This window comes from Ruegeria sp. BI12 (assembly GCF_056537985.1).
Window position 1 is genome coordinate 555,796 of the sequence record NZ_JBQFSL010000001.1, and the last position, 452,269, is coordinate 1,008,064.

Consider the following 452,269-nt stretch of genomic DNA (forward strand, 5'->3'; position numbering starts at 1 on the left):
CGGGTTTGTTAATTCCAAATTTACCCTTGATTTATTACTCAAAATCATGCTCCCAGAAAAATCAGGTTTTTTGGGGCTGGTGTTTTGGGCCATTGAGAAACCTCATCTCTTGCCGACGGGATGAGCAGGTCGGTGAATGGAAAGGGTACGAGTGGAGACTTTGAAACGTTTTTCCGGGCGGTTGTTGAAATCCGCCGTCACAACCGCGACCGTTCTGTCGGTGTTTCCCAGTGCGACTGTTGCAGGCAATTTGGATCAAGGTCTATCCGATCCTCCAGTCGTGAACCCAAAACGGTTCGGCAGTGACGTCAGCGCGTTTTACTTGGGTGCTACCGGCGCCTACGCGTTTGGGGGCGACGATCGATTTGGACTGACCAGCTCCGGCGGAACCTCGGAAGTGGGCGATCTGGACCTGAGTGGTTCGTTGGGGGGCGTACGGGCAGGCTGGCGCGGTGTCTTACCGGCGCACGGCGGGCGCAACTATGTTTACGGGTTTGAGCTGGGCTACGAGTTCGGTTCGCTTAGCGATGACGCCACCAATCAGATCAACGGCCAGACTGTCACGGGTGGGTCCGAAATATCGGACGTGTTTTCGATTCGCCTCCGCAATGGTCTGACCAACAAAAGTGGCACGGTCTTGTACTTTGTGTCGGCCGGGTATGTGAATGGCGACATTAACACAACAAGCAGACAGGCAGTTCAGGGCGGTTCTCAGCTTTTCCAAAGCGGCGACCGACGTGGCGGGTTTACCGCCAGCATTGGGGCCGAACATAACCTGACCGAACACTGGTCGATCACGGGTGAGTTCGAATACGTTCAGTTCAGCGCGAAAAACGTGGATTTCGGCAATGGAACCTCGACGAGATCGACGCCGAAATACCGCGGTCTGAAGCTGGGTTTGAACTATCGATTCTGACAGGCCGGCTGAAACAGTGGCGCCTGTTGGCACCGCACGTGGATCGGGCACATCGGCGGTTTTGTCATCCGAGTGGGAAAAAATGAACCTGTGGCTTGCGCCCACCAAGTGTTCCTGTCTACGCTCGGGGTGAAACGCCAAGACAGGAGAGCGGATTGGCCATTGGTGCCCTAACCCCACCGCAAGATGAAATGCCTCAGCGCGAAGCGTTTGTTGAGTTTCCAGACAACCGATTGTTAATTGACCTGTGCGGGGAATATGACCGCAATCTGACAGATATCGAGCAAAAGCTGTCTGTCCAGATTGTGCGCCGCGGGAATCAGCTGGCTGTGATGGGCGACGAAGACGCCCAGAAGCAGGCCATCGAAGTTCTGCAGGCCTTGTATACCCGTTTAGAAGGCGGGCGCGACGTCGAAGCTGCCGATGTAGACCGCGAACTGCGAATGGGCGGCTCGGAAACAGGTACTGGCAGTCGCGACGGTGACCAGCTTGAGATGTTCAAGGGCGGTACGGTCGAAATAAAGACGCGCAAGAAACTGGTCGAACCGCGCACGGACGCGCAAAAAGCATACGTTCAGTCCCTTTTTCAGAACGAGTTGGCATTTGGGATCGGCCCCGCTGGTACAGGCAAGACCTATCTTGCTGTCGCCGCTGGCGTGTCAATGTTTATCGGTGGCCATGTAGATCGGATAATTCTCAGCCGGCCTGCGGTCGAAGCAGGTGAAAAACTGGGCTACCTGCCTGGCGACATGAAAGACAAGGTCGATCCGTATATGCAGCCGTTGTACGACGCCTTGAACGATTTTCTGCCCGGCAAGCAACTGGCCAAACTAATCGAAGAAAAGCGAATCGAAATCGCGCCGCTGGCTTTCATGCGAGGGCGGACGCTGGCGAACGCGTTTGTTGTTCTGGATGAGGCGCAAAACGCAACGACGATGCAGATGAAGATGTTCCTGACGCGTCTGGGTGAAGGAAGCCGAATGGTGATCACCGGCGACCGGTCACAGGTCGACCTGCCGCGTGGTGTTCAATCGGGTCTGGCTGATGCCGAGCGTTTGCTGAGCACGATCCCGAATATCAGCTTCAACTATTTCACGTCCAAGGATGTTGTGCGCCATCCGCTTGTCGCCGCCATAATCGAAGCGTATGAGGCCGACTCGGGCCGTGAGACGGGATAACCGTCCACGGCCGCAGGCTTTTGGCGTGGTGACATGAACCTTGAACTGACAATTGAGGATGCGCGCTGGCAGGACCTGGAGTCGCTGGCGATGCGTGCTATTCAGGCGGTGTTGGACTATTGCGATTTGGACGCAGAGTTGTGCGAAGTAAGCTTGCTGGCCTGTGATGATGCGCGAATTGCTGTCCTAAACTCTGAGTTCAGGCAAAAGCCCACCCCGACCAATGTGCTGAGCTGGCCAGCCGAAGACCTGGCTGTTGGCGAAGCGGGGTTGAGGCCGACACCTCCGACGCCAGATTTCACGGGTGAGATCGCGCTGGGCGATATTGCGATTTCTTTCGATACCTGCGCCCGCGAGGCATCAGAAGCGGGAAAAACCATGGATGATCACGTCACGCATCTGATCATTCACGGAGTGTTGCACTTGCTGGGTTATGATCACATTCGTGACCGCGACGCCACTTTGATGGAAGGGGTCGAAGTCGAGATACTTGGCAAAATGGGTATAGATGACCCATATAGTGTGTAATAGGGGCCGCATTGGCCGATCATTTGGAACAGGATTATGGGCGAAACAGACGGCAGTTCTATGGCGGCGCAGAGCGCGCAACCGAAGGACAGCGGTGAAAATTCCAGCGAAAAAGCTGGTTTCTTTTCTCGAATAGTGGACGCGTTCTCGCCGCAGAGCGACGAAGAGGTCAACGCGGCCAATGGGCATGAGGTCGACATGGTTCAGCCCCGTGGTATGATCAACTTGCGGCGCATGCGGGTCGAGGATGTGGCTATACCCACGGCGGAAATCGTATCCGTGCCATCAACGATCAGCAAAGATGAACTGGCCCAGGTTTTCCGCGACAGCGGCCTGTCCCGTATCCCAGTCTACGAAGGAACTCTCGACACGCCTTTGGGGTTTGTGCACCTCAAAGATTTTGCACTGACTCATGGTTTTAATGGCACCGGGTCCGAATTTGATCTGGTCTCGATGCTGCGGACGCTATTGTTCGTGCCGCCGTCGATGCCGATTGGCGTTTTGTTGACCAAGATGCAGACCGAACGCCGCCACATGGCTTTGGTGATCGACGAATATGGCGGCGTTGACGGTCTTGTTTCAATCGAGGATCTGATCGAACAAGTGGTCGGTGAGATTGCCGATGAGCACGATGCCGACGAAGGTCAGCTTTGGATTCAGGAAAAGCCCGGTTGCTATGTCGTGCAGGCGCGCGTCCCGCTGGAAGATTTCGAAGCCGAGATCGGACGCTCTCTGACCAGCCACGAGGATGTGGACGAAGAAGAAATCGACACGTTGGGCGGGTTGGTTTTCATGCTTTCGGGTCGCGTTCCTGCACGGGGCGAAGTCGTGCTGCATCCCGAAGGTCCGGAGTTTGAGGTGATGGACGCTGATCCTCGTCGGATCAAGCGTTTGCGTGTCATGTTGCCGGATCGCGTTGAATGAATCCTGCGCAGGGCTGGCCGTTTTGGTTGCGATTGGTATTCGCGGCTCTGTTGGGTGCGCTTGCCGCGTTCGGGCTTGCTCCGTTTGGCATTTGGCTGGCAACAGTGATCGCGTTGATCCTGCTGTCGCCTTTGTTTCTAACGACTGAGACGCGGGCGAGGGCCGCGTGGTTGGGCTGGGCTTTTGCGACCGGGTATTTCGCCCATGCACTCAGTTGGATTGTCGAGCCGTTTTTGGTTGATGCCCAGCGTCACGCATGGATGGCGCCCTTTGCGCTGACGTTCATGGCGGGTGGCCTCGCGCTGTTTTGGGCGCTTGCTTTTTGGATGGCGCGGCGCCCCAAAGGTCAACCTGTATCACAGGCCGTGTTTTTGGCGATTACAATATCACTTATGGAGTTTGCCCGTGGGTATGTTCTGACGGGTTTTCCCTGGGCAGGGCTAGCGCAAGTGTGGGTGGATACATCGGTGGCGCAGCTTTTGTCTTTGTTCGGACCATTTGGTCTGGGTGCCGTGACATTGCTGGCGACTTTGCCACTTGGGGCTGCGCTGTCGCAGCGGCAAGGCTATATCATTCCGTTAAGTTTGACGGTCGGAGTCTCGTGTCTGGCATTGATTTATGCCGCGTCACGCCCGGCTGTCACGGATACGGACCATGTCGTACGCATCATTCAGCCAAACGCGCCTCAACACCAGAAATGGGATCCGGACTATGCTCCGCTGTTCTTTGCGCGTCAGGTCGAGTTTACGGCGGCGGCCCCGCGACCGGATCTGATCGTTTGGCCGGAAACCTCGGTGCCTGCTTGGCTGGGCAGCGCGCAGCCTTATCTGACCGCAATTGCCGATGCCGCGCAGGGAACGCCTGTGTTTCTGGGAATTCAGCGCGCCGATGGTCCACGCATCTATAACTCGATGATTTATCTGGATGAGGACGGTCGTCAGCAGGGGCTCTATGACAAGCACCATCTGGCACCCTTTGGAGAGTATGTTCCGTTTGGCGAGGCGTTGGCCAGGTTCGGGATTTTTGGTTTGGCCGCCACCACCGGCAGCGGCTTTAGTGCGGGGCCGGGCGCCGCACTAATGGACGCTGGCAAGCTAGGCAAGGCGCTGCCTCTTATATGCTACGAGGCTGTCTTTACTCAGGACGTATTGTCTGCGCCGGGTCGCGCTGATTTTCTGCTGCAGATCACCAATGACGCGTGGTTCGGCACCCGTTCTGGGCCGTATCAGCATCTGGCTCAGGCCCAAATGCGCGCGATTGAGCAGGGGCTGCCGATGATGCGGTCGGCCAATACCGGTGTTTCCGCAATGATTGACCCGCTGGGTCGGGTGACCGATGCGCTGCCATTGGGGAAGGCTGGTTTTGTCGATGCGACATTGCCACAGGCGCTGGCTCCAACGATATACTCACGAATGGGAGACACCCCCGTCTTTATTGCCGTGTTAGCGCTTTTTGCGCTGCTTTGGCGCAACGCCAGAATGCAACAAGGATAATTTCGGATTGACGCTGTGTTTCATGGTGCGTATCCCGTTGCATGCTCATCACAACGGCTTCCTGGCGTGATGGGAAAACCTTAATGGAGCACATTCATGTCCCGACAGAACTACACATTTACTTCGGAATCCGTTTCCGAAGGGCACCCGGATAAGGTTTGTGACCGGATTTCCGATGCCGTGCTTGACGCCTTTCTGAATGAAGAACCCGAAGCGCGCGTGGCGTGCGAAACCTTTGCTACGACCGACCGGGTCGTCATCGGTGGCGAAGTAGGTCTGTCTGATCAGGAAAAGCTGCACGATTACATGGGTCGTATCGACGAGATTGCGCGCGCCTGTATCAAGGATATCGGCTATGAGCAGGACAAATTTCACCACGAAACCGTCGAGGTGACGAACCTTCTGCACGAACAATCCGCGCATATTGCGCAAGGCGTCGATGCAGCAGCAGACAAAGACGAAGGTGCCGGTGATCAGGGCATCATGTTCGGCTATGCGACCACGGAAACGCCCGCGCTGATGCCAGCCCCGATCCAGTACTCGCACGCGATCCTGCGACGCCTTGCCGAAGTGCGCAAGAATGGTACCGAGCCTGTGCTGGGACCTGACGCAAAATCGCAGCTGTCGGTGGTTTACCGCGATGGAAAACCTGTTGGCGTCAGCTCGGTCGTGCTTTCGACACAGCACCTGGACGAAGCCCTCAGTTCGGCCGATATCCGCGCGATCGTTGAGCCCTATATCCGTGAAACGCTGCCCGAAGGATGGTTGAGCAACGAAACCGAATGGCATGTGAATCCCACAGGCAAATTCGTGATCGGCGGGCCCGATGGTGACGCAGGTCTGACCGGGCGTAAGATCATCGTTGACACCTATGGCGGTGCCGCACCGCACGGCGGCGGTGCGTTCTCAGGCAAAGATCCGACTAAGGTTGACCGCTCGGCGGCCTATGCCGCGCGCTATCTGGCCAAGAATGTTGTTGCCGCTGGTATGGCAGAACGCTGTACGATTCAGCTGAGCTATGCGATTGGCGTATCCAAGCCGTTGTCGATCTATGCCGATACACACGGCACCGGAGAAATCCCGGACGCTGAAATTGAAAAGGCTGTTGGGCAGGTCATGGATCTGACCCCGCGTGGCATCCGTCAGCACCTTCAGATGAACAAGCCTATCTACCAGCGCACTGCTGCCTATGGTCACTTTGGGCGTGAACCCGAAGCCGACGGCGGATTCAGCTGGGAGCGGACGGATCTGGTCGACGCGTTGAAGTCAGCGGTTTAAGGTACGACTGTCATCCCTAAGGCAGTTGGAAACACCGATGGGCTTTAAACGCCTCGTTAAGAATTGGAAAAACAAACAAGTGGAAGCCATCCTCGCTGAGGACGGCTTTCGCAGATTTAGTGCTGAGGCTGTTCAGCCGGCTGATGTCGCCTTCGTCGGATGGCCCAAATCTGGCAACAGCTGGTGCCAGTTTATAATCGCAAACCTTTACTACGGTGTCGACACCTCGATCGCGTCGGACAAAATTGTACAAGATCTGGTTCCGGATGTTCACAGGTCGCGATTCGTCCGGCGTTATTCCGAACAGATGATTGTGAAATCTCACAATCTGCCTCAGCCAAATTTTAGAAAGGTCATTCATCTTGTTCGCGACGGGCGCGACGCGATGGTGTCATATTATCATTTCAGAAACGCACTGGGGTTCAAAGGTACGCTGAGCGAATTAATGGATGAAGACAGCGACGTTTACTCTACCTGGTGGGGCCACGCAGCCGCTTGGAACGACAATGAGTTCAACGCCGAAAAAATGCTGCTAAGGTATGAAGATCTGCTTGACGATACCGAAAATCAAATCTCGCGCATAGCCGACTTCATCGGTGCTGACGCAACCGCCAAGCGCGCTTCGGAAATTGCCGCTCAGACGTCTTTTTCAATTCTCAAAAACAAAGAAAAAAAACATGGCTTGGAGAACAAGGCATGGCCAAAAGACAAGCAGTTTTTCCGCCGCGGGAAAGCAGGTTCGTTTCAGGACGAAATGAGCGTTGATGATGTAAAACGTTTTGAAGATCGAGCAGGCGATCAACTGATTGGCTTTGGATACGCGTTGTCGTAAGGGGTGTGCGCTCTGCCAAGTTTGGAAAACAGCCTATGATACCCGATCGCCCACGCAGAAACTTCTATGGTCGCTTCAAAGGGAAAACCCTGAAGCCCAGCCAAAAGACGTATCTGGACGAAGACCTAGATTCTTTGTCACCCGGTGCGGTGGACTGGGAAACCAATCCTGAACGCCATCCGTTGGACTTGGATGCTCTGTTCGGTGGAAAAGAAGTCTGGCTTGAGGTTGGCTTTGGTGGCGGAGAACATCTGGTGCATCAGGCTGCCAGCAACCCGGAAATCGGGATCATCGGGGCCGAGCCATATATCAATGGCGTTGCGATGCTCTTGGGCAAAATTCGAAAGGCCGGCGTCGAAAATCTGGCTGTGCATCCCGGTGATGCGCGCGATTTGTTCGATGTTTTGCCGGAAGCCAGCATCTCACGCGCCTTTCTGTTGTACCCGGACCCCTGGCCCAAGACGCGGCATCACCGTCGCCGCTTTGTGACGCAGGAACACTTGGAGCCTTTGGCACGTGCCCTGAAACCGGGATCGATTTTCCGTGTGGCCACCGACATCCCAGACTATGTGCGTCAAACACTGGAAGAGGTGCCTCGCGCCGGGTTCGAATGGCTGGCTGAGCGTCCCCAAGACTGGCGCGAGCCGTGGGATGACTGGATTTCCACCCGCTACGAACAGAAGGCGCTGCGCGAAGGCCGCACACCTCATTACCTGACCTTCCGGCGTAAAGGCTGATTGCGGCTGGACCAACCGGCGCCAATTCGCTAATCGGCTTGGGCACTGATAGCGAAAACAGGAGCCCCCATGTCCGGACACGGAACGCCCATCCCGATGACCTCGCATCCCTGCGGCCCGCTGACCGGCACGGCAGAGGTGCCCGGTGATAAGTCGATCTCGCACCGGTCGTTGATCCTGGGCGCGATGGCCGTGGGTGAGACTAAAATCTCGGGCCTGTTGGAAGGCGAGGACGTTCTGGACACCGCCAAGGCCATGCGCGCCTTTGGGGCCGAGGTCACCGATCACGGAGGCGGCGAATGGACCGTGCACGGCGTGGGCGTCGGTGGCTTTGCCGAACCCGATCAGGTGATCGATTGCGGCAATTCGGGCACCGGCGTTCGTTTGATCATGGGCGCGATGGCGACCTCTCCGATTTCGGCGACATTTACTGGCGACGCCAGTCTGAACAAACGCCCGATGGCGCGGGTTACAGATCCTCTGGCGCTGTTTGGAACGCAATCGGTAGGGCGCTCGGGCGGACGCTTGCCAATGACCATTGTCGGCGCGGCTGATCCTACTCCGGTCCGCTACGAGGTCCCGGTGCCTTCGGCTCAGGTGAAATCCGCTGTGTTGCTGGCTGGTCTGAACGCCCCCGGCAAAACCGTTGTGATCGAGAAAGAAGCCACACGCGACCATTCCGAACGGATGCTGGCTGGTTTTGGTGCCGAAATCACTGTTGAGGACACTGATGAGGGACGGGTTATCACTCTGACCGGCCGCCCCGAGTTGAGGCCGCAGGTTATTGCCGTTCCGCGCGATCCGTCCAGCGCGGCCTTCCCGGTCTGCGCGGCGCTTCTTACGCCCGGTTCGGACGTGTTGGTGCCGGGCATTGGTCTGAACCCCACCCGCGCAGGCTTGTTCACCACGCTGCGCGAGATGGGCGCGGATCTGACTTACGAGAATGAGCGCGAAGAGGGAGGTGAGCCCGTTGCTGACCTTCGGGCGAAATACTCACCCAACATGAATGGGATCAACGTACCGCCGGAACGCGCGGCCTCAATGATCGACGAATATCCGGTGTTGTCTGTGATCGCTGCCAACGCTACCGGCACGACCATGATGGGCGGTGTGAAGGAGCTGCGGGTCAAGGAAAGTGACCGGATCGATGCGATGGCCAAGGGGCTTCGTGCGAATGGCGTCACTGTGGACGAGGGCGAAGAATGGTGGTCGGTCGAAGGGCTGGGCATCGGAAACGTCCCCGGCGGTGGCACGTGCGAGAGCTTTCTGGACCATCGTATTGCCATGTCGTTCATGATTTTGGGGATGGGTGCCAAAAAGGGCGTAACCGTAGACGATGCGGGCCCGATCGCTACCTCCTTCCCGATTTTTGAGCCTTTGATGGCTACGTTGGGTGCGAAAATGCAGCGGAACAATCGGTAGGTTTGATGTCAGACACGCAGTTCACAATCGCCATTGACGGACCTGCGGCGGCTGGCAAAGGCACGATCTCGAAAGCGGTCGCGGCGCGGTTTGGGTTCGCGCATCTGGACACCGGGCTATTGTATCGCGCGGTCGGGCGGCGGACGTTGCAAGGCATGGAGCCGGTTGCGGCGGCACAAGCCCTGTCCGCTGAAGAGCTGGAGCAAGGCGATCTGCGTACGGCCGAGATTGCTCAGGCGGCCTCAAAAGTTGCCGTGATCCCAGAGGTTCGCGCCGCATTGGTTGATTTTCAGCGCGCTTTTGCGCGCCGCGGCGGGGGCGCAGTGTTGGATGGGCGTGATATCGGCACCGTCATTTGTCCTGAGGCCGAAGTGAAATTGTTTGTCACCGCCAGCGCCGAAGTTCGGGCCGAGCGCCGTTTTCTCGAGCTCAGCGCGAAAGGCAGTGGTGTCACGCGTGACCAGGTGCTGTCGGATGTAAGAGAACGCGACGCGCGGGATGCCGAACGCAGCACCGCGCCCATGAAGCCGGCGGAAGACGCGGTCTTGCTGGACACGTCTGATCTGAGCATCGAAGCCGCACTGGCCAAAGCCATTGAGGTTATCGAAAAATTAAGGCCCGCAAAATCGTAGCTTCGCGGGCCTTTGGGTGTAAGCTTACAGCTCTCCGACCGCGATGCTTTTGATGTTTGACCATTGATCGTCAGCGGTTTTGGATGTGGCCGGAACATCCTCAAGGAAAGCCGCGCGGGTTTCTGCGTTCAGGAACAGATACAGCTTGCCGTCTGCGACCAGGTATTGATCCGGGTCACCATCGAATTTTTTGCCGACAGATACGCCGAACGAACAGAACCCGCCATGTTGGGGCAGATAAGCCGCCGGATTGGCCTCGAATGTCTCGCGGTTGGCGGCGCTGGTGAAGTAGTAAGATGCGCCGTCATAGGTGGCCGAGTGGGTGGCAAAGCCATCGACCGGATTGCCGTCGTTGACGAGGGCCACCAGATCGACCCCATGCGCTGCAAGCGGCGCGCCGGCTGCAGAAATACCGTTTGATACGTTGACTTCATCAGCCGCAAAGGCAGGGGCTGCGATCAAGGGCAGAGTGGCAATCAAGGCGGTGAGAACGAGGGATTTCATTTGAGTTTCCTTTTCGGTTCAGTATCCGGCCAGCAGGTTTGCCAGCCGCTGAACCAAAGTTAGGTGCAAGCTTCTGAACGGGCTATCGCAGGAAGCCCCAAGTATATTGCAGATCGTTCAAAGCTGCGGGTGGCTGATCAACACTCCTCACTAAGCTTTGTTTGGTCAGGTCTGTGCCCGCCCCCTATTGTCGATCTGTAGCCTGCAGGAGCGTTGCCATGATCCGATTAGCCCTATTGATGATTTTCCTCGCTGGAATGGGGATCGCGCAAGAGGCGGCAGAGCCAGAACCCCCAATGACGTATGAGCGGTTGGGAAAGATAATTTTCGCGCTTGACCCTGAGGCGCAACCGTTTGGCCCGGGGTTTGAGTTGAAGGTCGGGGAAGTAACAGTGCTGGTCGTCACGGATACCAATGCAGACCGGATGCGGGCCATGGTCGCGATTGGGGATGCCACAGATCTGTCGCCCGCCGATCTGCAACGCATGATGCAGGCGAATTTCGACAGCACACTTGATACGCGCTACGCGATTGCGAATGGCACCTTGTGGGCGGCGTACATCCATCCATTGTCCCGATTGAATAAAAACCAATTGATTTCTGGGCTGGCCCAGACCGTGAATGCAGCCAGGACATACGGCACGTTGTACTCTGGTGGCGCGGCGGAATTTGGCGGGGGAGACAGCCAGGACCTGCAACGCGAGCTGATTGAAGATCTTTTGAAAAAAGGCGAGGAAATCTAGGCCTCGCGCGGAATTCCCGCCAATCCTGTCGAAACGAAGACCGTTGCGTTATTGGGCCTAGCTGGATGAAGGAAAGCTGCTATAGTCTCTCACTAGCTGAAAGGGAAAGCTGCGTTACAAGCCCCGAACAAAAAAAAGGGGCAGCTGCTGGAAAACCCCTCACGCCAACAGGGACAAAAAAACATGAATAATCGTTTGAGAAAAATCACCATCGTTGGTGGTGGAACAGCGGGTTGGATGACTGCGCTGATCCTGGACATGGTGTTTTCACGCACTTCAGCACCGAAGGATCGACCGCGCATCTGCCTGATCGAAAGCCCCAATATCTCGACCGTTGGTGTCGGCGAGGCCACCGTGCCGCGCATGCCCGTCACTTTGCGTCAGGCGGGCATTTCCGAGCGGGATTTTTTCCGCGAGACCAATGCGTCCTTCAAACTGGGCGTGAAGTTTTGCAATTGGAACAAGGACGCAAAAGGCAATCGCATTGACTACGTGAACCCCTTTGCCCACGGCCAGTTGTTGGAGGGATTAGAAGCTGCCGAATATTTTCTGCGATTTGGCAACGGGGACCGGGACTTTACGCAATCCATCTCGCCACACGATGATCTGGCCCGCCTGTGCAAAGGCGCGCGCGCGTTGGGCCAGCCCGAGTTCGAACAGCGTTTTGGCTATGCGTATCATCTGGACGCTGTGAAGTTCGCGGGCATGCTGACCAAAGTCTGCACAAAGCGCGGCATTGAGCATATTCAGGATGAGGTGCAAGCCGTTGAACTGGATGAACAAGGCAACGTCAGCCACTTGATGTTGGAGCGTAAGGGCCGCCACGACATCGAGATGGTTATCGACTGCACTGGTTTCCGCGGTTTGATCATTAACAAGGCTCTGGGTGAACCGTTTATGGATTACTCGGAATACCTGCCCAATGACCGTGCAATGGCGTTGCAGATCGAACATCCTGATCCTGAGAAAATCGAAAGCGTCACACGCTCTACCGCACTGGGTGCGGGATGGACGTGGCGGGTGCCACTCTACAATCGTGTGGGCACGGGTTATGTTTTCTCATCCGCGCATCGCACGGATGATCAGGCGGCGGATGAATATCTGGAATGGCTGGGCGACAGCGGCAAAGGTCTGACGCCACGTGTGATCCCGATGCGCATCGGGCGTGTGCGCAATGCCTGGGTCAAGAACTGCCTGGCGATCGGTCTGTCCGGTGGATTCATTGAACCGTTGGAAAGCACCGCGATCCATATGATTGATCATGCGATTCGCTGGTTCGCCGAGCATTTGCCCACACGCGACATGGAGCCATCGCTGCGGAACAGATATAACCGGCAGATGAACAAACTCTATGATGAGGTTCTGGATTTCATCTGCCTGCACTACCGGTTGGGTAACCGTACGGATGACCAATACTGGATAGACGCGCGCACCGAAATGAAGATACCGGATCGGTTGGCTGAGAATCTGGAGTTGTGGCAACACCGCTTGCCCATGGAACACGATATAGAGTTCGCAACGCTGTTTAACTTCCGAGTTTATCAGACGGTTCTATTAGGCAAGCAGGTCTACGACACCGGCTACGGAACCGGCATTCGTGATCGATTGCGGCCGTTGAAAAAGCCGATTTGGTTCCAGTGGTGGAAAGGCGCAAAAGTGGATCTTGCGCAGATCCTCAAATCGATGCCGGATCACAAAACGCTGCTGCGTGACATCCGCGGAGAGCTGGAGCAACGGCCGACCTTTGGAATGGCGGCAGCGATGCAACCGACAGTTTCGATGCCGGGTGAACAACTTGCCCCTGTGGCGATCCAGAACATGCCGAATCTCGCAGAAATCCAAAGTGGCAGGAAAGACCTGCAACTGTTCTAGACATCCCGAGTACTCCGCGCAGCATTAGTCTTCGCTGCGCGGACTGGGGTCCCATTCTAGAAATTGTCCATTAAGTTAGAGCGCGGAGCCTTCCCGCAGCTTTTTCTGCTCGGTCGGAGTGGGGGTGTGGTTGAACACGAATGCCGTGCGGCAGGCCTCTTCTCCGCCAAGGTCTTCGATCTTCTTGCGTTGGTCGGCAAAGGCACGGGCGTTGACCTCTTCGGGGTCACAAATTTCGCGAAGCCGGCGTTCCCCTTCGATTAATGCCGCCTGAACCTGATGGTCATTTACCCTATCCAGCGCACGGTTTATTTGTTCTTGCGGATCGATTGACAGGTCGAACAATTGCGGGGACTGGCCGACATAGTATACATACTTCCACTTGCCCCACCGCACCATGAAACTGCCGGTTTTCGACCCGCCATCATGGTATTCGCTGAACCCGGTCCGATCGGGATCGTCCGGGGCATTGGCCAAACCCACCAAAGAGATACCGGGTTGACCTGCGTTGCCAACGTCGTCTTCGACCCCGCAAACGTCACGGGCAGTTGCTGCGATGTCCGTCAGATTGGTGCATGTGGTGACACGTCGTCCCGCCGGAATGCCAGGGCCTGCGGCAATCATCGGAATTGCTGCACTGGCCTCATACATCACCTGTTTGGTCCAGAATCCCTGATCCCCCATCATGTCACCGTGGTCCGAAACATAGATCACGACGGTATTCTCAGCCTGACCGCTGTCGGACAAAACCCTCAGGATGCGCCCAACGCAATCGTCCATCATTGAGGTCAGGCCATAGTAAGCCGCCTTGGCTTCGCGCACTTTCTGCTCGTCGAAATAGTCGTCGTAGTTAAAGAACGCGGCGATATTGCGCAGTTCTTCATGGTCCGGCAGGCCTTTGCCATAGCCGACCGGCAGATCCATCTGGGCCGGATCGTAAAGGTCGTACCATTCCTTGGGGCAGGTCAGGGGGTAATGAGGGCTGACCAGCGACATGAATGCCGCCCAGGGTTGGTCCGGACGGGCGGGATCGGCCAACCAAGCCTCGGCTGCCGCGGTAATGTCCAGATCGTAATCGGTATAGGTGCTGGGTCCGACCCCGACATCGTCCGCCAGTTCGGATGCCGAATCGTAGACCGGTGGATTTTCGCGCAAAAGACCAACGGCCCAGCCAACGCCCCCGACCACATGCATCGGCAGGATTTCCTGCGAGAAGCCATTGTCGTCTTCGTTGGACCTGAAGTGCAGCTTACCAATGGAAACCACCTCGCGCCCTGCGTCGCGCAACTGTCGCATCCAACTGCGCGGATGTCCGTCATAGGGTGTTGCGCTGTCCCAGTTTCCAGTCGTGTGAACCCAGTCTCCGGTCGCAAGCGCCGCCCGTGTGGGTACGCACATGGGTGAGGGTGTGTAGGCGGATTGAAACATCGTGCCGCGCGCGGCCAGTGCGTCCAGATTGGGTGTTTTGACAATCGGATGGCCAGCGCACCCCATCGCATCCTTGCGGTGTTCATCCGAAATGATGACGAGAAAGTTCAGGTGTTGGCTCATGGGGTCCTCCGGCTTTTTCAAAGTCTCGCAACTGGTGCGGGCTTTGCTGTTCGATACGCGACATTCATCGCAGAAATAGGGGCGTCTCCCAGTGAGGCGGGTTGCGGGTGCAGTAACAAAATGTAATAACATAGCAAAAATCTTTGAGTGAGCATGACAAAACCCACCGAAACCCAACAAACATGGCTAGCGCGCGCTGATGATCGGATCGCGCAATGACTGGTCGTGGAAAAAGCCGAAACCTTCGCAGTCGGATCAAACGCCGCCGGCGGGCAGGATCGCCAATGCAAGCCTATGACGCTTTGCCCGCGGATTTGCGGCGGTGGCTGGCCTCAGCGTGCTTGCCTTGGAGCCCGGCATCGGCGTTACGCATTTGGGATAAAGTGGGCGGTGAGCAGGATCCCGGCCAAGCTTATTCCCGTTTGAATGCGATCGAGCAGTCGATGCTGCAACAAGATGCGACGGTCTGGGGCATAGCGCGGCAGTCTTGATGGCGGCCGAGGCCCTGTATTTCAAGGCTTTCCTCTTGCGCCTGTCGGTGATTCCGCATATACGCGCGCTGTCAACACAAGGGCGGTCAACGTCCGGATGACGTTTCTGAGCAGGGCCGGGTTACCTCGGCCCTTTGTGTTTGTTTGCTCAGGGGCGCACCGGGTCACGTCCGATGGCACCATGAATCAAGACCGGCGGAGACAACCGCTCGGCCAGCAAAAACGTTATGTAGAGGAAAACAACGCCACATGGCTGATACATCTATGGAGGAATTCGAAGCCCTCCTGAACGAAAGCTTCGAAATGGACACGCCCGAAGAGGGTTCTGTTGTCAAAGGTAAGGTTCTGGCGATCGAAGCCGGCCAAGCCATCATCGACGTAGGCTACAAAATGGAAGGCCGCGTTGATCTGAAAGAATTCGCAAATCCCGGCGAAGCCCCTGAAATCGCTGTTGGTGACGAGGTAGAAGTTTACCTGCGCGCTGCAGAAAACGCCCGTGGCGAAGCCGTCATCTCGCGCGAGATGGCCCGCCGTGAAGAGGCATGGGACCGTCTGGAAAAAGCATATGCCGACGACCAGCGCGTCGAGGGTGCAATCTTTGGCCGCGTCAAAGGTGGCTTCACTGTCGATCTGGGTGGCGCAGTTGCGTTCCTGCCCGGCTCGCAGGTTGACGTGCGCCCCGTGCGCGACGCTGGCCCGCTGATGGGTCTGAAGCAGCCGTTCCAGATTCTGAAAATGGACCGCCGCCGTGGCAACATCGTTGTATCGCGTCGCGCAATCCTGGAAGAATCGCGTGCCGAACAGCGTGCCGAAGTTATCGGCAACCTGTCCGAAGGTCAGACCGTCGAGGGTGTTGTCAAAAACATCACCGAATACGGTGCATTCGTTGACCTGGGCGGCGTTGACGGCCTGCTGCACGTCACCGACATGGCATGGCGCCGTGTGAACCACCCGTCCGAGATCCTGACGATCGGCGAAACCATCAAGGTTCAGGTCATCAAGATCAACAAAGAGACCCACCGCATCAGCCTGGGCATGAAGCAGCTGCAGGAAGATCCGTGGGATCTGGTTGCTGCGAAATACCCGCTGGGCTCGGTCCATCAGGGTCGCGTCACCAACATCACCGACTACGGCGCGTTCGTCGAGCTGGAAGCTGGTGTCGAAGGTCTGGTGCACGTGTCCGAGATGTCCTGGACCAAGAAAAACGTCCACCCCGGCAAGATCGTTTCGACCAGCCAGGAAGTCGACGTCATGGTTCTGGAAATCGACGGCGCCAAGCGTCGCGTGTCTCTGGGCCTGAAGCAGACTCAGCGCAACCCATGGGAAGTGTTTGCAGAAACACACCCCGAGGGCACCGAAGTCGAAGGCGAAGTCAAGAACATCACCGAATTCGGTCTGTTCATTGGCCTCGAAGGCGACATCGACGGCATGGTTCACCTGTCGGACCTGTCTTGGGACGAGCGTGGCGAGGATGCGATCCAGAACTACCGCAAGGGCGACATGGTTTCGGCCGTTGTCTCGGAAGTTGACGTGGAAAAAGAGCGTATCTCGCTGTCGATCAAAGCCCTGGGCGGTGACAAGTTCGCCGAAGCCGTGGGCGGTGTGAAGCGTGGCTCGATCATCACCGTCGAAGTCACCGCGATCGAAGATGGCGGCATCGAAGTCGAATACGAAGGCATGAAGTCGTTCATCCGTCGTTCCGACCTGTCGCGTGATCGCGCTGAGCAGCGCCCGGAGCGTTTCTCGGTCAGCGACAAGATCGACGTCCGCGTCACCAACGTCGACAGCAAAACCCGTCGTCTGGGCCTGTCGATCAAGGCGCGCGAAATCGCCGAAGAGAAAGAGGCCGTGGAACAGTACGGTTCTTCCGACTCGGGCGCATCGCTGGGCGATATCCTGGGTGCAGCGTTGAAATCCGGCGACTAAGCCAGGGACGCATCCCAAACAAGAATTTCGGCCTCGCACGCAAGTGCGGGGCCGTTTTTGTTGCGAATCAATATGTTCCAATTTTTGAGTTTAATTTGGCAGTCGCTCATGCATTTGATGCGAATTCTGCATGATCAAGCAAAAAATCGCCTGAGTTCGCGGCAAAATGAAGGCTTTGGACACAGAGTATAAGTTCCCCCGATCACGGTTTTTTCCTATACTGTCCAGAACAATAGACATGGTTAACCGGTCGCCTGGGAGGGTAACACTCATGATCCGTTCAGAACTGATTCAGAAAATCGCCGACGAAAACCCGCATCTCTATCAGCGTGACGTCGAGCGGATTGTGAATACGGTGTTCGAAGAAGTGACAGATGCCATGGCGCGCGGCGACCGTGTTGAACTGCGCGGCTTTGGTGCGTTCTCGGTCAAACAAAGGGACGCGCGCGTTGGCCGTAACCCCCGTACGGGTGAGACTGTGCAGGTCGAAGAAAAATGTGTTCCATTCTTCAAAACTGGCAAGTTGCTAAGGGATCGATTGAACGGTAAAGCCTGACACCATGATGCGTTACCTTCGATATGCTTTTCTGGCGATTCTCGGGATCGTTCTTGTGTCGATCTCGTTGGCAAATCGCGAGCTCGTCGAGCTGAAACTGATGCCGGACGCCCTGGCCGAGCTACTGGGGACCAATTTCTCAACCTCCCTGCCATTGTTTGTTGTGGTTCTGGGTGGTGTTGTCGCCGGGTTGATCATCGGCTTTTTGTGGGAATGGCTGCGCGAGCATAAACACCGCCGCGATGCCTCAGCGAAAACTGGCGAGGTGCGCAAACTTGAGCGCGAGGTCAAAAAGCTCAAGAAAAAGCAGAATGAGGGCAAGGACGACGTTCTGGCTCTGCTGGACGAAGCCAGCTAAGGCACCTTTATATGACCGATGTAGCTGTAAAAATCTGCGGGCTAACCGCACCGGATCACGTGCGCGCTGCGGTTGATGCCGGTGCACGTTATGTTGGCTTTGTATTTTTCTCAAAATCGCCACGGCATCTGGACCTTGGTGCAGCGGCAGGGCTGGCGCAGCTTGTTCCTGCAGGCGTGGCCAAGGTCGCGCTGACCGTGAATGCGACGAACGAAGAACTGGACCATATCGTCGAAAGCGTGCCCTTGGACATGTTGCAATTGCATGGCAAGGAAACACCGCAGCGGGTTTCAGAAGTACGCGACAGATTTGGCCTGCCGGTGATGAAAGCAATCGGCATCGCCGAGGCTGAGGATCTGAGCTCGATTGATTTGTATTCTGAAGTGGCTGATCAATTGCTGATCGACGCGAAGCCGCCGCGTACCTCCGAACTGCCAGGCGGCAACGGGCTTGCCTTTGACTGGAGATTGCTCGCAGGCCGGAAATACTGGCGAAAGCCGTGGATGCTGGCCGGGGGACTTACCCCGGACAACGTCGCCGAAGCGATCCGTATGACCGGCGCGAAACAGGTTGATGTGTCTTCCGGCGTCGAAAGTTCGCCCGGAATTAAAGACTCCATTAAGATTTCTGAATTCGTGTCCGCCGCCCATTGATCTGCTTGCTGACCTTCCCCGTATATAACGTCGGGGAGGAACAATGATGCTTGCAGCGATTGGCGGGGTTACCCTGAACCATTGGTACAACGCGCCAGAGTTCTTTTGGCGTGCAGGACAGGCATTGAATCAGGCGCGCGGTGATCCATTGTGCGTGCATGCGCAGATGTTCCCGCACGGTGGGCTCTATTTTTCGCTCAGCGTTTGGCAGGATGCCGAGGCAATGCTGACATTTGCCCATTCGGGATCTCACAGGCGCGTTCTTGAGGCATCGGACCGGCTGTCCATCACGCATGAGTTCCACCATTTCTCATGCATTGCAGTTCCAACCGAAGAGCAGGCCCTGCGGATCTGGAAGCATCGATACAGGCCCGCGAAATGATACGTTTTGCCATGGCAAAACCTGTCAGCACCTCCTATGAACAACGGGTACGACGAGGGAGACACCCATGGCCAACGATCTATTCAATTCCTTCATGTCCGGTCCCGACGAACAGGGCCGCTTTGGCATCTTCGGAGGACGGTTTGTCAGCGAAACGCTGATGCCGCTGATCCTGTCGCTGGAAGAGGAATATGAAAAAGCCAAGGATGATCCGACTTTCTGGGCCGAAATGGACGATCTGTGGGCGAACTACGTGGGTCGGCCCTCGCCGTTGTATTACGCAGAACGCCTGACTGAGCACCTGGGCGGAGCGAAGATCTATCTCAAGCGCGATGAGTTGAACCACACCGGAGCGCACAAGATTAACAATGTTCTGGGCCAGATCATTCTGGCGCGGCGCATGGGCAAGACCCGAATTATTGCGGAAACCGGGGCAGGGCAACACGGCGTGGCCACCGCCACCGTCTGCGCCAAGTTTGGCCTTAAGTGCGTGGTCTACATGGGCGCGCACGATGTGCAGCGTCAGGCACCGAACGTGTTCCGGATGCGCCTGTTGGGCGCCGAAGTTATACCGGTCACCTCGGGTCGTGGAACTCTTAAAGACGCGATGAACGACGCGCTGCGTGATTGGGTAACCAATGTGCGCGACACGTTCTACTGCATCGGCACCGTGGCAGGCCCGCATCCGTACCCGGCGATGGTGCGCGATTTCCAGTCGATCATCGGCAAAGAAGCCAAAGAGCAGATGCACAAGGCCGAGGGCCGTTTGCCCGATACGATCATCGCTGCCATTGGCGGTGGCTCGAATGCCATGGGCCTGTTCTACCCATTCCTCGACGACAAATCGGTCAACATCATCGGCGTAGAGGCGGGCGGTAAAGGCGTGAACGAAAAGATGGAGCATTGCGCTTCGCTGACCGGTGGTCGTCCGGGTGTGCTGCATGGCAATCGCACGTACCTGCTGCAGGACGATGACGGTCAGATCCTTGAAGGCTATTCGATCTCGGCCGGTCTGGATTACCCTGGCATCGGGCCTGAGCATTCCTGGCTGAATGACATCGGTCGCGCGAACTATGTCTCGATCACAGACAAAGAGGCGCTGGAAGCGTTTCAGCTGTGCTGTGCAACCGAAGGCATCATCCCCGCGTTGGAGCCTAGCCACGCCTTGGCACATGTCATGAAGATCGCACCCGAATTGCCCAAGGATCACCTGATCTGCATGAACATGTGCGGACGCGGCGATAAGGACGTTCAGACTGTGGCCAAATACCTGAACTTCGACATGTCCGATACCGAGGGCCGTACGGCTGGCTAACGGCTACCCGGGGCTTTGCGTCCCGGGTGTTTCATGCCACCCTGGGCGGCATGCAGGACGCGTCCAGTTCAGATAGACTCGATCAAAAATACGATGCCGCGGCCCCCGGCTGGGCCGATAAGATGCGTCTGTTGGGTTATTTCGACGCCTATCTGGGGTTTCTGTCGACTGGTTTGGTAGGCGCGCTTGGCCGAAATGCCCTGGATGTGGGGTGCGGGACGGGCGCATTTGCCGAGGCACGCGCAGTCATTCAGCCCGAGGGTCGGATCACACTGCTGGAGCCGTCCAGGAAGATGCTGCAACAGGCCAAGCATGCCTTGGCCAAACGAGGTGTCACCTCACAAACTGTTCAATCCCGGTTGGAGGACTTTCAACCAACTGAGCGGTTTGATTGCATTTTGGCCGCCCATGTCCTTGAGCATTGCAATGATCCAACCGACGCTTTGCGCCAGATGCGCAAGCAGGCCGCGTCGGCGGCAAAGCTGTGGCTCGTCGTCAGCAAACCGCATTGGTGTAATGCAATTATCTGGTTTCAATGGCGCCACCGGTCGTACAGACCGCGGCAGGTGGCCAAGATGCTAACGGAAGCGGGCTGGCAGTTGGAGGCGGAGCACAGTTTCCCAACCGGCCCGCCTTCGCGCACATCGCGTGGCTATTCGGCGCGCGCTGTATGAAGATCAATCCAGCATTGACGATTTGGCTGGATCAGCTCTGGTGCAGAACGGTTTCGAACCCTTCGAATTTGGGCGGTCCCATCAGTGCCGACTGCGTCTTGCCGTTACCTGCATTCTTGTGCGCATCGCGGAATTGTTCGGACTTGGTCCAAGCCTCGAAATCGCTGCGATTGTCCCAAATCACGTGGCTAGAATACAGCCGATACCCGTCGCCTTCGGGGCCTTTCAAAAGGCGAAACTCCTGAAACCCTTGCAATTCTTTCAAACGGCTTTCGCGGTCTTTCCAAACGGATTCGAAATCGGCTTCGCTGCCCAGACGGACTTTGAAACGGTTCATGGCGATAAAGCTCATAGCCTACCTCGTTTTTTGACGGTTGCGCGCTTGCTAAACAAAGTGTTGGCTGGCGGTTTTATTGATGTCTTTTTGTTCCCAAGGTCAATCAGTTTCCTCGGCATTTGCACGCAGGATCCCGATGGGAACGATTTCCAGCGCGCGCTGGTGGGTGGCCTCAAGATCGACCTTGGGCGCGCAGCCTTCGTCATGGGCCTGCAAGAAACGCCCTGCGCACAGGCACCACTTGTCACCGGGTCTAAGGCCGGCGAAATCGAATTCGGGTCGTGGTGTGCTCAGGTCATTGCCAACATATTTGGAATAAGCCAGAAACTCGGCGGTCATAACAGCGCACACAGTGTGGCTGCCCTGATCCTCGGCGCAGGTGTTACAGGCCCCATCCCGAAAGAACCCGGTCATCGGATCGCGTGAACAGGGGGCAAGGACGCCCCCCAAGACGTTTATGCTGTCCAGTTTTTGCATGAGCCCACCTTACAGGCTTTGAGCGATCGTGCGGAACATTTCTATGTTCGCTTCGTTGGCACCATCGTCACGGAAATTGCGATCAGCCCCCGTAGAGACAATCAAAACGCCACGCGGTTGGTCGAAATAGATGTACTGGCCATATACGCCACGGGCCAGAAATTCGCCTTCATGCGCGCCGACAGGTATCCACCACTGATAGCCATAGCCTATTTCTCCGGCTTCGGTCGGGGCGCTGGGAAAGACGGATTCCGCGATCCATTCAGAAGGCACGATTTGCTGGCCATTGTGGACGCCGTTTTGTAGGACCATCTGTCCAAAACGGGCAAAGTCTCGGGTGGTGAAATTCAACCCGCCCAATACGAAAGCTACGCCGGCACCATCGGTGACATAGTAACCGTCGTGTTCAAGCCCCAGTGGTTTAATGATTTTTTCTGTCAGCAAGTCAGCCACGGACCGGTCCGTCGCGCCGCGAATAACCATGCCGATAACGTGTGTATCGATCGAGACATATTGCCATGTCGCGCCGGGCTCGACGAACGTCTCGTTCAGCGAAGCGGCAAAATCATCCAGCTCTCCGCCCAGGGCGACGACGCGGCCCATTCGGTTTATGTCGGAATTGTAATCCAGATAGTCCTCGTCGAAGGTCACACCGCTGGCCATGTTCAGAACATTGCGGATCGTTGCGCCGTCATAGGCGGTGCCCTTCAGTTTTGGGGCATACTTGACGACCGGATCATCCAGCGAGCTGATGGCGCCTTCGGCCATCAGGATGCCGAACAGGGCTGACAGGTAGCTTTTGGCGACAGACCAAGAGATCCGGCGATCCTCGGGGGCGGTCCCCAAATAGTATTCCTCGAACCTGATCTGCCCGTCCTGCATAACCAATAGAGAGGTTACAGCGCGATCTTCGATCCACGTGTCCGTGCCCTCGGGCAGGTCAAAACCGGCGCCGTAGGGCAACTCGAATGTCGCGCCTTCCCCCCTTGGCAGGTCGACGGTCAGAAAAGCGTCATTCATATGAGAGAAGTTGTGAACGATCTTTTCTTCGGAAAACAAGGAGTTCACAGCCATCAGGCGCTTAATTTCTTCGCGCTTCCAAAAGCCAACGACCACCGCTGCCAGCACCAACATCAAAACGATGCGCAGTACCCACTTGATCAGGGTTCGCATAAGTCTCCTCCCTCTTTCGTACCGCATTGGAACGCGGACGGGCGCAGTTCGCAATTGGGACGTAGCGGCAACGTCGCTGGTCCTATTTGAACTTATCCATCAGTTTTTGCATGGCTGACCGGTTGTCGGGCTCGGGTTCAGGTGCGGGTTTGGGGGTGGTTTTTACTTCGCTCGCAGTGGTTTTCGATGAACGCGGTGGTGCGGTCCGCAATGCGACCGCGTTCATGAATTTGCCCCCGTCACCATTGGCCAGATGGCCGGCACCGTCCGATACGCCTTGCAGCACGTCTTCCAGCCAATCCGCATCTACTTTGGCAAAGTCGCTCAGGACGTAGGGCGAGACCATTTCCTTGCGTCCCGGGTGCCCGATGCCCAGACGAACCCGATCATAGGCAGGGCTGATATGTTCGTGGATCGACCGCAACCCGTTGTGTCCGGCGTGACCTCCACCGGCTTTGACACGCACCTTGCCCGGGGCAAGATCCAGCTCATCGTGAAAAACGGTTACATCGGTCGAGTCCAGTTTGTAAAACCGCATGGCCTCGCCCACGGATTGTCCGGAACGGTTCATGAAGGTTTGCGGTTTAACCAAGAGAACCTTTTCGGACCCCAGCCGCCCTTCAGCAATTTCCGCCTGAAACTTGGATTTCCACGGACCGAATCCATGATCGTCGGCAATTCTGTCCAGTGCCATGAACCCGATATTGTGCCGGTTCCGGGCGTATTTCTGCCCCGGATTTCCCAGTCCGACAAAAAGTTTCATGACTCTGCTCTGCGCCTCCTAGTAGGACTTGCCCCTCTTGCCTCGAAATGGATCGAAAATCCAGTGATGGCAAGGTGCAAAAGACGAGCTTCAGCCTTTGGGCGTGTACCAGATTGGAGAGGTATAGGCGCGTTCGGTTGTGGTCATCGGCACGTCGGTATCCATCTGGACGTTGAACCGTTTGGCTTCATAGGCTGTCCAGCGCGGCGTCGGGATTTCGATGACGCGGACATAGTAGAAGGCCCGCTGCGACGGGTCGAAATCCGGGTCCTGCCAATAGGTGATCAATTCCGGTGCACCTATTGTGTTGGTCCAAGTCGCGTTTCCCACATCGACTGTGTTCCCGACCAATGGCAGTTTGCCGTCTGCGTCGGGCACACGATCTCCGCCCCATGCCACGTCATAGACCTTTTCTCCGCGCGTCCCGTCTGCGTTCAGCCAACCTTTGATAACCTGCACACGGTCGAGATTGCCGCTATAGGGGTCTTTCAGTGCTGCGATCAGGAAATTCGGTGCACCGTCGCCGGTTCTGGCGGGTAGATCCGAACCCATCGGTACGCCCTTGGCGTAGCCAAGATCGGCAGGCAGGCGAGACAGAGCATCTTCTTCCGCAAAATCCCAGCCGCCGAAGAACCGCACCAGCATACGTGAACCGGTAGTGCCGTAGACTTCGCGCCGCTCGAGCGCGTCAAAGATCGCCTCGCGGGTATTCTCCATGGCCCAAACAGCAGCATATCCTCCCGAGGCCTGTTTCCAGCCATAGATTGAGAACTCTGGGTCGGGGGCTTCGATAACCAAATGTTCCCAACGGTTTGGCTCCGGCTCCACGCCGGAATGCTTGCCAAAGAAATTTTCCTCTTCCACGGCTGCCATGCCAGTATGCGCGTCAGTCGAACCAATCTGACCGACCTTGTAAGGGTTGATGCCCAATTGTTCTTCCAGCATCAGACCGGTTTTGTAAGCCTCGCGGGAATACTCGTATTGCAACATGTCCTGAGTTTTGGCTTCGGTCCCGTTCAGGTTTGACGCGTCCCACGTGTCAAAATCCGCAAATTCGTCATCGGGGCTGAGAAACGGATGCGCTTCACTGTCGCCTTTGATCTGAGTAGTTTCGATGACCGGTTCGAACCGTGCACGCAGGCGCGCGTTTTCTTCCGATAAGGGCGTTCCGTCAAAGTTCGAAACTGAAAACAAGCGGCCATTGGACAGGTTGCCATTATGGGGAATTGCCAGCACGTCACCGCCTGTCCGATCCTCATAGTCGGCCAGGTGCGCCCAAAGGTCTTCAGGGTTCTTACTGTCGAATTGTGAGAACGGAAGTACCTGATTGGCGTTGGCCGCAGCATCCCGGAAGATCACGTTGCGGTGGATGTTGTCTCCGCCCTCAGACGTCCACTCGTAACCGATCAGAGCAGTAAAGACGCCGGGCTCGTTGTACTGATCCGCTAGGGCCGTATAGTTCTGCCAAGCGTCCTTGATGGCTTTGGGATTGTCGATCGGGGGTTCATTCCCGGACAACGACGCCACGATTTCCATAGCGGTGGCAAAGACAACATCGTTGTCGTTGCTGGTAAGCGCGTCGTACCAGGCTTTGCCTTGCGGGGTCGACAGAACATTCTGATCCCCGCCAAGTAACTGGGGCATTAGCCCGTACATTTCGGCATGGTCCGAAATTACAAGCCAATCCAGTGGCCGCGAAAGCTTTGCCTGCAATCCATGCGTCGTAGTGACTTCGTGGCCGCGTGCGAACCGAAACGCGTCCTCTTGACTGAGACGGGTCATGGTTCCGGCATCAACGGACACCTGGGTATGAAGATGTGTGTCACCCCAAAGCGGTCGGGTCGGAAAGTTTCTACCGGCATATGGCGAGAAATGATCTGACGTGAAACGTTCAGCAACGTCATCCTTACTGGGCAGAGTGTCCTGCACTTGCGCAGTGACCGAAGATCCGAAACCGACGCTGACGGCCATTGAAATTAGGGCTGGTAGAAAATTTGATTGGGGTCTCATGATCGCGGGCTCCACTGAACTATTCGATGGGCTTGTGGCATTCCAATTGGGCCACTGGCAGCGAACTTAGCACAGTCTGCGATCAAATGCGAAAATGTGCATTTGAAACAAAAACGGGGCTCCGATGGAACCCCGTTTCAAATTCAGTACAGTTAAGCCTGAACTTATTCTTCAGCCTCCTGGCCGACGACTTCAACTTCGTCTGCGGCCACTTCTGCTTCTTCACCTTCTTCATCGTCGCTGGTCGCCAGACCGGTCGGTGCCGAGACGTTCGCGATCACGAAGTCACGATCGATGGTCGGCTTGGTGCCCGCGGGCAGATCGACCGACGAAATGGTGACAACGTCGTTGATGTTCATTCCGGTCACGTCAACAACGATTTTCTCAGGAATATCACCTGCGGTGCACATCAATTCGACTTCCGGACGGACAACGGTCAGAACGCCGCCCTTCTTGATGCCGGGTGCTTCTTCCTCGTTGATGAACTCAACCGGGATGAACAGCGCGATCTTGGTGGTCCGACGCAGACGCATCAGGTCCAGGTGGGTCGGCAGGTCTTTGACAACGTCACGCTGAACGTCGCGGCAGATGACACGAACGTCTTCGTGGCCGTCAACCTTCAGGTTCCACAGAGTCGACTTGAACCGGCCTGCTTTCAGGCGCTTGAACAGGACGTTGAACGGGATCTGAATCGGCAGCGGCTCTTTATCGCCACCAAAAACAATGCCCGGAACCATGCCGTCGCGGCGTGCTTGACGAGCGGCGCCCTTGCCTGTCCCCGTCCGTTCCAGAGCTACGAGATCAGGAATCTCTCCAGCCATGATAATTCTCCAATGTTAGGGCGGGCATCCTCCAAGGCTGTATGCCCGCGTGAAGCCGCGTCCTTAGCTTGATTCATCAGGTTTGGAAAGGGGTTTTTGGCGGTCTTGATACTTTGCGTGGGTCCGCCTCTCGCTCCGGGATATTAGATGCCAGATGACGGTTGGATCCCCTGCTTCATTTGGCGCTAAACATCCCGGGGGAATCGCGGCTTGCCGCGGCGGGGGGCAGACCCCCTTTCACATGGTCTGCGAATAGATATTGTGAAATCAGGTTCGCCACCTGCCGCCGAAATCCTCGGGGATTAGCAGGTTGTGGTGGCCCAGGCTACTCACGTTCCGCTCGCCACACAGAGCCATCGTTATGTCCAGTTCTTTTTGGATGACATCCAACGCTGTTGTGACGCCTTTCTGGCCCATCGCCCCCAACCCGTAGACGAATGCGCGGCCGATGTACGTGCCCTTGGCCCCCAATGCCAATGCTTTCAATACGTCCTGCCCGGAACGAATGCCGCTGTCCAAATGGACCTCGACGTCGTCACCAACAGCGTCCATGATTTCGGGCAAAACACGGATCGAACTGAGCGCGCCATCGAGTTGACGTCCGCCGTGGTTTGAAACAACGATGGCATCCGCACCCAGCTTTGCTGCCATCTTGGCGTCCTCGGCATCCAGTATGCCTTTCAGGATCACCTTGCCGCCCCATTGTTCCATGAGCTTTTCGACCTTGTTCCAGTCGAGGCTGGGGTCGAATTGCTCGGCCGTCCATGCACCCAGCGATGAGGCGTCCGAAACACCCTCGGCATGACCAACGATGTTGCCAAATTCACGCCGGTGCGCGCCCAGCATTTCGATCCCCCAGGCCCATTTTGTCATCAGGTTGGCGATCGTCTTGGCGGTTAGTTTCGGCGGCGCGGACAGGCCGTTCTTTAGATCTTTGTGGCGCTGCCCCAGAATTTGCAGGTCCAGAGTGATCACCAACGCCGAACACTTGGCATCCTTGGCGCGCTGGATCAGGCGACCGACATAGTCCTGATCTTTCATGGCATAGAGTTGAAACCAAAAGGGTTTGTTGGTGTGCCCCGCGACATCCTCGATTGAGTTGATCGACATGGTCGACAGGGTGAAGGGGACACCGAATTCTTCGGCTGCTTTAGCGGCCTTCATCTCACCGTCCGCGTGCTGCATACCCGTCAGGCCAACAGGGGCCAGAGCCACCGGCATTGCAACATCTTGCCCGATCATCTGCGACGCGGTCGAGCGTCCTTGCATGTCCACGGCAACCCGTTGGCGCAGCCTGATATCTTCGAAATCCGAGCTGTTTTCGCGGAAGGTCTGTTCGGTCCAGCTGCCGCTTTCGGCGTAGTCGAAAAACATGCGTGGCACGCGTCGTTCATAAATGCGTTTCAGGTCGTCGATGTTCGTGATCACGGGCATTGGGTTCGGCCTTCGCAGTCTTGGTGATATTTGTTACCAACCATTTGGCGCCCTCGCAACGCCGCTAGGTATCGAGACAACGCCGCGTAATATCAGGCAACAAAAAACGCAGCCAGCATGCGCCGACTGCGTCAAAGATTGATCACGTATCAATCAGGCCGAATGCGCGCCGTCAGCCAGAGATTTCACGAAATCCAATACTTCGCCAGTGGGCTTGCCCGCAGCGATCTGGCTGACAATGGCAGAGCCGACAACTGCACCATCGGCGACAGTTGCGATTGCGTGTGATTTTTCAGGTGTATTGATCCCGAACCCAACGATCACGGGCAAATCGGTTGCGGATTTGATGCGGGCGACCTCGGGGCCGACGTTCGTGGCCTGAGCTTCGGCCGCACCCGTAATGCCGGTGATTGACACGTAATACACAAAACCCGATGTGTTCTGCAGAACGCGGGGCAGGCGTTTGTCATCGGTTGTTGGCGTGGCCAGACGAATAAAGTTCAGACCCGCAGCTTGCGCAGGCAGGCACAGCTCGTCATCTTCTTCCGGTGGCAGGTCGACGACGATCAAACCGTCAATGCCGACCTCTTTGGCATCTACAAGAAACTTATCTACGCCCCGGCTGTAGATTGGGTTGTAATACCCCATCAGCACGATCGGTGTGGTATCGTCGGTTTCGCGGAACGCGCGGGCCAGATCCAAAGTCCGCTGCAGGGTCATGCCGCTGTCCAGCGCGCGTTGACCGGCGGCCTGGATCGTTGGGCCGTCTGCCATTGGATCGGTGAAAGGCAGACCCAGTTCAATGACATCGACACCTGCGCCAGGCAAACCCTTTACGATTTCAAGCGACGTTTCGAAATCCGGGTCTCCGGCCATGATATAGGCAACAAAGGCCTTCTTGCCCTGTTCTTTCAGAGCGGCGAACTTGGCGTCGATACGGGTCATAAGCTGTCCTTGCAATCAGGTTCAGGCCTGATGTGCAGAAACTTTGGCAGGAAATCAATCCCGCCGGGGCAGATTGCTTCAGAACGCGTAATGGTACCGCAGCAAAACGGAGTTGACGCCCGGGTTATCGTCCTGTGTGCTTGCGTTCGACTTGTGAGTAATTGCCAAGGACACGCTGTTGCCGTTGTTCAATGTGTAACCGAGGCCCAGCAAGCTACGAATCTGGAATTCACCACCCAGATCGTTGAGTTCGTCACCTTCTGAAAAATACCCGGGCATAACGCTTCCTTCGACGAACCAACGGTCGGCAAAGGTGTAGGTCCCGATCAGGCCAATCCCGATATGAACGTCGGCGGCGGCATCTATGGTCAGGGCACCACCCCATGTGGCGGAAAAGCGCGTGGCCTCGTGAAAGGGACGGTGATGGTATTCGAGAGAGATTACGGCTTCATCGTCAGAAAGGCTGTCAGAAAAATCGGAGAACCCGGCGCCAAAGACAATGGATTGAGCTTGCGCCGCTTGGGCAGCTAAAAATAGCGCAACTGTAGCAGTTAAATACTTCATATCTCATATTCACTATTTGTTTGTTCACAAAGTCTTACATGGTGAGCTTAGTGTGTTGGTTTCAATCCGGGCAAGATCACGAATGCGCAACTGGTTTGTGATGTTGTAATTCGGATCAGCGACGCCTTTTGCAGTCCGGCTTGCGCATTGCCTCGGACCTGCATAGAAGCAGCGCTCGAATGGTATGCAGGAGGCCGTTATGGGCTTTAAAATGGGAATCGTGGGTCTGCCGAATGTGGGTAAGTCGACCCTCTTCAACGCGCTGACCAAGACCGCAGCTGCTCAGGCGGCGAATTTCCCGTTCTGCACGATCGAACCCAATGTGGGTGATGTTGCCGTGCCCGATGATCGGCTCGACAAGTTGGCGGCGATCGCAAGCTCGAAACAGATCATTCCCACGCGGATGACTTTTGTGGATATCGCTGGTCTTGTGAAGGGCGCCTCGAAGGGCGAGGGGCTTGGCAACCAGTTTCTGGCCAACATCCGCGAGACTGATGCGATTGCCCATGTGCTGCGCTGCTTCGAAGACGGCGACGTGACCCACGTGGATGGCCGGGTCGATCCGGTGGCCGATGCCGACACCATCGAGACCGAGCTGATGCTGGCTGATCTGGAGAGCATCGAAAAACGCCGCGCCAATCTGGTGCGCAAGCTCAAAGGTAATGACAAAGAGGCACAGCAGCAGGAACGCTTGCTGGCCGAAGCGCAAGCGATGCTGGAAAACGGCAAACCCGCGCGCTTGGTCGAAGTGTCTGACGAGGACGCCAAGGCGTGGAAGATGCTGCAGTTGCTGACCACCAAACCGGTGCTTTATGTTTGCAACGTGTCCGAAGAAGAAGCAGCCGACGGCAATGAATACTCCGCCAAAGTGGCCGAAATGGCCGCCGCGCAGGGCAACTCCCACGTCATCATCAGCGCCAAGATCGAAGAAGAGATCAGCCTGCTGGAAGAGGACGAAGCGCAGATGTTCCTTGAGGAAATGGGTTTGGAAGAACCCGGTCTTGACCGTCTGATCCGCGCAGGTTACGACCTGCTGAAGCTGGAGACCTATTTCACTGTCGGCCCGAAAGAGGCCCGGGCCTGGACCATCCGCACAGGCACTGCAGCACCGCAGGCCGCAGGTGTGATCCACGGTGATTTCGAAAAAGGTTTCATCCGCGCCGAGACCATCGCCTATGACGACTACATCGCCGCCAATGGCGAGCAGGGTGCGAAAGAGGCGGGAAAGATGCGCGCCGAGGGTAAGGGCTATGTCGTCAAGGACGGCGATGTGCTGCACTTCTTGTTCAATACCTGAGGCGGCATCGGTCGGACAGTAAAGCTGGTGTGAATCTTTTTGATTCCATTACTAGGTTTATGTCTGCTTCGAGCCCAGAGTGGAACTTCACTGGTCTGAGCCGAAACAAGCGGTTTTGGCCAAAACTCGTGTCGCGATGCGCGGAACTGGTGACAGATTCTTGAAACCGCGACATCCGCAAATGCGTTGCCTTTGAGCCCCTAAAACAAAGTTGCCACCCGGCTCGTTTGTGAGCTGGATGGCAACCTATCAGAAACTGTGCGAGTTCTGTATGGGGGTGGTCAGTCAAGCGGCGTCTAGATGCTAACTGCGCATGCCCAATGGCTCTTTTGCTGACCGGTGAAGTTTGTTCGGCTGTGTTTGCTCCTTCTTCTGTTGTGCTTGCGGTCGAGTTTTAGTCGTTCCAGTCTTTGTGTTCTTCTTTGAAATCATCGCGACGCTCTTGTGCGTCGTCCTGCGCATCTTCGAAGTTGTCCTTCTGGATTGCGCCACCCACGGCGCCAACTGCGGCACCCGCAGCAGCGCCACCGACGATGCTTTCGCCAGCAATACCAGCAACAGTGGCACCAACAACTGCGCCTTTGATCGCTTTGTCAGTGACGTAATCGGCATGAGCCGTGGCTGCCATGGTGATCAGAAGGGCGCCGGAGATAGGAGCGATAAAGAGTTTTTTCGAGGTCATCATAGGGTTCATCCTTGTTCTGGGTCAGCAACCACCGCGGCTGCTGTGTGCCATTGAACTAGGTGACCCGATGGCCTGCTTTCTTTTGGCGACGGGACAAGGTTTTGTGGATCTTGGACATCTTCCGGCCCTGTGCGCCGCGGGAGGAAGGACTCTTAGCGCCCAGCTTTACGGAACCTGGCGGGTGTTTCACCTGTCCAGCGCTTGAACGCCACTGAAAAGGCGGCCTGATCTGCAAATCCAAGCATGAAGGCCACGCGGGCAACACCCTCACCACCACGAAGCATGCGCTTGGATAGTTCGCACAACACCCCTTCCAAAAGAACTTTAAAGCTTGTTCCTTCAGCCGATAGGTGCCGTGTCATTGTGCGCCGTGTCAGTCCAAGTTCCCCGGCGATATCGTCGCCGTTTGGTATTGGTCCGGGAAGACGATCCCCAAGCATGTCCACGATGCGGTCGGACAGGCTTCGAACCGCGTCAGGCTGTGCCTTCAGCTGCTCTTCGCCGTGCCTACGTAAGTGCCCCAACAAAGTGGGGTCTGCCGTTGGTATCCGAAAATTCATCCCGTTTGGGGGCAGTTCCAAGGCATAGCCGGATTTGAATCCTTCGACATCACATCCCGCCAATTCGGCCAGCAACTGGCAGTGATCGGCGTCGTCCGTTTCCAACTCAATTGAGATCGGGGCAAGCCCGCCCGAAGTGATTTGTTGAACGCGCTTATAAAGACCAAATATTAGCATTTCACGGTGACGAGGGTATTGATGCGCGGGGATCACACTGCTTTCCAGCGTGATTTTTGGCTCTTCGGGCCCGCCGACGACGTCCAGACGCAGGTCAGGGTCTTGCATTGCATAAAAGCGCTGCGTCAATACCAGTGCGTCTTCGACCGTTTCAGCTGCCCGCACGATGTAAGCCAAGAGCGTTCCCGGACCTTGCGCTGAGAGCCCAACTCGCGCGGCAAAGGTTTTGTCTTCCAGAACGCGGCACGCCGTTTCAACTACACCCGCTTCATGTAGCAGCTCTACTGAGGCGTCGGGGCCGTCGATGACACCCGAAGGTGCACCTGCCATTTCCAGAACTTCAGAAAAGGGGATGCGAACGTTGGGATGTTGCGAATAGCGCAGCCCGACGTTTTGCAATCTGTACGCGCTGATGCGTGGCACTTTTGCGTCCTCCCCTGACTGACACACCCCCCTGCAGTTCCTGCAATTGTCCAGAAGACAATAACAAATGTCCAGAACCCTCAGGATCGCAGGCGCGATGACGGTTAGGTCCGGGTCATCAGAAAGGAAACGACCATGATCTACTTCGCAAGGTACTACCGCGTACTGAAGGCAATCCAAAACTCCGCCAAACAAGAGTGGTCCGGGGGGAACATCCACGGTCTGCAAACTTCGGCGCTTGGCGAAAAAACAGCAAACGGACGTCGCTGGGATCCCCCCTATGTTCCGCAGGAACAGCCCTCAGAACCAGCCCAAAATCCGACCGAGAACTGAATTTCCACAGACACCTAAAATCTTCACGCGCAGCACGGCTGCGAAACAAAAGGACCTGAAAAATGAAACCACCCGCGTTCCTGATGGTGCCTATACTTGGCGTCATCTCAACTCCTGCCTTCGCCGCTGGCGGCGATCCGAGATGGTGGGTCGCGCCCAATCAGACCGACACCTATGCCTGGGTTGGTCTGGTTGTTCTCTTCCTGGCGATCCTACTCGTCGTGCACCTCTATGCGCGCTTTGAACGCTATACCGAGCGCAAATCAGTCGGCACTCCGCTGCGCACAACTATTCCGGTGATGCTTACCATAGCCTTGGCGTACGAATTGATGCCCGCGCTCAGCCACTTCAGCATTCTGCTGCCAGGCGCGTTGATCCTGACTGCAATCGCCCGCGACTTCATGTTGTGGTGGCGGCCTTCGAAAGAGGAGTTGGTATAATGATTGAACTTCTCGTCACTTCTTTTCCGTTTGTCTTGCGGGTGATCTACCTAAAATGGCGCGGGATTCCAGTCACCCTCTACAACGTTCACCGGGCGCTGTTCATGTGGTTCATCCTGGCCCTGATCGTGTTCTTCGCTGTATTCTACTATTATCCCAAGTCCTACACAGGCCTTGTGCCCTTCAGAACCGTTCCTGTCGTCGCCGAGAACGGCGGAACAGTGACCGATATCTATGTAAAAGGTGGAGATCGTGTCGAACCCGGCGACCCGCTTTTTGCAGTTGAGAACTCTTCTGAGGAGGCTGCCGTAAAATTCGCGATGCGAAAAGTTGAGGAAATTGAAAGCGCGAAACTGGCAGCTGAACTGCAAGTCGAAACCGCCCAGGCCGTTCTTGATGCTGCGATTACTTCAAGGGAGCAAGCTGAACTGTCCCTGATGGATCATCGCGCACTTCAAGCCAAAAACTCTGCTGCTTTCCAAGTGAGCCAACTGGAACGCGCACAAGCCACCCTGGATACCCGATCAGCAGAAGTTGAAGCCGCGGAAACTCAATTGGGTGTGGCCCAAGTTCAAGCGACTGCCGTATTGCCCGCGCAGCTTGCATCGGCGCGAGCGTCGCTGGAACAAGCCCAGGTGGAGTTGTCCAAGACTCTGACGCTCAGCTCCGTGGACGGTGTAGTTGAACAAGTCACTTTGAATGTCGGATCGCGTGCCGCACAAGCTGCAATGAGCCCGGCAATGCTGATCGTTCCTGACCGCAAAGATGTTGAACGCGGACGTATCGTGGCCGGGTTCTCGCAAGTCTCACGCACGGAACTGTATGAAGGTATGGCGGCAGAAGTAGCATGCGAAAGCAACTTCAACATCTCGATGCGCAATACCGTTCTTCCGGCAAGGATCGTACGTATTCAAGAGTCGATTTCCTCTGGTCAGCTTGCCCCCAGCGGTCGCCTGATCGAACCCAGTGAAAAGGCGAAACGGGGTCAGATCGTAGTTCATCTTGACCTCGTACACCCAGAGCATCGCGATCTTCTGGTACCGGGTAGTGGTTGCATCGTCCAATCCTACACCACCAGTTTTGAAGGTGAGATGGAAGGAACAATTGTCGCCCACGGGATACAGGCAATGGGTATCATCAAGGCGGTCGGTCTGCGGGTCAAAGCCTGGTTCGGTCTGACTTCGGGTATCGGCTTGATCGGCGGAGGACACGCCTGATTTCCCAAAGACTCTCCTATTTAAAAAAACACGGCCCCCGACAAACGTTGGGGGCCGTTTTAAAATTTGCGGACAGATCTCATTTCAATAAAACTGCCGACTATGTCACGGCTTTCTGTTATACGACGAACGGTTGATAGGCCCTTTTTGCGCAATCTCGTGCCGGATTTTGGCGACCGCATTCATTAACACGAGATGTCAGTTTCTTGCTCTTTGGGTAACTTGTAAACGAAGGCTGGCAAAGAGCTCGAACGGTCGTGAAAATAGACTTGGACTGACCATCTGTAGCGAAGGACCGGGATGTTACCAAAGTAACGATGATGGGTTCTAATTTTTGATGCTGAGGTCTTTCGTGTGATTACTATGTGACTTCAATGGACAATTTGCGGTGCTCGGGACAGCAAACGAGAAATCGTAAATAGGGCGTCGAAATATGAGAAATACACGATCCCAATCACTATCAACTTCTGAACGGCTCTACCGGAGCCGTGAATACATTGCGAAGTCGCCCGGCCTTGCAAACGGCGGAATTGCTTTGACTGTGATTGAGCCGGAACTGGTAGGTTGGGATCGCATTGAAGAATTGCTGAGTGAATACGGTTTTATTGGCTTTGGTGCGGCCAACAAAGTTCAAATCATCAATACGCTAAGGCGCCGATTTGGAGACGATATCGAACTGCCTTTCTGGGATGCATTCATCGGAGACCAGTCGGATGTATACCCGGTTTGCAATAGCATCATTCCGCATCCGCGAATGGTGCAATGGCGTTTATTCAGCACGCAAACTCCTAATGCACGGATCATCGAGAAAGTAAGCGCATTAAATGAAAAAGTTGGTGTCGCGCCCTTGCCAGATTGGTACATGAGAGGCGAAGGGCCGCCTTCACTCACTTCTTGGGTAGAGGATGAAGCCGGTGAAATAGTGGCATGCGCGAATGGCAGTATGCGCTATCACGAGGAGAGCCGCTTGGCTGGCGTGTATTACGTAGGCTCGGTTTCTGTCGGCACTGGCAATCGCGGAAAAGGCCTTGGAACCTTGATCACGGCACTGTCAATTCGCGACGGAATTGATGTGTTCGCGTGCAAGAGAGTTATGGGAATTGCTCAACCTAGCAACGCACCTTCGAGGGCAATGCTCGAGAAATGTGGTCTGTTTGTCGATCCTGATCGCGCGACCATCATCCTCAATACATCAGGGGCATTTCAAACCCGCTGAGCAGTCGGACTTGAAACATTCAATATAGAAAACCTTGGCACACAACTGAACGTCAGCTTCGTGCCGCAACGCTGACTTAAGGGATATTATTCTAATCTTGAACTTCAAAATTTAGGGTCGTGGGATCAGATAGGCCTATCCAAGGGCTTCGTTTAACTCCTTCTTTCCTCATCCGAAGGAATTCCGTTAGTGTCACACCAACCTGTTTTGAGTGATGCCACCACATGATCGAAATTCGCGACCTTCAACTGCTCAGCGCCTTGGCGCGGCATCGCCATTTCGCCAAAGCGGCTGAGGAATGCGGAATTTCTCAACCAGCGTTTTCCATGCGTATCCGAAATCTCGAAGACCGGTTGGGCGTATCTATCGTCCGCCGCGCCAATCGGTTTCAAGGCCTGACCGATGAGGGCGAAATGATTGTTCAGCGGGCGCGGCGTATCCTCGACGATGCAAAAGCGCTGGAACAACAAGTGTTGGCTGCCAAAGGTGAGATTACTGGGACACTGATATTGGGTGTAATCCCCACGGCTATTGCGTTTACCGGGCGGCTCACCAAGCGATTGCGGCAGGCGCACCCGCGTATTGTGACGCGTATCGAGACGATGTCAGCCTCGGCCATCCAGCACCGGCTGGACGAGGGTAGTCTGGATGCAGGCGTGACCTATGGCGATAGTATAGGGACTGACTTGCGTCAGGTGCAGCCGCTCTACGAAGAGACGTACGTATTGCTTGTTCCGACGCATATGACAGACGAAACCGGGCCGGTTCCCTGGGCGCGTGTGGCCGTGTTTCCGTTGAGCCTGCTGGAGCCTCAGATGCAGAACCGGCGCATTCTCGACCGAATCTTTGCTGATCAGGGGCTGCATCCCGATGTTGTTGCCGAAACCAGCGGATTTACAGCGTCCATGGTCATGGCGCGCGAAGGGTTGGCGGCAACTGTTGTACCTCGTGTACTGGTTCGTGCGCTGGGCGATCTCAAGGGGACAAAAGTGCTGCCTCTGGTCGATCCTGTTGTAAGTAAACCAATTTGTCTGGCCACGCTGACGCGGGATCCGGAATTGCCAACTGTCGAGGCTTTGCGCGCTGTGGTGACGTCTTTACGGTGATAATCTGTCGTTATCGTGCGATTGAGATTTGCGATTTGACGATATGCTACTCTGATGAGAGACGGATGTCTCATACGGAGGAAAGCATGGCACCACTGGATACCAAGCCATCCGACGCAAAGGGCGTTTGGAAGTCAGGTAAAGGCAAAGGGCGGCACACGCCCAAAGGCCGACAGTTTACGGATGAAGCACAGGCCGAAATTGCGCGCCTGCTGGGTGATCGCCCGCGCCGCCGCGACCTGCTGATCGAGTTCCTGCATTTGATTCAGGATGAACATGGCCATATCAGCGCCGATCATATCGCCGCACTGGCCGTTGAGATGCGGATCGGGCAGGCCGAGATTTACGAAACTGCGACCTTCTATGCCCATTTCGATGTGGTCAAAGAGGATGAAACGCCCCCTCCGGCGTTGACGATCCGTGTCTGCGATTCCCTGTCCTGCGAAATGGCTGGTGCCCAGCAGTTGCAGAAGGCGCTGGAAGATGGGCTTGATCCTTCCGAAGTTCGTGTGCTGCGCGCGCCTTGTATGGGCCGTTGTGACACCGCTCCGGTGCTTGAGATCGGTCACAACCACATCGACCATGCGACGCCGGAAAAAGTGCAGGCTGCAATTGCTGCTGATGACACCCACGCGCACCTGCCCGATTACGAAACCTTTGCGGCCTACGAGGCCGATGGAGGCTATGCCAAGCTGAAAGAGTTGCGCGACGGCGGTGACTGGGAGAGGGTGCAGGAAGATGTCCTGTCCTCGGGCCTGCGCGGCCTCGGCGGTGCCGGTTTCCCGTCGGGCAAGAAATGGGGCTTTGTTCGCATGAACGAAGGTCCGCGCTATCTGGCCGTGAACGGCGATGAGGGCGAGCCCGGCACGTTCAAGGACCGCTACTATCTAGAGCGTACGCCGCATGTCTTCCTTGAAGGCATGCTGATTGCTGCCTGGGCGGTCGAGGCCGAGACCTGCTTCATCTACATGCGCGACGAATACCCGGCCGTTTTGGAAATCCTGGCCCGCGAGATTGCGGCACTGGAAGAGGCCGGGATCGTCGAAAAAGGTTACATCGACCTGCGCCGCGGCGCTGGCGCCTACATCTGCGGTGAAGAATCCGCGATGATCGAGTCGATCGAAGGCAAGAAGGGCCTGCCGCGTCACCGCCCTCCGTTTGTGGCGCAGGTTGGGGTCTTTAACCGTCCGACCTTGGTGCACAATGTCGAGACGCTCTATTGGGTCACCAAAGTTTGCCGCGAGGGGCCTGAGTGCCTCAACAGCACCGAAAAGAACGGCCGCAAGGGCCTGCGCAGCTATTCGGTCTCGGGCCGGGTGGCGAAGCCGGGCGTCTATCTGCTGCCCGCTGGGTCGACCATTCTGGACGTGATCGAAGCAGCCGGGGGCATGGCCGAAGGCCAGACCTTCAAGGCGTATCAGCCGGGTGGGCCGTCTTCGGGTCTATTGCCTGCGTCGATGGACGATATCCCGTTGGATTTCGACACATTGCAGCCGCATGGCACCTTCATCGGTTCTGCTGCTGTGGTGGTTCTGTCCGATCAGGACACCGCCCGCGACGCGGCGCTGAACATGCTGCGGTTCTTCGAGGATGAAAGCTGCGGCCAGTGCACGCCCTGCCGGGCGGGCTGCGAAAAGGCGGTGAAGCTGATGCAAGCCGACAAGTGGGATCAGGACCTGCTGGAGGACCTGTGTCAGGTCATGGGCGATGCCTCGATCTGCGGTCTGGGGCAGGCGGCCCCGAACCCGATCCGCCTGGTCATGAAACATTTCGCTGACGAAATCTGAGGGAGACAGAGCCATGCTTGATGCAAGCCCAAACAAGACCGTCACCTTCAACCTGAACGGCGAAGATGTCACGGTGCCCGAAGGCTGGACCATCTGGGAAGCCGCCAAGGGGCAGGGGTTCACCATCCCGCACCTGTGCCACAAGCCACAGCCAGGCTACAAACCTGACGGCAACTGTCGCGCCTGTATGGTTGAGGTGGAAGGCGAGCGCACGCTGGTCGCCTCGTGCATCCGTCCTGCAGCCGAGGGAATGGTCGTCAAGACCGACAGCGACCGCGCCGAGAAATCACGCGCCATGGTCATGGAGCTGCTGGTTGCCGACCAGCCCGAGGAAGCGCACGACAAATCGAGCCACTTCTGGGATATGGCCAAGCTGAACGATGTCAGCGACAGCCGTTTCCCGGAGAAAGAGGCCGAGAAGATCCCGCTGCTAGATGACAGCCACGTTGCGATGCGCGTCAATCTGGACGCCTGTATCAACTGCAACCTCTGCGTCCGGGCCTGCCGTGACGTGCAGGTCAATGACGTGATCGGCATGGCCGGTCGCGGGCATACCGCTCAGGTGGTGTTCGACCAGAACGACCCGATGGGCGCATCAACCTGTGTGGCCTGCGGTGAATGCGTTCAGGCCTGCCCGACCGGTGCACTGATGCCCGCCACTGTTCTGGACGACAAACAGCAGGGCGACAGCAAAGACTACGACAGCGAAACCGAAAGCGTCTGCCCGTTCTGCGGCGTGGGCTGCAAGGTCTCGCTGAAGGTCAAAGACGGCAAGGTTAAATATGTCGAGGGCATCAACGGCCCTGCCAACGAAGGCCGCCTTTGCGTCAAAGGGCGGTTCGGCTTTGACTATATCCATCACCCGCACCGTCTGACCAAGCCGCTGATCCGTCGTGAAGATGCGCCTGAGAAGGGCCTGAACGTCGATCCGGGCAATCTGTCGACCCACTTCCGCGAAGCAACGTGGGAAGAGGCGATGGATCTGGCCGCCACTAAACTGAAAGCCCTGCGCGCCGAAGATCCGCGCTCGGTTGCAGGCTTTGGTTCGGCCAAATGTACGAACGAAGAAGCCTATCTGTTCCAGAAGTTCATTCGTCAGGGCTTCAAACACAACAACGTCGACCACTGCACGCGTCTGTGTCACGCCTCTTCCGTGGCGGCATTGATCGAAAACGTTGGTTCAGGTGCGGTGACCGCGACCTTCAATGAGGTCGAAAATTCGGACGTGGTTATCATCATCGGGGCTAACCCGATCGAGAACCACCCGGTTGCGGCGACCTACTTCAAACAGTTCACCAAACGTGGCGGCAAGCTGATCGTGATGGACCCGCGCGGCGTTGGCATGCGCAAGTTCGCAGACGAAATGCTACAGTTCCGTCCGGGTGCTGATGTCTCGATGCTCAATGCGATCATGAACGTGATCGTCGAAGAGGAACTGTACGACAGCCAGTACATCCACCGCTGGACCGAAAACTGGGAAGCCGAAAAAGAACATCTGCGCCAGTTCACGCCCGAGGCGATGGCCCCGATCTGTGGTATCGAACCGGATCAACTGCGCCGCGTCGCACGCACCTTTGCGCAGGCAAAGGCCGGTCTGATCTTCTGGGGCATGGGCGTCAGCCAGCACATCCACGGTACCGATAACTCACGTTGTTTGATCTCTCTGGCTCTAATGACCGGAAACGTTGGTAAACCTGGCGCGGGCCTGCACCCACTGCGCGGCCAGAACAATGTTCAGGGCGCGTCTGACGCGGGTCTGATCCCGATGTTCCTGCCCGATTACCAGTCGGTTATGGACGATGACATCCGGGCCAAGTTCAACAACGTCTGGAACTCGGATGATTTTTCGAACGAGAAAGGCTTGACCGTCACCGAGATCATCGATCAGGCGTATGCGGGCAACATCAAGGGCATGTATATTCAGGGTGAAAACCCTGCCATGTCCGACCCGGATGTCGGTCACGCGCGTGAAGCGTTGGCCAAGCTGGAGCTGATGATCGTGCAGGATATCTTCCTGACCGAGACGGCGAACTATGCCGACATCATCCTGCCCGCCTCAGCGCTGTATGAGAAGAACGGTACGGTGTCGAACACCAACCGTCAGGTGCAGCGGGTGCGCCCCGCAGTTGCACCTCCGGGTGAGGCGCGCGAGGACTGGAAGATCACGGTCGAACTGGCCCAGCGGATCGGTCTGAACTGGGATTACACGGATGTGTCTCAGGTCTTTGCCGAGATGAAACTGACCATGGCATCTTTGGACAACATCACCTGGGACCGCCTGGAGACCGAGACAATCACCTACCCGTCGCTCAGCGAGACCGATCCGGGTCAGGCAATTGTGTTTGGCGATGGTTTCCCACGTGCGGATGGCAGGGCCAAGTTTACTCCGGCCAGCGTCATCCCGCCGGATGAGGCCCCGGATGACGAATACCCGATGATTGCCACCACGGGGCGTCAGCTGGAACATTGGCACACCGGGTCCATGACACGCCGCGCCAAGGTTTTGGATGCGGTTGAGCCCGAGGCGAACTGCTCGATGAACCCACGGACGTTGAAGCTTATGGGAATTGAGCCGGGTGAAATGATCCGTCTGACCACTCGCCGTGGTTCGATCGAGATCATGGTTCGCGCGGACCGGGCAATTGCCGAGGATATGGTCTTCATCCCGTTTGCCTATGTTGAAGCGGCGGCGAATATCCTGACCAACTCGGCCATCGACCCCTATGGCAAAATCCCCGAGTTCAAGTTCTCGGCGATCCGGGTTGAAAAGATCGAAGACGCCATCGCGGCAGAATAGACCTAAGACGATATGCAAGAAGGGCGGCCCATGTGGCCGCCTTTTTCTTTGCTTGACAGCCGCTTACCTGCAGCCAACCCTGTCACCGGTTCTGAAGGAGGTGCACATGGCACGCCGTTTTGTCGATTTGTCCGTTCCGCTGGAAACCGGGATTGTGTCCGATCCGCCGATCATGCTGCCTCAGATCGAATACCTGACCCATGACCAGACTGCTGAGCAGGTCATGTCTTTCTTTCCGGGGCTGAAGAAAGATGACTTACCGGGCGGTGAGGGCTGGGCCATCGAACGCCTTCAGATCGCCACGCACAATGGCACCCATCTGGACGCGCCCTACCATCATCACTCGACCATGAACAAAGGCGAGCGCGCGATCACCATTGACGAGGTGCCGCTGGAATGGTGCATGAACCCCGGCGTCAAACTGGATTTTCGCCACTTCGATGACGGGTATGTGGCAACCGCCGCCGACGTTGAGGCCGAGTTGAAACGCATAGGTCATGACTTGCGACCGTTGGATATCGTGGTCGTAAACACCTCAGCCGGGACGCGGTACGGGCATCCGGATTACCTGGCCAAAGGGTGCGGCATGGGGCGTGAGGCAACGCTGTATCTGACCGAACGCGGGGTGCGCGTGACAGGAACCGACGCGTGGAGTTGGGACGCTCCGTTTCCCTTGACCGCTCAGGAGTATGCTGAGACCCAAGATGCATCCATTATCTGGGAAGGGCACCGTGCCTCGATGGAGGTCGGGTATTGTCATATGGAAAAACTGACGAACCTTGAAACCTTGCCGCCCAACGGGTTCGAAATTTCCTGTTTCCCGTTCAAGATCAAAGGGGCCTCAGCCGGATTTATCCGCGCTGTCGCGATTTTTGAAACGCAAGAAGGAGCACCTGATGCCACCGCCGCCTGAAACGCTGGCCGGTCATGACGGACCCTATGACGCCCCGCTTGAATTTCACGGCTTCAAGGCGCTTCCCGAATGGATCGATTATAACGGTCACATGAACGTGGGCTACTACGGGGTTGCGTTCGACAACGCGCTTGAATTGTTGATGGTGGATCATCTTGGCCTGGGTGAAGCGCAGGTCAATGCGATGGGGCAGGGGCCATACATTTTGCAATCCCACATGAATTTCCTCCGTGAGATTCTAGAGGACGAGGTCTTTAGCATCCGGTTCCGAATGTTGGATGCAGATCACAAACGCGGCCACTTTTTTGCGCAGATGGTGTCCGAGAAGGACGGTGCCATTTGCGCCACGCAAGAGGCGCTGTTCATGAATGTCAGCCATATAACCGGACGGTCGGTTTCCTATCCGGACTGGGCGGTCGCTCGTTTGCAGCGCATGGTGCAGGACCATGCACCGCTGGGCTCGGCCCCTGAAGTTGGACAGCAGATTGGTATCCGTAGAAAATGAACTGAGGCCCGCTTAGTAGTCGCGCGAAAAGAATATCCCGACCCCGGTCTCACCCCGGCCGTCTACAGTGCCTTTCACGGTGAAATTGTCGGTGACGTCCAGGTTGAGGTTCACCTCGGTGTCACCTTCGGTGTTAACGGTGAAATCGGTATAGAGGTTGTCGCTCAGATACGCCCCTGCGCCGAGCCGGCCCGCGCCACCATCGGACACGCCGATGTCCACGGTGTCGACGCCTGTCGACTCACGCAGACCTTTGGTTGCGTCTCCGCCAGCGCCGCTGAGTTGCGCCAACGAGGCGGCCATCTGAGCGATCACGAACGGCGACAATTCCGAGAACCGATTGCCAAACAACAGCATTGCCAGCGCTTCTTCGGCCGGGCGCTCTGGGTCGGAAAAGACGTTGACCTCGGGCGAATCCAGTGGCCCGGCGATCTCGATCGTTGCGGTGCCGTCAGAGGTGCTGGTCGAGGATTCGAACTCGATATAGGGCGTCAGGTCCCCCTGCAGCGTAACAATGCCTTTGGTCAGTGCCAGCCTGCGACCAAGAATGTCAAAATTGCCACGGATCAGCTCGATCTGACCGGATGGAATGACCGAGGTAGTGGTGCCGCCGATGTGGATTTTTCCCCCTAGCTCTGCGTTAACACCACGCCCGCGGACAAACACGGCCTTCGGGGCTAAAAGACTGACGTCCAGCGCGATACGTGAAGCGCTTTTGCCTGCGCCTTCTTTTTCGACCAGACCAGCGCGCTCACGGGTGACATAGCCCGCCTGGCTTTCGTTAACATGCACGATGTCCGGAATGGGCGCAGCCCCAACGGCACCTGATGCAGCCGCGAGGTTGATATTGGTTTCGTCAAACGTGATCTGCCCAGCGATCGAACTGTTACCCGCCAACGCCCCGGTCATGGCAATTTCCCCGTTCAGCGTTGTTTCATACAGCAACTTGTCTGTCAGAACGACGCTGTTGAGTGCGGTTAAGATATTGGCATTGAATGGTGGCGTAAGGTCTACAGGTCCGCTGACGGTGAAGTTACCGCCCGAGCGTGGGCCGCCGCTCACGGAAATCGTGGCGCGGCTGTTTGCAAGTTGGACCGATCCGCTGATGCCTGTGATCGTTTGTCCTGCACCGGGAATTGCCAGCGAGGTACCGGACGTGGTGATCGAACCGGACAGGGATTCCAGCGCGGGTTTACCTGATAGTGTCAGATCATAGCGGGCGCTGCCTTCGATCTTGTTGGGCGTGATAAAGATGTTGGCGATGCCAAGATTGACGCCGCCGACTGCCTTCATGTTGGCTTCACCGGTGCTTTCGTCAAACGTTCCCGAGACGTTGCTTTTGATATCCGCGGGTCCGTCGGCCGTTGCGTCGATAGTCCAAACACCCTTGTTGCGCTTGGCGCTGCCATTGGCGGCTACGGTGCCGGGAAATTCAGGCAAAAAACGCTCGATCCGGTTGAACTTGGCGTCAAAATCCAGATCCGCCGATCCATCACTGTCCACCGTCCCGGCAAGTTTGGCGAACGAACTGTCGGGACCATTCAGGTTGACCGTGCCTTCTACGCCCGAAGATGTCGGGGCCACGTTTCCGTCCAGGGTCAGCGGACCAGACATTGTGTTCATCACCCGTGCCAGATCGTCCAGCTTGACTGAGAAATCCAAGCCACCTGACTGACGATCCAGCGTTCCCGATGCTGTGGCAGTTATGGCTGTTCCGTTCAGGCGGAATGTTTGGATGCTAAGGCCATCTTTTCCGTTCTGAGCATCAACCGACAGTGTCGTCTGACCCTGGATCAACTTGTCCACGGCGTCGATACCGGTTTGAATATCTTTTGCGTCTAGTTTGCCCTGCAGATCAAATGCTCGGGTGGCCAATGTGCCATTGCCTTGCACGTTCGCAGCGACAGAACCCGCCAGATCACGCCCGGCCAAACCAGAAAACAACGAAAGATTTGGCACGCTCATCTGCGCTTGACCATCAGCCGACAGATCGCCGGAGGGATCGTCTATTGTCGCCTGAACCTGCGCGCTCAGGGCGCGACCGTTCACGGTTGCGTTGCGGATTTCGATACTGTCTGCGGTTCTGGCACCGTCCCATTCAATCTCGGTTCTGCCGGTAAGCAACGGGTCAATATCAGACATTCCCGTTTTGATGTTCTGACCAATCACACTGGCTGTACCATCAAACTCCAGCGTTTGTACCGTGCCTTTGCCGTTTACGGTCGCCTGCAGCGCACCGCCCAGATCGCGTTTTGCCAAGCCCGAGAAAACAGACAAATCCGATGCGTTGACCCGAGCCTGCCCATCAATCGTTAGATTGCCGTCCGGGGTTGTCACAACACCGCTGGCTACGGCCTTGGCGGCCTCGCTGTCCAGATCAAACTCGCGGATGGTAATACCGTCTGTGCCGCGGCTTGCGTCCAGAGTGATCGTGGTCTCTCCGGTAATCACCGGGTCGATATCGTCACGACCGGTGGACAGGTCGCGGCCCTGGACGACGACCTTGCCATCAAAGCTGCGTTCCAGCGGTGAACCTTTCCCGGTCACGCTGGCCGAGACCTGCCCGCCAAGATCCAGCTTGGCAAGGTCCGAAAAGCGCGACAGGTCTGTTGCGTCCAGCTTGGCCGTCCCGTCGACCGTCAAGCCGCTGGTCAGACCTGAGATCAGCGCGTCCAACGCTAATGTGTAATCAGACCCCACAAGCTCGAACCCCGATAGGTTCAGCGATTGGTCGCTGCTATAGTCGAACTGGCCATCCAGTGTGATCTGATTGCCCAATGCTGTGCTCAGTGCGTCATCGGCCATATCCAGCCCGTCAACCACGGCTTGAACGTCGCCATCGACCGTCAAAACGTCTACCTGATCCAGGGTGCCCTGAGCGGTGATCCGGGCATCGCCCAGTTTTGCTTGCGGAGATGTAAACTCGTTGGCCGTCAGGCTCAGGTCCCAAAGGTTGCCGTTCTGACGATCGAAAAGCGCTGAAAGCTGCGCCGACTTGATTGAGGTGTCGCCTCCGGCGACCGGAAGAACGACGGCTTCGCCATCTGGCGGGGTGATGCGCCCCTGCAGCGCAGCCAGTTGTAATGTGCTGCCTTCGCCCAGCTGCAACTCACCCTTCAGGTCCAGCGCCTGCGTGATGAGTTCCAAATCCGAGATATCCAACGCGCCTTCAGGCTTGGTCTGACCATCCACAAAAAGCCGCGATTTTGGGCCAAAGAAGGGATCGACATCCGGCCCCAGGAAAGGGGTCAGATCGCCATTCAGATCCGCGGTGAACGCGATGCCATCGGCTGCTCCGCCCTCGGCCGCCTGGAGTTGAACCTGTCCGGTGACGCGCATCTGGTTGTCGCTGCTCAGCCCGATATCGGCAGTAAAGTCCGTCAGAGGACCCGTGCCCTTGGCTGTCAGGCCGATCGGCGGGCTGTCGGGGATCTTCAGCGCGGTTGAAATTAGACCACCAGAGGCTTCGTTCACCTGTAAATCCAGGTTGATCTCACTTGTAGAGTTTTGGAACCCGGCCGCCAGCTTGATCTCATCCCCTGCGCGGTCCAGTCGGATCACGTCCAGATTGGTGTCCAGCGCCCCATCTGCCAGCGACAGGTTGCCTGTCACGCTCAGATCAGCGGCGACACCGATCAATGGCTCACCAAGAGACAGCTCATCCACCCGGATTTCACCGATTTCGATGGAAACCGGTAGTTCGGGTAGTTGAAACGGTTGCGTTTCCACCGAAGCAGGTGGTTCTTCCTTGGTCGTTGTGCCCGGCGCACGGGCAATATCGATTTCCTGCGCGGTCAGAGAGTTGACCGAAAATCGGCCGCGGATCAGCGCCAGACGGTTCCAGTCAAGTTCGGCGTCCTTGATGGTCAGCCAAACACCTTCATCATCGGCAACTGTGATCTCTTCAATTGTCGCGCGGGCGCTCAGCGCGCCCTGCAGGCCCTTAACGGTCACGTTTTGGTCGTCGCCAGAGAGTGTATCCTGCAGGAAGTTCTCCAGCATGCTGCCGCCTTCGTCCTGCGCGGCAAGTGGCAGAGGGGCAGACAGCATCAGCCCCGAAAACAATAGCGGATATGCGCGACGTCCAATCAAAATGCCTGTCCGATCCCGATATAAAACTGCAAACCGTCGCCGGTGTCACCCTGCACTGGAACGGCCAGATCCAGCCGCAACGGACCAAATCCGCCCAGATCATACCGGACCCCAAGTCCGGCGCCCGCGTGATATTCTGCGCCGCTGCCGATGAATGAGGATGTGTCAACGGTACCGTAGTCATAAAAACCAACCAGGGATATGGCTTCGGTGACTTTGCCGCGCACTTCTGCAGAGAGGCCTAGGAAAGACTTACCACCCGCAATACCGGTGCCGACAGGGACGCCAAGGCTTTCGTAGGGTTGGCCTCGAACCGTTCCGGCACCGCCTGAGAAAAACAGGAAGTCAGGCGTTACACCGTCCGGTGACGGCCCGAGCACCGATCCCAGTTGCACGCGGCCGGCCAGAACCAACCTGCCGCCCGTGCCCAAGCTGGTGTAGCCGCGCCCATCGAAAAACATCCGAATTCCGCTTTCGGTTTCGGATAGACCGGCAAAGGGAGTGATCTGCGCGTCCAGATAAAAGCCGCGTGTTGCGCTGACTTTGCTGTCGCGCTCGTCCCATTCTGAGCGCAAAGGAAGGATGAAATACCGAAACCTGCGGTCGTCGCCATAAGCGTCGTCCGCACTGGACCACTGAAACCCGGCTGAGGCTTCGGCATATAGCCGATCAGAGAATGTGCGCCGGGCACCATATGCCAGCGAAGCAACTGTGACGTTGTAGTTTTCAGTATTGCGTCGTTCCAGAAGCGCGTTCCAGAAGGTGTTGTCATCAGGGCCAAGTCGGTCGGGTTGATCAAGACGCAGACCGATCCGACCGTCGATGTCCTCGGCACCGCCGATATTGCGGACCGCCACTTCGAACCGCAAGCGTTCAGCACGCCGGAACACGTTGCGATGCGTCCAGGTCGCGGTGACGTCGACCCCGTCGCGCGATGCGATCTCAGCGCCAAATGTAAGTTGGCGTTTTGGCAGATCTTCAAATGTGGCATCGAAATCCAATGTCCCGTCTGGGTTCGGGGTTTCCCTCTCTTCAATTGAAACCACATTGAAGGTGCCGGTTCTTCGCAGACGCGTGCCGACCTTCTGAATTTTCTCGGGCGAATACACCTCGCCTGCCGGAAAGCCGGCGATCTTTTCGATCGACCGGTGGCGCACGTCGGTGTCGCCCTTGATGATCATCTTGCCAAATCTCAGGCGCGGGCCGGGGGCAAGGTCGATTTCGGCATCCAACTTGGCCTCGGAGTGGCGGGCAATGACTTTCTGACCTTCAACCGCGGCCTTGGCATGACCTGCGTCGCGCCATCCCTGTACGCCAGCGGACGCGGCTTGTTGGATAGCGCCAGTGGTTGCGAGTTTGCCGACTGCAAAATCTTCAGGCAGTGTTGTTTCAGGTGTAACCGGTTGCACTATGGCTTCGCCGAAAGTGAATTTGGGGCCGGTATTGACCGTGATGACCGCGTTATTGATCTGCGCCGGTACGCTGAGAGAGCTGATCTCAGCCGCTTCCTTGCCATCCAGTTTGATGCTGACAACCGGGCTGAAATACCCCTCGTCATACAGGATCTGAACGAGTGTGCGGTAATCCGACAGAGCTGCCGACAGGATCTCTAGCGGCGTTTCCAGCCCGCGGGATTCCGCGGTTGCAACCGAAGACGTTTCCTCCATCCGTTCGACAAGCTCTTTTGAGGCACCCGGTGCCGTCAAAGTGGTCTCCAGCGCGGCCAATGCGGTCGGCAGGGTCATTGCAAGCGCGCCAAGAAGGCATCTCTTCAAATAGGCGCGCGATCTGCTCCCCGTCATCTGATAGCTCCAACTGCCCCAACTCGAAATCACATTTGCCGTTTTGTACGAACAACGGCTGATTACATTCATGTTAGAGCATCAGAGTACCCACAGGAAAAGGCCAAATCCTGTGTCACGCGAATTTAGCGGTTTGTGTGTTTGATCGGTCCCGGGATCAGGAACCAGCATTGCGGAACCTGTGAATGATCAGATCGCAGCCCTCAGGTTCCAAGTAGGCGACCTTTGCAGCGTCGTGGCTATCCCGCGTCAAAATCGGATACTGTGACAACCCGCCGGGAGATTAAAAGCGGGCGACGTACCCGGCTTGAACCTTCGATGCATCCAGACGTTTGAGTTTCCTTTTATCTTCGTTGTTTGGAACCACGACAAGACGCAAACCAGCAAATGTTCGAAAAATGGGTCGCACAGAATCCAGACGCAGAATTCAGCGAAGCGTGCTGTCAGGTGAATTCGAAAGCTGAGTTTCGGTTGCCGGAGGTGCTGATCTGATTGCGCGGGGCCGATTTGAGTGCCGTGATACTTCGGTTTGGCACGGCGCCAAACCCGGAAGAGTTCAGGTGCGATACTTCGTTGGAGATCGTAGAAAATTGGGGTTCTCCCGCCTGGCCCCTTCGCATCAGGGATGCTTGGGCCCAGTTGGGCCCGGCAGCGTGCGGGCAAGCCCGCCTGCTGCGGCACCGCAAGTTCAGCGGTGTGTCATAAGGCGGGCAACATCCAGCATACGCGCTGAAAACCCCCATTCATTGTCATACCATCCGAAGACACGGACCTGATGCTCTCCGACCATCCGGGTCTCGGGTCCGGCGATAACCAGTGACTCAGGGCGTGTACGCAGGTCTGACGAGACCAGAGGGAAATCGGTCCATCCCAAAACGAGCGATGCCTGAACGGCCGCGCGAAATTCGGTTTCGAACAACTCTGCAGACATTCCACGATTCAGGGTCACGACCAGATCAACGGCGGATACGCTGGCTGTCGGAACCCGAACAGCAGCGCCTGAGATGCGGCCCGCGAGATGCGGCATGACGTCGTCGATCAGGTGTGTGGCGCTTGACGTAGTGGGCACCATCGACAGTGCGCCTGCGCGCGAACGCGCCAGGTCGCCGCGTGGCGCGTCGACCATGGGCTGGCTGTTCGTATAGCAGTGGATCGTGGTCATGTGGGCCGATCCGATCCCGCCGATCTGGTCCAGCACTTTGACCAAGGGCGCAAGTCCATTGGTGGTGCACGACGCGTTCGATACGATCCGCGCATTACCCAGCTGGTCTTCGTTGGCACCCAATACGACAGTGATTTCAGTCGCGGGCGAAGGGCCTGAGATCAGCACCTTGCTGGCCCCGGCGGTCAGGCCCTGACTGGCCACATCCGAGGTTCTCGCAACGCCAGTACAATCCATCAGAACGTCGACGCCGGACAGATCGACATGCGCTAGATTGGGGCTGTGAGTCATGGGGAATTTACGCCCATCAACTATGAGTGCCGCATCACCCTGTTCTATCGTTCCGGCGTAGGGGCCAAACGTGCTGTCGTATTTGAACAGATATGCGCAGGTCTCAAGCGGGGCGATGTCGTTGATCAGAACCAATTCAATATCGGTATCCTGCGGCAAAGCCAGCAGCTGCCGCAAAATGGTGCGGCCAATACGGCCGAATCCGTTGATTGCAAGTTTCATGCGCAAGCTATGGCAGCGTGCTGCCAATAGCTCAATGGCCGTTGTGACCTATGGTCAGTTGCAGCTGACCTGCGAAAAGAACTGGCCCGAGATGTTCTGATACATGCTGGCCACGATCGGTCTGCAGCCGGTTGCCTGCTGAATGGCGGCGATGGCCTGAATGGTGCGCAGGCGCGGCGGCGGGCCAAAGGGGTTCAGGTTGTTGTTGTCGCGCGTCGCACGGTACGTAACCGGCGCGTCCGAGACCTGTGTCACCGCCCATGTGCGGCTCATGACGAAAACCTGCTTAGTTTCTTCCTTTGCGGCGACAGGCGTTGCATCAAATGCCGTCAAACCAATTGCAGCTGCCAGTGCCAGCATCGTTACGCGCAGTACCATTGAACAATCTCCAGTGCTAAAAACCGCTGTTATTTCACCAGATTCACAGGCTTCTGTGAACCCCTGACCGAAAAAAAGCGTTTAAAAGCCTAGTGTTTGAGCAACGTCAACGGCATGTCCCGGTTCCCAATCTCGTAAAGCGGATGGCGAAAACGCCCCGACCCGCACGCACGGCAGAGTTGAGGGCAGGAAGCGCACAACTAGATGTAATGGATGGCATCCACATCGACTCAATCCGGTTTCAGCCGAAAGACTGCCTTGCCTTCAACTACATACAGCCTGCGTTTCACGACATGAGTTTCGGAAAATGGAACCGCGCCGGGTGCTAATTTGACGATGTCGGTATGCAGGTCATGGTGCACGATCCGGGGAATCCGCGCCCTTTGTTTTCGGCCATCTCGACAGGCGATACATAAGGTCATCGATGATTTTCGGGTCAGGTGCGGACAAGACGAAAGTGGGCTCATAGGCCTTTTGTGAACTCTGTGAAATTTGGCGGGCTTCGGGATTGTTGGAATGTCGGCCAGCAGGGCTTGGCCCTCGCTGCCCCGCGGTATAGTCTTGCGGACAAACTAATTTCAGCAAGGCAAGAAGATCATGAAAGCCTGGATTTCACCCCTGTTTGCAACGGCCATTTTTATAGGCGCAGTTTCCCTGGCTCAAGCTAAGCCACTTTCGAGGATTATCGCGGAGATGGGGTTGAGCCCCGAGGACTATAGCGTCGTTAACGACACGACCAATGCGATGTTGGCAGATGGAACACCGCAGGTCGGAACTGAGCGCACGTGGTCTAATAGTGACACGGGGTCAAAGGGCACTGTCCGGGTGCGCGAGGTCCGGGACAATTGCGTGCATCTTCAACATTTCATAGTTCCCGCAGGTGCGGATCAATCGCGTGAAGTCAGAACCCGCAACTGCCGGGATGCCAGCGGGAACTGGATTCTGACTCCTTGATTTAGGTCTAGTAACCGCGCTTGCGGTCGACTTCATGCAGTAAGGGCGTTCCGGCGGTCAGGCGCTGGAAGTTCTCGGCCACGTCAGCCAGCGCTTCGCCCAAATGCCAGCCCGAGACATGTGGGGTGATCGTTACCCCAGGATGGGACCACAAGGGGCTGTCTGAGGGCAGAGGCTCTTTGCTTGTCACATCCAGAACGGCGTGGCCGGGTGCGCCACGGTCCAGTGCGTTGACCAGGGCGCTTTCATCGATCAGATCGCCACGCCCGGCGTTCAGCAACTGACTGCCGGGTTTCATGGCTGCCAGCATTTGTGCGTCAAACAGCCCGATGGTTTGTGGTGTGGATGGCAGAATTGCACATACATGGTCGCATTGACCCAGCAGTGTCGGCAGCGCATCCTCGCCATGAAGACAAGTGACACCGTCGATCTCTTTTGGCGAGCGGCTCCACCCCATGACCTGAAAACCGATGGCGCGCAGCATCCTGGCGCTGCGGGCACCAATATGGCCCAGGCCCAGAACACCCACGACGGTGTCGGGCGTGAAAATGGGTGCTTTGGGCAACCATTCCGCTTTGCGCTGAGCGGCTTCGTGAAAGGGCAAATTCCGTTGATGATGAAGGATGTAGGCGACGAACCACTCGGCAATGCCCTGCGCCGGTGCGTCGGGTTTAAGTCGCGCGATACGAACGTGATCGGGCAGGTTCGGGTTGCCGACAATCGTTTCGACCCCTGCGCCCAGTTTCTGAACCAGCTGAAGGTTCGGCAATCGTTTAGGGTGGTCGTTGTCCAGACCGACAACCGCGACCATTGTGATTTCGCTTGCGTCCCCAATCGTTTCCGGGGTTCGCACATCCGCGCCGGGTTGCATTTCCCGGATCGTTTTTGCGATGTCATCATCGCTTATCCAATCAGACAGCCCGGTTTCGATCAGCAGCGCCATGACTCATTCCCCCAGTTTCATTTTGATTGAATTGACGTTCCGTCACACAGCTAGACATTCTGTCGGCAGCTAAGTCATTCTCTGATCAAAGGTAAAGCCCGCTTTTTGGGTCCGAGGAGGAAAGCTCATGAACATGTCATTCGGCCTGCGCGAAGAAAACCGCGCTCTGCTGCAACGTGTGGCTGATATGGTCCGGGATGAGATCATGCCGCTGGAAGAAGAGTATCAGGCCGAAATCGATAAGGGTGATCGTTGGGCATACACCGAACGACAGGCGGAAATCCTCGAAGGGTTGAAAGCAAAAGCCAGGGCCGCAGGGTTGTGGAATTTCTGGCTGACCGACAGCGACAAAGGCTTTGGCCTCAGCACCGTTGAATACGCGTTTTTCGCCGAAGAGATGGGAAAGACCCCCCTTGGGGCTGAGGTGTTCAACTGTTCCGCCCCTGACACCGGCAACATGGAAGTGTTCGAGCGTTACGGATCGGAAATGATGAAGGAGCAGTGGTTGAAACCTTTGCTCAATGGCGAAATCCGGTCGGCCTATCTGATGACCGAACCGGATGTGGCCTCATCCGATGCCACGAATGTATCGATGTCCTGTGTGCGGGATGGGGACGAATACGTACTGAACGGTGAAAAATGGTGGTCATCGGGGGCGGGCGATCCGCGCTGCAAGGTCTATATTGTGATGGTCAAGACGGCAGGTGACGAGCAACCCAAGCACAAACGGCAGTCGATGATTGTTGTGCCTGCCGACGCGCCGGGGATTGAGATTCTGCGCCCGATGCAGGTTTACGGCCACGACGATGCCCCGCATGGTCACATGCACATTCGCTTTTCTAACGTGCGGGTGCCGGCCGAGAATATCCTGCTGGGCGAGGGCCGCGGGTTCGAGATTGCACAAGGTCGCCTTGGACCGGGCCGAATCCACCACTGCATGCGCGCAATTGGTCAGGCAGAATCAGCGCTGGAGCAGATGTGCAAACGCTCGCTGCAACGCGAGGCGTTTGGTAAGAAACTGGCGCAGCTTGGAGCCAACTACGATATCATTGCCGAATGCCGGATGGAGATCGAAATGGCCCGTCTGCTGTGCCTGAAGGCGGCGTGGTACATGGATCAGGGCGACGCCCGAGCTGCGGCCCCGTGGATCAGTCAGATCAAGGTCATCGCTCCACGCGTGGCGCTAAAGGTCATTGATGAGGCTGTTCAGATGTTCGGTGGACAAGGGGTTAGCCAGGACACCCCGTTGGCTACGGCATGGACGCATGTGCGTACTTTGCGTTTGGCGGACGGGCCTGATGCAGTGCACCGTCGTCAGGTGGCACGAGTCGAGTTGACGAAGTACACACAGGAAAAAGTCTGAGGTTTTAGATGGTGTTGAAACCGGACCTGAAGGAACAAGCCTATTTCCATGTTAGGGCTGACGGTGCTTTTATCGGCAATGATCCCGCACGTGGGCCTTGGTCTGCGGATCATTGCCATGCCGGTCCGGTCTCGGGGCTGATCGTCCGCGCGGCCGAAACAGAGATCGGCCCGGAAAAAATGCTGACCCGGTTGACGGTGGATCTGCTGCGCCCACTACCGTTGGCAGGTTTGCGTGTGGCGGCGGAAACCACGCGCCATACCAAGACGTTGGCGACCACACGTGTCACGGTACACGATCTGGATGACACGCTGTGCGCCTCGGCTACCACAATGCACATGGTACGGCGTGATTTGGGACCGGTTCCGAATATCATGTTGCCGCCGCCCAAACTTGACGACGCAGTGACTGGCCCGTTCCCGATTGGCGAAACCCGTCACGACTTGCCGGGATTCGCAAACCATTCGGACATTCTCTACCCCAAGGATGGTAACCAGAACGCCGGTCCAAAGACGGTCTGGATGCGCACCCCGACGCTGTTGGAGGGCGAAGCGCAGTCGCCGATTCAGGCGCTATGCCCGCTAGCGGATTGCGGGAACGGGATCTCGTGGAACGCGCCTACGTCTGAGATGGGGTTCATGAACACGGACCTGACGGTGCAGATTCACCGCGAACCCACGTCGGACTGGTTGGCCTCACAGTCCTTATGCCATTGGCAATCGTCGGGTATAGGAATGTCACAATCGGTTCTGTTCGACACCGAAGGCCCGGTCGGAACAGCCCTTCAGACGCTGGTTTTGTTCCCGCCGAAGTAACCAGTTTAGCGGGTTTGCGCGTGGGCGGGTCAAAACACGTTGTCGGGGCCGGACCAAAACCCTATCTTTCGCTTATGCGATGGATCGTAACCCTTTTATCCTGTTGCCTGCCGGTTCCGGCATTGGCCCACCCGCATGTCTTTATCGACACCGGGCTGGAGTTCATTGTGGACGACAGCGGCCAGCTAACCCATGTAAGGGTGACTTGGGCGTATGATGAACTTTTCTCATTGTTTCAGTTGGAAGACATGAAACTGGATCAGGATTCCGACGGCATTCTGACCGAAAGTGAAGAACAGTTTCTGTCGGGCTTTGATGCCCAATGGGTCGAAGGATATAACGGCGATCTCGTGGTGTTCGCCGATGGCGCGCCGGTCATCTTGTCGGGACCGATGGAGGCTAAAGCCACCACCGAGGATGGTCGTATCGTAACATCTCACCTGCGCGCAGTGGAAGGGGAAGGAGTGCCTGCAACTGCGGTCGTCGCAAAGGCCTATGATGAAACCTACTACACAGCTTACGAAGTGACCCGCCCGGTTACAGTGTCTGGGTCCGCCTCTTGCCAGATCAGCCGGATTGACGCCGATATTGACGGGCAGCTGGCGCAGATGCAGGCGTTCCTACAGACATTGGACGCCGACTATGACCTTGAAGAAAACGATATCCCCCTGGTCGGGGAAAGCTTTGCGACCGAGATCCGTCTTTCATGTCCAAGTACCTGATTGTTCCAGTAGCCATCGCCGTTGGCCTGTTGCTGTGGTTTTGGGGCAGCGGTGGTTTTGACCATTTGGCCGCTTGGGCCGCTGGTGAGCAGCGCGAATTCCAGAACCAGATCGCCCGCGCTTTGCGCGCCGCGCGTGCGGAACAACCCGAGGCCGTGGCAACGCTGCTGACCGTCTGTTTTGCTTATGGCTTTTTTCACGCCATCGGCCCGGGCCACGGCAAAGTACTGATTGGCGGTTATGGGTTGGGTCGCAACGTGGCCTTTCTGCGCCTGTCCGCGATCAGCTTGTTGTCCAGCCTGGGGCAGGCAGTGACGGCAGTGGTTCTGGTATATGCCGGGGTACTGGTGTTCCAGATGTCCCGGGCAAGTCTTGTCGACACGACTGAAAAGGTTATGGCCCCGATCAGCTATGGCGCCATTGCTGCGATCGGTTTGTGGTTGATTTTTCGGTCCATTCGCAGTTTTGCGCGGCGCCATCGCAGCGAAAACGTGCATCATCATGGCCATGACCACTCGCACGACCATGACCACTCGCACGATGGCGGTCACGAACATCACGACCATGACCATGACCATGGTGTCTGTTCTGATTGTGGGCATCGCCATGGTCCTACTGCCGACGAGGTAGCCCAAGTCGGTAGCCTGCGCGAAGCGGTGGTGCTGATCGCAGGAATTGCCGCGCGCCCCTGTACCGGAGCTCTCTTTGTTCTAATCCTGACGTGGCAGATGGGTATCGCGATGGTCGGCATTGCCGGCGCTTTCGCAATGGCGCTGGGCACGGCGACCGTCACAACTCTGGTCGGTTGGACGTCGTTCGGACTGCGCGGAGGGCTTCTGGCCTCGGCTTCGGCCACGCGATTTGCCTCGGTTCTGGCTCCGACTATTGAGCTTGTGGCAGGCCTGCTGATCGCTGTGATTGCATGTGGCCTGCTTCTGCGCGCGATTTAATCGAAAACCGGTTCCGGATATCCGACCCGCGCCAGATACAAACCTTGCGGGGGGCAAACCGGCCCGCAAGCGGCTCGGTCGCAGGCTTCCAGCGCATCCCGCACATCCTCGGGCGTCCATGTGCCGACACCGACACGTTCCAGAGTTCCGACAAAACTGCGCACCTGATTGTGCAGGAAAGACCGGGCGCGGACGTGAAAGTGTATCTCAGGCCCTGAAAAACCGTCAATTTTCTCGACGCTCAGCTCATCCAAGGTTTTGACAGGGCTTGCAGCCTGACAAATCGAAGATCGGAACGTGGTAAAATCATGCTGTCCGATCAGCATGTCCGCGCCTGCCTGCATCGCGTCGACGTCCAGCTGATGGTTGATCTGCCAGACCTGCCCAGCGTCATGGGTTGCAGGCGCGCGGCGCATCAGGATGCGAAACAGGTATTGCCGTTCTAGCGCTGAAAAACGCGCGTGCCAGTCGTCATCCACACGTGCGGCTTTAACGATGGCCACGGGTTGCGGTTTAAGGTGATAGTTCAGCGCCTCGGACAGTCGAAAAGGGTCCCATTCCTTGGTCAGATCACAATGCGCAACCTGTCCCAGCGCGTGCACGCCTGCATCCGTGCGACCAGCGGCGGCAATGGTGTGATCGCCAGGCTGGATTAGCGACAGAGCCTGTTCGATTGCCCCCTGGACAGACGGCTGATCTTTTTGCCGCTGCCACCCGGCGAACGGTTCCCCTTGGTATTCGACTTTCAGTGCGTATCTAGGCATGCGCTGCTGGTAACGCGCTGCGTCGCAACGGGCAAGAGCGGGAAAGCGCTGGTATGTCCGACAGCCGCTACCTATCTTGGGGGAAACGATAAAAGCGGGGCGACAGATTGGTCATCTCATCTTTGGCAGACAGTTTGGCGCGCGGTGTTGAATCCGTGGGCGACCGCGTGTCTGAGGCATTGTTTGAGCCGGTGATCCGACTGGGCGTCACCGGGTTGGCCCGTTCGGGGAAAACGGTTTTCATAACATCGCTGGTCGCGAACCTGCTGGATCGCGGGCGGATGCCCGGCCTCGTGGCGCAGCAGGAAGGGCGGATCAACGCGGCCTACCTGCAGCCGCAGCCGGACGACACGGTGCCGCGTTTCGACTATGAAAACCACCTTGCAGCATTGACCGGACCACAGCCGCACTGGCCGGACAGTACGCGCGCCGTGTCCGAACTGCGCCTGTCGTTCAAAGCCCGTCCCGCTGGACTTTTGTCGGGCCTGCAGGGGCCGCGAACCATACATCTGGATATCGTGGACTATCCGGGCGAATGGCTGCTGGATCTGGCATTGCTGGACAAAACCTACGAGGACTGGTCGCAGGAAACGCTGGAGCGCATCGCCAATCGAACAGAGGCTACGACCTTTCTGTCGCTGGCAAAGGCCATTGATCCATCCGAAAGTCATGATGAACCCAAAGCACAATCACTGGCCCAAGAATTCGCTTCATACCTGAACGTTGCGCGCGACGCCGGGTTCTATGACTGCACGCCCGGGCGGTTCCTGCTGCCGGGCGATTTGGCCGGGTCCCCGGTGCTGACATTCGCGCCCTTGCCGGTAGAAGGTCACGGTCCACGGCGCAGCCTGCATCGCGAGATGGCCCGCCGGTACGAAGCATACAAGTCCAAGGTCGTAAAGCCTTTCTTCCGTGACCATTTCGCCCGGATCGACCGGCAGGTGGTTCTCGTAGATGCGCTTGGCGCAATCCACAACGGTCCGCAGGCAGTCGAGGACATGCGCCGCGCGATGGCCGATATCCTGTCGGCGTTCCGACCGGGGCGAAATGCATGGCTCAGCCAGTTGCTGCTGGGTAAGCGGGTCGAGCGTATCTTGTTTGCAGCCACCAAGGCGGACCATCTGCATCATCTGCAACATCATCGCCTGACCAACATCATGGAGGCCCTGACCCGCGAGGCGCGCGACCGCGCCAGTTTCGCCGGCGCAGAGACCGCAGCCCTTTCCTTGGCCTCATTAAGGGCAACGACCGAAGAAATTCGCACTCATAATGGGGCCGAGCTGCCATGCGTGCGGGGAACGTTGCTGGACAGCGGCAAACAGGCGGCTTTCTATCCCGGAGACCTGCCCGAAGACCCGTCGCATCTGCTCGGTCCGGCGCGTAACGGGTCCGACGGCTGGTTGGGTGAGGATTACGAGTTCATGGCCTTTGCGCCAGCGCACCTGACTTTGCGGCCCGGTGATGGCCCACCTCATATTCGGTTGGACCGGGCCGCCCAGTTCCTGATCGGAGACCGGCTATGACCGTCGTCCTGCGTCCTGCCCGAAGCACAGATGCCGGTGTAGCCGGAGAGATTTTGCACGGTTTCGCCATTGAAAACGAGTGGATGCCGAAACTGCACTCGCGGGCGGAAACCATCGCATTTTGCGGCCGAATGATTGATCTGGAATGGATGACTGTGGCCGAAACCGAAAACGGGGTGATTGGGTTCTTGGCGCTCAATGGCACCGAAATTCACTCGCTTTATCTGTCTCCCGACGCGCGTGGGCGGGGGACTGGTCGGCAATTGCTTGAATATGCCAAGTCCAGCCAGTCCGAATTGTCTCTGTTCGCTTTTCAGGCAAACCATTCCGCCCGTCGGTTTTATGAGCGCAACGGCTTTGTTGAGGTCGCACGCAGCGATGGCGCTGACAATGATGAGAACCTCCCGGACATCAAGTATGTCTGGAACAGTGAAGGAGCAGCCAATGGCTAAGGGCCCGGTTCTGATTGATCTGGACGCTGATGAACCCGCGGTCGACGTGTCGCAAGCGCCTCCGGTACCGGATATCGCGCAGCCTCAGGGTCAGGCGATGCAGGGCGCGGCACGCTTGGCGGCGCGCAAACCTTCAGCCCTGTCGCGTTGGTTCTGGGGTTTGGCGCTTGCCGCGCTTGGGGCCGTGGTGTCGGTGGCGGCTTGGGACTTTGTGAATTCATTAATTCTACGCGCGCCCATTCTGGGGTGGGTAATAACGGGTTTGTTTGCAGCCCTGGTGTTGGTTGCCTTGATCATCGCTGTGCGCGAACTGGCCGCAATCGGGCGATTGTCCCGCGTAGACGGAATGCGCCACGCCGCGGATACGGCCTTGGCTGAGGAAGATCTGGCACAGGCACGCGCGGTCACGAACCGATTGATCTCGTTCTACAAAGGGCGCGAGGAAACCCGTTGGGGTCGCGACAGGCTGTCCGAACGGATCGACGAGCAATTCGACGCATCTGGGCTGCTGACTCTGGCTGAGGATGAGTTGCTGGCCCCACTGGACGCCGCTGCCAGCCGTGAGGTTGAGGCCGCCGCGCGGCAGGTTGCTACTGTAACCGCACTGGTGCCGTTGGCACTTGCGGATGTGGCAACTGCGTTGGCCGCTTCGTTGCGGATGATCCGGCGCATTGCCGAAATCTACGGCGGACGCGCAGGGTTTCTGGGCAGTTGGCGTTTGACACGGGCTGTTTTCGTGCACCTTGTGGCCACCGGCGCTGTGGCTGTTGGCGACGACCTGCTGGAGCCAGTTCTTGGCGGATCTGTTCTCAGTAAACTGTCGCGCCGGTTCGGCGAAGGGTTGGTCAACGGCGCGCTGAGCGCACGGGTCGGGGTCGCCGCGATGGAAGTATGTCGTCCTCTGCCGTTCTCGGATCGGCACCAGCCGTCGACGCGCAGCATAATTAAACGTGCATTGGCAGGTTTGTTTTCCAAAACTTGACCTGAAACAAGGTCCAGTGGTTGGCTGCTGTGCATAAGTGTGTCAGAGCCAGCCATGACCGATCACGGACACAGCCAGCAAGAGATTGCCGAACGCATCAACGCGCCTCCGGGGCGCGGTGTTTTGAGGGACGTGGTCTATGGTGGGATCGATGGGTCCGTAACCACCTTTGCAATTGTGGCGGGCGTGGCCGGGGCGGGGCTGTCACCCTTCATTATCGTCGCGCTGGGGCTGGCCAATGTATTGGCGGACGGATTTTCCATGGCGGCGGGAAACTACTCGGGCACTAAGGCCGAGTTGGATAATATCCGCCGCATCCGGTCCATCGAAGAACGCCACATCAGGCTGTACCCCAAAGGCGAACGGGATGAAGTGCGGGCGATCCTTTTTCAAAAGGGGCTGTCCGGTCGCGTGCTGGATGAGGCGACAGACGCCATCACGGCCAACCGCGACAACTGGATCAATCTGATGATTGAGGGGGAATACGGATTGGGCAGCGTCGATCCGAATCCGTTCAAGGCAGCGATGGCGACGTTTTTAGCGTTTCTTGTGGCAGGTATGGTTCCACTGTTGCCGTTTCTGCTGTCGCTGGACCAGGCCTTTCAGTTGTCGGCTGTCATGACCATGGGGGTCTTTTTCGTCATTGGCGCCCTAAAAAGCCGTTGGTCGCTGGCCCCGTGGTGGCGGTCAGGTCTTGAGACATTTGTGATCGGTGGTGCGGCAGCTCTGATGGCATATTTCGTGGGCTCGTTATTCCATCCCTAGCGACCAGAACCGTCGCTGGGCACATGATGAGTCTGTTGCCCTTCCGCGGCAGCGCTGAACATCGTCAGGCTGATAATCGATAGACCGTTTCTTGCCTGGGATAGGTTCACGATGAACGACGATACCCGCAAAAAAATTTGATTTTTCGGACTGTTGCGCAGACCGACACCCGGCTAGGTTGTCGGCACACTCGCCCGGAGGCTTCACTTGGAATCCCTGCTCGTTCTCGTTGGATTGATCGTACTGGCCATCCCGGTGGCAATTCTTGTCCTGTTGGTGTCACACGTCCGCCTGCGCCGCAGAGTCGAGCAGCTTGAACAGCAGATCCGCGCATTTGATGGCAACCTGCCACAGCAGGAAGCAACAGCGGAAGCGCCGCAATCGGATGAAAAAAAGGGCTCTCCCTGGCCCGCAGTCAAAGCAAAGGAACCAGAAGTCAAAACGGAGGTGGAGGGCACCGCACCGAAGCCACAGAAGATACCGGCACCGGCGTCGGCCGGAAGTGACCGTATTGCAATATTGAGCGCTTGGTTGCGCGAGAACTGGTTCTACGCGGTTTCGGCGCTGTCATTGGCTTTGGCTGGCATATTTCTGGTTCAATACGGAGTTGAAAGCGGGCTGTTGTCGCCAACGATGCGCGTCGTTGCCGCTTTGATATTCGGCGTCGCATTGATCGGTGCGGGGGAGGTGATCCGCCGGAGGTTTGGTGACGACGAGTCATCGGCCACGGCTTACCTGCCATCCGTCTTTTCCGGGGCAGGGCTGGTGACGCTCTTCGGTGGGTTGTTGGCGGCTAGGCAGCTATACGAACTGATTGGCCCCGAAGCGGCACTAATCGCAATGGTGGTCGTTGCGCTTGTAGGGCTAATTCTGGGCTGGTTCCACGGTCCCCTGTTGGCTGCGGTCGGTCTGATCGGCGCGTTTGCCGCACCTTTCGTGGTAGGAGGTACTTCATCGGATCCCGGCTGGTTGTACGGGTACTTCTTTGTGATCGCAGTCCTTGGGTTGGGTATAGACACCGTGCGGCGTTGGGCATGGATATCCATCCTGACGCTAGTAGGGGCATATGTTGCGTGCCTACTGCTTGTGCTTTCCGCTCCTGTGACCGAACCGGGGTATCTGGTTGGTGTGACGGCATTGGCGATCATCGCAATTGTTATCCCCGTTAGGCGCATCTGGCCTGATCACGAGGGACCGATGATCAGTGAGATCATTGCGACTAAAAAAGGTCTGCAGTGGCCCGAGTTTCCCACGCGCCTTGCCTTTGGCGCGGTGACGGTCACCTCAGTGATCCTGGCAATACACTGGCCTGACACGGCCGCCGAATTTTGGCTGGGCGTCATGCTGTTGGCAGGTCTCACGCTGGCATTGCTGACTTGGGCCAGCTACGCGCGGGCGTTGCAGGATCTGACTGTACTGCCTGCTGTCGGGCTGATGTGGTTCGTTCTGATCCACGGTTGGGACTATGGCGCTGTCGCGCGCCGGTTCGCCGAAACCTACGCCGAAACCGCTGAGGCGGATGCCCCATGGGCAGTAACTCTGCTAGTGGCTTTGGGCGCGTTGATCTCGGTCCTTGCAGCTTGGCGATCTTTCCGCGCAACCGAGTACCCGGCAATTTGGGCCGGTGGCGCTGCGGTTTTTGCGCCAGGGTTGGCTATCGCGCTAGAGCTTGGATGGCATCCTGCAGAGGTAATCGGGGCATACCCTTGGGCCCTGCATGCGGTTGCGTTGGCGGTGATGATGGTCATTCTGGCCGCACGCTTTGCGCAGGTCGATGGCGAAAATCGGCTGCGGGCGGCATTGGTGACCTTGTCGGCTTTGTCCTGCCTGACCTTTGCTTGTGTAATTGTCCTCAGCTCAGCCGCCCTGACCATTGCATTTGTCGCCCTGATCGTGACCGCGGCTGTGTTGGATCGACGCTTTGATTTGCCACCGATGGGGTGGTTCATCTGGGCCGGTGTGTTTACCGTAACGCTCCGACTTGTGCTAAACCCCGGTCTGGATTGGGCAAACGCCGCGCCGGTCGCGGAAATGGCGCTTGTCTATGCTACAGCGACCATAGGATTTCTCGGGGCATGGGCCATCCTGCGACCGTTGAACCGACCGGTCGTCGCCCTGCTTCTGGAAAGCGGGGCTTGGGCGACGGCTGGCATTTTGCTGTCCTTGCTATTGCTGCGCTGGCTCGAAGGTTTTGGGGATGGCGGTGCCCACGACAGCCACTGGGGTCTGGGGCTGATGTCCCTGATCTGGCTGTTACTGGCCTGCGCGCAGGTGCGGCGGTTCGAATTGGGCGGGAAACTTAACTATGCGCGATACGGGCTGGCGTTGTTTTTTGCGGCACATGGTGTTGTTCGCCTGGCGCAAGCGCTGACTGAGGCGAATCCTTTGCTTAATCCGCACGCCGACCCGGTGCTTGGGGGGGCGTTGTTGAATACACTTGCGGTTGCCTACCTGTTGCCTGCAATTGTTTTGGCGTTGTCGGCAGCTTGGCTGCCCGCACTGCATCCGCGCTTGAAGCAGGCGTGCTTTGGGCTGGCGATAGCATTGGGGGCAGTCTGGCTGGGCTTGACCATTCGCCATGTCTGGCAGGGGGCCAGCGGTATGTATGAAGGCAATGGCGTGACCCAGCCCGAGCTTTATACATACACCATGGCTCTGCTGCTTATTGGTGCGGGGCTATTCTATCAGTCACTCGCCCGCCGGTCGGACATGATGCGCAAGGCGGGGTTGGTTGTTATCGGGCTTGCCGTGGCCAAGGTTTTCCTGGTTGATATCGCTGGTTTGGGTGGGCTGATCCGTGTGTTCTCTTTGCTGGCGCTGGGCCTTGCTTTGGCTGGCCTGGCATGGCTGAACCGTTGGGCCAAACTGCGCCATTCGCCGCAGGACCCGGAACCACTGGACCATTAGGCGCGGGCGTCCTATAAGCCCGGCATGTATGACCGTATGGCCATCATTATTCGAATTATATCCCCGGCGCTCTGATATCGCGAGACGCCGGGCAAAGGTGCTTGAGAATTCGCACTGACCGCTTCGATCCAAACACGACAAGATCATCCTGAGGACGCCCCCAATGTGCGCCGACACGACCCAAACACCTGACTACAAAGACACGCTGAACCTGCCCAAAACCGACTTCCCGATGCGCGCTGGCCTGCCCAAGCGCGAGCCTGCCTGGCTGGAGCGGTGGGAGAAAATCGGTGTCTATGACCGCCTGCGTGAAAAAGAGAACCGCACGCCCTTCACGTTGCACGATGGCCCCCCTTACGCCAATGGTCACCTGCACATCGGGCACGCGTTGAACAAGACGATCAAGGACATGATCGTACGATCCCATCAGATGATGGGTCATGATGCGCGCTATGTGCCTGGCTGGGACTGCCACGGCCTGCCAATCGAATGGAAGATCGAGGAACAGTACCGCAAGAAGGGTAAGAACAAGGATGAGGTGAACATCGTCGATTTCCGTCAGGAATGCCGCAAGTTCGCCGAAGGCTGGATCGACATCCAGCGCGAAGAGTTCAAGCGTCTGGGCATCACCGGCAACTGGCCCGACCCCTACATCACCATGGACTATCACGCCGAGGCGGTGATCGCCGATGAGTTCATGAAGTTCCTGATGAACGGCACGCTCTATCAGGGCTCGAAGCCTGTGATGTGGTCGCCCATCGAGAAAACCGCTTTGGCCGAGGCTGAGGTCGAGTACCACGACAAGGAAAGCTTCACCATCTGGGTGAAATTCAAAGTCGTAAATGCGGACGATCTTGATGACGCTTTTGTTGTGATCTGGACGACGACTCCGTGGACCATGCCGTCGAACAAGGCGGTCGTTTATGGCAAGGATATCTCCTACGGCCTGTACGAAGTCACTGGCGCACCTGAGGAATGCTGGGCCAGTGTCGGAGACAAGTTCCTGCTGGCGGACAATCTGGCCGCCGACGTGCTAGGCCGCGCCCGTCTGAACGACGACCAGTGGACCCGCGTCCGCGATGTGACCGCCGATGAACTGGAAGGTGTCCAGCTGACCCACCCGCTGGCTGGTGCCGAGGGCGGCAATGGCGAATGGGACGACATCCGTGACTTCCGTGCGGCTGAGTTCGTGACCGATACCGAAGGAACCGGCTTCGTTCACTGTGCGCCGTCGCATGGTATGGAAGAATTCGAACTCTATCGTGATCTTGGCATGCTCGAGCAGGTCATCACCTATAATGTGATGGACGATGGCTCGTTCCGCGCCGATCTGCCGTTCTTTGGTGGCAAATACATCCTGTCCCGCAAGGGTGGCGAGGGTGATGCGAACAAAGCGGTCATCGACAAGCTGGTCGAGGTCGGAGGGTTGCTGGCGCGTGGCAAGATCAAGCACAGCTATCCCCATTCGTGGCGCTCGAAAGCGCCGATCATCTATCGCAACACGCCACAGTGGTTTGCGTCCGTTGACCGCAAGCTGGACGATGGCATGGGTGAAATGGGCGACACCATCCGCGAACGCGCCTTGCGTTCGATCGACGAGCTGGTGAAATGGACGCCGCAGACAGGTCGCAACCGCCTGTATTCGATGATCGAAGCGCGCCCGGACTGGGTTCTGTCCCGCCAGCGTGCGTGGGGCGTGCCGCTGACCTGCTTCACCAAGAAGGGCGCTCTGCCTACCGATGCGGATTACCTGCTGCGTAATGAAGACCTCAACGCACGCATCAAGGCGGCGTTCGAGAAAGACGGCGCGGATGTCTGGTATACCGATGGCTTCAAAGAGAAGATCCTCGACGGTATCGCCAACCCCGACGATTACGATCAGGTCTTCGACGTGCTGGACGTGTGGTTTGACTCAGGGTCCACCCACGCTTTCGTTCTGCGCGACCGCGAAGATGGCACCGAGGACGGCATCGCGGATGTCTACATGGAGGGCACCGACCAGCACCGCGGTTGGTTCCATTCCTCGATGCTGCAGGCCTGCGGCACCAAGGGTCGTGCGCCGTACCGCAACGTGGTGACCCACGGCTTCACACTGGATGCCAAGGGCAACAAAATGTCCAAGTCGCTGGGCAACACCATCGTGCCGGAAGAGGTCATCAAACAGTACGGTGCCGATATCCTGCGCCTTTGGGTGGCTCAGACCGATTACACCGCCGATCAGCGGATCGGGCCGGAGATTCTGAAAGGTACCGCCGACAGCTATCGTCGCCTGCGTAATACCATGCGGTTCATGCTGGGTTCGCTGGCGGACTTCACCGAAGCTGACCGGGTGAACTCTGCGGATATGCCGCGTCTGGAACGCTGGGTGCTAAGCCGATTGGCCGATCTGGATGAACAGGTACGCAAGGGCTATGCTGCGTTCGATTTCCAGGGCGTGTTCAGCGCTGTGTTCACCTTTGCCACAGTCGATCTGTCTTCCTTCTATTTCGACGTTCGCAAGGATGCGCTGTACTGCGACGGCGACAACCTGCGTCGCCGGTCTGCGCGCACCGTGCTGGACATCTTGTTCCACCGTCTGACCACCTGGCTGGCGCCGGTTCTTGTCTTCACCATGGAAGAGGTTTGGCTGGAGCGGTTCCCGGGTGACGACAGCTCGGTCCATCTGGTGGATTTCCCCGACACGCCCGCCGACTGGCGCGACGCCGAGCTTGAGGCGAACATGGCCAAGGTTCGCCGTGTCCGTCGTGCCGTCACGGCTGCGCTTGAGGTGCAGCGTCAGGACAAGGTCATCGGCTCGAGCCTCGAAGCCGCGCCGATTGTTCATGTCGAAGATGGAGAGATCCGCGATCTGCTGGCGACCTTCGACGTGGATGACATGTGCATCACATCCGGCTTGTCCGTCACCGGCGATCCGGCCCCAGCCGAAGCATTCCGCGTGCCCGAGATCGAGGGCGTCGCGGTGGTCTTTGAAAAGGCCGAGGGCGAGAAGTGCCAGCGTTGCTGGAAAATCTTGCCCGACGTCGGGCTGCACGCCCATCCGGGCGTTTGCGGACGCTGCAACGACGCATTGGGATAATCAACCAACCCCCGGCCAGATTGGCCGGGGGTTTTTCGTTCCAACCTTGCGCGCCGGTCGTCGATCTGAGACGCTGTTTTCATGTCGATGATTGCCGTTGAAACTCAGTTTGGCCGTCTTGGGGTTGAAGAAACCGACGGGGCCATCACCCGCCTTGTCTGGAACGGGCGCAACGAAGGCCCCGCCACGCCGCTGTTGCAAGAGGCTGCCGCACAGTTGACCGCTTACGATCAGGGGCAGTTGGATGCGTTCGACCTGCCTTACCATGTTGACGGCTCAGAATTTCAAAGACAGGTTTGTGACCTAATGTACGCCATTCCGTTGGGGGAAACCCGCACGTATGGAGACATCGCAAAAGAGCTGGGTCAGCCTCCGCAGCCGGTGGGGCAGGCCTGCGGCGCGAACCCGATCCCAGTGATCATTCCCTGCCACCGGGTGCTGTCCGCCAATGGTCTTGGCGGTTTCTCTGGCGATGGTGGGGTTGAGACCAAAGTGGCCCTTCTGCGCCATGAACGCGCGGCTGGCTTGCTGATCTGATCCGCGAAAACCAGTTGCAATCCACGTGTTCGCGGCCCAACCTATATCAGTTACTGAATTTGAAGGACCGCATTGCATGACTGCCCATACAGACCCGGCCGCTCGCAAAAAGGCCATCATTGACCGCTTGATGTCGCTGGAAGAACAGGAACTGGCAACCGCGCAGGCACATTACGATGCCTTTTTGAAGGACTCGCAGCTGGATGACCGCGAAGGCCACGATAAGGATGATATTGCTGCCTCGCGCGAAAATGCGGATCTGGCGGCGGCATTTGATGCACCCGTTCATGCGCATCACGCCAAGATTGATGTGATCGAAAACACGGATTTCAGCCTGACAGACCGGGTTCAACCAGGCGCAGTGGTCAAGTTCAACAATCGTCGGTTCGTCGTCTGTGTTTCGACCACGCGGTTTGATGTGGACGGCAAGACCTATATGGGGATTTCAACCCAGAGCCCGATTTTCCTAGCCATGACCGGTTTACAAGAAGGCGATGTGTTCACTCACAACGGGACCGAGTTTGAGGTTGAGGAAGTCCTGTAACCCCTAGCTGTTGCGTTGCGGGATCAACTGCTGTGCGATGCCCGCCGAAACCAGGTAGAGGCTGGTTATAACCAGACCCCAATGCGCCCAGCTTTCTGGGTGAAAGTCGACCCATGCTGCCCACCCAGCGAAAAACGTCCAGGCGAATGCAATCGGCAGTGAGACGTTACGCCAGCGTTCCGTTCGCACCGGGTGAATGAATTTCAATGGCAAGAACATTGCCAGCGACAACAGCGATACCAGCAGCAAGATCACCCAAAAATTGGGTTCCAGCGCGAAGATCACGATGACGAACATGTTCCAGCAGCCCGGAAACCCAGAGAAAGAGTTGTCCTTGGTCTTCATCCGCGTATCCGCGAAATACATGGCGCTGCCGAAAGTGATCACGATGATTGCAAACCACCCGGTCCAACCATCCATCAGCCCCGATTTGAACAATGCGAAGGCCGGGATGAAGACATAGGTCAAATAGTCGATGATCAGGTCCAGCAGAACGCCGTCAAATTCGGGCGCGTTCTTTTTGACGTGGTAATGGCGCGCAAGCGGACCGTCGATACCGTCGACGATGAACGAGATCACCAGCCATAAATACATCAAGCTCCATTTTTCTTCGACGGCCGCGAGCATGGCCAGCATTGCAAAGACGGCACCAGTCGCGGTGAACAGATGTACGGAAAGGGCTTTGAGTTTTATTGTCATTTGTGTCTCTTGGACGATGCGCGCTGCAGATGCAAACTAAAAGCCCGGCCAGTGTTGAATTCCGGACGTCAACGGGTGAATCGGAATTAAGCCTTGGGGTGGGCGCGGTTGTAGACTTCCATCAGCCGGGCGGTGTCAACGGCCGTATAGGCCTGAGTGGTGGACAGCGAAGCATGGCCCAATAACTCCTGAATGGCGCGCAGATCGCCGCCGGCGGATAGTAGGTGGGTGGCAAAACTGTGCCGCAATGCGTGCGGCGTGGCGGTTGCCGGCAGGCCAAGTTGCATCCGGGCCTTGGCCATCACACCCTGAATCGCGCGAGGATTGAGCGCACCACCACGCACACCGCGGAACAGAGGCTTGTCTCGGGACTGTGGGTGAGGGCAGAGCTGCAGGTAACGCTCAACGGCGGTGCGGGCCGCCGGAATAACAGGAACGATGCGTTCCTTATCACCTTTTCCCATAATGCGCAGGCTGTCCGGCAATGGCGCGTCGCGACCTGTCAGGGACAATGCCTCGGAGATCCGCAGGCCACACCCATAGAGCAGCGTGACCACAGCGACGTCGCGGGCCGAGATCCAATCGTTGGTTGACTGCAATTCGACCGTGTCGATCATCGCTCGAGCGGCGTTTTCGGCCAGCGGTCTGGGGAGTTTCTTGGTGAATTTTGGAGCGCGTGTGGACAGAACGGCGGTGGGTTCAAAGCCTTCACGCTCGGACAGCCAGCGGTAGAAGCTTTTGACCGCTGACAGTTTTCGCGCCAGTGAGCGCGCGCCAACTCCTGCACCGCGCTGATCGGCCATCCATGCGCGCATGTCAGACACGGTGATCCGGGCCAGCGGGGCCAGTCCCTGACGTTCATTGTGGTGCAGCGTCATGAATGACAGAAACTCGGTGACATCACCGCGATAGGCGGCCTGCGTGTTTTCCGATCGCCCCGCCAGCGCGCTCAAGCTGTCCAGCCAATGTTGTAACGCGTCGCGGCAGGAGGGTGAGATCAGGCTCACGACAGCCAGTGGCGCATCGAACGTTCAAAGACGCCAGCGAAGAATGACAGAAGGTCGGTGCCCAATTGCGGCGAGAAGTGATTGCGGTCCCGCGCGCTCATCACGATCATGCCCGGAAGGCGGCCATCGCCCAGATCCAATCTCAGGCAGGCCTCTGACCGCAGGTGATCCGCGTTAGCTCCGAAAATTCTATGGGTCGGGTGGAGGATCTCGCGTAGCACCACGTCGCGGGCTGGGCCGCTGCGGTCGAAGGTCAGGTAGTTGTCCACGAAACCGGGTTCAACAACGGACAGAACACCGCCCAATGTGTCTATGGCGGGGTCTTCCTGCGTGGCCGTGGATTCCAAAATCAGTTTGACCCGATCAACACGCAGGATTTCGGCCACATCCGTGCCGAGCGTGCGCAGGAAGTCTTCGAATTCGGCCGGTTCCAGCATGCGGATGATCGCGCGATGAACCTGATTTGTGCCCGCGAGGTTTTCGTATGCAGCGGCGATGACTGACCTGTGCGTGTCTTCCAGCCTGTCCAGTCGTTCCTCGAGCCGCTGCATGGCGATGCCGCGCAAATCGATGACGTTGTCACCGCGCGCCTGCTCGTTGGCTGTTACAAGGGCCTGCATCAGGTCCTTGTCGTCCAACACGGCGTCTGGTTCGGCCAGAATCGCGGCGCGCAAGTTATCCTTGAGTTTGGTGTTGCTGCTCATGTCCCGCTCGGTCTTTTTTTGTTTAGGGGCTTATAACACGAGTTTTAGCGGTTTCCTTGGAAAAAATGCATTGGCAGTGCATTTCATTCCAGTTGTTGCGAATGGCTCCCGCCTGCGAAACCTTGATCAAAGATCAAGGCTTGGCAGTTGGGCCGGGCGCGGCACCTGGCGGTGCCGCGCGGTCGCGCAAATGCTTAGAGGATTTTCTGACCGGTCTTGGCCCAGTCGGCCAGGAAGGTTTCCAAGCCTTTGTCGGTCAGCGGGTGGTCAGCCAGTTTCTTGATGACCGCTGGAGGTGCCGTGATCACGTCGGCGCCGATGCGGGCGCTGTCGGTGACGTGGTTCACGGTGCGGATTGAAGCCGCCAGGATTTCGGTCTCGTACCCGTAATTGTCATAGACCTGACGGATGTCTGCGATCAGGTCCATACCGTCAAGGTTGATGTCATCCAGACGCCCGATGAAAGGCGAGATGAAGGTAGCGCCCGCTTTTGCGGCCAGAATTGCCTGATTGGTCGAGAAGCAGAGCGTCACGTTAACCATCTGGCCTTCGTCGCTGAGTGTTTTGCAGGTTTTCAGACCGGCCCATGTGAGTGGCACTTTAACAGCAATGTTCGGTGCAATCTTGGCCAGCTTGCGGCCTTCGGCGATCATATCTTCGGCTTCGGTGGCCACGACTTCGGCCGAGACAGGGCCGTCGACCAGATCACAGATCTCTTTGGTTACTTCCAGAATGTCTCGACCTGATTTCAGGATCAGCGAAGGGTTGGTGGTTACACCGTCCACCATGCCCAGATCGTTCAGTTCGGCGATGGCGTCGATCTCGGCTGTGTCTACGAAGAATTTCATGCGGGCAGTCCTTTGATGGGTTGGCCTTGGTCGCGGATGGCTTTACCTCAAAGAGACCCATGCTGAAACCCCCTGGCCCAAGGATATGCGGTGAGCACTCAGGAGTATTTTGACCAAGGTGAGCTGGTGGCGGTCCTGACTACACAGCCGCTGGACCGGACGCTGGATTACAAGGCGCCCGAGGGTGGGTGTTTTCTGGGCGCGTTTGTTGAGGTTCCGCTAGGGCCACGAAAAGTTCTGGGCGTTGTTTGGGGGCCGGGGCAAGGTGGGTTCGATCTGAACAAGGCGCGGTCGATAATCCGCGTGCTTGAGGTCGCGCCAATGCGCGAAGAGATGCGCCTGTTTCTGGGGAAGGTCGCCGATTATACGCTGACGCCGATGCCTGCGATGTTGCGTCTGGCAACCCGTGCACCGGGCTTGGGCGACCCACCGTCGATGCGTAAAGTCTATCGGCTGGGAACTGGCGAGCCGGATCGAATGACCGACGCCCGGACGCGTGTGCTGGAAGTTTTGCGTGACTATGGCGGACTTGCTTTCACCCTGAAAGAACTTGCAGAACAGGCCGGTGTGACGTCTTCGGTTGTCAAAGGGTTGGTCAAGCAGAGCGCAGTTCGGGAAGAGGACAGCCCAAGGGACTTACCCTATCCGCATCTGGATCCGGATCTGCCGGGCAAGGCGCTGACCAAGGATCAGGCGGCGGCGGTTAAGAAACTGCATGAAGGCCAAAGGTCCGGAGAATATGGAACAACGCTGCTAAAGGGCGTTACGGGCTCGGGCAAGACCGAAGTATATCTGGAGGCGGTGGCCGAGGCGCTGCGCATGGGAAAACAGGCGTTGGTCTTGCTGCCTGAGATTGCGCTGACAGCGGAGTTTCTTACGCGGGTGGAGGCGCGGTTCGGTGCTCGCCCGGCAGAGTGGCATTCAGGCGCGACCATGACGGAACGCCGCCGGGTCTGGCGGATGGTCGGGCAGGGGGACGCCCAGATGGTGATCGGCGCGCGCTCGGCCCTGTTCCTTCCATTTCGAAATCTTGGGCTCGTGGTGGTAGATGAGGAACACGACACTTCTTACAAACAAGAGGACGGTGTGCATTACAGCGCGCGGGACATGGCCGTGCTGCGGTCCGCCATTTGCGGCGCGCGGGTGATATTGGCCAGCGCAACGCCTTCGCTGGAAAGCTGGGCAAATGCCGAGGCGGGCAAATACGAACGGGTTGATCTGACTTCGCGCTTTGGCGCTGCGGTTCTGCCAGAGATGAAGCCCATCGACATGCGGGCCGAGCAGATGCAGCCGGGGACGTGGATTTCTCCGTCTCTGCGGCAGGCAGTGCGGCAACGGATCGAGCGGGGCGAACAGTCGCTGCTGTTCATCAACCGCCGCGGCTATGCGCCGGTGACGCTGTGCCGGGCCTGTGGCGAGCAGATCGCTTGTGATCATTGCGATGCGCGGATGGTTGAGCATCGGTTCCTGAAACGCCTTATGTGCCACCAATGCGGTGAGACCAAGCCGATGCCCGCCACCTGCCCGTCCTGCGGGGTCGAGGGAAAACTGGCTCCGGTCGGGCCAGGAATTGAGCGTCTGGCCGAAGAGGCCGAAGCGACCTTTCCCGAAGCGAAGATCGCGATGCTGAGCTCTGATCTGTTCGGATCGGCCCGGGCCCTGAAGGCCAAGATCGAAGAGATTGCCCAAGGCGATGCGGATATCATCATCGGGACGCAGTTGGTCGCCAAAGGGCATAACTTTCCCAAGCTGACTCTGGTCGGTGTGATCGACGCCGATCTCAGCCTCCACGGCGCTGATTTACGCGCCGCTGAACGGACGTTCCAGTTGATGCGTCAGGTTGCAGGCCGCGCAGGCCGGGCGGATAAGCCAGGGCAAGCGCTGTTGCAAACGTTCCAGCCCGAGCACCCGGTTATCCGTGCGATCTTGTCCGGGGATGAGGAAGGCTTCTGGAAGGCCGAGGCTGCCGGGCGGCAGGCGGCTGGTGTACCACCTTATGGACGAATGGCGGGGATTGTCCTGTCCGGACCCGAGGTGGGACCGGTGTTCGATATTGGAAATGCGATGGCCCGCAACGATGCACCCCTGCGCGATATCGGGGCGCAGGTCTTTGGACCGGCTCCAGCCCCCATCGCCCGCATTCGTGGCCGACACCGTGTGCGATTGCTGGTCAAAGCCCCGAAAGGTGCGCCAATTCAGGATGCAATCGCACGATGGATCGCGCCCTTGCGTCTGAAGGGCGACCTGCGCTTAACCGTGGATATCGACCCGCAGAGCTTCTACTGATCTCTGCATCAGCGCAGACCCACTGTGCGCGCGCTGCTTCCCTCTCGCCAAAAACAAAAAATGGGCGTAGAGGAGTCCCATGCTGAAACCAATGCCCCTATCCGAGGCGCAGAGCCTTCCGTTCTGGCGTCGCCCAGTGACGCTCCTGTTCATGATGGCGCTGACCATGCCCATCGCCTTCAACGGGTGGAGCGCATTGCTAAACAACTTCGTCATCGAAGTGGCGAATTTCGATGGAGCGGACATCGGATTGCTGCACACGGTGCGTGAAATCCCTGGTTTCCTAGCCGTTGGCGTAATCGCGGTAATCATTTTTGTGCGCGAGCAGGTATTGGCGATGATCTCGCTTATGATGCTGGGCGTGGCGACTGCGGTAACCGCATGGTTCCCCAGCCTTGGTGGGTTGCTGTTTGTCACTCTCTTCAGCTCGATCGGGTTTCACTACTACGAAACGGTGAACCAATCGTTGCAGCTTCAATGGCTGCCCAAGGACCGCGCACCGCAGGTTTTGGGTTGGCTGGTTGCCATGGGGTCCGCCGCGACAGCCGTGGTCTATGGCCTGATCGTTCTGACATGGGACCGGTTTGATCTGTCCTACAACCTTGTTTTCATGGCCGCTGGCGGTGTGACTACCTTGCTGGCGCTGTTCTGTCTGTTTGCGTATCCGCAATTTGATGCCCCAACTCCGCAGACAAAAAAACTGGTCCTGCGCCGTCGTTACTGGCTGTATTACGCGCTGCAATTCATGGCCGGTGCACGACGTCAGATCTTTGTCGTGTTCGCGGGCTTTATGATGGTCGAGAAGTTCGGGTTTGAAGTTCACGAACTGACCAGCCTCTATCTGATCAATCTGGTGATCAACATGGCGGCGGCTCCGATGTTGGGCAAGGCCGTATCGATGTTTGGTGAACGCCGCACGCTGATCTTCGAATATGCCGGTCTGGCGATCGTCTTCGCAGCCTATGGCGGGATCTATTGGTTCGGTTGGGGCGTCGTGTTGGCCGCAACTCTGTATGTGATCGACCATGTACTGTTTGCGTTGGCACTCGCGTTGAAGACCTACTTCCAAAAGATCGCCGATCCTGCGGATATCGCACCGACGGCTGCAGTGGCCTTTACCATCAACCATATTGCCGCTGTGTTCCTGCCGGCGCTTTTGGGTCTGCTGTGGGTTATCTCGCCTGGCGCTGTCTTTGCGCTGGCCGCTGCGATGGCGATGATCTCGCTGGGTTTGTCTTTGCTGATCCCACGTCACCCGGAACCGGGGAACGAAACGATCCTGTCGAAATACGCAGCAGCGCCAGCAGAATAGGCGCCAAAGCTTGACCTTGGCGGGCCATCGCCATAGGCGCTGTGTCAATTGATACAGGAGGCCCCCATGCCCACATTCACTGCGCTGACCACGTTGACCGGTAAAAAATCTGCCGAAGGGCTGGGCGAAGCGATGGAGCGACTGGATCCGGAACCCACTGGTGTTGGCGTCTTTGAGGTAGAGGACGGTTCCGGCCTGTGGGAAGTTGGCGGGTATTTCACTGAAACTCCGGACGAAACCGCGCTGGCCGTTCTGGCCGCCGCGTTTGAGGCGAAGCCTTTCGTAGTGTCAGAACTACCTGAAACAGATTGGGTGGCCCATGTGCGCCGGGAATTGGCCCCGGTCGAAGCAGGGCGGTTCTTTGTCTATGGCAGCCACGATGCCGACAAATTGCCCGAAGGACGTATCCCTTTGCTGATCGAGGCCGCAATGGCCTTTGGCACTGGTCACCACGGGACCACTTTGGGGTGTCTGAAGGCGCTAGATCATCTTCTGAATGACGGATTCACGGCCACCAAAGTGGCCGATATTGGCTGTGGTACGGCCGTGCTGGCCATGGCGGCAGCCCGAGTCTGGGAAGGTGAAATCATCGCCAGTGATATCGACCAGGTGGCCGTTGATGTCGCTGAGGCCAACCTGAAGGCAAATGGAATGGCAGGCGAAGTCCGTTGCGTGGAAGCGGCTGGGTTTGATCATCCTGAGTTGGGCGCGATCGCGCCTTACGATCTGATTTTCGCAAATATCCTCAAGGGTCCCCTTGTTGCTCTGGCTCCCGAAATCGCAGCGAATCTGCGTGTCGGAGGCTATGCGATTTTGTCCGGAATCCTTAACGAACAAGCCGATGACGTGGTTTCTGTTTATCTACAAAACGGGTTCAATTTAGCAAGAAAAGACCAAATTGGTGAGTGGACGACGCTAATATTAAGCAAACAGGGCTAAATCTAGGCCATTTGCTGGAGCTTTCTGGAATTTCGCCTCGATTTTGTCGCATTCTGTTTTTACCGTCTTAACCTGGAATCGGGGGGCGGTTTTGGAGGCTGCCATGACGGGAAAACAACTTGAATTCGATCAGCGCGTTAATCGCCTGAACAAGAAACATGCTAAACTAAGCCGTGGCTATCGCGCGACGATGCGCAAGGACGGGCTGGTTGTGATGAAACCACAAAGGGTGAAGTCAGCTTTGCCCCTGAAGTTTCTTCTGATGTGCCTGCTTGGGTTGTTCGCGTTCAAGACGTTCTTGCTGACAAGCCTTGGCCCATCGGGCTATCAGTACAGGGTTGATGCATTGAACGAAGGCACCTCGGTTGAAAAAGCGGGTGCGTGGGTTATGCAAATCGACCCGGTCTCGCTGATGCTTTCGCAACAGCTGGCGGGGCTTCTTCCCTAAAATCAGGGCAATGTAACAGAAACGCCGCGCATTCTGCATGCGCGGCGTTCTGCTTTGCCCCCGAGGGAGGGAAGGGGCATATGAGTGGGTGGTGCGTTAAATCTTAACGACGACCTTCGGCCACGACGTCAATATCGCCACGGCACAGTCCGATATCTTCCAGCTCACGATCTGTCAGACCGCTCAGCGTGTTACGTGTCACACGGGCGTCATTCCATTCGACAACGGCGTTCACGACCGATGCGAAATATGCGCCGATACGGCCAACGAGGCCGAATGAGCCAGTGGTGGTGCGGGTTGTGTCCAGTGCAGCCATATCCTGTTTCCTTCTGGTTTGAGTTTACGTTTTGATCGTTCGTTCTGAGCCGCATCTAGTGCCGCCAATTCGGCTGTGCAAGTGCGGAAATTGCAACCGTCCTATGCATTTTTTGCAGGGCTAGAAATTCATTAGAACCCCTTAATTTATTGACCATTTTTGGTTCATGAAACGTGTCGATTTCAGACTTTTGGCTGTCGCAAACCGGCCGTTTTGTCGCGCGCGAAACAGGTCTGTCGTTTTTGGACATTCCGTCAATTCGCTTGGAAAATGTTCACGCTTCGTGCTAATCCGTAAGAAAGATCACAAAAAACCCGAGCAGGCCGAGGCAAAACATGCGAATTTTGGGCATTGATCCGGGGCTTAGGACCCTGGGATGGGGCGTCATCGAATCGCATGGTAGCCGCCTGAGCCATGTTGCAAACGGGTTGTGCAAGTCTGACGGCGATGATTTGGGCGAACGCTTGCTGTCGCTGCACAATCAGATCGTCGAGGTCATTGCAGAACATCAGCCCGACCAAGCAGCGATCGAACAGACCTTCGTCAACAAGGACGGGGCTGGGACGCTGAAGCTGGGCCAGGCGCGCGGCGTAGCCTTGCTGACGCTGGCGCAAGCAGGGTTGCCTGTCGGCGAATACGCACCCAACCGCGTCAAGAAAACCGTTGTGGGCGTTGGCCATGCTGAAAAAGAGCAGGTCCTTCACATGGTCAAATTGCAACTGCCTGGCTGTCAGCCCAAAGGGGCGGATGCGGCAGACGCGCTGGCGATCGCCATCTGTCATTCATATTACGGAGCCGCGCCACAGGCGCGCATGAAAGAGGTGCGGGCATGATTGGAAAACTGACAGGACGTCTGGATTATCGTGCAGCCGACCACATTCTGATTGACGTCCGTGGGGTCGGATACCTCGTCTATTGTTCGGACCGGACCATGGCCGCATTGCCGGGCGTGGGCGAGGCCGTCTCGATCTATACTGACATGGTCGTTCGCGAAGACCTGATGCAGCTTTACGGTTTCCTGTCATTGGTTGAAAAGGAATGGCATCGCCTGCTGTGTTCGGTTCAGGGTGTTGGTGCAAAGGTGTCGCTGGCCATTCTTTCCGCTCTGGGTCCGGATGGGGTCAGCCGAGCCATTGCGCTTGGCGATTGGGGCGCCGTAAAGGCCGCGAAAGGCGTGGGCCCGAAGACGGCGCAGCGGATCGTGCTGGATCTCAAAGATAAGGCGCCGGGTGTGATGGCAATGGGTGGCACTGTGACCGAGGCGATGGATGGCCCCGAGTTGGAGGTCGTTGAGCTGTCTGAACCGGCACCGGTGCCGAAACGGGTGGCCAAACCTGTTTCGGGATCAGCTGCTGCATCCGCGGGCGCATTGTCGGCCCTTGGCAATTTGGGCTATGGACCGTCCGAGGCGGCCTCGGCCGTGGCCGAAGCTGCCGCAAGCCTGCCCGACGCGGGTGAGGCTGAATTGATCCGGGCGGCGCTCAAGCTGCTGGCACCGAAAGGGTGACTGAATGGTAGACGCCGATCCCACTTTGCGCCCCGAGCCCATGCCCGAGGATAACGATCGCGCCCTGCGTCCGCAGGGGTTGGATGAATTCATTGGTCAGGCCGAGGCGCGGGCCAATCTACGCATTTTTATCCAATCCGCCCGCCAGCGAGGCGAGGCGATGGATCACACACTGTTTCACGGCCCGCCTGGGCTGGGTAAGACGACGCTGGCACAGATCATGGCGCGCGAATTAGGGGTGAATTTCCGCATGACCTCAGGGCCGGTTTTGGCCAAAGCCGGTGATCTGGCCGCGATCCTGACCAATCTGGAATCCCGCGATGTGCTGTTCATCGACGAAATCCACCGGTTGAACCCGGCCGTCGAAGAGGTCCTGTACCCGGCGATGGAAGATTTCGAGCTGGACCTGGTGATTGGCGAAGGTCCGGCGGCACGGACGGTGCGGATCGAATTGCAGCCGTTTACTTTGGTCGGCGCAACCACGCGAATGGGCCTGCTGACGACACCTTTACGCGACCGATTTGGCATTCCGACGCGATTGCAGTTCTACACGGTGGACGAGTTGCATGAGATCGTCACACGCAACGCCCGCAAACTGGGCGCACCTGCTGATGACGCAGGCGCCCGCGAGATTGCGCGCCGATCACGCGGCACGCCGCGGATTGCGGGCCGATTGCTGCGACGGGTGGTGGATTTCGCCATCGTCGAAGGCGACGGGCGCATTACCCTCGATCTGGCAGATGGCGCGCTGACGCGGTTGGGTGTGGATAATCTGGGCCTGGATGGCGCCGACCGGCGATACCTAAAGCTGATCGCTGAGAACTATGCCGGTGGTCCGGTTGGGATTGAGACCCTGTCGGCTGCACTGTCGGAAAGCCGCGACTCGCTGGAAGAAGTGATCGAGCCCTATTTGCTGCAGCAAGGTCTGATCCAGCGAACGCCACGGGGGCGAATGCTGGCGCAGAAGGCTTGGACGCATCTGGGAATGGCGGCACCAAAGGGCCAGAGCGATCTGTTTGGTTGAAGCTGAGGCCTTTAGATTTTATGCCTTCGGCGAGAGTACTTTCGAAAAGATGAAGGATTGGGCGTGACCCCCGAAGACATTCAGTCGTTGTTCACCCGTGAAAGCGGAGAGTTCCTGTTCGCACGTTGGGGGCGACCCATCGTGCCCATCGTCTTTGGGGTCGAGGATGAAACGTTGACCACCGTCAAGGGCGCTTTTGAGGCCGTCGTAAGCTTGGCCGATCACAAAATGGCCGAGACGGATCCGGAACTTGGTGCGAACTGCATGGTGTTCTTCTTCCGTGACTGGAAGGAACTGTTGGAGGTCCCAGATCTGGATCGGTTGGTTCCCGATCTTGCGCCGCTGGTGGATCGGCTGATCGCGGCGGATGCAAATCAGTATCGGGTGTTCCGCTTTGAAGAAGACGGTGCGATCCGGGCCGCGTTTGTTTTCCTGCGCATGGACGAAGAGCTATCCAAGGTTCCGGCCGAGACTCTGGCACTTAGTCAGGTAGTGCAGACCATCCTGTTGTGGTCCGACACCGCTTTTCGAACGCAGTCGCCGCTGGCGGTCGCGGGTGAGGCGACGATCTTGCGCCCGGACATCGCCGGGTTGATCCGCGCAGCATACGATCCGGTATTGCCGGGAGCCTCACAGGATCCGGCGCACGCTTTGCGGCTGTTCGCGCGGTTGCAGTCGCAGTCTTAGGGCCGATAGAGGCTATTTACGATTGGATGCGTTTCGGTGTTGAAATGCAGTCAACAGGTCGCTTCCCGCGTCGTAAAAGGCATCACTACCCACCAAATCTGTCACACCGTATCTGTCCAGCTCTGACCGCACATGGGGGTCGACCAGTAGGAAAACCAGCTTGATGTTCCTCGCCTGCAGGAGCTTTAGGACGTTGCGCAGCGTGTAGCCTGCGGTGAAATCCACGTCATCAATGGCCGAGGCCTCGATGCAGAACCACCGAACTTCGGTGTCGGGGTTTCGAGTGATTGCGGTGATCTCATCCGACAGCCGCTGTGCATTCGCGTAGTACAGGCTGTGAGAGAAGCGATAAATCACCAGGCCGGGTTCGAATTGGTTCGGCCCGGCTATGGATTTTGAGTGCCAGCCGCCGTCTTTGTATTTGACGATCACCGAGTTCTTGGGGTGGTACCCACGTCGGGTATGGTCGATCAGTGACAGGACCATGGCAAAGATGATGCCCTGTTCGACCCCAACGAAGACGACAACTGCAGTTGTGGCGACTGCAATCCAGAATTCGGATCGGGCTTGTCGGTAGATTGCAATCAGGCCCTTCAGATCGATCAGTTTGAGGCCGATCAGAAACACGACAGCCGACAGCGCCGCATTTGGCAAATAGGCTAGTGGGCCAGTCAGGAAGAGGATAACCACTAAGACAATCAATACGGTCGTTAGTTGAGCCACCTGACTGCGGCCACCTGCGCTCGCCACCATCTCGGTTTTTGTCGGGCTGCCATTTACAACGAATGTGCCCGAGAAGGCTGCCCCAAGATTGGCCAGACCCAGCCCGACAAGGTCCGTGTTCTCGCTGAACCTTTCTTCGTAACGTGCCGCGTAGGCCCGCGAGGTCGCGGCGCTTTGGGCCAGTATCACAACGAAAATGGACAATGCAGTTGGCAGCAGTTGTTTGAAAAGGGTCCAGCTCCAATCCACGTTTGGGATCGACAGAGCAGGCAGGCCGCTGGGCACCGGGCCCAGTACGGCGATGCCGGATGCCGAAAATTGCAAGGCCCAGCTGCAAAGGATCACTCCAAGGATGGCGAATAACGGGCCGGGTAGCTTCGGGGACAACCGACGGCATCCGACAACGACCGACAGAACCGCCAACGAAACCGCCAACGTGGGCCAGCTTGTCTGACCAATGTTCTGAAAGACTGCCTGTAGCTTGGCGATGGTTCCGTGGCCTTCACTTTCGATCCCCAAGAGGCCTGGGATTTCCCCGGTTGCGACCTGAATGCCAACGCCTGTCAGGAAGCCGACAAGGACGGTTCGGGATAAGAAGTCAGCCAAAAACCCCAGTCCGATGAGGCGCGCTGCAATCAACAAAACCGCTGCCATCAGCGCCAGTAAGGACGCCAGCGCCAGATACTCGGACGAGCCCGATACCGCCATGCCGGCAAGGGCCGAGGCCGTGATGGCCGCCGTAGCAGAATCCGCGCCCACAACGAGGTGGCGGGACGAGCCGAACAAAGCGAACAGCGCCATTGGGATAAGGATCGTGTACAACCCTGTCACAACCGGTGTACCCGCGATCTTGGTGTAGCCCATGACCTCGGGGATCGCGAGGCAGGCAAAAGTCAGGCCTGCCAAGACCTCGGCAGGCAAGGTCGCGCGGTCGAACGGCAAAACGCCCTGAAGGACTGGAAGAAGGAAATTTCTTTCTTCATTTTGTCCTTTAGCCATTGAAACCCCTATCGTTTCACTCGGTCTGGCTGAAAGCCTAGAGGGCAAATCGCCAAAATTCGATAGCCGACTTGGGAAGGTAGGAATTTTGCTTACAAGGGGATTGCAGGAGCCGTGGCAACCATGCATCTGTTTCAAAGCAGGCTTTGCCCCGCGCGCAACGTTTTTTAGAGACCGGACCTGATATCATGGCCAATGAAGCTGATGCGCCCCACACGCATATCTTTCCGATCCGGGTCTACTATGAAGACACCGATATGGGCGGGGTCGTCTATCACGCGAATTATCTGAAATTCATCGAACGCGCGCGGTCCGACTATGTGCGCCGGTTGGGCAATGATCAAAACGCAATGCGCGATGGCGGGATCGTCTGGGTCGTGCGCCGGATCGAAGCGGATTACCTAGCCCCCGCGAAGTTTGATGATGAGTTGATTGTTGAAACCTGGCTTTCGTCGCTCTCTGGAGTGCGGTTGACGATGGGACAGTTGGTCAAAAGGGGCGATACCGAGATTTTCCGGGCCTCAGTAACTGCGGTTTGTATGAACGCTCAAGGCAAGCCGGTCCGCCTTCCGGCAGAGATTCGCGCATTGATGTAACAATTTGTCGGTCCGGGGTGGTTATGTTGGCTTTTCGTAACCAACTGGGATAGCGTTTGGCAAAACAAGGCCAAATAAACGGCCGTCAGGCAAAAACAAAGAGCAGGTTCATGGAAGCTGAAACGCTGGCGCTGGCGCAGGAGATCGATTTCTCCATGTGGGGGCTGTATGCCCGCGCGACATTTATCGTCAAACTTGTGATGTTGATGCTTATCGGTGCATCCATCTGGTCGTGGGCGATTATCATTCAGAAATTGATCAATTACCGTGCCGCCCGTCGCGAAGCGCAGGTGTTTGATGAATCCTTCTGGTCCGGCAACCCGCTGGATGAGTTGTTCGAACATATCGGACCGCAGCCCGACGGCAGTTCCGAGAAGATTTTCGCCGCGGGCATGATCGAATGGCGCAGGTCACATCGAACAGACGGTGGATTGATCGCAGGGGCCACCGCACGGATTGACCGCTCGATGGATGTGGCGATCGCGAAAGAGGCCGAAACGCTGCAAAAAGGCTTGCCCATTCTGGCGACTGTCGGCTCGACTGCACCATTCATTGGCCTTTTCGGGACAGTTTGGGGCATCATGAACGCCTTTATCGAGATTGCAGAGCAACAGAACACCAACCTGGCCGTTGTGGCCCCAGGTATTGCCGAGGCGCTGCTGGCCACTGGCCTGGGTTTGCTGGCTGCGATTCCGGCGGTGATTTTCTATAACAAGCTCAGCTCAGACAGTGATCGGATCGTGGGTGGTTACGAGGCTTTTGCCGACGAATTTGCCACCATCCTGTCGCGTCAGTTGGACAGTTAAGATGGGCGCCGCGGTTCAGCAATCTTCGGGTGGAAACGGGCGCAGACGCGGGCGTCGTCGCGGGCGTGCCCAGCCGATGGCTGAGATCAACGTGACGCCATTTGTAGACGTTATGCTGGTGTTGCTGATTATCTTTATGGTGGCGGCACCGCTGTTGACTGTTGGCGTGCCGGTGGACCTGCCCAAAACCGCGGCAAGCGCCTTGCCGGGCGACAACGAAGAGCCGCTGACTGTCACGATGACTGCAGAAGGGCGTGTGCAAATTCAAACCACGGATGTTGCGCGCGAAGAGTTGATTGGCAAACTGCGCGCCATTGCGGCAGAGCGTAGCAGTGACCGGGTTTTCCTTCGGGCCGATGGTGCAATTCCATACGCGCAAGTGATGCAGGTCATGGGTGCGCTGAATGCAGGCGGGTTTTCCAATGTGGGGCTGGTGACCGACACCGGTGGCCCCGCGCTGGACGAAGGTGGAGAGTGAGGCCGCGCGGTGGATACCGGCACCAAGATCTCGGCAATTGCCCATGTCAGTTTGATTTCATGGGCTCTGTTTGGCGGTACCTTTCGGTCCGAACCATTGCCTATGCCCGTGCAGGATATCTCTGTGATCTCAGCTGAGCAGTTTGCCGCTATGACAGCACAGAGTGAGGCGCCCGAGGTGCCGACACCAACCGCTCTGCAACAGCCTGATGCGCCTGAGGAAGAAATTCCTACCCCTGAAACGGTGGAAGAGGAACCGCCGACGCCTGAAGTGTCCGAGCCCAACGAACCAGAACCGGAGTTGGAACCAGAACCGCTGGCACCCCCACCCGAACCGGTCGAGATTGAACAGCCCCCCGCACTAGAGGCCCCGGAACCCGAGGCCGTCGTCCTGCCCACGCCGCCAGGGCCCGATGCGCAGCCTCGGCCTGCGGATAAGGTCGCGCCGGAACCCGTTGCGCCGCCACCGCCTGAGGCCACACCGGATGATATCGAGTCCCCGGCCGTATCGCTGGACGAAGGAGCAGAGGTTCAGCAAGAACAGCAGGATCAGACCGCACCCGAGGAGGCCACGGATGAAATCGTGACTGAGGCGGAAGAAGCCGAGGAATACGCGCCGCGTACTTCTCCGCGCCCGCTGGTGCGACCGAACCGACCGACGCCGCCGGCAGAACCTGTGGTGGCCGAGACCGAAGAGCCGACCGAACCGGAGCCTGCGCCCACTGATGAAACCGCTATCAACGATGCACTGGCCGAAGCATTGGCGCAGGGCAGCGAACCGACTGGCCCACCGCTGACCGCAGGTGAGAAGGATGCCATGCGCCTGGCGGTGTCGAAGTGCTGGAATGTTGGTTCTTTGTCCACGGACGCGCTGCAGACGGTTGTGGTCGTCGGGTTCTCGCTGACACCGGATGGCAAGGTGATTGGCGGTACGCTGGAAATGCTTGACAGTTCCGGCGGTACTGACGCGTCTGCAAGACAAGCGTTTGACGCCGCCCGACGAGCGATTTTGCGCTGCGGGGCCAAAGGATACGCTCTGCCTACTGACAAATACGATCAATGGCGGAATATTGAGATTACATTCAATCCCGAGAGGATGCGGATCAAATGATGAGATTTCTGACCAGCCTGTTGCTTGGCCTGACAATTCTGGCAGCGCCGGTATACGCCCAAAGCGGACCACTACGTCTTGAGCTGGATCAGGGGATTATCGAACCCTTGCCTTTTGCGGTGCCGAATTTCGTCCCCGACGGCCCGGCCGCCGCGCAATTTGCCAACGACATCTCGCGTGTTGTTGCGGCCGACCTGACCGGAACCGGGCTGTTTCGCGAAATCTCGTCGGATGCATTCATCAGTCGGGTCAGCAGTTTCGAGGCACCGGTGCAGTTCGCAGATTGGAAGGCAATCAATGCCGAGGCACTGGTGACCGGGGCCGTTAACGTTTCAGGCAAGCGTCTGACGGTGCGTTTCCGGGTTTGGGATGTGTTTTCGGGTCAGGAACTGGGCAACGGTCTGCAGTTTTCCGGCACAACAGACGGATGGCGGCGCATGGCACATAAGGTGGCCGATCAGGTCTATAGCCGTGTGACCGGTGAAAGCGGCTATTTCGACAGCCGCGTAGCATTCGTCTCGGAAAGCGGACCCAAGAACCAGCGGCAAAAGCGTCTGGCCATCATGGATTACGACGGTGCGAATGTTCAGTACCTCACTGACAGTGCGGCTATTGTTCTGGCACCACGGTTTTCACCCACAGGTGATCGGCTGCTGTACACCAGTTATGAAACCGGCCAGCCAAGGATCTACGTTCTGGATGTCGACCGCGTCAAACGCACCGAACTGAAGACGCAGGAGGGCACAATGAGCTTCTCGCCGCGCTTTTCGCCCGATGGACGTTCGATTGTGTATTCGCTGATTCAGGGCGGCAACACGGACCTTTGGAAAATGGATCTGGCCTCGGGGCAAAGTGTGCGCCTGACGAACACACCTGCCATTGAGACCGCGCCCAGCTATTCCCCGGACGGTTCGCAAATCGTGTTTGAAAGCGATCGCTCTGGCACGCCGCAACTCTACGTCATGCCTTCAAACGGCGGCGAGGCGACGCGCATTAGCTTTGGCCAGGGCAGGTATGGAACACCGGTCTGGTCGCCGCGTGGTGATCTGGTCGCGTTTACCAAACAGAATAAAGGCCGTTTCCACATCGGGGTCATGCGCTTAGATGGCAGTGAGGAACGCCTGCTGACTTCGTCCTTCCTGGACGAGGGACCGACATGGTCGCCGAATGGCCGCGTCATTATGTTTACCCGGGAATCGCAGGGTGCAAGTGGTCGGGCGACACTGTATTCGGTGGATATTTCGGGCCGTAACCTGCGGCCAGTGCAGACACCTGATGGCGGTAGCGACCCATCCTGGGGACCACTGCAGAAGTGATCGTGGCAGGGGGTTGGAAAAGTTCACAAATTTCCTGCACTGTGATAACAGAGACAGCAATAAAGAAATAATACGACGAGGCACCTGAAATGAATGTATTGGGCAAAGTCATAGCATTGGGCGCACTGGGCATAATGGCCGCCTGCACCAACAACGATCCTTCGGCACTGGGCGGTGGCGCAGGGGGTAATGGTTCGATCCTGCCGGGTTCGCCCAGTGATCCCCGCTCTCCAGCCTATTTCCAACAAACCGTAGGGGACCGCGTGTTGTTTGAGGTCGATCAATCGACCCTGACCGCGCAAGCACAGACGATTTTGCAGGGGCAGGCAGACTGGCTGCTTGCCAACACGGATTTCGTCGCCACGATCGAAGGGCATGCGGACGAACAGGGCACCCGCGAGTATAACCTCGCTCTGGGCGCGCGACGTGCAAACGCGGCGCGTGAATACCTTATTTCACGTGGCGTTGCGGGCAACCGTTTGACCACCGTCAGTTACGGCAAGGAACGCCCGATCGAAATTTGCAGCACCGAGGAATGCTATTCCAAAAACCGCCGAGCGGTGACGGTTCTGACCGGTTCAACTTTGGGGTAAGATGATGCGAATTGCAGGATGGGTTCTGGCGGCGGTCATGGCGACCGCCGGCGTGGCAAATGCACAGGATCAGCAAACCCTGGCGGATATCCGTCAGGAACTGACGGTACTGCACGTCGAAATTCAGCGCCTCAAGCGCGAGTTTTCGACCACAGGCTCGCCAGCGCCGAACCTGGCCGGCAGCTCCGTTCTGGAACGCGTTGACGCCATCGAGGCTGAATTGCAGCGCCTGACCCGTCAGACCGAACAGTTGAACCAGCGTGTGCAGAACATTGTCACCGATGGCACCAACCGGATCGGCGATCTGGAATTCCGGTTGGTTGAGCTGGAAGGCGGTGATCTCAGTACGCTTGGCGAGACGTCGACCTTGGGCGGCGAAACCGAAATCACAGCTGCGGCACCGACAACACCTACTACCCCGACGACACCGAATTCGGTGGAACAGGGTGAACTTGCAGTAGGCGAGCGCGCTGATTTTGATACCGCATCGCAAGCTCTGGCAGAAGGCAACTATCAGGCCGCAGCGGATCAGTTCGCCGCGTTCGAGACGTCATATCCCGGAAGTCCACTGGCACCCGAGGCCAACCTGAAGCGCGGACGGGCGCTTGTTGGGGTCGGTGATACGCGCGAGGCTGCACGGGCCTTCTTGGCCAGTTTTACCGGTGATTCAGAAGGTGCATTCGCACCCGAGGCGTTGTTCGAGCTGGGCTCGGCGCTCGGGCGCTTAGGGCAGACCGATCAGGCTTGTATCACCCTTGGTGAAGTAGGCGTGCGTTTCCCATCTTCGGTATCGGCCACGAATGCCACGCAGGAAATGGCAAGCCTGGGCTGTTCTTGACCGAAAACGTTGAAAGACTGCGCGCCGAGATTCGGGCGCGCTTGCCCAAAACCCTTCCACCTCGCCTTGGTGTGGCTGTGTCCGGCGGGGGCGATTCAGTCGCCTTGCTATTGCTGCTGAACGAAATTGTGCAAGGCGCGCAGGTTGAGCTGTTTGCGGCGACAGTTGACCACGGATTGCGTCCCGAATCCGAAGACGAAGCGCGGAAGGTAAGCACCCTTGCCGCAGGTCTGGGCATCGCGCATCAAACCCTGAATTGGAAAGGTTGGACCGGTGACGGGAACCTTCAGGATCAGGCGCGTCAGGCCCGCTATAGGCTGTTGGCCGAATGGGCCAACAGCAATGCGATCAGTGCGATTGCGTTAGGTCACACCGCGGATGATCAGGCCGAAACCTTCCTAATGCGCCTGGCGCGCGCTGCTGGGATCACGGGCCTGTCCGGCATGTCGAATAAGCGAAACATGAATGGTGTGACGCTGTTGCGGCCAGTGTTGGGCGTCACACGACAGACGCTGCGTGACTACCTTTCGGGCGAAAGGGTGGATTGGATCGAAGACCCCTCGAATCAGGACATGAGGTTTGACCGGATTAAGGCGCGGCAAGCCTTGATTGATCTCGCGGAATTGGGAATCACAGCGAAGTCTTTGACCCGGGTCGCCGAAAATCTTGCACAAGCGCGCGATGCCTTAGAGTATTTTACGCAGGAATCCGCCCGAAAAATTGCCAAGGTGGAAACCGGAGACGTGTGTTTGGATCGTGCGGCCTTTCAAGCCTTGCCAAGGGAAATCCAGCGCCGGCTTTTGATCGGCTGCATTGCCTGGATAGCCGGGCAGGGGTATCCGCCACGCCAAACTTCGGTGGATCAGGCGGTAAAGGCCGTTGAAGACGGCTGTGGTACCTCGATCGGCGGTTGTTTGTTGGTCCCACAGGCCAATAAGATGTGGATTTGCAGAGAGCTAAACGCAGTACAAGGTGAAACCGTGCGTCCTGGCGAACTGTGGGACAGGCGTTGGATTCTGTCAGGAGATTCGGTTGCCGACGCGCAAATTCGCCCATTGGGCGAGGAAGGCTTGCCAAGGGTTCCGGATTGGCGGAGCCTGGGCAAGCCGCGAAAGGTATTGTTGGCGTCACCAGCCGTTTGGCGAGCGGATGAACTGATTTCAGCGCCAAATGCCGGGTTCGCGAACGGATGGTCCGCTGAATTGGCCGTTGGAACGCCCGAGTTTCACTCTTCTTTTTTATCGCATTGAACCTGCTTGAATCATCTCTATTTTATAGAGCAACCCGGCAGATCCCCATCTGCCGAAATCTTTTGGGAGATTTTCCTTGGGCAACGCTCGCAATATCGCCTTCTGGGTCGTTCTGTTTCTGCTGATCCTTGCACTGTTCAATTTGTTCAGCGGACCAGGCGGAACGCTTCAGAGCAATGAAAGAACTTATTCGGATTTCGTAACTGCTGTTGAAGCAGGCGAAGTTAAGAACGTGACCCTGGATGGCGAACAGATTCGCTATACCACGCAAAGCGGTGCCAGCTATGTCACCATCAAACCCGGCGATGCCGAGGTCACCAAACTGCTGATTGACGAGAGCATTCCTGTTCGCGCGGAGAAACAGCAACAATCTGGCTTTCAGTCGTTCCTGATCACGCTGCTGCCATTCCTGCTGCTGATTGGTGTTTGGGTCTATTTCATGAACCGGATGCAAGGCGGCGGAAAAGGCGGTGCAATGGGCTTTGGCAAGTCCAAGGCCAAGATGCTGACCGAAAAGCATGGCCGTGTGACGTTTGACGACGTGGCGGGCATCGACGAGGCCAAAGAAGAGCTGGAAGAGATCGTTGAATTCTTGCGCAACCCGCAGAAGTTCAGCCGTCTGGGTGGCAAGATTCCGAAAGGCGCGCTTCTGGTCGGTCCTCCGGGTACCGGTAAAACGTTGCTGGCCCGTGCGATTGCGGGTGAAGCTGGTGTTCCGTTTTTCACTATTTCGGGCTCTGACTTTGTCGAAATGTTTGTCGGCGTCGGTGCTTCCCGCGTGCGCGACATGTTCGAGCAGGCCAAAAAGAACGCGCCGTGTATCGTCTTCATCGACGAAATTGATGCCGTGGGTCGCCATCGTGGCGCTGGCTACGGCGGCGGTAACGACGAGCGCGAACAGACCCTCAACCAGTTGCTTGTCGAGATGGACGGGTTCGAAGCCAATGAAGGTGTGATCATTCTGGCGGCTACCAACCGTAAGGATGTTCTGGACCCAGCCCTGCTGCGTCCGGGCCGGTTCGACCGGAACGTGACCGTTGGCAACCCAGACATCAAAGGCCGTGAGAAGATTTTGGGCGTGCACGCGCGCAAGACACCCCTGGGCCCTGACGTCGATCTGCGCATCATCGCGCGGGGTACACCGGGTTTCTCGGGTGCTGATCTGGCGAACCTCGTGAATGAGGCTGCGCTGATGGCCGCGCGTGTGGGCCGTCGCTTTGTCACCATGGAAGATTTCGAGAACGCCAAAGACAAGGTGATGATGGGGGCCGAGCGCCGCAGCATGGTGCTGACCCAGGACCAGAAGGAAAAGACAGCCTATCATGAGGCCGGTCACGCTGTTGTCGGTCTTGAACTGCCGCTGTGCGATCCGGTTTACAAAGCGACTATTATTCCGCGCGGTGGAGCGCTGGGTATGGTTGTGTCGCTGCCTGAAATGGATCGCCTGAACTATCACCGCGATGAGTGTGAACAGAAGCTGGCGATGACCATGGCTGGCAAGGCTGCCGAAGTAATCAAGTACGGCGAAGATCACGTTTCGAACGGTCCGGCCGGTGACATCATGCAGGCCAGCCAACTGGCGCGCGCCATGGTGATGCGCTGGGGTATGTCGGACAAGGTCGGTAACATCGACTATGCCGAGGCACACGAAGGCTATCAGGGTAACACTGCTGGTTTCTCGGTTTCAGCGCATACTAAAGAGCTGATCGAAGAAGAGGTGAAGCGCCTGATCCAGCAAGGGTATGAGCGTGCACACAAGATCCTGACCGACAAGAACGAGGAATGGGAACGCCTGGCGCAAGGGCTGCTTGAATACGAAACCCTGACCGGGGATGAGATCAAGCGTGTCATGAATGGCGAGTCGCCCAGCGAAGGTGATGACGAAGGTGACAAGCCGGATGAAGGCAGCGCACCCAGTGTCACGGCCATTCCCAAGACCAAGGTCAAAAAGACCCCGCCCGAAGGCGGGATGGAGCCGGAACCTTCGGCGTAAAGAAATCAGACCCGGGCACAGTCCCGGGTCTTTTCTTTTGCGCTTTTCATTTGGACCAGTCTGACCTTTAGTGCGATTTTGACAGTCCGCAGTCGAAGAGGATTTCAAATGCCGGTTTTGCGCGAAACAGAATTCACGGGTGAAGTTGTTTGGCTGGGCCATGTGCCCGCGGGTGACTCGATTCGATCCAAAGCGGTCGATGCTTTGGATCTGGATTTCTCAGGCGACAAAGGCGAACGGCATGAGGGGCTGAACCGTCCATCCTGTGTCCGGGTCAAGAACCTGTATCCGCAAGGCACCGAAATCCGCAATGTCCGTCAATTGTCGGTGTTGTCCGCCGAAGAAATGGACGCAATAGCCCAAGAGATGGGTTTGGAGTTTTTGGACCCATCGTTTTTAGGTGTCAGCATCCTGCTGCGCGGTATCCCGGACTTTACACATCTTCCCCCGTCCTCGCGCCTGCATGTCCGCGACGGTGTCACAATCACCGTGGACATGGAAAACCGCCCCTGCATCATTCCCGGACGCGAGATCGAGGCTGATCAGCCCGGATACGGTCCGTCCTTCAAGCCAGCGGCACAGGGTCGAAGGGGCGTGACCGCGTGGGTGGAACGGCCCGGGCAATTGCGGCTGGGGGATCGGATGACGCTGTTTGTGCCGGACCAGCGCGCCTGGGCGCCATAAAAGTCAAGCATTTTTGATTTGAAACCGTTGAAGTGACGCTACGCCGTTTCACGGCACGAATATGTCGGAATTTCTATCCATTGGGATTGTACACAACGGTATGGATTGATCAGCACCGACCCAATTGCGTCGGTTTGCAGGGAATTCAACCAGGGGTCTTACCCAATGAGCTATAAATCCGACATCGAAATCGCGCGCGAAGCGAACAAGAAGCCGATTCAGGAAATCGGCGCAAAGATCGGCATCGAATCCGCTGATCTGTTGCCCTACGGGCATGACAAAGCGAAAGTCAGCCAAGACTTCATCAACTCGGTTCAGGATCGTGAGGATGGCAAACTGGTGCTGGTCACCGCGATCAACCCGACCCCTGCGGGTGAAGGCAAGACCACCACGACCGTTGGTCTGGGCGATGGCTTGAACCGCATCGGCAAGAACGCGATGATCTGTATCCGCGAAGCTTCGCTTGGCCCGAACTTCGGCATGAAGGGCGGCGCTGCAGGTGGCGGTTACGCGCAGGTTGTTCCGATGGAAGAGATGAACCTGCATTTCACAGGTGACTTCCACGCGATCACTTCGGCGCACTCGCTGCTGTCGGCCATGATCGACAACCACATCTACTGGGGCAACGAGCAGGAAATCGACACCCGCCGCGTCGCATGGCGTCGTGTGGTCGACATGAACGACCGCGCCCTGCGTCAGATCACTGCTTCGCTGGGTGGTGTTTCCAACGGTTTCCCGCGTGAAGCTGGTTTTGACATCACCGTGGCGTCTGAGGTTATGGCGATCCTGTGTCTGGCCAACGACCTGAAGGACCTGGAAAAGCGTCTGGGCGACATCATCGTGGCCTATCGCCGCGACAAAACCCCGGTTTACTGCCGCGACATCAAGGCCGAAGGCGCGATGACCGTGCTGCTGAAAGACGCGATGCAGCCGAACCTGGTGCAGACGCTGGAAAACAACCCGGCCTTTGTCCACGGTGGCCCGTTTGCCAACATCGCACACGGCTGTAACTCGGTCATCGCCACCAAGACCGCGCTGAAAGTGGCGGACTATGTCGTGACCGAAGCGGGCTTTGGTGCTGACCTAGGCGCTGAGAAATTCATGAACATCAAGTGCCGCAAGGCGGGCATCGCTCCGTCGGCAGTGGTTCTGGTTGCCACCGTACGCGCGATGAAGATGAACGGCGGTGTTGCCAAGGCCGATCTGGGTGCCGAAAACGTTGATGCAGTTCAGTCGGGCTGTGCGAACCTGGGCCGCCACATCGAAAACGTGAAATCGTTCGGCGTGCCGGTTGTTGTCGCCATCAACCACTTTGTCACTGACACCGACGCCGAAGTACAGGCGGTCAGCGAGTATTGCGGTGAGCACGGTGTTGAAGCGGTTCTGTCGCGTCACTGGGAATTGGGTTCGGAAGGTTCCGCGCCGCTGGCAGAAAAAGTTGTCGAAATCGTCGAAGGTGGCAGCGCCAACTTCTCGCCGATCTACCCCGACGACATGCCGCTGTTCGAAAAGATCGAAACCATTGCCAAGCGTATCTACCGCGCTGACGAGGTGCTGGCCGACAACAAGATACGCAACCAACTGCGTGAGTGGGAAGAAGCGGGCTACGGCAACCTGCCGGTCTGCATGGCGAAAACTCAGTACTCGTTCTCGACCGACCCGACCCTGCGCGGCGCGCCCACCGGCCACTCGGTTCCGGTACGCGAAGTTCGCCTGTCCGCAGGTGCCGGCTTCATCGTGGTTGTCTGCGGTGAGATCATGACCATGCCCGGCCTGCCTCGCAAACCGGCTGCGGAAACCATCTGTCTTAACGACGCAGGTGAGATCGAGGGCTTGTTCTAAGCCGCCGAATAGGACATCTCGTGGTCCGGGGAATCCCCGGGCCATGAGGAGATTGCGATGCCCACTCTGACACCCCCGCAAGACTGCGCCACTATGCAGGACCTGCGGGTTCAGATCGACAAGCTGGACCGCCAACTGATCGAAATGTTGGTGAAGCGCGCAAGTTATATCGACCGCGCTTCCGAGCTGAAGCCGGGTGAGGGCCTGCCTGCCCGCATCCCGGACCGTGTTGAAGACGTGGTGCAACGCGTGCGCGCAAGCTCGGCCGAGTTGGGAATGGATCCGGATTTGGCTGACAAACTGTGGCGCATATTGATCGACTGGTCGATTGCACGTGAGGAACGTGTTCTCGGCCCAGACTGAATGACCGGGCGCTTCATGCGCCCGATCCGTTTTTTGAAAGAAGGGATCAAAGGATGGTAGCCCAGGTTATCGACGGCAAGGCTTTTGCGGCCAAAGTCCGTGCGCAAGTTGCCGATCAGGTTGCAAAGCTGAAAGAAGAAAACGGCATTACCCCCGGCCTGGCCGTGGTACTGGTGGGCGAAGACCCGGCCAGCCAGGTTTATGTCCGCTCGAAAGGTAAGATGACCGTCGAAGTCGGCATGAACTCTTACGAGCACAAGCTTGATGTCGATACCTCGGAAGAGGACCTGCTGGCGCTGATCGCTAAGCTGAACAATGACCCGGCGGTGCACGGTATTCTGGTACAATTGCCGCTGCCAAAGCATCTGAACGAGGATCTGGTGATCAACTCGATCGATCCGGCGAAGGATGTCGATGGGTTCCACATTTCGAACGTGGGTCTGCTGGGTACCGGTCAGAAGTCGATGGTACCCTGCACCCCGCTGGGCTGCCTGATGATGCTGCGTGACCACCATGGCTCGCTGTCCGGTATGGATGCAGTGGTGATCGGGCGCTCGAATATCGTGGGCAAACCGATGGCGCAACTGCTGCTGGGCGATAGCTGCACCGTGACCATCGCGCATAGCCGCACCAAGGACTTGCCCGACGTGGTCCGCCGCGCAGATATCGTTGTTGCAGCCGTTGGCCGCCCTGAGATGGTGCCAGGCGACTGGATCAAGGAAGGGGCCACCGTCATCGACGTGGGTATCAACCGAATTGAACGGGACGGTAAGAACAAGCTGGTCGGTGACGTCGACTACGCCAGCGCCGCTGAGCGCGCTGGCGCTATTACTCCGGTACCGGGTGGCGTTGGCCCAATGACCATCGCTTGCTTGCTGGCCAACACACTGACAGCCTGCTGTCGCGCCAACAGCCTGCCTGAACCCGAAGGGCTGACGGCCTGACACAAATTGTTGGGGCGCGGATACGTGCCCCAACTCACCTGCATTATTGGCTTGGTTGTTAACAAAGCTGTGACGCCAACATGCTGAATTTCCCCCTCTTTTTGGTTTGAATGTCGGAATGGGGCGTGATAGCCGAAATTTCCCAGCCGCTTAGAATGTGTGATTGTTAGCTTTCCGGGGTTATTGGCTGGGTCCCCGAAAGTGGTTTTCAGTTTGGCATGACTTCAAAGCTAAGACCCCTCTTCAGCCTGTGCAGCCCACAACGTGTGGTGGCCGGAGCGTTCTTTGTTCCTTTGCTAGCTTATGCCTTTCCGCCGTTCCAGATACCTGATTTTCCTTTTATTCTAAGCTTTTTGTTTTGGTTTGGGGTAATGGGCATCGCTGTGGCGTCCACCTGGCTGGCTCGAAAACTGATCCGCGAAACAAGTACTGACCTGAGCCTACCGGTACGTGAACTGGCAATTGCCCTGTTTGTCATGTTGTTGTTTATACCGTCACTTTGGGTGCTGGCTTGGGTTCTGTTTTCTTTTGGGGGCCACAGCCCCCCCGGTGTCCCGCATGTCATAGGGTACAGCGCCTTGTTTACCGCAGGTCTGATTCTGACCAGTCGGGCAGAACCCAAAAACCAACCGCCTTCACCCCCGACGCCGCGACTTGTGCGGCGTTTGCCAGCATCTTTTCAGGGACAGATTTACCGCCTGACCTCACGCAATCACTATGTGGATGTGGTGACCTCGGAAGGCACGTTTACAATCCGGTTGCGGCTCTCGGACGCGGTTGCGGAAATGGAGCCCTCGCGCGGGCATTGTGCGCATCGGTCTCATTGGGTGACAGATGACGCTATTATGGGGGCCGAAAAGGTGGCCGACAGAACCTATTTGAAACTGGTGAACGGTGATCTCATTCCTGTTAGCCGGAAATACCGACCCATGCTCGAGGATGACGGGCTTATTTGATCTCAGCGTGGCATTGGAATGATTTGCGGATGAGGGCCGGTCAAAATGGCCATCGCCTCATCACCCATTAAGTCGCACAGAACCTTCTCAGAGCTTCGCAATCCACCAGTATAAGTGCCATAGGCCGGTAGAATAAGCCGCACGTCGTTCAGTAAAAACGCAGGGCGTGTGATTGTTCGGCCGCGAGCCTTGAGGCGGGTTTTGGGATGATAGTGCCCCGAGATTTCGCCGTGCCCCCCAAGCTGGGCGATATGCCGGAAAACCAGCGGGCCAGCGGTATATTCAGCCAGATGTGTCCCGCCCAGATCAATTGGGCCGGGGTCATGGTTTCCTTCGATCCATATCCATTGTCGCCCTGCCTGAAGCGCCGCCAGCGAGAGCTTTTCAGCGGTACCCAAGGCGGACAACACGTCCAGATCGTCAAAGCTATCGCCTAGGCAAACGACAGTTTGCGCGCCAGTTCTGTCGATATCGGCGGCCAGTCGGGTCAGAGTGTCCTGACTGTCGTAAGGGGGCAGGGCGGGGCCGCCACGCCGCGCCATACGTTCGGATTTTCCAAGATGCAGGTCGCTGACGCATAGCAGCTTTCGGTTTGGCCACCACAACGCACCAGATCCCAGCGCACGCAGGTCTTGATCAGAAAAGGAAAACGCCAATTCGTTCATGGTACGTTCTTTGCCTTTATTGAACTGTGGTGCAAGCGGATTTACGTAGCATTCAAGCCAGCCGCTTGCAGCAGCCGGGCACTTTCTTCGGCCAGCAATCGTTCTTCGGCTGCACCTTTAACCGGTACTTTGCCAACCTCTAAAAACAACGGAGCGGCAAGCGGAGATACCCGGTCAAGCCGCACCAGATCGATCCGGCCGCCAATGCGTTCGATCATCGCCTCAATTCGCCCAAAGTCGACCAGGCCGCGCATTGCTTCCTCGCGGGTGATCTGCATCAGTAAGTGGTCAGGATCGTATTTCAGCAGCGTGTCATAAAGGATATCCGATGAAAACGTGGCCTGACGACCGCTTGTGCGTTGCCCGCCTGTATTACGTTCGATCAGGCCGGCTATGGTCGCCGACGCGCGAAAGGTACGTTTCATGACTGCGTTGCCCGCCAACCACGTCCCAAGCCCGTCCCGCAGCGCGTCCAATTGAAACAATGGGCGCGGGTCGGTTACGGCATCCAGACCCCAAATCAGCGTCGCGTAGTCGGTGGCAACGAAACCCAGCGGGGCCAGACCGGTTTCTTCCATTCGTTTGGTCAGCAAAAGGCCCAAGGTCTGTTGTGCATTGCGTCCGGCAAATCCGTAAACGCATAGATGTTCGCGGCCATCATTTGGAAAGCTCTCGATCAACAAACGGTCGCGTTGCGGCAGTCGGGACATATCTCGCTGCAGCGCCAACCAATCGGCAGTATGGGCCGGCAGTTGCGGCCAATCGGGTTGCGTGAACATGCGCAGAATGCGGTCGCTGAGTTGGGTTGAGGTCGCGAATTTGGTGCCCGAGAACGTGGCTATCTTGGGTTTCTTGTCCGCCCGGCGGGTAACCTCGACCACCATTTCGCGCAGGCCTTCATAGCGCACGATCTGCCCGCCGATCAGGAACGTGTCTCCGGGGGTCAGAGAGGCTGCGAACGCCTCCTCTACCTCGCCTAAAGGCTTACCCCCGCGATTGCGCTTCAGGCGGACCTTCAGCGTGTCTGTGTCCTGTATTGTGCCCAGGTTCATGCGAATACGCTGTGCTGCACGGGGATCCCTTAACTGCCATTTCCCATCTGGCCGTCGCAAAAGCCGCTTCCAGCGATCGTAGGCGCGCAGCGCGTAGCCACCTGTTGCGCAGAAGTCCAGGCAAGCGTCGAATTCCGCACGGCTGAGATCGGTAAATGGCCCGGCAGTTGTCATCTCGGCGAAAAGGGCGTCTGCATCGAATGGTCCAGCCGCGGCGGCGATAAGCACGTGCTGGCACAGTACGTCTCTCGGACCCGGCCCACGCTGTTCGCCGTCCAGATCATGGGCCTTTGCGGCCTCAAGCGCGGCGACACATTCGACCACTTCAAATCGGTTCGCCGGCACCAAAAGGGCTTTGGACGGTGCGTTGTAGCGATGGTTGGCACGACCAATCCGCTGTACCAGGCGCTTGACGTTCTTAGGCGCACCAATCTGGATCACCAGATCCACATCCCCCCAGTCGATGCCCAAATCCAGACTGCCCGTACAGACAATTGCGCGCAAGTCACCGCGACCTATCGCGGCTTCGACCCGTTCACGCTGTTGCCGGTCTAAGCTGCCGTGGTGGATTCCAATTGGCAGTCCTTCGTCATTGGCAAGCCAAATATTGTGAAAGAAAATCTCGGCTTGGGCGCGGGTGTTGTGAAAGATAAGCGTGGTTCTGTGCCGTTTGATCTGCTCAAGCACCGCAGGGATCGAATAGGCCGCGCCGCCGCCGGACCAGGGTGGCATTTCCTGTGTCTTAAGCATTCGAATGTCAGGATCGGGGCCCGGGTCTGCCTGAATGATCTGACACGGATCAGGGTTGCGGGCCAGAAACTGTGCGATGGCTTTCGGGTCTTCAACTGTGGCTGAAAGACCGACCCGGCGAAGTCCAGGACATAAACTTTGCAAACGGGCCAGGGCCAGCATCAACTGATCGCCACGCTTGCTTTCGGCCAGGGCGTGAATCTCGTCCACGATCACGCGCTGTACCCCTGCGAACATCCTTGGCGCGTCCTCGTACGAGGTAAGCAAAGCCAGGCTTTCAGGCGTGGTCAGCAGGATGTGCGGAGGATCCACGCGCTGCCGTTTCTTTTGCGTGGCCGAGGTATCACCAGTTCGGTCTTCAATGCGAATGGGCAGGCCGATTTCATCCGCTGGCGCGCGCAGGTTTCGGCGGATATCGGCGGCCAAAGCCTTGAGCGGCGAAACATAGAGAGTGTGCAGGCCGGGGCGATCGTTTTCCGCCAGTTCGGCCAACGTCGGTAGGAAACCGGCCATTGTTTTGCCGCCGCCGGTTGGCGCAATCAGCAAGGTGGCCGGATCCAATGCCCGGTCAAACATCTCTTGCTGATGTGGGTGGATGGACCAACCTTTGGCGTCAAACCAATCCGTGATCCGGGCGGGAATCTGCGTCATGAATGCAGACTACCCGGCCTGTCCCGGAAATGGCACGGCGTTATTTTACGATTGTCTCGTCTTTAACGAACATGTTTGCCCAGGCTCTGTCGATCAGGTCGGGGCTCATCTGATAGGGGATGCCTTCAAATTCGCAGATCGAAATCATCTGGTCGATCAGGAAGATCGGCTGATAGTTGGCATAGACGTTGTTGATGGTCGGGTATTTGACCTTCAACAAATGCACCAGAGCGGCCTCGTCCAATGGCATGCCGCGCTTGCGGGCGACCATCGCAAAGATTTTCAGGAAGTCTTCCTGCACGGGGCCACCGATCTTAATCTTGAAGAAGATCCGGCGCAGGGCCGCTTGGTCGAAGATCTCGTTCGGGTGGAAGTTGGTTGAGAAGATGACCAAAGTGTCAAAAGGTACTTCGAACTTTTCGCCTGATTGCAGGCCAAGAATGTCCTTGTTTTCTTCCAGCGGAACAATCCAGCGGTTGATCAGCGCCTGTGGCGGTTCTTGCTGACGGCCAAGGTCGTCCACGATGAAGATGCCGCCGGTCGATTTCAACTGCAGCGGCGCCTGATAGGTCCGCGCGGTCGGGTTATAGACCAGATCCAGCATGGAGAGCGAAAGTTCACCACCCGTCACAACGGTCGGACGTTCGCACTGCACATAGCGTGTGTCAAAACGCTTGCGACGGCGCAGGCTGTTGGGGTCGTCGGCCTCCTGTTCGATCGCGGTGTGCACGATCGGGTCATAGACCGTGATGACCTGACCGGCATATTCGATCGCACGGGGCACATAGACGTTGTCCCCCAGTGCATCGCGAATACCGTTCGAGATCGAGGATTTACCGTTACCCGGAGGGCCATACATCAGAATGGATCGGCCAGCACTGACCGCGGGGCCAAGGTGATCCAGCAGGCTGTCGGGCAGAACCAGATGGCCCATTGCACCGGTCAGCTGGTCGCGGGTCACCTGAATATTACGGATCGACTGACGCTTGACCTGTTCACGGTAGACGTCCAGCGGCACCGGCATGGCGCCAAAGTACTCAGACTGGCTCAGCGCGTCCAATGCACGGGCTTTGCCGGCATCGGTCAGCTGATAGCCCATCTCATTGCCACTGTTGGCGTTCAGTGTGCCGGTCGCTTCGATCAGCTTTTGTTCACGGGCTATGTCGACAAGTTCCTGCGTTACCGAACCCGGCAGACAGACCGCATCAGCAATTTCTGAGACTGTATCTACGTTCTTTCGGAAAATCGTCTTCAGCAGAATGTCCCGCATCATCACGATGGGCAGTTTCATTTCGCCCATACCCTTAGGGGCAGGGGGGGCCATAACCGAGGTCGTTTGCATATTCATAAGCGTTGCCCGTCTATCCACTAATCACGCCAAAAGCCCCACAAGGGCCGCTTGCAGAAAATCTTAACCCGCTTTGTGGCAGTACCAAGGCGGGGACAAGGCGGGTTAATGATAGTTTACGAGCCGTAAACAGTGCCCAGGATCAGATAGGCGGTAAGGCTGCCACCCAGAGAAAGACCCATCGGGATGTGTCTTTTGCGGTTCCAGCTTTCCCAATCAGGCGCGAAATTCTGCAAGGCAGAGGCGCGCGCCAACCGATGGGTGGTCCATGCGGCCACGTTCATCGTTGCGAGAACAAGCAGGATCAAAAAATAGTCGCCGGGCCAGATAAAGGGCGAGGCTGCGGTTATAAACTTGACGTCTCCGGCCCCCATTGCGCCCATCACGTTGAATAGGATGCCCACAAAAAAAACGGGCACGATATGCAGCAAATGCCAGACATAGAGCGGCAGATTGATGGTCAGCGGACCTATCCTGACCGCCGACCATTCAGTGGACCACGGCGGCAACACAAACAGGCCGACTACAACGAACACTGCAAGCAGGGCGCTCACCGCGTGGTTCTTGATTTTCATTTCACGCAGATCAGTGAGCGCCACATAAAAGCTGATCGGCAGCACAAACGGCAAAAACCAGACGGCCGCCGTCGCGGGGATGTTCATAGATCAGGCCTCTTCAAGAGCGCGTAGTGAGCGGACAGCTTCCTCATAGTGCTGGGGATGCGTGGCGATGGCTTCGCGGAACAGGTTCTTCGCCGTCGTGATGTCACCCTGTTTGACCGCAGAAATACCCATCGTATTCAGCAACATGGCCCGTTCCACCTGCGTCAAAGGAACAACCGGCATGCTATAGTTGCCCTGTGCGGCCCGGGCCAGCACGAGGTTGTTTTTGGCTGTGAACAGCGATTTGTCCTGACGGATGGCTTCGGAAAACAGCCTTTCTGCGTCTGCGTAATCACCGCGCGACAGCTTGGAGTAGCCCCAGTTGTTCATAACGCCGCCTGGACGCGTGGTTAGTCCGACGGCTGTTTCATAAAAATGATCCGCGCGTTTCCAGTCTTTTCTGGAGTCCGCAACGACAGCCTCCAGGCGGTAACGTTGGAACGTCTCATAGGTCGGGGGAATGGAGTCCAGCGTTGATTTGGCTGTTGCCCAATCTCCGGCGCGGACCGAAGCGGCGGCATACTCGACCCTGTCAACGTTGCTGGCACCTTTCATGGACGACACTTTTTTCCATGCTGAAGCGGCCTCGGTCGTGCGTTTAGCGCGCGTCAGGGAAATCGCGAGGCCCCGCTGTAGGTCGATCCGGCCAGGGTTCTTTGCGGCTGCGCCCTTAAAATAAGTTACAGCCTCGTTCGGATCAGCAGCGGTCAGGAGCACTTCGTTCAGGTTGGTTTCGTCAATGACGTTCACCTCCTGATAGGTGCGCTCGACCTTTTCTTCTTCGGTTTCTTTTTCACAGGCGGCCAAGACCATCCCGCAGATTACCATCGTCGGAATCAAGAATTGTTGGCGCATTTTTTTGCGTCCCTTACTGCTCTTGCCAATGTTACGGGAGCTTGCGCAGCTTGAATTGCCCGTCGCCTTGCTGCTCCAGTGTATATTCTTGTTTTTCCGGGCTAGTATTAACAGGATTTTCCATTTTTGCGAGTGCTAAGCGCAGATTGTCGAGGATTGCGTCACTTTCGCCATTATCCAAAGCAAAGGCGCGCCTGAACATCTGTGCCGCCTCGGGGTATTCGCCCTTTTCCATCAGCACAACGCCCAGGTTATTCCACGCGACGGGCCACTCGGATTCATCCGCTACCGCACGACGCAGTAGTTCCTCTGCCTGACCCAGGCGCCTGAGACCCAGATTTGCAGTGCCCATTGATGCGAGGATTTGCGTTGTCATCCCCTGATCCAGAGCGGCGCGGGAAAAGGACGTCAGGGCCAACTCATATTCGCCCGACGCCATGAGCCGGTTTCCGACGGTCATCGGATCAACGCCTTCGGCTCTGGGGTCAATGCCAGGAGCATCCAGATCGTTTGAAAGGCCCGTTTCTGTGCAAGAGGCCACCACGGCGAGAACCATGGTGGCCTGAAACATGCGGCGCAGCCTGAAACTGGTACACCTGAGGTTTAATTCCATCGGACGCTATCCACCGGATCCACTTTTTGCAAAGTCCGCGATACCTTTTGCCGACGGGCCTACGAGAATGACCAGCAACGGCGGTACCGTCAGCATCATTGTGGCAAGTGTCATTTTGGTTGGCAATTTATTCGCGGCTTCTTCGGCTCGCATTACGCGCTTGTCGCGCATTTCACTGGCGTAAACCCGCAGGGCTTCGGCGATTGATGTACCGAAGGTGGCGGATTGGATCATCACCGTTACAAACGAACTGACGTCCTGAACGCCGCAACGTGTACCAAAGTCTCTGAGGACGTTGTCTCTGTCCTTACCGGCTTTCAGTTCGTGCGCGACAACTTCGAACTCCGATGCGATGTCCGGGTAAGAGACCTTCATCTCGGCCGCGACGCGAACAATCGCCTGATCCAGAGACTGACCCGCTTCGACGCAGACCAACATAAGGTCCAGAGTGTCGGGGAAACCCGCAACAATGGCTTCTTGCCGTTCTGCAACGCGCCGTGTGATCCAATAGCGTGGGAGGAAATAGAACGCACATGCCGGGATCAAGACGCGCATACCCAACTGCGCCGGGGTAAATTCCTGATCACCGGCAAAAACTGTGACCAACAGCACACCAATTGCGACGCCGATCAAACCAAGTGCAAACTGGGCAAAATGGAAAAAGCGAACAGAGTCTTTGGACTGATATCCCGCCTGGCGCAGCTTGAGCTCCATCGCGGACAGTTCTTCCTTGTTCTGGGGTTCCAGGAAGTTCGCAAATTTCTGAAGTTGCTCGTTGCGACTTGCTTGCCGCAGTTTTTCTTTGTTGCCCTTCTTGCTTTCTTTGGGCGCCGCATTCGAACGCTGGAGCTTCTTAAGGGGATCCTCTGGCTGGTTCAGCATCAGTGGCAGGGCCACAAGGATCATGAACAATCCCAAAACCCCGACGACGATAAGTGGCCCGAACGGCCCCAAATTCTCGGTTAGGACTGCATTGATTTGGGAAAGAAATTCCATACTCGAGCCCTCAGACTTTGATGTTCGTAAGAACGCGCATGACGATAAGGTTCAAGGTCAGCATGATGCCGACAAAGAAACACAACGGAATGAACCATGGATGGTCAAGAACTTCGTCATAGTAGTTCGGAGACTTCACCAGAATGAACAACAAGCAGAACACGGGGAAACCAGATAGAAACTTGCCGGACCACTTGGCCTCGGCCGTGATCGCATTGACACGGCGGAATAGCCGGAACCGCGCTCTGATCACCTGGGCCAAACCAGCCAAAATTTCGGCTAGGTTACCACCAGCCTGCTGCTGAATACCAACCGCTACAGACAAAAAGCGCAAATCCTGCATTCCCAGACGTTCGGCCAAGTCTTTCAGGGCTTCACCGACGTCACGGCCATAGGCGCATTCGTCTGCGATGACGCCAAATTCAGTCCCAAGCGGATCCTGCACCTCATTGGCAACAATCTGAATAGTCGAGACAAATGGGTTGCCGACACGAAGCGAACGAACCATCAGTTCAACCGCGTCTGGTAGTTGCTCTTCCATTAGGCTCATGCGCTTCTTGGCTTTGCTACTCACCCAAGCATACACACCGCCCACGCCAATCGCGATCGAAAGCGCAATCCGTAAAACGATCTCAGTTCCTGTGCCGATGCTCAACCCGACATAGGCAAAGCCAGAAACCAGCATCATGATCATGATCAGCTGGCGCGGCGAAAAGGCAATAGCAGCTTTTTGCGCCTTATCGGCCAACAGCGAATAGAGCGGAATGCTCTGGGACTTCATATGCTGCTGCATTTCTTTGCGCAGCTGTTCCAGAACCTGTTCGCGCCCGACGCCTTTCTCAAGCATATCCAGACGCCGGTTCACTCGGCTGTTCAGACTGATGGACTTGCCAAATGCCACAAGATAAATGCCCTCGACCAGGAGAAGAACTCCGACGAAGATTACAACATAGATTAGAGCCTCAACGGGCAGTTGCATATCCGGGTCTCCTTAAACGGCCGTAGGTTCGTAGATGGATGGAGGCAGATCAAAGCCCCACAGACGGAAGCGTTCGGAATAGTGGCTGCGAACACCGGTTGCCGTGAAATGGCCAATAATCTTGTTGTCCGGTGTCAATCCAACGCGTTGAAATTTAAAGATTTCTTGCATCGAGATCACATCGCCTTCCATACCGGTAATTTCGGTAATCGATGTCATTCGACGCGAACCATCCTGCAAGCGGCTGGCCTGAACGATCAGGTTCACAGCTGATGAGATCTGGCTCCGGACCGCCTTGATCGGCATCTCGATCCCGGCCATTGCGATCATGTTTTCAAGCCGCGAAATACCATCTCGGGCCGAGTTGGCGTGGATCGTGGTCATCGAGCCATCGTGGCCAGTGTTCATAGCCTGCAGCATGTCGATCACTTCGGCACCACGCGTCTCGCCCACGATGATGCGGTCAGGGCGCATACGAAGGGCGTTTTTCAGACAGTCGCGCGGGCTGACCTCACCTTTGCCTTCCACGTTGGGCGGACGGCTTTCCATTCGGCCTACATGGGTCTGCTGCAGCTGAAGTTCCGCGGTATCCTCAATCGTCAGGATGCGTTCGGCGTCGTCGATGAAGCTGGACAAAGCATTTAGCGTAGTCGTTTTACCGGAACCCGTACCACCCGACACGATAATGTTCAGCCGGGTGGAAACTGCGGCCTGCAGGTAGGCGGCCATTTCCTCGGTAAACGCGCCGAAATTGACCAGATCGTCAATGCCGAGCTTGTCTTTCTTGAACTTACGAATGGAAACCAGCGAACCGTCAACGGCAATAGGGGGCACCATTGCGTTGAAGCGCGACCCGTCAGCCAGGCGGGCGTCAACATAAGGGTTGGATTCATCGACCCGACGACCCACAGCGGATACGATCTTGTCGATGATCCGCATCAGGTGCTTTTCGTCCTTGAACGTAATGTCACTGATTTCAAGCTTGCCAGCCCGCTCGATAAAAATCTGCTGAGGGCCATTTACCAAGATATCGTTGACAGTATCGTCTTGCAGCAATGTCTCAAGCGGGCCCAAACCGGTGACTTCGTCATACAGTTCTTTGTTTAGCTGTGACCGGTCTTCGCGGTTCAGAACGATGTCGCGGGATTCGAGTATCTCGCTAGAGATCGCGCTGATTTCTGCCCGAAGCTCAGCTTCGCCCGCCTTTTCAAGTGCCGCAAGGTTCAGGTTTTCCAGCAGTTCCCGGTGCAGCTCGATTTTGATTTCACCCAACCGCTCTTTGCGCTTGCGGTCACGGTCCGAAGCGACCGGCTCGGCGGCCTTCTTTTGAAGTGGGCGACGGGCGACGGCGGTCGCTGTGGCCTTTTTTTCCGGGGCAGGCGTTTGCGCCGCAGCTTGGGGCGTTGGGGCAGACTCTACCGGCTGCGCTCCTGGCTGTTTCTTATATCTTGAAAACACGACGGCTACCCCTCTGAAATACTGTTACGCGGCCTCAGCGTTGCTGCTGCCCAAGCTGTGAAGCGATTTTGCAAGTTTCGCGATTTCTCGACGCAACGGATTCTTGGCGGCAGACTTTGCCAGCGGTAAACCGTGATCGCCGCTTTGCATGACGGGCTTTCCACCATCCGGCAATTGCAGATCGATTGAAATGCCCAGACTTTCGCCCATCCGCTTGACCCGACCTTTGCCGTTCAGGTCAGTGAATTTCGGTGCTCGGTTCAGAGCGAACCGGAGCTTGTTGAATGGCAGTTCCTCGGCTTGCAGGGCACGTTTCAAACGCAATGCGTTCTGAGCGGATCGCATATCCAGCTCGATCATTGCAAAATATACATGCGCAGCCTGAAGTACCGTTTCCGACCACTGAACAAGGGTCGTCGGCATATCGACAACGACGTAGTCGAACCGTCTGCGAGCCACCTCGATGACACGCTCAATGTCCTCAGGCGTAATCAGGTCCAACGGAACCATGTCGGATGGCGCAGTCAGGACCTCAAGCTTTTCCTCATAGGTTTGAAGCGCCTGCGAGAATACATCGTCGTCCATCAAAGAGGTATCGGACAGCATCTCAAAAACAGTTTCCCGTCGGGGAAGGTCCAGATAGGTCGACACGCTGCCATATTGCAGATCCAGGTCGATGACGCATACGGAAGGTGCTTCTTTATCGGACGCGGTTGCCAGTTCCCAGGCTAGGTTGACTGCCATCGTCGTCGACCCTACGCCGCCCGCCAAACCATGGACGACAAACAGCGCGCCTTCCTTCGAATCACCCTGCGCTGCCGGAGCTGCCACCGCAGTGGTCGCTACCGGATCAGGTTTGTTCATGCGCTCAATGGCTTCCTGCAGTTCGCCTTCGGGAAGAGGGTAGGGGACAAACTCGTCGGCGCCCTTGCGAAGCAGTTGGTGCAAAGACGCAGGTGTAACGTCCTCGGCGATCAGAACGATCTTGATCTTTTTCTCTTTCGCCTGAGAGATGATTTCGCCCATCAGGGAAAGGTTGTCTTCATCTTCTCCGTCAATGGCAAGCGCAACGAATTCAAGACTTTCTGCCTCAGGCTGGCTGAAAAAAGCCAAGGCTTCGGCAAAGCCAAGGTCGCCCCAACGTTCGCCCAAAATGGTCTCCATGTCTTCGATCAGAAGATCGAAGTTTTGGACGTCACGGCTGATCGTGCAGGCCAGAATGGCAGTTCCGTCATCATGCGTTTTGGCGCTTGTCATTCACACAATCCTCGTCGTCAGAGCGTGCTTACTGTCCGAACATGTATGTTTCGGTTCAGTTCGCTGTTGCCCGGTCGCGGCCAATTCGGGCCACACTTCACCTAATTGTTGAAAAGATGTCTTGGAACTTAGGCAAGAATTTGGCGCAAAAGAACCAATTGTAGGGAAATGGGCGACGATGCCGCCCATTTCTTATGATTATTCAGAATCGCTGCCGCCAACATCGTCACGCTGGACGTAGCTTTCTCTGGTGGCGCTGTCGACGTATTCCCGGTACACGATCTCGGCGTATTTACCATCAAGTATCAACGGGTTGCGATCCATGAAGCCCGACACTTCTGTAACCGTGCGCCTGTTGCGGCGATCTCGGTTTGGAGTGTCGATCAGAGGTCGTGTTTTCCCAAAGGAAACAACAGCTTCCAAGCGGGATCGTGAAATCCCCTGTCGCGTCAGGAATGCAACGGCTGCGTTTGCACGGCGTTGCCCAAGCGACTGGTTATACGCAGTAGAGCCTACGGCGTCAGTATGTCCGTAGACGCGGAACCGCGCTTCGGGGAACTGCTTGATCCATGCCGCTTGCCGCAACAAGACGCGCTGCGCCGAAGCATCGAGCTGAGAGCTGTTGAACGCAAAATTGATCTGCGTCGGCACTTCAGCTGCGAACCGCCGGCCCAGGATTTGGGCGTATGTCAGCTCACCGTTCATGACCTGAACGTTGTTTAGCGTTGCGTTGCCAAAGGCGCCTTGGTCAACTTCGTACCCCGCTTCACGCGTACACGCGGCAACGGCGACTGACAGACCCAGTGTTATTATCCACTTCTGCATTGGTCCTATCCTCTCAATCATTCCAGGATGTAGCCGTATGAGCTGCCAAAGTCCTGTTTGGCGACTTCAGACGCAGCACCCGAACCAACGCGTGTTGTTCGCGCCGTTTTCCCGTTCAGGAACAAGTCAAACTCGGTAGGCGGTTTAACACGGTCAGTCGGTAGAGCCAGAGCTTCGCCACGTGTGGGTGATACCAGATGTGCTGTGACGATGACGACCAGTTCAGATTGCTCGCGCTGGTATTCCGCGCTGCGGAACAAAGCACCCAGCACAGGAATGTCGCCGACCCATGGGATTTGGCTGTTCAAGTCCGCGAAGTTGTCCTGGATCAGCCCTGCAATTGCAAAGCTCTCTCCGTCTCGCAATTCAACTGTTGTCTTAGTCTGACGCGAAATGAATGTCGGCACGTTGTTGCCTGCAATCGAAAAGTTGGAGTTCGGGTCAATCGTTGACACCGATGTTCCCAACTCGAGGTTGATCAGATCACCATCCACCACGCGGGGCGTAAAGAGAACCTGCACACCAAAATTCCGGTATTCAATTGCAATTTGGCCGTCATCGGCCGGAACCGGGATCGGGACTTGGCCGCCCGCCAGGAATTCAGCTTCCTGACCCGACAGGGCTGACAAGTTGGGCTCCGCAAGAGTTCGGGCAAGCCCTTTGGTTTCAAGCGCTTCCAACAGAAGACGTACTTGCGTTGAACCGGCGCCAAAGCCAAACAGGATGGCACCTGTATTTGTCTGTTGGATCGGAATGTTATTGTTAAGCGCGTTCGCCAACGAACCGGCATTGTTCAGTGTGTTGAAACCGCCGGTCACGTCGCCGCCGCCAAAGCCCAATGATGTGGTCAGGCTTTTAGCAACTGACCTGTTCATTTCGGCAAAACGCACTTTCAGCATGACCTGCTGAACGCCGCCAACCGACATCAGGTTCGATACGCGCTCGGGGGCGTAACGTTCTGCTAGTTCCAGAGCGCGGGCCAATTTGGCCGAGCTGGAAAGTGTACCGGAAAGAACGATGCCGTCATTGGCAGTGCGTACTTCAATGGGCTCGCCCGGCAGGATTTGCCGCAGTCTCTCTTTGAATTCAGACACATCAGGCGATACACGGACCCGAACATTGGCCAGCAAGTTGCCGGCCCCGTCGAACAAAGTCAGTGTAGTCAGGCCAGGTGCCTTACCCAAAACATAGATAGTGCGATCCGAAAGCGACGAAATGTCAGCGATGCCTGCGTTGGCGATGCTGAGTTCCGCAAAAGGGGTCTCGCTTTCAACGACAATTGCGCGGTTCATTGGAACGTCCAGCGTTTCCGCTGTACCGTTTTTAACCACGCGAAGGGTTTCAGCCTGGACAGCTGTGCTGGCCGAACTGATAACTAACGCCAACCCCAGAAGGGTTGCGCTGATCCAAGATTTTATTTTCATGTGACCTGCCTCTCCGATCACGCCTCGTTTTAGGTCTAATGCCTTATGTGCGATTACACTGCGCGAATTACGATTTTATTGCAATAATCAATGGTTTCTGGAATTTTCCTTATGTGGGTAATGGGCAACATCCAAAACGAAACAAGCCGCGCTGATCGCGCGGCTTGTGGCTTTAACGTTTTGATTTTACGTTAGTTTGTGCAGGGAGTTATTATTCCTGTATCGACAATCTCGCCGCCGCGGCGCGCCTTTACTGTGCAGACCTCTCGCTCGACTTTGACGGGCGCGGGTGCGGCCTCTTCGATTCCCAGCAGTTTTCTCTGGTCCACCTCAATCGCGGTCGCGATAGTTTCATCCTGCGCACCAACCAGCGCCAGTGACAGCCGCCCTGTGTTTTGGGCTTGGGCGAGGGCGGCAACCTGTTCCGGAGTAATGGCAACAGTTACCGTCCTGGCAATTGTTGTGCCAGTCACATCCGATCCGGCGGTCTGATCGATTGCGATCAGTTCAATGTTAGTTTGGATAAGACGCGTGATCTCTCCTTCGCCACCGGCACCTCTCAGGGATCCAGTCCAGTATACGTCGACATTGTCACCCGGTCGCAGAAAACCGGACACACCCGATGCTACATCAACGCTGATTGCAAAGGCACGCATGCCTTTCTTCAGGCGCGAGGTAAGTCCAGCTGATTCGCCAGGTTGCGTAACTTTGACTTCCAGAAGGGCTTCATCTTTTTCGATTGTACGAAGGATAAAGCGATCTCCTTTACCGTCCTCCGGGAACAAAACGGCCAAGTCCGTAAAGGTTCCTTCAGGAATCGCGTCCTCGGGCCACTGTACGAGTCGCACATCTTCTTCGGTGAGGCGCTCTCCATACTTCATGGGCCGGTTAACGACCGCGACGTCCACGGTCGGAATTGTTTTTACATTTGCCAGAGCGTTTTGGGTAGCCAGCCGCTCCCGCTCAAGTTCCGCCTGCGTTTGACTGATGTAGTCTTTTGCCAAGTATACGGCACCACCGGCTAGAGCGACTCCAATAATCAGAACAAGTCCAAATACCGCACGCATCCAAGTCCCCTCACGTTACTCTATTCTGGTTTTGCGTCGCACAGAATACGACAACATTTGACCCCGGTGTAAATGTAAATTGTGTCGAAAAGGGGGACAATGTTGGATTTTATTCGTGCCCGTTGCGTGGGGTCGAATGGGTATCCAACTCGAACAGCTCTTAATCGCTGAAACTTACCGTGATTTCCATAGTGTCAACTTGATCGGCGACTGTAAGCATCGCAGCACCGTTTTTTGTGTCGATATCTCTGACCGGGCCCGAAATGTAGATGGCTACTACGCTGGCCATAAATGCAACAAACGCCGTCAACACCACCCAGTCAACAGTCACAGCCCCGTCTTCACATTTGCAGAAATTTGAGATTGTTCTAAACATGGGAGCACCACGGCAAGTGTTTGAAAAGTTTCGGGGCCAAGTTTTACAACCCAGCCCCGTTACGTCTCGTCAAAACGATCAGACGCGTACTACGCCTCTGTCGGGTTGGCTATTAGTCAGCCGCCGCTGTTGGGTTGATTTTAACATCGCTCACAACGTTGCCTGCAGTGGTGGTCAGCGCACCACCGACACTGTCCGCAACACCTTTGGTGCCGTCACCGATTGCGGTGTATGCAACTGCGGCCAGGCCAACAACGGCTGCGGTCAGAACGACCCAGTCTACTGTTACGGCGCCGTCTTCGTCTTTGCGGAAGTTCTTGATGAACTTGATCATGTTACGTCCCTCCTAAAGGATCAAAAAAGTCAATTAAACCTCGGCGTCTATCAGAGCTTTCTCTCTCAGTCCGCTCCCGATCGTCTCGGTATGGCACTATGATTGACTGCTGTGCGTGGCAGGAATTGGGCCAAACCCTATTTTTTTTCGACGAAGTTTAACTTTTTGACAGGTTTTTATTTAAGCGCTTGAAAATAAATGTAAAAAAAGTTTTCTATAGAGAGGTTGCTTGGTTGGCCCGATGCAAATTTGCGGCAAATGAGGCGAAATTGCCCCATTTCATATTGTTTTTCTGGCCTTACGGGTGGAATCGCGGTTCATATCAACCAAAAGAAAATACATGAGGCAGGCAAATGAATCTCCGGTTAGCAATGACTTGCGCTGGTTTGGCGGCAATTATGCTGTCTGGCCCTGTGCCCGTCGTGGCAAACGAGGTCGAGCCAAGAGGTGTTTACAAACGCGTCAAGGCCCCCAAGCCAGGTACACGGCCGCGCGTCACGGTCCAGATCACGGCGGATGAGCATGCTAAGGCTCCGTCGGCTCCTAGTACCGGGGTAGAAATAATTGAACCAGAAATCATCGCACGCACGCGAGTCGTACCGCCAACCCTTCCTGGTGCGGGCAAGAAAAAGCCGGTTGGCTCTTACAAGGCCTTCTGGGAGCGGGTTTCGCCTTCATTGGCCGAGGCGGGATCCGGAAGGTTAAGTGATGCAATGAATGCGTTGGCTGCGATCAACGTTGCGTCGCCCCGATTGCAGACGTTGCAGAACATCGCCAAACAGCGCCACGTAGATATTTTGCGTTCGACAGTTGGAACAAATGTTTCACCAGCATTGGTTTTGGCGGTCATTTCCGTCGAATCTGCCGGGCGCACTGATGCGGTAAGTTCGGCCGGTGCGCAGGGATTAATGCAATTGATGCCCGCAACCGCCAAACGGTTTGGCGTACAGGACAGTTTGCAGCCGTCGCAGAACATTGCGGGCGGTGTAAAATATCTGAACTGGCTAATGGAAGAGTTCGGTAATGACCCGATCCTCGTTCTGGCCGGATACAACGCTGGGGAAGGGGCCGTGCGCAAGCATGAGGGCGTCCCACCTTACGCTGAGACCCGCGACTACGTTCCCAAGGTTCTCGCGGCGTTTCAGGTGGCGCGGGCGTTGTGCTCGACGCCGCCTCAGCTGATCTCGGACGGTTGCGTGTTCCAAACGCAGAACTGAAAAAGGCCCACCCGGATCAGGTGGGCCTTTTCAATGGATCAATTCAGTTGACGATATTGGCCTCGGTCGCGGCCCGGATTTCGTCTTCGGTTACGCCTTCGGCGATCTCGATAATCTTCAGGCCGCCATCTACCACGTCCAGAACACCGAGGTTGGTGATAATGCGATTCACCACCTTCTTACCGGTCAGCGGCAGAGTGCATTTCTTCAGCAGCTTGGATTTGCCGTGTTTGTTGGTGTGGTCCATCACGACGATCACGCGACGAACACCTGCAACAAGGTCCATCGCGCCGCCCATGCCCTTAACCAGCACGCCCGGAATCATCCAGTTGGCCAAATCACCTTCTTCATCGACTTCCATCGCGCCCAGAACAGCTGCCGCAATTTTGCCGCCGCGGATCATCGCAAACGAGGTCGCGCTGTCGAAATATGAGGTGCGGGACAGTTCCGTGATCGTCTGCTTGCCAGCGTTGATCAGGTCTGCGTCCTCTTCGCCCTCGAAAGGGAAGGGCCCCATGCCCAGCATGCCGTTCTCGGACTGAAGGGTGATGTCCTTGTCACCCACATAGTTCGCCACCAGCGTCGGAATACCGATGCCGAGGTTCACATACATGCCGTCTTCCAGTTCTTGCGCCGCACGTGCGGCCATCTGATTACGATCCCAGGGCATTATGCTTCCTCCTTCTTACGGGTGGTGCGTTGTTCGATGCGCTTTTCGTGCTTCCCCTGAATAATGCGGTGCACGTAGATGCCGGGCAGGTGGATCGCGTCGGGGTCCAGCGAGCCGCGCGGTACGATCTCTTCAACCTCGGCGATGCAGATCTTGCCGCAGGTTGCGGCGGGCACGTTGAAATTGCGTGCGGTCTTGCGGAAGATCAGGTTGCCGGTGTCATCGGCCTTCCAGGCTTTGACGATGGCCAAATCAGCAAAGATGCCTTCTTCCAGGATGTAAGTCTCGCCGTTGAAGTCTTTGTGCTCTTTGCCCTCGGCGATCACGGTGCCCACACCAGTCTTGGTATAGAAGCCGGGGATGCCGGCGCCGCCGGCACGCATACGCTCGGCCAAGGTGCCTTGCGGGTTGAATTCCAGCTCCAGCTCACCGCTTAGGTACTGACGCATGAACTCGGCGTTTTCGCCAACGTAAGAGCTGATCATCTTTTTGACCTGCTTGGTCTGCAGCAGGATGCCGATGCCGAAATCGTCGATACCGGCGTTGTTCGAGGCAAAAGTCAGATCTTGTGCGCCCGAGTCCTTGATCGCCTTAAGCAACAGTTCGGGAATACCGCACAGGCCAAAACCGCCGGCTGCGATTGTAATGCCGTCCGAGATCGCTCCATCGAGCGCCTCAGAGGCATTAGCATAGACTTTCTTCATGGAAAACTCCCCCAATGACATGGTGATTGCGCAGGTTGTGCCGCCACGTCACGGGGAAGTCAATAAAACCAAGGGGTAGGTGGTATTTCTACCTAACTCCCCTCAGGTGGCCGCCTTTTTGGCTGTTTTCTTGGCGGCGGCTTTCTTCTTGGGGGCTGCTTTTTTCTTGGTGCCCTTTTTGGCCGCGCGTTCGTTGACCAGTTCAATGGCCATTTCCTGGGTCACGTCTTCGGGCTTGATGTCCTTTGGAATTGTCGCATTAACCTTTTCCCATTTCACGTATGGTCCATAACGACCGTCCAATACCTGCATCGCGCCGCCATCAGGGTGCTCGCCCAATTCCTTCAACGGTTTGGCCGCTGCGCGACGGCCTCGCCCAGGGTTGGCGCGCTTTTCGGCCAGCAGCTCGACCGCGCGGTTCATGCCAATCTCGAACACGTCGTTGGGATCTTTGAGGTTGGCGTAAACCGGTTTGGCCTCATCTGCCAACTGATGCATGAGATAAGGACCAAACCGCCCGAAATTCGAGCTGATCATACCGCCGTCCGGATGTTCACCAATCTGGCGCGGCAGGCTGAGCAATGTCAGCGCCTTATCCAGATCCATGTCATCTTTGCTCCACCCGCGTGGCAGCGAAGCGCGCGGGGGCTTTTTGTTCTCAGGCGTCGGCTCGCCACGCTGCACATAGGGGCCAAAGCGGCCGGATTTCAGCCAGATCTCATCGCCTGCATCTTCACCCAAAAGGCGTTCATCACCCTCGGCACCCTCACCGGCAATAGGGCGGGTATAGGTGCACTCAGGATAGTTGCCGCAGCCGACAAAACCACCGGTGCGTGAAGTTTTCAGGTGCAACTGACCCACCCCGCATTTCGGGCAGACACGCGGGTCGGACCCATCTTCGCGCGGAGGATAGAGCTGCGGCGCCAGCGCCTCATCCAGCTTGTCCAGCACTTCGGAAATGCGCAGCTCTGAGGTTTCGCCAATCGCGGCCGAGAAATCGCGCCAGAACTTGCCCAGCAGGTCCTTGTAGTCCCGATCACCGGCACTGACGTCATCCAGCTGTTCTTCCAGATTGGCCGTGAACTCATAGCCGACATACTGCCGGAAGAAATTCAGCAAAAAGATCGTAACGATCCGCCCCTTTTCCTCGGGGATTAGCCGGTTCTTGTCTTTGCGCACATATTCCCGGTCCTGAATCGTGGTTACAATCGAGGCATAAGTCGAAGGGCGCCCGATCCCCAACTCTTCCATCCGCTTGACCAATGTGGCCTCGGTATAGCGCGGCGGCGGCTGAGTGTGGTGCTGCAGGGCAAGCACAGATTCGTTTTCGGAAAGGATGGCCTGTTTCGCCGCCCTGTCGGAGCCTTCGCTCGTTGCCTTCGTAAATTGATCGCGCAGCGAGGTCTTGGCGAAACGTGCCGGATCGCCCTGCATGATTTGGGGCAGGCGCTTCTCGTCGTCATCGGCGACGTCGTCGCGGCCTTCTTCGTAAACGCGCATGAACCCGTCGAACAGCACCACCTGACCGGTGGCGCGCAGGCCGACCTGACCATCATCGCTACCGATCTCGACCGTGGTACGTTCCAGCCGTGCCGCAGCCATCTGGCAGGCGATTGTACGCTTCCAGATCAGGTCATATAGCTTACGCTGATCCTCGTCCGTGACCTTTAGGGCCTTGGCATCGCGTGACATGTCCGTCGGGCGGATACACTCGTGCGCTTCCTGTGCGTTCTTGGCCTTGTTCTTATAGATGCGCGGGCTGTCCGGCACATATTCCGAACCATAGCGATCTGTGATTGCGTCGCGTGTGGCTGCCACGGCTTCGGGCGCCATATCGATGCCGTCGGTCCGCATATAAGTGATGTAGCCTGCCTCATAGAGGCGTTGTGCTACCTGCATCGCGTGACGAGCACCCATACCGAATTTGCGGCTGGCCTCCTGCTGCAGGGTCGAGGTCATAAACGGCGCGCTGGGATTTCGCGCAGCTGGCTTCGCCTCGACCGATGTGACGCTCAGCGCGCGGCTGGTGATGGCCTGCACCGCCAGTTCTGCCTGCGTAGCGTTGGCCAGATCATGCTTGTCCAGTTTCTTGCCAGCCAGGGTAACGAGCCGCGCCTCATAAGTCTGTCCGCGCGGAGTCTCGAACACAGCTTTCACAGACCAATATTCAACGGGCTTGAAAGCTTCGATCTCCATCTCGCGTTCGACGATCAGGCGCAGGCAGACAGATTGCACCCTGCCAGCGGATTTCGCGCCGGGCAGTTTGCGCCACAAAACCGGCGACAGGTTAAAGCCCACCAGATAGTCCAGCGCGCGACGGGCGAGGTAGGCCTCGACCAGTGGCATGTCGACCTCACGCGGGTTCTGCATCGCCTCGGTCACAGCATCCTTAGTGATGGCGTTGAATGTCACGCGGCTGACGGGCGTGTCTTTCTTGATCGAGCGGCGCTTGGTAAGCGCTTCCTGCAGATGCCAGCTGATGGCCTCGCCCTCACGATCGGGGTCGGTTGCAAGAATCAGTGCGTTGTCTTCTTTCAGGGCGTCGGCGATGGCTTTGACGTGTTTGCGACTGTCATTGCCCACCTCCCATTTCATCGCAAATTCATGCTCGGTATCAACAGATCCGTCCTTGGGCGGCAGGTCCCGGACATGGCCGTAGGACGCAAGAACCGTGTAGTCAGGGCCAAGATATTTGTTGATTGTTTTGGCCTTGGCAGGAGATTCTACAACAACTACAGGCATTTAAGGGAAAACCTCGCTCGACATAATGTGCGCCTTCTATGATTGTGCAAAATGTGGAGGGCAAGGGCGAATTGTCAATGAGTTCCTTTGAACACAGAAGTTATGTTGTTATTTCAATCACGTAGCCTGTGCACAAAAAGGGCTTGGGCAGGAACCGCTCGTCAGAGTTGGTATTTATGCGGACAATGACAGAAGTCCGCCGGGCTGCCGCTGGATCTGTCCTTCGAGTTCCAGATCAATCAGCGCCGGTCCTATTTCTCCGGCCGTTGCAGCAATGTCGCGGATCAACTGATCTTCGGCAATCGGGGAGGGGCCTAACCGTGACAAAATCGCACTATGCAACGCGGCACCTGTGATTGCTGGTTCATCAACTGCGATGGGTGGGGCGGGGGCCTCAACCTGAGGCGCTGTTACCTGTTTCGGAAGCGCTTCAATGATGTCTTCCGCGGTTCGCACCAATATCGCGCCGTCCCGGATCAACATGTTGCACCCCGCAGCCCGCGCATCGAAGGGGTGGCCGGGCACGGCCAGAACCTCGCGCCCTTGGTCCAAGGCATCCCGCGCCGTAATCAGGCTGCCGGACTTTGCTGCAGCTTCGACGACGACAACCGCTTGTGCCAGACCTGAGATAATTCTGTTTCTGCGTGGGAAATGGCGCGCCTGCGGCGTGACGCCCATAGGCTGTTCGGACACGCGCAACCCGGTTTCAGTTATCTTTTCTGCCAGTCCCGTGTTTTCGGCAGGATAGACCACATCCACACCGCCCGCCATCACCGCGACAGTACCCGTTTCAAGCACGGCCATGTGGGTCGCGGTATCTATCCCGCGTGCCAACCCGGACACAACGACGTATCCCTGTTTTCCAAGATCCGTGGCAAGCCCCCTTGCCATCCGAGCACCCAGCGATGAACAGTTGCGCGCGCCGACCATCGCAATCGACTGACGCTGCAGCAGGGAAGTATCTCCAATCGCCCAAAGCATAGGCGGCGCGTCGGACAGATCGTTCAAGGCATCAGGAAAATCGGCAGACCCAAGGCACAAAAGCTTCGCGTTTGCGAGTTTTGCGGCCCTGAGTTCCGCCTCAATCACGCCGGGTGGGCAAACTTCATAACCATCGATTCCGGCAGCACGCGCCATTTCGGGCAGTGCGGTCAGCGCGTTCTGCGCCGAACCATGTTCCCGCATCAGCCGACGAAATGTCGCCGGGCCAACCTTGCGAGAACGCAACAGACGAAGCCAGGAAAACCGATCCTCTTCCGTGGTGGGTGGGAGTGTGGGGTGATAGGAAGAATGCTGCTCTTCGGTCATCCGATGCTCCGCCTGATTGCAGAACTGGTTTACGATTGCCGGGGTTAACAGCTTGTGAATCTCCTCAAATTATTCGGATAATTTTCGACGTCTGCAATCGATATCTGTCTAGCTAATTGAAATATATGGGATAAAAACCCCCACATCTAACGCGACTGCCCGCTGGCACGTTTAGGCGCAAGCGCGTAAACGGCGCAGTGTTAACCCTGCGCCTTCAGTTTCCACGTAGCGTTTCCTGGTTAAGCGGCCGATCCGCCGACTGTCAAACCGTCCATTAGTACAGTTGGCTGGCCCACGCCCACCGGCACCCATTGGCCATCCTTACCGCAAGTGCCCATGCCTGGATCCAGCGCCATGTCGTTGCCCAGCCCCCGAATACGGTTAAGAGCGGACGGGCCGTCTCCGATCAGGGTCGCGCCTTTCACAGGTGCGCCGATTTTACCGTTTTCAACGCGGTACGCCTCGGTGCAGGAGAACACGAATTTGCCGTTGGTGATATCCACCTGACCGCCGCCGAACCCAACGGCCCAGATTCCGTCTTTGATATCTGCCACCAAAGAGGCAGGATCGGCCTCTCCGCCTAGCATCACTGTATTCGTCATCCGCGGCATGGGTTTGTGCGCATAGCTTTGTCGCCGCCCGTTTCCGGTGGGTGCGACGCCCATCAGACGCGCGTTCTGACGATCCTGCATATAACCGGTCAGGATGCCGTCTTCGATCAAAACCGTCCGCGAACTGGGCGTACCTTCATCATCCAGAGAGATCGAGCCACGACGATCCGGTATCGTACCGTCATCTACGACGGTCACGCCTTTGGATGCGATCTGCTGCCCCATCAATCCGGAAAATGCGGAGCTTCCCTTGCGGTTGAAGTCGCCTTCCAACCCATGCCCAATTGCTTCGTGCAACAGGATACCTGGCCAACCGGGGCCCAGCGCGACTTCCATCACGCCAGCTGGGGCGGGGATCGCGTCGAGATTGACCAGAGCGATCCGCAGCGCCTCGCGCGATTTGTCCTGCCAATCCTTCGGATCGATCAACCCATCCAGCCCGACACGCCCACCGCCGCCTGCCGAGCCGCTTTCGCGGCGACCGTTCTGTTCCACGATTACAGAGATATTGAGGCGGGTCATTGGCCGCACATCACGAACCAGAACTCCGTCCGGGCGCAAAATCTCGACCTCTTGGACGGCCGCGGCGATTGTGGCGCTGACTTGTACGACACGAGGGTCCAGATCGCGGGCATAGGCGTCGATTTCGCGCAGTGTTTCTATTTTGACCGGAAAATCAGCGGATTCAATCGGGTCTTCGTCGGTATAAAGGCGGGTATTGGTGGCGCGAGGGCCGTCAGCGAGCGTACCGCCACCGTCTCCGACCGCAAGGCGCGCGGTCTCAGCCGCCCGTTTCAGGGCCGGAATAGAGACATCAGTGGAATGCGCATACCCGGCAACTTCACCTTGCACGGCCCGCAGACCAAACCCTTCTGAAGCATCGTATGATGCGGTCTTCAGACGCCCGTCATCAAAGACCAAAGCTTCGGATTTTCGCCTCTCGACAAACAGCTCTCCGTCTTCTGCCCCGTCGGTGGCAGATTGCAAAACTGCAAGTGCTTCGTCCTGCGGAATAGCGCTTTCAAATGGGCGAAACGGGTCATTGGACATCAGTTGGGACCTTCCGAGTTTGATCCAGATCAAAAATAGCGTCTGTTTGACGCAAGCATTTTGCTTTATCTACCCGACGGAATATGGTTTTTAACGCGGCCAAAGACAACGGGAGAGGTGCGACTGATTCACACCTTTTCGCCAGAGAAGCAAAGATCAGACGATCAGGACAGAAAATGAAGAATGCTTTGATGCTTTCGGGGCTGATGACAGCCCTCTCCAGCCTTCCCGCAATGGCTCAGGAGCTTGAGATTATTGGTAAGCCGGTTGATGGCGGCCTTGGGTTCCAGCCCGCGGCCACCAGCCTGGCTTCGGGGATTCATCGGCTGGATGCGATGATTCTGGTGATCATCACCGTGATCTGCCTGTTCGTTGCCGGTCTGCTGGTCTACTGCATTGTGCGCTACAGTGCGCGTAACAACCCTGAACCAGCGCGATTCTCGCACTACACTCCGGTTGAGATTGCATGGACCTTAGGCCCGATCCTGATTCTGGTCTTCATCGGTGCATTCTCGTTGCCGGTTCTGTTCAATCAGCAGGAAATCCCCGAAGGCGACATCACGATCAAAGTCGTCGGAAACCAGTGGTACTGGACCTACGAATATGTCGATCACGACTTTGCGTTCGACAGCTATCTGTTGGGTCACCCGGCGACATTGGATGAAGGCGCACGCCCGGCCGATGCGGACGTAACCCCGTTTGTTCTGGATGACGCGATGCGCGCCAAACTGGCGGATGCAGGCTACAGCGACGACGAATGGCTGCTGGCCACCGACACCGCCGTTGTCGTGCCTGTTGGCAAAATCGTAGTCATGCAGGTTACCGCCTCTGACGTGATCCATTCTTGGACCATCCCGTCCTTCGGCGTAAAGCAGGACGGTGTTCCTGGTCGTCTGGCCGAACTGTGGTTCGAGGCCGAAAAGGAAGGCATCTATTTCGGTCAGTGTTCCGAACTGTGCGGCAAGGATCACGCTTACATGCCGATCACCGTCAAAGTGGTTAGCGAAGAGGCGTATGAACAGTGGCTGCAAGGCGCACTGGAAGAGTATGCAGGTCAGCCCGCAACTTTCCAGGTTGCGTCAAAGTGATGACCCGCGCGGGCTGAAAGCTCGCGCCAAAGGTAATGCAGGCTGCGCGGTATCCGCGCAGCTTTCGCCCCAGAAGGACCGGAAATGAGCGACGCAAGCATCAATGCCAGCACAGTAAGCGCCCAATCCCACGCGGATGAGGCCAGCTTTGGCGATTTCTTTGCTTTGCTGAAGCCGCGCGTGATGTCGCTGGTCGTGTTCACCGCTTTGGTCGGACTTCTGGCGGCACCGGTACCTGTTCACCCATTTGTCGGCTTCTGCGCCATCCTGTTCATCGCCATCGGCGGCGGCGCATCCGGCGCTTTGAACATGTGGTGGGACGCCGACATCGACCGCGTGATGAAGCGCACCAAGGGCCGCCCAATCCCTTCTGGCAAGGTTCAGGAGGGCGAGGCGATGGCAATCGGGCTGGCCCTGTCGGGGCTGTCCGTCATTATGCTGGGTTTGGCGACCAACTGGTTTGCCGGTGCTTTCCTGGCCTTCACGATCTTTTTCTACGTCGTCATCTATACGATGTGGCTTAAACGCTCAACGCCTCAGAACATCGTCATTGGCGGAGCAGCAGGAGCCTTTCCGCCGGTTATCGGCTGGGTTGCTGCAACCGGGTCGATGTCGATTGAGCCGTGGCTGATGTTTGCCCTGACCTTCATGTGGACCCCGCCGCATTTCTGGGCGCTGGCGCTGTTCATGCGCTCGGATTACGACGATGCTGGCGTTCCGATGCTGACCGTTACACATGGTCGCCGCGCGACACGCTGGCATATCCTTGTTTACACGGCGCTGCTGGCCTTACTGGCCGTCGGCACCGCGTTCTCGGGCATTGGTGGTCCGATTTATCTGACCGTTGCCGTGGTGCTTAACGCGCTGTTCCTGCGCGGAGCTTGGCAGATATCGCGCCGCGATGAGGACGATTCCGAAGCCGACAACTTCAAGGTGGAACGCTCGTTCTTCAAGCTGTCGCTGCTGTACCTGTTCCTGCATTTCGGTGCTATCCTGGCCGAAGCACTGCTGAAACCCTATGGGCTGGGAGGTTGGTCATGAGCCTGCGCAAGAGCCACGAACTTCACCAACGCCGATTCAGCCGTAACCTTGGGGTCGGCCTGACGCTGGCCGCCTTTATTGTGATCATATTCGGTCTGACGGTCGTAAAGGTTTCAGGCACGGATTTCAGCTTGGCGACGCAAGAGGTACAGAACTGATGGCGCTGACAGGTCCTCAGAAAACTGTTGCGCAGACAGTTGGCGTGGTTGTCCTTATGGGCAGCCTGGCCTGGGCATCCGTTCCGTTTTACGATTGGTTCTGCCGCGTCACCGGTTTTGGTGGCACCACCGGTGTTGCTGCGACTGCGCCCGAGGATATTCTGGATCGCAAGGTTACCGTCCGCTTTGACGCCTCGAAGGCAAAAGGCATGGAATGGGAATTCAAGCCGGTCGCTCGCGAGATGGAAGTGCGTATCGGCGAAACCGGACTGGCCTTTTATGAAGCTTACAACCCGACCGACCGCCCCATCGCGGGACAGGCGTCCTATAACGTGACGCCGTATTCAGCCGGCGGGTATTTCCAGAAAATTGCCTGTTTCTGCTTTGAAGAGCAGGTGCTGCAACCGGGTGAACGTGTTGAGATGCCGGTCACCTTTTTCGTCGATCCTGAAATGGTCGAGGATCTTGAAGCTAAGTATGTTCATACGATCACGCTGTCGTATACATTCTACGAAATTGACCTGCCCGAGGGCGTTGCCGCCCTTGAGACGCAGGCTGATATAACAACGAACTAACGCCTGTAGGTGAGGGACGCTGATGGCACACGCAAAAAACCATGATTATCACATTCTGGCCCCGTCGATCTGGCCACTGATCGGCGCGATCGGCGGCTTTGTGATGCTGTTCGGAGCCGTCCTGTGGATGCACGGCGTTACCTCGTTCATGTTCTGGGCGGGTCTTGTGGCTGTGCTTTATACCATGTTCGCGTGGTGGTCCGAGGTTGTGGTTGAAAGCCGTCAGGGCGATCATACACCGGTTGTTCGCATCGGTCTGCGCTATGGCTTCATCCTGTTCGTGATGTCCGAGGTGATGTTCTTCTTCGCCTGGTTCTGGTCGTTCTTCAAACATCGTATGTACCCGATGTATGACTATGCCGGCACCGAGTACATCCAGCCGGACATTCACGCGGTTGACCCGTTCCACCTGCCGCTGATCAACACCTTGGTCCTGTTGCTGTCGGGCTGTGCGATCACCTGGGCGCACCACGCTTTGGTGCATGGAAATGACCGCAAGGCACTGGTACAGGGGCTGGCCATCGGTATCGCGCTGGGTATCGCGTTTACCTTCTTGCAGGCCTTCGAATATTATGAGCTGTTGGCCCACGAAGGTTGGGAGTTCGGCGGTGATCAGTTCTATTCGAACTTCTTCATGGCTACAGGTTTCCATGGCGCACACGTTCTAATCGGTACCATCTTTCTGTCGGTCTGTCTGATCCGGGCGTTGAAGGGTGACTTCACCTCTGAAAAGCACGTCGGGTTTGAAGCGGCAGCATGGTACTGGCACTTCGTTGATGTTGTCTGGCTGTTCCTGTTCTTCGCGGTATACATCTGGGGCCAGGCGCCGCTGATGTAACGTCGGACAGGTGATCAAATTGCAAAAGCCGCCCAAAGGGGCGGCTTTTTCTCTGTTCCGGGCGCATTATTGCGCCCCATACAATTGCACAGTTGCCTTTCCGCGGGTGTAGCCCTTAACAAGACGCCGGCTCTTGCAGAGCCTTCTAACAAAGCAACCTGGTTCTGACATGCGACGCATTCTCTTTCTGCTGATCTTTGGCATTGCCGGGCTGGCGATCCTTGTGTCGCTGGGCGTGTGGCAAATGCAGCGTTTGGCGTGGAAACAGGGCGTGTTGGCCGAGATTGAAAGCCGGATTTCCGCGGACTCGGGCGGGTTACCCGACAGTGTATCAACGGATGCCGACAAGTATCTGCCTGTCACGATCACGGGCGAGATGGAGCCGGGCGAGATCCATGTTCTTGTTTCGGTCAAGCAGGTCGGAGCGGGGTATCGTATCATTCAGTCCTTTAGTGCCGATGATCGGACCATTTTGGTGGATCGGGGCTTTATTCCTGTGACCGCCAAGCAGGACGAACGCTTGAATGGTCCGATGGAAGTCACCGGTAATCTGCACTGGCCGGACGAAATCGACGGGTATACGCCTGAGCCGGATATCGACAACAATATCTGGTTTGCCCGCGATGTTCCGAACCTGGCTGCTGCCTTGGGAGCCGAGCCAGTGTTGCTGATCGCTCGGTCGCAAACCGATCCGGGTGTTACGCCTTTGCCGGTCGACACGGCGGGCATTCCAAATGATCACCTGCAATATGCAATCACCTGGTTTGGTCTGGCCCTGGTATGGGCTGCGATGACCGGATACTTCCTGTGGCGCAGCCGCGCCCCTTCTGAGAGTGACGCGACATGAAATACATCTCGACCCGCGGGCAGGCGCCCGAACTGACGTTTGAAGAGGCAATGCTGACCGGATTGGCTCGTGATGGCGGTCTTTACCTGCCTGCCGAGATCCCGGTGATGACGCAGGACGAGATTGCAGCGTTAGCAGGTTTGCCGTACGAAGAAATCGCCTTCCGCGTGATGTGGCCTTACGTAAGCGGGTCTTTTGGTGAGGGTGAGTTCAAAGAAATCATTGCCCGTGCTTATGAGGGCTTCGGCCATGATGCCCGCGCGCCTTTGAAGCAGTTGAACGAGAACCATTTCCTGTTGGAATTGTTCCACGGTCCGACGCTGGCTTTCAAGGACTTTGCAATGCAGCTGATCGGTCAACTATTCCAGGTGGCCTTGAAGCGACGCGGCGACCGCGTGACCATCGTCGGCGCGACCAGCGGGGACACTGGCTCGGCAGCTATTGAGGCGTTCCGGGGCCTGGATGCGGTGGACGTGTTCATCCTGTTCCCGCACGGTCGTGTCTCTGAGGTGCAGCGCCGCCAGATGACGACGCCTGCGGATAGCAACGTGCATGCGCTGGCCGTGGATGGCGATTTTGACGATTGTCAGGCTGCGCTGAAGGATATGTTCAACGACTTTGACTTCCGGGATGGCGTGAAGCTGGCCGGTGTGAACTCGATCAACTTTGCCCGCGTGCTGGCGCAAATCGTATATTATTTCTCTGCGGCTGTCAGCCTTGGTGCGCCGCATCGCAAGGTCAGCTTCACCGTGCCGACCGGTAACTTTGGCGACATCTTTGCGGGCTATCTGGCCAAGCGTATGGGCCTGCCGATCGACCGTCTGGTCGTGGCAACCAACCAGAACGACATCTTGCACCGCTGTCTGTCGGGCGAGGGGTACTTCAAGGGCGATACCATCCCTTCGATCAGTCCGTCGATGGATATTCAGGTCAGCTCGAATTTTGAGCGTGCACTGTACTATGCCTACGGCGAGGACGGCGCAGCAGTGGCGCAGTTGATGGATGAGCTCAAGACTGGAGGGTTCAACGTCAGCCAGGGCGCGATGGAAGCGCTGCGCGAAAGCTTTGACTCAGGCCGCGTATCCGAAGACGAGACACTTGAAACGATCAAACACACTCTGGCACATAGCGCCGAGCTGGTTTGCCCGCACACCGCCATTGGCATCAAGGTCGGCGAAGAGCATCGCAATGCCGATGTTCCAATGATCACTCTGGCCACGGCGCATCCTGCGAAGTTCCCGACAGCGGTCGAGAAGGCAAGCGGTGAACATCCGCCTCTTCCCTCTCGCATGTCTGATCTGTATGAACGTCCGGAACGGGTGACCCGCATTGCAAATGATCTGGGTGCCCTCGAGGATCATATCAAAAGGCATATTGCTGAGTGACTGTCAGACAAGACCAACTGAAGAACGGATTTCGTATCGTCAGTGAACAAATGCCGGGGCTGCAATCTGCGGCCATCGGCATCTGGGTAACCGCCGGCGGGCGGCACGAACGGATCGAACAGAACGGCATCGCCCATTTCCTTGAGCACATGGCGTTCAAGGGAACTGAGCGTCGTTCGGCATTGCAAATCGCCGAGGCGATCGAGGATGTGGGCGGATACATCAACGCCTACACCTCGCGCGAAGTGACGGCTTATTATGCCCGCGTCCTTAAGGACGACGTAGCGCTGGCTATGGATGTGATCGGTGACATCGTTTTGAACCCGGTCTTTGACCCGCGTGAGATCGAGGTCGAGCGCGGCGTTATCTTGCAAGAGATTGGTCAGGCCTATGACACGCCCGACGATGTGATTTTTGATTGGCTGCAAGAGCAAAGCTATCATGATCAACCTCTGGGTCGGACCATTCTGGGGCCGACCGAACGCGTCAGCGCCTTCTCGCGTGAGGACCTGTCAGGGTTTGTCGCTGAGCATTACGGCCCGGAACAGATGATCCTTTCGGCGGCTGGTGCGGTCGACCACGACGCGCTGATGAAAGCGGCGGAAGAGATGTTTGGTCACCTGCAACCATGCAAGGGCCTGATCCCGGAAACCGCCCGCTTTACCGGTGGGGAAGCGCGGCAGGAGAAAGAGCTGGAGCAGGCCCATTTTGCGCTTGCGCTGGAAAGTCCCGGCTATCGGGATGACGCGATCTATACCGCGCAGATCTATTCTACTGCTTTGGGCGGCGGAATGTCTTCGCGCCTGTTCCAGGAAGTGCGCGAAACGCGCGGGCTTTGCTACACCATCTTTGCTCAGACCGGTGCATATGCGGATACCGGCAGCACGACGATCTATGCTGGTACGTCGGCAGACCAAGTTGGTGAACTGGCAACCATCACCATCGACGAGATGAAGCGCGCCGCCGAAGACATGAGCGCGGAAGAGGTTGCGCGTGCCCGTGCCCAAATGAAGGCCGGAATGTTGATGGGGCTGGAAAGCCCGTCGAACCGGGCTGAACGTCTGGCGCGCCTCGTTCAGATATGGGACCAGGTTCCCTCGCTAGAAGATACGGTTGCTAAGATCGATGCCGTAAGCACCCAAGATGTTCGTGTATTCGCCGAACAAATGGCCGTGCAGGCACGGGCAGCTCTGGCGCTTTATGGCCCGGTCTCGGGCGCACCTACGCTGGCCGAATTGCAGGAGAGGCGTGCGGCGTGATGCTGTTGGGCAGACGCAAGCTGAAACTCGAAACCGAGCGCCTTAGCTTGCGCCCGCCGGTGCATTCCGACTTTAACGACTGGGCGGCGCTGAGGCGCGCGTCGCAGCAATACCTGACCCCGTGGGAGCCGGTCTGGGCCAAGGATCATCTGAGCCGGAAGTCCTTTACGAACCGCGTCTACTGGGCCCAGCGGTCCGTAGCCGGAGGAACTTCGATCCCACTGTTTCTGTTCCGGCGCACTGACGATGTACTTCTGGGTGCCATCACGCTGGACAATGTTCGCCGCGGCCCAGCGCAGGCGGGGACACTGGGGTATTGGACGGGCCAGTCTTTTGCCCGTCAGGGTTACATGCGCGAAGCCATCGGTGCCGTCGTGCATCACGCCTTTACCCGATTGGACCTGAGCCGGATTGAGGCCGCTTGCCTGCCCGAAAACAAACCTTCGCGCGGGTTGCTGGAAAGCTCGGGCTTCAAATACGAGGGCGTGGCGCAGTCGTATCTGCAGATTAACGGGCGGTGGCGGACGCATGTGCTGTATGCCAGCTTGCGCTCGGACCGGCGCGGCAAGACCGACGCGGGGTAGGTCGATGGCGCGGGCAAAACAGCCAATGATCTGGATCAGTGATGCCATGGTGAGCGTTTCAAGCATCAAAGGGTTTGAGGCAGATATTGTCCTGACTGATATGGAACGCGCTGTTGGAGCCATGAAGCGAAACAGACTTGGAGAACCGCAGTCAGAAGACTGTTTCCCGAAAGAAATGTACGCGAAGTACAAAGACAAAAAGGAAAAGAAGCAGCCTGATTTCTTTATGGCTGGAGGTCTGTGGACGGTGTCTTCCGCGTGTGCGCCAGTTTGATCTCGGTGAAGGCAATCTCTACGCTGTCAAACTTTTTCAGCATAATCGTACCACGCCGGTCGAAGGCGAGTACTTCTGTCTGAACTTCGGTGCGCAAAAAACGGCCGTTCTAACAGATCAATCTCCGCGCATCACAAAGCCATACCCAAATTATGCTATCTGGCAGCCACCTGGGGCAATGCAAGACAAGGATATTGCGGTTAGCGCTTCGGCCCTGGATGGTCCTGACATCTGGATAGACACACAAATGCGCCACGCGTTTTTTGTGAGTGATCCGTTGGCACAAGCGTTACGTGTGGCGAAAGTCTCACGTCCCTTCAAGCTGCGGAAGTGCATCGTTCTCTGAACTGCTCCTAGAAAACGCCAATTCCGTGATTTCACCCACGCGATATCTGCAGGCGTGACTTACCTGTGTTCTGCGCTACATTCCGGACATGCGCTGGGTTGTTGCGGTATTGATGGTGATCTCGGGTGGGGCTTCGGCACAGGAACGGCGGCCGAGCCATTGCATTGCCATCGCGGATGCCGCACCGGGGATTGAGTATATTCACAAAGCAGCCTGGCAGGACCCGGTGCCGGAGTTCTCGGTTCGGATTAGCTATATTGCTCACGCGTCCTTTCTGATTCAGACCCAGGGCGGGTTAAACGCGGTGACGGACTTCACCGGCTTTATTGGCAGTGCCGATCTTATCCCGGACGTGGTCACAATGAACCATGCCCACAGCACCCATTGGACCGCCCACCCGGACCCGGCTATCCCGAATGTATTGCCGGGGTGGGGCGAGTTCGGGCAGGGGATCGAACACTATCTTGATCTGGGAGAGATGTTGGTGCGCAATGTCTCAACCGACATCCGATCCTCGTACGGCGGCTATGAAGAGCGCGGGAATTCGATCTTTGTGTTCGAAGTTGAAGGGCTGTGCATAGGCCATCTGGGTCATCTGCATCATGTGCCGTCGGATGAACAATTTGCTGCACTTGGGCGTTTGGACGTTGTGATGGCCGCGGTGGATGGCGGAACGACGATGCCGTTGCCGGAAATGATCACGGTTTTGAAGCGGCTGAAAAGCTCGGTCATTATTCCGATGCACTGGTTTTCCAGCTTTTCGCTGGACAGGTTCCTGGTCGATATCCGCGAAGATTTTCCGGTTGAGCGCAAAGGCGTGTCCGAGATCACGGTGTCCTTGCGCACGTTGCCCGATCGCCCGACTGTTGTTGTGCTTGAGCCTCAATACCTCATTGAGCTGGAATAGGGCTTGTGGGAACGCGGTTGCTTGGGCAAGGAAAGGGTATGAAACTGAACCCTGCCGATGACAATTTTGCCCAATCAATCCGCACTGCGCTGGGCGATGATATTCTGCACCCTGTCGAGGAACGATACCTGGAAGAGCCGCGCCGCAGGTTCGCAGGCCGTGTCGGCGTTCTGGCGCTGCCGAAGTCGGTAGAACAGGTTTCGACGCTCGTTCGGCTCGCCTCGGATGCTTTGGTTCCCGTCGTGCCTTATGGTGGCGGCACCGGATTGGTTGGCGGGCAGGTGATGACCGACGGCCCGGCTCCGTTGCTTGTTTCACTGGAGCGGATGTCAGCCATCCGCGCGGTTTATCCGACCGAGAACATTCTAATCGCCGAGGCCGGTGCCATTCTGGCCGATGTTCAGGCTGCTGCGGAAGAAGCTGATCGATTGTTCCCGTTGGCATTGGCGGCGCAAGGGTCTTGCCGGATTGGAGGAAATCTTGCGACGAATGCGGGTGGGGTCAATGTATTGCGCTATGGGAATGCGCGCGATCTGTGTCTTGGGTTGGAAGCAGTTCTTCCGAATGGTGAAATCTGGCACGGCCTCAGCCGTTTGCGCAAGGACAACACTGGGTATGATCTGCGCAACCTGCTGATCGGGGCGGAAGGTACACTGGGGATCATCACAGCCGCGTCGTTGAAGCTGTACCCGCGCCCGACCGAAACCGGCACTGCGATGTTCCAGGTGGCCTCTCCGGATGCTGCCATTGAATTGCTGGCGCTGGCACGCGATCAGGTGGGCGAGGGGGTCAGCACCTTTGAGCTGATCCACAAGCAAGGCCTGCAATTCCTGTCCGAGGTTTTGCCCGATATCCGCCAGCCCTTTGACGTCCAGCCTGAATGGATGGTGCTTGTTGAATTGGGGCTTTCTGGGGGTGCGTCACCGTCAGACGCGCTGATGGCGTTGTTCGAAACAGCGGAGACGCGTGAGCTTGTAGGTGACGCGGTCATAGCCCAAAGCGAAGCGCAACGAATGGAGCTTTGGGCCGTACGTGAACTCATTCCCGAAGCCAACCGGTTGGTCGGTTCGGTCTCGAGCCATGATATCTCGGTTCCGATCTCGCAAATCCCCGAGTTCATACTGCGAGGGTCCGAAATCGTGCGCGGGTTGGGAGATTTCCGGATTAACTGTTTTGGGCATCTTGGTGACGGCAACCTTCACTACAACGTGTTCCCGCCGCAGGGGCATAGCCGTTCAGAGTATGACGCACAGCGGCAAACGATAAAACACGTGATGCATGATTTGGTGCATGAGTTCGGTGGATCGATTAGCGCAGAACACGGTATAGGGCGTTTGAAAACGGATGATCTTAGCCGCTATGGCGATCCGGTAAAGCTTTCGGCGATGCGCTCGATCAAGGCCGCGCTTGATCCAAAAGGGATCATGAATCCGGGTGCCGTTCTAAAGGCGTAGGCGCGGCCCATTTAATTCAGGCCGCGCGCTGGGTTCACGATGCGGGCAGAATAACTTTGTCAATCACGTGGATGACGCCGTTCGATGTCTCGATGTCTGCCTGAACAACGTTCGCGTCGTTGACCATCACGCCGTTATCAAGGTCAATCTTGACTTCTCCGCCTTGTACGGTTGCGGCTGTCATGTCATCGGACAGATCGCCTGACATCACTTTGCCGGGCACCACGTGGTAGGTCAGGATGGCAACCAGCTGATCTTTGTTCTCGGGCTTCAGAAGGGTTTCAACTGTGCCTTCGGGCAGAGCGGCAAAGGCGTCATCAGTGGGGGCAAAGACGGTGAATGGGCCTTCACCTTTGAGCGTATCGACAAGCTCTGCGGCCTGAACGGCTGCCACGAGAGTTTCAAAGCTGCCTGCGCCGACGGCGGTGTCGACAATATCCTTGGAGTGACCATCTGCATAAGCGGCCGTTCCTACGAGAAAGCTTGCGACACCGGCAATTGCGAGTTTGCGAAACATGGTATGATATCCCTTGTTGGAATGCCCTTGGTGGCATCAATCTGGATACGGGGCGGCATCAAAGGGAGATCACTGAATATGTCGATAAGTTCGGGTTGATCCAAAGAAAAACCGCGCTAAGCCAGCGCGGTTTCAGGTTTCCACTCACGATCTTGTGAATGCGCAGCCTGTCAAAGACCTTCGAATTCGCACAGGACGTGGACGTCCATGCCCATATCTTCCAAAGCCTTGCGCCCACCCAATTCGGGCAAGTCGATAATGAACGAGCATGAGACGATCTCGCCGCCCAGTCGTTCGATCAGTTTGATTCCGGCAGCTGCGGTGCCACCTGTTGCCAGCAGATCATCGACCACGAGGATTTTTTCGCCCGGTTGAATGGCGTCATCATGGATCTCTACAATCGCCTCGCCGTATTCCAGCTTGTAATCTTGGCTGATCGTAGTTCCCGGCAGCTTGCCTTTTTTGCGGATCGGCACAAAGCCGACACTCAGCTGGTGCGCGATGGCGCCGCCAAGGATGAAGCCGCGCGCCTCGAGACCTACAACCTTGTCGATCCTTTCACCGGCGTAAGGGTGCAGCATCTGATCAATCGCCATGCGGAAGCCGCGCGGATCCGCGAACAGGGTCGTGACGTCCCGGAACATGATCCCCTCATGTGGGAAATCCACGATGGTGCGAATGTAATCCTTGACCGATTTGTTCCTGGACATGGCCATCCCCTCTGGCGTCAAAACACGCTGGGGTGTTTGGCTTATCGGTGCCAGTCATGCAAGGAAAGATTGCCGCCAAGCTTCTTGTGATGCTTCAGCGTTGCTTTCGACAGCCCGCAGCAGCGGCACAGCACAGCAAGCCATCATGGCGGAACCGAGCTACGCCCTTTGTGGTGATCTTTCCGAAGAAACGCCAGAGCAGCATGAAGGTTCATTGCCATAATCTTCTTTTGTTGTTAGGTGATCGAGAAATACAAACTCTATGCAATGTATATACAAGGGCCGGCCGATGGAGCAAAAATCTTGTTGAGTACAGGACGCGCGGAAGCAAAAGACGGCAAGGTTTCGACCAAGAAAAATAGCCAGTTGGTCTTGCGTCTGGACAAGGATGAGCGGGACGCGTTCGTTCAGCTATGCAAAGAGCTGGACACGTCAGCTGCACGAGAAATTCGTCGGTTCATTCGCGCTTTCATGAAAGAACACTCCGAGGACTGAGCCATCAGGCTGGGCGGCGCAGGACAGCCGTGGCCACACCCATCCCGATCAACGTCACCCCTCCGAACCGTGTCATAGCAGTGATGACGCCCGAACGACCTATCATCTGTCGCAAGCGGTCTGCCAAAAAGGCATATGCCAACGCATTCAACCATGCCAGACCCACGAAAGTTGCGATCAGGATGAAGAATTGCGGCCCAAGTGGGTCAGCCGGGCGCAGAAACTGGGGGACGAAGGCGATAAAGAATGCAATGGATTTTGGGTTCAGTGCGGTGACCGCGGCGGCATGGCCAAATACGCTGCGGGCGGTGACATCGCGTCCGGTCTCCACAGTCTCCAGACCACCCGATGGCGCGCTGCGCAACAATTTGATCCCCAGCCAGACCAAATAGGCCGCCCCGACCCATTTAAGGGCCGTGAACATCGTAGCTGATGCCAGAACCAATGCGCCCAGTCCCAATAGCGAGGCCGTCATGGCCACCAGATCCCCAACAGCTACGCCCGTGGCCGAGGCCACGGCCACGCTGCGCCCTTTGGACAAAGCATAGCTGAGCACCAGCAAGACAGTCGGGCCCGGGATTAGCAGGAGGGCGGTGGAAGCAGCGACAAAAGCGAGCCAAAGATCAAGGGACATTGGAAATCCTGTGAATGCGTTTTTCGCAGCAAGCCCGGACCGGCGCGCAAGGTCAAGCCCTGCGAGTCTGCGTGGTCAAACGCATCAAAGCTTCTAGCGGGCCGCTTTTGAACTTTCGAGACCACAAAATCGCAAAGCCCGAGGATGCCGCGCAAAACGTAAACGCGCAGCCCACGATTTGAGGGGCGTTCAGTGATCCGTTCAGCAAACCCGCCTCTTCTAATATGCCCATGCCGATCAGGATGTGCGCCATATAGAGCGTCATGCTCTGGCGACCGGGCGCAGTCAAGGCAGGGCCGATGCGCAGCTTTTCGATCTTTGGCCACAGTTTCAGCAGTAGACCGATCACCACACAAGCCGACCCTGTACCGGCAATGATGTAGAACGGCCCCGGCGGGATGGATGCAGTCCCCAGATAGGCGGCCAGATCAGGGTCCGTGACCACCATTTGCGGGAAATGTGCAAAAACAGCAGCTCCGAAACCCCACATGATCAGCCTGTGTTGAATGCAAATCGTGTGCAGCTCTGACCGCCCGATGGCCATGCCGATCAACAGGAAAGCTGTCCAAGGCAGGACCGGGTGCCAGCCGTTGAAGAAAAGGTTGCGCAAGAAGCCGGGCAGGGTCCAAAGGTCGGTGTATGTCAACGTGTCCCAATCCCAGCCAAGGTCATAGTTGAATATCATGACCGCCAGAACCGCCAATGCCATCACACTGACAGAACCCAGCCACAAGCCGCCAGTTGGTGCCGCCAGGAAAGCTGCGCCGACAACAAAGTACACCGCATAAAAATGTAGGATGTCGGCGTCAAATACGGTCATGTTAATCAGACCGAGCACGAACAGAAACGCTGCCCTCCGCAGTAGCATTGAGGCAGAAACAGAAGACAATCCAATCCCGATTCCGGCCAGGATCACAAACAACGCGGCCGCGCGGCCTTCGAGCGCATCGATCAGGATCGACGCCCAGTCATTACCAGGTGCGACCCGAGCTGCGATGCGGAAATTCACCAAAACCATTCCGCAGAATGCCAGAAACCGGGCCGCGTCCAATGCCTCAAGTCGCTTCATGCCATTTCTCTGCTTTGTCAGTGTTCTGGTGGTGTGTCCGAACCACAGATCGGTGCAATGCATGCGCAGTTTCAAGATGTTGCGCCAAAAAGAACCTTGGTCTTGCAACGCGGCAACAAGTTTTAAGATTGAATTAAGTGTTCGCCGTTCTGCTTGAAACAAGTTCTTGGGCCACCAACGTTGGAACGGAGCCAATGCTTCGGAGAGACTGATGATTCAAGCAGATCAAACCAGCGCACCTGAAACCAACCACTCGCGGCTTGCTCGTGTAAAGGGCGTGCTGATCCTTTTGGTGCCGGTCCTTGCAGTAATCTACGCGGGCATCGTGGGGTACATGTATGTGAACCAGCAATCGCTTTTGTTCAAACCCGAGGGCGAATTGCCCGCGCCCAATTCCGTGGGGTTGGCCGATGTTGATCCTGTTTCCCTAACGATGTCCGATGGTGTCACGTTGACAGCGTGGTCCGCCCCGCCTGCGACCGATGGTGCGCCGACGGTTTTGTTCTTTCACGGCCAAACCGGCAATCTGGGAGATCGGGCCGACCGGATGAGAGAGATCCTCAACAGTGGATTTGGCCTGTTGGCCCCCAGCTATCGCGGCTACCCGGGCAGTGAAGGCGAACCGTCTGAGATGGCGCTGATTTCCGATGGCATCCAGATGTATGACCAGTTGGATCGCCAGGGAACTCAGGTTGTGTTGCTTGGCCAAAGCCTTGGAACGGGCGTTGCCGCGGCGGTTGCGGAACAGCGCCCGAATGCGCAACTCCTGGTGCTGGAGGCGCCCTTTACGGCGACTGTGGACGTTGCGGCGGAAAGATACCCATTGCTTCCTGTGCATGCTTTGATGCGGGATCAGTTCGCGACCCGTGATTTGATCGAGAACGTCACCGTTCCGACCCTGATCTTTCACGGAACCGATGATGAAACGGTTCCGCTGCATCATGCAGAAGCCCTGGCTGTGATGGCTGGGGATACCGCGCAAATCCATGTCATCGAGGATGGCACCCACAACGACCTCTGGTCACATGGTCTGTGGGATCAGGTCCAACAATCTCTGCCTGCAAACTGAGGGGGCGGGTCAGAGAACGCGGCCCGCAACGGCATCCAGTTTGGCCAACAAGGTAGGATCACGCTTTTCCGGCGCAGTCAGGATGGCGAACTCCAGCGCCCGGTCGCAGCCATGGGGGCAGGGTGCGCGTTCAGTACCCAGCAGTTCGGGTAGATTTTTGACCAGCGCGCGGCCCTTCTCGGCATTTCCCGTCAGCGTGGCGATGATGGCGGTGACGTCTACTTCGCCGTGGTCCGGGTGCCAGCTGTCGTAATCGGTGACCATGGCGATGGAGGCATAGCAAAGCTCGGCTTCGCGCGCGAGTTTTGCCTCGGGCATGTTGGTCATGCCGATCACGTCGCAGCCCCAGTGTTCGCGATACATCTTGGATTCCGCCAGTGTTGAGAATTGTGGCCCCTCCATTGCCAGATAAGTGCCCCCGCGATGGATCGTGATCCCGGCAGTCTTTCCGGCAGTCTCACATGCGTCCGACAATCGCGGACAAGTGGGGTGCGCGACGCTGACATGGGCCACGCATCCGGTGCCGAAAAAGCTTTTGTCCCGCGCAAAAGTCCGGTCAATGAACTGATCGACGATTACGAAATCCCCCGGCGCCATATGCTCGCGGAACGAACCACAGGCCGAGACAGAGATCACGTCTGTCACACCAAGCCGTTTCAAAGCATCGATATTGGCACGATAAGGCACCTCGGTCGGGGAATGTACGTGACCGCGCCCATGGCGGGGCAGAAATGCCATGCCCACGCCATTCAACGATCCGGTCAGGATCTGGTCCGAGGGATCGCCCCACGGCGTCACAACGGTGACCCATTCCGCATTTTCCAAACCATCGATATCGTAAATACCTGATCCACCGATGATTGCGATTTTGGTCTGAGTCATGGCTGCTCTCCGTGAAAAACTGGTGAAAGAGTTCTGCTTGGCGACCGCTGGTTTGGCAAGTGGCTTCAAGGGTTTGTGTATGGTGTCTGTAAGCTATGCGTCCTGCGCATATCAGGGTCCCGCTGGGTGCAGTATCTAAGACTGGACATGACAGGTAAAAGGCCCCTTTCGCGCGAACAAACAAACCCACAGGACGTTCTATGCCTCGAGCCATGCTGGCAAGCTTTGCCAATCGTATAGCCAAACCCGATCTCCGCTGGATGCCGGACGAGGGGCTGACGGTCTCGCGCCTGCGCATTGAACTGTTGTCCGGATTGACCGTGGCGCTGGCCCTGGTCCCCGAGGCGGTGGCTTTTGCCTTTGTCGCAGGTGTGCACCCATTGGTCGGGCTTTATGCTGCGTTCATGGTGGGTTTGATCACCGCGCTCATCGGCGGTCGTCCGGGCATGATTTCGGGCGCAACAGGTGCGCTGGCCGTTGTCATGGTGGCGTTGGTGGCTGAACACGGGGTGGAATACCTGTTCGCCACTGTGGTTTTGATGGGCGTACTGCAGGTTATTGCCGGCGCAATGCACTGGGGTCGGTTCATCCGATTGGTGCCACATCCGGTGATGCTGGGCTTTGTAAATGGTCTGGCCATCGTGATCTTTCTGGCTCAGATGGGTCAGTTCAAGGTTCCCGGTACCATGGAAAATACCGGCCACGGTGTCGGGGGCGGTGAATGGCTTTCCGGCCTGCAGCTTTATACAATGTTGGGTTTGGTCGCCCTGACAATGGCGGTGATCTGGATCATGCCGCGCATAACCCGCATCGTTCCCGCGCCGCTGGCCGGTATCGTCGTAGTGGCCGCGCTGGTGATTGGTTTTGGACTGGACGTGCCGCGCGTTGGCGATCTGGCCTCGATCGAGGGTGGTCTGCCTCAATTCCACATCCCGATGGTGCCGCTGAACTGGCAAACCTTTGAGATCATTCTGCCTTACGCCGTCATTCTGGCCGCCATTGGTTTGATCGAATCCCTTTTGACCCTGAACCTTGTTGGTGAGATCACCGGCAAACGCGGAGGTGCCTCGCAGGAGTGTATCGCGCAGGGTGTTTCCAACGTGGCCACTGGTTTCTTTGGGGGCATGGGCGGCTGCGCCATGATCGGTCAGTCGATGATCAACGTGAAGTCCGGTGGACGTACCCGTATCGCAGGCATCGCGGCGGCGCTGTTCCTGCTGATCTTTATCCTGTTTGCCTCGCCGTTGATCGAGCAGATCCCACTGGCTGCGCTAGTTGGTGTAATGTTTATGGTGGTCATCGGCACTTTCGCGTGGAATTCGTTCAAGATCATGCGCAAAGTTCCTCTGATGGATGCTTTCGTCATTGTTCTCGTGACAGTTGTAACGGTGATGGAGGACCTTGCAGTTGCCGTCGTTGTTGGCGTGATCGTGTCGGCACTGGCCTATGCTTGGAACAACGCCAAACGTATCCATGCGGTCACACGGGACTCGGAAACGGAACAGGGCGCAAAGGTCTATGAGATTCAGGGGCCGTTGTTCTTTGGTTCATCCGACGGCTTCATCGAACTCTTCGACGTGCCGAATGACCCCGACACCGTTATCGTCGACTTCGCTGAAAGCCGCGTCGTGGACCAGTCCGCGCTTCAGGCTATCGAGAATATCGCCGCCAAGTACGAGGCCGCAGGCAAGCGTGTCATGCTACGTCACCTCAGCCGCGATTGTCACAAGCTGCTGAACAAGGCTGGTCACCTGATGGTCGACAGCGATGACGACCCGGATTACGAACTGGCGGTGGATTATTCGGTCCGCACCGGCATTCTGGGTGGACACTGACACGAAAAAGGGCGGCCAAATTGGTCGCCTTTTTACTTCCTGGCAATGCGTTCCAGCATTTCGATATCACCAGACAGCAAGGCGTCTTCAGCATCGGCCACGGCTTCGGCGGGCCAATCCCACCAGGACAAAGCCTGCAAACTTTCAATCACTTCGGGGGTAAACCTAAGACGCCGAACTTCTGCTGGATTGCCGGTGACAACGGCATAAGCCGGAATATCTCCGCGCACGACCGAGCCTGCGCCGATGATGGCTCCGTTCCCGATCCGGGCACCCGGCAGGATCATCGCGCCATATCCGATCCAGACATCATGACCGATGACTGTATCGCGCGTATCCGGCTGAAACTCCGTCATCTGTTCTGTGTCAAAAATCGGAAATGGAAAGCAAGTCAGCCCGTCCATCGCGTGATTGGCGGAGGACGTGATGAAGCGAACCCCATGGGCGATCTGACAGAACTTTCCTAGCACCAGTCTTTCTCGTGAGAATGGAAAAAGATAGGGGGCCAACCGTGAAGCCCAGTCTTCGGGTGCTTCGAAATCTGACGCATAGCTGAACGCCCCGGCCTGAAACCGGGGGTGATCGATCGCCTGAGACAGGAAAACCGTTCCCTGGTGTTCGGAACCATCAGGGAGCGTGATCGGGTATCTGCGCGAAGGGTCAGGCAGTGGCATCAGTCATCCGGTCTTGAAAGGCTGAACAGATCGGTAACTACCGAATAATCACGGTACCCAAGACGTGCCAGCGGATTAAAGGAAGTAACGTCAAACTTCCCATCGCGGATATGATCGTCATGCAAATGAACACCAGTCACCTCGCCAAACACCACTCGGTTAGCTTCGCCCGGCAGGGTTACGATCTGCGTCAGCTTGCATTCCAGCGCAGCTGGCGCCCCTTCGATACGGGCGCAAGAGATGGTTTCGCATTCCACCGGTGACAGCCCGGCATGGCCAAACTCATCAACGTCTTTTGGTAGGCCAGCCGAGCTGGCATTCATCGCATCTCGATGCGCATGGGCCACAACATTGACGCAGAATACGCCCGTGGCCTCGATATTGGCGAGACTGTCTTTCGTGCCGTCTTGGTCGTGTTTGGTTCCTGTCGAAGCAAACATGACTTGCGGCGGCGTGTAGGCGACCCCATTAAAAAACGAGTAGGGTGCCAGATTGTTGATGCCATCTTGGTCGCGTGTGGAAATCCAGCCGATGGGCCGCGGCGTGATAATGGCGTTGAATGGATTGTGCGGCAGGCCATGGCCGTCTTCGGGGCGATAGAACATATGATCTCCAAGCGTTTGCCCAAGGCGTACCGAAGTGCTAGGGCGATTGCCAGCAAGGAAAAGAGGGCAGGGTGCAGCAGTTCGTGATCAGGCCGGAAGAGCCGGATGATTGGTGGGAGGTCGAGGCCCTTTATGACCTGTGCTTTGCGCCCGGGCGCGAGGCGCTGTCCTCCTATCGTTTGCGCGACGACGTACCGCCGGTTTCAGGCCTGTCACTTGTTGCACGCGACGGACAGGGCATTCTGGCCGGTGCGATTCGGTTCTGGCCTGTGCATGTAGGCGATCATGACGCATTGTTGCTTGGCCCAGTGGCGGTACACCCAACCCATCAGGGTGAAGGTCTGGGCGGTTTTCTGATCCACCAGGGGCTTGAGGCAGGTCGCGAAATAGGCTGGCAAAGGGCGATGCTGGTGGGCGATGCGCCGTACTATGCTCGTTTTGGGTTCACCCGGCTTTCCGGCGTAGAAATGCCCCCGCCAACAAACCCCGACCGTGTATTGGGCGTGGAATTGAGCCCAGGTGAATGGGCAGGCGTAAGCGGCGTGGTGACCCGCTGGATGCGCTGAACTATTGAAACACCGGCATTCAACCCCGATGTTTAACGGCAGGAGGGTTTTCATGCAGGACGTGCTTCTTGTCGAAAAACTGGATACCGAAGCCGAATTGGATCGGTTAGCCAGGCACTACGGATCTGCCGGGGGACCGGGCGTCAAACTATTGAACAGTTTGGGCGGGTCCGCAGAATCGTTATTAGACCAACTTCCGGCATCTGTGAGGCAGGGCCTGACTGGGGCCACAGAACAGGCGCTTTGGCTTGCGATGCACGCAGCCGAGGGGTCGCGACGGGCCGTTCCTGATCAAAAGCCCTGGGTCAACACTGCTGTCGCAACAGCGATGGGGGCTGCCGGTGGTATGGGTGGCGTGTCAACTGCACTGATGGAATTGCCAGCTACGACCGCCATGTTATTGCGCGCAATTCAGGGGGCTGCGTTCCGCGAAGGGTTCGATCCATCGGAAGAAGGCGTCAAGTTTGACTGCGTTCGAGTTCTGAGTGCGGCCGGACCGTTGTCATTTGACGATGGTGCCGATCTCGGCTTTTTCTCAGTTCGCCTGACATTGACCGGCCCTGCAATGCAAAAGCTGATTGCGGCGGTTGCACCACGCCTGTCCATTGTGCTGGGCCAAAAGCTGGCGGCACAATCGGTCCCGGTCCTGGGGGCAATCGCGGGGGGTGGTACGAACTACGTCTACACCCGTTACTATCAGCAGGTGGCTCGGGTCCATTTTGGTCTGCGGCGACTGGCGATTGATGCCGACATCCCGCACGAAGATCTTGTTCGGAAACTGGCGTCGCGCCTTTGATTCCTGTCTGATGGCTTTAAAAAGGCCGCGCTATATGGTATCCGCGGTTTATCCGACCGCTAAATATACGAAAAACTCAATGGTCGGTGAACGAGTGTGAGAGCAGTTGGAAAGGCAGCGCGGCGTGATCGATTCAAAGCGATCATCGTATCTGCAGGGAAACGTTCAGAGCCTGCAGCTAAAGCATCAATCAGCGGCCTTGTGCTATCGCATTAAACACGGGCGGCTCAAGGTATTGCTGATTACAACGCGTAAGTCCAAGCGATGGATCATACCAAAAGGGTGGCTGATAAACGGCATTTCTTCATCGCAGACCGCTGGCAGAGAGGCATGGGAAGAGGCCGGCGTGAAAGGGAAGTGCGCAATCCAGCCAATTGGGCGTTTCACATACGTCAAAACCCGCGCCAGCAGAGGCCCCGTAGTATGTTTGGTGGATGTCTTTCCGCTCTGTGTTACGTCTATTGCATCAGAATTCCCCGAACGGGCCCAACGAAAGCGAAAATGGCTTTCGCCCGGAAAAGCAGCCTCCCGGGTCAAATCACCAGAACTGTGCCAATTGTTACACAAACTTGACCCAATTCTACACTGACTCGCCATTCGAAGGGCTTGATCTTGCCATGTCTGTCGGTATCTATTTGGCTACCGGATAATGGACGGACGATGATACAATATTCGCTGAAATGCAGCCGCGACCATACTTTTGACAGTTGGTTTCAATCGGCCGCCGCTTACGACAAACTCGCATCCGCTGGCATGGTGACCTGCGTGGTGTGTGGTGATGCGAATGTTGAAAAGGCCATCATGACACCTCGGGTTCGTCCTGCGCGCAATGCGCAAACGCCTGAGCAAAGGGACAACTCAATCGACACCGCGTCCCCGTCACCAGATATCGAGAAGGTTCTGGCCGATCTGCGCCGCAAGGTCGAGGAGAACTCGGACTACGTCGGAAAGGACTTTGCCAAAGAGGCGCGCAAGATCCACTTGGGTGATGCGCCCGAACGCGCAATCTATGGCGAGGCCAAGCCCGATGAGGCAAAAGCGCTGATCGAAGATGGTGTCCCGGTTTCACCGCTTCCTTTTCTGCCCACCCGCAAAACGAACTGATCCATGCATATTGTCATTACCGGGGCCAATCGCGGAATTGGACAAGCCTTGGCAGATCGATATCGCGCGCAAGGGCATGACGTAACCGGAACTGCACGGGATACCAGTGCACAGGTTGTGCTGGATGTGACAGACCCGGCTCAGCAGGCTGATATGGCGGAGGGGCTTGTTGGTCGCCCGGTTGATTTGTTGATCTGCAATGCCGGAGTGTACTTAGACAAAGGCCACGACATCGACGGCTTTCCGGCAGACATGTGGGCGCAGAGTTTCGCGACCAATGTGACAGGCGTGTTTTTGACCGTGCAGGCGCTTTTGCCCAATCTTCGGGTAGCGCAAGGCAAAGTTGTGATCCTGTCGTCGCAGATGGCGTCGCACACACGTGCGCCCGGTGGTAGCTATATCTATCGCGCGTCCAAAGCGGCAGCCCTGAATTTGGGGCGGAATCTGGCGACTGATCTGCGTGCAGATGGTATATCGGTGGGCATCTACCATCCGGGTTGGGTGCAGACGGATATGGGCGGTACTCAGGCTGAGATCACTGTGGATCAGGCAACAGATGGGCTGCTTTGCCGCTTTGAGTCGCTGTCACTGGCCACGACCGGGTGTTTTGAAACCTGGGACGGTCAGCCGCACGATTATTGACGTTTCAGTGCTGCCGTGGGGATTTCGTAAACTTCATCAGGGTCGATGAAGACCACTGTCAGGTCACCCCGTGTTTCGTGACTGATCCGGGCAGGTGAGCTGCTGGAGGTCGGTACACCATCGGTGAAATAGATGCTACGTACTTCGGCGCCGCCCAATCCGACAGCAAGGGTCGTGGTTCCGTCGTCATGGTGACGCAGCTCGGCGTGGCAGCTGCTCAGCGCTGCTCCGCCTTTGGCACAGGGCACCGTACCCAGTGCATTCTTGCCGTCGGTTGCAGCCAGCGTTGAGACCTGTGCAAAGGCGGATGAGGAAAAAAGGACGAGGGCTGCGGCAGCGCGGATCATGGAGAACCTCTGGGAATAAATTCGAGTTGCAGGCTGACAGCCTCTTGGTCGGTTGTAAAGCGATCAGGTGCGGCCATCCGACTGGTTTTGAACTCTTGCCCTTGCGGCCCCCCTCGCATAAGACGCACGGGATCAGAAATCCAAGGCGCGGAGACACTTGCCCCCATGCCCTTACTCGTGATGAAATTTGGCGGCACTTCGGTGGCCAACCTTGACCGTATCCGCCGCGCAGCCAAGCGCATCGGCGTCGAAGTGGCGAAGGGCTATGACGTGATCGTCATCGTGTCGGCCATGTCAGGCAAGACGAACGAGCTTGTGGGTTGGGTCGACGAAACTTCACCGCTTTATGATGCGCGTGAATATGATGCCGTTGTATCCTCAGGTGAGAATATCACGGCTGGTCTGATGGCGTTGACGCTGCAGGAAATGGATGTCCCGGCACGCAGTTGGCAGGGCTGGCAGGTTCCGCTGATGACCACGAGTGCCCACAGCCAGGCCCGGATCGAGGAAATCCCGACCGATAACCTGAACCAGAAATTTGGCGAGGGCATGAAAGTTGCTGTTGTCGCAGGCTTCCAGGGCATCAGCCCTGAAGGTCGTATCACGACCCTTGGCCGGGGTGGGTCGGACACGACCGCCGTGGCATTTGCTGCTGCCTTCGGTGCCGAGCGGTGTGACATCTATACGGATGTTGACGGCGTCTATACCACCGATCCGCGCATCTGCGAAAAGGCCCGCAAGCTGGACCGCATTTCGTTCGAGGAAATGCTGGAACTGGCTTCGCTGGGGGCCAAGGTGCTGCAGACACGCTCTGTCGAACTGGCGATGCGCTACAAGGTAAAACTGCGCGTTCTTTCAAGCTTTGAGGAACAATCCGACGAGGCCGGTACGCTGGTCTGCGATGAGGAGGATATCATGGAATCCAATGTTGTGGCCGGTGTGGCCTATTCCCGGGACGAAGCCAAGATGACAGTTGTCTCGGTGGCTGACCGCCCGGGCATCGCATCGATCATCTTTACTGCGCTCAGCGATGCGGGCGTGAATGTGGATATGATCGTGCAGAACATCTCGGACGAAGGGCGCACGGACATGACCTTTTCCTGCCCTACCGATCAGGTGGCCCGCGCCGAACAGGCCTTGCTGGCGATCAAGGACGCGGGCGATCTGAACTATGCCGAACTGGTTGCGGATCAGGATGTCTGCAAGGTGTCGGTCGTGGGAATCGGCATGCGTTCACAATCGGGCGTAGCGGCCAAGATGTTCAAGGTACTCTCGGATGAGGGGATCAACATCAAGGTCATTACAACCTCTGAGATAAAAATTTCCGTCCTTGTCGACAGGAAATACATGGAACTTGCTGTTCAGGCACTGCATGATGCCTTTGAACTGGACAAGGCAGCCTGAGCGTTTCAGCCAAAGGTTTCGCCTGACTCCGTAAATTGGGTGGGCTATGGCGGAAGGCACCGAAACAGAATCCCGCAAGCTGCTGGGGCGGCTGCGCGAAGAAATGGCGAGCGAAGCCGCCGGTCAGGAACGTCTTGACCGGATCACGCATCTGATTGCTGACAGCATTCGGGCCGAGGTGTGCTCGATTTATCTGTTCCGGGATTCCGACACGCTTGAGCTTTGTGCGACCGAAGGGCTGTCGCCAGAGGCGGTTCACAAAACGCGTATGCGGTTGGGTGAAGGCCTTGTGGGTCGTGTCGCGCAATCCGGAAAAGTCGTGAACACCGCGGACGCGCCTTCGACCAAAGGCTTCCGGTACATGCCGGAAACCGGAGAAGAGAGGTTTTCGTCTTTCATTGGGGTGCCGATCCAGCGATTGGGTGAAAAGCTGGGCGTACTGGTCGTGCAATCCCGTGATGCGCGTTTGTACTCTGCCGACGAGGTATATGCGCTGGAAGTGGTCGCCATGGTTCTGGCCGAAATGACCGAACTTGGCGCTTTTGTGGGCGAGGGCGCAGCCCTGTCGCCCCGCCATCAGCAATCAGTGCAATTCGAAGGCGGGCCGGCACAAGAAGGATCTGCCGAAGGCCACGTCTGGTTGCATGAACCTCGTGTCGTCGTGACCAACCCGATCGCGGAAGACCCTCATCGCGAACGCGAACGTCTGAGCGAGGCTGTCGACGAGTTGCGCGTGGGCGTCGATAAGATGCTTGAGATTTCGCAGGGCGGGGACAAGGAGCAGCTTCAGGTTCTGGAAGCCTATCGCATGTTCGCCAATTCCAAAGGCTGGATGCGCCGGATGGAAGAGGACATTGCCTTAGGCCTCAGCGCTGAAGCAGCCGTGGAAAAGGAACAATCGCAGGCCCGCGCCCGTATGGGGCAGGTCACCGACCCCTATCTTCGGGAACGGCTGGCCGATCTGGATGACCTCAGCAACCGGCTTTTGCGAATCCTTACCGGTCAGGGCGCAACCAACGGGGCGGACCTGCCACCCGATCCGATCCTGATCGCCCGCAATATCGGACCCGGTGACCTTTTGGAGTATGGCCGCTCTCTAAAAGGGATCGTGCTTGAGGAAGGGTCTGTCGGCAGCCACGCAACCATTGTCGCCCGTGCCTTGGCAATTCCGCTGGTGGTCCATGTGGGACACATTACGACAGAGGCGCTAAATGGCGACCAAATCTTGGTCGATGGCGATCAGGGCATCGTGCATCTGCGCCCTGAGGACACAGTCGTCACCGCCTTCCGCGACAAGATCGCTATGCAGGCCAAAGCCCAGGAGCGTTATGCCTCGATCCGCGATACCCCAACCGTGACACGCGACGGTGAGCGGATAAATCTGGTCATGAACGCGGGGCTGATGGCCGACCTGCCGTCTCTGGGCAATTCCGGCGCCGAAGGTGTCGGCCTGTTTCGGACCGAGCTTCAGTTTCTGATCCGCAATCAGATGCCCAAGCGATCCGAGCTTGTGACACAATATCAGCGTGTTATGGATGCCGCTGACGATAAGCGCGTGGTGTTCCGAACGCTGGATATCGGGTCGGACAAAGTTCTGCCCTATATGAAACACGTCGAAGAGCCGAACCCGGCCTTGGGTTGGCGCGCTATCCGCGTTGGTTTGGACAAGCGCGGCGTTATGAGGATGCAGTTGCAGGCCCTGATGCGCGCTGCAAACGGTCGCCCGCTGACATTGATGTTCCCCTTCGTCGCGCAAGCTGACGAATTCCGCGAGGCCAAGTGGGAGGTCAACAAAACCATCGAGCGCGAAAAGCGTCTGGGTCATGTACTGCCGCAATCGATCGAAGTCGGCGCAATGCTTGAGACACCATCGCTTGCTTTTGCCCCGCAGAAGTTCTTTGACGAGGTCGATTTTGTCTCGATCGGTGGCAATGACCTTAAACAGTTCTTTTTTGCCGCGGACCGCGAAAACGAACTGGTACGCCGACGCTATGACACTCTGAATGTCAGTTTCCTCAGCTTCATCGAGCGGATTGTTGAGCGCTGCAATATCTCGAACACGCCGCTCAGCTTCTGCGGAGAAGATGCCGGACGACCGGTTGAGGCACTTTGTCTAGCCGCCATGGGTATTCGAACCCTTTCGATGCGACCGGCGTCTATTGGCCCGGTCAAAAGCGTGCTGTTGCGCGCCGACCTGCAATCTCTTCGCAAGATCATCGCCGACGCCCGCCATCGCGGAGAACAATCGGTTCGACCCGCGGTAATGGAGTGGCTGCGGAATCTGGGTTGATTTTCCGGCCGCGCTTCCCTATTCAGGGCTCAAATGTTAGCGGTAACAACGTCCGTATCACGTGATTTTGCAAGTTTTGCACCAATGTGATGCCAGCAAGATTTGAAGGAGCCCCTAGATGGTTTCACGCGTAATTCCGGTACACCCGTTCGATCTGGTGTTATTCGGCGCGACCGGTGATCTGGCGCAGCGCAAGATATTGCCGGGGCTTTATCATCGTTTCGAAGTCGGCCAGATGCCAGAAGACGCCCGGATCATCGGCACGGCACGGTCCGACATGGACAGCGAAGGGTTCCGCAACCAGATACGCGCCTCGATGAAAGAGTTTGCACCCGCGTTCAAAAAAGATGTTCTGGATCAGTTTCTGAGCCATGTTGAGTACGTTCCCGTTGACGCAATGGGGGAATCTGGCTGGACAGATCTTGCCAAGGCCCTGCGTCCTGATGTCGTGCGCGCATTCTACCTGTCGGTTGGCCCCAGCCTGTTTTCGGGCATCGCGCAGCGGCTAAGCGATCATGGCTTGGCAACGCCCGAAAGTCGTATCGTGGTTGAGAAACCATTTGGCCACGATCTGGCGTCGGCCAAGGCTCTGAACACTGGGCTCCGGGCCTGCTTTGAAGAACATCAAATTTACCGGATCGACCACTATCTGGGAAAAGAAACGGTGCAGAACCTGATGGCGCTGCGCTTTGCCAATTCCCTGTTCGAACCGCTCTGGAATGCGACCCATGTGGATCACGTTCAGATCACTGTCGCCGAGACCGTTGGCGTTGAAGGGCGCGGCGCTTACTATGATCAGTCCGGCGCGATGCGGGACATGGTGCAAAACCACCTTGTACAGCTGTTGTGCCTGACGGCGATGGAACCTCCATCCAAGTTTTCTCCAAACGCGGTGCGTGACGAAAAGGTCAAGGTGATCGAGGCGCTCGAGCCGGTTGCATCCACAGATATCGCACGTGGCCAGTATCGCTCGAGCAAGGGCGACGACGGTTATCTGGATCATGTTGGGAACCCCGCGAGCCGCACCGAGAGCTATATCGCGCTCAAGGTCCATCTTGGCAATTGGCGGTGGGCAGGCGTGCCATTTTACCTGCGAACAGGCAAACGGCTACGGGCGCGGGAATCGGAAATCGCAGTGTTCTTCCGAGATCCGCCGCATACGATCTTTCCCAATGTTGGGCCCCTGCACGGCAACGTGTTGGTGATCCGCTTGCAACCGGACGAGGGCATTACCTTGCGCACAACGATCAAAGAGCCGGGGCAGGGCGGGTTCCGCCTGTCAGATGTTGCCCTGGACATGAGTTTTGCCGAGGCGCTGGGGGATGAGGCGAAATCGCCGGATGCATATGAGCGTCTGGTGATGGATGTTATCCGCGGCGACCAAACCTTGTTCATGCGCGGGGACGAGGCCGAAGCGGCCTGGGCCTGGGTTGATCCCATCATTCAAAGTTGGGAAGACCGTGGCGACCGCCCGGCGAAATATGATCAGGGCAGTTCCGGCCCTGAAGAAGCACTGATGCTGATGCATCGCGATGGGCGCCGCTGGCGTCAGATCGGAGGGTAATCATGGTCCATCCTGTCATCACCGACGTCACTCAACGTATCATCGACCGCAGCGCCGACCTGCGCGGCCCTCATATTGAACGCATGGAACATGCCCGATCCAAGGGGCCGGCGCGCGCGCATTTGTCGTGCAGCGGACAAGCCCACGCATATGCTGGCGCGGGTGAGGATCAGCAGTCGATGGCGACCGGTTCCGCCGGCAATTTGGGTATTGTGACGGCCTATAATGATATGCTGTCCGCCCATCAGCCGTTTGAGCGTTATCCCGATCTGATCCGCGACGCGATCCGCGCAGCGGGCGGAACCGCACAGGTCGCGGGTGGCGTGCCGGCCATGTGTGACGGGGTTACCCAAGGCGAAGCTGGAATGGAGCTGTCTCTGTTCTCCCGCGACGTGATTGCCTTAGCGACCGGAGTGGCGCTGAGCCACAACACATATGATGCGGCCGTTTTCCTTGGCGTCTGTGACAAGATCGTTCCCGGTCTGATCATCGGAGCACAGGCCTTCGGACATCTGCCCGCCGTCTTCTTGCCAGCTGGTCCGATGACCAGCGGTCTGCCCAATGATGAAAAAGCTAAGGTTCGCCAGAAATTCGCTGCCGGTGAAGTGGGCCGCGACGAATTGATGAAGGCCGAAATGGCTGCCTATCACGGACCTGGAACCTGTACTTTTTATGGCACTGCAAACACCAATCAGATGCTGATGGAGTTCATGGGCCTGCACCTGCCGGGGTCGAGCTTCGTCAACCCCAACACGCCGCTGCGAGACGCGCTGACCGAGGAAGGGGCGCGCCGCGCCCTGTCGCTGAGCGCGCTGGGCAATCACTACACGCCGGTCTATCAGGTTTTGGATGAGCAGGCGTTTGTGAACGGTATTGTGGGTTTGATGGCCACGGGCGGCTCGACCAACCTGCTGATCCATCTGATCGCTATGGCGCGCGCAGGTGGTATCGTGCTGGATTGGCAGGATTTTTCCGACATTTCCGCCGTGGTGCCTTTGGTTGCTCGGGTTTACCCGAACGGCCTGGCGGATGTGAACCACTTCCACGCGGCGGGTGGTCTCGGATATTGCATCGGCACCTTGTTGGAAGACGGGTTGCTGCATCCCGACACGCTAACTGTCGCTGGGCAGGGCCTGCACAATTACACCAAAGAACCCAAGCTGAAAGACGGTGAATTGGTCTGGGAAGACGGGGCAGGTCATAGCCTGAACGAAAAAATCGTTCGCTCGGCAAAGGATCCGTTTCAACCCACAGGCGGATTGTCGCGCCTTACGGGTAATCTGGGTACCGGCGTTATGAAAGTCTCGGCTGTTGCCCCGGAACATCAGATCGTTGAAGCGCCCGTGCGCGTGTTCCATGATCAGGACGAAGCGAAAGCTGCGTTCAAGGCAGGAGAGTTCACAGGCGACGTCATCGTGGTTGTTCGATTTCAGGGACCAAAGGCCAATGGCATGCCAGAGCTTCACTCGCTTACGCCGATGCTGTCGATTTTACAGGGTCGCGGCCAAAAGGTGGCTCTTGTAACCGACGGCCGTATGTCCGGCGCGTCCGGGAAAGTCCCCGCTGCGATCCATATCTGCCCAGAGGCGCTGGACGGCGGGCCGATCGCATATCTGCAGGATGGCGACATCCTGCGTGTTGATGCCGTGAAGGGAGAGCTTGAGATCCTGACCCAGGGGGTCTTGGACCGTGCACCTGCCACCGCTGATCTGTCGGCCAATCAACATGGCGTAGGGCGCGACCTATTCGGTGCCTTTCGCCAAAACGTCGGATCTGCAGACGCCGGCGCCAGCATATTTGGAGCGTGATCCATGTCTAAAACCCACCGTACGCGTGAAATCTGCGCTCTTGCGCCTATCGTTCCGGTCCTTGTTGTCGATGTCGCCGCCAAGGCGCGCCCTCTGGCAGAGGCACTTGTCGCAGGTGGCCTTCCCGCGCTTGAGGTTACCTTGCGTACCCCCGCCGCGCTGGACGCGATCCGCGCAATGGCGGATGTGCCGGGAGGTGTTGTCGGCGCAGGCACTTTGGTCACGCCGGAAGATGTGCGCGCCGCCAAAGAAGCCGGCGCTCAGTTTGGTGTCTCGCCCGGTGCCACTGACGCGCTGATCGCGGCTTGTGAGGCGGAGGGCCTGCCCTTGCTGCCCGGCGCCGCAACTGCCAGCGAGGCGATGCGGCTTTTGGAACATGGCTATGACATGCTCAAATTCTTTCCGGCCGAGGCCTCGGGTGGTGCGCCGGCATTGAAAGCAATCGGCGCCCCGCTGCCGCAAATCAAATTCTGCCCGACGGGTGGCGTTTCACCCGAAAATGCGAAAGATTACCTGTCTTTACCCAATGTGGTCTGCGCGGGCGGAAGCTGGGTTGCGCCAAAACAGATGGTCAGTGATGGGGACTGGGCCGGTATCGAAAGTCTTGCACGCGCGGCGTCCAAGCTGATGGATTGACGCCGCACAAAGCTGCGCTAGGGTGGGCGTCAATTCATACAGGTTGATCCCATGACAAACTCCATTTCGCTGGCGCAAGGGCGCGAATATCTGGCGATTCCAGGGCCCTCGGTTATCCCCGATGCGGTATTACAGGCCATGCACCGTCCATCGCCCAATATATACGAGGGCGAGCTGATCGAGATGATGCCCGCGTTGACACGCGATCTGTGCCGCGTGGCCCGGACCGAGCATAGCGTCGCCATCTATATCTCCAACGGTCACGGAACGTGGGAGGCCGCGCTATCCAACGTCATCGCGCCAGGTGAAACCGTTTTGGCACCGGCATCTGGCCGGTTCACCTATGGTTGGGCCGAGATGGCCGAGGGAATTGGCGCCAAGGTCGAACTGATTGACTTTGGCACATCCTCAGAATGGGATCTCAACCAAATTGCTGAAGCTCTACGCGCGGATGTAGCGTATCAGATCAAGGCTGTTCTGGCAGTTCACGTGGACACGTCAAGCTCGATCCGGAACGACATTCCGGCGCTGCGCACCTTGTTGGACGATCTGGGGCACCCGGCGCTGCTGATGGCGGATTGCATTGCTTCGTTGGGCTGTGATCGGTTCGAGATGGACGCCTGGGGTGTCGATGTCATGGTAACGGCCTGCCAGAAAGGGCTGATGACACCAGCTGGCACGGGTTTTGTTTTCTTCAACGACAAAGCACGGGCCAAGCGCGCTTCGATGCCGCGTGTTTCGCAGTATTGGGATTGGCAGCCACGGGCTAATCCAGAACTGTTCTATCAGTATTTCAACGGCACGGCGCCAACCCATCACCTTTATGGATTGCGTGCGGCTTTGGACATGATCCATGCCGAGGGAATGGAACAGGTTTGGGCGCGTCATGAGCGTCTTGCCACAGCGATCTGGGAAGCGTGTGAAATATGGGCGCAAGGTGGCGCGCTGCAACTGAATGTCGCTGAACGTCACCATCGCAGCCGCGCTGTCACCGCATTGCGGCTCACCGAGGGACGCGGGACACCGGTGCGTGAGTTCTCCGAAAACCAACTTGGGTTGACCCTTGGTATTGGCCTGGGGATGGAAGACTGGGACGGGTGCTTTCGCCTTGGTCACATGGGTCATATCAACGGCCAGATGGTCATGGCCATGTTAGGCGGCGTGGAAACGGCTATGACCGCGCTGGACATCCCGCGCGGCAAAGGTGCGCTGGAGGCTGCGGCTGCGGTGCTTGCTTCGAAAGGTTAACGCCGCGCCTCTGCAAGCGCTTTTGGCAAGGCTTCGGCAAAGGCATCCAGATCGGTCGTGTCACCACAGCTGACGCGGATGCAGCGATTTTGGGGAGCAGCAAAGGGCATACGAACGAAGATGCCTTGCGCAACCAGCGAGTCCAGAACCGCCTTGGCATAGGCAGCATCCTTTCCGCAATCAATAGCGACGAAATTGGTGGCCGAGGGCAGGGGCTCTAACCCTTTTTCTCGGGCTATCTGACCGATCCGGTCCCGTGCCTCGGTAATCTTGGTTTGTACGTGTTCCAGCCACTCGGAATCCTTCAAGGCCGCCAGCGCACCGGCTTGCGCAGCGCGGTTCATGCCGAAATGGTTGCGCACTTTATTGAAAGCCGAAATCAGGTCCGGCGCACCGATGGCATAGCCAACCCGTGCGCCAGCCATGCCGTACGCCTTTGAAAAGGTCCGCATTCGGATTATACGCGGATCATCGGCCGTCACCGGTGCGGCGGTGCCTTCGGGCGCGCATTCCACATAGGCTTCGTCAAGCACCAGCAGGCAACCGTCAGGAAGTATGTCCATCGCGGCCACGATATCCGCGCCTGAATGCCAGCTTCCCATTGGGTTGTCGGGGTTAGCCAGATAAACCAGCTTGGCGTCCACTTCACCCGCCTTTGCAAACAGCGCAGCGGGATCTTCGTGGTCATCTTGGTACGGAACTTTGTGAAGCACTCCGCCGAAACCCGCCACATGGTAATTGAAGGTCGGGTAAGCCCCGTCTGACGTGACAACCGCGTCGCCGGGCCCGACCAATAACCGCACCAGATAGCCCAACAGCCCGTCAATCCCTTCGCCAACCACAATGTTTTCCGGTCTAACGCCTAGGTGTTCAGCCAACGCGCCGCGCAGATCGTGGTTTTCCGGATCGCCATACATCCATATCCCCGTTTCAGCCATTGCCGCGATGGCCCGCGGGGAAGGTCCAAAAACGCTTTCATTTGCACCAAGGCGTGCCAGGAATGGCGCGCCGCGCTGGCGTTCCTGCGTTTCGGGGCCGACAAATGGTACGGTTGCGGGCAGGGATTGGGCAAGTGGGGTATAGCGCAGCTTTGTCATGGGGGCAGATAAACGCAAGGTCACAAGACAGGCAAGCTTGCGTTACAGCGTGCTGCTCCGCATTGTTTGCGTAACAATAAAGGGAGGAGCGTTCATGCGCATCGTTTTGGGCCTGTTGATCGTAGGTCTCGCCTATCTGGTTTTCTGGCCGGTTCCGGTTCAACCGGTGGCATGGACACCGCCCGAAGCACCGGGTTTTACTGGTGACTTTGTCGAAAACAACGCGTTGGACAAACTGGAATTGGTCTCGCTGCCTGAAGGAGAGATAGGCCCCGAAGACATCGCAATCCTGCCTGACGGATCTGTTTACACGACCGCTTTGTCCGGAGCCTTGTACCGGATAGACGGCCAGGCTCCGGCCAAAATCGACGACCTTGGCGGCAGGCCACTGGGCCTGAAGGCCGGACCGGACGGCGCACTCTACATTGCCGACAGCTTCCGGGGAATTATGCGTTGGACTGGCCCGGGAACGCTTGAGACAGTGGTGGCCGAGATAGGCGGCGCGCCGGTGGTCTATGCCAACCAACTGGATGTGGCAAAGGATGGGACGATCTATTTCTCAAACTCGTCCGACCGGTTCGACCCTGAAACGATGGGTGGAACCAAACCGACCTCGGTTCTCACTATCTGGGAGCAATCGAACACAGGTTATGTTGCCCGACACTCTCCCGACGGGACGACTGACAAACTGGCCGAAGGTTTTGTCTATACGAACGGCGTTGCGTTGTCGCCGGATGAGGATTTTCTGCTAATCGCCGAAACGGGGCGTGCACGTGTGCACAAACTCTGGCTGACAGGCGCGAAAGCGGGACAGCAAGAGGTGTTGATGGATAACCTGCCGGGCTACCCTGACAATATTGAGGCGCAGGGCGATGGCACCTATTGGATGGCATTTGCCAGCCCGCGCGTGCCAAGCGAGGCGCTGATGCCATACCCTTTCCTGCGAAAGGTGATCTGGCGACTGGGGCCGATGGTTCGCCCGGCACCGATCCATCGTGGGATGATGGTGCATTTCGACGCTGACGGGAACATTCTGAAGACCCTGCAAGACCCCGAAGGCCGGTTGGGCATTACCACGGGCGGTAAGATCGCCGGGGATCAGTTCTATGTCATGACGCTTGATTCACCCTGGTTTGGGCGCATGCCTGCGGCAAATCTGCCCTAACGTTGAGGTAGAACTGTCCGGACCATCGGGGCATGGTACCACAAACCTGATTTGAGAGGGCTGAGATGTCACGCGTATCCGTCGAATACAAAAATCACATTGCCCACGTTACGCTAACGCGCGGCGACAAGATGAACGCGCTGGATGATGCGATGATCAAAGCCATCATTTCTGCCGGGCAAGAGGTCGCCGCCTCGGACGCGCGCGCGGTGGTGTTGTCGGGCCAAGGCAAAAGTTTTTGTGCGGGGCTGGACATGGCCAGCTTTGCCAGCATGGCCCAAACGGACCCGACCGAATGGCTGATGGAACGCAGTCACCACGATGCCAACGAGGTGCAGGAAGTTGCCTTGGTTTGGCAGCGAGTACCCGTTCCGGTCATTTGTGCGATCCAGGGGGTCGCTTATGGCGGCGGGCTACAACTTGCGTTGGGTGCCGACATTCGTATCGCCCACCCCGAGGCCAAACTGTCGGTGATGGAGATGAAGTGGGGCCTGATACCCGACATGGGCGGCATGGTGCTGCTGCCAAAACTGGTCCGGTCAGACGTCTTACGCCTGTTGACCTACACAGCCCGTCCTATTGGCGCGACGCAGGCCGCTGAATGGGGGCTGGTGACCAAACTTTCGGATGATCCGCTGACCGAAGCAGTGGCTTTGGCCGAGGACATCGCGGGCCAAAGCCCATCGGCCATCCGGGCGGCCAAGCGCGTAATCGAGGTCGCCTATGCCAAACCGCGAAAAGAGGTGCTGCTAGAGGAGTCTTCGGAGCAGGTCGAACTGATCGGCAAGCCGGACCAGATGGAGGTCATTGCAGCAAACCTGCAAGGTCGCAAGCCAGAGTTCAAATGACCTCGCCATCCGTCACCCGCTTGATCCTTTACACCAAGGACATCGACAAGATGGTGCGTTTCTATGGGGCGCACTTTGGCTATACGGCGCGCCAGTTAGAAGGGGACCGGATTGTTGAGCTTGTGCCTGAAGGGGACGGGTTGCGTCTGTTGTTGCATCCGGCCGGCAAGGCCGCCCGCCAAGGTCAATCAGCGGTCAAAATCGTATTCGATGTCGCCGATGTAGTCGAGTATTGCAGACAAGCAGAAAAACGCGGTCTGAAATTTGGGCCTATCCATAAGGCCGAAAGCTACTGTTTCGCCAATGTGAAGGATCCGTCGGGCAACTCGATTTCTGTGTCCAGCAGGGCATTTGCCCTCGGAAGCTAACGCATAAATGCGCGCCGGGCATCGCGGGCCATATTGTAGCGCATCTCAAGCTCGGCGATCAGCCGCATCGTTGCCTTACGATCATCAGGATCAGTCTGGGACGCATAGGTTTTGCGAGCCACTTCCAGTTCTTTTTTGATACTGAACTCTTCCGGCAAAACCCCGGCCTGCGCCATGATCCGGTGGCCTGCCGCCAAGGCCGGATCGGTTTGCACTTCGGATGAACGATCGGGCAAGGGCTGCCCTTCGCCTTCCAGGCCATCCATTTGACCTTCGGTCTGCGCCTTTTTTATCTGGCGTTCCACCAGTTTTCCAAGCGATCCCAGCATAGGCTTACAATACTTGGCTAACGCAGCCGGGGAAAGTCGTCATTTGGCTCGCTTAGTAACCAAATAAGCAATGCCGCCCGCCGCCAGCCCCCAGACCGCAGCGCCCAGGCCAAAAACGGTAATACCTGACGCGGTGATAGCGAATGTCAGAATCGCAGCTTCACGTTCTGCAGGAACCTCAAGGGCCGCAAAGGTCGCGTTTGCCAATACGCCAATCAGGGCGATGCCGGTCAGGGTGCCCATGAGCAATGGATCCGCGTGGGCCGCGAACCCGGTGATCGCCACGGCAAAAACGCCAAAGACGCAGTAAAACAGACCAGCCATGACCGCTGACCAGTAACGCTGGTTTGGATCCGGGTGGCTATCTTCATTCGAGCACATTGCGGCGGTAATTGCAGCAAGACATGTAGCCGGCGCGCCAAAAGCAGAAGACAGGATACTTGCGCCTCCGACAGCCGAGAACAGCCTGCCGGCACTCGGTACATATCCAAAACTGCGCATCACGGCGATACCTGGGATATTTTGCGTGGCCATGGTGACGATGAAAAGGGGGATACCGATCCCGATTGCCGATGCGATCGAAAAGGTCGGCATGGTCCAGACGGGGGCAGCGACCAGGTGCTCGGGTCGGACCGAGCCGTCACCAGAGTTCACAACGACAACAATTGCAGCAGCGATCACCGCAGCGGGAACCGCGATCAATCGATTGATCCGTCCAGCAATGAACCAGGTCAGGATAACGGGCAGCGCTTGCCAGGGCAGCTCAACCGCCGCCCTGAAGGGAATGATGCACAAGGGGAGCAGAACTCCGCCCAACATCGCCTGCGCAAGTGTTGTGGGAATGGCGGCTGCAAGACGCCCAAGCGGACGCCACATTCCGGCAATAACCGTAAGGGCACCGGCACAGAGAAAAGCCCCGACCGCATCGGAAAACCCGGCCAAAGGGGTCGCCGAAACCGCCAGCAAAGCGGCGCCGGGTGTCGACCATGCCACGCTAATTGGTTGCCTGTACCAAAGGCTGACCACGATCGCCGTCACACCCATTGCCACTGCTGCCATCATCAAACCGGAGGCGGCCTCAGCTTCTGAAGCACCCATTGAAACAAGGCCCTGCAGCACAATCGGGAATGAGCTGAAGAACCCTACGACCGCCACCACAAGCCCGGTCGATATTGTCTGCACAGGAGGGAAAGGGCGCGCCATGAAGTCCTCGGAGCTGTCTGCAGAACTTGCTAACAATTGGAAGCGGATGAAAACAAGTTGAAATGCGTCACCGCATAACAAAAACCCGCCGAGCAAACGGCGGGTTTGGGGAATTCGAGAATCTACTAAAAGAGGAAAATCAGGCGATCTCGGCCAGACGGGCCAGCGCCTCGTCCAGTTTCGCCTCTTCCTCTTCGCGGGCGGCAAGGTTGGCTTTAGCTTCCGCGACAACTTCTTCCGGGGCTGAGGCCACGAATTTAGGGTTGTTCAGGCGTCCGCGCAGGCCGCCCAGTTCCTTGGCCAGCTTGCCCTTGGCTTTTTCCAGCCGTTCCTTTTCCGCTCCGATATCGATGATATCCGCCAGTGGCAGGCCAAAGGATGCACCGGGGGCGGCGATTGAGATGGTTCCTTTGGGCAGTTCGTTGGCCTTGGTCAGGCTGTCGATCCGTGCAAGGCGCTTGATCAGTGCCTCGTTGCGGTCCCATGCGGCTTGGCCATTAGCGTCGATGTCCGTCACCAGCATCGGCACGTAGAGACCAGCAGGCACCCGCATCTGAGCACGGGCCGAGCGGGTGTTTTCGATGACCGAGATCACCCAGTTCATCTCACGATCCGCTTCAGCGTCGATCAGGTCGGCGGCTGCGTAAGTCGGCCAGTCAGCATGGACAACCATTTTCGCGCGGCTGCCGGTCAGGCCCCACAGTTCCTCGGTGATGAAGGGCATGATCGGGTGCAGCAGGACCATGCATTGATCGAGAACCCAGCGCATTGTGGCGCGGGTTTCGGCCTGCGCTTCGGCATCATCACCTTGCAGCAATGGCTTGGACAGTTCCACGTACCAGTCGCAGACCTTGCCCCAGACAAAGGCGTAAAGCCCGTTGGCCGCATCGTTGAAACGGTAGCTTTCCAGCGCTGCGTCGACCTCTTCCCGTACGCGGGCGGTTTCGCCGATGATCCAGCGGTTCACCGCAGCTTTGGGCTTCAGGTCAGCCACGTCCAGTTGAGGAACGGCGTCGGTAAAGACTTCGTTCATCTCGGCAAAACGGACGGCGTTCCATAGCTTGGTGCCGAAGTTGCGATAGCCGGTGATGCGTTCACGCGACAGTTTCAGCACGCCGCCAATTGCCGCCATCGAAGCGTTGGTAAAGCGCAGCGCGTCGGCACCGAATTCGTCCACGATCTCCAGCGGGTCGATGACGTTGCCAGTGGTCTTGGACATCTTCTTGCCCTTCTCGTCACGGACGAGCTGGTGCAGGTAGACAGTGTGGAACGGGATCTCGTTCATCACGGCCAGCTGCATCATCATCATCCGGGCGACCCAGAAGAACAGGATGTCCGCGCCGGTGATCAGGACATCGGTCGGGAAGTAGCGCTCCAGTTCTTCGGTCTTTTCGGGCCAGCCCAGCGTGCCGATGGGCCAAAGACCGGAGGAGAACCATGTATCGAGGACATCCGGGTCGCGCCACACCGGGTAAACCAGCTTGGTCGGGTCTTGTTCAACCGCGTATTGGGCAAGGCTTTCTGCAAACTGATGGATAGCTTCCTGCTTGTCGGCAACTTCGATCACAGCCGCGTGGCTAAGCGGGCTGGGAATGTTAGCATTGTCATCGAGGAATTTTTCAGTAGCGGCTTCTAGGTTCGCCGCGCATTCCATGACATTGCCACGATGCAGCATGCCACCTTCGTTGAGCAAACGACCCAATTCGACTAGATCAAGGTCGCCGTCGTTTTCGTCATCCTTGAAGTTCTCAGCAGAGAGATCGAGGCCATACCAAACCGGAATCTGATGCCCCCACCACAGCTGGCGCGAGATGCACCAGGGCTCGATGTTTTCCAGCCAGTGGTAATAGGTCTTCTCACCCGACTCGGGCAGGATCTTGACCGTGCCGTCCTTGACCGCATCCAGCGCGGGGCCGACGATTTTTTCGGCGTCGACGAACCACTGGTCGGTGAACATCGGCTCGATCACCACCTTCGAGCGGTCGCCGAAGGGCTGCATGATCGGTTTGCTCTCGACCAGCGGCACCAGTTTGTCTGCGCCTTCGTGATCGGGCTTTAGCGCGGTCGAACCCAGACGCGGATCATCCGCGCGGGTCATCACGGCCAAACCGTCTGCGTTGATCTCTTCAACGACCTTCGCACGTGCCTCGAACCGGTCGAGCCCGCGCAGGTGATCAGGGACCAGATTGATCGCGTCGATCTCGTTCTCAGTGAACTCACGTCCACGCGCATATTCCTGCGCCTTATCGGCCTCTTCGGCATAGGGTGCACCATCTGACCGCATTGCGCCCTTGGTGTCCATCAGGCGGTACATCGGAATACCGCTGCGCTTGGCGACCTGATTGTCGTTAAAGTCATGCGCGCCGGTGATCTTCACCGCACCCGAGCCGAAATCGGGATCAGGGTAATCGTCGGTGATGATCGGGATCTGGCGGCGATGCTCTTTCGGACCAACCGGAATTTCACAAAGTTTGCCAACAATTGGCGCGTAACGTTCATCCGACGGATGAACTGCAACCGCGCCGTCGCCGAGCATGGTCTCGGGGCGGGTCGTAGCGATCGAGATATAGTCGCGTTCTTCTTCGAACACGATGTTCCCGTCCTCGTCCTTCTCGATATAGGTGTAGGTTTCACCACCGGCCAGCGGGTATTTGAAGTTCCACATATGGCCCGCGACTTCGATGTTCTCGACCTCGAGGTCCGAAATCGCGGTCTCAAAATGCGGGTCCCAGTTAACCAGCCGCTTGCCGCGATAGATCAGGCCTTTTTCGTACATATCGACGAAGACCTTGATGACGGCATCATGGAAGTTGGCCGAGTTCTCGTGCCCGGTGCGCGGATCGCGCGGCGCACCCGCCATGGTGAAGGCATTGCGCGACCAGTCGCAGCTGGAGCCGAGGCGCTTGAGCTGTTCTATGATCGTGCCGCCGTATTCGCCCTTCCATTCCCAGACCTTGTCCAGAAACGCCTCGCGCCCCAGTTCCCGACGGCCGGGCTGTTGGGTGGCGGCCAGCATTTTCTCGACCTGCATCTGCGTGGCGATACCGGCGTGGTCCTGACCGGGTTGCCAAAGCGTATCGAAGCCGCGCATCCGGTGCCAGCGGGTCAGGATGTCCTGCAACGTGTTGTTGAAGGCGTGGCCCACGTGCAGCGCGCCCGTCACGTTTGGGGGCGGGATCATGATGGTAAAGCTTTCGTCGCGCGAACGGTTCGCGCCTGCCTTGAAGGCTCCGGCCTGTTCCCAGGCCTCGTAAATGCGGGCCTCGGCCTCGGCCGCGTTGAATGTCTTTTCCATCGCCATGGGGTGCGTCCTGCGTCATCAATCTCGGGTCAGCGCCTGCAATAGCGAATGCGTAAGGGAAGGGGAAGGGTCGTATGCTATTCGGCCTGGGCAAAACGTGCGCGAAAATAATCCTGAACACTCTGAAAAGCAGGTTCATGGAAATCCAACGTCAGCAATGAGTGATCTTTGCCGTCGAACTCTGCGGTCTCCAAATGATCGCCAAATGCTTCCTTCAGAGCGCCCATCAGCTTTTTTGAAGCCAGCTTATCGTCGGAGTATCGCATGGCAAGTCCGGGGCCTTTTTGTGCCATGCCTGCTCGGGCATCGCCCACATCCTGCGGGCTCATGTGCAGATTGTCGCCGCCGAAGAACGGTAGGGCGGGCTGACTGGCGACACCACCCAAAACGGCATCTTCAGCCATCAGGGTCAGGGCAAAGCTGCCGGTCAGGCACATGCCAATGACGCCTACACCGGCGGCATTTTCACGGGACTTGATCTCGGCAACCAACGCCTGCATCCACCTGACAATTGGGCTTTGGCGCCTCCTGAGAAACATGTTGAACTCACGCCGGACGCAGAAAAGGCGCGCTGCGTTTCTGATCTGCGTGACTTGTCCATAAGTTCCGATCATGTGCGGTAGGTAGACGCGAAACCCGGTTGCGTTTAAACGCCGCGCCAGATCCAGCGTTTCCGGGCCGATCCCGGGTAGTTCCTGCAGGATAAGGATCGGAGGACCGTCGCCGCCGACATACACGTCGTGAGTGGCGTCCCCGCCGCGGGTCAGCGGGGCGGTGAACGGGAAAACCTTGTCATGTGCCCATGTCATGACCTGCAAGTTAACCGAAACATGATCGTCAAGACACCGGGAAGCTTTCGGTTCGACTGGACATCCCATTGCGGTGGGCTACGGTCGCCAACGCAGGAGGATCACCGCATGGAAAAGTTCGGCAAAAGCCAGCCCGTCAAACGGATTGAAGATCAACGATTTCTGACCGGGCATGGGCAATACATGGACGATGATGTGCCCGAAGGAGCTCTGTTCGCGGCCTTTTTCCGCAGCCCGGTTGCTCATGGCCGGATCACGTCACTGGATCTGGATGCCGCGCGCGAGGCCGATGGCGTGCGTCTTGTCATGACCCTGGATGATCTTGCAGCAGCGGGGATCGACACGGTGATGAATGCTGCGACTGTACAGAACCGGGACGGCTCTCAGGCTGTTGCGCCCGACAGGCACATGCTGGCCAAGGAACGGGTCCGGTTCGTTGGGGAACCCGTGGCCGTTGTGATCGCGGACACAGCCCTGCAGGCCCGCGATGCAGTTGAGATGATCTGGATGGAAACAGATGATCTGCCCGCCAAGCTGGATGTCGATGCGGGTGGCGAACCGTTGCATGATCAGGTCGCTGACAATCGTGCTTTTGATTGGGAATTGGGTGATGAAGCGGCAACTGACGCCGCCTTTCAGTCCGCCGCGCACACCGTCGCGCTGGATGTGGCAGACAATCGGGTGATCATCACCTCAATCGAACCACGAGGATGCAATGCCGATTGGGTCGATGGGCGTCTGCACTTTGCCTATGGTGGTCAGGGTGTTTGGGCCATGCGCGCGCAATTGGCGCAAAAACTGAATCTGGACCCCGAGGCGATACGTGTCACAACCCCGGATGTCGGAGGCGGGTTCGGCATGAAGGTGATGCCTTATCCCGAGTATTTCTGCGTTTCAGTCGCAGCCATGAAACTGGGCCAATCCGTGCACTGGATGTCCGACCGGTCCGAGGCGATGCTATCGGACCACCACGGTCGCGATCTGACCTCGTTGGCCGAGCTTGCCTTTGACGAGGATCTGAACATCACGGCCTACCGGGTGCACAGCAAGGTCAATCTGGGTGCGTATAGCAGCCATTTCGGACAAGCGATCCAGACCAGCCTTTTCAGCAAAGTGCTTATGGGGGTCTACGACGTTCAAACGACGTATTTACGGGTCGAAGGGTTCTATACCAACACCACGCAAGTTGATGCCTATCGAGGTGCCGGGCGCCCCGAGGCGATTTACGTGCTGGAACGTGCGATGGATCGCGCCGCGCGGCAACTGGGCGTCGATCCTTGGGAACTGCGCCGTCGAAACTTCATCCGACCGGAAAGCTTTCCGTACAAAACCGCCACGGGCGAAGTCTATGACGTGGGTGATTTCGGCATGGTCCTTTCCCGCGCAGATGCCCAGACACAGGGGTTCGCGGGGCGAAAAGTTGCAGACGCGGAACGCGGCCTGATCCGGGGCCGGGGCTTGTGTTATTACATCGAAAGCATTCTGGGTGACCCTTCGGAAAACGCGAAAGTCGAATTCTGCGACGACGGCACCGTGAACCTTTATGTCGGCACCCAATCGAACGGGCAGGGTCATGAAACGGTCTATACTCACTTCTTGTCGGACCAGACTGGGATTCCGGTGGACAAGATCACCGTGATCCAGGGAGATAGCGATCAGCTTCCACATGGTGGCGGAACCGGCGGGTCACGCTCGGTCACGGTGCAAAGCACCGCAACGCTGGCCACAATTGACGTTATGATCGCCGCATTCACGCCGTATCTGGCCGATAAGATGGGGGTCGAGGAAACAGATGTGCATTTCGATCATGAAACCTTCCGCGCGCCGGGATCGAACCTGACGCCTACGCTGACCGAGGCGGCCGATATGGCCCGTGCCGATGGTCGCACAGATCTGCTGAGCCACGAAGCCAGCGCCAATCTGGACGCGCGCAGCTATCCCAACGGGGCACATGTTGCCGAAGTCGTGATCGATTCTTTCACGGGCGAAACATGGGTGGACCGTTATACTGTCGTTGATGATTTCGGTAACCTTATCAATCCGATGCTGGCCGAGGGGCAAGTTCATGGCGGGGTGGTTCAGGGCATTGGTCAGGCGCTGACGGAACACGTCGTGCATGATGCGCAGGGGCAACTGCTCACGGCTTCGTTGATGGATTACGCCTTGCCCCGTGCGGCCGAGATACCCATGATTAAGTTTACCTCGGCGCCGGTTCCGTCAACTTCTAACCCGATGGGGATGAAAGGATGCGGAGAGGCCGGCACCGTCGGCGCGCTGGCCGCGGTGGCAAACGCGGTTCAGGATGCGCTCTGGGATCACGGGGTGCGGCAGGCCGATATGCCTTTCACACCTCATAAAGTATGGGAATTGCTGAACGATGGTTCTAACGCGGCTGAGTAAAAAGGTTCTGGGATGGCTCGGGCGGCCTTTACGGTCCGAGCATTCCGCCGAGGCGCTTCATCGCGAACCGATCAGCCATGTCATCATCCTGGACGGCACTATGTCGACCCTGGAGCCGGGGTATGAAACTCATGCCGGCCAAACCCTGCGTCTGTGCCGAGAAATGGGCAGCAAGGTTTCGGTTTTCTATGAATCCGGTGTGCAGTGGGAAAGTTGGAAATCCTCGCTGGACGTGATGATGGGACGGGGCATAAACCGTCAGATCCGCCGCGCCTACGGGTATCTTGCATCGCGCTATAAACCCGGGGATCGCATCTATTTCATTGGCTACTCACGTGGCGCCTACGGTGTGCGCAGCCTGGCCGGTGTGATCGACATGATCGGACTGCTCAAAGCGGAACATGCCACTGTGCGCAATATCAAGCAGGCATACCGGCATTATGAATGCAACGCCAATGGCTCGGCCGCGGCTGCGTTCCGGCAGCAGTTCTGCCACGAAGATGTAGCGATTGAGATGGTTGGCGTCTGGGATACCGTCAAAGCACTGGGCTTGCGCCTGCCGCTGCTGTGGCGTTGGGCCGAAGAGCGCCACGCCTTTCACACACATCAGCTTGGCCCGGCAACGCGCCACGGCTATCACGCGATGGCGCTGGATGAGACCCGCGAGGTATTCGAGCCGGTCTTGTGGAAGTGTACTCCCGAATTCAAAGGTCATGTCGAACAAGTCTGGTTTCGCGGCACTCATGGAGATGTCGGCGGCCAGTTGAACGGGTTCGAAGAGGCGCGTCCGCTTAGTAACATCTCTCTGGTTTGGATGCTGGACAAGGCCGAGTTGCACGGCTTGCCGTTGCCCGAAGGGTGGCGCGACCGTTACCCAACAGACACGTCGGCTCGTTCAGTCGGCACGTGGCGTGGCTGGGGAAAGATTTTCCTGCTGCGCAAGCACCGCAAAGTGGGGCGGGATCGGTCAGAGAAACTGCATGTGTCGGTGTCGCCAGATGAACTGCCGGGCTGGGTTCCGATGCCGGATTTGCCGTCACATCCGGCGCAATAACGAGTCAGGTTGGCGTGCAAACGTTTCTAACGGGTTTGATAAATCCATCCGGACGTTCAACCCGATCGAAACGCCATCTTCGTGGTGACCAGTTGTAGACACGTTGCTCTTCAGGGTAATCGACGATCATCAGGCCGTGGAAGTACCACGCGGATGTAGATTTGTATCCGGTCTTGGTGGTGTAGAAAGAAAATCCGCGCAATTCGTACAGGGCTTTGACTGGAGAATTCTCTGCATGTTCTGCGATGCAATAGGGCGCGCCGTCTGAGATTGTGCGCGCCTGAACAAGAACCACCGGAACTGTTAACAGAGACCAAAGCGCAGTCACGGTCGCAACAGATATCGCAGCTTTTGCCGTCCATGAAGGTTGTGGTTTCCCATTGAGACCAGACCAGATAAGGAAGCTAGATGCGAGGGCAATGGTCAAGCTCACACCATGCAGGGCCTGAGTATCAGTAAAGGGCCCTAAAGCACCAGATGCCAGTGTCAGAAAAAGTCCCAGAACGACTGAGAACCCCGCAAGAATTCTGGCAAGAAGTCGCGGGATCGGAAACATTCCCAGCAAGGCAAGGCCTCCAACGATTGCGGGTATAGCGGGAATGAGCCACAAAGAAAAAAACAGACTTTGAAAGAGCAAAAGCCGAGCTTTCTTGTCCGTGTCAGCTTCGAACAAGTACGGGTCTAAGGGCTGTATGTAGGCAGCAAAGATCAACACAGCATACGCACAGAACAGTGCTTTGTATTTTAGGTCTGGCTGAATAGCGAAATCTCTCTGGTCAAAAAATTACTACCCACCTGTCTTGCGACGGGTGGGCAGTCAAAAAAGTGTAACTTTCACACCGCAATTACCGGCGTGCATAACTAAACTTTTAGCGCCGACGATCGCGGCGCGAGCTCATCGGCTGGAACGCCACGCCCACATGCGCTTCGCAATAGGGCTTGCCCGCCTCGACCGGCAGGCCGCAGAACCAGAAATCCTCGGTCGCGGGGTCGCCCACGGGCCATTTGCAGGTTTTCTCGGTCAGTTCCATCAGCGTCAGCTTCTTGGCTTTCTTTTCGACTTCGTTGACCTTGGCCAATGCCTCGGGGCTGATTTCGTTGGCGGATGGCTGCGGCGGAAGTGGCTGACCGGCCGGGATGATCTGGCGGCGGGCAGGCACGGCCGGTTTCGCATCGGCGGCCGGGGCAGGGGCCGGGCGTGCTGGTTCGGTCTTGGGCGCGGGCTTTGGTTTGGCCTCGGCCTTGGGCGCGGGAGCCGGTTTTTCCTTTGGTTCGGCCTTGGCAGGCGACGCGCCGGTGGCCCGATTCGACAGGCCCAGGCGGTGGACCTTGCCGATCACCGCGTTGCGGGTCACGCCGCCCAGTTCTTTGGCGATCTGGCTGGCCGACTGGCCCTCGCCCCACATTTTCTTCAGCAGTTCTACGCGCTCGTCAGTCCAGGACATGATTTGCCTTTCAAAAGCGGAAAGCGGCCCCGGATTCGGGCCGCCTTGGGAATTCGTCTCAGCACTCTATTCTAAACACTGCGGGCCGAGTTACAAGCGGTCTTCGAATCAGGCAGAGGGCAAAACATGCAGATTTCCGCAGATCAGAACGCGCGCCGTTTCGGCGCGGTCAACTGGATGGGGCTATATACGCTGGCTCAGCGCGAAACGCTGCGGTTTCTGGCCGTATGGACTCAAACTCTGTTGGCCCCGTTAGTGACGGCTGGCCTGTTCCTGCTGATTTTCAACATCGCCATCGGACCCGGGCGCCCGGATGTGATGGGGGTACCGTTCCTGACCTTTCTGGCGCCAGGCATCATGATGATGACCGTGATCCAGAACGCGTTCGCCAATACCTCGTCGTCGATGGTGATCGCAAAGGTGCAGGGAAACATCGTCGACACGTTGATGCCGCCTTTGTCACCGCTTGAGATCCTGCTGGGTTATCTGGCCGGCGGTGTGGCGCGCGGTGTCCTGATCGCCTGTGTGGTTGCGGTTGCACTTGCGCTGGTTTTGGGAATTTACCCGCAGAACCCGCTGTTTGCCCTGATCTTTGTTGTTCTGGGTGGGGCGTTTATGGGCGCCTTGGGTCTATTCGCTGGGATTTTTGCCAACAAGTTCGACCAGATGGCGGCGATTACGAACTTTATCGTGACACCATTGGCTTTCCTGTCGGGCACGTTCTATTCGGTTGAGGCGCTGCCTCCGATCCTGAATCGCCTGAGCCACGTGAACCCGGTTTTCTACCTTATCGACGGGTTGCGGTTTGGGATGATCGGGGTGTCCGACAGCTCACCCTGGTTAGGTATCTTTGTATGCATCGGAGCCACCCTGCTGGTCGGTGCACTGACCTGGCAGATGTTGCGGACGGGGTATCGCCTAAAGGCTTAACCCGTTTCAGCCAGTGCGCCGGGTTGCAAGGTCATTCTTGGCTTACCCAGTCTCGGGTGTAAATTTGCAGCCACGGCCCAGGCCCCGAACAGGGCTAACCCTCCGACTGCAAAAACCCCCGCGACAGGTGAGACCAAAAGGACCAGTGATGCAATTCCGGGTGTCAGAATGCCGGAAACGTCGCGGTAGCTGGAGTAAATCGCGGACATCTCGGTGCGCTCGGAAGGTTTCACCGCCATTAGGAACGGCAAGCCGGCGCAGATATCCAGAACAATCAGCCAGATGGACCCAAGGACCAGCGCCGCCACCGCAGCCACGGGCCATCCCGCGATGGCCCCTGCAGTGACAAAGCATGTTCCGCAGGCAGCAAAACCCACGCGAACCGCAGTGCGAATCGAACGCCCCTGAACCCAGCGCAAAATAAGCGGCGCGGCGAACAGCATCGCGTTGGTCGTGGACAGAAGGATACCGCCCAACTGCTCTCCCAATCCGTTTTGGATTGCAAAGATCGGCAGATAGACCACATAGATCCACCAACCGCAGGATCGGATCATGGCAAAAAGATACCCTGCCACCAATCTGGGCTGAGCGAAAAAGCGCGGCAGAAACGCCAGCGGGTTTTTCGCGGGGCCGCGCGCCTTGGTGATCAACTTGCCATTGCCCAGTCGCATGCGCCAGAACTGGATCAGCATAACCGCGCCTGCCACCGCGCTGATGACAAAGGGGGCGGGGCCCCAGACCTCGAGCAGCAAGACGCCCGCCATCGGGCCGCCTGCCCAGCCGAGGGCGCTGTAAAACATGCGGCTTGTCTCGCATTTCCCCAACTCGATTTTGCTGATGTAGTCCAGAACGTAAGCGTTGAAGCAGATGAATGTGACGACAGTCGCGACCGTGTTCAGGGCCAAGGCAGCAACGACTGCCACAGGGCTGCCCTCAATCGCTAGCAGGGCACCACCGATGAACATTAGGCAACCAGCTGTATAGGCCCATCTGCGCGGTATGAAACGGATCAGGAATGGCACCATCAAGCCTGCAATCAACGAGATGACGCCAACCAGAAAATACAGCAGCGAGACCGAAGACGCGTCGCCCAGTGCCCGGTACATGGCCAGCGGAAAGACCGAAATCAGAATGCCGCGGACAATAGCCTCGAACCCGGCCAGGATTCCGAAGTCGCGGACTGATGGTGCTGGGGCGTGGCGCACCCATTCGGGGATACGGCGTTCGTGCATTTGTAAACTCTCAAATCAACTGAGGTCACATTGCGCCGGATCGATCCGGGTTCTTTGGGGTTTGCGACATACAGGTCGCCCCCGGGCTATGTGAAAAAATTTTTGGGGTTTCAGGCCTGCCTGGCCCGTGCCTCGCGCCAGACCAGAATTAGTCCACCGGTCAGAATGATGGCCGAGCCGATCATGCTGATCCCGTCTGGGATCACGCCGAAAATCGCAAAATCGTAGAAAGCCGCGTAAATCAGTGTTGCATAGCTGATCGGGGCAACAAAAGAGGCATCCGCCCGCGCCATACCGTTTACGAAACACGCCTGCGCGCAGGCCATAAGCGCGCCAATACCAACCAGCGCCGCCCATTGTTCTGAAGTCGGCATCTGGAAAACAAAGCTGACCCCGACCGAGGCAATCGTCAGTCCCATTGCGTTGTTGATCAGCAAAATCTGGATCGGGATTTCACGCCCCGAGAGCTTTTTGATGAAGATCAGTTCCATCCCGATCACGGCTGCCGCTGTAAGCGCCAACAGGGCGGCGGGTTGAAAACTGGCCGGCGTGGGTCGTAGCAGGATCAGTGCGCCAACCAGCGCTACCGCCGCGGCCAGCCAGCGCCACGGACCGACACCTTCTTTCAGCAACGGGATCGCCAACACCATCGCAAAGACCGGGTTGAGGAAAGAAATGGCTGTCGCATCGGCGATCGGAATGAACGCGACCGAGGCGAACATCAGCGTAATGCCGACCCAGCCAAAACTTGTGCGCCCAATATGCAGGCCCCAATGCGGACGCTGCAGGCGCGGCCGCATCACGCCGACGGCGGTGACAATCACGATAAACGCAAAAAGGAACCGCCCGTGGCTAATCTGCATCGGATGCAGTGCGGGACCCAACGTGTCCGTTCCCAAAGCCTTGGCCAGCAAAGTTGTCCCAGCCAGCAACGCACTGGCGGCGGTGATTAGCACAGCGGCAAGAGGGGGATTGTGGGCTTTGGCAACGAACATGTCACAGCGGTGCGTTAGCGTACATCAAATGGCAAGCGACAAATGCCATACGCTATATTTTTTCGCAGGTTATTAATTTCAGGGTTTTCAGGCGATGGTCGCACAGTTATACGGCCTCCCATGATCAAACACGCACATATCCTGCGACTCCGACGCCGACGCTTTGCTGCGTAACCGGCCCCTTTGATCTGTTGGCGCTGCCTAAATCGGCGCTATTCCCACCAAATCAGTTGACGAACACAGGCCGAGTGTATCACTCACGAGGCTCAAGCTACCTGAAAAGGATGATCCCATGATCCCGTCCGTTTTGCCGACCTACAACCGCGCGCCCTTGACTTTCGTAAAGGGCGAAGGCGCCTGGCTGACCGAGGCGGATGGCCGACGTTTTCTGGATCTGGGCGCCGGGATCGCAGTGAATGCGCTGGGCCATGCCCATCCCGCACTGGTCAATGCCCTGACTGAGCAGGCGCACGCGTTGTGGCATGTCTCGAACCTTTACCACATCCCACAACAGCAGGCCCTTGCCGACAAGCTGGTCGAGCACACCTTTGCCGACACTGTGTTCTTCACAAACTCGGGCACGGAATCTTGCGAACTGGCCGTAAAAATGGCCCGTAAGTACTTCTATGACAAAGACCAGCCCGAACGGGTCGAGATCATCACTTTCGACGGTTCGTTTCACGGCCGGTCCTCGGCCGGTATTGCGGCTGCTGGTTCAGAAAAGATGACCAAGGGTTTCGGTCCTCTGCTGCCGGGTTTTGTTCATGTCACGTTTGGCGATCTCGATGGTGTCACTAACGCCATCAGCGACAAAACAGCCGCGATTATGATCGAACCCGTTCAGGGCGAGGGTGGCATTCGCCCTGTTCCTGACGCAGAACTCAAAGCTCTACGCCAAATCTGCGACGAAAATGGCCTACTGTTGATCCTTGATGAAGTCCAATGCGGCGTTGGCCGGACCGGCAAGCTGTTCGCGCATGAATGGGCTGGGATCACTCCCGATATCATGATGGTCGCCAAAGGAATTGGCGGGGGCTTCCCGCTGGGTGCCGTACTTGCGACCGAAGACGCTGCCAGCGGCATGACTGCAGGCACGCATGGTTCGACCTACGGCGGCAACCCGCTCGGCTGTGCCGTCGGTTGCGCGGTGATTGATCAAGTGGCGACACCCGCATTTTTAGAAGGCGTCAACCGCAAGGCAGGGATGCTGCGCCAGAAACTCGAAGGGCTGATCGCCGAGCACCCGGAGGTCTTCGAAGAGGTGCGTGGGACCGGGCTGATGCTGGGTTTGAAATGCAAGGCGCCTAATATCGACATGGTCAACGCAGGCTATGACAAGGAGGTCATAACGGTTCCTGCCGCTGATAACGTGATCCGCCTGCTTCCGCCTCTGACCTTGACCGAGGATGACATCGCGCAAGCCGTGATCCGCCTCGACAAAGCCGCAGCGCAAGTCGAAGAGTCGATGGCCTCGGCTTAAGATACACCCGAATGAAAAGTGAACTGAAATGAACCATTTCCTCGATATCCATAAAACCGACGCGGGCGATCTGCGGAACATGATTGATCAGGCGGGCGCGATGAAACAGGCGCGTCTTGGGCGTCCCAAGGCGGCGCTGGACGAAGAACAACCGCTCAAGGATCGGATGGTCGCCCTGATCTTTGAAAAGCCTTCCACCCGAACCCGCGTGTCATTTGACGTGGGTGTGCGCCAGATGGGCGGGCAGACGATGGTGCTGTCGGGCAAAGACATGCAACTGGGCCACGGCGAAACCATCGCCGACACCGCCCGCGTCCTGTCGCGTTACGTCGATATGATCATGATCCGGACTTTCGACGAGACCATCCTGACCGAGATGGCCGAATACTCGGATGTGCCCGTGATCAACGGCCTGACCGACCGCACCCACCCATGTCAGATCATGGCGGACGTGCTGACGTTCGAGGAACATCGCGGTCCGATTGCGGGCAAAAAAGTGGTCTGGACCGGCGACGGCAACAACGTCTGCGCCTCGTTCCTGCACGCAGCTGGCCAGTTCGGCTTTGACCTGACCTTCGCGGGCCCGGCTCAGTTTGACCCGGAAGAGGAGTTCATGGGTTTTGCGCGCAAGAAGGGGTCGAAGATCGTGGTCGAGCGTGATGCGTTCAAGGCTGTTGTAGGTGCGGATCTGGTTGTCGCGGATACCTGGGTGTCGATGCACGATTCCCAATCGGCCAAGGAACGTCGCCATAATCTGCTGCGCCCCTATCAGGTGAACGCCGAGTTGATGTCACACGCCAAACCGGACGCACTGTTCATGCATTGCCTGCCGGCGCACCGAGAGGAAGAGGCCACATCCGAAGTTATGGATGGCCCCAACTCGGTCATCTTCGATGAGGCCGAAAACCGCCTGCATGCGCAAAAGGCAGTGATGCGCTGGTGTCTGGGGGTTTAAACCCGCCGCTGCACATCCCAAACCCGTAACTTGGCGAGCGTCCGGGCGCTCGCCAAGAGTACAAGCCCGCATAAAGCCCATTTGGTCATGACCTCCATGGTTCCTTCGATCAGCAGAGCATGCACGACGCTGCCGATGATCGTTATGGTCGCCAATCCTGTGTGCCCCAACCTCCAGATCCGAAAACGCAGGCCAAGTCGCTGACGAGCAAGACCTAGCAAGGCCGCCGCGATTGCGGCCCACATCGCGATCACACCCCACGCTGAAAACGGGGTTGGTGAAACGAACAACAACGCGTCGATGACGTCAGGTGGGCTTGTGATCCACAAACCGCCGACATGGACGATAATTGCAGCGATCAGCGCCAGCCCACACCACCTGTGGCATTGACGGCTGGCAACCGGGGTCAGCCCCGGCAACCAACGACCCGCAAGTAGAGGCTGCAACAACAGCAGGCACATTGAAACTACGCCAGAAAATCCAGCCGCGATGTAGATCGGTTCGCGCCAAGCCAACAGGGGGCTGGCGGCCGCCGCGATAATCGGTACCGCAATAGCAAGGACCACAACTGTCCAGATGACTATGCTTCGACGCACTGCGATCAGGCAGGCTGCAGAACGAAATGCGCGGCTAAGGTCTTGTCCTTGGAACTGCCCATGATCGGGCGCAGGAATACAGTCTCGAACTCGCCGCTGTCATAGGCCAAATGGCCATGTGGTTGGCCGAAGGCCGGCACAATTTGGGGCATTTCCAGCCGAAACTCGCCATTAGCATCGGTTAGCGTCGCGCCATGGCTTTGCGGGTCGCGTTCGTGGCCTTCTGTCGTGTGCGCCCAGATCTGGATGCGCTGGCCGGGAAGGGGCGCGCCATCTCCGGCACGTCGCACCGTGCCGGTCATCCAGAACCCACCACCGCCGATCCGGTCGACGATCGGTGCGCCGGGGCGGTAATTGTTGGATCCACCTCGCATGGATGATGTGGGCGCCAGGCTATTCGCGCGCGCAGGAACCAAAAGGCCTGCCGCACCCGTTGCCAAAGCAGCCCCAGACGCCAGTACCAAAGAACGACGAGAGAACGTAACGCCAGTCATGCAAACCTCTCAGCAAAAATATTCGCCACACGTCGACAGCGCCGAGCGTGCTTTGGTTAAAAGATAGCACGATTATTTCGGTTTCCGAGGGGCCGCGCGGCAGCGAAAGCAAATTGTGATTTCCTTTGACCATGACCTGACCCGGGTGCAATCCTGAAATCCGTCAGCTCATATCGGGAAGGCTTGCGCGATGAAAATAGACGACGTCGTCACAGATGAAGAAATCAAGGCGTTCCAACGCGACGGTGCGGTTGTGCTGCGGTCCCGGTTCTCAGAGGATTGGCTGACGCTTTTGCGCGACGGGATAGATGCGGATTTGGCCCGACCTACCGATAATTTTACCCGCCATACCAAAGACCTGCGTGCACCTGCTTATTTCGAAGACTACTGGGCCTGGAACAAAATACCGCAATTCACAGAATTCGTTCACAACTCACCCTGTGCGTCACTTGCCGCACAATTGCTGGGTGCGCCGTCGATCAACCTGGTTATGGACAATTGGTTCCTGCGCGAGGCTGGGTCGACCTCACGCCCGCCGTTTCATCAGGATCTGTCATACTTTGACTTTGAAGGGACGATGTGTGTCCTGTGGTTGCCGCTTGAACCCGTAACCAAAGAAAACGGCATCGCCTTCGTTAAAGGTTCGCATCTTTGGGAAAAACTGTTCATGCGCGTGCGGTTCGCCGACGGGCATCCCAGTTATGAACCAACCGAGGTTGCCGGGCTGACTTATCACCCACCACCAGACGTCAATGCCGATCCGGGCGCGTACGATCTGCTGCAATGGGACATGGATCTGGGTGACTGTATCTTTTTCGATATGCGAACCTTGCACGGTGGGTTGTCCTCGGTCACCCCAACCGAAACAGTGCGTCGTTTTACGCTAAGGATGACCGCGCCGGATGGCATGATCCGGTATCGTGGGGACTGGGCCAAGGGTGAACGGGCGCAGTTCGAAGCCGCAGGATACCGTGAAGGTGATCGTATTGATGGGGCCTTTTTCCCACAGCTTTGGCCGCGTGAACCGGGTAGCGCCTGATTGTCCGAACACGTCTGTTGGGCGCACCCGGTCTGTGCATTTTCGCAAATTGAATGCCGGTTTTTTCCAGTTATCATAGATTAGCGAACGCAATGTGTAGCAACGGGAGAGAAAGTATGAGTTGGAATCCCACCCATAGCCCAGAACTCCAATCGGATAATGCAGTTCTGGAAACGCTGATTATTCCCCGTGCCCGCGATTTGGGTGGGTTCGAAGTGCGGCGTGCGCTGCCTTCGGTCAAGCGTCAACTGGTTGGCCCGTTCATCTTTTTTGATCAGATGGGCCCGGCTGAATTCATTACCGACGGTGGCATCGACGTCCGCCCGCACCCTCATATCGGGTTGGGTACAGTGACCTATCTGTATCAGGGCGAGTTCGAACATCGCGACAGTCTGGGCACCCATCAGATGATCTATCCCGGTGAGGTCAATTGGATGGTGGCCGGTCGCGGTGTAACTCATTCGGAACGCACCAGCGAAGAAACACGCGGCAAACGGCACAGCCTGTTTGGCATCCAGACCTGGATTGCGCTGCCTGAGGCGCATGAAGATATGCCCCCCGATTTCGAACACCATAAACAGGGCGCATTACCGCATATCGAAGACAACGGTGTCAGTGCCCGGCTGATCCTTGGATCGGCATATGGCGAAACCAGTCCGGTGACGATGCTGTCAGACACCTTCTATCTGGACGTGCGGCTTGAACCCGGTGCCGCCTTTCCACTGCCCGACGATCATGAAGATCGTGGCGTCTACGTCACTCAGGGTTCGGTCGAGATTGCAGGTGACATGTTCGAGGAAGGTCGCATGATGGTATTCCGCCCGGGCGACAGCCTGTCGGTTAAGGCCGGTCCACTTGGCGCGCGATTGATGTTGTTGGGCGGTGCGACGTTAAACGAAGAACGGTACATTTGGTGGAACTTCGTGTCGTCGTCGAAGGAGAAGATTGAAAACGCGACGCGCGAATGGAAAGCCGCTGATTGGGCCAATGGTGCCTTCCATCTTCCGCCCGGCGACGATCAGGAGTTTATTCCGATCTCAGAAGACTTGGAGCGCACTAAGCCAAGACGGGCGCGTTGACCAAGCGTCAGGGGGCCTTGTCCGAACCTGCGATACCGGCAATCCTCGCCCCAAGGGGAGGGGTGCAATGAAGATCGTTATCGCAGGTGCCGGCAGCATTGGATGCTATTGCGGGGCTTTCCTGGCAGATGCCGGACACGCGGTTAGCCTTTTGGGCCGTCCTCGCATTCTGGACCCGATCCGCGAGAATGGCCTGACCGTTACCGATTTTTCCGGCCTGAACCTTAATGTGGCGGCCGATAAGCTAACGTTGTCGGGAAACCCTAATTGCCTGGTAGATGCTGAGTTGGTGATCGTTACTGTCAAAACGGCGGCCACGGCGGGTATGGCAGGTCAGATTGCGCAATTCGCGCCAACGTCTGCGCCGGTTCTGTCCTGGCAGAACGGAATGGAAAACGCCCGCGTTCTGCAGGCAGCATTGCCGGATCATGATGTTCGCGCAGGAATGGTGCCCTTCAACGTTGTGCCGCCCGAGCCTGCTAGTTTTCACCGCGCGACGTCCGGCGATATCGTGATCCAATCCGGCCCGGGTGACTTGGGGCAGGTACTCAGTTCACCTGATCTGCCAGTGATCGAAAGTGACGAGATCGAAGCCGTGCAATGGGGCAAGCTGGTCATCAATCTGAACAATGCACTGAATGCGTTGTCAGGGCTGACACTGAAGGATCAGCTGCTGGACCGTAAATGGCGCTGTTTGATGGCCGATCAGATGTCCGAGGCTTTGGGCGTGCTAAAGGCAGCTGGTCATCCAGTCACGTCGACGACCCCGCTGCCTGCTTGGGTTACACCACATATCCTGCGTCTTCCAACGCCAGTGTTTTCCCGGATCGCTGCGCGGATGCTGACCATCGACCCCAGCGCGCGAACGTCGATGGCCTATGATCTCATGGCAGGGCGCGTTACGGAAATCGGCAGCCTGCAAGGCGAGATTGTCCGACTGGGTGCGCAACATGGGCGGCGTACGCCGATCTGCGCAAGGGTTCAGGAATTGATTGAACTGAAGCCGGACGAGAGCTTGTCACCCGATCAGATTATCCAGTGATCCGACCGCGTTCAGGTGAACGCAGTCAGTATCCAGAAGATTACAGCCGACATTGCCGCCGCCGCCGGGACCGTGATTACCCAGGCTGCCACAATGGTCATGAAATGCGACCGCCGAACCAGTTTGCGCCGCCGCTGCTCTTCGCGAGCAATACGCTGTTCAGGCGGGCGCCGATCATTGCTTTTCTTGCGCCGGCGATCCTGATTCCATTCCCGGTAAAACCCAACGCCAAACACTGCCCCGACTGCAATGTGGGTCGAGCTGACCGGCAGCCCAAGCCAGCTTGCGACAATCACTGTGATGGCTGCCGACAAGGCCACGCAGAATGCGCGCATCGGGTTCAGCTTAGTGATCTGGCTGCCCACCATCCGGATCAGCTTGGGGCCAAACAGGAACAGGCCAAACGAAATGCCAAAGGCTCCGATCACCATCACCCATGTCGGGATCGTTACTTTTGAGGCAAAATCGCCGAACTCGGCGGCGTGCACGATTGCGGCCAGCGGTCCAACCGCATTTGCAACGTCATTGGCGCCATGGGCGAAGCTCAGGAACCCGGCCGAGATCACCAGAGGCAACCCAAACAGTGTTTTCAGCGATTTGGTTCGGTTCTCAAGCCCTTCGGATTTGCGCCGAACCCATGGCACGGTCACGGCCCAGGCAAGAAAGCCTGAGGTCAGACCAATCAAAAGCGCAATTTCCAGATCGATTTTCACGATCCGCTTCAAGCCTTTCACCGACAGATAGGTGGCAAATGCACCAGCCATCACGGCCACAAGAATGGGTACCCAGCGGCGGGCCGCGGCGATCTTGTCGTCCTGATATTGAATTTTGGCCTTGATCAGCGCCAGAAACCCGGCAGCAATAGCGCCGCCCAGAACCGGAGAGATCACCCAGCTGGCTGCAATCGCGCTCATCGTGCCCCAGCTAACCGCGCTTAGACCTGCTGCGGCAATGCCAGCGCCCATCACACCGCCCACGACCGAGTGCGTGGTGGAAACAGGCGCGCCGACCCATGTGGCCAAGTTGACCCACAGCGCCGACGAAATCAGCGCTGCCATCATCGCCCATATGAAGACATTGCTGTTCTGGACCGAAGCTGGGTCGATAATGCCCTTGGAGATGGTCGAGACGACGTCGCCGCCCGCCAGCAGAGCCCCCGCGCTTTCCGCGACGGCCGCGATGGCGATTGCCCCGCCCATTGTCAGCGCGTTCGCGCCAACAGCAGGGCCCATGTTGTTCGCAACGTCGTTGGCACCGATGTTGATTGCCATATAGGCGCCAAAACCGGCGGCAGCTATGACGATCAGCCCGCCATCGGCCCGACCGAACAGAATTGCCGCGATAAGCCCCGCCATGACAATGAATGCCAGCGCTATACCCGGTGCAAGAAGCGGCCGTGCCACGTGCACGTTTGCATGCTCAAGGCGCGAAATTCGGTGTAGATCGCTGTCCAGAGCCTGCCAGCGGTTTTTTTCGTTCGTGTTCGACATCGGTTTTCTGTGGGTGATACGGTTTAACCGGCGCGGTTAACGGTTGCCCGGTCACGTTGCAACCGGCCTCACAGAAGTTTGTTGCGAAAGCGTTACATTTGACGCAGCATTTCGCGCAATTCCGGCTCTTGCACCAACTCTGCGGCCTCATGCGGCGAAAACCAACGCCGTTCACGCTCGCTGACTTCGGGGAATTCCTCAGCCAGATCTTTGACATCTATGCGATACACATTGGTGCGTACGGGCTGGGCTGTGCCATCATCCAGGATCTTGTCATAGGTGAAATGTCCGACGGCCTTGCGGCCCAGATGTTTCACCTTAACCCCAGCCTCTTCCCAAGCTTCTTCCTTGGCAGTCTCTGCCCCGTCCATGCCGTCAATCGGCCATCCCTTTGGGATAACCCAACGACCCGTGCCGCGGCTGGTAATCAACAGGACTTGTTTGTCGTCGCCGGTTCCGCGTACGCACAGGGCTGCAAACTGAACCCTGTGAGGGCGTTGGAAGAAGGGTTTGCCTACTTCTTCCCAGATATTATTCAGCCATGATGCCATTGGGTAAGAGCCATTACTTTTATGAGATCCAAGGAAAAGTGACATAACAACTATGTGGTGGGGCTTCAATGCATCTATTGAACAGACATTTATGCTGAAGCCAACAAACGTCAGTTGCGCCGTTTGGCCCGTAGGGTCGGATCGGCTTGTGTCGGGTCCTCGGGCCAGGGGTGTTTGGGGTATTGCGCGCGCATGTCCTTGCGTACATCCGCGTAGGATCCAGCCCAAAACCCTGGCAAATCGCGCGTAATCTGGATCGGACGCTGTGCGGGGGACAGCAACGTGATCTTGAGCGCTTCGCCACCAATAACCGGATGCCGGGTGACGCCAAACAATTCCTGCAGGCGAACCGAAATCTCCGGAACAATCCCGCCGTAGTCAATCGGCACCTTGCGGCCCAGGGGCGTTTCAAAAGACCCTGGCGCGCGGCGGTCCAGTTCCTGTGTTTGGGTCCAGTCCAGCCGGGCACGCAAGGCGGGCAGCAAGTCGAACCGTTTCCAATCGTCTGCAGTCCGCTGGCCTGACAGCATGGGCAACAGCCAGTCGTCCAGCGTTTCCATCAATCCATTCAGTGAGAAGTCCGGTAGGTTGGCCCCTTCGGTGCGCACCAATTCCACCCGCGCGGCCAATCGCGCAGAGGCACCTTCTAGTCGTAACCCCAGATCACGGACACCGTCCAGCATGGCGCGGTCGACGGCCTCGTCCGGAGCGTCCTTCCAGATGCGGTCATCCAGTGTGATCGCGCCAAAGCGTTCCTGTCGACGCGCGATGACTCTGCGTTCGCGCTTCGACCAGGCACAGTTGTCGACCCATTCGATCTGGTCCGCAAACAGATCGCGGATTTCTCGTTCCGAGATTTGCGCAGCCATGCGCACCTTGGCCTCGCGCGGGTTTCCGTCCGTGTCTGTCACCACAAGATAGGGCGCGGCCGCCAGTGTGTCTCCGCTGTCCAGCACGACGCCCTTGCCGCCGGACAGAACGTAACGCGGCACATCGCCTTTTCGGCGTTGCCCGATCCGGTCGGGGTAGGCCAGTGCTGCCATGGCTGCAGGGCTCAGATCCGTCGAGTTGTTGCGTGTTCTCAGCCGTTTGGTCTCGGCCTTGATCCGTTCCAACGCGCCCATGTTGACTTGCCAAGCGCGGTTTCGTTGAAAGGTGCGAACATCACGCAACGCTTCAAGCCGCAGCAGCAGATCTACCGGGGCAGCTTTCAGTGGATCACGTTCTGCCATAAGCGCCGCCAGCGGAGCGGCGTTGGTCCCGGCCGTCACCAGCATATGCCCCAGCCGAGGATGCAGAGGCAGCGCAGCTAAGGCGCGCCCGTGGTCGGTAATCCGCCCCTTGGCATCCAGAGCGCCCAGCATTTTCAGCAACGTGCGGGCTTCAGCCATCGTTCCTTCGGGTGGCGGTGTAAGAAAGGCCAGATCATCCGGTTCGGCCCCCCAAAGCGCCAATTCCAGCGCCAGGCCCGTCAGGTCGGCCGCTTCGATTTCGGCAGGCGGGTAGGCGGCCAGCGCACCTTCTTCGCCCTTGGACCAAAGCCGATAGCATACCCCTTCGGCCACGCGCCCCGCACGACCTGCGCGCTGGGCCGCCTCGGCCCGTGTCACCCGTTCCGTGACCAGCCGCGACATGCCACTGCCCGGATCGAACCGCGCTCGGCGCGCCTGACCCATGTCGACGACCACACGAATGTCTGGAATGGTAAGCGACGTTTCAGCGATTGAGGTCGCAAGAACCACCTTGCGCCCAGTTTCTGCCGGGGCAATCGCCGCACGTTGGGCGGCAAAAGGCATTGCACCAAACAGGGGTTTGACTGTGCAGTTGTCAGGCAACCGCTTGGACAAGGCGGCTTCGGCCCTTCGAATCTCACGTTCTCCGGGTAGGAAGACAAGCATGCCTCCGTCGGTTTCCCGTTCGGCCCGGGCGACCAGATCAACCAAAGAATCCAGCCGCCAGACTTTAGCGCCCAACGGTCGATCCAGCCATCGGGTTTCAACCGGGTAACTGCGCCCCTCGGATGTCACCAGCGGCGCTCCCATCAGTTGGCCGACTGGTTCCGCGTCTAGTGTGGCGGACATTGCCAGCAGGATCAGGTCGTCGCGCAGTGCCCCGGTTACCTCAAGGCATAAAGCAAGCCCAAGGTCCGCGTTCAGGGATCGCTCGTGAAATTCATCGAAAATCACAGCGCCGACGCCGGGCAGGTCCGGTTCAGATTGCAGCATTCGGGTCAGAATGCCTTCGGTCACCACTTCGATGCGGGTCGTTTTTGAGATTTTCGCTTCGCCACGCACGCGGTAGCCCACGGTCTCGCCCGCGCGTTGCCCCAGTGTTTCGGCCATCCGCTCCGCAGCGGCCCGCGCAGCAAGCCTGCGGGGTTCAAGCATGACGATCTTACTATCACACAACCCCGCCTCAAGCATCGCTAGCGGTACACGCGTTGTCTTGCCTGCGCCCGGTGGGGCCTGCAAAACAGCCCGGCCTTTGGCCTTCAGGGCGTTAAGCAATTCAGGAATGGCGTCATCGATCGGCAGGCGTGTTGTCATTGGCGCTTTATCCGCCAAGCTCGGCGCAAGGTCCAGTTCTGCTTAGTCCAAAAGGTATCAGTCGTTAGCAGGTCACAGAGGATCGACAGCAACACATAAGTGCGAAATTCAGGTCTCGGGCACCTTTCCGTTCCGGTCCGGTCTGGACAAATCACTCGATGGGGCGGCAAGTAGTCGTGCCGTAGGAGATCGGGGTCGGAATGGAAATGGACAGCCTAGGTGACAAGATTCTGAACGGTGACCGGCGCGCGCTGGCCCGGGCAATCACACTGGTCGAAAGTGGCCGCGCGGATCATCGGGCGCAGGCGTCAGAATTGCTGTCGCATCTGGCCAAAGCCGGTCGCCAATCTCTGCGCATCGGGTTGTCTGGAACTCCTGGGGTGGGCAAATCCACTTTTATCGAAAGCTTTGGCATGATGCTGGTCGAACAGGGCCTGCGTGTGGCTGTTTTAGCTGTTGATCCCAGTTCGGCCCGGTCGGGTGGATCTATTCTGGGTGATAAAACCCGGATGGAGAGGCTGAGCCGCGAGAAAAACGCCTTTATCCGCCCATCGCCCAGCCAATCCCATCTGGGTGGCGTGGCCCGTCGTACACGCGAAGCAATTGCATTGTGTGAGGCAGCAGCATTCGACGTGGTGCTGATTGAAACCGTGGGTGTAGGTCAATCCGAGACCGTGGTTTCCGAAATGTCCGATCTGTTCCTTCTTTTACTTGCACCAGCAGGTGGGGACGAATTGCAGGGGGTCAAACGCGGCATCATGGAAATGGCCGATATGATTCTTGTGAACAAGGCGGATGGAGATCTGAAGGCTACAGCCACCAGAACCTGCGCCGACTACGCCGGTGCCTTGCGCCTGTTGCGCAAGCGCCCACAGGATCCTGAAGGTTTTCCCAAAGCGATGACCGTTTCAGCGGTCGAGGAACATGGGCTGGATCAGGCCTGGGATGAAATGACTACTCTGTCGGGCTGGCGGCGTGAAAACGGCCACTGGGATGGCAACCGTGCGGCTCAGGCGCGGTTCTGGTTCGATCAGGAAGTGCGCCACGCATTGCTTTCACGGTTGGATACGGCGGATGCGCGTGCGGAAATGGATCGCCTTGGGTCCGCTGTTGGGGCAGGCAATCTCAGCCCGTCAGCTGCGGCGGATCGAATGCTCAGAATACTGGCAACACACTAGACGCATTTCAGCGTCAGAGGTGGAGAGTACACCAAAATCATGTATCATGGGCTGAGATACAATTCCTGATTGTGCGACTTCAGGCGAAGGGCGATAGTCCCGATGTCGCGCAGGTCAATGAATGAACACGTCGGGGATAGCTGTACATGCCCAATATCCGTGGGACAAATGGTGACGACGAAATCGAAGTCACCGGCGACGAAGGTACGCTGAACGGCACGCCGCAGGGCACGCCCATTGATGATATCCGCGCCCGCGGCGGCGACGACGAGATCACGGTTGTCAGCAGCAGCATATCAGGGGACGTGCGCGGCAATTCCGGAAACGATGAAATCACCGTGTCCAATGCCCAGATCGATGGGCAGATCAACTCGGGCCGTGATGCGGATACTGTCACTGTTTTCGACGTAGGTGTTGGAAACATCCGTCTGGGGCAGGGCAACGACACCCTGAATTTCCTCCGAACCCAAGTTGCCGGGGACGTCAGGGGCGGCGGCGGGCAGGACGCGCTGAACCTTCCGGTAGGCACGGTTGTTACCGACGCGAATTTCGGCACATTTACCGTTGTTGTCGGACAGTCATATTCGCTGTCCAGCGGTAGCTTCGAATTGCCTTCAGGGATCGTAGTTAACTACAGCGGGTTTGAATCAGGCACAGGGTTTTTGTGTTTTACCCGCGATACGCTTATCCGAACCCAGCGTGGGCCGGTCCTTATTCAGGATCTGCGCCAGGGGGATATGATCTCAACGCAAGGCAACGGGGCGCAACCGATCCGCTGGATTGGGCGCCGCAATTTTAACTCGTTGGAATTGGCGGACGATCCGAAGCGTCGACCCGTTCGTATATTGGCAGGTGCGCTGGGTAACGGGTTGCCCAAACGTGACCTGCTGGTGTCGCGGCAGCACAGAATGCTGGTGCAGTCGAAAATCGCTGAACGGATGTTTGGCGAGCCCGAGGTTCTTATTCCGGCGATCAAACTGACCGAGCTGCCGGGAATTTTCGTCGATAATGCCGTGGACAGTGTCGAATATTATCACCTGCTTTTTGATCAACACGAGGTTATTTTCGCTGAAAACGCCCCAAGCGAAAGCCTGTTTACCGGGCCTGAGGCACTCAAGGCTCTTAGTCCGGAAGCCCGGCGTGAGATATTCGATATCTTTCCCGAGCTGGCAGATATGAACCACGATCCCAACCCGGCCCGGTTCATACCCAAAGGCCCCCAGCAGGCGCGACTCGTGGCGCGGCATCTGAAGAATGACAAACCGCTGCTGACCGATGCGGCAGGGAGAAGTCGGTAGGAATATTGAGATGGTCAAAGAATTCGCACCACGTGTCTTGACCCTTCCTGCGATTCCCACTACACGCATCCAACCAGTTTTCGGGCGCGACTTCGGGTTGCGCCCCTTGTGATTTGGCCGAGGGCATATGCCCGGCCTCCAGAAACAAAGGAAGAAACCATGTCGCGCCGTTGCGAACTGACCGGAAAAGGCCCGATGACTGGCAACAATGTCAGCCACGCCAAAAACAGAACTCGTCGTCGTTTTCTGCCCAACCTGAACGACGTTACTTTGCAGTCGGAAACCCTGGGTCGCGGCGTCAAGCTGCGTATCTCGGCGGCTGCCCTGCGTTCGGTCGACCACCGTGGTGGTCTGGACGCGTTCCTGGCCAAAGCCAAGGACGACGAACTGTCTGACAACGCATTGAAAGTGAAAAAGGAAATCGCCAAGGCACAAGCTTCGGCGTAATTTCTTTTTCCTGAAAGAATTCAGGCCCTGTACCGAAAGGTGCAGGGCTTTTTTTTGTTTTGCTTGGAAGGCTGTTCTCAATTTGGAAATAAATTTCCACTATGGGTGAAATTGTTCACATACCGTTTGCGCGCCTCATATTATGTTCAAGCATATTCATCTGGCGGAGTTTACTCTCATGTCGTTCAAATCATTTTCTTCGTTCTCCCTGTTGACCGACTTTTTCGGCAAAACGTTTGGTGCATGTCTGCGGATGCAGCGTCGGGTGAATCGGCTGCATACAAGCCTGACAAAAGGGTCCGTCAAGCGACCGGAACCGGATCGCTGATAATCTCCTCCCGACCCTGGGCTTCGGGCGTGTCTGATTGCGCTTGAAGCCCGTTTTGTCTCCGGCGTATATCGGGGCAGGATGAAACCCGTTCTGACCAAAGCTCTGCCTTTTGTGCTCTCTCTGCTCGTCGTTTTGACCGGGCAGGGCGTTGCTGCATCGCGTGGTATGGACCGGGCGGTGGGGCAGATGGTGTTGTGCACCGGCACGGGGCCAGTTGTGGTTTATATGGACGCCGAAGGGCAGCCGACGCAGGCCCCGCATTTCTGCCCGGATTACGCGTTGACACTTTTAGGCGCAGTGAGTCCATCGGAACCGTCCTTGCCGGTGGCTCCGGAAATCGATCGACCCATGCCGTCGCGTATGACAGAGAATCTGATCGCTCTGCCGATTCCGGCGCAACCTGCTCGCGCCCCTCCTGCACGTGTTTGAGTCATTTTCAATTCTTATCAAACACCAAACTACAGGAGTGACGCTATGTCCCTCACATCCAGACTGCTGACCACACTTGCCGCTGCAACTCTTGCCTCTGCCGCTTTTGCGCAGGACACCATCACCGTTGATGACGCATATGCCCGCTCATCAGGTAAAACGGCCAAGGCTGGCGCGGCGTTTATGATGATCCAGAACACCGGTGCGGCTGATGACCGTTTGATCGGCGTGGAGTCGGATGCCGCTGCCCGGGTCGAACTGCACACGCATATCGTGGACGAAAATGGCGTTGCCAAGATGACCCATGTCGAAGAAGGCTTTGTCATACCCGCCGGTGAAATGCATATGCTTAAGCGTGGTGGCGATCACGTGATGTTCATGGGCCTGACAGCTCCGTTCGAACAGGACGCAATGGTTCCCGTTACGCTGATCTTCGAGAAAGCAGGTGAGGTTGAGATCGAAATTCCGGTTGATCTGGAACGTAAGGATGCGGGCGGCCACGGTTCCCATTCAAACTAGGGCAACGCCTTTCTTCGGGCCGCGTTGCGGCCGTCATCCATGCGTCAGGCCGGGTTTTTCCGGCCTGTTGTCTTTGCGTCGAAGGTCTATCGGTTAACCACTTTCATCGCCACGCGGTCATGGGCGCGTTTGAAGCGTACGGCCAGCCAAAGCATTACCGCTGCAAAGGCCAGCGCCGAGAAGGCAATCGCCCAGCCGAGCGCCACCATGCCGCTGCCTGGCCAGAACAAAAGAACGAGGCCGATCAACAGCGCGACAACACCAGAATTGCGCATTGTGGATGCGTCAGGATGCGCATCGGGCAACTGCCGCCACGCCATCAGCGAGCCGATCCCGACAATCAAAGCCCAGGCCCCCAGCAGGAAGAACGCCAGGCGCGCGACGCCTTCTGGCCAGATCAGGAGGATCAGCCCGATCAGAAGCGCCCCGATGCCGAACCCACCGATCAGTCCGCGACGACCGAACCCCAGCAGCGTCAGGCCACCATCGAGGACCAAAAGCACACCGACCAGACGGATCAGCAACGAAATGCTGCCCGTCGGCCAGAATAGCGCCGCGATCCCAAGCACCCCGGCCAGAATACCGCGCAGCAGGAATGTCCACCACAGGTCCGTTAACTGATCACCTAGGGCGTCGCGCGGATCGATGCTGCCGTCATCAAGGATTTCACCTTGTTGGTTCTGGGGGTCTGTCATGGGGACCTCTCGGGTTGTTAGAGCACTAGTATAGCAGGGAAATCTGCCCTTTGTCTGCGGGTTTCGCCCTATTGCGCTATCAGCATCTGATCGACCCAGCGGGGAACGGTTTCTGTTGCGGGACCCAGCACAACGTCGTCGAAACTGGACGCACCGGTCGACGGGTCGAGGTTCAGTTCAACTGTTCTGGCCCCAGACATAGTGGCCTCGTGCACAAAGGCCGCAGCGGGGTAGACCTGACCCGAAGTGCCGATAGCAGCGAAGAGCCCCGCGCCTGCCAGATGGTCATAAATGGTATCCATGTGGTAGGGCATCTCACCAAACCAGACCACATCCGGACGCGCGGTTGGTGCTGCGCAGGCGGGGCAGGGCTCGCCCACGGCAATCTCGGGCGGTGCCGTCCAGCGATGGCCACAGGCCGCGCAAAGCGCTCCCGCCAGTGTTCCGTGCATATGGATCACGCTTTGTGCGCCGCCGGCTTCATGCAGGCCGTCGACGTTTTGTGTGACGATTATGACTTCACCGGGCCAATCCCGCTGTAACCGGGCAAGCGCTTTATGTGCCGCGTTCGGTTGTGCCTCGGCGGCCTGTACCCGGCGGGCGTTATAAAACCCATGCACCAGTGCAGGGTCGCGCGCGAACCCCTCGGGCGTTGCAACGTCCTCGATTCGATGCTGCGCCCACAGGCCACCCTCATCCCGGAACGTGCCCAACCCGCTTTCGGCGGAAATCCCGGCCCCTGTCAGAATGACGATCTTTTCCATCTTTGCCCTTCGCGTTACACCATGGTTCATGACCCACCGTATCCTGTTCGTCTGTCTGGGCAATATCTGCCGTTCTCCTGCCGCCGAGGGTGCCTTTCGCGTCCGCGCGCCACATCACAGCACCGACAGTGCCGGAACATCGGGCTGGCATATCGGCGATCCGCCATATGGGCCGATGCAAAAAGCAGCCCGGGCGCGCGGGATTGAGCTGGACGATCTTCGCGCGCGGCAATTCGAGGTCGGGGATTTCGACCGGTTCGACCTGATCATCGGCATGGACGCCGACAACATCGCGAATATCGAGGCTATGCGGCCCGCGGGCAACGAAACTCCGGTGCGCCTGCTGACAGATTTCGCGCCGCATATCGGCGCGGATCACGTGCCGGATCCTTACTATACCCGTGATTTCGATGGGGCCCTGGATCTGATCGAGGCGGCGGTCGAAGGTCTCGACGCGCATCTCCGCGGCTAATTCATCAGCTTCAAGCGATTTTTCAGCCATGGCAGTTGCGCAAGGGCCGGATCGACGATCTGGCTGCCCATGAGGCGCCGCATCATACCTGCGACTTCTTGCGGAACCTGACCGGACCAGTCGGTGCGAGTGAACAAGGATATCGTCCGCGAGACGTCTCCGATCGGTGCGGGGTGCGCCTCAAGCCCGTCATGGAATCGCGCTGCCCGCATATAGCCCAGTGGTGTGGTGATCGCCCAGCCAAGGCCGCGCGCGACCATTGCCATCAGCGCCAGATGCGAGCCGATTTCAAACCGTTCTTCAAATTCCAGCTGATGCCGCGCCAGATGGGCTTCGATCTGACGGCTGATCAATTGCTCGCGGGCATACCGCAGAAAGGGCAGGTCCTGCATGGCGTTCTCAGCCCCCTTGGGCAGCACCAGAATGAAGGGATCGCGCACGAGCGGGTACTCGACCACGCCTTCCAGCACCTCGCCGCTATGTGCTGAAACCACAAGCTGAAGTCGCTGCGCCTCAAGTTCTTCGAATAGATCAAGACTGGGCAAAGTGATCAATTTGAACTTTGACCGCGTCAGACTTTCGGCCAACAAAGTGGCCAGTCGCGGGGTCAGGTCGTTGTCGAAATCGTCAATCAGGCCGATGGACAGGGTTGCAAGGTGACCCAAATCCATCACGGTCAGCTCGCTTTGGGCCATTTGAAGCTCGGCCAGAACCGCCTGTGCGCGAGCCAGAAAACTGCGCCCGGCCTGTGTCAGGCGCATCGGGCGCCGTGTATGATCCACCAGATCAGTGCCGACTGCCTTTTCCAGATTGCGCAATTGCTGGGACACCGACGGCTGGCTGAGCCCCGTGATTTCGGCAGCCTGCGCCACCGATCCCGTCCGCGCCAGCGCCTCGAATACTTCGAGGCCGCGCAGGGTCAGCCCTTTCATCACCATCAGATATCCCTTTCGCTGCGCCTTTCTGAGGCGCAGTTCAGGTCAGGTCAAGGATTGATCAACCTAGCTGCAGATCGCCTGCGCCATCTGGCCGAAGTTCCGATACCGGTCCCACAGCGCATCGTCGCGCGCGGTTTTCGACATCTTGAGTTCCTGCGCCTGATGCGGGTCTTTGAACCACTTGGCGACGGTTTTCTGGTCGCTGCGGGTCAGCGCCTGATTGGCCACCCGCTGAATGCAATTGCAGCGATCTCGCGTCGCCGCTGAGCGATCCGACGCCAAACAGGCGCGTTTGATCTGTGCTGCGTCCACTACCGGAGCCACCGCTGTCAGCGACGTGGCACAGATTGCGATTAGGAGGAACTTTTTCATGCTCATGCCTCATGTTTGCCTGCCCGGAGGGGTCTTATGCCCCTCTCGGTCTTCGCGGGAGTATGAATCAAACGGGGAAAGGGATCAATCATACGTTGAGAAAAAGTGATTGCACGGTTTGCGAATGTCGCGTTGTCTAACCCGACTTTGCTTAGAAACCCCTCATGAGACCACTATGCTTAAGAAATACGGACGCACATTTCACTTGCCGCAATCTCCTGGCGCTACGAGTGATGACAAAATCATGTCTAGCGTTGCCGTGTTAGAGATGGCTGACGAAGTGGTGTTCACTGAAAAGATGGACGGTGAGAATACCACGATCCACAGCCTAGGCTGTCACCCCCGCAGCCTAGACGCAAGATATCATCCGTCGCGAGATTGGATGAAGGCATTTGCAGCCGGTATAGCGCCTCAACTTGCCGAGAATGAACGAATTGTGGGCGAGTATTTGTTCGCGCGTCATTCCATTACTTATTCAGAGCTGCTGACATATTTTCTGGGATTTGCTTGGATCAAGGCTGAGGAAGTTCAACCTTGGGACGCGACGCTTTCGCGCTTTGTCGAACTTGGGGTCACAGCGGTTCCTGAACTTTATCGCGGGCGGTTTTCGGCAGAGATCGCAAAGGATGTAATTGCGGGTCTCGATCTCGAAAAACAAGAGGGGTTTGTCGTTCGCACCATTGGGGCCTTCAAGGAAGAAGACATGCCCATTCACCTTGCTAAATACGTACGTGAGGGCCATGTGCAAAGCGAGACGCATTGGATGAATGCAGCGTTGGTCAAAAACGGTTTGGTCTGACTGGGCCGAGAGCTTGGGAATAAAGGGTTTCGCAGCATGTTGACCCACCTTGACCACAGCCCAATTCCGACGCATATCCCCAACCCATGACAGACCTCGCTCATATCCGCAATTTCTCCATCGTCGCGCACATCGACCATGGCAAATCCACGCTTGCTGACCGGCTCATCCAAGAGACCGGAACGGTCAAGGATCGCGACATGAAGGAACAGCTACTCGACAGCATGGATATCGAGCGCGAGCGTGGCATCACAATCAAGGCCAACACGGTTCGCATCGACTATACCGCCGACAATGGCGAGAAATACGTGCTGAACCTGATCGACACTCCCGGCCACGTGGACTTTGCCTATGAGGTCTCTCGGTCCATGCGCGCGGTCGAGGGCTCTCTGCTGGTCGTGGACTCGACCCAAGGGGTCGAGGCGCAGACGCTGGCGAATGTGTATCAGGCCATCGACGCCGATCATGAGATCGTGCCGGTGTTGAACAAGATCGACCTCCCCGCGTCGGATTGTGACCGCGTCGCCGAACAGATCGAGGACGTGATCGGCATCGACGCGACAGACGCCATTCAGGTCAGCGCCAAGACGGGGCAGGGCATCCATGAGACGCTGGAAGCCATCGTACAGCAACTGCCCGCGCCACAGGGCAATCTCGACGCGCCGCTCAAGGCGATGCTGGTCGACTCGTGGTACGACGCCTATCTCGGCGTCATCGTTCTGGTCCGCATCATGGACGGCACGCTGAAAAAGGGGATGCGGGTTAAGTTCATGTCGAACAACACTCTGCACCATGTCGACCGCGTCGGCGTTTTCCGGCCTGAGATGGAGATGGTCGACAGCCTCGGCCCCGGTGAGATCGGTTTCCTCACCGCATCCATCAAACAGGTCCGCGACACCCGCGTCGGTGACACCATCACCAATGACCGCAACGGTACTGAAGAGGCTCTGACAGGCTTCAAACCCGCGCAGCCGGTGGTGTTCTGTGGCCTCTTCCCCGTTGACAGTTCCGAATTCGAAGACCTGCGCGACGCGATCGACAAACTGGCCCTGAACGACGCCAGCTTCAGCTTTGAAATGGAAACATCGGCAGCGCTGGGCTTTGGCTTCCGCTGCGGCTTCCTCGGGCTGTTGCACCTCGAGGTCATCCGCGACCGCATCGAACGCGAATATGATATCGAGCTCATCACCACCGCGCCCTCGGTGATCTATCACGTCTACATGAAAGACGGCGAGATGACTGAGCTGCACAACCCCGCCGACATGCCCGACCCGTCGAAGGTCGACCATATCGAGGAACCGCGCATCAAAGCGACCATTCTGGTGCCCGACGAATACCTTGGCGACGTCCTGAAACTTTGTCAGGACCGCCGCGGCATCCAGCTGGACCTGACCTATGCGGGCAGCCGCGCCATGGTCGTCTATGACCTGCCGCTGAACGAGGTTGTCTTTGACTTTTACGACCGCCTGAAATCGGTGACCAAAGGCTATGCCAGCTTTGACTACCAGATGACCGGCTATACCGAGGACAATCTGGTCAAGATGTCGGTGCTGGTGAATGACGAGCCGGTCGATGCGCTGTCGACCATGGTTCACCGCGACCGGGCCGAGATGCGGGGCCGGGCGATGTGCGAAAAGCTCAAGGATCTAATCCCGCGCCACATGTTCAAAATCCCGATCCAGGCCGCCATCGGAGGCAAGGTCATCGCCCGCGAGACCCTCTCGGCCCTGCGCAAGGACGTGACCGCCAAATGCTACGGAGGCGATGCCACGCGGAAACGCAAACTGTTGGACAAGCAGAAGGCGGGTAAGAAGAAGATGCGCCAGTTCGGGAAGGTGGATATCCCGCAGGAGGCGTTTATCTCTGCGTTGAAAATGGACAGTTAAGGCTGTCCGTTCTCTCCCCATTTTATTGACGCATTCTAGTTGGCCTCTGGATCAACCTCCGATTGCCCGAGGTCGACAAGCGCATTCCAGACAACCTCTGGAATTTCCCATTCCGCCCATTCTATTGTCTGCCGAACGTGTTGTGGCCAAGTGACTCCACACACCGTGGAGGCAATGTTCTCGTCCTTAAGTGAAAACTGCAGCGCCAGAGCGCCCACCGGGACGTCGTGGAGAGCACAAATTTTCTCAATCTCGCGCACCGGGGCAAGCGTTTCTTCTGTTGCCGGCCGGTAGACATAGAAGTGATGCAGTGCGCTGCCCTTTGCCAGAACGCCCCCTGCGTAGGGCGCGGCATTTAGAACCGAGACCCCCTTTGAATTGGCCAGTTGAATCAATGGTGCTGCGTTGACGTTCACAAGTGTATGCCGGTTATGCGTCATCACAACGTCGAAATCTCGGTCGCGGAGCATAGGCATGAGAACATCCAGCTTTCCGCCTGCCAGTCCGACGGCGGTTGCCAGACCTTCCTCTTTCATCCGGAACAACTCGTCCAGCGCGCCTCCGTTGCGCGTGATCTCGGACACGTCAACAGCATATTCCGGATCATGTAAGTGGAGGATGTCCACGCGGTCAACACCAAGCGCTTTAAAACTTTGTTCAAGAGACCGCCGGGCCTGAGAGGCATCGAAAACGCTGGTTTCCATGTTGCGGTCGATTTTCGTAGAAAGTATTCGACCTTCGGGCCAACCGCCCAGCTCGCGAATGACATCCCCAATGCGTTCTTCGCTACGCCCAAGTGCATAGCCGCGGGCAGTATCAATAAAGCCGCCGGGCTGAGCCAGGATTGTCCGCAAGGTCTCGCGCGCGCGTTCTTCATCAACCTCGTACCCGTAGATTTGCGGGATGCTGCCAATGCCCGTTGAGCCAAAACCGATATGCGGAACTCGAATTCCCGTTTTGCCAATTTCCTGACTGTCCATGATAGTCCCCCCCCCCTTTTGCTAACATTGGAATTTTTGAATATTAAGCGGGGTGAACCATCGACGCAAATCTGCGGGCGATTATTCCAATGGACAATCCAATAAAGCTCAGATTGGTATTTGTAAGGCTGCCAATGCTCTTGCGGGTTGAGGTCAGGGGCGCAGTTTAGACGCTCACATCGCGATGTGTTATTGTGACCACGGGGAGCCGCGTTCAAGCGGGTTCGATGCATGATCAGACGCTTGCAACGCCCGAGCCTCAGAAAAGAGAGGGTATTATGCACAAGTTCTTTCAAACGACCGCCGTCACAATCTTTGCCATCGGCCTGTCCGCCGCCTCGGTCGATGCGGAAACCCATGACGCCGCAGGCAAGGGTATGGGGGAGAACGCCAACGAGGTTTATGGCATCTCGGACGGTCATGCCGTGGTGAAGACGCAGACCAATTATGACAGTTTCGAAGTTGCCGCTGGCCACCCGCTGGAAGGGGCGAGCGGGGCTTGTTTTGGCGCATTGCTGGTGAATGGGGCCGGGGTCTCAGGCACCGGTAACTGCGTGTTCGACACCGCATCGGGGGAAAAGGCGGTGATGAGCTGGACGGCCACCGGATTTGGTTCGGATGGCGCTCTGACCGGTGACTGGACCGTGTCCGGAGGCACGGGCGGCTGGGCAAGTGCAACAGGTAGTGGCGCATTTTCTTCGCTGACGGATCCTGACACCAAGAAGTTCGTCAACACGATCAGCGGCAGTATTACGATCGAATAGTTGTATTGTGTCACAACGACTTAGAACAGGGCGTACGAGTTCGTGCGCCCTTCCTACGCGGGGTTTGTCTGAGGGTCAGGTTAACCCATTGTGAAGTTTCCCTTAGGTAAGTTGCAACCCGGGCACCCTCTCCCAATCTGTTCAACAGGCCAGCAACGGCCCTGAACTTTGGAGGAGAGCCCATGACCAGATATATGACTGCCGGAGCAGCCGCTCTGGCAACTAGCCTCAGCCTTGCCACGGCCTCAATGGCCGATACCACGCCCGATCTGCGCGGTGCCTGGACTGGCACTTATACCAAGGTTTCGCCGTCTCGGGTGGCCACCGGAGACGCACCGCGCTTTCATCAGGGAGAGTGGGTGCTGGATATCCAGCAGCAGCAGGACAACCTGTTCTGGGGGCCCAGCATGTGGCGGCCGGATGCAAGTACGGATTGGCGTGTGTTTGACGCCACCGGAACCATCAGCCTGGATGGTTCCAACACTATCGGCATCGTCGAAAGCTCGGCCGATCCGCAGGTTGGTGTGAATGCGCTGGTGGATGCGCGCTATCAGGACGGCAAGATTTACGCGGATTTCCGTAGCCTGCGTCGCGGGACAACGTACAGCGTTGTGCTCGAACGACAGGTGAACTGAAGCGTCTCCGGCCCGACCGGCCGTAGGGGGTACTGGCTGCACGGTGTTGCAGCGCGTAGTAGGTAATCTCGGTCGGGTCGGAACGCTTCTCATAAACGGACACAGCGTCTCCACAGAGTGGAGGCGGGTCGGGCGGCGTCTTGGCCGCGAGTGACAGGTACGGAACACAACGTGCCGGATTGCGGCGTTCCTTGGCACAGGTGGCTCCGGAACCGCGAACCTTCAGCGCGGCTTCACTTGCGGCCTGAGGGCTGTCCGACCCCGGTTATTCCGAATGACTCTGGCCAGGCTGCGGCAAACTTGGATGCGGCTGATTCTATGCTCCGCGGCTTTGAAACCCCATCAATTGCAGCAAACCGGCCTTTGCAGGTGCAGAAAGTAGGGAATACACGCCTGTTTCACGGCCTCTAGTGTTTTCCGTCCGCAAGACCGCATGGCGTTTCGGTTTCCGGAGTTATCCACAAAATTCTCCCGGCGGATATCAACACGTTATCCCCGACAAAATCTTATGCTGCAGTGCTATTTTCTTGTCGGATCAAAGCCCAGATGTAACAGTTTGATCACCGCAACGGTTCTTAGGAACCAGGGTGGGGCGCAAAGACCAAGGGGGTCGACGCAATAGAGGCAAGTCTTAGGATTGGCTTTTATATGCAAAGGCTTACCGGTGTATGGTTAGTTGAGTTGGGTGTCAGACCCGGATCAAATGATCAGACTCTCAGAAGGTTGATGCGTGCTGTAAAGCACCTCAGGGTGCGGTGCAGCAGCCGTGACCCGCTTTAGGGTTGGGGCAACTGGATCGGCGCGTCCCTCGGACGCATCGACCCGGCAAGGCGTCAGGAGTATCCGTAAGGGTACATGCATGGACCGCGTCTGCGCACCTGACGCCTTTTCCTTTTTCAAATTCCCTGACTTATGGGCTGCCACTCTACCCCCACTCAAAATGGGAACGGGGTTCTTGTGTGTTCACAAGAACCCCGAGGTTTTGTCAGAAATGCAATGCCGCGTCTATGCACCTGTACCAAGGAGGGTACCTTGGATGGCCGCGATTTTCAACCACATCTTGTGGATGGATATTGCTCATTCGCTACATCCTGAAGCGCTTCAGAGGTTTTCCTGGACGTCCGTCGCTGCGCCTTGAATGGCGTCACCCGCTTTTTCGATATCTTTGCCTGCGCCTTTGGCGGTCTCGCATGCGGCGAGAGAAAACAGTGCTAGTCCTACCAGAATTGCTCGGATCATCAGTACCTCCATTGGATTATCTGAATATGGCGTAGCAGCTTTTATTGGCTGGAACCAGTATTTTACGGTGTCTTGAATCGGGCCTGATGTTGCGAAACTGCAGACCAATTGACCGCCTGGATGGTAGGCAAAAAGTATTGCAGCACCCTAAAGCGGTGTTTGGGTCAGAAAGACGTGAGTTACGCATCAGATGCGGTGGAAGGGAAAGCGAAATCAGCTCTTCTCGTCACCGCAAAACAGTTCGTACACAACTTCCAGCATCCGGCGCGGTCTATCATCAGCGAGTCGATAGTAAATCGCCTTGCCTTCGCGTCGAGGAATCACCAGACCTTCAAGGCGAAGACGGGACAGTTGCTGCGATACCGCCGCCTGACGCGCGGAAAGAAGGTCCTCAAGCTCGGTCACGGATTTCTCGCCAGAGACCAGATGGCACAGGATCATCAAGCGGCCTTCGTGACTGATTGCCTTGAGGAAATTCGATGCGCGGGTCGCATTTCCCGCCATCCGATCGAAATCGTCAGATGTCATGTTGGGTGAAATCTGCGGCAATGCCATTGGTGTTTTCCTTTCGGGCCCTGAGGCGGGCGCGTGATTTTTTCGAGTGGTCCGCGAAATTGCGGTGAGTTTTGCTACACGTTCTGAGCATGAATTTCCATATGCATGGATCAAAATGATGTGATGGGAAAAGGGGAACTTGTGCCCAAGTGCGTCAATCTGGATTTCAACCTTTACTGCATCTTTGCATTTGGGATCCGATAATCCACCTAAATTTGTCGGTTAAAGCGCGATCTGTTGTGCCCCCCTTGCAGCCCCCCCGTGGCGACACTAAGACTCGGGTAACGTTTCTTCGGGTAATGTCCCGATCCATAGCAAAACAGGCAGGTTCTCATGTTCGATCCCGTTGATACCTATATGAATACGCTCGTTCCCATGGTCGTCGAACAGACCAGCCGGGGTGAACGGGCGTACGACATTTTCTCGCGCCTTCTGAAAGAGCGGATTATTTTCATCAATGGCCCAATCCACGACGGGATGAGCCACCTGGTCGTCGCGCAATTGCTGCATCTTGAGGCAGAGAATCCGAACAAGGAAATCTCGATTTACATCAATTCGCCCGGTGGCGTCGTGACCAGCGGATTGTCGATTTACGATACAATGCAGTACATCAAGCCGAAATGTTCGACATTGGTAATCGGTCAAGCGGCTTCGATGGGGTCGGTTTTGCTGGCCGGTGGCGAGAAGGGAATGCGCTTTTCTCTGCCCAACAGCCGGATCATGGTGCATCAGCCCAGTGGTGGTTATCAGGGCCAGGCCAGCGACATCATGATTCACGCAGCCGAGACACAAAAGTTGAAGGATCGCCTTTATGACATCTACGTGCGTCATACCGGCCAGACCAAAAAGGCGGTTGAAAAAGCACTGGATCGTGACAACTTCATGAGCCCGGAAGAGGCAAAAGACTGGGGTCACATCGACGAAATCGTCGAAAATCGCGCCAAAATGGATGGTGATGAGGCCTAAGAATTTGTCCCCACGTCCCGGGCGTGGGGGCCATTTTTGAGATTGTAGCCGCCCCAGTGGTGGCCTAAGCTGCACCAACATGCGGCAAGCGCGGTCCGGTTCGGGCTGCAGGGACGAAGCCCGAAAGGTAGAACATGGCGACGAATTCAGGCGGAGACGGCAAAAACACGCTCTACTGCAGCTTCTGCGGCAAGAGTCAGCATGAGGTACGCAAGCTGATAGCCGGCCCGACCGTTTTCATCTGCGACGAGTGCGTCGAGCTGTGTATGGACATCATCCGTGAGGAAACAAAGGCCAGCGGCCTGAAGTCCAGCGATGGCGTGCCGACACCCAAAGATATCTGCGAAGTGCTGGACGATTATGTAATCGGACAGGCAACCGCCAAACGCGTTCTGTCGGTTGCGGTTCACAACCACTACAAACGTCTGAACCACGCGCAAAAAGCGGGCAGCGACATTGAACTGGCGAAGTCCAACATTCTGCTGATTGGCCCGACCGGTTGCGGTAAGACGCTGTTGGCTCAGACTCTGGCGCGAATTCTGGACGTACCGTTCACCATGGCAGACGCAACCACGCTGACCGAAGCCGGGTATGTGGGTGAGGATGTTGAGAACATCATCCTCAAGCTGCTGCAGGCCAGCGAATACAACGTGGAGCGGGCTCAGCGCGGCATCGTCTATATTGACGAGGTCGACAAGATCACCCGCAAGTCCGAAAATCCGTCGATCACACGCGACGTGTCGGGTGAGGGCGTGCAGCAGGCGCTGCTGAAACTGATGGAAGGCACTGTTGCCAGTGTGCCGCCGCAAGGTGGGCGCAAGCATCCGCAGCAGGAGTTCCTGCAAGTGGACACCACGAATATCCTGTTCATCTGTGGTGGTGCGTTTGCAGGTCTGGACAAGATCATCGCACAGCGCGGCAAAGGCTCGGCCATGGGTTTTGGTGCCGACGTGCGGGACAATGACGAACGCGGCGTTGGTGAGATCTTCAAGGATCTAGAGCCCGAAGATCTGCTGCGGTTCGGTCTGATTCCGGAATTCGTCGGCCGACTGCCGGTTCTGGCGACGCTGGAAGATCTGGACGAAGATGCGCTGGTGACCATCCTGACCAAGCCCAAAAACGCTCTGGTTAAGCAATATCAGCGCCTGTTCGAACTTGAAGACGCTGAGCTGGCCTTTACCGATGACGCGCTCAAGTCGATCGCCAAGAAGGCTATCGAACGCAAGACCGGCGCGCGCGGATTGCGCTCGATTCTGGAAGATATCCTGCTGGACACGATGTTCGAACTGCCGGGCATGAAAAACGTGACAGAGGTTGTTGTGAACGAAGAGGCTGTGTCGTCGGACAAACAACCGCTCATCATCTACGCCGATGCGGCGGAATCAGCGTCCGCGGGTTAAGACAAGACGGAATTCAAAAACACGGCGCGGCATTCACCGCGCCGTTTTCTTATGGGGTGAGAATGGCAATCAAACGGATTTCATCTGGCGGAGAATTCGAAGAAAAGATCGGCTATTGCAGGGCTGTTGTCGCCGGGGGCTGGGTTCATGTCGCTGGTACAGTCGGGCAGGGCGATGACGTTACCGAACAATGCCGCTCGGCGTTGGGTACAATCGAAAAAGCGCTTGCCAACGCGGGTGCCAGCTTTGCCGATGTGGTACGTGTTACGTATATGTTGCCGGATCGGTTCGAGTTTGAACCGTGCTGGCCCATTTTGCGCGAAACCTTCGGGGCAAATCCGCCCGTGACGACAATGATTGAATGCGGGTTGATCGACCCGAAATACCGCATCGAGATTGAGGTGACCGCCTTTCTGCCGGAATAGAAGGTGCGCGCCTTGTGACACTGGACCTTAGCCCGCCTTTGGTCCATATCTGCGGGTACAGAAATGCCGGAGGCAGCCGATGGGAATCCTAAACAGTCTTTTGCGGGCCGTAACCTGGTGGAACGGAGCCACATTGAACACGCAGATTTACACATCGCGTAAGGGTATCAAGGTCGGCGAAGACGATGAAGGCAACGTGTTTTACCGCAATGCCGACGACAGCAGACGTTGGGTGATTTTCAATGGTGAGGCTGAGGCAAGCCGCGTTGACCCGGACTGGCATGGCTGGCTGCACCGCACTTGGGATGAACCGCCGACGGACAAACCGCTTAAGCATAAATCTTGGGAAAAACCGCATCAGGAAAACCTGACAGGCTCAGCTTTGGCATATACGCCGGCAGGGTCTTTGCGCCGCCCGGACCCGGTCGAGCGAAAAGACTATGAAGCCTGGAGCCCGGAATAACACGAGGCGAGCAATGTCGAGCTATAATGCAACCGAAGTTCTGGTCGGTGGGGTCGTTCTGGCCTGTGCCGTCGCATTTGGCGTTTACGCCAGCCAGTCCACAGGCCTTTCGCAAGGCGGTGACGGGTATGAACTGGGGGCTTCTTTCCGTTCCCTGGAAGGGGTCGGGGTCGGCACCGACGTGCGCCTTGCAGGTGTCAAGATTGGCACTGTGACCGGTGTAACGCTGAACTCTGAAACTTATAGGGCCGACACCACCTTTACGATCTCCGACGGGATTCTGGTGCCGGATGACAGCGCTATTGTCATCTCCTCCGAAGGGCTTCTGGGCGGTAACTTTGTCGAGGTCATGCCGGGTGGTTCGCCATTCTATTTCGAGGCGGGTGATCAGGTCGAGGATACGCAAGGTGCCGTCAGTCTGATTTCCCTGTTAGTCAAATTCGTCGCCGGGGACGGAAGCGAATGAAGAGGATTGCCCTGATTGCCGCGTTGCTGGCCGCGACGGGGGCCACGGGCCAACAAAAAGCCCAGTCTGGCCCGGGTGCAATGCTGCGCGGTCTGGACAAGGTCAGCGGTCAGACCGTTGATGTTGAAATGCGAAATGGTCATACACAGCCGGTTTTTGGCTTGGATGTGGCCTTGGGTGATTGCCGCTACCCGGCGGACAACCCGACCGGTGATGCGTTTGCGTATCTGACTATCTGGGAAAAAGGCAGAACAGATCAACTGTTTGACGGTTGGATGATCGCCACGTCACCCGCGTTGAACGCGCTGGACCATGCGCGTTATGACGTCTGGGTGATCCGCTGTATCACTCCGTCGGGTGACTGAGGCACCTCTGCCACGAAATCTGCACTTGCGTTGATCGCTTCTTCCAGAACGTTCCGATATTGCGATCGCGGAATTTCAATGGCTCCTAAAGAAGCCAGATGAGCGGTCAAAAACTGCGTGTCAAACAGGCGAAATCCGGTTTGGCGCAGGCGATCTACCAGATAGGCCAGAGCGATCTTCGAAGTGTCTTTTCGGCGTGAAAACATGCTTTCGCCAAAAAACGCAGCGCCCAGCGCAACGCCGTAGACGCCACCGACCAATGCGTCTTCGTCCCAGACCTCTAGAGAATGAGCCCGACCAGCGAGGTGGAGTTTCTGGTATAGACCACGCAATTCGGCATTGATCCATGTGTCCGCCCGATCGGCGCATCCATCCACCACTCCGGCGAAATCGCGGTTGATGGTTATGGAAAAGTCTGACTTTCGAATGCGGCGTGCAAGGCTGCGCGATATATGAAAGCCATCTAACGGAAAGACGCCACGATACTTTGGATCGACCCAAAACAATTCCGGGTCATCCCTGTGTTCGGCCATCGGGAAAATTCCGATGGAGTAGCCGTGTAGCAAAAGTTCAGGGGTCAGGCTCATGCGCGATACTTGGGGACCAGAGCGCAAGCGCCCTCTGGTCCAGTGGTTTTATTGGGCCATATTCGCCGCGAGCCAGTGTTCCAGCCAGTGAATATTGTAGTCACCGTTGTGGATATCCGGCTCTTGCAGCAGCGCGTGAAACAGTGGCACAGTTGTGTCGATACCGTCCACGATCAACTCACCCAGCGCGCGTTCAAGACGTGCCAAGGCCTCGGCCCGGTCGCGGCCCTGTACGATCAGCTTGGCAATCAGCGAGTCATAATAGGGCGGAATCGAATACCCGTCATACAGCGCCGAATCCATACGCACTCCCAGACCGCCGGGGGCATGATAGGCCGAGATCTTGCCCGGACAGGGTGAGAAGTTCGGCAGCTTTTCGGCGTTGATCCGAACTTCGATGGCGTGGCCGTTGATCACAAGATCGTCCTGACCAAACGACATCGGCTCGCCTGCGGCAACACGGATTTGCTCACGCACCAGATCGACGCCGAAGATGCCTTCGGTCACAGGATGTTCCACCTGCAGACGAGTGTTCATCTCGATGAAGTAAAACTCGCCATTCTCGTACAGGAACTCAATGGTTCCTGCGCCGATATAGTTGATCTTGGCAACCGCATCTGCACAGATTTTACCGATCTTGGCACGCTCTTCCGGGGTGATGCTGGGGCCGGGAGCCTCTTCAAACACCTTCTGATGACGACGTTGCAGCGAACAGTCGCGTTCGCCCAGATGGACGGCCTTTCCTTTGCCATCGCCAAAGACCTGGATTTCGATATGGCGCGGGGTGGTCAGATATTTCTCGATATAGACCTCGTCATTACCAAAGGCTGCTTTGCCTTCGGCCCGCGCGGTCATGAATGCGCTTTCCATCTCATCGGCGCTCTGCGCGACTTTCATGCCGCGCCCGCCGCCACCGGCGGTGGCTTTGATGATGACGGGATAGCCAAATTCCTCACCGATACGCTTGGCATCCTCCAGCGTGGGAACGCCACCGTCCGAGCCGGGGACGCAAGGAACGCCCAGTGCTTTCATCGTGTCCTTGGCGGTGATCTTGTCGCCCATGACACGGATATGCTCGGCTGTGGGGCCGATGAAAGTGATGCCGTGATCTTCAACGATCTGAACGAACTCGGCATTCTCAGACAGGAAGCCATAGCCTGGGTGGATCGCCTGTGCGCCCGTGATTTCACAGGCCGAGATGATCGCGGGTACCGATAGGTAGCTTTGCGGGCTGGGCGGAGGACCGATGCAGACCGATTCGTCGGCCATGCGCACGTGCATTGCGTCGCTGTCGGCGGTGGAATGGACGGCAACCGTCTTAATCCCCATCTCGCGCGCGGCGCGGATGACGCGCAGGGCGATCTCGCCTCGGTTGGCAATCAGGATCTTGTCGAACATGGGACTGCCTTACTCAACGATGACCAGAGGGGTGCCGAATTCCACCGCGTCACCATCACCAACCAGAATGCGTTTGATGGTTCCGGATTTAGGTGCGTGAATGTGGTTCATGGTTTTCATCGCTTCGACGATCAGCAGGGTGTCACCTTCGGACACCGAGGCGCCGACGCTGATGAAGGAAGGCGCGCCAGGTTCGGGCTGCATATAAACGGTTCCAACCATGGGCGAGGTGACAGCGCCCGGGTGGCTGGCCGGATCTTCCTGTGCCGCTGGGGCCTCGACAGGTGCAGCAGCTGCCGCTGCGGGTGCGGCTACCGGTGCTGGTGCCGCTGCAGGTACGGCCACCTGAACAGGGGCGGGTGCGACTTGCGACATGCGACTGACGCGGACATTGAGGCTGTCGTCGTCGCCATATTCGCGCATGACTTCCAGTTCGGTCAGGTCGTTTTCGCGCAGCAGTTCGGCCAGTGCCTTGATGAATGCCACATCCGCTTCGTGTTTGGTATCTGTCATGAGTGTCCTCGACGGTTCCCCTTTGGCCCGTCTGTTCTCGCGGGCTTTGGTCTGATTACGCAGCGTTATAAGCTATGCGCACGGTCATGAAAAGCGCAGTCTCGGCCTGTCAGATAACGGTTTTACCCAATATTTCGAGGGGGAAGGGGATTAAAGCGGCATCCCCGAGAGTTTTGCCACAAGTTCCGGTAGTTTGCGCGCGCCGAACTTCTCGAGCAAACGCGCTCGGTAGGCTTCAATCGTGCGGTAACTCAACCCCAATTCGACGCCGATTTCCTTGGCCGACAGACCGCGGCACGACAGGATGGCAACTTCGCGTTCGCGGGTCGTCAGCTCGACCAACGGGCGTTCTTCCGAAATGTCGGAGAAGCTCCAGATCCCGTGGCGAAACGGGTCGTCCGGTGTTAGAGACCGACCACGTGCCCGACACCAGAAGAGGTCACCGTCGCGTCGGCGCATGACCCGTTCGTCGGTGTAGTATCCCGTATCCTGCATAACTTTGAGGCTGCGCTGTCCGATCCTCTCCCAATCCGCGACCGAAGGGTAGAGATGCAATAGGGGCATGTTGCGATACTCTGCTTCTTCGCCGCCAAAGGTGCGGGCGAATTGCAGATTGCAGCGTCGGATGATGCGGTTTTCCAACTCGACCAATCCGATGGGGGCATATTCGAAAGCTGGATCGCTCATTCGGCTATCGTGCAAGGATTTCAGGAAAATTAGAAGAGGGTGGATGCAGATTTGGCGGATTGCGCGCCGGTCGCAGGGGCAAAAGGTCTTGGTATTTTGTGGTCAAGCCTGTGAAGATTGTAAATAGGCTATGAAAACTACCAGTTAAGAATTAGAAATCTAAAGGGAGTTTTGAAAACGATTGAGTGAATTGGGTGAAATAACATGCGCGATACGCTGACGGGTAGCCGCATTCGGGAACGACGCCAGATTGCAGGTTTGCGGCAAGCCGAACTTGCAAGGCAGGTCGGCATCTCGGCGTCTTATCTGAATCTGATCGAACACAATCGCCGTCGGATTGGGGGTAAGCTGCTGGTGGATATCGCCAATGCGCTGGCTGTTGAGCCTTCGCTGCTGACCCAAGGGATTGAGGCGACGCTGATCTCAGCGCTGCGCGAAGCAGCTGCAGACGCAGTGGGGCAGCAAGCCGAAGTGGATGCGCTGGAGGAATTCGCAGGACGGTTTCCCGGATGGGCGGGCGTGCTGGCCCAAATGCACCGCCGGGTCGTCTCGTTGGAGCGCACGGTCGAGACCCTGTCCGACCGGCTGACGCATGACCCTCATCTTGCCGCGTCGATGCATGAAGTGCTGTCCACAGCTGCAGCGATTCGTTCAACGGCGGCAATTTTGGCCGACACGCAGGAAATCGAACCCGAGTGGCGCGATCGGTTCCATCGCAACCTTCACCAGGATGCCGAACGCTTGGCCGACAGTTCCAAGTCTTTGGTGGCGTACCTGGATGATTCTGAAACGGCTGAAGACCGTCGTGGTGTCCCCTCCGAGGATGTTGAGGCGTTCTTTCAGGCCAACGGCCATCATTTTCCTCACATCGAAACCGGCGGAACCGACGCTGATATTGACCTGAGTTCGCTGGATTCGGCCGCGGCGCGAACCGTGGCCAAAGGACATCTGGAAATCTATGCGGCCGATGCCAGGGCCATGCCCCTGGAAGAAGTGCAGAAGGCTCTGACCGAGGCCGACCCCGATCCGCTGGCTCTGGCCGCGCGGTTTTCAGTAGATGTTGGGACGGTTCTGCGGCGGCTGGCGACATTGCCCGACGGATATCTGAGCAGACCAACCGGGCTGGTGGTTTGTGACGCGTCTGGGAGTATCCTGTTCAGTAAATCCGTTCCGGGCTTCGCCATGCCGAGATTCGGCGAAGCGTGCCCGTTCTGGCCTGTCTTTCAGGCGCTGAACAGGCCATTGGTCCCGGTCCGCAAACGCGTTGTTCAGTTAGGGCGAACGGCGGCCGAGTTCGACTGTTATGCTTACGCGTGGCCGCAGATGGTTTCGGGCTATGACGATGCGCCTGTTTACCATTCGGTTATGCTTGTTCGGTCGGTGGATGAGGGGGCGCAGAACGCGCAACCTGTGACGCGTGTCGGCCCGAGTTGCCGGGTCTGCCCAAATGACGCGTGCACTTCGCGCCGCGAGCCGTCGATTTTGAGCGAAGGTTTTTGACAGTTTCCTGACAGAACGCGTAAGCTGACGCCGACAGGTTCATGGACGGAACCCGTCACGGGGAGGAAGGAACATATGAGCCGCAAGGTTCTGTTAATTGAGGATGAGCCCAACATCGCAGAGGCCATTCGATTTTTGCTGACCCGAGAGGGGTGGCACGTAGAAACGCACGCAGAAGGGTCGGATGCACTACAGGTCATTCAGGGGGCGGACCCTGATCTGGTCATTCTGGACGTTATGCTGCCCGGCAAGAGCGGAATGGAGATTCTGCGCGACCTGCGTGAGCTTGAGGGTATGCAACATTTGCCAGTATTGATGCTGACTGCACGCGGGCAATCGCGAGATCGGGAAATGGCCGAAAATGCCGGGGTCAGCCGCTTTATGACAAAACCGTTTTCGAATGCCGAAGTGCTGACAGCAGTGCGAGACCTGCACGCGCAGGCAACCCGGTCATGAATTCGGGCGAAGATCGTAAACCCACAGGGGTCCGACCTTCGCTATTTCTCGAGCGTCAAGGCTATCGCCGCCGTAGGTTGATGGATGCGGCACGCCTGTTACCCATTCTGGGGGCCGCTTTGGTTGCTATTCCGCTGCTCTGGCCCAGCCACAGCGCGCCTGAAGGCGGCGTACCGCTGTCTTCGGCAATCCTGTATATCTTCACATGCTGGGCCTTGCTGATTTTGATCAGCCTTATCTTTGGATTTGCAGCCAGACGAATGGCTGGAAGTGACAATTCCGAGGCAGAGACGGATCGATGGCCACACTAAACGTCCTGATCCTCGTTTGCCTCGGCTATGTCGTGCTGTTGTTTGGTGTGGCTTTTGCTGCGGACCGAATGGCTGCAGCTGGCCGGGGGGCTTGGTTACGGTCGCCGCTGATCTACACGTTGTCACTTTCGATCTATTGCACGGCATGGACCTTTTATGGCGCGGTCGGAAACGCTGCGCGGTCCGGGTTAGAGTTCGTCACGATTTACCTTGGGCCAACACTGGTGATGCTGAGTTGGTGGTGGGGTTTGCGCAAGCTGGTGCGGGTCGGGCGTACTCAGCGCGTCACATCCATTGCAGACCTGATTTCATCGCGATACGGGAAGTCAAACACGCTGGCCATTTGCGTGACAATTCTGGCCGTATTGGGTGGGACGCCTTACATCGCTCTGCAGCTGCAATCCATTACCCTTTCCTTTTCCATCTTTGCCGAGGCTGACCCTTCTGGCCTTTATCGTGAAGGCTCCAGCGTATTCTGGGTGGCTGCAGGTCTGGCGGTCTTTGCGATTCTATTCGGCACCCGAAATCTGGACGCAAACGAACGGCACCACGGTGTCGTCACCGCCATTGCGCTGGAATCGGTCGTAAAGCTGTTTGCCTTGCTTGCGGTTGGTATCTTTGTCGTTTGGGGCGTTGCGGGTGGGGTCGGCCCGATTATGGATCGCATCGACGCCTCAGAGATTGGGCAATGGAATGTTGATGCCGGACGATGGACGACATTTATCTTCCTGTCCGCTGCTGCTTTCATCTGCTTGCCGAGGATGTTTCAGGTGATGGTGGTTGAGAATGCGGACGAAGGGCATCTGAGAACCGCTGCGTGGGCCTTTCCGCTGTATCTGTTGTTGATGAGCCTGTTCGTTGTTCCCATCGCCGTTGTAGGTCTGGATTTGATGCCAGAAGGGTCGAACCCTGACCTGTTCGTCCTGACAGTACCGCTGTCGCAAGGCAATGACTGGCTTGCGATGCTGTCCTTTATCGGTGGGTTTTCGTCGGCAACGTCGATGGTCATCGTGACCGCCATGGCCTTGTCGACCATGGTGTCGAACCATCTGGTCATGCCGATCTGGCTAAGCACGCAAGAGGGGTCGGGTTCGGTCTCGGGTGACGTGCGAAACGTAGTGCTGCTGGCGCGGCGCGTGTCCATCGCGGTCATCATGGCGTTGGGTTACTACTACTATCGTTTGTCGGGCGGTGGGGCAGCTCTTGCGTCGATAGGACTTGTGGCCTTTGCAGGCATTTCTCAGATCCTGCCGGCGCTGGTTGGCGGATTGTTCTGGCGCGGGGCTACTCGAACCGGGGCGTTGGTCGGGCTGACGGTAGGCTTTGTGCTGTGGATCTACACTTTATTGCTGCCGGGGATGGGGGGCGCCATAATGCCCGACTCGGTGCTGCAGAACGGCCTTTTCGGTTGGGGTTGGCTGCGTCCGCGTGCCCTGTTCGGGATCGAAGGCATGGACCCGATGGTCCATTCGGTTATGTGGTCGTTGGCTTTGAATACGGCCGCGTTTTGCGTCACGTCCTTGCTGAGCTTCCCCAGCCCGTTGGAGCGCCTTCAGGGTGCGCAGTTCGTCAACGTTTTTGATCACTCGGTCTCGCCGGCTGGCTGGACCGGGTCGGTGGCGCAAAGCGAAGACCTAATGATCATGACACAGCGCATTCTGGGCTCCGGCCCGGCGCAGGAGTTCTTTCAGCACGAGGCGGAAGCGCAAGGTGGACGGTCAAGCCTGCCTGAGCCAACGCCGGGGTTTTTGGAAAGACTGGAACGTGAACTTAGCGGCTCGGTCGGCGCAGCCACGGCCCATGCGATGATCGGGCAGATTGTCGGTGGATCGTCCGTTTCTGTCGAGGACCTGCTTGCGGTGGCGGACGAGTCGGCCGAACTGTTAGAGTATTCCAGCCAGCTTGAAGTCAAATCTGCCGAGCTCAGCCGCACGGCGCGACAACTGCAAGAAGCAAACACCAAGCTGACGCAGATTTCCGAACAGAAGGACGGCTTTCTCAGTCAAGTCAGTCATGAATTGAGGACGCCGATGACCTCAATTCGGGCCTTTTCCGAGATCATGCGCGATACAGATGGTCTGAGTGCCGAAGAGCAAACGCGTTACGCAGCGATCATCCATGATGAGGCTTTGCGGTTGACGCGTTTGCTGGACGATTTGCTGGACCTGAGTGTACTGGAAAGTGGCCGTGTAAACCTGAACATGGGCGGGGATACCTTGAGTTCGATCCTGGATCGGGCGGTCTCCAGCGCTTTGGCGGGGTCGCACCCGAAACTCAAGGTACGCCGCTCGCGACCTTCCGAGCGCATTCCGCTGCACACTGATCTTGATCGTCTTGGACAGGTTTTCATCAATCTGATTTCGAACGCGCAGAAATACTGCGACGCGGACGAACCCGTTCTGACCATCTCGGCCCATGATGTCGGGGGGCAGATTGTCATCGATTTCGCGGACAATGGCAGCGGTATTCCACCCGATGCGCAGTCAATGGTGTTCGAAAAGTTTGCCCGTGTCGGTGGCGACAAGGCGGGTGGTGCCGGTCTGGGATTGGCCATCTGTCGCGAGATCATGCAGCGTTTGGGTGGTGAGATCAGCTATCTTCCCGGGCAGGGCGGAGCGGCCTTTCGCGTCCGCCTTCCGATGGCGCATCGGCAAGCTGCGCAATGACGAGGCCATAAAGACATTGGTAACCCGCCACGGGTTAGACCGGATAACAGGTTCAGAAACTCAATTCGGTATCCGGCATGACGCAGTCCGTCAGTACAGCTTTGGCGCGCAAACTTTCCGCGGGACAGGAAGAGCAGGGTGAAAAGCCGCGTTCTGTTCTGCGGGCCCTTCGGCTGGCTTTTGCGAGATCTGCAGGAGATCGCTTCCAGCTGCCGCTGTCGGTGATCGGCGCAAAGCAGTCTCACAGAAATCCGGACGCGCTGGCAGAAGTGATTGACGCGGGTTGGATGTTGTTGCGTCTGGGCAATACGGACGGAATGTCCGCAGCGATTTGCGTAGATATGGGGGTCGCATCAGCGATCGTACAAGTGCAGACAATTGGTGAGGTTATGGCCAGCCCACCAACAGCGCGCGAATTCACCGATACGGATGCAGCTATGGTGGCGCCGCTGGTGGAAGATGCTTTGACCAAGGCCGCCGGGCTGGTTGACACGACTGCTGAACGATCCAGCCTTACCGGTTTTGAGTTTCAGGCGCGGTTACCGGATCAACGATCCTTGTCTTTGGCTATGATCGAGGACGTATATCGCGTGTTTGAACTGACGGTTGAGCTTGGCGGTGGGCTGCGGCAGGGACAGATCACGGTCCTGTTGCCCGATATGCCAGCAGAGCAGGGGGCGGACGGTGCAATTCAGATTGCTGCCGGCCCGAACCTCGAGCAAGCATCGGGGGTTTTTCGGGCTGAATTAAACACAGTGATCAGCCGGATGTCAGTGCCGTTGGCAACCCTGTCCGGGCTGACGGTGGGGGATGTTCTGCCTCTGGCCGGATCGCGGTTGGATCGCGCGGAAATCCTGACCATCGCTAGAAACCGGGCTGCAATCGGACGTCTGGGACAATGCGGAGGGATGCGCGCAGTTCGGCTGAACGAATGTGTTTCGGTTGAGGCACTGGAACAATCCGAAATGCCTGAGTTTCTCGAGGCGCGTAGCAAAGCGCCGGTGCCGGACGATCTGACAGACCCGATGCCATCAAACGCAGCACATGACGTTGTGCCTATAAGTTCAGCGGCATTGAATGATTTGGAGGGCGATCTGGGCCTTGGAAACCCGGATCAGATGGTGGCCGAGATTTCGCAACTTGCTGGTTTGACGGGTCTTGGCAACGAGCCCGAGCAAAACTGATCGCTTGAGGCCATTATCAGTCTGAATCGCGCATATGATCCAGCGCAGGGCGCAAATTGTCCAACATGTAACCAGCTTTGGTAGTGGCCTCGAGTATTTCATCCGTGCTCATGTGGTCGCACTGGCCCAAGGCCCATACAACCGAACAGCGGGTACCCGACGCGCAATAGGCCAAAACGGGGCCAGAACAGCTTTCGGCCAATTCCCGTTGCAGGGCAACATTGCCGGGTGTCATGGTCTGGTGGGTCAGTTCCAGAACCTCATATTGCATCCCTGCCGCAAGAACAGCCTGACCGATTGCATCCGACTGCATGTTGGGCGGAACTTCGGCATTGGGGCGGTTACAGATGACCTTAACGAAACCTGCAGCGGCGATGGCTGGTACATCCTCGACCGTGATCTGGGGTGAGACGGCATAGCGGGGGGTTATTGGTCGAATCTCCATGGCAATTGCTTAGGCCGCGTTTGCGGATCTGTCCAGTTGCACACCAAGCTTGGGCGCCGCAATCATTCCCGCGAGCATCGCGGCAAGAAACACGATTCCGCCAAGACCGCCATAGGTGATGGACGCGATGGCTGGTCCCGGGCAGAGCCCGGATAAACCCCAGCCCATGCCGAACATGATCGAGCCGATAATCAGGCGGCGATCCAACTGAGGCGGGGTAGCCTTGGGAAACTGGCCGCCGGTCAGCGGCTTGCGGTGGGCCGTCATCCTCCACGCGATGAGCATGGGCAGGATCGCGCCGCCCATCACAAATGCCAGGGTGGGGTCCCAGTTGCCGAACACGTCCAGCCACCCTTGAACCTTGGTGGTATCGGTCATGCCCGAGATTAAAAGACCAGCACCAAACAGCGAGCCAGCCAGCAAAGAAATGAGAACCCGCATTAAATCAGCCCCCATAGATGCCGCATAAGTGCAATTGTTGCACCTCCTGCGGCGATATAGATCAACGTCGCGATGATGCCCCTGAAAGAAAACCGAGAGATTCCGCAAACCCCGTGCCCCGAGGTGCATCCGTTTGCAATGCGCGTTCCTGCTCCAACTAGAACTCCGGCGAGTACAATCACTGCAAAATTGCTGGTTAGATGGGTCTTGGGCGCAGAAGAGAGCAGAGGGCTTAAAACAAGTGGAGTTGCAACGACACCGGCAATGAAGCTTATGCGTTCAAGGGTCCGGTCACTGCCATCGACAAGACCCCCCAGAATTCCGCTTGCCCCCATGATGCGCCCATTGCCCAAAAGGTAGACCGCAGCGCCCAACCCGATAAGCAGGCCACCTGCCAGTCCCCAAATCCATTCTGTGTACATTTGTTGTCCTCAGTTTGCCTGATGGGTCCGCGTCACAACTTGTTGATCGGCACCTTAAGGAACACATCGCCCTGTTCGTCCGCAGGAGGCATCTGCCCGGCCCGCATGTTGACCTGCAGAGACGGCAGAATCAGGCGCGGCATGGGTAACGTCGCATCGCGCGCGTCGCGCATCTCTACAAATTCCTCGATCGACTTGCCTTGTCCGATATGGACGTTCAGGGCTTTTTGCTCGCCGACCGTTGTCTCCCACGCAAATTCATCACGCCCCGGAGCTTTGTAGTCGTGACCGACGAAGATGCGGGTTTCATCCGGCAGGCTCAGGATTTTCTGAATCGACTCGAATAACTTCTCCGAAGACCCGCCGGGGAAATCGCATCGCGCTGTGCCGAAATCGGGCATGAATAACGTATCGCCCACAAATGCTGCGTCTCCAATGACATATGTCATGCAGGCAGGCGTGTGGCCGGGCGTGTGAAGTACATCACCGCGCATCTGTCCGACGTGAAAGCTGTCGCCGTCGCGAAACAGGGCATCAAACTGGCTGCCGTCGCGCTGGAACTCAGTTCCTTCATTGAAGATCTTCCCAAAGGTTTCCTGGATCGTAACGATCTGTTCCCCGATGCCGATCTTTCCCCCCAGTTCTTGCTGCAGATAGGGAGCAGCCGAGAGGTGGTCGGCATGCACATGGCTTTCCAGAATCCACTCCACCCTCAGTTCATTGTCACGTACGTAAGCGACGATCTGATCCGCCGAGCTGGTTTTGGTTCGACCCGAAGCGTGATCGAAGTCCAGAACGCTGTCGATGATTGCGCAGGCCGTACCCTCGGGTTCTTGTACGAGATACGAGACCGTATTGGTGTCAGGGTCAAAAAACGCTTTCACAATTGGTGTCATCTGGGTCTCCGTCAGCGTGCCTTTAGTCATATATGTTTTTCAGAATATGACGCAACTGGCAATCTTCGATTTGATGCGTGTCAAGGCAAGTTAATCCAAATCCGAGTAGAATTTAATCATTCTGCCTCAGGTTGCCGATGCCGGGTAGGTGGCAGGCAGGTTTCCGCGCGTTTCTTCGTCAGGATAAGCAGGTCTTAAAACCGTTACCTATATCGGCGACAGTGATAGCAATTGGGAGGATTATTATGTCTGCAAGTAGTTTGTATTCCGAAGCCGAACACCTTGAGCAAAAGCTGCAGAATGCCTGTCTTGAGACCCGATTGGCGCTTCAGCCCAGTGTAACCAAAGTGATTGATCGGATGCGTCAACAGGGCGTACATGTGCCTTCGCGACTGCGACATCTGGATGCCGCGCTGTGTGAAGATGTGATGGAAGCGCAGTTCGACAATATGCCTGTTTAAGGCAAAGCGTCAGCTGAACGAAATTCCCAGGATCACCAGCATCAGGCCAATCACAGAAAGAAAAAGCGACGCCAGATTCCACGGCAGAACGCTTTGAACAGCGGCGCGCAACTCTTCGTCCGTCAGGCCGGACTTGCGCGCTTTCATCACACGCAGAATACACCAAACCAGGCCTAGTAGGCCGGCAAGCGAAAGGGCGGCACCGCCCCAGGTGATGAATTCGAACATGGTTCCCCACATTTCCTGCAAATGCTGCTTGCGCTTAGCGGATCGGCCGGGCGCACACAAGCCCATCGAGGATTGGATGCTTGCAGCCCACGCGGCGGCAATGTATCCGGCTAACTGCCATTGCTAATGCATCAGATCGCAGCCTTTTGGAGAGATAATTATGGAAGACGTGACCGAAGATCAGGCCGCCGCCAACTACCGTGTAACAGCGGGTGAGCTGCGTCAGTTCGTCGAACGGATCGAACGCTTGGATGCCGAAAAAAAAGATTTGGCGGAACAGCAGAAAGAGGTCATGGCTGAAGCCAAAGCGCGCGGATACGACACAAAAGTGATGCGTAAGGTCATCGCGCTGCGCAAGCGCGACAAGGACGATATCGCCGAAGAAGAAGCGGTGCTTGAAATGTATAAGGAAGCGCTGGGCATGTAAGTCGCCCCGGGGTCAGGGTTTCAGAACCTTCACCCCGGCCATCGTTTCCAGCTTGGTGAGATCCTGATCGTACAGTTCGGAAAACGCGTCGATGATCTCATCGCTCCATCCGGGCAGGTTCAATTCTTCTTCCATTTTTTCCGGTTGGGCATGGTTTTCCAGAACATCGGAAAGTGTATCCCGAATCTCAGTCCGTGAAAGCGTCGCTTCCTGGTTTAGGACTGCTTGCGCTTCCGCTTGACCTTCCTCGGTCAGCAACGAGATCAGCAGGTCATACTCATCTTTGATCGGAACATCGGAAGATAGTCCGCCGACGCTGCGAACAACGTCACCCCAGATAAGCGGGATGTCCTCATTGCACCACAAGGTGATCTGCACTCCTGGGGCAAAGTCGAGAATGTCTTCGATCATCCTGACCCAGCTGAGGTGACTTATATCATTGTTGCGGATCACGCCCTCGCGCGCCTGTTCTGGCAGGGACATCAGGTGCTTGGGGATAAAACTGCCGGGGTTTCTGAGGGCCAGAAACAATTCCAGCTGACAATCGCCAAAGGACTCTTCCAAAACAGAAAGGCGTTTGCCTGCAAAAGGATAGAATTGCCCATCCGAAAGTACCACGTCTTTCTCGCCGATAAAGTCTTCGCTGACGAATATGGCCCGCTTCACCCAAGGTTGGATTGGCAGATTGCTCCGAATACTTTCAACCTCATCAGGCAACGGGGGGCGTGTATTCAACGCCTGAAATGCTGGTTTGAACACTTGCCGGAAACGGCGAGGACCGAAGACAGCCACGCCATTTTGAGTCAGTAAGCCCCCATTGACTTGCAACGACCTGAGCAGCCGCCCTTCATCGGTAAAAGCCGCACCTGCGTGGATAGCAAACTGCATGTTTGGTTCTTGTCCTTGCATTCCTGAACCCGCCTGTCGAGTTACAGGCTGTGCCGGAGACAGTCAAATCCACACCCACCGCTTAAGAGTGAACGGCCGCATCGCAAGGAAAATCCAAAATCCCTAAGTTTGGATGAAAATTGAGGCTTGCAGTCCGTCAAAAGAGAAAGTAATCGACACCCAGCGCCCCTATAGCTCAGCTGGTAGAGCAACTGATTTGTAATCAGTAGGTCCGCGGTTCGAGTCCGTGTGGGGGCACCATCCAAAAATCAAAGACTTACGCTGTTTTTGGCGCCGGGGTCTCTTTCTCTGCTTCCGCCATGTGGGCCTTTGCTCTTTGTTTTGAGCGGAAATCGGATTCGGAGTTAGTGGCCGAGATACTATCCTGAATTTAGGAAGGCCTGGGCACAATCTGACTGACGGACAGGGTTTAGGCATGGCTGTGCGCGCTTCAGTTGCCGGCCTGCCGATTCTTTGCGGGAATGGCGACAAACATGCCCACACTAATAGTGTCTGTTTCTTGAAAGCGCGCATTGCGAATTTTGCCCTTAGTAAGTTGAAAAAGTGGATAGAAGGATTTCGTCCGCCCCAATCGGCCGGGCGGCGACACGACGTCGTTTGATTTAGTTCCTGAAACAAAAAAAGACACGACCAACAATTCCTAAGTAACGCCGCCGAAATCTGAGATTGAAAGGCGTGCAAAGATGAACCAGTGTCGAGATTGGCAATTTACCCAAAGGAACTTCCATGCAGAACCGTGACGCCTATTTGAGCTCGTTTGTCAGCAAAGAAGAAAATGGGTTGGAGATTGGCCCAAGCTATAACCCGATTTTCCCAAAGTCTGATGGATGGAACGTTATGGCCCTGGACTATCTGGATAGACAGGGACTCATAGATAAGTACGGTCCCAAGGGCGTCGATATCGAACGTATAGAGGAGGTCGACTATATCGTGGAAGGCTCTTCATTTGCATCGTCTGTTCCCAAAAAGCAAAAGGGAAAGTTTGGCTTTATTGCCCTCTCACACGCCCTCGAGCACCTTGTCGACATCATTCGCTTTTTCAAAGACTGTCAGGAGGTTTTGAACGAGAACGGCAAAGTCTTGATTGCGATTCCAGACAAACGTTTTTCGTTTGATTTCTTCAGGCCAATCACAACCACCGGCGACGTCTTGCGTTCGTACTGGGCGAACGACAAAGTGCACCCTGCTGACGTGCTATACGACAGCTCGAACCTCATTTGTGCAAACAACGGCCATTCAGAGTGGGTGGTTGACCATGAAGTATCAAGCTTCGATTTTCACTACGCCGATCCACGACAAGAGTGGGCAGAATTGTCAGAAACGCGCGCAAAAGCCGTTTCGCCCCCTGAGTACATTGACATGCACCGTTGGGTTTTCACACCAAGCAGTTTCTTGTTCTTGATGCGTGACCTATTGGAAATAGGCGCAATCGATTTTGAAGTCACTGATATCAATGTCGGAGAAGGGCCAAACATTTTTGCTTGTTTGAAGCGAGTCCAGGGGCCTATTCCGTTCACACAGGAGGACCGCCGGCACCTGCAATATGCAATACGGTTGGAAGACAAGCTCTGCCAAAAATTCCTTGAATCGTCTCCAGATTATAAGCATTTCTTGCTAGGGCGCGGTGTGGATTCTCGAACAGCAAAACTGTCTGACTTAGCCCTGAGAGAGTTGGCGTTCAAATCAAACCAATAGGTACAAAAAAGCTCGGCCGCCCGGGCCGGTCAAATGTTTGTTTTAGGGCGAGGACGACCAGACAAGAAGTTTGAAGCCTTTCCGTGTAGCATCGCGCCAAACAGCGCGTGGTTTACAAAGGTGCACCTACAACAGTATTCGCGCTCACTGTCTCAAAAATGCCTATTCCAACAGTGGTGATGCAGTCGAAGGCGTCTCCATCCGAAGTTCTGTGGTTGTCCGCTCTACGCAAAATGGCTAGAAAAAGAGAGCCAGTTTCCAAAGCGGCGTATCGCCTGAATGCCTGAACCGAGGAAGCTTACCGACGGCGGCGATGGGCTCAAAGCGGACATAAACAAATAAGAAACCGTCCTTATCAAGGGGCGGTCTCTATGAAGGTCACGCGGGCCGGTTTAGATACTCACGTGCCCAACTAGTCTGTCCGTGGTTCGAGATCGAGTGGGGCACCATTAAATTCCAAACTTAAAAATGTTTAGGCTTACCGCCCGACCAAGCGAACGAACCTGTCCCGGTCGCATAGCGCGAAACAGGCTCATTCATGGTGGTTGGTTCTGATCTGAGGTCCCACGGCGCCAAGGCTCCCGGGTTCTGGGAAATTTGCAGGGCATTGACTGACGCGGCGCAACAAATAAATGTATTGCCGCATTGAATTCTGACAGGAGCCGTTTGGCTACAAAGTCGCCCAGTTCGATACTTGCGGATCAGCTTAAGCCTATAGTGATTCCAAAGACGTAAAGACTGGAGGGCTCAGTGATCTTTTGCATGAACTCGACCCAGTCCTCACTATACATCTGTTCGAAATGAACAGGGTAGGCCCAAACTAGGTTGTGAAAAGTGAAGGTTGTCAGCAAGACCCCAACGGTGCTGGCACTTGCGAACTCTTTTTGTTTGTCTCTGAGAAACATAGAAATGACCATCCCCGCCAGGCTGGCCATTGCGATACCGATGAAATCCTGCGCGTTCACGTTGCCAGCTTCCGGCACGCCCACCATTTGAAATTGAATGAAGCGGGTCAGGAAAACCACCACGGACCCTAGTGCAAATGCACCCACGAACGCGCCAGGATACGCGAGGCGTTTCCAGACGCTTTCGGTTTTGGGTTTCGGTCTCTGGCTGGCTGTTTCTTCCGTGCGTTTGTTAATTTGCGCGATACGATCCTCAAAGGACTTGTGCTCGGTGCTCACGATTAGACTCAATTACTTTTCTGCTCTGCGGCACGAACTTAACCGTAAGCGGATGTTAGGCAAGTGTCATGCAACCCAAAAGAAAGTGATCGAGGTGTTATTGGCATGCGTAAGAAGGAAAAAGTCTAGCAATGCCTCAACGTTTTGAATCCGAATTTTCCCGGGCGAAACACATTGTATTCATCACCTGATGGCCTTACTGAGTTCCTGAGGTCCAACGTCGGCCCGGCACGCTGAGCGGGCGTGATGGAATGGTAGACATATCAGACTTAAAATCTGAAGGGCGTACGCCCGTGTGGGTTCGAGTCCCACCGCCCGCACCAGCGCACAACTTTTAGGTCGGAAACCCAAGATCGTTGATTAGTTTCCACATATCCCGGTTTGCCACGGATAGCTGATCGACCACCTTTTCGATTTCCTTCATCGCGACCTCATCAACGGTATCCTGACGACCCAGTTTGATGTCCGTCTTCCGATCTGCAATGCGCATCAGGATGGTTTTGGGGTTCCCGCTGTCGGGGTCGAAGGAATAGATGCAATGGTTGTATCTGTTCCGAATGCCCGACAGCTTGCTGAGGCGCTGCGTGTGCTTAAGGATCGGGTCACGTATGTCTGGCGGGCGACCTTCCATCTTGGCCAGCCGTTCGACCAGATCGATTCTCGCGCGGGTCGTATTCAGCGTCAGAAAAATGATGACCGAAATATCCTTACTAGTTCGGGTCAACCCGGCAATCAGGTGGATCAACAGGCTTTCCGTGTTGGTCCACATGTAGTTCAACTTGCCGACCATTAGGATCAGGCGGTCAAAACGGGCTTCGAAATCGTCAGTCAACGGGCAATTCTCGCGCTTCATCCGACGCGACCTCGAAATAGAATTGTGCGGCTGCGGTCCGGTTGCTGACACCGATCTTGCCCGCCACATTATGCATATGAAGTTTGACCGTGTGTTCGGTGATGCCAAGGTTTGATGCGATGATCTTGTTGCTTTGACCTTTCGACACCAGTTTCAGCACCTGTTTTTCCCGGCGCGTAAGTTTTGAGTATGTCGGGTGAAGATCGCTTGGAGTAGATGCTGCTGTCGCAACGCTATTTGAAGACGTGGGGGCGTGCGCAACGCAATCTGCAAGAAAACATGGAAGATAAAGCTCTTCATGCAACAGCAGCCGCAATATGGATCGCCACACATCCGGTGCGACGTTCATCGGTAGGTATCCGATGTCGCCGAATTTGCCGCGATCCCATTTTTCAAACGCCAGTCGGGCCGCTTCCTCTTTGCGGTAGGCAAAGGCCAGGCTTCCTGATCCAGCGATTTCCGTATAGACCTTCGGTCGGTTTAGCAGGTCGTCCAGCATCATTTGATCGACGACAACCACCTTTCCGGCCCCTACATCCGAGCCGCGTGATGCTGGCAGAGCGTCAATTGTTGCGATCCGGCGTGTGATTACGCCAAATTCGGTTTGAACACCATGAATGGTTTGGTCTGAATAGAAGAGTTCTTTGCCGACGAAATTGATCGAGAATTCTTCGGGATTAGAATTGTTTGGAACAGCACTATCCTGAAACGGAATGCCCATTATTCCCCCCTTAATTTACCCACACCGCGAAAAAATGCGGCGAAATTGTAACCAGTACACGTAGTGCAGAATTTGAAGTGATTAACAGTATAGAGCTGTGACTATAGCGGAAAGTACAAGTTTCATCAACGCCGTCGGTAATCGTGTAAAAACAGTTCTAATACTTTCGATTAAGTTACCTATGCCGCTTCCCGTTTAAGTAGAAGAAATCGTTGGCTTTCCTAAACTGCTGGTTTCAATCTTGCCGCGCAGGCTGGCAAAGCGGGCTTTTTCATCCACTGAAGTTTTAGGGCAATGAAAACAAGGCACTGAGCGTTCTAGTGCTTTAGGGTAGCTATTCAGCTCGCCCTCGGCCTGCAAACATGAGTCTGCTTCTATTTTGAAGTCATAATTCCTGATGTGTCGGCGAATCGCGCATTAACGCGAGCCATTTCTGCAGACACGAAGTCGGCTAAGCCGAGAAAGGAGGGTGGGAGATACTTCACTAAACGAGACCGCACCAAGCGCGTTTTGCGCCTGTGTGTTTTTCCTAGTTCAACCGCGCCAGTAGCCGTTTTGTAGATGAATGATGGCCCGTGCGCTTTATAAGTGGAAAATAATATGTCACGTGGACGTAACAACAATCAGAACAACGTTGTAGACGTAGAAGAAATTAACACCGGCGATGTCTTTATTCCGGTAGAAGATGTCAACATTAAAGAAGCCGACATCGAACTTGAAAACACCGAACAGAAAACCAAGGTCGACAACGAACAGGGCCAAGGTCAGGATCAAGAGCAAGCTCAGAAGACCAAGGTCGACAATGAGCAAGGCCAAGGTCAGGACCAGGAACAAGGCCAGGGTCAGGATCAAGGCCAGCACCAGGGTCAAGGTCAGACCAACGGTGACAACGAAAATGACAACTCAAACTGGGTTCACATCGATTTCGGCGAAGAAGGTATGCCGAGCGATGATGATGTCGTTGACATCGACGCTAACGGTTCAGAATTTGGTGATGTGATCACCGCTGGTGGCGATATTGACTACGATCCCGGCGATGATCTGAACCTGAACATCGACATGAGCGGTACAACAACCGCAATGTCGGCGATCAACAGCCAGTATGCCAACCTGAGCGATGACGATACTCTTGAAAACGCCGAAGTGAACAACGACGGTACCTTCAAGCAGATGGGCGATGCCAAAGGCGGCGACGCAACTTCTGGCGACGGCATCAGCGCAGGTGCTGATGGCGGAAACTCTGGCGATGGTGGCGAGACCACTGCCGGTGACGCTTATGGCGAAACCTACGGCGGGCACACAGCGGCCTTTGGTGGTCATAGCGGTGATGCCGACGGTGACGGCGATGGCGGAAACGGTGGTGACTCCGGTGACGCACTGAACTTCGGTCTGGGAGTCGGACATTCTGCAGCAGATGCGGATGGCGACAGCACCGGCGGTGAAGGTGGCGACGCAGACGCTGAATCGGATGCCGAAAATGAAAGCGAAACCGAAGTCGACATCGATAGCGATGGTGGCGACGGCGGCAACGCTGGTTCGATCGGACTTGGCGTTGGGCTTGGTCTCTCCGGAGCAAGCAATGACGGTTCTTCGGAAGGTGGAGACAACGACTCCGAAGCCGACACTGAAGTCGATTCCGAAGCTGACAATGAATCGGAAGCCGATGACGCAAACGGCGGAAGCGGTCTGGCTGGCAACCTTGGCGGTGCTTTGAACGAAAGCGAAACCGAAGCCGAAAACGGTGACTCCACATCTGGTGGTAACATCGGTCTTGGCCTTGCGGGTGCAGGTTCGGAAGCAGATGCAGATGCTGACGGTGGTGACGCTGATGGCGGCGACGGCGACGGCGGTGACGGCGATGGCGACGGCGGTGACGGCGGTGATGCCGACAGCGGAAACGGTGACGGCGGCAACGGCGGCGACGGAGACGGCGGCAACGGCCCAGGTGGCGACGGCGACGCTGGTGAAGTGACTGCCGGTGACGGCGACGGCGGCGACGGCGACGGCGGCGACGGCGACGAAGGCGGCGACGGTGACGGCGGCGACGGTGACGGCGGCGACGGAACTGGCGGAACGTCCGGTCAAGTCGACGGTGCGCTTGCAGCTCTGAACCAGCAGAACGGTCTGATTGGTCAGAACAATGGCGCAGCTGGCGCAAGCAACGGCGGTGGTGACACCAATGGTGGCAACCCTGGTGTTGGTGGTGCTGGTGACGGCGGCAACGGCCCTGGTGGTGATGGCGGCGACGGCGACGGTGGTGACGGTGCTACTGGCGTTGGCGGCGATGCCAATGGTGGCAACGGCCCAGGCGGTACGGGTACCGGTGGTACTGGTGTCGGCGGTGCCGGTGCTACAGGTGTCGGCGGTGCAGCTGATGGCGGCAACGGCGACGGTGGCGACGGCACAGGCGCAGCTGGTGTCGGTGGTGCCGGAGGCGATGCTGGTGCTGACGGCGGTGAAGCTGACTCGCAAGCCGATGCTCAGGGCGTAGGTGATCAGGACGCCAAAGGTCCGGTCGTTACGCAATCGCCAGGCGACGCCAACGGTGAAGCCGACAACAACCAGAGTGCGGAAAACAATGCCGGTGACGGTGGAACCAACGATGTCGATGGTTGGGCACAGTCCAATGGTACCGGTACTGCGACCGCTGACGGTGTCGGTGGAGGCGGCGGTGCTGTCCAGCAGGACGCGACGTCCACGGGCACAGGTGCCGGTTCTGCAGATGCGGTGAACACCGCCGGTGACGGTGGAATGTCCGACGTCTTCTCGGAAGCTGACACTGATGGTTCGGCTGACAGCATGGCAGAGGCTATTGCCGGGTATGGCGGCGACGCGATGTCCGACAACGACGCAACCTCGACCGGAACGGGCAGCGCCACTGGTGCAGCACAATCAGGTGTCGGTGGCGGCGGCGGTGCCGGTGCCGGATACGGTGGAACCTCTGGCAGTGCAGCAGGCACGGCTAACGGTGGTGAAACCTACGGCGCTGACGTCGATGGTGGCGCGGCCTCGGGTGCATACTCGGGTGCTGGCGGTGCTGGCGGTGACGCTGGATCGTGGGGCTCGGGCAATGCCGGAGACGGTATCGTCAACGGTGAGTCCTATGCTTCGGCAGCGGCCGTGGTGGACACATCGGCATTCAACCAGTCGATCGTCATGGGTGCCAACGTGCTTGGTAACTCGGTCGATACGACCATGGTTGGTGGCGCGATGACCGCAACCCACAACAGCGACGACACTGACGTGTAAGTTGCAGTCAGGGCCCGAATTATCGGGCCCCGACCATCTGACGAAACTGCCGAGGCCGCGACAGGCGGCCTCGGTACAACAAACCCAAAGCGGAAATTTTAGGCCGGGGCGGGGAAAAGGAAACCGATATGTCTCTCGACAGTATTACAGAAACGATTGCGCATTTTGTTGGAACCTTTGAGCTTACTATTGAACAAGTCCGTCTGCGGGAGCAGTACGAAGAATTTACCGCGCTACGGCGCAAGAACGATCTGGACGAACTCGAAGACCCGATCACCATCAAGGTCAAGGCAGATCTGAAACTCGATCCGGGTCAGTACGAACCACTTCCGTATAAACTTCTGCCGCCGCCTCCTGATCTTCCCCTGCCGCCCATACCTGATGGGCCACTTGAAACGAGCGAGATGTTTTCCGGTCAGGCTTTTGGACCTGCCTCATACATCCCCGATGCGCAGTTTGGTGAAGCGCAGACAGCTATATTGATTTTGGACCCACAGGTCCCGCCGCTCATCATCGGATCAGCCGTAACCTATAACTTCCAGACAATTGTCATGAGCGACAACGACGTGGTTGGGCATGGCGATTTCCGCGATGTCGAAATCCAGATTGCGCAAGGCCAGCAGATGCTGGATGTCGCCTTGTCGATGCATGCAATTGCAACGCCATCTTTGAACATTGAAGACTATAAGTCGCTGGAATACCTCGAAAGCCTGGCTGATCAGATGCAGTCGCCGATGATTTCTCAAATCGAAGGCGTAACCATCCACCAGTTCCACGGCGAGGACGCGCTGGGCGTTATCGTGAATGGCGAAGTCGTCGAAGAAATCCCGGACTGGAACGACCTTCTGCCGGCGCACCATCAGACTGAAGATGAAGACGAAGAAGAGAATGATGCGCCGGACATGATGCCGGCCGAATGGGATCGTTCGGATGACGATGAGTTCGGCGAGGGCCACACAGTTATCGCGGGCGGAAACCTCGCCGTGAACCAAGTCGCCATCACGGTGGCATGGGTGGATGCTCCTGTTATCGCAGTGGGCGGAAAATCCGTTAACCTTACGGTGGTCAGCCAGGTGGCAGTCGTTTCTGACATCGATCAGGGTGGCCCCGGCGTTCAAAGCGATACCAATGTGGTTCAGGCCTCATATATCGGGACGGAATCCAGCGAAGAATGGTGGCAAGACGACAGTGTAGCGGAGCCGGGTGCGGATCCGATTGTCTCGGTTACATGGATACAAGGCGATTTATGGGTCACGAACTTTATAAAGCAGGTGATCGACGCCACTGATATCGACAAAATCAGCACGGAAATCTCAGCTTCGACCAGCTTGTTCACGCTGGGTGACAACGTCTTGTCCAACGTGACCAACATCGTTCAGTTGGGTAACTTCTATGATCTGATCATGATCGGCGGAAACATGGTTTCGGTCGATATGCTGCACCAGACCATCGCGTTGTTGGATGACGACGTATATGGAAATGGCAACACGCCGGAAGAAGGTGACGACAATCTGGTCATGAACCAGGCTTCTCTGACGACGACCGGCGAAGACACGGTTGAAGAGCTGGACATGGCCCATGCCGAGGCCATGCCGCTGCAGCAGATTGATCGCGAAGCGTTTGAGGACGCTCTGACATCCAATCCCGACTATGCCGGTATGGAATTGATCCGCGTACTGAAGATCGAAGGGGATCTGGTGCAGATCAACTCGGTCGAACAGGTTACATTGCTGCAGGATCAGGACGATCTTTCGGTTGATGGTGCTGCCGCCGTTGATGCGGTGGTCAACGGTGCCGGAAACGCGCTGTTGAATGCGGCCAACGTCACCAAGGTTGGTGTCGATTCAACCGTCATGGCGGCTGGTGGCGAGTATTCGGAACTGCTGTTGCACCAGGCTGAGTTGCTGGACATCCCTGAAGTGCCAGACGCTTCTGAGTTGGCCAATGAAGCCATTGCCATACTTATGGAAGAGACAGCAGCGGCTGGCGAAAACGCTATTGCTCAGGCCCAATCGGACCTTACGCCTTCCGAGATTGCAAGCACCGATGATGCGATGCAAAGCATGTTGGCGTGAATTTTCTATCCGTTTTGGTCAATCCGTGTTAGCGTAAAGATTGTATTTGTTACGAGTGCTCCGAAAGTTTTAAAATGTCGATTGTTTTTTCGTCGCGTCGTTCTCTTGATGCCAGCCCGCTTGATATTGAGGGCGTTGGTGCACCAACGCAGCCAAATGGCAGCGATGGCCCCCAACCAAAAACAGCTAAAGCGCAATGTTTGCGTCTGAACAAAGAAATGCGTGTGCCAGATCCAAAGGACAGTCCCCAGATGACTGCGAAAAAGGATGATGCGGTCGCCGCAAAAGCTGTGAAGCCCAATAAGTCGGCGACCAAACCCAGATCGGAACCACCAATTCGTGCCGCAGCTTCCCCCCGGCGCGAACAGTCGCAGCCCGCTCAAGATCAGAATGCCCAGGGCCGCGACGCTGGGGTGGCCGAAGAAGCCCAAAGCCCCGATCCTAACACCGCCACGGAGACGACAGCGCGGGTGACCCCCCAAACGCGCTCGAAGGGTGGTGAACGCATAGGTGCCACTATCGAGGCTAAGGCGAACGAGCCGATGCAACTCCGAAAAACGGGCGGAGGTGACGGCAACGGGCCACCCCAGACATTTCACAAACGCACGCCGCCAGAGGATTTTCAGAACACTCTGCGTACCTCTTTAAAGGCGATTTGGCGCAATTTAGCATTTGTTTTAGTTCTGACCTGTGCAACCAACATCCTGATCCTTGCGATCCCGATCTACCTGTTTCAAATCAGCGACCGGGTGCTGACCAGCCGGTCACTGGATACGCTCATCATGCTGACCGCTATTGTTGCGGGGGCAGTGATCTTCCAGGCGGCCTTTGACGCGGTGCGTCGCTTTATTCTGATGCGCACAGCGGTCGAGGTTGCCGCGCGGTTGGGTGCACCCGTGTTGAGTGCGGCAGCCCACGCGTCGCTACATGGCAACGGCCGCGAATACCAGACGCTGGGCGATCTGCAGCAAGTGCGCGGGTTTCTGGTGTCAGGTACGCTGATCTCATTTCTAGACGTGCCATTCGCGCCGCTGTTCATCCTGATGATCTTCCTGGTGCATCCGCAGCTGGGATCAATCGTTATTGTCACGGCGCTGTTGCTGATGATTATCGCGTTGATTAACCAGAAAATGACCGCCAAACCATTTGCTGAGGCGAACAGGTCCCAATCCATGGCGAATCTGCACCTCGACTCTATGGCACGTAACAGCCAGATCATTAATGCTCTGGCAATGATCCCAGAGGCGGTGCGCATCTGGGGTCGCGACACGGCTCAATCCCTGACATGGCAGGTGCGGGCGCAGGACCGTAACGTGATTTTTGCGGCCATCTCACGCGCTGTTCGCCTGTTGACACAGATTGCCATCCTGGGCTGGGGCGCGTTTTTAGCTCTGCAGGGTGAGATAACAGGTGGTATGGTAATTGCTGCCTCGATCATCGCCGGGCGCGCATTTGCACCCATCGAAGGGTCGATCGAAGGCTGGAATACATTCCTACTGACGCGCGCAGCCTTCGGGCGCATCAAGAACCTTCTGTCCAATTCGGCGCTGCAGTTTGAAAAGCTGCGCCTGCCGCGTCCCGAAGGACGCATGGATGTGGAACGTTTGCTCTATGTTCCGGGTGGCACCAAACGTGTTGTCCTGAACGGGATTAGCTTTTCGCTCAACCCTGGCGAAACACTTGCCGTTATCGGTAATTCCGGGGCCGGCAAAACCACATTGGGCAAAACGCTGGTTGGGTCGATCCTGCCGACATCCGGCAGTGTCCGTCTGGATCTGATGGATATCCGAAATTGGGATCCGCGCCAGTTTGGTGAAAGTATCGGTTACCTGCCGCAGGACGTTCAACTGTTCCCCGGGACGATCAAAGACAATATCGGTCGGATGCGTGCAGATGCGACAGATGAGCAAATCCACGACGCCGCTGTTCTGGCTGATGTACACAACATGATCGCCACGCTGCCGCAAGGCTATGAAACTGTGGTTGCGGCGGATGGTTCGCCGTTGTCGGGCGGCCAAAAGCAACGGATCGCACTGGCGCGCGCGTTCTTTGGCAATCCGCGCATGGTGGTTCTGGACGAGCCGAACTCGAACCTGGACGTTGCCGGTGATCAGGCGCTGTCGCGGGCAATTGCACAGGCCAAGGAAAACAAGATTACCGTTGTGGTGATCACTCAGAAACCGACGCTGCTGAGCGTCGTCGACAAGATCATGCTGCTGACGGATGGTCGCGTGGCGCTGTTTGGTCAACGTGAACAGGTGCTGCAACAGTTGAATGCCTCTCGCGGGAACAGACCCGGCATTCAGTCACAGCAGGGGGGACCGGCATGAACGAACTTGTACCCGTAAACAACGATCCCAAGGACCCAACTGTTTGGTATGCCGAGGTACCACGTACGATACACCGCTTTGTTGTCATCGGAATAATCATGCTGGTGGTGTGTTTTGGCGGATTTGGCATCTGGTCCTTCCGTGCGCCGCTGGCTGCGGCGGTGATCGCGCAAGGCAGCTTTGTTGCGACAGGCCAGAACAAGATCGTACAGCACCTCGAAGGTGGAATTATCGAGGATATCAAGGTTATTGAAGGTCAGTCCGTTATCAAAGGGCAGGTCATTATGACCCTGGACCAGACCTCGGCCGAGTCAAATGAACGCGAACTGTTCATCCGCATGACCCGTCTGCAAGCCATGTCTGAACGCCTGTCCGCTGAAAACAATGAGCTTGATCGGCTTGAGTTTTCTCCTGAGCTTATTGAAGCATCAGACGATGTCGAAGTGATGGCAATCCTGGACGGGCAAAAGATCAGCTTTGATGTATCCCGCAAAACACTGTTGAACGATATCGCTTTGCTGCAACGCAATATGGAAGCGCTAAAAATACGCTCAAGCGGGTTTGAAGCGCAGTTGGAAAGCATGGTGCGGCGCTCGGAAATCCTGCAGGAAGAGTTTGAAACCAAACAAGCCCTGTTCGAAAAGGGATTGGTGCGCAAGGGCGACATCAATACGATTCGCCGTGTGCAGGCCGAGGCCGAAGGCCAACAGGCGCGATTGACGGCTGAAACGGCTGAAATCAATCAGATGATCCTAAAATACGAAGAACAGATTTCACGCACACGGTCCGCGTATCGTGAGGCGGCGCTGGACGAATTGGGCGTGATTGCCGCTGATTTGGAAAGCGTTCGCGAAAAATCCCGGCAAGCCCGCAGCGTTTTGAACCGTGCGGTTGTACGGGCTCCGGTGACAGGCACCGTGGTGCGATTGCACTATCACACGGCTGGTGGCGTAATCGAAACTGGTGAACCGATCGCGGAAATCCTGCCTAAGGATGCGCCCCTGATAATCGAAGCGCAGATCCCCCGGACCGAAATCGACAGTGTCGTGACCGGTCAGCAGGCAACGGTTCGACTGGTCGCACTGAATCAGCGAACCACTCCTGTACTCAGCGGCGAGGTCTACTATGTCTCGGCGGACGCGTTGGTCGAAGATTCGGCAGGCGTCATCCAAGAGGTTTATCTGGCGCGCATCTCGCTGGAACCCGACGAGATGGACCGTGTGCGTGGGTTTGTTCCCACACCCGGCATGCCTGCAGAAATCATGATCCAGACCGAGGAACGCACCTTTGCGGCCTATATCGCAAAACCTGTGACAGACAGTATGTCGCGCGCGTTCCGCGAGCATTGACCGCCTTATCGGTCTGCTCTTTCCCGAATAAGCGTGTTAGCCTCTGGTGAAATTCACCAGAGGGGGCACTTTATGCCATTGACCGTAAGTCAGATGATGGAAGCAGCAAACGCTGCCGTTGAACGGATCGATACAAACACCGCAAAAGACCTTATCGGCCAGGGCGCGTTGTTGCTGGACGTGCGCGACGCGGTCGAGCTGCAGCAATCGGGCCGCGCACAGGGCGCGCATCATATCCCGCGCGGTATGCTCGAATTCCGCGCAGATGACGCCTTGCAGTCTCATGACCCTGAGTTACGAAAAGACCGCGCAATCGTGCTGTATTGCGCGGCAGGTGGTCGAGCGGCGCTGGCGGGCAAGTTGTTGAAAGATATGGGGTATGAAAACGTCTATAACGTCGGTGGTTTGGTGGATTGGATCAATGGCGGCGGCGAAGTTTCCTGATTTTTGATCTCGTACCGTCAAATTCTGACGCAGATCAAGGCATATCAATTCCCAGTTGTTTAATGTGATCGTCAGGCTTCAACAAAGAAAGACGGACGATGATACGCCTTGCCTCTATTCTGTATACTTTGATCGCAACTGCTCTGGCCGGGTCGGCCGTTGTTGCGGTGTTGTCGGCGGGCCTGATGTCGACAGTCGCGATCGTATCAGCGGCCGCTGCGGGCAGTGTGGCCGCTATACCGGTGTCCTGGTTGATCGCGAAGCGACTGTACCAGAACGCGGCTTGATCAGGCGTTCAGATAGGTCCTGACAGCGGCTTCAAACTCACGAGGTTTCTCGGCGTGCAGCCAATGGCCCGCGCCGGGGATTTTCGCAAATCGTGCCGCGGGAAACAGTGCGCGGATTGTGCTGCGATACTCGGGTAGAACGTAATCGGAGTCTCCGCCCGACAAAAACAGGACCGGGCCTTCCCAGGTCGCGTCCGTTTCCGGAAACCCCATGATCTTTGGCATCTCGGCCGCCAGAGTGTCGAGGTTCAGAAGCCAGCGTTTGCCTTTGATATCCAAAGATTGCGTGAAGAAGCTTTGCAGTGCTTTTTCCACGCCCTGCGCGGCCAACTGTCCCTCGGCGTCCGAGCGCCTTGTGATCGTTGAAAAGTCTACGGCGCGCATGGCTTCGATGAACTGTATTTGGCTGTGCGAATATGTGACCGGCGCGATGTCGGCCACGATCAATTTTCGCACCAATTCGCCGTGACTCAGCGCCAGCGTCATCGCGGCCTTGCCGCCCATTGAATGGCCGACAATATCTGCCTTGCCGCCATGGTGTCGGATTACCTCAGCCAGATCCTCGGCCAGATCGGGGTAGCCATGCTGATCGGTCCATTTGCTGTAGGCGTGATTACGCATATCAACTGCAATGACCTGCCTCTCATCAGATAACCGACGCGCAATAACTCCCCAGTTTCGGGCTGATCCATACAGCCCGTGGGCGATCAGCAGAGGAGGGTTCGAGGTCGGTTCACCGTGAATGATCGTGTTCAGCATTTTGGTTTGATACCTGCGCGCGTTTCAAACGACCAGCCCCATTGTCGCCCCTGCGGCCTGAAGTTAGACTGCGCCGACAGGAGGCCGTTATGTCGCAAAACACAGATATCCAAAGCCAGATCGCGCAGACGGTGGAATTGTTGCGTCAAAAGCTGGGTGTAAAGGACCAGACGCTGACAGCTTCGGTGCGCAAGGCCAAGCGCCGGTTGCCACGCCGAATCTACAAACAGGCAATGATGCTGGCCGGTGCCGAACAGATGGCCTCACATCCCAAATTGCGGTTGGTGCTGGACACACCGAAATTGGTTAAGGCTTCTGAAGAGGTTCAGACACATTTGAGCGGCATTAACCTGGCCGATCGCCGCTGGGGCTGGTTCCTGAGCTTTCTGGCGTCGCTGGCATTGGGGTTTTTGGCGCTGGCAGCGTTGACGGTTATTGTCCTGCGCTGGCGCGGCTATATCTGATCGCGTTTGCGGCAATCCCAATGAAAAACGGCGCCCATTGGACGCCGTTTTGATTTGTGATCATCGTGTGGATTACAGGTTCGGATAGATCGGGAACTTCGCGCAGAGGTCTGCGACTTCGGCTTTGACCTTGGCTTCGACCGCGCCGTTGCCGTCTTCGCCATTGGCAGCCAGACCGTCGACCACTTCGATGATCCAGTCCGCGATCTGGCGGAACTCGATCTCGCCAAAGCCACGCGTGGTGCCCGCGGGGCTGCCCAGGCGGATACCGCTGGTGATGGTTGGTTTTTCAGGGTCAAACGGCACGCCGTTCTTATTGCAGGTGATATGCGCCCTGCCCAGAGCCTTTTCGGTCGCGTTGCCCTTGACGCCTTTGGGGCGTAGGTCAACCAACACCACATGGGTGTCGGTACCGTGGGTCACCGTGTCCAGACCGCCCTTGATCAGCTGATCCGACAACGCCTGCGCGTTGGTCACAACCTGCTGGATGTAGCTTTTGAACTCGGGACGCAGCGCTTCGCCAAAGGCCGCCGCCTTGCCTGCGATCACGTGCATCAACGGGCCGCCCTGAATGCCGGGGAAGATGGCCGAGTTCACTTTCTTGGCGATGTCTTCATCGTTGGTCAGGATCATGCCGCCACGCGGGCCGCGCAGGGTCTTGTGCGTCGTGGTGGTTGCCACATGCGCATGCGGGAAGGGCGAGGGGTGTTCACCTGCTGCAACCAGACCAGCAAAGTGCGCCATGTCCACGTGCAGGTAGGCACCGACCATATCGGCGATCTGACGCATGCGGGCAAAGTCGATCTGGCGGGGGATGGCCGAACCACCGGCGATGATCAGCTTGGGCTGGTGCTCTTTCGCCAGCGCCTCGACCTGATCGTAGTCCAGCATGTTGTCTTCCTTGCGGACGCCGTATTGCACCGCATTGAACCACTTGCCCGACTGGTTGGGGCGGGCGCCGTGGGTCAGGTGACCGCCTGCGTCCAGCGACATGCCCAGAATGGTGTCGCCGGGTTGGATCAACGCCTGAAATACACCCTGATTGGCTTGGCTGCCCGAGTTTGGCTGTACGTTAGCGAACTCGCAGCCGAACAGTTCCTTGGCGCGGTCGATGGCCAGGTTTTCGGCGATGTCCACGTACTGGCATCCGCCGTAATAGCGACGCCCGGGATAGCCTTCGGCGTATTTGTTGGTCATAACCGAGCCCTGCGCTTCCATCACGGCGGCAGAGACGATGTTCTCGGATGCAATCAGTTCGATCTCGTCGCGCTGACGACCCAGCTCGGATGTGATCGAGCCGAACAGTTCGGGATCACGGTCGGCAAGGGACTGGGTGAAAAATCCGGTATCACGGAGATTGGCGTTCATGGGCGCTCCACATGGCTGGGTAACAATATTGCGGATTTCCTATCGGAAACGGTACATGCGCAAAAGCTGTAAAGCGACGATTTGGCCCGCTGCGGCGTCAAGTCTGGCCTATCGGGGAAAGGTATGGTTGTTTCGGAACCAAATGTGCAAGACCGGAAACCACAACAAATGATTCAGAGAATCGCTTTTCTTGCCAGTGACGTCAAAGTGGCCCAAACCGCCCGCGACGTTCTGGTGAAACGTTATGGCAACGCCGCTCCGCGTGATGCAGATGTAGTTGTGGCCTTGGGCGGTGACGGGTTCATGTTGCATACGCTGCACAACATGCAACACCTGGATACGCCGGTTTATGGCATGAATCGTGGCACGATCGGCTTTCTGATGAACGAATTCCACGAAGAGGACCTGATGGCTCGTCTTGGTGAAGCCGAAGAAGAAGTCATCAACCCACTGGCCATGCGCGCAATGGATCAGTCCGGCAAGACGCACGAGGCACTGGCGATCAACGAGGTGTCGCTGCTGCGCGCCGGGCCACAGGCAGCGCGCCTCAGGATTAGCGTTGATGGACGGGTGCGCATGGATGAGCTGGTCTGCGATGGTGCTTTGCTGTCCACGCCCGCCGGATCGACCGCCTACAACTATTCGGCCCACGGCCCGATTTTGCCGATCGGATCGGATGTTCTTGCCTTGACGGCGATTGCCGCGTTCAGGCCGCGCCGTTGGCGCGGGGCGCTGTTGCCCAAGATTGCCAAAGTACGTTTCGACGTTCTGGATGCGGACAAACGTCCGGTAATGGCAGATGCAGATTCGGTGTCTTTTGCGGATATCGACTGGGTCGAGATTCGTTCTGAACCTTCAATCCAGCATCGCATCTTGTTTGACCCCGGCCATGGGTTGGAAGAGCGCCTGATTTCCGAGCAATTCACCTAAATTATCGGACTTACGAAATTTTTAGAACTTGTGTGAAGCAGTTCACATGAGGTTCATTAACTTTCCGCTAACCTGATCTTGCCTGGAGAACACGTCTCGGTGGGAGTGAGTGGCCACCAAACGGCGTTTTCGAACGACTGCGCAGTTTTAGCGCTGGCGAGGGTAGGTGGTGCTACGCTCGTTAATGATATCCAGGCATATTTTAGTATGCGGACCCCGGGCACAATAACCCGGGGTCTATTTTCGTTCAGGTGTCGGTTTACACGCCCATCTTCTCCCACAATGGCAGGCACATCTGACCTACACGCGCCTCAATCGCAGCGGCAGCGTCTACGGCCATGTCTTCGCGCCAGCGGCGGGCCGCGATCTGAACGTTGATCGGTTGCGGCCCCTTGGGCAAGTCCGCCAGTCTGGCCGGAACACAAGCAGCAGGCAGCCCAAGGAAGTTCATCGCATAGGAGTAGACGGCGCAGCCAAGTACCTCATGTACGCCTTCAGCGCCTTCCGTATCCCGATCCGGCTTGAAGAACGGTTGCGGCAGGAAAGGCGACAAAACCAAAGCATAGTCTTCCATAAATAATGACCATTCACGGGCGAAGTGGCTGCGCCTGGCCAACATCCGGATCAGGTCGGTTTCCACTATCGGCGGAAACTCCTGAAAATAGACGTCAAAGATTTCGCGGATGGTCTCGGACCCCGCTGCTTTGATGTCTTTTTGCATCAAGGTCAGCACTTCGCCCATCAGGGCGCGATAGCCTGACCGCCCGCATTCGAAGACGTCGGGCGGGTCGATCTCTTCCACCTGATAACCTGCGTCGACCAATGCGTCACGGGCCGTATCCAGCGCTTTGTCGACCTCGGGGTGCAGCGCATAGCCGAAAGTGTTCTTGGTGAATGCCACTTTGATCGGGGCTTCCGCGGCCTCTCCGCGCCACGGCCTTGAAACATGGAACGGATCGCGCGGGTCGGGTGCGATCAGGCTGGGCATAGACAGATGCAGGTCGGCAGCTGATCGTGTGATCAGCCCTTGCACCGACATTGATTGAGCCAGAATTCCGCGCTCGGCTTGCTGGCTGGGGTTCCACGCAGGGACACGCCCCAATCCGGGTTTCACCGTGACCGCACCATTGGCCGCCGCTGGAAACCGCAGGCTGCCGCCGATGTCGTTGCCATGCGCCAGCGCGCCGATCCCGGCCATTACTCCTGCACCAGCCCCGCCCGAAGACCCGCCGGGAGAGATATGTCGTCCCCAAGGGTTGTGTGTCCGGCCATGCAGCGGGTTGTCAGTATCGGCACGGAATGAGAATTCGGGCGTGTTGGTCCGCCCGATCACGATGGCCCCGGCATTCTGCAGATTGCGCACAACCGGCGCGTCGTCGGGTGCGATCACATCCTTCAGGGCAACAACACCGTTCGAGGTCGCATGCCCCATTTGGTCGACGTTGATCTTGATAGTGACGGGAACGCCATGCAACGGCCCTGCAGGTGCACCGCCCGCCACGGCCGTATCCAGTTCCCGCGCGCGCTCCAGCGCCTCGGTGCTCAGGTCTTCGACCACCGCGTTCAGGTCCGGGTTGGCCTGATGCATTCGGTCGACTGCATTTTGAGTGACCTCCAGCGCGCTCAACTCACCGCTGCGTGTCAAGGCGGTCAGGTCGGTGGCGTTCAAACGCCAGATATCGGTTTGTGTCATGGGCCCTCGCTGTCTTGGGACGACAGTAGGGGGCTTGTTTCGGGTTGCAAGAGAAAGACAGGCGGCGGGCGACGGATCGTCGCCCGCTGATCTGTTATTGCGCGTAGCCAATAGATTTCAACGCGTCAGTGACTTCATCCAGAATGGCGGGATCATCAATGGTCGCTGGCATCTTGTATTCCTTGCTGTCTGCAATCGACACCATCGTTCCACGCAGGATCTTGCCTGACCGTGTCTTGGGAAGGCGGTCGACCACAACGGCCAGTTTGAACGCTGCAACTGGTCCGATCTTTTCGCGCACCAGTTTGACCACGTCCTGAACGACTTCGCCATGGTCGCGGTCGCAGCCCGCGTTCAGGCAAAGGAAGCCCACCGGCATTTGACCTTTCAACTGGTCCGTCACGCCGATCACTGCACATTCAGCGACGTCGGGGTGAGCAGCCAGAACCTCTTCCATCCCGCCGGTCGACAGACGGTGACCCGCGACGTTGATCACGTCATCGGTGCGCGCCATAATGTAGAGATACCCATCCTCATCGATCATGCCTGCGTCGCCGGTTTCGTAAAATCCTGGGAACTGGTTCAGGTAGGAACTTTTGAAGCGTTCCTCGGCATTCCAAAGCGTCGGGAGAGTTCCAGGGGGCAGGGGCAGCTTGACCGCAATTGCACCCAGCTCACCGGGTTTCATCGGATGACCGCCTTCATCCAAAATCTGCACATCATAGCCCGGCATCGGTTTGGCGGGTGAGCCCAGTTTGATCGGTAGTTCCTCGATGCCCAACGGATTGCCGGCGATGGTCCAGCCGGTCTCGGTCTGCCACCAGTGGTCGATCACCGGAACCTTCAATGCGTCCTGAGCCCATTCGATCGTGTCGGGGTCGGCGCGCTCACCTGCCAGATACAAGGCGCGCAGACAGGACAGATCATACTTCGCCAGCATTTCGCCCTTTGGGTCTTCGCGTTTGACCGCGCGAATGGCGGTCGGGGCCGTGAAGAAACTTTTGACCTTATGCTCGGAAATCACCCGCCAGAACGTGCCTGCATCGGGGGTGCCGACGGGCTTGCCTTCAAACACAATCGTCGTGTTGCCGTGGATCAGTGGAGCGTAACAGATATAGGAATGCCCCACGACCCAGCCCACGTCTGAGGCCGCCCAGAAGACATCGCCCGGATCGACGTCGTAGATGTTCTTCATCGTCCAGTTCAGAGCGACCAAATGGCCTGCGGTTGGGCGCACGACGCCCTTGGGCGCTCCGGTCGTGCCGGATGTGTATAGGATGTACGCCGGGTGATTGCCGTCGACCGGCACACATTCTGCTGGTTCGACACCATATTGAAAGCCGTGCCAGTTATAGTCACGGCCTTCGACCAGCTGGGCCACTTCCTGTTCGCGCTGAAAGATCACGCAGAACTCGGGCTTATGGTTGGCCAAATCGATGGCCCCGTCCAGCAGTGGTTTGTAGTGCACCACCCGGCCCGGTTCCATCCCGCAAGAGGCTGCGATAATGGCCTTGGGCTTGGCGTCGTCGATCCGTACGGCCAGTTCGTTGCTGGCAAAGCCGCCGAATACGACCGAATGTATGGCGCCCAGTCGGGCACAGGCGAGCATGGCCTCCAGCGCTTCGGGGATCATCGGCATATAGATGATGACACGGTCGCCTTTTTGAACGCCCTTGGCTCGCAATGCCCCAGCCAAGGTGGCGACACGATTGCGCAGCTCAACGTAAGAAATCTCGCGTTTGGTGTGGGTGATAGGGCTGTCATAGATAATGGCGGTCTGCTCGCCCCGCCCATTTTCAACATGTCGATCCACTGCGTTCCAGCAGGTGTTGACCTTGGCATCGCTGAACCACTCATACAAAGGGGCGTTGTCGTCAAACAGGGCCTTGGTCGGCGGCTGGACCCAGTCAATCGTCTTTGCAGCGTCCAGCCAAAACGCCTCCGGGTCCGATTTCCAGTCTTCATAGATGTCCTGATATGCCACGGTGAACTCCTCCTGAAACTTCTTGAGAAGTGTGTTAGGTGGCTAAAAGACACCGCACAAGCGAGCGCTGTGACGGAGCGTCACTTTATCGCGAAAAATTTGCAAGAATCCGCGTTTGAGCCTGCAAATTTTTGCAAATCATCACTTTATGGCTGCTTTTTTTGACTATTTTTGCGTTTTTGCAAAGTTGAATAATTTGACGTGCAAATTTTCCTGTCGGCTTTGAAGCAAGCAGGGCGCCGATGCTGGCGCCCTGAATAGCGTGTTTCGGTTAATTTAGCCGTAATGGGCGACGGGGGTGCCTGCGATTGCCGCCATGTTCAGTAATCCTCGCGCTGTTATCGACGGAGTCACGATATGCGCCTTATTGCCCATGCCCATCAGGATCGGTCCAACTTCCAGACCATCAGCCTTCATTTTCAGGATATTGCGCACTCCGCTCGCCGCATCTGCGTGAGCAAAGATCAGAACGTTTGCCGTCCCTTTCAAGCGCGAATTGGGGAAAATCCGCGAACGCAGCTCGGGATCGAGCGCCAGATCCAGGTTCATTTCACCTTCATACGTGAAATCACGAGGCTCGGCGTCGAGGATCTCAAGTGCGGCTCGCAACCTTTTTCCGGATCCTTCGGCCTGATTTCCAAACTGGGACTGAGAACAGAAAGCGATATTGGGTTCGATTCCAAACCGCCGTACATGGCGCGCAGCGCCAATAGTCGATTCGGCCAGCTCTTCCGGAGTTGGTAGCTGCCGAACATGGGTATCGGCGATGAACAGGGGGCCGTCCTCGAGGATCATCAGCGACAGCGCTCCATGTGGACGCAGATCGCCATCGCCCAGTACCTGATTGACGTAGTTCAGGTGCCAACGATACTCGCCAAAGGTACCACAGATCATGCTGTCTGCCTCGCCCCTTTGCACCATGATCGCGGCAATTGCGGTGTTGTTCGTGCGCATGATGGCCTTTGCCAGATCGGGCGTAACACCGCGGCGCTGCATAATTTCGTGATACGAGTTCCAGTAATCATAGTACCGCGGGTCGTCTTGCGGGTTCACGATCTGGAAATCTTTGCCGGGACGGACGGTCAGCCCCAACCGCTCGCACCGGGCGTTGATCACCTCGGGGCGGCCAATCAGGATCGGAGTTTCAGTTGTTTCTTCGAGAATGGCCTGCGCAGCACGTAAAACGCGCTCGTCCTCGCCTTCGGCAAACACGATCCGGCGCGAGGCCACGGCCGCAGCCTCAAAGACCGGGCGCATCAGCAGGGCAGACTTGAATACGGACTGATTCAACCGCTCTTTATATGCCTCGATGTCATCGATCGGGCGCTTGGCCACACCACTTTTCATCGCGGCTTTGGCAACGGCCGAGGACACGACACCAACAAGACGTGGATCAAAGGGTTTGGGGATCAGATAGTCGGGGCCAAAAGTCAGTTGTTCGCCCTTATACGCCGCAGCCGCTTCGGCGCTGGTGGTTGCGCGCGCCATTTCAGCAATCCCATCCACGCAGGCGATCTGCATTTCGTCGTTGATCTCAGTCGCGCCCACATCCAGCGCGCCTCTGAAGATAAAGGGGAAACACAAAACGTTGTTGACCTGATTGGGAAAGTCGCTGCGGCCGGTGGCGATGATGGCATCCGGTGCAATTTCACGCGCCGCCTGCGGCAGGATTTCCGGTGTCGGGTTGGCCAGAGCGAAGATGATCGGGCTCTTGGCCATTTTCTCGACCATCTCGGGTTTTAGGACGTTCGGTCCGCTGAGGCCAAGGAACAAGTCTGCATCGCCAATCACATCGTCCAATGTACGCAGGTCCGACTTTTGCGCGAATTGGTCTTTGTGCGGGTTCATATCCTCTTCACGGCCTTCATAGACAAGCCCGTGGATGTCGCACAGCCAGATGTTCTCGCGCTTGACGCCCAGTTTGACCAGCATCATTAGGCAGGCAATTCCCGCTGCGCCACCACCGGTTGAGACCACTTTGACGTCTTCAAAGTTCTTGCCCGCAACGTGCAGCGCATTCTTGGCCGCAGCGCCTACGACAATGGCAGTCCCATGCTGGTCGTCGTGAAAGACCGGGATGTTCATCCGTTCCCGGCACAGCTTTTCTACGACAAAACAATCGGGTGCCTTAATGTCTTCAAGGTTGATCGCGCCAAAGGTAGGTTCAAGCGCGCAAACGATATCTGCCAGTCTCTCGGGGTCGGGTTGGTCAACCTCGATGTCAAAGCAATCGATCCCGGCGAATTTCTTGAACAGAACGGCTTTGCCCTCCATCACAGGTTTAGAGGCAAGCGCGCCGATGTTTCCCAACCCCAGAACAGCTGTCCCGTTTGAGACGACCGCTACCAGGTTCCCGCGGGCGGTATAAAGCTCGGCATTGGCCGGATCCGCTTTGATTTCAAGGCTGGCCTCGGCTACGCCGGGCGAATATGCGCGCGCCAGATCGCGACCGTTCGCCATTGGTTTTGTCGCTTTGATTTCAAGCTTACCGGGCTTTGGATGAGCGTGATATTCAAGCGCGGCCTGCCGCAGGCTGGGTGTATCCGACATCGGCGATTCAACTCCTCAGAAAATTTGATTTAGTGTTAAACTATTTCTCTGACTTTGGCTACGCTACGTCATTTTGCAACAGTTTCGCTAAAACTTCGCAAGCCATCCTTTGAAACGGAGCACAAAGATTTTATGTTCCGGAAACTTTGGAGCCAGCCTAGACCTGTCGAGCAGCGAAAACCATATATGAGCTATAAAGATGAATTTCAGGCCGGGGCCGTTTTCCCGGCGGGTCAGGTTTCACTTGGCCCGAAGCGTGCCGTTTACGTTTCGGTCTTGCTGATTGCCACCCTTGTCCTTGTCGCCGTTAGTATTTGGCCCGTTCAAGCCCTTGCATTGAACGATGAAGGAGGCTTGTTCGAAACGATCTCGGCCGCTGCACTAATTGCCTCGGGCGTGGCCGCGCTGTGGCGTTATCCCGGGATAACCCGCCTTTACATCGCGCTGGTCTGTCTGTTGCTGGCAGAACGAGAACTTGAGGCCGAAATTTACCCAGTGGATAGCCTGCCTTATTGGGCTCTGAATGGTCTGGACAATTTGCTTGATATGACGCTGGTCCGGATCGTTTTGGCCGTCGTCGTGATTGGAGGTGCTCTGTGGCATGGCATTCCGACCGCTTGGCAGGCGGTAAAGCGCCGAGCGCCCTATTTCGTGATTTTCGTACTGGCAGGACTGCTGGCGGTGATCGCCCAACTGCTTGAGGAAGTTTCCGGAATCTATCAAGCCGACCTGTCTGCTATCATGGCGGTGCGGTTTTTTGTTCTCGAAGAAACGCTTGAGATGTTCTTTTCGATTGGCATTTTGGCGTCTGTTCTGATCGGATGGCCAAAAACCGATGCCGAAGAGACTCTGAATGACCTCGACCTTGAACAACAGCCAGACGCGCGCTGAAATCCGCCTGCCGACAAGCGAACTGCGCGACGACATCCCATTTTACACGAAGGTGCTCGGTATGAGGATGGATATGATCTATCCCGCCGACGATCCGCGTGTTGCCGTGTTTTCCGGCCACGGGTTGCGCCTTCGGGTCGAGAAGGACGCGCCCGAGGCTGCTGGTTCGATCCGCATCCTGACAGAGGACCCTGACGGTTTTGCTGAAGGGCAGCGAATTTTGGTCGCGCCCAACGGCACGCGGGTTGAGATTGATGAACTGAACCCGCCGATGGTGATGCCCGAAACGGTGCATTCCTTCGTGGTGCGCAGGCTCAAAGATCAGGCCCCCTGGATCATCGGGCGGGCAGGGATGCATTACCGCGATCTGGTACCGGATCGGCTGGGTGGTTCGATCATCGCCAGCCATATCCGCATCCCCGATGGCGGCCCGGTGCCGGATATGGTGCATTTTCACAGGGTCGGGTTTCAACTGATTTTCTGCATTCATGGCTGGGTCGACGTAGTTTACGAGGATCAGGGTGACAAACTGCGCCTGACGGCCGGGGATTGCTTTATTCAACCCCCTGAAATTCGCCACCGTGTTCTAGAAGCATCGGACAATGTTCAGGTGATCGAAATTGGTGTTCCTGCCGAACACGTCACCGAAATCGACCACGATATGAAGCTGCCGACACCACACCTCCGTCCCGAGCGTGAATGGCAGGGGCAGCGGTTCGTCTATAACAAAGGTGATGATGCGGAATGGGTCGCGTTCCGCCTGCCGGGTTATATCTGCCGTGATACAACGATTGCCGAGAATACAAAGGGTGTTGCGGGCGTGCAGGTCGTGCGCAAAGGGCAGGGTGATCCGGTTTGGGCGACACATGACACGGATATCCATTTCACTTTTGTCATGGCGGGCGAAGTGACGCTGGAAGGTGAAGGGCGCGATCCTTACCCTCTGGAGCAAGGGGATGCCTTCGTGATCCCGCCGGGTATGCGCACCAAACTGTCCGATCCTTCGGATGATGTCGAATTGCTTGAGGTCACCCTGCCGGGTGTCTTCAACACCAATCTGGATTAAGTGCGTTTTTGCCTAGGAAACTTGTACACCGGGGGTTCAACTCTGCGGGCAGTTTCATTTAGGGTATGGTTTTCTGACCAGTTGATCAAAAATGGGGATTCGTCATGACTTTGAAAGATGCAGCTCTGTCTGTCCGGGAAAATGCGTATGCGCCTTATTCCAACTTCAAAGTTGGGGCCGCAATCCGGTCTGCCAACGGCGAGGTATTCTCGGGCTGCAACGTGGAAAACGTGGCTTATCCCGAAGGCACCTGTGCCGAGGCCGGGGCAATCGCCGCGATGGTGGCCGCGGGCGAACAGGAACTGTCCGAGGTTTATGTCGTCGCCTCAAGCCCGCAACCCGTTCCCCCATGTGGCGGGTGCAGACAGAAACTGGCCGAATTTGGCAAGCGGGACGTCAAGGTGACCCTTGCGACCGTTGACGGCGCCGAGTTCGAAACCACGATTGGACAATTGCTGCCGGGCGCATTCGACGCCTCCCATATGGAGGACGTGTGACCTCATGGACGCCCGTTCGATCATTGCAAAACTGCGTAGGAACGAAGTGCCGACTGGCGATGAGCTAAGCTGGTTCGCGCAAGGTTTGGCAGATGGCGGTGTCAGCGACGCGCAAGCGGGCGCTTTTGCCATGGCCGTTTGCATGGGCGGATTGGGGGCGCAGGGACGCGCCGATTTGACGACCGCCATGCGTGACAGCGGCGATGTGCTGAACTGGGATTTCGATGGCCCGGTCATCGACAAACACTCGACCGGCGGCGTGGGGGACAGCGTAAGCCTTGTGCTTGCACCTGCACTGGCCGAGTTGGGAGCATACGTTCCCATGATCTCGGGTCGGGGGCTGGGTCATACCGGTGGGACACTGGACAAGCTCGAGTCCATTCCCGGTGTCAGCACTCAGATCGGTCAGGATCGCCTGACGCAAATTCTGCGGGAAACGGGTGCGGCTATTGTCGGGGCCACGGGACAGATCGCCCCTGCGGACAAACGCCTTTATGCGATCCGCGACGTGACGGCGACCGTTGAAAGCCTGGACCTGATCACAGCCTCGATCTTGTCCAAGAAACTGGCCGCCAGCCCCGAGGCTTTGGTGCTGGACGTCAAAGTCGGCAGCGGGGCGTTCATGAAAACGCTGGACGACGCGCGCAAACTGGCGCGCGCCCTTTCGGAAACTGCGAATGCGGCAGGTTGCCGGACCTCAGCGGTGATCACCGATATGCACCAACCTTTGGCTCCTGCGCTGGGGAATGCACTGGAAGTGGCCGAGGTGATGAAAGTCATGACGAAAGACCACTACGCGCCCCTGGCTGAAATTTCGGCCGAGTTGGGTGGAGTTCTGCTAGTGGATGCGGGGATGTTTGCAACCGCCGAGGAAGGGCGCGACAAGATCACAGATGTCATCCGCGATGGTCGCGCGGCTGAACGCTTTGGGCGCATGATGGCGGCTGTGGGCGCGCCTTTGCAGTTCGTCGACAACTGGTCCCGCTACCTTCCAGAGGCCAGCGTGATCCTTGAGGTCACAGCACCGACCAACGGACACGTTACTGCGATTGACGGCGAAGCGCTGGGCTTGACCGTTGTTGCACTGGGCGGCGGACGACAGGTCGAAGATGACGTGATCGACCCGGCGGTTGGGTTGTCCGGCATCGTTCGTCTGGGCGACAAAGTCGAGAAGGGTGCACCACTGGCCGTGGTTCATGCCGCGCGCGAAGACGCTGCGCGACAGGCCGCAGATGCCGTTTTGAAGGCGATTGCAATTAGTGACGACGCCCCGATGGAACCTATACTCATCCACGAAAGGATCACGCCGTGACCCGCGCGTTCTTGGTGGTGATGGACTCGGTCGGTATCGGGGGTGCGCCGGATGCCGATCGGTTCTTCAATGGCGAGATACCGGATACTGGCGCAAATACGCTGGCGCATATTGCACAGGCCTGTGCCGAGGGGTGCGCCGAAAAGGGGCGCTCAGGTCCGCTGCACCTGCCAAGCTTAGATGCGCTTGGGCTAGGGGCCGCAACGCGGTTGGCATCGGGGGCCACAACACCGGGATTGGATGCCGAGCCGGCTGGGCTCTGGGGCAGCGCACGCGAGTATTCGCCGGGCAAGGATACGCCTTCGGGCCATTGGGAGCTGGCCGGATTGCCGGTGCCGTGGGATTGGCATTACTTCCCCGATACGACGCATGCTTTCCCTGCCGAATTGCGTCGCGCTGCGGCTGAGGCCGCCGGTACAGACGATATACTGGGCGACTGCCACGCCTCGGGCACGACCATCATTGCCGAATTGGGGGCCGAGCATATGCGGACCGGCTGGCCGATCTGCTATACATCGGCCGACAGCGTGTTCCAGATCGCCGCGCATGAGGAAAGCTTTGGTCTCGACCGCCTGCTGGACATGTGCAAGGCGCTTGCCCCGCGTTTGCATGACATGAAAGTGGGGCGTGTCATCGCGCGACCTTTTGTTGGTTCAGCCGAACAGGGCTTTACCCGCACCACCAATCGTAAGGATTTTGCGATCCTGCCCCCAGCACCCGTACTGACCAACTGGGTGCAGGATGCAGAACGTCGGGTCCACGCGGTGGGTAAGATCGGCGACATCTTCTCGATGCAGGGGATCGACACATTGCGCAAAGGCTCAGATGCCGAGTTGATGAGGCACCTGTCCGATCTGGTCAATGAGGCCGAAGAGGGTAGCCTGATCTTTGCCAATTTTGTTGAGTTCGACAGTCTTTATGGCCATCGCCGGGATATCAGCGGTTATGCGCGCGCCCTTGAATGGTTCGACCGTGAAATCGGGACGATCCTGAACAGGTTGCGTCCTGGAGATCTGATGTTATTGACCGCCGATCATGGCAATGACCCCAGCTGGATCGGAACCGACCACACGCGCGAGCAGGTGCCCGTTCTTGTTGCTGGCCGGGGGGCCGGGCAAATCGGGGCCGTAGATTTTGCCGATGTCGCCGCCAGTATCGCACACCACCTGAATGTTCCGGCACAAGGGCCGGGAAAGAGTTTTCTATGACCGTCGCAGACCTCCCCAAGATCGAACTGCACCTACACCATGAAGGTGCAGCGCCGCCTGATTTCATCCGTCAGCTTGCGCATGAAAAGCGCATCGACCTTAGCGGAATTTTCAAAGCGGATGGAAGCTATGACTTCCGTGATTTCGCCCATTTCCTCAGCGTGTATGAGGCGGCCTGCGAGGTGCTCAAATCGCCCGAGGATTTCCGTCGCCTGACCTTGGCCATTCTGGAAGAAAGCGCTCAGAACGGGGTGGTCTATTCGGAAACCTTCCTAAGCCCTGATTTCTGCGGTGGCGGGGACGTGCACGCCTGGCGCGACTATTTGAATGCGATTCAAGACGCCGCGGATGAGGCCGAGCGCAAGTTCGACATTACTTTGCGCGGGGTTGTCACCTGTGTTCGTCATTTCGGGCCCGAGCAGGCAAAACAAAGCGCGCATTGCGCCGCCGAGACTGCGGGTGACTGGATCACCGGATTTGGAATGGGCGGAAACGAAGGCGTCGGCACGCAGGGCGATTTTAAATGGGCCTTTGACTGCGCTCGCGAAGCAGGGCTGAGCCTGACCACCCACGCCGGAGAATTTGGCGGCCCCGAAAGCGTTCGCGATGCTGTTCGGGACCTCGGTGTTGAACGGGTCGGTCACGGCGTTCGGGCCATCGAGGACGACGACCTGATCCGGGAACTTGTCGATCGTGACGTCACGCTCGAGGTCTGCCCTGGCTCGAACGTGGTTCTGGGCCTGTTCCCCGATTTTTCTGCACATCCGATTGCCCGGTTGCGCGATCACGGTGTGAGGGTCACAGTATCCACTGACGATCCGCCGTTTTTCCATACCACCATGCGGCGTGAATATGAGATGCTGAATCAGGCCTTTGGCTGGGACGCCGAAGATTTTGCAGCACTGAACGACACCGCCCTTAACGCGGCGTTCTGCGATGATGAAACCCGCGAACGGGTTAAGAAAAGACTGGAGAGAACATGAGCGAACACCTGACCGTCGTTGATCACCCGCTGGTGCAGCACAAACTGACGCTCATGCGGGACAAAGGCACCTCGACCGCCGTGTTCAGGCAGTTGCTGCGTGAGATCACGTTGTTGCTGGCCTATGAAGTCACACGCGAACTCAAGCTGACCACCCGCCACATCGAGACACCGATGGAGGAGATGGACGCGCCCATTCTGGCCGGTAAGAAGCTGGCGCTGGTGTCGATCCTGAGGGCGGGCAATGGGATGCTCGACGGGGTGCTGGAACTGGTCCCATCGGCGCGTGTGGGCTTTGTTGGCCTCTACCGGGATGAAGAAACGCTGAAGCCTGTGCAATACTATTTCAAAGCGCCGGAGGGTTTGAAGGATCGTCTGGTCATTGCGGTTGATCCGATGCTGGCAACCGGCAACAGCTCGGCCGCGGCGATTGATCTGCTGAAAGCGGCCGGGGCGACCGATATTCGTTTTCTCTGCCTGTTGGCCGCGCCCGAAGGTGTCGCCCGCATGAAAGAGGCGCATCCCGACGTGAACATTGTCACCGCGTCTCTGGACCGTGAATTGAATTCTAAGGGCTATATCATGCCGGGTCTGGGCGATGCCGGTGACCGGATGTTTGGGACAAAGTAATCGGTCTATTCGCCACAGATATTCTGAAGTCGGACCCAATCGCGGTCCGGCAGCACTTGTGATAGAGGGCGCCCGGCCATCGGGTCGGCCTCGATCAGGCCCAGAGTGGTTTCTCCGGTAACATCCACCGCATAGGCATATGGCGTTGACGGCAGCGCCGCCTGCGCGAACACTTCTAGCAATTCCTGATCGGATATGGACGGGCGCGGTTCTGACAGGACCTGTTCGCTATAACTGTCAACGATCTGGGGCGTCAGCTCTCCAGTCGTTAGCAGTCGGAACGCCGTGGTTGGTCCGGTTCGGTCCAGCACTTCATCCAAAGGATCCTTTGCGGCGGCCCGCGCGCGTTCGGCGATGATGTAACCGGCAGCTACGGACGGGTCTTCGTGATCTTCAACCAAAGAGCGGTTCAGCAGAATGATCCCACCGGGCAAGCTAAGGCTGGTTTGCACTCCAGCGGGTAGGATCACGACCTCACGCACTCCGGTTCGGGTCGCCAGTTGGTCCAACGCGGCTTGCGCATCCTCTGATGTACACGCGACCCCCGAAACCCGTTCGATCCGGTGCAGGATCGCGTCCCCGATGTCGTATCGCTTAATCTCGGGTACAACGGAAACGACGTGGCTTTGCAACGCGACGGGAACCCAGAGCAGCAATAGCGCGGCAACTGCAGCCACTACACCCGCAACACTCAACCAGCGCAAACGTCCGGGATGCGGGCGCGACCGGTCAATCGCTTTTTGCAATCGATCAATGGCTGCGATCATTGTGGTTTCAGATTCTTCCAGCTCGAGCGTCTCGTCCGGGTCGCCATCCGGGTTGAAGATGGCGGGATAGCTTCCGGGATTCTGACGCTCCAGCGCAGCCAGAGACCAATGGGTCAGGGCCCGGTCGTTGAAATCCGAAATCGTCAGCGTAGCTTCGCCAATCGACACTACGACCTCTCGCCTCTGCACGTCGGGCGAGGGGCGCCACAGACCGGTGGCTTCGATCCGCTGGAACTGTTTCAGAGCCGTCATCAAGGTGAGGTTTGCTCGTTATTATTTTGTCTCAGCTTAACATGGTAATTTCCAAGGGCGCAAACCAGTTGCGCCATCTACGGTAAATGTGCTGGATACAACAGCGCGCAAGGGGTCGTTCTTTTGCGCCGAACCGAACTACCGAGGCGAAAGATGCAGGCGGACAATCAGACCTCACCCATATTGGCGTCGGTGCTGATGATCAGCGCGATGGCGATTATTGGGGTGATCGACAATGTGGTGATCCTGCTGGCTGAACAAATTGGCCTTTGGCAGTTTCATCTGAGTCGCGCGTTGCTGATGTTGCCGTTGATTTTTGGCCTGTCGCTTTTGGGGCTGGGTGAAATGCGTCCGAAACGATTTGGTCCGGTGATTCTGCGCAGCGTGCTGATCACCCTGGCTATGTTGTTCTATTTCGCGTCGCTTGCTGTCATGCCAATTGCGCAGGCGCTGGCGGGTTTGTTTACGTCGCCGATCTTTGTTCTCTTGATCTCAGCCCTTGCAATGAAACAGCGGATTGGTCCCTGGCGAATTCTTGCGGTTCTGCTGGGTTTTGTGGGGATCCTGTGCGTGCTGCAACTTGATCCCTATGATTTCGATACCCGCAGTCTACTGCCCGTCGCAGGTGGTCTTTTCTATGCGCTGAGCGCAGTTATCACGCGCAGCCATTGCTCTGAGGAAAGTACCGTCGCGCTGCTGGCCGCAATGATCATAACGTTGGGGTCGGCCGGGGCGATCGGCCTTTTGGTGCTCGAACTGTTCCCGATGATCTCGCCAGACGGTCCCGACGGCTTTGCCACGCGCGGATGGGTCTGGCAAATGCGACCCGCTTTGCCGTGGATTGCGATACAGGCGGTCGGTTCCACGATTGCTGTATTCATGCTGATCAAGGCCTATCAGGTGGGCGAGCCGTCTTATGTCGCGGTCTTTGAGTACTCGGTCATGATCTTTGGCCCGTTGTTCGCGTTCGCGGCCTTTGGACAGGCGATTGGGCCCATGCAGATCGGCGGTATTGGTTTAATTGCCGTTGCCGGTGCCCTGTTGGGGTGGCGTGCCGGACGCGAGGCTGCCCGGCCAGAACCGACTTAGCCAATTCCTGTTGCCAATAGTTAGTTTGGGTGGGCCTGCACGGATCATTCAGTCCAGAGACCGATTGGCACTACGCCGCCCAAGCGGTTTCAGTCAGGGTTTCGAACAGATTCGACGCTACGGGTTATTGAAAATGTTGATCATAGTTTCCAAAATTATGCCAATTTTGCATTTTTGCGCGGTGTTGTTCAGGGAAATGTTGTTTTTCACTGCTTTAAGAGCCCAAATCGGGCCGTAATGTGTCTAAATTAAGTCGCCCATGCTTATGTTGTGCTAGCCGTTATGAGTAGTTGTTTTGTGTCAGAAGTGGGTGCGACACGTGTTAAAAGTACAGAGTGTTCTGAGTTATGAAGACGTTCCGAGCCATGAAATGCGGAACAACCCTACGGTTTCGCTGAATGCGCGTCGTGGCGGTTTTGTCCACGGTACAAAGATCTCGACAGATCGGGGATGGCAAACAGTTGAAAACCTTCAAGCCGGTGATTTGATCCGAACATTGGACAACGGGTTCAAGGCTGTCTCGCGGGTTTCGACGGATTGCATCGCAATCCCGGCCAGTGAAACGAAACCGGAAAACTTGCCCGTACGGGTGCCATCAAACACTTTGTATAATGGAGCCCCGGTTTGGTTGATGCCAGAGCAGGGCGTCGCATTGGACAACACCAAATTCAACAGCGGTCCAATCACACTGCCCATCAGCATGCCTGTCGTGCCTGCACGGGTACTTAGTGGTACGTTCCGGCTATCGTCCAGCGCGCCGTCGCTTCTGTTTGAGGTTTGTTCGCTGTTCTTTGAACAAGACGAAGTGATTTATATTGAGGGTGGACTGCGGGCCTTCTGTCCTGCGGGACGCTTCGGGTCGAACAGCCGGCCAGCAAACGCCTCATATAAGGTGGTCGATGCAGAGCGGACCGAAGATCTAATCGATATGGTCGCGCATTGCAGGGACATTGCTGTTCTGGCGAATTCACTGGGCGCAGTACCGGCACCGATCATGGAGCACCCGATATTTCCGGTGCGGCCTGTAAAAGGCGCGCGTCGCCCTGGTAGGCCGGGACGGCCTGCTCCGATATTCTAATTTTTTAAAGTCATTGGTTAAAGATCATTAGTTAAAGAATGGCGCTGGCGCGGTTTCCCGCACCAGCGTCAATTTTTTAAGCAGCCTTCGCTTCGGGATCAAAGCGGCCATAGAAGCTCTGACCTTTGTCGGCCATCTCGCGCAGCAGCGGCGGGCAAGCGAAGCGTTCGCCATACTGCGCAGCCAGCTGATCACAGCGCTCGGCCGCGTAGGGCGTACCGATGATGTCCAGCCAGCTGAGCGGCCCACCTGACCAAGGGGCAAAGCCCCAACCAAGGATCGCGCCCACGTCACCTTCGCGGATATCTTCCAGAACGCCTTCTTCGAGCGCGCGGACCGCTTCCAAAACCTGAGCGAACATCAGACGTTCCTGAACTTCGATCAGATCGGGCTGGTCTTCTGCATGCGGGTATTTCTCTTGCAAGCCTTTCCAGTATTCGGTGCGCTTGCCCTTTTCGTCGTAGTCAAAGAAGCCCGCGTTTGCTTTGCGCCCCAGACGACCCTCTTCCTCCATCCAGAAGATCAGATCGTCGCCCGGGTTTTCCGGATAGGCATCGCCCATCGCGGCTTTGGTTGCGCGAGCAATCTTGGCACCCAGATCAATCGAGGTCTCATCGTTCAACTGGATTGGCCCAACGGGGAAGCCCAACTGACGCGCGGCGTTGTCGATCAACACTGGGCTGACGCCCTCGGTGATCATGCGCAGACCTTCGTTGATGTAAGGAATGATGCAACGGTTGGCATAGAAAAAGCGCGCATCGTTGACCACGATCGGCGTCTTGCGGATCTGGCGGACGTAGTCCAGCGCCTTGGCCACCGCGCGATCACCGGTTTCCTTGCCTTTGATGATCTCGACCAGGAACATCTTCTCGACCGGCGAGAAGAAGTGGATGCCGATGAACTGATCTGGGCGCACGGATGCCTTGGCCAGATCGGTGATCGGCAGGGTCGAGGTGTTCGACGCAAAGATGCAGTCCTCGGGGATGATCGCCTCGACCTTCTTGGTCATCTCGGCCTTGACGCCCACGTCCTCGAAGACGGCTTCGATGATCAGATCACAGCCTTTGAGGTTGTCCAGATCCGGGGTCGCGGTGATGCGGGCCAGCATGGCTTCTTTTTTCTCAGCCGTGACCTTGCCGCGCTTCATACCTTTGTCCAGGTAGCTCTCGGTATAGGCCTTGCCCTTGTCCGCTGCTTCCTGGTCGCGGTCTACTAGAACCACTTCCATACCGGCTTGCGCCGACACGAGCGCGATACCGGCACCCATCATGCCTGCACCCAGAACGCCGATCTTTTTGACCGACTGATCCGGAACACCGGCAGGACGCACAGCGCCTTTTTCCAGCGCTTCCTTGTTCAGGAACAGCGAACGGATCATCGCACCCGAGGATGGATTCATCAGAACTGAGGTGAACCAACGCGCCTCGATCTTAAGGGCAGTGTCGAAATCGACAAGCGCGCCCTCGTAGACCGCGCTCAGCAGAGCTTTGGCCGCAGGGAATGCGCCTTGGGTCTTGCCGTTTACCATCGCCGATGCACCAACGAAGTTCATGAAGCCAGCGGGGTGGTAAGGCGCGCCGCCGGGCATCTTATAACCTTTCGCATCCCACGGCTTGACGATGTCTGCGTCCTTGGCGTTCAGTACCCATTCCTTGGCTGCGGCCATCGGGTCGGCTGCGATCTCGTCAATATAACCCGCGCCCTTGGCTTTCTTGACGTCCAGCATTTTGCCTTCCAGCAGCAGAGGAGCGGCGGCAATCGCGCCAACCTTGCGGACCATCCGGGTGGTGCCGCCCGCGCCGGGGAAGATGCCAACCATGATCTCGGGCAGGCCGTATTTCGCCTTGGGGTTTTCGGCCGCAAAGATGCGGTGCGTGGACAGCGGCAATTCCATACCGATGCCCGCTGCAGTGCCGGGCAGAACGGTAGCAATCGGCTTGCCGCCCTTCTTGGTCTTGGGATCCATGCCCGCCATCTCGATCTTGCGCAGCAGGGCGTGCATTTGCATCGTGCCCTCGAACAGACCTTTTGCCGGGTTGTCGCCCGCCTGTTCCTTCATCACTGCCAACAGGTTCAGGTCCATGCCCCCAGCAAATGACCCTTCCTTGCCTGACGTGATGACGATGCCTTTGACATCTTCATCCGCCAGCGCCTGATCAATGCAATCGCTCAGTTGCGCCAGCCCATCAAAGGACATCACGTTCATGGTTTTCCCGGGCACGTCCCAGGTAATAATGGCGACGCCGTCTGCGTCTTTGCTCAGAGTGAAATCAGTCATTGTCATCTCCAATCTGGTCAGCCGTCAGCGGGCTGCCATCCTTGCGGGTGAAGGCGAATCCGTTCTCGTCATCCTTCACCATCATGTCTATGTCGCTGTAATAGCCGGTCTCGGTCGGGGTCCGTGTGCCCACTACCAGAAAGGTCGCGGGCGCATCGGTTTTGTTCACAAGGTGGTGACCATTGGCCTCACCTGCGGGCCAAGCGGCGCAATCGCCGGGCTGCATCTCATGCTCACCATCGTCATCGATCAGCACGCAGGTGCCGCTGAGCATGATAGCAAATTCGTCCTGCTCCATATGGTAATGGCGCAGCGAAGACATGCCCTGCGGCTCAAGCCGCACGATGTTGACCCCGTATTGGGAAAGTCCGCCTGCATCACCCACACGCTGCACAAAACGACCCGCGGTCGCCTCGGCCAGTTTGCCGGGATAGGCCGAGCCGCCCTGAAACGGGATCTGAGAGAGATCCAGCTTGGGCATCAGACCCGCTCGATAATGGTTGCCGCACCCATGCCGGATGCAATGCAAAGCGTGGCCAGACCGGTTTCTTTGTCCTGACGCTCCAGCTCATCCAGCAGCGTGCCGATGATCATCGCTCCGGTTGCGCCCAGCGGGTGACCCATCGCGATCGAGCCACCATTGGGGTTGACCAGCGCCGGATCCACGTCAAACGCCTGTTGGAAGCGCAGCACGACCGAGGCGAAGGCTTCGTTGACTTCGAACAGGTCCAGATCGCCGATCTTCATGCCGTTGTCGGCCAGGATCTTCTCGGTCACCGGAACAGGGCCGGTCAGCATGATGGTCGGGTCGGTGCCAATCTTGGCGGTTGCCTTGATGCGCGCGCGCGGCTTGAGGCCGTACTTCTCACCAAATTCCTTGTTGCCGATCAGAACAGCCGCCGCACCGTCCACAATGCCTGAGCTGTTGCCGGCATGGTGGATGTGGTTCACGCGTTCAAGATGCGGGTACTTCAGCATCGCAACTTTGTCGAAGCCGGGCATCTGCTCGCCCATCATTTGGAAGGAAGGGTTCAGGGCTCCGAGGCTCTGCATGTCAGTGCCGGGGCGCATGTATTCGTCGCGGTCCAGAATGGTCAGGCCGTTCTGGTCTTTAACGGTGATGACCGACTTTTCGAACCGGTTGTCCGCCCATGCTTCTGCGGCGCGTTTTTGCGATTCAACCGCCAGAGCGTCGGCGTCATCACGGGAGAAACCGTACTCGGTAGCAATGATGTCGGCCGAGATGCCCTGCGGAACGAAATAGGTATCCATCGCCAGCGAGGGGTCAACGGCAATTGCAGCACCATCGCTGCCCATGGCAACGCGGCCCATCATTTCGACGCCACCTGCGATGTAAGCCTCACCTGCGCCGCCTTTGACCTGGTTCGCCGCGAGGTTCACAGCTTCCATGCCTGAGGCGCAGAAACGGTTGATTGCGAGACCGGGGATCGATTGATCCAGATCAGAGGCCAGAACAGCCGAGCGCGCAAGACAGCCGCCTTGCTCCATAACTTGGGTGACGTTGCCCCAGATCACGTCCTCAACGGCGTGGCCTTCGAGGTTGTTACGCTCTTTCATCGCGTTCAGGGTCAGGGCGGACAGGCGCACCGAGGTTACCTCGTGCAGGCTGCCATCCTTGCGGCCCTTGCCGCGCGGGGTGCGCAGGGCGTCATAGATATATGCTTCGGTCATGGGTCTTCTCCTCAAGCTCGATCCGACGGGTTGCCGGGCATCAGGTCATAGGGGTGTTTCCAGCCAGGCTGCTCGGACAAGCGAGACAGCCAGGCGTCGATATGGGGCCAGTCGGCGCGGTCAAAGCCGAATGGTTCGGGGTAATACAGATAGCTGCAGCAGCTGAGATCGGCGTTCGTGACATCGTCGCCAACAATCCAGTCGCGGCCGTTCAGATGATCGTTCAACACTTGGTAAGCGGCCTTCAGGCGCCCTTGATTGAAAGCGATCACATCGGGATTGCGGTGCTGTTCCGGCAGGAAATTGATCAGGAAGCGGGTCAGGCCGGCCATCGAGCTGAGTTTGTGATTGTCCCACAGCACCCAGCGCAGAACATCGTAATTCTCTTCCCGGTTCTTGCCACCGAACTTACCTGACTTCTCAGTCACATAGGTCTGAATGGCGCCAGACTGGCTCGTGCGGAAATCACCATTGATCAGGACAGGTGCTTCGCCCATTTCATTCACTTCGGCGCGAAACTCGGGCGTGCGAGTTACACCTTTGAAGAAGTCGACAAAGACCGGTTCCCACTCCAGCCCGGACATTTCCAGCGCCAGCGCAGCCTTGTAACTGTTTCCGCTTTCTCCGAAGCAATGAAGCTTGATGGTCATGTGATCGCCCCTCCCAAGGCGCATGGTGCGAAGTCGAATTTCGCGTATTTCGAGAAAGACGAACCATAAGGCTAAGCGCCATTGGGGTTTGTCTTTCTGAAAACACGCCCACCTGATTGAAGGTGGCTGATGTTTTTACCGTTTGCGATCATCCAGTTCTGAATTGAAGATACGCAGGCGGTGGGTCAGGTTGTCCTCGTTGATCACGCTGTTGAAATTCTCGAACAAAAACGACAGTGCCTCTCCTTCGTCTAATCCAGCCTCACGTGCGAATGCTTTGAGCTTGCGATACCCGTCCTCGGTCATTGCGACGGGAAAGCGGCGGGTCAGTCGAAAACGTTTTGGCATGTGGTTCCTCCGGTAAGTTGGGTCCGGGCAATGTTACCCGGACCCAGACTGTGATCAGAAGTTCGCTGCGTCCAGAGCCATGACCGTATCCGCGCCCGTCTGGATGCGCGACAGGTGCATCGCAGTCGCGGGCAGGCGGCGCGCCATGTAGAAACGACCGGTGTTGATCTTGGTCTCGTAGAACTCTTTGTCCGAGGCACCACCGTCCAGAGATTCCTGAGCGGCTTTGGCCATCTGCGCCCACATCAGACCCAGGCAGACATGGCCGAACATGTGCATGAAGTCGTAGGAGCCTGACAGTGCGTTGTTTGGGTTCTTCATGCCTTCCTGCATGAAGTACATGCCAGCGGACTGAAGGTCTTTGGACGCCGCTTTCAGCGGTTCGATGAACGCTTTGTCATAGGCTTCGTCCTTGCCACCGTTTTCCTTGCAGAAGGATTTGACCATTTCAAAGAAAGCCATGACATGCTTGCCGCCATCCTGTGCCAGTTTACGGCCGACAAGGTCCAGCGCCTGAACGCCATTGGCACCTTCGTAGATCATCGCGATGCGGGCGTCGCGGGTGTACTGTGACATGCCCCATTCCTCGATGTAGCCGTGGCCACCATAAACCTGCTGAGCCTGCACGGTCATGTCGTAACCTTCATCCGTCAGGAAGCCTTTGATGACCGGGGTCAGCAACGAGATCAGGCCGTCCGCATCTTTGTCACCCGAACGATGCGCCTTGTCGATCATAGTCGCGCCCCAAAGAATGAATGCACGTGCACCTTCGGTGAAGCTTTTCTGATCCATCAGGTTGCGGCGGATGTCGGGGTGCACGATCAGCGGATCGGCGGGGCCGTCCGGGTTCTTTGCACCAGTCACATCACGACCCTGCAGGCGGTCCTTGGCGTATTCGACGGCATTCTGGTACGCAGCCTCGGCCTGCGACAGGCCCTGCATGCCCACACCCAGACGTGCTTCGTTCATCATGGTGAACATGGCACGCATGCCTTTGTGCTCGTCGCCCAGCAGCCAGCCGGTGGCTTCGTCATAGTTCATGACGCAGGTCGAGTTGCCGTGGATGCCCATCTTTTCTTCGATCTTTCCGACCGAAACACCGTTACGCTCACCCGGTGTGCCGTCTTCGTTCACGATGAACTTGGGCACGATGAAGAGTGACACACCTTTGATGCCCTCGGGTCCTCCGGGGATCTTGGCCAGAACCAGGTGGATGATGTTATCGGCCATGTCGTGATCACCGGACGAGATAAAGATCTTCTGACCAGAGATTTTGTAGCTGCCGTCGCCCTGCGGTTCCGCCTTGGTGCGCATCAGGCCCAGATCGGTACCGCAATGCGGTTCGGTCAGGTTCATCGTGCCGGTCCATTCACAGCTGACCATGTTCGGCAGGTACTTATTCTTCTGCTCGTCGGTTCCGTGTGCCAAAATCGCCGACGCCGCGCCGTGCGTCAGGCCCTGGTACATTACGAATGCCTGGTTCGCGGCAGAGAACATTTCGCCAACAGCCGTACCCAGGACGTAAGGCATGTTCTGGCCGCCATACTCTTCTGGCATGTCGAGACCAGTCCAGCCACCTTCTTTCATCTGCTCGAAGGCGTCTTTGAAACCGGTGGGGGTATAAACGATACCATTTTCCAAACGGCATCCTTCGGTATCCCCGACCACGTTCAGCGGGTGCAACACGTTGGTGGCGACCTTGCCTGCTTCTTCCAAAACAGCGCCGGTGAAATCGGCTTCGAGTTCGCTGTACCCCGGAACGTCAGAGTCCGAGATTTTCAGAACATTGTGCAGAATGAACTGCGTGTCTTTGGTTGGCGCGTTGTAGACGGGCATGTGAAGCTCCCTTTAATTCATATGTCCGGGTGGCAGGCAGGCGAGGGGGGTTACTCGGCAGCCTTTTTGTCTTGTTTCATCGAGGCGATTACTTTCTCGCCCCAGCGCAACTGTTCTTTCAGGTCGTCGATCGCCTGCGTCAGTTCCTCACGACGCGCTTCCATGTCCTCCAGACGTTCGCACGCAATCTCATAGGTGCGGGACATCTGTGTCAGCTGTTGGTCGCCCACATGATACAGGTCCAGAAGCTGGCGGATTTCTTCAAGGCTGAAGCCAAAGCGCTTGCCGCGCAGGATCAGTTTCAGGCGTGCGCGGTCGCTTTTGGTGAACAGCCGTTTCTGGCCCTCACGGATTGGAAACAAAAGCTCTTTGGCCTCGTAGAACCGTAAAGTGCGGGGTGTGACATCATATGTCTCGCACATTTCGCGGATGGTCATCAGATCTTCGGTCATGGTCTTAGCACTCTCGTCACTGGCGTCTATGAAAGTCAGGTGCGCAGTCGATGCGCACGTTACAACACGTAGATGACGTTCACGTAATGTGAACGCTGCGTCACAAAATAAGTTTACGTAACTTCCGCATGCGTCAAGTCGCGGATTGCTGACTTTTTAGCGTTTAACGTAACGGAATTTGGATGTGTCAAACTCGAAGGTGCAGCCCGGCACGCACTAAGGTGCGCCCGGAAATTGCGGAGCTCGCGTCATTTTTTGGGTGTGCGACGGCACGCCGGCGGAATCACTTGAGTGATTTGGCCGTCTGGTCGCGCATCTGGGTCAGGGCATCAATTGCCTCATCCAGTTGCTGCTTTTGCTGGTTCAGTTCGACGATCTGCTTGTCGGCGACGTCGACAAAAGCACGCATCTGAACCTCGTTGCCCTCGTTTTCATAGATCAACAGCCACTGGCGGATATCTTCCAGCGAGAACCCATATTTGCGGCCACGCAGGATCAAAGTCATGCGTGCGCATTCCCGCGGACCATAATATCGCGACCTGCCTTCTCGGTCAGGTTGCAGCAATTCGATGTATTCATAGTAGCGCAGGGTACGCGGAGTCACATCGAACTCGGTGCACATCTCTTTGAATGACAAACGGTTGTCGGACATTCCTGATCTCCTCTGGCGCAGACTATGTTTTGTCAGCGGCAAGCGCAACCGGCGGGCTTGCTCTTTTGGCGGACACGGGCTCATAAAGGGATAAACCAAAAGAACGGATTCAAGTACATGGTCGACAAAGCCGCAATTGCGCGCCAGTTCATCGAGGCGATCCCGCATGCAAAGGCGCTGGGTCTTAAACTGACCTCAATCGGAAATGGCGAAGCGGGTATAACAATGCCCTACAGCAAAGAGCTTGTTGGCGATCCGCGCACCGGGGTGATCCATGGCGGCGCCGTTTTCGCTGCGTTGGATACCTGCTGTGGCGCCGCTGTCATGAGTCATCCGTCAGCTCCCGGCGGTACGGCGACGATTGACCTCAGGATCGACTACATGCGGGCCGCAACACCAGGGCAGACCATTACAACCCAGGCGACCTGCTATCATATTACGCGGAACGTCGCCTTTGTCCGCGCTACGGCGATGGACGAAGACCAAGGTCTTCCAGTGGCCACGGCTGCAGGGTCATTCACAGTGGAGGGTCTGTAATGGCGCGTTCTCGTCCCGAACCCGTCCAGGTCGTGAAACAGCGCCGGGATGCGGCACTGAATGCGATTGTCGATGGTGTGCCTTACATCCGGTTCCTCGACATCGGCTTTGACCGCCGCGGTGATGAGCTGACCGGTGTGCTGAACTTCGACAAGAAGCTGATCGGTAACCCGTTACTGCCCGCGTTGCACGGCGGTGTCACAGCGGCGTTTCTGGAAGTCACGGCCGTCATTACCCTTAGCTGGGATTTCTTGTTGCCGAAGATCGAAAGCGGAGAGCTGGATGCTAGCGATATCGCTGATTACGAAAAGGTACGCTTTCCAAAAACTGTCGATTTTACCGTTGATTACCTGCGGTCTGGTCTGCCGCGGGACGCCTATGCACGCGCGTTCATCAGCCGGTCGGGACGTCGGTATGCCTCGGTTCGGGTTGAGGCTTGGCAGGACAATCACGCGCGGCTTTTTGCACAGGCTTCGGGGCATTTCCTGATGCCGCAACCCAACGCAGACGGAAAATAACCCGCAATGCAGGACACTTCGGCACCCATTACGCATAAGCGGGTGCTCAGGATTGCAGCTCCGATTGTGCTGTCCAATGCAACGGTCCCAATCCTGGGGGCGGTGGACACCGGTGTTGTGGGGCAGTTGGGGCAAGCAGCTCCAATCGGTGCCGTTGGCATGGGCGCTGTTATTCTGGCCACGATCTACTGGGTGTTTGGTTTCCTGCGTATGGGAACAACAGGTCTGGCGGCTCAGGCGCGCGGTGCAGGGGACACGGCGGAAACCGGCGCCTTGTTGATGCGTGGGTTATTGCTGGGCGGCGTGGCGGGTCTGTTCTTTATCCTGACACAGGTCTGGGTGTTCTGGGGGGCATTCGCCCTGTCGCCGGCCAGCCCAGAAGTTGAGTCGTTGACCCATGCCTATCTGGAAATCCGTATCTGGGGGGCTCCGGCGACGATTGCGTTATATGCCGTGACCGGTTGGTTGATCGCGGTTGAACGCACGCGCGGAGTGTTCGTTCTGCAGGTCTGGATGAATGGGCTGAACATCGTTCTGGACCTGTGGTTTGTTCTGGGCCTTGGCTGGGGTGTCGAAGGTGTGGCCATCGCCACGCTGATCGCTGAATGGACCGGACTGGCGCTGGGTCTATGGTTGTGCCGCGACGCGTTTGCAGGAAATCAATGGCGGGACTGGCCGAGAATATTCGACGCCACGCGTCTGCGCAGGATGATGCAGGTGAATGGCGATATTATGGTTCGCTCAGTTTTGTTGACCGGGGCGTTCACCACCTTCCTGTTTGTCGGGTCAGACTTGGGCGACGTCAATCTGGCGGCCAATCAGGTGCTGCTGCAATTCCTTGAGATCACCGCGTTTGCTTTGGATGGTTTCGCCTTTTCTGCAGAGGCACTGGTGGGCAGTGCGGTCGGGGCGCGAGACCGCGCTCAGGTCCGGCGCGCGTCGATCATGGCCTCGCAATGGGGCGTTGGCGGTGCCTTTGCACTGGGTCTGATCTTCTTTTTCGCGGGGCCCGCGCTGATTGATCTGATGTCGACTGCGCCCGAAGTGAGGGTGGCCGCGCGCGAATTCCTGTTCTGGGCCGCGCTTGCGCCGGTGATCGGCGTGGCAAGCTGGATGTTCGACGGCATCTATATCGGTGCCACGTGGACGCGCGCCATGCGGCAGGCGATGATACAATCGGTCGCGATCTATGTGGTCGCCCTGTTCCTGCTGGTGCCTGCCTTTGGCAACCACGGTCTATGGGCTGCGCTGATGGTTCTGAACATCGCACGGGGGCTTACGCTTGGGTGGCGTTACCGCAAGCTGGAAATGCAAATCGCCTAAAGCAGTGACAGCAGGTTTTCGGGCGGACGACCAATAGCGGCCTTATTGCTGGCCACGGCCAAAGGGCGTTCGATCAGGATGGGGTTTTCCGCCATGGCTTGAAACAAGTCATCGTCTGGTGTCGTTTTCGTCAGGCCCAGTTCTTTAAAGCGCTTTTCGCCCGTCCGCATCATCTCGATGGCCGGAATTCCCAATTGGGACAGCACGGCGCGCAACTCTTCGACTGACGGCGCATCCTCCAGATAATTTCGAACCTCGACCGTTGCACCGTTTTTTTCCAGCAATGCAAGTCCGGCGCGGGATTTCGAACAGCGCGGGTTGTGCCAATACTTGATCACAGCCAGTCCTCTCGTTTGCTGCCAACGGCCTGATCGACCGACGTGAAACCGTCCTGCCTCAGCAGGTCATCCAGGCCTTGGGCAATCTCTGCTGCCAGCGAAATGCCGCCGTAGACCATAGCTGTATAGAACTGTACGGCTGAAGCCCCGGCGCAAATTTTGGCATATGCCTGCTTTGCTGACCCGATCCCGCCAACGCCGATCAGCGGGATTTTCCCATCGGTCAGTTGGCTGAGCCGCGCCAGCACGTGGGTTGATTTCTGGAACACAGGTGCGCCGGACAGCCCGCCCGCTTGGCCCTTGTGGGCACTGCGCAGGCCGTCGCGCGACAGGGTGGTGTTGGTTGCAATCACCGCATCGACGCCGGTTTCGCGGGCTACTTCGGCGATGTCCTGCAATTCGGTCTCGGTCAGGTCGGGGGCAATCTTTAGAAAGATCGGCAGAGGACGGGGCAGAGCGTCGCGGGTTTCAATCACGCCGCTTAACAGAGCAGATAGCGCTGCTTTGCCCTGCAGATCCCGCAGCTTTTCCGTATTCGGGGATGAGACATTGACGGTTGCAAAATCCAAATGCGCGGCGCAATGAGACAGAACTTTTGCAAAATCACCTGCGCGGTCATCACTGTCCTTGTTGGCACCCAGGTTCAGGCCGATCACCGCGTCCTTTGGACGGTCAGCCAAACGGCGGGCCATGACCTCCATGCCTTCGTTGTTGAAACCGAACCGGTTGATGGCGGCCATGTCTTCGGTCAGGCGGAACAGGCGGGGTTTTGGATTACCGGGCTGTGGGCGCGGTGTCACGGCGCCAACCTCGATAAACCCAAACCCGGCGCGGGACAGCGGCGTAAGAACCTCGCCGTTCTTATCAAACCCAGCGGCCAGTCCCACAGGGTTTGGCAAATCCAGTCCCGCAACTTGAGTGCGCAGCCGAGGCGACGTCACAGGACCCGGGGCAGGAGCCAAACCGGCTTTTAGCGCCTTGATCGACAGGCTGTGTGCGGTCTCAGGATCCAAGCGGTGCAGGGCTGCCAGGCCCAGTTTTTCCGTCAGTTTCATCCGAATGCCTCTCCGACTTGGGCAGGGGCGCATCTTATGAGCCGAGAGGTCACGACCGCGGCTTGCCGGTGCACGACGGCTTTTTGATATGCAGGGTCTGTCACCATTTCCAAGAACGCGTTCGCAGAGGGGTATCGGGCGATGAACACTGCGTCCCAGTCTTCGTTCTGCGGGCCGATCAGCGTTGTTTCAAACTCGCCGCGCCATAGTATCGAGGCACCAAGGCGCGCAATGATCGGTGCTGTTTCCGAGCCGTAGTTGCGATAGGCCTGCGCGCCGGTCAGGCCGGCGTCGGCAAGTTTGTGCCCTGCGGGATACGCGGCATCGTCACGAAACTTAACAAGGTTCAGCATTTCGATCGGGTGGTTCCGATCGAGGTCCTTGAAGGCCTCAAACTGGGCACGCTCCGGATCGACAAAATCGGTCATTTCATTTCCTTCGGAAATTGGTGAACCGTTCCATCAAAGGGGAGGGGGTGCGACCAAACGATATCGCTCATACGAATCTGCCGGTAGAGATGTGGGAACAACGCGTCACCGCGTGAGACTTCCCATTTCAGGTCGTCGCCCATCGCATCAACGTCACAAGCCAGCAGGGTCAAACCTTCGACACCGGCGAAATGTTTGGCGGCTGTTTCTGCGGCCTGTTCGGCGGTTGAGAAATGGACATATCCGTCAGTGACATCAATTGGCGCGCCATCCGATGCACCTTGCGCCTGTAACGTGGCCCATTCGTCGGCCCTAAAAATTTTGTAAATCAGCATGCGGTCGTGATGCACCGGGCCTCGGGTAGAATCAAGCCGGATTTCCCCCTTTGACTCTCGGCGTCGCGCGTCGCAACATCTCCGCAATTAACAATAGGGAGTTAAACTATGCTCACCCGTCTTTTGACATCTGCCGCCGCGCTCAGCCTGACCGCAGGCATGGCATTTGCCGAGTACAAACTGACGATTCTGCACACCAACGATTTCCACTCGCGTTTTGAGCCGATCAACAAATACGACAGCGGTTGCGGTGATGAAGACAATGCCGAAGGCAAGTGCTTTGGCGGTTCCGCGCGCTTGGTCACTGCGGTCGAGGAGGCACGTGGCCGTGCCGAAAACTCGATTCTGGTTGATGGCGGAGACCAGTTTCAGGGATCGCTGTTCTATACTTATTACAAGGGCAAGGTCGCGGCCGAGTTTATGAACAAGCTGGGCTATAACGCGATGACAGTGGGTAACCACGAATTCGACGACGGCCCCGAGGTTCTGCGCGGCTTTGTTGACTCGGTCGATTTCCCTGTTCTGATGTCCAATGCGGATATTGCGGACGAAGAGTTGCTGACCGACAAAATCAAGAAATCGACCGTGATCGAAGTTGGCGGCGAAAAGATCGGCCTGATCGGCCTGACACCTATCGACACTGATGAGCTTGCCTCGCCCGGTCCGAATATCTCGTTCTCGGACCCGGTGCCTGCGGTTCAGGCTGAGGTGGATAAGCTGACCGGTGAAGGCGTCAACAAGATCATCGTTCTCAGCCACTCGGGCTACGGTGTGGATCAGCGCGTTGCGCAGGAAACCACCGGAGTTGACGTGATCGTAGGTGGCCACTCGAACACATACCTGTCGAACACCTCGGACAAGGCCGCTGGCCCGTACCCGACCGTGGTAAACGGCGTGCAGATCGTTCAGGCCTATGCCTACGGCAAATTTCTGGGTGAGCTGAATGTGACCTTTGACGATGACGGCAACGTGGTCGAGGCCGCTGGCGAGCCGCTGATCATGGACAACACCGTCACCGAGGATCAGGCCGCGCTGGATCGTATTGCCGAGCTGGCCGTGCCATTGGATGAAATCCGCAACAAAGTGGTTGCAAACTCTGCCGATGCCATCGAAGGCGACCGCGCTGTTTGTCGTGTTCAGGAATGCCAGATGGGCAACCTTGTGGCCGACGCAATGTTGGCACGCGTCGCGGATCAGGGCGTTAAGATTGCGATTGCCAACTCGGGTGGTCTGCGGGCTTCGATCGATCCGGGCGACGTGACCATGGGCGAAGTGCTGACCGTGCTGCCGTTCCAGAACACGCTGTCGACCTTTGAGATAAGCGGCCAGGGCGTCATCGATGCGCTGGAAAACGGCGTCAGCCAGGTGGAAGAGGTCAAAGGCCGCTTTCCGCAGGTTGCTGGCCTGACCTTCACCTGGGACCCGGCCGTTGCGCCGAACGAAGGGCGTATCGCTGAGGTCATGGTTGCCGACGGAGACGGGTTTGTTCCCATCGATCCGGCCGCGACTTATCTGGTGGTCACCAACAACTATGTCCGCAATGGCGGTGACGGCTACAAGATGTTCTCGGGCGACGACAAGAACGCCTATGACTTTGGCCCCGATTTGGCAGATGTAACGGCGGAATACCTGGCCGAAAACGCGCCTTACACGCCCTATCTGGATGGGCGGATCAAGCAGAAGTAAATCTGCTTCGATAAACAAACAAAAGGCCGCGTTTGACGCGGCCTTTTCAGTCTTATGGTCAGAAACGGCTTGGTGGCGCTCCACTCGGTGTCGGCAAAAAAGTCATTAACCTACAGTTTCTGAAGAAGGGGCAAGGCCTATGTGCGGACGGTTTGCCGTAACACTTCCCAACGATGCGATGGCGCAGCTTTTTTCGGCGCGCCCGGCTAACACTTTGCCACCGGTCCCGAATTTCAACGTCTGCCCGACCAATCAAGTGCACGTGGTGCGCGCGGGCGAAAACGGACGCACGCTCGACCCGCTGCGCTGGGGGTTTTTACCCCATTGGTACAAGGCCGAAAACGCGGGGCCTTTGCTGATCAATGCCCGGGCTGAAACGCTGGCTGAAAAGCCCGCCTTTCGCGCTGCATGCCGGGAACGCCGCTGTCTGATCGCCGCTACAGGGTTTTATGAATGGACCAAGACGGAACAGGGGGAAAGGTTGCCGTGGTATATTTTCCGAAAGGACGGTGCACCGATTGCCTTTGCCGGCGTCTGGCAGGATTGGGGTCCTGAGGAGGCGCGGCAGGGTACTTGCGCCATCGTGACAACAGCCGCCAACCGAAACCTCAGCACGATCCACCACCGCATGCCTTTGATTCTGGAACCCGATGACTGGCCGCTGTGGCTGGGTGAGGCCGGAAAAGGTGCGGCGCGTCTGATGCAGCCGGGGGCCGAGGATATCCTCAGCTATCATCGGGTCGATCCGGCCGTGAATTCTAACCGCGCCAGCGGGCCGGCGTTGATTGAACGGTTCGAAACCTAGGTCCGACTTTCCATTCTCAGCTTTGCGGGATAGACCTCTGACATGGTTCTGAAATTCGACAGCCTGCCCAATCTCTATGCGCATGAATTCGATACGGTGATCGACGTGCGCAGCCCGGCGGAATTTGCCGAGGACCATCTTCCCGGCGCCATTAGCCTTCCCGTTTTGGACAACGAGGAACGCGCCCGTGTCGGCACGATCTATGTTCAGGAAAGCCCATTTTTGGCGCGCAAACTCGGGGCTGCACTCGTGTTTCGAAATGCAGCCAATCACATCGAGAACAGCCTGTCTCATCACGAAGGCGGGTGGCGGCCGCTGGTGTATTGCTGGCGTGGCGGTCAAAGATCAGGGTCATTCACCTGGATGTTGCAACAGATCGGCTGGCGGGCCGAAGTGGTCGAAGGTGGCTATCGAACTTATCGCCGGTTAGTGAATCGGTATCTTTATGATGACCCGCTACCGCATCATCTAATCGCGTTGGACGGATATACCGGCACGGCTAAGACCGAATTGTTAGCGCGCCTTGTCGCACGTGGCGTACAGGTTCTGGATCTGGAAGGATTGGCTAACCATCGCGGATCCTTACTGGGTGAAATGCCCGGCGGCCAACCCAGCCAAAAAGCGTTCGAGTCCGCGCTTGCTGCTGCGCTTTGCCTTCTGGACACGTCGCGCCCGGTGTTGGTCGAGGCAGAGTCTTCGAAAATCGGGTCCTTGATCCTGCCGCCAACGTTATGGACGGCCTTACGCCAAGCCCCGCGCATTCAGATTACGGCGTCCATTCAGGCACGTTCGGATTATTTGGTGTCCGCTTATGACGACGTTCTGTCGGATTATGAACGCCTCCGTGATCGCCTGTCGCCGCTGCGGTTTCATCGCGGGCATGATGTGGTGGATGGTTGGCTTGACCTGATTGATGCGGGCGACAAACGGGGACTTACTCAAGCGCTGATTGAACAGCATTATGACCCTGCATACTCAAAATCCAGCCGCGTGCGCACGGCGGACGTCATCGCAAATGTCCATGCACCAACGCTGGATGAAGCCGGTTTGACCCAAACTGCCGCGCAGATCGAAGCCATTTTGGGTCAGCTTTGAATGTTAAGCCCCGGTGCTTCGGTCATGTACCCAATGATTGCGGCCGGATATCCTGCCTCGCGCAACGCTTCGCAAATAGTCTGTCCTTGATCCACCGGGATCGCGGCCAATAGGCCCCCAGCGGTCTGCGGGTCGAAAAGCAGGTCGGCTTTGCCGCCCGTTGGCAACTCGGGTGTAATTGCGCGATTGTCATCAAACAGGGTTGACCGGACGCCTCGGGCAGCCAGTTCTATTGCGCCATCCATTGCCGGAACCGCCTCAAGGTTCAGAGTAGCACCACACCCCGAGGCTTCGGTAATACCCAATAGATGCCCCGCAAGACCAAAGCCTGTGACATCGGTCATTGCATGCGCGCCAGCCAAAATCTCAGAGGCTTTGCCTTGTGGCTGAACCATCTGTGCAAGAGCCGCCGAAACCCATTCACCTCTGGCTGCGCCCGCCATCTCTGCTGCCATCAGAACGCCGCTGCCCAATGGTTTAGATAGGATCAATGCATCACCGGGCCGCGCGCCGGCCAGAGTGATCGGTTCGGCGTCGCACAGGCCAGTTAGGGTGAAGCCAATCGTCATCTCGTCACCCATCGAACTGTGGCCGCCGACGATCTCAGCCCCTGCATCGCGGATGACGTCGCTTGCTGTTGCCATAACCTCGGTCATGGTGCGACGCTGCAGGGTTGGCGACATGCGGGGCAGGATGATCGTTGCCGTGGCAGCCTGAGGTTGGGCGCCCATCGCCCAGATGTCGCCAAGGGCGTGAACCGCGGCTATTCGGGTCATCAGGACAGGATCGTCGAGGAAGCTGCGCAAATGGTCCGAGGTCATGACCTGCCGCGTGCCTCCGGTCTGCAACAGGGCGGCATCATCGCCGGGCAGGGGTGTGACATCTGCACGAATGGGGGCGGGCAGGTCGGCAAGCGCAGTTTGCAGCGCGCCGCGCCCGACTTTGGCACCGCAGCCGCCGCACATGGGTTTTTCACCTAAGGCTTGGGTAAGACCGGCCGCGTGGTCGCGGGGCAACGCCGGTGGTTTCATCTGCGGCAGGTCGCGGAACTTGTTCATAAAGTTCTGGTCAATGTGGTTTTTCCATTTCCACATCAACGACCCGCTGAACGAGGTTCCCAACCGCTCTCCCAGCGCGGACTTGCCGCCCAGCGAGATCAGCTTGAGATAATCCTTTTGCGGCTCATACCGTCGCAGGTCACCGGACCCCAAAGCTGCCCTTAAGTTATCAAACAATACAGGGGCCTCACGCACGGCATAAACACCTGCTTTGGGGCGGGGGTTTTCGTTCAGATGTGCGCAGTCACCGGCGGCAAAAATGGACGGATCGCTGGATTGCAATTGCGCGTTTACACGTATGAAGCCGCCCTGAAGGTCCAGCCCCGTGTTGGCGATCCAGTCATAGGGTTTCGCACCGGCGGCACCGGTCACAAAGCTTGCCGGGATTTGGCGGCCATCCTCAAGCGCAACGTGGTCCTGAGCGATCAGAGAAACGGATGCCTGTTCGATAACTTCTATGCCCAGATCAGCCATCGCCTTGCGAACGATCACTGCAGACTTGGGATGCGTTGCTGTCAGAGCTTGCGCATTGTCAATAAGGGTCAGTTGCGCGGTGCGGCCTTTGCTACGCAGCGCAAACGCCATGGCCATGATAAGCTCGGCCCCGGCCACACCGCCGCCGATCACAGCAACCGAGGCGTCGCCTGGTCCCCCCAGATATTCGGCCCATTTGGCAGCGAATGTACCCAGTGGCTTTGCCGGAACGGCATGTTCGGAAAAACCGGGTAGGGCGGGCATGTCCGAGGTGATCCCCACATTGACTGACGCAACATCAAATGCCACTGGCGGACGGTTTGGCACATGAACCTCGCGCCGGTCAGTGTCGATGCCGGATACCGCACCCAGAATGACCCGCGCACCGGCAAAGCGGGCAAGCCTGACCAAATCAATGTCTAGCTCCTCACGCAGATAATGCCCGGCGGCAAAGCCCGGCAGCATCCCTGAATATGGCGCGGTGGGGCCGGGGTTGATCACCGTAACCCGCGCGCCGGGCAGGGGGTTCATCCCCCACTTGCGCAGCAACAACGCATGGGTGTGGCCCCCGCCAATGAGAACCAGATCGCGGGTTAATGGTAGCGGTGGGTGGTGCATTAAATTCAGGACTTACTGTGTTCAGGGACGTCTTCGACCTGCTCAACCGCGTGCGTGGCCCAAAGCTCATCCTCGCCTGCGTCCGGCAGATCGTTGGGCTTTTCATGACGGTGAATGTGCCATTTGGCAATGAACAGGGCCGTGATCGGAGCGGTCAGGAACAAAAACAGAGTGATCAGAAGCTCGTGCAGCGACAGATGCTCTTCTATCAGTATCGAGTGGCAGATCGATGCCAGCAACACGCCCCCCACGCCCAGCGTCGTCGCCTTGGTGGGCGCATGCAGGCGGGACATCGGGTCTTTCAGCTTGATCATCCCGTATGAGCCGACAAAGCCGAATATGCCTGAGACGACCAGGAAGAAGGCGATCAGTATTTCGAAGATGAAACCCATGATGCCCTCACTCGATAATATTGCCGCGCAGCATGAACCGCGCGTAGGCAACTGTTGAGACAAAACCCAGCATGGCGATGATCATGGCGGATTCGAAGAAGATTTCGGTTCCCAATTGCAGGCCGTACAGGATCATCAGGGCGATCGTGTTGATGACCATCGTATCCAGCGCAAGAACTCTGGTGCCGACGCCGTCAGCGGTGATGATGCGCCAGAGGCACATCATGACGGCCGCCCCGAAACATGCAAAGGCAAAAAAGATCGCATAATAGATCATTCGAAAATCTCCTTCAGGCGACGTTCGTAACGGCTTTTGATTTGATCTCGCACGGCGTCAGGGTCGGGTGCATCCAGACAATGCACCAGCAGGTTATGTCCTTGCGCAGACAGATCGCTGCTGACGGTGCCGGGTGTCATGGTGATTGTACCTGCCAGCACCGTGATCGCCTCGGGGGTGCGCAATTCCAGCGGGACACAGATCCAGGCCGGCTGACGATCTGCGTCGCGTTTGAAGAGGATGATGCGGGCGACAGTGACGTTGGCGACAACGATGTCCCACAGTACGACCAGAATGTATTCGACGACCATGGGCCAGTTGCGCAGCTTTGGACGATCAGGCCAGTAAGGCTGCGTGATGAAGGGGATGATGATGCCTAGGATCAGACCGAATACCACAGAATTCAGCGTCAGATTGTTGGCCAGTAAGACCCAAACGACCGTCAAAAGAAAGGTCAGATGCGGGTGGGGGAATATCCGGTGCAGAAGTCTGATCATGCGTCGCCTCCCAAAACGGCTGCGATGTAGTTCTCGGGTGTGAACAATTGTTCGGCCGTCTTATTGGTATACTCCAGCGCAGGTCCGGCAAACAGGGTCAGCAGCACAAGGCCCATCGCCATTGCGAATACGGCGGTGAAGGCCAGTCCGGGGTTTGGCTCGGGCGCAGGAGTGTGCGGGGTGTCTTCTTCGTTTTCCGGGTCCATTTCAGTGTTGTGCTGAGCATCGTGGCTTTTCCAGAAGATCAAGGAGCCTGCCCGGGCAAGACCCACGATTGTGACGAAGGATCCGATCAGGATTACGGCCCAGATGGCGTTTGCATCCGGCGCGTCGCGGGCCGCATCCAAAACCAAAAGCTTGCCGATGAAACCCGACAGCGGCGGCATGCCCGCAAGCGCTATGGCGCCCACGAAGAACAGCGATGAGATCAGACCCGATTGCGGCATCGGCGCAGTTGGAGCAATCGCCCCGCCGCGACGCTCCATCACCAGATCGGCAACAAGGAACATGAGCGCGGTCGCCAGGGTCGAATGATAGACATAGTACAACGCAGCGGCTGTCGCCGTTTCAGTGAACAACGAGATCGCAATCAGCAAGGTTCCCATCGAGGTGATGGCACAGAACGCGACCATTCGTGCGATATGCTGAGCGCCCAGAATGCCGATGGCACCGACGGCCAACGTCACCAATGCGGCAGGTTGCAGCCATGCGCCGACGAGACCCTGCGTTGCCTCAACTTCGGGCCCGAAGCCCAGCGTGTACATCCGCAGGATCGAGTAGGCACCGACCTTGGTCATGATCGCAAACAGGGCGGCGACGGGTAGCGGCGCGCTGGCATAGCTCGCTGGCAACCAGAAATGCAGCGGAAGTACGGCGGCCTTAATACAGAACACCAGCAGCAGCAAAACCGCACCAACCCGCAGCAGGGCTGTGTCATCTGCTGGCAGTTCGGCCACGCGCAGCGCCATATCCGCCATGTTCAACGTCCCGGTCACGGCGTAAAGCGTGCCCAAAGCAAACAGGAACAGGGTGGAACCAAGCAGGTTATAAACCACGTATTGCACCCCGGCTTTAAGCCGCACCGCGCCGCCGCCATGTGTCATCAGACCGTAAGAGGCAATCAGCAGAACTTCGAAGAACACGAACAGGTTGAAGGCATCGCCGGTCAGGAATGCGCCGCAGACGCCCATCAGCTGAAAATGGAATAGGGCATGAAAGTGCTTGCCCCTCTCGTCCCAGCCGGATGCGATGGCGTAGAGCACGATGGGCAACGCTAATAACGCCGTAAGAAGCACCATCATGGCCGACAGGCGGTCCAGCACCAGAACGATACCAAAGGGCGCGGGCCAGTTGCCCAGCTCATAGACCTGAATATCACCACCTGACGCCTGTGCGGTGATGGTCAGGGCAATACCCAGCAGGGCCACCACACCGGCGACCGAAAAGATGCGCTGCAGGTCCAGGTGAAATCGCAGGACCATGATGATAAACGGGGCCAGTATCGCGGGCAGGACGATCGGCGCAACGATCCAGTGGTTCATGCGTCTTCTCCCGGCGCGTCCACGCTGTCCTGCGCGGTCATGTCGATATGGTCATCCTTCGAGGACAGGTAGGCGCTGAGTGCGATCATCACGATCACCGCGGTCATCCCGAACGAAATCACGATAGCCGTCAGCACCAATGCCTGCGGCAGCGGATCAGTATATGGCACTTCTTCGTATTTGTTCAGAACGGCAGGCGCATCCAAAGCCAGACGGCCGGTTGCGAACAGGAATACGTTCACGGCGTAGGTCAGCAGGGAAAGACCCAGAATGACAGGGAAGGTCCGGCGGCGCAGGATCAGGAAAATCCCCGCAGCAGTCATGACACCAACAGCAGAGGCTACGAGCGCTTCCATCAGCTCTGCTCCTTTTCTTGATCTTCTTCTGGTCGATCGTCCCGCAATGGGTTGATGTCCATCGGGAACTCCTGCGCCATGCCCGGCTGCCACGCAAAGCGTGACAAGCTGTCCAACGCCAGCATCACCGCACCCAAGACCGCCAGGAAGACACCGGTGTCAAACAGGATGGCGGTGGCCCATTCGAACTCTTCCAGCGGGGGCCAGTGGATATAGCCAAAATCGCTGGTCAGGAATGGCCGCTCGTTGAACCAAGCACCCAGCCCTGTAGCCGCAGCAATCAGAACGCCCCAGCCGATAGAGCCATGGTAGTAGAACCTCTGGCGTTCGATGGCCCAGGTATAGCCGCTGGCCATGTATTGCATCAGGAAGGCGATTGCGACGACCAAACCGGCGATAAAACCGCCGCCTGGCTGATTGTGCCCGCGGAAAAAGATATAGGCCCCGACCATCAGCGCGATAGGCATCATCATCCGGGTCACTACCACCATCATTAATGGGTGCGAGTCCCCCGATTGCGGCCAATGCGGTTTCCGGTTCAGCAGATAGCCACGGACATTGGTGCCCAGAACGGCTTCGGTCAGGGCAAAGATGATCAGCGCGGCAATGCCCAGAACAATGATTTCGCCGAAGGTATCAAAACCCCTGAAGTCTACGAGGATGACGTTGACCACATTGGTGCCGCCACCGCCTTTGTAGGAATTTGCCAGATGGAATTCCGAGATTGTCGGAAAGGCAAAGTCCCGTAGCAACAGCGCATAGATCAGAGCCCCCGATCCGATGCCAGCAACGACCGAGATCGCCGCGTCGCGCCACCGCCGTGCGGCGCTGCTGTCCCAGGGAGTATCCGTGGGTAGGAAGTTCAGCGACAGCAGCAGCAGGATCATCGTGACCACTTCGACCGAGATCTGTGTAAGTGCCAGATCTGGGGCAGACAAATAGTTGAAGGCCATTGAGACGATCAGACCCACAACACCGATCAGCACCAGCGATAACAGGCGATTACGGTGGAACCACATGATTGCCAGTGTCGCACCGACAAGGCAGATCCACCCGATCAACGGAATGATCTGAATGGGCAACGCCTCACGTGTCTCGGGACCAATCGTGCCGCTGGTATAAGCATAGTACCCAAGGCCGATCGTGAAGGCGATCATGATGACTGCATAGCGGCTGAGGACGCCGTTATGCAGCGTGTCGGTGACCACTTGGCTGATCTTTGTCAGTGTCGCTATCACCGCGTCAAAGATCACCTTGGCCTCGGGTCTTGGAAGTGCATTCCACAGTTTTTCTTCATGCTTGTGTAAGCTCAGCAGGAACAGACCGCCAAGCGTCGCGACCACCGACATGTACAGAGCAGGCGTGAAGCCGTGCCACAGTTTTAGCGAATAGTACGGCAGCTTTTCACCGCCGATGACCGCGCTGGATACGACCGCAACCAATGGGCCCACGATGGCGGCAGAGTTCAATCCGATCAGCACCACCAAGACTACGAGGAATGCAGGGGCCAGCCACAACCCGACAGGCGGGTCATGCGGGTGCGCTGGATAATCATGACGCTCGGGGCCCATGAACACGTGACTGACAAAGCGGAATGAATAGGCCGCTGAAAACAGCGCGGCCAGCAATGCCAGCCCCGGGACCAGGTAGTGAGAGTGCATCCACGTCGTGTGCACTGTCTCTTCCAGCATCATTTCTTTGGACAGGAATCCGTTCAGGGGCGGTATGCCCGCCATCGACAGCGCAGCGATTGTTCCAATCGTAAAGGTGATCGGCATCAGATGACGCAGGCCGCCCAAACGTTTGATATCACGCGTCCCGGTTTCGTGATCCACGATCCCTGCGGTCATGAACAGCGCACACTTGAAAGTCGCGTGGTTGATTATGTGGAAAATCGCTGCGACGACAGCGATCTTTGTGCCAAAGCCCAGCAACATGGTGACCAGCCCCAGATGCGACACGGTCGAGAATGCCAGCAATGCCTTCAGATCATCCTTGAACAGCGCAATCACCGCGCCGATCAGCATGGTAATAAGTCCAGTTGTTGCAACAATGTAGAACCAGGCGTCTGTGCCTGCCAAAACCGGCCACATCCGGGCCATCAGGAACAACCCGGCTTTTACCATCGTGGCCGAGTGCAGATAGGCCGAAACGGGCGTCGGAGCGGCCATTGCGTGGGGCAGCCAGAAATGAAACGGGAACTGCGCTGATTTTGTGAAGCACCCCAGAAGGATCAGGATCAGTGCAGGCAGGTAATAGGGCGAGGTTTGGATCAGCTCTTTATTTTGCAGGATAACGCTCAGATCATATGACCCAACGATGTTACCCAGGATCAGCATCCCGGCAATCATGGCCAACCCGCCAGAGCCCGTCACCGCAAGCGCCATCCGCGCACCTTGGCGTCCTTCGGGCAGATGTTTCCAATACCCGATTAACAGGAATGAACTGAGTGACGTAAGTTCCCAGAAAATTAGCAAAAGCAGTATGTTGTCCGATAGAACAATCCCGACCATTGCGCCCTGAAACAACAAAAGATAAGTGTAGAACTGCCCCATCGGGTCTTCGCGCGAAAGGTAAAATCGCGCGTAAAGGATGATCAGCAATCCGATCCCAAGGATCAGCAGGGCGAATAAAAAACCCAGCCCGTCCAGCATGAAATTAGCGTTCAAGCCAAGTGCGGGTATCCACTCGAACCGGGCGGTCACTACATCGCCTCGCATCACCGACGGAATGTGGATCAACAGACCCATCAGCGCCAGAAATGTCGTCAACCCAGCAGCGGAAGCCGCTGCATTTCGTCCTGCCCTGATCAGAAGGGCTGGAAAAACAGCGCCGAGAAAAGGAAGGGCCGCGATGAGGAATAGGGACAAGTGCGATACTCCGTTCTTGGCGGTCAAGTGGTACTGATTTTGTACGGATAATTTTCTTACTGTCCAGCTAATACAATTTTTTGCCGCGCTCCGTTGGGATGGGCCGCGGTGTTTTTCAGCAAATAGATGACGTGAACTTGAACTGCCCAAACAATTTCAGCGCGGATTCCAATTCTGCGCTGTGATAGAAACGCCATGTCAGGTCAGGAGGGTGCGACGTGGCCGGAAGCTTGAACCGATCCCGCAGGTGGATCCTGATCGGAGGCTGCACTGCAGTGGCTGGTGGATTCGCGATACGTGAATACCGGCTTATTCCACCTGACTACGCGGGACGGCAGCTTAGCGTGCAGGATGCGCACACGCAGGCCGTATCCGGAGCCGTATTGTTGCTGGACATTCGCACCCCAAAAGAATGGCAATCCACCGGGATCGGAGAGGGCGCGCAGTCTTTGGACATGCGCCGCGACGATTTCATTCCCGCTCTGACGCAACTTGTCCAAGGCAACAAGGGCGCGGCAATCGCTTTGATCTGCGCGCGCGGTGTACGTTCGGCACGGTTGAGCAACCGGCTGACCGAAGCCGGGTTTACGAATATCATTGATGTGCCGGAAGGTATGTTAGGTTCGGCCGCAGGGCCGGGATGGGTACGTGCCGGATTGCCGGTCCGCGACTATGACAGGAGTGCAGTATGATCCGGGAAATGACGCTGGCAACGGGATTGGCGCTGGCCGGGCAATCGGGGCTTGCCGCATGTGCCGACCTTGAGGGCATGTGCGAGATCGCCTCGGGAGGGTATCACATCGAACTGCCCAAAGATGAGAACCCACCGCTTGTGGTGTTTCTGCACGGATATGGTGGTACCGCGACGGGAACGTTGAAAAACCGTGGCATGGTGGACCCGCTTCTGGCGCGCGGCTACGCGGTGATGGCGCCCGAGGGATCGGATCGCAACGGTCGGCAAAGCTGGAACTTCTTCCCGGGTTGGGAGGGGCGCGATGAAACCGCCTTTTTGACCGAAGCGGTTCAGGATGCCGCGGATCGGTTTGGCGTTGATACGGACCGGGTCGTTCTGGGCGGGTTTTCGGCAGGGGCCTTTATGGTCTACTACCTTGCCTGCGCGGCACCCGACACATTCTCGGCCTATGTACCGGTGTCTGGTGGGTTTTGGCGTCCGGATCCTGAGTCGTGTGATGGGCCTATTCGGATGTTCCACACCCATGGCTGGACAGACAACGTGGTTCCCCTAGAGGGTCGATTGCTGGGCGGCGGCCGCTTTCATCAGGGCGACATCTTTGCCGGCCTGGAAATTTGGCGCATCGCCAATGGGTGTGTCGATACCAAGCCAAGCGGGTTCTCGACCACTGGTCCTTTCATGCGCCGATACTGGAGCGGGTGTGACGAGGGCAGTGCGCTGGAATTCGCGCTGTTCCCCGGTGGTCATTCGGTGCCCAAAGGCTGGGCTGACATGATGATTGACTGGTACGAAGGCCTGCCGGGTGGCTGATCACTCGGCAGGGGTCATTACGCCTTTGCCTTCGATCACATTCTTCAGCTCGTCCCTGTAGCGACGGGCCGAGCGTGTGATTGCGGGCTCGTTAAAGTCCTCTTTCATGCCAACCATATGGCGCGCTGCACCGGCTGACACGCCGCTGAGCGCGGACAATGGGATCGCGAAGGCAAGGCTGATCGCGATCGGAGCCAACCAGACCGAAACAAGACCGGACAGGATGCCCACCCCAAGCGCCACGCCACTGATCGTTTCCACGGTGTGACATAGGATCAGCGTGTGTAGACCATAGCTGCTGCCATCCCGTGCCTGCGGGGACCAGCCTTTTTGGATGCCAAGGGTAGTTCGAACGACAGCAATCATCTGTTGCACCATCAGAATGGGGGCATAGAGGATGGACAGAACAACTTCCGCCAGAAACGAAGTCAGGAACTTGCGCCCGCCGCCGAATTCGGCATAGCGCATACCGCTTAGGGGCAGGGCCAGAACGCCTAGTACCTTTGGCGCAAGCAGCATGGCGTACATGACCAGAATGATCAGTACATGGCGGGTTTCCGACATTTCAGGCCATTGCGGGAACAGCGGATTGTCAGGGCTGAAATAATGCAGCACTGACGCATCTTCGCCTTGACCAATAAGGGCCCACATCACAAGCAACGCAAACCAAAGCGGAGACATCAGATATCCGACTGCCCCATGAAACATGTGGAACCGTGAAACCGGCTGGAACCCGGCCGATCCCAATAGCTTCAGATGCTGCAAATTACCCTGGCACCAGCGCCGATCGCGCAGGGCGTGGTCAATCAGTGTCGGAGGTGTTTCTTCATAAGATCCGCGAATGCGGGGCAGGAACCGCACGCCCCATCCAGCGCGGCGCAACAAGCCAGCCTCGACGAAGTCATGGCTCATGATCAGTTTTTCCTGACCATTCAGCGCCCGCAGTTTCGGCAAACCCGCGCAATTGGCGAATGCTTGGGTGCGGATAATGGCGTTATGGCCCCAATAATTGCCTTCCTGACCGCACCAGCGCGCGAGCCCCTCGGCGAAGGCGATGCCATAAACGCCATTGGCGAATTGCTGCATTCGCGCAAAGACCGATTGCGCGCCAATAAGCTGAGGGTAGCTTTGGATCAATCCTGCGCCCGGATCGCGCGCCAGCGCGTCGGTCAAACGGGCGATGGCCCGACCGGTCATCAGACTGTCGGCGTCCAATACCAGCATCGCATCCCAATCCGCACCCCATCGGCCGACCCAATCAGCAATGTTGCCAACCTTCCGGTCCGTATTTTGCTCGCGGCGGCGGTAATACAGTTCCAGTCCGGGGGCGAGGGTGGTGCGCAGCGCCTCGACACTGGCTTGTTCTTGTGCGGCGATCTCGGGGTCGCGGGTGTCCGAGAGGATGAACATCGCATAGTGGTGCCGCCCACCACGCGCCTGCAAGTCCTCAAGCATGGTCCGGGCGTTGCCCAGCACATTCCACGGCACCTCGTTATAGACCGGCATCAAAAGGGCCACGCGCAAAGGTTGGGCGCAACCCTGGCGCACGGGGCGCTCTTGCCGGGACAGCGAGACCATACCCAGCAGCACGGTGCAGACCGTGAAGGAGATCCAGAAGAAGTTGAACGAGATCAGCGCTAGAAGGATTGCTTCGATCAGGTTGATGCCTTCAGCGTCGAACCAGTCCGTCATGACCCAAAACAGGCCCACCGTTGCCGCCATTGCAGGCGAAAACGCCAGCGCGCGCCAGAACCCGGCCGAAGGGCGTTTTGCGTAAGGAACCTGAGCATCCCGAAAACCCGCGCTGAAATCCTGCGCGGGCATGGCCAGAGGCGTCTCGGGCGGCATGATATGAAGGTCGCTGCTCATGAGGTCCAACGGTAAAGCCAGACCTCAGAAGCCGGCTGTTTGTCCTTCAGTAACTGTGCGCGCAGTTCGACATGATCGCGGTCGCCGGGCTCGAACGAAAACGCCAGCCGTAAACCGCCTGTTTCTGGGTTGCGCTGCAGCACGCCTTCGGACGTTTCGGCGTGTGGCGAGTCCACGAAAATGGTCATCGCCTCCGGGTCGTCGAACAGTTCGCTTTCTTCAAAGTCGATGACGGCCAGACGTCCCTCGCCAAAGGTATTGTCGCCCATGGCGGTGTTGATCACGCGCGCCATCGGTGCGCGCTGGGGCTCGTCACCCCAGATCAGGCGATAGGATAGATCGACCTGACTGCCTGCTGCATAGGGTTCGGCAGGACGCCAGTAGGCTACGATGTTGTCGTAGATTTCCTGATCAGCCGGAATTTCGACCAGCGTGACCGAGCCCTTGCCCCAATCTGAACCGGGTTCGACCCATAGGCTGGGTCGCTTGTGATAATTCGCCTCAAGATCCGCGTAGTCCGAGAATTCACGCTTGCGCTGCATCAGGCCAAAGCCGCGCGGGTTGGTGTCGACGAATGACGAGATTTGCAGACGTGTTGGGTTCGCCAACGGCCGCCACAGGACCTCTCCGGCACCGTTGCGGATCAGTAAACCGTCGCTGTCGTGTACTGCAGGCCGGAAATCGTCGAAACGGCTGTGGTTGGTTTGGTCAAACAGGAACATAGACGTGCCGGGCGCGATGCCTACATGGCTCAGGTCCTCGCGTGGGAATAGAGTGGCTTCGATATCCATCACGCAGTTTTCGCCTGCGGTGACATTGAACCGATACGCACCGGTGACACTTGGGCTGTCCATCAGCGCGTGTACGACCATGTCGCGCTGACCGGGTTTCGGGCGCTCCAGCCAGAAGCGGATGAATTCAGGGAATTCCTCTCCATCCGGATCGCCGGTTTTGAGTGCCAGACCACGGGCCGAAAGGCCATAAACCTCATGCAGGCCAATGGCGCGGAAATAGCTAGCGCCTTGCCAGACGCAAAACTCATCGGTCTTGCCGGGACGGTGCATTTCGGTGCGCAGACGCAAGCCGGAAAAGCCCAGCGTGTCGTCTATCGGCAGTTCCGGGACATCCTCGGATTTGTCGAACATCTCCAGATCAAATGCGACCGGAGTGGTCATCCCGTTTTCGACGGTTTCGACTTTAACAGTGCGCGGGAAGTACAGGCCGGGCGTAAAGAAATCGACGTTAAAGGGGGTTTCGGTCTCGTACCACAGCGCACGGTCCAACCGGAACCGGATCGAGCGGTATTGCTGATACGTCAGATCCACCCATTCCTGCGGCACCATCTCGCGTTCGGCATAGGGGCGGCTGGCCAGCTCGCGGGCCATCTCGATGACGAGATTGCGGTCAAATGGGACCTCGCCGCCGGTGGCGAAGGTCGCTGGCGCGAAAGCAAGCGCCGAAGTCGAGACCAGAAATGCGCGACGTGTGAAATTCATTTCTTAGACTTCCAAGGTTGTGACTTAAACCAAGCGGCCATGTAGGCCACGCCGATGATCATCGCAAAGCCAATCATGTTGGCGATGAAAACACTGGCAACATCTCGCCCACTGAGGTCCAGGCCGACGCCGATAAGTCGTGCCGCTGCCATGGAAAAAACGAATACTGCCAGTGATTGCTGCCCGACTTTGGTGATGACGGTCAGCAGGAATTGCCAGATTTTGGCCGCTGTACCCTGACCGGTTGCGATCAGACGGTGGCCGTGTTCACCGGCAGCCACCCAACCCAGATAGGCCAGCGACAAGAAGTGCAGATAGCGGAACAGGCCGAAATCAGTCTTGTCCCGGAACTCTTTTGTGATTGGCCAGACTTTGCGGATTTCATCGGCCAGATCGGGGGCCGCCGCGTTGATCCACGTGAACACTTTCCATGAACCGAAGGGCATCGAGAAGATCAGGAACAGTGCCGCCGCCCAAATAAGCGTTTTCGAGACCGGTGGAGCGGGTATCCAGCCGCGCATGAAGGCAAAGCCGGTGAAAAACAGCAGCTGCCAACCGAAAGGATTGAAGAACCACTGACGTTCCGACCACGGTTCGGCAGGGAGGTCCAGAATGTCGATCTGTGCGACCAGCCAGATCGCGACGGATGCTGCGGCGACGGCCCAGAAACCGAACCGGTAGAAGCCCATAAACATAGGCATCATTGCCAGAACGACTAGATACATCGGCAGGATGTCGAAATAGTTTGGGACATAGGTCAGCGTAAACAAACCCACGATTTGAGGCGCAGGGTCGTTGAAGAAGTGCTGCAAGTTCAAAGACGAAACGTAGGTCTTTTCGAACAGCCCCGATTGATCCAGAGCCGCCATCGACATGGCGACAAAGAAGAACAGACAGATATGCGCCCAGTAGACCTGCCAGATACGGAACGAGACGCGGGCGGTGCCCATCCACCAACCCTTGCGCAGGAACGCTCCGCCAAAGGCAATCGCCGACGCCATGCCCGAGCAGAACACGAAAATCTCGGTCGCGTCCGAAAAACCAAATCGCGCGGGAATCCACTTGGCCCATGGATCGTTCGGGATATGGGCGATCAGAATTATGAACATTGCGATGCCGCGATAGAAATCCAGGCGCGGGTCGCGCGTGCGGGCAGGGGCTGCCGCAGAGGCAGCCACCGGCGCAAAATCAGAAGCGGGCGAAACTGTCGCCATGCGTGTTCTGTCCTTCTTGGTCTTTGGTTTTGTTATTCAGCCGGGACGCTTTGTGCGTCTCCGTTGTCGCGCGCCGCGTCGATCAATGCGCGGCGAGCGAGAGCGTAATTGTCTTCGCCCCCGGCTCTTTTGGCGCGACGGTCATCCAGGATGCGCTCGACAGCATCCAGACGGCCGGCACGCAGGCCGGAATCAATTGTGATGCGCTCGAATACATCACGTTGGGCGTGGCTTCCACCTGCCAATTGCATCCCTGCTCGGGCGTTCGACAAAAAGTCGAAGGCGTCGCCGTAAAGGCCTTCGCCAAAGGCCTCAAGCCCTTTGGCTGCCGCAATGCCCGGATCGGACATGCGGATCGGGGTGTCCCCCTGATTGCGCTGGGCATCCTTTTGAATACGTTGCAGCATCTTACCGGTCGCCTCTGGGCGGTTGTCGCCGGTCAGCGCCAGAAGATAGTGAAGATCGGCAAAAATCAGGCAGCCATCTTCGGTCCGGGCCGCGCTGAGATCAGCCAGTTCTTCCCAGCGGTTGCCGACATTGACACCCTCAAGCTCAAGCCGCGACAGCAGGGACGTGGCGTTTGAAATATCGCGATAGTCGTCGGTTTTGTCCTGGCGGATGTAATTGTCATACAGTTCCATCACCTGATCGACCTGACCCAGATCCAGATGCATCAGCGCCTTGTGCCACCAGACGTGATAGCGGAAGTTGTTGCAATGGGTCCAGGCCGCTTCCCGACCTGCGAGCCAATCAAGGCCCAGCTGCGCGTTACCTGTCATCTCGTGCACGTGTGCAACAGCGTGCAGACCCCAGGCATCGTCCGATACCATCCACAGTGCCTGCCGACCTGCGATCTCGGCCTTTTCGTAGGCACCTGTCTCTTCCAATGCAAAGGAATGACAACCCAGCAGGTAACCGCGGCCGGCATGATCAGGTTCGTAAGCGGGCAGAACGCGTTCGATCGACCGGCGCATCCCTTCCGAGTCGCCAAGTACAAATCTCGTCGCGTGGCTAAGCTTCATGGCCAGCGAGTCTTGTGGGTGCGAGCGCAGAATCTCTTCGAACTTTTGGATGGCTTGCGTGGGCAGGTCTGCCAAATACAGACCCAGCGCTTCGACATAGAGCCGTTCGCGGGCCGAGACCGGCTGACGTTCCATGGCGCTGTTGGCGGCGGCCAATGCTTCGACGGCGACCGGCATCATCTCGCGACGCCCCAGCAGGACCATGAACAAACCTTTGATCGCGTGACCCAGGGCAAAATCGGGCTCAAGCTCAAGAACTTTGCCAAGATGCTGCGGCGTAACGGCGGCATGGGCCATGAACCCAAGCAGAACACCATCCCACGCCTCGGCACTTGCCGGGTGGCTCAGGGTGTTCATCTGTCCGAAAACGTCTTGCTTCATGTTCATGTTCCGATCCAATCGAGAATATCTACATCACTTGATGTAGCAGAGACTCTGGGTGGGTCGTATCAGTATCGGCCCTGCTCTCGAATTGGTGAAATGCCGTGTGGGCAAAAATTGAAAAAAACCGCCGATTCAACGGCATGTTTCAGCAACATGCCGCCGAAATGGGCAGAGTGTTTCAATCGTCAAAGGGGTTTTCAGCGCTCAAAACGGCCTGTGTATCTGCCCCGCAGACGGGCGGGGCAGCCCGATATGTTACAGGCGTGCGCGACAGTTTCAGCGGATTCCCGATCAGTTGAACGTCACCCGGTGCGGCTTCCATCGTGATCTGCATCTGGCGGGCTTCGACCTGATCAGTTGCGAAAACCTGGTCCAATGTCTGGACCGGTCCAACCGGAACCTTGCAGGCTTCGAGTTCGGAGATGACGGTCTGTGTGTCGCGGGTTTTTACCGCCGGACGCAGGACTGCATTCAACGCGTCCCGGTGTTCCAGCCGGGCGGGGTTGGTGGCGAATCGCGGGTCAGTGGCAAGCTCGGGGTGGCCGATAAAGTCGCAAAAGCGGCTGAATTGGTTGTCATTGCCAACGGCCAGAATGACGTGGCCATCGGCGGTTTCATAGACGTCGTAGGGTACGATATTCGGGTGTCCGTTGCCGCGCCTTTGTGGCACGTTTCCCGAGGTCAGGTAGTTCACCCCTTCGTTGATCAGCCATGCAATCTGCGCATCCACCAGCGCCAGATCAATCTGCTGGCCTTCGCCAGTTTGGTCACGGTGGCGCAGGGCGGCCAGAATGCCGACACTTGCGTACATTCCGCACATCACATCGGCGATTCCCACGCCCACCTTCATTGGTGCGCCATCTGGGTCACCGGTCAGAGACATGACCCCGCCATACCCTTGGGCCATCAGATCATAGCCCGGCTTGGATGCATTAGGACCGGTCTGCCCGTAGCCTGAGATCGAGCAGTAAACGAGGCTGGGAAATTCCTGGGAGATGCTTGCGTAATCCAGACCGTATTTCGCTAACCCACCGGGTTTGAAGTTCTCGATAAAAATGTCCGCATGCGAGGCCAACCGTTTGATTTCAGCCTGTCCCTCGGGCGTGGCAATATCGATAGCCACGGATTTCTTGTTGCGGTTGGCGGCCATGAAATAAGCGCTCAGATCGGACCTGTTTCCGTCAGCGTTCTCGACATAAGGGGGGCCCCATTGCCTTGTGTCATCCCCGCCGGTTGCAGGGTTTTCGATCTTTATGACGCTGGCGCCTAAGTCGCCCAGCAACTGTGTGCAGGTTGGTCCGGCCAGAATGCGGCTGAGGTCCAGGATTTTGACCCCCTTCAGAGGTCCTTCAGATCCGACCATCATAACCTCCACGATCAATCTCGGCGGCAATCACCGTGAAAGTGTCGGCCTTCATTGCATCATTCAGGGCTGCGCGTAGCTCGTCGCGGTTGCGAACAGTGTGGCCGTTGCCGCCAAAGGCCCGGCCCATGGCAGCAAAATCGTGCCGATCAAAATCCACGCCCATGTTGCCCATCTGGCGTTGCCTTTGTTTCAGCTCGATCAGCGCCAGGCTGGCATCGACAAAGACCAAAAAGATCGGGTTTCCACCCATTTCAGCGGCCGTCGACAACTCTCCGGCGACCATCAGGAACCCTGCATCGCCAGAGAAACTGATAACCGGACGCTCTGGTTCAACCAGTTTAAGGCCAATTGCCATGGGAACGGCGCACCCCATTGTGCACAATGCCGAGGACTGGATCAGCCCGCGTTCCTCGGAACATGTCCACATCTGACTCAGCAAAATACGATGCGCGCCACTGTCGGCCGTGGCCAGAGTTTCGGCCGGCAGGGTTGCGCGGGTTTCGGCGATAATGGCGGCGGGCCCCCACGCCTCGTCGGTTGGAAATGCCAGAGCCAGCGCAGTTTTGGCCCGCGCAGGTTCGCCGCCCGGCCATGTGTCGCGGGCAGCGTTGCCCTTGGCGATGGCCTCCAGCGTGGCACCGGTGTCGGCAACCATATTCAGGCTGGCCTGATGCATGTAGTGATCATTCACCACCGCCGAGATGTCGATAACGCGCTTTTCCTCGGGGTCCCAAACCTCGCGCCAGCCGGGGCGCATCTCGATCGGGTCGTAGCCAAGGCACAACACCAGATCGGCCTGTTCAACCAGCGGCAGCAGGTGCTTGTCGGCCAGTGGTGACAAGCCAGCCCCGCCAAGGCACAGGGGGTGATCTTCGGGGACAACACCCTTGGCTTTGTAGGTGGTGACGAAGGGGATGCCGAAATGTTCCAGAAACGCCTGTACGACATTGCGCGATCCGTCATACAGTACGTCCAGCCCCACAATCGCAATGGGACGTTCCGCGTCAGCCACCCAACGGCGCGCCTTTTCAAGGCAATTGCCCTCGGGCGCGACAGCGGCGGCCTTGACCAGTCGTCGCGTTTTGACACCGGATACGCGTGTATCTGCAACCGAGATCGGAACGTCGATATGCACAGGTCCGGGGCGCGGCTGGTTAGCCAGTGATACGGCCTTGTCTGCCACGACATCCGCGCCCTGTGCTGTCAGTTTAAAGGTTCCTTTGGTGATCGAGCGATAGACCTGTGCGTGATCCATAACCTGATGGGTATAAGTCAGCGCTTCATCCGCATCGACACAGCCGGTCAGCACGATCATGGGCACCCTGTCCTGCAGGGCGTTTGCGACTACGTTGATCCCGTTCATCGCACCGGGGCCAAGCGTCGCAACCAGAATGGCAGGCGCACCGTCGCGGTGATGCACAGCCTCGGCCATGAATCCTGCGGCGTTTTCGTGTTTGGTTAGGTGAAAGGTAATCCCCGCCTGTTCCAACGCGTCTACCAACGTCAGAACCTCTCCGCCGGGCATACCAAAGGCATGGCGGCATCCGGCCTCGAATAGTCTTTGGGCCAAAAGATCCGCGGCGCGGGGCGAGAGGTCCTGCATTAGTCATGCTCCGAAATATTACGTCATTGCAGATTGCGGAGGACGCGTCCGGACGCAAGCAGCTTCACGGCAGTGTGACTATTTGACTGCGGATTCTGCCACTGCTTGAAACTTTTCGTCCAATTCAATTGCAATTTCTTGCAGTGGCTCACCGCCTTGGTGGACGTAGGGGGCAAAGACATGGCTGGGGGTCTTGTAGGACAAAGTCGCTGTGCCGTCCGCGTTTTCGGTCACGTAGAATCGGATGGGCGCTTCGATCATAGCGTTGACCGACGTTTCCAGAACCCGAACGGCGTAGTCATTGTTGAAGGCACCAATCACCAGATTACCTGGAATGGTGATCCCCCGGGCCGCCGCCGCTTTGGTTGGCCCGGCTTGTGTCACGACGATCAGGCCATTTCCTTTTACTGCGGCCTTTGTATCCGCGACCAGCGCATCATAACTTTTGCCAGTCGGATGAACGACCCAGCCCGGTTGCGGTTCCTGCGCCAAGGCGGGTAAGGCCAGCAAACACAGTATGATCGAAAAAGCCTTCATTGCGCTGTCCTCTTGGTTCTGGGGTGTTGGTTTGATGCCAGAATACCATGTTTCGCGCAGTCACAATCCCGTGGGCACCTGCTAAGGAGGATGTCTTCAGATCAGTCCGCACGCCTTTTCAGCAGATAGATATCCATGATCCATCCATGATCTGCCCGCGCTTTCGCGCGCGTTTCGACGATGTGCGGGGCCGTATCGGCCAACGGACCTTGGATCAGAATTTCCTCCTTCATCCCCACATAGGCGCCCCACCAGATATCGTAGTCGGCCATCTCAAGGCTTTGAAACGAGCAATCGCCATCCAGCATAACAGCCACTTTTGAGGCATTTAGCGGCCAGCCTTCATCGCGAATACGCCTGCCAGTTGTCACCACGTAGGGCGCGCCCAGATCGTTGATCGGTATTGCATGCGCCGCTGTCAGTGCCTGCAGCGCAGTGATGCCGGGGATCACACGCGTGTGTGGTTTGGGAGTCAGCCGGGAGGCGATGCGTAGCGAGCTGTCGTAAAGCGAAGGGTCGCCCCAGATCAGAAGAGAAACCCGCTGTGCATCAGAATGAGCCGAGATTGCCGCCTGCCATCGTAACGCGATTGCATCATGCCACTCATCCACGCCACGCAGGTACCCATCATCGGCACGTCGCTTAGGGATATCAAAGTACGCGATTTTTGGCGGCGTGTCGGTTACCTGAGCAATAATCTCTTCCCGCAACCCGGCCAGATCGGCCTTGTTCTCGCCCTTGCGTGGGATCAGGATCAGGTCCGTGTCGCGAATGGCCTGTGCGCCCTGAAACGTCAGGTGATCCGGGTTGCCGGTGCCAATACCGATCAATGTCAGATCAAACATCGTTGGTCTCTGCAAGCGGGCCATAAAGGATCAGTGCGGGGGCCGTACCGATTTCAGCACCCAGCTTGTCCGCCAACCCACCAACTGTGGAGCGGTGCAGGGTCTGATCCGGGGTCGAAACGGATTCGGCCATCAGCGCTGGTGTTTCCAGTGGCAAGCCATGTTCGTTCAATGTCTTCACCAGCAAAGGAAATGTGCGCTTGCCCATGAACACAACCGTGGTGGCATCTGGATCGGCAAGGGCGGCAAGGTTGAGGTCTTCGGGCAGTTTGCCGCTGACGTCATGGCCGGTGACAAATTGTACGCGACGCGCTGTGAGGCGCCGCGTCAGCGGAATGCCAGCTGCTGCCGCAGCCGCGACCGCAGATGGGATACCCGGAATGATCTCGTATTCGATCCCGGCCTCGCGCAGCGCGACCAGTTCTTCTTCCAGACGCCCAAACAATCCGCCATCACCGGATTTCAGTCGCACCACGCGCGCGCCTGTTTTTGCGTAATCTACCAACAGGCGGCTGACGTGGTCCTGTTTTGGTGATGGTCGCCCGGCCCGTTTGCCAACCCCAACAAGATCTGCGTCCTGATGCGCATGGCCTAGGATCGGACCACTGCTGAGGTCGTCAAACAGCACCGCGTCCGCCTTTTGCAACCGGTCAACGGCCTTAAGCGTTAACAACTCCGGGTCTCCGGGGCCCGAGCCAATGAACGAAACGAAACCGGTCATTCCTGCGCCTCTGCGATCAGATGAAAGAATGTTCCGGTCACGTTGCCACGAACCGACCCGGTCTGCGGCCCCTCGACCCCTTCGGCATCGAACACCCGGGCCAGAGACGCGTCGGGCTGTTCCAGGATCGAGGAATAGTGGAACTCATGGCCTCGCAATGTCGCATTGGCAGCAAATCCCGGCATAGGGGCCAACAACTGCGCCTTGCGATACCCAAGATTGAACTTGCGCTTCTCATAGGACGTCACAAGTCCCAGTAGACCCGCCATCTGATGCCGGACCCCTTCCTTGTCGACCAGCGCATCTCCCAAGGCCATATACCCTCCGCACTCACCATGAACGGGTTTTGTCTCGGCATGTTTGCGCAGTCCGTTCAGGAATGTGTCGGCAGCGGCCAGAGTGCCCGCATGCAGTTCAGGATAACCGCCAGGCAGCCAGACCAGATCGGCATCCGAAGCGGGCGCTTCGTCGGCCAGCGGTGAAAACGGCAGGACTTCCGCCCCGGCTGCATGCCAACCTTCAAGCAAATGCGGATAGGTGAATGAAAACGCGGCATCCCGTGCCAGCGCGATCCGCTGAGCCGGGGGCCGCGGCAGCGCGGCTGACGATGGCTCATTCGGGCCTGAGGAAGCCGCAGCCTTGATCGCCTCGAGGTCCACGTGTTCGCGAAGGAACGCGGCATACCCGGCAATCGCGCTTTCCAGATCTGGGTGCTCGACCGCTTGGATCAGACCAAGATGCCGCTCGGGCAGGGTCAGGTCTCCGCGCCGGGGCAACACGCCCAGAACCGGCAATCCTGCTCGCTCCATGCCCAATCGGGTCAGGCGTTCATGGCGCGGGCTGGCACAGCGGTTCAGGATCACGCCGGCGAAGGGCAGGTCAGGATTGTACATCCGAAACCCCAATGCAGTTGCTGCTGCCGATTGCGCCTGACCGCCCACATCCAGAACCAAAACAACAGGCCAACCCATTCTTAGTGCGGTTTCGGCGCTGGACCCATGACCGATTTCGCCGGGCTTGGCGACACCGTCAAACAGGCCCATCGATCCTTCGGCCACGACTATATCCGCTCCCTCAGCCTGCGCGGAAATTGCGCTCAGCAGGGGATCGGCCATCGCCCAACTGTCCAGATTGAACGAGGCGCGTCCGGCTGCGGCACGGTGAAAGGCCGGGTCGATATAGTCCGGGCCACTCTTGAATGGCTGTACGGTCAGGCAATCCTCGGCCAGTGCACGCAGGAGACCCAGCATGACGGTGGTTTTTCCCGTCCCGGACGATGGCGCGGAAATAAGCAGTCCCGGCGGGTTAGTCATCGCCATGACTCCAGCTTGACCACGGGCTGTCCGCGCTTTGTGGGCGATACCGGCGGTCGTAGTCTTTTGAATACAGGCAGCTTTCGTCAAACCCTTCGCCCGCAAGGGCAGGGCCGACCATGATCAGAGCGGTCCGAGAAATACTCTCGTCCAGCGCGCCTTTCAGGGTCGCCAATGTGGCGCGAATGATCCGTTCATCCGGCCAGCTGGCGCGGTACACCACAGCCACCGGGCAATCAGCGCCATAGGCCGGGGTCAGATCCGCGATCACCTTGTCCATATTTCCGATCGACAAGTGAATGGCCAAAGTTGCACCAGTGCGGGCAAAGTTCTCAAGCGTTTCGCCTTCAGGCATCGAGGATGCACGGCCGGGTGTCCGGGTCAAAACAACAGACTGTGCAAGTCCGGGCAGGGTTAGTTCCGTTCCCAACGAGGCCGCGGCGGCCGCAAAGGACGGCACGCCCGGTGTGACACTGACGGGAATGCCCATTTCTTTCAGCCGCCGGATCTGTTCGCCCATAGCCGACCAGACGGACAGGTCTCCGGAATGCAGCCGAGCGACGTCCTGACCTGCCTTATGTGCGGTCTCGATTTCGACCATGATCTGGTCCAGATCCATCGGCGCGGTGTTGATGATTTTTGCGCCCTCGGGACAATGGCCAAGGATTTCCTCGGGCACCAGAGATCCTGCGTACAGGCACACCGGACAGGATGCGATGATATCACGGCCTCGCAGGGTCAGAAGGTCGGCAGCGCCGGGCCCGGCACCGATAAAATGAACGGTCATGTTTGTCCTCCGATGGCGACGGCGCAAGTGGCTAGCCGGTCGTCCGAGATGTGTCTGGGTGAGGTCAGTCGCGCACCTGATCCGGCGGCGGCAAGGGCGGATGCTTCGGCCACGCTGCCGGTGCCATATGTGGCACGGCTGCGGTTCGAGCAGGTGAGAGTGCGCTGTCCCGCCAGATCGGCGGGTGCAATGAATTGGATAGGCAGGGAGGTGACTGATGCGAATTCAACCAGCGCGGCATGGCCTTCTTTGTCGGCCACAGTGGCAAGAGCGTCCACGCTCTGGCCTGAGCGGGCCCGTTCAAAGGCTGCGCGCAGACTGTCCACGGTCGCCGCCGATGAGAAGCCAAGACCCGCGACGATCATAGCGACACGCTCCATTGCACCACCGGGTAGGCCGATTTCCAGCCACGCCTTGGGCCAAGCGCCGAGGCCTGGGCCAGCTCGATGCGCAAAAGCTCTCCACCCAATTTTCCATGCCACTGGGCCAGCAGTGCTTCACTTTCCAGCGTCACAGCATTGGCGACCAACCGGGTGCCGGCGGGCAGGGCGGTGTGTAACCAAGTCAGCAACTCGGTGCTCAAACCACCACCGATGAAAACCACATCCGGCAATCCAAGGCCGTCCAGAACCTCTGGCGCCGTGCCATGCACGACTTGCAACCTGTCTTGCCCCAGCGCGTCTGCATTGCGGCGAATGCGGTCCGCGCGATCTTCACGGGGTTCGATCGTGGTTGCAGTCAGGGTTGGGTCGCACATCAGCCACTCGATACTGATCGAGCCAGTGCCGCCGCCGATATCCCACAGATGCTCGCCGCGTTTGGGGGCTAAGGCCGACAGGGTCAGGGCTCGCACGGGGCGCTTTGTGATCTGGCCGTCGTTTTCAAAAATCTCGTCAGGTTTGCCTGAAGCTTTGGGGAGTGCCTGACCTTTGCCCGCAACCTCAAGCCCAACGCAAACCGGATGGTCAAACCCGCCCAGCAGGGCTTCGGTCAGCGATACGCTGCGCGACCGCTCGCGGGGACCGCCAAGCGCCTCCATCACGTGTAGTTGCGTGTCAGCAAACCCCGTCTCGTTTAGATATGTCGCAAGCTCGGCCACGGCAGCGCCGTTGCGCAGCAGCAAGATGGCGCGCAATCCCGGTGACAGATGCGGGCGCAGCCTTGTCAGCGGAGCGGCGTGCAGGCCGAACGTCTGGGTGTTTTCCAAGGGCCAGCCCAAACGCGCAGCTGCCAGCGAAAAGGTGGACTGACCCGGTTGGGCCGTCCATTCCCAAGCATCGAAATTGCGCGCGATCACCGAACCCGCACCGAACCAGAACGGATCACCCGAGGCCAGAACAACCGTCGGTCGCCCCCGGAACCCGGTCAGTATTGGCAGCCCGTCGGAAAAAGGTACGGGCCATTCGACCTGCTGCGCGCCCGTGTTGGGGATCAGAGACAGATGGCGGGGCGGGCCCATGATGATTTCCGCACGCTCCAGCACTTGACGACTTGCGGGTGACAGGCCATCCAGTCCATCTTCGCCCAAGCCCAGAACGCTTAGCCACGGAGCTTCATGCATGACCAACCTCCTGATCCTTGGCGGCACGACCGAGGCCAACGCGTTGGCCAAAACTCTGGCTCAACAGGGCATCCCGGCGACCTATTCCTATGCTGGACGCGTGGACAATCCAAGGCCCCAACCCCTGCCGGTACGTGTTGGAGGGTTCGGCGGCGTTGAGGGTCTGGTCGGTTACTTGCGGGACCACGCGATCACGCATGTGGTCGATGCAACACATCCCTTTGCCGCGCAGATGAGTACGAACGCTATTGCCGCCTGCCGCGAAGCCGCGGTGCCGCTGGCGGCTTTGACGCGCCCGTCGTGGTGTGCGCAGGACAGCGATCGCTGGCAGCATGTTCCCGACATTAACGCAGCGGTTGCCGCCTTGGACGGCCCAAAACGGCGCGTTTTTCTGGCGGTTGGCCGCCTGCATCTTGAGGATTTCGGGGCCCAACCCCAGCACCACTTTCTGCTGAGGCTGGTGGATGAACCTGATACGCTGCCGCTGCCCGATTGCGATGTGATCGTTTCGCGCGGGCCGTTTACCGAAGCAGAGGACCGGGCGCTGTTGCAGAGCCACGGCATCGAACTGGTAGTGTCCAAGAACTCGGGCGGAACCGGCGCGCGCGCCAAGCTTGACGCCGCGCGGGCGCTGGGCGTGCCGGTGCTTATGATCGATCGCCCGACCCTTCCGCAAAGGACCGAACTGTCGAACGTGGCGCAGGTTCTGGACTGGGTGGCTCATTCAGGTGTGAACCTTGGCGTATAAACAATCGGCGCATTTTTGCGTTCGATAACGCGTGTCAGGGATGACCCGACGATGACCACGGTCTGCATGTCCGCCATGTCGGGTGTGGCATCGGCCAGTGTCGAAATCCGGATTGCCTCATCCGCGCGTGATACGGCGCGTGCGAACAGGATCAGGCGCTCGGGCTCGCATTCGCCGCGCAGGATTTCCAAAGTTTTTACAAAGCCTTCCGGGCGGGACTTCGAGCGTGGGTTGTAGAATGCCATCGCAAAATCACCCTGCGCCGCCAAGCGAAGACGCTTTTCAATCAGGGACCAAGGTTTCAGATTATCGCTGAGGTTGATCGCGCAGAAATCATGACCCAGAGGTGCTCCGGCACGGGCCGACGCCGCCAGCATCGCGGTGATACCCGGCAGGACATCGATGGGGATGTCGCGCCATTCTTCTGGCCCATTCTCCAGCGCTTCGAAAACAGCCGCTGCCATTGCGAAGACCCCGGGGTCACCCGAAGATACGACGACCACGCGTTTACCCTCAGCCGCCATCTGTAAAGCGTGTTGGGATCGGTCGATCTCGACTCGGTTGTCGCTGGCATGCAACGTCAGGCCGGGGCGTTCGGTCACTCGCGCGACGTAAGGGATATAACCCACGATGTCCGTGGCCTCAGCCAATGCAGCTGAAACTTCTGGCGTGACCAGGTCTTCGTTGCCAGGCCCAAGACCCGCGATCTTGACCCAACCACTCATGGCCGTCGCCCTTGACCATGCACGATAATGATCGAGAAATAAGGGGTAACCTTCTCACACGCCTCAGACAGTTTCGTCACCGTTTGGTTTGGCATCTGGGCGAATTCGACGATCCATGCCCGGTTATACAGACCTGCGGTTTTCAGCGCGCGTTTCACCTTGTCGATATTGCGCCCGATTTTCATCACGACCAAAGCGTCAGTCTGAGCCATGCGATGTGCCAGATCCTCTTCGGGCAAGGTGCCAACTAGGACCGTCAGCACGTCGTCGCCCCAAGTGATCGGGTCACCTGTTGCTGTCCACGCTCCGGACATGCCAGTGATCGCGGGCACCACTTCCACTTCTGCTTTGTCTCGTAAGCGGCTGTAAAGGTGCATGAAAGAGCCGTAAAAGAACGGATCGCCTTCACACAGAACCACCACATCTTCACCCTGATCCGACAGCGCCTTCAAATGAGCCGCACAGTTCTTGTAAAAGGCCGACAGCAATTCGTTATAGCGCGGATCATCCAGTGGAATTTCCGTGGTGACAGGGTATTCCATCGGAAATTCGACAGCGCTGTCCGGGATCATACCATTGACGATCTTGCGTGCCTGTCCGCTGCGACCGGGTTTGCGGAAAAACGCCACGTGCCGGGCATTGCGCAGCAAGCGATCGGCCCGCACGCTCATCAGGTCCGGGTCGCCGGGGCCAAGGCCCACGCCATATATTTTACCCGCGCTCATTCCGCGCGGCTCGCGATGGCGTTGATGGCTGCTACTGTGATGGCGCTGCCGCCCAGGCGGCCTTTGACAATGCATGACGGCACCGGTTGCGCCTCCCACAAGGCATCCTTGGATTCGACTGCTCCGACAAAGCCCACCGGGCACCCGATGATGGCGGCCGGGCGGGGGCAGTCGGGGTCTTCCAGCATGTTCAGCAAGTGGAACAGAGCGGTGGGCGCATTCCCGATAGCAACCAAAGCGCCCTCAAGATGCGGACGCCACAGCTCCAGCGCGGCGGCAGAGCGGGTATTGCTCATCTCAGCCGCCAGCGGGCGCACACGTTCGTCGTGCAAAGTGCAAATGACCTCATTATCCGCTGGCAGGCGGAACCGGGTCACACCTTCGCTGACCATTCGCGCGTCGCACAGGATCGGCGCGCCGTTCTCTAGTGCTGTCCGTGCGGCTGGCACGAAACCGGGCGAAAAATGCACGAATTTTTCCAGACCGACCATTCCGGCGGCGTGGATCATGCGAACCGCGACCTGTTCTTCATCGGCATCAAAGCGTGCCAGATCGGCCTCGGACCGTATCGTGGCAAAGCTCTGCTTATAGATCGCCGCGCCATCGGTTTCGTATTCATAGGGCATCAGGTGAGGTCCATAGTCATGAGTGTTTCGAGTGTTAGCCCGCGTTGTGACGGCTCATCCCCTGCACGGCCGTTTTTGACAAGATCAAATCGTCCGTCATTGCCGATCAGAGTGACATTTGCGGGGCCCATACGGGCACAGCCCTTGGCGCAGCCGGATACATGCAGACTGCTTGCAACCCGGGCCGCCAGTGCGCGCGCGATATCGCGGGTTTCCACTTGCGCCTGTGGGCAAAATGGCGCGCCGGGGCAGGCGTCGGTTGTCAATAGCGGGTCGGCAGCATCTGTAACAAAGTCCGGTGTGGGGATCGCCGCCCCGCCTTCCAGCAGGATCAACCGCCATGGGGTGACCCGCAAGGCAGAGGCCCCACTGTCCGCAATGAGACCAGAGAGCTGTTGCGCACGCAATTGCCCGAACGCAGCGCCGTAAATTTCGCCGAGATCGTGGGTTCCCGGTTGCAGCGGCGAGCCGATGTCGCCCGGCGTGCTGCCTTGCCAATTCTTGGGCAAATCCTGCGTTGCGATCATTCGTGCCATGCGGCGTGTTTCCGGGGTGAAACGCTCGGCAAACCACCCTGCCAGGGCGATCAGTTGATCAATCGCATCGGCTTCCGCAACTCGGCGGCCGGTCTTGGCCCCATCGGCGCGCAGGATGAGACCTTCGGTACCTGTCTCAATCCTGATATCGGCCGAATCCGCCGCCAGCAGGCGTTCGGGGCCGGTGTCGATGGCAAAACCAAATTTCGCAGGCAGGTTTGGCAGCTCTCCCAAACGGTCGATCAGTTCGCTAGTCAGTCGGGCGGTTCTGTCGCCTGATCGATACAGGGGTGACACAAGGATATTACGACGAACTTCAATACCGGGCTCGGCATCTAAAAGTTCCAGCTCGGCCAGTTCGGAAAGCAGAGCCCTGTGATCTTTTTCCTTGACCCCGCGTAGTTGCAGATTGGCCCGATTGGTCAGGTCAATCGTGCCATTGCCAAATCTCCCGGCCAACTGGCACAGACCAAGTGCCTGAGCGGCATTCAAGCGAGCCAAACGAGGTCGCACCCGAACGACCAGGCCGTCGCCGGACATCATCGGCCGATGTGCTCCTGGGCACCAACCCTGAACAACCGGGGTGCTCATCCCAGCCCCTCCAGATCCGCCCGGATCGAGTTTCGGCGCGTGTTCCAAAGGCCCGCGTCTAACAAAGCGCGGAACCGATCCTGCATGGCCTGATGCGCGCGGGGGTTGGCCTCTTGCAAAAACGCGTCGACCTCAGCGTCGCCCAAAGTGGCGTCGTGATAGATGTCGAACAGGTGCGGCGCGACCGTGCCTGACAGATGGGCGAAAGAGGCCATGTGATCCAGCGTCGCCGCGATTTCCGCAGCGCCCCGGAAGCCATGCCTCTGCATGCCCGCGATCCAGCCCGGATTGGCAGCGCGGGCGTGCACGACGCGGCTGATTTCTTCAGGCAGCGTTCGGGCGCGCGGGTTTTCCGGATTTGTGTTGTCCAGATGATAAAGCTGCGCCGCGCCACCGGTGACTTTTTTGGCAGCGGCGAAACCAGCCTCGTGCGTGGCGTAATCGTTCGCCAGCAACAGGTCGGTTTCTGTCAGGTCCTGCAGATGCACGAAACTGTCCGCGTTCGCGACCCGTTGGGTAATGCCGTCCATGTCCTGAGTGATATGTTCGCCTTCCAAAGCGAATGAGCTGGCCTCAAGCCATGCTTCTCCGGCCTGTTCGCGGGCCTCATCTGTATAGATTTCGGACAGCTGCGTCATGTTCACGCCATAGCTGCCCGGAGCCGGTCCAAAGACGCGCGCCGTCGGAGCGTGTCCGGCATAAGGGTTCCAATCCGGTACCTCGTCCCGGTCGCACAACGCGCGAATTGCCTGACCATAAAGCGCCGAAAGCGTGGGGAACACGTCCCGGAACAGGCCCGACACGCGCAACGTCACGTCCAAACGCGGGCGGCTGAGATCGGTGATGGGCAGCACCTCGATGCCCGACACGCGCTCGGATCCTTTGTCCCAGACGGGTTTCACGCCCAGCAGGTGCAACGCCATGGCGAACTCTTCGCCCGCAGTACGCATGGTGGCCGAGCCCCATAGGTCTACGATCAGCCCTTTGGGATAGTCGCCTTCTTCCTGCAGGTGCCGCCGGACCAGTTCTTCGGCCAGTTTCACACCTTGGGTATAGGCCGCGCGGGTCGGAACCGAGCGCGGGTCGGTTGTATACAGGTTTCGCCCGGTGGGAAGGACGTCTGACCGCCCGCGATAGGGGGACCCGGACGGGCCAGCCTCAATCCGTTTCCCTGCCAGCGCGTCGATCAGGGCATCGCGTTCGGCGTGGGCAGAAGGGGTCGTGTCAAAGTTGGCAGCAGCTTTGGGCGCACGCCCAAAGATATGCAACCCATCGCCAAACTGGCTTTCCTTGATATCACAGACAAAACGGTCGATGCGGGTGATCGCCTCGGCTGTACAGGTGGCCTGGTCGAGACCAAGATCGCTCTCCAACCCGATGGCCTGCGCTTCGTCGCGGATATCTTCTTGCAGGCGGTCGCGGCGCTTGGGGTCCAAGCCGTCAGCGTTCGAGAACTCATCCAGCAGCGATTCAAGCCGCACCATCCGGTCCGGCGTGCCGCTTTCTTTCATCGGCGGTGGGATATGGCCCAACGTGACCGCCCCGATCCGGCGTTTGGCCTGCGCGGCCTCGCCGGGGTCGTTGACGATGAACGGGTAGATGACGGGCAGGTCGCCGATCAGAACCTCGGGCCAGCATTCGTTGGACAGCGCGACCGACTTGCCGGGCAGCCATTCCAAAGTGCCGTGCGCACCGATGTGGATCAGAGCGTCTGCCCCAAGGCCTTTTCGCAGCCACAGATAGAAGGCGACATAACTGTGGCGCGGGGTGCGAGACAAATCATGGTAATCGTCATCACGCAGCTCGGGTGTGCCGCGTTCGGGTTGCAGCGCCACCAGCGCCTTGCCGCGCCACAGGGCGGTAAAGTGAAACGCGCCATCTGCAAAGGCGGGGTCGTCTTCTGGCTTGCCCCAGACGGTTTCGAGGTCTGCGCGCAGTTGTTCCGGCAGTTTCGCCAGCGCGTTAAGATACGCGTCAAGCGACCATGCAATCCGCGCATCTAGCAGCGTATCAGAAATCGGCTCGGCAGGCGCAGTGTCGTACCCTTCGCCCTGCAGGTCAGCCAGCATCGCCTCGGCTGAAGCCAAGGCATCAAGGCCTACCGCATGGGCCATCTGCCAATCCTTGCCGGGATAGGTGGACAGCACCATCGCAGGGATCTGATCCTCTTTGGGCCTGTCGTTCAGGTTCAGCCAGCCGACGACACGGTCGATGATGGCCTCGATCCGTTCCGGTTCAGCCCGGTGGGCAAAACGTGAATACTCCAGATGCGGGTCACGCTTGCCCGGTTCCTTGAACGAGGCAATGCCTGCAGAAATTCGCCCGTCCACTTCGGGCAGGACAACGTGCATAGCCAAATCAGCGGGCGAAAGACCGCGTTCCGCCCCGGCCCAGGCTTTGCGGCGGGACGTTGCGAGAGCAACCTGAAACACCGGAACATCGGCAGCGTCCAGCGGCGATGTGCCCGATGCGCCTTTGCCCGAGAAGGAAGTGGCGTTGATAATGGCCGACGGTTCAAGGGAGGCGATGACCCCACGCAGCCAATCGGCGGCGGCAGGTGCTTTCAGCGAGGGGGCGAACATGCCTACTGCTTCGATGCCGCGTTCCCGCAATCGGCGGATCAGGGCTGCGACCGGGGCAGTGTCCGCCGATGTCAGATAAGCACGATAGAAGGTCACCAGAATACGCTTTGGGTCGCTCGTGAACGCTGTTTCGACCGAGATTACGCCACGATCCGGGCACCACGCGCCGCACTCTGGCAAGGTCTTTGCGCCCATCACCGGCCCGGCATAAAGCCCCGCCGCAAGCGCCATTTGTGCCAAAGCCGCTTGCGCCGCGACTTCGCCGCCGGTGTCACATAGATGTGCAAGCCGCCGCAAAGTCGAGACGGGTAGGGTGGAGTAATCATCCAGCCGCGTATCCTCGCGCCCGTCAGCAGGCAACACAGCCAGTGCGATGCCTTTGGATTGTGCCAGCGCCAGAACTTGCTGCAACCCGTAGGACCAATACGGCACGCCGCCGATCAAACGGATCAGGATGCCCTTCGCACCCTCCAACGTCTGTTCAACATAGGTGTCAACTGACAAGGGGTGTTTTAGTGCCGTCAGGTTGGCCAGCCGCATCGTCGGCATTCGCCCTTCGGCCCCACCACCGCGATGCCAGCCTGCCGCGAAAGCGCCAAGGTCGCTGTCCGAAAAGGACAGCACCACCAAATCCGCCGGACTCTGGCCCAGATCGGTCGGGGTCTCGGTTTCCTCGAGCCCGTGGCTTTCGCGGAAGACGACGTGCATGGCTTACTCGGCGGCCTCGGTCACACCCACGAGGATCTCGTGGATTTCAGCCTCTTTGATGTCGTCATGCTCAGCGATCACCACCAGACGCGAGCGGCGCTCTTCGCCAGATTCCCAAGGGCGGTCGTATTGATGGCGAACGCGGGCGCCAACAGCCTGAACCAACAGACGCATCGGCTTGCCTTGAACCGCGGCATAGCCCTTGACGCGCAGGATGTTCAGCTCATTGGCCAGACGTTCGATATTGGCGACCAGTTGGGCCGGGTCTGTCTGTTCCGGCAGCTCGATGATGATGCTTTCGAAATCGTCATGTTCGTGATCATGGTGACCATCGTGATGGCTTGGCCGCGCGTCCATGTCATCCTCGGCGGCTGCCTCAAGACCCAGCACAACGCGCACGTCAACGGCACCTTCGGCGACTTCGACGACGGGCAGCGGGCGTGGAGCCTCGGCTGCGATCACTTCTTTGGCCTTCGCCACACCGTCCGGGCCGGCTAGGTCAGGCTTGGTCAGCAGGATGATGTCGGCGCACGAAATCTGATCCTCGAACACCTCGGACAGGGGCGTTTCGTGGTCGATCGAGTCGTCCGCCAGGCGCTGGGCGTCCACGGCTTCGACATTCGGAGCAAAGCGTCCTGCAGCCACGGCTTCGGCATCTGCCAGAGCGATCACACCATCAACGGTGATCTTGGAGCGGATATCAGGCCAGTCGAATGCCTTCAGCAGCGGCTTGGGCAGCGCGAGGCCGGAGGTTTCGATCAGAATGTGATCGGGGCGCGGCTCCAGCGCCATAAGCGCTTCGATGGTCGGGATGAAATCATCCGCCACGGTGCAGCAGATGCAGCCATTGGCCAGTTCCATGATGTTCTCCGCCGGGCAATCGGGGATGGCGCAGGATTTCAGGATGTCGCCATCCACGCCAACGTCACCGAATTCGTTGACGACCACGGCCAGGCGTTTGCCCTGCGGGTTCTGCATCAAGTGCTTGACCAGCGTGGTCTTGCCCGAGCCCAGAAAGCCGGTGATCACGGTGACGGGAAGTTTTTCGAGATTGCTCATTTCAGGGCTCCAATCGGGGGAATGCGGGCCGCACAGTTTTTGCGGAAATGTTCGGGGCGCTCACGCCATTTCACCAGACCGTCTTCGGCGGCCAGATATTTGGTGACGCCTTCAACGATGGTTTCAACGTGGTCGGACTCGTCGAGGTTTTCATAAACGAACGTCCAGCGGGACGGGCCACCACGTAAAACGATCGAACATCCCTGATCACAGTTCGACAGGCATTCCACCGGCTTCAGGTCCACGCCGTCAGGCAAGCCAGCCTGTTCCAGAGCTTTGTGCAGCAAAGTACCGGGTCGCTTGGCGTCATCTTCGATGGGCAGCCCGCGACGGCATGTCGTGCAGACCAGTAATTCGACTGGTGTGGTCTCGGTCACGTCTCTCATCCCCCTCATCCTTTATACGGGGGACGGGGTTTCATGCGGGCCACGTGTGCGACATGGACCCGACACCGGAACACCCCGCCCGGTTTCAACTTCGGGTGCTGGCAGGTCTCCCGGCTTGCGGATGTCAGAGGCGGTCTCTGTCGGATGTCCCGCCTTCCCGGCCTATTGGGCCAGTGGCTTTGGGCACCCTCTCCGGTCACGGTCGCGGGGGCGGCTGCGCTTGGCGATGACATCGCTGGCACATTCCCTTTTCATCCATCCGAGGATGGACACCAACGCCTGCGACATGCGGCACGGGCAGGGGGCTTGTCAAGCATGAGAGGTGGGTGAAAACCCTTCACGTCAGAAAAGCGACGTGCCGATGTCAGTCAGCGGCATCCGAGACAAGCCGATCATGCAGACAAGATCAAAACCGCTCCGCCGCCGCAGATGATTGAGCGTCTTAGCGCCCGACAATCAAGTCGGTTTAGTTCACGAATGGAATCGCGGGACCTGCAATCGCAACAATCGCATTTTGTGCCAGCATCTGAGCGATAACTGCGGCAGGCGCATAGGAACGCAACGGAGGCAAAGCGTGACCTTCAACGCCCGACGCACAGTGCGTCATGTCCAGTCTGTGCGCGTTCACAAGCGTCGATCTGGCATGGTTGGCAGCCTCCTCAAGCCGCTTCGGCATGCCGTCCCAGACTTCCCCAGACTTCAATGCTGAAATAAACGTGGTTCCGGAGTCCAAGAGGCAACTGGTACCCAACTGTAAACGCCTGAAATTTCGGAGGCAAAGCACAGGGTGCCATACGAGGAAGAAAATGGAGGCGAGTACCGGAATCGAACCGGTGTACACGGATTTGCAATCCGCTGCGTCACCACTCCGCCAACTCGCCTTTTCAAGTAAAATCAAATACTTGTCGTGGTGTGACAGGCGTTTTAGCAGCTTTCGACAGTAGCGTCCAGAGGGGGAAACGCAATTTTCGGAGCAGGGTGCAAACTTGGCCTTTGGTTGCGACGTTGTATCCTGTGAAGATTAGTAAATTTCCGTGCCTGGGCCGTTGCCGGTTTTTCAAGGATGTGGCAGAACTCGATCACCCAAGGGAACAAAACGAGCGATCCAATGACAGATTTCGCAGCCCGTCGCCGGACAATGGTCGATACGCAGATACGTCCTTCTGATGTCACGAAATTTCCCATCATCGACGCGATGCTGACCGTCAAGCGTGAAAACTTCGTGCCGGATTCACAGCGCGAGGCGGCTTATGTCGAGGGATTGATCGAACTGGGCGACGGACGCTGCATGTTAGAGCCGCGGACATTGGCCAAGATGTTGGACATTTTGAACATCTCCAACGACGAGTCAGTTTTGGATATTGCCCCGGCTCTGGGATATTCGACCGCCGTTGCTGCGCGTATGGCACAATTGGTTGTCGCCGTGGAAGAGGACGAAAGCCTTGCGGCCGAATCTCAGTCCATCCTGATGGAAGCGGACGCGGACAATGCGATTGTGCATGTCGGTCCACTAGAGCAAGGCGCCCCCGAACATGGGCCCTACGACGTGATCGTAATCCAGGGTGGTGTGGAACAGGTTCCGGATGCGTTGATTGCGCAGCTCAAGGATCACGGGCGTATTGCCTGCCTTTTCGTCGAAGGCGCGTTGGGGACCGTCCGTATCGGCCACAAATCCGGAGATCGCGTGACCTGGCGCGACGCGTTTAACGCCAATGCACCGATTTTACAGGCATTTTCCACGAACCGTGTATTTTCGCTATAGTTTAATGGCGGATTGCTCTGCTGCCTTGATTAGTTGAACACAAACGCGCAAACTGTCGGCAGAGCAGCGTAATTTTGATTTGAGAGGATTTCGTTATGAGTTCTATGGCGGGAGGAAAGCTGGTCAAGGCGCTGGCGCTGACTGCGGGGGTCGCACTTAGCTTTGTACCGGGACGGGCCGTTTGGGCCGACAATATAACTGACGCATTCATTGGCGCGTACAATACCAGCGGTCTGCTGGAGCAAAACCGAGCCTTGTTGCGTGCAGCAGACGAAGACGTGGCAATCGCGTTGTCTGCGCTTCGACCGATCATCAACTGGACGGTTTCAATTAGCAGCAACTACAATCGTCGCAACATCAGCGATGTGGTGACAAGAACCGACCCGAACAACTTCTTTACTGGGTTGACGCTCGGCCAACTGCTCTACGATGGCGGGGCTTCTGTACTGGGCAAGCAGTCGGCGCAAGAAACGGTGCTATCCACCCGACAGACCCTTGTTGACATCGAGCAACAGGTTCTGTTCCGCGGCGCAAATGCCTATCTCGAAGTTCTCCTGCAGGAAGAAACCGTGCAGATTCGCCTGAACAACGTCGATGTATCGGCCGAGGAATTGCGAGCATCGCAGGACCGGTTCGATGTGGGCGAAGTTACGCGTACTGACGTCGCGCTGTCACAAGCTCAGCTTGCCAGTTCGCAAGCCGATCTGGCGGTTGCGCGCGGTAACCTCGACACGGCGCAGGCGGAATATGTGAATGCAGTCGGCAAATCGCCCGGACGAACAGCAGGTCAACCGAGCCTGCCAAATCTGCCAAGCTCGGAAGCGCAGGCCGTAAGTCTGGCGCAGCGTAACCACCCGGCAATTCTTTCGGCGCAGCACCAGGTGCGCGCTTTCGACCTGATCGTCGCGCAGCAGCGCGCCAATCTGGGTCCGAACGTTAGCCTGAACGCATTCGCCGGTATTACTGAGACCTACGACAACGATGACAACATCGAAGACGGCTCGGTTTCGCTGGACTTCAGTCAACCGATCTATGCCGGTGGTCGCCTAGCCGCAAGCGTACGCCGCGCCATGGCAACACGGGATGCGTCACGCGCCAACCTGTTGAATGTGCAGAAGGATATCACTCAGGGTGTGACAGATGCTTACGCTCGTTTCCAGGCCGCATCAGCAAGTTTGCGGGCGTCGACCGAACGGGTTCGTGCATCGCAAGTGGCGTTTGATGGTATCCGCGAAGAAGCTACTTTGGGCGCCCGGACCACGCTGGATGTTCTGAACGCACAGCAAGACCTTCTGGACGCGCAACTGGCCGAGGTTGCATCGCGGATTGAGCGGTCCCGCGCTGCATATCAGCTGTTGCAGGCGCAGGGTTTGTTAACCGCCGAACGTTTGGGACTTGCGGTACAGATCTATGATCCGACGCTGTACTACAATCTGGTCAAAAAAGCGCCGGCTCAGGTCAGCAGACAAAGCAAGGACCTGGATCGGGTTCTCAAAGCGTTGCGCCGCGACTAGGGCCCAATACTACCTGTTGTGACGCCCGGTTTGTTTGGCTACACTCAATCCTGAGGATAGAGCGGTAGAGAACAATGACGGATAAAGTCGTGAACGGCAGAGTAGAGGACGTGTTGTCCTCGATCAAACGGCTGGTCGGTGAAAGAGGTGAGCAAACCTCGGAACCCACGCCTTCAATCGCCCGCAAACCCGGGCGATTGGTGCTTACCAATGCATTGCGAGTCGGCGGAACGTCCAGCATTCAGGACGGCCCTGAGAATGAGGTCGACGTTAAAGAAGGCTATACGGCGGATGCGTCGGTCAAGCCCATGCTTTTGCGCGCGTGTGACATCGTAAATCGTGAAGATCCCGCCAACAAAGAACAGGTTTCCCCAGAGCCGCCCAAAGACGCGACCAACAGCCTGAGTGCAAAGATTGAAGCGCTTGAGGCGGCGATTGCACGCACTGAGGACCAGTGGGAACCGGACGGTGACAGCGAAGACGAGTATTCCGGTACTCCGGCGAAAGCCCTTGAATTCAGCGCGCGGAAGGAATTCGCAGAAACCGAAGAGAAGAAGGCCGAGCCCTCTAAGGCTGAAGTGAAAGAGGCTGTGGCCACGACCAAGGCAACGTTTGTTCGGGACCCCGAGGTAAAAACTGCTGCACCAGTTCCTCCTGCCAAAGCGGCAGAGGAAGAAACTGGGGTAGCTGGCTTAGATGAAGACGCCCTGCGCAAAATGATCGCCGAGGTCGTCCGTGAAGAATTGCAGGGTGTTTTGGGTGAACGCATCACCCGTAACGTCCGCAAGATGGTCCGGCGCGAAATATACAAAGCCCTAGCCGAGCAGAACGTCGAATAACGCTCAGACAGTGCGTGGCGTCTCGGCAAGCGCCAGTAGACGGTCCAGATCCATAGTCTTTTCAAGATGATCTGCCAGCGCGTCCAGCGTCTCATCGACCCCGTCTTCATAGGACAGGTCCGAAGTCACGCCCAACTGTGACAGGTAAGAGGCGCGGAATGCGTCCGAACTGAAGATACCATGCAGGTAACTGCCGCGAATTCGACCGGTGCCATTAGCAGCGCCTTCTGACCGCCCCTCTACCTCTAGCCAAGCGCGTGCACAATCGGGGCCTTCGGTGCGGCCCATGTGAATTTCATAGCCCGACACCGGCTCTCCTCCGTTAAGGGCGCGGGCTGAGGTGAGTTTCACCTGTTTTTTCCCGGCCATCACAGTTTCAACATCCAGAAGGCCCAACCCTTCGACGGTGCCTGGTCGGCCGTCGACGCCATCCGGGTCAGCGATTGTCTTGCCCAGCATCTGATAGCCGCCGCACAAGCCCAGAACGTAACCACCTCGTCGGACGTGGGCATATAGGTCGACATCCCAGCCCTGGGCCCGGAAATAGGCCAGATCCCCGATCGTGGATTTGCTGCCGGGCAGCAACACCAAATCGGCATCGCCGGGCAGGGCGTGTCCTGCCGGGACGATCTCGACCGAGACGCCGGGTTCGGCAGACAGCGGATCAAGATCGTCGAAATTGGCCATGCGTTCCAATTGCGGCACGACCACTTTGCAGGCGCCGCCAGCGTGGGACCTTATATCCATCATATCCTCGGCCGGGAGCTTCCACGCATCATGGAACCATGGAACAACGCCCAAACATGGCCATCCGGTACGCGCGGCGATATCATCGCGACCTTCGTCGAAAAGAGAGACGTCGCCCTTAAATCGATTGACCGCAAAACCCCGGATCATTTCAAGATCACTTACGTCGAGAACTGCCTGGGTGCCTACGATCTGGGCAATGACGCCCCCGCGGTGAATGTCCCCCACCAGAACAACGGGCACGCCGGCGGCGCGCGCAAATCCCATGTTGGCGATGTCACCCTTGCGTAAATTGGTCTCGGCCGGGCTGCCCGCACCTTCGATCAGAACCAGGTCGGCATCGCTGCACAGTCGGTCAAAGCTTTCAAGTGCAGCACCCAGCAGTTTGGATTTGTCTTTGCGGTAATCCCCTGCTTTCATTGTGCCCGCGCGCTGACCCTGTACGATAATCTGAGCGCCAGTGTCAGTTTCCGGTTTAAGCAGGATCGGATTCATGTCCGTATGCGGCGCGCGTCGCGCGGCCCATGCCTGCAGAGCCTGAGCGCGCCCAATCTCACCGCCGTTTTCGGTGACAGCGGCGTTATTCGACATGTTCTGTGGTTTGAACGGTGCAACGCGCAAGCCGCGCCGGGTAAAAGCCCGCGCCAGACCGGCCACAAGAACCGATTTCCCGACATTGCTGCCGGTGCCCTGAATCATGATGGACCGAACCATGGCCTGTCTCCTATGTTGACGCGCAGATGACCTGATTTGCAGGCAAAGGAAAAGCCAAAGTTGAATACGCCAGCGCATCTTTTGATCGGAGCTGCCGCCTTTGCCCGCCCCGCCCACGGACGAATCCTGTGGGCAGCGCTGCTTGGATCGTTATTGCCTGATCTTTCCCTTTATGTGATGGCGGGCACGTCCCTCTTCCTGCTTGGGATACCGCCAAATGTGGTCTTCGATCAGCTTTATTTTTCCGACGGCTGGCAGACCGTGTTTGCGATCGACAATTCATTTGTCCTTTGGGGGTTTGCTTTGATTGTTGGGGTCTGGGCACATCGGGCGGCCTTGACCGTTGGCGCATCCGCCGGATTGTTGCATCTTGCGATGGATTTTCTGCTGCATGCAGGGGACGGGCGGCCTCAGTTCTGGCCGTTCAGCGATTGGGTGTTTCACAGCCCGGTCAGTTATTGGGACAGTTCACATCACGCAGTGTGGGTCGCGCGCCTTTCCGCAGTGCTTTGTGTCGCGTGTTATACCGTTTTGTGGCGTCGCGGTATGTCAGTCTGGGCGAAAATATTCTTCGCGGTGCTGTTAGTGGCAGAGCTATGGGTTGCACGGCAGTGGTTGTTATTCTTTTGACAGTTGGCATAAGAAAAGCGCGCTCCCATGTTGGGAGCGCGCTTTTTCATGCGATAGACGCCCTGGATCAGGCGGCTTCTGCTTGCTGGGCGGCGTTGCGGCGCTCGCTTTCTTCACGCGACAGTGCAACCGAAGTGCGCACACCGCGTCCAACGAACTCCATCAGTCCGCCAACAACGCGCTCATTCGGGTCGATACCCGCGCACGACAGTACTTCGCGACCATCACGAGAACGTGCCCAACGGGCGATTTGTTCCGGGCCATTGCCATACTTCTTGTCGTCGGCAATAGCGTCATCCAGCGCAGCCAGTACGACGGCCGCGAAAAGTTTACGTGCACGATTGCCTTGTTCGTTATTAAAGGCTGTGCCGTCAACGAAATCTCTCATCTCGTCTTCCTTGTTGTTCTTGCTCTTGCATTTTCGGCGTGACGGTTCTTATGACTGATTAAGTGCGATTCGGATACACTTAAAATGCATAGTTGCGTTGCGTCATTTGCATAGCTTGCTGCAAGTGCAGCACTAGGTCTCGTTGTCTTGTCAGGTGTGTTCCCGCCAGATATAGGGACGGGAACTGACGCATCAACCGTTTGTGAAGGAATTAAGTCATGCCCAAGATAAATGGGAACGAAATTCGCCCCGGAAATGTGCTTGAGCATAACGGCGGGCTGTGGGCCGCAGTCAAAGTTGACCACGTAAAGCCCGGTAAAGGCGGTGCTTTTGCACAGGTCGAACTGCGCAATCTGCGCAACGGTTCAAAGTTGAACGAGCGATTCCGTTCGGCGGACAAAGTTGAACGTGTGCGCCTGGAACAGAAAGATCAGCAGTTCCTGTACGAATCTGACGGTATGCTGGTCTTCATGGATTCCGAGACGTATGAGCAGATCGAACTGCCTGCAGAGCTGCTGGGTGAACGCCGCCCGTTTCTGCAGGACGGCATGACAATTGTCGTTGAGTTTTATGAAAGCGAGGCGCTGAACGCCACGCTGCCCCAGAAAGTGACCTGCAAGATCGTTGAGACCGAGCCTGTGGTCAAAGGTCAGACCGCGGCGAACTCGTTCAAGCCAGCCATTCTGGATAACGGTGTCAAAGTCATGGTGCCGCCGTTCATCGGTCAGGATGAGATGATCATCGTGAATACCGAAACCATGGATTATTCCGAACGCGCGTAACCTTGCGTTCACCGAAACAAAGAAAACCGCGTGGACTGTGCCGCGCGGTTTTTTTGTCAGTTACTCCGCTTGACGTGGCGATACCGCTCAGGGTTGGGGCCAAAAAGTTCGAGCATCAGATCATACTTGATGCGATTGGCGCTGACCTGCCGGTAATAGGCGATCAGAAAGGCCGTAGGGCCCTGAATACGGCTTAGGCCACTGGTGGCGGCCACCACGGTGCCAACATCCGTTTTTCCATTCAAAACAAGATAGCCACCCAACATCAGCACGCCGACCGTTCCGGCTCCGTTTATGACGCTCAGCAGAAACTTGGCCGACAGCTTCCAGATGAACATTTTGCGCCGCGTCTCGTAGATATCGTCGAACTGGGTCTCAACTTCGCGTGCGATTTCGTTGATCTGCTCGACATTCAGTTTGTCGGTGGCTCCGCGCAAAATCCGGACACGTTCGGCAATAAAGACATTCACCTTGCGTTGAGATATCAGCACGATGATGATCTGCGGCACGATCATCGAGAAAGCAATCATGCCCAACCCCGGTTGGGTTGATGAGATGTAACCAATCACACTGATCAACGTGCCGATCTGAACGACCGGGTCCGAGAATGCGCCGCCGGCAAATTTCCCCAACTCTTCTGCTTCGGCTGAAATCGCCGTGGTCATTGTGCCCTTGCGCACTGTTTCACCCGAGACATTGATATCCTCGGCGCGCCGCAGCAGCCTTTGGCGGATCATGCGGATCAGATCTTCGCCCAACGTGCCTGCGCGATAGCCCAGTAGCCATTTAAGGGCGAGGCTAAGGACGATGACTGACATCATTCCGGCACCCAGGTAGAGCAGCTTGTCTGTGCCAACGTCGTCCGAGGTCAGGTGGTTTATGATATCGCGCTGAAACTCCAGCGGAACGGCAGCCAAACCCGCAATCGCAATGGACAAAACGATAAGAATGATCTGCCGCCCGGCGCTGGCGCGCCAGATCGCTCTGTATAACTGGAACATACGTGCATCCGGTTTGCTGAACTCAAACCAGTGTGGCAGCGCGCTTGGTCATGTTCAAACCATACAAAACCGGTCGGAGGAACAGCCGTGCCGGTTCGGCAACATGTTAAGTGCCGAGCCGAATGGTGGCGTCATCTGCCTGCATGTCGTCACCTACGCGGTCCAGCCGCAAATAGGCTATTCCGCGGCCGTTGGATTGGGTGAACAAAGTCCCTGCAGGCTTGCCTCCGGAGGTAATCGCGGTGCCAATTGCTGCAGAGTTGTCGACATGGACGCTACGCAGACCTTTGCGCAGTTCGGTCTTGTGTTTCATCCGTGCAGTGACTTCTTGACCGACATAGCATCCTTTCTTGAAGTCCACGCCATTCAACGCCTCGAACCCGGCTTCGAGAATATAGCTGTCGGCGGTCAGTTCAATTCCGGTTTCCGGAATGCAGTGACGCACACGGATCGCATCCCAATCGGTGCCATCATCGCTTTCTGCGTCCACAGTATAGGACCGCCAGCCCATATCTTCGTGGCGCGGGTCGGGCAGGGCGCCTTCGGGCGCTGGGCCGGTACCGCGCTGAAGGTTCAGGCCGCAGTCTTCGATTCTGACGTCCGCGCGCAGTTTGTACATGCCAAGTCGTTTCGCCAGCCCATCGGCCAGTTCTTCGGCGACGTCCAGCAACACCGCGTCACCCTCACGTTTCAGGAAGAAGTCTGCCAGATACTTGCCTTGTGGGGTCAGCAAAGCGGCGTAGACCAGTCCATTGTCCAACCCTGCAATATCGTTGGTCACCAACCCTTGGAGAAAGCTGTCGGTGTCCGAGCCGCTCAGGCGCAAAATACGGCGGTTGGGCATCTGAGTTGTCCTCGTCTTTTCCTCGGGCCTCGTGATATAGGAGTTTCCGCTGCCATGACCAGAGGGTTTCCGCCGTGCCTGCGCCGATTAGTATCGTCATCCCGACCCTGAACGCGGAAAAGACCCTTCCTGCGACCCTCGAGGCCTTGATGGAAGGTTTGCAGGCGGGGTTGATCCGTGAGTTGATCGTCACGGATGGTGGATCGACCGATCATACTCTTGAAATTGCCGATGAGGCCGGGGCTGAGATTGTCGCTGGGCCGCCGTCTCGCGGGGGGCAACTAGCCAATGGGTGCGCCGCAGCCAAAGGCGACTGGTTGCTTGTCCTGCACGCCGATACGGTTCTGCAAGTCGGCTGGAGCAAACCCGTAAGCGACCACCTTGTCGCCGGGACCCCGGCGGCGTTCCGTTTGGCGTTTCGGGCGTCAGGCTTTGCGCCGACGTGGGTGGCGGGTTGGGCCAACCTGCGCAGTCGTTTGTTTGGCCTGCCGTATGGAGACCAGGGCCTGTTGGTTCCATCTGAGATGTATCGCAAGGCGGGAGGCTTTCCCGATCAACCGTTGATGGAGGACGTGGCTTTGGCCCGCAGTTTGCGCGGCATCACCTTGCTGCCCAGCAGTGCCGTTACGAGTGCTGATCGTTATCAACGTGTGGGCTGGCTTCGTCGAGGCGGGCGGAACCTCTGGACTCTGACGCGCTACTTTCTTGGCGCAGATCCTGAGACGCTGGCGCGGGACTATCGTCGCTGAGCGACGCGCGCAGTTCGACAACGGATTTGCCCAGTCGGAAGGGTGCGGCGAAGCTGACCAGACATAGCGCGATGATCTGCAGCACAAGTATATGCGCGTTGGCCTGCAGATATTCCCATTCGTCCTTCAACTTGCCGACCTGTTCAACCAGATCATCATAGCTTTGCGCCAGGATCAGATAATCGCCTGCAATCGCGGGGACCTTGCGGCGCATATTGTCGATCGCCGCCTGGGTTATGTCATCCAACGTGGTAAAGACAAGGAATTGATCGATATCGAACGCATCAGCCTTGGCCGCCATCGCTTGCATATCGTCCTTTTCGTCTTTTGCCTGACGTCCAAACAGAAATTGCAGGCCTTGCAATGGGGCAACTTCGTTAGTCACAGCAATGAACAATGGAAGGTCCGCGTTGCTGGCGGTCGAGGCGGAAAGAAATTCTACCTTATCACACAACACTGAGGTATCCGGGTCAAAAGCCGGGTCGCAAAACCGCAGCCGGAACCGTGCTGCGTCGCGGTCAAAGGCCAGCGTGGCGGCATAAGCGACGTCGATCTGGCGGTCCAGCCGGGAACTGTCCGAAGTATAAAGCCCCGCCATAACCGCAACCAATGCGCCAACGCCGCCCAGCACCACCCAGACGAGGTCCGCGAGTTTCCAGGCGCGATGCCCGGCCGGTTTGCGAAACAGAAAGGCCGTGCCAATTAACCCAAGCAGAAAGAACAGGATCAAAAGCGGCAATTGGTTGTTGGTCACGAAACTCATGACTTCAAAGTGACGGCCCGCCATGCGGCTGGCAACACTCATCACGCTCAGTTGTTTACGTTGAAAGGAAAAGAGTGTTACGAATTCGTGCTTTGGCCGAACTTTCGGAACAGTTTGGTACGATCAAAGGCCTGTTCCAGCTCGTCTGTTCGCTCCTTGACCGAATCCCACAGCCTTTCCTGCACTTCGGCGATGACGCATTCCATCAAAACCAGAATGGCCGCCATGGAGTCCCAGGCGGACGGCACTGCAATGCGCGCCGCAAAGGTGTGTTTGGCCAGCCGATGAATGGGTGAGCGCCACTGATCGGTGAACAGAACAATTTCAGCCTCGCGTTCGTGGCACAGCTGGCCGATCAGCAGAGATGCGTTTTCATATCGGCGAACATCCAGTGCGATCAGCACATCGTCTTTGCGTACGTCCAGCAAGTCATGTGTCCATGATGCTGCAACGGGGAGCAGCCGCACGTCGGGGCGGATCATCTGCAGGTGCAGGTACAGGTATTGGGCCAGCGTGCCGGTTATGCGGCCACCGGTAATAAAGATGCGCCGGTTGGGATCACATAACAAGTTGCAAAAACTGTCGAATTCGTCTGGATCGACCTCATCAATCGTGCGTTTCTGATTGGCGAGTGTCTGTTGGGAATACCGGTTCAGGATATGCTCTTCAGGCAGATCGTTCTGCCACAAGTCACGTTTGGCGACCGGTCCCGAGATCATCTCTTTCACTTCGCCCCGCAGCGCGGCCTGAAACTGCGGATAACCTTGAAATCCGGTTTTTTGCAGCATCCGCGCAACTGTCGTGGTGGACACCGAGGCTGCGCTGGCCAGTTCGGTGATGCTGCCCAGACCGGCCATAGGATAGTCGTCCAGCAATACGCTGACCAGCTGCCGCTCGGATGGGGTCATCTTGTCTTTGTGGGCCAGCAGCCTGTCCGTCACCCGCACGCGGCGTTCCTCCTGCATCTTTTCTACCTTAGTGTGAATAATTTTTCAGCAAGATCAAGAGTGATGAAAATTTTACAGGAAAATTATTGACAGGCTAAGGTATCATGTGGAAATTTTTCCACACACGTGTTTCTTGGAATCGCAGGGCAGGAATTTGGACTTCGGAGAAGTTGTTCATACGGACTTAGCGGATGGTCCCTATTCGGTGGTGTTGGTCTGCGAACACGCGTCCAACCGTATACCCGATGCCTTGGGCGATATGGGTTTATCCGCGGATGCGCTGCAAAGTCATATTGCCTGGGATCCGGGCGCATTGGCTGTGGCCAGGTTGATGGCCGAACGCCTGTCAGCCCCGTTGGTGCATGGTGGTGTTTCGCGGCTGGTCTATGACTGCAATCGCCCGCCCGAAGCCACGGGGGCAATGCCCTTACGCAGCGAGGATTACCTGATCCCGGCAAATGCCGACATGTCCGATGATGAACGTCACAGCAGGATCGAGGGCATTTACAAGCCTTTCGCCGCCGCTCTGTCCAATTTGATCGCTGAAAACCGGACAGGGCTTGAGCTTATGGTGACAGTTCACAGCTTTACGCCGGTGTATCATGGACAGCAACGCGACGTTGAACTGGGTGTGCTGCACGGCACAGATGACCGCTTTGCGCAGGCGATGATGGCAACAGTTCCGGCCGACCCACCCTTTGTGACCCGCTTGAACGAGCCATACTCGGCTGCAGACGGCGTAGCGCACACGTTGGACGCACAGGCTTTGCCGACCGGTTTGCCGAACGTCATGATCGAAATCCGCAATGACCTGATCAAATCCCCGAGTCAGCAACAGGCGATGGCTGATTGTCTTGTGTCGTGGATCGCGCGGACCCTTGTTGAATTTCAGAAAGGGGGCGCGACGTGATCAAAACGATGGCGTCATATGTGCGGGTCGTCGATGCGGTCAACTACCGGATCGGACGGGTCATGATGTGGGGCCTGTTTGTGATGATGGGCATCCTGCTGTGGTCTTCGATCTCGAAAACCTTCTTTCTGCCATCGCTCTGGACGTTGGAAATGGCGCAGTTTGCGATGGTGACCTATTATATCATGGGTGGGCCGTACTCGATCCAGTTGGGATCGAATGTACGTATGGACCTGTTTTATCACAACTGGAGCCCACACCGGAAAGCGTGGTTCGATGCCTTCACGGTGCTGCTGCTGATCTTCTACCTGGGCGTCTTGTTTTACGGTGGGCTCGGGTCAACGGCCTACAGCCTTGGCTATTGGGGTGATGAACCGGTTTCCTACTTCATTGGTCTTCTGACAGGCACAGAGGAAATCGGGCGGCTTGAACGCTCATCAACGGCGTGGCGGCCGTATATCTGGCCGGTAAAAGCTATCATGGTGTTCGGCTTTTTCCTGATGCTGCTGCAGGCGATATCGGAATTCTTCAAAGACATAGCCCGGATCAACGGGCAGGAAATCGGGGTCTCGCGGGCATGAGCCAGGAATATATCGCCATCTTCATGTTCGCACTGATGATGCTGATGCTGTTTACCGGCCAGCGTGTCTTTGGCGCGATTGGCGCGGTGGCCACCATTGCCGCTTTGGCGCTGTGGGGGACAGGCGGGCAGGATATCACGTTCTCGGCGGCAATGAAGCTGATGAAATGGTATCCGCTGCTGACGCTGCCGATGTTCATCTTCATGGGATACGTGCTCAGCGAGAGCCGTCTGGCCGACGACCTTTATCGGATGTTCCACGTCTGGATGGGACCTGTAAATGGCGGTCTGGCCATCGGCACGATTGGCCTGATGGTTCTGGTCTCGGCCATGAACGGCCTCAGCGTTGCCGGTATGGCCATTGGCGCGACCATTGCTCTGCCGGAACTGCTGCGGCGCGGTTACGACAAGACTATGGTGACCGGCGTCATTCAGGCTGGGTCGAGTCTAGGTATCCTCGTGCCGCCTTCGGTGGTTCTGGTTCTGTACGCAATGATCGCGCGTCAGCCTGTCGGGCAGCTGTGGTTGGCCGGAATCGTTCCAGGTCTGCTGATGGCCGGGATGTTCATCCTGTATATCTGGATCAGGTGTCGTATTCAGCCCGAGCTGGGGCCGGCCATGGAAGACGCGCATGAGGTGCCACGGGCCGAGAAAATCCGGCTACTGGGGGCAGGGGCGCTGCCGCTGATCATCTTCGCCGCGATGATGGTTCCCTTTGTGAATGGCTGGACCTCGCTGGTTGAAAGCTCGGCCATTGGCGCGCTGACCGCTTTGGCCGTGTCCGTCATCAAACGGCGGATGACCTGGAAGATTTTCGAGGACTGCACCAAACAGACGCTGGCCATTTCCTGCATGTTCATGTGGATCATTCTGGCCGCGCTGGGCTTTGGGGCCGTATTCGATGGTCTGGGCGCAGTGAAAGCCATCGACAACCTGTTCACGGACCAACTTGGCCTGTCGCCGTGGATGATCCTGATCCTGATGCAGCTCAGCTTCATCGTCATGGGCACATTCCTGGACGACACGGCCATGCTGGTCATCGTGGCGCCACTTTATGTGCCGCTGGTCGGCGAACTGGGCTTTGATCTGATCTGGTACGGGGTGCTCTACACCATCACGACCCAAATCGCCTATATGACGCCACCCTTCGGCTATAACCTGTTCCTGATGCGCGCTATGGCGCCGCCCGAGATCGGGTTGAAGGACATCTACACCTCGATCTTCCCCTTTGTCGGAGTGATGGTCCTCGCCCTGACAATCATCATGTTTTTCCCGGAAATCGCCCTGTGGCTGCCCGGATATGTCTATGGAAATTAACAAGAATGCTCGGTGAACGGGCACAGAAGCTTTAACGGAGAGGAAATTGACATGACGACAAGACGTAAGTTTCTGAAAACCGCTGGGGTCGGCGTTGCAGCCGCACCGCTGGCGACGCCCGCACTGGCGCAGAACACTATTACATGGCGGATGCAGACCTATGCCGGTCCTGCGTTGGCCGAGCACGTGATTGATCCAGCGATCAAGATGTTCAATCAGATTGCCGGTGACCGGATGCAGATCGAGCTGTTCTATGCCGATCAGCTGGTCCCGACGGGCGAACTGTTCCGAGCGATGCAAAAGGGCACCATCGACGCGGTTCAATCTGACGATGACTCGATGGCGTCGCCGACCGAAGTCACCGTGTTTGGCGGCTACTTCCCGTTCGCCTCACGCTATTCGCTGGACGTGCCTGTGCTGTTCAACCAGTGGGGCCTGAACGAGATCTGGGACGAGGAATACTCGAAGGTAGGCGTCAAGCACATCAGCGCCGGTGCATGGGATCCTTGCCACTTTGCGACCAAAGACCCGATCAACTCGCTGGCAGACATGAAGGGCAAGCGCATCTTTACCTTCCCGACAGCGGGTCGCTTCCTGAGCCAATTCGGCGTCGTGCCGGTGACTCTGCCATGGGAAGACATCGAAGTTGCGGTTCAGACCGGCGAGCTGGACGGCATCGCGTGGTCGGGCATCACCGAGGACTACACCGTTGGCTGGGCCGACGTGACCAACTATTTCCTGACGAACAACGTGTCAGGCGCATGGGCGGGTCACTTCTTTGCCAATATGGACCGGTGGAACGAGCTGCCCGAGGATCTGCAGACGCTGTTCAAGGTTTGCTGTGATCAGTCGCATTACTATCGTCAGTGGTGGTATTGGGGCGGTGAAGCCAACCTGCGCGTCAACGGCACCAAGATGCAGCTGACTTCTATCCCGGACGAAGAATGGGCAACCGTCGAGGAAGCCGCCGTCAAGTTCTGGGACGAGATTGCAGCCGAGTCCGAGACTAAGGCGAAGGTTGTCGACATCTTCAAACGTTACAACGCTGAGATGCTGAAAGCCGGCCGTCCTTATCGTTACGGCTAAGAAACCCTTCCTCCCGACGCGAGGGGCCTCCCTTGCGTCGGGATTGGACATCAATAAGCGACATCATTTATGCTCACGTCTGTTCCAAGAATAGAAAAACGAAACCGGAAGCACATTTGTGCGCACCGGTCGAAAGAGGTGTGAACATTTGGCTATCGCGAGCTTTTTGATTGAGATTTTCGCCGCAACCATGTTGCTGCTTTTTGCCGTGCGTTTGGTGCGTACCGGTATTGAACGGCGTTTTGGAGCTCTGTTCCAGTCGATCCTGACACGCCACTCTAACAGCTTTGTTGCAGGGGGGGCTGGCATGGTTTTGGCCACTATCCTGCAAAGCTCGGCCGCCGTTACGGTTTTGCTGACTGGTTTCGCTGCGGCGGGGATGGTGACGTTTGGGATGGCGCTGGCGGGTGTCTTGGGCGCGGATTTGGGCGCGGCGCTCGTCATTCAGGTTCTGTCATATGATTTGGGCTGGCTTCAGCCCGCCTTGCTGGCATTGGGGGGCTGGCTGTATCTCAAATCCGAGCGGTCGAATGTACGGCTTATGGGGCGGATCGTTCTGGGCGTCGCCTTTATCCTGATCTCATTGCAGTTCCTGCGCGAAGCAGTTGAGCCAATCCGCGAAAGCGCATTTCTGCCTGCAATCGCAGGGTATTTGGAGACTGACTATTTCAGCGCCTTTATCGTCGGTGCGGTGCTGGCCTTTGTGATGCACAGCTCGGTCGCAACGATCCTGATGTGCGTTGCTCTGGTCCAGATAGGCGCAATTCCCTTTGCGGCCGGGTTGTCGTTGGTGCTGGGGGCAAATCTTGGTTCGGCCTTTATTCCGATGTGGCTGACCCGCGATATGACCGTGACTGCGCGGCGTATCCCACTGGCCAACCTGCTATTGAGAGGCAGTGCGGCGCTAGTGATGCTGATCGTTGTCAATGTCGGCGGATTGCAAGACGCCCTGATGGTGACAGGCCCGGCGCAGTCGCTGATTTTTGCACATATCGGATTTAATCTGGCGGTATTCTTGCTCGCCACAGGCTTTGTGAACCAGTTGGAACAGCCAATGGCGGTTCTTCTGGCAGAACCCAAGGTCGAGACCAATGCACTGGATCAGTTTTCGGATGCACTGACCCCGCTCGGCGATCCCAGCGGCGAAAGGGCCAGCGTTGCAATGTCTTCGGTGCGCCACGAGCTGTTGCAGATGATTACGCAGGTCGAACGTATGTTCCGCCCGGTGCTGGATATTTACGAAAAGGATGACAGCGACGCGATTTCTGCGCTTTGGCAGCAGGATGAGCGGGTCAATACGCAACTTACCGAAATACGTCGTTTCGTCGCCCGCATGCCGCGTCAGAACATGAGCAAGGCACAGGTAAAGGCCGCGCGGGCGTTGGTGGAATATGCCATTCGTCTTGAGGCTGCCGGCGATGTCGTTTCAAACCGGATGACCCGGACGGCGCAGATCAAACACACGGAACGTTCGGAATTTTCGGCGCAGGGCTGGAAAGAGCTGAAGGATTTGCACGCCGCCATTCTGGAGAGTTTTTCGCTGGCACGCCACGTGCTGTTGGTGGACGACATGGATTGTGCGCGGCGACTGGTTCTGGATAAGGCCGAGGTCAAGCGGATGTCGCGCGATAGCCGCAAGGCGCACCTGAAACGGTTGGAGCGCGGTCAGACCGAGAGTTTTCAGTCCAGCGATCTGCATTTGGAAACCCTGCGATCAATGCGCGATTTGCACGGGCACATCGCCGCCGTCGCCTATCCGATCCTCTACAAAAGCGGTCAGGTTCTGGAAACGCGCCTGGTGATGGAAATGGAAAAAGAAGCCAACGATGACTGAAGGCAGGTAATCGAAACCGAGGTCTCACTGAGTGACAAAGGAAACCAATGATGGGCAATGAAGCGATTTTGGCCGATCTGAAAGCCAAATTCGAAGCGGGCGAGGTCGACACCGTACTAGTTTGCATGGTGGACATGCAGGGCCGGCTGATGGGCAAGCGGTTTCACGCAGGTCATTTCGTGGCAGGTGCGTGGGAAGAAACCCATTGTTGCAATTACCTACTGGCTACGGATCTGGAGATGGGCACGCCGGACGGCTACGCCTCGACCAGTTGGGAGCGGGGTTATGGCGACTATGTCATGAAGCCGGATCTCAGCACTCTGCGGCCGGTGCCTTGGCTGGAAGGAACCGTGATGGTGATGTGCGATGTGCTTGATCACCACACGCATGAGGAAGTGCCGCATGCGCCGCGCTCGATCCTGAAGAAACAGGTCAATCGCCTCAAAGCCATGGGCTATGACGCGATGTGCGCCACCGAACTGGAGTTTTTCCTGTTCGAAAAAAGCTTCGACCAGATCCGCAAGGAAGGTTTCCACGATCTGGAGCCGATCTCGGGCTATAATGAAGATTACCACATCCTCCAGACCACAAAGGAGGAGCACGTGATGCGCCCGATCCGCAACCATCTGTGGAATGCGGGGATTCCGGTTGAGAATTCGAAAGGTGAGGCCGAGACTGGGCAAGAAGAACTGAACATCAAATACGCCCTGGCCATGGACACGGCCGAGTACCATTCAATCGCTAAGAACGCGGTGAAAGAGATCGCCTGGCAACACGGTCACGCTGCGACATTCCTGCCGAAATGGCATCACGACAAGGTCGGCAGCTCCAGCCACGTACACCAATCGCTATGGGCGGACGGCAAGCCTGCCTTTTATGACGTTGATGATGCGTTGGGCATGTCGGCGCTGATGAAAAACTATATGGCTGGTTTGTTGAAATACGCCGGTGATTACACCTATTTCATGGCGCCTTACATCAACAGCTACAAACGCTTCATGAAGGGAACCTTTGCGCCGACGCGGATTATCTGGTCGGTAGACAACCGCACGGCTGGGTTCCGTCTGTGTGGGGATGGGACGAAGTCTGTGCGGGTCGAATGTCGAATTCCGGGATCAGATATGAACCCCTATTTGGCGATGGCTGGAATGCTTGCTGCCGGGATAGCCGGGATCGAAGAAGGTCTGGAATTACAGCCGCCGACCAAGGGCGATGTCTATCAGGGTGACACAGGCATGATCCCAGGCAACCTGCGCACGGCACGGGATGCGCTGCACGGATCGGCAATGCTGCGCGCGGCTATGGGTGATGATGTGGTCGATCACTATGCCCGTGCAGCGGAAGTCGAGATCGAGGAATTCGAGCGCGTAGTGACCGATTGGGAAGTTGCCCGCGGGTTTGAGCGGGCTTGAGATCGGGTCAGGCTGGGGGCGCTGCCCCACGCCCCCGGGATATTTTTAGCCAGACGAAACAGTGATCCTGTTTCTTTCGGAAATGGAGTGGTTATGGGGCAGATGTTGAAATGTGTCTCGCCGATTGATGGGTCGGTTTTTGCTGAACGTGAGGTCCTGTCGCAAGAAGCGGCCTTTGAGGTCGCGGCTCGGGCGCGGGCCGCACAGGTCGATTGGGCCGCGCGTCCTTTGCAGGAGCGTATTGATCTTGTCATGGCCGGTGTGGCCGCTGTTGGGGCGATGAACGACGAGATTGTGCCTGAGTTGGCGCATATGATGGGGCGTCCGGTACGCTATGGCGGAGAGTTTGGCGGCTTTAACGAGCGCGCAAGCCACATGGCGGAGATCGCCGAGGCATCCCTGGCCGATATCGCGGTGGGCGAGGATGAGACCTTCAAAAGGTACATCAAACGCATCCCGCACGGTGTGGTCTTTGTGGTGGCACCGTGGAACTATCCCTATATGACGGCGATCAACACGGTGGCTCCGGCTCTGATTGCGGGGAATACTGTTGTCCTCAAGCACGCAACACAGACTCTTTTGGTGGGCGAGCGCATGGCGCGGGCTTTCCATGCGGCTGGTGTACCGGAGGACGTGTTTCAAAACGTTTTCCTAAACCATGATGTGACCAACGACCTGATTGCGGGCAACGCCTTTGACTTTGTAAATTTCACCGGATCGGTCGGTGGCGGCCAAGCGATGGAGCGCGCGGCAGCGGGAACCTTCACCGGCGTTGGGACCGAGTTGGGTGGCAAAGATCCGGGCTATGTCATGGACGATGCCGATCTGGATGCTGCCGTGGAGACGTTGATTGACGGCGCAATGTTCAACTCTGGCCAATGCTGCTGCGGGATCGAACGGATTTACGTCCACGAAAGCCTGTATGATGCCTTCGTCGCCAAGGCGGTTGAGGTTGTGAAGGGCTATAAGCTGGGCAACCCGCTGGATACTGAGACGACAATTGGTCCGATGGCCAATGTACGTTTCGCCGACGAAGTACGCGCGCAGATCGCCGAGGCTGTCGAAGCGGGGGCCGTGGCCCATATCGATACATTTGCCGAGGATGATGGGGGCGCTTACCTGACACCACAAATCCTGACCGACGTCACGCACGACATGCGGGTAATGCGGGATGAGAGTTTCGGTCCTGTGGTCGGCATCATGAAAGTGTCCTCGGATGACGAAGCCATCGCTTTGATGAATGACAGTGAATTTGGTCTGACAGCCAGCCTGTGGACCCGAGATGTAGACCGGGCCGCACGGGTGGGCGATGCAATCGAAACCGGAACTGTGTTCATGAACCGCGCGGATTATTTGGATCCGGGCCTGTGCTGGACCGGTTGTAAGAACACCGGGCGCGGCGGCGGGCTATCCATAATCGGTTATCACAACCTGACACGTCCTAAATCCTACCACCTGAAAAAGGTCACGGGCTAAGGGCAACGGCCTGCCCGGTTCAGACCCCCTCGGCCGGGCAGGTCTCAAATTACAAAGGAAACCTGACATGTCACTTGTTGGAAACTGGTCCTATCCGACCGCTATCAAATTCGGCGCAGGCCGCATCAAGGAACTGCCCGAGGCATGTGCTGCCGCTGGTATGAAAAGGCCGTTGTTGGTCACCGACAAAGGGCTGGCCGATCTGCCGATAACTTCGGCAACGTTGGATATTATGGAGGCCGCAGGGCTGGGTCGCGGGCTATTCAGCGACGTGGATCCCAACCCGAACGAAAAGAACCTTGAGGCAGGTGTCGAGGCCTATAACGCTGGCGGCCATGATGGTGTGATCGCCTTTGGCGGCGGGTCCGGGCTGGATTTGGGCAAGATGGTTGCCTTTATGGCGGGGCAGAAACGCCCCGTTTGGGATTTCGAGGATATCGGCGACTGGTGGACTCGTGCCGACGCGGATGTGATCGCGCCAATCATTGCTGTGCCCACCACCGCCGGAACCGGATCTGAAGTTGGCCGAGCCAGCGTCATCACCAATTCTGAAACCCATGCAAAAAAGATCATCTTTCACCCCAAGGTTCTGCCTACCGTAGTGATCTGTGACCCTGAATTGACAGTGGGAATGCCCAAATTCATCACGGCGGGTACGGGTCTGGATGCGTTCGCACACTGCGTTGAGGCCTATTCAAGCCCGCACCATCATCCGATGAGTCAGGGCATTGCGCTGGAGGGCATGCGGTTGGTCAAGGAGTACCTGCCGCGCGCTTACGCAGATGGCACCGACATAGAGGCCCGGGCACAGATGATGTGTGCTGCGGCCATGGGGGCGACCGCCTTTCAGAAAGGTCTGGGCGCAATCCACGCCATGAGCCATCCTATCGGCGCGGTATTCAATACGCACCACGGCACCACCAACGCGGTTTGCATGCCCATTGTCCTGGAATTCAACGCACCCGCTGTTGCTGACCGGTTCCAGTCTGCTGCCGCATATTTGGGTATCGATGGTGGCTTTGATGGCTTCCGCGCCTTTGTGCAAGAGTTCAACGATACGCTGGGCATCCCTCGGAAACTGTCCGATCTGGGTGTGACCGAGACCGCGATCCCCGAACTTGTCAACGGCGCGATCATTGACCCTTCCTGTGGTGGGAACCCAATCGAACTGACCGAAGAGAACCTGACCACGTTGTTCAAAACCGCATTGTGATCCGTCTCTTGCTGTGCAAATGACGAAACCAGCCCTTATTCCGGGCTGGTTTTCAGTGCGAAAGGTTCGGACGTGACCCTCTTTGTCATCGCTATCATTTTGACGGCAGCGTTGTTGCATGCGGTTTGGAACGCCATCGTCAAAACGGCTGCCGATCGTACGACCACTTTGGGGCTTGTCGCTTTTGGCCATGTTATCCCGGCGACAGCCATGATCATGCTGCTGCCGTTGCCCAGTGCCGAAAGCTTTCCATATATCCTGATCTCGACAGTCGTGCATTTCGGCTATTACTACATGCTGGGAAAAGCCTATCAGCACGGGGACCTGAGCGTTGTTTACCCCATCGCGCGGGGTATCGTGCCGGCGCTGGTTTCGCTCTGGGCTATGGTCCTGGTGGGCGAGGTGCTGCCGGTGCAGGCGTGGGGCGGGATCGCTCTGATCGCGCTTGGTATCCAGCTCAGCAGTTGGACGGCCTTGCGGTCCGGTGTCGGACGCTGGGCGCTGGGGTTTGCTCTGGGTACCGGGTTTTGCATCTCGATTTATTCGGTCGTGGATGGCATCGGTGTGCGATTGTCGGGGAATACGCTCAGCTATTGGGCATGGGGTGCGTTCCTGCATCTATTCATTGCGGGCTTTGTCGGCATCAAAAAAAGGGATACGTTGGCGCAGCTTCCGACCAAGGTCTGGGTGATCGGAATCCTCGGCGGGCTGGTGTCAATGACGGCCTATGGACTGGTGCTTTATGCCAAGAATTTTGCGCCGCTGGGCGCGGTTTCGGCACTGCGCGAAACCTCAGTGATCTTCGCGGCGTTGATCGGGTTTGTCTTCCTGCATGAGGGCAATTGGATGCGGCGACTGGGTGCGGCGATTTTGATGGCGGTTGGCGTCGCCTTGATCGGCATGTCCGTCTGACACCGACGGCCTTGCCGCTTATGCCTTTCGTCTCGCATAGTGGATGTGACTGACGAGAGGGCGTTTTTCATGACCAAAGAGATTGTTCTGATCCACGGGGCGTTTGCCGGACCGTGGTGCATGACGGATTATGCTGAGTTTTTTCGCACGCGTGGCTGGACGGTTCATACGCCTGCGCTGCGTTTTCATGGTGGGGACCCAAAGGCCGAACCTGATCCGGGTCTGACAGATACCAGCGTCATGGACTACGAAAACGACATCGCTGAATTTGTGCAGGGGTTGGACAGCAAACCGGTCATCCTTGGCCACGCTATCGCAGGCGTGGTGGCGCAGCAGGTTGCGTCACGCGGGTTGGCGAGTGCGATTGTCCTGATCAACCCGAACGCGCCATGGGGGACGTTGCCCGAAACTGACGATGAACGCGCTATTCCGCGCGCGCTGATGGAGGGTGGGGCGTTCTGGAAACAGCCCATGCGGGTCGAGTTCGACCTGATGGCGCCCTTCGCGTTGAACAAGATGCCCGAGGCGCAGCAGCATGAGGTGTTCGACCAACTGGGGGCCGAAAGCGGCCGGGTCATGTTCGAGATGTTCTTCTGGATGTTCGACGATCACCACGCGATGAAGGTCGATATCGACAAGGTCGATTGTCCGGTGCTGATCGTGTCGGGAACCGAGGATCGGGCGGTCAATCCCGACACCTGCCGTGCGCTGGCCAAGCTATACGGAGACCGCGCAACTTTCTTGCCCGTGGAAAACCACGCGCATTTTTTGTTCATGGAACCCGGCTGGGAAGATCCCGCCGGGCAGATCGCGGATTGGCTGGAGATGAAGGTGGGTTAGACCACCCGCCTTTTCAGGTCAGCGATTAACCTGAATACCGCTCTCCGGTTTCCACTTCATGGCGCCATCACCACCTTTGATGCAACGCAGAAGGTGTTCTTGGCGCGCACTGGACGTTTCGGTCACGGTGTTTTCGCCATGAATCACAACATAGGCGTCCACCGAAAAAGCGAGGCCGTTATAATAGCAGAACCGTAACTCTGCCCCGACCGGAATAGGCGATGCGCCGATCAGCGACTGCTGCGCGCTTGCCTGACTGGCCAGCAAAGCAAGGGCCAGCCCGAGGGTTAGTGTCTTCATATTGTCCTCCCGTTCGAAATATTTGTTCGTTCAAATTGGGTCTTGGACGCTCGGATCCTCAAAATTTGTTCTTTGATGACAATTGCGCGCAAGTGTGAACGGGATCAACGGGTTAGGCAAGGGGGGTGTTTGGGTGGAATACATTGGAACTAGCTACATCGAGGTAATCTTCGCCACACCATCGATGCTCGAAGCGCAATTTTCGAGGTACTATGATCAGAAATATGGAAAGCTAACAAATTTGCTCAATCTGGTTTACTGTAGTCCCAGTCAGATTTTCGTAGATCGCCTGTTTGGTGGAAGTGCCTTATTGTTTTAACGTATTGTCGGAAATCAGAGTTCTCCTGCACCAATCTGTCAGCGCTCCGCCAATCCACAGATAGGCGTTCTCGCGCGGGGATAATTATCTGGCTTTCGTTAGGTGAATTAGAGTTTAGTTCAATTACTCCAACTCCATGAACTCCAGATAGTGTACGGAGTTCTTGGGTAGTTAGGCGGCCTTCAATTTCAGCCGCAACAAGATAGGCGTAGTTTGCCCAAGATGAGTTGCTGACAGTTTGAAAATAGGCTTCTCTAACGTTGGTGGAATTCAGATGCAATTTTACTTCGAATGACCAAAGTTTTGCTCGCGTGTCTCCAAGCTCCTTAACACAGTCTTTTGTCTCCCGGTCCCATGCTGAACTTAGGTCTTCTAAACCGACAAGATCGGGGAAAAGCCAGCGATTCCCATTTTGCCCCCTTCGGTTGGAAGAACGTTTTTCATCAATCCGAACTGAGAAAACGTCTAATTCATCCCGCAAGTAGATAGACAAAAGTGGGTACAAATCACGTTCGCAGAATTGCGGGTTATTTGAAAACGAAACGTCAGATTCGTTTGTAGCCTGAGCTTCAGCCTCTTCTGACAATTCGGAATAATAGAACTTTCGGGGCCTGCCTTCAGTTGCTTTTATGTTCGCGTGTCGAGTAATTGCCCGGCTTTGCGCTCCAATTTCTGCAACCAATTGCTGTACTAGAGCATCATCGGTGTCTAATGGAATTTTCTTTGCTTTGCTTCTTGCGCGTTTGTTCTCACATTCTTCGCGGAAGTTCTCAAAAACCCAAAGCGCAATTTCACGGGCTGTGTATCGCTTTTCAGGGGTTTGCGAAAGAAGTTCGGGTACAACCTTCGTGATGCTCAGTGCCATAGACTAGACGTCCAACTCTTCCACAAACCGCGCGTTCTCCTGAATGTATTGGAACCGGAGTTCGGGTTTTTTGCCCATCAGGCGCTCGACCAGGTCGCCGGTCTCGCCGGGTTCGTCCTCATCGATGGTGACCCGGATCAGTTTCCGGGATGCCGGGTCCATCGTGGTCTCCTTCAGGTCCTTGGCGTCCATTTCGCCCAGACCCTTGAAGCGGGATACGTCGATCTTGCCCTTGCCGCCCAGACCTTTCTCAAGCCATTCGTCGCGCTCGACCTCGTCCAGACAGTAGACGCGTTTAGCGCCTTGGGTCAGGCGGTAGAGGGGCGGGCAGGCCAGATACAGGTGTCCCGCGTCAATCATCGGGCGCATCTGGGTAAAGAAGAACGTCATCAGCAGCGCCGCGATATGCGCCCCGTCCACGTCCGCATCGGTCATGATGATGATCTTGTCATAACGCAGGTCGTCGACGTTGAACTTGGTGCCCAGCCCCACGCCCAGAGCCTGCGTCAGATCGTTGATCTCGGCATTGGTGCCCAGCTTGGAACTGGCCGCGCCCAGCACGTTCAGGATCTTGCCGCGCAGGGGCAAAAGGGCCTGCGTTTTGCGGTTTCGACCCATCTTGGCTGAACCGCCCGCAGAATCGCCTTCGACGATGAATAATTCCGTGCCGTCGCGTGTTGAACTAGAACAGTCCACCAACTTGCCGGGGAGACGAAGTTTTTTAGTGGCGGACTTTCGTTGTGTTTCCTTCTCGGCGCGTCGGCGCAGACGCTCCTCAGCCCGCAGGATGAGGAAGTCCAAAATCGCTCCGGCGGATTTCGTGTCCGCGGCCAGCCAGTTATCGAAATGGTCGCGGACCGAGTTTTCCACCAGCCGCTGGGCCTCGACCGTCGCTAGGCGATCTTTGGTCTGGCCCACGAATTCCGGCTCACTGATGAAACAGGACACCAGTGCGCAGCCACCGGCGATAAGGTCATCGCGGGTGATTTGTGTGGCTTTCTTATTGTTGATCAGCTCGCCGTAGGCTTTGATGCCTTTGAGGACCGCGGCCCAGAACCCGGCCACATGTGTGCCGCCTTCAGGCGTAGGGACGGTGTTACAGTAGGACTGGATGAACCCGTCGCGTGAGGGCGTCCAGTTGATCGCCCATTCAACTTTGCCGGGGGTGCCGAACTTTTCCCGAAAGTCCACGGTGCCAGCAAAGGGTTGCTCGGCATAGGTGGACGAGCCGTTCATCGTTTCTTTCAGATAATCGGACAGGCCACCGGGGAAGTGGAACGTGGCCTCGGTCGGGGTTTCGCCATCGTCGATGGCAGATTTCCAGCGGATTTCGACGCCCGAGAACAGATAAGCCTTGGAGCGGATGGATTTGAACAGCCGCGCGGGTTTGAACTTGTGGTGACCAAAGATTTCTTCGTCAGCGTGGAATGTTACGGTTGTGCCACGCCGGTTGGGCGCTGCGCCGACCTTTTCCACGGGGCCAAGTGGGATACCGCGTGAAAAGCGCTGTTCGAACAGTTGTTTGTCTCGCGCCACCTGAACGACCATTGAATCCGACAAGGCGTTCACAACCGACGCACCCACGCCATGAAGACCACCTGAAGTCTGATAGGCTTTACCCGAGAATTTACCGCCCGCGTGGAGGGTGCATAGAATGACCTCTAGCGCCGATTTGTCGGGGAATTTCGGATGCGGATCGATCGGAATGCCGCGCCCGTTGTCGCGCACGGTCAGGGCGTAATCTGCATGCAGTTCAACCTCAATCCGGTTGGCATGGCCTGCGACCGCTTCGTCCATCGAGTTATCGAGGATTTCGGCCACCATATGATGCAGAGCGCGTTCGTCTGTGCCGCCGATATACATGCCGGGCCGTTTGCGGACCGGTTCCAGACCTTCAAGCACCTCGATCGAGGAGGCGTCATAAGTTGTGGTCGCTTCTGGCGTCAACAGATCGTCGGGCATGGGTGCTGCTCTTGTTTTTGGGTTTGGTCCCATTATGGCAGGTGATGTGGTCCGGGGGAAGAGGCGCGCGAAGTGTTGTGTGCGGTTTGTCGAGGGCAATGCGCCCTGATTGGGGGCTGAGGTAGAGCATTGTGTGATTGTCTTGGTTGAAGCCATGTTCACAGCGACAGCCAAACAGCCCCGTTCCGATAACCACCCCGAACAAGCTCTTTGGCCTGCAGTACATCCGGATAGTCGTCAGCCCAATCACGAAAGCGGTCGTTTGTAACGATGGTCGCGCCAAGATCGCGCGCAACCTGCAGAACCAGCGTGTCGGCGGGCGTTCCCTTGGGCGCGACCATTACGCGATCAACGGGCAATCCAAGCAGAGCCGCAAGAGTTTTGTCCTTCATGTAACGATCCGAAATTTTGTAGCCGACATTTGCGTCGAACACGACGCCGGGTGTCAGGCCGGTCGCGATCAGAGCGTCTACAACCTCGCGCACGGTGGCGATGTCCGGAACGCCATCTCGCCAATGCAGAACATTTGATCCATCGACGACAGCCCAATTCTTTGGATCCTTGGCCGTGCGCAACCATTTCCCGAGCAGTAGTATCGCGCTCGCAACCACGCAAGGCCCTGCGACCAGAACCCAATCAGCAAACGCAGGATAGGACAGGGTCGCGATCAGGCCGCAGACAGACAGGCCGAAAAAGAAAAGAAGAAAGCGCATAGCTGCAATTCATTATTGAAATGGTGTGTTCGCCGACCTGTATCAGGTGGCCGGGGGCAATGCCCAGAGCATGTCGGCTCAGGCAAGTTTTTTTCTACGGCAGGCGTGTCTGCCAAGGGCTCGCAATGTTGCTGCATTCTGTTTAGATTTGGCCGCAAAAGCAGATAGATACGGGAGGCAACAAGATGAGCTGGATCAGAACAATCCCTTTTGATGAGGCAACAGGAAAACTCAGGAAACTGTATGACCGTGTTACCGGCCCGGGCAACAATGTCGACAACATCATGATGGTGCACTCGTTGCGACCACATTCGATGGAAGGCCACATGGCGTTGTACAAGAATGTTCTGCATCATTCGGCCAACACGATCCCGAAATGGTTTCTAGAGGTTCTGGGGGTTTGGGTCAGCGCGCTGAACAAATGCAGCTATTGTGTCGAGCACCATTATGGCGGTCTGCAGCGTCTGTTGGACGATCCTGCGCGCAGCCAGGCCATTCGTGAGGCGATTGAGGCAGGTAAACCAGAGGGTGCTCCGTTGGATGCGGCCCAGATCGAGGCCATGCACTATGCACGCAAATTGACCGAGGCCCCGGCGGAGATGAAACAGCAAGACGTGGAAGCTTTGCGCGCGGCTGGATGGGACGATGGCGAGATACTCGAAATCAATCAGGTCTGTTCGTACTTCTCTTATGCGAACCGAACCGTATTGGGGCTGGGGTGCTCTACAGACGGCGACATATTGGGTCTGTCCCCCAACAACTCAGATGATCCAACGGATTGGGGGCACCGGTAATCGAACTCAACGCGCCATCCATCCTATGATTGCCAGCGCCACTGCCTCGGGTTGCTGATGGTGCAGCCAATGATCCGCGTTTGGAATGTCGATACGCGTCAGTTCCGGAACGAACTCTTCCAGCCCTTCAGTCGATTCAGGTAACAACGCCTTATCTTCGCACCCCCACAGCAGTAGGTGGGGGCAGCGCACGATCAAGCGGTCCTTGGGCAGTTCTGGCAAGTCTGTGCGCGGGGCACCGGGTTTCGCGACCACCAGCGGCGAAGCCCGGTACCAGTTCAACATGGTCTCCAGTCGTCCGGGGCGCGCCCATTCAGTGCGATAGTCCTGCATTTCCGCGTCCGAAAGCCAGTCTGTGCCCATCCCGAAACGAAAGAACTGTTCGAGCTTGGCGAAATTGTCCGCCGACAAATGCTCTGCAGCGTCTGGTTTGCGCAGGGCATTGATGTATTGCGAAGCCTCAGACTGTGCGCCTCCAGAGGCCATGGCCCGTTGGAACGGCTCAGGATGGACACCGTTTGCGATGATTAACCGGCTCACCAATTCGGGACGGAACATGGCCAGCCCATAGGCTACGGACGCGCCCCAATCGTGGCCGAGCACACAAATCGGGCGAGCAAAACCCTCAATCAGTGTCGCCATGTCCGAGACCAGTTTCGACAGGGCATAGTGGCCGACGCCTTCTGGCGCCCAGCTTTGGCCGTAACCGCGTTGATCCGGGGCGATACAATAGAAGTTCGAAGACAGATGTGGGGCCAGATCCCGCCACGCGCCGCCATATTCGGGAAACCCGTGTAGCATCAACAAGGGCGGAAGATCGGGGTCCCCCCAACTGTGCAGATGAAAGCTATGGCCAGTAAGATCAACGAACTTGTTTTCCACAACCTGAGCCCTTTGTTGCGACCGATTAAACACGACCAGAAAGATGCAAAACCTTGATACCAATCAAAGCGGATTTTTCACCCATCTGCTAGGCGTTTTCCGGACAGTGAGATAAGGAGACCCTGAATGGAAATAGTTCCGCAGATCGAGAAAATCCAAGAACCTGCCAACCTGTCAGCGGTGGCCAATACCGCACCGACAGAACCTAGCCCCGAGAAGATTCGTCAGGCCTTTGAAAGCGGCAAGTATCCTTATGGCCGCAAGATGGCACGTAAAGCCTATGAGGCGGAAAAGGCGCAGCTGCAGGCAGAGTTGCTAAAGGTGCAGTTGTGGGCGCAGGAAACTGGCCAGCGGTTTGTTTTGCTGTTCGAGGGCAGAGACGCCGCCGGCAAAGGCGGAACGATCAAACGTTTCATGGAGCATTTGAACCCACGGCAAGCACGTGTCGTTGCCTTGAATAAACCCACATGGGAAGAGAAAGGGCAGTGGTACTATCAGCGCTATGTACAGGAACTGCCAACGGTTGGTGAGATGGTTTTCTACGACCGGTCCTGGTACAACCGCGCCGGGGTTGAAAGGGTGATGGGGTTTTGTTCTCCGAACGAATATCTCGAGTTCATGCGTCAAACGCCCGAGTTGGAGCGGATGTTGGTACGCTCTGGCATCCAGCTGTACAAATACTGGTTCTCGGTCACACAATCCGAACAACAACGCCGGTTCAAAAGCCGCGAAACCGATCCGTTGAAACAGTGGAAGCTGTCGCCGATCGATAAAGCCAGCCTTAATAAATGGGACGACTACACCGAGGCCAAGGAGGCGATGTTTTTCTATACCGACACTGCCGATGCACCATGGACCATCGTCAAGTCGAACGACAAAAAGCGTGCGCGCCTGAATTGCATGCGCCACTTTCTGTCAACGCTAGACTATCCGGACAAGAACGCTGATGTCGTCGATAGCCCCGATCCTTTGATCGTCGGGCAAGCGCATCACGTGATCCAGCACTCGGAACATATTCTGGGCAGTTCACTGCATCCGGAAACGGTTTGAGCCGAGGCCCTTAGCTCATGAGCAGAAAATTGAACGGAAGGATCTAGTCTCAAGGTGAAATTTCGTCGTTCGCCTCTTGTCCCGGCCTCAGGCCGGGCATATGGCTGATGCGATGAACAAGGTGATGACATATCGTGCCCACTTTCGGGCTATCGCAGTCCTGGGCGTGCCGCTAATCGGCGGGCACTTGGCCCAATTCGCTATTGGACTGACCGATACAGTCATGCTGGGTTGGTACGGAGTCGAGGCATTGGCCGCGGTCACGCTGGCCAGCAGCTATTACTTTGTACTGTTCCTGTTGGGTGGTGGCTTTGGTTTGGCGGTCATGCCCATGGTGGCGACTGCCGCTGCTGAAGAAGATGAAACCAGCATTCGCCGGTCGACCCGCATGGGGCTGTGGCTTTCGTTGCTTTACGGGATGCTGGTGATGCCTTTGCTATGGTGGTCATACCCTATTCTGATCGCGGCAAAACAGGACCCGCAAGTTGCCGAAACTGCGTCAGAATACCTGCGAGTTGCTGGATGGGGGTTGTTTCCAGCGCTCGTCGTCATGGTGTTGAAATCCTATCTGGCAGCATTGGAACGGACCCAGATCGTTCTTTGGATCACTGTCGCCGCGGCAGTGGTTAACGGTGTGACCAATTATGCGCTGATCTTTGGCAATTGGGGCGCGCCGGAACTGGGCGTGATGGGGGCAGCGATTGCTTCGGTCGTGACGCAGACTGTGTCTCTGGTCGCTGTCATATTCTACGCAGTGCGAGTCTTGCCAGAGCACAATTTGTTCCAAAGGTTCTGGCGCCCTGACTGGGAGATGCTGTTCAGGGTGCTACGGTTGGGTATTCCCATTGGGTTTACGTTGCTTGCCGAGGTTTCGCTTTTCGCCATGTCCGCCTTCATGATGGGGTGGATCGGTCAGGTGCCATTGGCGGCTCATGGGATTGCACTGAACCTAGCCTCGGCCACATTCATGGTGCATTTAGGCCTATCCAATGCGGCCACGATCCGCGCCGGGAACGCTCTGGGTCGTAAAGATCGCGCGCATCTTGAAAAAGGTGCAATTGCGGTGACGGTGATGTCTCTGCTGGTCTCCGTTCTGACGGTTACCTTGTTTCTGACATGCGCAGAGCCATTGATTTCCATATTCCTGGAGCCTGACGATCCGCAGCGCCCCCAGATTCTGGCTATCGGCACGGGCCTTTTGGCCATGGCTGCACTGTTCCAGTTGGTCGATGGGGCGCAGGTGATTGCGCTGGGGCTGTTGCGCGGATTGCAGGATGCCAAGGTGCCAATGGTGATGGCCGCACTCAGCTATTGGGTCGTCGGAATCCCAGCGTCTTATTTCTTTGGCTTCGTGCAGGGGATGGACGGGATCGGTATCTGGTTGGGCCTAGTCCTTGGCCTTGCCTGCGCGGCCGTTCTGCTGATGGCGCGATTCTGGATGCGGTCAGTCCGTGAAGTTGGCGTGCCGGCCGAGTAAACTGCGGCTAATCACTCTTTGCTGAACCTGTCTGCCTTTTTTCGCACCAGCACGGTGCGCAGATCATGCATGGCAAGCAGCAGCCGGTCGGTTACCTCTTCCAACTGCTCGGGTGTAGCCTTGGATTGTGCCCATTGCGTGGTCAAGTTCAGATAGTCGACCGCGCGATGAATATCGTCGATATCGCGCTGGGCAAGCAACGCTTTGCGCGCTTCCATCCAACGGGCAATCTCGGCCTTATCCGCATCGGTCAGGGTGCGCTGGCCCTGCGGTTTCACTTCGCCGTTTCGGATGTTGATGACTGCAATCTGATCCATCTCGATCCGGCGCTGGCGGTTTTCAGTGTCGATCCTGAAAACCGCGGCCCCGTTTTCGCGAACGCGGAAATAGTATTCGGGCAATTCTGACGTCATGACCGAATACTCAGGTCAATGATGCGCAAAAGCGCTGAATGCGGTTGCAGGCTTCGGTCAATGCCTCGTCCGAGGTGGCATAGCTGACGCGAAAATTCGGCGACAAACCAAAGGCCGCGCCGAAGACAACGGCCACGTCCACCTCTTCCAGCAATGCGGTCGCAAAGGCCTCATCCGAGTCGATCACGGTGCCTGCAGGCGTTGTCTTGCCGATCAGCCCAGCAATTGAGGGATAGACGTAGAACGCCCCCTCGGGCGTCGGGCAGCTGATGCCGTCGATTTCGTTCAACATGCGAACAACCAGATCACGGCGGCGTTTGAAGGTTTCGTTGTTGGGAGCCAGAAAGGATTGCGTCCCGTTCAGCGCCTCAACTGCCGCCCACTGGCTGACCGAGCAGGGGTTCGAAGTCGACTGTGACTGAATCTTGCGCATCGCGGCGATGATTTCGACCGGCCCCGCCGCATAGCCGATGCGCCAGCCGGTCATGGCGTAGGCTTTTGAAACACCATTGCAGGTCAGCGTCCGGTCATACAAGCGAGGTTCAACTTCCGCCGGGGTGCAGAATTCGAAACCGTCATAGGCCAGGTGTTCATACATGTCGTCGGACATGACCCAGACATGCGGATGGCGCATAAGAACATCGGTCAGTTCTTTAAGCTCTTCACGGCTGTAGCCTGCACCAGTGGGGTTCGACGGTGAGTTGAAGATAAGCCATTTGGTTTTTGGTGTGATCGCAGCCTCAAGCTGATCTGCAGTCAGTTTGAAATTGGTCTGGATCGACGTTTCCGCAATGACCGGAGTGCCCCCGGCCAACAGCACCATGTCGGGATAGGAAACCCAATACGGCGCCGGGATCACAACCTCATCGCCCTCGTTCATTGTGGCCATCAGCGCATTGTACAAGGTTTGCTTGCCGCCGGTGCCGACCGAAATTTGTGCAGGCGTATAGTCCAGCCCATGGTCACGCTTCATCTTGGCGCAGGCCGCTTGCTTCAACTCAGGGATGCCGTCGGGCGCGGTATATTTTGTTTTGCCAGCCGCGATGGCCGCAACGGCCGCGTCCTTGATGTTTTGCGGCGTGTCGAAGTCGGGCTCACCCGCGCTTAGGCCGATGACATCGCGCCCGGCAGCTTTCAGCTCGGCCGCCTTTGCCGTGATCGCAATCGTAGGCGAAGGCTTTACGCGTGACAGTGTCGCAGAAAGGAAACTCATGGTCGGCCTCGGTTTGTATGTTCAGCCTGACTGTCATAGGGTGCGCCGGAATGACGATCAAGCGATATGAATTAAGGAATTGGAGACCCCGATGAACGACGAGAACGACTGGTATGGACCGGACTCAGCGACATTCGGGGACAGGCTGGCCGGGGCACGCGAAGCGGCCGGTATGACGCAAGCCCAGATGGCCCGGAGGCTTGGGGTCAAAAAGGCGACAATTGCAGCTTGGGAAAACGATCTGTCCGAGCCGCGCGCAAACCGCCTGTCGATGATGGCGGGCATGGTCAACGTGTCGATCATGTGGCTGCTGACCGGTGAAGGCGAGGGGATGGATGCCCCGATGGAAGCGGAAGAGGGCGCACCCGAATTGGCAGATGTCGTGGCCGAGCTGCGTTCGATCCGGGGTGAGATGCGCGCCAGTGCAGAACGGGCAGCGAAGCTGGAAAAACGGCTGCGCCTGATGCTGGAGCAAAGCCGGTGAACGAACCTCGGGACGTTAGAATTAAGCGCCTGAAGATGCGATCTATGCGGCGTGGGATCAAAGAAATGGACCTGATCCTGTCAGCCTATGCTGACCGAAACCTTATGGATATGGATTCGTCGGGTCTGGATAATTATGACGCGTTGCTGCACGAAAATGATCAGGACCTTTATCAGTGGGTCACAGGGCAGGTGCAACCGCCCGAAACTTATTCCGAATTGATATCGGACATCGCGCAGACCTTTCAAAAATAAAAGAAAATCCAGCTTAACCGATTTTTCGGGATTTGCATTCATCCTGCCTGAAACAGCGCGACTGAATCGGAGGGTCGGATGAGTATGGAAATGCAGGTCTCCGCACTGGGAACCAAAGGGTTCATGACCAGCTATCTTGAGGCACTTGCCTTGGTGGAACGGCTGCACCGGCTGCTTTTGGACGTCATTAAGGATGAGTTTGAGCGTGTTGGCGTATTGGAAATCAACGCCGTGCAGGCCCTGCTTTTGTTCAATATCGGTGACCACGAGGTTACCGCGGGCGAATTGAAAAGCCGCGGGTATTATCAGGGCAGCAATGTCAGCTATAACCTGAAAAAGCTGGTCGAAATGGGGTATATGCACCACCAAAGATGCGAGATCGACCGCCGATCCGTAAGGGTTCGATTGACCCCGCGCGGTCGTGAAATACGCGATGTGGTATCCGAGCTGTTTTTGCGTCACGCTGAGGGGCTGCAAAATCGCGGCGTGTTGGGTCTGGAAGGCATCGACGACATCACCACATCCCTGCGACGGGTCGAGCGGTATTGGACGGACCAGATCCGCTACATTTATTGATCATGGGGGCAGGATATCTGTGGCGTCGGACAGGGTTAGGCCCTCCAGCTCGCGTACCAATTTTCGGGTCATCGCGTCTTCATAGGCTTCAAAGCCCAAAGCCACTTCGACGAATGCACCGGGCCCCAGGATCACCCAAGTGTTGTAGTAGGCGGAAAGCTCACCAACCTGGACATACCGTTTGTCGCCATGGCTGGGATCGTCGGCCCCGATCACCAGCCCGTTGATCGTGATGCCGGTACCCAGTAGCTCCGCGTTCACGCGGCGCGGGTGCGGCCCAAGATTGTGCTTCCCGTCCCCGGACAGATCCAGTGTGCGTTTCCAGCAATTCGGTTGCTGCGACAGGAGATCAGCTCCGAACTGCATTGCCGAACCGACAGCCGTGCCTTGTGGTGCGTTACTGCGCTCGGCATTTTTCAAAAGGTCGCTGATCTGTTCGAGGTCTTGGTTCCTGCGGATCTCGGTCCAGTTAACCAACATTCGCTGATGGCGGGTTTCGCTCCATTCGAAGATCGCCAGCCGTATGGGCGCGCCAACGTCTGACAGGATCAATTGAACAACCTCGGGGCGTTGTAGTGCGGCAGCCAGACCGCCGGTTTGCAGCCTATACTCGCGGCTGTCGACGGAACCGGACACATCCAGGCCCAAAGCTAGCGCTTGCCTGCATTCCGATGCGACAGGGCAGGCCAGTAGGGTAAAAACGGTAGACAGGAGACGGATCATCGGTGCGCATCATCCTGCAAAACGCCGATCTGCAGACCTTTCAATTCCCGTTCCAGCTTGCGACGCATCGCGCGTTCAAAATCATCGAACCCTTGCGCAATCTCGAGAAACGCGCCTGGGCCGTGTAGAACGTTGTTTTCGAAAAACGGGATAAGGAACAGTTCGCCTTCAAAATCAGCAGCATTGATCACCAACCCGTTGACCACGACGTTTTGAAAGGGAAAGTGCCGGTACGCCGAGTCCGGCCCGTAGCCGTCATTGTTTGAGCCATCCCCTGACAGATCAATGGTGTTAAACAGGCAGGGCGGCGCTTGCTGCATCAAGGTCGCGCCAAATGCCAAGGCATAGCCCATTGCCGTGGCCGAGCCGCTATCCGAACGAACAGATTGTTGCACTGTTGAGGCTGCGACCAACAGATCGGTCTCCGTGTTGATCATAGTCCAGTTCAGAATAACGCGTTGGGTGGTGCGACCGCTCCACTCATACACGGCCAGCGCAACCGGTGCGGGCGAGGAAAAAAACGCCTCGACCACTTCCGGCGCGATCAATGCAGCCGCCAGACCCTGCCGCTGCAAAACGTCTTCGTTCTCGTCCACGGAGGTCGAGATATCCATGGCGAGCGCCAGTGCAAGCCGGCAGGTCTCGGCCCGTAGGGGGCTGGCCAGAACGGCCAGACCCAGTGCTATCAGCCAGCGGATCACCAGGTGCCGGTGCTTTCCATGCTGACCCAGGGTTCAGCTGGTGCCAGCGCTTCGCCGTTTTGCAGCAGTTCGACTGAGATATTGTCCGGAGACCGTACAAACGCCATACGACCATCGCGCGGCGGGCGATTAATTACGACGCCGTTGTCCTGCAGGTGCTGGCAAACTTCGTAGATGTTATCGACGCCGTAGGCTAAGTGCCCGAAATGGCGGCTGTCGCTGGGCAGACTATCGTCGCCGTCCCAGTTGTGCGTCAGTTCGATAGGCCGATCCTCTTGCCCCGGGGGCGCCATGAAGATCAGCGAAAACCGGCCCTGTTCGCTGTCATACCGGCGGGTTTCCTTCAGGCCCAGCAGTTCATAGAACGCCATCGACTTCTCCAGATCCTTCACGCGGACCATGGTGTGAAGATATGTCAGCCCCATTGTGGCTTCCTTTCTATTCAGGTGATGCGCTGCAGCTTAGCGCGCGGACCAAGCGTGTCGAGGGGCAGGGCGGACACAATTTGGAAATTGCGACGCTGGGTGCACATGTCGCGGTTCCGGTCAGGGAATTGTCGAGATATAGTGGTGGGCGACTCATTGCTGGAAAGGAAATTTCATGCCGCTGTCCTCTGACCAACTGGCCGAGATCGAAGCGCAACGGGCGCAATCGCATCCAACACGCCGCGTTGTGGCCGAGGGGATGGAAGACCACCTCTATACCGCGCACCAGGTGCTAGACCACGGCTTTGTACGCGTGATTGATTACATGGGGGATGACGCAGCGATTTGTCAGGCGGCACGTGTATCTTACGGCAAGGGCACCAAATCGGTGCAGAACGATGAGGGTCTGATCCGCTATCTCATGCGGCACTGGCATTCGACCCCGTTCGAGATGTGCGAGATCAAGTTGCATGTCAAACTGCCGGTCTTTGTCGCCCGACAGTGGATTCGTCACCGGACCGCGAACGTGAACGAGTATTCCGCGCGCTATTCGATTCTGGACCGAGAGTTCTATATCCCCGCGCCGGACCATGTGGCCGCACAATCCGAAGTGAACAATCAAGGCCGGGGCGACGCCTTGCAAGGGGAAGAGGCGGCCCGCGTTCTTGAGATGCTCAAGGCCGATAGCGCGCGGTGCTACGACAATTACGAAGCGATGATCAACCAGGATGGTCAACAGGGGCTGGCACGTGAACTGGCGCGGATGAACCTGCCTGCGAATATCTACACGCAGTGGTACTGGAAGGTCGACCTGCACAACCTGTTCCACTTCCTGCGTCTGAGGGCGGACCCGCACGCTCAGTACGAAATCCGGGTTTATGCCGACATGATGTGCAAGATCGTCGCGGATTGGGTGCCATTCGCATACAAGGCGTTCGAAGACTATCGTTTGGGTGCTGTCAATCTGTCGGCACAGATGGTCGATAGCCTACGACGGATGCTGGCGGGCGAAACTGTGACACAGGAAAACTCGGGCATGACTGCGCGCGAGTGGCGCGAGTTCGAGGCGGTGATCCGCGAGGGTTAACGCCGACATAGCCCTAACCTCTGATGCCATGACGACTTTCAAAGGTCGCATGGCATCGATCTTCTGCATGATTTGGGAGCGTTCCAAAGTTGTAGAGTTCGGCGAAAACACAACAATTCATGCCGATACCAAACCGGCACGAGGATAAGGTTTCCAACCTTCCAGAATGGACAACGGCCGGAAATTGGCCGTTGGCCTGCTTTTAGTACCCGCAGATGACGGGGTGTTTTATAACGGCTTCAAATCAGAGGCCATTTGGCGGCCGTCACGTCCGTCTTGCAGCTCGTACGAGACTTTCTGATTGTCAGCGAGTCCGGTCAGACCGGACCGTTCTACGGCCGAGATATGAACAAAAACGTCCTTGCCACCTTCGTCAGGGGCAATAAACCCATAGCCTTTCGTGGTATTAAACCATTTCACGGTGCCAGTTGGCATTTCCCGTGTCTCCTTCTACTTACACGTTGTCCCACAAAATTGGTGGGGGCAGTGGTTGACGTAACCACAACGCATCACCGCTTCGCCCACACGACGCGGCCCGAATTGTGTGTTTCGTCTTTTTCAACATTGCACGGTGAAGTAAAAAATCAAGAATTACCGAATGAAACAGGCAAAAATGCTAAGAATTCATACAAGTACAGGAGCAGCCCCAAAATGCGTCTTTATGGTCTGAAAAACTGCGATACGTGCCGTAAGGCATTGAAATCAATTGACGATATCGAGTTCGTGGACGTTCGGGTGCAAGGAGTTCCCGATTTTGTGCTGGCGAAGGCGTTTGATGTGTTCGGCGAAGCTTTGCTCAATACCCGCTCCACAACTTGGCGTGGATTGGACGCGGATGAACGCGCGCGGCCACCTTTGGAGTTGTTGAAGGAACACCCGACTTTGATGAAGCGCCCCTTGATCGAAAATGACGGCACGTTGTTGTTGGGGTGGACCGCGGACACAAAGGAAAGCCTTGGTGTTGCGTGATCGGGCACTTATGTGTCTGACGTAAAGATGAGGGTATAAATGCGCAACGCATCAATGATTTTGGGCGTCATTGCCGGACTGATCGGGATGATTGTCGGTTTTTTTGGCTATGGCTATGTCGCATTCATAGACCACTACGGTGAGATTGAAGGGCTAGCTGAACAGGTGGACAATGCTCAGTTCATTCAGGCCGCTTCCATTATCGCGCCTCTGCTTGCTATCGCAGGCGGCGCAATGGCGCATTCGCGTGCTCTGATCGGTGGGATATTGCTGCTGATTTCAGCGGTCGGGATGTATTTCGCGTTTGGTTTCAATGTCTTTACGATGTTCCCGGTGGCCTTTGCAGCTGTGGCTGGCATCCTTGGGCTGGCCGCGGGAAAACCGGACGAGCCCAAGGCACATTTCTAGGTCACTTGATACGCAGGATTCGGTCGAGTGAGAGCGGACCTGCGCCATTGATGACGATCACAAGCAAGACGAATGTCCAAAGCGTACGCTGGTCCAGCACGTTGGGTGCAGCCGTGAAGAAGCTGCCCAGCGCCGCCCCGTGGCCAGTGACGTCGACGATCGTCTGGACCCAGACGAAACCGATCATGCCCAATGCGGCAAACCGCGACAGAAGCCCGATCAGGATCAACGCAGGAAGCAGAAATTCTGCCCATGTTCCTGCGACGGCAATAGCCCAATGGAAGATGCCCAGTTGCGAACTGTCATAGCTGACCGCTTCCATTGCTTTAGGAAAGATCTGCACATAAGCCCCGTCCGACGGGAAAAGAAAACCGAAAAAGCCGCTTCCAAGTTTGGTCGTGGCCGAATTCCAGTAGTAAACCAACAGGGTTGCCGCAAATACCAGTCGCGCCAGGGTCGGCGTCAACCAGCCAGAGGTCATTTCCAACCTTCCCAGCGTATTGTTGTGCAATGAGATCAGGGCAGTCATGTTGCCAGCCTTTCGATAGTCACAGAAGTTATTGCGCCGCCCTGCAAAAGCAGCGCCAGAGTGGCCCCAAGGTCAAATTCGGGGAAGTCGGCAGAGGTTTTTTCGAACGCCTCGCCAATGGTAAGCCCGGCTTGAACTCGAGCGATCCAGTCCGCTCCGCCTTTTGGCAGCAAATGCGGGGCAGGATCGAATTCGGGCCGGGTGATCAGGACGTCTTCGGCCCCGGGCGCGGGTTTAGGCGCACCATCTTCGGTATTGAATCGCCAGATCGAATACAGCGGCCATTCCGAACGAAGAACCGTCATGGAGGGCGCAAACTCCAGTTTGGCCAAAACGATTTCTTCTGGTGGGACGGCCAGCGCATCCGGCGGTGCAGCCTGACTGTCCGCCGCGTGATAAGATCGGCGCAAAGCCAGTTCCAGATGTGCAACGTCAGCGAGGTAGCCGAGATGAGACAGCTGCTCCATCCCTGCAAGAAACTCGGGAAATTCCTCACCATAGAACATCATCAATGGTGAAGAAGGGGGGTGTTTGCGCAGGAAAAGCCCGGCAAGCCCGTCCATGTTTTGCGGTCCCAAGAGCTTTGCGATCACAGGGAAGGCCTGATGCATCGCTTCGGTCAATGAAACCGCCACGTTGTTGCGATAGACGCTGAACCGCCGCCCGGCGGGGCGTTCCTCGGCATCCCACAGTCCTTCCGGAACAACCGCCGACGGGTCTAGCAGGGCTGCGCGGAATGTTGTTTGCGAAACGCTCATGCGGGAATGCGGTCCAGTGCCGCTTGCGCCCGGTCAGCTTCGGCCCGAAGAACGTGCCATTCGGGTACATCCGTATCCCATTCGATCAGAACGGGTTTTGGGCCGGAACGCTCTAACACGTAGTCCAGCAACGCCCAAACCGGATCGACGACCTCTCGACCGTGGCTGTCGATCAGCAACGGACGGCCGTGGTCGTCTTCGTCTTCGTCATGGCCGCCAAGGTGGATCTCATGGACGTTGTCCAGCGGGTAGGCATCGATATAGCTCTGCGGGGAAAAATTCAGATTTGTAGCTGATACAAAGACGTTGTTCACGTCCAGCAAAAGCCCACATCCTGTTCGACGAGCGATTTCCCGCAGGAATTCAGGCTCGGACCAAGTGCTTTCCTCAAATGCCAAATAGCTGGAAGGGTTTTCCAGCAGCATTTGCCGCCCGACAGTATCCTGAATCTTGTCGATATGCGCACAGACGCGGGCCAGTGTTTCGTCTGTATAGGGCAGGGGCAGAAGGTCGTTCAGGAAGTGACTGTCGTGGGTCGACCATGCCAAGTGTTCGGAAAAGCTGGCGGGGTTCAACCAACCAACAAGGTGTTTCAGCCGCGCCAGATGATCAGCATCCAGGGGGCCTTCGCCACCGATAGAAAGGCCGACGCCGTGGACCGAAATAGGAAATTTTTCAGAGAGGTGGCGCAATTGCGCAAGCGGCCTGCCGCCATCGCCCATGTAGTTTTCTGCGTGAATCTCAAGCCAGCCGACAGGATGGGCATGGTCCAGAATCTGGTCATAATGCTGGGGTTTGTACCCGACACCGGGCACGGCGGGCAGCCTGTTTGATCGAAGTGAACTATCCAGCATGTACAAATCCTCCGGTCACGAAAAGAGGCGGGCGATAGGGCCCGCCCCTCCGAGTCTCAGATGCTTGGGCTTATGCCGGCAGGTCGCGCTCCAGCGGCTCCAGCGAACCTTTACGGTTATCCGGCAGTTCGATATCGGCGCAGGTGCCCGCGTCGACCAAGGTCCAGGCGTTGCCCTGGTAGTCAACGGTTGAGGTGCCGGCGCAGGTTGTGCCGGGGCCTGCGGCACAGTCGTTCTGACCGGCCTTAGACACGCCATAGCATTTCTCTTTGGCTTGTGCGGTAGCGGTTGTCGCTGCACCAGAAACGGCTGCGGCAACTGCGGTTGCGATAACCAGGGTTTTTGCTGTGTTCGACATCTCGGTAATCCCTTTTGATGACTGCGTATGTCTTCTTGTGACAATGACAAAGTAGTAGCTTAATCGGGGCAGGTGAATTCACGAGCCCGTGTCTCACAACCCCGTCAAAGAGCGTAATGCCCCCTTGAAGGTTAACAAACTGTTTTTGAAATGAAAAATGGAAAATGTTTCAATCCGGCCCCGAAAATGGGGCCGGACTTCGGGCGATTTGTCGCCGAATGTTACAGAAGGTCGGGTGGGGTCGCGGCCAAAGACAGCTCTTTTGTTACAGCCTCAAGCGATTGAACCTGCGTCTGTTTTTCACCGAGCCGGCGCACACTTACGGTACGTTCGTCAACTTCGCGATGACCCACGGCCAAAATGACCGGAACCTTGCCGACCGAATGTTCGCGGACTTTGTAGTTGATCTTCTCGTTACGGATATCCGCCTCAGCGCGCACGCCTGCAGCTTTGAGTGTCTCAACCACTTCCAGCACATAATCATCCGCCTCAGACGTAATTGAGGCAACCACGACCTGACGCGGTGCCAGCCAGAACGGCAGCTTGCCAGCGTGCTCTTCGATCAGGATACCGATGAAGCGTTCGAACGAGCCCAGGGTCGCCCGGTGCAGCATAAACGGACGGTGCTTCGCACCATCGGCACCGATAAAGCTGGCGTCCAGACGCTCGGGCAGGTTGGGGTCAACCTGCAAGGTGCCGCACTGCCACGTCCGACCGATCGCGTCAGTCAGAGTGAATTCCAGTTTGGGACCGTAGAACGCACCTTCACCTTCGAGGATCTCGTACTCGTAGCCGGCCGCCTTACAGGCATCGCCAAGGGCTTTCTCGACCAGATCCCAGCTTTCATCCGACCCAATCCGTTTTTCCGGGCGGGTGGACAGTTTGATCGTCCAATCGTGGAAGCCGAGGTCAGCATAGACCTTGGACAGGAAGGCGATGAACTTGGCGGTCTCGGATTCGATCTGATCCTCCGCACAGAATATGTGGCCATCATCCTGCGTGAAGCCGCGTACCCGCATGATCCCGTGTAGCGCGCCCGACGGTTCGTAACGGGCACATGACCCGAACTCGGCCATGCGCAGGGGCAGATCGCGATAGGACTTCAGGCCTTGATTGAACACTTGCACGTGGCAGGGGCAGTTCATCGGCTTCAGCGCGTTGATCGCCTTTTCGCGAGCATGCTCCTCGTCTACTTCGACGATGAACATGTTTTCCTGGTACTTGTCCCAGTGGCCTGAGGCTTCCCACAATTTGCGGTCGACAACCTGAGGGGTGTTCACCTCGACATAGCCGTCCCGCTCCTGCATGCGACGCATATAGTCCTGCAGCGTGGTGTAGATTTTCCAGCCGTTCGGATGCCAGAAGATCTGGCCAGGGGCCTCTTCCTGCATGTGGAACAGGTCCATTTCCTTGCCCAGCTTTCGGTGGTCGCGCTTGGCGGCCTCTTCCAGCATATGCAGGTGCGCTTTCAGCTTTTCTTTGCCGGTGAAAGCCACGCCATAAATGCGCTGCAGCATCGCACGCGAACTGTCGCCACGCCAATAGGCGCCAGCAATGCTCATCAGCTTGAAGGCGTCGCCCGGCAGTTGGCCGGTGTGTTGCAGGTGCGGACCGCGGCACAGATCCTGCCAGTGACCGTGCCAGTACATCCGCAGCGGTTCATCACCTGGAATGGACTCGATCAGCTCGACCTTGTAGGGCTCGTTATTGGCCTTGTAGAACTCGATCGCCCGCTGACGATCCCAGATCTCAGTGGTGACAGGATCACGCTTGTTGATGATCTCTTTCATCTTTTTTTCGATGAGGCCGAGATCTTCGGGCGTAAACGGTTCCTCTCGGTCGAAATCATAATACCAGCCGTTGTCGATAACGGGGCCGATGGTGACCTTGGTTGCTGGCCAGATTTCCTGCACCGCGCGCGCCATCACATGGGCCAGATCGTGACGGATCAGCTCGTTAGCTTGTTCCTCATCCTTCATGGTGTGGATGGCGATCTGCGCGTCAGTATCAATGGGCCACTGCAGGTCCCAGTGCTGGCCGTTCACCGTGGCTGAAATCGCCTTTTTGGCCAGTGAAGTCGAAATATCGGCAGCGACCTGCGCGGGGGTCACGCCTGCGTCAAAGGATCGGGAATTGCCATCGGGAAAAGTAAGGGAGACTGACTGTGAGTCCAGGGCCATATCGGCTCTCCTCGTCGGTTTGGCGCCCACTGAACGCCCGGTTGCGGGTTATGTTTGTTCGATCCATTTGGCAGGTGCAGCATGACCTGTCAAGCGCGGAACTGTACCCGACCTGACGCAGCGAGAGGTCGAAATTCGGCAATTGCGGCCCGGAGACAGCCGTGCATGATGATCGGCAAAGAGAAAGAGGGCGACATGGCAGCTACGGATTTTCTGAGCACCGCGCAGGGGCGGCGGTTGGCGTATCACAAGAGTGAGGGCACTGGGCCGACCATTGTGTTTCTCGGCGGGCTCAAGTCCGACATGGAGGGTACCAAGGCCGTCCATCTTGAGGCCTGGGCCAAGGCGCGGGGGCTGGCGTTCCTGCGGTTCGACTATTCCGGCCACGGCGAAAGTTCTGGCAAGTTCGAAGGCGGCTGCATCGGTGACTGGCATGAGGATACCTTGGCGGCCGTGGAGGAACTGACTTTGGGGCCGCTGCTTGTTGTCGGATCGTCGATGGGCGGCTGGCAGGCGCTTTTGCTGGCAAAAGCGATACCGGATCGGATTGCGGGCATGGTTACAATCGCCGCGGCCCCGGATTTTACCGAGGATGGGTATTGGGCATCATTCACTGACACGCAAAAACAGGTGTTGGAGACTGAAGGCTATGTCGAGTTACCCTCGGACTATATGGAGCCCTACATCATCACAAAGCGTATGATCGAGGATGGAAGACAACAGCTGGTTTTGCGGGATGGAATGAACCTTCCTTTTCCGGTTCGTTTTCTGCAGGGGACTGCAGATACGGCGGTTTCCAGTGCGACCGCAATGCGTCTATTGGACCACGCCACGGGACCTGACATGCGCCTGCTTTTGGTCAAGGACGCTGACCACAGGTTCTCGGACGGGCCATGCCTTGAGATCATCGAAAACGCCGTGCTTGAAGTGATGGGCGTGCAATGATCCGGGCATTCGGCAAAATTTTAGGTCGTTTTCTTCTAGTGCTGGTTGCGGCTGGCGCTTTGATCTATTGGTTCGGCCCCCGCGAAGAGGTGAACCTGAATCCGACATTTGAACCCCGCAAGTTTGGCGAAGGGGTGCAGGTCTATTTCGAAAGCGTCGAGTCCACTTTCGATGACATTACTCCGGGTGTTGAGAAACGGGTTATCTGGCGAGACGGGTTCAAAGAACAGCGCACGCCGGTTTCCATCCTGTATGTGCACGGGTTTTCCGCCTCGTCCGAAGAAATTCGCCCGGTCCCCGATATGGTCGCAGAGGCTTTGGGGGCCAATCTGGTCTATACCCGCTTGCAGGGCCACGGGCGCGGTGGGGATGCAATGGCCGACGGCACCGCCTCGGGCTGGATGCAGGATATGGCCGAAGGGCTGGCCGCCGCTCGGGCGGTGGGCGATCAGGTTGTCGTGATTTCAACCTCGACCGGAGGAACATTGGCTGCAGCAGCGGCTCTGGACGACGCGCTGATGGAAAACGTTGCGGGGCTGGTCTTTGTCTCTCCGAATTTCGGTGTGAACACGCCTGGTGCCTGGATACCCGGCCTTCCATGGGCGCGCAGCTGGCTGCCATTGATCATGGGGGAAGAACGGGACGTCTCTGGCCCGGATCCGGAAAAGAACAAGTACTGGTCGTCGGTCTATCCGTGGGAAGCAGTTGTGCCTATGACCGCTTTGGTCGAGACCGTTTATGCCCTGGACTTTTCGCAGGCGCGTGTCCCGGCGCTGTTCTGGTTCTCTGACGATGATCAGGTTGTGCGCCCGGACCTGACCCACAAGGTGGCCGAAGCTTGGGGCGGGCCTGCAAGTGTTCAGACGGTTACGATGGGGCCGGGGGATGACCCATCATCCCATGTCATTGCGGGGCGCTTGATGTCTCCGGGACAGACCGATGCCGCGGTGGCTGGAATTCTGACATGGCTGAAGGAGCAGGGGATCTAATGATGGAACAGCGCGTCAGCTTAATAACGGTCGGAGTGGAAGACCCAGAAGCCGCAGCCGTGTTTTATGAAAAGATCGGCTGGCAACGTGTCGAGAGCCCGGATGGTGTGATTGCCTTTGACTTGATCGGGCAGACCTTGGGGCTTTACCCATTGCCTGCGCTGGCCGATGAGATTGGTGTCGATGTCGGCACCTTGGGTAGCGGAGCACTTACGCTCAGCTATAATTGCCGGTCGAAAGAAGAGGTCGCGCAGGTCCTGAGCAAGGTCGAAGACGCCGGCGCCGAGGTTTTGAAATCTGCGTCTGACGTGTTCTGGGGTGGGCATCACGGTTATTTCCGCGCGCCCGAGGGCACGATCTGGGAGGTGGCTTTTAACCCATTCTCGCCACTGGCCTCGGATGGTGCGTTTCGTTGGAACGGATACCGGTGATGCGCAAGCCGGGCAGCATGTGGAGCCTTGAAACCCTTGGCCGCGTGCGCCTGTCCAAGCACTTTTTTATGCGGGATTTTCTTTATTCCGAGATCGGAAATTTCCATGAAAAACAAAATCTTCCCGACAATCCCGATCTTGCCATAGAGACTGGTCGGGCCTTTTGCCAGACGTTGCTGGACCCGTTAGAGGAAACGTTCGGACGTGTTGCCGTGCGCTCGGGCTACCGGTCGCCGTCTCTAAACCAATTTGGCAATGAAAACCGGCTGAACTGTGCTCGAAATGATAATCCGCTGGAGTGCCACATATGGGATTGGGGTACCGGCGATTATCGGGTTGCTGGGGCGTCGATTGTCATTCCTTGGTTCGCGGATCGTTATGCGGAAGGCCGGGATTGGCGCGATCTTGCGTGGTGGATGCACGACCATCTGGAGTATTCGGAGATTTGGTTCTTTCCAAAGCTCTGCGCCTTCAATCTGGTGTGGCGACCAATTCCCCTTCAGCGTATCGACAGCTACATCGGCCCGCGCGGGTGCCTGTTGCGTGCGGGCGAAAACCCGGACGAAGACCCGAAAACCCGCCAGAGGCGCTATGCGGACTTTCCCAAGTTTCGCGGGATTGCCTATCCGTGAAGTTTAACTTGCCGACGCTGATAAAACCTCTCATCCTGCTATAAAACGAAGCCGCCGAAGAAGCTGAGATGAAGGAGGCCGCGATTGATCGAGCCGCTGGTTCTATTGCCTGGATTGATGTGCGATTCCAGGGTGTTTGCCTCACAGATCGCCTACTTTTCCCGTCAACGCGCGGTCACGGTTGCACCGGTCACGTTGGGCGAGCGGATAGAAGAGATCGCATCAGGCCTTTTGGATCAGTTGCCACATCGTTTCGCGCTTGCGGGATTTAGTATGGGTGGCGTGGTGGCGCTGGAGCTCATTCGCCGAGCGCCCGATCGGGTATCGCGCTTGTGCCTGATATCCACAGATGCGCAGGCCGACACACCTCAGATCGCGGCGGCAAGAGAAGAGCACATGGTCGGTGCCAAGGCCGGACGGCTAGAGGAGGTTATGCGTAAAATTCTTGGGTCAGACACGCTGGCCCCGGGGCCAAAGCGCGTTCCCATTCTGAATGACGTGACAGCGATGGCATTGGATCAGGGGGCAGGTGTTTTTGAACGTCAAATGCGTGCTTTGCAGCGGCGTCCGGATCAGCAAGGTGCGCTGAGGATGATCAAGGTTCCCACATTGGTGTTGTGTGGGGCGCACGACCTTTTGACGCCGACGCGAAAACACGCTTTCATGGCAGATCTGATCCCGGACGCCGAACTCAAAGTGGTTGAGGACGCGGGGCATCTGCCGACGCTGGAAACCCCTCAGGTCGTCAATGAGGCAATTGAAAACTGGCTAAGCACGCCGGTAAAGGCCACTTACGGGTAAAGCGCTGCGCGCTCGGACTTGCTGAGGATCACGGGCTCGGCAACAGGCGAAGATGTGGCACGGTCGAAGAACGGTGTGTTTTTCCAACTGCCCGACATACGTGATTTCGCAACACGTGTCAGCAGCCCGTAAACAGCGGCCCCGATTTTCTGATGGGTCTGTTTGCCGTTACCTTTGGGTATGAAACCGCGCGTCGTGATCGGGCCCAGACCGCTTGGGTCGGGGATGCGTTTGACGATAAAGCCTGCAAACGGGAATTTGGGTGTCTGCGGTGTGGTCGCCAGCGGGGCGTTGCAGCAACTGGCATACCACCGCAACATCCCCTTTGGGCTTAGCTGCATCAGGGCAAGATGCTCTAAGCCACCGTCAAAAACGATCTCTTCCGGTAGCATCTGCAGAATCTCAACGGGGCCGGGGGCGGGGTCTGGCTGCCCGAAATACAATTGGGCTGCGCGGCAATCATGACAGTAGCAGACGACATGCGTGCCATGTCTCACGCCTGCGGCGGTGATCCGCCCGTGCAGGGAACCGCAAGAGCAGGAAAATGGGGTATCTTTCGCCACTTTCCTACCCATCAATCTTACGCCACTTTGTTTTTGTTTGCGGCGCGGCGCTGTGGTTTGCGCGCATTTGCATTCATGAAATCAATCACAAGCGGCCGGATGTTGTCCCTCCAGCTGCGACCCGCGAAAATACCGTAGTGACCCGCGCCGGGTTCAACATGGCTTGCCTTTTTCGCATCCGGCAGACCGGTGCACAGGTCCAGCGCGGCAATGCATTGGCCGGGTGCGGAGATATCGTCGTTTGCACCTTCGACCGATTTGACCGCAACATCCGTGATTTTGCCTATATCGACCTTGTGACCTGCAACAACGAACTCATTGCGGGCAATCTCGCGGTTTTTGAACACGCGCTCGACCGTGGAAAGATAAAACTCGGCGGTCATATCCATGACGGCCAGATATTCATCGTAGAACCGGTTGTGCGCATCGTGATCGGACGCCTCGCCGCGCATCACGCGCTGGATCTGATCCGAGAACGCTTTGGAGTGGCGGTCACCATTCATCGACATGAACGACGCCAGCTGCAGCAGGCCGGGGTAAACCATGCGGCCGACGCCCTTATATTTGAAGCCAACGCGCTGGATCATGGTTTCTTCCAGTTGGCCCATGGTCACGCGGCGGCCGAAATCGGTCACATCGGTCGGGGTGGCATCAGGATCAACCGGCCCACCAATCAGGGTCAGCGTGCTTGGCTGGGCCTTAGGTTCAACCTCGGCCAGATAGGCCGTTGCGGCAAGGGTTAACGGGGCAGGCTGGCATACGGCGACGACATGCGTATCCGGGCCCAGCTCCTTCATAAAATCGACAAGGTACAGCGTGTAATCCTCGACATCGAACTTGCCTTCGGAAACGGGGATATCACGCGCATTATGCCAGTCGGATACGTAAACCTCACAATTGACCAGCAGGCTTTTTACGGTCGAACGCAACAAAGTCGCGTAGTGCCCGGACATTGGTGCCACCAGCAGCACCTTACGGGGTTGTTCTTCGCGTCCATTGACGCGAATATGGATCAGGTCGCCAAATGGGCGCTCCATTACGGGAACAATATCAACAAGGTGGTCTTTGCCATCCTCACACGTAAACGTTCGAATGCCCCAGTCCGGCTTTGCGATCATGCGCTGAAAAGTGCGCTCGGTCACTTCGCCCCATGCAGCCATCATGCTGAACGCCGGGTTGGGGATCATGGAAAACAGCGGGTAAGACGCCATCGCGCTGGCTGTTGCCCCCATCCATTGGTTCGTATTGCGCATGGTTTCCATCAGATCGTAGGTCATCATGTAGCGCATTTAGGGGGCCTCCTGGCTGCCGGTGTGAGTGTCGGACCATTCGTCGCTTTGCTCCCCAAGCCCACGACGATTATTCTGCATAGCAGCGAGGTTAGGGGGGAATTGTTAAAATGACAACAACTGAACACCAGACACCGGAACTCACCCCGGAACGCCTTGAGAGACTTAAGGAAAATATGGATCGGGTCGAGGAGCTTTCCAAACGCCTTATTGAGGCGATGTCAGGAAAGAAGGGTCATAACCCGGCTTTGGACGGTCCGAATCAAGAGCTTTATGCAAAGGCAGCATCGGCTTATTGGGCTGAGGCTATGCAGAACCCCGCCAAGCTGTTGGAGCAGCAGATTGAGTTCTGGGGTCAGTCTGTTCTGAACTTCGCCGAGGCGCAGCAGGCGTTGGTAGGTGGTGAGGCGGACGACGCGGCTTCCGCGCCCCGGGACAAGCGGTTTTCCAACCCTCTGTGGGACACCAATCCGTATTTCAAATTTATTCGCCAGCAATACGAGACCAACGCGCAGGCGATCTCGCAAGCCGTGGCTTCGGTTGACGACCTGAATGTGAAGGACAAGCAGCGGCTGGCATTCTTCTCGCAACAGATCATCGACATGATGTCGCCGACGAACTTTCTGGCGACCAATCCCGATGCGCTGGAAAAGGCGGTCGAGACGGAAGGCCAATCACTGATCCAGGGGCTGGAAAACCTCGTGGCCGATCTTGAGGCTAATGACGGTGAGATGGTGGTGAAGCTGGCCGATGACAGCGCCTTTGAGGTTGGCGGCAATATCGCGACAACGCCCGGCGATGTGATCTATCGCAACCGGCTGATGGAGCTGATCCAGTACAAACCGGCGACCGAGACGGTGCACGAAACACCTCTGGTGCTGTTCCCGCCCTGGATCAACAAGTTCTACATTCTGGACCTCAAGGCGCAGAACAGCCTGATCAAATGGGTGACCGAGCAGGGCTATACCCTGTTTGTGGTCAGCTGGGTGAACGCCAATGAATCCCACGCCGATATTGGCATGGAGGATTATATCCAGGAGGGATTCCTGACCGCGATCGAAGAGGTTAAGGCGATCTGCAAGGTCAAGCAGGTCAACGCGGTCGGCTATTGCATCGCGGGCACCACGCTCAGCTTGACGCTGTCGCTGCTCAAGCAGCGCGGCGACAAGTCGATTAAATCGGCCACGTTCTTCACTGCCCTGACCGACTTTGGCGACCAGGGAGAGTTCACGCCCTTCCTGCAGAACGACTTTGTGGATGGGATCGAGGATCAGATTTCGGAGGACGGCGTTCTAAAAGCGTGGATCATCGGGCGCACGATGTCATTTCTGCGCTCCAAGGATCTGATCTATGGGCCTGCGATCCGCAGTTACATGATGGGCGAAACGCCGCCCGCGTTTGATCTGCTGTTCTGGAATGGGGACGGGGCCAATCTGCCGGGCCGCATGGCGGTGCAGTATCTGCGCGGCCTGTGCCAGCGTAATGACTTCGTCACCGACGGGTTCGAGCTGCTGGGGCATAAGCTGCATGTGCACGACGTAGACGTTCCCCTAATGGCGATCACCTGCGAGACGGATCACATCGCGGCGTGGAAGGCGTGCTATCGCGGGGTGCAACAGATGGGGTCGCGATCGAAGACGTTTATCGTCTCGGAATCGGGGCATATTGCGGGCATCGTGAACCCGCCCAGCAAGAAGAAATACGGCCACTACACCAACACCGATCTGAAGGCGGATCCCGAAACCTGGTTGAAAGAGGCCACGTATCACGAAGGGTCCTGGTGGCCCCGGTGGGAAGCCTGGCTGAAGAAGCGGTCGGGTAAACAGGTGCCCGCGCGAGCGACCGGCGATTCGGCGCATCCTGCCCTGGCCCCTGCACCGGGGACCTATGTGCGGGTCAAGGCAAGTATATGATTTCAATGCATCCCGCAGAATTATTCTGCAGTGCAGCAAGAAAAATCTTGCAATGCTGCGTTGCGGCAACCATATTGTCCTCAAGCTGATGAAAGCCGGGGTGGGCCCGGTTCGGCAAAAGGATTTAAGACAATGGCAAAGACGCAAGATTTCACCGCGACCCTGAAAGACGTTATGGGCGCGTTCCCTGTTGACACCGCCGCTCTGGAAGGTGCTTTCAAGTCGACCGCGACGCTGAACGAAAAGCTGTCGGGTGTTGCACTGGAAGCGGCTGAAAAGTCGGCTGAGATCTCGAACAAATGGACCAAGGACACCCTGGCCAAGCTGACCGAGATGTCGAAAGCCAAGGCAGAGCCTGCTGACTACGCCAAGGCGGCAACCGACTTCGCCAGCGCATCGGCTGAAGTTGCAGCTGAAAACATGGCGGCCTTCGCTGAGATCGCGAAAAAAGTTCAGTCCGAAACCGTTGAGCTGCTGATGGCGGCTGGCAAAGACGCAGCCGAAGACGCAACCGCGGCTGTCAAAAAAGCCACCAACGACGTGACTGCAGCTGCCAAGAAAGCTGCTGCTGCCAAGTAAGCAAACGCCGCGAGGCGCACCCACTCCTCCCAATCGGTGCTATCGCGCTGGGCAGGTCGAAAGACCTGCCCTTTCTTTTTGTGCTGCGCTCGCATAATCTCTGCTGCAATGCATCATCCTTGGGGAGGGTAAACGGTGTCGGAACAAGAAAAACCACTGTTGATCAAACGTTATGCCAGCCGCCGGCTGTATAACACCGAGACCAGCGACTACGTCACGCTTGAAGATATCGCGTCATTTATTCGGGACGGGCGCGAAGTGCAGATCATTGACCTAAAGTCAGGTGATGATCTGACGCGGCAATATCTGCTGCAAATTATTGCCGAACACGAAAGCCGCGGCGAAAACGTGCTGCCGGTCAATGTGCTGAACGATCTGGTGCGCAGCTACATGTTGCCGGGTGGCGGTGTGATGCCGCAATTCCTGCAGAGTTCGTTCGAAATGTTGCGCGAAAATCAGAACAAGATGATGGAAAACATGAACGCGATGAACCCGATGTCTCAGATGCCGGGATTCGATGCGTTGCAAGCGCAGCAGCAGGCGTTCCTTAAAGCTATGACAGGTGGTCTTTCCAGCGGCTGGTCCGGTCCTGACAAAGACGACGATGCCAAGTCCGAGTCCAATGAAGATCTGGACGACATAAAAAAGCAGTTGGCCGATTTACAGCAAAAGCTTTCCAAGCTGAACTGACGCGATAGATGATGCGCTGGTTGATCCTGAGTATCACGCTACTTTGGATGCATCCCGCGCTGTCGCAGGGCGTTTTCTCAGACAAGTGGTCTCAGATATGTACGCTGGGGACACAGTCGGATGTCGGCTGTGAAACTATCCGTGCACGCGAGATACTTGCTGCCGATCAGCCCCCTTGGCGCGCAATTGGGCGTGTCAATTTCGCCAGTCGGAGTCAAAAGTCTCATTGCACCGGCGTTCTTGTTTCAGACAGCCTTGTCCTGACCGCCGCGCATTGTCTTTTCAATACGCCGCGTCAGCGATGGATTCCGCCCGCAAGCATCCGCTTTGCCGCTGGCTATCAGCGCGGAGAAGCCGCTGCAGTTTCAGACGTAAAAGGATATCAGGTCCATCCCGAACAGGGCGTTGAGGGCCGGTTTGTTGACAGCGCTGGATTGGATTGGGCCATTCTGGAACTCAGCGAGCCAATAGGGCGACAGGCTGGCTTTTTACCCCTGGCGGATGATGGCGCAGCTGGTGCATTTGTTGCGGGCTATCCCGGTATCCGCCCCCATGTGCTGAGCAGAACAAAGACCTGTCAGCCGCGCCGCCATTCAAGCGGTGTTCTATTGGCGGCTTGTCCTGTCATGATGGGTGATTCCGGCGCGCCTCTGTTGGCCGAGACGGAAACCGGTTTGCAAGTTGTGGGAACCTTGTCCCGCGTGGCTGCGACCCCTAATGGGGTCACAGCGCTGTTTCTGCCGGTCGATCTGTTCGGGCTTGGGCCTTAGTCGTTCAGGTTCCGTAGATCGGAACGGGGCCTGTTACCTCGCCCACAGACGCCAGTAAGATATCCGCGATCACGTCCAGCTCGTCTTGTGTTAGCCGGACCGGCAGCCGGACGTCGCAGGCTTTCATGAGCATTGCGCGGGTTTTCGGCAGCTCGAATTTTTCCGGCAGGAATTGCCAGTTCCAGAACGCGCGCGCATTGTCCTGACTCAGGCCAAAGACCTGAACCTTGACGCCTCGGGCCTCGGCCGCAGAAGCGAAGGCGCGAATTTCGTTGTCGTCCATGCCTACAAGGTTGAACTGAATGGAATCCGGTGCCCGGCGTTCTGGTGCCAGTGGGGCAGGGACGTTGATATGGGGTGATGTATTCAGCCGGTCTGCAACATAGTCGTGGTTGTACAGGCCATCACGCACGCGACGCGCAAGCTCCGGAATTTGTGGTCGGATCACGGCAGCGCTGAGGTTGCTCATCCGCAAGTTATACAGCGGCAATTGGTTCTGCCAGCGGGCAAACGCATGCTCCAACTCGGGTGAGTTGTCGCCTTGCGGTCCTTTGTGCTTCTTCCAGTTATGTTCGTATGCGCCCGACATGATCACGGCTTGCGCCACCAAATCGGCATCGTCGGTGATCAGAATGCCGCCTTCACCCGCGTTGATCATCTTGTAGGACTGAAACGAGAAGCAGCCGATCTTGCCGATCGTTCCGATATTGCGGCCGTGCCAGGTTGTGCCCAGCGAATGAGCCGCGTCTTCGATCACCGGAATATCGCGCGCGTCGCACAACGCCATGATGGCGTCCATGTCTGAGGTGTGGCCGCGCATGTGGCTGATGATCACGGCCTGAACACCGTCCAGCTTGGCCCCGAAATCCGCCATGTCGATGCGATAGTTTTCACCCACTTCGCACAGCACCGGAATGCAGTCCGCATGCACGACCGAGGATGGAACGGCGGCGAAAGTAAAGCCTGGGATCAACACTCGCGCGTCCCGCGGTAGACCGAGGGCCTTGAGCGACAGGAACAGAGCCGCCGAGCAAGAGGATACCGCCAGCGCGTATTTGCTGCCCAGCAGTTCGGCGAATTCGGCCTCAAGCAACGCAACCGGCGCGTCCTGCGGTGCAGTATAGCGAAACAGGTCGCCAGACTGCATCAAAGCGTCGATGGCTTCCTTGGCTGCTAGGGGGATGGGTTCGGCGTCATGAACGTTAGGAGGAAGCGTCATATTTGATTTTCCCAAATTCTATCTTTGGGAAAGTTAAAGCTAAACGAAATGCAAGCCAAGCCCTCATTCGCCCAAAAGGCGAAATTTCACCGATCCTTTGAAAACCCTAGTGGTCAGAAACCAAGACGATCTCGCAGCGCGTACCACGTCATTGCCAGCGCCAGCAGGGGGCTGCGCAGGGCGGGGCCACCGGGGAAAGGCAGGGCTGGGACGCGAGCCATAGTGTCAAAGCCTTCGGCTTGCCCCTGAATGGCCAGCGCCATCAATTGTCCGGCATGCGTGGCCGTGCCGACGCCGTGCCCCGAATAGCCAGAGGCGGACAGGACATTCGGCGCTGTTCGCGCCAGATACGGCATCCGGCGCATGGTGATTGCCAATGTTCCGCCCCATGCATAGTCGACTTTAACGTCTTGCAAATGCGGGAAAATTTCGGTCATTGGCTTTCGCACCGTCGCGGCAATGTCGCTGGGGAAACGGTAGCCATAACTTTCGCCACCACCAAACAGCAACCGCCCATCGGCGCTGAGGCGGAAATAGTTCACGACGAACTTGGTATCGGCTACGGCGACGTCGCGGGTCAGAACACGCGCGGCATCCGCGCCCAATGGTTCGGTCGCAGCGATGAAATTGTTGATAGGCATGACCTTTGCGGCCACTTTGCGGTTCAGATCACCGAGGTATCCGTTGCAGGCCAGAATAACGTGGTCAGCCGTTACCGAGCCCTGTGAGGTTCGCACCACTGCCGGGGCGGTTTCTTCGACGCCCAAAACCTCGGTGCCTTCAAAGATCCGCACGCCTGCGTTTGCCGCAGCTTGAGCCAGACCCAGCGCAAAATTCAAAGGGTGCAGATGCGCGGCACCCATATCCAGATATCCCCCACGATATGTGGGCGAGGGGCACAGCGCATGGCCTGCGTCTTCGTTCAGAACCTCTAACTGATCATAGCTGTAGCGATCCGACAGGTGCTCAGCGTGGTCATGAAGCTCTTGCTGCTCACCGCTGCTGAGCCCCAGAACAGCCACGCCTGGTTTCAGGTCACAGTCGATCTGATGTTTCGCGATCAGGGATTTGACCAGATCCTTGGCGTCCTCGGCCAGATCCCACAGTTTGGCGGCATCGTCGTTACCGACCAGACGCTCAAGGTCTTCCTGATCCATCCGCTGCGCGCTGCCCAACTGACCGCCGTTGCGGCCAGAGGCCCCAAACCCCACGCGATGTGCTTCAAGCAGGACAACGTCGAACCCGGCCTCGGCCAGATGCAATGCAGCGGACAAGCCGGTATAGCCGCCGCCCACGATGCAAACATCGGCTTTCCCATCGCTAGTCAGCGCCGGGAACCGGTCGATCGGATTAGCTGTCGCAGCGTACCAGCTGGCCGGGTACTCGGCCTTGCGGTCGTTGGAATAAAGCAGATTCATCGCACGCCTCAGACGTTCATCAGCAGATGCTCGCGCTCCCACGGAGAGATGACCTGCAGGAATTCCTCGTACTCGGCGCGTTTTACGATGCCATAAACGCGGGCGAATTCGGGACCCAGAACCTCGTGCAGGGCGGTGGCCTCATCAAAAAGGTCCAGCGCGTTGCCCATAACCTGTGGGATGTCACCTTCGCCTTCATAGGCATCGCCGTAGAACTGGCGACGAGGGCGTTCTTGCCGGGTCAGGCCCAAATAGCCACAAGCTAGGGAAAGCGCGATGCCCAGATACGGGTTGCAATCCATCCCGGCAATCCGGTTTTCCACGCGGCGCGCCTCGGGGCCGGACAGCGGAACGCGAATACCGGTTGTGCGGTTGTCGCGCGCCCATTCCAGATTGATCGGAGCGGCGTGATCTTTCACGTAACGACGGTAAGAATTCACGTAAGGCGCCATCACAGCCAGACCTGCTGGCAGGTGGTTCTGCAACCCGGCAATGAAGTTGTAGAACGCGTCCGTTTCACCACCTTGAGGGCCCGAGAAGATGTTCTGCCCTGTCTCTATATCGATGATCGAGTGGTGGATATGCATGGCCGAGCCAGGCTCATCCTCGATCGGTTTTGCCATGAAGGTAGCAAAGCAGTCGTGGCGCAGCGCGGCCTCGCGGATCAGGCGTTTGAAGTAGAATACTTCGTCAGCCAGCTTGACGGGGTCGCCGTGGCGCAGATTGATCTCTAACTGACCTGCACCGCCTTCTTGTGTGATGCCGTCGATTTCGAACCCCTGATGTTCGGCGAAATCATAAATGTCGTCAATCACCGGCCCGAATTCATCTACCGCGGTCATCGAATAGGCCTGCCGCGCGGCCGCTGGACGGCCCGAACGGCCCATCATGGGTTTGATCCCATGCGCCGGGTCGACGTTTGGCGCGACCAGAAAGAACTCCATCTCAGGCGCGACGATCGGGTCCCAACCTTTGTCGTGGTACAGCTGCACCACGCGTTTCAGCACGTTGCGCGGGCTGAAGGGGATCGGCTCACCGTCGCGGTCATAAGCGTCGTGGATCACCTGTAGCGTCCAGTCGCCGGTCCAGGGCGCAGCCGAGGCCGTCGAGAAGTCAGGCTTCAGGATCATGTCCCGTTCGATAAAGCCGTCATCGCCTGCCGCTTCGCCCCAGTCGCCGGTGATGGTCTGATAAAAGATACTGTCGGGCAGGTGAAAATACGTTTGTCGCGCGAACTTGCTGGCTGGCACAGCTTTGCCCCGCGCAATGCCCGGCAAGTCCGAGATGATGCATTCGACTTCATCCAGCCTTTGACCGGTGATATAAGTTCTTGCTGCTTCTGGCAGCTGGTCTTTCCAGTCGGCCATCAGGCCCTCTCTTTCTTCAGAAATTCAGCCATTTGACGCCCGATTGTTCCGTTGTCATCTGGGCCGGGCATGCGGTTGGCGGCGGCTTCCATCAGCGTGTCTGGAACAACACCCTTACCGCGCGTTTCCATTAAGCCCTGAATAAAGGCATCGCCGTATTCTGGGTGGGCCTGAACGGTCCAGATGTTGTCTCCGTAGCTGACCATCGCATTGCGGCAAAAGTCGTTGGTTCCGGTCACACGTGCCCCTTCGGGCAGTTCAACCACCTGATCCTGATGCCAGGCATTTAAGGTGACGGTTTCGCCTTCGAAATCGTAATCAGTGCGCCCGACGGACCAACCGCCGTTGAATTTTTCAACCTTGCCCCCTAGCGCCTGTGCGATGATCTGGTGGCCAAAGCAAACGCCTATCAGGGGGCGACCGGTTTGTTGAATGGCGCGGATCAACTCCTCAAGCGGTGGGATCCAAGCATGATCCTCATACGCGCCATGGCGCGAGCCCGTGATGATCCAGCCATCGGCTTGAAAAGCATCTTTGGGGAAGCAACCGTCAACAACGGCGAAGGTTTCGTAAGTAAATCCGTTGCCGTCCAGCAGCGCGGCAAACATCGCGTCGTATTCGCTAAACTGGTCCTGAAGTTCGTCAGGAGGATGGCCGGTCAGGAGGATGCCGATTTTCATGGGTCACCAAATTTGATCAAATTTATTCTAGCCCAGCGAATGCGGGCGGGCAAGGGGGCTCATACGGCTTCGATGTAACTCAGCCAATGGGTTTCGGATGGACGCTCGGAGAACCGTTTGATTTCCTGACGCTTGGTCATGGCAAAATAGCGGATCAGGTCAGCTGGAAAGATACGCGCGACGCTTGCGTCTGTTTCGAAGGCCGCGATTGCCTGTGCCCAGTCGGCAGCCAAGTGTGGCAGCCCGCCGATCTCGTAGGCATTTCCTGAAATCGGGGCGGGCGGTTCCGTCTGATCCTGAATACCGTTCATGGCGGCCCCCAATACAGCGGCCAGCATCAGATAAGGGTTAATGTCCCCACCGGCGACGCGATGCTCGATCCGTCGCGCAGCCGGAGCGCCACCGGGAATGCGCACAGCAGCAGTGCGGTTTTCATACGCCCAACTTGCACCGGTTGGGGCGTGCGCGCCCGGAACTAGGCGTGTGTAAGAGTTTCCATGCGGTGCAAAGACAAGCGTGCAACCGGGCATCGCAGTCAGGCATCCGGCAACGGCCCAGCGCAGCAAATCGGTGCCTTCGGGGCCGCCATTGTCGAAGACGTTGCGTCCCTGTTGATCCACGACCGAGAAATGCACATGCATCCCGTTGCCAGCGTCATCGGCATAGGGTTTCGCCATGAAGGTGGCGGTGAACCCGTGTTTGCGGGCAAGACCACGCGCCAAGGTCTTGAAAAGCCATGTATCATCGGCGCAGCGCATAGCGTCTTGGTGGTTCAGGTTGATTTCGAACTGCCCGACTCCGCTTTCTGAGATAGCGGTTTGTGCGGGAATTCCCATCGCGGCGCACCCATCATAGAGATCGGTAAAGAACGCATCGAAGGCATCCATTTCGGCCATCGACAAAACTGCTTCATCCTGCAACCGCCGCTGGGTCACAGGGTTTATCGGTGGTTGCGGATGTGCGCCCGAGGTGTCCAACAAGGTGAATTCCAGTTCAGTCGCCGCTACGACCGACCATCCGCGCTGGGCATAGCGACCCAGGACAGACGCAAGCGCATGCCTCGGGTCGCCAGCAAACGGGGTGCCTTCGTCGTCATGCAGGCACATGGGGACAAGGGCGGTTTCTGTTGCCAGCCAAGGCACAGGCACCGGACCGCGATCTGTCGGAAGCAAGACGCCGTCTGCGTCGCCGGATTCGAAGACCAGCGGGCTGCCGTCAATATCCGCGCCCCAAAGATCAACATTCAGCGCCGAAAACGGCATGCGCAGCGTGCCTTTGTCCAGCTTGTCAGCATAAGAGGGCGGCACTCGCTTGCCCCGCATCTGACCATTCAGGTCACATGCAGCAACGCGAAAATTGTGCAGGGCGCTCAGATCCATCGGAGACTCCATTACTCTGGCTACCCGAGGTTTAATAGAGGCACGGCCTGTTGTCACGAAATTTGATCAAATTTTTAGTCGCAAAGAAAAACCCCGCGCCAATTCGGTGGAAATGGCGCGGGGTGATGCGTTTAAACGAAGCTGACGCCGTTCTCGGCCATCGGATGTGCGGCCACATGAATGCCAGACATCGTGTTTATCGCATTGGCCAGCGCCGGAGCAGACGGAGGAGTCCCGGGCTCACCCACACCGGTTGGCGCTTCGGCGGACGGCACGATGTGTACGTCGATTGCGGCGATATCACCGATCCGTAGCGGCTCGTAGTCCGGGAAGTTGAACTGATCCACGGCCCCATCGGTCAGCGTGATCTGGTCTCGCATGACGTGACCGATGCCATAACCGATACCGCCTTCCATCTGGGCGCGTACCACGTCAGGGTTCACGGCAATCCCGCAATCTACCGCACAGGTGACCTTTTCGATCTTGATCCCGTTCTCCGGATCGCCCGAGATTTCGACGACTTCAGCCGCATAAGACCCAAAAGACTTATGCACCGCGATACCCTGTGCCCGACCTGCCGGAGCTTTGCCCCAGCCTGCCTTTTCGGCGGCCAGTTTCAGGACACCCGCCTTGCGGACCTGATCCGGATCGCTGGTATCGGTCAGATAGGCCAGCCGGAATTCCACCGGATCACGCCCAGCGGCCTTTGCCGCAAGATCCATCATCACTTCCATCGCATAGGCCGTGTGAGTGTGCCCCACGGAACGCCACCAAAGAACCGAGGTTGCCTTGGGGGTATCAGTCAGGCCGACAGCCATACCGGGGATAGCGTAGGGGCTGTCACCGATCCCCTCAACCGAGCTGTGGTCGACTCCGTCTTGGACTGAGAAGGATTCGAACGGTGTCCCTTTCATGATCGACTGACCCGCAACCTGATGCTGCCATCCCACGATGTTTCCATCGGCATCGAGGCCAACACGCGCTTTGTGACCAAAGGCCGGGCGATAATAGCCGCTGCGGATGTCATCCTCACGCGTCCAGACCAGCTTGACCGGGCGCGAGCGGTCGGTGACGACAAAAGCCAACGCTGCCTCGACCTGATAGTCCGCATCTGGTGTTGCGCGGCGTCCGAACGAACCGCCCGCCAGCATCGTTTTGATCTGGATTTTCTCGGGCGGCAGCTGGAAGATCTGCTGATAGGCCATGTGCGGGCCAGTCGGCATTTGCGCACCGTCATGCAGGACAATGGTGCCGTCTGCAGTCTGTTCTATGGTGCAGTTCAGTGGTTCCATCGGGGCATGTGCCAGCAGAGGGAAGTAGAAGGTCTTCTCAATAACCGTGTCCGCCCCTTCAATGGCCGAAGACACCGCTGCCGCGTCTGCCTTATTCACGTTATAGGTTGGCTCAGCATCCAGAGCGGCCATGATCTCGGCCTTGATCTGGTCCGAGTTGCGGGTTTCAGCCGCTGACATGTCCCAGTCGACTTCAAGCGCGTCGCGTGCCTGAATGGCGGCCCAAGTGTTTTCGGCATAAACCGCGACCCCTGCCTGATTGGGAAGAACTGCAGCACTGATGTATCCTTTGACCTCTTTCGACGCGCTGTCGTCAAAGCCGTTGGCGATACCGCCTTTCGCTTCAGGTCGCTTGATCATGGCGACCATCTGGTTCGGCAGGTGGACGTCCATCGCGTACATCGCCTGACCGTTGCCTTTGATTGCCGAGTCCTTACGGCGCACCGTTTCATTGCCAATCAGACGGAATTCTGACGGGTCTTTAAGGCGCGGCTCGGCCGGTGCTTCGAGTTGAGCGGCAGCGGCAACAAACTCAGCGATTGGCGCCGACTTATCACCCGCTTTGACGATGCCTTCCTCTATCGTGATGCCCGATGCATCGACGTCCCAACTTTGCGCCGCGGCATTGATCAGCATTTCGCGCGCTGCCGCGCCCGCCTGACGGTATTGCATCCACGAGTTCGCCATTGCAGTCGAGCCGCCGGTGCCTTGGAAGGGGCCGAACAACAAGTTGTTGTAGACCTGCGGGTTGGACGGGGCGAATTCGTATTCGATCTGGTCCATGGTCAGGCCGATTTCCTCCGCGATCAGCGTCGGCAGGCCGGTTGCCGGACCTTGGCCCTTTTCAAAGTGTTTTACGATGGCTGTTACAGTGCCGTCGGCATCGATCTTTACGAACGGGTTGAATTGAGCTGTCTCTGACGAAGCAGTCGCCAGCGCCCCATCAGGGCGTGCGCCAACCAGCAGGACGGCACCGGCAGCGGCGGCACCTTTCAGAAATCCACGGCGGGAGGTGTTGATGGTCATGGATCAGGCCTCCAAAATTTCAGATGCGCGCTGAATACCGGCGCGAATACGTTGGTAAGTGGCGCAGCGGCAGGCGTTGCCGGCCATGTAGTCATCAATCTCTTCGACGCTGGGCTTGGGGTTTTCGGACAATAGTCCAACCGCCGACATCACCTGGCCAGACTGGCAATAGCCGCACTGGACCACATCTAACTCCACCCAGGCCTGCTGTATGGCTGCGCCGATTTTGTCGTCTCCGACAGCCTCGATTGTGGTGATCTCAGCATCTTCGACGTCTTCGATATAGGTCTGGCATGAGCGAACAGGTTCGCCATTCAGGTGCACGGTGCACGCGCCGCAGGATGCGACGCCGCAGCCGAATTTGGTTCCGGTCAGCTTAAGTTCGTCCCGTATCACCCATAGCAGGGGCGTGCCGGGTTCGGCGTCGACCGTGTGGGTTTCGCCGTTCAGTTTTAATGTCAGTGCCATGAGGGGGCTCTCCGTGTTGGGCTGGTTACCTGAGTCGGTAAACTGGCGGGTTTACACTAAGTGAGAAATCCATGCGTGTAAACTGGAGAGTTTACGTAGTGTTTGACCTTTATCTGTCAATACGTCTATAGCTTTGGATATGAACGAATGCACAACGCCGAATGCGTCCAAACATGCTCAGATCATTGAGGCAGCCGTAGTTGAATTCCAGGAAAAGGGGTTCGCCGCTGCCAGCATGGACCGCATCTCGGCACAGGCTGAGGTGTCAAAGCGCACTCTATACAAGTACTTTGAAAGCAAAGAAAATCTGTTTCGATCCATCGTTTTGGAGCTGTCAAACCGGTTCGCAGCCGTGCGGGACGTCCGCTATGAAAAAGGGCGTGATATCCGGGAACAGTTGACCGATCTGGCTTGGGCGGAGGGACGCGTTCTGATGCTTCCCGAAGTGATGGCGATGGCGCGGATGGTGATCAGCGAAACTTTGCGTAACCCCGATCTGGCTGCTGCTGCTCAGGGTAAGCTCGATAAAACGGCGATCTTTATCGAAATGCTGAAGGATGCCGCCGAAGACGGGCAGTTGCGGATCGAAAACCCCGAACAGGCAGGGCAGGAATTCATCGGGCTGATCAAGTCCAGAGCGTTCTGGCCGATGGTTTTCACAGGCAACGTTTTGAACGAAGCCGAGATGACCGCGACCATAGAAAGCAGCGTTGACATGATACTGAGCCGGTACGGCGTCTAGTTTCAGCACAAGAGGAAGGCGGCATTTCAGTTTGCGAATATACCGCCCGCCTAAACAAGATTCTTATGCCGTCAGGGTCTGCCGCATGGCTTGCGGCAGGATGAACGGAACCTGACCTTTTGGCAGGGTGCTAATCGGCAGGTCGATGCCATAGACTTGCCGCATCGTTTGGTCATTTAGAATGGCAGTTGGCGTGCCCGATCCCCAAACAGATCCTTCCGACATTACATACACATAATCTGCAAACAGCGCTGTCAGGTTCAGATCGTGCATTACCACAACGACGCCGCCGCCTTGTGTGGCAAAGTCTCTGGCAACGCCCAGCACGGTGAATTGATGCGCAATGTCGAGGCTGGCAACAGGTTCGTCCAACAACAGCCATCTGGATTGATCGTGATAGGTTGCGTCCCAGACCTGTGTCAGAACGCGGGCAAGTTGAACGCGTTGCTGTTCGCCACCCGACAGGTTCTGATACGAACGGTGTTCGAATCCCTTGAGGTCGACATGAGCCAGCGCACGGGATGGCAGGCTATCATCTCCAGCGGCCATTCCGTTCGCAAGGCCCAGTCGGACAATCTCGAGCACAGTGAAAGGGAAGGCAACGGTTGACGATTGCGGCAGCACACCGCGCATTGCGGCCAGTTGCCAAGGCTTAAGTTCAGAAATGTCGCGCCCGTTCAGAGAAACCTTGCCTGAAGATTGAATTTCGCCGGATAAGGCTTTGAGCAAAGTTGATTTTCCCGAACCGTTCGGGCCAATGATCGCCGTGACCTTTCCGGGTTCCGCGTCAAAGTCCACACCGTGCAGAATCTCTTTCCGGCCAAGTTTGACGTGTATGTTTTCGCCCTTCATCACTTACATTCCCATAGTTCCGTGGCGCCGCAGCAGGATCCACAGGAATACCGGAGCGCCTAAGATTGCGGTTACGATACCAATCGGCAGCTCAGCCGGCGCAACGATCAGGCGGCTGATCATATCGGCACACAGCAACAGACTGGCCCCCAACAGGGCCGAGTTAATCAGCAGGCGATGATGGTCTGGTCCGGTCGCCAATCGCAGCAGATGCGGAACGACGATGCCGATGAAACCAATGCCTCCGGACACCGCGACTGCAGCGCCGGTTGCGCCTGCCACCGCCAGAATGGCGATGTTCTTGCTGCGCTGAACCGGGATTCCCATGTGGTGCGCAACGGCTTCGCCCATCGCCATGCCGTTTAGCGCACGAGCAAGGAACTGCGCCACAAATACCGAAATCAAGATGATCGGAGCAGCCGTTGCCGCCTTGGTCCACGTCGCGCCAGCCAGCGAGCCCATGCCCCAGAACGTCAGATCGCGCAGCTGTTGATCATCGGCCATATAGACCAGAACCCCGGACACAGCGCCTGACAATGCTCCCAACGCGATGCCGGCCAACAGCATGGTTGCAACTGACGTCTGCCCGCCGCGCGTTGAAACGCGATAGAGCAGCAAGACGGATGTCCACCCGCCCAGAAATGCCGCAACAGCGACCAGGCTGTTGCCGACCCAAGCCAGAATAGAGACGGGCAGGTAGCCACCCAGAATGATTGCGGAAATTGCTCCCAGACCAGCACCTGCACTGACGCCCACAATTCCCGGGTCGGCCAGGGGGTTGCGGAACAAACCCTGCATCACCACGCCGGAAACCGCCAGCGCGGCCCCAACCATAATCCCCAACGCCAACCGGGGCAGTCGGATGTCCCACAAGACGATCCGGTCAAGGTCCGACATTTCGCGCCCGGCGATCAGATCGGAAAATGCGGCGCGGACTGAAGCGTCTGACGCGCCAACCGAGATGCTAAAAAAACTGGTGATGACCAACAGCCCCATGAGGGCCAAGGTGACCCGGCGCGCCACTATCCGTCGGTCGTGCGCCGCCACGTTCAGCCCTTCGTGGTCCATTGCAAGTGTCATGAATCACTCATTTTCTGCAACTCTGCCGACAGATCGGCAATCGCATCAGCAGTACGAGGACCAAAGCCCAACAAATACGCCCCCGGCATGCGGATCAGCCGCTTGTTTTGACCTGCGGGCGTCAGTTTGACGGCGGGCATGGCGAACAGTTCTTCATTGGCGGTGATGTGGTTGCCTTGCCGATCCATCATCAGGATCACGTCTGGCGCGGTTGTGGCAATCGCCTCGGGTGTCATGGGTTTGAAACCCGATACGTTGCCAGCTGCGTTCACGCCGCCAGCCAAGCGGATGATACTGTCTGCCTGTGTATCTGCGCCGCCAACCATGATGCGATTATCCTGTGCCGATAGCACAAACAGGACCCGGGACGAGCCATCGACAGAAGCGTCGATTGCGCTTGAATGGGCCCCGTCAATCTTGGCGCCGGTTTGAACGGCAAGCTCTTCAGCGGCCTCTTCGACACCCAGTGCGGCCCCGACAGCCCGGATTTTCTCAACGACCCCGTCGCGAGAATAATCTTCGCTGATCGAAACGAACGGCACGCCAGCCTCTTTCAGAACCTCTACCGCTTCGGGCGGACCGGATCCTTCCAGCGCCACGATCAGATCGGGTTTCACCGACAAGACCCCTTCGGGAGACAGCGCGCGTATGTAGCCGACATCTGGCAGATCAAGCACATCAGTCGGATAGGTCGATGTCCGGTCCCGACCAACAAGACGATCCTGCTGACCCAAGGCATACACGATCTCGGTCACGGAACTGCCAATGGCGATGATGCGGTTTGGTTCGGCGTCATCTGCTGCGATGGCTGAGGTTCCGAACGTCACACCGACCAGCGCGATGACAGATGAGAACTTGTGAAAGGAATTCATCACGCTACCTCGGCTTCAATTTTGGATTGAAGGCCTGCCACAAGCTGATCCCAGGCCGGGCGATGATCCTTTTCGCCTGAACGGCGGCCAAAGACTTGCAGAATAAGGCCACCCTCGGCATCGAATGCCTCAACCGAAACAGCGGGGCCTCGTTGGGTGGGCTTGGAGACCGCCCATACCTCGGCAATATGGTCGGAACGCAGGTGAAGGTTGAAACGCGGATCAAGCACGTTGAACCACGGTCCCATCTGCTTGAGCGTCTCAACCGGTCCGCCGTGAATTTCAATACATCCGCGATTGCCGACGAACACCATAACTTCAAGACCTTGGTCCCGGACCTGTTCGAACAACTGGGAAACGGTTTCCGTTCGCAGTTCCCGAACAAGTGGTTCGCCAGCGATGCGGTAAGCTCCCAAGCGGTTCATTTTAAGCTTTGAGGTCAGCCGCATGAACTGATGGGTGTCGGTCATCTTGGCCCATTCGCTTCGCAATAGTTCGACTTTGTCCAGGTTTTCTTTGGCGACCTCGGTCGCCTTGCGCGCCTCAACCTCTAGCGATTGCGATTGGTCATCTGCTTTCAACTCGCCGACAAGGTCTTTCCAGTGGTTCAAGTCAGAACCCTGGCGCAGAAAGATTTTGTGTACCGCATCCCCGGCCGCATCGAAAACCTGAATGGACCGCTTAGTCCCACTTGCTGTTGCACGCTCAACCGCGAAGGCATGGACCCAATGGCTGGGGAACATGCGCAAGTCGATATCTTCGGTCAACACCATCGAAGCATGTGCACCGGAATGGTAGTTGTCGTACTGCCCGACCTTCTCAATGACGCAAGAAGGGTTGCGCGTCAGCGCCATGACTTCACCCAGCCCGTGAAGCTTTGGGAAGATGTCATCTAGGTTTGACGTTAACCGCGTCACATCTATGCCGGTAAAAGCAGCGACCAGGACCGCTTCGGTAATCCCCAGCGATTCCGCAAGGTCGCGGTCACGTTTTCCAGTATTATCAGCATAAGCTGCACGTATTTGCTCGGGGGGCAGAACCACCTGTTCCGTCATGGTTTTTTCCATCTTCGAGTGTCATGATTGGGAAGCTGGCTTTGCCTTTGACTCAGTCAGAGGCCCGCTGGCGGATGCCGTTTAAACGGTCGAGAATTTATGTTGACTGTTTTAGTCAGCTTTATTAACGAGCACAAGTCGCCAATCAATGGCGATTCCAAAAATCAAAAAGACTGACCAAGCCAGCACGGAGCAAGCATTTCCGGTCCTCTTAAAAGTTTCGAAGGGACAGAAATGCGTTCGCGGATTCAAAAGATGGGGTTGCTGGGTACGGTGTCGTGCCTCAGCATGATCGCAGCAAGCGCTTCGGCGCAGGAGCAGGATGACGGCTTCCTTGGTACGCTTGAGCTGGGTGAAAGTAAGCGGGAAATCCAGACGGATACAGCAGTGCCGATTACCAATATTGATCAGGAAGAGATCAATGATCGTCAGGCCAACACCGTAGCAGAACTGATCGACACGGTGCCCGGTGTGACGCTGGTCAACGGTTCAACACCGCAGGGTTCGGGGATCAACATTCGGGGCTTTGGTGCAAACAGCACCTTCGGGACAGACCAAAAAGTGCTGATCCTTGTCGATGGGGCGACAACCGGAGCAGAAGAGCTGTATCGGATCGGCAACCAGTTGTTCACCGACCCGCAGCTATACAAGAGCGTTTCAGTAATCCGCGGCACCGTGGGATCGTTTGAATACGGTTCGGGTGTCGTTGGCGGCGTGGTTCAGTTGGAAACCAAAGACGCGTCAGATTTTACCGGTGGTGAACCGGGCTTCCGGTTCCGCCAAACGCTGGAGGGCTATTCCAATGGTAACGGCTTTGCTTCCTCGTCGATCCTGGCCTGGCAACCCAACCGTCAGACCGAATTCCTGTTCAACTACACCTATCGTGACCAGGACGATCAGAAGGACGGCAATGGCGACACGATCGGCAACAGTGCCTTCACGCTGCCGTCGCTTCTGGCAAAGGGTAAATACAGCTTTGGTGATGACCTGGAACACTCGATCACCGCGTCATATAACCAGTCGACCTCGGAAGAGCGGGATGTGCCGTATGACTCGTTCGGCACTACATCGGATTCATTTGGTAACGTAGACCGCGATATCGAGACGAAAATCGGCATTCTGCGATATCAGTACCGCCCGGCTGGCAACGACCTGATCGATCTGGATGTGAACTTCAGCTACTCGGAACAGAAGATCGACAGTTCTTATGTTCCCGGGTCTTCCAGCCTCGAAGGAACGCCATTCTTCCCAAGCATTCGCGGGCTGGCCGATGCAACCCACAATTATGAAACAACGAAGCTGACGATCAAAAATACGTCCTACTTCCAGACCGGAGTCGCCTCGCACGATCTGCGCGCCGGGATCGAGTTCATCAATCGTGAGCGTCTGGACGCGCCGTCGGCCCCCGGTGGCACCGACCGCAGGGTCGCCTTGTTTGCTGTTGACGACATCCAGATTGGCGACCAGCTGACCATTACACCGGCCATTCGGTACGAGACGCAGGATATCAAAGGCGACGGCGATGCGCCTGCGCCGCGCAACGAAAGCTATGACAACGACGCCCTGATGGGCGGTTTGTCTGCGCGATACGAATTTGCCAGTGGTTTCGCTGTGTTCGGCGGCGGTGCATACACGGAAAGCCTGCCGATTATCGACGATCTGGGCACACCCGCGTACATGACCCAGCCCGAAAAATCGCGCACATGGGAAGCAGGGTTCTCGTATAACCGAGGCGATGTTTTTGCCGCAGGCGACGTGGTCCGGGCCAAGGTCAACTTTTACAAAACCGACCTGTGGGACATCACGTCTTACGTGTCTGGTAGCCCTTCGCGGCCCTTGCAGGAAGTTGAAACCAAAGGCGTGGAAATCGAAGCGTCCTATGCCAGTGCGGCTGGTTACTATGTCGACTTCAATGCAAACATCGTCAAAGGAACCGAGACCAGCTCGCTTGGCGTGGATTCGCCTTGGCGGAATGAGCCGACAGACTCTGCTCGCGTGACCGTTGGCAAACGCTTTGGTGAAACACTGGACGTTAGCTGGGAGCTTTTCGGAGCCAAATCCGGCACCGATTCCAGCGGCGATCCTGTTGCTGGCTACGGCGTGAATACCCTGCGGGCGACCTATCTGCCGCAAGAGGGTGCATTCCAGGGCTTCGAGGTCCGCGCAGGTATCGAAAACATCTTCGACAAGAACTATCTGCCGAACCTTTCGACCCGCAACTCACCAGGCCGGAACTTCAAGCTGACTCTGGCTAAAACCTTCTGATCCAGGCGAAAGGACCAGTCATGCAAACATCCATAAAAAGAAATGCTCGGGTGGTCCTGCTGACCCTGCTCCCATTTTTGGGGGCAGGGTATGTCAGCGCAGACGAAACGCAAAAGCCCGGCGGCGTGACGATCGAGCTCAGCAACGCTGAGGCAAAGGGCGAAAGTTGCCTGCTGAGCTTTGTTGCTGAAAACGCTTATGAAATCGATATCGACGGCGCTGTCTATGAGACCGTTATTTTTGGCGCTGAAGGTCAGGTGACCCTTCTGACATTGCTGGACTTTGCGGAACTACCTTCGGGCAAACCTCGCGTAAGGCAGTTTCAGTTCAACGACATGGCGTGTGATCAGATCAGCCGAATTCTGATCAATGGTGTGCAGGAATGCGAGACCCAATCCGATCTGGCAGATGCCTGCATGTCCGGGTTGACGCTCAAAAGCCGTCTTGAAACCGAAGTGATTGGGTGAATTTATGGACGCAGTTATAAGAAAAATATCGGAAATTTTTGATTTAGGGGGGCCGGTTGTCGCCATGCTGATCGTGGCTTCAATCGCAACGCTCTCATTGGTTTTGTACAAACTGTGGCAGTTCCGCGCCGCAGGGGTCGGTCGTCATATTGAGCTTTCGCGCGCCATTCAGGCCTGGGATCGTCTAGACCTTGCTGAAACCAGAGCGCATCTGGGTAAAAGCCGCAGCTACCTGGCTCCGGTGATTGCCATGGCCTTATCAGGTGAGGATCGCACCCTGTCCGAGCGTACCGACGCTGAAGCCGAAGCGCGGTTCGCTCAACTTGAGCAAGGGTTCAACGTATTGGATATGGTGGCCCAACTTGCGCCGCTTCTTGGCTTGTTCGGGACCGTTCTGGGTATGATCGAAGCGTTCCAAACCCTGCAGAGTGCGGGCAATTCCGTTGATCCATCGCTGCTTGCCGGTGGCATTTGGGTAGCCTTGTTGACAACCGCTGCCGGCCTTGCAGTTGCGATGCCGACTTCGATGGTTCTGACGTGGTTCGAGGCGCGCATGAACCGAGAGCGTAGTTTTGCCAACCGTGCATTGAGAACGGTGTTTGCACCGGGGTATGCCGAGGATGGGCCCGAAAACGAGAAATCGCCACAGCCGACGTTCGTTCATGGCACTTAACGTTCGCAGAAAACGGCGCAGACGCCTGTCGATGACGTCCCTGATCGACGTCATTTTCCTGCTGCTGTTGTTCTTCATGCTTACGTCAACGTTTTCAAAGTATGGCGAAATCGAATTCGCCACCGCTGCCGCCGGAGGCACAGAAACAGATCGGGCAATCCGTTTTGTCAAACTCGAAGCCAACCGCATTCTGGTTGATGGCTCTTCTGCCGCGTTCGAAGATGTGGCCGCGGTCATGGCGGCTGGAAAGCCTCAGATCGCGCTGATCAGTCTTGGGCAGAACGCAACTTCGCAACAATTGATCGACCTGCTTTCAGTTCTGAGCGGTGTAAAGCAGTTGCGCGCACAGGTGATCGGATGAATCAGCTGAAGCCCAAGGAAAAACAGGGCCGAGAGCCGACAATCGCACTGATCAATGTCGTCTTTTTGATGCTTATTTTCTTCATGATTGCCGGCACCCTTGCGCCGCCGCTGAGCCAATCGGTGAAGCTGGTGCAAACCAGTGACCTGGAAGGTCGTGAACCACCCGACGCTTTGGTCATCCGGAGCGACGGTACGTTGGAATACCGGGGTGCCGAGTTGACCGGTGTTGAGGCGTATGTTGAACGCGCATCGATCAATCTGCCGCTGGATGACGTTCGCGTTGTGCCGGATCGGGCTTTGCCTGCTGTTCGGCTGAAAGAGGTCAGTGATGCCTTGCGAGCTCTGGGCGCCAAACGGGTCTATGTGGTCACCGAAAGAGGCTTGCAATGATACCCAGATCCCGTGCCGTTGCAGTTGCCGCCCTGGCATTGGCTGCAGCAACCCATGTTCTTGCCCTGAACGACTTTTCTGCTCGTGAAACGGTGCTTGTCGAAGGCGGCGGTTCGGGCGAGGTTGCTGCGTTGGGGGATGCCTTCAAGGACTATGTGACCGGGGCGACCGCTTCGGCACCCGCAACTGCGCATCAACCAGCAGTGACACCGACACAGCAACACGCCGCAGTTAGTCCGACATCTCGGGCCCAGGCGACAATTTCTACAGAAATCGACCATACCGTCACAAACAGAACGGCGGCCGTTCCGGTGACCCGTGTGCAAAAACCTGTCTACGCGCAAAAAGCAGAACCCGCGAAGGTTCCGCCAAAGCCTGAGGCGGTCGCACAGACCCCAGACCAAAAACCGGCAGAGCCGACGAAACAAAAGGTCGATCAGGTCGCTTCGCAGGCGGGGAACTCTGAAAAAAGCGCGAAGAAAGGTAATGCGTCGGGAAAAAACAGCGAAGGCGCTGCGACGGTCAAAAATCCAACGTCCACGGCGGCCGGGCAGGGTAATGCCGAAGTCAGCAATTACAGAGGGCACGTGATGCGCAAGATCACTCGCGCCCGGCGCAAGAATGTCAATATTCGCGGCGCGGTGCTGGTGAGCTTTCGGATCGGCGACAATGGTGCGCTGGCCAGTGTCACAGTCAAACGCAGTTCGGGATCGAAACGTCTGGATCAGGTGGCGCTTGCTCAGGTGCGCGCGGCAGCGCCTTTTCAGCCGCCTCCGGCCGCAGCCCGTCGCGACTACATGATTGAGATCGTCGGAAAATAGGCACGGCTTGAGCGACTGTGCCTCTTCGGGATCAGGCTTTTGGATCAGATAGAATGCGACGCTTTTCAGCCATCGCTTCGCGACGGCGTCTTTCCATACCCAGCTTGAATGACTCCTCAACAAAGTCGATGTGGTCATGGGCGGCCTTTACCGCGCGGGTTTCGTCACCTTCTATGACCGCCATACCAAGATCGCGATGTTGCTCCATCAAAAGCTTGCCTGTGCCGTCGATGGTTTTCAGGAAATCACGGTTGTAGAACACGCCTTGGCGTGTGAGTTCGTAGATCGAAGCCATCATGTGAATAAGGGTCGCGTTCTGACTGGCGTCTACAATTGCGGCGTGCAGGGCAAAGTCAGCCTCTCGTGAGGCCAATGCGTCCTTTTCGCTCCAGGCACGCTCATCCTCGGCCAGGATTTCGGTAATCCGTTCTATATCCGCTTTGGTCGCCCGCCGCGCGGCAAGTTTGGCGGCAAACCCCTCTTGCTCGCGTCGATATTCGAGATAGTCGAAAAACGCAGGCTCATGTCGTTCGTACAGCGCCAAAAGGGCAGGGAGCATGGCACTGCCAGTCAATGCTGCAACAAAGGTGCCTTCACCATGCTGTGTTGTCACCAGACCGCGCTCTTCGAGAACCGCTAGCGCCTCACGTAGTTTGGGGCGGGAGACGCGCAGGGTTTCCGCTAGATCGCGTTCCGATGGCAGCTTTCGGCCCTGTTTGAGGATCCCTGAGGCAATCAGATCTTCAATCTGAGCCACCACCGCATCCGAGAGTGATTCGTGTCCGATTGGTTCAAAAATCGCAGTCGTGTTCATCGTGGTTTTGCCTCTCTGAAGAAGATTTCAGAACCTATTTGGTAAATAAAAGTAACCTTTGACTGTATATTTTTCAACAGCTGACTTTCTAGACCAGATCCACGAGTTTTATAAGCGCAACTGGCTACCAACAAACAATAAAGAAGTGTTCCTTCACCCAGAACGCTTCGCTGCGTTGTTCTCAAGCAAACACGTCACTTTCCCATTCAAGGCTTAAATTGTGCGATCCATTGGTAAACAAAGTTGTTGACTGATACATCTGGTAAACTTTATTTACCAATGTGGGCGCTGAACGTCTGGCGCCACACATTTATCGGACAGCACGTCCGACCGACCCTGGAGGAGATTTCATGAAAAAGACCCTGACGAGCCTTGCTGTGGCGGCCAGCCTGATGGCAGCGCCTGCAGTTGCCGCCGATAAGCTGCTGCTAAAAACCCCGATCGCGTTCTCGACTGAACTGCCGGGCCTTGGCTCACCAATCCCACGTGTTGCCGAACAGCTTGACCTGATGTCCGGCGGAACGCTGAAGATGAAGGTGTATGAGCCGGGTAAGCTGGTCCCGCCTTTTGAAATTCTCGATGCAGTGTCTACCGGAAAAATCAATTCAGGCTATACCACCGCAGGTTACTGGGCGGGCAAGATCCCCGCGGCACCTCTGTTCTCGGCCGTTCCATTCGGACCCGAGGCGGGCGAATACATGGCGTGGCTTTATTACGGCAACGGCATGTCGCTGTATCAGGAGATGTACGATCAGGCGGGCTATAACGTCCACGTCATCCCCTGCGCTGTCATCGCCCCGGAGACGTCCGGCTGGTTCGCGACCGAGATCAATTCTCCCGACGATCTGAACGGCCTGAAAATGCGCTTCTTTGGTTTGGGCGGTAAGGTTATGCAGAAACTGGGCGTCGCAACCTCGCTGCTGCCCGGTGGTGAGATTTTCCCTGCGCTGGAAAAGGGTGCTATCGACGCGACCGAGTTCTCGATGCCTGCCATTGACGCGCGTCTGGGTTTCCACAAACTGGTCAAGTTCAACTATTTCCCCGGCTGGCACCAGCAGGCGACCGTGTTCGAGTTGATGATCAACAAGGATGTCTGGAACGAAACCAGCGAGCAGCACAAGGCGATCATCGAAAACGCCTGTAAGGCATCGATGGCTGACAGCTTTGCCGAAGGTGAGGCCATTCAGCACGCAGCCCTGATCGACAACGTCGAAAACAACGGTGTCATTATCAAACAATGGTCGCCCGAGATGCTGGATACCTTCCGCGCCACCTGGGATGAGGTTGCCGCCGAAGAGGCCGCCAACGATGCTTTCTTTGCTAAGGTTCTGTCCGACATGAATGAGTTCCGCGACGGCTACGCCCTGTGGAAAACCAACGCGTTCCTCCCCCGTCAGTGACCTGATTTGCTGACGCGTCCGGGGCAGGGGCAACTCTGCCTCGGACATTATCAGGATTTTGAACCTGCATTCCCTTGACCGCGCCCGCGCCGGTCAACTGAGCGAGGATTACCCATGGCCACGCAAAAGAACCTCAATGATCCGGTCGAAGCCTATGAAGGCATCCTAGAGCACCCCGAAACTGACCGCCAAAAAATCGCCGTTGCTATTGATACTGGTGTAAAAACCGTCGGGCACGTGGTGATGTGGGCCAATGTCCTTTTGATGGCCGCGATCTTCAGTCAGGTCTCGCTGCGCTATTTGTTCAGCCAAAACTATCCCAAACTGGACGAGATCCAGTGGCACTTTTACGGCATCGTCACGATGATCGGCATTTCCTATGCCTTGATCACGGACAGCCATGTTCGCGTCGATGTCCTGCACATGCAGCTTTCTCGCCGGGCGCAGCGTGTGATCGAAGTGATCGGCATCCTGACTCTGCTGACACCGTTCATCTATCTGATGGTCGACCAAGGGTATGATTACTTCTACGAAAGCTTCCGCGTAAGCGAACGCTCGGACAGCCCCACTGGTCTGCCTGCGCGCTGGGCTTTCAAGGCGGTCATTCCGATCAGTTTCGTTCTGCTGGGCTTGGCCGCATTGGCGCGGCTGATCCATGATGGGCACGCGTTGATGTACGGACCGGCATCGGAGCGCGAAGGCGCATCGCTGCGTCGCATTCTGTTGGTCCTTGCTGTATTCGCAGCTGTCTGCGTTGGCCTGACATTTTTGGTCGAAACGACCGAGGAAAAGCTGGTCATCGCAATGTTCCTGACATTCATTGCGCTGCTTTTTACAGGATATCCTGTGGCATGGGTGTTGGCCGGGGTCGGCGTCGCCTATTGCGGGCTGGCCTATCTTTTTGACAACGACCTGATGCTGTGGACAGGGCTTGAGAGCACCCTTACCGGGCTCGACTATCTGACGTTGGGCGCAGTGGTGAACCGGGTCTATGCGACCATGTCCAACGCGGTTCTGGTGGCGTTGCCGATGTTCATCTTTATGGGGCTGATGCTGGACGAAAGCGGGGTCGCCGAACGTCTGATGTCTTCGATGCAGCGCCTGTTTGGCACCGTGCGTGGCGGTCTGGCGATCACGGTCACGCTGATCGGGATCATTCTGGCAGCCTCTACGGGCATCATCGGTGCATCCGTTGTGCTGCTGGGCGTCCTGTCGCTCCCGTCAATGATGCAGCAGAAGTATCAGCCCACCTTGGCCGCCGGGGTGGTTTCAGCCTCTGGCACGCTGGGCATCCTGATCCCGCCGTCAATCATGCTGGTGATCATGGCAGACCAGATGGCTTTGTCTGTGGGCGATCTGTTCATGGCCGCGGTCTTCCCGGGGGTCATCATCGGTGGCCTTTACCTGACTTACATCTTCATTCTGGCATTGGTTCAACGCGATGCGGCTCCTGTGCCCGAGGGCGCAAGGGCCCCAGACTGGGCCGCCGTGAAGGACGTTCTGATCGCAGTCATACCGACGCTATTGCTGATCCTTGCGGTTCTGGGTTCAATCTTTGCCGGCCTGACCACACCAACCGAAGCCTCGGGGATCGGTGCGCTGGGCGCGACGCTGTTGGCGCTGGGGTATCGCAAATTGACGTTCGCCAAGCTTTGGAACGTATTGGTATCGACTTTCAACACCACCGCCTACATCTTTGCGATCTTCCTGGGAGCGACGGTATTCTCTTATGTCCTGCGGGAACTCGGTGGGGATGAGTTGATTGAACATGTCGTGCAGTCCACCGGGTTTGGGGCCAATGGCACGATCCTGTTCATCCTGTTCATTGTCTTCCTGCTGGGCTTTGTGCTGGACTGGATCGAGATCACGCTGATCGTGCTGCCCCTGATGCGCCCCATCGTAAATGGGCTGGGCATCGACATCCCAGGTTTCGGTGTTCTGGATGAACCGGCCTTGGTGTGGTTCGTCATTCTGGTGGCGGTGACGCTGCAGACCAGCTTCCTGACGCCGCCTGTGGGTTTCGCGTTGTTCTATCTCAAGGGCGTCTGCCCGCCCGAGATAAAACTGACCCATATCTACAAGGGCATTATTCCGTTTGTCTTACTGCAATTGACCGGGCTGGCGCTTGTTTTCCTGTGGCCCACGCTTGCCACCTGGCTGCCATCCGTCGCCTATTAAGGAGGAAGAGACATGCGTCTGAAAGATTGCCATAACTTCCGGGACTTCCGTAGGCTGGCCAAGCGCCGCCTGCCGGGGCCGATCTTTAACTACATCGACGGCGGCGCGGACGACGAAGTGACGTATCGCGAAAACACTCGGACGTTTGAGCGGTGTGATCTGTTGCCCTCCGTTCTGCGCGGGGTGAAAGACGTGGACATGTCCGTCACCGTCATGGGGCAAAAGTTGGACATGCCGATCTATTGCTCGCCCACTGCACTGCAACGGTTGTTCCACCATCAAGGGGAGCGTGCCGTGGCCGCTGCGGCCGAGAAATACGGGACCATGTTCGGTGTGTCGTCTCTGGGCACGGTGTCGATGGAAGAACTGCGGCAAAAGCACAAGAACCCGCAAGTCTATCAGTTCTATTTTCACAAGGACCGCGGGCTGAACTCTGCCATGATGCAACGCGCCAAAGAGACTGGCGTCGAGGTGATGATGCTGACCGTCGACAGCATCACCGGCGGCAATCGTGAACGTGACTTGCGAACGGGTTTCTCAATCCCGTTCCGCCTGACTCTGGGTGGGATGATCCAATTCGCGATCAAACCGATGTGGGGCATCAATTATGTCACGCATGAAAAGTTCCGCCTGCCGCAACTGGATGAGCATGTGGATATGGGTGACGGTGCCAGCTCGATCGGCGGCTATTTCACCGACATGCTGGACCCTTCCATGGATTGGGAGGATGTGGCCGCCATGGTACGCGAATGGGACGGCCAATTCTGCCTTAAGGGGATCATGACGGTCGAGGATGCCCGCCGCGCGGCTGAAATCGGGTGTACTGGAATCATCCTTTCAAACCACGGCGGTCGACAGTTGGACGGCTCGCGCACGCCGTTCGACCAACTGGCCGAGATCGTGGACGCGGTCGGCGACCGCGTGGATGTGATGATGGACAGCGGCATTCAGCGCGGGACCCACGTGCTCAAAGCGCTGTCGTTGGGGGCCAAGGCAGTTGGGGTAGGGCGACATTATCTGTACCCGTTGGCGGCTGCCGGCCAGCCGGGTGTCGAACGAGCGCTTGGGCTGATGCGCGCCGAGATCGAGCGCGACATGAAGCTGATGGGCGTTACGCGAATTGATCAGCTGTCGCGCAGCAACCTGCGCTTTCGCGATACAGCGACAGGACTGGGCGACCCGCATCGGAGCGCAGCATGAACAACGAAGCCCTAGTCTCCGAGTTTCGTGCCATCGTCGGCTCGCGCCACGTGTTGACAAGCGACCGCGCAACCGAGCGGTTCCGCCGTGGGTTCAGATCGGGGCAGGGCGTGGCATTGTGCGTCGTGCAGCCCGGCACTCTGCTCGAGCAGTGGAAAGTCCTGCAGGCCTGCGTCGCTGCGGACAAGATCGTCATCATGCAGGCATCAAATACTGGCCTGACCGAGGGATCCACGCCAAAAGGTGGGTACGACCGCGATGTAGTTCTGATCAACGTTGGTCGGATGAAAGGTCTGCATCTGTTGCAGGACGGGCAGCAGGTTCTCAGCCTGCCCGGCGCGTCGCTGTTTGAGCTGGAAAAGAGGCTGCGACCGCTTGGGCGAATACCTCATTCGGTGATTGGCTCATCCAGTATCGGTGCCTCAATCCTGGGTGGGGTTTGCAACAACTCTGGCGGCTCGCTGTGCGAGCGTGGCCCCAGTTATACCGAGCTCGCCTTGTTCGCTCAGATCACAGCAGACGGGGAGTTGAAGCTGGTCAATCACTTGGGTCTGGATCTGGGCGACACACCCGAAGAAATTCTGACCCGGGTTGAAGCCGGCGATTTCGAGATGAATGCCCCGACGCCGCAAGGCCGTCATGCCTCTGACCCGGACTACACCACGATCCTGCGGGATGTCGACGCGGACACGCCGTCGCGGTACAACAACGACGACCGACTACTGTACGAAGTGTCAGGTTGCGCGGGTAAACTAGCGGTCTTTGCGGTCCGGCTTGATACATTCCCGATCTATGAACGTGAGCAGGTCTTTTACATCGGTACAAACGACCCTGCTGACCTGACCGACTTGCGGCGCCATATCTTGACGCGCTTTGAGACCCTGCCTGTTTCCGCTGAATATGTGCATCGCGAATGCTTCGACATCGCCGCGAAATACGGCAAGGATACCTTGGTAATGATCGACAAGTTGGGGACCGACCGGCTGCCGATGTTTTTTGCTTTGAAGGGCGCAGTGGATTCGCGCCTGAACAAGTTTTCGCTGACGCGCGGTTTCACCGACAAGCTCATGCAGATTGCCTCAAAACTCTGGCCTGAGCATCTGCCGAAGTTTTTGTATGAGTATCGAGATAAGTACGAACACCATCTCATCCTGAAAATGCATGACGGTGGTATCGAAGAGGCGGCTGCATTTCTTCCGGGATTCTTCGGCTCTCGCAGTGCTGAATTCGCCAGCTGCACACCGCGTGACGCCAAGATCGCCGGGCTGCATCGTTTTGCAGCTGCAGGTGCTGCCGTGCGATACGGCCACGTCCATTCAGATGAAGTCGAAGAAATACTTGCGCTGGATATCGCGCTTCGTCGCGACGATCGAGATTGGTTTGAAACTCTGCCACCTGAAATTGCCGATCAATTGGTGGGCAAAGTCTATTATGGCCACTTGATGTGTCACGTGATGCATCAGGATTACATTGTCAAAAAGGGGTGCGATCCTAAGGCGATCAAGGCTGCAATGCTCAAGATCCTGGATGAGCGCGGGGCAGAATACCCAGCCGAGCATAACGTTGGACATTTGTACAAGGCCAAGCCGGATCTGGCTGAACATTACAGGCGCTGCGATCCGACCAATTCCTTTAATCCGGGTATCGGTAAAATGTCGAAGACCCGAAATTACGCTGCTGACATCCCCGGGTAATCAAAGCGCATACTCTTGTGCGATGTTCGCATCCTGACCACGCTGCTGCGTGCCGAGGGTATCGGCAAGAATGCGGTGGTGATTGTTTCGGGCGACAGTCTGACCTTCAGGACGGAGTAACTGCTGCGCTCGGTTGGGATCTGCACCCGGGAGCAGAACAACACCCCTGAAGATGCAGATCAAATGACGTTCCACAGGGTAAGAAACAACTTTCTGGGTATACAGGTTGGTATCCACGCAGTCAGTCTCATCTCGTCCTGGTTGAAGAAGCGGTCGGGTAAACAGATTCCCGCGCGTGCGACCGGCGATTCGGCCCATCCTGCCCTGGCCCCGGCGCCAGGGACCTATGTGCGGGTCAAGGCAAGTATTTGATTTCAATGCATCCCGTAGAATTATTCTGCAGTGCAGCAATAAAATTCTTGCAATGCTGCGCTGCGGCAACCATATTGTCCTCAAGCTGATGAAAGCCGGGGTGGGCCCGGTTCGGCAAAAGGATTTAAGACAATGGCAAAGACGCAAGATTTCACCGCGACCCTGAAAGACGTTATGGGCGCGTTCCCTGTTGACACCGCCGCTCTGGAAGGTGCTTTCAAGTCGACCGCGACGCTGAACGAAAAGCTGTCGGGTGTTGCACTGGAAGCGGCTGAAAAGTCGGCTGAGATCTCGAACAAATGGACCAAGGACACCCTGGCCAAGCTGACCGAGATGTCGAAAGCCAAGGCAGAGCCTGCTGACTACGCCAAGGCAGCAACCGACTTCGCCAGCGCATCGGCTGAAGTTGCAGCTGAAAACATGGCGGCCTTCGCTGAGATCGCGAAAAAAGTTCAGTCCGAAACCGTTGAGCTGCTGATGGCGGCTGGCAAAGACGCAGCCGAAGACGCAACCGCGGCTGTCAAAAAAGCCACCAACGACGTGACTGCAGCTGCCAAGAAAGCTGCTGCTGCCAAGTAAGCAAACGCCGCGAGGCGCACCCACTCCTCCCAATCGGTGCTATCGCGCTGGGCAGGTCGAAAGACCTGCCCTTTCTTTTTGTGCTGCTCATCGGTGGAGCCTGTCGCCGATGAGCTAGTCTCTTTTAGAAATGAAGATACGCTGCCCGCGTTTCGTGGTGATGCCTGGGATTGCCTGGGTTCCCTTGCATATACGGCGAGAAATCCAACGGAGCAGGCACAAGCTTCTGAATGGAATTGCACAAACGATGGCTTTGTCGAAGCCATTGACTTGAAAACCAAAGCGATGCCCGGTCGCGGATACGCCAGTCACCTCACGAAGCAGGTTCTCAACTTCATCAGAGCCGGCTCCATTTCTTCTTCGGAACACCCGCAAAAGCCCAAAATTAAGCCATTGCGACCTGAATTCCCGACTGAGAACCGCGAAAGCGGCCGTACTGCAATGCCCATCTCCGATGCAGCCACGGCGATCTTTGTATCTTCGAAATCACTGTTTAGGTGAAACACAATCTGCATACCCGCATGGTGGTTAATGAAATGCCCAAATTCCATGAAGTCTCGTTTGAGTTTCTCCAGAAGAAATTTCCGTCGTTCATCGTAAATCCGGCGCATGCGGCGCAAGTGTCGGTAAAACTCTCCGGACTTCATGAACTCAGCCAGTGCCTGTTGCGGCATATAGCTCGCTTTTGACCCGAAACGGTTCAACGTTGTCCGGAATCGATCAAGCAGGGCAACCGGGGCCACGATATATCCTAACCGCAGGGAATTAGAGAATATCTTCGAAAAGCTACCGATATAAATTGCCCTGTTCAGCTGGTCAAAACCGGCCATTGCAGGGATCGGCCGCCCAGCATACCGGAATTCACTGTCGTAGTCGTCTTCGATAATCCAAGCGTCGTTCCTTTCAGCCCATGCCAGGAAATCCAACCGGCGACTTGGCGACATAGCGCCGCCAAGCGGGTATTGATGCGAAGGTGTCAGTACAGCAAGTTTTGGCGTCGCGTGTCGGTCAGGTAACCGGGTACCGTTTTCGTCCACGTCCAAGAAGGTCGTCCCAAGGCCTTGGGCGTTGGCAAGACGGCGCACCGGCAAATAGCCGGGATTTTCTAGGCCGACAGCCTCGCCTTTGCCGACCAAACTGCGCAAACAGATCTCGATTGCATCAATTGAGCCTGCGGTCACTATGATGTGGTGCGCCGCGGCATCAATCCCACGCCATTCAGAAACATGTTCCGCGATAGCTTCGCGCAGGTCACCGTTTCCGAAGACTGAGCTTCCAGACAACATGGTCTCGGGGTTTGTTCGGCACACGCGGGCGACCGTCTTGGCCCACTGCCGGTGCGGGAACAACCGCATGTCCGGGTGACTGGCTTCGAAAGGCATTGGAGTTTTTAGCTGTTCTTCGACGGATTTGGGCTGTTTTCGAGCAACATGCTTCGTCAACTCAACTTCGCCCAAGGCGCAGACTGTGTAGCCAGACCCTTGCAAACTATTCAGATATCCTTCTGCCACAAGCTGTTCATAGGCGGTCACGACGGTCGAGCGTGAAACGCCAAGTTCAGTGGCAAACACGCGTGTTGGCGGCAGCTTTGTTCCCTCGGCCAAATCTCCGGAAATGGTACGCGCTCGGATGGCCGCGCAGATCTGCTCAAAAACAGGCGTCTTCGCGGATCGGTCGATGGAAAAGGCAAGCCAAGGTGTGTGCTTCATATTGGTATGCTAATTTTTTTCATTTTTGGACATTAATAAGCATCCAAAACCATGACAATCCGGTCACTGAAAATACCGGAAAGGACGCTGCCATGTCAGTGCGCAAAAACGAACACGGCCAATTGATTGGGATGGCTTTACCGAATTGGTCAGGAGCCCAGCACCCTGGGCACAATGAAATGGCCGGTCGTTACGCGCGTCTGAGCTCGCTGGATCCGTTGACACATACGAATGACCTTTTCGAGGCGTTCGGCAAGGATCGCCTGGGCAAAATCTGGACCTACAACTTCATTGGACCGTTCAACACGATCTCGAGTCTGAGGGCCTGGACCGACGGTGCAAGCGGTGTTCACGCGCAACCCTATTTCGCCGTGGTCAATCAGGAAACCGGTACGGCGTCAGGAATTGCAAGCTTTATGCGCATCCAGCCCGAACATGGCGTGATGGAGATCGGCGGCATCACTTTCGCACCCAGTTTGCAGCGCACAAGGGTTGCGACCGAGGCGATCTATCTGATGATGCGGCGCGCCATGACCGAACTGGGCTATCGCCGACTGGAATGGAAATGCGACGCACTAAACGCGCCTTCGCGTGCAGCGGCAGAGCGTTTCGGTTTTAGTTTTGAAGGCGCGTTCCAACAGGCGATCACATACAAAGGACGCAACAGGAACACCGCTTGGTACGCACTTTTGGATCGTGAATGGCCACCAGTCGAGCGCGGTTTCCAAGCGTGGTTGGCGTCAGAAAACTTCGATGAAAGTGGTCAACAACGCAACAAACTCTCGGACCTGATTGCGCATGAGCGTGCCAATCTCGTTGAACAGGAGGGCGTTGGATGAATCGTCTGACCATGTTCACCCTGTTCTATGCCGCCAGCTTTCTGCAAGCGGGCGCATATGGGCTTACTTTCATGTTGCCGCGCCTGTTCGAGACCTTTGGCGCCAACGAGAAAATGGTTGGCGTAATGCTATTCGTCACCACCATCGCGACGCTGGTCACTGTATACTTTGCCGGGCATTTGTCGGACAGGTTCGGGCGCGTACGCACGCTGGGTACAGCTTGTCTGTCTATTGCAGCCGCGCTGACCGCCTATGGCCTCGCTGATGGCGTCGGGGTGCTTCTGATTTTCGCCAGCGTCGCGATCGGGTTTGGTTGGGGGCTGACGTACGCGCTGTCCCCTATCGTTCTGACGGGCCTCGTAACGACCGCCGAACGGGTGCGCTATTTCGCTATTCTGTCGGTGGCTTTGATGGCGGGGTTCGGTCTGTCACCGGTGATGGCGTCTATGATGGAAAATTCCGGCTTGTCGGTGAATTTTGCATTCTTCGTTACCGCTGCGCTGTGCGCTTTGGCTGGGGTTGTCTTTTTTGCCCTTATCAAGCCCATTCGCATGCTGTCCGAACCCAACGGCCCTGAAGTGCGTTCATCCCTGTCGCGGGCCAGTGTCGCCGCAATCATGCGTTCGCGCGCGCGGTTGCCTGTGATCATGGTCTGCCTCGGTGCGTCTGTCTTTGCCGGAATGAACAACTTTCAGACTGTTTTCGCGGATGAGCGAGGATTGGATTACGCCGACTACTTTCTGGTCTACACAATTACAGTAGTCTTGTTTCGGGTTGTGCTGGCGCAGTTCAAAGGCGGCGGCAATCCATATATGACAATTGCGGTCCTGCAATATGTGATGTTCGGATCCGTGGTGCTGTTCATGGGGATTGGCGGCAATGCTCCGATGTACTTGGTCGTCGCATTCTTGTTCGGTATTGGTTACGGAGTGAGTTATCCGATCCTGGCAGCAATGACAGCCAATGATGCCGATCAGGAGCTTCTACCCCAGACTCTTCAGTTCTTCGCACTTTCGTACTTCATCGGTATCTTCGGCTTCCCGCTCATTGCCGGTTGGATGATCGTGGAATTGGGTGGTTTTGCGCTGCTGATCCTTGTGGCTGCCTTGGCCGGGGTCGAGGCAACTATGGCGGTCATGCGCGGGGCGCAGAACCGCAAGGACGTGTTGGCCAGAACATGACCCGAACTATTCGCGCGCGTTCTGCCTAAAGGATTCGCTTTCACAGATGTTCCCAATTTGTTGCGGCGACGAGGAAACCTGATCGCCCCGACAAAATGTTTGTGGGGGTTTATCACCGTTTTCTCTTTTAAATTCAGCCATTCAGAGAGGGTGGCGGCTGTCGCGGCTTGAGCCTTTGCAAGGGGCAGTGTTCTGCGGTTTCAGTTGTGCTACACGAAAGCAACTCTGAATCCAAAAACCGCCAAAACCGCGGCGATATAACCGGAAAATCCGGAACATCGTGCTGCATGTTTTTGGGGGGCGTTGAGGTTACGAATTGAAAAGTACCGTACAAAGAGCAGCGCGTCTCAGCGTGGCACCCATGATGGACTGGACAGACCGGCATTGTCGGTTTCTGCACAGGCTGTTGAGCCAGAACGCGCTTCTGTACACCGAAATGGTAACTGCCCCGGCGTTGGTGCGCGGTGGCGCGTTGCATCTGTTGGATTACAGTCCGCAAGAACACCCCGTCGCCCTTCAATTGGGCGGTTCAGACCCAGAGGAATTGTCGCAAGCAGCCCGGCTGGGTGCACAAGTTGGCTATGATGAGATCAATCTGAATTGTGGTTGCCCCTCGGATCGGGTCCAATCGGGCACTTTCGGGGCCGTGTTGATGAATGACCCCGCCCGCGTTGCGGATTGCGTTGCCGCGATGCGCGATGTCGTTGATGTCGAGGTTACGGTCAAATGCCGTATTGGTGTCGACGATCAGGATCCCGAACAGGTCCTACCCGAGTTTCTGCAGGCCATTCATGCTGCCGGATGCCGACGAGTAACAATCCACGCGCGCAAGGCTTGGCTGCGGGGGCTAAGCCCCAAGGAAAACAGGGATATCCCGCCCTTGGACTATGATCTTGTGCATCGGATTAAGGGGGCGTTCCCGGATCTGCATATTTCGATCAACGGTGGGATTACGTCTCTGAAACAGGCGAAGGCGCAATTGGATGCCGGGCTGGACGGGGTCATGATTGGCCGCGCCGCTTATCATCAGCCCACCGATATTCTGGCCGAGGCCGATGCCCTGATTTTCGGTGGTGGACGGATGGCTGATCCGGTTGATGTCGTTCACAAAATGGTGCCCTATGTCGAAAATCACCTTGCCGGTGGTGGGCGTCTGCACCAGATCACGCGTCATATGCTGGGTCTTTTCGCCGGTCGCCCCGGTGCGCGCGCCTGGCGGCGGGCTCTGTCCGAGGGGGCGGTTCACGAGGGGGCCGGCTCCGAAGTGATGCTGCGAGCTCTGGACAGTATCGCGCCTTTGGCAGAGGTTTGAAGAGAACGGAATACGGCCAAATGGCCGGTTTGGGGGGATGATGCCCGAGACGATGTTGCTGGCCCAGATGCTGGGCCTTTTGCTTGTAATCGGGGCGCTGGCCGGTGTCTTGGCTGGCTTGCTGGGTGTTGGCGGCGGTATCGTTTTGGTGCCCGCGTTTTTCTATGCGTTCCAAACACTTGGATATGGCGGCCCTCAGTTGATGCAGCTGTGTCTGGCGACGTCTTTGGCTACCATCATCGTCACATCACTACGATCCGTCCTGGCGCATAACAAGAAAGGCGCGGTGGACTGGGATATCCTGCGCAGCTGGGGGCCGGGAATTGCAGTGGGGGCCATTGTCGGCGTGCTGGTCGCTTCGGCACTGCGAACCGAAGCGTTGCAAGCGTTGTTCGGCGTGTTGGGTATGGTCATTGGCGCATATCTGGGTTTGGGCAAATCAGAATGGCGGCTTGGCGACGCGATGCCAAAAGGCGTGAAGCGGGTGCTTTTGTCGCCCTCGGTCGGATTTCTGTCAGTACTAATGGGCATTGGTGGCGGCAGCTTTGGCGTGCCGCTGATGAGCCTGTTCAACACGCCTATTCACAGGGCGGTTGCAACGGCCGCAGGTTTTGGTGTGATCATCGCGGTGCCTTCGGTTTTGGGTTTTCTGTTCCTGGATATCGCGCCTGAACACCGCCCTCCGTACACAATCGGCGCGGTCAATCTGATCGCTTTTGCAATTGTTGTAGCCATGACAATGATCACTGCGCCCTGGGGCGTAAAGCTGGCGCATGCGATGGATCCCAAGCCGTTGAAGCGTGTGTTCGCGGTTTTCCTAACGCTGGTTGCCTTGAATATGCTGCGTAAGGCGCTGGGGCTGTGAGCGTTTTTTGGGACAAAGGTTGGATCAGGTTTCCGTACGACCCGACGCTGGCCCAATGGGTGGAACATGCTTTGCCGCAAGCCAGTGCCTCGGTCACAGATCCGACCTTTGCGGAATGGTTGGATTGCGAAGGCACGTGGTTCATCGGCGTGGACGCACTGGACAATGATCCAGAGGGCAGGGTGGCGCGATCGGATGTTTTGTCGGGTCAGGCTATGGACTTTATCTCTGAACACTACGGGCGGTTGCCTCTGCACAAAGGGCAGGTCTCGGTCGTTTACCCCGGTTACCCCCGCCCACGTCGCGGCGAGGGTGAAGCGGCCACCAGATACCGGCGAAGCCGTGATGCGGCGCATGTCGACGGATTGCGCCCCATGGGGCCGGATCGTCGACGCCGGGTGGATGAACCGCACGCGTGGATTCTTGGCATCCCTCTGACCGAGGCCAGCGCGGATGCCGCGCCGATGGTTCTGTGGGAGGGCAGCCACCAGATACTGGGCGCTGCATTCGCACAAGCGATGAAAGGCCTACCCAAGGACAGCCTTCACCAGATCGACGTAACCGACATATATCAGGCGGCCCGTCGCGAGGTGTTTGAGACCTGCCATCGCATCGAGCTGCCAGCAAAACCGGGCGAATCCTATCTGCTGCATCGCCACTGCCTGCACGGCGTCGCGCCTTGGGCCGAGGGTGCGACCGCTGGCCCGGATGGACGGATGATCGCCTATTTTCGCCCCGAATTCGCCGGGGGAGTAGCCGAGTGGATCGAATCCCCCTAACCTGTTGCCATTATTCAGGTTTGGAGATTTTCGATGATTACGGTTCACACGGATTCTGATGGGGCCCAGATCGAGGTCGAGCTGTCCGGCGAAGTGACGAGCAAGGACTACAGCGAGACATTGGTCCCCGCGATAGAAGCGGCGCTTGAGGCTCATGATGCGGTGCGCCTGTTGGCGATCGTGCAGCCAGAGTTCAAAGGCTATGATCTTGGGGCCGCTTGGTCCGATACCAAGCTGGGGCTCAGCCACTGGCGCGGTTTTGACCGTATCGCTGTTGCAGCCGATCAGGGCTGGGTGCAGACGAGCATTCGTTTGGCGGCGCCTATCCTGCCTTGTCCTGTTCACGTGTTCGAATTGGCAGAGCTTGAAGTCGCGCGCCGTTGGATGCGCGAATCCTTGGGAGCCATCCACGTCACCGATTTGGGCGGACCCTGTGTGCAGATCAGCCTGATGGGCAAGCTGGACCCCGAAGAATACCAGCAGGCAGAACGGGATCTGGATTCCTTATTGAGTTCAAAAAACGGATTCCGCCTTTTGATCGACCTACGCGAGTTCGACGGTTGGCAGGGACTGACGGCATTGGCCGCACATTTCCGTCTGGCCCGAGGACATGTGGGACTGCTGGATCGCGCGGCCATCGTCGGAGACAAATCCTGGCAGCACATGGCGCAGCGTGTCGCCAGTCACGTTCTGGGTGCCCGCACACAGTTCTTTCCTTCAGAGGAATTTGAGAACGCAAAATCCTGGCTTGCAGCCGGATAGCGCGACCATGATCAAGGCGGCAGATTTCATCTGGCTTTACCATTACGTCAGGTAAATTTGCCGGCTGTTTATTTTTTCTTGATCGGCCGGTCAAAAAAAGCTTACACATGTGTTGTTCTTCCGCCTGACCACATCGGGAGATCATTTATGCTGAAGAGCGCCGCTGTGGGTTGCCACTCACTTACGCTTGTCTTCGAACTTGATCCCCCCTCGGAGTTCAGACCAACCCGCAGCGGCGCGAATTCAGCTTAAAAATCACAAATGAACATCAGGATTTATTCATGCGCGCTGCACGTCCGCCGCGCCGTTTGGCAAGGCGTGGCTTGCGTGTGGGCAAGTCTTCCATGATTTCAGCCCGCTCGTCGCTGTCCATTTTCGACCAGCGCGTGATCTCATCAATGGTGCGATAACAGCCGGTACAGATGCGTTCGGTCGGGTGCACGACGCATATCTGGATGCAAGGGCTTTCGACCTCGTTCCTTTTCCAGACCATGTTTGTCATCGGTGTACCCCGTTTCCCTCACAGAAAGCGCAGCCTATCCAGCGCTCCTTGCAGAATATAGCCGGCTGCGACGTGATCGATAACCTGTCCGCGACGTTTTCGTGTCGTATCCGCCTCAAGCAGTGCCTTTTCCGCCGCAACAGTGCTAAGCCGTTCGTCCCAAAAGCCTATGGAAACCTCGGTCAGGCGCGACAGGTTTCGGGCAAATGCACGGGTCGATTGACAGCGGGGACCTTCGGTTCCGTCCATGTTTCTGGGCAGGCCGAGTACGACGCCGCTGATCTCGCGGTCCGCGATGATTTCCAGAAGTCGGGCAGAATCCAGTGTGAATTTCTTGCGCCGTACCGTCTCGAGGGGAGTTGCCACACCGCGCATCCGGTCGGACACGGCGACACCGATTGTTTTTTCACCCAAATCTAATCCGATAAGCGCCGTCATGGGCGGCAATGCGGCGGCGAAGTCTTCGAATTCGTCATGGATCATTGTGCGATACCTGCCTGAAGCGCGGCGGCGTCGATGATTGCAAGGGCATCGGCATTGTCGGCAAAGACTGCCATGGCTTCGTTTCTGATGTCGATGGCGCGCTGTCCTTCGCCCAGAACGCCCAAAGCGGCGATCAGACGGGCCCAATCCTCGGGCGCGCCCCCTTCGGTGGCCAGCCGGTCCGAAAGCTGGTTGACCATGCCGCGGATCATCTCTTGCCTTTCTTCCGGGGTAAGCGCCTCGGCAGCCTCGATGTCGTCCTGACTTGGGCCAGGCCCAGCAGGAGCTGACATCTCGGGCGCGTTGAACACGCCAGCGCGAAACGCCAGTTCATCCAGTTGCGTGAGAATTGCGTCGACCCACGGAGCTCCGGCTGGCGCATTACGCAACGCGTCTGTCCAGATGCGATAACCGATGTCGGGACGCCCGACTTGCACCATCATCTGGCCCAGGTAGTACAGTGCCGGGCCATGGCGTGGATCGCGTTTTAATGCTTCGCGCAATGCGGTTTCGGCTTCGGGTGACACATATCCACCCGCCGACAGGATCATCATTTCGGCAAGATGCGAATAAGCGTCTGCAGGGACTTCGTCGCCGGACAGTTCGATCACCCGCTGCTGCGCCTTGTATGCGGCAGGAAAATTGCCTGCGTTCGCCTCGTGCTGCGCCAGCAGAATATGGCCTTGCAGGTCGTCGGGACGCGCCTCGACGGTTTCACGCAGTTGTTCCAAAAGTGCCGCGTAGCTCTCTTCCAGCTGAGGCAGGGGAGCTGGCGCGGTGGTGGCTTCGAATTCGGCCTGGCTGGGGCGTTCGGCGCGCAAGGTTTCTGCCCGCTCTATGCGCAGCGACAGAGGTTGATCCGGCAGTCCAGCCGCACCCATCCGGTCGTACATCCAGGCGGCGCCGCCAACAAGAACAAGCCCCACGGCAGCGATTGCCGTGGCAGAGGCCCATCGTGGTGGTCCCGGTCGGCTGGCCTGTGCCTGCATCTGGGCGTCTGCCGCAAGAATTCGACGCGAGATTTCTGTACGCACTCGTTCCGCATCGGCTTCGCCAATGACACCTCGGGCCAGATCCTTGTCTACGCCCGCCAGTTGCTCGCGATACACACGCAGGTCATAAGCCGCTGCGGGTTCGCGTGTGTCGCGCGTTCGCAGGATGGAATAGCCCAAGACCACTGCAGTTACGGCAGCGGTTAGGATGATCAGGACCCAGAACGACATGGCTTCTCCGATTTGGCTGCCCTGACTTAGACCTCTCGGCGGGCCGACAAAAGGGACAAATGGCCGCTGGTCGCCTTCATGTCGCAATAATGGGGCCTATGTCGCAATAGTGCGATATTACGGCGTTGAACGGCAGGGGCAAGTTGCCGTTACGCGGCATATCTTCGCCCAATCACCGAACCGGATGGATTCGCCTATGAAACACTATTCAGCCTTTGCTGTGGCGCGCGAAGCGCTGCGCTATCACACCGGATGGGAACGCGCCTGGCGTTCGCCCGAACCCAAGAAGAAATATGACGTGATCATCGTCGGTGCTGGCGGTCATGGTCTGGCCACAGCGTACTATCTTGGCAAGAACTACGGCATCCAGAATGTCGCCGTGATCGAAAAAGGCTGGCTGGGCGGCGGCAACACCGGCCGGAACACAACCATCATCCGCTCGAATTATTTGCAGGATCCTTCGGCAGCTATCTATGAAAAAGCGCGAGGCCTCTACGAAGACCTGAGCCAGGACCTGAACTATAACATCATGTTCAGCCCTCGTGGCGTTATGATGCTGGCCCAGACCCAGCATGAAATTCGCGGCTATCAGCGCACGGCGCACGCGAATGCGTTGCAAGGGGTTCAGACCGAGTGGATCACACCCGAACGCGTCAAGGAACTGGTGCCGATCATCAACATCGACGGCCCGCGCTATCCGGTTTTGGGCGCATTGTGGCAGGAACGCGGTGGTACCGCGCGTCACGACGCCGTGGCGTGGGGCTATGCCCGAGCCTGTTCCGCGATGGGCATGGACATCATCCAGCAGTGCGAAGTCACCGGTGTCCGCTCTGACAATGGCCGCGTCGTCGGTGTCGACACCACCAAGGGCTCAATCGACTGTGACAAGCTGGGCATCGTCGTGGCTGGTCACTCTGGTCAGTTGGCCGAGATGGCGGGCTTCCGCCTGCCGCTTGAGGCGATTGCGCTGCAGGCGCTGGTCTCCGAGCCGATCAAACCCTGCATGGATGTGGTCGTGATGGCCAACACCGTGCACGGCTACATGTCGCAATCCGACAAGGGCGAGATGGTGATCGGCGGCGGTACTGACGGGTTCAACAACTACACCCAGCGCGGTTCGTTCCACCATATCGAAGAAACTGTCCGCGCGCTGGTCGAGACCTTCCCGATGATCTCGCGTCTGAAGATGCTGCGTCAGTGGGGCGGTATTGTGGATATGACCGGCGACCGGTCTCCGATCCTGTCAAAAACGCCGTTGGGCGGCTGCTTTATCAACTGCGGTTGGGGCACCGGTGGTTTCAAGGCTATTCCGGGCTCGGGCTGGGGCATGGCACAGCTGATGGCAACTGGTCATTCACCGTTGACCGAAGCCTTCACACTGGACCGTTTCAAAGAGGGCCGCTTCATCGACGAAAGCGTCGCCGCAGGCGTGGCGCACTGAGGGTCGGACCCATGAGTGCCATTGTTTCGAATTCTGGTTGGCCAAACTGCCGACCGACCGCCAAAAGGATGATCACATGTTGATCCTGAATTGCCCTTACTGCGGCGTGGACGCCGAAGAAACCGAACTGGCCGCAGGTGGCGAGGCGCATCTGAAGCGCTTTGGTCCCGGTTCGTCGGATAACGAATTTCACGACTACCTGTTCATGCGGGAAAACCCCAGAGGCGTTCATTTCGAACGCTGGCGCCACAGCAACGGCTGCGGCAAGTGGTTCCACGCCGCACGCTGCACGCAAACGCTTGAGGTGTTCGGGACGTATTCCGCCCAGACCACTGAGCTACCGCAAGAAATCAAGGACGCGATCACTGCAAAGCGCCCTGGCTGGAAGTGGAGAGACTACGAATGATCCGCGCCGCCATCCATAATTCCGCCTGCGAAAGGTCCGCAACATGAGCACCCGTCTCGCAAAACAAGGCCGGCTGATTGACCGGTCGAAACAGGTCACCTTCACCTTCAACGGCACCTCGATGCAGGGGTACGAGGGGGACACGCTTGCCTCAGCCCTGCTGGCCAACGATCAGATGATGATGGGCCGGTCGTTCAAGTATCACCGTCCGCGCGGCGTCGTCGCCAGCGGCGCGGAAGAGCCGAACGCATTGGTCGGTCTGGGGCAGGGCAACCGGTTCGAGCCGAACCAGCGCGCCACCACGACCGAACTGTTCAATGGTCTGACTTCGGTGTCGCAGAACCACTGGCCGAACCTTGAATTCGACATTGGCGCGGTGAACACCGCGTTGGCGCGGTTCCTGCCTGCCGGTTTCTACTACAAGACGTTCATCCATCCCAAGCCATTCTGGAAACACGTCTACGAACCGATCATTCGTCAATCGGCTGGTCTGGGTAAAGCGCCCGACAAGGACAACCGCGACGCAGACACTTACGAACACTTCTACGCCTTCACCGATGTTTTGGTGATCGGCGGCGGGGTCGCCGGATTGCAAGCGGCCATGACGGCAGCTGAGTCCGGTGCCAAGGTTCTGCTGATCGAGCAGACCGCACATTGGGGTGGGCGCGCTCCGGTGGATGGTGGGACCATCAACGATGAGCCTGTGGATAAGTTCGTGGAACAAATGGTTTCCAAATTGGAAACAATGAGCAACGTAACCATGCGTAACCGCTGCATGGGCGCGGGTGTCTACGACCACGGATACGTTCTGGGTTACGAGCGTCTGAATGACCACAAGCCGGGCTCACAAGGTCCGCGCCATCGCTTGTGGCGTATTCGGGCCAAGCAGGTTGTCACCGCGACGGGTGCAATCGAACGCCCGCTGTCATTTGCGGGCAATGATGTGCCGGGCGTCATGCTGGCTGCGGCTATGCGGGACTATGTGGTGAACTGGGGCGTAACCCCGGGCGAGCGAGTGATCGTTGCGACCAACAATGACGACGCATACCGCACCGCAATTATCCTAAAACAGGCAGGCGTTGATGTACTGCGTGTGGTCGATGCGCGCGCGGCTGCCGGGCCTTTGGCGGAAGAGGCGCGACAGCTAGGCATTCGGGTTGATCCCGGAAAGGCTATTGCCAAAGTCAAAGGCGGTAAGCGCGTCAAGAAGGTTGCGATCTGCAATCAGGAAGGCATCGGTGGCGCTCGCGAAGAAGTTGAGTGCGATGCGGTTGCCATGTCTGGCGGTTGGTCCCCGGTTGTTCACATGTGGTCGCATTGCGGAGGCAAGCTGATTTGGGACGAGGCGCACGCGCATTTCCGCCCTGATCCGGCGCGGCCACCACTGGGGGCGAACGGTGAAGGATTTGTTGTGGCTGCCGGAGCGTCTAATGGCCCTCTGGCATTGGGCGATGTTCTGACGGACGCGCACGCTGCGGGCAAAGCGGCCGCCAAAGCAGCTGGCTTCAAGCCAAAGAACACCAAGGCTCCGGCTGGTGAGGCCACGCAAGAGGCAGCTATGCAAGCGGTCTGGCTGATGCCCGCCAATGCCGAAGTGCAGTTACGCATGAAATCCTGGCTGGACTTCCAGAACGACGTAAAAGTCTCTGACGTGCAACTGGCCGCGCGCGAAGGCTATGAAAGCGTCGAGCATACTAAGCGATACACTACACTGGGTATGGCGACAGACCAGGGTAAGTTGAGCAATATCAACGGGCTGGCGATTCTTGCTGATGCCCTGGAATCGGAAATTCCGAAGGTGGGCACCACGACGTTCCGTCCGCCATACACGCCCATTTCGATGGGTGCGATTGGCGGCGAAGCGCGTGGCGACGTGTTCCAACCGATCCGTCAAACGCCGATGCATGACTGGCACGATAAGAACGGCGCGGATTGGGAACCGGTCGGCCACTGGCGCCGGACCTACGCCTATGTGCGCCCCGGTGAATCCGTGCATGACGCAGTAAACCGCGAGGTCAAGAATACCCGCGAAAACCTTGGTCTGCTGGACGCGTCGACGCTGGGCAAACTGATCGTCAAAGGCCCGGATGCCGGCAAGTTTCTGGACATGATGTACACCAACATGATGTCCACGCTGAAGGTCGGCAAATGCCGCTATGGCCTGATGTGCTCGGAAAACGGTTTCCTGATCGACGACGGTGTTGTTGCTCGCATCGACGAGGACACCTGGCTGTGTCACACAACCACCGGCGGAGCGGAACGCATCCACGGTCATATGGAAGAATGGCTGCAAACCGAATGGTGGGACTGGAAAGTCTACGTTGCCAACGTGACCGAGCAATACGCTCAGGTCGCCGTGGTCGGCCCCAACGCCCGCAAGGTGCTGGAAAAGTTGGGCGGCATGGATGTCAGCAAAGAGGCGCTGCCATTTATGGAATGGCGCGACGGTAAGATCGGTGATTTCGATTGCCGGGCCTACCGCATCTCGTTCTCGGGTGAGCTGTCGTATGAAATTGCGGTTCCCGCCAGCCAGGGTCAGGCATTCTGGGATGCATTGATGGATGCAGGTAAGGAATTCGGTGTCATGCCATACGGCACCGAATGTCTGCACATCCTGCGGGCCGAGAAGGGCTTTATCATGATCGGGGACGAGACTGACGGCACCGTGATCCCGCAGGATCTGGGGCTGCACTGGGCGCTCTCGAAGAAGAAAGAGGACTACCTCGGTAAACGCGCCCATTCACGCAGCCATATGGCCGATCCGGACCGCTGGAAACTGGTCGGTCTCGAGACTGTGGATGGTTCTGTCATACCCGACGGTGCTTACGCAGTCGGCGAGGGCGTCAACGCCAACGGTCAGCGCAACATGATCGGGCGTGTGACCTCGACATATTACTCGGCCAACCTCGGAAAAGGCATCGCCATGGGGCTGATCAAACATGGTCCGGACCGGATGGGCGAGATTGTCGAGTTCCCGGGCACCGATGGCAAAACCTACAAAGCTAAGATCGTGGACCCGATCTTCTACGACAAGGACGGGGAGAAGCAGAATGTCTGAACCGATCAGCGCACTGAATCACGCCAGCTATGACGGCATCGCCACAGTCGAAGAAACCGGCCTGCAGGGCATGATCACTTTGCGCGGCGACCTGTCCGATAAGGTGTTAGCCAAAGCGGTAAAAGACGCCACCGGGCAGAAAATGCCCGGCCAGCGTGAGGCCCTGGTCGATGGTCAGACCGGCGTTTGCTGGATGTCCACCGATGAATTGTTGGTGCTTGTTCCCTACGCCGATGTCGAGGCCAAACTGGCCGCAATGACCAAAGCGCTCAGCGGGACACACGCGTTGGCCGTCAACGTTTCGGACGCCCGGGCGGTTTTCCAAATCTCTGGCGTGAAAGCCCGTGAGGTGCTGGGCAAACTCGCCCCGGTCGAGTTATCGGCTGAGGCGTTCCAGCCCGGACAAATCCGCCGTTCACGGCTGGCGCAGGTGGCCGGGGCGTTCTGGATGGACGATGATCAGACTTTCCGTGTGGTCTGTTTCCGATCTGCTGCGGACTATGTATTCAAACTGCTTAAGGTTGCTGCGCAGCCGGGCAGTGAGGTTGGGGTCTACTAACCTCCGAACAAAAAAGCCCCGGGAAGACCGGGGCTTTTTTTATTTTACAATAGCGCAGTTGCCTGTGCCGTAAGGTTTGTTTGCAGCGCTGACATTGACGAAGCTGCCGCGAACTTTGATTTTGTTCTTTGCGGGATCCAGATTGGCTTGGTAGCGCATCCGAAAATCTTGACCTTCCGAGCTTTGGAGGGTGACATTCCATATGACGCGATAGGTGTCATTGCCACGGACGCTCAGGCTGGCATCCATCCAGTCGTGATACCCGCTGACAACCTGAGCGGTTTGCGCGGAAGGATCTATGCGGAATTGGTATTCAGGAGCGATCCAACCATCCCTTCCTTTCACTTTGCAATGATAGGTGGTGCCGTCAGCCAAAGCCGCCTGAGCAAAAACTGAAGCAGCGGCAAACATTAAGAAACGTAGTTTCATTTATTCTCAATCCAGTAAATCCAGCCACCTGTTTTCAGCAATCTCAGGTGGAAAACACAAGTAGAATTTCGCGCTAGATCCAGGAATGCGTAAGAATAATTTAGCGCGATAACAAAACTGTATGGTAGCGCTTTAAGGCGTCGGGTTGCAGCAACGTCTGCAGGTCGAGAGGCCGCCCCTTTTCATCCATGGCATTTGTATAAAATGAGAGGCTGTCCAAAAGGGATTCAGTGTAACGGAAAGCTTTGTCTTCGCCGAGGAGCGGCGAATGCAGCGACAGATACAATGCTGGACGTTGTTTTTGTAACCATGGCAGCAAACTTGGCAGAACCATGAACTCGGCCCCCTCGATGTCCACTTTGACCAGTGAGACGTTGGTGAGATCACTCGCCGCCTCGAACTGGCTCCAAGCAATGGTCAAAGCGTCGCTACCATGCGCGCCGTCATGCAAGAGCGAACTGGTGGAATCCCCCGGTTCTCCCCTCACTGACGCCATGCGGGCTACTCCGAACCGATCTGATAGCGCCACGCCAAAGGCCGAAACGTTGTCAATGCCGTTGAGATCCAGATTCCACGCAAGATGCCGATACGCTGTGGGGTCCGGTTCGAAACACCAGACATGCCGTGCCTTGCGGGCTCCGTACAGCACCGTTGGTCCAATCCAGGCGCCGATGTCCAGATAGTCGCTGTCCGGTGACAGATACTGGTCAAGCACTCCGAAGGTTTCAGGTTCCCATCGACCTTCCGATGCCTTGCGCCAGAATTTCGAATGATAAGGGTCCAGTCGAAACGGCTCGCCATTCAACTGGCCCGCATAGTATCCGCGGGCGCGGTAAAACATCTTGCGCGCCTGTGTAAGCATCGCCTGCCTCCGGGTTTTCTTGTCTCGGCTCTTGACCTGCGGCGGCTGCCAAAGCATTTAACCTTGGGAACCGCAACTTACATTTTAAACAGGGGGCCGATATGGCTTTTGAACTTCCTGATCTTCCTTATGCACATGACGCGCTGGCAGCCAAGGGTATGTCCGCGGAAACACTGGAATATCACCACGACCTGCACCACAAGGCCTATGTCGACAACGGCAACAAGCTGATCGCCGGCACCGAGTGGGACGGCAAGTCGCTGGAAGAGATCATCGTTGGCACCTATGACGCAAACGCTGTCGCCCAGAATGGCATCTTCAACAACATCAGCCAGCTGTGGAACCACAACCAGTTCTGGGAAATGATGGGCCCCGGTGGCAACGCCATGCCCGGTGAGCTGGAAAAGGCCCTGACCGAAAGCTTCGGCTCGGTTGACGAATTCAAGTCGCAGTTCAGCGCTGCTGGTGCCGGTCAGTTCGGCTCGGGCTGGGCGTGGCTGGTCAAGAACGCGGACGGCTCGCTGGCCGTGACCAAAACCGAGAACGGCGTGAACCCGCTGTGCTTCGGTCAGACCGCGCTGCTGGGTTGCGACGTGTGGGAGCACAGCTACTACATCGATTTCCGCAACAAGCGTCCAGCTTACCTGTCGAACTTCCTCGACAATCTGGTAAACTGGGAAAACGTTGCATCGCGGATGTAATCGTAATCCCGATTTGGGTTTTTAAAGGGCCTGCTGGCGTCAACGCTGGCAGGCCTTTTTTGTATTTTGATGCTTGTTTTTGGTGTCGATGCTGCGTTTTGCAAATTGCAGTGACTGACTACTGTACATTCAGCGACGCATTCTTATTCGGGCGCGGCGTTTATCAGCAATTGTGAAAGGACGGCGTCCACCTCAGCCACTGAGCCAAATATGGCACAGGGGACTGGCAATAAATTGCTGCGAAATTGGTGGGCCTCTTTTCATTAAAGATCAAATCATCGTAGAACCTCGTCAGTTTTCGAAACAACACTGAAGCCTCTTGGAAAACAGCGCCCGCAAAACAAATACGATTTGGCCGCGCCTGTCCGGTACAGCCCGAACCGCGATTGCGATTGGGGTGTTCAGTCTTTTGTCTGCTTGCGCCGAGAGGTCAACTGATGCAGACCTTAATCCGGAACGTCAGTCGATGGCTTTACGCGAGGTCGCGCAAAAGCAAGCCCGTGGGCAAAGGGTGTGGTGTGTGCCCTACGCAAGGAACCTCAGCGGCATCCAAATTCGCGGTAATGCCAAGGATTGGTGGGGCAAAGCGCGCAGTACTTTTGAACGGGGCAATGAACCAGCTGTCGGTGCGGTTATGTCGTTTCGTGCAACCCGGGGAATGCCTTTGGGCCATGTGGCGGTCGTGTCCAAAATTGTCACGGATCGGACAATTGTCGTGAATCACGCCAACTGGCATCGAAACAAGGTATCATTGAAAATGGGCGTCACGGACGTATCCAAACACAATGATTGGACCTTGGTCCGCGTTGAAACCCGGCCGGGCCAGTATGGCAGTTCTTACCCGGTGAATGGGTTTATTTATCCGAAAGATGGCGGGTAGCTCAAATTCTCTTCGCGTCTTCTGCGAGGTGTCGAAATGCTCGGCAAGTGTTTCCCGTTTCGGCCGTGAAGCGCGAATAATACCCGGCGGCGCGAAAGCCGAATGCCGGCATCCACCGTATAGCTGAGTTTAGTTGAAAAAAGCCATTCAACAGTATCGGTGCTACCCTAATGCGGCGCCATAAGAGAAAACCTGCCGGTACGTCAACTTTCGAATTGAGACCTATTGTACGCCGCCCCGCAGTACCTAGCTAAAGTATGCGGAGGGAGAGAGCCGCAAACCACTAAGAAAACCGTCAGGTAACGCGCTGAATGACTTTGGCGCGTCACGGGTGAGCTGTGCCTGACGCATGAGGAATGGCCTCACCGCCATAACAGGAGAACACAATGGTCGAACTTGCACAGGGAACATGGGTCGTCATTGCCGATGGGGAAAAGGCGCTGTTCATGGAGAACGTCACAGATGCCGAGGATCCCAATTTGGTTGTCGTATCGGTCGAGGAAAGCGACGGGTCAGTCGCCAAACCTACAGACCGGGCCGGTCGTCGTTTCGACACTGGCCCGAACCAGAAATCGGCCGTGGAAGAGAGTAAATGGAAATCCCATGCGAAAACCTTGTTCGTGCAGGATGTTGCCAACCTGTTGAACCGTAAGGGACTAAAAGGGGCCTATAAACGTCTGGTATTGGTGGCCAGCCCGCATGTTCTGGGACTACTGCGTCGGCGGTTGCACAGCGAAGTATTGGGCAAAGTGGTGGCCGAGGTCGATAAGACCCTGACCAATCACCCGCTGCACAAAGTTGAACAAGTGTTGCGTCAGCGCCTTGCCCCTGCGACTTGAATTCGGTGTAACCATACGGGCGGTTTTGACCGCCCGTTTACCAACCGCGTTAGCTCAGAACTTTCCTGAGCACTGTCAGTGCCGCGTTGGGGTCGTCGACCCATGTGATGAAGTCTGACAGAGACGCGTCGGCAAAGCCTTGGCCGATGACCTGTTGCAACAACTCGTGCAGCGTATCCCAATACCCATCCACATTCATGACTAGAATGGGCTTGTCGTGCAGGCCCAACTGTCGCCAGGTAAGCGCCTCGAACAACTCGTCCAGCGACCCCGGACCGCCGGGCAGGACGATGACAGCATCGGCGTTCATGATCATGACCTTCTTACGTTCGTGCATCGTCTCGGTGACCACGAAACGGGTCAAATCCGTTTTACCTACTTCACGTTGCAGAAGATGTACGGGGATGACGCCGAACGTGTCGCCGCCAGCGGATTGCGCGGCACGTGCAACCTCGCCCATCAGCCCGACATCTCCGGCACCGTAGACCAGTCGCCAGCCTTCTTCGGCCAAAAGGGTTCCGAAGTGCTGCGCCGCTTCGGAATAGGCCGGATTCGCGCCATTTCGTGACCCGCAATACACACAGACAGATTTCTGAGACATGGGTTGGCTTCTCCGGGCTTGTATCTGGGCTTTTGACCCGTGATAGCGGGATTGATAGATTGGCTCAACCGTCAGGCAGAATGTGTTATACTCAAGGCACTTGCGCTGCGGAGTGAAGGGAAAAGAATGAATTCCAATTCGGGAAGCGAAAGTTCCGGAACTTTCACCTGGGGGGTGATTGCCGGCGTCGTCGCACTGGTCGGAGCCGGTGGGTTGTACCTGTCCGGTATCTTCGGTGCTGGTCCTCAGGACGCTGTGCCGCAACAAGACACCGCCGTCCAGACCACGGAAGCAGCCAGTGCGAATTCTACCCCCTCTGAGGATCAGAGCGCGGTAGCTCAGGAACAGGAAACCATTGATCAGCCTGATGGCACTTCTGTACCAGCGAAGGACACGGCCGAAGCCGAGCCGGTTGCCGCACCACCGACTCTGGACCAGATTTTTGTTGAACCCGACGGAAATACCGTTCTTTCGGGCAACGCAGAACCGGGTGCGGACATCCGCGTTTTGCTGGATGGTGAGCAGGTACACAGCTTTACCGTCGACGACTCCGGTCAGTTTGCCGAGTTTCTGTTGATCCCATTCTCAGATGATGCACGCGGGTTAACACTGGAAACTGCGGGTGAGGATCAAACTGTCCGTTCGGACGATTATTTGATTGCAGCCTTGCCTGAACCGGAACCGGCGATTGAGCAGATAGCGGCCTTGGAAACAGGTGACGCCGCCAGTGATGAAACTGCAGAGGCGCAAGACACGTCGACGCCCGCATCGACAGATGAAACAGCGACAACCGGTGACGCCGAAACGGCGGATGAACCCGCAGATCAACCAGAGGATCAGCCCCAGGAAAATGCACAACAAGTCGCTGAAGAAAGCAATGAAAGTCAACAGGTTGCTATTTTGCGTTCAGGTGAAGACGGGGTTGAACTGGTTCAATCTCCAACAGCTGCACCCGATACCTCGGCTGAGGTGGCGTTGGACACGATCGGGTATTCTGACGCTGGCGACGTTGAACTGACAGGTCGGGTGCCGGACGGGTCTGCGGTGCGGCTGTACCTCGACAACCAGCTCGTCGCCGATCTGCCGCTGGTTGATGATGGTAAATGGCGCAGCGAGTTGGAAGGGATTGACCCTGGCATCTACACCCTGCGCGTGGATGAAATCGCAACGGATGGCACAGTGGTCAGCCGCCTTGAAACGCCGTTCAAGCGTGAACCACTGGAAGTTCTGCGTGCCGCAGAAGGTGGTGACCAGCCCGAAAGCGAACCGGATACGCCCCCGATCCGCGCGGTCACCGTGCAGGAAGGCGACACGCTTTGGGCCATTTCGCGTGACCGGTTCGGCGACGGTATCTTGTACGTGAAACTGTTCGAGGCCAATCGCAACGCGATCCGCGATCCGGACCTGATTTACCCGGGGCAGATCTTTACCATCCCGGAATAAACTTTTCCCTCTGGCCCTTGCCGGGCCCGGGGTCTATCTCTGACCGCAGATCAGGTACGTGATGAGACGAGCAGCCCCAATGACCTCAGCCGATTTACCTACGTCCGAGGAACGCCGCTCTGGCTGGCGCACGATCCGCAAGGTTGCGCCGTATCTGTGGCCTGACGACGAGCCTTGGGTAAAACGTCGCGTCGTCTTGGCGATGGGCATGTTGGTTCTGGCCAAGCTGATCGCAGTCTATACCCCGATCCTATACAAAGGCGCGGTCGATGGGCTGGCGGGCGAAGGTGTTCCGCCGCTAGCGTTGGGTGCTGTTGGTCTGACGGTGGCGTATGGCGTCGCGCGGATGATGACCGTCGGCTTCCAACAGCTTCGTGATGCGGCCTTTGCTCCGGTTGGGCAGCGAGCCTTGCGTGCGCTGGCGTTGGAGACGTTCCAGCATATCCACCAACTGTCCATGCGTTACCACGTGACGCGTCGCACCGGAGGGCTGAGCCGGATCATTGAGCGCGGCGTGAAAGGCGTGGAATTCCTACTGCGCTTTTTGCTGTTTTCCATCGGCCCGCTAATCCTGGAACTGGTGCTGGTCGCGATCATCCTGATGTGGTTGTTCGACGTCTGGTACCTGGTTGTCGTTGCTGTCACGATCGCGCTTTACATCTGGTTTACCTTTGCGGTGACCGAATGGCGCGTGAAGCTGCGCCGCGAAATGAACGATCAGGATACCGAGGCCAACCAACGTGCAATCGACAGCCTACTGAACTTCGAAACCGTCAAGTATTTCAACGCGGAACAGCGCGAAGCTGAACGGTACGATGTGTCGATGAAGGCCTATGCCGGAGCGGCGCTTAAAACGGCCTATTCGCTGGCCTTCCTGAATTTCGGCCAGTCCTTTCTGATCACATGCGGGCTGATCGGCGTGATGGTTCTGGCAGCCCTTGGGGTCCAGCAAGGAACGCTGACCGTTGGGGACTTCGTCATGGTCAATGCATATATGATTCAGATCACTGTGCCTCTGAACTTCTTGGGCACGGTCTATCGGGAAATCCGCCAATCTCTTGTCGATATGGGGCAAATGTTCGACCTGCTGGAGCAACCGACCGAGGTGCAGGACAAGCCCGACGCGCCCGATCTTGTGATCGATGGTGGCGAGGTAACTTTGGACAATGTCCACTTTGGCTATGATGCGGATCGCGAAATCCTCAAAGGCGTGTCACTGACGGTTCCCGCCGGGCAGACTGTCGCAATCGTGGGCGCCACTGGCTCGGGCAAGTCTACAATTGGCCGCTTGCTGTTCAGGTTTTACGATGTCACTGGTGGCGCGTTGAAGATCGACGGACAGGACGTGCGCGATGTGACCTTGGAAAGCCTGCACGCGGCCATCGGCGTTGTGCCGCAGGACACGGTGCTGTTCAACGATACTATCCGCTACAACATTGCCTATGGCCGGGATGGAGCTACTCAGGCCGATGTCGAAGCTGCAGCCAAGGCAGCTCAGATCCACGATTTTATTGTGACCTTGCCCGAAGGCTACGACACCAAGGTTGGCGAACGGGGTCTGAAGCTGTCGGGCGGCGAAAAGCAACGGGTGGGCATTGCGCGGACACTGCTGAAAAACCCGCCGATCCTGCTGTTGGACGAGGCGACCTCGGCGCTGGATACGGATACCGAAAAGGACATCAAGGACGCTTTGGCGCGAGCAGGCGAGGGGCGAACCGTGATGACGATTGCACATCGCCTGAGCACCATTGCTGAAGCGGACCGTATTGTCGTGCTGGAACGTGGCGAAATCCTGGAGCAAGGCACTCATGACGAGCTGTTGCAGCGCGAAGGCCGCTATGCACAGCTTTGGAGTCGCCAGCAAGCGGACGCCGCCTGACCCAGTCGCAGGACTATAGGTAGGCGTAAACAGAACAGCGCTCAAAAAATGCGGTTGTTCGCCCAAGTTTAATTTGACGCTCATTTTTGTTGGTGACAATTCAAATAAAGTCACGGTGCCAGGCATTTGGACCGGACTTTAAACAAAGGAATATCGAATGAAAAAGCGTGCAGCAGCAGCGTTTACCGCAGCTGTTCTTATGGCGACTTCGGCCTTTGCCGAGGATCTTGAGTTTCTGGTGGTGAACGAATCCAGCGCGGATCTGGTCGAATTCAATATCTCACCCGCGTCCTCCGATAGTTGGGAAGGAAACTTGCTGAGCGGCGGCTATGTGGCACCCGATTACGAAATCGACGTTGTGATCGCGGATGGTCTGACAACTTGTGTTTATGATATTCGGGGCGGGTTTGACGATGGCTCGTCGGTTGAAGACTTCGGTCTGAACCTGTGTGATCTGGGTGAGTATGTATTCACCGACTAAGTCTTAAAAAGAAAATGGCGAACCCTGTGGTTCGCCATTTGCATTACTCCGCCGCCTTGAGGGGGGATGTCGGCGGGTGATCAGGACGCTCGTCCTTGTCGGCCTCTGGTGAAGGTGCGGTGGGTGTCTCATCCCCCCAAACAACTTCCGTGGCCTGTACCTGACGTGCAGCGCGACCCACGGCCATATCCTGAGCGATTTGGCTCGTACGACCCGCGGTTGCTCTTGCCAGTGTTTTGGCCGCCCAAACAGCATAGGTGGTAACCCATACCCGCAGCGCCAGGAACGATGGCGTTACGATTAGAGTCAGGACCGTTGCGATACCCAGCCCAAACACAACCGCGGTCGCCAGTTGTTTCCACCAAAGCGCCGTCGGGCTGTCGATAGAGTAACCGCCGTTGATGAAGTCCAGCGACAATCCGAACATCATCGGTGTCAGGCCGGCCATCGTGGTCAGGGTGGTCAGAAGAACCGGACGAATACGCGCCTCAGCCGTACGGATGATCGCCTCGATCCGGGGCATATATCGGCTATATTCCTGATAGGTATCGATCAGAACAATGTTGTTGTTCACCACAATCCCTGCCAACGCCACAATCCCTGTCCCGGTCATGATGATCGAAAACGGTTGCTGCATGACCATCATCCCGATCAGAACACCGGTGGTCGAAAGGACAACCGCCAGCAGAACCAGAACCGAGTTGTAGAACGAGTTGAACTGCGCCAGCAGGATCACGAACATCAGCCCCAGCGCACCGGCAAAGGCGTTCATAAGAAACGCCCCTGATTCTGCCTGATCTTCCTGATCTCCGGTCCATTCCCAGCTGACTGTGTTTGCGAAGGGATCGGTTTCCAGCCATTCGGTCAGAACTGCAATGCGTTCGTTGGGATTGATCAGGCTGAGCCGGGCGTCGCCGGAGTCAATGTCGGCACGCACAGTGTCGATGTTTTCTGCACCTGTCAGCGTCACCAGTTCATAGAGGTTGCCCTTCGGGCCGGTGAGCGTTGCGCCGGTTGGTTCAGCTCCTTCTACCACCTCCCGCACGATCGCCAGACGCTGTTCGGTGCCATCGGGGTTATCCAAGACAACCTTGCTTAGACCCGGTTCAACATCCGCCTTCACATCGTAATAGCGCTGCTGGTTGACCCGGTTGATCTCGGCCAGCTTGGCCACTGGTTTGCGCGTGACAAAATTGGACAGGGGCACAAGGCCATCTGGCGTGCGAACTTTGAGCGTGTCCAGCGTGGACAGAACGCGGTCGGCATCGGGCAAGCGGACGCGGATTTCGATCTCTTCGTCCACGGTGTCCGGGCGCATTTCTCCCAGCAGCAGCCCGCGCGTGACCAACTGTACCATCGCGCCAACGGTCGCCACATCGGCGCCGAAACGTCCCGCTTTTGCGACATCCACATCAATCTGCCAGTCGATACCGGGCAGGGGAAGCGTGTCTTCGATCTTGATCAGACCCGGGGTCTCATCGAAAACCTCTCTCGCGGCTACGGTGGCCGCGGTTAGGTCGTCCCAGCCGTCCGCCTTTATACGAAGGTGAACCGGTTTGGCCGAGGCCGGACCTTGTTCCAGTGGTTGGATATCAACGATGAAGCCCGGCAGGTTGGCAAGATCAGCGGTCAGATCGTCCAGAACCACGTTTCCATCATATTCCGGTGCAATGGTTTCGCGATCCAGCAACCCGCCCAAAATCGGTTCGGACAGATTGGGCCGGTCCTCCCACGGGATGATCTCGAACTGGACACGGCCTACAGTATCAGCCGGTGCCTCTGCACCGCCGTTGTTCTGATTCAACCCGCCTTCACCCGCAAAAGCAAAGACGTTTACGACCGCAGGATGCGCGCTGATGATCTCTTCGGCGGCCAAAACCATCGCGTCCTTTTCCGTCAGCGAGAGGTTGCCCCGCGCGCGGACATAGGCCGTGGCCTGTTCCGGCTCGGTTTCCACAAAAAACTCGACACCGCGATTGTTGTTGCCAAAGGCGGTCATCACTGCGACGACGGCGAAACCGATCGCTAAGATGGAAACAATTGGCATGATCGGATTGCCGACCAAGAATTTCATCACGTAGCCAAAGTTGGTATGTTCTCGGGCAGTGTGGACATGGTTGTCCGGCGCGCGCTGGATTTTGGCCGCGCTCAGCGTGATCGACCCGCCAAAGGCTCCGAACATCAGCAAAAGGGCACCAAATACCACACCGCCAGCGGACGATCCGGGCATCAGGTAATCGGGGTTCACCATCTGCATCGCGCCCAGGAACATCATATACAGAACCGGTGGGATCATGATGACGCGCACCCACCACGCCGTTCTGGCGCGCAACCAGTCAGAAGTGCGGTCAAACACGCGGCTCACCCGCCCCGAGACGCCACCCACAACCGGCAGATAGACCAGAGCCACGACCAACGATGCCGACAAAACAAAGATCAGCGTGATCGGCAGCATCTTCATGAACTCGCCCGGAACGCCGGGCCAGAACAGCATGGGTAGGAAGGCACAGAGTGTTGTCGCGGTCGACGACACAATGGGCCAGAACATCCGTTGTGCTGCCTCAACATACGCATGCATCGGGCCGACGCCTTCCTTGATGCGTTTGTCAGCATACTCCACGACAACGATGGCCCCATCGACCAGCATCCCCACGGCCAGGATCAACCCGAACATCACCATGTTCGAGATTGTGACCCCGATCATTGCCAGAAAGGCGAAACACAGCAGGAATGAGGTTGGAATTGCAAAGCCCACCAGCAGAGCCGCGCGGGTCCCAAGCGAAGCCAGAACAACGATCATTACCAGAGCGATAGCGGTCAGAACCGAGCCTTCGAGCTGGCGAACCATCGAATCGACAATGCGGCTCTGGTCATTTGAGGTGCCAAGTTGGATGGCCGCCTGCATATCGGCGGGCCACTTGGCTTGTGCGGTGGCAATGGTCTGTTTCACGCCATCAACCGTGTCGATCAGGTTAAAACCCTTGCGCTTTACCACCTGCAGCGCGACGGTCTGCTCTCCGTTGAAACGGGCAGTCCCTTCGCGGTCTTCGAAGGTATAGTTGACCTGCGCCAGTTCACCCATTGTGACGACCCGGTCGCCATTAACCTTGACTGGCAAATCATAAACATCCTGCGCAGTTTTGAAGGATGATGGGATCTTTACCGAGAATGCGCCCTGTTCCGTTTCGACTTCACCGGCTGCAATCAATTGGTTGTTATTGCGAACTACGTCGATAAGTTCAGCTGCGGTAACATTGTACGCCTCAAGTCGCAGAGGGTCGATGATCACCTCTAGCAACTCGTCCCGATTGCCCGCGATGCCGGCTTCCAGAACGGAGTCCATGGCCTCGAGGTCATCCTGCAAGTCCTTGGCGACGCGCGCCATTGTGCGTTCCGGGACCGCCCCTGTCAGGTTGACGATTACAATGGGGAATTCCGAAAAATTGACCTCGGTGATCGTGTATTGCTCGGCTCCGTCGGGGAACTCGCCCTGGGCAGTGTTCATCGCGTCACGCACATCGGCGATGGTGGCGGACTTATCCCACCCGAACTCGAACTCCATCAGGATGCCGGCGTAGCCCTCGGCGGCGGTTGCTGTCATCTTATCCAGCCCGTCGAGATCGGCCATCTCGGTTTCCATAGGCTTGACAAGAAGATTTTCGCTGTCCTCAGCTGAAATGCCCGGGAACTGGACCGATACGAACAGCATCGGGATATCGATGTCCGGTTCGCCTTCTTTCGGCAGGTTCACATAGGCAAACCCACCAATCACAATCGATATAGCGATAAAGGCCAGAACCATTCTGGCCCGGCCGGCGGCCCAACTGACGATTCCGGTCATTTCGCGGCTTCCTGATATGTAGGCTCGACGATGACGCCACGGGTCACGAATTCCTGCCCGACAACGATGATGTCCACAGTTTCCAGCAGCCCACCGACCCAAACGCCTTCCGCGGTGTCACGCAGAAGAACAATGGGTTGGAAATCGACCACGTTGCCTTGGCCAACGACGCGAACACCGAGTTGACCGCTATTGTTCAAAGTCAGCGCTGATTGCGGTAGGAAATGCGCCTTGGCTCCGGCGGCCGAAATGCTGATGTCGGCGGTCTGACCGTCCCGAATGGCCAGTTCCGGGTTGGGAACGGTGATCTCGACCTCGAAGGTACGGGTAGTTTCATCGGCGGAACGGCTCAGGAATGTCACGCGACCGGCGACTTGCAGACCGGTTACCAATTGCGCTTTGGCCTCGGAGCCAACAATCACTCGGTTAACTTCGGTTTCAGGAACAAACCCAACCAGCTTGATCGGGTCCAGTTGGATAACGGTCGCGCATAGCGAGCCGGGCTGCATCAGGCTGCCCAATTCGGCGGTGTCGCTTTCCAGAAGGCCTTTGAATGGGGCTTCGATTGTCTGGCGGTCAATTTCGCGTTCCGCTGCTTTGACTTCGGCCGTTGCGGCTTCGATCCCGGCGCGGGTGGCCTCAAGGCCGGCTTCAGCAGTTTTGATGCCAGCCTCAGCGGTCCTCATGGAGGCCTCGCTTGAGATTCTGCGTGTTTCCGATCCAAACCCGGAATCGGACAGCTTGTTTGCGGCTGTCAGGTTGATCTCGGCCTCGGCAACGCGCGCATGTGCTTCTTCCAGACGGGCTTCGGCTTCTGGAATGCGGCTTTCGGCCTCCAGCTTAGCAGCCTTGGCTTCGGCCAAACTGGCGGGGCGGGTGCCCGGGTCCAGCTCGCACAGGAGATCGCCAGCTTCGACGAACGTACCTTTGCGTTTGGGTTCAGAGATGACAGTCGAAGTGGTTTCGGCCAGAACTTCGACCTGGCGGTTGGCCTTGGTCTGGCCTCGCAACAGTACGGCGCTGTCAATTTCGCGTGCGGTTGACCTAAGGGCAACTACGCCAATCAACGACTGATTCACGTTCGCTATGTCGCCGGATTCGCCGGCAGCTTCGGGGCTGGCCTCGGCTTCAGCGCGTCCGGCAAAGGCGAACAGGGTGTCTCGTTCAAAAACCAACAAAAACAAAATAACAATCACCAAAGCGGCGTTTGCCAATGAAATCAAGCGCATGCAGGACAACTCCCAGAATTCTTTGCCACGTCATATTTGGCGGTCATGCTAGAAAGTGGGGACGATTATGTACCGTTTCCACACTAAACTGAATAGTTCGGTTTAATTTTTTCTACAAGAGCGGAGGCCCCCGGCTGGATTGTGGAAAATCGGGCTCTTGGCTTGGCGATTGCGCCGGGGTATGACATGGCGCCATACACCAAGGATGCAGCCCCGGAGGGCAGGGATGAGCGACGTCGACAGTTTTATTGATGAGGTGACCGAAGAGGTGCGCCGCGACCGACTGTTTCTGCTGTTGCGCAGATGGGGTTGGGTCGGTGTGCTTGCGGTTGTCCTGATCGTGGGCGGTGCTGCGTTCAACGAAGTACGCAAGTCGCGCGCAACCAGTCAGGCGCAGAATTTGGGTGATTCAATCCTGGCGGCGCTGGCACAGAATCAGTCGGATGACCGGGCCGCCAGCCTTGCCGCCGTCGAAACGCAATCGCCGGGTGGGGATGCGGTTCGCAACATGTTGTTGTCGGCCTCTCAGCTTGAGGCCGGATCAGAGCCGGATGCGGTCGCCAGTCTGAACGCCGTTGCATCGCAAGGGGATCTACCGGAAATTTATCGTGCGATCGCAGCGTTCAAGGCGCTGCTTTTGCAAAGTGACACTATGCCGGCAGCCGATCGTCGCGTTCAATTTGAAGCGCTGGCCGCACCGGGTGCGCCGCTGCGGTTGCTGGCCGAGGAACAACTGGCCCTGATTGATGTGTCCGAAGGCAATGTTGAAGCGGCCATCACGCGGTTGCAGACTTTGCGGCAGGACGCAGAGGTTGGCGTGGATTTGCAGCAGCGTGCAGCTCAGTTGATTGTGGCACTTGGTGGCGAACCAGAGCCACTGGTAGCCCAGCAGGGCTGATCTGGTGACGGCAAGAAAAATCACAGGCGAGTTCGGAATATCATGGTAGCAAGTCTATTCTCCCGTATTGGATTGCCGCTGGCAGCCCTTTCCCTGACCATGGTCGCTGCCTGTCGCGAGCCCGAAGTCATTTTGCCGGGGCCGCGTGAAGATATTCGTCCCGCTATCGATTCCGAAACAGTGGAAATCCGCGGTTCGAAACCGATCAGTTTGCCTGCCCAAAAAGCCAATGCAAGTTGGCCGCAAAGCCCGGGTACGGCTGCGTTCCGTACGACCAACGCACAGTTGCGCACCACGCCGCAGCGTGTCTGGTCCGCATCCATCGGTAAGGGCGACTCGCGCAAGCAGCGGATCACAGCCGACCCCGTTGTGGCTGGTGGGTTGATCTATACGCTGGATGCAGGGGCAACGGTGTCCGCTGTGTCGCCGCAAGGGCAGCTCGTTTGGGACACCGATCTGATTCCACCAAGTGATGGCGACTCGGACGCCACCGGTGGCGGCTTGGCGTACGACAATGGTGTGCTTTATGTCTCTTCGGGTTATGGCCGACTGACAGCGCTGGATGCCAAAACCGGTACAGTTCGCTGGCAAAAGAGGTTGAACGCAACCGGCAGCGGCGCGCCGTTGGTCAGCAACGGGCTGCTGTATCTGGTCGCCGGTGATGAAACCGGGTGGGCAGTCAACACTAAGGACGGCCGCATAGCCTGGCAAATTCAGGGCATCCCAAGTGTCGGCAACGTTTTGGGCGCGCCCGCGCCAGTTATCGCATCAGATTTTTCCGTATTCGCCTTTGGCTCGGGGGATATCTCAGCGACGTTCCGTCGAGGAGGTATTCGCCGCTGGAACGCTTCTGTCGCCGGCGGACGTCGTGGACGAGCAGCGGCGCAAATCGTCGATGTGACCGGCGGACCGATGGTGGTGGGCGACAAGATTTATATCGGCAACCATTCCGGGCGCACGGTCGCGTTTGACGCAAATTCCGGCGAACGGATTTGGACCGCAGACGAAGGGGCCGTCGATACGGTCTGGGCCGCAGGAAACAGCATTTTCCTGATTAGCGACCGCAGCCAACTGGTGCGGCTGGACGCGGCAACCGGAGCGATTGTCTGGGCGCAGGACCTGCCGGGCTTTGTCAAAGACAAGCCGGGGCGCCGTGGGCCGATCTATGCGCATTACGGGCCGATCATGGCGGGCGGGCGCATCGTTATTGCCTCGAACGACGGCTATATTCGGTTCTTCAGCCCGGTTGACGGCACGCTGGTTCACCGCGTCGAAGTGCCAGGTGGCGCGACGACGGCGCCGGTTGTGGCCGGACAGACGCTGTACGTTGTGTCGACCAAAGGTGATTTGCACGCTTTCCGTTGACCACAAGATGCGCTAAAGGGCGCGTCTGAGTCTTGAAAGTTGAGTATCATGTCGCTGACCCTCGCCATCGTGGGGCGCCCGAATGTGGGCAAATCCACCCTGTTCAATCGCCTTGTGGGCAAACGTCTGGCCTTGGTCGACGACCAACCCGGCGTGACACGTGACCTGCGCGAAGGCGAAGGGCGCTTGGGTGATCTGCGCTTTACGGTGATTGACACTGCAGGCCTCGAGGACGCAACCGATGACAGCCTTCAGGGCCGCATGCGCCGCCTGACCGAGCGGGCAGTGGATATGGCCGATGTTTGCCTGTTCATGATTGACGCGCGCGTCGGGATCACACCAACCGATGAGATGTTTGCCGAGATTCTGCGCAAACGCTCCAAACACGTGATCCTTGCTGCCAACAAGGCCGAAGGAAACGCGGCGGACGCCGGCGTGCTGGAAGCCTATAATCTGGGTCTGGGTGAACCGGTTCGCCTGTCGGGCGAGCATGGCGAGGGGATGACGGATCTTTATTCTCAGCTTATGCCGTTAGCCGACGCGGCCGAGGAAAAGGCCGTCGACGATGCCCCGGAGACTGATATTGAATTGGACGAGGATGGAGAGGGCGAAACGCCACTGATCACCGCCGCCAAACCGCTACAGGTGGCTGTCGTCGGGCGCCCGAACGCCGGTAAATCCACGTTGATCAACAAGATCGTTGGCGAAGACCGTCTGCTGACCGGCCCCGAAGCCGGGATTACACGCGACGCGATCAGCCTGCGCCTAGACTGGGCGGACCCGGACGGGGAAAGCACGCCCATGCGTATCTTCGATACCGCCGGGATGCGCAAAAAGGCCAAGGTGCAGGAAAAGCTGGAAAAGCTCTCGGTTTCGGATGGTTTGCGCGCGGTGAAGTTCGCCGAGGTTGTGGTGGTTCTGCTGGACGCCGCGATTCCGTTCGAACAGCAGGACCTGCGCATTGCCGACCTGGCTGAGCGTGAAGGCCGCGCTGTCGTTGTCGCCATCAACAAATGGGACATTGAAGAAGACAAGCAAGAAAAGCTGCGGGATCTAAAAGAGTCGTTCGAGCGTTTGCTGCCGCAGTTGCGAGGCGCGCCTTTGGTGACGGTTTCGGCAAAGACGGGTCGGGGGCTGGAACGTCTGCGTGCCGCCATCCTGCGTGCGCATGACGTCTGGAACCGCCGCGTTCCGACAGCTGCGTTGAATCGTTGGCTGACGGCAATGCTGGAACAGCACCCGCCGCCAGCGCCACAGGGCCGCCGGATCAAACTGCGCTATATGACTCAAGCCAAGACCCGCCCACCTGGGTTTGTGGTCATGTGTTCGCACCCTGACAAGATGCCGGCCAGCTATACGAGGTATCTGGTCAATGGCCTGCGCGAAGATTTCGATATGCCCGGCACTCCGATCCGTCTAACTTTGCGCGGCCAGGGGGACAAGAACCCCTACAAGGGACGCCGCAAGAAAAACGCGGGTGCATTGGCCAAACATCTCAAAGGCCGCGCGTAACTGCGCCAATTTTCAGCATTTTTGTCTGAGGGGCGTGACAGCCCCATTTCCCCGCGCTAGCATTCACTGGCGTGCATCTGTTTCGCGCGCATATTATTTCATGCGGAACTTCCGCACCCGTTTTTGACAACCATTGGACCTAACCAACGTGGGGAGCGGCTGGATGGATCTGAGGGAATACACAAGGCACTACGCGGTTCAGGACAACAGATTGGCCGCGCTTAGCTATTTTGGAACCTTCGCGGTGTATTTCACATCACTTGCGCTGGCGATTGCCTATGTGGATCGCTGGTACGTCATGATCCCGGCCGGGATCGTCTTTGCCTTTTCTGCGGTGCGCCTCTACGTGCTACAGCACGACTGCGGACATCACTCTTTGTTCGAAACGCGTGCCCAGAACGAATGGGCCGGGCACGGGCTGTCGCCGTTCACCTTTGCTCCGTTCGAAGTGATGAAGCAGAACCATAATCTGCATCACGCAGGTATTGGCAATCTGGAGCATCGCGAAACCGGCGAAATCCACACCATGACTCTGCGAGAATGGAACGCGGCTGATTGGAAAACGCGCTTGTTTTACAGGCTTTACCGCAACCCGTTCATCCTGGTTCCAGCAGGGGCACTGTTCACCTATTTCATTCGCTACCGCTGGCCCAAGAATACGGTGCGGTTTGGCGTCAAAGGCGTTTTGCTGCACAATCTGTCGATCATCGTTTTTCTTGGCCTTCTGTATTTGATCGCAGGCACAACAGGTATTTTGGTTTGGTTAGTGTTTTCGCTGCTGGGCGGGATGCTGGGGGTGTTTCTGGTCTACCTGCAGCATAATTTCGAGGACACTTATTGGGATCGTCGCCCGGATCTGGACCCAAAACTGGCAGCGCTGCAGGGATCATCCGCGTTGGATTTTGGGTGGTGGTTCGACAATGCGGTCGCTTGCATCACGCTGCATGACATCCACCATTTCAATGCCCGCATTCCGTCGTACCGGCTGCGTGCGTGCCACTATAACCTTCCGCCAGAATTTACGCCGCGTCGGATTAAATTCCCCGAGGCCGTCGCGGCATTGAACCTGAAACTGTGGGACGAGGACGCCAAGCGGCTTGTGCCGTTTCCCAGAAAGGATCAATCCGGTAATCTTGCACACAGTAATTGACCAAATGGCCCGCATCTCTGGGCGCAGGCTTGTGAGAGAGTGTATCCAGTATACATAGGACAACGCAGGGAAAATCAGAAAGGACAAAGAATGACCGCAGTGACCGCAATAAAAGGCGTCGGAGAAGGGCTTGCAAAGTCGTTGTCTGCCAATGGTTTCAAAACCGCCGAAGCCGTAGCCAAAGCAACCCCCGCTGCACTGGTCAAAGTCCCCCGTATCGGCACAGCCCGCGCGGCCAGTTTGATCGCAGCTGCGAAAGTGGCGACAGCGGCTAAACCGACGGCGGCAAAACCCGCGGCGGCCAAGCCTGCCGCTAAGCCTGCGGCCAAGCGGACTGCTGCGACAACAGCAACGCGCCGCGCGCCTGCCAGAAAAACTGCGCCGCGCCGACCCGCGGCGCGCAAGACCATTGCCGCCGCTGCAGCCGAGAAACGGGCGGAGGAGGCTGCACGCAAAGCGGCGGAGGAGAAAGCCGCAGCCGCATTGGCAGCAGCCAAGGCTAAGAAGAAGGCAAAGGCAAAAGCCAAGGCTGAAAAGGCCGCAAAAAAGCTGCAGGAGATGGAAGCAGTCTTCTCGAAAGCCAAGGACAAAGTGAAGGCCAAGGCGAAGAAAGATAAGAAGAAAGACAAAAAGGACGGCAAGAAAAAGGCCGACAAATCGGACAAAAAGAAAGACAAGAAGAAGGGTAAGAAAAAGGCGAAGAAGTAAGGCTTCTCCGCCTGGTAGTTTCTTGAACCGGTGCCCTATTGGGCTCCGGTTTTCTTTATGCCAGCGTTCCGTCCAACTGCAGCGTCAACTTGCCGCCCAGGTAATGGGACAGAACCTCGGGCAAGGTAACGGTGCCGTCTGCATTCTGGCCGTTTTCCAGCACAGCGATCAAACAGCGCCCAACGGCCAGACCTGATCCGTTCAGCGTGTGGACGTATTCCGGTTTGCCGCCACCTTCGGGACGGAAGCGCGCGTTCATCCGGCGCGCCTGGAATTCACCGCAGGTCGAGACCGAGCTGATCTCGCGGTACGTATCCTGACCCGGCAGCCAGGCCTCGATATCAAAGGTCCGGCGCGCGCCAAAGCCCATGTCCCCAGTGCACAGAATCACCGTACGATACGGGATGCCCAGTTTTTCCAGAATGCCCTCGGCACAGCGCAGCATACGTTTCTGTTCGTCGTCGGACTTGTCGGGATGTGTGACTGAGACCATCTCGACCTTTTCAAACTGGTGCTGACGCAGCATTCCACGCGTGTCTTTGCCTGCCGATCCAGCCTCGGACCGGAAGCACAGGGAATGTGCCGTATAGCGGCGGGGCAGGTAATTTTCCTCGATCATCGTGTCGTTGACGATGTTGGTCAGCGAAACCTCAGAGGTTGGGATCAGCCACCAGCCCTCGCGGGTCTGATAGCTATCCTCGCCGAACTTCGGCAACTGGCCGGTGCCTTGCATCATTTCGGACAGAACCAGAACCGGGCCGTTTACCTCGGTCAGCTCGTTTTCGTTAATGTGCGTGTCCAGCATGAACTGCGCCAAGGCGCGGTGAACGCGGGCGACGCCGCCGGACAGCAGCACAAAGCGCGAGCCAGACAGTTTTGCCGCTGTTTCGAAATCCATGCCGTTTTGAACAGCCTCGATTTCGAAATGCTCTTTAGGTGCAAAATCCAACTCTCGCGGAGTGCCCCATCGGTTGACCTCGACATTGTCGTTCTCATCCGCACCTTCAGGCACGTCCTCAGCGGGCAGGTTCGCGATGCGGATCAACTGATCAGTCAGCAACGCGTCCAGGTCCTTGGCCTCGGTTTGCATCCGAGAGATTTCGGCCTTTTTTTCAGCGACCAGCGCGCGCAGACGCTGAAATTCAGCTTCGTCACCGCGTGCCTTGGCAGCGCCAACTTCCTTGCTGGCCTTGTTCTGTTCGGCTTGCGCCGTTTCCGCGGCCAAAATCTTGGCCCGGCGGCTTTCGTCCAGCCTTAACAAATCTGACGACACCGGCGCGTCCCCACGGCGCGCAAGTGCGGCGTCGAAGGCGGCTGGGTTTTCGCGAATGGCGCGGATGTCGTGCATGGTTCAGATCCTTAAATGCGTGAATCACTGAAACCGCTTATGCACCATCTGAAAGGCAGGGTGTAGCGCCGGTTACGACTTATCGGCGTCCGCGTGTGTTTCATGCGCCAGATGGCCATCCCAATGCTCGGTCGGGATCTTGGGATCAGGCGGATCAGCCATGTAAGAAGGCGTCATGATTTGCACACCGTTTTCATTGAACACGGCCACGATATTGCGATGCAGGTCCGACCGGATTTTCGGAATTATACTGCCTCGGGTCGTGTAGCCGTTGATCTGGTAATTGATCGCGTAGTCCGCCAATGCCGTCCACAAAACAAAAGGTTCCGGTTTGGCCTTGATACCCTTGGTCCGGTTGGCGGCCTCGATCAACATCGCCTCGACCTTTTCCGGTGGCTCTTCGTAACCAATGCCGACCGTAGTGTGCAGCAGCAGTCCGCTTCCATCGGTCTTCTTCGAGAAGTTGACCACGTCCGAGTTCATAAGTTGCGCATTTGGGATCGAGATCAGCTCGTTCTTGATGGATTTCAGATGCGTCTCCATCAGCTTGATCTGAACCACGTCACCTATGTGATCGCCGATTTGAATGCGATCCCCAATTGAAGTCGAACGGCGGTAGATCACGAACAGGCCGGCCAACATGTTTGACACCACTGAATTGGCGCCAAGCGACAGCATCGCGCCCACGAGAATGGTCAATCCTTGGAATGCAGCCGAGTCCGATCCAGGGATGTAGGGGACCGCGAAGACCAAGGCGATTAGGATCACCACAACACGGGCTATGTTGAAGGTTGGGCTGACCCAGTGTTTTTCGAAATCGCCCATATCGAATGAACCCGCTTCGACAGCGTCAAAAAACACCCGCATCCCCTTGATGATGTACATCGTTACCCAGGCGATCAAACCCAGCATGATCATGTTGGGGATGTAGCTGATAACGCCTTTGAAGATCAGCAGGACAGGCTCTGTCAGGTAGGTCAGCAGAAGCTGGGCGAAATAGCGGGTTTCGGCGAAGGCCAGCAGAACAAACGAAAGGTAGTAGTAGAAACCCAGGAAGAAGATGATGAGCAGAACAAAACTCAGCCCGTACCGGACGAGCGCTGCAATCGCCTCAGCCTGAACGCTTTTGGCCGTCGCGGTTTCCACGTCTTTAAGATGACGCGAGACAAACTTCAGTGTCTTCCTTCGTATCCGACGGTGCAACCAGAGGATCGCAACGACAAACGCAACAAACCCCAAGGTCCATGCGGCGGCCTCGATCGCACCGGAAACGCGCGCCTGTTCGGTGCGGTTGGAGCGATAGGATTCAATGGATTGTTTGATCGCGTCCCCGTGTAAAACACTCAGAACACTCAGTTCCATTTGTTCCAATTCGGCGTCAGCTTCGGTAACGATCGAGATTCTCTCACCATCAGCCAGTGTCCAGATACCAAACTCGGTTTCTTCGTATGTGATCTCGACCTTGGGCGTGTCCGAGGCTTCGGCGACTTCGACAATCTTGTTCTGAACAATCTCCGCTCGTTCGGGGGCGGGCAGGGCACTAGACCCACGGACCCGGAACAACACGTCTCCGTCCACTATAACCGGGGCGACGAAGGCATCCGATTCCGTACCCTCAGAAGCCGCCGGCTCGGCCGGTGTTTCCTGTGCCGACACAGCGTCTGAGAGCCAAAGACTGGCAGCCAGCGCTGTCACAAAATAAGCCAACAAAAGGAAGGGCTTGAATTGTCGTGTCATATGTCCCCCTTAGCCCAAACTATACCCAGTTTCGGTGACCTGCCTAGGACATATCTGCAACGCCTGGCTTGTTCTTTGCACACTGTGGTCAGATCCCGGTGGAGTTCGGCGCGGCCTTCGCTTGCAAAGGCGCAACTCAGAGCATAGGTTCTCGCCAAATTTGCGGAGCTTCTCCGCAGCACCAAAACAAAGGAATATCCCATGGAAGGTGGCGCAATCGCCCAGTTTCTCCCGCTGATCCTGATCTTTGCGATCATGTATTTTCTGCTCATCCGCCCTCAGCAGAAAAAGATGAAGCAGCATCAGGCCATGGTCGAGGCAGTGCGCCGCGGCGATCAGGTCGTCACCCAGGGTGGATTGATCGGCAAGGTGTCCAAGGTCAAGGAAGGCGACAACGAGATCGAAGTTGAAATCGCCGAGGGTGTGAAGGTTCGTGTGGTCAAATCGACCATTGCGCAGGTTCTGAACAAAACCGAACCTGCGAAGTAACTTCGCGCGATAATTCCTTGAAAAGGCAGGGTAATGCTGCAAATTGATACCTGGAAGCGGGTTCTGATCTGGTCGGTCTGCGTGATCGGCCTGCTGATGGCCCTGCCGAATGCGTTTTATACGCGCGTCGAGCAATCCAACGATGCCAAGGCCGCAATCGAGCTTGGCATCGACACTCCTGAAATGCAGGCCGAGGCGGCGCAATGGCCGAACTGGCTGCCGTCGTCCTTGGTCAATCTTGGCCTTGATCTGCGCGGTGGCGCGCATTTGCTGGCTGAAGTTCAGGTCGGTGATGTGTACGAATCCCGGATGGAGGCAATGTGGCCCGAAATCCGCGATGCGCTGCGAGATGAACGCGCCACGGTTGGCACCATTCGGAAACAAGATTCCGCTCCGGACGAGATTCGGGTGCGCATCAGTCAGCCCGAGGGCATGTCGCGTGCGTTGGAAGTTGTGCGCGGTCTGGCCCGTCAGGTGCAGACCCTGACAGGGGTAGGTGCGACCGATATCGAGGCGCGGGCTGAAGGTGACACAATCGTCGTTCAATTGTCCGAGGCGGAAAAGCTGGCCTCAGACGACCGAACCGTGCGCCAGTCGCTTGAAATTGTGCGCCGCCGTATTGACGAAGTCGGTACACGTGAACCCACAATCCAACGCCAGGGTGCGGATCGTATCCTGATTCAGGTGCCAGGTATCGGCAGCGCTGGTGAACTGAAGGAGATCATCGGCACCACTGCTCAGCTGACGTTCAACCCGGTTGTGGGGCGGGGTACCAACCCGGACGCAGTGCCGGGGATTGGCGAAAAGGTCCTCCCCTCTATCGACGAAACCGGCTTGTTCTATACGGTCGAGTCGGCTTCGGTCGTCACCGGTGAAGAGCTGGTGGACGCGCAGCCGGCCTTCGATCAGAACGGTCGCCCGGCGGTCAGCTTCAGGTTCAATACATCGGGAGCGCGCAAGTTCGGCGACTATACGCTGGAAAACATCGGCCAGCCTTTCGCAATCATTCTTGATGATGAGGTCATCTCGGCCCCTGTCATTCAAAGCCACATTCCAGGCGGCTCGGGCATAATCACCGGCAACTTCACCGTTGAAGAAAGTACCAATCTGGCAGTTCTGTTGCGCGCAGGTGCTTTACCAGCGGGGCTGGAGTTCCTCGAGGAACGGACCATTGGTCCGGAATTGGGTCAGGACAGCATTGATGCCGGCAAGGTCGCGACGATCGTAGCCTTTGCCGCAGTGCTGGTTTTCATGGCGCTCAGCTACGGCCTGTTTGGTATCTTTGCCAACATCGCTCTGATCATCAACGTGGGCCTGCTGTTTGGCCTGCTGTCCCTGATCGGAGCGACCCTGACACTGCCTGGTATCGCTGGTATCGTACTGACGGTTGGTATGGCGGTGGATGCCAACGTGCTGATCTTTGAGCGGATCCGAGAAGAATTGAAATCCGCAAAGGGCCCTGCACGCGCCATCGAGTTGGGTTATGAAAAAGCACTCTCGGCTATCCTGGATGCGAACGTCACAACGTTCATCACCGCCGTGATCTTGTTTGCAATGGGCAGCGGCCCGGTACGCGGTTTCGCAATTACGTTGGGTCTTGGTATTCTGACCTCGGTCTTCACCGCGATCTTCGTGACGCGTTTGATGATCGTCATCTGGTTCGAACGCCGCCGCCCGAAAACGATCGAGGTTTGATCATGAGACTGAAACTCGTACCCCAGAACACCTCGTTCGATTTCTTCAGCCGCTGGAAGATCTGGCTGGGAATCTCAGCCCTTATGATGATCGTGGCCTTCACGTCCTTCATGCTTCAGGGCCTGAACTTCGGTATCGACTTCCGGGGCGGTACCACGATCAGAACTCAAAGTGCAGAAGTCGTGGATGTTGGTGCTTATCGCGAAGCCATTGCGCCGCTGGAATTGGGCGACGTGACCATTACTGAGATTTTCGATCCCACTTTTGGTGAGGACGAAAACGTCGCGATGATCCGCATTCAGGCGCAAGCCGATGCCGAGGCTGTGTCGGCCGCAACGGTGACTGCCGTGGAAGAGGCGCTCAAAATCGCTGCGCCAGATATTCAGTTTGTGTCCGTCGAATCTGTCGGCCCCAAGGTCTCGGGCGAATTGATCCAAACGGCGGTGATCGCAGTGGTGCTCGCTATTGGCGCGGTGCTTGTTTACATCTGGCTGCGCTTCGAATGGCAGTTCGCTTTGGGCGCTGTGGCCGCGCTGGTACATGACGTGATCCTGACAATTGGGATTTTCTCGGAACTGCAAATCCGGTTCGACCTGGCTATCATCGCCGCGCTGTTGACCATCGTTGGCTATTCGCTGAACGACACTGTGGTCGTGTTCGACCGCGTCCGCGAGAACCTGCGGAAGTACAAGAAGAAGGACCTCAAAGAGGTTCTGAATATCTCGATCAACGAAACACTCAGTCGAACAGTAATGACCTCGGTTACCACCCTGTTGGCTCTGATCTCGCTCTATGTGCTGGGCGGGGACGTGATCCGCGGCTTTGTCTTCGCGATGATCTGGGGCGTGATCGTGGGGACATACTCTTCGGTCTTTGTGGCCTCGACCATCCTGCTGTGGTTGGGCGTCAAACGCGACTGGTCGAAGCCGTCAAACAACGCGGGCAACCAGTTCGCAAATGTGGACGCCTGATCTGCTCGGCCAGTCCCCCACGGGGCTGGCCGTTATCGTTTTGGCAGCGACTCTGGGCGGGATCGTACGCGGGTTCTCCGGCTTTGGGACCGCGTTGGTTTTTCTACCTTTGGCCACCCCATTCCTTGGTCCGTTCGGAGCGTTGATCGGATTGACGGTCATGGACATCTTCGGGCCTCTCCCTAACCTCCGTCGGGCGTGGCGTGCCGTTGACCGTGGCGATCTGATGCGACTGTTGTTGGGTTGCGCTTTGGTCCTGCCAATTGGCTTGTGGATACTTACGCAGGTCGAGCCAGAGGTTTTTAGATACGCCGTCAGTATCCTCGCCCTGTTTATGCTTGCGATTCTGATTCTAGGACTGCGCTATCAAGGGCGCGTGCGACGTACGATGGTGACGGCGATCGGTGGAGCTGCAGGGTTTCTCGGCGGGGTTGCTGGGCTGCCTGGGCCGGCGGTGATCCTGTTCTACATGTCCCGTCCACTGCCGGTTGAGGTCATTCGGGCCACCATCCTGCTATTCCTATTTGGTTTCGACTTTCTGATTTTCGGTTTCCTGACCAGCATGGGGCGGGTGACCCTTGATAGTGTTGTGCTGGGGTTGGCTCTGTCTGTCCCGAACCTTTTGGGCAATTGGCTGGGCGGCTGGTTGTTCAATCCGGAAAAAGAAAAGGTTTATCGCACCGCAGCCTATGTGATGATCGCGCTTGCCGCCTTGTCCGGCTTGCCGCTTTGGGGCATAGAAGACATCCATGCGGTTGAATGAGATCACATATAACGGCGCATCACCCGTCGACGGGTACGGACCAGGTTTTTTCCGTATCAGTGGCCGGGTTTATGAAGGCTCGGTTCTGACTGGACCTTCGGGTACCGCCAGCTGGGGTGGATACGACGACCCGACGCCCTTACTTGGACTGGCCGCGCAGGTGGATGTCATCTTGATCGGAACGGGCACTGAGTTGGCCCATATCCCCACAGCGCTTCGATCAGCGCTTGAGCAAGCGGGCATGGGGGTTGAGATCATGAACTCGCCGGCAGCCTGTCGCACTTACAATGTTCTGCTCTCTGAAGGGCGTCGCATAGCGCTGGCTATGCTTGCCACCTGACGGGTTCCTCTTCATCTGGGTGAAAGTATCCCGGGGAGCGCGAGGGCTTGGCCGTTCGCATTTAAGGTTATCCAATCGCAGAATGGGTGTCGCCCTGCGTCAAATCCCGCCTTTTGCCCCTATGCGCAATAAGATAAGCGGGGCCGTATGACACTGACCGTAACCGATCTTGCCATCACCCGTGGGGGCATCCCAGTGCTCGAAGGGCTGAGTTTTTCGCTAAAACCCGGACAGGCATTGATCCTGCGCGGACCAAACGGGATTGGCAAAACTACCTTGTTGCGCACGCTGGCAGGGCTGCAACCACCGCTGAGCGGAACAATTGACGGGGCCGAGGATCGTATCGCCTATGCCTCACATTCCGATGGATTGAAACCAACTCTGACGGTTGTCGAAAACCTGACCTTCTGGGCCTCGGTTTTTGGTACTGATGACATTCAGTCCGCATTGGATGCCTATGAGCTGAACGAACTGTCGGATCGTCACGCCGGCAACCTGTCCGCCGGGCAGAAACGCCGGCTTGGACTGGCCCGAATGCTGGTCACCGGAAGGCCGATCTGGATGCTGGACGAACCGACTGTGTCACTGGACAAGGATGCTGTTCAGATGTTCGCCGACGCCGTTCGTGCGCATCTGGGGCAGGGCGGATCGGCCCTGATCGCCACTCACATCGACCTGGGTTTGGACGGCGCGGTTTTGGATGTGGGCCCAAACAAGGCCAAACCGAAACCCATCGACGACTTTGACGGAGGCTTCCTGTGATCGCCTTGCTGCTGCGCGACCTGAAACTCGCCTTCCGTGCTGGCGGCGGTTTTGGCTTGGGCCTTGCGTTCTTTCTGATCGTGACCGTCCTGGTGCCATTTTCAGTAGGCCCGCAATCGTCATTGCTGTCGACCATTGCACCGGGTGTGCTTTGGCTGGGCGCTCTTCTGGCCTGCCTGTTGTCGCTTGACCGGCTGCTGGCGCTGGATTGGGAAGACGGATCGCTTGACCTGTTGGCCACGGCGCCCTTGCCGCTTGAGGCCGTCGTATCGATTAAGGCTCTGGCCCACTGGCTTACCACGGGATTGCCTTTGGTTTTGGCCGCACCCTTTCTGGGCGTGTTGCTGAACCTGCCGGTGCCCGGGTTTTTCTGGCTGGTGATATCGTTGCTAATCGGCACCCCGGCCATGAGCGTGATCGGTACTTTTGGTGCGGCGCTGACTGTGGGATTGAAGCGCGGCGGACTGCTTTTGTCACTTCTGGTTCTGCCGCTTTATGTCCCAACGCTGATTTTCGGAGCCGAGGTCGCCCGCCGTGGTGCCACAGGGATGGAAACGCAAACCCCGCTGTTGATGCTGGCGGGGATCACCGCTGCCACGATTGCGCTGCTGCCCTTTGCCAGCGCAGCTGTGCTGCGGATCAACCTTCGGTAACGCAGTCACACTTTGACTGATGTCAATTGAGAACGAACACGAGTCGGACTAAATAGAGCCCATGTCTATCGCAGCCAAAGCCAATACCCTCTGGGAATACGCCAACCCGCGCAAATTCCTCGCCACCAGCGAGCGGGTGTTGCCGCTCTTCTGGATTTCCTCCTTGGTGTGTCTGGTCGTCGGACTGACCTGGGGCTTTTTCTTCACACCGGATGACTACAAGCAGGGCTCGACCGTCAAGATCATCTACCTGCATGTACCTGCGTCACTGATGGCGATTAATTGCTGGCTGATGATGCTTGCAACCTCGCTGGTCTGGCTGGTGCGACGTCACCATGTCAGCGCGCTGGCCGCGCGGGCTGCGGCGCCGGTTGGGATCGTGATGACCCTGATCGCCTTGGCAACCGGCGCGATCTGGGGGCAACCGATGTGGGGCACCTGGTGGGCCTGGGATCCGCGCCTGACCGCGTTCCTGATCTTGTTCCTTTTCTATTTGGGTTATGTGGCCCTGTGGGAAGCGATTGAAGATTCCGACACCGCAGCCGATCTTACCTCGGTCCTTTGTCTGGTGGGGTCGGTTTTTGCCTTGCTTAGCCGCTATGCTGTGAACTTCTGGAATCAGGGCCTGCATCAAGGGGCGTCCGTGATGCGCGCGGCGGCCGTAACCGGTGCGGATACCGAGGAAAAGGTCAGCAATATCTATTTCTATCCGCTGCTGCTGTGCATTATCGGATTTGTTCTGCTGTTCATTGCGTTGGTTCTGTATCGCACAGGTACAGAAATTAGGGCGCGTCGGATCAAGGCGCTGCTTTCGAGAGAAAGGCTAAACGGATGATCCCTGATCTTGGAAAATACGCTGATGCGGTTTTATGGTCCTATGCGGTCTCGCTCGGGCTGCTGATTGCGTTGATTGTTCTCAGTGTGATGCGTGGCCGCAAGGTGCGGGCGGAAATGAAAAAGGTCGAAAACAGGATGATGCGCAATGGCTAAAATCTCGCCCCTGATGATTGCGCCGCCATTAATTTTTGGCGCATTTGCCGTTTTGGCGGGCATTGGCATGTTCCGGGAAGACCCAAACGCCTTGCCATCGGCGCGCGAAGGACAACCTGCGCCGCCCGTTGTTCTGACCGAGTTTCCGGGCAAGACGTTGTTTGACGATGCGACCCTGCGCGATGGTGAGGTCAAGCTGGTCAACTATTGGGCCAGCTGGTGCGCCCCGTGCAGGGCCGAGCACCCCAACCTTGAGGCGCTATCCGAAGAGGGTATCCCGGTCTATGGCATCAATTACAAGGATCAGCTGAACAACGCCGAAGCGTTTCTGAATGAACTGGGCGACCCTTACGAGGCCATCGGACGGGACGAACAAGGCCGAATGGCGCTGGACTGGGGTTTGTATGGGGTACCTGAAACCTATGTGATCGACGGAGAGGGCACGATCATTTTGCGCTTTGCCGGTCCGATTACACAGCGCGTGATCGAAAGCACGCTGCGGCCAGCACTGGAGAAAGCCGGCCGGTGATCTGAACCATTGCCAAGCGGAGCGTGCCTGCGGCACGCGCTTTAGTCTGGAGCCTGTGGCACTGGCCCAAGAAAAAGCCCCGGCGTTGTTGGTCGGGGCTTTGTTGTTTTAATCTGCCTTGGCGAGGTTCCGCAGCACGTATTGCAGTACGCCGCCGTTTTCGATGTATTCGATCTCAGGCGCGGTATCGATCCGGCATTTCAGCGTGATCGTCTTTTCGGTTCCATCGCTGAAAATGATGGTGCAGGGCACCTCCTGCAGCGGCTCAACCGAGTCCAAGCCATGGATCGAAACGGTTTCGTCACCTGTCAGTCCCAGCGTCTTGCGGGTGTCGCCGCCGGTGAATTCGAACGGGATCACGCCCATGCCAACCAGGTTGGACCGGTGGATTCGCTCAAAGCTTTCCGCAATCACAGCTTTGACGCCCAGTAGGGCCGTGCCCTTAGCCGCCCAGTCGCGCGAGGAGCCCGCACCGTATTGCTCACCGCCAAAAACAACCAGCGGGACGCCCTGTTCCTGATAGGCCATCGAGGCGTCATAGATCGACGTCTGTTCGCCATCAGGCCCTTTTGTGTAGCCACCTTCGACCCCATCGAGCATCTCGTTCTTGATGCGGATATTGGCGAAAGTGCCGCGCATCATGACTTCGTGATTGCCGCGGCGGGAGCCGTAAGAGTTGAACTCGCGCGGCTGCACCTGACGTTCGATCAGGTACTTACCAGCAGGCGACGTACTTGCAAACGATCCGGCCGGTGAGATGTGGTCGGTCGTGACCATGTCCCCAAGAACCGCAAGAACCTTGGCCCCGTCGATGTTCGAGATCGTGCCTGGCTCGGACCCCATCCCCTGAAAATATGGGGGGTTCTGGATATACGTCGAAGTCGGCGGCCAGTTATAGGTTTCCTGTTGCGGAACCTCGACGCTCTGCCACTTTTCGTCACCTTTGAAAACGTCAGCGTATTTGGACTGGAACGCTTCGCGGGTGACCGTTTCCTGAACCAATTCGGCAATTTCGCTTTGGGTTGGCCAGATGTCTTTCATGAAGACGTCATTGCCGTCCTTGTCCTGACCGATCGGCTCGGACGTCAGATCGATATCCATGGTGCCAGCCAGTGCGTAGACCACGACCAGTGGCGGCGAGGCCAGATAGTTGGCCCGCACGTCCGGCGAAATCCGGCCTTCGAAGTTGCGGTTGCCAGACAGAACGGATGTGGCGACCAGATCTCCTTCGGCAATCGCTTCGCTGATTTCCCTCTGGATCGGGCCAGAGTTGCCGATGCAGGTGGTGCAGCCATAGCCGACAAGGTTGAATCCGATGGCATCCAGATGCTGCTGCAGGCCCGCTGCCTCAAGGTATTCAGACACAACCTGTGAACCGGGGGCCAGCGATGTTTTGACCCACGGCTGACGGTTCAAGCCTAGCTCATGCGCCTTTTTTGCGACCAGACCGGCACCAATCATCACATAAGGGTTTGAAGTGTTGGTACAGGAGGTGATCGAGGCGATCACAACCTTGCCCGATTCCATGCCGTAATTTTCGCCCTTGACCACGACCTGCTTGCCCATCGGGCGTTTGAAGGTTTCGGCCATTTCCTTGGTGAAGGCTGCTTTGGCGTCGGTCAGCGCAACATAGTCCTGCGGACGCTTTGGCCCCGAGATTGCGGGAACAATTGTGCCCATGTCCAGCGTCAGAGTGTCGGTGTAAATGGGCGCATAGTTTTCATCGCGCCACAGGCCGTTTTCCTTGGCATAGGCTTCGACCAACGCCAGACGATCCTCATCACGGCCGGTGTTTCGCATGTAGCGCAGTGTTTCGCCGTCGATTGGGAAGAAGCCACAGGTCGCGCCATATTCGGGCGCCATGTTTGCAATGGTCGCGCGGTCGGCCAGCGGCAAGCGGTCCAGACCTTCGCCATAGAATTCGACGAATTTGCCCACGACGCCCTTTTCGCGCAGCATTTCCACGACTTTCAGGACAAGGTCAGTGCCGGTTGTGCCTTCGACCAAAGCGCCGGTCAGCTCAAAGCCTACTACCTCAGGGATGAGCATCGAGATCGGCTGGCCCAGCATCGCGGCTTCGGCCTCGATCCCACCGACACCCCAGCCCAAAACGGCCATACCGTTGACCATCGTCGTGTGGCTGTCGGTACCAACCAGTGTGTCGGGGTAGGCGACATCGTCGCCGTTCTGATCGGTGTCGGTCCAGACAGTTTGTGCCAGATATTCCAGGTTCACCTGATGGCAGATGCCGGTTCCGGGGGGAACAACGCGGAAGTTGTTGAATGCCGACTGACCCCATTTCAGGAACTGATAGCGCTCCATATTGCGCTCATATTCACGGTCCACATTCATCTGGAACGCACGCGGGTTGCCGAATTCGTCAATCATGACCGAGTGGTCGATGACCAGATCAACAGGGTTCAGAGGGTTGATCTTTTGCGCATCACCGCCCAGCCCTTTGATGCCATCGCGCATCGCTGCCAGATCGACAACAGCCGGAACACCGGTAAAGTCCTGCATCAACACGCGCGCAGGACGATACGCGATCTCGCGCGGGTTCTTGCCGCCATTTGTCGCCCATTGGCCAAAGGCTTTGATATCTTCGACCGAGACGGAAAAACCGTCATCCTCGAAACGCAGCATGTTTTCCAGAACCACTTTGAGCGCGGCGGGAAGCCTTGAAAAATCGCCCAGTCCGGCCTCTTGCGCGGCGGGGATGGAATAATATGAAATGGACTTGCCGTTCACGCTTAGGCTGCGGCGTGTTTTGGCGGTGTCTTGTCCGACTTTGATGGGCATCTGTGGCCTCCCTCTGAAATGACTTAGGTCCCGGGATTCGCTAATAGTTATCTGCATCACCAAAGCCTTTGATTCAAGGACCAAGGCAGTGAGCTTGCTGAGTGATGTATACCATTGCACACAAATTTTAAGAGGCGCGATGGTCGCATGTCTCAAGAAACGTTGATTGGAGGTTGAACGGGCTTGCGTTTAGACCGGACAGTACACCCAGTCAAAGGCCCGAGACCTGTAATGTTGAAATCCATTCGTGCAACAGCGCTTATTTCCTTTTTTTTGACCACCGCGGCCATTGCAGAAGGGGACCCGGTTGTCGTTGAGCTTTTTACGTCTCAGGGCTGTTCATCCTGTCCGCCCGCAGATCAACTCATGCACGATTTGGCCAAACGCGATGATGTGATCGGTCTGGCACTGCACGTGGATTACTGGGATTACATCGGGTGGAAGGACGAATATGCAAAACCGGATCACACCTTGCGTCAGCGCACCTATGCGCGGGAAGGTGGTCGGTCGATGATCTATACTCCGCAGATGGTGGTAAACGGGCAGCAGGATGTGGTCGGCGCGCAAGCGCGGGAATTGGATCGCCTGATCAACGCGCATATCAAGGCAGCCCCTCAGGCGTCCGTGACGGCCGTTCGCTCAGGCAATGATGTGTCGGTCGATGTGATGCCGGTCGAGTTGCCGGCCGGAGAAACCTACGACATCCGCGTCGTTCAGTACTCGCCTATGCGCCACGCCTCAATCCGACGCGGAGAGTTGGCCGGACATGAACTGGATTATGCGAATGTTGTCGAGGCCTGGTATACGGCAGGTCAATGGGATGGCGTTGCGCCTCAGGCGTTTTCAGTGGCCGTAGATGCGGATTTGCCGGCCGTCGTCCTGGTGCAAAGGGAAGGGCACGGCCCCATAGTGGCCGCCACTAAGGTCAGGTAATTAGGGCATATCCTCGGGCTGAACTCCCAGACCATTCCAGGCTTTCCAGCGTCGGTGAATCCAGAACCACTGGCCCATATGTTGTCTAACCATGGCCTCAAGATCATCATTGGTGAACTGGGTCATGGTTTTGGGGTCTGTATGCGGCACCGGATCGTGCAGCACGATTTCAAAATCCACACCATTGGGTTGGCGCACCGCGTAGCACGGGATCAGGACGGCATTGTACTTCATAGCCAGTTCTGCGTTCAGAACCGAGGTCACGGCGGGCTTGCCGAAGAATGTCAACTCTTCCCCGCCATGGGCATGCAGATCAGACACGATCGCGATGATCCCGTTTTTCTTGAGTGAGCGGACCATTTCAACCATCCCACGACGTCCTTGTTCGAACATCGGCGAGCCGGTTTTGTGGAACGCTTCAACATACATGTCGTTGAAGTAAGGGTTCGCCATACGGCGATAAAGGCACCCAATCGGGCGACCACTGCGTTCCTGCAAGGCAATACGTGCGGCCAGATAGTGTCCAAAATGGGCGGTGATCATCATGATGGGGCGCCCGTCTGCCACAGCGGCGTCAAATGCCGCAACACCCGAACCACTTACTTTTGCCGTGCTCTGACGCTGGGTGAAACCTTCGGGCGAAAAATGCTCCATGATCGCGCGGCCAGCATTGTCGGGAACGGCGCTGCAGATTCTTTTGACTTCCGCCTCTGACAGGTCCGGGCAGGTTAGTTTCAGATTGTTGCGCACGCGTGTGGTGAAGCCGATCATCGGTGAAAGCCCACGCGCGATTGCACCCATGGTTTTTAGTCGTGTTTCATAGGGCAGCAAACGCATGGCCCCGATAACGCCCTTCATGAACAATCCAGTGATGTAGTATTTTCTAAGCGCTGCGCGGCTTAGTTCCGACTTTTCGACGGGCATGAATAGGTCTCACCGGCTGTTGCGATTTGCCGGGCAAGACATACAAGGCACAATCCGCAACCACAAGCGTTGCAAAACTAGGCCGGGCCCGGGCACGCCTGATCACGCTTGCCAGTCACTCTTCGCTATCCTCTTCAATCAGCGGTATTGCGCCCTCGTCGACCAGCGCACGAATTGCGCCAACTACAAGCGTCATCGCTTCCTCGGCCTCAGACAGTTTCACCTTGTCGCGCTCGGTGATTTCTTCACGCAGGTTATCCGCCATGCGCGTCGACATGTTGGACAGCAGAAAATCGACCGCAGCCTTGTCATCCTCGGCTGTGGCACCGGCCAAAGCGGTGACGAGGTCAGCCTGATCCACCCCCCGCAGAACCGCTGGCACGTCGCGAGGCAAAATGCGGGCCGGGATATGGGCGAAGGTAAAGATCGATCGGCGTACGAGGGCAGCGAAATCGGTGTCTTCCTCGTCCAGAGCCTTCAATAAGCCTTCTCGCGTTGCCGCAGCGGACTGGTTTAAGATCGCGCCGACCCGGACACCGGGGCCATCGGAAAAGGCGGTGGTCGGGCGCCGATCAAGCTGAGCGGCCAGCGACCAGCCAATTCGCTCGACAGCTTCCGGCGTGATGTTAGCGGTTTTCGAAACTGCATAGGTGATGCGGCGTGCGACCGGGCCGGGCAGGTGACCCAGAAGTTGCGCGGCATTCGCGGTTTCTAGCTTGGACAACATCACCGCCGCAATTTCAGTGCTTTCGGCCAGAGCAATGGTGGCTAGATCTTCGGTCGGGATTTCCCGCAGTCGTTGCCACGGATCTCCGATCTGACGTACCCCGGCTTCTTTCCGTAACCGGGCCGCTGTTGCCGGTGTGATCCTATCGCTGACTGCGTCAAGCGCACCGGCCAACCCGTGTGGAAATGACAGGCCGAGACTGTCCAGCGCTTCCGCAAATTCATGTGCAACGGAGGCCAGTGTGACGCGATCTACAAGACCCATTTGACCCAGTTGATGAGTTAGCTTTTCCTGCAAGTCATCGGGCAGTTCTTCCAGCGGGATATCTGCGCCTTCATTCAACAAAAGGCGCACAACCACAGCGGCTTTTTGTCGACTGCTCAGCGCCTTGGGGACGACGCGAGGCGCGTCGTTCTTATCGTCGGCGGCGGGTGTCGAGGTCCCCGGTGCCAGTTGAACCAAAGTGTTTGTGTCCTGCATCTGCCTGTGGTGCCAAGATTCTGTTCCACAGGCAGATTACGGAGAGTCGGGTAAAGAAAGACTGAAGCTTAGTAGCTGTAAGTCAGCCCGGTGCGGATCGCCTCGCGCAGAGACGCTTCGGCCCAGGTGCCTTCTCCGCCGCGCGCCTTGATCTCGCGCCACTGGGCGATGGCAAGATCGGTTTTGCCTTCGGTGACAAAGCCCTGGCCCATATAGCTGCGCGCCAGAATGTTGTCGGGATTTGCCTTAATAGCGTTCGAATAAAAGGCATTTGCCAGGTCAAGCTCACCCATTTTGCGGTATGTGAAGCCCCAATAGGTCAACACGCGATCATCATCCTGATCCATAATGCGCAGGATGTCCTGTGCGTTCTCTAACTGCCCGTCATAGGCCAGTTCACGCACGGCGTCATACAGTTCGTCCTGCGTAAAGTTGCTCTGGTTCGGCTTCACGCACCGTCCGGCGTCTTTGTCATAAACTCGACCGAATAGACACTTCTTTGTCGTGTTGGTTGGCTTTGGCGGGTTGCTGTCACCACCAGCGGCGATCGCGACCGGCGCGAATGCAAAGGCCTGAAGGGCGATCGTTGAAGCGAGTACTAGGCGCATTTTCCTACTCCGTTGTCAGGGCTGCTTACAGAAAGCATAGTGCGTTCTTCTCAAAAGCTAACAACCGAAGGCTCGCGTTTATTCACAAATGGGAAAAAATTTTCTCAGCTGTTCGTAATTTTGGCGCAGGTTTGAGTTTCAGCATCCCATACCGAACCTGGTGCGCAGGACTGAGTTTGCTTGGAATGACCACTACAGGCCAATGCAACGGAGGCTGAGCAACTAAGGGCCAAAGCACAAATCAGAGTACGGATCATCGTGTTTCTCCTGTCCGGATTTACACCCACATCATAGCTTGTTTTGACCCGTCTGGCAAAACACCAAGGCCCGGAACGCGTCCTGCGATCCGGGCCCTGCGAACCAACTGATCAGATTGGGTTATTCGCCAAATACACGGGCGAAGATCGTGTCGACGTGTTTGGTGTGATAGCCCAGATCAAATTTCTCTTCGATTTCTTCCGGGCTCAGCGCGGCGGTGACGTCGGGATCTGCCAGCAATTCCTCTTTGAAATCGGTGCGGTGTTCCCAGACTTTCAGTGCGTTGCGCTGTACCATGGAATAGGCGTCTTCACGGCTGACACCTGCCTGTGTCAGTGCCAGCAGAACCCGCTGGCTCATTACCAAGCCGGGAAACTTGTTCATATTCTCGATCATGTTCTCGGGAAAGATCAGCATTTTGTCTATGACGCCAGTCAGTCGGGCCAGAGCAAAGTCCAGCGTGATAGTGGCATCCGGTCCAATCATGCGTTCAACCGAAGAATGCGAGATATCGCGTTCATGCCAGAGCGCCACGTTTTCCATCGCCGGGATCGCTGCTGCGCGTACCATGCGGGCCAACCCGGTCAGGTTCTCGGTCAGGACCGGGTTTTTCTTGTGGGGCATGGCAGACGAGCCCTTTTGACCCATCGAGAAGAACTCAGCCCCCTCCAACACCTCAGTCCGCTGCATGTGGCGGATTTCAATGGCGATGTTTTCGATGCTGCTGGCGATGACGCCAAGCGTGGCAAAGAAAGCCGCGTGACGGTCGCGCGGAATGACTTGCGTGCTGATCGGTTCAGGAACCAAACCCAACTGGTCGCAGACATGCTCTTCCACACGGGGGTCAATGTTCGCGAAAGTGCCAACCGCGCCGCTAATGGCACCGGTTGCAACTTCCGCGCGCGCATCGCGCATCCGGGACAGGTTGCGGTCCATCTCGGCGTAGAAGCGGGCAAAGGTCAGACCCATGGTGGTGGGTTCGGCGTGGATGCCGTGGCTGCGGCCGATGCGGACTGTGTCCTTGTGTTCGAATGCGCGGCGCTTCAGAGCAGCCAACAGACCTTCGAGGTCTGCGATCAGCAGATCGGCGGCGCGGGTCAGTTGAACGTTGAAGCAAGTGTCGAGAACATCCGAACTGGTCATGCCCTGATGCACAAAACGGGCTTCTTCGCTGCCAACATGTTCGGCCAGATGGGTCAAGAACGCGATGACGTCATGCTTGGTGACCGCTTCGATTTCATCAATGCGAGCAACGTCGAATTCCACATCCTTAGCCTTCCAGACGGCCTCGGCGTTTTCACGCGGGATCACGCCCAGATTGGCCATCGCGTCGCAGGCATGGGCCTCAATCTCGAACCAGATGCGAAACTTGGACTCGGGCGACCAGATGGCGACCATATCGGGGCGGGAATAGCGTGGAATCATTGGCAGCGGCACCTTATTGTGATTTGGCAGGAGGCGTTGCGGCGGGGTTTAAACCCGCGCAAGCAAAGGAACAAGGCGCGAGTGCAAAGATGAGACGGTTTGCCCTGATTTTAGCCCTTTGGCCGGGTTTTCTGGCGGCGGAAGAGTTCAGAACGCTGACGGGCGACGAGATTCTGTCGGTATTGACCGGGCAGAAACTCGATTACGGGGAAGGTATCTCGCAGACTTTCGACGATACGATGCTGACGCAGTACTTTTCAGGCGGTCCGAGCGCGGGTCGTTGGGCGGTGCAGGGGGATCGCTATTGCTCGCTCTGGCCACCTTCCGACCTGTGGGCCTGCTATGATGTGCAGCAAAGGGATGATGTGATCCGTTTCATAGATGATAATGGGGGCACAACCGACGGGACAATCGTCGAATGAACTTGCCGAAAAACCTGTCCGATTTCGAAGGAAATTGGAGCCTGAACCGGACCATTCGGGATGCACGGGCCGGGCAGGTGGTGCAGGCCGATGGTCAAGCGGTCTTGCGTCCGACTGAAGATGGTTTGATCTATGATGAAGAGGTCGCGCTGCGTGTGCCGGGACAGGCCGAGATGAAAGGCACGCGTAAATACTTGTGGCACAAAGCGGGCAGGGCGATTGCCATTCACTTTGACGACGGCCGCTATTTTCATCAGCTGGAACTGGGGCAGGCACATGCGTCAGACCATCATGATTGCCCGCCTGATAGCTATGATGCCGTCTACGATTTTTCGGCGTGGCCGGTCTGGTCAGTGCGCTGGATCGTCTCGGGCCCCAGAAAATCATATGAAATGAGCACTGAATATCGTTTAAGATAGCGTAATCATGTTGCAGTCTGTCCTCTAAGCGGGCATTTCTGCGTGTGCAAAAAGGTGGAGATGCAAAAATGAATGCGAATGTACTGGCCAATGCGATTGGCCCGCGCGAAGGTACCGCGCTGCGCGTCAAACAAGTTGTGCTGGTGGCACTGGGTATTCTGGCTTTGGCAATTGCCGCAAAGATCAAGGTCCCGATGTGGCCAGTTCCGATCACGATGGGCACCTTTGCCGTGCTGACCATTGGCACCGCCTATGGCACGCGTCTGGGTCTGGCCACCATGCTGGGCTACCTGTTGATCGGTGCGCTGGGCTTTGATGTGTTCGCAGGTTCCTCGGCCGAGAAGTTTGGTCTGACCTACATGATGGGCGGAACCGGCGGCTATCTGGTCGGTTACCTGCTGGCAACCGTTCTGCTGGGCGCACTGGCCGCGCGCGGCTGGGACCGTTCGTTCGGCAAGATGGCGTTGGCTCTGGTTCTGGCAAATGTCGTGATCTACGTGCCTGGTCTGCTGTGGCTGGGTCAGTTGTACGGATGGGACCAACCGATCCTGCAGTGGGGTCTGACACCCTTCTTGGTGGGCGACGCGATCAAGCTGGTGCTGGCTGCACTGCTGATCCCAGGCCTGTGGAAACTGGTGGGTGACGCGCGCTCGTAACCTCCAGCCAAGTCAAATCGGACATAACCGCGCCCGGAGGTTTCCTGGCGCGGTTTTTTTGTGCCCGCACATTGGAATGCTGGACAAAAGGGGTCACAGCAGGTCAATCTGCATTCAATGAAATCATCAGGTTATTGAGATATGCGTATTCAATTTTCTTCGGCGCTCGCCGTTTGCGCCTCGTTATGGTTGTGCGGTGCGCCTGCGTCAGCCGACACTCCGGTTACCTACACGGACAATGGACGCGCGCTGTTTGGCTTTTCCGTGCCTGACTTTTGGGCGTTGCGCACTGGCGGCCCGCGCGAAATTGAGGATACCGAACTTGGCGACGCGCGCGCCGTTGCCCGGGTCATGGGGATGCGGCCTGTCACCGACGATAATGTCTGGATGGGCTTTGTATCGCCAGCGGGCGTGGCCTCGATCGAAGGCGGTCTGCGGTATCTTGAAGACATAGACAGGTTTCTGGTCAAGGACCCGACTGTGTCCGAAACCACGACGACGCGTATCGGCGGATTGCCCGCACGGGTTATTCGCGGGACCGGCAATCGCGAAGGACGTGGTGTTAACTTTACGGTTTCAGTGATCGACTTGCCGAAGGGGCGTGTAGCCATTGCCGTGGCGATCCTGCGCGACGGCGCTGATCCAGCTTATGTGGACGACCTGAACGCCGTATTCGCGTCGTTCCGGTCTCTGCAGTGAGGAAGCGCACATGACACGCAAATTGATCAAACGCGCAGCCCTTGCCCTTGGATTGGGTGCTGCCACACTGACGCTTTCGGCCTGTGACGGCGTCACCGTCGGAGTTGGATACGGGTATGACCCCTTCTACGACTCAATGTTGTGGAACGACTACTATCACGACGTGGATGTTGATATAGATATCGACCGCCCGGATCGACCCAGACCGCCGGATGGACGCCCACCTGCGCGTCCTGTTCCGCCAATCGCCAAGCCACCGAACAGACCGCCAGTGTCCCGACCGCCGAACCGGCCACGACCACCGGTCGCACGGCCTCCGGCGGCCCGGCCACCCATTCACCGCCCCGCAGGGCGGCGCTGAGCCCGAACGTCAGTCCAGCAGCACGGTTGTGATCTGGGCTGACCCTTCCAGGGTTCTGTGCACCGGGCATTTGTCTGCGATTTCGAGCAGTCTTGTGCGCTGCTCGGCGGTCAAAGGGCCTTCAAGGCGGATCTTGCGACGAAACTCATCTACCTTGCCTTCGCTGGCCAGCCCTGCGTCCTGAGCGTGCACCTTGTTGTGGCACACATCGACCGTGATGTTTTTGAGGGGCCAGCGCTTGCGCCGTGCATACATGCGAATAGTCATCGACGTGCAGGCCCCCAGACCCGAGGACACAAATCCGTAGGGCGACATGCCACGGTCGGTGCCGCCATACGAGGCGGGCTCGTCCGCAACTGCGTGGTGCCGGGGACCTGACTGGATATCCTGCAGGAACCCTTCCGGATCAGCCTCAGTCACGCGAACAACACCTTCGGGCGCACCCGGTGGTGGAGCAGGTGGGCAGAGCCTGACGTAACGCGTAACCCATGCTGAAATTACGTCAGCCGCGTATTCCGCGTCGGATGCGCGGGTAATCAAGTGGTCGGCATCGTCAAGGGTAACAAAGCTCTTGGGATGTTTGGCGGCCAGAAAGATTGTGCTGGCATTGTCAATGCTTACGGTCTCATCCCGAGGCGCATGCAAAATTAGCAAAGCAGCCTTCAGGTCTGCGATAGCAGGCATCAGGGCTGCTTCGGAAATATCATCCACAAACGCCTTGCCAATGCGGAAGGGACGCCCGCCCAACATCACGTCCGCCGATCCAGCCTGCGTGATCTCAGGCAGCGCATCTTCGAAGTGATGCGCTACATGGCCCGGATCTGCGGGTGCCCCCAAAGTGACCACGGCCTTGACGCTGGGAATGCCAGCCCGGGCGCGCAACACAGCCGCACCACCCAGCGAATGGCCGATGAGCAGTGCCGGTGCCATGTTGCGACCCGCCAGGTAGTGCGACGCTGCGATCAGGTCTTCGACATTGGAGGTAAAGGTTGTGTTGGCAAACTCCCCGCCAGAATGACCCAGCCCGGTAAAGTCAAATCGCAGAACGGCGATGCCCATCGCCGCAAGTCGCGCCGCGATCCGGCGCGCGGCTGGGATGTCTTTGGAACAGGTAAAACAATGCGCAAATAGCGCCGTTGCCAGGACCGGCCCGTCCGGCAAATCCAGGCGCGCGGCCAATTGGTTGCCGTCGTGACCGGCAAAAGTAATGCGTTCGGTGGGCATGGCAGTTCCTTGTTCGTCGGGATGACTAATAGTGTGTGCAACTGACTGGCTGCTCAACCCCATTGTAAGAAGCGTCACGGGAAGGTGAGTAGTGTGGATAGATTTCGCGCAAATCTTTGTTTGCGATGTGAGATGAATAAATCAGTTTATGTGATGCATAGATTAATAAATATTCGTTTTACTAATTTAATGCGCTGCCCCATCTTACAGCCATCAGAAACGTTCAACCCAGGAGGTTCAAATGGCACATACCGCATCCGATCCAAGGGGCGTGGTTCTACGCCCGGACATATTGGCCGTGATTGCTCTGACCGGGGTGATCGGGTTTGCAATTGGTCAATCCATACCGTCTGTGACCTATACCGAGGCACAAGTCACTGAAACCATGTCCGAAGACTGGCACGGAAATGTCAGGCGGTCGCATTGGTCGAACTGAAACGTCAGCTCAGTCCCATGAGTTGCGGATCAAAGGGATAGGTGGTCAGGTTCTCATACCCGTCTTCGGTGATCAGAACCTGGTCTTCCAGCTTGATTGAGAAATCGCCGCCAACCTCACCAACAGCCGCCTCGACACACAGGACCATGCCGGGCTCTAACGGATAGTCGTATGAGCCGGCCACCGCCTTGTCCGGATAGGCGACCAGAGGCCATTCATCGCACAAGCCGACACCATGCATCAGGCATCCATATTTCTGAGCCTGGAATTTTTCGTCGAGCTTGTGTGCGTTGGCCGTCAGTTCGGGGATCATCACGCCGGGTTTCAGCATCTCCATGTTGGTCATAATGTGCTCATGCGCGTGCTGCATAGCGTAGACCATGTCAGACCGGGGCTTTTCGTCGCCGATCCACCATGTGCGAGATATGTCAATGCAGATGCCGTATGAACCGATCAGGTCGGTGTCAAAAGCGATGATCTCGTTCTGTTGCGTGATCCGGGGGCCGCATTCCTGAAACCACGGGTTTGTTCGCTGGCCCGAGGCCAGCAGGCGGGTTTCGATCCATTCACCACCGCGACGGATGTTTTCGGCATGCAGGACCGCCCAGATATCGTCTTCCGAGGTTTTGCCATCGCCTACATTGGCGCGCGCGAACTTCTCCATTTCCGCTACGGCGGTTTCGCAGGCATGGTTGGCGCAGCGCATGGCCAGAATTTCGTCAGGACCTTTGATGGCTCGGGTCTTTTCGGTGACCTCCTCACCCTCCATGATCTCGAACCCCTGCGCTTCTAGCGCGCGCAGTCCGTGCAGCATGATCTTGTCTACGGCAAGGCGCTTGTTGCCGCCGCTGTGTTCGTCAATTAGAACGCGCACCTCGTTTGAAAACACATCTGCGGCTACATCCACCTTATCGCCCCGGTCGAAATAGAACAGGTCAGCGCCGGACCGCTGTTCCCGCACCAGCGGGTTGAACGTGGAAAGGAACGGAGAATTCTTGTAGTCCCAAATCACCATATACCCGTCTGCGCACAACAAGACCGCGCGGAATGGGTTGTGCGTGTTCCAGAGCTGCATATTAGTGCTGTCAGTGGCATAACGGATATTCAACGGGTCGAACATCAACAGCCCGCCATAACCGCGGTCGACAACGGCTTGTGTCAGTCGTTTCCACCGGTGTTCGCGCATCCCCGCCAGATCAGGCAGAGATAGGCCAGCCGCTTCCCATTCTGAGAACGCAAGCTGCGTCGGGCCGATCTCGATCCGATCATTGGCGTTCGGGGTGCCATCCCCAAGGGTCGCACCTTTGGTCGGGTCGATCTTGCGGGTGTCGCGGTAGTGCCGGTTCATGGTGGGTCTCCCTGCCTATTTTTTGAGCGTGGAGAATCAATAGACATCCGTCTTGAAAGTTTGCGACGGCGCGTTCGTCGCTTTTTGACCGACAAGCGAAATTTGTGGTGATACGTCAAGGTCATGACCACTATTCTGCAGACTTCAATCCCTTATGACCCGCTGGCAAGACGCCCGTTACCCGGCGTTCAGCCGGCCAGCATGGATAGCTGGTTGCACTGCGACGATGCCTTTGCTGCCCAAATGCAAAGGCGTGAAGAGCTTTTGGCTGGCTGCCGTTCGGATGTTCTGTCGATGGATCCTGGCGCCAAACCGGCCGCACAGGAGTTGTTGGAGCTGGTGCTGAGCCGTGTTTATCCAGAGTGTACAGATCACGTCTTACGCCCGGACGGACGGGAAGTTCCGGTCGATCACTCACAGCCATTGGACACGTTGTGCCGGTTGGTACAGGAAGATTTTTGCATCCTGCAAAAACATGCGGATGAACACGTTCTGACCGCGGCCATCCTTTGTTTTCCGGCCAGTTGGCGCTTGTCCGAGAAGTTTAAGCGGCCTCTGATCGACATTCATGTGCCCGTCGACAGCTATGACGCCAATATCGCCCGAAGGGTCCAGCGGTTATTTGACGGAATACAGCCGGGGCGCCCACTGTGGCGGTTCAACGCACTGTGGTATCAGGACGCCGAGCTTCATCAACCACGCAGTGCCAACGACCGACGGGATCCTCAGGATCGGGGGACAGCGCGGTTCCTGCGTAGCGAGCGACAGACGTTGTTGCGCCTGCCTAAAACGGAGGCCGTGGTATTCTCGATCCACACATATGTGTTGGCAGAAGACCAGTTACGTAAAATGGAAAACCCCGCCTGATGGCGGGGCCTCCAAGGAGGGTCATTTCAAACCGGGCTACATGCCCAGTGCGCTGGCGACGTCCGCAAGTGCTCCGCTTGTGCTGAGAGCGGAGATTGCGACCGTATACGCCAGCACCTGAGTATTCAGGCGGAAGTCTTCACCCCTGATCAGGTTAACAGCGGCCAAGGAGGCCGCAATCGGGACCGACACGCTTGCCACGGCACCCGTTAATCCCCAACTGCTAAGCCGGAGGATATCACTGGGTCGTTCGTGGACGAGGGGGGGCGTGTCGTCCCGATCGGTAGGCTGCTCGATAGGTTCTGTCCGAAAAGCGATGCTGAGCAACTGCTCATCCGACAGCTGGATCGGCCGGGCTACTGGGGGCAGTGCCTTTTTTTCTGGCTCATCCAGGTCTTCTGCGTCAGTGACATTCAGTCCGGCAAACGGGCCTGTCACTGCCTCGAAAATCTGCTTTCTGTCACGCGGCTTGCTTGGGGCCAGCGTGTCAAATGCGCTCATGAATTGTTCAATGGTCAAAACGGTATTTGGCGACAACCATTCCACCCGCTGTGTCGCGCAGACGTCGACCATTCTGTAAAGGATCACGACCAGCATAAGCTCTGAGACTTCGCTGTCATCCAGCAGGGGGGAAACTGGGGTCACAGTGATCGTCAGCCGGTTTTTCGGCATCGTGACCACCGGTTTCTGGATCGTTTTTAAACCAGCGGCACGGTTGAGGCGTTCGAACCGGTCCTCGGTCTCGGCCATTTTGGTATCCAAGGTCAACCGCACCAGATACTGACTGGAAACAATACTGGCTTCGGTGCTGTTCAACAGGGACTTACGCTCGACCAGGTGGCCATAGTCCGCAAGGGTCTTGTCAACGATATCGCTGAACCGCTCGATCGCGTCTTCGGTCTTACCGTTGAATTGCAGACCACCGTGATAGCTGTGCTTCGGAGTCACTGCGCTGTCCTTTGTCGCATCCTGTCTTTGGAAACAATCTAACAAGCGATCTGGGGCAGATTTGGGCAAAAATGGAAAAAAATGAGAAATCGTGCGGATTGATTACGCTATGGAAACCAAGGCATTTTAGGGGCTTTTAAATGTCTGTGGCGACAATGTGGCCGAAATCGGGTGTAAAAGCCCGAATTCATCGCCAGCCTCAGCCGTCGATTCGGGCAGCCATAATTGCGATGGATTGTTGGTAAACCGAGGCGGCATTCCACTGTTGAATGACCGCAAAGTTCGGCTGACCCTGTTGATAGCCGCGACCCGGTTTCCAGCCTTTCTTACGCAGAAAATTGGCGGTCGAGGCCAGCGCATCGGTCATGTTGTAAAAGTCGACGCGGCCGTCCCCGGTCGCATCGACCCCGTATTGCAGGGCATTGCCTGGCAGGAACTGGGTGTGTCCAAGTTCGCCATGTTTTGCCCCTTTTGTCGCGGTCGTAATGCTGCCTTGATCGACCAGTTTCAGCGCCCCGATCGCATGGGGAATGAAAAACTCGGACCTCCGACAGTCATAGGCCAGTGTTGTGATTGCGGAAACAACCTGACTGTCGCCCATGAAGTTACCAAAACCGGTTTCCATGCCATGAATGGCGATCAGCACTCCCGCCGGCACACCGTATTGACGTTCCAGTGCCGCATAGAACTGCGGGTTGCGTGCTTTGCGTTTGCGCCCCTGCGCCACGATGGTGTCCGCCCCGCGTACGCGCATGAATTTGTCTAGGGAGTATTTAAAGCTTTTCTGATTGCGGTCCGCCGCGATCGTGCGTGTTGCGTACTGCGTTTGTGCCAGCGCCTGCAGACCCTTCTTTTTGACGCCGGAGCGTTTGGCTTGTCTGGCAAAGTCCTTTTTCCATGCCTCAAAGCCGCTACTGGTATCGCCGCAAGGCGCTGCGGACGCAGCCGCTGGGAGGAGCAAGGCAAACAAAATGGCAAAGCGAAGCATCAGGAAATCCCGGGCAATTTGATATGTAAGGCGAAGGTACGCTGCATTTCCGGATACGAAAAGACGTTAGTACAGGTCCAGTTCTCCGGTACCTTTCAAGCTCTCAAACCACTCATCGGGTGTTTTGTTGATTTTGGCGTGTTTGACCATCATGGCGTTCATATTGGGAAGGTCCGAGGAATCCGGCCATTCCTCTGGCTGCCAAAGGTTCGCGCGGATCACGCATTTGGGGCAATGTGCGAAGATCGTTTCGACATGAATGACCAGGGCCAGTTTGGGCGGACGGTTGTTGATTGCCATGCTGTCCAGCAAGTCACGGTCTTTACATATCCGGGCTGAACCGCGGAGACGCAGAGTTTCCATTTTGCCGGGCACAAAGAAAATAAGGCTGACGCGCGGGTCCAACAGGACATTGTGGAACGTATCCACGCGTTTGTTGCCCGGTCGATCCGGTAACGCGATCAAAGTGTCTGACAGCACTTTGGTGAACCCTTCAGGATCGCCGCGAGGCGAAATGTCCAGATGGCCTTCGGGGTTGGCCGATGCAATCAGGCAGAATGTGGATTTGGCAATGAAGTCGCGACACATCTGATCCAGCCCGGATAACTCTTTGGCCATGATCTGCGGCAGGGGTGCGCCAGTTATGCGCTCAAGTTCGTCTGCCGAGGTCACGAAGTCCGTGAATTGTGAGAAGGGGGCGTCTGATAGCATACGATCTCTCCTAACCGGTTGGCCCGAGTGTGAAAGAACATACCAAACGAAACAAGGGCGCCCGAATGGACGCCCTTGCAGATGTAAACCCAAATCCGGATCAGCAGCTGTAGTACATGCCGTATTCGACCGGGTGTGGGGTGTGCTCGTAGGTTTCAACCTCTTCCATCTTCAGTGCGATGTAGCCGTCGATCTGGTCCTTGGTGAACACGTCGCCCTGCAGCAGGAAGTCGTGATCCGATGCCAGAGCTTCCAGAGCCTCACGCAGCGATCCGCAAACGGTCGGGATGTCGGCCAGTTCTTCGGCAGGCAGATCGTACAGGTTCTTATCCATGGCTTCGCCCGGATCGATCTTGTTCTTGATGCCGTCCAGACCAGCCATCAGCAGAGCGGCAAACGCCAGGTAGGGGTTCGCAGCCGGATCGGGGAAACGAGCTTCAACGCGCTTGGCTTTCGGGCTTTCAGTCCACGGAATACGAACGCAACCCGAACGGTTACGAGCCGAGTAGGCGCGCAGAACGGGGGCCTCAAAACCTGGGATCAGACGCTTGTAGCTGTTGGTCGCCGGGTTGGTGAAAGCGTTCAGCGTTTTGGCGTGCTTCAGGATGCCGCCGATGAAGTACAGAGCTTCGTCAGACAGATCTGCGTATTTGTCGCCAGCGAACAGAGGTTTGCCGTCTTTCCAGATCGACATGTTCACGTGCATACCGGTGCCGTTGTCACCTGCGATCGGCTTCGGCATGAAGGTGGCCGATTTGCCGTAGGCGTGGGCAACGTTGTGGATGACGTACTTGTACTTCTGCAGTTCGTCGGCTTGCTTGGTCAGGCTGTCAAAGATCAAGCCCAGCTCGTGCTGGCACGAAGCAACCTCGTGGTGGTGCTTGTCGACCTTCATGCCCAGACGCTTCATGGTCGACAGCATTTCGGAACGCAGGTCCTGCGCTTCGTCGATCGGGTTGACCGGGAAGTAGCCGCCCTTGACGCCCGGACGGTGGCCCATGTTGCCCATCTCGTACTCGGTGTCGGTGTTCCACGACGCGTCAGTTGCATCAACTTCGTAGGATACCTTGTTGATGCTGTTCGAGAAACGGACATCGTCAAACAGGAAGAATTCAGCTTCGGGGCCCATGTAGGCAACATCGCCAATGCCCGATGCTTTCAGGTAGGCTTCGGCTTTTTGGGCGGTGCCGCGCGGGTCGCGCTCATAGGCTTCGCCGGTGTCGGGCTCGACAACCGAGCAATGCACACAGATGGTTTTTTCCGCGTAGAACGGATCAACATAGGCGCTGTCGGTATCGACCATCAGTTTCATGTCCGATGCTTCGATCGACTTCCAGCCCGCGATGGACGAACCGTCGAACATGAAGCCTTCTTCCAGGAAGTCCTCGTCAACCTGATCGGCCATCAGCGTGACGTGCTGAAGCTTACCGCGGGGATCAGTGAAGCGAACGTCGACGTACTCGGCGTCCTCGTCTTTGATCAGCTGAAGAACTGCGTCCTTGCTCATAACTTTGTATTCCTCTGCTTTGAGTTTGTTACAGTGCTTCCGGGCCGGTCTCACCGGTCCGAATGCGAATGGCTTGTTCAACAGGCGAGACAAAGATCTTGCCGTCGCCGATCTTGTCGGTCTTTGCGGCCGCGACGATGGCGTCGATGGCCGCATCAACCTGATCGTCGTCCAGCACAACCTCGACCTTCACCTTGGGCAGGAAATCGACGACGTATTCCGCGCCGCGATACAATTCGGTGTGGCCCTTTTGACGGCCAAAGCCCTTGACCTCGATCACGCTGAGGCCCTGGACGCCGACGTCCTGCAGCGCCTCTTTCACCTCATCGAGTTTGAACGGCTTGATGATCGCTTCGATCTTCTTCATCCCGGGCTCCTATTAACTCTTGTCAGTCAGGCACTGACCACGTCTAAATTCGGGCGGCAATGTGATTACGATATCGACCCGCACAAGGTGTTGAGAAATTAGGCGGTGGGTCAAATTTTGATCGACTTGCACAAAAAGTAAGCGAAAATGAATCGCCAAGGGAATTGAGATGACGGAATTGCTGACAGCGGCGCAGATGCGAGCAATTGAAACAGCGGCGATTGAGTCCGGTCAGGTGACCGGTCTGGAACTGATGGAGCGTGCCGGTCGCGGCGTTGTCGAGGCGATTTTCGAGGAGTGGCCTGAACTGTCGAAAACCTCCGGTACGGCTGTGGTTCTGTGTGGCCCCGGCAACAATGGCGGTGACGGGTTTGTCGTCGCGCGCCTGCTGAAAGAGTGGGGCTGGGAGGTTGAGGTTTTTCTGTATGGCGACGCCGACAAGCTGCCAACAGATGCGCGAACGAACTATGAGCAGTGGTGTAAGTTGGGGACTGTTTCGCCGATGGAGGATGAACAGCCTTGGAATGTGGATCTATATGTTGATGCAGGTTTTGGTACCGGAGCAACACGTCCAATGCCCGAGGCAATGTATTGGGCATTGAGTGTTGCCCACCAATCCCAATTGAAGGGCAGCCGACTTGTGGCTGTCGATCAACCTTCTTCGATTTGTACTGATAGTGGCAGGTATTTTCGCCCGTGTTACGATGATCCATACGATCTGACGGTTAGTTTTCACAGCAAGAAAGTCGGGCACTTTCTTGCTCAAGGACCCGCTTCATGCGGAAAAACGGTTCATGTTGATATTGGGCTGACAGCAGAAGTTGGGCGGGACACCGTCGAGTTGGTTTCGATTGAAAGTGAGTTTTCTGGCTTCCTATCGAAGCTTGAAGATGAGCACAAATATGCAAACGGGCACGCGCTGATCTTCTCAGGCAGCTCCGGCAAAACCGGCGCCGCGAGGTTGGCGGCGCGGGGGGCTTTGCGGATTGGCGCCGGTTTGGTGACACTGGGTGTTCCTCCGGCGGCACAGATGGAAGTTGCGGCGCAGGTAACTGCGATCATGTTGCAGCGGGTTGCCAATGCTGACACGCTGGCGGAAACCCTAGAAGATAAGCGGCTGAATGCCTTGTGCCTTGGTCCGGGATTGGGGCTGAAGCGTGCCCGCGATCTGGTGCCTGTCGCTTTGGCAACGGGTCGATCAACCGTGCTGGATGCGGATGCGTTGACGGCTTTTGCCGATGATCCCGCGACCCTGTTCGAGCAACTGCATGAGAATTGCGTCTTGACCCCGCACGGGGGAGAGTTCGTCCGGTTGTTCCCCGATATTGCTGAAAAACTGAAAGCAATTCCGACCAAAGGCCCGGCCTATTCCAAGGTCGACGCGACACGTGAGGCGGCCAAACGGGCAGGGTGCGTGGTTCTGTTCAAAGGGGCAGATACGGTGATTGCTGCACCGGACGGACGATGCGCAATAAATTCGGCCGATTATGAGCGTTCGGCGCCGTGGTTGGCGACGGCTGGTTCTGGTGATGTGCTCGCCGGGTTTATCACCGGGTTGCTGGCAAGAGGGCTCGCCCCAATGCAGGCAGCGGAAACGGCAGCCTGGCTGCATGTTGAATGCGCGCGCCAATTTGGCCCCGGGCTGATAGCCGAGGACTTACCCGAGCAATTACCTGCGGTTTTTCAGAGTTTGGCTAAATGACGCATGGGCGGAAATTAGCCGCTTTTTTCAGCGCTCGGCAAGAAATGGCCGCACGTATACGCATCAGTGCATATCATTCCTTTTGAAAGACTTCGGACAGAGTGGCAGACTTGTACCTAGATTTTCCTGCCTACGACGTCTTGGTGGCCAAATCTTTGAAATGATTATAATTTACTTTCTGCCGATTTGAGCCGTGAGGCAGAAATCCAAAACGCGAAAAACTCGGTTCTTTGCGGTGTGGGCTGTCACATCGGTTTTGCTTTTTGACGGTGCCCACAAACAAAACGTTTATGGTGAATGAAATGACAGTGAAATTGAAACTCCCCTCGGTTGCCGCCGTGCTTGCGATGACCACGGCGATCCCTGCCTTTGCTGAACTAAAGTACGAAAACAACAGCGGTGGCTCTGTTGTGCTTTATGGTCAGCTCGACCCGGTGATCGTATCGGTCGATGACGGTCAGGAAACCGAGACCCGGTTGCTGGACAATGACCTATCCAACAGCCGCGTTGGTTTGCGCGTTATGCAACCCTATGGCAGCAATGAGTTCATGTTCCGGTTTGAAACGGGTCTCGGTCTGCCCAGCACGGGCCCAGCCAACCAAGATGGCACCAATACCAACGGTTGGACCCGAGAAGACATCCGCCACGTCGATTTCTCGCTCAAGGGTGGCTACGGCAAGTTCTCTGCCGGACAGGGCAGCATGGCCTCGGATGGGGCCGCTGAAACTGATTTGTCCTACGTTGGAACGGCACTGTATTCGTTCACGAACGATGAAAACGGCGCGTTCTTCTACCGTGGTTCTGATGGAGTACTAAGCGATATCACCGTTGGTGACTCGGCCGGGAACTTTGATGGCGGGCGCCGGGGCAGGATCCGGTACGATACACCTGATTTCAACGGTTTTTCGGCGGCGATAGCATATGGTCAGAACATCCTGTCCAGCAGCGACGACGACGATTATTACGACATCGCGGTAAACTACCGGAACACCTTTACGAACGGCGTCGAGTTTGCCGCTAGCATCGCTTATGCGGTACGCGACTTCGACGGGCAACCTGGCGAACGGAAGGACACCATCGGGTCAGCCTCGGTTCTGCTTCCGAGCGGATTTAGCTTTACCGCGGCTCTTGGTACGCGCGACGATACCTCGGCCGGTGCCAGTGATCCGGACTATTGGTACACCAAGCTGGCCTATGAAGGCGATTGGGTGTCCTGGGGCAAAACCGGCGTAGGTATCGACTATTTTGACGGTTCGGATTTCGAAAATCAGGGCTCCAGCACCAAGTCCTGGGGCATTGCCGTTGTTCAGCGCATCGATGCGATCAACACGGATGCATACCTGAAATACCGCAACCATGATTTCGACGACACGGTCGATTTTGACAAGAACGAAGCCTGGGTGCTGGGCGCGCTCTGGAAGTTCTGACAACATTTCCCGTTAGACAGAACGCCCCGGCCTTGGTCGGGGCGTTTTTTTGTTCAAATCGGCGGCAAAACAAGGCTGATCGGGCCATTGCCCCTTGCACGTGGGCTGCTGGGCAAATAGAAGGCGTCAAATTTGCCCGGCGCGCCGTTTTGCGCGCCCCGAATCCTATGGGGACTACCATAATGCAGGTTACCGAGACGCTGAACGAAGGTCTGAAACGCGGCTACAATATCGTCGTATCCGCAGCCGAGCTGGACGACAAAGTTAACGAGAAACTGGTCGAAGCGCAGCCGGAAATCGAAATGAAGGGTTTCCGCAAAGGCAAAGTGCCGATGGCGCTGCTGAAAAAGCAGTTTGGCCAGCGCCTTTTGGGCGAAGCGATGCAGGAAAGCATCGACGGCGCGATGAACAAGCACTTTGAAGACAGCGGCGAGCGCCCCGCGCTGCAGCCTGAAGTCAAAATGACGAACGAAGACTGGAAAGAAGGCGATGACGTCGAGGTCGCAATGTCCTATGAGGCACTGCCTGCGATCCCCGAAGTTGATCTGAAATCGGTTGAACTGGAAAAGCTGGTTGTCAAAGCGGACGACGCGGCTGTCGAGGAAGCGCTGAACAGCCTGGCCGAAACCGCTCAGGACTTTAAAGCGCGCCGCAAGGGTTCGAAGGCCAAGGACGGCGATCAGGTTGTGATCGACTTTGTTGGCAAGGTTGACGGCGAAGAGTTCGAAGGCGGTTCTGCCGAAGATTATCCGCTGGTTCTGGGTTCCAACAGCTTCATCCCTGGCTTCGAAGAGCAGCTGGTTGGTGTGAAGGCCGAAGAAACAAAAGACGTAAACGTCAAGTTCCCTGAGGAATATGGCGCCGAGCACCTGGCCGGTAAAGACGCTGTGTTCACTTGCACCATCAAAGAGGTGAAAGAACCTGTCGCGGCAGAAGTAAACGACGAACTGGCCACCAAGTTCGGCGCAGAAGATCTGGCCGCGCTGAAAGGTCAAATCGCCGAGCGTCTGGAAGCGGAATACGCCGGTGCGTCGCGCGCGGTCATGAAGCGTGGCCTGCTGGACGCGCTGGACGAGAAAGTAAAGTTCGACCTGCCGCCGTCGCTGGTTGAAGCCGAAGCCAAGCAGATCGCGCATCAGCTTTGGCACGAGGAGAACCCGGAAGTGGAAGGCCACGACCACGCCGAGATCGAACCCACTGACGAGCATAACAAGCTGGCCGAGCGCCGTGTGCGTCTGGGCCTGTTGTTGGCTGAACTGGGTCAGAAGGCCGAGGTCGAAGTGACCGACTCCGAAATGACTCAGGCGATCATGAACCAGGCCCGTCAGTATCCGGGTCAGGAACGTCAGTTCTTTGAGTTTGTACAGCAGAACGCACAGATGCAGCAGCAACTGCGCGCGCCGATCTTCGAAGACAAGGTCGTCGACTACGTGTTCGAACTGGCTCAGGTCGCGGACAAAGAAGTCAGCAAAGACGATCTGCAGAAAGCCGTTGAGGCACTGGAAGAGGAGTAATCCTCTTTCGCCCATCCCCATGGGCAAAAAAATACGGAGCCGTCTGGAAAAAGACGGCTCCGCTTGGGTGGCTTTAACCTATGAGGTGAGGGGGTCAGGCCTCATGAGCAAAAGCACGGGGGGTTCTCAGCAGAGCGGTCTTTTGCTCTGGGGTAAAGCGGTCTGAAAGCGCTTCGATCAGTTTCAGTACTGATTCAACTTCGGCTTTCGATGTTGCCGAACTCATCTGTTCGACAAAGTATTTTTCCAATTGGGTCAGCGGCTGGTGGTCGTAATTCGCCGCACTTGGTTTGGTCTTTGCACTTTCGACCAATTCCAGGGCCTGTTCGTCGGTCAGGAAGACATCGTGTTCAATGTCGGCGTATTCCCGAATTCCAGCGATCCGCTCGTCCGAGCAATCCATCAACGCGGCCATGGCGACAACCTTACCCATCGGCTTGGCGGTTCCTAGATAGTCGTAAGGCGCATTGCCGGACCGTTGCAGAACGCGGTTCATCACCGGATCGATCACGGCGATAGAGTCCAAAACACCGGCCATCTTGGCATATTCGAACGAGCCGATCATGACCTCGCTGGTAACATAGGAAACGGAGTTTTCCCCGCGTCCTCGCCCAAGCTTTTTGGTGTCGACGCAAAACCGTGTTGCTTCCCAGACCTGAGCGCTCCGGATCGGCGGTTCACCGTCCAGGATTGAATGAAAAACGTCGGACAGCATGTGTGGTCCGGTCGTTTGCAATAGCCTCATGCATCCAACAACGTCCCCCTCGTCGTTGATGCTGACTACGTGTGCTGGATGAAGGTCGTCAAAATGGTCGCGTTCGCGCCCATCAACTATATTCACATCCCAGCCAAGGCGATCGCCGAAAACGCGCGCGCGCAATTTGTACATCTCGTCCAAGACATGCGTAAACTTATTCTGGTTGATACCATCAATTACGATGATCATTTCCATCCCCCTACAGTCTGGTTACCGTAAGAAAGACGTTAACTGACTTTTTGGCTGAGACTATTGGGGGATTCCCGTATTTTTTATCTTTTTTGATTATCCTGGGGCAATAATACCCAGTCCGATAGCCCTTCCAATGGCTTGCGGGGTTGTCAATGCGCCCAGTTTTTCGCGCCCAGACCGCATGTGGACTTCAACGGTTCGGTGCGAAATAGACAAAATGTCGCCGATATCCTGCTGAGATTTGCCGTCAGCAACCCATTGCAGAATCTCTTTCTCGCGCGTCGAGAGCGTCGGTAGATACAGTGCTTTGGCCAGCAAGCCGGACTGCATTACAGTGTCATGTGCTGTAACCGCAGCCATTTGCAAGTCGCCCATAACATGTTTCTTCAGCTTCTCCCACTCGGAGTCCGTGCAGTTTCTGGTCACATTCAGCAGACCACATTCCCCGTAGGGGCCACGTACTGGAACAGTTAGCCCACGGGATGTAATGCCAAAATCATGCGCATCTCGGAAAACTGAATGAAACTTTTCGTCGTGATTAAACCTGCCCCAGTCCACTGGAGCGATGCTGAGCGCAGATTGATACAAGGTCGGATCGAAATGATGAAAGCCTTGGCTTCCATAGTGAATCTTCCATTCGTCCGGGTAGTTGGCATACCCCTGAACGTCACCCTTCACAGGGTTAAAGGTGGCGTAAGACGCGTAATCGAAGCCAAGCTCGTCGCAGACAGCGTTAATGATGTCGGCTGCCGACTTTTCCTCGTGGTCGATCGCGGCCAAGTCTATAAGTTTCACCTGTCCAACCCTTGCGGCGGCAATTCTTTCCCCAAAGAAGTGCCATATCTGTCCATTTCACCGAGTACGTTGCGTCAACTCTGGTGCCTGACGCAAGCTAATTGTGCATAACGCTTAGGCATAATGCGTGGTTATAGCAACAGGATACCTTAGCGATTATATAAGTCATTATTGCAACCTTTGCGCTAATAACAAGCTATATACTTACCTAGCGTCACTTCGGACGTAGACCAGTTTCTACCAGCATTCCGGCGGCCTTCGCCTCTGGATAGTAACCTTTGGCATAAAGAAAGATGGCCCGCTTCTGGTTGCCGTCCGACAAGAGCCACGCCCCACGAAGGTACTTTCCAGCGAATTCCAGATTCGTGTCCGCGTCCAACAATCCCTGTGCGTTGCCTTTGTATCCCATTGATCGTGCCGTCGCGGGCAAGATTTGCAGCAAGCCGTAGTAGGGGCGGTTAACGGCCCATGGCCGGTGGGTGCTTTCCCGTATTGCCAGTTTGTGTACCAACTCGCGTGGCAATTCGTAATGATCAGCCCATTTGTTGATAGACGCGCGCAGTTCGGGCGTCTCGTTAGGGTATAGCGGCGGATCAAATGTGGCGTTGCGTGAACTTTGCTTGCCATCAAGGCCGCCGCAAGCAGCCAGGGCAGGTGCGCCAAGTAGAGCAACAAGTAGAACGCGGCGCGTGTATTGGGGCATGTGTGGTCTCCGGATGGGGGTGGGCGCATGATAGTCCCGCGGGACGCAACCGCAAGCAAACAGCCAGTCCGCGCGCTGAATTGTGCCGGGTCCCGTTGCGTCATGATCCCACACCGGATTCCTCCGTATGAGCTGGGTCAGAAAAACGCGCCCTGTCACATTTCGACTTGGAACCACAGAATGATATCGGCAAACCAGATCTTGTTCTCTGTCGCGCGAAACTGAACGGTGTTGTTGATCCCGGGGTTGAGGACAGTTCCGGGAAACGCTTCCCACAATCCACGAATGTCGCCGCCTGACATAGACGGGCCGTAGATAAAGGTATCATTGATCTCGATCTGGAACGCGCCGCCGGATGGTGTTGCCCAGGCTTTGAAGGCGAGGATCGGTTTGGCGCGGTTGGTTCCAATTACAAGGTTGGATGGGATTGGGTCGCTGAATGTCTGGCTTTCGCCGGGGTTTAATGAAAATGAGCCGTCATTCACGACGATGTAGTCGCACAAAGATGCCATAGTGATTTCTCCTGTCGGATCGCGGTCCGCCCATACGCGCGATCGCGCAAAATGCCAAAAAAAATGAACTTCAAAAAAATGCGGCAGAGGCGGCAGGGGCCGCGTGACCCTAGGATAGCACAAATCCCAACCAAATTCTTGGTTGAGCCTGCCGCCATTATTTATTCATGGCGAAAGACCCGAACAAAAAAAGCCGCGCCGTTCGGCGCGGCCAATCGATTTTTCTAAGGCGGCCAGATCAGGCTTTGGCTTCGTCTTCCTCAGCCGGGGCTTCTTCGGCGACCAGATCGTCGTCTTCGGAAGCTGCGGAACCGATATCGTCGAACAGTTCGGCGATTTCGAATTCTGCGGCGGCCTCTTCTTCAGCGGCCAGTTCCTGGATCGACTTGCCCGATGCCTGCAGTTCGGCTTCTTCTTCCGAGCGGGCAACGTTCATCTGGATTTCAACCTCGACCTCGGGGTGCAGTTTGACTGCCAGCGAGTGCAGGCCCAGTTCTTTGATCGGAGCGATCAGAGCAATCTGTTTCTTGTCGACGGTGAAGCCAGCTTCGGTTGCGGCGTCTGCGGCGTCACGCGGGGTGACCGAACCGTACAGAGCGCCGGCATCCGATGCCGAGCGGATCACAATGAACTGCTGACCGTCCAGCTTTTCAGCCAGAGCTTCAGCTTCTTTTTTGGTTTCCAGGTTGCGCGCTTCCAGCTGCGCTTTCTGGGCTTCGAACGACGCGATGTTCGCGTTCGATGCACTCAGCGCTTTGCCCTGAGGCAGCAGGAAGTTGCGGGCGTAGCCAGGCTTGACGTCAACGACGTCGCCCATCTGACCCAGTTTCGCAACGCGTTCCAGAAGGATAACTTGCATATCAGTCTCTCCTTACTTCACAGCGTAGGGCAGCAGGGCGAGGAAGCGGGCGCGCTTGATAGCACGGGCCAGTTCACGCTGCTTTTTCGCCGAAACGGCGGTGATGCGCGAAGGAACGATCTTGCCGCGCTCAGAGATGTAGCGCTGCAGCAGACGGGTGTCCTTGTAGTCGATCTTCGGCGCGTTGTCGCCCGAGAACGGGCAGACCTTGCGGCGGCGGAAAAATGGTTTTGCGGCCATGGTATTTGTCCTTTCGTCAGGCGTTGATCAGCGGCGCTCGCGGCGGCCTTCGCGCTCATCGCGCTTCTGCATCTGGACCGAAGGGCCCTCGTTGTGCTCGTCGACCTTGATGGTCAGAACGCGCATAACATCGTCATGCAGGCGCATCAGGCGTTCCATTTCCTGAACGGCGCCAGCGGGGGCGTCGGTCTTCAGGAAGGCATAGTGGCCTTTGCGGTTCTTGTTGATCTTGTAGGCCATCGTCTTGACGCCCCAGTACTCGCTTTCAACGACGTTGCCGCCATTGTCCGCCAGAACGGTGCCGAAATGTTCGACGAGGCTTTCTGCCTGCGCGTTGGACAGGTCCTGACGCGCGATCATTACATGCTCATACAGTGGCATGTGCACTCCTGTTTATATCAAGGCGCATTTCATAGGCGGGACCATTTTGTCCTTCGCGACCCTGCCACGAGAGGCTGCGCGATTCACATGATTTGCGAAGGATGGCCCCATATACACGATTGCGCGCAGGGGGCAAGGGCCGACACACATGCCTTGGTGAAGTCGCGCTATTTCCTTTGCGGCGCCCAATTCCTGACGCTTTTCGGCTCAAAGTTGTTTTGCATACCGGGAACTAACCGGACAGACCGAACCTAAGACGGCAACCTGAACTAGGGTACAGAAACATGACCGCGATGAACACGAATACCTTCGAGAAGTCTGCGACCAGCACGACTTATGATCAATCGGTTCCAGTTCTAATCGCATTTGCGCCGAACTGGAGGGCCAGAACCATTCTGGCACGCGTCGCGGGTGCGTTTCTGATTGTTGTGGCGTTTTCCATGTGGCTGATGTCAGGCGCAGTAATGGCGACCGAGGTTTGGCCGATCAAGCTGGCCGCGTCGCTGACGTTTCTTCTGATCGGCGTTAGCTTGCTGACCATTCAGGTGCTTGATGCGCGCCCCGATGCTTACTTCGACCCGATCCGTCGCGAGGTACGTGTGCTGCAAAAGAATGAAAACGGGCGCCCTCAGACGGTTCTGCGCAGAAGCTATGACACGTTGGGTGGTGCGCGGTTTGAGGATGATCAGGTCGAACTCTATGACATGGATGGCAGCCTGCTGATGAAGCTGCCGCTGCAATCGGCGGATGTTGGCCGAGCGCTGAAGGGCCAATTGAGCGGAAGTGTAACGATCTTTGCCTGATTTTCACTTCTGTTCATTTAGGAACAGAAATTGTTAGAGAATAAGTCTTGTGTGCCGCCCTTGGGCGGCACATTTTTGTTGTTGAGCATTCCAACTGGTTTGCATTCACAACATTTTTGGAGATTGTCATGAAATCCACCCTTCTTGCTGCTGCACTGGCCGTATCGGCGACCTCGGCATTTGCAAGCGCCGAGAAATACGTTCTGGACCCCAGCCACAGCCAGGTTGTCTTCAACTATAACCACCTTGGTTTCTCGACCACCTATGGCATGTTCTCGGGCTTTGAAGGCGAGATCATGTTCGATCAGGAAAACCCGGCCGATTCCAGCGTGAGCGTGTCGATGCCGGTCGTCGAAATGATCACAGGCTGGAAGCCGCGCGAAGATCACTTCATGACCGAAGATTTCTTTGGCGTCGCCGAAGGGGATCTGATCACGTTCACATCGACTGGTATCGAAGTAACCGGTGACAACACCGCAAACATCACGGGCGATCTGACCATGAATGGTGTCACCAAGTCGGTTGTTTTGGATGCCAAGCTGAATCAAGTTGGCGAGCATCCGATGGCTGGCAAGCCCTGGGCTGGTTTTGATGCAACCACGACGCTAGTTCGCAGCGAGTTCGATTTGGGCCAGTTTGCGCCGTTTGTGAGCGACGAGGTCGAGGTTCGTATTTCGGTCGAAGCACAAAAAGCCGAATAAGCTTGCCTGATATGCAAAATAGAAACCGCCGGGACCGTCAGGCCCCGGCGGTTTTTTCTGTTCGACTGTCTTTACTCAGCCTGAGTGGCTGTCAGTTCGACGGCGACTTTGACTGCAAAAGCCAGCGAGTCTTCGGTCGGTTGTGACGTCCCGACATCATAGTCCAGTCTGTTCAACTCCAACTCTCCCTGCATCTTCGCCGTCCCATCTTGCAGGTCCAGTTCGAACGGTAGGACAACGTCCATGGTTTTGTCCCGGATGGTCAATGTGCCGCGCGCCTCATAAGCCAAATCTGTTTTGAACAGATCCGCTGTGAAGTTCGCGGTTGGAAACTGAGCGCTGTCAAAGAAACCTGTACCCAGTGCTTGCTGTGTCACCGTGCCAAGGGTCAATGAGCCGATCGCGATGGTCACATCGACGGATCCCGCTGGTCCGGGATCCGCCGGCTCGTCAAACGTGATTGCTGCAGTCCAATCGGAAAACGCTCCACTCACAGGGCTACCCAACTGGGTGATTGTTATGGTCAGATTACCGTCCTGGACCTGCCAGTCGGATTGGACGGCTTCCAGTTCGGCAGATGCATGATCGCCGGACGAATGAGCCGAATATGCGCCGTCGAGCCACCCAATGCCCAGAGCCACTGCCCAGATAGCAATTGCAGCCACGACCGGCGCAGGCGAATGCCATTGCTGTGGCGGTTCCGGCAGATCGACCCGTCCAGGCAGCATACGGCGCAGGGTGCTGTCCTTGTCGATCACGTGGTGCTTAAGGGCTCCGGCAATGTGCAATACTAACGCGCCCACCAGCACCAGCATCAGAACCATGTGCAAGCCTCCGGTCGCTTCGGCCAGCGCGGGGGATTTGGGAACAAAGGGTAGATTCTGACCAAATGGCCAGAGGATCGGCGCAAACCCCTCGGTGGCGGCGTGGTGAATCCAGCCAGTCAGAGGAACCAGAACGAGCGACCCGTAGAGCAGCCAATGCACGGTTTCGGCGGCAAATACCTCGGGTTTGTTTTCCGCATTCAGTAGTCCGGGCTTTGGCTGGCTGATCGCCCACAGGATACGGGCAAGTGCCACGAAGAAGACTGTGACACCGATTGTCTTGTGCAACGAGAAAAGCTGCGCAGCTTGTTGCAAGTCTTCCGGTGTCGTTGGAATTGCCGGATCCTCGATCGCGTGTGCCAGCTGGTTTGCAAACCATCCAATCGGAAGGGCCGTCAGAATAAGCAAAGCCGTCAACCAGTGGAACGTTTTTGAAACGCCTCCATAGCTTTGGGCGGTGTTGGCAAGGGACATTGGTTTAGGACTCCGATCTGTTTGCTGTGACCACCCTAAATGCAGCGGAGGCCGACACAATAGCCTCTGACGCACAGAATGCGTGTCAGGATGCAGAGCTTGTGCCGCTCGTTCACTCGGTTTACACCCCATCGCAACCTAACGTCATCCAAGAGGTTGCAATGACACGCGCGTTCGTTTTTCCGGGGCAGGGCGCCCAGACCATCGGTATGGGCAAGGCACTGGCCGAGGCCTACCCGGCTGCACAGGCTGTTTTCGACGAGGTCGATGAAGCGCTGGGTGAAAAGCTGAGTGACCTGATCTGGAATGGTGACATTGCAGACCTGACCCTTACGCAGAACGCACAGCCCGCATTGATGGCAACCTCGATGGCCGCGATGCGTGCATTGGAAGCCGAAGGTGTAGCCGTCACGGATGCTGCGTTCGTAGCGGGGCACTCGTTGGGGGAATACTCGGCGTTGGCCGCTGCTGGCGCGCTATCGGTTGCTGATACGGCGCGTCTGCTGCGCACCCGTGGTCAAGCGATGCAAAGCGCTGTGCCAGTTGGCGAAGGCGCGATGGCCGCCATTCTGGGGCTGGACCTTGAGGCCGTGCGCGCAGTCGCAGAAGAGGCCGCGCAAGGTGAGGTCTGTCAGGCCGCGAACGACAACGATCCTACTCAGGTCGTTGTTTCTGGCGCAAAAGCAGCCGTGGAACGCGCCGCCGAGATTGCCAAGGAAAAAGGCGCAAAGCGCGCTGTAATGCTCCCTGTTAGTGCTCCGTTCCATTGTGCGCTGATGCAGCCTGCTGCCGATGTGATGGCAGAGGCACTGGCCGCGGTGGAAATCAAGGCTCCGGCGGTTCCGCTGATCGCCAATGTGCGGGCTGAGGCTGTCAGCGACCCGGACCTGATCCGTCAGTTGCTGGTCGAGCAGGTCACCGGTTCAGTGCGCTGGCGCGAGAGCGTGCAGTACATGGCGACGCAGGGCGCCACCGAGACTTGGGAGATCGGTGCAGGCAAGGCGCTTTCGGGGATGATCCGCAAGATCGACCGCGCGATTGCTGGCAAGGCTGTCGGCACGCCGGATGACGTGCAGAATGTGGTTAAGAGCGAATCATAAGAGCAATGTGCAACGCAAGTTGCGCTGCAAAAGGAAGATCGAATGTTTGATTTGACAGGTAAGAATGCGTTGATCACCGGTGCATCCGGCGGGATTGGTGGTGAGATTGCGCGCGTGTTGTACGGTGCGGGGGCCACGGTTGCGTTGTCAGGCACACGTGTCGAACCGCTCGAGGCACTGGCCGCCGAGCTGGGTGAGCGGGCGCATGTCCTGCCGTGCAACCTGAGCGACGGTGAGGCCGTTGCGGCGCTGCCCAAGCAGGCGGCCGAGGCGATGGGCTCAGTTGATATTCTGGTCAACAACGCCGGGATCACACGTGATAACCTGTTCATGCGCATGTCGGATGATGAATGGCAAAGCGTGATCGACGTGAACATGACCTCGACTGCCAAGCTGTGCAAAGGCGTTCTGCGGGGCATGATGAAAGCCCGTTGGGGTCGGATCATCAACATCTCGTCCGTGGTTGGCGCCACCGGCAACCCCGGTCAAGCGAACTATGCCGCGTCCAAGGCGGGTATGGTCGGTATGACGAAGTCGTTGGCCTATGAAGTTGCAAGTCGTGGGATCACTGCTAACGCGGTTGCACCTGGCTTCATCACCACAGCCATGACTGACAAGCTGACCGACGATCAGAAATCGGGCATTTTGGGACAAGTTCCCGCCGGTCGTATGGGCGATGCGTCGGAAATTGCTGCGGCAGTTCTGTATCTTGCCAGCCCCGAAGCCGGATATGTTACCGGAACCACCTTGCATGTTAACGGCGGTATGGCCATGTTGTGAGCGCGGACAGGGGCAGGTGCGAAAGCGTTTGCCTCGCGCGTTGTCTATGCTATAGGCGGCGCATAAATGCTGGGGTCGACCAAATGGTCGGCCTTCTACTTTCCCGGTCATCCGGGACCCAACCGCCCGCACCGGGCAAATCAAAGCCAGCCTGAGCGGGCAAGGGCAGAACCGGGCACTAGGCCCTGAAAACGGAATGAGGAATAGACATGAGCGACGTCGCAGATCGCGTTAAAAAGATCGTTGTTGAGCACCTGGGTGTTGAAGAAGACAAAGTGACAGAAAACGCGTCCTTCATCGACGATCTGGGCGCAGACAGCCTGGACACTGTTGAGCTGGTTATGGCCTTCGAAGAAGAGTTCGGCATCGAAATCCCTGATGACGCAGCCGAGACCATCCAGACATTTGGCGACGCCGTCAAATTCATCTCGGAAGCTTCCTAATAGCTTCGAAATAGTTGAAAAGCGGCGCTTCCGGGCAACGGAGGCGCCGTTTTTTTGTGCCTTTCCCAATTCTGGCTTGCAAGGTGCCGTATTCGTTCGCAACCTTTTACCCGAGGCACATAATTCAGAGCGGGAAGGGCATGATAAGATCCACCCCGATGATCAATACGGCCCGTTTGACGCTGAGCGGCATGCGGCCAGAGGATTTCAACCGGTTCGCCGAGATTTGGCGTAACCCATGCATTGTGCGACATATCGGCGGCAAGCCGCGGTCGCGCGGTGAGGCGTGGGATTCCTTCCTTCGCAATGCGGGCCACTGGCAAATGGCCGGGTTTGGCCAATGGGCCGTGGTTCAGCAGTCGAATCGGCAGATGATCGGTCAGGCGGGATTCTTTTACGGCAACCGATCTGTTGGCGAAGATTTCGACAATTTCCCCGAGGCAGGATGGATTCTGGTCCCTGAGGCGCAAGGGCAGGGATTGGGGCTGGAAGCAGCACAGGCTGCCCATGACTGGTTTGATCGGATCATGCCCGGGCCATTAGTCGCTATGGTGAATTCGGAAAACCTGGCTTCGCAAAAGCTTGCGGACAAGTTGGGTTACATTCCAATGCGTGAATGCGCGTTCAACGGCAGCGACGTTACGCTGCTGCGCCGCAACGGACCTCCACCGCGCCACTGACAATTTGAGACTTCCTGAATGCCGCAAACCGGCCGTAGTTTGCCGATCCTGGTAAAATCGGGCTGATTATCCGCGTGTATGGTACTCTGGATTTGCAGAGCGATTGAGCGGAGGAGAATGCTCATGAGGATTTACCCCACGATGGAATTGCAGAACGGCCGGTGTGTCACACTGGACAAGGGCCGTCTGGACGACGCGATGATCTGGCATGTGAATCCGACGGACACGGCACGCAGTTGGTCTGCGGCTGGTGCCACGTGGATGCACCTAACGGATTTCGACGCAATCGAAGGCCGCGATACCAACGCCGAGTTGGTTGAGGAAATCATCCGCACGTCTGAGATGTCGGTGCAACTGGCCGGCGGTATGCGGACGCGAGAACAGGTCGAGTACTGGATCGACAAGGGCGCAGGGCGGATCGTGATT

The 452,269-nt window shown here is 57.2% G+C and carries 449 protein-coding genes, 3 tRNA genes, 1 pseudogene and 2 riboswitches (1 of these 455 cut by a window edge); of the genes and pseudogenes, 251 read left to right on the forward strand and 202 right to left on the reverse strand.

The window, feature by feature from the left end; genetic code table 11:
- Window positions 1-160 precede the first annotated feature (160 nt).
- The 10 genes from ACR0AK_RS02975 to ACR0AK_RS03020 all read left to right on the forward strand — a co-directional run bounded on the left by ACR0AK_RS02975 (window position 161) and on the right by ACR0AK_RS03020 (window position 9,940).
- Entirely contained in the window at window positions 161-916 is a 756-nt protein-coding gene (locus ACR0AK_RS02975) for an outer membrane protein (protein WP_480792319.1), read from the forward strand.
- Between the two features lie 155 nt (window positions 917-1,071).
- Window positions 1,072-2,094, forward strand: coding sequence for a PhoH family protein (locus ACR0AK_RS02980; RefSeq protein ID WP_480792320.1), 1,023 nt, complete (start codon window positions 1,072-1,074; stop codon window positions 2,092-2,094).
- A gap of 33 nt (window positions 2,095-2,127) precedes the next feature.
- Window positions 2,128-2,622: an rRNA maturation RNase YbeY gene (ybeY, locus tag ACR0AK_RS02985; protein ID WP_480792321.1), complete on the forward strand. Its 495-nt coding sequence runs from the start codon at window positions 2,128-2,130 to the stop codon at window positions 2,620-2,622.
- 36 nt (window positions 2,623-2,658) lie between these two features.
- Window positions 2,659-3,546, forward strand: a complete 888-nt coding sequence (locus ACR0AK_RS02990; protein WP_480792322.1) for a hemolysin family protein — start codon at window positions 2,659-2,661, stop codon at window positions 3,544-3,546.
- Window positions 3,543-5,039: an apolipoprotein N-acyltransferase gene (lnt, locus tag ACR0AK_RS02995; protein WP_480792323.1), complete on the forward strand. Its 1,497-nt coding sequence runs from the start codon at window positions 3,543-3,545 to the stop codon at window positions 5,037-5,039. The genes ACR0AK_RS02990 and lnt overlap by 4 nt, the downstream gene beginning before the upstream one ends.
- Before the next feature lie 42 nt (window positions 5,040-5,081).
- Window positions 5,082-5,130, forward strand: a riboswitch (SAM-SAH riboswitch).
- Window positions 5,131-5,135: 5 nt separating this feature from the next.
- A complete protein-coding gene (gene metK, locus ACR0AK_RS03000) occupies window positions 5,136-6,317 on the forward strand; it encodes a methionine adenosyltransferase (RefSeq protein ID WP_170561113.1) in 1,182 nt (393 codons plus the stop codon).
- 25 nt (window positions 6,318-6,342) lie between these two features.
- Window positions 6,343-7,149 carry a sulfotransferase domain-containing protein gene (locus ACR0AK_RS03005; RefSeq protein ID WP_480792324.1) on the forward strand — a complete coding sequence of 269 codons (807 nt, stop codon included), beginning with the start codon at window positions 6,343-6,345 and terminating at the stop codon, window positions 7,147-7,149.
- A 35-nt stretch (window positions 7,150-7,184) separates the two neighbouring features.
- A complete protein-coding gene (gene trmB / locus ACR0AK_RS03010; protein WP_480792325.1) occupies window positions 7,185-7,886 on the forward strand; it encodes a tRNA (guanine(46)-N(7))-methyltransferase TrmB in 702 nt (233 codons plus the stop codon).
- A 69-nt stretch (window positions 7,887-7,955) separates the two neighbouring features.
- Window positions 7,956-9,308: a 3-phosphoshikimate 1-carboxyvinyltransferase gene (gene aroA / locus ACR0AK_RS03015; protein ID WP_480792326.1), complete on the forward strand. Its 1,353-nt coding sequence runs from the start codon at window positions 7,956-7,958 to the stop codon at window positions 9,306-9,308.
- A 5-nt stretch (window positions 9,309-9,313) separates the two neighbouring features.
- Window positions 9,314-9,940: a (d)CMP kinase gene (locus ACR0AK_RS03020; protein ID WP_480792327.1), complete on the forward strand. Its 627-nt coding sequence runs from the start codon at window positions 9,314-9,316 to the stop codon at window positions 9,938-9,940.
- A 24-nt stretch (window positions 9,941-9,964) separates the two neighbouring features.
- Here the strand turns inward: ACR0AK_RS03020 and ACR0AK_RS03025 are convergent, their stop codons facing one another.
- Complete coding sequence (locus tag ACR0AK_RS03025; protein ID WP_480792328.1) at window positions 9,965-10,444, reverse strand: YHS domain-containing (seleno)protein; 480 nt, start codon at window positions 10,442-10,444, stop codon at window positions 9,965-9,967.
- Window positions 10,445-10,662: 218 nt separating this feature from the next.
- Here ACR0AK_RS03025 and ACR0AK_RS03030 point away from each other — a divergent pair, with 218 nt between their 5' ends.
- Complete coding sequence (locus ACR0AK_RS03030; protein ID WP_480792329.1) at window positions 10,663-11,187, forward strand: hypothetical protein; 525 nt, start codon at window positions 10,663-10,665, stop codon at window positions 11,185-11,187.
- A 183-nt stretch (window positions 11,188-11,370) separates the two neighbouring features.
- On the forward strand, window positions 11,371-13,059 hold the full coding sequence (locus tag ACR0AK_RS03035) for a tryptophan halogenase family protein (protein ID WP_480792330.1): 1,689 nt from the start codon (window positions 11,371-11,373) through the stop codon (window positions 13,057-13,059).
- Window positions 13,060-13,134: 75 nt separating this feature from the next.
- Here the strand turns inward: ACR0AK_RS03035 and ACR0AK_RS03040 are convergent, their stop codons facing one another.
- On the reverse strand, window positions 13,135-14,610 hold the full coding sequence (locus ACR0AK_RS03040; RefSeq protein ID WP_480792331.1) for a sulfatase family protein: 1,476 nt from the start codon (window positions 14,608-14,610) through the stop codon (window positions 13,135-13,137).
- A 215-nt stretch (window positions 14,611-14,825) separates the two neighbouring features.
- On the opposite strand from ACR0AK_RS03040, the gene ACR0AK_RS03045 reads away from it, so the two are divergent.
- The 8 genes from ACR0AK_RS03045 to ACR0AK_RS03080 all read left to right on the forward strand — a co-directional run bounded on the left by ACR0AK_RS03045 (window position 14,826) and on the right by ACR0AK_RS03080 (window position 20,965).
- Window positions 14,826-15,101, forward strand: coding sequence for a DUF6525 family protein (locus ACR0AK_RS03045; RefSeq protein ID WP_480792332.1), 276 nt, complete (start codon window positions 14,826-14,828; stop codon window positions 15,099-15,101).
- A gap of 249 nt (window positions 15,102-15,350) precedes the next feature.
- Window positions 15,351-17,027: a 30S ribosomal protein S1 gene (gene rpsA, locus ACR0AK_RS03050; protein ID WP_170561103.1), complete on the forward strand. Its 1,677-nt coding sequence runs from the start codon at window positions 15,351-15,353 to the stop codon at window positions 17,025-17,027.
- A gap of 271 nt (window positions 17,028-17,298) precedes the next feature.
- The gene (gene ihfB, locus ACR0AK_RS03055; RefSeq protein ID WP_037310872.1) at window positions 17,299-17,583 is read left to right on the forward strand and encodes an integration host factor subunit beta; all 285 of its coding nucleotides are present in this window, start codon (window positions 17,299-17,301) and stop codon (window positions 17,581-17,583) included.
- A 7-nt stretch (window positions 17,584-17,590) separates the two neighbouring features.
- Window positions 17,591-17,941 (forward strand): lipopolysaccharide assembly protein LapA domain-containing protein, encoded by a 351-nt coding sequence (locus ACR0AK_RS03060; protein WP_480792333.1) that lies wholly within the window; start codon window positions 17,591-17,593, stop codon window positions 17,939-17,941.
- 11 nt (window positions 17,942-17,952) lie between these two features.
- Window positions 17,953-18,594 (forward strand): phosphoribosylanthranilate isomerase, encoded by a 642-nt coding sequence (locus tag ACR0AK_RS03065; RefSeq protein WP_480792334.1) that lies wholly within the window; start codon window positions 17,953-17,955, stop codon window positions 18,592-18,594.
- A 46-nt stretch (window positions 18,595-18,640) separates the two neighbouring features.
- On the forward strand, window positions 18,641-18,976 hold the full coding sequence (locus ACR0AK_RS03070) for a DUF3291 domain-containing protein (protein ID WP_480792335.1): 336 nt from the start codon (window positions 18,641-18,643) through the stop codon (window positions 18,974-18,976).
- Window positions 18,977-19,043: 67 nt separating this feature from the next.
- The gene (trpB, locus tag ACR0AK_RS03075; RefSeq protein ID WP_170561100.1) at window positions 19,044-20,291 is read left to right on the forward strand and encodes a tryptophan synthase subunit beta; all 1,248 of its coding nucleotides are present in this window, start codon (window positions 19,044-19,046) and stop codon (window positions 20,289-20,291) included.
- 26 nt (window positions 20,292-20,317) lie between these two features.
- A complete protein-coding gene (locus ACR0AK_RS03080; protein ID WP_480792336.1) occupies window positions 20,318-20,965 on the forward strand; it encodes a class I SAM-dependent methyltransferase in 648 nt (215 codons plus the stop codon).
- A 31-nt stretch (window positions 20,966-20,996) separates the two neighbouring features.
- Here ACR0AK_RS03080 and hmuQ read toward each other — a convergent pair whose 3' ends face one another.
- The 9 genes from hmuQ to ACR0AK_RS03125 form a co-directional block, all read right to left on the reverse strand.
- Window positions 20,997-21,317: a heme-degrading protein HmuQ gene (gene hmuQ, locus ACR0AK_RS03085; protein WP_170561099.1), complete on the reverse strand. Its 321-nt coding sequence runs from the start codon at window positions 21,315-21,317 to the stop codon at window positions 20,997-20,999.
- An 84-nt stretch (window positions 21,318-21,401) separates the two neighbouring features.
- Window positions 21,402-21,779, reverse strand: a complete 378-nt coding sequence (locus tag ACR0AK_RS03090; RefSeq protein WP_480792337.1) for a DUF2237 family protein — start codon at window positions 21,777-21,779, stop codon at window positions 21,402-21,404.
- A 9-nt stretch (window positions 21,780-21,788) separates the two neighbouring features.
- The gene (locus ACR0AK_RS03095) at window positions 21,789-22,952 is read right to left on the reverse strand and encodes a serine hydrolase domain-containing protein (RefSeq protein ID WP_480792338.1); all 1,164 of its coding nucleotides are present in this window, start codon (window positions 22,950-22,952) and stop codon (window positions 21,789-21,791) included.
- A gap of 82 nt (window positions 22,953-23,034) precedes the next feature.
- The gene (gene pth / locus ACR0AK_RS03100) at window positions 23,035-23,715 is read right to left on the reverse strand and encodes an aminoacyl-tRNA hydrolase (protein ID WP_480792339.1); all 681 of its coding nucleotides are present in this window, start codon (window positions 23,713-23,715) and stop codon (window positions 23,035-23,037) included.
- A 90-nt stretch (window positions 23,716-23,805) separates the two neighbouring features.
- Window positions 23,806-25,725 (reverse strand): DUF3604 domain-containing protein, encoded by a 1,920-nt coding sequence (locus tag ACR0AK_RS03105; protein ID WP_254453026.1) that lies wholly within the window; start codon window positions 25,723-25,725, stop codon window positions 23,806-23,808.
- A 164-nt stretch (window positions 25,726-25,889) separates the two neighbouring features.
- Window positions 25,890-26,546, reverse strand: a complete 657-nt coding sequence (locus ACR0AK_RS03110) for a 50S ribosomal protein L25/general stress protein Ctc (RefSeq protein ID WP_170561095.1) — start codon at window positions 26,544-26,546, stop codon at window positions 25,890-25,892.
- 267 nt (window positions 26,547-26,813) lie between these two features.
- The gene (locus ACR0AK_RS03115; RefSeq protein WP_480792340.1) at window positions 26,814-27,980 is read right to left on the reverse strand and encodes an alpha-hydroxy acid oxidase; all 1,167 of its coding nucleotides are present in this window, start codon (window positions 27,978-27,980) and stop codon (window positions 26,814-26,816) included.
- A gap of 153 nt (window positions 27,981-28,133) precedes the next feature.
- Entirely contained in the window at window positions 28,134-28,925 is a 792-nt protein-coding gene (gene trpA / locus ACR0AK_RS03120) for a tryptophan synthase subunit alpha (RefSeq protein WP_480792341.1), read from the reverse strand.
- Between the two features lie 78 nt (window positions 28,926-29,003).
- Entirely contained in the window at window positions 29,004-29,489 is a 486-nt protein-coding gene (locus tag ACR0AK_RS03125; RefSeq protein ID WP_480792342.1) for an acyloxyacyl hydrolase, read from the reverse strand.
- A gap of 199 nt (window positions 29,490-29,688) precedes the next feature.
- Between ACR0AK_RS03125 and ychF the strand changes: the two genes are divergently transcribed.
- Window positions 29,689-30,786: a redox-regulated ATPase YchF gene (gene ychF / locus ACR0AK_RS03130; protein ID WP_480792343.1), complete on the forward strand. Its 1,098-nt coding sequence runs from the start codon at window positions 29,689-29,691 to the stop codon at window positions 30,784-30,786.
- Window positions 30,787-31,180: 394 nt separating this feature from the next.
- Here the strand turns inward: ychF and ACR0AK_RS03135 are convergent, their stop codons facing one another.
- Both ACR0AK_RS03135 and ACR0AK_RS03140 read right to left on the reverse strand, forming a co-directional pair.
- Entirely contained in the window at window positions 31,181-31,471 is a 291-nt protein-coding gene (locus tag ACR0AK_RS03135) for a hypothetical protein (RefSeq protein WP_480792344.1), read from the reverse strand.
- 152 nt (window positions 31,472-31,623) lie between these two features.
- Window positions 31,624-32,631 carry a helix-turn-helix domain-containing protein gene (locus ACR0AK_RS03140; RefSeq protein ID WP_480792345.1) on the reverse strand — a complete coding sequence of 336 codons (1,008 nt, stop codon included), beginning with the start codon at window positions 32,629-32,631 and terminating at the stop codon, window positions 31,624-31,626.
- A gap of 135 nt (window positions 32,632-32,766) precedes the next feature.
- Here ACR0AK_RS03140 and ACR0AK_RS03145 point away from each other — a divergent pair, with 135 nt between their 5' ends.
- From ACR0AK_RS03145 to ACR0AK_RS03185, 9 genes are all read left to right on the forward strand, one after another.
- Window positions 32,767-32,964, forward strand: a complete 198-nt coding sequence (locus tag ACR0AK_RS03145; RefSeq protein WP_170561088.1) for a hypothetical protein — start codon at window positions 32,767-32,769, stop codon at window positions 32,962-32,964.
- A gap of 62 nt (window positions 32,965-33,026) precedes the next feature.
- Complete coding sequence (locus ACR0AK_RS03150; RefSeq protein WP_170560790.1) at window positions 33,027-33,404, forward strand: hypothetical protein; 378 nt, start codon at window positions 33,027-33,029, stop codon at window positions 33,402-33,404.
- The gene (locus ACR0AK_RS03155) at window positions 33,404-34,621 is read left to right on the forward strand and encodes an HlyD family secretion protein (RefSeq protein ID WP_170561087.1); all 1,218 of its coding nucleotides are present in this window, start codon (window positions 33,404-33,406) and stop codon (window positions 34,619-34,621) included. Before ACR0AK_RS03150 ends, ACR0AK_RS03155 begins: the two co-directional genes overlap by 1 nt.
- Window positions 34,622-35,054: 433 nt before the next feature.
- Window positions 35,055-35,837, forward strand: a complete 783-nt coding sequence (locus ACR0AK_RS03160; protein WP_480792346.1) for a GNAT family N-acetyltransferase — start codon at window positions 35,055-35,057, stop codon at window positions 35,835-35,837.
- A 224-nt stretch (window positions 35,838-36,061) separates the two neighbouring features.
- Window positions 36,062-36,943: a LysR family transcriptional regulator gene (locus tag ACR0AK_RS03165; protein ID WP_480792347.1), complete on the forward strand. Its 882-nt coding sequence runs from the start codon at window positions 36,062-36,064 to the stop codon at window positions 36,941-36,943.
- 86 nt (window positions 36,944-37,029) lie between these two features.
- Window positions 37,030-38,730 (forward strand): NAD(P)H-dependent oxidoreductase subunit E, encoded by a 1,701-nt coding sequence (locus ACR0AK_RS03170; RefSeq protein WP_480792348.1) that lies wholly within the window; start codon window positions 37,030-37,032, stop codon window positions 38,728-38,730.
- Window positions 38,731-38,743: 13 nt separating this feature from the next.
- On the forward strand, window positions 38,744-41,527 hold the full coding sequence (fdhF, locus tag ACR0AK_RS03175; protein ID WP_480792349.1) for a formate dehydrogenase subunit alpha: 2,784 nt from the start codon (window positions 38,744-38,746) through the stop codon (window positions 41,525-41,527).
- Between the two features lie 106 nt (window positions 41,528-41,633).
- Window positions 41,634-42,440 carry a cyclase family protein gene (locus ACR0AK_RS03180; protein ID WP_170561081.1) on the forward strand — a complete coding sequence of 269 codons (807 nt, stop codon included), beginning with the start codon at window positions 41,634-41,636 and terminating at the stop codon, window positions 42,438-42,440.
- Entirely contained in the window at window positions 42,424-42,945 is a 522-nt protein-coding gene (locus ACR0AK_RS03185) for a thioesterase family protein (protein ID WP_480792350.1), read from the forward strand. Before ACR0AK_RS03180 ends, ACR0AK_RS03185 begins: the two co-directional genes overlap by 17 nt.
- 12 nt (window positions 42,946-42,957) lie before the next feature.
- Here the strand turns inward: ACR0AK_RS03185 and ACR0AK_RS03190 are convergent, their stop codons facing one another.
- The 4 genes from ACR0AK_RS03190 to ACR0AK_RS03205 all read right to left on the reverse strand — a co-directional run bounded on the left by ACR0AK_RS03190 (window position 42,958) and on the right by ACR0AK_RS03205 (window position 50,892).
- Window positions 42,958-47,037, reverse strand: a complete 4,080-nt coding sequence (locus ACR0AK_RS03190; RefSeq protein ID WP_480792351.1) for a translocation/assembly module TamB domain-containing protein — start codon at window positions 47,035-47,037, stop codon at window positions 42,958-42,960.
- Window positions 47,034-48,782 (reverse strand): autotransporter assembly complex protein TamA, encoded by a 1,749-nt coding sequence (locus tag ACR0AK_RS03195; RefSeq protein WP_480792352.1) that lies wholly within the window; start codon window positions 48,780-48,782, stop codon window positions 47,034-47,036. Before ACR0AK_RS03195 ends, ACR0AK_RS03190 begins: the two co-directional genes overlap by 4 nt.
- A gap of 745 nt (window positions 48,783-49,527) precedes the next feature.
- A complete protein-coding gene (locus tag ACR0AK_RS03200; RefSeq protein WP_480792353.1) occupies window positions 49,528-50,514 on the reverse strand; it encodes a type I glyceraldehyde-3-phosphate dehydrogenase in 987 nt (328 codons plus the stop codon).
- Window positions 50,515-50,568: 54 nt separating this feature from the next.
- Window positions 50,569-50,892, reverse strand: coding sequence for a hypothetical protein (locus ACR0AK_RS03205; protein WP_170561077.1), 324 nt, complete (start codon window positions 50,890-50,892; stop codon window positions 50,569-50,571).
- Between the two features lie 597 nt (window positions 50,893-51,489).
- On the opposite strand from ACR0AK_RS03205, the gene ACR0AK_RS03210 reads away from it, so the two are divergent.
- A complete protein-coding gene (locus tag ACR0AK_RS03210; RefSeq protein ID WP_170561075.1) occupies window positions 51,490-51,846 on the forward strand; it encodes a hypothetical protein in 357 nt (118 codons plus the stop codon).
- Between the two features lie 7 nt (window positions 51,847-51,853).
- On the opposite strand, the gene ACR0AK_RS03215 is transcribed toward ACR0AK_RS03210, so the two are convergent.
- Window positions 51,854-52,789, reverse strand: coding sequence for a 2-hydroxyacid dehydrogenase (locus ACR0AK_RS03215; protein ID WP_480792354.1), 936 nt, complete (start codon window positions 52,787-52,789; stop codon window positions 51,854-51,856).
- 127 nt (window positions 52,790-52,916) lie between these two features.
- Here ACR0AK_RS03215 and ACR0AK_RS03220 point away from each other — a divergent pair, with 127 nt between their 5' ends.
- The 4 genes from ACR0AK_RS03220 to ACR0AK_RS03235 all read left to right on the forward strand — a co-directional run bounded on the left by ACR0AK_RS03220 (window position 52,917) and on the right by ACR0AK_RS03235 (window position 56,639).
- Window positions 52,917-54,152 (forward strand): acyl-CoA dehydrogenase family protein, encoded by a 1,236-nt coding sequence (locus ACR0AK_RS03220; RefSeq protein ID WP_480792355.1) that lies wholly within the window; start codon window positions 52,917-52,919, stop codon window positions 54,150-54,152.
- Window positions 54,153-54,163: 11 nt separating this feature from the next.
- On the forward strand, window positions 54,164-54,967 hold the full coding sequence (locus tag ACR0AK_RS03225; protein ID WP_480792356.1) for a thioesterase family protein: 804 nt from the start codon (window positions 54,164-54,166) through the stop codon (window positions 54,965-54,967).
- Between the two features lie 74 nt (window positions 54,968-55,041).
- Complete coding sequence (locus ACR0AK_RS03230) at window positions 55,042-55,689, forward strand: DUF1007 family protein (RefSeq protein ID WP_170561071.1); 648 nt, start codon at window positions 55,042-55,044, stop codon at window positions 55,687-55,689.
- Window positions 55,674-56,639, forward strand: a complete 966-nt coding sequence (locus tag ACR0AK_RS03235) for a nickel/cobalt transporter (RefSeq protein WP_480792357.1) — start codon at window positions 55,674-55,676, stop codon at window positions 56,637-56,639. Before ACR0AK_RS03230 ends, ACR0AK_RS03235 begins: the two co-directional genes overlap by 16 nt.
- Here ACR0AK_RS03235 and truA read toward each other — a convergent pair.
- Window positions 56,636-57,403: a tRNA pseudouridine(38-40) synthase TruA gene (gene truA / locus ACR0AK_RS03240; protein ID WP_480792358.1), complete on the reverse strand. Its 768-nt coding sequence runs from the start codon at window positions 57,401-57,403 to the stop codon at window positions 56,636-56,638. The genes ACR0AK_RS03235 and truA overlap by 4 nt on opposite strands.
- 107 nt (window positions 57,404-57,510) lie before the next feature.
- On the opposite strand from truA, the gene ACR0AK_RS03245 reads away from it, so the two are divergent.
- From ACR0AK_RS03245 to ACR0AK_RS03280, 8 genes are all read left to right on the forward strand, one after another.
- The gene (locus ACR0AK_RS03245; protein WP_480792359.1) at window positions 57,511-58,926 is read left to right on the forward strand and encodes a YcjX family GTP-binding protein; all 1,416 of its coding nucleotides are present in this window, start codon (window positions 57,511-57,513) and stop codon (window positions 58,924-58,926) included.
- Complete coding sequence (locus ACR0AK_RS03250; RefSeq protein WP_480792360.1) at window positions 58,923-59,378, forward strand: N-acetyltransferase family protein; 456 nt, start codon at window positions 58,923-58,925, stop codon at window positions 59,376-59,378. Before ACR0AK_RS03245 ends, ACR0AK_RS03250 begins: the two co-directional genes overlap by 4 nt.
- Window positions 59,371-60,360: a YcjF family protein gene (locus ACR0AK_RS03255; RefSeq protein ID WP_480792361.1), complete on the forward strand. Its 990-nt coding sequence runs from the start codon at window positions 59,371-59,373 to the stop codon at window positions 60,358-60,360. Before ACR0AK_RS03250 ends, ACR0AK_RS03255 begins: the two co-directional genes overlap by 8 nt.
- 54 nt (window positions 60,361-60,414) lie before the next feature.
- Window positions 60,415-61,125 carry a VIT1/CCC1 transporter family protein gene (locus ACR0AK_RS03260; RefSeq protein WP_170561065.1) on the forward strand — a complete coding sequence of 237 codons (711 nt, stop codon included), beginning with the start codon at window positions 60,415-60,417 and terminating at the stop codon, window positions 61,123-61,125.
- Window positions 61,126-61,332: 207 nt separating this feature from the next.
- A complete protein-coding gene (locus tag ACR0AK_RS03265; RefSeq protein ID WP_480792362.1) occupies window positions 61,333-64,032 on the forward strand; it encodes a DUF2339 domain-containing protein in 2,700 nt (899 codons plus the stop codon).
- A gap of 163 nt (window positions 64,033-64,195) precedes the next feature.
- The gene (gene ileS / locus ACR0AK_RS03270; protein ID WP_480792363.1) at window positions 64,196-67,108 is read left to right on the forward strand and encodes an isoleucine--tRNA ligase; all 2,913 of its coding nucleotides are present in this window, start codon (window positions 64,196-64,198) and stop codon (window positions 67,106-67,108) included.
- 81 nt (window positions 67,109-67,189) lie between these two features.
- Window positions 67,190-67,645, forward strand: a complete 456-nt coding sequence (locus tag ACR0AK_RS03275; RefSeq protein WP_170561062.1) for a methylated-DNA--[protein]-cysteine S-methyltransferase — start codon at window positions 67,190-67,192, stop codon at window positions 67,643-67,645.
- Between the two features lie 76 nt (window positions 67,646-67,721).
- Entirely contained in the window at window positions 67,722-68,189 is a 468-nt protein-coding gene (locus ACR0AK_RS03280; RefSeq protein ID WP_170561061.1) for a hypothetical protein, read from the forward strand.
- A 3-nt stretch (window positions 68,190-68,192) separates the two neighbouring features.
- Here ACR0AK_RS03280 and ACR0AK_RS03285 read toward each other — a convergent pair whose 3' ends face one another.
- The 4 genes from ACR0AK_RS03285 to fsa form a co-directional block, all read right to left on the reverse strand.
- The gene (locus ACR0AK_RS03285) at window positions 68,193-68,888 is read right to left on the reverse strand and encodes a CDP-alcohol phosphatidyltransferase family protein (RefSeq protein ID WP_170561060.1); all 696 of its coding nucleotides are present in this window, start codon (window positions 68,886-68,888) and stop codon (window positions 68,193-68,195) included.
- 86 nt (window positions 68,889-68,974) lie between these two features.
- The gene (locus ACR0AK_RS03290) at window positions 68,975-69,895 is read right to left on the reverse strand and encodes a tyrosine recombinase XerC (protein ID WP_480792364.1); all 921 of its coding nucleotides are present in this window, start codon (window positions 69,893-69,895) and stop codon (window positions 68,975-68,977) included.
- Entirely contained in the window at window positions 69,892-70,599 is a 708-nt protein-coding gene (locus tag ACR0AK_RS03295) for a DUF484 family protein (RefSeq protein WP_170561058.1), read from the reverse strand. The genes ACR0AK_RS03290 and ACR0AK_RS03295 overlap by 4 nt, the downstream gene beginning before the upstream one ends.
- Before the next feature lie 194 nt (window positions 70,600-70,793).
- On the reverse strand, window positions 70,794-71,447 hold the full coding sequence (gene fsa / locus ACR0AK_RS03300) for a fructose-6-phosphate aldolase (RefSeq protein WP_170561057.1): 654 nt from the start codon (window positions 71,445-71,447) through the stop codon (window positions 70,794-70,796).
- Window positions 71,448-71,537: 90 nt separating this feature from the next.
- Here fsa and ACR0AK_RS03305 point away from each other — a divergent pair, with 90 nt between their 5' ends.
- The 4 genes from ACR0AK_RS03305 (at window position 71,538) to ACR0AK_RS03320 (ending at window position 76,432) form a co-directional block, all read left to right on the forward strand.
- A complete protein-coding gene (locus ACR0AK_RS03305; RefSeq protein WP_480792365.1) occupies window positions 71,538-73,733 on the forward strand; it encodes a primosomal protein N' in 2,196 nt (731 codons plus the stop codon).
- A 79-nt stretch (window positions 73,734-73,812) separates the two neighbouring features.
- Complete coding sequence (locus ACR0AK_RS03310; RefSeq protein WP_480792366.1) at window positions 73,813-75,045, forward strand: MFS transporter; 1,233 nt, start codon at window positions 73,813-73,815, stop codon at window positions 75,043-75,045.
- Window positions 75,046-75,111: 66 nt separating this feature from the next.
- Window positions 75,112-75,984 (forward strand): 50S ribosomal protein L11 methyltransferase, encoded by an 873-nt coding sequence (locus ACR0AK_RS03315; RefSeq protein ID WP_480792367.1) that lies wholly within the window; start codon window positions 75,112-75,114, stop codon window positions 75,982-75,984.
- A 103-nt stretch (window positions 75,985-76,087) separates the two neighbouring features.
- A complete protein-coding gene (locus ACR0AK_RS03320; RefSeq protein ID WP_170561053.1) occupies window positions 76,088-76,432 on the forward strand; it encodes a hypothetical protein in 345 nt (114 codons plus the stop codon).
- Between the two features lie 103 nt (window positions 76,433-76,535).
- On the opposite strand, the gene ACR0AK_RS03325 is transcribed toward ACR0AK_RS03320, so the two are convergent.
- Window positions 76,536-76,748: a DUF1127 domain-containing protein gene (locus ACR0AK_RS03325; RefSeq protein WP_108861009.1), complete on the reverse strand. Its 213-nt coding sequence runs from the start codon at window positions 76,746-76,748 to the stop codon at window positions 76,536-76,538.
- Between the two features lie 335 nt (window positions 76,749-77,083).
- Here ACR0AK_RS03325 and ruvC point away from each other — a divergent pair, with 335 nt between their 5' ends.
- The 4 genes from ruvC to ACR0AK_RS03345 all read left to right on the forward strand — a co-directional run bounded on the left by ruvC (window position 77,084) and on the right by ACR0AK_RS03345 (window position 79,966).
- Window positions 77,084-77,581: a crossover junction endodeoxyribonuclease RuvC gene (ruvC, locus tag ACR0AK_RS03330; RefSeq protein WP_170326920.1), complete on the forward strand. Its 498-nt coding sequence runs from the start codon at window positions 77,084-77,086 to the stop codon at window positions 77,579-77,581.
- Entirely contained in the window at window positions 77,578-78,255 is a 678-nt protein-coding gene (gene ruvA / locus ACR0AK_RS03335) for a Holliday junction branch migration protein RuvA (RefSeq protein WP_170561052.1), read from the forward strand. The genes ruvC and ruvA overlap by 4 nt, the downstream gene beginning before the upstream one ends.
- 4 nt (window positions 78,256-78,259) lie before the next feature.
- A complete protein-coding gene (gene ruvB / locus ACR0AK_RS03340) occupies window positions 78,260-79,279 on the forward strand; it encodes a Holliday junction branch migration DNA helicase RuvB (protein ID WP_170561051.1) in 1,020 nt (339 codons plus the stop codon).
- A 63-nt stretch (window positions 79,280-79,342) separates the two neighbouring features.
- Complete coding sequence (locus ACR0AK_RS03345; RefSeq protein ID WP_170561050.1) at window positions 79,343-79,966, forward strand: hypothetical protein; 624 nt, start codon at window positions 79,343-79,345, stop codon at window positions 79,964-79,966.
- A gap of 12 nt (window positions 79,967-79,978) precedes the next feature.
- On the opposite strand, the gene ACR0AK_RS03350 is transcribed toward ACR0AK_RS03345, so the two are convergent.
- Window positions 79,979-81,688 (reverse strand): SulP family inorganic anion transporter, encoded by a 1,710-nt coding sequence (locus ACR0AK_RS03350; protein ID WP_170561049.1) that lies wholly within the window; start codon window positions 81,686-81,688, stop codon window positions 79,979-79,981.
- A gap of 188 nt (window positions 81,689-81,876) precedes the next feature.
- Between ACR0AK_RS03350 and ybgC the strand changes: the two genes are divergently transcribed.
- The 14 genes from ybgC to ACR0AK_RS03420 all read left to right on the forward strand — a co-directional run bounded on the left by ybgC (window position 81,877) and on the right by ACR0AK_RS03420 (window position 95,457).
- A complete protein-coding gene (gene ybgC / locus ACR0AK_RS03355) occupies window positions 81,877-82,284 on the forward strand; it encodes a tol-pal system-associated acyl-CoA thioesterase (RefSeq protein WP_170561048.1) in 408 nt (135 codons plus the stop codon).
- A gap of 110 nt (window positions 82,285-82,394) precedes the next feature.
- Window positions 82,395-83,090 (forward strand): protein TolQ, encoded by a 696-nt coding sequence (tolQ, locus tag ACR0AK_RS03360; protein WP_170561047.1) that lies wholly within the window; start codon window positions 82,395-82,397, stop codon window positions 83,088-83,090.
- Between the two features lies 1 nt (window position 83,091).
- Window positions 83,092-83,568, forward strand: coding sequence for a protein TolR (tolR, locus tag ACR0AK_RS03365; RefSeq protein ID WP_170561046.1), 477 nt, complete (start codon window positions 83,092-83,094; stop codon window positions 83,566-83,568).
- Between the two features lie 9 nt (window positions 83,569-83,577).
- Complete coding sequence (locus tag ACR0AK_RS03370) at window positions 83,578-84,678, forward strand: energy transducer TonB family protein (RefSeq protein ID WP_170561045.1); 1,101 nt, start codon at window positions 83,578-83,580, stop codon at window positions 84,676-84,678.
- A complete protein-coding gene (gene tolB, locus ACR0AK_RS03375) occupies window positions 84,675-85,994 on the forward strand; it encodes a Tol-Pal system beta propeller repeat protein TolB (protein WP_480792368.1) in 1,320 nt (439 codons plus the stop codon). The genes ACR0AK_RS03370 and tolB overlap by 4 nt, the downstream gene beginning before the upstream one ends.
- Before the next feature lie 89 nt (window positions 85,995-86,083).
- Window positions 86,084-86,587: a peptidoglycan-associated lipoprotein Pal gene (gene pal / locus ACR0AK_RS03380; protein ID WP_109312610.1), complete on the forward strand. Its 504-nt coding sequence runs from the start codon at window positions 86,084-86,086 to the stop codon at window positions 86,585-86,587.
- A 4-nt stretch (window positions 86,588-86,591) separates the two neighbouring features.
- Window positions 86,592-87,425, forward strand: a complete 834-nt coding sequence (gene ybgF / locus ACR0AK_RS03385) for a tol-pal system protein YbgF (RefSeq protein WP_480792369.1) — start codon at window positions 86,592-86,594, stop codon at window positions 87,423-87,425.
- On the forward strand, window positions 87,422-88,675 hold the full coding sequence (gene tilS / locus ACR0AK_RS03390) for a tRNA lysidine(34) synthetase TilS (protein WP_480792370.1): 1,254 nt from the start codon (window positions 87,422-87,424) through the stop codon (window positions 88,673-88,675). Before ybgF ends, tilS begins: the two co-directional genes overlap by 4 nt.
- A gap of 76 nt (window positions 88,676-88,751) precedes the next feature.
- Window positions 88,752-90,668 (forward strand): ATP-dependent zinc metalloprotease FtsH, encoded by a 1,917-nt coding sequence (gene ftsH / locus ACR0AK_RS03395; protein WP_480792371.1) that lies wholly within the window; start codon window positions 88,752-88,754, stop codon window positions 90,666-90,668.
- A gap of 108 nt (window positions 90,669-90,776) precedes the next feature.
- Window positions 90,777-91,352: an MOSC domain-containing protein gene (locus tag ACR0AK_RS03400; protein WP_480792372.1), complete on the forward strand. Its 576-nt coding sequence runs from the start codon at window positions 90,777-90,779 to the stop codon at window positions 91,350-91,352.
- Between the two features lie 165 nt (window positions 91,353-91,517).
- On the forward strand, window positions 91,518-93,194 hold the full coding sequence (locus tag ACR0AK_RS03405) for a formate--tetrahydrofolate ligase (RefSeq protein ID WP_480792373.1): 1,677 nt from the start codon (window positions 91,518-91,520) through the stop codon (window positions 93,192-93,194).
- Between the two features lie 57 nt (window positions 93,195-93,251).
- Window positions 93,252-93,557, forward strand: a complete 306-nt coding sequence (locus tag ACR0AK_RS03410) for a chorismate mutase (protein WP_170561038.1) — start codon at window positions 93,252-93,254, stop codon at window positions 93,555-93,557.
- A gap of 53 nt (window positions 93,558-93,610) precedes the next feature.
- A complete protein-coding gene (gene folD, locus ACR0AK_RS03415; RefSeq protein WP_170561037.1) occupies window positions 93,611-94,501 on the forward strand; it encodes a bifunctional methylenetetrahydrofolate dehydrogenase/methenyltetrahydrofolate cyclohydrolase FolD in 891 nt (296 codons plus the stop codon).
- Between the two features lie 218 nt (window positions 94,502-94,719).
- Entirely contained in the window at window positions 94,720-95,457 is a 738-nt protein-coding gene (locus ACR0AK_RS03420; protein WP_480792374.1) for a LytTR family DNA-binding domain-containing protein, read from the forward strand.
- A 2-nt stretch (window positions 95,458-95,459) separates the two neighbouring features.
- Here ACR0AK_RS03420 and pdeM read toward each other — a convergent pair whose 3' ends face one another.
- The 15 genes from pdeM to ACR0AK_RS03495 form a co-directional block, all read right to left on the reverse strand.
- A complete protein-coding gene (pdeM, locus tag ACR0AK_RS03425) occupies window positions 95,460-96,122 on the reverse strand; it encodes a ligase-associated DNA damage response endonuclease PdeM (RefSeq protein ID WP_170561035.1) in 663 nt (220 codons plus the stop codon).
- Between the two features lie 41 nt (window positions 96,123-96,163).
- Complete coding sequence (locus tag ACR0AK_RS03430; protein WP_480792375.1) at window positions 96,164-98,575, reverse strand: ligase-associated DNA damage response DEXH box helicase; 2,412 nt, start codon at window positions 98,573-98,575, stop codon at window positions 96,164-96,166.
- Between the two features lie 40 nt (window positions 98,576-98,615).
- A complete protein-coding gene (locus ACR0AK_RS03435) occupies window positions 98,616-99,923 on the reverse strand; it encodes an ATPase (protein ID WP_170416722.1) in 1,308 nt (435 codons plus the stop codon).
- Between the two features lie 116 nt (window positions 99,924-100,039).
- Window positions 100,040-100,585 (reverse strand): prepilin peptidase, encoded by a 546-nt coding sequence (locus ACR0AK_RS03440; protein WP_480792376.1) that lies wholly within the window; start codon window positions 100,583-100,585, stop codon window positions 100,040-100,042.
- Window positions 100,586-100,588: 3 nt separating this feature from the next.
- Window positions 100,589-101,440, reverse strand: coding sequence for a tetratricopeptide repeat protein (locus ACR0AK_RS03445; protein WP_480792377.1), 852 nt, complete (start codon window positions 101,438-101,440; stop codon window positions 100,589-100,591).
- A 31-nt stretch (window positions 101,441-101,471) separates the two neighbouring features.
- Window positions 101,472-102,011, reverse strand: a complete 540-nt coding sequence (locus ACR0AK_RS03450) for a tetratricopeptide repeat protein (protein WP_254453023.1) — start codon at window positions 102,009-102,011, stop codon at window positions 101,472-101,474.
- 48 nt (window positions 102,012-102,059) lie between these two features.
- Entirely contained in the window at window positions 102,060-103,049 is a 990-nt protein-coding gene (locus ACR0AK_RS03455) for a type II secretion system F family protein (protein ID WP_170561031.1), read from the reverse strand.
- A 10-nt stretch (window positions 103,050-103,059) separates the two neighbouring features.
- Window positions 103,060-104,028 carry a type II secretion system F family protein gene (locus ACR0AK_RS03460; RefSeq protein ID WP_170561030.1) on the reverse strand — a complete coding sequence of 323 codons (969 nt, stop codon included), beginning with the start codon at window positions 104,026-104,028 and terminating at the stop codon, window positions 103,060-103,062.
- A 12-nt stretch (window positions 104,029-104,040) separates the two neighbouring features.
- A complete protein-coding gene (locus tag ACR0AK_RS03465; protein ID WP_170561029.1) occupies window positions 104,041-105,486 on the reverse strand; it encodes a TadA family conjugal transfer-associated ATPase in 1,446 nt (481 codons plus the stop codon).
- Between the two features lie 24 nt (window positions 105,487-105,510).
- Complete coding sequence (locus tag ACR0AK_RS03470) at window positions 105,511-106,743, reverse strand: CpaE/TadZ family protein (RefSeq protein WP_170561028.1); 1,233 nt, start codon at window positions 106,741-106,743, stop codon at window positions 105,511-105,513.
- A 198-nt stretch (window positions 106,744-106,941) separates the two neighbouring features.
- Window positions 106,942-107,568 carry an OmpA family protein gene (locus tag ACR0AK_RS03475; RefSeq protein WP_170561027.1) on the reverse strand — a complete coding sequence of 209 codons (627 nt, stop codon included), beginning with the start codon at window positions 107,566-107,568 and terminating at the stop codon, window positions 106,942-106,944.
- A gap of 17 nt (window positions 107,569-107,585) precedes the next feature.
- The gene (locus ACR0AK_RS03480) at window positions 107,586-108,992 is read right to left on the reverse strand and encodes a type II and III secretion system protein family protein (RefSeq protein WP_170561026.1); all 1,407 of its coding nucleotides are present in this window, start codon (window positions 108,990-108,992) and stop codon (window positions 107,586-107,588) included.
- A 191-nt stretch (window positions 108,993-109,183) separates the two neighbouring features.
- Window positions 109,184-110,059 carry a Flp pilus assembly protein CpaB gene (gene cpaB, locus ACR0AK_RS03485; RefSeq protein WP_170561025.1) on the reverse strand — a complete coding sequence of 292 codons (876 nt, stop codon included), beginning with the start codon at window positions 110,057-110,059 and terminating at the stop codon, window positions 109,184-109,186.
- Between the two features lie 160 nt (window positions 110,060-110,219).
- A complete protein-coding gene (locus ACR0AK_RS03490) occupies window positions 110,220-110,390 on the reverse strand; it encodes a hypothetical protein (RefSeq protein ID WP_480792378.1) in 171 nt (56 codons plus the stop codon).
- 157 nt (window positions 110,391-110,547) lie between these two features.
- On the reverse strand, window positions 110,548-110,769 hold the full coding sequence (locus tag ACR0AK_RS03495; protein ID WP_170561023.1) for a Flp family type IVb pilin: 222 nt from the start codon (window positions 110,767-110,769) through the stop codon (window positions 110,548-110,550).
- A 353-nt stretch (window positions 110,770-111,122) separates the two neighbouring features.
- On the opposite strand from ACR0AK_RS03495, the gene ACR0AK_RS03500 reads away from it, so the two are divergent.
- Window positions 111,123-111,986, forward strand: coding sequence for a lytic transglycosylase domain-containing protein (locus ACR0AK_RS03500; RefSeq protein WP_480792379.1), 864 nt, complete (start codon window positions 111,123-111,125; stop codon window positions 111,984-111,986).
- Between the two features lie 43 nt (window positions 111,987-112,029).
- Here ACR0AK_RS03500 and ACR0AK_RS03505 read toward each other — a convergent pair whose 3' ends face one another.
- The 5 genes from ACR0AK_RS03505 to tldD form a co-directional block, all read right to left on the reverse strand.
- A complete protein-coding gene (locus tag ACR0AK_RS03505; protein ID WP_480792380.1) occupies window positions 112,030-112,656 on the reverse strand; it encodes a CoA transferase subunit B in 627 nt (208 codons plus the stop codon).
- Window positions 112,656-113,360, reverse strand: coding sequence for a CoA transferase subunit A (locus ACR0AK_RS03510; RefSeq protein ID WP_480792381.1), 705 nt, complete (start codon window positions 113,358-113,360; stop codon window positions 112,656-112,658). Before ACR0AK_RS03510 ends, ACR0AK_RS03505 begins: the two co-directional genes overlap by 1 nt.
- A gap of 102 nt (window positions 113,361-113,462) precedes the next feature.
- Window positions 113,463-116,102 carry a type I DNA topoisomerase gene (gene topA, locus ACR0AK_RS03515; RefSeq protein WP_480792382.1) on the reverse strand — a complete coding sequence of 880 codons (2,640 nt, stop codon included), beginning with the start codon at window positions 116,100-116,102 and terminating at the stop codon, window positions 113,463-113,465.
- 174 nt (window positions 116,103-116,276) lie between these two features.
- Complete coding sequence (gene dprA / locus ACR0AK_RS03520) at window positions 116,277-117,410, reverse strand: DNA-processing protein DprA (protein ID WP_480792383.1); 1,134 nt, start codon at window positions 117,408-117,410, stop codon at window positions 116,277-116,279.
- Window positions 117,411-117,649: 239 nt separating this feature from the next.
- A complete protein-coding gene (gene tldD, locus ACR0AK_RS03525; protein WP_170561017.1) occupies window positions 117,650-119,071 on the reverse strand; it encodes a metalloprotease TldD in 1,422 nt (473 codons plus the stop codon).
- A 176-nt stretch (window positions 119,072-119,247) separates the two neighbouring features.
- On the opposite strand from tldD, the gene coxB reads away from it, so the two are divergent.
- The 13 genes from coxB to ACR0AK_RS03590 all read left to right on the forward strand — a co-directional run bounded on the left by coxB (window position 119,248) and on the right by ACR0AK_RS03590 (window position 129,827).
- Complete coding sequence (gene coxB, locus ACR0AK_RS03530) at window positions 119,248-120,159, forward strand: cytochrome c oxidase subunit II (protein ID WP_480792384.1); 912 nt, start codon at window positions 119,248-119,250, stop codon at window positions 120,157-120,159.
- Between the two features lie 84 nt (window positions 120,160-120,243).
- Window positions 120,244-121,200: a heme o synthase gene (gene cyoE / locus ACR0AK_RS03535; protein ID WP_480792385.1), complete on the forward strand. Its 957-nt coding sequence runs from the start codon at window positions 120,244-120,246 to the stop codon at window positions 121,198-121,200.
- Entirely contained in the window at window positions 121,197-121,358 is a 162-nt protein-coding gene (locus tag ACR0AK_RS03540) for a hypothetical protein (protein ID WP_170561014.1), read from the forward strand. Before cyoE ends, ACR0AK_RS03540 begins: the two co-directional genes overlap by 4 nt.
- Window positions 121,358-121,933 (forward strand): cytochrome c oxidase assembly protein, encoded by a 576-nt coding sequence (locus ACR0AK_RS03545; RefSeq protein ID WP_170561013.1) that lies wholly within the window; start codon window positions 121,358-121,360, stop codon window positions 121,931-121,933. The genes ACR0AK_RS03540 and ACR0AK_RS03545 overlap by 1 nt, the downstream gene beginning before the upstream one ends.
- Window positions 121,934-121,955: 22 nt before the next feature.
- Window positions 121,956-122,771, forward strand: a complete 816-nt coding sequence (locus ACR0AK_RS03550; protein WP_170561012.1) for a cytochrome c oxidase subunit 3 — start codon at window positions 121,956-121,958, stop codon at window positions 122,769-122,771.
- Between the two features lie 169 nt (window positions 122,772-122,940).
- Entirely contained in the window at window positions 122,941-123,618 is a 678-nt protein-coding gene (locus ACR0AK_RS03555; protein ID WP_480792386.1) for an SURF1 family protein, read from the forward strand.
- Entirely contained in the window at window positions 123,615-125,003 is a 1,389-nt protein-coding gene (thrC, locus tag ACR0AK_RS03560) for a threonine synthase (protein WP_480792387.1), read from the forward strand. Before ACR0AK_RS03555 ends, thrC begins: the two co-directional genes overlap by 4 nt.
- Window positions 125,000-126,262, forward strand: coding sequence for a M16 family metallopeptidase (locus ACR0AK_RS03565; protein ID WP_480792388.1), 1,263 nt, complete (start codon window positions 125,000-125,002; stop codon window positions 126,260-126,262). The genes thrC and ACR0AK_RS03565 overlap by 4 nt, the downstream gene beginning before the upstream one ends.
- Window positions 126,262-126,846: a GNAT family N-acetyltransferase gene (locus ACR0AK_RS03570; RefSeq protein ID WP_480792389.1), complete on the forward strand. Its 585-nt coding sequence runs from the start codon at window positions 126,262-126,264 to the stop codon at window positions 126,844-126,846. The genes ACR0AK_RS03565 and ACR0AK_RS03570 overlap by 1 nt, the downstream gene beginning before the upstream one ends.
- 25 nt (window positions 126,847-126,871) lie before the next feature.
- Entirely contained in the window at window positions 126,872-127,120 is a 249-nt protein-coding gene (locus ACR0AK_RS03575; protein ID WP_480792390.1) for a hypothetical protein, read from the forward strand.
- Window positions 127,107-127,466: a hypothetical protein gene (locus tag ACR0AK_RS03580; RefSeq protein ID WP_480792391.1), complete on the forward strand. Its 360-nt coding sequence runs from the start codon at window positions 127,107-127,109 to the stop codon at window positions 127,464-127,466. Before ACR0AK_RS03575 ends, ACR0AK_RS03580 begins: the two co-directional genes overlap by 14 nt.
- A gap of 88 nt (window positions 127,467-127,554) precedes the next feature.
- A complete protein-coding gene (locus tag ACR0AK_RS03585) occupies window positions 127,555-128,373 on the forward strand; it encodes an MBL fold metallo-hydrolase (RefSeq protein WP_170561006.1) in 819 nt (272 codons plus the stop codon).
- 38 nt (window positions 128,374-128,411) lie between these two features.
- Window positions 128,412-129,827: an FAD-binding oxidoreductase gene (locus ACR0AK_RS03590; protein ID WP_480792392.1), complete on the forward strand. Its 1,416-nt coding sequence runs from the start codon at window positions 128,412-128,414 to the stop codon at window positions 129,825-129,827.
- A gap of 34 nt (window positions 129,828-129,861) precedes the next feature.
- On the opposite strand, the gene ACR0AK_RS03595 is transcribed toward ACR0AK_RS03590, so the two are convergent.
- Together ACR0AK_RS03595 and ACR0AK_RS03600 are read right to left on the reverse strand one after the other, a co-directional pair.
- Window positions 129,862-130,344 (reverse strand): fasciclin domain-containing protein, encoded by a 483-nt coding sequence (locus ACR0AK_RS03595; protein ID WP_058272260.1) that lies wholly within the window; start codon window positions 130,342-130,344, stop codon window positions 129,862-129,864.
- Window positions 130,345-130,514: 170 nt separating this feature from the next.
- Window positions 130,515-131,054 (reverse strand): adenine phosphoribosyltransferase, encoded by a 540-nt coding sequence (locus ACR0AK_RS03600; protein ID WP_058272309.1) that lies wholly within the window; start codon window positions 131,052-131,054, stop codon window positions 130,515-130,517.
- Between the two features lie 303 nt (window positions 131,055-131,357).
- Between ACR0AK_RS03600 and ACR0AK_RS03605 the strand changes: the two genes are divergently transcribed.
- Window positions 131,358-131,549 carry a hypothetical protein gene (locus ACR0AK_RS03605; protein WP_254453022.1) on the forward strand — a complete coding sequence of 64 codons (192 nt, stop codon included), beginning with the start codon at window positions 131,358-131,360 and terminating at the stop codon, window positions 131,547-131,549.
- 4 nt (window positions 131,550-131,553) lie between these two features.
- Here the strand turns inward: ACR0AK_RS03605 and ACR0AK_RS03610 are convergent, their stop codons facing one another.
- Together ACR0AK_RS03610 and ACR0AK_RS03615 are read right to left on the reverse strand one after the other, a co-directional pair.
- Complete coding sequence (locus ACR0AK_RS03610; protein WP_170561003.1) at window positions 131,554-132,183, reverse strand: LysE family translocator; 630 nt, start codon at window positions 132,181-132,183, stop codon at window positions 131,554-131,556.
- Window positions 132,184-132,235: 52 nt separating this feature from the next.
- Entirely contained in the window at window positions 132,236-133,252 is a 1,017-nt protein-coding gene (locus ACR0AK_RS03615) for a DUF418 domain-containing protein (protein ID WP_480792393.1), read from the reverse strand.
- A 211-nt stretch (window positions 133,253-133,463) separates the two neighbouring features.
- Between ACR0AK_RS03615 and ACR0AK_RS03620 the strand changes: the two genes are divergently transcribed.
- A complete protein-coding gene (locus ACR0AK_RS03620) occupies window positions 133,464-134,321 on the forward strand; it encodes an alpha/beta hydrolase (protein WP_170561001.1) in 858 nt (285 codons plus the stop codon).
- Window positions 134,322-134,330: 9 nt separating this feature from the next.
- On the opposite strand, the gene ACR0AK_RS03625 is transcribed toward ACR0AK_RS03620, so the two are convergent.
- Window positions 134,331-135,203, reverse strand: a complete 873-nt coding sequence (locus ACR0AK_RS03625; RefSeq protein ID WP_480792394.1) for an S-methyl-5'-thioadenosine phosphorylase — start codon at window positions 135,201-135,203, stop codon at window positions 134,331-134,333.
- A 200-nt stretch (window positions 135,204-135,403) separates the two neighbouring features.
- Between ACR0AK_RS03625 and ACR0AK_RS03630 the strand changes: the two genes are divergently transcribed.
- Complete coding sequence (locus ACR0AK_RS03630) at window positions 135,404-137,038, forward strand: SulP family inorganic anion transporter (protein ID WP_480792395.1); 1,635 nt, start codon at window positions 135,404-135,406, stop codon at window positions 137,036-137,038.
- A 32-nt stretch (window positions 137,039-137,070) separates the two neighbouring features.
- Here ACR0AK_RS03630 and ACR0AK_RS03635 read toward each other — a convergent pair whose 3' ends face one another.
- A complete protein-coding gene (locus tag ACR0AK_RS03635) occupies window positions 137,071-137,712 on the reverse strand; it encodes a CatB-related O-acetyltransferase (protein WP_480792396.1) in 642 nt (213 codons plus the stop codon).
- Window positions 137,712-138,317 carry a flavin reductase family protein gene (locus ACR0AK_RS03640; protein WP_170560997.1) on the reverse strand — a complete coding sequence of 202 codons (606 nt, stop codon included), beginning with the start codon at window positions 138,315-138,317 and terminating at the stop codon, window positions 137,712-137,714. The genes ACR0AK_RS03635 and ACR0AK_RS03640 overlap by 1 nt, the downstream gene beginning before the upstream one ends.
- 71 nt (window positions 138,318-138,388) lie before the next feature.
- Between ACR0AK_RS03640 and ACR0AK_RS03645 the strand changes: the two genes are divergently transcribed.
- The 5 genes from ACR0AK_RS03645 to ACR0AK_RS03665 all read left to right on the forward strand — a co-directional run bounded on the left by ACR0AK_RS03645 (window position 138,389) and on the right by ACR0AK_RS03665 (window position 141,425).
- Window positions 138,389-138,883, forward strand: a complete 495-nt coding sequence (locus ACR0AK_RS03645) for a GNAT family N-acetyltransferase (RefSeq protein ID WP_480792397.1) — start codon at window positions 138,389-138,391, stop codon at window positions 138,881-138,883.
- Window positions 138,884-138,935: 52 nt separating this feature from the next.
- Window positions 138,936-139,679: an EcsC family protein gene (locus tag ACR0AK_RS03650; RefSeq protein ID WP_480792398.1), complete on the forward strand. Its 744-nt coding sequence runs from the start codon at window positions 138,936-138,938 to the stop codon at window positions 139,677-139,679.
- Window positions 139,680-139,803: 124 nt separating this feature from the next.
- A complete protein-coding gene (locus ACR0AK_RS03655; RefSeq protein WP_480792399.1) occupies window positions 139,804-140,268 on the forward strand; it encodes an NUDIX hydrolase in 465 nt (154 codons plus the stop codon).
- 71 nt (window positions 140,269-140,339) lie between these two features.
- Window positions 140,340-140,783: a DUF1178 family protein gene (locus tag ACR0AK_RS03660; RefSeq protein WP_480792400.1), complete on the forward strand. Its 444-nt coding sequence runs from the start codon at window positions 140,340-140,342 to the stop codon at window positions 140,781-140,783.
- Between the two features lie 3 nt (window positions 140,784-140,786).
- A complete protein-coding gene (locus ACR0AK_RS03665; protein ID WP_480792401.1) occupies window positions 140,787-141,425 on the forward strand; it encodes an SDR family NAD(P)-dependent oxidoreductase in 639 nt (212 codons plus the stop codon).
- On the opposite strand, the gene ACR0AK_RS03670 is transcribed toward ACR0AK_RS03665, so the two are convergent.
- Window positions 141,419-141,772, reverse strand: a complete 354-nt coding sequence (locus tag ACR0AK_RS03670) for a hypothetical protein (RefSeq protein WP_480792402.1) — start codon at window positions 141,770-141,772, stop codon at window positions 141,419-141,421. The two genes, ACR0AK_RS03665 and ACR0AK_RS03670, sit on opposite strands and share 7 nt — an antisense overlap.
- 165 nt (window positions 141,773-141,937) lie before the next feature.
- Between ACR0AK_RS03670 and ACR0AK_RS03675 the strand changes: the two genes are divergently transcribed.
- From ACR0AK_RS03675 to ACR0AK_RS03700, 6 genes are all read left to right on the forward strand, one after another.
- A complete protein-coding gene (locus ACR0AK_RS03675; RefSeq protein ID WP_480792403.1) occupies window positions 141,938-143,176 on the forward strand; it encodes an aspartate kinase in 1,239 nt (412 codons plus the stop codon).
- Between the two features lie 46 nt (window positions 143,177-143,222).
- Entirely contained in the window at window positions 143,223-145,466 is a 2,244-nt protein-coding gene (gene ptsP, locus ACR0AK_RS03680; protein ID WP_480792404.1) for a phosphoenolpyruvate--protein phosphotransferase, read from the forward strand.
- Between the two features lie 118 nt (window positions 145,467-145,584).
- On the forward strand, window positions 145,585-147,030 hold the full coding sequence (gene zwf, locus ACR0AK_RS03685; RefSeq protein ID WP_170560989.1) for a glucose-6-phosphate dehydrogenase: 1,446 nt from the start codon (window positions 145,585-145,587) through the stop codon (window positions 147,028-147,030).
- Between the two features lie 2 nt (window positions 147,031-147,032).
- A complete protein-coding gene (gene edd, locus ACR0AK_RS03690; protein WP_480792405.1) occupies window positions 147,033-148,838 on the forward strand; it encodes a phosphogluconate dehydratase in 1,806 nt (601 codons plus the stop codon).
- A gap of 3 nt (window positions 148,839-148,841) precedes the next feature.
- Window positions 148,842-149,474 (forward strand): bifunctional 4-hydroxy-2-oxoglutarate aldolase/2-dehydro-3-deoxy-phosphogluconate aldolase, encoded by a 633-nt coding sequence (locus ACR0AK_RS03695; RefSeq protein WP_480792406.1) that lies wholly within the window; start codon window positions 148,842-148,844, stop codon window positions 149,472-149,474.
- 51 nt (window positions 149,475-149,525) lie between these two features.
- The gene (locus ACR0AK_RS03700; protein WP_480792407.1) at window positions 149,526-150,722 is read left to right on the forward strand and encodes a pyridoxal-phosphate-dependent aminotransferase family protein; all 1,197 of its coding nucleotides are present in this window, start codon (window positions 149,526-149,528) and stop codon (window positions 150,720-150,722) included.
- On the opposite strand, the gene ACR0AK_RS03705 is transcribed toward ACR0AK_RS03700, so the two are convergent.
- Window positions 150,719-151,819: a pyridoxal phosphate-dependent aminotransferase gene (locus ACR0AK_RS03705; protein WP_480792408.1), complete on the reverse strand. Its 1,101-nt coding sequence runs from the start codon at window positions 151,817-151,819 to the stop codon at window positions 150,719-150,721. The two genes, ACR0AK_RS03700 and ACR0AK_RS03705, sit on opposite strands and share 4 nt — an antisense overlap.
- 94 nt (window positions 151,820-151,913) lie before the next feature.
- Between ACR0AK_RS03705 and ACR0AK_RS03710 the strand changes: the two genes are divergently transcribed.
- The 3 genes from ACR0AK_RS03710 to ACR0AK_RS03720 all read left to right on the forward strand — a co-directional run bounded on the left by ACR0AK_RS03710 (window position 151,914) and on the right by ACR0AK_RS03720 (window position 154,200).
- Window positions 151,914-152,984 carry an SMP-30/gluconolactonase/LRE family protein gene (locus ACR0AK_RS03710; protein WP_480792409.1) on the forward strand — a complete coding sequence of 357 codons (1,071 nt, stop codon included), beginning with the start codon at window positions 151,914-151,916 and terminating at the stop codon, window positions 152,982-152,984.
- Between the two features lie 65 nt (window positions 152,985-153,049).
- Window positions 153,050-153,832 (forward strand): crotonase/enoyl-CoA hydratase family protein, encoded by a 783-nt coding sequence (locus ACR0AK_RS03715; RefSeq protein WP_480792410.1) that lies wholly within the window; start codon window positions 153,050-153,052, stop codon window positions 153,830-153,832.
- A complete protein-coding gene (locus ACR0AK_RS03720) occupies window positions 153,829-154,200 on the forward strand; it encodes a VOC family protein (RefSeq protein WP_480792411.1) in 372 nt (123 codons plus the stop codon). Before ACR0AK_RS03715 ends, ACR0AK_RS03720 begins: the two co-directional genes overlap by 4 nt.
- Here the strand turns inward: ACR0AK_RS03720 and ACR0AK_RS03725 are convergent.
- The 4 genes from ACR0AK_RS03725 to ACR0AK_RS03740 form a co-directional block, all read right to left on the reverse strand.
- Window positions 154,197-154,529 carry a DnaJ family domain-containing protein gene (locus tag ACR0AK_RS03725; RefSeq protein ID WP_480792412.1) on the reverse strand — a complete coding sequence of 111 codons (333 nt, stop codon included), beginning with the start codon at window positions 154,527-154,529 and terminating at the stop codon, window positions 154,197-154,199. The genes ACR0AK_RS03720 and ACR0AK_RS03725 overlap by 4 nt on opposite strands.
- Window positions 154,530-154,568: 39 nt before the next feature.
- The gene (locus tag ACR0AK_RS03730; RefSeq protein WP_480792413.1) at window positions 154,569-155,732 is read right to left on the reverse strand and encodes a benzoate/H(+) symporter BenE family transporter; all 1,164 of its coding nucleotides are present in this window, start codon (window positions 155,730-155,732) and stop codon (window positions 154,569-154,571) included.
- Window positions 155,733-155,871: 139 nt separating this feature from the next.
- Complete coding sequence (locus ACR0AK_RS03735; RefSeq protein WP_480792414.1) at window positions 155,872-159,033, reverse strand: valine--tRNA ligase; 3,162 nt, start codon at window positions 159,031-159,033, stop codon at window positions 155,872-155,874.
- Between the two features lie 77 nt (window positions 159,034-159,110).
- Entirely contained in the window at window positions 159,111-159,842 is a 732-nt protein-coding gene (locus tag ACR0AK_RS03740) for a dienelactone hydrolase family protein (protein ID WP_170560978.1), read from the reverse strand.
- Between the two features lie 108 nt (window positions 159,843-159,950).
- Here ACR0AK_RS03740 and ACR0AK_RS03745 point away from each other — a divergent pair, with 108 nt between their 5' ends.
- Together ACR0AK_RS03745 and ACR0AK_RS03750 are read left to right on the forward strand one after the other, a co-directional pair.
- Window positions 159,951-162,242, forward strand: a complete 2,292-nt coding sequence (locus ACR0AK_RS03745) for a xanthine dehydrogenase family protein molybdopterin-binding subunit (RefSeq protein WP_480793629.1) — start codon at window positions 159,951-159,953, stop codon at window positions 162,240-162,242.
- Window positions 162,220-163,296 (forward strand): DUF2235 domain-containing protein, encoded by a 1,077-nt coding sequence (locus ACR0AK_RS03750; RefSeq protein ID WP_480792415.1) that lies wholly within the window; start codon window positions 162,220-162,222, stop codon window positions 163,294-163,296. The genes ACR0AK_RS03745 and ACR0AK_RS03750 overlap by 23 nt, the downstream gene beginning before the upstream one ends.
- Window positions 163,297-163,300: 4 nt before the next feature.
- On the opposite strand, the gene ACR0AK_RS03755 is transcribed toward ACR0AK_RS03750, so the two are convergent.
- Both ACR0AK_RS03755 and ACR0AK_RS03760 read right to left on the reverse strand, forming a co-directional pair.
- Entirely contained in the window at window positions 163,301-163,624 is a 324-nt protein-coding gene (locus ACR0AK_RS03755; RefSeq protein WP_480792416.1) for a hypothetical protein, read from the reverse strand.
- Between the two features lie 541 nt (window positions 163,625-164,165).
- Window positions 164,166-164,741 (reverse strand): GcrA family cell cycle regulator, encoded by a 576-nt coding sequence (locus tag ACR0AK_RS03760; RefSeq protein WP_480663408.1) that lies wholly within the window; start codon window positions 164,739-164,741, stop codon window positions 164,166-164,168.
- A gap of 126 nt (window positions 164,742-164,867) precedes the next feature.
- On the opposite strand from ACR0AK_RS03760, the gene ACR0AK_RS03765 reads away from it, so the two are divergent.
- Window positions 164,868-165,671: an ABC transporter permease gene (locus ACR0AK_RS03765; protein ID WP_170560974.1), complete on the forward strand. Its 804-nt coding sequence runs from the start codon at window positions 164,868-164,870 to the stop codon at window positions 165,669-165,671.
- Here ACR0AK_RS03765 and ACR0AK_RS03770 read toward each other — a convergent pair.
- Together ACR0AK_RS03770 and ACR0AK_RS03775 are read right to left on the reverse strand one after the other, a co-directional pair.
- Window positions 165,668-166,903: an MFS transporter gene (locus ACR0AK_RS03770; RefSeq protein WP_480792417.1), complete on the reverse strand. Its 1,236-nt coding sequence runs from the start codon at window positions 166,901-166,903 to the stop codon at window positions 165,668-165,670. The genes ACR0AK_RS03765 and ACR0AK_RS03770 overlap by 4 nt on opposite strands.
- Window positions 166,904-167,013: 110 nt before the next feature.
- Window positions 167,014-167,898 (reverse strand): DMT family transporter, encoded by an 885-nt coding sequence (locus tag ACR0AK_RS03775; protein ID WP_480792418.1) that lies wholly within the window; start codon window positions 167,896-167,898, stop codon window positions 167,014-167,016.
- Between the two features lie 292 nt (window positions 167,899-168,190).
- Between ACR0AK_RS03775 and ACR0AK_RS03780 the strand changes: the two genes are divergently transcribed.
- Window positions 168,191-169,378, forward strand: coding sequence for an acetylornithine transaminase (locus ACR0AK_RS03780; RefSeq protein WP_480792419.1), 1,188 nt, complete (start codon window positions 168,191-168,193; stop codon window positions 169,376-169,378).
- Window positions 169,379-169,406: 28 nt separating this feature from the next.
- Window positions 169,407-170,333 carry an ornithine carbamoyltransferase gene (gene argF, locus ACR0AK_RS03785; protein WP_480792420.1) on the forward strand — a complete coding sequence of 309 codons (927 nt, stop codon included), beginning with the start codon at window positions 169,407-169,409 and terminating at the stop codon, window positions 170,331-170,333.
- Here the strand turns inward: argF and ACR0AK_RS03790 are convergent.
- Together ACR0AK_RS03790 and ACR0AK_RS03795 are read right to left on the reverse strand one after the other, a co-directional pair.
- Entirely contained in the window at window positions 170,330-170,935 is a 606-nt protein-coding gene (locus ACR0AK_RS03790; protein WP_480793630.1) for a ferric reductase-like transmembrane domain-containing protein, read from the reverse strand. The two genes, argF and ACR0AK_RS03790, sit on opposite strands and share 4 nt — an antisense overlap.
- Complete coding sequence (locus tag ACR0AK_RS03795; RefSeq protein WP_480792421.1) at window positions 170,935-171,423, reverse strand: twin-arginine translocation pathway signal; 489 nt, start codon at window positions 171,421-171,423, stop codon at window positions 170,935-170,937. Before ACR0AK_RS03795 ends, ACR0AK_RS03790 begins: the two co-directional genes overlap by 1 nt.
- A gap of 190 nt (window positions 171,424-171,613) precedes the next feature.
- Between ACR0AK_RS03795 and ACR0AK_RS03800 the strand changes: the two genes are divergently transcribed.
- The 3 genes from ACR0AK_RS03800 to ACR0AK_RS03810 all read left to right on the forward strand — a co-directional run bounded on the left by ACR0AK_RS03800 (window position 171,614) and on the right by ACR0AK_RS03810 (window position 174,583).
- Window positions 171,614-172,462, forward strand: a complete 849-nt coding sequence (locus ACR0AK_RS03800) for a phytanoyl-CoA dioxygenase family protein (protein ID WP_480792422.1) — start codon at window positions 171,614-171,616, stop codon at window positions 172,460-172,462.
- Window positions 172,463-172,578: 116 nt separating this feature from the next.
- Window positions 172,579-173,541: a pirin family protein gene (locus ACR0AK_RS03805; protein WP_170560967.1), complete on the forward strand. Its 963-nt coding sequence runs from the start codon at window positions 172,579-172,581 to the stop codon at window positions 173,539-173,541.
- Window positions 173,542-173,608: 67 nt separating this feature from the next.
- Entirely contained in the window at window positions 173,609-174,583 is a 975-nt protein-coding gene (locus ACR0AK_RS03810) for a 2-dehydropantoate 2-reductase (protein WP_480792423.1), read from the forward strand.
- Between the two features lie 11 nt (window positions 174,584-174,594).
- Here ACR0AK_RS03810 and ACR0AK_RS03815 read toward each other — a convergent pair whose 3' ends face one another.
- The 3 genes from ACR0AK_RS03815 to hrpB all read right to left on the reverse strand — a co-directional run bounded on the left by ACR0AK_RS03815 (window position 174,595) and on the right by hrpB (window position 179,170).
- Complete coding sequence (locus ACR0AK_RS03815) at window positions 174,595-176,073, reverse strand: inorganic phosphate transporter (RefSeq protein ID WP_480792424.1); 1,479 nt, start codon at window positions 176,071-176,073, stop codon at window positions 174,595-174,597.
- Window positions 176,074-176,165: 92 nt separating this feature from the next.
- Entirely contained in the window at window positions 176,166-176,624 is a 459-nt protein-coding gene (locus ACR0AK_RS03820) for an NUDIX hydrolase (protein ID WP_170560964.1), read from the reverse strand.
- Window positions 176,625-176,734: 110 nt separating this feature from the next.
- The gene (hrpB, locus tag ACR0AK_RS03825; RefSeq protein ID WP_480792425.1) at window positions 176,735-179,170 is read right to left on the reverse strand and encodes an ATP-dependent helicase HrpB; all 2,436 of its coding nucleotides are present in this window, start codon (window positions 179,168-179,170) and stop codon (window positions 176,735-176,737) included.
- Window positions 179,171-179,370: 200 nt separating this feature from the next.
- On the opposite strand from hrpB, the gene meaB reads away from it, so the two are divergent.
- The 5 genes from meaB to ACR0AK_RS03850 all read left to right on the forward strand — a co-directional run bounded on the left by meaB (window position 179,371) and on the right by ACR0AK_RS03850 (window position 183,372).
- On the forward strand, window positions 179,371-180,348 hold the full coding sequence (meaB, locus tag ACR0AK_RS03830) for a methylmalonyl Co-A mutase-associated GTPase MeaB (RefSeq protein ID WP_170560962.1): 978 nt from the start codon (window positions 179,371-179,373) through the stop codon (window positions 180,346-180,348).
- A gap of 146 nt (window positions 180,349-180,494) precedes the next feature.
- Window positions 180,495-181,646, forward strand: coding sequence for a Hint domain-containing protein (locus ACR0AK_RS03835; protein ID WP_480792426.1), 1,152 nt, complete (start codon window positions 180,495-180,497; stop codon window positions 181,644-181,646).
- Window positions 181,647-181,805: 159 nt separating this feature from the next.
- Window positions 181,806-182,093 (forward strand): 50S ribosomal protein L28, encoded by a 288-nt coding sequence (rpmB, locus tag ACR0AK_RS03840; protein ID WP_120633384.1) that lies wholly within the window; start codon window positions 181,806-181,808, stop codon window positions 182,091-182,093.
- Between the two features lie 409 nt (window positions 182,094-182,502).
- Entirely contained in the window at window positions 182,503-182,853 is a 351-nt protein-coding gene (locus tag ACR0AK_RS03845; RefSeq protein WP_480792427.1) for a hypothetical protein, read from the forward strand.
- Between the two features lie 45 nt (window positions 182,854-182,898).
- Window positions 182,899-183,372: a copper chaperone PCu(A)C gene (locus tag ACR0AK_RS03850; RefSeq protein ID WP_480792428.1), complete on the forward strand. Its 474-nt coding sequence runs from the start codon at window positions 182,899-182,901 to the stop codon at window positions 183,370-183,372.
- 86 nt (window positions 183,373-183,458) lie between these two features.
- Here ACR0AK_RS03850 and ACR0AK_RS03855 read toward each other — a convergent pair whose 3' ends face one another.
- Together ACR0AK_RS03855 and ACR0AK_RS03860 are read right to left on the reverse strand one after the other, a co-directional pair.
- Complete coding sequence (locus ACR0AK_RS03855; RefSeq protein ID WP_170560958.1) at window positions 183,459-184,067, reverse strand: HdeD family acid-resistance protein; 609 nt, start codon at window positions 184,065-184,067, stop codon at window positions 183,459-183,461.
- A gap of 68 nt (window positions 184,068-184,135) precedes the next feature.
- Window positions 184,136-184,831 (reverse strand): NAD-dependent deacylase, encoded by a 696-nt coding sequence (locus tag ACR0AK_RS03860; RefSeq protein ID WP_480792429.1) that lies wholly within the window; start codon window positions 184,829-184,831, stop codon window positions 184,136-184,138.
- Window positions 184,832-184,859: 28 nt separating this feature from the next.
- On the opposite strand from ACR0AK_RS03860, the gene ACR0AK_RS03865 reads away from it, so the two are divergent.
- Window positions 184,860-185,303 (forward strand): low molecular weight protein-tyrosine-phosphatase, encoded by a 444-nt coding sequence (locus ACR0AK_RS03865; protein ID WP_480793631.1) that lies wholly within the window; start codon window positions 184,860-184,862, stop codon window positions 185,301-185,303.
- Here the strand turns inward: ACR0AK_RS03865 and ACR0AK_RS03870 are convergent.
- Window positions 185,300-186,241 carry a LysR family transcriptional regulator gene (locus ACR0AK_RS03870; protein ID WP_170560956.1) on the reverse strand — a complete coding sequence of 314 codons (942 nt, stop codon included), beginning with the start codon at window positions 186,239-186,241 and terminating at the stop codon, window positions 185,300-185,302. The two genes, ACR0AK_RS03865 and ACR0AK_RS03870, sit on opposite strands and share 4 nt — an antisense overlap.
- A gap of 63 nt (window positions 186,242-186,304) precedes the next feature.
- Window positions 186,305-186,613 (reverse strand): hypothetical protein, encoded by a 309-nt coding sequence (locus tag ACR0AK_RS03875; RefSeq protein ID WP_480792430.1) that lies wholly within the window; start codon window positions 186,611-186,613, stop codon window positions 186,305-186,307.
- A gap of 244 nt (window positions 186,614-186,857) precedes the next feature.
- On the opposite strand from ACR0AK_RS03875, the gene ACR0AK_RS03880 reads away from it, so the two are divergent.
- Together ACR0AK_RS03880 and lepA are read left to right on the forward strand one after the other, a co-directional pair.
- A complete protein-coding gene (locus tag ACR0AK_RS03880; protein ID WP_480792431.1) occupies window positions 186,858-187,412 on the forward strand; it encodes an RNA ligase family protein in 555 nt (184 codons plus the stop codon).
- A gap of 86 nt (window positions 187,413-187,498) precedes the next feature.
- Window positions 187,499-189,298 carry a translation elongation factor 4 gene (gene lepA / locus ACR0AK_RS03885; RefSeq protein WP_480792432.1) on the forward strand — a complete coding sequence of 600 codons (1,800 nt, stop codon included), beginning with the start codon at window positions 187,499-187,501 and terminating at the stop codon, window positions 189,296-189,298.
- Window positions 189,299-189,333: 35 nt separating this feature from the next.
- Here the strand turns inward: lepA and ACR0AK_RS03890 are convergent, their stop codons facing one another.
- Window positions 189,334-190,278: an aldo/keto reductase gene (locus ACR0AK_RS03890; protein ID WP_480792433.1), complete on the reverse strand. Its 945-nt coding sequence runs from the start codon at window positions 190,276-190,278 to the stop codon at window positions 189,334-189,336.
- A 278-nt stretch (window positions 190,279-190,556) separates the two neighbouring features.
- Between ACR0AK_RS03890 and ACR0AK_RS03895 the strand changes: the two genes are divergently transcribed.
- Window positions 190,557-191,042, forward strand: a complete 486-nt coding sequence (locus ACR0AK_RS03895; protein ID WP_480792434.1) for a hypothetical protein — start codon at window positions 190,557-190,559, stop codon at window positions 191,040-191,042.
- 182 nt (window positions 191,043-191,224) lie between these two features.
- Window positions 191,225-191,677, forward strand: a complete 453-nt coding sequence (locus tag ACR0AK_RS03900; RefSeq protein ID WP_480792435.1) for a hypothetical protein — start codon at window positions 191,225-191,227, stop codon at window positions 191,675-191,677.
- A gap of 1,101 nt (window positions 191,678-192,778) precedes the next feature.
- On the opposite strand, the gene ACR0AK_RS03905 is transcribed toward ACR0AK_RS03900, so the two are convergent.
- Window positions 192,779-192,916 (reverse strand): entericidin A/B family lipoprotein, encoded by a 138-nt coding sequence (locus tag ACR0AK_RS03905; protein ID WP_170560950.1) that lies wholly within the window; start codon window positions 192,914-192,916, stop codon window positions 192,779-192,781.
- 213 nt (window positions 192,917-193,129) lie between these two features.
- Window positions 193,130-193,471, reverse strand: a complete 342-nt coding sequence (locus tag ACR0AK_RS03910) for an ArsR/SmtB family transcription factor (RefSeq protein ID WP_170560949.1) — start codon at window positions 193,469-193,471, stop codon at window positions 193,130-193,132.
- 333 nt (window positions 193,472-193,804) lie between these two features.
- Here ACR0AK_RS03910 and ACR0AK_RS03915 point away from each other — a divergent pair, with 333 nt between their 5' ends.
- The 6 genes from ACR0AK_RS03915 to ACR0AK_RS03940 all read left to right on the forward strand — a co-directional run bounded on the left by ACR0AK_RS03915 (window position 193,805) and on the right by ACR0AK_RS03940 (window position 197,556).
- Window positions 193,805-194,437, forward strand: a complete 633-nt coding sequence (locus ACR0AK_RS03915; RefSeq protein WP_039970058.1) for an ATP-dependent Clp protease proteolytic subunit — start codon at window positions 193,805-193,807, stop codon at window positions 194,435-194,437.
- 134 nt (window positions 194,438-194,571) lie between these two features.
- A complete protein-coding gene (gene clpX / locus ACR0AK_RS03920; RefSeq protein WP_170417906.1) occupies window positions 194,572-195,837 on the forward strand; it encodes an ATP-dependent Clp protease ATP-binding subunit ClpX in 1,266 nt (421 codons plus the stop codon).
- A 62-nt stretch (window positions 195,838-195,899) separates the two neighbouring features.
- Entirely contained in the window at window positions 195,900-196,262 is a 363-nt protein-coding gene (locus ACR0AK_RS03925) for a RidA family protein (RefSeq protein WP_480792436.1), read from the forward strand.
- 79 nt (window positions 196,263-196,341) lie between these two features.
- A complete protein-coding gene (locus ACR0AK_RS03930; protein WP_480792437.1) occupies window positions 196,342-196,725 on the forward strand; it encodes an NADH:ubiquinone oxidoreductase subunit NDUFA12 in 384 nt (127 codons plus the stop codon).
- Between the two features lie 13 nt (window positions 196,726-196,738).
- Window positions 196,739-197,191 carry an outer membrane lipid asymmetry maintenance protein MlaD gene (mlaD, locus tag ACR0AK_RS03935; RefSeq protein ID WP_170560946.1) on the forward strand — a complete coding sequence of 151 codons (453 nt, stop codon included), beginning with the start codon at window positions 196,739-196,741 and terminating at the stop codon, window positions 197,189-197,191.
- Window positions 197,188-197,556 (forward strand): DUF2155 domain-containing protein, encoded by a 369-nt coding sequence (locus ACR0AK_RS03940; RefSeq protein WP_480792438.1) that lies wholly within the window; start codon window positions 197,188-197,190, stop codon window positions 197,554-197,556. The genes mlaD and ACR0AK_RS03940 overlap by 4 nt, the downstream gene beginning before the upstream one ends.
- On the opposite strand, the gene aat is transcribed toward ACR0AK_RS03940, so the two are convergent.
- From aat to ACR0AK_RS03960, 4 genes are all read right to left on the reverse strand, one after another.
- Entirely contained in the window at window positions 197,511-198,143 is a 633-nt protein-coding gene (gene aat / locus ACR0AK_RS03945; protein ID WP_480792439.1) for a leucyl/phenylalanyl-tRNA--protein transferase, read from the reverse strand. The two genes, ACR0AK_RS03940 and aat, sit on opposite strands and share 46 nt — an antisense overlap.
- 48 nt (window positions 198,144-198,191) lie before the next feature.
- The gene (gene accC, locus ACR0AK_RS03950; RefSeq protein WP_480792440.1) at window positions 198,192-199,541 is read right to left on the reverse strand and encodes an acetyl-CoA carboxylase biotin carboxylase subunit; all 1,350 of its coding nucleotides are present in this window, start codon (window positions 199,539-199,541) and stop codon (window positions 198,192-198,194) included.
- Window positions 199,542-199,550: 9 nt separating this feature from the next.
- Window positions 199,551-200,054 carry an acetyl-CoA carboxylase biotin carboxyl carrier protein gene (gene accB / locus ACR0AK_RS03955; RefSeq protein WP_480792441.1) on the reverse strand — a complete coding sequence of 168 codons (504 nt, stop codon included), beginning with the start codon at window positions 200,052-200,054 and terminating at the stop codon, window positions 199,551-199,553.
- A 150-nt stretch (window positions 200,055-200,204) separates the two neighbouring features.
- Window positions 200,205-200,741: a LuxR C-terminal-related transcriptional regulator gene (locus tag ACR0AK_RS03960; protein WP_170560941.1), complete on the reverse strand. Its 537-nt coding sequence runs from the start codon at window positions 200,739-200,741 to the stop codon at window positions 200,205-200,207.
- Between the two features lie 204 nt (window positions 200,742-200,945).
- Here ACR0AK_RS03960 and ACR0AK_RS03965 point away from each other — a divergent pair, with 204 nt between their 5' ends.
- The 5 genes from ACR0AK_RS03965 to ACR0AK_RS03985 all read left to right on the forward strand — a co-directional run bounded on the left by ACR0AK_RS03965 (window position 200,946) and on the right by ACR0AK_RS03985 (window position 206,858).
- Window positions 200,946-202,241 (forward strand): helix-turn-helix domain-containing protein, encoded by a 1,296-nt coding sequence (locus tag ACR0AK_RS03965; protein WP_480792442.1) that lies wholly within the window; start codon window positions 200,946-200,948, stop codon window positions 202,239-202,241.
- Window positions 202,242-202,316: 75 nt separating this feature from the next.
- Window positions 202,317-202,697 (forward strand): response regulator transcription factor, encoded by a 381-nt coding sequence (locus ACR0AK_RS03970; RefSeq protein WP_170560939.1) that lies wholly within the window; start codon window positions 202,317-202,319, stop codon window positions 202,695-202,697.
- Window positions 202,694-203,008: a hypothetical protein gene (locus ACR0AK_RS03975; RefSeq protein ID WP_480792443.1), complete on the forward strand. Its 315-nt coding sequence runs from the start codon at window positions 202,694-202,696 to the stop codon at window positions 203,006-203,008. The genes ACR0AK_RS03970 and ACR0AK_RS03975 overlap by 4 nt, the downstream gene beginning before the upstream one ends.
- Entirely contained in the window at window positions 202,996-205,674 is a 2,679-nt protein-coding gene (locus tag ACR0AK_RS03980; protein ID WP_170560937.1) for a sensor histidine kinase, read from the forward strand. The genes ACR0AK_RS03975 and ACR0AK_RS03980 overlap by 13 nt, the downstream gene beginning before the upstream one ends.
- Before the next feature lie 77 nt (window positions 205,675-205,751).
- Complete coding sequence (locus ACR0AK_RS03985) at window positions 205,752-206,858, forward strand: FliM/FliN family flagellar motor C-terminal domain-containing protein (RefSeq protein WP_480792444.1); 1,107 nt, start codon at window positions 205,752-205,754, stop codon at window positions 206,856-206,858.
- A gap of 16 nt (window positions 206,859-206,874) precedes the next feature.
- On the opposite strand, the gene ACR0AK_RS03990 is transcribed toward ACR0AK_RS03985, so the two are convergent.
- Genes ACR0AK_RS03990 through ACR0AK_RS04005 form a run of 4 tightly spaced genes read right to left on the reverse strand, consistent with a single transcriptional unit; the run spans window position 206,875 to window position 209,062 of the window.
- A complete protein-coding gene (locus ACR0AK_RS03990) occupies window positions 206,875-207,303 on the reverse strand; it encodes a protein tyrosine phosphatase family protein (protein WP_170560935.1) in 429 nt (142 codons plus the stop codon).
- 9 nt (window positions 207,304-207,312) lie between these two features.
- Window positions 207,313-207,744 carry a DUF6691 family protein gene (locus tag ACR0AK_RS03995; protein WP_480792445.1) on the reverse strand — a complete coding sequence of 144 codons (432 nt, stop codon included), beginning with the start codon at window positions 207,742-207,744 and terminating at the stop codon, window positions 207,313-207,315.
- A complete protein-coding gene (locus ACR0AK_RS04000) occupies window positions 207,744-208,166 on the reverse strand; it encodes a YeeE/YedE family protein (RefSeq protein ID WP_170560933.1) in 423 nt (140 codons plus the stop codon). Before ACR0AK_RS04000 ends, ACR0AK_RS03995 begins: the two co-directional genes overlap by 1 nt.
- A gap of 32 nt (window positions 208,167-208,198) precedes the next feature.
- Window positions 208,199-209,062 carry an MBL fold metallo-hydrolase gene (locus ACR0AK_RS04005; protein WP_170561518.1) on the reverse strand — a complete coding sequence of 288 codons (864 nt, stop codon included), beginning with the start codon at window positions 209,060-209,062 and terminating at the stop codon, window positions 208,199-208,201.
- Between the two features lie 245 nt (window positions 209,063-209,307).
- Here ACR0AK_RS04005 and ACR0AK_RS04010 point away from each other — a divergent pair, with 245 nt between their 5' ends.
- On the forward strand, window positions 209,308-209,523 hold the full coding sequence (locus ACR0AK_RS04010; protein WP_170560932.1) for a hypothetical protein: 216 nt from the start codon (window positions 209,308-209,310) through the stop codon (window positions 209,521-209,523).
- A gap of 9 nt (window positions 209,524-209,532) precedes the next feature.
- Here ACR0AK_RS04010 and ACR0AK_RS04015 read toward each other — a convergent pair whose 3' ends face one another.
- Window positions 209,533-209,751, reverse strand: coding sequence for a hypothetical protein (locus ACR0AK_RS04015; protein ID WP_170560931.1), 219 nt, complete (start codon window positions 209,749-209,751; stop codon window positions 209,533-209,535).
- Between the two features lie 160 nt (window positions 209,752-209,911).
- Between ACR0AK_RS04015 and ACR0AK_RS04020 the strand changes: the two genes are divergently transcribed.
- Window positions 209,912-210,178: a DUF2312 domain-containing protein gene (locus ACR0AK_RS04020; RefSeq protein ID WP_058272185.1), complete on the forward strand. Its 267-nt coding sequence runs from the start codon at window positions 209,912-209,914 to the stop codon at window positions 210,176-210,178.
- Window positions 210,179-210,190: 12 nt separating this feature from the next.
- Here the strand turns inward: ACR0AK_RS04020 and ACR0AK_RS04025 are convergent, their stop codons facing one another.
- Window positions 210,191-211,066: a hypothetical protein gene (locus ACR0AK_RS04025; protein ID WP_480792446.1), complete on the reverse strand. Its 876-nt coding sequence runs from the start codon at window positions 211,064-211,066 to the stop codon at window positions 210,191-210,193.
- A 185-nt stretch (window positions 211,067-211,251) separates the two neighbouring features.
- Between ACR0AK_RS04025 and ACR0AK_RS04030 the strand changes: the two genes are divergently transcribed.
- Window positions 211,252-211,327, forward strand: a tRNA-Thr gene (locus ACR0AK_RS04030).
- A gap of 486 nt (window positions 211,328-211,813) precedes the next feature.
- The gene (locus tag ACR0AK_RS04035) at window positions 211,814-212,782 is read left to right on the forward strand and encodes a methyltransferase domain-containing protein (protein ID WP_480792447.1); all 969 of its coding nucleotides are present in this window, start codon (window positions 211,814-211,816) and stop codon (window positions 212,780-212,782) included.
- Between the two features lie 701 nt (window positions 212,783-213,483).
- On the opposite strand, the gene ACR0AK_RS04040 is transcribed toward ACR0AK_RS04035, so the two are convergent.
- Complete coding sequence (locus tag ACR0AK_RS04040; protein ID WP_170560926.1) at window positions 213,484-213,966, reverse strand: hypothetical protein; 483 nt, start codon at window positions 213,964-213,966, stop codon at window positions 213,484-213,486.
- Between the two features lie 237 nt (window positions 213,967-214,203).
- Here ACR0AK_RS04040 and ACR0AK_RS04045 point away from each other — a divergent pair.
- Window positions 214,204-214,289 (forward strand) — tRNA-Leu (locus tag ACR0AK_RS04045).
- 11 nt (window positions 214,290-214,300) lie between these two features.
- Here ACR0AK_RS04045 and ACR0AK_RS04050 read toward each other — a convergent pair.
- Complete coding sequence (locus tag ACR0AK_RS04050; RefSeq protein WP_254453020.1) at window positions 214,301-214,819, reverse strand: hypothetical protein; 519 nt, start codon at window positions 214,817-214,819, stop codon at window positions 214,301-214,303.
- Window positions 214,791-215,540, reverse strand: a complete 750-nt coding sequence (locus tag ACR0AK_RS04055; RefSeq protein ID WP_480792448.1) for a helix-turn-helix transcriptional regulator — start codon at window positions 215,538-215,540, stop codon at window positions 214,791-214,793. The genes ACR0AK_RS04050 and ACR0AK_RS04055 overlap by 29 nt, the downstream gene beginning before the upstream one ends.
- A gap of 600 nt (window positions 215,541-216,140) precedes the next feature.
- On the opposite strand from ACR0AK_RS04055, the gene ACR0AK_RS04060 reads away from it, so the two are divergent.
- The 6 genes from ACR0AK_RS04060 to ACR0AK_RS04085 all read left to right on the forward strand — a co-directional run bounded on the left by ACR0AK_RS04060 (window position 216,141) and on the right by ACR0AK_RS04085 (window position 225,274).
- Entirely contained in the window at window positions 216,141-218,789 is a 2,649-nt protein-coding gene (locus ACR0AK_RS04060; RefSeq protein WP_480792449.1) for a hypothetical protein, read from the forward strand.
- Between the two features lie 128 nt (window positions 218,790-218,917).
- A complete protein-coding gene (locus ACR0AK_RS04065; protein WP_170560923.1) occupies window positions 218,918-220,864 on the forward strand; it encodes a type I secretion protein in 1,947 nt (648 codons plus the stop codon).
- Between the two features lie 251 nt (window positions 220,865-221,115).
- The gene (locus ACR0AK_RS04070; RefSeq protein WP_438826352.1) at window positions 221,116-223,194 is read left to right on the forward strand and encodes a type I secretion system permease/ATPase; all 2,079 of its coding nucleotides are present in this window, start codon (window positions 221,116-221,118) and stop codon (window positions 223,192-223,194) included.
- Window positions 223,191-224,543: an HlyD family type I secretion periplasmic adaptor subunit gene (locus ACR0AK_RS04075; RefSeq protein WP_170560921.1), complete on the forward strand. Its 1,353-nt coding sequence runs from the start codon at window positions 223,191-223,193 to the stop codon at window positions 224,541-224,543. The genes ACR0AK_RS04070 and ACR0AK_RS04075 overlap by 4 nt, the downstream gene beginning before the upstream one ends.
- Before the next feature lie 72 nt (window positions 224,544-224,615).
- Window positions 224,616-224,987, forward strand: a complete 372-nt coding sequence (locus ACR0AK_RS04080; protein WP_480792450.1) for a rhodanese-like domain-containing protein — start codon at window positions 224,616-224,618, stop codon at window positions 224,985-224,987.
- Between the two features lie 98 nt (window positions 224,988-225,085).
- Window positions 225,086-225,274, forward strand: coding sequence for a hypothetical protein (locus ACR0AK_RS04085; RefSeq protein WP_170560919.1), 189 nt, complete (start codon window positions 225,086-225,088; stop codon window positions 225,272-225,274).
- Here the strand turns inward: ACR0AK_RS04085 and ACR0AK_RS04090 are convergent, their stop codons facing one another.
- Window positions 225,275-226,033 (reverse strand): alpha/beta fold hydrolase, encoded by a 759-nt coding sequence (locus tag ACR0AK_RS04090; protein ID WP_480792451.1) that lies wholly within the window; start codon window positions 226,031-226,033, stop codon window positions 225,275-225,277.
- An 89-nt stretch (window positions 226,034-226,122) separates the two neighbouring features.
- Here ACR0AK_RS04090 and ACR0AK_RS04095 point away from each other — a divergent pair, with 89 nt between their 5' ends.
- Entirely contained in the window at window positions 226,123-226,497 is a 375-nt protein-coding gene (locus tag ACR0AK_RS04095) for a hypothetical protein (protein WP_480792452.1), read from the forward strand.
- A gap of 72 nt (window positions 226,498-226,569) precedes the next feature.
- Here ACR0AK_RS04095 and glyA read toward each other — a convergent pair whose 3' ends face one another.
- Entirely contained in the window at window positions 226,570-227,865 is a 1,296-nt protein-coding gene (glyA, locus tag ACR0AK_RS04100) for a serine hydroxymethyltransferase (protein WP_480792453.1), read from the reverse strand.
- A gap of 168 nt (window positions 227,866-228,033) precedes the next feature.
- Between glyA and ACR0AK_RS04105 the strand changes: the two genes are divergently transcribed.
- Window positions 228,034-228,795: an NAD kinase gene (locus ACR0AK_RS04105; protein WP_170560915.1), complete on the forward strand. Its 762-nt coding sequence runs from the start codon at window positions 228,034-228,036 to the stop codon at window positions 228,793-228,795.
- A gap of 259 nt (window positions 228,796-229,054) precedes the next feature.
- Here ACR0AK_RS04105 and ACR0AK_RS04110 read toward each other — a convergent pair whose 3' ends face one another.
- The 3 genes from ACR0AK_RS04110 to ACR0AK_RS04120 all read right to left on the reverse strand — a co-directional run bounded on the left by ACR0AK_RS04110 (window position 229,055) and on the right by ACR0AK_RS04120 (window position 235,022).
- Window positions 229,055-230,488: an amidase family protein gene (locus ACR0AK_RS04110; RefSeq protein WP_480792454.1), complete on the reverse strand. Its 1,434-nt coding sequence runs from the start codon at window positions 230,486-230,488 to the stop codon at window positions 229,055-229,057.
- Window positions 230,489-230,582: 94 nt separating this feature from the next.
- Window positions 230,583-232,472 (reverse strand): propionate-CoA ligase PrpE, encoded by a 1,890-nt coding sequence (gene prpE, locus ACR0AK_RS04115; RefSeq protein ID WP_480792455.1) that lies wholly within the window; start codon window positions 232,470-232,472, stop codon window positions 230,583-230,585.
- 276 nt (window positions 232,473-232,748) lie between these two features.
- Window positions 232,749-235,022, reverse strand: coding sequence for an NADP-dependent malic enzyme (locus ACR0AK_RS04120; RefSeq protein WP_480792456.1), 2,274 nt, complete (start codon window positions 235,020-235,022; stop codon window positions 232,749-232,751).
- A gap of 186 nt (window positions 235,023-235,208) precedes the next feature.
- On the opposite strand from ACR0AK_RS04120, the gene ACR0AK_RS04125 reads away from it, so the two are divergent.
- The 7 genes from ACR0AK_RS04125 to upp all read left to right on the forward strand — a co-directional run bounded on the left by ACR0AK_RS04125 (window position 235,209) and on the right by upp (window position 241,608).
- Complete coding sequence (locus ACR0AK_RS04125; protein WP_170560911.1) at window positions 235,209-235,913, forward strand: hypothetical protein; 705 nt, start codon at window positions 235,209-235,211, stop codon at window positions 235,911-235,913.
- Window positions 235,876-236,979, forward strand: coding sequence for a cupin domain-containing protein (locus ACR0AK_RS04130; protein ID WP_170560910.1), 1,104 nt, complete (start codon window positions 235,876-235,878; stop codon window positions 236,977-236,979). The genes ACR0AK_RS04125 and ACR0AK_RS04130 overlap by 38 nt, the downstream gene beginning before the upstream one ends.
- Before the next feature lie 104 nt (window positions 236,980-237,083).
- Window positions 237,084-237,476 (forward strand): cytidine deaminase, encoded by a 393-nt coding sequence (locus tag ACR0AK_RS04135; RefSeq protein WP_170560909.1) that lies wholly within the window; start codon window positions 237,084-237,086, stop codon window positions 237,474-237,476.
- A gap of 4 nt (window positions 237,477-237,480) precedes the next feature.
- Entirely contained in the window at window positions 237,481-238,788 is a 1,308-nt protein-coding gene (locus tag ACR0AK_RS04140; RefSeq protein WP_480792457.1) for a thymidine phosphorylase, read from the forward strand.
- Window positions 238,785-239,996, forward strand: a complete 1,212-nt coding sequence (locus ACR0AK_RS04145; protein ID WP_480792458.1) for a phosphopentomutase — start codon at window positions 238,785-238,787, stop codon at window positions 239,994-239,996. Before ACR0AK_RS04140 ends, ACR0AK_RS04145 begins: the two co-directional genes overlap by 4 nt.
- Entirely contained in the window at window positions 239,993-240,979 is a 987-nt protein-coding gene (locus tag ACR0AK_RS04150; RefSeq protein ID WP_480792459.1) for an adenosine deaminase, read from the forward strand. The genes ACR0AK_RS04145 and ACR0AK_RS04150 overlap by 4 nt, the downstream gene beginning before the upstream one ends.
- The gene (gene upp, locus ACR0AK_RS04155) at window positions 240,976-241,608 is read left to right on the forward strand and encodes a uracil phosphoribosyltransferase (RefSeq protein WP_480792460.1); all 633 of its coding nucleotides are present in this window, start codon (window positions 240,976-240,978) and stop codon (window positions 241,606-241,608) included. The genes ACR0AK_RS04150 and upp overlap by 4 nt, the downstream gene beginning before the upstream one ends.
- A gap of 5 nt (window positions 241,609-241,613) precedes the next feature.
- On the opposite strand, the gene ACR0AK_RS04160 is transcribed toward upp, so the two are convergent.
- On the reverse strand, window positions 241,614-242,627 hold the full coding sequence (locus ACR0AK_RS04160; protein ID WP_170560905.1) for a hypothetical protein: 1,014 nt from the start codon (window positions 242,625-242,627) through the stop codon (window positions 241,614-241,616).
- 153 nt (window positions 242,628-242,780) lie between these two features.
- Here ACR0AK_RS04160 and ACR0AK_RS04165 point away from each other — a divergent pair, with 153 nt between their 5' ends.
- Both ACR0AK_RS04165 and ACR0AK_RS04170 read left to right on the forward strand, forming a co-directional pair.
- Window positions 242,781-243,716, forward strand: a complete 936-nt coding sequence (locus tag ACR0AK_RS04165) for a DMT family transporter (protein WP_480792461.1) — start codon at window positions 242,781-242,783, stop codon at window positions 243,714-243,716.
- 319 nt (window positions 243,717-244,035) lie between these two features.
- Window positions 244,036-244,794, forward strand: coding sequence for a Hint domain-containing protein (locus ACR0AK_RS04170; RefSeq protein WP_480792462.1), 759 nt, complete (start codon window positions 244,036-244,038; stop codon window positions 244,792-244,794).
- 76 nt (window positions 244,795-244,870) lie between these two features.
- Here ACR0AK_RS04170 and ACR0AK_RS04175 read toward each other — a convergent pair whose 3' ends face one another.
- The 8 genes from ACR0AK_RS04175 to ACR0AK_RS04210 form a co-directional block, all read right to left on the reverse strand.
- Window positions 244,871-247,072 carry a 3-hydroxyacyl-CoA dehydrogenase NAD-binding domain-containing protein gene (locus ACR0AK_RS04175; protein WP_480792463.1) on the reverse strand — a complete coding sequence of 734 codons (2,202 nt, stop codon included), beginning with the start codon at window positions 247,070-247,072 and terminating at the stop codon, window positions 244,871-244,873.
- Window positions 247,065-247,553 (reverse strand): cupin domain-containing protein, encoded by a 489-nt coding sequence (locus ACR0AK_RS04180; protein WP_170560902.1) that lies wholly within the window; start codon window positions 247,551-247,553, stop codon window positions 247,065-247,067. Before ACR0AK_RS04180 ends, ACR0AK_RS04175 begins: the two co-directional genes overlap by 8 nt.
- Window positions 247,553-248,764, reverse strand: a complete 1,212-nt coding sequence (locus ACR0AK_RS04185) for an acetyl-CoA C-acetyltransferase (protein ID WP_170560901.1) — start codon at window positions 248,762-248,764, stop codon at window positions 247,553-247,555. Before ACR0AK_RS04185 ends, ACR0AK_RS04180 begins: the two co-directional genes overlap by 1 nt.
- An 11-nt stretch (window positions 248,765-248,775) precedes the next feature.
- Window positions 248,776-249,414, reverse strand: coding sequence for a glutathione S-transferase family protein (locus tag ACR0AK_RS04190; protein WP_480792464.1), 639 nt, complete (start codon window positions 249,412-249,414; stop codon window positions 248,776-248,778).
- Window positions 249,415-249,549: 135 nt separating this feature from the next.
- A complete protein-coding gene (locus ACR0AK_RS04195; RefSeq protein WP_170417753.1) occupies window positions 249,550-249,762 on the reverse strand; it encodes a hypothetical protein in 213 nt (70 codons plus the stop codon).
- A 54-nt stretch (window positions 249,763-249,816) separates the two neighbouring features.
- Window positions 249,817-251,598: an acyl-CoA dehydrogenase C-terminal domain-containing protein gene (locus ACR0AK_RS04200; RefSeq protein WP_480792465.1), complete on the reverse strand. Its 1,782-nt coding sequence runs from the start codon at window positions 251,596-251,598 to the stop codon at window positions 249,817-249,819.
- 50 nt (window positions 251,599-251,648) lie between these two features.
- A complete protein-coding gene (locus ACR0AK_RS04205) occupies window positions 251,649-252,050 on the reverse strand; it encodes a MerR family transcriptional regulator (RefSeq protein WP_170560898.1) in 402 nt (133 codons plus the stop codon).
- A 283-nt stretch (window positions 252,051-252,333) separates the two neighbouring features.
- Window positions 252,334-252,702 (reverse strand): MerR family transcriptional regulator, encoded by a 369-nt coding sequence (locus tag ACR0AK_RS04210; RefSeq protein ID WP_170560897.1) that lies wholly within the window; start codon window positions 252,700-252,702, stop codon window positions 252,334-252,336.
- 117 nt (window positions 252,703-252,819) lie between these two features.
- Between ACR0AK_RS04210 and ACR0AK_RS04215 the strand changes: the two genes are divergently transcribed.
- The 3 genes from ACR0AK_RS04215 to ACR0AK_RS04225 are packed head-to-tail and all read left to right on the forward strand — an operon-like array spanning window position 252,820 to window position 255,080.
- On the forward strand, window positions 252,820-253,239 hold the full coding sequence (locus tag ACR0AK_RS04215; RefSeq protein WP_480792466.1) for a PaaI family thioesterase: 420 nt from the start codon (window positions 252,820-252,822) through the stop codon (window positions 253,237-253,239).
- A complete protein-coding gene (locus ACR0AK_RS04220) occupies window positions 253,239-253,757 on the forward strand; it encodes a PaaI family thioesterase (RefSeq protein ID WP_480792467.1) in 519 nt (172 codons plus the stop codon). The genes ACR0AK_RS04215 and ACR0AK_RS04220 overlap by 1 nt, the downstream gene beginning before the upstream one ends.
- Before the next feature lie 6 nt (window positions 253,758-253,763).
- Complete coding sequence (locus ACR0AK_RS04225) at window positions 253,764-255,080, forward strand: MATE family efflux transporter (RefSeq protein ID WP_480792468.1); 1,317 nt, start codon at window positions 253,764-253,766, stop codon at window positions 255,078-255,080.
- Here ACR0AK_RS04225 and arsC read toward each other — a convergent pair.
- The 4 genes from arsC to ACR0AK_RS04245 are packed head-to-tail and all read right to left on the reverse strand — an operon-like array spanning window position 255,077 to window position 257,236.
- Window positions 255,077-255,418, reverse strand: coding sequence for an arsenate reductase (glutaredoxin) (arsC, locus tag ACR0AK_RS04230; RefSeq protein WP_480792469.1), 342 nt, complete (start codon window positions 255,416-255,418; stop codon window positions 255,077-255,079). The two genes, ACR0AK_RS04225 and arsC, sit on opposite strands and share 4 nt — an antisense overlap.
- The gene (locus ACR0AK_RS04235) at window positions 255,415-256,473 is read right to left on the reverse strand and encodes a quinone-dependent dihydroorotate dehydrogenase (protein WP_480792470.1); all 1,059 of its coding nucleotides are present in this window, start codon (window positions 256,471-256,473) and stop codon (window positions 255,415-255,417) included. The genes arsC and ACR0AK_RS04235 overlap by 4 nt, the downstream gene beginning before the upstream one ends.
- Window positions 256,470-256,901 carry a DUF1330 domain-containing protein gene (locus ACR0AK_RS04240; protein WP_480792471.1) on the reverse strand — a complete coding sequence of 144 codons (432 nt, stop codon included), beginning with the start codon at window positions 256,899-256,901 and terminating at the stop codon, window positions 256,470-256,472. The genes ACR0AK_RS04235 and ACR0AK_RS04240 overlap by 4 nt, the downstream gene beginning before the upstream one ends.
- Window positions 256,898-257,236: a DUF952 domain-containing protein gene (locus ACR0AK_RS04245; RefSeq protein WP_480792472.1), complete on the reverse strand. Its 339-nt coding sequence runs from the start codon at window positions 257,234-257,236 to the stop codon at window positions 256,898-256,900. The genes ACR0AK_RS04240 and ACR0AK_RS04245 overlap by 4 nt, the downstream gene beginning before the upstream one ends.
- 108 nt (window positions 257,237-257,344) lie before the next feature.
- Here ACR0AK_RS04245 and ACR0AK_RS04250 point away from each other — a divergent pair, with 108 nt between their 5' ends.
- From ACR0AK_RS04250 to mnmH, 3 genes are all read left to right on the forward strand, one after another.
- The gene (locus ACR0AK_RS04250) at window positions 257,345-258,922 is read left to right on the forward strand and encodes a bifunctional metallophosphatase/5'-nucleotidase (protein ID WP_480792473.1); all 1,578 of its coding nucleotides are present in this window, start codon (window positions 257,345-257,347) and stop codon (window positions 258,920-258,922) included.
- A 139-nt stretch (window positions 258,923-259,061) separates the two neighbouring features.
- The gene (locus ACR0AK_RS04255; RefSeq protein WP_480792474.1) at window positions 259,062-259,727 is read left to right on the forward strand and encodes an SOS response-associated peptidase; all 666 of its coding nucleotides are present in this window, start codon (window positions 259,062-259,064) and stop codon (window positions 259,725-259,727) included.
- 42 nt (window positions 259,728-259,769) lie between these two features.
- Entirely contained in the window at window positions 259,770-260,822 is a 1,053-nt protein-coding gene (gene mnmH, locus ACR0AK_RS04260) for a tRNA 2-selenouridine(34) synthase MnmH (protein WP_480792475.1), read from the forward strand.
- Here mnmH and selD read toward each other — a convergent pair.
- Genes selD through ACR0AK_RS04295 form a run of 7 tightly spaced genes read right to left on the reverse strand, consistent with a single transcriptional unit; the run spans window position 260,813 to window position 268,905 of the window.
- A complete protein-coding gene (selD, locus tag ACR0AK_RS04265) occupies window positions 260,813-262,972 on the reverse strand; it encodes a selenide, water dikinase SelD (RefSeq protein ID WP_480792476.1) in 2,160 nt (719 codons plus the stop codon). The two genes, mnmH and selD, sit on opposite strands and share 10 nt — an antisense overlap.
- A gap of 5 nt (window positions 262,973-262,977) precedes the next feature.
- Entirely contained in the window at window positions 262,978-263,364 is a 387-nt protein-coding gene (locus ACR0AK_RS04270; protein ID WP_480792477.1) for a Na+/H+ antiporter subunit G, read from the reverse strand.
- A gap of 7 nt (window positions 263,365-263,371) precedes the next feature.
- Window positions 263,372-263,641 carry a K+/H+ antiporter subunit F gene (locus ACR0AK_RS04275; RefSeq protein WP_170560884.1) on the reverse strand — a complete coding sequence of 90 codons (270 nt, stop codon included), beginning with the start codon at window positions 263,639-263,641 and terminating at the stop codon, window positions 263,372-263,374.
- The gene (locus ACR0AK_RS04280; protein ID WP_480792478.1) at window positions 263,638-264,138 is read right to left on the reverse strand and encodes a Na+/H+ antiporter subunit E; all 501 of its coding nucleotides are present in this window, start codon (window positions 264,136-264,138) and stop codon (window positions 263,638-263,640) included. The genes ACR0AK_RS04275 and ACR0AK_RS04280 overlap by 4 nt, the downstream gene beginning before the upstream one ends.
- Window positions 264,135-265,679 (reverse strand): monovalent cation/H+ antiporter subunit D, encoded by a 1,545-nt coding sequence (locus tag ACR0AK_RS04285; RefSeq protein WP_480792479.1) that lies wholly within the window; start codon window positions 265,677-265,679, stop codon window positions 264,135-264,137. The genes ACR0AK_RS04280 and ACR0AK_RS04285 overlap by 4 nt, the downstream gene beginning before the upstream one ends.
- Complete coding sequence (locus tag ACR0AK_RS04290; protein ID WP_480792480.1) at window positions 265,676-266,035, reverse strand: Na+/H+ antiporter subunit C; 360 nt, start codon at window positions 266,033-266,035, stop codon at window positions 265,676-265,678. The genes ACR0AK_RS04285 and ACR0AK_RS04290 overlap by 4 nt, the downstream gene beginning before the upstream one ends.
- Window positions 266,035-268,905: a monovalent cation/H+ antiporter subunit A gene (locus ACR0AK_RS04295; protein ID WP_480792481.1), complete on the reverse strand. Its 2,871-nt coding sequence runs from the start codon at window positions 268,903-268,905 to the stop codon at window positions 266,035-266,037. The genes ACR0AK_RS04290 and ACR0AK_RS04295 overlap by 1 nt, the downstream gene beginning before the upstream one ends.
- A 218-nt stretch (window positions 268,906-269,123) precedes the next feature.
- Between ACR0AK_RS04295 and ACR0AK_RS04300 the strand changes: the two genes are divergently transcribed.
- Together ACR0AK_RS04300 and ACR0AK_RS04305 are read left to right on the forward strand one after the other, a co-directional pair.
- Entirely contained in the window at window positions 269,124-269,597 is a 474-nt protein-coding gene (locus tag ACR0AK_RS04300; protein ID WP_170560880.1) for a rhodanese-like domain-containing protein, read from the forward strand.
- Window positions 269,594-270,409 carry a CE1 family esterase gene (locus tag ACR0AK_RS04305; RefSeq protein ID WP_480792482.1) on the forward strand — a complete coding sequence of 272 codons (816 nt, stop codon included), beginning with the start codon at window positions 269,594-269,596 and terminating at the stop codon, window positions 270,407-270,409. Before ACR0AK_RS04300 ends, ACR0AK_RS04305 begins: the two co-directional genes overlap by 4 nt.
- Here the strand turns inward: ACR0AK_RS04305 and mdoH are convergent, their stop codons facing one another.
- The 13 genes from mdoH to cbiE all read right to left on the reverse strand — a co-directional run bounded on the left by mdoH (window position 270,410) and on the right by cbiE (window position 285,127).
- The gene (gene mdoH, locus ACR0AK_RS04310) at window positions 270,410-272,278 is read right to left on the reverse strand and encodes a glucans biosynthesis glucosyltransferase MdoH (protein WP_480792483.1); all 1,869 of its coding nucleotides are present in this window, start codon (window positions 272,276-272,278) and stop codon (window positions 270,410-270,412) included.
- Window positions 272,275-273,774: an OpgD/OpgG family glucan biosynthesis protein gene (locus ACR0AK_RS04315; protein ID WP_480792484.1), complete on the reverse strand. Its 1,500-nt coding sequence runs from the start codon at window positions 273,772-273,774 to the stop codon at window positions 272,275-272,277. Before ACR0AK_RS04315 ends, mdoH begins: the two co-directional genes overlap by 4 nt.
- On the reverse strand, window positions 273,771-274,988 hold the full coding sequence (locus tag ACR0AK_RS04320; protein ID WP_170560876.1) for an OpgC family protein: 1,218 nt from the start codon (window positions 274,986-274,988) through the stop codon (window positions 273,771-273,773). The genes ACR0AK_RS04315 and ACR0AK_RS04320 overlap by 4 nt, the downstream gene beginning before the upstream one ends.
- Before the next feature lie 32 nt (window positions 274,989-275,020).
- A complete protein-coding gene (locus ACR0AK_RS04325; RefSeq protein WP_170560875.1) occupies window positions 275,021-276,391 on the reverse strand; it encodes a tetratricopeptide repeat protein in 1,371 nt (456 codons plus the stop codon).
- Between the two features lie 181 nt (window positions 276,392-276,572).
- The gene (locus ACR0AK_RS04330; RefSeq protein ID WP_480792485.1) at window positions 276,573-277,757 is read right to left on the reverse strand and encodes a CaiB/BaiF CoA transferase family protein; all 1,185 of its coding nucleotides are present in this window, start codon (window positions 277,755-277,757) and stop codon (window positions 276,573-276,575) included.
- Complete coding sequence (locus ACR0AK_RS04335; RefSeq protein WP_170560873.1) at window positions 277,744-279,363, reverse strand: thiamine pyrophosphate-binding protein; 1,620 nt, start codon at window positions 279,361-279,363, stop codon at window positions 277,744-277,746. Before ACR0AK_RS04335 ends, ACR0AK_RS04330 begins: the two co-directional genes overlap by 14 nt.
- 78 nt (window positions 279,364-279,441) lie before the next feature.
- Window positions 279,442-279,900, reverse strand: a complete 459-nt coding sequence (locus tag ACR0AK_RS04340; RefSeq protein WP_480792486.1) for a DUF302 domain-containing protein — start codon at window positions 279,898-279,900, stop codon at window positions 279,442-279,444.
- Window positions 279,901-280,001: 101 nt separating this feature from the next.
- Complete coding sequence (gene cobF / locus ACR0AK_RS04345) at window positions 280,002-280,745, reverse strand: precorrin-6A synthase (deacetylating) (protein ID WP_480792487.1); 744 nt, start codon at window positions 280,743-280,745, stop codon at window positions 280,002-280,004.
- Window positions 280,738-281,466 (reverse strand): uroporphyrinogen-III C-methyltransferase, encoded by a 729-nt coding sequence (gene cobA / locus ACR0AK_RS04350; RefSeq protein WP_480792488.1) that lies wholly within the window; start codon window positions 281,464-281,466, stop codon window positions 280,738-280,740. Before cobA ends, cobF begins: the two co-directional genes overlap by 8 nt.
- On the reverse strand, window positions 281,463-282,785 hold the full coding sequence (locus ACR0AK_RS04355) for a cobyrinic acid a,c-diamide synthase CobB (RefSeq protein WP_480792489.1): 1,323 nt from the start codon (window positions 282,783-282,785) through the stop codon (window positions 281,463-281,465). Before ACR0AK_RS04355 ends, cobA begins: the two co-directional genes overlap by 4 nt.
- A complete protein-coding gene (gene cobM / locus ACR0AK_RS04360; RefSeq protein ID WP_480792490.1) occupies window positions 282,772-283,566 on the reverse strand; it encodes a precorrin-4 C(11)-methyltransferase in 795 nt (264 codons plus the stop codon). Before cobM ends, ACR0AK_RS04355 begins: the two co-directional genes overlap by 14 nt.
- The gene (locus ACR0AK_RS04365; protein WP_480793632.1) at window positions 283,563-283,931 is read right to left on the reverse strand and encodes a cobalamin biosynthesis protein; all 369 of its coding nucleotides are present in this window, start codon (window positions 283,929-283,931) and stop codon (window positions 283,563-283,565) included. The genes cobM and ACR0AK_RS04365 overlap by 4 nt, the downstream gene beginning before the upstream one ends.
- Window positions 283,928-285,127 carry a precorrin-6y C5,15-methyltransferase (decarboxylating) subunit CbiE gene (cbiE, locus tag ACR0AK_RS04370; RefSeq protein ID WP_480792491.1) on the reverse strand — a complete coding sequence of 400 codons (1,200 nt, stop codon included), beginning with the start codon at window positions 285,125-285,127 and terminating at the stop codon, window positions 283,928-283,930. Before cbiE ends, ACR0AK_RS04365 begins: the two co-directional genes overlap by 4 nt.
- Between cbiE and ACR0AK_RS04375 the strand changes: the two genes are divergently transcribed.
- Window positions 285,126-285,875: a cobalt-precorrin-6A reductase gene (locus ACR0AK_RS04375; RefSeq protein ID WP_480792492.1), complete on the forward strand. Its 750-nt coding sequence runs from the start codon at window positions 285,126-285,128 to the stop codon at window positions 285,873-285,875. The two genes, cbiE and ACR0AK_RS04375, sit on opposite strands and share 2 nt — an antisense overlap.
- Here ACR0AK_RS04375 and cobJ read toward each other — a convergent pair.
- The 9 genes from cobJ to ACR0AK_RS04420 form a co-directional block, all read right to left on the reverse strand.
- Window positions 285,848-286,600, reverse strand: coding sequence for a precorrin-3B C(17)-methyltransferase (gene cobJ / locus ACR0AK_RS04380; RefSeq protein WP_480792493.1), 753 nt, complete (start codon window positions 286,598-286,600; stop codon window positions 285,848-285,850). The genes ACR0AK_RS04375 and cobJ overlap by 28 nt on opposite strands.
- Window positions 286,597-287,325, reverse strand: coding sequence for a precorrin-2 C(20)-methyltransferase (locus ACR0AK_RS04385; RefSeq protein WP_480792494.1), 729 nt, complete (start codon window positions 287,323-287,325; stop codon window positions 286,597-286,599). Before ACR0AK_RS04385 ends, cobJ begins: the two co-directional genes overlap by 4 nt.
- Window positions 287,322-287,951, reverse strand: a complete 630-nt coding sequence (locus ACR0AK_RS04390) for a precorrin-8X methylmutase (RefSeq protein ID WP_480792495.1) — start codon at window positions 287,949-287,951, stop codon at window positions 287,322-287,324. Before ACR0AK_RS04390 ends, ACR0AK_RS04385 begins: the two co-directional genes overlap by 4 nt.
- Window positions 287,951-289,078 carry a precorrin-3B synthase gene (cobG, locus tag ACR0AK_RS04395; protein ID WP_480792496.1) on the reverse strand — a complete coding sequence of 376 codons (1,128 nt, stop codon included), beginning with the start codon at window positions 289,076-289,078 and terminating at the stop codon, window positions 287,951-287,953. The genes ACR0AK_RS04390 and cobG overlap by 1 nt, the downstream gene beginning before the upstream one ends.
- A complete protein-coding gene (gene cobN / locus ACR0AK_RS04400) occupies window positions 289,075-292,368 on the reverse strand; it encodes a cobaltochelatase subunit CobN (RefSeq protein WP_480792497.1) in 3,294 nt (1,097 codons plus the stop codon). The genes cobG and cobN overlap by 4 nt, the downstream gene beginning before the upstream one ends.
- A 3-nt stretch (window positions 292,369-292,371) precedes the next feature.
- Window positions 292,372-293,427: a cobalamin biosynthesis protein CobW gene (cobW, locus tag ACR0AK_RS04405; RefSeq protein ID WP_480792498.1), complete on the reverse strand. Its 1,056-nt coding sequence runs from the start codon at window positions 293,425-293,427 to the stop codon at window positions 292,372-292,374.
- Complete coding sequence (locus tag ACR0AK_RS04410) at window positions 293,424-293,813, reverse strand: DUF1636 family protein (RefSeq protein ID WP_480792499.1); 390 nt, start codon at window positions 293,811-293,813, stop codon at window positions 293,424-293,426. Before ACR0AK_RS04410 ends, cobW begins: the two co-directional genes overlap by 4 nt.
- An 83-nt stretch (window positions 293,814-293,896) precedes the next feature.
- Window positions 293,897-294,105, reverse strand: a riboswitch (cobalamin riboswitch).
- A gap of 174 nt (window positions 294,106-294,279) precedes the next feature.
- Window positions 294,280-294,489 carry a hypothetical protein gene (locus ACR0AK_RS04415; protein WP_480792500.1) on the reverse strand — a complete coding sequence of 70 codons (210 nt, stop codon included), beginning with the start codon at window positions 294,487-294,489 and terminating at the stop codon, window positions 294,280-294,282.
- A gap of 131 nt (window positions 294,490-294,620) precedes the next feature.
- A tRNA-Cys gene (locus tag ACR0AK_RS04420) sits at window positions 294,621-294,694 on the reverse strand.
- 227 nt (window positions 294,695-294,921) lie between these two features.
- Between ACR0AK_RS04420 and ACR0AK_RS04425 the strand changes: the two genes are divergently transcribed.
- The 3 genes from ACR0AK_RS04425 to ACR0AK_RS04435 all read left to right on the forward strand — a co-directional run bounded on the left by ACR0AK_RS04425 (window position 294,922) and on the right by ACR0AK_RS04435 (window position 297,928).
- Window positions 294,922-295,575: a protein-L-isoaspartate O-methyltransferase family protein gene (locus tag ACR0AK_RS04425; RefSeq protein WP_480792501.1), complete on the forward strand. Its 654-nt coding sequence runs from the start codon at window positions 294,922-294,924 to the stop codon at window positions 295,573-295,575.
- Between the two features lie 95 nt (window positions 295,576-295,670).
- Window positions 295,671-297,089, forward strand: a complete 1,419-nt coding sequence (locus ACR0AK_RS04430; RefSeq protein WP_170560856.1) for a TolC family outer membrane protein — start codon at window positions 295,671-295,673, stop codon at window positions 297,087-297,089.
- A gap of 74 nt (window positions 297,090-297,163) precedes the next feature.
- Complete coding sequence (locus ACR0AK_RS04435) at window positions 297,164-297,928, forward strand: hypothetical protein (RefSeq protein WP_480792502.1); 765 nt, start codon at window positions 297,164-297,166, stop codon at window positions 297,926-297,928.
- Between the two features lie 3 nt (window positions 297,929-297,931).
- Here ACR0AK_RS04435 and ACR0AK_RS04440 read toward each other — a convergent pair whose 3' ends face one another.
- Window positions 297,932-299,389, reverse strand: a complete 1,458-nt coding sequence (locus tag ACR0AK_RS04440; RefSeq protein WP_480792503.1) for a cobyric acid synthase — start codon at window positions 299,387-299,389, stop codon at window positions 297,932-297,934.
- Between the two features lie 60 nt (window positions 299,390-299,449).
- On the opposite strand from ACR0AK_RS04440, the gene ACR0AK_RS04445 reads away from it, so the two are divergent.
- On the forward strand, window positions 299,450-300,019 hold the full coding sequence (locus ACR0AK_RS04445; RefSeq protein ID WP_480792504.1) for a cobalamin biosynthesis protein CobQ: 570 nt from the start codon (window positions 299,450-299,452) through the stop codon (window positions 300,017-300,019).
- 67 nt (window positions 300,020-300,086) lie between these two features.
- Here the strand turns inward: ACR0AK_RS04445 and ACR0AK_RS04450 are convergent, their stop codons facing one another.
- Window positions 300,087-300,407 carry a DUF6280 family protein gene (locus ACR0AK_RS04450; protein WP_008757056.1) on the reverse strand — a complete coding sequence of 107 codons (321 nt, stop codon included), beginning with the start codon at window positions 300,405-300,407 and terminating at the stop codon, window positions 300,087-300,089.
- A 218-nt stretch (window positions 300,408-300,625) separates the two neighbouring features.
- Between ACR0AK_RS04450 and efp the strand changes: the two genes are divergently transcribed.
- Entirely contained in the window at window positions 300,626-301,189 is a 564-nt protein-coding gene (gene efp, locus ACR0AK_RS04455) for an elongation factor P (RefSeq protein ID WP_170560852.1), read from the forward strand.
- 56 nt (window positions 301,190-301,245) lie between these two features.
- Here the strand turns inward: efp and ACR0AK_RS04460 are convergent, their stop codons facing one another.
- Together ACR0AK_RS04460 and ygfZ are read right to left on the reverse strand one after the other, a co-directional pair.
- A complete protein-coding gene (locus ACR0AK_RS04460; protein ID WP_480792505.1) occupies window positions 301,246-302,190 on the reverse strand; it encodes an ABC transporter transmembrane domain-containing protein in 945 nt (314 codons plus the stop codon).
- 106 nt (window positions 302,191-302,296) lie between these two features.
- On the reverse strand, window positions 302,297-303,034 hold the full coding sequence (gene ygfZ / locus ACR0AK_RS04465) for a CAF17-like 4Fe-4S cluster assembly/insertion protein YgfZ (RefSeq protein WP_480792506.1): 738 nt from the start codon (window positions 303,032-303,034) through the stop codon (window positions 302,297-302,299).
- A 74-nt stretch (window positions 303,035-303,108) separates the two neighbouring features.
- Between ygfZ and ACR0AK_RS04470 the strand changes: the two genes are divergently transcribed.
- A complete protein-coding gene (locus ACR0AK_RS04470) occupies window positions 303,109-303,783 on the forward strand; it encodes a TIGR04283 family arsenosugar biosynthesis glycosyltransferase (RefSeq protein ID WP_480792507.1) in 675 nt (224 codons plus the stop codon).
- Between the two features lie 7 nt (window positions 303,784-303,790).
- Here the strand turns inward: ACR0AK_RS04470 and ACR0AK_RS04475 are convergent.
- Together ACR0AK_RS04475 and ACR0AK_RS04480 are read right to left on the reverse strand one after the other, a co-directional pair.
- A pseudogene (locus tag ACR0AK_RS04475) lies at window positions 303,791-304,546 on the reverse strand (hypothetical protein); the annotation flags it as partial.
- A 77-nt stretch (window positions 304,547-304,623) separates the two neighbouring features.
- Window positions 304,624-305,511 (reverse strand): MurR/RpiR family transcriptional regulator, encoded by an 888-nt coding sequence (locus ACR0AK_RS04480; RefSeq protein ID WP_480792508.1) that lies wholly within the window; start codon window positions 305,509-305,511, stop codon window positions 304,624-304,626.
- A 136-nt stretch (window positions 305,512-305,647) separates the two neighbouring features.
- On the opposite strand from ACR0AK_RS04480, the gene ACR0AK_RS04485 reads away from it, so the two are divergent.
- The 10 genes from ACR0AK_RS04485 to ACR0AK_RS04530 all read left to right on the forward strand — a co-directional run bounded on the left by ACR0AK_RS04485 (window position 305,648) and on the right by ACR0AK_RS04530 (window position 317,073).
- Complete coding sequence (locus tag ACR0AK_RS04485; protein WP_480792509.1) at window positions 305,648-306,403, forward strand: N-formylglutamate amidohydrolase; 756 nt, start codon at window positions 305,648-305,650, stop codon at window positions 306,401-306,403.
- Window positions 306,404-306,411: 8 nt separating this feature from the next.
- Entirely contained in the window at window positions 306,412-306,984 is a 573-nt protein-coding gene (locus tag ACR0AK_RS04490) for a TRAP transporter small permease subunit (RefSeq protein WP_480793633.1), read from the forward strand.
- Window positions 306,981-308,300, forward strand: a complete 1,320-nt coding sequence (locus tag ACR0AK_RS04495) for a TRAP transporter large permease (protein WP_170560846.1) — start codon at window positions 306,981-306,983, stop codon at window positions 308,298-308,300. Before ACR0AK_RS04490 ends, ACR0AK_RS04495 begins: the two co-directional genes overlap by 4 nt.
- A 51-nt stretch (window positions 308,301-308,351) precedes the next feature.
- Entirely contained in the window at window positions 308,352-309,386 is a 1,035-nt protein-coding gene (locus ACR0AK_RS04500) for a TRAP transporter substrate-binding protein (RefSeq protein ID WP_170417601.1), read from the forward strand.
- A gap of 166 nt (window positions 309,387-309,552) precedes the next feature.
- Window positions 309,553-311,220, forward strand: coding sequence for a Na/Pi cotransporter family protein (locus ACR0AK_RS04505; protein ID WP_480792510.1), 1,668 nt, complete (start codon window positions 309,553-309,555; stop codon window positions 311,218-311,220).
- 50 nt (window positions 311,221-311,270) lie between these two features.
- Window positions 311,271-312,632: a glutamine synthetase family protein gene (locus ACR0AK_RS04510; RefSeq protein WP_480792511.1), complete on the forward strand. Its 1,362-nt coding sequence runs from the start codon at window positions 311,271-311,273 to the stop codon at window positions 312,630-312,632.
- A 93-nt stretch (window positions 312,633-312,725) separates the two neighbouring features.
- Entirely contained in the window at window positions 312,726-314,108 is a 1,383-nt protein-coding gene (locus ACR0AK_RS04515; RefSeq protein ID WP_480792512.1) for an aldehyde dehydrogenase family protein, read from the forward strand.
- Between the two features lie 67 nt (window positions 314,109-314,175).
- Window positions 314,176-315,321 (forward strand): iron-containing alcohol dehydrogenase, encoded by a 1,146-nt coding sequence (locus ACR0AK_RS04520; RefSeq protein ID WP_480792513.1) that lies wholly within the window; start codon window positions 314,176-314,178, stop codon window positions 315,319-315,321.
- A 72-nt stretch (window positions 315,322-315,393) separates the two neighbouring features.
- Window positions 315,394-316,233, forward strand: coding sequence for an EamA family transporter (locus ACR0AK_RS04525; protein WP_480792514.1), 840 nt, complete (start codon window positions 315,394-315,396; stop codon window positions 316,231-316,233).
- A 69-nt stretch (window positions 316,234-316,302) separates the two neighbouring features.
- Complete coding sequence (locus ACR0AK_RS04530) at window positions 316,303-317,073, forward strand: alpha/beta hydrolase (protein ID WP_480792515.1); 771 nt, start codon at window positions 316,303-316,305, stop codon at window positions 317,071-317,073.
- An 18-nt stretch (window positions 317,074-317,091) separates the two neighbouring features.
- On the opposite strand, the gene ACR0AK_RS04535 is transcribed toward ACR0AK_RS04530, so the two are convergent.
- The 4 genes from ACR0AK_RS04535 to ACR0AK_RS04550 all read right to left on the reverse strand — a co-directional run bounded on the left by ACR0AK_RS04535 (window position 317,092) and on the right by ACR0AK_RS04550 (window position 321,232).
- Window positions 317,092-317,373: a hypothetical protein gene (locus ACR0AK_RS04535; protein WP_480792516.1), complete on the reverse strand. Its 282-nt coding sequence runs from the start codon at window positions 317,371-317,373 to the stop codon at window positions 317,092-317,094.
- Between the two features lie 245 nt (window positions 317,374-317,618).
- Entirely contained in the window at window positions 317,619-318,557 is a 939-nt protein-coding gene (locus ACR0AK_RS04540) for a COG2958 family protein (RefSeq protein WP_480792517.1), read from the reverse strand.
- Between the two features lie 3 nt (window positions 318,558-318,560).
- Window positions 318,561-320,519 (reverse strand): DNA topoisomerase IV subunit B, encoded by a 1,959-nt coding sequence (gene parE / locus ACR0AK_RS04545; RefSeq protein WP_170560838.1) that lies wholly within the window; start codon window positions 320,517-320,519, stop codon window positions 318,561-318,563.
- A gap of 158 nt (window positions 320,520-320,677) precedes the next feature.
- Complete coding sequence (locus tag ACR0AK_RS04550) at window positions 320,678-321,232, reverse strand: NYN domain-containing protein (protein WP_480792518.1); 555 nt, start codon at window positions 321,230-321,232, stop codon at window positions 320,678-320,680.
- Window positions 321,233-321,417: 185 nt separating this feature from the next.
- Here ACR0AK_RS04550 and ACR0AK_RS04555 point away from each other — a divergent pair, with 185 nt between their 5' ends.
- Window positions 321,418-322,026: a carboxymuconolactone decarboxylase family protein gene (locus ACR0AK_RS04555; RefSeq protein ID WP_480792519.1), complete on the forward strand. Its 609-nt coding sequence runs from the start codon at window positions 321,418-321,420 to the stop codon at window positions 322,024-322,026.
- 6 nt (window positions 322,027-322,032) lie between these two features.
- Here the strand turns inward: ACR0AK_RS04555 and ACR0AK_RS04560 are convergent, their stop codons facing one another.
- Window positions 322,033-322,908: an alpha/beta fold hydrolase gene (locus tag ACR0AK_RS04560; RefSeq protein ID WP_480792520.1), complete on the reverse strand. Its 876-nt coding sequence runs from the start codon at window positions 322,906-322,908 to the stop codon at window positions 322,033-322,035.
- 126 nt (window positions 322,909-323,034) lie between these two features.
- Between ACR0AK_RS04560 and ppk2 the strand changes: the two genes are divergently transcribed.
- Window positions 323,035-323,958: a polyphosphate kinase 2 gene (ppk2, locus tag ACR0AK_RS04565; RefSeq protein ID WP_480792521.1), complete on the forward strand. Its 924-nt coding sequence runs from the start codon at window positions 323,035-323,037 to the stop codon at window positions 323,956-323,958.
- Window positions 323,959-324,082: 124 nt separating this feature from the next.
- Window positions 324,083-325,435 (forward strand): MATE family efflux transporter, encoded by a 1,353-nt coding sequence (locus ACR0AK_RS04570; protein WP_480792522.1) that lies wholly within the window; start codon window positions 324,083-324,085, stop codon window positions 325,433-325,435.
- An 11-nt stretch (window positions 325,436-325,446) separates the two neighbouring features.
- On the opposite strand, the gene ACR0AK_RS04575 is transcribed toward ACR0AK_RS04570, so the two are convergent.
- Window positions 325,447-325,848, reverse strand: coding sequence for a hypothetical protein (locus ACR0AK_RS04575; RefSeq protein ID WP_480792523.1), 402 nt, complete (start codon window positions 325,846-325,848; stop codon window positions 325,447-325,449).
- A gap of 10 nt (window positions 325,849-325,858) precedes the next feature.
- Window positions 325,859-327,061 (reverse strand): pyridoxal phosphate-dependent aminotransferase, encoded by a 1,203-nt coding sequence (locus ACR0AK_RS04580; protein ID WP_480792524.1) that lies wholly within the window; start codon window positions 327,059-327,061, stop codon window positions 325,859-325,861.
- Between the two features lie 91 nt (window positions 327,062-327,152).
- Between ACR0AK_RS04580 and ACR0AK_RS04585 the strand changes: the two genes are divergently transcribed.
- From ACR0AK_RS04585 to ACR0AK_RS04595, 3 genes are all read left to right on the forward strand, one after another.
- Complete coding sequence (locus ACR0AK_RS04585; RefSeq protein ID WP_170560832.1) at window positions 327,153-327,545, forward strand: helix-turn-helix domain-containing protein; 393 nt, start codon at window positions 327,153-327,155, stop codon at window positions 327,543-327,545.
- Window positions 327,546-327,580: 35 nt separating this feature from the next.
- Window positions 327,581-327,799: a succinate dehydrogenase assembly factor 2 gene (locus ACR0AK_RS04590; RefSeq protein WP_174822513.1), complete on the forward strand. Its 219-nt coding sequence runs from the start codon at window positions 327,581-327,583 to the stop codon at window positions 327,797-327,799.
- 78 nt (window positions 327,800-327,877) lie between these two features.
- Window positions 327,878-328,375, forward strand: coding sequence for a MarR family winged helix-turn-helix transcriptional regulator (locus ACR0AK_RS04595; protein WP_170560830.1), 498 nt, complete (start codon window positions 327,878-327,880; stop codon window positions 328,373-328,375).
- Here the strand turns inward: ACR0AK_RS04595 and ACR0AK_RS04600 are convergent, their stop codons facing one another.
- From ACR0AK_RS04600 to ACR0AK_RS04610, 3 genes are read right to left on the reverse strand one after another with little or no spacing between them, the layout of a single operon-like run.
- Window positions 328,376-329,098 (reverse strand): DUF1194 domain-containing protein, encoded by a 723-nt coding sequence (locus ACR0AK_RS04600; protein ID WP_480792525.1) that lies wholly within the window; start codon window positions 329,096-329,098, stop codon window positions 328,376-328,378.
- Window positions 329,095-329,799 carry a DUF1194 domain-containing protein gene (locus tag ACR0AK_RS04605; protein ID WP_170560828.1) on the reverse strand — a complete coding sequence of 235 codons (705 nt, stop codon included), beginning with the start codon at window positions 329,797-329,799 and terminating at the stop codon, window positions 329,095-329,097. The genes ACR0AK_RS04600 and ACR0AK_RS04605 overlap by 4 nt, the downstream gene beginning before the upstream one ends.
- Entirely contained in the window at window positions 329,796-330,224 is a 429-nt protein-coding gene (locus tag ACR0AK_RS04610; RefSeq protein ID WP_480792526.1) for a VOC family protein, read from the reverse strand. Before ACR0AK_RS04610 ends, ACR0AK_RS04605 begins: the two co-directional genes overlap by 4 nt.
- A 175-nt stretch (window positions 330,225-330,399) precedes the next feature.
- On the opposite strand from ACR0AK_RS04610, the gene thyX reads away from it, so the two are divergent.
- Complete coding sequence (gene thyX / locus ACR0AK_RS04615) at window positions 330,400-331,311, forward strand: FAD-dependent thymidylate synthase (RefSeq protein WP_170560826.1); 912 nt, start codon at window positions 330,400-330,402, stop codon at window positions 331,309-331,311.
- Between the two features lie 228 nt (window positions 331,312-331,539).
- Here the strand turns inward: thyX and ACR0AK_RS04620 are convergent, their stop codons facing one another.
- Complete coding sequence (locus tag ACR0AK_RS04620) at window positions 331,540-331,746, reverse strand: cold-shock protein (RefSeq protein ID WP_138839651.1); 207 nt, start codon at window positions 331,744-331,746, stop codon at window positions 331,540-331,542.
- Window positions 331,747-331,962: 216 nt separating this feature from the next.
- Here ACR0AK_RS04620 and ACR0AK_RS04625 point away from each other — a divergent pair, with 216 nt between their 5' ends.
- Window positions 331,963-332,280 (forward strand): ArsC/Spx/MgsR family protein, encoded by a 318-nt coding sequence (locus ACR0AK_RS04625; protein WP_170560825.1) that lies wholly within the window; start codon window positions 331,963-331,965, stop codon window positions 332,278-332,280.
- A gap of 39 nt (window positions 332,281-332,319) precedes the next feature.
- Window positions 332,320-332,688 carry a hypothetical protein gene (locus ACR0AK_RS04630; RefSeq protein WP_170560824.1) on the forward strand — a complete coding sequence of 123 codons (369 nt, stop codon included), beginning with the start codon at window positions 332,320-332,322 and terminating at the stop codon, window positions 332,686-332,688.
- Between the two features lies 1 nt (window position 332,689).
- Here the strand turns inward: ACR0AK_RS04630 and ACR0AK_RS04635 are convergent, their stop codons facing one another.
- The 5 genes from ACR0AK_RS04635 to thrS form a co-directional block, all read right to left on the reverse strand.
- The gene (locus ACR0AK_RS04635) at window positions 332,690-333,217 is read right to left on the reverse strand and encodes a DoxX family protein (protein ID WP_170560823.1); all 528 of its coding nucleotides are present in this window, start codon (window positions 333,215-333,217) and stop codon (window positions 332,690-332,692) included.
- Window positions 333,214-333,975 (reverse strand): HvfC/BufC family peptide modification chaperone, encoded by a 762-nt coding sequence (locus tag ACR0AK_RS04640; protein WP_170560822.1) that lies wholly within the window; start codon window positions 333,973-333,975, stop codon window positions 333,214-333,216. The genes ACR0AK_RS04635 and ACR0AK_RS04640 overlap by 4 nt, the downstream gene beginning before the upstream one ends.
- Entirely contained in the window at window positions 333,972-334,829 is an 858-nt protein-coding gene (gene bufB / locus ACR0AK_RS04645; RefSeq protein WP_480792527.1) for an MNIO family bufferin maturase, read from the reverse strand. Before bufB ends, ACR0AK_RS04640 begins: the two co-directional genes overlap by 4 nt.
- Before the next feature lie 70 nt (window positions 334,830-334,899).
- Window positions 334,900-335,187: a BufA1 family periplasmic bufferin-type metallophore gene (locus ACR0AK_RS04650; protein ID WP_170560820.1), complete on the reverse strand. Its 288-nt coding sequence runs from the start codon at window positions 335,185-335,187 to the stop codon at window positions 334,900-334,902.
- Window positions 335,188-335,408: 221 nt separating this feature from the next.
- Window positions 335,409-337,367 carry a threonine--tRNA ligase gene (gene thrS / locus ACR0AK_RS04655; protein ID WP_480792528.1) on the reverse strand — a complete coding sequence of 653 codons (1,959 nt, stop codon included), beginning with the start codon at window positions 337,365-337,367 and terminating at the stop codon, window positions 335,409-335,411.
- Between the two features lie 195 nt (window positions 337,368-337,562).
- On the opposite strand from thrS, the gene ACR0AK_RS04660 reads away from it, so the two are divergent.
- From ACR0AK_RS04660 to ACR0AK_RS04680, 5 genes are all read left to right on the forward strand, one after another.
- On the forward strand, window positions 337,563-338,312 hold the full coding sequence (locus tag ACR0AK_RS04660; protein WP_480793634.1) for an alpha/beta fold hydrolase: 750 nt from the start codon (window positions 337,563-337,565) through the stop codon (window positions 338,310-338,312).
- Entirely contained in the window at window positions 338,309-339,301 is a 993-nt protein-coding gene (locus ACR0AK_RS04665; protein ID WP_480792529.1) for an alpha/beta hydrolase, read from the forward strand. The genes ACR0AK_RS04660 and ACR0AK_RS04665 overlap by 4 nt, the downstream gene beginning before the upstream one ends.
- Window positions 339,302-339,303: 2 nt before the next feature.
- Entirely contained in the window at window positions 339,304-339,732 is a 429-nt protein-coding gene (locus tag ACR0AK_RS04670; RefSeq protein WP_170561496.1) for a VOC family protein, read from the forward strand.
- Window positions 339,733-339,749: 17 nt separating this feature from the next.
- Complete coding sequence (locus ACR0AK_RS04675; protein ID WP_170561494.1) at window positions 339,750-340,364, forward strand: hypothetical protein; 615 nt, start codon at window positions 339,750-339,752, stop codon at window positions 340,362-340,364.
- A gap of 84 nt (window positions 340,365-340,448) precedes the next feature.
- Entirely contained in the window at window positions 340,449-341,165 is a 717-nt protein-coding gene (locus ACR0AK_RS04680) for an alpha/beta fold hydrolase (protein WP_480792530.1), read from the forward strand.
- On the opposite strand, the gene ACR0AK_RS04685 is transcribed toward ACR0AK_RS04680, so the two are convergent.
- Together ACR0AK_RS04685 and phaZ are read right to left on the reverse strand one after the other, a co-directional pair.
- Complete coding sequence (locus ACR0AK_RS04685) at window positions 341,156-341,740, reverse strand: DUF6151 family protein (protein WP_170560817.1); 585 nt, start codon at window positions 341,738-341,740, stop codon at window positions 341,156-341,158. The two genes, ACR0AK_RS04680 and ACR0AK_RS04685, sit on opposite strands and share 10 nt — an antisense overlap.
- Window positions 341,741-341,745: 5 nt before the next feature.
- Window positions 341,746-343,017, reverse strand: coding sequence for a polyhydroxyalkanoate depolymerase (gene phaZ / locus ACR0AK_RS04690; protein WP_480792531.1), 1,272 nt, complete (start codon window positions 343,015-343,017; stop codon window positions 341,746-341,748).
- Window positions 343,018-343,127: 110 nt separating this feature from the next.
- Here phaZ and ACR0AK_RS04695 point away from each other — a divergent pair, with 110 nt between their 5' ends.
- The 4 genes from ACR0AK_RS04695 (at window position 343,128) to ACR0AK_RS04710 (ending at window position 346,969) form a co-directional block, all read left to right on the forward strand.
- The gene (locus ACR0AK_RS04695) at window positions 343,128-344,930 is read left to right on the forward strand and encodes a PHA/PHB synthase family protein (protein ID WP_480792532.1); all 1,803 of its coding nucleotides are present in this window, start codon (window positions 343,128-343,130) and stop codon (window positions 344,928-344,930) included.
- 132 nt (window positions 344,931-345,062) lie between these two features.
- Window positions 345,063-345,509 (forward strand): phasin family protein, encoded by a 447-nt coding sequence (locus ACR0AK_RS04700; protein WP_170560792.1) that lies wholly within the window; start codon window positions 345,063-345,065, stop codon window positions 345,507-345,509.
- Between the two features lie 135 nt (window positions 345,510-345,644).
- On the forward strand, window positions 345,645-346,199 hold the full coding sequence (gene phaR / locus ACR0AK_RS04705; RefSeq protein ID WP_480792533.1) for a polyhydroxyalkanoate synthesis repressor PhaR: 555 nt from the start codon (window positions 345,645-345,647) through the stop codon (window positions 346,197-346,199).
- Between the two features lie 11 nt (window positions 346,200-346,210).
- Window positions 346,211-346,969 (forward strand): trypsin-like serine peptidase, encoded by a 759-nt coding sequence (locus ACR0AK_RS04710; protein WP_480792534.1) that lies wholly within the window; start codon window positions 346,211-346,213, stop codon window positions 346,967-346,969.
- A 4-nt stretch (window positions 346,970-346,973) separates the two neighbouring features.
- On the opposite strand, the gene ACR0AK_RS04715 is transcribed toward ACR0AK_RS04710, so the two are convergent.
- The 7 genes from ACR0AK_RS04715 to ACR0AK_RS04745 all read right to left on the reverse strand — a co-directional run bounded on the left by ACR0AK_RS04715 (window position 346,974) and on the right by ACR0AK_RS04745 (window position 355,818).
- Window positions 346,974-348,188, reverse strand: a complete 1,215-nt coding sequence (locus ACR0AK_RS04715) for a DegT/DnrJ/EryC1/StrS family aminotransferase (protein WP_480792535.1) — start codon at window positions 348,186-348,188, stop codon at window positions 346,974-346,976.
- A gap of 113 nt (window positions 348,189-348,301) precedes the next feature.
- Window positions 348,302-349,606 carry an NAD(P)/FAD-dependent oxidoreductase gene (locus ACR0AK_RS04720; RefSeq protein WP_480792536.1) on the reverse strand — a complete coding sequence of 435 codons (1,305 nt, stop codon included), beginning with the start codon at window positions 349,604-349,606 and terminating at the stop codon, window positions 348,302-348,304.
- A gap of 8 nt (window positions 349,607-349,614) precedes the next feature.
- A complete protein-coding gene (locus ACR0AK_RS04725; RefSeq protein WP_480792537.1) occupies window positions 349,615-350,973 on the reverse strand; it encodes a glutamine synthetase family protein in 1,359 nt (452 codons plus the stop codon).
- Window positions 350,973-351,653, reverse strand: coding sequence for a type 1 glutamine amidotransferase (locus ACR0AK_RS04730; protein WP_480792538.1), 681 nt, complete (start codon window positions 351,651-351,653; stop codon window positions 350,973-350,975). Before ACR0AK_RS04730 ends, ACR0AK_RS04725 begins: the two co-directional genes overlap by 1 nt.
- 59 nt (window positions 351,654-351,712) lie before the next feature.
- Window positions 351,713-353,032: a glutamine synthetase family protein gene (locus ACR0AK_RS04735; RefSeq protein ID WP_480792539.1), complete on the reverse strand. Its 1,320-nt coding sequence runs from the start codon at window positions 353,030-353,032 to the stop codon at window positions 351,713-351,715.
- A gap of 131 nt (window positions 353,033-353,163) precedes the next feature.
- Entirely contained in the window at window positions 353,164-355,350 is a 2,187-nt protein-coding gene (locus ACR0AK_RS04740) for a xanthine dehydrogenase family protein molybdopterin-binding subunit (protein WP_480792540.1), read from the reverse strand.
- A 3-nt stretch (window positions 355,351-355,353) separates the two neighbouring features.
- The gene (locus tag ACR0AK_RS04745; protein ID WP_170560807.1) at window positions 355,354-355,818 is read right to left on the reverse strand and encodes a (2Fe-2S)-binding protein; all 465 of its coding nucleotides are present in this window, start codon (window positions 355,816-355,818) and stop codon (window positions 355,354-355,356) included.
- A 139-nt stretch (window positions 355,819-355,957) separates the two neighbouring features.
- Here ACR0AK_RS04745 and ACR0AK_RS04750 point away from each other — a divergent pair, with 139 nt between their 5' ends.
- Complete coding sequence (locus ACR0AK_RS04750) at window positions 355,958-356,560, forward strand: TetR/AcrR family transcriptional regulator (RefSeq protein ID WP_170560806.1); 603 nt, start codon at window positions 355,958-355,960, stop codon at window positions 356,558-356,560.
- Window positions 356,561-356,623: 63 nt separating this feature from the next.
- On the opposite strand, the gene ACR0AK_RS04755 is transcribed toward ACR0AK_RS04750, so the two are convergent.
- From ACR0AK_RS04755 to ACR0AK_RS04770, 4 genes are read right to left on the reverse strand one after another with little or no spacing between them, the layout of a single operon-like run.
- A complete protein-coding gene (locus ACR0AK_RS04755; RefSeq protein ID WP_480792541.1) occupies window positions 356,624-357,412 on the reverse strand; it encodes a heme ABC transporter ATP-binding protein in 789 nt (262 codons plus the stop codon).
- Window positions 357,413-357,415: 3 nt separating this feature from the next.
- Window positions 357,416-358,492: a FecCD family ABC transporter permease gene (locus ACR0AK_RS04760; RefSeq protein WP_480792542.1), complete on the reverse strand. Its 1,077-nt coding sequence runs from the start codon at window positions 358,490-358,492 to the stop codon at window positions 357,416-357,418.
- On the reverse strand, window positions 358,489-359,364 hold the full coding sequence (locus ACR0AK_RS04765; RefSeq protein WP_480792543.1) for a heme/hemin ABC transporter substrate-binding protein: 876 nt from the start codon (window positions 359,362-359,364) through the stop codon (window positions 358,489-358,491). Before ACR0AK_RS04765 ends, ACR0AK_RS04760 begins: the two co-directional genes overlap by 4 nt.
- Window positions 359,364-360,419, reverse strand: coding sequence for a hemin-degrading factor (locus ACR0AK_RS04770; RefSeq protein WP_480792544.1), 1,056 nt, complete (start codon window positions 360,417-360,419; stop codon window positions 359,364-359,366). Before ACR0AK_RS04770 ends, ACR0AK_RS04765 begins: the two co-directional genes overlap by 1 nt.
- Window positions 360,420-360,653: 234 nt before the next feature.
- Here ACR0AK_RS04770 and ACR0AK_RS04775 point away from each other — a divergent pair, with 234 nt between their 5' ends.
- From ACR0AK_RS04775 to ACR0AK_RS04800, 6 genes are all read left to right on the forward strand, one after another.
- Window positions 360,654-362,684: a TonB-dependent receptor domain-containing protein gene (locus ACR0AK_RS04775; RefSeq protein ID WP_480792545.1), complete on the forward strand. Its 2,031-nt coding sequence runs from the start codon at window positions 360,654-360,656 to the stop codon at window positions 362,682-362,684.
- Window positions 362,685-362,704: 20 nt separating this feature from the next.
- A complete protein-coding gene (locus ACR0AK_RS04780) occupies window positions 362,705-363,151 on the forward strand; it encodes a hypothetical protein (RefSeq protein ID WP_480792546.1) in 447 nt (148 codons plus the stop codon).
- Window positions 363,152-363,215: 64 nt separating this feature from the next.
- Window positions 363,216-363,824, forward strand: coding sequence for a MotA/TolQ/ExbB proton channel family protein (locus tag ACR0AK_RS04785; protein WP_480792547.1), 609 nt, complete (start codon window positions 363,216-363,218; stop codon window positions 363,822-363,824).
- Entirely contained in the window at window positions 363,814-364,185 is a 372-nt protein-coding gene (locus tag ACR0AK_RS04790; RefSeq protein WP_480792548.1) for a biopolymer transporter ExbD, read from the forward strand. Before ACR0AK_RS04785 ends, ACR0AK_RS04790 begins: the two co-directional genes overlap by 11 nt.
- Complete coding sequence (locus ACR0AK_RS04795; RefSeq protein ID WP_480792549.1) at window positions 364,182-364,577, forward strand: ExbD/TolR family protein; 396 nt, start codon at window positions 364,182-364,184, stop codon at window positions 364,575-364,577. Before ACR0AK_RS04790 ends, ACR0AK_RS04795 begins: the two co-directional genes overlap by 4 nt.
- On the forward strand, window positions 364,574-365,398 hold the full coding sequence (locus ACR0AK_RS04800; protein ID WP_480792550.1) for an energy transducer TonB: 825 nt from the start codon (window positions 364,574-364,576) through the stop codon (window positions 365,396-365,398). The genes ACR0AK_RS04795 and ACR0AK_RS04800 overlap by 4 nt, the downstream gene beginning before the upstream one ends.
- A 31-nt stretch (window positions 365,399-365,429) precedes the next feature.
- Here ACR0AK_RS04800 and ACR0AK_RS04805 read toward each other — a convergent pair whose 3' ends face one another.
- A complete protein-coding gene (locus ACR0AK_RS04805) occupies window positions 365,430-366,155 on the reverse strand; it encodes a FadR/GntR family transcriptional regulator (RefSeq protein WP_480792551.1) in 726 nt (241 codons plus the stop codon).
- Between the two features lie 407 nt (window positions 366,156-366,562).
- On the opposite strand from ACR0AK_RS04805, the gene ACR0AK_RS04810 reads away from it, so the two are divergent.
- The 4 genes from ACR0AK_RS04810 (at window position 366,563) to dld (ending at window position 372,684) form a co-directional block, all read left to right on the forward strand.
- Window positions 366,563-367,612, forward strand: coding sequence for a TRAP transporter substrate-binding protein (locus ACR0AK_RS04810; protein WP_480792552.1), 1,050 nt, complete (start codon window positions 366,563-366,565; stop codon window positions 367,610-367,612).
- Window positions 367,613-367,726: 114 nt separating this feature from the next.
- Window positions 367,727-369,790, forward strand: a complete 2,064-nt coding sequence (locus tag ACR0AK_RS04815; protein WP_480792553.1) for a TRAP transporter large permease subunit — start codon at window positions 367,727-367,729, stop codon at window positions 369,788-369,790.
- A gap of 12 nt (window positions 369,791-369,802) precedes the next feature.
- A complete protein-coding gene (locus tag ACR0AK_RS04820) occupies window positions 369,803-370,990 on the forward strand; it encodes an alpha-hydroxy acid oxidase (protein WP_480792554.1) in 1,188 nt (395 codons plus the stop codon).
- Window positions 370,987-372,684 (forward strand): D-lactate dehydrogenase, encoded by a 1,698-nt coding sequence (dld, locus tag ACR0AK_RS04825; RefSeq protein ID WP_480792555.1) that lies wholly within the window; start codon window positions 370,987-370,989, stop codon window positions 372,682-372,684. The genes ACR0AK_RS04820 and dld overlap by 4 nt, the downstream gene beginning before the upstream one ends.
- Here dld and ACR0AK_RS04830 read toward each other — a convergent pair whose 3' ends face one another.
- The gene (locus tag ACR0AK_RS04830) at window positions 372,685-372,921 is read right to left on the reverse strand and encodes a hypothetical protein (RefSeq protein WP_480793670.1); all 237 of its coding nucleotides are present in this window, start codon (window positions 372,919-372,921) and stop codon (window positions 372,685-372,687) included.
- 267 nt (window positions 372,922-373,188) lie between these two features.
- Here ACR0AK_RS04830 and ACR0AK_RS04835 point away from each other — a divergent pair, with 267 nt between their 5' ends.
- On the forward strand, window positions 373,189-373,635 hold the full coding sequence (locus ACR0AK_RS04835) for a phasin family protein (RefSeq protein ID WP_170560792.1): 447 nt from the start codon (window positions 373,189-373,191) through the stop codon (window positions 373,633-373,635).
- 308 nt (window positions 373,636-373,943) lie between these two features.
- On the opposite strand, the gene pdxR is transcribed toward ACR0AK_RS04835, so the two are convergent.
- Entirely contained in the window at window positions 373,944-375,344 is a 1,401-nt protein-coding gene (gene pdxR / locus ACR0AK_RS04840) for a MocR-like pyridoxine biosynthesis transcription factor PdxR (protein ID WP_480792556.1), read from the reverse strand.
- Window positions 375,345-375,436: 92 nt separating this feature from the next.
- On the opposite strand from pdxR, the gene ACR0AK_RS04845 reads away from it, so the two are divergent.
- The 6 genes from ACR0AK_RS04845 to ACR0AK_RS04870 all read left to right on the forward strand — a co-directional run bounded on the left by ACR0AK_RS04845 (window position 375,437) and on the right by ACR0AK_RS04870 (window position 381,082).
- Window positions 375,437-376,183 (forward strand): GNAT family N-acetyltransferase, encoded by a 747-nt coding sequence (locus tag ACR0AK_RS04845; protein ID WP_480792557.1) that lies wholly within the window; start codon window positions 375,437-375,439, stop codon window positions 376,181-376,183.
- Entirely contained in the window at window positions 376,180-377,364 is a 1,185-nt protein-coding gene (locus tag ACR0AK_RS04850) for an MFS transporter (protein ID WP_480792558.1), read from the forward strand. Before ACR0AK_RS04845 ends, ACR0AK_RS04850 begins: the two co-directional genes overlap by 4 nt.
- A gap of 316 nt (window positions 377,365-377,680) precedes the next feature.
- The gene (gene dusA, locus ACR0AK_RS04855; protein WP_480792559.1) at window positions 377,681-378,676 is read left to right on the forward strand and encodes a tRNA dihydrouridine(20/20a) synthase DusA; all 996 of its coding nucleotides are present in this window, start codon (window positions 377,681-377,683) and stop codon (window positions 378,674-378,676) included.
- Window positions 378,677-378,716: 40 nt separating this feature from the next.
- Window positions 378,717-379,541 (forward strand): sulfite exporter TauE/SafE family protein, encoded by an 825-nt coding sequence (locus tag ACR0AK_RS04860; RefSeq protein WP_480792560.1) that lies wholly within the window; start codon window positions 378,717-378,719, stop codon window positions 379,539-379,541.
- Window positions 379,538-380,320 (forward strand): hypothetical protein, encoded by a 783-nt coding sequence (locus tag ACR0AK_RS04865; RefSeq protein WP_480792561.1) that lies wholly within the window; start codon window positions 379,538-379,540, stop codon window positions 380,318-380,320. The genes ACR0AK_RS04860 and ACR0AK_RS04865 overlap by 4 nt, the downstream gene beginning before the upstream one ends.
- A 33-nt stretch (window positions 380,321-380,353) precedes the next feature.
- Window positions 380,354-381,082, forward strand: a complete 729-nt coding sequence (locus tag ACR0AK_RS04870) for a SpoIIAA family protein (protein WP_480792562.1) — start codon at window positions 380,354-380,356, stop codon at window positions 381,080-381,082.
- 268 nt (window positions 381,083-381,350) lie between these two features.
- On the opposite strand, the gene ACR0AK_RS04875 is transcribed toward ACR0AK_RS04870, so the two are convergent.
- From ACR0AK_RS04875 to ccmI, 3 genes are read right to left on the reverse strand one after another with little or no spacing between them, the layout of a single operon-like run.
- Window positions 381,351-381,584 carry a DUF1289 domain-containing protein gene (locus ACR0AK_RS04875; RefSeq protein WP_170564789.1) on the reverse strand — a complete coding sequence of 78 codons (234 nt, stop codon included), beginning with the start codon at window positions 381,582-381,584 and terminating at the stop codon, window positions 381,351-381,353.
- 18 nt (window positions 381,585-381,602) lie between these two features.
- Complete coding sequence (gene ruvX / locus ACR0AK_RS04880) at window positions 381,603-382,067, reverse strand: Holliday junction resolvase RuvX (protein ID WP_170414538.1); 465 nt, start codon at window positions 382,065-382,067, stop codon at window positions 381,603-381,605.
- Entirely contained in the window at window positions 382,064-383,290 is a 1,227-nt protein-coding gene (gene ccmI, locus ACR0AK_RS04885; RefSeq protein ID WP_480792563.1) for a c-type cytochrome biogenesis protein CcmI, read from the reverse strand. The genes ruvX and ccmI overlap by 4 nt, the downstream gene beginning before the upstream one ends.
- Before the next feature lie 196 nt (window positions 383,291-383,486).
- Here ccmI and ACR0AK_RS04890 point away from each other — a divergent pair, with 196 nt between their 5' ends.
- From ACR0AK_RS04890 to ACR0AK_RS04905, 4 genes are all read left to right on the forward strand, one after another.
- Window positions 383,487-384,731, forward strand: a complete 1,245-nt coding sequence (locus tag ACR0AK_RS04890; protein ID WP_170564783.1) for a sarcosine oxidase subunit beta family protein — start codon at window positions 383,487-383,489, stop codon at window positions 384,729-384,731.
- A 76-nt stretch (window positions 384,732-384,807) separates the two neighbouring features.
- Window positions 384,808-385,137, forward strand: coding sequence for a sarcosine oxidase subunit delta (locus ACR0AK_RS04895; protein WP_480792564.1), 330 nt, complete (start codon window positions 384,808-384,810; stop codon window positions 385,135-385,137).
- A gap of 43 nt (window positions 385,138-385,180) precedes the next feature.
- Window positions 385,181-388,195 (forward strand): sarcosine oxidase subunit alpha family protein, encoded by a 3,015-nt coding sequence (locus tag ACR0AK_RS04900; protein ID WP_480792565.1) that lies wholly within the window; start codon window positions 385,181-385,183, stop codon window positions 388,193-388,195.
- Window positions 388,188-388,754 (forward strand): sarcosine oxidase subunit gamma, encoded by a 567-nt coding sequence (locus ACR0AK_RS04905; RefSeq protein WP_480792566.1) that lies wholly within the window; start codon window positions 388,188-388,190, stop codon window positions 388,752-388,754. Before ACR0AK_RS04900 ends, ACR0AK_RS04905 begins: the two co-directional genes overlap by 8 nt.
- Window positions 388,755-388,793: 39 nt before the next feature.
- Here the strand turns inward: ACR0AK_RS04905 and ACR0AK_RS04910 are convergent, their stop codons facing one another.
- Both ACR0AK_RS04910 and ACR0AK_RS04915 read right to left on the reverse strand, forming a co-directional pair.
- Complete coding sequence (locus ACR0AK_RS04910) at window positions 388,794-389,183, reverse strand: hypothetical protein (RefSeq protein WP_480792567.1); 390 nt, start codon at window positions 389,181-389,183, stop codon at window positions 388,794-388,796.
- A gap of 100 nt (window positions 389,184-389,283) precedes the next feature.
- Window positions 389,284-390,045: an FkbM family methyltransferase gene (locus ACR0AK_RS04915; RefSeq protein ID WP_480792568.1), complete on the reverse strand. Its 762-nt coding sequence runs from the start codon at window positions 390,043-390,045 to the stop codon at window positions 389,284-389,286.
- A 101-nt stretch (window positions 390,046-390,146) separates the two neighbouring features.
- Between ACR0AK_RS04915 and ACR0AK_RS04920 the strand changes: the two genes are divergently transcribed.
- From ACR0AK_RS04920 to ACR0AK_RS04930, 3 genes are all read left to right on the forward strand, one after another.
- Complete coding sequence (locus tag ACR0AK_RS04920; protein WP_113789565.1) at window positions 390,147-390,746, forward strand: superoxide dismutase; 600 nt, start codon at window positions 390,147-390,149, stop codon at window positions 390,744-390,746.
- 466 nt (window positions 390,747-391,212) lie between these two features.
- Window positions 391,213-391,626 (forward strand): CHAP domain-containing protein, encoded by a 414-nt coding sequence (locus ACR0AK_RS04925; protein ID WP_170564761.1) that lies wholly within the window; start codon window positions 391,213-391,215, stop codon window positions 391,624-391,626.
- Between the two features lie 386 nt (window positions 391,627-392,012).
- The gene (locus ACR0AK_RS04930; RefSeq protein WP_170564758.1) at window positions 392,013-392,465 is read left to right on the forward strand and encodes a baeRF12 domain-containing protein; all 453 of its coding nucleotides are present in this window, start codon (window positions 392,013-392,015) and stop codon (window positions 392,463-392,465) included.
- A 49-nt stretch (window positions 392,466-392,514) separates the two neighbouring features.
- Here the strand turns inward: ACR0AK_RS04930 and ACR0AK_RS04935 are convergent, their stop codons facing one another.
- The gene (locus ACR0AK_RS04935; RefSeq protein WP_480792569.1) at window positions 392,515-393,066 is read right to left on the reverse strand and encodes an LOG family protein; all 552 of its coding nucleotides are present in this window, start codon (window positions 393,064-393,066) and stop codon (window positions 392,515-392,517) included.
- Window positions 393,067-393,192: 126 nt separating this feature from the next.
- Between ACR0AK_RS04935 and ACR0AK_RS04940 the strand changes: the two genes are divergently transcribed.
- From ACR0AK_RS04940 to ACR0AK_RS04950, 3 genes are all read left to right on the forward strand, one after another.
- Window positions 393,193-394,509: a LysM peptidoglycan-binding domain-containing protein gene (locus tag ACR0AK_RS04940; RefSeq protein ID WP_480792570.1), complete on the forward strand. Its 1,317-nt coding sequence runs from the start codon at window positions 393,193-393,195 to the stop codon at window positions 394,507-394,509.
- A gap of 79 nt (window positions 394,510-394,588) precedes the next feature.
- Window positions 394,589-396,388 (forward strand): ABCB family ABC transporter ATP-binding protein/permease, encoded by a 1,800-nt coding sequence (locus tag ACR0AK_RS04945; protein ID WP_480792571.1) that lies wholly within the window; start codon window positions 394,589-394,591, stop codon window positions 396,386-396,388.
- Window positions 396,389-396,545: 157 nt separating this feature from the next.
- Window positions 396,546-396,869, forward strand: a complete 324-nt coding sequence (locus ACR0AK_RS04950; protein ID WP_170564745.1) for a hypothetical protein — start codon at window positions 396,546-396,548, stop codon at window positions 396,867-396,869.
- A 43-nt stretch (window positions 396,870-396,912) separates the two neighbouring features.
- Here ACR0AK_RS04950 and ACR0AK_RS04955 read toward each other — a convergent pair whose 3' ends face one another.
- Window positions 396,913-400,710 (reverse strand): efflux RND transporter permease subunit, encoded by a 3,798-nt coding sequence (locus ACR0AK_RS04955; protein WP_480792572.1) that lies wholly within the window; start codon window positions 400,708-400,710, stop codon window positions 396,913-396,915.
- Window positions 400,707-401,939 carry an efflux RND transporter periplasmic adaptor subunit gene (locus ACR0AK_RS04960; RefSeq protein WP_480792573.1) on the reverse strand — a complete coding sequence of 411 codons (1,233 nt, stop codon included), beginning with the start codon at window positions 401,937-401,939 and terminating at the stop codon, window positions 400,707-400,709. The genes ACR0AK_RS04955 and ACR0AK_RS04960 overlap by 4 nt, the downstream gene beginning before the upstream one ends.
- Window positions 401,940-402,165: 226 nt before the next feature.
- On the opposite strand from ACR0AK_RS04960, the gene ACR0AK_RS04965 reads away from it, so the two are divergent.
- From ACR0AK_RS04965 to ACR0AK_RS04985, 5 genes are all read left to right on the forward strand, one after another.
- Window positions 402,166-402,837 carry a hypothetical protein gene (locus ACR0AK_RS04965; protein ID WP_480792574.1) on the forward strand — a complete coding sequence of 224 codons (672 nt, stop codon included), beginning with the start codon at window positions 402,166-402,168 and terminating at the stop codon, window positions 402,835-402,837.
- Between the two features lie 42 nt (window positions 402,838-402,879).
- Entirely contained in the window at window positions 402,880-404,202 is a 1,323-nt protein-coding gene (locus tag ACR0AK_RS04970) for a PQQ-like beta-propeller repeat protein (RefSeq protein WP_480792575.1), read from the forward strand.
- Between the two features lie 48 nt (window positions 404,203-404,250).
- The gene (gene der, locus ACR0AK_RS04975) at window positions 404,251-405,714 is read left to right on the forward strand and encodes a ribosome biogenesis GTPase Der (RefSeq protein ID WP_480792576.1); all 1,464 of its coding nucleotides are present in this window, start codon (window positions 404,251-404,253) and stop codon (window positions 405,712-405,714) included.
- 163 nt (window positions 405,715-405,877) lie between these two features.
- Window positions 405,878-406,864 (forward strand): fatty acid desaturase, encoded by a 987-nt coding sequence (locus ACR0AK_RS04980; RefSeq protein WP_480792577.1) that lies wholly within the window; start codon window positions 405,878-405,880, stop codon window positions 406,862-406,864.
- 90 nt (window positions 406,865-406,954) lie between these two features.
- Window positions 406,955-407,572 (forward strand): helix-hairpin-helix domain-containing protein, encoded by a 618-nt coding sequence (locus ACR0AK_RS04985; RefSeq protein ID WP_480792578.1) that lies wholly within the window; start codon window positions 406,955-406,957, stop codon window positions 407,570-407,572.
- A 55-nt stretch (window positions 407,573-407,627) separates the two neighbouring features.
- Here the strand turns inward: ACR0AK_RS04985 and serS are convergent, their stop codons facing one another.
- Window positions 407,628-408,920, reverse strand: coding sequence for a serine--tRNA ligase (serS, locus tag ACR0AK_RS04990; protein WP_480792579.1), 1,293 nt, complete (start codon window positions 408,918-408,920; stop codon window positions 407,628-407,630).
- Between the two features lie 72 nt (window positions 408,921-408,992).
- Entirely contained in the window at window positions 408,993-410,657 is a 1,665-nt protein-coding gene (locus ACR0AK_RS04995) for a mechanosensitive ion channel family protein (protein WP_480792580.1), read from the reverse strand.
- Window positions 410,658-410,858: 201 nt separating this feature from the next.
- On the opposite strand from ACR0AK_RS04995, the gene yajC reads away from it, so the two are divergent.
- The 10 genes from yajC to ACR0AK_RS05045 all read left to right on the forward strand — a co-directional run bounded on the left by yajC (window position 410,859) and on the right by ACR0AK_RS05045 (window position 417,849).
- The gene (gene yajC / locus ACR0AK_RS05000) at window positions 410,859-411,146 is read left to right on the forward strand and encodes a preprotein translocase subunit YajC (protein WP_170564713.1); all 288 of its coding nucleotides are present in this window, start codon (window positions 410,859-410,861) and stop codon (window positions 411,144-411,146) included.
- Between the two features lie 33 nt (window positions 411,147-411,179).
- A complete protein-coding gene (secD, locus tag ACR0AK_RS05005; protein WP_170564710.1) occupies window positions 411,180-412,841 on the forward strand; it encodes a protein translocase subunit SecD in 1,662 nt (553 codons plus the stop codon).
- 2 nt (window positions 412,842-412,843) lie between these two features.
- Window positions 412,844-413,812, forward strand: coding sequence for a protein translocase subunit SecF (secF, locus tag ACR0AK_RS05010; protein WP_170564708.1), 969 nt, complete (start codon window positions 412,844-412,846; stop codon window positions 413,810-413,812).
- On the forward strand, window positions 413,799-414,575 hold the full coding sequence (locus tag ACR0AK_RS05015; RefSeq protein WP_480792581.1) for a TSUP family transporter: 777 nt from the start codon (window positions 413,799-413,801) through the stop codon (window positions 414,573-414,575). Before secF ends, ACR0AK_RS05015 begins: the two co-directional genes overlap by 14 nt.
- Window positions 414,562-414,915, forward strand: a complete 354-nt coding sequence (locus ACR0AK_RS05020; RefSeq protein WP_480792582.1) for an Mth938-like domain-containing protein — start codon at window positions 414,562-414,564, stop codon at window positions 414,913-414,915. Before ACR0AK_RS05015 ends, ACR0AK_RS05020 begins: the two co-directional genes overlap by 14 nt.
- 147 nt (window positions 414,916-415,062) lie before the next feature.
- Window positions 415,063-415,677, forward strand: coding sequence for a heme ABC exporter ATP-binding protein CcmA (ccmA, locus tag ACR0AK_RS05025; RefSeq protein ID WP_480792583.1), 615 nt, complete (start codon window positions 415,063-415,065; stop codon window positions 415,675-415,677).
- Window positions 415,674-416,330: a heme exporter protein CcmB gene (gene ccmB, locus ACR0AK_RS05030; protein WP_170414442.1), complete on the forward strand. Its 657-nt coding sequence runs from the start codon at window positions 415,674-415,676 to the stop codon at window positions 416,328-416,330. The genes ccmA and ccmB overlap by 4 nt, the downstream gene beginning before the upstream one ends.
- Before the next feature lie 61 nt (window positions 416,331-416,391).
- Window positions 416,392-417,165, forward strand: coding sequence for a heme ABC transporter permease (locus ACR0AK_RS05035; RefSeq protein WP_480792584.1), 774 nt, complete (start codon window positions 416,392-416,394; stop codon window positions 417,163-417,165).
- The gene (gene ccmD / locus ACR0AK_RS05040) at window positions 417,162-417,320 is read left to right on the forward strand and encodes a heme exporter protein CcmD (protein WP_480792585.1); all 159 of its coding nucleotides are present in this window, start codon (window positions 417,162-417,164) and stop codon (window positions 417,318-417,320) included. Before ACR0AK_RS05035 ends, ccmD begins: the two co-directional genes overlap by 4 nt.
- The gene (locus ACR0AK_RS05045; RefSeq protein ID WP_480792586.1) at window positions 417,313-417,849 is read left to right on the forward strand and encodes a DsbE family thiol:disulfide interchange protein; all 537 of its coding nucleotides are present in this window, start codon (window positions 417,313-417,315) and stop codon (window positions 417,847-417,849) included. The genes ccmD and ACR0AK_RS05045 overlap by 8 nt, the downstream gene beginning before the upstream one ends.
- Before the next feature lie 108 nt (window positions 417,850-417,957).
- On the opposite strand, the gene acnA is transcribed toward ACR0AK_RS05045, so the two are convergent.
- The gene (gene acnA, locus ACR0AK_RS05050; RefSeq protein WP_480792587.1) at window positions 417,958-420,648 is read right to left on the reverse strand and encodes an aconitate hydratase AcnA; all 2,691 of its coding nucleotides are present in this window, start codon (window positions 420,646-420,648) and stop codon (window positions 417,958-417,960) included.
- Between the two features lie 231 nt (window positions 420,649-420,879).
- Here acnA and ACR0AK_RS05055 point away from each other — a divergent pair, with 231 nt between their 5' ends.
- Window positions 420,880-421,581 carry a DUF1223 domain-containing protein gene (locus ACR0AK_RS05055; RefSeq protein WP_480792588.1) on the forward strand — a complete coding sequence of 234 codons (702 nt, stop codon included), beginning with the start codon at window positions 420,880-420,882 and terminating at the stop codon, window positions 421,579-421,581.
- Here ACR0AK_RS05055 and ACR0AK_RS05060 read toward each other — a convergent pair whose 3' ends face one another.
- From ACR0AK_RS05060 to purB, 4 genes are all read right to left on the reverse strand, one after another.
- Window positions 421,582-422,505, reverse strand: coding sequence for a lysophospholipid acyltransferase family protein (locus ACR0AK_RS05060; protein ID WP_170564687.1), 924 nt, complete (start codon window positions 422,503-422,505; stop codon window positions 421,582-421,584).
- A 115-nt stretch (window positions 422,506-422,620) separates the two neighbouring features.
- Entirely contained in the window at window positions 422,621-423,712 is a 1,092-nt protein-coding gene (locus ACR0AK_RS05065; RefSeq protein ID WP_480792589.1) for a flagellar motor switch protein FliG, read from the reverse strand.
- Between the two features lie 68 nt (window positions 423,713-423,780).
- On the reverse strand, window positions 423,781-424,320 hold the full coding sequence (locus tag ACR0AK_RS05070) for a tetratricopeptide repeat protein (RefSeq protein ID WP_170564681.1): 540 nt from the start codon (window positions 424,318-424,320) through the stop codon (window positions 423,781-423,783).
- A 378-nt stretch (window positions 424,321-424,698) separates the two neighbouring features.
- On the reverse strand, window positions 424,699-426,003 hold the full coding sequence (purB, locus tag ACR0AK_RS05075) for an adenylosuccinate lyase (RefSeq protein ID WP_480792590.1): 1,305 nt from the start codon (window positions 426,001-426,003) through the stop codon (window positions 424,699-424,701).
- 89 nt (window positions 426,004-426,092) lie between these two features.
- Between purB and ACR0AK_RS05080 the strand changes: the two genes are divergently transcribed.
- From ACR0AK_RS05080 to ACR0AK_RS05100, 5 genes are all read left to right on the forward strand, one after another.
- The gene (locus tag ACR0AK_RS05080; protein ID WP_170564675.1) at window positions 426,093-426,425 is read left to right on the forward strand and encodes a hypothetical protein; all 333 of its coding nucleotides are present in this window, start codon (window positions 426,093-426,095) and stop codon (window positions 426,423-426,425) included.
- Complete coding sequence (locus tag ACR0AK_RS05085; RefSeq protein WP_480792591.1) at window positions 426,422-426,844, forward strand: DUF6314 family protein; 423 nt, start codon at window positions 426,422-426,424, stop codon at window positions 426,842-426,844. The genes ACR0AK_RS05080 and ACR0AK_RS05085 overlap by 4 nt, the downstream gene beginning before the upstream one ends.
- A 68-nt stretch (window positions 426,845-426,912) precedes the next feature.
- On the forward strand, window positions 426,913-427,500 hold the full coding sequence (locus ACR0AK_RS05090; protein WP_170414406.1) for a biotin transporter BioY: 588 nt from the start codon (window positions 426,913-426,915) through the stop codon (window positions 427,498-427,500).
- Between the two features lie 141 nt (window positions 427,501-427,641).
- The gene (locus ACR0AK_RS05095) at window positions 427,642-428,199 is read left to right on the forward strand and encodes a hypothetical protein (protein WP_480792592.1); all 558 of its coding nucleotides are present in this window, start codon (window positions 427,642-427,644) and stop codon (window positions 428,197-428,199) included.
- Between the two features lie 10 nt (window positions 428,200-428,209).
- Window positions 428,210-428,560: a hypothetical protein gene (locus ACR0AK_RS05100; RefSeq protein WP_480792593.1), complete on the forward strand. Its 351-nt coding sequence runs from the start codon at window positions 428,210-428,212 to the stop codon at window positions 428,558-428,560.
- A 9-nt stretch (window positions 428,561-428,569) separates the two neighbouring features.
- Here ACR0AK_RS05100 and ACR0AK_RS05105 read toward each other — a convergent pair whose 3' ends face one another.
- Window positions 428,570-429,784, reverse strand: coding sequence for a bifunctional alpha/beta hydrolase/OsmC family protein (locus ACR0AK_RS05105; protein WP_480792594.1), 1,215 nt, complete (start codon window positions 429,782-429,784; stop codon window positions 428,570-428,572).
- Between the two features lie 241 nt (window positions 429,785-430,025).
- Between ACR0AK_RS05105 and ACR0AK_RS05110 the strand changes: the two genes are divergently transcribed.
- Window positions 430,026-430,220 (forward strand): hypothetical protein, encoded by a 195-nt coding sequence (locus tag ACR0AK_RS05110; protein ID WP_480792595.1) that lies wholly within the window; start codon window positions 430,026-430,028, stop codon window positions 430,218-430,220.
- Window positions 430,221-430,224: 4 nt separating this feature from the next.
- On the opposite strand, the gene dddP is transcribed toward ACR0AK_RS05110, so the two are convergent.
- Window positions 430,225-431,568 (reverse strand): dimethylsulfonioproprionate lyase DddP, encoded by a 1,344-nt coding sequence (gene dddP, locus ACR0AK_RS05115; RefSeq protein WP_480792596.1) that lies wholly within the window; start codon window positions 431,566-431,568, stop codon window positions 430,225-430,227.
- A gap of 123 nt (window positions 431,569-431,691) precedes the next feature.
- Between dddP and ACR0AK_RS05120 the strand changes: the two genes are divergently transcribed.
- On the forward strand, window positions 431,692-432,435 hold the full coding sequence (locus ACR0AK_RS05120; protein ID WP_480792597.1) for a heme-dependent oxidative N-demethylase family protein: 744 nt from the start codon (window positions 431,692-431,694) through the stop codon (window positions 432,433-432,435).
- Between the two features lie 36 nt (window positions 432,436-432,471).
- Here the strand turns inward: ACR0AK_RS05120 and ACR0AK_RS05125 are convergent, their stop codons facing one another.
- The 5 genes from ACR0AK_RS05125 to ACR0AK_RS05145 all read right to left on the reverse strand — a co-directional run bounded on the left by ACR0AK_RS05125 (window position 432,472) and on the right by ACR0AK_RS05145 (window position 436,956).
- Window positions 432,472-433,383: a hypothetical protein gene (locus ACR0AK_RS05125; protein WP_368040314.1), complete on the reverse strand. Its 912-nt coding sequence runs from the start codon at window positions 433,381-433,383 to the stop codon at window positions 432,472-432,474.
- 199 nt (window positions 433,384-433,582) lie between these two features.
- Window positions 433,583-434,371: a lytic murein transglycosylase gene (locus ACR0AK_RS05130; protein ID WP_480792598.1), complete on the reverse strand. Its 789-nt coding sequence runs from the start codon at window positions 434,369-434,371 to the stop codon at window positions 433,583-433,585.
- 66 nt (window positions 434,372-434,437) lie between these two features.
- Entirely contained in the window at window positions 434,438-435,082 is a 645-nt protein-coding gene (locus ACR0AK_RS05135) for an MSMEG_1061 family FMN-dependent PPOX-type flavoprotein (protein WP_480792599.1), read from the reverse strand.
- 100 nt (window positions 435,083-435,182) lie between these two features.
- Window positions 435,183-436,589, reverse strand: coding sequence for a type I glutamate--ammonia ligase (gene glnA, locus ACR0AK_RS05140; protein ID WP_170564642.1), 1,407 nt, complete (start codon window positions 436,587-436,589; stop codon window positions 435,183-435,185).
- Window positions 436,590-436,617: 28 nt separating this feature from the next.
- Window positions 436,618-436,956, reverse strand: coding sequence for a P-II family nitrogen regulator (locus ACR0AK_RS05145; protein ID WP_058274017.1), 339 nt, complete (start codon window positions 436,954-436,956; stop codon window positions 436,618-436,620).
- A gap of 169 nt (window positions 436,957-437,125) precedes the next feature.
- Here ACR0AK_RS05145 and ACR0AK_RS05150 point away from each other — a divergent pair, with 169 nt between their 5' ends.
- The 3 genes from ACR0AK_RS05150 to tig all read left to right on the forward strand — a co-directional run bounded on the left by ACR0AK_RS05150 (window position 437,126) and on the right by tig (window position 441,599).
- The gene (locus tag ACR0AK_RS05150) at window positions 437,126-438,658 is read left to right on the forward strand and encodes an NAD(P)H-hydrate dehydratase (protein WP_480792600.1); all 1,533 of its coding nucleotides are present in this window, start codon (window positions 437,126-437,128) and stop codon (window positions 438,656-438,658) included.
- Window positions 438,659-438,960: 302 nt separating this feature from the next.
- On the forward strand, window positions 438,961-440,085 hold the full coding sequence (locus tag ACR0AK_RS05155; RefSeq protein WP_480792601.1) for a porin: 1,125 nt from the start codon (window positions 438,961-438,963) through the stop codon (window positions 440,083-440,085).
- Window positions 440,086-440,267: 182 nt separating this feature from the next.
- Complete coding sequence (gene tig / locus ACR0AK_RS05160) at window positions 440,268-441,599, forward strand: trigger factor (protein WP_170564827.1); 1,332 nt, start codon at window positions 440,268-440,270, stop codon at window positions 441,597-441,599.
- A gap of 94 nt (window positions 441,600-441,693) precedes the next feature.
- On the opposite strand, the gene ACR0AK_RS05165 is transcribed toward tig, so the two are convergent.
- The 7 genes from ACR0AK_RS05165 to rpsF form a co-directional block, all read right to left on the reverse strand.
- Window positions 441,694-442,545 carry an acyl-homoserine-lactone synthase gene (locus ACR0AK_RS05165; RefSeq protein WP_480792602.1) on the reverse strand — a complete coding sequence of 284 codons (852 nt, stop codon included), beginning with the start codon at window positions 442,543-442,545 and terminating at the stop codon, window positions 441,694-441,696.
- 96 nt (window positions 442,546-442,641) lie between these two features.
- On the reverse strand, window positions 442,642-443,343 hold the full coding sequence (locus ACR0AK_RS05170) for a LuxR family transcriptional regulator (protein ID WP_170564630.1): 702 nt from the start codon (window positions 443,341-443,343) through the stop codon (window positions 442,642-442,644).
- A gap of 214 nt (window positions 443,344-443,557) precedes the next feature.
- A complete protein-coding gene (locus tag ACR0AK_RS05175; protein WP_480792603.1) occupies window positions 443,558-444,046 on the reverse strand; it encodes a transglycosylase SLT domain-containing protein in 489 nt (162 codons plus the stop codon).
- 155 nt (window positions 444,047-444,201) lie between these two features.
- A complete protein-coding gene (locus ACR0AK_RS05180; RefSeq protein WP_480792604.1) occupies window positions 444,202-444,558 on the reverse strand; it encodes a hypothetical protein in 357 nt (118 codons plus the stop codon).
- Between the two features lie 238 nt (window positions 444,559-444,796).
- Complete coding sequence (gene rplI / locus ACR0AK_RS05185) at window positions 444,797-445,417, reverse strand: 50S ribosomal protein L9 (RefSeq protein ID WP_170564620.1); 621 nt, start codon at window positions 445,415-445,417, stop codon at window positions 444,797-444,799.
- 12 nt (window positions 445,418-445,429) lie between these two features.
- Window positions 445,430-445,657 (reverse strand): 30S ribosomal protein S18, encoded by a 228-nt coding sequence (rpsR, locus tag ACR0AK_RS05190; RefSeq protein ID WP_005982441.1) that lies wholly within the window; start codon window positions 445,655-445,657, stop codon window positions 445,430-445,432.
- A gap of 27 nt (window positions 445,658-445,684) precedes the next feature.
- Window positions 445,685-446,038, reverse strand: coding sequence for a 30S ribosomal protein S6 (rpsF, locus tag ACR0AK_RS05195; protein WP_170564617.1), 354 nt, complete (start codon window positions 446,036-446,038; stop codon window positions 445,685-445,687).
- Window positions 446,039-446,322: 284 nt separating this feature from the next.
- Here rpsF and ACR0AK_RS05200 point away from each other — a divergent pair, with 284 nt between their 5' ends.
- Both ACR0AK_RS05200 and ACR0AK_RS05205 read left to right on the forward strand, forming a co-directional pair.
- On the forward strand, window positions 446,323-446,841 hold the full coding sequence (locus ACR0AK_RS05200) for a hypothetical protein (protein WP_480792605.1): 519 nt from the start codon (window positions 446,323-446,325) through the stop codon (window positions 446,839-446,841).
- 128 nt (window positions 446,842-446,969) lie between these two features.
- Window positions 446,970-447,542 (forward strand): YceI family protein, encoded by a 573-nt coding sequence (locus ACR0AK_RS05205; RefSeq protein ID WP_170564612.1) that lies wholly within the window; start codon window positions 446,970-446,972, stop codon window positions 447,540-447,542.
- Window positions 447,543-447,613: 71 nt separating this feature from the next.
- Here the strand turns inward: ACR0AK_RS05205 and ACR0AK_RS05210 are convergent, their stop codons facing one another.
- Entirely contained in the window at window positions 447,614-448,840 is a 1,227-nt protein-coding gene (locus ACR0AK_RS05210; RefSeq protein WP_480792606.1) for a cytochrome b/b6 domain-containing protein, read from the reverse strand.
- Window positions 448,841-449,001: 161 nt separating this feature from the next.
- On the opposite strand from ACR0AK_RS05210, the gene fabD reads away from it, so the two are divergent.
- From fabD to ACR0AK_RS05235, 5 genes are all read left to right on the forward strand, one after another.
- Window positions 449,002-449,940, forward strand: coding sequence for an ACP S-malonyltransferase (fabD, locus tag ACR0AK_RS05215; RefSeq protein ID WP_480792607.1), 939 nt, complete (start codon window positions 449,002-449,004; stop codon window positions 449,938-449,940).
- 42 nt (window positions 449,941-449,982) lie between these two features.
- Entirely contained in the window at window positions 449,983-450,720 is a 738-nt protein-coding gene (gene fabG / locus ACR0AK_RS05220; RefSeq protein ID WP_170564603.1) for a 3-oxoacyl-[acyl-carrier-protein] reductase, read from the forward strand.
- A 209-nt stretch (window positions 450,721-450,929) separates the two neighbouring features.
- The gene (locus tag ACR0AK_RS05225) at window positions 450,930-451,163 is read left to right on the forward strand and encodes an acyl carrier protein (RefSeq protein ID WP_005982462.1); all 234 of its coding nucleotides are present in this window, start codon (window positions 450,930-450,932) and stop codon (window positions 451,161-451,163) included.
- Window positions 451,164-451,303: 140 nt separating this feature from the next.
- Complete coding sequence (locus ACR0AK_RS05230; protein ID WP_480792608.1) at window positions 451,304-451,843, forward strand: GNAT family N-acetyltransferase; 540 nt, start codon at window positions 451,304-451,306, stop codon at window positions 451,841-451,843.
- A 123-nt stretch (window positions 451,844-451,966) separates the two neighbouring features.
- Window positions 451,967-452,269, forward strand: the start of a protein-coding gene (locus tag ACR0AK_RS05235) for a 1-(5-phosphoribosyl)-5-[(5-phosphoribosylamino)methylideneamino]imidazole-4-carboxamide isomerase (RefSeq protein ID WP_170564597.1). The gene runs 441 nt beyond the window's last position; the window shows 303 of its 744 coding nt (coding positions 1-303); the start codon lies at window positions 451,967-451,969; its stop codon lies beyond the right edge, outside the window.

Coding starts and splice junctions, on each gene's coding strand:
- ACR0AK_RS04985 (WP_480792578.1), top strand. CDS start 406,955: ATGACCGCAGTGACCGCAATAAAAGGCGTCGGAGAAGGGCTTGCAAAG.
- cobJ (WP_480792493.1), bottom strand. CDS start 286,600: ATGAGTGGTTGGGTCAAGATCGCGGGTCTTGGGCCTGGCAACGAAGAC.
- ACR0AK_RS04685 (WP_170560817.1), bottom strand. CDS start 341,740: ATGGGTAGGAAAGTGGCGAAAGATACCCCATTTTCCTGCTCTTGCGGT.
- ppk2 (WP_480792521.1), top strand. CDS start 323,035: ATGGAAATAGTTCCGCAGATCGAGAAAATCCAAGAACCTGCCAACCTG.
- ACR0AK_RS05080 (WP_170564675.1), top strand. CDS start 426,093: ATGAGACGGTTTGCCCTGATTTTAGCCCTTTGGCCGGGTTTTCTGGCG.
- meaB (WP_170560962.1), top strand. CDS start 179,371: ATGGAAATGGACAGCCTAGGTGACAAGATTCTGAACGGTGACCGGCGC.
- cbiE (WP_480792491.1), bottom strand. CDS start 285,127: ATGCATGAAGCTCCGTGGCTAAGCGTTCTGGGCTTGGGCGAAGATGGA.
- ACR0AK_RS04165 (WP_480792461.1), top strand. CDS start 242,781: ATGCAGGCGGACAATCAGACCTCACCCATATTGGCGTCGGTGCTGATG.
- ACR0AK_RS04415 (WP_480792500.1), bottom strand. CDS start 294,489: ATGCCGAAGCGGCTTGAGGAGGCTGCCAACCATGCCAGATCGACGCTT.
- ACR0AK_RS04020 (WP_058272185.1), top strand. CDS start 209,912: ATGGAAGACGTGACCGAAGATCAGGCCGCCGCCAACTACCGTGTAACA.
- ACR0AK_RS04290 (WP_480792480.1), bottom strand. CDS start 266,035: ATGGAAGCGCTCGTAGCCTCTGCTGTTGGTGTCATGACTGCTGCGGGG.
- cobN (WP_480792497.1), bottom strand. CDS start 292,368: ATGCACGTCGTCTTCCGCGAAAGCCACGGGCTCGAGGAAACCGAGACC.
- ACR0AK_RS03635 (WP_480792396.1), bottom strand. CDS start 137,712: ATGCCACTGCCTGACCCTTCGCGCAGATACCCGATCACGCTCCCTGAT.
- ACR0AK_RS04940 (WP_480792570.1), top strand. CDS start 393,193: ATGAATTCCAATTCGGGAAGCGAAAGTTCCGGAACTTTCACCTGGGGG.
- ACR0AK_RS04035 (WP_480792447.1), top strand. CDS start 211,814: ATGCAGAACCGTGACGCCTATTTGAGCTCGTTTGTCAGCAAAGAAGAA.
- ACR0AK_RS03320 (WP_170561053.1), top strand. CDS start 76,088: ATGACGGGAAAACAACTTGAATTCGATCAGCGCGTTAATCGCCTGAAC.
- cyoE (WP_480792385.1), top strand. CDS start 120,244: ATGAGCGACGCAAGCATCAATGCCAGCACAGTAAGCGCCCAATCCCAC.
- ACR0AK_RS04275 (WP_170560884.1), bottom strand. CDS start 263,641: ATGATCTATTATGCGATCTTTTTTGCCTTTGCATGTTTCGGGGCGGCC.
- ACR0AK_RS03295 (WP_170561058.1), bottom strand. CDS start 70,599: ATGAGCAGCAACACCAAACTCAAGGATAACTTGCGCGCCGCGATTCTG.
- ACR0AK_RS03285 (WP_170561060.1), bottom strand. CDS start 68,888: ATGACAATAAAACTCAAAGCCCTTTCCGTACATCTGTTCACCGCGACT.
- ACR0AK_RS03915 (WP_039970058.1), top strand. CDS start 193,805: ATGTTCGATCCCGTTGATACCTATATGAATACGCTCGTTCCCATGGTC.
- ACR0AK_RS05130 (WP_480792598.1), bottom strand. CDS start 434,371: ATGCTTCGCTTTGCCATTTTGTTTGCCTTGCTCCTCCCAGCGGCTGCG.
- ACR0AK_RS03135 (WP_480792344.1), bottom strand. CDS start 31,471: ATGATGACCTCGAAAAAACTCTTTATCGCTCCTATCTCCGGCGCCCTT.
- ACR0AK_RS04935 (WP_480792569.1), bottom strand. CDS start 393,066: ATGTCTCAGAAATCTGTCTGTGTGTATTGCGGGTCACGAAATGGCGCG.
- rplI (WP_170564620.1), bottom strand. CDS start 445,417: ATGCAAGTTATCCTTCTGGAACGCGTTGCGAAACTGGGTCAGATGGGC.
- cpaB (WP_170561025.1), bottom strand. CDS start 110,059: ATGCGTGCGGTATTTGGACTTGTTCTGATTATTGGAGTCGCTCTAGCC.
- parE (WP_170560838.1), bottom strand. CDS start 320,519: ATGCCCGACGATCTGTTGACGCCAGAAGCGACCACAACTTATGACGCC.
- tolB (WP_480792368.1), top strand. CDS start 84,675: ATGATGAGATTTCTGACCAGCCTGTTGCTTGGCCTGACAATTCTGGCA.
- pdeM (WP_170561035.1), bottom strand. CDS start 96,122: ATGAACGAATTGGCGTTTTCCTTTTCTGATCAAGACCTGCGTGCGCTG.
- tolQ (WP_170561047.1), top strand. CDS start 82,395: ATGGAAGCTGAAACGCTGGCGCTGGCGCAGGAGATCGATTTCTCCATG.
- tolR (WP_170561046.1), top strand. CDS start 83,092: ATGGGCGCCGCGGTTCAGCAATCTTCGGGTGGAAACGGGCGCAGACGC.
- ACR0AK_RS04090 (WP_480792451.1), bottom strand. CDS start 226,033: ATGCTGAACACGATCATTCACGGTGAACCGACCTCGAACCCTCCTCTG.
- ACR0AK_RS04365 (WP_480793632.1), bottom strand. CDS start 283,931: ATGATCGTCGCGGGTCTTGGCTTCTCATCGGCGGCGACCGTGGACAGT.
- ACR0AK_RS03510 (WP_480792381.1), bottom strand. CDS start 113,360: ATGAAGAAAGTCTATGCTAATGCCTCTGAGGCGCTCGATGGAGCGATC.
- ACR0AK_RS05145 (WP_058274017.1), bottom strand. CDS start 436,956: ATGAAGAAGATCGAAGCGATCATCAAGCCGTTCAAACTCGATGAGGTG.
- ACR0AK_RS03725 (WP_480792412.1), bottom strand. CDS start 154,529: ATGCTGGGATCGCTTGGAAAACTGGTGGAACGCCAGATAAAAAAGGCG.
- rpsF (WP_170564617.1), bottom strand. CDS start 446,038: ATGCCACTGTATGAGCATGTAATGATCGCGCGTCAGGACCTGTCCAAC.
- ACR0AK_RS03105 (WP_254453026.1), bottom strand. CDS start 25,725: ATGAGACCCCAATCAAATTTTCTACCAGCCCTAATTTCAATGGCCGTC.
- ACR0AK_RS02990 (WP_480792322.1), top strand. CDS start 2,659: ATGGGCGAAACAGACGGCAGTTCTATGGCGGCGCAGAGCGCGCAACCG.
- ACR0AK_RS03835 (WP_480792426.1), top strand. CDS start 180,495: ATGCCCAATATCCGTGGGACAAATGGTGACGACGAAATCGAAGTCACC.
- ACR0AK_RS03905 (WP_170560950.1), bottom strand. CDS start 192,916: ATGATCCGAGCAATTCTGGTAGGACTAGCACTGTTTTCTCTCGCCGCA.
- ACR0AK_RS04905 (WP_480792566.1), top strand. CDS start 388,188: ATGTCTGAACCGATCAGCGCACTGAATCACGCCAGCTATGACGGCATC.
- ACR0AK_RS03545 (WP_170561013.1), top strand. CDS start 121,358: ATGGCGCTGACAGGTCCTCAGAAAACTGTTGCGCAGACAGTTGGCGTG.
- ACR0AK_RS04010 (WP_170560932.1), top strand. CDS start 209,308: ATGTCTGCAAGTAGTTTGTATTCCGAAGCCGAACACCTTGAGCAAAAG.
- ACR0AK_RS04065 (WP_170560923.1), top strand. CDS start 218,918: ATGTCTCTCGACAGTATTACAGAAACGATTGCGCATTTTGTTGGAACC.
- ACR0AK_RS03805 (WP_170560967.1), top strand. CDS start 172,579: ATGAGTTGGAATCCCACCCATAGCCCAGAACTCCAATCGGATAATGCA.
- ACR0AK_RS04795 (WP_480792549.1), top strand. CDS start 364,182: ATGAATCAGCTGAAGCCCAAGGAAAAACAGGGCCGAGAGCCGACAATC.
- ACR0AK_RS04135 (WP_170560909.1), top strand. CDS start 237,084: ATGACTTTGAAAGATGCAGCTCTGTCTGTCCGGGAAAATGCGTATGCG.
- ACR0AK_RS03095 (WP_480792338.1), bottom strand. CDS start 22,952: ATGCGAACCCTGATCAAGTGGGTACTGCGCATCGTTTTGATGTTGGTG.
- ACR0AK_RS04205 (WP_170560898.1), bottom strand. CDS start 252,050: ATGACCGAAGATCTGATGACCATCCGCGAAATGTGCGAGACATATGAT.
- ACR0AK_RS03505 (WP_480792380.1), bottom strand. CDS start 112,656: ATGCCCTGGGATCGTAATCAGATGGCCGCACGTGCGGCGCAAGAACTG.
- ACR0AK_RS04595 (WP_170560830.1), top strand. CDS start 327,878: ATGAGTATGGAAATGCAGGTCTCCGCACTGGGAACCAAAGGGTTCATG.
- ACR0AK_RS04575 (WP_480792523.1), bottom strand. CDS start 325,848: ATGACGTCAGAATTGCCCGAATACTATTTCCGCGTTCGCGAAAACGGG.
- ACR0AK_RS03770 (WP_480792417.1), bottom strand. CDS start 166,903: ATGCACGAACGCCGTATCCCCGAATGGGTGCGCCACGCCCCAGCACCA.
- ACR0AK_RS04810 (WP_480792552.1), top strand. CDS start 366,563: ATGAAAAAGACCCTGACGAGCCTTGCTGTGGCGGCCAGCCTGATGGCA.
- upp (WP_480792460.1), top strand. CDS start 240,976: ATGAGCGAACACCTGACCGTCGTTGATCACCCGCTGGTGCAGCACAAA.
- ACR0AK_RS03900 (WP_480792435.1), top strand. CDS start 191,225: ATGACCAGATATATGACTGCCGGAGCAGCCGCTCTGGCAACTAGCCTC.
- ACR0AK_RS05090 (WP_170414406.1), top strand. CDS start 426,913: ATGAATGCGAATGTACTGGCCAATGCGATTGGCCCGCGCGAAGGTACC.
- pth (WP_480792339.1), bottom strand. CDS start 23,715: ATGAAACTTTTTGTCGGACTGGGAAATCCGGGGCAGAAATACGCCCGG.
- ACR0AK_RS04900 (WP_480792565.1), top strand. CDS start 385,181: ATGAGCACCCGTCTCGCAAAACAAGGCCGGCTGATTGACCGGTCGAAA.
- ACR0AK_RS04555 (WP_480792519.1), top strand. CDS start 321,418: ATGAGCTGGATCAGAACAATCCCTTTTGATGAGGCAACAGGAAAACTC.
- ACR0AK_RS03070 (WP_480792335.1), top strand. CDS start 18,641: ATGCTTGCAGCGATTGGCGGGGTTACCCTGAACCATTGGTACAACGCG.
- ACR0AK_RS03475 (WP_170561027.1), bottom strand. CDS start 107,568: ATGCAGAAGTGGATAATAACACTGGGTCTGTCAGTCGCCGTTGCCGCG.
- ACR0AK_RS03350 (WP_170561049.1), bottom strand. CDS start 81,688: ATGGCTAAAGGACAAAATGAAGAAAGAAATTTCCTTCTTCCAGTCCTT.
- zwf (WP_170560989.1), top strand. CDS start 145,585: ATGGTTTCACGCGTAATTCCGGTACACCCGTTCGATCTGGTGTTATTC.
- ACR0AK_RS05180 (WP_480792604.1), bottom strand. CDS start 444,558: ATGGCATCTTTGTGCGACTACATCGTCGTGAATGACGGCTCATTTTCA.
- dprA (WP_480792383.1), bottom strand. CDS start 117,410: ATGACCGAAGAGCAGCATTCTTCCTATCACCCCACACTCCCACCCACC.
- ACR0AK_RS04235 (WP_480792470.1), bottom strand. CDS start 256,473: ATGAAACTGACGGAAAAACTGGGCCTGGCAGCCCTGCACCGCTTGGAT.
- ruvC (WP_170326920.1), top strand. CDS start 77,084: ATGCGAATTTTGGGCATTGATCCGGGGCTTAGGACCCTGGGATGGGGC.
- ACR0AK_RS04950 (WP_170564745.1), top strand. CDS start 396,546: ATGAAAAAGCGTGCAGCAGCAGCGTTTACCGCAGCTGTTCTTATGGCG.
- ACR0AK_RS03495 (WP_170561023.1), bottom strand. CDS start 110,769: ATGATCAAGTTCATCAAGAACTTCCGCAAAGACGAAGACGGCGCCGTA.
- pdxR (WP_480792556.1), bottom strand. CDS start 375,344: ATGAAGCACACACCTTGGCTTGCCTTTTCCATCGACCGATCCGCGAAG.
- ACR0AK_RS05035 (WP_480792584.1), top strand. CDS start 416,392: ATGTCTATCGCAGCCAAAGCCAATACCCTCTGGGAATACGCCAACCCG.
- ACR0AK_RS03675 (WP_480792403.1), top strand. CDS start 141,938: ATGCCCTTACTCGTGATGAAATTTGGCGGCACTTCGGTGGCCAACCTT.
- ACR0AK_RS05045 (WP_480792586.1), top strand. CDS start 417,313: ATGGCTAAAATCTCGCCCCTGATGATTGCGCCGCCATTAATTTTTGGC.
- ACR0AK_RS03960 (WP_170560941.1), bottom strand. CDS start 200,741: ATGAGCGATCCAGCTTTCGAATATGCCCCCATCGGATTGGTCGAGTTG.
- ACR0AK_RS04175 (WP_480792463.1), bottom strand. CDS start 247,072: ATGACTGATTTCACTCTGAGCAAAGACGCAGACGGCGTCGCCATTATT.
- cobF (WP_480792487.1), bottom strand. CDS start 280,745: ATGTTTGATCTGACATTGATCGGTATTGGCACCGGCAACCCGGATCAC.
- ACR0AK_RS03150 (WP_170560790.1), top strand. CDS start 33,027: ATGAAACCACCCGCGTTCCTGATGGTGCCTATACTTGGCGTCATCTCA.
- ybgF (WP_480792369.1), top strand. CDS start 86,592: ATGCGAATTGCAGGATGGGTTCTGGCGGCGGTCATGGCGACCGCCGGC.
- ACR0AK_RS04725 (WP_480792537.1), bottom strand. CDS start 350,973: ATGGCCGACTGGAAAGACCAGCTGCCAGAAGCAGCAAGAACTTATATC.
- ACR0AK_RS04915 (WP_480792568.1), bottom strand. CDS start 390,045: ATGCTTACACAGGCGCGCAAGATGTTTTACCGCGCCCGCGGATACTAT.
- ACR0AK_RS04920 (WP_113789565.1), top strand. CDS start 390,147: ATGGCTTTTGAACTTCCTGATCTTCCTTATGCACATGACGCGCTGGCA.
- ACR0AK_RS03990 (WP_170560935.1), bottom strand. CDS start 207,303: ATGGAGATTCGACCAATAACCCCCCGCTATGCCGTCTCACCCCAGATC.
- secF (WP_170564708.1), top strand. CDS start 412,844: ATGAGACTGAAACTCGTACCCCAGAACACCTCGTTCGATTTCTTCAGC.
- ACR0AK_RS03410 (WP_170561038.1), top strand. CDS start 93,252: ATGCCCACTCTGACACCCCCGCAAGACTGCGCCACTATGCAGGACCTG.
- ACR0AK_RS03860 (WP_480792429.1), bottom strand. CDS start 184,831: ATGGAAAAGATCGTCATTCTGACAGGGGCCGGGATTTCCGCCGAAAGC.
- ACR0AK_RS03930 (WP_480792437.1), top strand. CDS start 196,342: ATGGGAATCCTAAACAGTCTTTTGCGGGCCGTAACCTGGTGGAACGGA.
- ACR0AK_RS04585 (WP_170560832.1), top strand. CDS start 327,153: ATGAACGACGAGAACGACTGGTATGGACCGGACTCAGCGACATTCGGG.
- ACR0AK_RS03775 (WP_480792418.1), bottom strand. CDS start 167,898: ATGTTCGTTGCCAAAGCCCACAATCCCCCTCTTGCCGCTGTGCTAATC.
- ACR0AK_RS05135 (WP_480792599.1), bottom strand. CDS start 435,082: ATGCTATCAGACGCCCCCTTCTCACAATTCACGGACTTCGTGACCTCG.
- ACR0AK_RS03145 (WP_170561088.1), top strand. CDS start 32,767: ATGATCTACTTCGCAAGGTACTACCGCGTACTGAAGGCAATCCAAAAC.
- ACR0AK_RS04740 (WP_480792540.1), bottom strand. CDS start 355,350: ATGACCATCAACACCTCCCGCCGTGGATTTCTGAAAGGTGCCGCCGCT.
- purB (WP_480792590.1), bottom strand. CDS start 426,003: ATGATTCCACGCTATTCCCGCCCCGATATGGTCGCCATCTGGTCGCCC.
- ACR0AK_RS04580 (WP_480792524.1), bottom strand. CDS start 327,061: ATGAGTTTCCTTTCTGCGACACTGTCACGCGTAAAGCCTTCGCCTACG.
- ACR0AK_RS05205 (WP_170564612.1), top strand. CDS start 446,970: ATGAAATCCACCCTTCTTGCTGCTGCACTGGCCGTATCGGCGACCTCG.
- ccmI (WP_480792563.1), bottom strand. CDS start 383,290: ATGTCGTTCTGGGTCCTGATCATCCTAACCGCTGCCGTAACTGCAGTG.
- fdhF (WP_480792349.1), top strand. CDS start 38,744: ATGCTTGATGCAAGCCCAAACAAGACCGTCACCTTCAACCTGAACGGC.
- ACR0AK_RS04440 (WP_480792503.1), bottom strand. CDS start 299,389: ATGGTTCGGTCCATCATGATTCAGGGCACCGGCAGCAATGTCGGGAAA.
- ACR0AK_RS04480 (WP_480792508.1), bottom strand. CDS start 305,511: ATGCAGGAGGAACGCCGCGTGCGGGTGACGGACAGGCTGCTGGCCCAC.
- ACR0AK_RS03260 (WP_170561065.1), top strand. CDS start 60,415: ATGACCGATCACGGACACAGCCAGCAAGAGATTGCCGAACGCATCAAC.
- ACR0AK_RS03455 (WP_170561031.1), bottom strand. CDS start 103,049: ATGGAATTTCTTTCCCAAATCAATGCAGTCCTAACCGAGAATTTGGGG.
- ACR0AK_RS03165 (WP_480792347.1), top strand. CDS start 36,062: ATGATCGAAATTCGCGACCTTCAACTGCTCAGCGCCTTGGCGCGGCAT.
- ACR0AK_RS03250 (WP_480792360.1), top strand. CDS start 58,923: ATGACCGTCGTCCTGCGTCCTGCCCGAAGCACAGATGCCGGTGTAGCC.
- ACR0AK_RS03170 (WP_480792348.1), top strand. CDS start 37,030: ATGGCACCACTGGATACCAAGCCATCCGACGCAAAGGGCGTTTGGAAG.
- thrC (WP_480792387.1), top strand. CDS start 123,615: ATGAAATACATCTCGACCCGCGGGCAGGCGCCCGAACTGACGTTTGAA.
- ACR0AK_RS03925 (WP_480792436.1), top strand. CDS start 195,900: ATGGCAATCAAACGGATTTCATCTGGCGGAGAATTCGAAGAAAAGATC.
- ACR0AK_RS05230 (WP_480792608.1), top strand. CDS start 451,304: ATGATAAGATCCACCCCGATGATCAATACGGCCCGTTTGACGCTGAGC.
- ACR0AK_RS03940 (WP_480792438.1), top strand. CDS start 197,188: ATGAAGAGGATTGCCCTGATTGCCGCGTTGCTGGCCGCGACGGGGGCC.
- ACR0AK_RS04515 (WP_480792512.1), top strand. CDS start 312,726: ATGGGGCAGATGTTGAAATGTGTCTCGCCGATTGATGGGTCGGTTTTT.
- ACR0AK_RS03730 (WP_480792413.1), bottom strand. CDS start 155,732: ATGGCGCGCCCTTTCCCTCCTGTGCAGACAATATCGACCGGGCTTGTG.
- ACR0AK_RS03660 (WP_480792400.1), top strand. CDS start 140,340: ATGATACAATATTCGCTGAAATGCAGCCGCGACCATACTTTTGACAGT.
- ACR0AK_RS03800 (WP_480792422.1), top strand. CDS start 171,614: ATGAAAATAGACGACGTCGTCACAGATGAAGAAATCAAGGCGTTCCAA.
- ACR0AK_RS04570 (WP_480792522.1), top strand. CDS start 324,083: ATGACATATCGTGCCCACTTTCGGGCTATCGCAGTCCTGGGCGTGCCG.
- ACR0AK_RS04070 (WP_438826352.1), top strand. CDS start 221,116: ATGACTGCGAAAAAGGATGATGCGGTCGCCGCAAAAGCTGTGAAGCCC.
- ACR0AK_RS03445 (WP_480792377.1), bottom strand. CDS start 101,440: ATGCGCCAACAATTCTTGATTCCGACGATGGTAATCTGCGGGATGGTC.
- ACR0AK_RS03700 (WP_480792407.1), top strand. CDS start 149,526: ATGACAAACTCCATTTCGCTGGCGCAAGGGCGCGAATATCTGGCGATT.
- trmB (WP_480792325.1), top strand. CDS start 7,185: ATGATACCCGATCGCCCACGCAGAAACTTCTATGGTCGCTTCAAAGGG.
- ACR0AK_RS03275 (WP_170561062.1), top strand. CDS start 67,190: ATGTCGATGATTGCCGTTGAAACTCAGTTTGGCCGTCTTGGGGTTGAA.
- ACR0AK_RS04635 (WP_170560823.1), bottom strand. CDS start 333,217: ATGACTGCCCTGATCTCATTGCACAACAATACGCTGGGAAGGTTGGAA.
- ACR0AK_RS04430 (WP_170560856.1), top strand. CDS start 295,671: ATGAGTTCTATGGCGGGAGGAAAGCTGGTCAAGGCGCTGGCGCTGACT.
- ACR0AK_RS03405 (WP_480792373.1), top strand. CDS start 91,518: ATGAGCTATAAATCCGACATCGAAATCGCGCGCGAAGCGAACAAGAAG.
- secD (WP_170564710.1), top strand. CDS start 411,180: ATGCTGCAAATTGATACCTGGAAGCGGGTTCTGATCTGGTCGGTCTGC.
- ACR0AK_RS04355 (WP_480792489.1), bottom strand. CDS start 282,785: ATGGCGATGACTAACCCGCCGGGACTGCTTATTTCCGCGCCATCGTCC.
- tldD (WP_170561017.1), bottom strand. CDS start 119,071: ATGTCCAATGACCCGTTTCGCCCATTTGAAAGCGCTATTCCGCAGGAC.
- pal (WP_109312610.1), top strand. CDS start 86,084: ATGAATGTATTGGGCAAAGTCATAGCATTGGGCGCACTGGGCATAATG.
- ACR0AK_RS03715 (WP_480792410.1), top strand. CDS start 153,050: ATGTCACGCGTATCCGTCGAATACAAAAATCACATTGCCCACGTTACG.
- trpA (WP_480792341.1), bottom strand. CDS start 28,925: ATGACCCGTATCGACGCCAAGTTCGCCGCTCTGAAAGAACAGGGCAAG.
- ACR0AK_RS04775 (WP_480792545.1), top strand. CDS start 360,654: ATGCGTTCGCGGATTCAAAAGATGGGGTTGCTGGGTACGGTGTCGTGC.
- ACR0AK_RS04200 (WP_480792465.1), bottom strand. CDS start 251,598: ATGCCCGTCTACAACGCGCCAACCAAAGACACGCAGTTCATTCTGCAC.
- ACR0AK_RS04895 (WP_480792564.1), top strand. CDS start 384,808: ATGTTGATCCTGAATTGCCCTTACTGCGGCGTGGACGCCGAAGAAACC.
- ACR0AK_RS04835 (WP_170560792.1), top strand. CDS start 373,189: ATGGCAAAGACGCAAGATTTCACCGCGACCCTGAAAGACGTTATGGGC.
- ruvA (WP_170561052.1), top strand. CDS start 77,578: ATGATTGGAAAACTGACAGGACGTCTGGATTATCGTGCAGCCGACCAC.
- ACR0AK_RS04270 (WP_480792477.1), bottom strand. CDS start 263,364: ATGGGTTTCATCTTCGAAATACTGATCGCCTTCTTCCTGGTCGTCTCA.
- ACR0AK_RS03910 (WP_170560949.1), bottom strand. CDS start 193,471: ATGGCATTGCCGCAGATTTCACCCAACATGACATCTGACGATTTCGAT.
- ACR0AK_RS03795 (WP_480792421.1), bottom strand. CDS start 171,423: ATGACTGGCGTTACGTTCTCTCGTCGTTCTTTGGTACTGGCGTCTGGG.
- ACR0AK_RS04980 (WP_480792577.1), top strand. CDS start 405,878: ATGGATCTGAGGGAATACACAAGGCACTACGCGGTTCAGGACAACAGA.
- ACR0AK_RS03845 (WP_480792427.1), top strand. CDS start 182,503: ATGAAACCCGTTCTGACCAAAGCTCTGCCTTTTGTGCTCTCTCTGCTC.
- ACR0AK_RS03975 (WP_480792443.1), top strand. CDS start 202,694: ATGAATTCGGGCGAAGATCGTAAACCCACAGGGGTCCGACCTTCGCTA.
- ACR0AK_RS04755 (WP_480792541.1), bottom strand. CDS start 357,412: ATGAAGGGCGAAAACATACACGTCAAACTTGGCCGGAAAGAGATTCTG.
- ACR0AK_RS03995 (WP_480792445.1), bottom strand. CDS start 207,744: ATGCGGGTTCTCATTTCTTTGCTGGCTGGCTCGCTGTTTGGTGCTGGT.
- ACR0AK_RS03110 (WP_170561095.1), bottom strand. CDS start 26,546: ATGGCTGGAGAGATTCCTGATCTCGTAGCTCTGGAACGGACGGGGACA.
- serS (WP_480792579.1), bottom strand. CDS start 408,920: ATGCACGACATCCGCGCCATTCGCGAAAACCCAGCCGCCTTCGACGCC.
- phaZ (WP_480792531.1), bottom strand. CDS start 343,017: ATGCGCTACATGATGACCTACGATCTGATGGAAACCATGCGCAATACG.
- folD (WP_170561037.1), top strand. CDS start 93,611: ATGGTAGCCCAGGTTATCGACGGCAAGGCTTTTGCGGCCAAAGTCCGT.
- ACR0AK_RS04315 (WP_480792484.1), bottom strand. CDS start 273,774: ATGAATTTCACACGTCGCGCATTTCTGGTCTCGACTTCGGCGCTTGCT.
- coxB (WP_480792384.1), top strand. CDS start 119,248: ATGAAGAATGCTTTGATGCTTTCGGGGCTGATGACAGCCCTCTCCAGC.
- ACR0AK_RS04305 (WP_480792482.1), top strand. CDS start 269,594: ATGATCCGGGAAATGACGCTGGCAACGGGATTGGCGCTGGCCGGGCAA.
- ACR0AK_RS03570 (WP_480792389.1), top strand. CDS start 126,262: ATGCTGTTGGGCAGACGCAAGCTGAAACTCGAAACCGAGCGCCTTAGC.
- ACR0AK_RS04945 (WP_480792571.1), top strand. CDS start 394,589: ATGACCTCAGCCGATTTACCTACGTCCGAGGAACGCCGCTCTGGCTGG.
- ACR0AK_RS05225 (WP_005982462.1), top strand. CDS start 450,930: ATGAGCGACGTCGCAGATCGCGTTAAAAAGATCGTTGTTGAGCACCTG.
- accB (WP_480792441.1), bottom strand. CDS start 200,054: ATGACAGATACCAAACACGAAGCGGATGTGGCATTCATCAAGGCACTG.
- dld (WP_480792555.1), top strand. CDS start 370,987: ATGAACAACGAAGCCCTAGTCTCCGAGTTTCGTGCCATCGTCGGCTCG.
- selD (WP_480792476.1), bottom strand. CDS start 262,972: ATGCACCACCCACCGCTACCATTAACCCGCGATCTGGTTCTCATTGGC.
- ACR0AK_RS03310 (WP_480792366.1), top strand. CDS start 73,813: ATGCTGAAACCAATGCCCCTATCCGAGGCGCAGAGCCTTCCGTTCTGG.
- hmuQ (WP_170561099.1), bottom strand. CDS start 21,317: ATGAGCTTTATCGCCATGAACCGTTTCAAAGTCCGTCTGGGCAGCGAA.
- truA (WP_480792358.1), bottom strand. CDS start 57,403: ATGCCTAGATACGCACTGAAAGTCGAATACCAAGGGGAACCGTTCGCC.
- ACR0AK_RS04955 (WP_480792572.1), bottom strand. CDS start 400,710: ATGACCGGAATCGTCAGTTGGGCCGCCGGCCGGGCCAGAATGGTTCTG.
- ACR0AK_RS04055 (WP_480792448.1), bottom strand. CDS start 215,540: ATGGGCATTCCGTTTCAGGATAGTGCTGTTCCAAACAATTCTAATCCC.
- ACR0AK_RS04105 (WP_170560915.1), top strand. CDS start 228,034: ATGATTCAGAGAATCGCTTTTCTTGCCAGTGACGTCAAAGTGGCCCAA.
- metK (WP_170561113.1), top strand. CDS start 5,136: ATGTCCCGACAGAACTACACATTTACTTCGGAATCCGTTTCCGAAGGG.
- ACR0AK_RS03820 (WP_170560964.1), bottom strand. CDS start 176,624: ATGGCATCATGGCTGAATAATATCTGGGAAGAAGTAGGCAAACCCTTC.
- ACR0AK_RS04820 (WP_480792554.1), top strand. CDS start 369,803: ATGCGTCTGAAAGATTGCCATAACTTCCGGGACTTCCGTAGGCTGGCC.
- ychF (WP_480792343.1), top strand. CDS start 29,689: ATGGGCTTTAAAATGGGAATCGTGGGTCTGCCGAATGTGGGTAAGTCG.
- ACR0AK_RS04625 (WP_170560825.1), top strand. CDS start 331,963: ATGCGTCTTTATGGTCTGAAAAACTGCGATACGTGCCGTAAGGCATTG.
- ACR0AK_RS04550 (WP_480792518.1), bottom strand. CDS start 321,232: ATGCGCTTTCTTCTTTTCTTTTTCGGCCTGTCTGTCTGCGGCCTGATC.
- aat (WP_480792439.1), bottom strand. CDS start 198,143: ATGAGCCTGACCCCTGAACTTTTGCTACACGGCTACTCCATCGGAATT.
- ACR0AK_RS04130 (WP_170560910.1), top strand. CDS start 235,876: ATGACCTCGACCTTGAACAACAGCCAGACGCGCGCTGAAATCCGCCTG.
- ACR0AK_RS04195 (WP_170417753.1), bottom strand. CDS start 249,762: ATGCCAAAACGTTTTCGACTGACCCGCCGCTTTCCCGTCGCAATGACC.
- ACR0AK_RS04285 (WP_480792479.1), bottom strand. CDS start 265,679: ATGAACCACTGGATCGTTGCGCCGATCGTCCTGCCCGCGATACTGGCC.
- ACR0AK_RS03125 (WP_480792342.1), bottom strand. CDS start 29,489: ATGAAGTATTTAACTGCTACAGTTGCGCTATTTTTAGCTGCCCAAGCG.
- ACR0AK_RS03985 (WP_480792444.1), top strand. CDS start 205,752: ATGACGCAGTCCGTCAGTACAGCTTTGGCGCGCAAACTTTCCGCGGGA.
- dddP (WP_480792596.1), bottom strand. CDS start 431,568: ATGAACCGGCACTACCGCGACACCCGCAAGATCGACCCGACCAAAGGT.
- ACR0AK_RS04330 (WP_480792485.1), bottom strand. CDS start 277,757: ATGGTCGGATCTGAAGGACCTCTGAAGGGGGTCAAAATCCTGGACCTC.
- ACR0AK_RS03810 (WP_480792423.1), top strand. CDS start 173,609: ATGAAGATCGTTATCGCAGGTGCCGGCAGCATTGGATGCTATTGCGGG.
- ACR0AK_RS04670 (WP_170561496.1), top strand. CDS start 339,304: ATGGAACAGCGCGTCAGCTTAATAACGGTCGGAGTGGAAGACCCAGAA.
- ACR0AK_RS04600 (WP_480792525.1), bottom strand. CDS start 329,098: ATGATCCGTCTCCTGTCTACCGTTTTTACCCTACTGGCCTGCCCTGTC.
- ACR0AK_RS04185 (WP_170560901.1), bottom strand. CDS start 248,764: ATGACCGAAGCATATATCTATGACGCCCTGCGCACCCCGCGCGGCAAG.
- ACR0AK_RS03665 (WP_480792401.1), top strand. CDS start 140,787: ATGCATATTGTCATTACCGGGGCCAATCGCGGAATTGGACAAGCCTTG.
- ruvX (WP_170414538.1), bottom strand. CDS start 382,067: ATGATCCATGACGAATTCGAAGACTTCGCCGCCGCATTGCCGCCCATG.
- ccmA (WP_480792583.1), top strand. CDS start 415,063: ATGACACTGACCGTAACCGATCTTGCCATCACCCGTGGGGGCATCCCA.
- ACR0AK_RS04250 (WP_480792473.1), top strand. CDS start 257,345: ATGCTCACCCGTCTTTTGACATCTGCCGCCGCGCTCAGCCTGACCGCA.
- glyA (WP_480792453.1), bottom strand. CDS start 227,865: ATGAACGCCAATCTCCGTGATACCGGATTTTTCACCCAGTCCCTTGCC.
- mnmH (WP_480792475.1), top strand. CDS start 259,770: ATGGTTCTGAAATTCGACAGCCTGCCCAATCTCTATGCGCATGAATTC.
- fabD (WP_480792607.1), top strand. CDS start 449,002: ATGACACGCGCGTTCGTTTTTCCGGGGCAGGGCGCCCAGACCATCGGT.
- ACR0AK_RS04085 (WP_170560919.1), top strand. CDS start 225,086: ATGATACGCCTTGCCTCTATTCTGTATACTTTGATCGCAACTGCTCTG.
- rpsR (WP_005982441.1), bottom strand. CDS start 445,657: ATGGCCGCAAAACCATTTTTCCGCCGCCGCAAGGTCTGCCCGTTCTCG.
- ACR0AK_RS04140 (WP_480792457.1), top strand. CDS start 237,481: ATGGACGCCCGTTCGATCATTGCAAAACTGCGTAGGAACGAAGTGCCG.
- ACR0AK_RS03030 (WP_480792329.1), top strand. CDS start 10,663: ATGATCCGATTAGCCCTATTGATGATTTTCCTCGCTGGAATGGGGATC.
- ACR0AK_RS05105 (WP_480792594.1), bottom strand. CDS start 429,784: ATGCCCACCGAACGCATTACTTTTGCCGGTCACGACGGCAACCAATTG.
- ACR0AK_RS03740 (WP_170560978.1), bottom strand. CDS start 159,842: ATGACATGGGCACATGACAAGGTTTTCCCGTTCACCGCCCCGCTGACC.
- ACR0AK_RS03185 (WP_480792350.1), top strand. CDS start 42,424: ATGCCACCGCCGCCTGAAACGCTGGCCGGTCATGACGGACCCTATGAC.
- aroA (WP_480792326.1), top strand. CDS start 7,956: ATGTCCGGACACGGAACGCCCATCCCGATGACCTCGCATCCCTGCGGC.
- ACR0AK_RS04735 (WP_480792539.1), bottom strand. CDS start 353,032: ATGGATCTGAGCGCCCTGCACAATTTTCGCGTTGCTGCATGTGACCTG.
- ACR0AK_RS03315 (WP_480792367.1), top strand. CDS start 75,112: ATGCCCACATTCACTGCGCTGACCACGTTGACCGGTAAAAAATCTGCC.
- ACR0AK_RS03025 (WP_480792328.1), bottom strand. CDS start 10,444: ATGAAATCCCTCGTTCTCACCGCCTTGATTGCCACTCTGCCCTTGATC.
- argF (WP_480792420.1), top strand. CDS start 169,407: ATGAACCATTTCCTCGATATCCATAAAACCGACGCGGGCGATCTGCGG.
- ACR0AK_RS03195 (WP_480792352.1), bottom strand. CDS start 48,782: ATGACCCTGCCGACCGCATTGGCCGCGCTGGAGACCACTTTGACGGCA.
- ACR0AK_RS04760 (WP_480792542.1), bottom strand. CDS start 358,492: ATGACACTTGCAATGGACCACGAAGGGCTGAACGTGGCGGCGCACGAC.
- ACR0AK_RS03500 (WP_480792379.1), top strand. CDS start 111,123: ATGAATCTCCGGTTAGCAATGACTTGCGCTGGTTTGGCGGCAATTATG.
- ACR0AK_RS05210 (WP_480792606.1), bottom strand. CDS start 448,840: ATGTCCCTTGCCAACACCGCCCAAAGCTATGGAGGCGTTTCAAAAACG.
- ACR0AK_RS04340 (WP_480792486.1), bottom strand. CDS start 279,900: ATGAAGGCTTTTTCGATCATACTGTGTTTGCTGGCCTTACCCGCCTTG.
- ACR0AK_RS05155 (WP_480792601.1), top strand. CDS start 438,961: ATGACAGTGAAATTGAAACTCCCCTCGGTTGCCGCCGTGCTTGCGATG.
- ACR0AK_RS04335 (WP_170560873.1), bottom strand. CDS start 279,363: ATGCAGGACCTCTCGCCCCGCGCCGCGGATCTTTTGGCCCAAAGACTA.
- ACR0AK_RS03550 (WP_170561012.1), top strand. CDS start 121,956: ATGGCACACGCAAAAAACCATGATTATCACATTCTGGCCCCGTCGATC.
- ACR0AK_RS04610 (WP_480792526.1), bottom strand. CDS start 330,224: ATGGGGCTGACATATCTTCACACCATGGTCCGCGTGAAGGATCTGGAG.
- fabG (WP_170564603.1), top strand. CDS start 449,983: ATGTTTGATTTGACAGGTAAGAATGCGTTGATCACCGGTGCATCCGGC.
- ACR0AK_RS03480 (WP_170561026.1), bottom strand. CDS start 108,992: ATGAAAATAAAATCTTGGATCAGCGCAACCCTTCTGGGGTTGGCGTTA.
- ACR0AK_RS03595 (WP_058272260.1), bottom strand. CDS start 130,344: ATGTTTCGCAAACTCGCAATTGCCGGTGTCGCAAGCTTTCTCGTAGGA.
- ACR0AK_RS04500 (WP_170417601.1), top strand. CDS start 308,352: ATGACGACAAGACGTAAGTTTCTGAAAACCGCTGGGGTCGGCGTTGCA.
- ACR0AK_RS03615 (WP_480792393.1), bottom strand. CDS start 133,252: ATGAAGCGACTTGAGGCATTGGACGCGGCCCGGTTTCTGGCATTCTGC.
- ACR0AK_RS03420 (WP_480792374.1), top strand. CDS start 94,720: ATGACTTCAAAGCTAAGACCCCTCTTCAGCCTGTGCAGCCCACAACGT.
- ACR0AK_RS04845 (WP_480792557.1), top strand. CDS start 375,437: ATGTCAGTGCGCAAAAACGAACACGGCCAATTGATTGGGATGGCTTTA.
- cobW (WP_480792498.1), bottom strand. CDS start 293,427: ATGAGCAATCTCGAAAAACTTCCCGTCACCGTGATCACCGGCTTTCTG.
- ACR0AK_RS04025 (WP_480792446.1), bottom strand. CDS start 211,066: ATGCAGTTTGCTATCCACGCAGGTGCGGCTTTTACCGATGAAGGGCGG.
- ACR0AK_RS03895 (WP_480792434.1), top strand. CDS start 190,557: ATGCACAAGTTCTTTCAAACGACCGCCGTCACAATCTTTGCCATCGGC.
- ACR0AK_RS03045 (WP_480792332.1), top strand. CDS start 14,826: ATGACTGGTCGTGGAAAAAGCCGAAACCTTCGCAGTCGGATCAAACGC.
- ACR0AK_RS04790 (WP_480792548.1), top strand. CDS start 363,814: ATGGCACTTAACGTTCGCAGAAAACGGCGCAGACGCCTGTCGATGACG.
- ACR0AK_RS04860 (WP_480792560.1), top strand. CDS start 378,717: ATGCCCGAGACGATGTTGCTGGCCCAGATGCTGGGCCTTTTGCTTGTA.
- ACR0AK_RS04535 (WP_480792516.1), bottom strand. CDS start 317,373: ATGAAGACACTAACCCTCGGGCTGGCCCTTGCTTTGCTGGCCAGTCAG.
- lepA (WP_480792432.1), top strand. CDS start 187,499: ATGACAGACCTCGCTCATATCCGCAATTTCTCCATCGTCGCGCACATC.
- ACR0AK_RS04530 (WP_480792515.1), top strand. CDS start 316,303: ATGACCAAAGAGATTGTTCTGATCCACGGGGCGTTTGCCGGACCGTGG.
- ACR0AK_RS05175 (WP_480792603.1), bottom strand. CDS start 444,046: ATGCCCCAATACACGCGCCGCGTTCTACTTGTTGCTCTACTTGGCGCA.
- ACR0AK_RS03460 (WP_170561030.1), bottom strand. CDS start 104,028: ATGCAACTGCCCGTTGAGGCTCTAATCTATGTTGTAATCTTCGTCGGA.
- ACR0AK_RS04320 (WP_170560876.1), bottom strand. CDS start 274,988: ATGGCGACAGTTTCGCCCGCTTCTGATTTTGCGCCGGTGGCTGCCTCT.
- ACR0AK_RS03695 (WP_480792406.1), top strand. CDS start 148,842: ATGTCTAAAACCCACCGTACGCGTGAAATCTGCGCTCTTGCGCCTATC.
- ACR0AK_RS04060 (WP_480792449.1), top strand. CDS start 216,141: ATGTCACGTGGACGTAACAACAATCAGAACAACGTTGTAGACGTAGAA.
- cobM (WP_480792490.1), bottom strand. CDS start 283,566: ATGACCGTTCATTTTATCGGTGCCGGGCCCGGCGCTGCCGACCTTCTG.
- ACR0AK_RS03255 (WP_480792361.1), top strand. CDS start 59,371: ATGGCTAAGGGCCCGGTTCTGATTGATCTGGACGCTGATGAACCCGCG.
- ACR0AK_RS04015 (WP_170560931.1), bottom strand. CDS start 209,751: ATGTTCGAATTCATCACCTGGGGCGGTGCCGCCCTTTCGCTTGCCGGC.
- ACR0AK_RS04125 (WP_170560911.1), top strand. CDS start 235,209: ATGAGCTATAAAGATGAATTTCAGGCCGGGGCCGTTTTCCCGGCGGGT.
- ACR0AK_RS04800 (WP_480792550.1), top strand. CDS start 364,574: ATGATACCCAGATCCCGTGCCGTTGCAGTTGCCGCCCTGGCATTGGCT.
- ACR0AK_RS05065 (WP_480792589.1), bottom strand. CDS start 423,712: ATGCAGGACACAAACACTTTGGTTCAACTGGCACCGGGGACCTCGACA.
- topA (WP_480792382.1), bottom strand. CDS start 116,102: ATGCCTGTAGTTGTTGTAGAATCTCCTGCCAAGGCCAAAACAATCAAC.
- ybeY (WP_480792321.1), top strand. CDS start 2,128: ATGAACCTTGAACTGACAATTGAGGATGCGCGCTGGCAGGACCTGGAG.
- ACR0AK_RS04075 (WP_170560921.1), top strand. CDS start 223,191: ATGAACGAACTTGTACCCGTAAACAACGATCCCAAGGACCCAACTGTT.
- ACR0AK_RS04325 (WP_170560875.1), bottom strand. CDS start 276,391: ATGAAGCAAGACGTTTTCGGACAGATGAACACCCTGAGCCACCCGGCA.
- ACR0AK_RS03220 (WP_480792355.1), top strand. CDS start 52,917: ATGAACATGTCATTCGGCCTGCGCGAAGAAAACCGCGCTCTGCTGCAA.
- ACR0AK_RS03450 (WP_254453023.1), bottom strand. CDS start 102,011: ATGTTTCAGGCCACCATGGTTCTCGCCGTGGTGGCCTCTTGCACAGAA.
- ACR0AK_RS03780 (WP_480792419.1), top strand. CDS start 168,191: ATGATCCCGTCCGTTTTGCCGACCTACAACCGCGCGCCCTTGACTTTC.
- ACR0AK_RS03720 (WP_480792411.1), top strand. CDS start 153,829: ATGACCTCGCCATCCGTCACCCGCTTGATCCTTTACACCAAGGACATC.
- ACR0AK_RS04495 (WP_170560846.1), top strand. CDS start 306,981: ATGAGCCAGGAATATATCGCCATCTTCATGTTCGCACTGATGATGCTG.
- ACR0AK_RS03970 (WP_170560939.1), top strand. CDS start 202,317: ATGAGCCGCAAGGTTCTGTTAATTGAGGATGAGCCCAACATCGCAGAG.
- ACR0AK_RS04095 (WP_480792452.1), top strand. CDS start 226,123: ATGTCGCAAAACACAGATATCCAAAGCCAGATCGCGCAGACGGTGGAA.
- ACR0AK_RS04590 (WP_174822513.1), top strand. CDS start 327,581: ATGCGATCTATGCGGCGTGGGATCAAAGAAATGGACCTGATCCTGTCA.
- ACR0AK_RS05120 (WP_480792597.1), top strand. CDS start 431,692: ATGACCACTATTCTGCAGACTTCAATCCCTTATGACCCGCTGGCAAGA.
- ACR0AK_RS04815 (WP_480792553.1), top strand. CDS start 367,727: ATGGCCACGCAAAAGAACCTCAATGATCCGGTCGAAGCCTATGAAGGC.
- ACR0AK_RS04700 (WP_170560792.1), top strand. CDS start 345,063: ATGGCAAAGACGCAAGATTTCACCGCGACCCTGAAAGACGTTATGGGC.
- ACR0AK_RS04930 (WP_170564758.1), top strand. CDS start 392,013: ATGGTCGAACTTGCACAGGGAACATGGGTCGTCATTGCCGATGGGGAA.
- ACR0AK_RS04520 (WP_480792513.1), top strand. CDS start 314,176: ATGTCACTTGTTGGAAACTGGTCCTATCCGACCGCTATCAAATTCGGC.
- ACR0AK_RS04710 (WP_480792534.1), top strand. CDS start 346,211: ATGCGCTGGTTGATCCTGAGTATCACGCTACTTTGGATGCATCCCGCG.
- ACR0AK_RS04640 (WP_170560822.1), bottom strand. CDS start 333,975: ATGAGCGTTTCGCAAACAACATTCCGCGCAGCCCTGCTAGACCCGTCG.
- ACR0AK_RS03200 (WP_480792353.1), bottom strand. CDS start 50,514: ATGAAACTTGCAATCAACGGATTCGGCCGTATTGGCCGCACCATTTTG.
- ygfZ (WP_480792506.1), bottom strand. CDS start 303,034: ATGCCCAACCGCCGTATTTTGCGCCTGAGCGGCTCGGACACCGACAGC.
- ACR0AK_RS04540 (WP_480792517.1), bottom strand. CDS start 318,557: ATGGCACTGAGCATCACGAAGGTTGTACCCGAACTTCTTTCGCAAACC.
- ACR0AK_RS05070 (WP_170564681.1), bottom strand. CDS start 424,320: ATGCGCCTAGTACTCGCTTCAACGATCGCCCTTCAGGCCTTTGCATTC.
- ACR0AK_RS04745 (WP_170560807.1), bottom strand. CDS start 355,818: ATGGCACTGACATTAAAACTGAACGGCGAAACCCACACGGTCGACGCC.
- cobA (WP_480792488.1), bottom strand. CDS start 281,466: ATGACCGGTTTCGTTTCGTTCATTGGCTCGGGCCCCGGAGACCCGGAG.
- ACR0AK_RS04695 (WP_480792532.1), top strand. CDS start 343,128: ATGACAACAACTGAACACCAGACACCGGAACTCACCCCGGAACGCCTT.
- ACR0AK_RS05055 (WP_480792588.1), top strand. CDS start 420,880: ATGTTGAAATCCATTCGTGCAACAGCGCTTATTTCCTTTTTTTTGACC.
- ptsP (WP_480792404.1), top strand. CDS start 143,223: ATGGCGGAAGGCACCGAAACAGAATCCCGCAAGCTGCTGGGGCGGCTG.
- trpB (WP_170561100.1), top strand. CDS start 19,044: ATGGCCAACGATCTATTCAATTCCTTCATGTCCGGTCCCGACGAACAG.
- ACR0AK_RS03205 (WP_170561077.1), bottom strand. CDS start 50,892: ATGGTACTGCGCGTAACGATGCTGGCACTGGCAGCTGCAATTGGTTTG.
- thyX (WP_170560826.1), top strand. CDS start 330,400: ATGCCGCTGTCCTCTGACCAACTGGCCGAGATCGAAGCGCAACGGGCG.
- ACR0AK_RS04385 (WP_480792494.1), bottom strand. CDS start 287,325: ATGAGCGCGGGTAAAATATATGGCGTGGGCCTTGGCCCCGGCGACCCG.
- ACR0AK_RS04715 (WP_480792535.1), bottom strand. CDS start 348,188: ATGACGCTTCCTCCTAACGTTCATGACGCCGAACCCATCCCCCTAGCA.
- mdoH (WP_480792483.1), bottom strand. CDS start 272,278: ATGAGCAGCGACCTTCATATCATGCCGCCCGAGACGCCTCTGGCCATG.
- ACR0AK_RS03815 (WP_480792424.1), bottom strand. CDS start 176,073: ATGTCGAACACGAACGAAAAAAACCGCTGGCAGGCTCTGGACAGCGAT.
- ACR0AK_RS03440 (WP_480792376.1), bottom strand. CDS start 100,585: ATGAACATCCCCGCGACGGCGGCCGTCTGGTTTTTGCCGTTTGTGCTG.
- ACR0AK_RS04490 (WP_480793633.1), top strand. CDS start 306,412: ATGGCGTCATATGTGCGGGTCGTCGATGCGGTCAACTACCGGATCGGA.
- ACR0AK_RS03035 (WP_480792330.1), top strand. CDS start 11,371: ATGAATAATCGTTTGAGAAAAATCACCATCGTTGGTGGTGGAACAGCG.
- ACR0AK_RS03090 (WP_480792337.1), bottom strand. CDS start 21,779: ATGCAAAAACTGGACAGCATAAACGTCTTGGGGGGCGTCCTTGCCCCC.
- ACR0AK_RS04785 (WP_480792547.1), top strand. CDS start 363,216: ATGCTGATCGTGGCTTCAATCGCAACGCTCTCATTGGTTTTGTACAAA.
- ACR0AK_RS03890 (WP_480792433.1), bottom strand. CDS start 190,278: ATGGACAGTCAGGAAATTGGCAAAACGGGAATTCGAGTTCCGCATATC.
- ACR0AK_RS03325 (WP_108861009.1), bottom strand. CDS start 76,748: ATGGCTGCACTGGACACAACCCGCACCACCACTGGCTCATTCGGCCTC.
- ruvB (WP_170561051.1), top strand. CDS start 78,260: ATGGTAGACGCCGATCCCACTTTGCGCCCCGAGCCCATGCCCGAGGAT.
- ACR0AK_RS04965 (WP_480792574.1), top strand. CDS start 402,166: ATGAGCGACGTCGACAGTTTTATTGATGAGGTGACCGAAGAGGTGCGC.
- ACR0AK_RS04110 (WP_480792454.1), bottom strand. CDS start 230,488: ATGACACAAACCGATATCTGGCGTTTGAACGCCACCGACCTGACCGCC.
- ACR0AK_RS03555 (WP_480792386.1), top strand. CDS start 122,941: ATGCGACGCATTCTCTTTCTGCTGATCTTTGGCATTGCCGGGCTGGCG.
- ACR0AK_RS04765 (WP_480792543.1), bottom strand. CDS start 359,364: ATGAATTCCTTTCACAAGTTCTCATCTGTCATCGCGCTGGTCGGTGTG.
- ACR0AK_RS05020 (WP_480792582.1), top strand. CDS start 414,562: ATGCGGTTGAATGAGATCACATATAACGGCGCATCACCCGTCGACGGG.
- glnA (WP_170564642.1), bottom strand. CDS start 436,589: ATGAGCAAGGACGCAGTTCTTCAGCTGATCAAAGACGAGGACGCCGAG.
- ACR0AK_RS03215 (WP_480792354.1), bottom strand. CDS start 52,789: ATGGCGCTGCTGATCGAAACCGGGCTGTCTGATTGGATAAGCGATGAT.
- cobG (WP_480792496.1), bottom strand. CDS start 289,078: ATGAGCACCCCGGTTGTTCAGGGTTGGTGCCCAGGAGCACATCGGCCG.
- ACR0AK_RS04425 (WP_480792501.1), top strand. CDS start 294,922: ATGACAGATTTCGCAGCCCGTCGCCGGACAATGGTCGATACGCAGATA.
- rpsA (WP_170561103.1), top strand. CDS start 15,351: ATGGCTGATACATCTATGGAGGAATTCGAAGCCCTCCTGAACGAAAGC.
- ACR0AK_RS03850 (WP_480792428.1), top strand. CDS start 182,899: ATGTCCCTCACATCCAGACTGCTGACCACACTTGCCGCTGCAACTCTT.
- ihfB (WP_037310872.1), top strand. CDS start 17,299: ATGATCCGTTCAGAACTGATTCAGAAAATCGCCGACGAAAACCCGCAT.
- ACR0AK_RS03870 (WP_170560956.1), bottom strand. CDS start 186,241: ATGGTGATGAAAGGGCTGACCCTGCGCGGCCTCGAAGTATTCGAGGCG.
- ACR0AK_RS04000 (WP_170560933.1), bottom strand. CDS start 208,166: ATGTACACAGAATGGATTTGGGGACTGGCAGGTGGCCTGCTTATCGGG.
- ACR0AK_RS04375 (WP_480792492.1), top strand. CDS start 285,126: ATGACCAACCTCCTGATCCTTGGCGGCACGACCGAGGCCAACGCGTTG.
- ACR0AK_RS03965 (WP_480792442.1), top strand. CDS start 200,946: ATGCGCGATACGCTGACGGGTAGCCGCATTCGGGAACGACGCCAGATT.
- ACR0AK_RS04995 (WP_480792580.1), bottom strand. CDS start 410,657: ATGACACGACAATTCAAGCCCTTCCTTTTGTTGGCTTATTTTGTGACA.
- ACR0AK_RS03540 (WP_170561014.1), top strand. CDS start 121,197: ATGAGCCTGCGCAAGAGCCACGAACTTCACCAACGCCGATTCAGCCGT.
- ACR0AK_RS04460 (WP_480792505.1), bottom strand. CDS start 302,190: ATGTTCCAGTTATACAGAGCGATCTGGCGCGCCAGCGCCGGGCGGCAG.
- ACR0AK_RS03760 (WP_480663408.1), bottom strand. CDS start 164,741: ATGTCCTGGACTGACGAGCGCGTAGAACTGCTGAAGAAAATGTGGGGC.
- ACR0AK_RS04750 (WP_170560806.1), top strand. CDS start 355,958: ATGAACGAATGCACAACGCCGAATGCGTCCAAACATGCTCAGATCATT.
- ACR0AK_RS04630 (WP_170560824.1), top strand. CDS start 332,320: ATGCGCAACGCATCAATGATTTTGGGCGTCATTGCCGGACTGATCGGG.
- ACR0AK_RS03470 (WP_170561028.1), bottom strand. CDS start 106,743: ATGACAAGCGCCAAAACGCATGATGACGGAACTGCCATTCTGGCCTGC.
- ACR0AK_RS03880 (WP_480792431.1), top strand. CDS start 186,858: ATGTCTAGCGTTGCCGTGTTAGAGATGGCTGACGAAGTGGTGTTCACT.
- ACR0AK_RS03670 (WP_480792402.1), bottom strand. CDS start 141,772: ATGATCCGCGCTGCCGCAGCCCTCGTCCTTTTTTCCTCATCCGCCTTT.
- ACR0AK_RS04080 (WP_480792450.1), top strand. CDS start 224,616: ATGCCATTGACCGTAAGTCAGATGATGGAAGCAGCAAACGCTGCCGTT.
- ACR0AK_RS03210 (WP_170561075.1), top strand. CDS start 51,490: ATGAAAGCCTGGATTTCACCCCTGTTTGCAACGGCCATTTTTATAGGC.
- ACR0AK_RS03180 (WP_170561081.1), top strand. CDS start 41,634: ATGGCACGCCGTTTTGTCGATTTGTCCGTTCCGCTGGAAACCGGGATT.
- ACR0AK_RS03610 (WP_170561003.1), bottom strand. CDS start 132,183: ATGTCCCTTGATCTTTGGCTCGCTTTTGTCGCTGCTTCCACCGCCCTC.
- ACR0AK_RS04660 (WP_480793634.1), top strand. CDS start 337,563: ATGGCAGCTACGGATTTTCTGAGCACCGCGCAGGGGCGGCGGTTGGCG.
- yajC (WP_170564713.1), top strand. CDS start 410,859: ATGGAAGGTGGCGCAATCGCCCAGTTTCTCCCGCTGATCCTGATCTTT.
- ACR0AK_RS03620 (WP_170561001.1), top strand. CDS start 133,464: ATGATTCAAGCAGATCAAACCAGCGCACCTGAAACCAACCACTCGCGG.
- ACR0AK_RS04150 (WP_480792459.1), top strand. CDS start 239,993: ATGACCGTCGCAGACCTCCCCAAGATCGAACTGCACCTACACCATGAA.
- ACR0AK_RS04870 (WP_480792562.1), top strand. CDS start 380,354: ATGATTACGGTTCACACGGATTCTGATGGGGCCCAGATCGAGGTCGAG.
- ACR0AK_RS04245 (WP_480792472.1), bottom strand. CDS start 257,236: ATGCTGATTTACAAAATTTTTAGGGCCGACGAATGGGCCACGTTACAG.
- rpmB (WP_120633384.1), top strand. CDS start 181,806: ATGTCGCGCCGTTGCGAACTGACCGGAAAAGGCCCGATGACTGGCAAC.
- ACR0AK_RS05165 (WP_480792602.1), bottom strand. CDS start 442,545: ATGATCATCGTAATTGATGGTATCAACCAGAATAAGTTTACGCATGTC.
- ACR0AK_RS04720 (WP_480792536.1), bottom strand. CDS start 349,606: ATGAATCTGCTTTATTCCAACGACCGCAAGGCCGAGTACCCGGCCAGC.
- ccmD (WP_480792585.1), top strand. CDS start 417,162: ATGATCCCTGATCTTGGAAAATACGCTGATGCGGTTTTATGGTCCTAT.
- ACR0AK_RS04850 (WP_480792558.1), top strand. CDS start 376,180: ATGAATCGTCTGACCATGTTCACCCTGTTCTATGCCGCCAGCTTTCTG.
- fsa (WP_170561057.1), bottom strand. CDS start 71,447: ATGAAATTCTTCGTAGACACAGCCGAGATCGACGCCATCGCCGAACTG.
- ybgC (WP_170561048.1), top strand. CDS start 81,877: ATGGCCAATGAAGCTGATGCGCCCCACACGCATATCTTTCCGATCCGG.
- ACR0AK_RS05110 (WP_480792595.1), top strand. CDS start 430,026: ATGGCACATACCGCATCCGATCCAAGGGGCGTGGTTCTACGCCCGGAC.
- ACR0AK_RS03630 (WP_480792395.1), top strand. CDS start 135,404: ATGCCTCGAGCCATGCTGGCAAGCTTTGCCAATCGTATAGCCAAACCC.
- ACR0AK_RS03400 (WP_480792372.1), top strand. CDS start 90,777: ATGCCGGTTTTGCGCGAAACAGAATTCACGGGTGAAGTTGTTTGGCTG.
- ACR0AK_RS04160 (WP_170560905.1), bottom strand. CDS start 242,627: ATGACGGCTCTGAAACAGTTCCAGCGGATCGAAGCCACCGGTCTGTGG.
- ACR0AK_RS04450 (WP_008757056.1), bottom strand. CDS start 300,407: ATGAGAGATTTCGTTGACGGCACAGCCTTTAATAACGAACAAGGCAAT.
- ACR0AK_RS04665 (WP_480792529.1), top strand. CDS start 338,309: ATGATCCGGGCATTCGGCAAAATTTTAGGTCGTTTTCTTCTAGTGCTG.
- ACR0AK_RS03235 (WP_480792357.1), top strand. CDS start 55,674: ATGTCCAAGTACCTGATTGTTCCAGTAGCCATCGCCGTTGGCCTGTTG.
- ACR0AK_RS05085 (WP_480792591.1), top strand. CDS start 426,422: ATGAACTTGCCGAAAAACCTGTCCGATTTCGAAGGAAATTGGAGCCTG.
- ACR0AK_RS05100 (WP_480792593.1), top strand. CDS start 428,210: ATGACACGCAAATTGATCAAACGCGCAGCCCTTGCCCTTGGATTGGGT.
- ACR0AK_RS04280 (WP_480792478.1), bottom strand. CDS start 264,138: ATGATCAGACTTCTGCACCGGATATTCCCCCACCCGCATCTGACCTTT.
- ACR0AK_RS04620 (WP_138839651.1), bottom strand. CDS start 331,746: ATGCCAACTGGCACCGTGAAATGGTTTAATACCACGAAAGGCTATGGG.
- ACR0AK_RS03980 (WP_170560937.1), top strand. CDS start 202,996: ATGGCCACACTAAACGTCCTGATCCTCGTTTGCCTCGGCTATGTCGTG.
- ACR0AK_RS03155 (WP_170561087.1), top strand. CDS start 33,404: ATGATTGAACTTCTCGTCACTTCTTTTCCGTTTGTCTTGCGGGTGATC.
- ACR0AK_RS05150 (WP_480792600.1), top strand. CDS start 437,126: ATGACGGAATTGCTGACAGCGGCGCAGATGCGAGCAATTGAAACAGCG.
- ACR0AK_RS04390 (WP_480792495.1), bottom strand. CDS start 287,951: ATGCCCTATGAATACGAAACCGATGGCGCGGCGATCTATAAGCAGAGC.
- ACR0AK_RS04510 (WP_480792511.1), top strand. CDS start 311,271: ATGGGCAATGAAGCGATTTTGGCCGATCTGAAAGCCAAATTCGAAGCG.
- ACR0AK_RS04770 (WP_480792544.1), bottom strand. CDS start 360,419: ATGACGGAACAGGTGGTTCTGCCCCCCGAGCAAATACGTGCAGCTTAT.
- ACR0AK_RS04730 (WP_480792538.1), bottom strand. CDS start 351,653: ATGAAAATCGGCATCCTCCTGACCGGCCATCCTCCTGACGAACTTCAG.
- ACR0AK_RS04780 (WP_480792546.1), top strand. CDS start 362,705: ATGCAAACATCCATAAAAAGAAATGCTCGGGTGGTCCTGCTGACCCTG.
- ACR0AK_RS05200 (WP_480792605.1), top strand. CDS start 446,323: ATGACCGCGATGAACACGAATACCTTCGAGAAGTCTGCGACCAGCACG.
- acnA (WP_480792587.1), bottom strand. CDS start 420,648: ATGCCCATCAAAGTCGGACAAGACACCGCCAAAACACGCCGCAGCCTA.
- ACR0AK_RS03040 (WP_480792331.1), bottom strand. CDS start 14,610: ATGAGCCAACACCTGAACTTTCTCGTCATCATTTCGGATGAACACCGC.
- ACR0AK_RS03115 (WP_480792340.1), bottom strand. CDS start 27,980: ATGCCCGTGATCACGAACATCGACGACCTGAAACGCATTTATGAACGA.
- ACR0AK_RS04050 (WP_254453020.1), bottom strand. CDS start 214,819: ATGAAGCGCGAGAATTGCCCGTTGACTGACGATTTCGAAGCCCGTTTT.
- ACR0AK_RS04435 (WP_480792502.1), top strand. CDS start 297,164: ATGACGGATAAAGTCGTGAACGGCAGAGTAGAGGACGTGTTGTCCTCG.
- ACR0AK_RS03280 (WP_170561061.1), top strand. CDS start 67,722: ATGACTGCCCATACAGACCCGGCCGCTCGCAAAAAGGCCATCATTGAC.
- ACR0AK_RS03865 (WP_480793631.1), top strand. CDS start 184,860: ATGACCCACCGTATCCTGTTCGTCTGTCTGGGCAATATCTGCCGTTCT.
- ACR0AK_RS03430 (WP_480792375.1), bottom strand. CDS start 98,575: ATGACGCAGATTCCCGCCCGGATCACGGATTGGTTTGACGCCAAAGGT.
- ACR0AK_RS04875 (WP_170564789.1), bottom strand. CDS start 381,584: ATGACAAACATGGTCTGGAAAAGGAACGAGGTCGAAAGCCCTTGCATC.
- ACR0AK_RS04925 (WP_170564761.1), top strand. CDS start 391,213: ATGGCTTTACGCGAGGTCGCGCAAAAGCAAGCCCGTGGGCAAAGGGTG.
- hrpB (WP_480792425.1), bottom strand. CDS start 179,170: ATGACAACACGCCTGCCGATCGATGACGCCATTCCTGAATTGCTTAAC.
- ACR0AK_RS03160 (WP_480792346.1), top strand. CDS start 35,055: ATGAGAAATACACGATCCCAATCACTATCAACTTCTGAACGGCTCTAC.
- ACR0AK_RS03625 (WP_480792394.1), bottom strand. CDS start 135,203: ATGACTCAGACCAAAATCGCAATCATCGGTGGATCAGGTATTTACGAT.
- ACR0AK_RS04180 (WP_170560902.1), bottom strand. CDS start 247,553: ATGCCCAAGCTGGATCTCTCTCAGATCCCGTTTCAGGGCGGCTCGGCC.
- ACR0AK_RS04410 (WP_480792499.1), bottom strand. CDS start 293,813: ATGAGAGACGTGACCGAGACCACACCAGTCGAATTACTGGTCTGCACG.
- ACR0AK_RS05015 (WP_480792581.1), top strand. CDS start 413,799: ATGTGGACGCCTGATCTGCTCGGCCAGTCCCCCACGGGGCTGGCCGTT.
- ACR0AK_RS05095 (WP_480792592.1), top strand. CDS start 427,642: ATGCGTATTCAATTTTCTTCGGCGCTCGCCGTTTGCGCCTCGTTATGG.
- ACR0AK_RS04650 (WP_170560820.1), bottom strand. CDS start 335,187: ATGTCGAACACAGCAAAAACCCTGGTTATCGCAACCGCAGTTGCCGCA.
- ACR0AK_RS03750 (WP_480792415.1), top strand. CDS start 162,220: ATGGTTCTAACGCGGCTGAGTAAAAAGGTTCTGGGATGGCTCGGGCGG.
- ACR0AK_RS03705 (WP_480792408.1), bottom strand. CDS start 151,819: ATGACAAAGCTGCGCTATACCCCACTTGCCCAATCCCTGCCCGCAACC.
- ACR0AK_RS04910 (WP_480792567.1), bottom strand. CDS start 389,183: ATGAAACTACGTTTCTTAATGTTTGCCGCTGCTTCAGTTTTTGCTCAG.
- ACR0AK_RS03855 (WP_170560958.1), bottom strand. CDS start 184,067: ATGACAGACCCCCAGAACCAACAAGGTGAAATCCTTGATGACGGCAGC.
- ACR0AK_RS04120 (WP_480792456.1), bottom strand. CDS start 235,022: ATGTCGGATACACCCAGCCTGCGGCAGGCCGCGCTTGAATATCACGCT.
- thrS (WP_480792528.1), bottom strand. CDS start 337,367: ATGGCCCTGGACTCACAGTCAGTCTCCCTTACTTTTCCCGATGGCAAT.
- ACR0AK_RS03585 (WP_170561006.1), top strand. CDS start 127,555: ATGCGCTGGGTTGTTGCGGTATTGATGGTGATCTCGGGTGGGGCTTCG.
- ACR0AK_RS03065 (WP_480792334.1), top strand. CDS start 17,953: ATGACCGATGTAGCTGTAAAAATCTGCGGGCTAACCGCACCGGATCAC.
- ACR0AK_RS03435 (WP_170416722.1), bottom strand. CDS start 99,923: ATGAATATGCAAACGACCTCGGTTATGGCCCCCCCTGCCCCTAAGGGT.
- ACR0AK_RS04220 (WP_480792467.1), top strand. CDS start 253,239: ATGGCGCGTTCTCGTCCCGAACCCGTCCAGGTCGTGAAACAGCGCCGG.
- lnt (WP_480792323.1), top strand. CDS start 3,543: ATGAATCCTGCGCAGGGCTGGCCGTTTTGGTTGCGATTGGTATTCGCG.
- accC (WP_480792440.1), bottom strand. CDS start 199,541: ATGTTCGACAAGATCCTGATTGCCAACCGAGGCGAGATCGCCCTGCGC.
- ACR0AK_RS03735 (WP_480792414.1), bottom strand. CDS start 159,033: ATGGCGATGGAAAAGACATTCAACGCGGCCGAGGCCGAGGCCCGCATT.
- ACR0AK_RS03710 (WP_480792409.1), top strand. CDS start 151,914: ATGCGCATCGTTTTGGGCCTGTTGATCGTAGGTCTCGCCTATCTGGTT.
- ACR0AK_RS04215 (WP_480792466.1), top strand. CDS start 252,820: ATGGTCGACAAAGCCGCAATTGCGCGCCAGTTCATCGAGGCGATCCCG.
- ACR0AK_RS05060 (WP_170564687.1), bottom strand. CDS start 422,505: ATGCCCGTCGAAAAGTCGGAACTAAGCCGCGCAGCGCTTAGAAAATAC.
- bufB (WP_480792527.1), bottom strand. CDS start 334,829: ATGCTGGATAGTTCACTTCGATCAAACAGGCTGCCCGCCGTGCCCGGT.
- ACR0AK_RS04890 (WP_170564783.1), top strand. CDS start 383,487: ATGAAACACTATTCAGCCTTTGCTGTGGCGCGCGAAGCGCTGCGCTAT.
- ACR0AK_RS03875 (WP_480792430.1), bottom strand. CDS start 186,613: ATGAAAAAGTTCCTCCTAATCGCAATCTGTGCCACGTCGCTGACAGCG.
- ACR0AK_RS04255 (WP_480792474.1), top strand. CDS start 259,062: ATGTGCGGACGGTTTGCCGTAACACTTCCCAACGATGCGATGGCGCAG.
- edd (WP_480792405.1), top strand. CDS start 147,033: ATGGTCCATCCTGTCATCACCGACGTCACTCAACGTATCATCGACCGC.
- ACR0AK_RS03745 (WP_480793629.1), top strand. CDS start 159,951: ATGGAAAAGTTCGGCAAAAGCCAGCCCGTCAAACGGATTGAAGATCAA.
- ACR0AK_RS04960 (WP_480792573.1), bottom strand. CDS start 401,939: ATGCGCTTGATTTCATTGGCAAACGCCGCTTTGGTGATTGTTATTTTG.
- ACR0AK_RS04210 (WP_170560897.1), bottom strand. CDS start 252,702: ATGTCCGACAACCGTTTGTCATTCAAAGAGATGTGCACCGAGTTCGAT.
- tig (WP_170564827.1), top strand. CDS start 440,268: ATGCAGGTTACCGAGACGCTGAACGAAGGTCTGAAACGCGGCTACAAT.
- mlaD (WP_170560946.1), top strand. CDS start 196,739: ATGTCGAGCTATAATGCAACCGAAGTTCTGGTCGGTGGGGTCGTTCTG.
- ACR0AK_RS03060 (WP_480792333.1), top strand. CDS start 17,591: ATGCGTTACCTTCGATATGCTTTTCTGGCGATTCTCGGGATCGTTCTT.
- ACR0AK_RS03765 (WP_170560974.1), top strand. CDS start 164,868: ATGCAGATTTCCGCAGATCAGAACGCGCGCCGTTTCGGCGCGGTCAAC.
- ACR0AK_RS03640 (WP_170560997.1), bottom strand. CDS start 138,317: ATGTTCTATCGCCCCGAAGACGGCCATGGCCTGCCGCACAATCCATTC.
- ACR0AK_RS03575 (WP_480792390.1), top strand. CDS start 126,872: ATGATCTGGATCAGTGATGCCATGGTGAGCGTTTCAAGCATCAAAGGG.
- ACR0AK_RS04675 (WP_170561494.1), top strand. CDS start 339,750: ATGTGGAGCCTTGAAACCCTTGGCCGCGTGCGCCTGTCCAAGCACTTT.
- ACR0AK_RS03590 (WP_480792392.1), top strand. CDS start 128,412: ATGAAACTGAACCCTGCCGATGACAATTTTGCCCAATCAATCCGCACT.
- ACR0AK_RS04225 (WP_480792468.1), top strand. CDS start 253,764: ATGCAGGACACTTCGGCACCCATTACGCATAAGCGGGTGCTCAGGATT.
- ACR0AK_RS04190 (WP_480792464.1), bottom strand. CDS start 249,414: ATGACCATCAAGCTTCATTGCTTCGGAGAAAGCGGAAACAGTTACAAG.
- ACR0AK_RS03230 (WP_170561071.1), top strand. CDS start 55,042: ATGCGATGGATCGTAACCCTTTTATCCTGTTGCCTGCCGGTTCCGGCA.
- ACR0AK_RS04970 (WP_480792575.1), top strand. CDS start 402,880: ATGGTAGCAAGTCTATTCTCCCGTATTGGATTGCCGCTGGCAGCCCTT.
- ileS (WP_480792363.1), top strand. CDS start 64,196: ATGTGCGCCGACACGACCCAAACACCTGACTACAAAGACACGCTGAAC.
- efp (WP_170560852.1), top strand. CDS start 300,626: ATGCCCAAGATAAATGGGAACGAAATTCGCCCCGGAAATGTGCTTGAG.
- clpX (WP_170417906.1), top strand. CDS start 194,572: ATGGCGACGAATTCAGGCGGAGACGGCAAAAACACGCTCTACTGCAGC.
- ACR0AK_RS03020 (WP_480792327.1), top strand. CDS start 9,314: ATGTCAGACACGCAGTTCACAATCGCCATTGACGGACCTGCGGCGGCT.
- der (WP_480792576.1), top strand. CDS start 404,251: ATGTCGCTGACCCTCGCCATCGTGGGGCGCCCGAATGTGGGCAAATCC.
- ACR0AK_RS03600 (WP_058272309.1), bottom strand. CDS start 131,054: ATGTCCAGGAACAAATCGGTCAAGGATTACATTCGCACCATCGTGGAT.
- ACR0AK_RS04005 (WP_170561518.1), bottom strand. CDS start 209,062: ATGACACCAATTGTGAAAGCGTTTTTTGACCCTGACACCAATACGGTC.
- ACR0AK_RS04240 (WP_480792471.1), bottom strand. CDS start 256,901: ATGACCGATTTTGTCGATCCGGAGCGTGCCCAGTTTGAGGCCTTCAAG.
- ACR0AK_RS03650 (WP_480792398.1), top strand. CDS start 138,936: ATGCAGGACGTGCTTCTTGTCGAAAAACTGGATACCGAAGCCGAATTG.